Here is a 430182-nt window from a genome sequence, read left to right on the forward strand (position 1 = left end):
CCGGAGCGCACCGGCAGCGTCAGGCGGAACTGGGCGCCCTTGCCGGGCGCGCCCCAGGCCTCCAGCCAGCCGCCGTGCAGCCGGGCGTCCTCCAGGCTGATCGACAGCCCGAGCCCGGTGCCGCCGGTCTGCCTCGCCCTGGACGGGTCGGCCCGCCAGAAGCGGTTGAACACGAGCTTCTCCTCGCCGGTCTTGAGCCCGACCCCGTGGTCGCGCACGGTCACCGCCACGGCGGCGTCGTCCATGGCGAGGGTCACCACCACGGGCTTGCCCTCGCCGTGCTCGATCGCGTTGCCGAGCAGGTTGCGCAGCACCCGCTCGACGCGCCGCGGGTCGACCTCGGCGATCGCGCCGTCCTCCGGGGCGTCGACCCGCAACGGTACGCCGCAGCGCTCGGCGAGCGACTCGAGCCGCTCGGCGACCCGGCGGACGATCGGCGCGAGGTCGGTCGGCTCGGCGTCCAGGGCGGCGAAGCCGGCGTCGAACCTGCTGATCTCCAGCAGGTCGGTGAGCAGGTCCTCGAAGCGGTCCAGCTCGGCCTGCAGCAGCTCCGCGCTGCGCGCCGCCGCCGGGTCGAAGTCGTCGCGGGAGGCGAACAGCAGGTCCGCGGCCATCCGAACCGTCGTGAGCGGGGTGCGCAGCTCGTGCGACACGTCGGAGGTGAAGCGCCGCTGCAGGCGCGACATCTCCTCCAGACGGACGATCTGCCGCTGCAGGTTGGCCGCCATCTGGTTGAACGCCGCGGCCAGCCGGGCCAGGTCGTCCTCGCCCTTGACCTGCATGCGCTGGTCGAGCAGGCCGGCGGACAGGCGCTGGGCGGTGCGGGCGGCGACCCGCACGGGCATGACCACGAGCCGGGTCATGGTCGCCGCGATCAGCGCGAGCAGCGCCACGAGCGCGATGCCGGTCGCCGTCACCACCAGCGCGACGAACTCGACCAGATCGTTCTCGTCCTTCAGCGGCAGCAGGTAATACAGCTCCAGCGGCTCGCCGCCGGTGACGATCGGGGTGCCGAGGACCAGGAAGCGGGTCGGTCCCTGCCCGACGTCGAGGGTCTCGATCTGCTGATACGTCCCGGACCGGCTGCCGAGGACCGACCCGCGAAGTTTGCGCATCGACTCCAGCTGCATCACCGACGACGCGCCGGGGTCCGGCGAGGCCTCCCCGCGCGTCGAGTTGCGCCGCACGATGATGACCTCGGAGTAGGGCACGTCCATCGAGCTGGACAGGTTCGTCGCGACGATCCGCATCTTGCCGGGCAGCCCGGGGTCGTCGGCCTGGGTGTAGCCCTCCAGGTCCCTGGCCGCCTCCTCGGCGCCGCGCTCGATCTGCTCCTTCGACGAGTTGACCTTGGTGCGCATCACGCCCTGGCTGATCAGGGACGCGACGGTGTAGCCGAAGGCGGTGACCAGGATCGCCGAGAGCAGCAGCGTGATGCCGACGACGCGGAACTGCAGCGACCGGCGCCACTGCCGGCGGGCCGCCGCGTAGAAGCGCCGCAGCCGCCGGCTGACGGTGTGCGGGATCAGCCGCTTCGGCCGGAAGCGGCTGAAGCGGCGGACCTGCACGACGATCGGGTCGATACGCACCACGGGTGGGACCTGACCGCTCAGCCCGTGCCGGCCTTGTAGCCCACACCGCGGACGGTGAGGATGATCTCCGGCTTCTCCGGGTCGGGCTCGATCTTGGCGCGCAGGCGCTGGACGTGCACGTTGACCAGGCGGGTGTCGGCGGCGTGCCGGTAGCCCCAGACCTGCTCGAGCAGCACCTCGCGGGTGAACACCTGGCGCGGCTTGCGAGCCAGGGCCACCAGCAGGTCGAACTCGAGCGGAGTCAGCTTGACCTCCTCGCCGTCGCGCATGACGGTGTGCGCCGGCACGTCGATGGTGATCTGGTTGCCGGGCGGGCCGATGGTCAGCAGCTCGGGGGCGACGTCCTCACCGCGGCGCAGCCGGGCCCGCATGCGCGCGACCAGCTCCTTGGGCTTGAACGGCTTCATGACGTAGTCGTCGGCGCCGGACTCGAGGCCGAGCACCACGTCGACCGTGTCGCTCTTGGCGGTGAGCATCACGATCGGCACGCCGGACTCGGCGCGGATGGACCGACACACGTCGATGCCGCTCATGCCCGGCAGCATCAGGTCGAGCAGGACGATGTCGGGCCGACTGTCCCGGAACGCGCCGAGTGCACGCTCGCCGTCCGCGACGAAGGACGGGAGGAAGCCTTCGCTGCGCAGGACGATGCCGAGCATCTCGGCAAGGGCGGGGTCGTCGTCGACCACCAGGACACGGGCTCTCATGCGGTCCAATATTTCACCTCGACGCCCGAAGATGGGAACCCGATGCCCGATCTTGGTCAGTTTCGGGCCATCCGGGCAGGCAGGGCGGCCCGGTTCGCGGTCGCCGACTACGGTGTCCGCGTGGAGCAGTCCGGCCCCGTGATCCCTGTGATCCCTCTGCGTCCGCTCACGTTCGGTGAGCTGCTAGACGCGGCGGTGCTGCTGCTGCGGGCGAATGCCCGATTGCTCCTGATCGCCGCGTTCGTGCTGGCCGTGTGCGAGCAGGCCGTGCTGTTCCCGGTGCGCTCCGCCGCCGGCGTGCAGGGCACCACCGACCTGTTCGACGCCGACACGGACACCGGGCTGTGGTGGCTGGTCTTCTGCTGCGGCCTGACCACCGAGGGTGTCGTGCTGGCGCTGCTCGGCGGGCTGACCGGCGCGGCCGTCGGGCCCGCGCTCCTCGGCACCGCCGCGCCGGCCCGGGACCTGCTGCGCCAGTGGGCCCGCCGGGCGCCGGCGCTGATCGGCCTGGCGCTGCTCGTCGGCCTGATCCTGCTGCCGAGCGCCATCGTCGCGCTGCCCTGGATCTACTTCTTCGGCGCGATCGGCCTGGCGGCGCCCGCGCTCGTCGTCGACCGCGTCTCCCCCGGGCCGGCGCTGGCACGCTCGCTGACCCTGGCGCCGGTCGGGCTGCGCGGTGTGGCGATCCGGCTCGGCGGCTACGGCGGCTGGGCGGCGATCCGGGTGGCCATCGGCCTGGGCACCGCCGCCCTGCTGGACGTCTTCGTGCCGGCCGGGTCCACGGCCACCCAGATCGTGACCGCGGTGGTGTGGGTCCTGGCGAACACCGTCGTCTACGCCGCGCTCGCCTGCGTCGACGCGGTGCTCTACCTGGAGACCCGGATGCGGGTCGAGGGCCTGGACATCGCGGTCGGCCGCTCCCGCCGGCTCGGCCGCCCCGTCGACCTGGCCCACACCGCCGTGCTCGGCGCGGTGCAGCGGTGACCCGCGACTGGGCAGAGTTCCTCGAAGCACTGTCCTCGGCGATCGGGCTGCCGCTGCTGGTGTTCCTCCTGCTGGTGCTGGCGGTCGCCGGCGGCATGCTGCACTACCTCTACCCCCGCTGGGTCCCGCGCCGCTTCCCCCGGCTGCGGCTGCGCCTGCCCTGGCGCCGCCGGAAGGACAAGACGGAGCCGGACACGGCGGAGCGGGCAGCCGAGGCGTCCGCACCCGAGGCGACCGCCGAGCCGGAGGGCGGCGACGCGCTGCCCGACCTGCCCGCCAAGGTGTTCGCGACCCTCGCCGACCGGCTCGCCGCCGAGGGCCGCTACGCCGAGGCGGTCCGCGAGCGGCTCAGGGCGATCGTCCGAGGGCTGGCCGACCGGCGCGAGGTCGAGGTACTGCCGGGCATGACCGTCACCGAGGTCGCGCGCGCCGCGTCGGCGGTGGCGCCGGCGGTCGAGCCCGCGCTGCGCGGCGCGACCGGGATCTTCTCCGACATCTGGTACGGCCAGGTCCCCGCCACCGCCGAGCACGACACCCTGATGCGGCGGTACGCGGCGGAGGTCGACGCATGAAACAGCGGCGCTGGCTGCGGCTCGTGGTCCCACCGGTCGTCGTGGTGCTCGTCCTGATCACCGGGCTGGTGCTGTACCAGTGGGAACAGCCCGACGAGGAGGACTCCGCGTACCTGTCGCCGACGAGCACCGCGGACATCGGCGCGAGCGTCCTCGCCGATCGCGTGCGCGCCGCCGGCGTGACGGTCACCCGGGTCGGCAGCACCGCCGACGCGTTCCTGCCGCAGTACCGCGGCGACGTCACGATCCTGCTCACCACCCCGCAGCTGGTCCACACCGAATACCTGCGGCAGCTCGCGCTGCTGCCGGGCACGACCCAGGTCGTGGCCGTCGAGCCGGACCGTCAGACGCTGCTGCGCGGCCGGCTGCCGCTCACCGTCGGCCGGCGCGCCTTCGCCGGCTCGGTGAGCGCCCCGGGCTGCGACTACCAGCCGGCGGCCGAGGCCGGCCCGGCCGGGGTCCACCGGACGCGCTACGGGCCGGTGGACGCCGCCGCCGAGGACGAGGTCGCCCGCTGCTACGACGGCTCGCTGGTCGTGTTCAGCCGGGGCTTCACCACCATGACGCTCGCCGGCTCCGCCGACCCGTTCCGCAACGACCGCATCGGCGAGGCCGGCAACGCGGCGCTCGCCGTAGGCCTGCTGACCACCAGGCCGCGGCTCGTCTGGGTCGACCTGCACCACCGTGAGGCGCCGCCGAAGCAGCCGGAGCAGGCCCGGGCCTCCGGGGGGCCGTCGCCGACCCGGGCGCCCACGGCCGGCCCGACCGCCGGCCCGACCCCCGACCAGGACCTGCCCAGCGGCACCGCCACCGGGTCCGGCGACGCCCCCAGCACCTCGCAGGACGACGAGCAGCAGCAGGGCGCCGGCTCCGGCGAGCCGCCGAGCTCGCTGTGGAACGCGTTCCCGGCGTGGACCTACGTCGCCGCCGCGCTCCTCGCCGTCGCGTTCCTGCTGTACGCCCTGGCCAGAGCCCGCCGGTTGGGCGGGCCGGTCGCCGAGCCGCTGCCGGTCGTGGTCCGCGCCGGTGAGACGGTCGCCGGGCGCGGCCGGCTCTACCATCGGGCCAGGGCCCGCGGCGAAGCCCTGGCGATGCTGCGGGACGCGGCGTCGGTCAGGCTGACCCGGCTGCTGCGCCTAAAGCCCGGCACCGACCGGGCGGCGGTCGTGACCACGGTCGCCGCGTGGAGCGGCTGGCCCTCCGACGCGGTCGACGAGACGCTCTTCGGTCCCCCGCCCAAGGACGACGGGGCGCTGGTCGCCACGGCCGTCCGGCTGGAGGCGCTGACGCAGGCGGTCGCCGAGGCCGTCGTCGCCGAACAACCCGATTTCTCGTAAAGGAGCCCGACGGTGACCGACACCGCCATCCCGCTGGCAAAACCCGGGCCGGTCGGCGACCCGCGGCAGGCCCGTGACGCGCTCGGCCGGTTGCGCGCCGAGGTCGGCAAGGTCGTCGTCGGTCAGGACGCCGTGGTGTCCGGTATGGTGATCGCCCTCCTGGCCCGCGGGCACGTCCTGCTGGAAGGGGTGCCGGGCGTGGCGAAGACGCTGCTCGTGCGCACCATCGCCGCGGCGCTGGACCTGGACACGAAACGCGTCCAGTTCACGCCCGACCTGATGCCCGGCGACGTCACCGGGTCGCTGGTCTTCGACGCGCGCACCGCCGAGTTCGAGTTCCGGGAGGGGCCGGTCTTCACCAACCTGCTGCTCGCCGACGAGATCAACCGGACCCCGCCGAAGACCCAGGCGTCGCTGCTGGAGGTCATGGAGGAGCGGCAGGTGTCCGTCGAGGGCCGGGCCCGCCTCCTGCCGGACCCGTTCCTCGTCGCCGCGACGCAGAACCCGATCGAGTACGAGGGCACCTACCCGTTGCCGGAGGCGCAGCTCGACCGGTTCCTGCTGAAGCTGACCGTGCCGCTGCCGACCCGCGAGGAGGAGCTCGGGGTGCTCCGCGCCCACCACCGGGGCTTCGACCCGCGGCGGCTGCGGGACGCCGGGGTCACCGCCGTCGCGACCGCGGCCGACCTCGCCGCCGGGCGCGCCGCGGTGCAGCGGGTCGCGGTCGCCGACGGGGTCCTCGCCTATGTGGTCGACCTGTGCCGCGCGACCCGGGTGTCGCCGTCGCTGGAGCTCGGCGCCTCGCCGCGCGGCGCGACGGCACTGCTCGCCGCGTCGAAGGCCTGGGCGTGGCTGACCGGCCGCGACTACGTCACCCCGGACGACGTGAAGGCCCTCGCCCGGCCGACGCTGCGGCACCGGGTGCGGCTGCGGGCCGAGGCGGAGCTGGAGGGCGTCACCGCCGACGCCGTGCTCGACTCGGTCCTGGCGACCGTGCCGGCGCCCCGATGACCCCTGCGGACATGGGCGCCGCCGAGGGAGCGCGCGCGTGATCACCTGGCGGCCGGCGGCGGTCGTCGTCGGTGGCACGGTCCTGCTCGCCCTCGCCGGTGTCGCCGCCGGTGACCAGCTCGGCCGCGCCGGGCTGTGGCTCGGCGCGGCGGTCCTGCTCATCACCGTCGCCGCCGGGTGCGTCGCGGACGCGCTCGCCGCGGCGCCGCCGAAGGCGATCACGCTGTCCCGCTCCGGGAAGAGCTCGCTGTGGCTCGGCGACTCGGGCACCATCGAGCTGACCGTCCGCAACGGCTCCGACCGGCCGTTCGACGGACGGGTCCGGGACGCGTGGGTGCCGTCCGCCGGCGCCTTCCCCACCGAGCAGGACGTCAGGATCGAGCCGGGGCGGGCGGTCAGGCTCACGACGACGCTGACCCCGACCCGGCGCGGCGACCGGCCCGCCGTCCGGGTGACGCTGCGCTCCTACGGTCCGTTGCGGCTCGCGTACCGGCAGACCCGCCGCCACACCGCGGACGCCATGACCCCGTCGTGGCGCCTACGGGTCTACCCGGCATTCGCGTCGCGGCGGTTCCTGCCGGAGAAGGTCGCCAGGCTGCGGGTCCTGGACGGGGCGGTGGTGACCCGGGGGCGCGGCCAGGGCACCGAGTTCGACACGCTGCGCGAGTACGTGATCGGCGACGACGTGCGCTCGATCGACTGGCGCGGCAGCGCCCGCCGCTCCGACGTGGTCGTGCGCACCTGGCGGCCGGAGCGCGACCGGCGGCTCGTCTGCGTCCTGGACACGGGCCGGACGTCGGCCGCCCGCATCGGCGACGAGCCGCGGCTCGACGCCGCCATGGACGCCGCGCTGCTGCTCGCCTCCGTCGCCGCCCGCGCGGACGACCGGGTCGACCTGCTCGCCGTGGACACCGCGGTCCGCGCGTCGGTGACCAACGTCGACAAGAGCACCCTGCTATGGCGTCTCGTCACCGCCATGGCCCCGCTCCAGCCGGCGCTGGTCGAGACCGACTTCGGCCTCGTCGCCGGCGAGGTCCTGCGCCGCGAGCGGAAGCGGGCCCTCGTGGTGCTGTTCACCGCGCTGGAGCCCGGCGCGCTCGGCGACGGCCTGCTGCCGGTCCTGCCGCAGCTCGCCGCCAGGCACAGGGTCGTCGTCGCCGCGGTGCACGACCCCGAGCTGAGCCGGATGGCGCAGCTCGGCCCGGGCGCGGGCCCGGCCGAGGTCTACGCGGCCGCCTCCGCCCAGCGGACGCTCGCCGAGCGGGAGCGGGTCAGCGCCGTGCTGCGCCGGCACGGCGTGGAGGTCGTCGACGCCCCGGCCGACGTGTTCGCGTCCAAGGTCACCGACCACTACCTCGCGCTCAAGACCAGCGGCAGGCTCTAAAGGCGTGTTTGGTCAGTGGATGCCGGGCTGCGGCGGGCCCAGACGCCGCCTGGAACCTCGCCTCGCTCCGACCTCACTGACCAAACACGTCTTAGGCGACGGGGACCCGCGCCTCCGTGAGCTCCTCCGGCAGGTCCGTCGACACGCCGGCGCGTTCCGCCGCCCGGCCGAGGACCACCACGTACACGAGGAACGCCACCCACACGACGACGCCGATCAGGTCCTTGAGCAGCATCGGCAGCGACGACGGCGTGAGATAGCCCTCCAGCAGGCCGCTGACCAGCAGCACCACCACGAGACCGAGGGCGACCAGCATCCCCTCCCGGGCCGCCTCCACCAGCGCCCTGCCGCGGGTGCGCAGCGGACCGGGCGCGATCCACGCCCAGCCGATCCGCAGCCCGACGCCGGCGCCGACGAAGACCGCGGTCAGCTCCAGCATGCCGTGCGGGATGATCATGCCGAAGAAGTCGTCGCCGCGGCCGTAGGCGATCATCACGCCGCCGGACAGGCCGACGTTGAACGCGTTGTAGAACAGCACGACCAGCACCGGCATGAGCAGCACGCCACCGGCCAGAAACTCCGCGGTCAGCACCGCGTTGTTGGTCCAGACGCGCAGCGTCGAGTTCTGCGACTGGAACTCGCTGTAGTAGCCGACGAAGTCGCTCTGGACCATGTTCGTGATCGCCGCGTCGTCCATGAACAGGTTCGCGACCTCGGGATGGGCCACGACGTAGGCCATGATCGCGAACGTGAGGACGCTGAACGACGTCGCCACGGCCGACCACCACGGCCAGGCCCGGTAGACGGCCAGCGGGAAGGTCGCCGTGAAGAACCGGCCCACGGTCGACCAGGAGAACGCGGGCGCGCCGGTGATCGCGTTGCGGGCCGCCAGGACCAGCCCGGACAGGCGGGCGACCAGCGCCGGGTCGGGCGACCGGCTGCGCACGACCGACAGGTGCGTGGCGGCGCGCTGGTAGAGCGCGACCAGCTCGTCGGCCTCCGCGGCCGTCACCCGCCGGCGGCGGGTCAGCTGGTCCAGCCGCCGCCACTCGGCGGAGTGCTCGGCGACGTACGCGTCCAGGTCCACGACGGCAGCGTAGACGCCCGGTGCCCTGCCGGGGCCCCGCGCGGGTGCACCGGGGCGGCATCCCTGTAGGACACTGTGCCCCATGAGCACCGCCACGCCCTCGCGACAGCCCCCGGGCGCCGCCATGGTCCAGGACGGCCCGGGAGACCGTCTCGTCAGCGGTGAGGCCGTCGAGCTCGACGTGCGGGTCGCCCGGCTCGGTTCGCGGGCGGTCGCCCTCATCATCGACATGTTCGGGCAGGTCCTGCTGTTCATGGTGCTGTTCATGCTGGCGTCGTTCGTCCGCCGCGCGGCGATGTCCGCCGGGCTCTTCGACGACGGGCTCGGCCAGGCCATCTTCACCGTCATGCTGGTGGTCACGGCGCTGGGCTATCCGGCGTTCTTCGAGACCGTCCTGCGCGGCCGCACCCCCGGCAAGGCCGCGATGGGGCTGCGCGTGGTCCGTGACGACGGCGGTCCCGTCCGCTTCCGGCACGCGTTCACCCGGGCGCTGCTCGGCCTGGCCCTGGAGTGGCCCGGCCTGCTGCTGCCGGTGGCGACCTGGGTCGCGAGCCTCAGCACCATGCTGATCGGCCGCGACGGCAAGCGCCTCGGCGACTGGGCCGCCGGCACGATCGTCATCCACGAGCGGACCCCGGCGAGCTGGGGCTGGGTGCCGGCGATGCCGCCGCCGCTGCGCTCCTGGGCGACCCGGCTCGACCTGACCGGCCTCGACGACAGCCTGGCTCTGGCGGTCCGGCACTTCCTCGCCCGCAACCGGGAGATCACCGAGCCGTCCCGCACGGCGCTCGGCCGGGCCCTGGCCCGCGAGGTCGCGAAGTGCACGACCCCGCCACCGCCGCCGGAGGCGCCGGGCTGGGCGTATCTGGCCGCCGTCATCGCCGAGCGCAACCGCAGGGCGACCGCCCAGCTGGTCAAGGCGCGGACGGCGGCGGCGAGCGTGTGGCCGGACCTGCCCGCGGCCGCCGGGCCGCAGTTGACCGGGCCGTTCGAGCGGCAGTCCCCCCACGACCCGCTGCGCCCCGCGGTGCCGTACTGACACCGCGAGACGCAGACCGGGCGTCAGACCAGCTTGACCGCCTCGGCGTAGTGGCACGCGCTGCGGTGCCCCTGACCGCGGTCGGTCAGCGCCGGGACCTCGTTCTTGCACAGCTCGCGCTCGCCCTCGCTGAGGTCGGCCGCGAACTTCGGGCACCGGGTCCGGAACCGGCAGCCGCTGGGCGGGTTGACCGGGCTCGGCACGTCGCCGGTGAGCAGGATCCGCTTGCGGACCCGCTCCTTGCGCGGGTCGGGCAGCGGGATCGCCGAGATCAGCGCCTGCGTGTAGGGGTGCGACGCCTTCGTGAAGAGGTCCTCGACGGTCGCCGTCTCCACGATGCGGCCCAGGTACATCACCGCGACGCGGTGCGCGATGTGCCGGACCACGGACAGGTCGTGCGAGACGAACAGGTAGGACAGCCCCAGCTCGTGCTGCAGGTCCTCGAGCAGGTTGATGACGCCGGCCTGGATGGACACGTCCAGCGCCGACACCGGCTCGTCGAGGACCAGCACCTTCGGCCGCAGCGCCAGGGCCCGGGCGATGCCGATGCGCTGGCGCTGACCGCCGGAGAACTCGTGCGGGTAGCGGTTGCCGTGCTCGGAGTTGAGCCCGACCGTCGACATCAGCTCGCGCACTTTCGCCGCGCCGCTGTCGGCGCCCCGGCCGCCCGCGAACAGGCCGTGGATCCGCAACGGCTCGGCGATGATCTCGAAGACGGTCATGCGCGGGTCGAGCGACGCGAACGGGTCCTGGAACACGATCTGCAGGTCGCGGCGCAGCGGCCGCATCTGCGACCGGGACAGCTGCGCCAGGTCCTTGCCCTTGTAGTGGATCTCGCCGCTGGTCGGCTTGATGAGGTTGAGCAGCAGCCGGGCCGTCGTCGACTTGCCGCACCCCGACTCGCCGACGAGGCCGAGGGTCTCGGTGGCGCCGATGTCGAAGGAGACGTCGCAGACGGCGTGCACCTCGCCGACCCGCCGGCGCAGGATACCCCGCGAGCGGACCGGGAAGTGCTTGACCAGGTTGCGCGCGGAGATGACCGTCCCTGTGGCGGCCGGCTTCGTGGTGTCGATCGTCGTCATGGGGTTTCCTCGGGCGTGTCGGCGGCAAGCTCCGTGTCGGCGACCGCGACCTCTTCGGTGTCGACGTCGATCGAGGTCACCGCGAAGACGTCGGTGGCCTGCGTGTCGACGAGCTGGTTGCTGAAGTGGCAGGCGGCGATGTGCTGGCCACCGGCCTCGACCGCGGTCAGGTCGGGCTCGACCTCGTCGCAGATGTCCTGGGCCATGGGGCAGCGGGGCCGGAACGGGCAGCCCGGCGGCAGGTTGAGCAGCGACGGCGGCGTCCCGACGATCGGGGTGAGCCGGGCGTCGCGGCCCTCGTCGACGCGGGGCAGGCTGCCGAGCAGGCCGAGGGCGTAGGGCATCCGCGGCCGGTAGAAGATGTCGTCGACGGTGCCCGACTCGACGAGCTTGCCGGCGTACATGACGCAGACCCGGTCGGCGTGCCCGGCGATGACGCCCAGGTCGTGCGTGATCAGCACGAGCGCGGCGCCGATCTCCGTGCGGGCGGCTTCGAGGGCCTCCAGGACCTGCGCCTGGACGGTGACGTCGAGCGCGGTCGTCGGCTCGTCGGCGATCATCACCTCGGGGTTGTTGGCCATGGCGATGGCGATGACGACCCGCTGGCGCATACCGCCGGACATCTCGTGCGGGTAGTTGTTGACCCGCTGCTCCGGGAACGGGATGCCGACGACCTTCAGCAGCTCCACCGCCCGGTCCCAGGCGGTGCGCTTGCTGACGTCGTGGTGCACCAGGACGGCCTCGGCGATCTGCTTGCCGATGCTGTACACCGGGTTGAGCGAGGTCAGCGGGTCCTGGAAGATCATCGCCAGGTTCTTGCCGCGGATCTTGCTCATCTCGCGGTCGTTCTTGCCCAGCAGCTCCTCGCCGCGGAAGCGGGCCGAGCCGGTGATCTTCGCGGAGGCGGGCAGCAGGCCCATGAGCGCGAGCGACGTGACCGACTTGCCGGAGCCCGACTCGCCGACGATGCCGAGCGTCTCGCCGCGCCGCAGCGAGTACGACACCCCGCGGACCGCCTTGACGAGGCCGTCCTCGGTGGGGAACGAGACGCTGAGGTTGTCCACCTCCAGGACGGTGTCGGTCGCGGTGGGGCGGGTGTTCAGTTCGATGGAGGTCATCGGCGCACCAGTGTCTGTCGGGGGTCGAACGCGTCGCGCAGGCCGTCACCGATGAAGTTGACGGTCAGCGCGATGAGGATGATGAACAGGCCGGGGAAGTAGAACAGCCACGGCTGGTCCTGCACGGAGAGCTTGGCGTCGTTGATGAGCAGGCCCAGGGAGGTGTCCGGGCGCTGCACGCCGAAGCCGATGAAGGACAGCGCGGTCTCGGCCAGGATCGTGGTCGCGATCGTGACGGTCGCCGCCACGATGATCGAGCCGAGCGCATTGGGCAGCAGGTGCCGCACGATGATGCGCATGTCGCTGGCGCCCATCGCCTTGGCCGCCTCGACGAACTCCTGCTCGCGCAGGGAGAGCACGACGCCGCGGACGACCCGGGAGATGCCGGCCCAGGCGAGGAACGACAGCACCAAGGCGAGGCCCCACCAGCTGGCGCCGCCGGAGATGTTGACCGACAGCGTCACGGCGATGGCGATGCTCGGCAGCGTGAGCACCACGTCGGCGAGCCGCATGAGCAGGCCGTCGGCCCAGCCGCGGTAGAAGCCGGCGATCGCGCCCCACAGCGCGCCGAAGGTGGTGGCGATCAGCGCGACGAGCAGCGAGATCTTCAGCGACTGCTGGGTGCCGCGCATGCTCTGCCCGAGCAGGTCGTGGCCGGCCTGGTCGGTGCCGAGGGGGTACTCCGCGGACGGCGGGGAGAAGCTCGGCCCGTCGATGTAGGAGTAGTCGTACTTCCAGAACATCGGGCCGACGAACGCGAACAGGACGATGATCAGGAACAGCACGAGGCTGCCGACGGCGAGCTTGTGCCGCAGGAAGCGGCGCAGGACCAGCTCCGCCTGGCTGCGCTGGCGGGTGGTGAGGACGGGGGCGGCCTCGGGAGCCTTGGTGACCAGTGAGTTACTCATAGCGGATCCTCGGGTCCAGCACGGCGTAGAGCAGGTCGGCGATGATGTTGAAGACGATCACCACGATGCCGGAGACGAGCAGCCAGCCGAGCAGTGAGTTGACGTCCCGCCGGGTGACGGATTCCAGCAGGTAGGTCCCCATGCCGGACCAGTTGAAGACGGTCTCGGTGATCACCGCGCCGCCGAAGATCCCGCCGATGTCGACGGCCGTGATGGTGGCGAGGGGGATCAGCGCGGTGCGCAGGGCGTGCCGGATCATGACCTGCCGGCTGCGCAGCCCCTTGGACCGGGCCAGCCGCACGTAGTCGCTGTTGAGGACCTCCAGCATCGCGCTGCGCTGGTACCGGCTCCAGGCCGCGTACGTGATCAGCGTCAGCGAGATGGTGGGTAGCACCATATGGCCCGCGATGTCGGTGATCTTGCCCCACGTGTCGAAGGTGTCGTGGTTGTAGTCCTGGTCGCCGAGTGTGTAGAAGACCTGCGAGCCGGTGCTCTGGTTGTACGCGACGCCGGCCTCCTTGAGCAGCAGCGCGAGCCAGAACGACGGGATCGACAGCGCGAGGAAGCCGACGAAGGTGAACCCGTAGTCCACTTTGCTGTATTGCCTGACGGCGCTCAGCACGCCGGAGATCACGGCGAGGAGGACCGCCAGCAGCATGGCCACGAAGACCAGCCGCAGCGTGACCCACAGCCGGTCACCGAGCTGCTCGCCGATGTGCAGGGACTTCTCGGTGGACTGCCCGAAGTCGCCGTGCAGGACGAGGTTGCCCAGCCAGTTGACGTACCGCTCCGGAAGGGACTTGTCGAGCCCGAGCCGTTTGGCCTCGAGCTGTCTGGTCTCGAGCGGGACCGGTGGGTTCCGCGCTTCCATGTCGTCGATGGGGTTGCCTGAGAACGAGGCAATGACGAACACGAATATCGAGGCGGCTATGAGCACCGGAATTCCGATCAGGAGCCGGCGCACCGCATAGGCGATCATGAGTTTCCTCCGCTTATTGGCAGGTGCGGGAGGACCCCGGACGCGCGCGGCGTCCGGGGTCCCCGTAGATCCGGTGCGTCAGGCCGCTTTCTGGCCCCACTCCTGGATGTTGTACGTCGGGCTCCACTGCGTCGCGTTGTCGCGGATGTTGACGTAGTCCGAGTACGTGAACGTCAGCGTCGGCTTCTGCGCGATCGGGAGGACATAGGCGTCCTTCGCCACGATCTCGTTGCCCTGGTTGATCAGGTCAGCGGCCTTCTTCGGGTCCAGCGAACGGGCACCCTCGTTGGTCAGCTTGTCGACCTCGGCGTTGGAGTAGCTGCCGTAGTTGCCGCCGTTGCCGGTGACCCAGTTCTGCTCGGCCGAGCCCTGGTAGAGCGGGCTGCCGACCCAGGCGAAGATGATCATGTCGTAGTCGGCGGTCGAGAGCGTCTTGCCCAGCGTCTCGGTGACCTCGATCTTGATCTCGACACCGATGTTCTTCAGCGCCGCCTGGACCAGCTCGGCGGTGGTGGCACGCAGCTGGTTGCCCTTGGTGTGCCGGAAGCGCAGCGCCGGGACGGGCTCGCCGGCCTTGGTGATGAGCTTGCCGCCCTCGATCTTGTAACCGGCGTCGGTCAGGATCTTCTTGGCCTTCTCGATGTCACCGGAGCCCTGGCCCGTCGGGGTCACGACGTCCTTGTAGTTCGGGTCGCCGGGGAAGAAGTTGTGGCTGCCGAGCGGCTTCGCGGCCTTGTCGAACACGCCGTAGGTCTTGTCGATGACCGACTTGACGTTGATGGCGGTGAAGATGGCCTGGCGCAGCGCGGTGTCGGCCAGGTACTTGTTCTTCAGGTTGAGGTCGATGTGCTCCCACTGGTACCCGTGACCGATGCGGTAGATCACGCCCGGGGTCTCAGCGGCACCGTTCACCAGCGCAGCGTTCGGCTGCGGGGACATGCCGGTGATCTCCTTGTTCTTCAGGGCCGGGATGACGCTGCCCTGGTCGATGATGAACTTGAAGATGACCTTGTCCAGGGACGGCTTGACCTTGCCGTACCACTTGTCGTTCTTCTTCAGCACCAGCGACTGGTCCTTGTTGAAGGCGTCGATGATGAGCGGGCCGCCGGACCAGGTGGGCACGGTCTCGCTGAACCAGTTGGAGGCGCTGTTGATGCCCTCGGGCTTGCTGAGGTCGAAGCCCTGCTTGGTCGCGAGGTGCGACGGGTAGAGACCGTCGGTGGAGTAGTTGCCCTTCCAGTCGGCGTAGGTCTTGCCGTCCTCGAAGGTGAGGGTCACGGTCTTGCCGTTGTCGGAGCCGACGACGCTCTTGACGATGTCCCAGCCGGACGTGCTGGCCGGCGTGCACTCCGTGCAGTGCTCCTTCTTACCGGAGTTCCACTTCCAGCCCATGATGAAGTCGTCGGCGCTGATGGCGGTGCCGTCGCTCCAGACCGCGTCAGACTTGATCTTGTAGACCACGGTCTGCGGGTTCTGGTTGGTGAGCTCGGCCGAGACCATCAGGTCGGTGTTGAGCTGCAGCGTGCCGCCCGGGTCGGACTTGAAGACCTGCGGGAGGACACCCGACAGGGCCTGCGACGCGACGAGCGTGTTGCCCTCTTCGGTGTTGATGTTCCAGCTGGTGAAGCTCTGCTCGAGGCCGAAGATGTATTCACCGCCCGGCTTGGTGTTGCCGCTGTTGCAGGTGTTCGGGCTCTTCTCGCAGTCGGCGTAGCCGGCGTTGGACGTCGGCGTCTCCTTGTTGCTCTCACTCCCGCCACCGCAGGCGGTCAACGTGAGCAGCGAAGCCGCCGTGACCGCAATGAGGCTGGTGAGCCCCTTCGATCTCGTGCGCATGTCTCCTCCAGTCAGGAACAACAGCCCTGGCCACGATGGAGTCCGCGGTCGCGGGCACGACCGTGGGCCAACCAGGCTGCGTTGTGGTGCCTAAAGGAAACGACGCGCTGGGCTACCTGCATAGAGGATGTAGAGATTCGTAACTGTCCCGTTATGCGGACTGTTGACAGACCATTTGCTCGATGAAATGGACGTTCCGAAGCCCTGAAGTTACAGATGGTGAAAGTAGATCTTGCTGACTCGCGCCCGAAATATCCGAGAAACACGCCTTCAAATGTGTCGAATCTACGCGAAGAGCGCCCGACCCCAGTGGTCGTCAGCGGCACGGATGCCCGGAGGGCAGGCGAACAAACCACTTGACACATGGCGGATGTACTCGTTGAGGCTGTCCTGGCGCGCGAGCCGGGTCTGCACGGGCACGAACTGGCGGCGCGGGTCGCGCTGGTACGCGATGAAGAACAGCCCGGCGTCGAGCCGGCCGAGCCCGTCCGACCCGTCGACGAAGTTGTATCCGCGGCGCAGCAGCCGCGCGCCGTCGTTGGCGTCCGGGTGCGACAGGCGCACGTGCGCGTCCGCGGCGATGAGCGGCGCACCGTCGGCGCCGGTCGCGGCGAACCGCGGCTCGTCGAACTCCTTCGCCCCGCCGAGCGGCGCCCCCTCACCCTTGTTCCGCCCGATGATCGCCTCCTGCTCGCCGAGCGAGGTGCGGTCCCACGTCTCGATGAGCATACGGATCTTGCGGGTGACGACGTACGAGCCGCCGGTCATCCACTCCGCGCCGTCACCCGGCTGCACCCACAGCTGCTCCTGCAGCAGCTGGGTGTCCTCGGCCTTCAGGTTGGCGGTGCCGTCCTTGAAGCCGAACAGGTTCCGCGCGGTGACCTGCCCGCGGGACGTCGAGGACGTCCGCCCGAAGCCCAGCTGCGTCCAACGCACGCTGACCACCCCGAAGCCGATACGGGCGAGGTTGCGCACCGCGTGGACGGCGACCTGCGGGTCGTGCGCGCACGCCTGGACGCAGATGTCACCGCCGGAGATCTCCGGCTTGAGCGTGTCCTTGGCGAAGCGGGGCAGGTCGGCGAGCGCCGCGGGCCGCCGGTCGGCGATGCCGAAGCGGTCCTTGCCGTCGGCGGTGCGAAACAGCGTCGGCCCGAACCCGATCGTGAGCGTGAGGCCGGACGGCGGCAGGCCGATCGCCTCGCCCGTGTCGTCGGGGGCGGCCTCCGGGGCGCCGCCGACCGCGCCGATGCTGCCGGCGTCGCGGCCGGCGGTCATCCGCGCGGCCGCCATGGTCCACTTCTCCAGCAGCTCGACGAGCTCCGCCTTCTTGTTCGTGATGACGTCGAAGGCGACGAAGTGCAGGCGGTCCTGGGCCGGCGTGACGATGCCGGCCTGGTGCTCGCCGTAGAACGGGATCGCCGCGCCCGCGTCCGCGGCCAGGGCGGGATGCGTGGCGCCGTCGATCAGCGTCATGCCTGCCACGCCCCCGGCCGCGGCGCCGACGACACCCGCGCCGGTGAGCCCGAGCATCTTGCGGCGATCCATCGCTCGTCCTTCTCTCTGTCGGTCCGACGTTCCGCCGGTCTGGCTTTTCTGCCGGTCTAGGAAGTGCTACTTCGTGGCGACCAGCGGGGCGACCTTGCTGATCGGCTCCGCGAGGGCGTTGATCGAGTCGGCGAGGGCCTTCAGGTCGGCCTCGGACAGCTCGTTGTGCAGCTTCCAGCCGTCGCCGCTGCGGTACTTGTCGAGCTCGGCCTGGGCCGCGGTGAACTTCTCCTCGAGCGTCTTGGCGAGGGCGGCGTCCTTCTCCTCGATGACCGGGCGGAGCGCGGCGATCGCGGCGCGGGAGCCTTCGAGGTTGGCCGCGAAGTCCCACAGGTCGGTGTGCGAGAAGGTGTCCTCCTCGCCGGTGATCTTGCCGGTGGCGACCTCGTCGAGCAGCTCCTTGGCGCCGTTGGCGAGGTTCAGCGGGGACAGCTGGACCGTGTTGGCCTTCTCGACGATCGTCTTGACGTCGGCGAGCAGCTTGTCGGCGGTCTCGCCGGACTTGCTGACGTCCTTGGCGACCCAGAGGTCCTTCTCGATCTTGTGGAAGCCGGTCCACTCCTGGCCCTCTTCGAGGTCCGCCTCGCGGGCGTCGATGGCCGGGTCGAGGTCGCCGAAGCTCTCCGCGACGGGCTCGATGCGCTCCCAGTACGTGCGGGCGACCGGGAACAGCGCCTTGGCCTTCTCGATGTCGCCGGCCTTGACCGCGTTGACGAACTCGGTGGTCTTGTCGATCAGCGCGCCGGTCTGGCTCTTCACGTAGCGCTGGTAGTCCTGCGTCGCCTGGGCGAGCTTCGCGTCGTCGGTGAGCGGCTTGGCGTCGCCGGTGGCCTTGAACCCGCCCCGGATGCCCTTGCCGATCATGCCGGGCTTGCAGGCCGTCTCGTAGGTGCCGGCCGGCAGCTCGACGATGAGCTCACGGCTCAGGCCGGGCGCCACGTTCTCGACCTCGCCCATGATCCGGTCGCCGCCGGCGTAGACGTAGAACTCGGTGACCTTGGCGCCCTTGTTGCTGATCGCGAACGTCACCGGGCCGGAGGCGACCTCGGTCTTCTCGACCTTGCACTCGGTGTCGGTCGCGGTGACGGCGATCTTGCCGTTGCCGGCCGCACCCGGTGCGCCGTCGTCCTTCTTGTCGCCACCGCAGCCGGTGAGCGTCAGCGCGGCGGCCGCGCCGGCGCTCACCGCCATCAACGTTGATTTACGCATGGTGCTCCTACGAAAAGGGGGTGGGTGCTGGGGCTATGCGGAGGTGCTGACCGGCTCCGGCGCCGGCTTCGGGGTCCTGAGCAGGGGCAGCAGGAACAGGATCAGGACGGGCACGCCGTAGCCGAGCCAGGCGACCGTCTCCAGCACGGTCGGCTGCGGCGTGATGTTGAACATGCCGCGGAGCAGCTCGGCGTACCACGCGTCCGGCGGCAGCGCCCCGGTCACGTCGTAGGCGTGCGAGTTGATGCCCGGCAGGACGCCGCTCTCCTGCAGGTCGTGCACCCCGTACTTGAAGATCCCGGCGGCGACGAGCACGAGCAGCGCGCCGGTCCAGGTGAAGAAGCGGGTCAGGTTGATGCGCACGGCGCTGGCGTAGAGCAGCCAGCCGAGCACGACCGAGGTGAGCAGGCCGAGGGTGATGCCGATCAGGGGCTCGGCGGAGTCCTTGGTGCCCTGCGCCGCCGCGTAGAACAGGATCGAGGTCTCCAGGCCCTCGCGGACCACCGCGAGGAAGGCCATGCCGGCGATGGCCCAGGCGCCGACCTGGATCGCCTCTTCGAGCCGGCCGCGCAGTTCGGCGGCCATCCGCCGGGCCATGCGGCGCATCCAGAAGATCATCCAGGTGACGAAGATGACGGCGGCGAACGAGGCGCACGCCTCGAAGAGTTCCTGCTGCTCGAAGCTCAGCTTCGCGGCGCCCGCCTCGAGGAGGGCGGCGAAGCCGACGGAGAGCAGCACGGCGGCGGCCACTCCCGCCCAGACGTGCTTCAGCAGGTGCTTACGATCACTCTTGACCAGGAACGCGACAAGGATCGAGACCACCAGCGTGATCTCAAGCCCTTCGCGAAGGCCGATCAGGTAGATGGCGGTCATTCGGGGCTCCGCAGGTTAGCCGAACCTTACTTAGGTCAGCGTTACCTTACCGGCCTCTGCGGGGGTTCTACAAGTTGTAGAACCCGCACGACGGCGAAGGGCCCGGCCGCCGTGGCGACCGGGCCCTTCCTCCGCACTGGGATCAGTAGCGGTAGTGGTCCGACTTGTAGGGACCCTCCACCGGGATGCCGAGGTACTCGGCCTGCTTCTTGGTCAGCTCGGTGAGCTTGACGCCGAGGGCGTCCAGGTGCAGCCGGGCGACCTTCTCGTCGAGGTGCTTGGGCAGCGTGTAGACGCCGACCGGGTACTCCTCGAGCTTGGTGAACAGCTCGATCTGCGCGATGACCTGGTTGGCGAAGCTGTTGGACATCACGAAGCTCGGGTGGCCGGTCGCGTTGCCCAGGTTGAGCAGGCGGCCCTCCGACAGCACGATGATCGAGTGGCCGTCGTCGAACTTCCACTCGTCGACCTGCGGCTTGATGTTGATCCGCGTGACGTCGGACCGCTTGGCCAGGCCGGCCATGTCGATCTCGTTGTCGAAGTGGCCGATGTTGCCGACGATCGCCTGGTGCTTCATCTGCGCCATGTGGTCGGCGGTCAGGACGTCGAGGCAGCCCGTCGCGGTGATGAAGATGTCGGCCGTGGAGACGACGTCCTCGATCGTGGCGACCTGGTAGCCGTCCATCGCGGCCTGCAGCGCGCAGATCGGGTCGACCTCGGTCACGATGACCCGGGCGCCCTGGCCGCGCAGCGACTCCGCGCAGCCCTTGCCCACGTCGCCGTAGCCGAACACGACCGCGACCTTGCCGCCGATCAGCACGTCGGTGGCCCGGTTGATGCCGTCGATGAGCGAGTGGCGGCAGCCGTACTTGTTGTCGAACTTCGACTTGGTGACCGAGTCGTTGACGTTGATCGCCGGGAAGAGCAGCTTGCCCTGCTGGTGCATCTCGTAGAGCCGGTGCACGCCGGTGGTGGTCTCCTCGGTCACGCCCTTGATGCCGGCGGCGACCTTGCTCCAGCGGCCCTTGTCCTCGGCGAGCGAGGTGTGCAGCAGCTGGAGGATGACCGCGTACTCCTCCGAGTCGGCGGTGTCGACGGCGGGAACCGCGCCGATGCCCTCGAACTCGGCGCCCTTGTGCACGAGCAGGGTGGCGTCACCGCCGTCGTCGAGGATCATGTTGGGCGCCTCGCCGTCCGGCCACAGCAGGACCTGCTCGGTGCACCACCAGTACTCCTCCAGGGTCTCGCCCTTCCAGGCGTAGACCGGGACGCCGGACGGGTTCTCCGGGGTGCCCTCGGGGCCGACCGCGATGGCCGCGGCCGCGTGGTCCTGGGTGGAGAAGATGTTGCAGCTGGCCCAGCGCACCTGCGCGCCGAGCGCGGCGAGGGTCTCGATCAGCACCGCGGTCTGGATCGTCATGTGCAGCGAGCCGGTGATCCGCGCGCCCCGCAGAGGCTGCGACGCGGCGAACTCACGGCGGATCGCCATCAGACCGGGCATCTCGTGCTCGGCGAGCTGGATCTCCTTGCGCCCGAAGGCCGCCAGGGAAAGGTCAGCCACCTTGAAGTCGCCCTCGGCGACGGTCTTCGGACGGCTCGCCTGGTCGGTCCGCGGCGGCAGCGTGCTGGTCATGCAGTCTCCTGGTCTGTGGGCCGGATCTGGGTCTGGGCCTGTCGCGGTCCGCGTTGATCGGCGTGCTGATCAAAGGCGCGGTCGAGGGCCCAAAGGCGGCGCGACTCTAACGGTACGCGGCAGCGCACTAGGGATGTTCACTGGCCTTTGGACAGCGCACGGGGCGGCGAGATTGCTCTCACCGCCCCGTGCTTCCCCCCGGTTTGGTTCCCCCGCGTGAGGCTCGGACTCAGTGCCAAACCCTGCGTAGTCAGAACATTACCCTGCGCACTCGCGATGTCAAGACGAATCCGGACAACTCGCCGCCTTTTGGGTTGCGGTTTTACGGGGTCGCGGCCTGGAAAACGTCGCCCTCGCCGCTCACGGCGATCTCGCCGCGGGTCGCCGGCGCGAACGCTGCCTGCCCTGCCTCGAGGGTGACCGGCAGCACGCCGTCGTCGACCCGCACGCCGCCGCGCACGCAGAGCACGATCCGCGGCCCGCCGCCGGGCAGCCGGACCGCCTGCGTGCCGGCGTCCAGGACCGCCCGGTGCAGGGTGAAGTCACCGACCGGCACCGGCCACGTGACCAGGCCGGGCGCCAGCTGCGTGGCCCTGGTGACCGGGTCGTCGAGCACCTCGAAGCGCAGCACCCGCAGCAGCTCGTCGACGTCGACGTGCTTCGGGGTGAGGCCGCCGCGCAGCACGTTGTCGGACGCGGCCATGATCTCCACGCCGACGCCGCGCAGGTAGGCGTGCAGATTTCCGGCCGGCATCCAGACCGCCTCGCCCGGATGCAGCCGCACCCGGTTGAGCAGCATCGCGACGATGACACCGGCGTCGCCCGGATACTGCGCCGCGAGCTCTCCGGCCAGCTCGTACGCCGGGCCGGGGCGGCCGGCACAGGCCGCCACGACCTCGTCCACCAGCCGCGGGTCCGGCTTGCCGAGCAGGCCGCGCACCGCGTCGTGCAGGGCGGCGGCCGGGTCGTCCTGGCGCAGCGCGCCGACCGTCTCCTCCAGCCCGTCGACGCCGAGCGCGGCGAGCTCCCCGGCGGCGACCGCCGGGTCGCGGAAGCCGCACAGCGCGTCGAAGTCGGTGAGCGCCACCAGCATCTCCGGCTTGTGCCAGGCGTCCACGTAGGACGGATGGCCGGCCGCGTGCGCCGCCCTGGCCTGCGCCAGGGTCGGGTGTGCCTGCAGCGACAGCGGCTGCGCCGCCGCGAGGATCTTCAGCAGGAACGGCAGCCGGGGGCCGAAGCGCTCGACGCCGGACGCGCCGAGCAGGCCGGTCGGGTCCGCGGCGATCGCGTCCGTCAGCGGTGTGCCGCTCACGGCGAGGCGGGACGGGCTCGCCGGGTGCGCGCCCATCCACAGCTCCGCCTCCGGCTCGGCCGTCGGCGCGGGACGCCCCTGCAGCGTGGCGATCGCGGTCTGCGACCCCCACGCGTACCTGCGGATCGGGCTGTCGAGCAGCTCCACGTCAGTGCGCCTCCGCGGTGTCCGGCAGGTCGGTCTTGGCCGGCTTCCCCGCCTGGTAGATGTCTGGCTCCAGGTAGATGATCCTGGCGATCGGGACGGCCGCCCGGATCCTGGACTCGGCGGCGTCGATGCCGCGGGCCACCTCGCCGGCGGTCTCGTCGTGCCGCACCGCGATCTTCGCCGCGACGAGGAGCTCGTCGGGGCCGAGGTGGACGGTCCGCATGTGGATCAGCGACTCGACCTCGGGCCCGGCGACGATCGCGGCCCGGATCTGCGCGATCTGCTCCGGGGAGGCCGCCTCGCCGACGAGCAGTCCCTTCATCTCCACCGCGAGGATCGCGGCGACCACGATGAGCAGGATGCCGATCGCGGCGGTGCCGATGCCGTCCCAGATGCCGTCGCCGGTGATCAGGGTCAGGCTGACGCCGAACAGGGCGAGGACCAGACCGACCAGGGCGGCGAGGTCCTCGAGCAGGATGACGGGCAGCTCCGGCTGCTTCGCCCGGCGGATGAACTGCCACCAGGTGACGTCGGCGCCCTTGACCTTCTTCGTTTCGACGATCGCGGTGCGGAAGGAGAGGCTCTCCATGACGATCGCGGCGACGAGCACCGTGACCGGCACCCACTGCCACTTGTCGATCGGCTCGGGGTGGCCGATCTTGTGCCAGGCCTCGTACAGCGCGAAGATGCCGCCGACGAAGAACAGCACGACCGCGACGACGAACGCGTAGACGTAGCGCTCCCGGCCGTAGCCGAACGGGTGCTCGGCGTCGGCCCGCCGCTTGGCCTGCCGGCCGCCGAAGAGCAGCAGCCCCTGGTTGCCGGAGTCGGCGACGGAGTGGATGGACTCGGCCAGCATCGACGACGACCCGGTGAGCAGGAACGCCACGAACTTGGTGACAGCGATGCCGAGGTTCGCAAACAGTGCCGCGACGACGGCCTTCGTACCACCCTCAGTGCTCATGGACTGACCAGCTCCTTCATCTCCGAGACCGCGGGCACGGCCATCGGATCGAAGCCGTGTGCGAGTCCAAGATAGATCGAAGCGAAGTCCGGCACCGCGACGAGAGACGCAAGTCGCTCCAGGGCCGAGCCGCCCTCGGCGGTGATGAGGCTGACCCGCACGCCGCGGCGCTCGGCGAGCTGCTGGACGGCCTCGGCGCGCTTCTCCTCCACCACGGACGGCTCGCCGTCGGCCTCCTCCTCGTCCTCGGCGAGGCCGCCGTCGCGGAGCAGGACCAGCCGCAGGCGGGTGACCGACTCGTCCTCGTCGCCGGGGTCGGCGAAGATGTCCCGGCCGGCCTCGGCGAGCCCGCCGTAGACACCGTCGAGCAGGCCGACCCGGCCGCGGCCCGCCTCGCCGAGAGCGCCGGCGACTGCCGGGTAGCGGGCGTTGGCGGCGAGGGTGTCGCCGAAGCGCCGGGCCGCGACGTTGGCCAGGGGCGAGGAGCCCCAGACGATCGGCACGGACAGCGCCAGGTCGAGCGCGAGGCTCTTGCCCGGGTTGACGAACGACTCCAGGGTCATGCGGCAGCGGTCGGCCTCTGCGTCCAGGCGCGCGGCGGTCTCCGCGAAGTCCGCCTCGTTGACCTTGACCAGGCCGAGCTGCCGGCCGGCGAGGAGCACCGGCACGGCGAGGCCCCACAGGCTGGCCCGGGCCGGTGCGCGGCGCGGCACCGGGATGAACGGCGCGCGGAAGCGGTCCGCGAGCGCGTGCAGCTGCGTGTCGGGGGCGCCGATCGCGACGAGCCGGGCGCCGCGCCGACCGGCGGCCTCGGCGGCCGCGAGGGCCTCCGGGGAGCGGCCCGACGCGGACACGGCGATGACGACGTCGGCCGCGCCGACCCAGCCGGGGATGCCGGCGCTGCGGTGCGCGAGCACGGGCACCGGGCAGCGCGGGCCCGCCACCGTCTCCAGGATGTCGCCCGTGCGGGCGGCGGTGCCGACCCCGGCGACGACGACCGCCCGCGGGCGCCCCTCGTCGGCCAGGGCGCTCAGGTCGGTCTCCGCCGCCAGGGCCGCCGACTCGCGCACCTGCGCACCGGCGGACGCGGTGGCGCGCAGCATGCCGCCCGGGTCGTTGCGCTCCAGGGCGGCGGCGTCGTCGAGCAGCGACAGGTCGATCTCGCGGTGCCCGCGGACGCCCGCGGTGCCCTCCAGGGGGTTCACTCGGCACTCCCCTCGGGGGAGCGGGCCTCGTCGAGCAGGAGCACCGGGATGCCGTCCCGGATCTCGAAGATCCGCCCGCATTGCGTGCAGGTCAGCGTCTGCGCCTCCTCGTCGAGGGTCAGCTCGGCGTGGTGCTCGTCCGGGCAGCGCAGGATGGAAAGCAGGGCGGGGTCGACGGACACGTCTCTTCCAACTCCTTCAGGCAGCAATCATCAGCGGCGGATGACGGCAAGCATTTCATCGCGCAGCGCCGCCATCCGCTCGGCGGTCGGCGCCTCAACGTTAAGCCGCAGCAGCGGCTCCGTGTTGGACGGGCGGACACTGACCCAGCTGCCGTCGGGAAAGTCCAGCGTGATCCCGTCGAGGTGGTCGACCGGGACCGGATACGCCGCCTGGATCTCGGCCAGCTTCGCGGCCGGGTCGGCGACCGTCGAGTTGATCTCCCCGGAGTCCGCGTAACGGACGTAGTCCTTGGTCAGCGCCGAGAGCGGGGCCGCCTGGCCGCCGAGCATCGCGAGGGTGTGCATCGCGGCGAGCATGCCGGTGTCGGCGCCCCAGAAGTCGCGGAAGTAGTAGTGCGCCGAGTGCTCGCCGCCGAACACCGCGCCCGTCGTGGCCATCTCGGCCTTGATGAACGAGTGCCCGACGCGGGTGCGGACCGGGACGCCGCCGTGCTCGCGCACGATCTCCGGCACGGCCCGGGAGGTGATGAGGTTGTGGATGATCGTGGCGCCCGGGGCCTTCGCCAGCTCCCGCACCGCGACCATCGACGTGATCGTCGAGGGTGAGACGGCCTCGCCGCGCTCGTCGACGACGAAGCAGCGGTCGGCGTCGCCGTCGAAGGCCAGGCCCAGGTCGGCGCCGGTCTGCCGGACCTTCGCCTGCAGGTCGACCAGGTTGGCCGGCTCGAGGGGGTTGGCCTCGTGGTTGGGGAACGAGCCGTCCAGCTCGAAGTACAGCGGGACGATCGTCAGCGGCAGGCCCTCGCCGAGCACGGCCGGCACCGTGTAGCCGCCCATGCCGTTGCCCGCGTCGACGACCACGGTCAGCGGCCGGATGCCGCTCAGGTCGACCAGGCCGCGCAGGTAGGCCGCATAGCCCGGAAGCATGCCGCGCTGCTCGATCCCGCCGACCCGCCCGCCGGACGGCGCCTCGCCGCGGCCCTCCAGGATCGCCTGCGCGCGCTCGCGGATCTCGGCGAGACCCGAGTCCTGACCGACCGGCTTCGCGCCCTTCTTGCAGAGCTTGATGCCGTTGTACTGCGCGGGATTGTGGCTGGCGGTGAACATGGCACCGGGCAGGTCGAGCGTGCCGGACGCGAAGTACAGCAGGTCGGTGGAGCCCAGCCCCGACTCGACGACGTCGGCGCCCTCGGCCTGGACCCCGGCGGCGAACGCGGCCGCGAGGGCCGGACCCGACTCGCGCATGTCGTGCGCGGTCACCACGCGCTCCGCGAACTCCCCGCGGTTACGCAGCGTCTGCACGAACGCGCGGCCGAGCGCCTCCGCGACCGGCTCGTTGAGCTGGTCGGGCACCGTCCCCCGCACGTCGTAGGCCTTGACGATCCGGCTCAGGTCGATCACAGTCCGCGCTCCTGTCGTGGTCGCTGTCCTATGTCGAAGCCTAGTGCGGCGACGATCCGCGTACCGGTCAGTCGGCAGTTGCCGGTGTTAGTTCACGTCACGGGTGTGGTAACAGCATGGTCGTGGCCGAGGAAGGTAACTCCATGAGGGCGATCATCGCCGCGCTCGCCGCCAACCTCGGCATCGCGGTCAGCAAGTTCGTCGCGTTCCTCTTCACGGGGTCCTCGGCGCTGCTGGCGGAGGCCGTGCACTCGGTCGCCGACACCGCCAACCAGCTGCTGCTGCTCATCGGCGGGCGGCGGGCCAAGCGGGTCGCCTCGCCCCTGCACCCCTTCGGCTACCAGCGCTTCCGCTACTTCTACGGCTTCCTGGTGACGCTCGTCATCTTCCTCGTCGGCGGCGTCTTCGCCCTGTTCGAGGGATGGGAGAAGCTGCACTCCCCGGAGCCGGTCGAGTCGCCGGTCTGGGCCTTCGCGGTGCTCGGGGTGTCGATCGTGCTGGAGGGCTTCTCGCTGCGCACGGCCGTGCACGAGGCGCAGCCGGAGCGGCGCGGGCTGCCGTGGCTGCGCTTCATCCGGACGACCCGGTCGCCGGAGCTGCCGGTGGTGCTCGCCGAGGACTTCGGGGCACTGACCGGTCTGTTCTTCGCCACGGTCGGGATCACCCTCGCCGTGGTCACCGGCGACGGGCGCTGGGACGCCGTCGGCACCATCGCCATCGGCATCCTGCTGGTCATCATCTCGATCACCCTGTCGACGCGGATGCGCAGCCTGCTGATCGGCGAGTCCGCCGACCAGGAGACGCTGCGCCGGATCGAGACCGCGATCGAGGCCGAGCCGCTGGTCGAGCGCATGATCCACCTGCGGACCATGCACCTGGGCCCGGACCAGCTGCTGATCGCGGCCAAGGTCGCCTTCGCCCCCGGCGAGACCGTGGCGCGGGTGGCGGAGGCGATCGACAGCGCCGAGACCCGCATCCGCGAGGACCTCGACGACGAGTGCTTCATCTTCCTGGAGCCCGACGTCTGGGACCAGCGCCTGCACGAGACGGAGGCCAGGCCGCCGGGCTCTCCGGCGCCTACAGCTGCAGACCCGTCAGCACCATGACCCGCTCCTCGGTGTAGTCGGCCATGGCGCTGGCCAGGCCCTCCCGGCCGACGCCGCTGGCCTTGGCGCCGCCGTAGGGCATCTGGTCGGCGCGGTAGCTGGGGACGTCACCGATCACGATGCCGCCGACGTCGAGGACGCGGTGCGCCTCGAAGGCGCGGTCGAGGCGGCGGGTGAAGACGCCGGCCTGCAGGCCGAACTGCGAGTCGTTGACCGCGGCGAGCCCCGCCTCGTCGGAGGCGACCCGCTCCAGCACCAGAACGGGGCCGAAGACCTCCTCGCACACGACCTTCGCGTCGCGGGGCACCCCGGTCAGGACGGTCGGGGTGTAGGCGGCGCCGTCGCGGGTGCCGCCGGTCAGCACCTTCGCGCCGGCCGCGACGGCCTCGCCGACCCAGGACTCGACCCGCTGCGCGGCGGCCTCGGTGATCAGCGGGCCGACGTCGGTCGCGTCCTCCCACGGCGAGCCGGTCACCTGCGCCTCGACCGCCGCGACGAGCTTGTCGGTGAGCGCGTCGAAGTGCCGGTCGTGGACGTAGACCCGCTGCACGGCGATGCAGCTCTGCCCGGCCTGGTAGTTGGAGAACGTGGCGACGCGGGTCGCGGCCCAGTCCAGGTCGTCCCAGTCCTCGCAGACGAGGACGGCGGCGTTGCCGCCGAGCTCCAGGGTGACGTGCTTGCGCGGCACCGCCTCGCGGATCTGCCAGCCGACCGGGCCGGAGCCGGTGAAGGACACCACCGGCAGGCGCGGGTCGGCGACGAGGGCCGGCGCGCGGTCGTTGGGGATCGGCAGGACCGACCACATGCCCGCGGGCAGGTCGGTCTCGGCGAGGATCTCGCCGAGCAGCAGCGCGCTGAGCGGGGTCGCCGGGGCGGGCTTCAGCACGATCGGCGCGCCGACCGCGATCGCCGGGGCGACCTTGTGGGCGACCAGGTTGAGCGGGAAGTTGAACGGCGCGATGCCGAGCACCGCGCCCTTCGGCACCCGCTTGACCAGTGCCGTCCTGCCAGTCGCGGCGGGGTCGGTGTCGAGGCGCTGCACGGCACCGGAGAAGCGGCGGGCCTCCTCGGCGGCCCAGCGGAACGTGGACACCGCCCGGCCGACCTCGCCTCGGGACCACTTGAGGGGCTTGCCGTTCTCCCCGGTGATCAGCTGGGCGATCTCCTCGGCGCGCTCCTTGAGCCGGGCGCTCACGTGGTCCAGCGCCGTGGCGCGGACGCTCGCCGGCAGGGCGGCGGCCTCGGCCCGCACGGCCGCCGCCGCGGCGACGGCCTCCTCCACCTGCTCGGGGGTGGCGTTGGAGGTGGTGCCGACGACGCGGCCGTCGAACGGATGGCGGATCTCGACAACCTCGTCGCCGGTCGCCGGTCGGCCTGCAATGAAGAACGGGGTCACAACCGCCAGCCTACGCCGCCGCACCGCCGTTCACGACGCGGAAACAGTTGCTCAAGGGGTTGTGCACTGCGGAATCGGTGGAAGGATGTGGCTGCCGGCACTCAAAGGAGTGGACATGACCAAGCAACTGCAGAACTTCATCGACGGCGCCCACGTGGAGCCCGCCGACGGCCGTTACTCGGACCTGATCGACCCGTCGACCGGCGAGGTGTTCGCCGCAGCACCCGTCTCGGGCGAGGCCGACGTCGACCGCGCGGTGAAGGCGGCCAGCAAGGCGTTCGAGACGTGGCGCGACGCCACGCCCGCAGAGCGGCAGCGCGCACTGCTGAAGCTCGCCGACGCGATGGAGGACCGCGCGGCCGAGCTCATCGACGCCGAATGCCAGAACACGGGCAAGCCCCGGGCGCTGACCACCAGCGACGAGCTGCCGCCCGCGGTCGACCAGGTCCGGTTCTTCGCCGGCGCCGCCCGGGTGCTTGAGGGCAAGTCCGCCGGGGAGTACATGAAGGGCCACACCAGCTACGTCCGGCGCGAGCCGATCGGCGTCTGCGCGCAGGTGACCCCGTGGAACTACCCGCTGATGATGGCCATCTGGAAGATCGCGCCGGCCCTCGCCGCCGGCAACACCGTCGTGCTCAAGCCTTCGGACACCACCCCGGTGTCGTCGCTGCTGCTGGCCGAGCTGGCCGCGGAGTTCCTGCCGCCGGGCGTGCTCAACGTCGTCACCGGCGACCGGGACACCGGCCGCGCCCTGGTGTCGCACCCCGTGCCGCAGTTCGTGTCGATCACCGGGTCGGTCCGCGCGGGCCGCGAGGTGGCGGGCGCCGCCGCGCCCATGCTCAAGCGCACCCATCTGGAGCTCGGCGGCAAGGCGCCGGTCGTGGTCTTCGACGACGCCGACCTGGAAGCGGCCGCCGAGGCGATCGCGGTCGCCGGCTACTTCAACGCCGGCCAGGACTGCACCGCCGCCACCCGGGTGCTCGCCGGCCCCGGCATCTACGACGACTTCGTGGCCGCGATCGCCGAGCAGGCCGCCGCGACGAAGACCGGCGCGCCTGACGACGAGGACGTGCTCTACGGCCCGCTCAACAACGCCAACCAGCTGGCCCGGGTGGCCGGGTTCCTGGACCGGCTGCCGGACCACGCGAAGCTGAACGCCGGCGGCGCGCGGGTCGGCGACAAGGGGTACTTCTACTCCCCCACCGTCGTGTCCGGCCTGCGCCAGGACGACGAGATCATCCAGGACGAGGTCTTCGGGCCGGTCATCACCGTGCAGCGCTTCACCGACGAGGACGAGGCCGTCCGCTGGGCCAACGGCGTGGAGTACGGGCTGTCCTCCTCCGTCTGGACGAAGGACCACGGCCGGGCGATGCGGATGACCCGCCGCCTCGACTTCGGCTGCGTGTGGGTCAACGCCCACATCCCGATCGTCGCGGAGATGCCGCACGGCGGCTTCAAGTCCTCCGGCTACGGCAAGGACCTGTCCATGTACGGGCTGGAGGACTACACCCGCATCAAGCACGTCATGCACAACATCGAGCTGTAGATGACGACCTCCGAGGACATCCACCAGCGCAGGACCGCTGCGGTCGCCCGCGGCGTCAGCAGCATGATCTCGTCCTACGTGGACCACGCGTCGGGCGGCACGCTGTCCGACGTGGACGGTCGCGAGTGGATCGACATGGCCGCCGGCATCGCCGTCACCAACGTCGGCAACGCGTCGCCGAAGGTGGTCGAGGCGGTGCGGCGGCAGGTCGAGCGCTTCACCCACACCTGCTTCATGATCGCGCCGTATGAGGGCTACGTCGCGGTGTGCGAGCAGCTCAACGCGCTGACCCCGGGCTCGTTCGAGAAACGCTCCGCGCTGTTCAACTCCGGCGCCGAGGCGGTGGAGAACGCGGTGAAGATCGCCCGGCACGCGACCGGGCGGCAGGCCGTGGTGGTGTTCGACCACGCGTACCACGGCCGCACCAACCTCACGATGGCGCTGACCGCGAAGGCGATGCCCTACAAGCACGGCTTCGGCCCGTTCGCCGGGGAGATCTACCGGGTGCCGATGTCCTACCCGCTGCGCGACGGGCTCTCCGGCCCCGACGCGGCGGCCCTGGCGATCGGCATGATCGAGAAGCAGGTCGGCGCGGACCAGGTCGCCGCCGTGCTCATCGAGCCGGTCCAGGGCGAGGGCGGCTTCATCGTCCCGGCGGCGGGGTTCCTGCCCGCGCTGGCCGCGTGGGCGCGGTCCAGCGGGGCGCTGTTCGTCGCCGACGAGATCCAGACCGGCTTCTGCCGCACCGGCGAGTGGTTCGCCTCCACGCATGAAGGGGTCGAGCCGGACCTCGTCACCACGGCGAAGGGCATCGCCGGCGGCCTGCCCCTCGCGGCGGTGACCGGCCGGGCCGAGGTCATGGACGCCGTGCACGCCGGCGGCCTCGGCGGCACGTACGGTGGCAACCCCATCGCCTGCGCGGCGGCCCTGGCCTCGATCGAGACGATGCGGGAGCTGGACCTGCCCGCCGCGGCGCGACGGATCGAGTCGGTCATGCGGCCGCGCCTGGAATCCCTCGCCGCCGCGCACCCGGAGATCGGCGAGGTCCGCGGGCGGGGCGCCATGCTCGCCCTGGAGCTCGTCGTGCCGGGCTCCTCGGGCCCGTCCGGCCCGGCGCCGGACGCGGCGCGGACCGCGGCGGTCCAGAGGGCGGCGCACGAGGCCGGCCTGCTGCTGCTGACCTGCGGCACCTACGGCAACGTGATCCGCTTCCTGCCGCCGCTGGTCATGGACGACGCAACCCTCGGCCGGGCGCTGGACATCGTGGAGTCGGCCTTCTAGACGGTCCGCCGGTGCCCCTCACCGAAAGGGGCACTGGCGGATCACGCGTGACCCGGGTCACTATGGGGCGATGCGGAATCCCTGGCTGGCCCTGCGTGCGGGCGCCGACCCGCGCGAGCGGACCCGGCAGATGGGTGCCGCCCACGACGCGTTCCTGGCCGGCGGGGGCACCGTCGGTGACGTGCGCAGCGTGGTCGCCGAGTCGTGGCGGCGCAGCGCGGCGGCCCGGCTGGACCCCGACGCCGCGGCGCCGGTCGACCTGGACTCCCTGGAGGAATACCGGGCGAGCCATCCGCTGCGGCACACCCTGCCGCTCTTCCGCGACCTGCTCGGCAGCATCGCCGAGGACGGCGACCACCTGATGGCGATCTGCGACGCGCAGGGCCGGCTGCTGTGGGTCGAGGGGCACAGCGCGGTCATGCGCAAGGCGGAGGCGATGAACTTCGTCGCCGGCGCGCACTGGGACGAGGCGCACGCCGGCACCAACGCGCCCGGCACCGCCGTCGCCGTCGACCACGCGGTGCAGATCTTCGCGACCGAGCACTTCAGCCGGGCCGCGCAGCCGTGGACGTGCTCCGCCGCGCCGATCCACGACCCGCGCACCGGGCTGCTGCTCGGCGCCGTCGACGTGACCGGCGGCGACCACCTGGCCAACCCGCACAGCCTCGCCCTGGTGCAGGCCACCGCCCGCGCCGCCGAGGCGCACCTGGCGGCGCACCTGCCCACGCTGCCGGCGGCGCGGTCGGGGCGCTTCGCCGCTCTCGGGCGGGACGAGGGCGTGCTGCAGGCCGCGGGCCGCACCTCGAAGCTCGGCCGGCGGCACAGCGAGCTGCTGGTCCTGCTGCTGCAGCACCCGGAGGGGCTGACCGGCGACCAGCTCGGCCTGGAGCTCTACGGTGACGACCTGCTCAACCCGGTGACGCTGCGGGCGGAGCTGTCCCGGCTGCGGCGGATCCTCGGCCCGCTGCTGTCCTCGCGCCCCTACCGGCTGGAAGCGCCGGTGACCGCGGACTTCCAGGACGTGGTGCAGCTGCTGCGCCGGGGCGACGTCGCGGCGGCGATGCGGGCGTACGGCGGCCCGCTCCTGCCCGGCTCCGACGCCCCGGGGATCGTGCGGCTGCGGCGGCTCGTCGAGGGCCAGCTCCGCGCCGCCGTCCGCGCGTCGGCGGACCCGGTGCTGCTCGACGACTGGACCCGGTCCAGCTGGGGCGCGGACGACCTGTGGATGTGGGAGGCCCTGGCGGCGGTCCTGCCGGCCGGGTCGCCGAGAGCGGCGATGGCGCTGGACCGGATCCGGCAGCTCGGCGACGAGTACGCGCCGATCGACGCAACGTGGTTGCAACGTCCCCGTAACTAACGTCCGGGCATGACCCGTTACGCAGCACCCGGCCAGGACGGGGCCCTGGTGACGTTCCAGCCCCGCTACGACCACTGGATCGGCGGCGAGTACGTCAAGCCCGCCCGCGGTCAGTACTTCGAGAACCCCTCCCCCGTCACCGGCCAGGTCTTCTGCGAGATCGCCCGGGGCACCGCCGAGGACGTCGAGGCCGCCCTCGACGCCGCGCACGGCGCCGCCGACGCCTGGGGCCGCACCTCGGTCGCCGACCGCGCCAACATCCTCAACCGGATCGCCGACCGCATGGAGGCGAACCTGGAGCTGCTCGCCGTCGCCGAGACCTGGGAGAACGGCAAGCCGGTCCGGGAGACCCTCGCCGCCGACATCCCCCTGGCGATCGACCACTTCCGCTACTTCGCCGGCGCCATCCGGGCCCAGGAGGGCAGCCTCGGCGAGATCGACGACGACACCGTCGCGTATCACTTCCACGAGCCGCTCGGCGTGGTCGCGCAGATCATCCCGTGGAACTTCCCGATCCTGATGGCGACGTGGAAGCTCGCGCCGGCCCTCGCCGCCGGCAACGCGGTCGTGCTCAAGCCCGCCGAGCAGACCCCCGCCTCGATCCACGTCCTCATGGGCCTGATCGCCGACCTGCTCCCGCCTGGCGTGGTCAACATCGTCAACGGCTTCGGCGTCGAGGCCGGCAAGCCCCTGGCCAGCAGCCCGCGGGTCGCGAAGGTCGCCTTCACCGGCGAGACCACGACCGGGCGGCTGATCATGCAGTACGCCAGCGAGAACATCAAACCGGTCACCCTGGAGCTCGGCGGGAAGTCGCCGAACATCTTCTTCGACGACGTGAGCAGCGCCGACGATGCGTTCTTCGACAAGGCCCTGGAGGGCTTCGCGATGTTCGCGCTCAACCAGGGCGAGGTCTGCACCTGCCCGTCGCGCGGGCTCGTCCAGCAGGGGCACTACGCGGACTTCATGAGCGCCGCCGTCGACCGGGTGAAGGCGATCAAGCAGGGGCACCCGCTGGACACCGACACCATGATCGGCGCGCAGGCGTCCAACGACCAGCTGGAGAAGATCCTCTCGTACCTCGACATCGGCCGGCAGGAGGGCGCGAAGGTCCTCATCGGCGGCGAGCGCGCCGACCTCGGCGGCGAGCTCAGCGGCGGGTACTACGTGCAGCCCACCGTCTTCGAGGGCGACAACGCGATGCGGATCTTCCAGGAGGAGATCTTCGGCCCGGTGGTGTCGGTGACCTCGTTCGCCGACTTCGCCGACGCCATCAAGATCGCCAATGACACGCTGTACGGCCTGGGCGCCGGCGTCTGGACCCGCGACGCGAACACCGCCTACCGCGCGGGCCGCGCCATCCAGGCCGGGCGCGTGTGGACCAACTGCTACCACGCCTACCCGGCGCACGCCGCGTTCGGCGGCTACAAGCAGTCCGGCATCGGCCGGGAGAACCACAAGATGATGCTGGAGCACTACCAGCAGACGAAGAACCTCCTGGTGAGCTACTCGCCGAACAAGCTCGGGTTCTTCTAGACATGTCCCGGGTAGACGTCACCCCCGCGGCGGCCGAGCTCATGCGGTCGCTGCGGGGCACCCACGGCCCGCTGATGTTCCACCAGTCCGGCGGCTGCTGCGACGGCAGCTCGCCCATGTGTTACGTCGAGGGCGAGTTCCGCACCGGCTCGTCGGACGTGCTGCTGGAGTCGCTGCGCATCGACGGCGTCGAGGAGCCGATCACGTTCTGGATGTCGAGGTCGCAGTTCGAGCTGTGGAAGCACACCCATCTCACCGTCGACGTCGTCCCCGGACGCGGCAGCGGCTTCTCCCTGGAGGCCCCGGAGGGCGTCCGCTTCCTCATCCGGTCACGGCTGCTGACCGAGGACGAGCTAGCGGCCCTGCAGTAGGGGCTGGCGGGGGTCCCAGGGGTCGCCGCGCCGGCGCCGGGCGATGGCGGACAGGGCTTCGAGCACGACGCGGTTGGCGAGGTACGCGGTGATCTCGGCGTGGTCGTACGGTGGCGACACCTCGACCACGTCGACGCCGGCGATCGGCAGCTCGTAGCAGCAGCGCCGGACCGCGTCCAGGAGCTGCCGGGAGGTGAGGCCGCCAGGCTCGGGGGTGCCGGTGCCGGGGGCCATGCCGGGGTCGACGACGTCGACGTCGACGGACAGGAAGACGCCGTCGCAGTCGTCGGTCGCGATCGTGAACGCCTCGGTGAGGCACTCGTCGAGACCACGGGCGACGATCTCCGTCATCTCGTAGGAGCGCATCCGCTGCTGCGCCATCCAGTCCAGGGTGGCCGGGCCCGGCCAGTACCCGCGCAGGCCAAGCTGCAGGAAGCGGTCGCCGCGCACCGCGCCGGACTCGATGAGCCGGCGCATCGGCTGGCCGTGCCCGACGAGGGAGCCGAACTCGGTGTCGCCGGTGTCGGCGTGCGCGTCGAAGTGGACCAGGGAGACGCGGCCGTAGCCGAGGTGCCGGGCCACGCCGGTGGCGTCGGGCCAGGCGATCGTGTGGTCGCCGCCGAGGACCACCGGGATCGCGCCGGCGGCCGCGACCGAGGCGACCGCGTCCTCCAGCTTCCGGACCGAGCCGGCCGCGTCGCCGGAGAACATCTCGACGTCGCCGGCGTCGTACACCCGCAGATCCCGCAGCGGATCGACCCGCAGGGCGAGGGACGGGCGGGAGCCGTCGTGCGCGAGGTAGCAGGCCTGGCGGATCGCGCCCGGCCCGAAGCGGGTCCCCGGCCGGTGCGAGGTCCCGCCGTCGAACGGCGCCCCGATGATCACCACGTCCGCGGGTGGCAGGTCCGCCAGGTCGCAGGGCGGCACGCCGAGGAACGTGATGTCCGGTCCGTACATCGGACCATATCGCGTCATTTTTCCTGCATACCCCACGGCGAGCCGTATGCGGTGAGCAACTCCAGGAACGGCTTCGGCGGCATCGCCTCGGGCCCGAGGACGCCGCGGCCTTGCCACGCGCCGGACGCGAGGAGCTCCAGGGCGACCACGGGGTTGATCGCCGTCTGCCACACCACCGCCTGGGAGCCGTACTCGGCCATCGACCAGGCGTTGTCGACGACGTGGTAGAGGTACGTACTTCTCGGAGCGCCGTCCTTGCCCAGACCGGTCACCAAGGTGCCGGCGCAGGTCTTGCCGTGCATGCGGTCGCCGAGCCCGGCGGGATCCGGCAGGCAGGCCGCGACCACGTCCCGGGGCGCGACCTCCACGCCGCCGACCCGGATCTTGCGGGTCGAGTCGAGGCCGAGCTTGTGCAGGGTCTTGAGCACGTCGATGAACTCGTCGCCGAGGCCGTACTTGAACGTGACCCGGCGGCAGTCGACCCAGCGCGGGATGAGCAGGACCTCTTCGTGCTCGACGTTGACGCACTCGACGGGCCCGATGCCCTCCGGGAAGTCGAACACCTCGGGCTCGGAGAACGGCGCCGTGGTGAACCAGCCGCGGTCCCGCTCCCAGACCACCGGCGGGTTCAGGCACTCCTCGATCGTGGTCCAGATGGAGAACGAGGGCGCGAAGTCGTAGCCGTCGACGACGAGGTTCGCGCCGTCGCGGACGCCGACCTCGTGGACCTCGCTGAAGAGCTCGTCGGCGGCGTACCGGGCGAAGACGTCGGACAGGCCGGGCTCGACGCCGATGCCGACGAGGGCGAGCCGGTCCGCGGCCTCCCACTGCCCGGCGGCGGCGAACTGCTCGTCGCCGAGCTTGACGCCCGTCGCCTCATAAGGCCGGTCGGGATTCGGCGAGGACAGGGACATGGCCATGTCGAGGTAGTGCGCGCCGGCGGCGAACGCACCCTCGAAGATCGGCATGACGAAGCGCGGGTCGACGGCGTTGAGCACGTGCGTGATGCGGTGCTCCTCGCAGAGGGCCCGCACCGCCCCGGCGGACGAGGCGTCGATCTGCGCCGGGACGAAGCGGGCGTCCATGACGGCGGCCCGCGCGCGCTCCAGGGAGTAGTCGGCGACGACGCAGCTTTCGAAGAAGTCCCGGCGGGCGGCGATGCGCACGGCGGCGGAGCCGACGCCACCGGCGCCGACGATGAGCAGTCGCATGTCCTACGCCTTTCGCCGACGCATGTTGGGGATCTGGCCGATCAGCACGACCAGGAAGGAGATGACGAACATGCCGGTGCCGATCACGTTGATCTGCGGCGGGATGCCCCGCTGGGAGGCGCCCCAGACGAACATCGGGAACGTGACGGTGCTGCCGGAGTTGAAGTTGGTGACGATGAAGTCGTCGAAGGACAGCGAGAACGACAGCAGTGCCGCCGCCACGATGCCGGGCATCACCAGCGGCAGCGTGACCCGCAGGAAGGTCTGCACCTCGTTGGCGTAGAGGTCCATCGCCGCCTCCTGCAGCCGCGGGTCGAGGCCGGCGAGGCGGGCCTTGACGGTGACGACCACGAAGGACAGGCAGAACATGATGTGCGCGATGACGATCGTCCAGAAGCCGAGCTGCACGCCGGAGGCGACGAACAGCGCCAGCAGCGAGGAGCCCATGACGATCTCGGGCGTCGCCATCGGCAGGAAGATCAGGGTGTTGGTCGCGGCCCGGCCGCGGAACGTGTGGCGGGCCAGGGCGAAGGACATCAGCGTGCCGAGGATGACGGCGCCGAGCGTGGCGAGCGCCGCGATGACGATGCTGAGCCAGAAGGCGTCGCCGATGCCGGCGGTGCCGAACGGGTCGGCCCAGTGCGCCCAGGTGAACTTGTAGTTCTCCAGCGAGTAGGGCGCGTTGCGGCCGGCGTCGCGGAACGACATGGCGGCGACGACCCCGATCGGGACGAACAGGTAGAACAGCACGAGCAGGCCGATCGCCATGACCCAGTGGTCGGCGACGGAGCGGCGTAGGCGATGCAGCATCAGAGCACCTCATCCGTTCCCGCGCGCCGCACGTAGACGAAGACCAGGACCAGGATCGCGGCCATGAGCGTGAACGACAGCGCGGCGGCGTTCGGGTAGTCGCCGACCCTGAGGAACTTCGACTGGATGACGTTGCCGATCATGTACTGCCGGTTGGTGCCGAGCAGCTGCGCGTTGATGTAGTCGCCGGTGGCGGGGATGAACGTGAGCAGCGTGCCGGCGACGACGCCGGGCATCGACAGCGGCAGCGCGACCCGCGTGAAGCGGGCGACCGGCCGGGCGTAGAGGTCGCCGGCCGCCTCCAGCAGTCGCGGGTCGAGCTTCTCCAGGCTGGCGTACAGCGGCAGCACCATGAACGGCAGGAAGTTGTAGACGAGACCGGCGATGACGGCGGGGGTGGTGGCGAGGAGCCGGCCGTCGGGCAGCGGCACGTGCAGCGTGTTGAGGGTGGTCACCAGCCAGCCGTTGTCCGACAGGATGACCTTCCAGGCCAGGGTGCGGATCAGGAAGCTGGTGAAGAACGGGGCGATGACGCAGATGAGCAGCAGGTTCTTCCACCGCCCGCCCTTGAGCGCGATCGCGTACGCCAGCGGGTAGCCCAGCAGCAGGCAGATGACGGTGGTGAGGGCCGCGTAGCCGAGCGAGCGCATGAAGTGCGGCAGGTATTCACTCGCGGCGTCGACGTAGTTGCTGAACTGCCAGGTCATCGCGTAGCCCTCTTCGAGCGACCCCGTCGGGTCGTAGAGGCTGGTCGCGAAGAGCTGGATCGCCGGCACCGCGAAGAACAGGATCAGCCACAGGCCGCCGGGCAGCAGCAGCAGATACGGCAGCCAGCGCTTCCTCGGTTTCTCGAGTTTCGCCGGTGTACCGGTGGACGAAACGTGCCCCAGCGCGCTCACGCCGCCACCTCCGCTGCGCTCCGGCGTCGGCCTGAGCTCAACCTGTCACACGATGAGCGGCCCGAGACGCTCCGCTGGCCGCTCACGCCGCCACCTCCGCTGCGCTCCGGCGTCGGCCTGAGCCAGAACTGTCACACGACGAGCGGCCCGAGACGCTCCGCTGGCCGCTCATGCGAGGGCCTCGGCGTCGACGACCGGCGCCACCGTCTGCCCTTCGGGACGCGACAGCAGGAACGCGTGCTCAGGCCGCCAGTGCACGGTCACCTCGGAGGCGACCGCGAGCGGCGCGGCGACCCCGGAGTTGGGCACGAAGACGGTGAGCTCGTCGCCCCAGGCGGGTTTCACCAGGTACTGGGTGCTGACCCCGACGTACGAGGAGTCGGTGACGATCCCGGTGACCGACTGGTGCCCGGCCGGCACCTTGTCCAGGCCGGTCGCCAGGTGCATCTTCTCGGGCCGTACGCCGAGCCACACCGAGCCGTCGGCCGCGCGGGCCCGGGTCGCGGGCAGCGAGAACCGGGCGTCGTGCGACTCGACGAGGATGTCGTCGCCGGAGCGGCCGGTGACGGTGCCGGCGAAGAGGTTGGACTGGCCGAGGAAGTTGGCGACGAAGGCGGTCCCGGGGAAGTCGTACATCTCCACAGGGCTGCCGAGCTGCTCGATCTTCCCGGCGTTCATGACGGCGACCGTGTCGGCCATCGTCATGGCCTCCTCCTGGTCATGGGTCACGTGCACGAAGGTGATGCCGACCTCGGTCTGGATCCGCTTGAGCTCGACCTGCATCTGCCGGCGCAGCTTCAGGTCCAGCGCGCCGAGCGGCTCGTCGAGCAGCAGCACCTGCGGCTGGTTGATCAGGGCCCGGGCGAGCGCGACCCGCTGCTGCTGCCCGCCGGACAGCTGCGACGGCTTGCGCTTGCCGAAGCCGTCGAGGTCGACCAGGCGGAGCATCCGCTCCACCTGGTCGGCGACGCCTTTGACGCCGCGCCGGCGCAGGCCGAACGCGACGTTGTCGGTGATGCTCAGGTGCGGGAAGAGCGCGTAGCTCTGGAACACCGTGTTGACGGGACGCTTGTAGGGCCGCAGCCGGGTCACGTCCTGGTCGCCGAGCAGGATACGGCCGGTCGTCGGCTCCTCGAGCCCGGCGATCATCCGCAGGGTCGTGGTCTTGCCGCAACCGGAGGCGCCGAGCAGGGCGAAGAACGAGCCCTGGGGCACCGTCAGGCTGAGATCGTCGACGGCGGTGAAGGCGCCGAACGACTTCGTCACGCCGACCAGGTCGAGGTCGGCACCGCTGTTGCCGTGTCGCTGCTCGGACATGTATCAGGCCCCCGAGATCGCTTCGAACTTCGCCGAGAACTTCTTGTCCTCGTCCTCGGTCAGGGCCTTGAAGCTCTTGGTCTTGGCGAGGGTGGCGGCGTCCGGGAAGATCAGCGGGTTGCTGGCCAGGTCCGGGTCGAGCTTCTGCATCTCGTCCTGCGCGCCCTGCACCGGGCAGATGTAGTTGACGTAGGCCGCCAGCTCCGCCGCGACCGCCGGGTCGTAGTAGTAGTCGATGAGCTGCTCGACGTTGCCCTTGTGGGTGGCCGTCGACGGGATCAGGATGTTGTCCGACCACAGCATCAGGCCCGACTCGGGCGTGACGAACTTGACGTCCTCGTTCTCGGCGCTGAGCTGGATCACGTCACCGGACCACGCGATGCAGGCGGCGATGTCGCCCTTGTTGAGGTCTTCCTTGTAGTCGTTGCCGGTGAACTTGCGGATCTGGCCGGAGTCGACGGCCTTCTTCAGCTTCTCCAGCGCGGCGTCGAACTCGGCGTCGGTGACCGTGCCGGGGTCCTTGCCCTGCGACATGAGGATCAGCCCGACGGTGTCGCGCATCTCCGACAGCACGGCGACCTTGCCCTTGAGGTCGGCGCGGGTGAGCAGCTCGTCGATGGTGCGGACCTCTTTGGTCGCCTTCGCGTTGTAGGCGATGCCGGTCAGGCCGGACTGCCACGGCGCGGCGAACTTCATGTCCTTGTCCCACGCCCGGTTCTTCAGGGTGGCGAGGGCGTTCTTGGTGAAGTTCGGCGTCTTGGTGTTGTCGAACGCCTGGACCCAGCCGAGCCCGACGACGCGCGAGGCCATCCAGTCGGTGAGGACCATGATGTCCCGGTCGATCGACTGGCAGGCCTGCAGCTGGTTGCGCACCTTGCCGAAGAACTCGTTGTTGTCGTTGACGTCTTCGTTGTACGTGACGGCGATGCCGGTCTTCGCGGCGAACGCGTCGAGGGTGGGCCGCTTCTTCTCGTCCTTCTCGTCGACGTCGACATACAGGGGCCAGTTGGAGAAGTTGAGCTTCTTCTCGGTCGCGGAGACGTCGGTGGCGGTGCACGCCGCCTTCTCCGCCTCGGTCTTCTTCGCGGGCTTCGTGCCGCACGCGGCGAGGGCGCCGCCCGTCGCGATGAACGCTCCACCGGCGAACAGGCCTCGCATCAGGGTCCGGCGCGACAGGCCGGTGGCGTTGAGGACGGCGGCCGCTTCGGGCGAGAGCGGCGGGCGAGAGGGATTTCGCACGAGGGCTCCTACGGATCTCGGGCCGGAACCTTGGGGGGCGGTATCCGACGACCGATCCTGACACGCGGTGCCATCACTGACAAGGGATTCCGTCGTCACGATCGGGCCGCACAACGAAAAGCGCCATATGGTCAAAGTGAGGTTACGGTCGTCATCCCAGCGAAATACGGCTCCGAACGAGCACTGGTTCCAGGGGGATCACGAATCCGCAGATCTCTCGTTTCCAGGCTATGGAATTAGTTGCCAACAGCGGCCCCTTGGGCAAGAATCCACACGTGACCGAGCCCGTCCTCGACGACGTCAACAAGCGGATCATCGAGCAGCTGCAGCGCGATGGTCGCATGTCCTATGCCGCCTTGGCCAAGGTCGTGGGCCTGTCCGAGGCGGCGGTCCGGCAGCGCGTGCAGCGGCTGCTGGACACCGGCGTCATGCAGATCGTGGCCGTCACCGATCCGCTGACCCTCGGCTTCGCCCGCCAGGTCATGATCGGCCTCAAGGTCGAGGGTGACCTGCGGCCGGTGGCCAAGGCCCTGGCCGCGGTGCCGGAGATCGACTACGTGGTGATCTGCGCCGGCGGCTACGACCTGCTCGTCGAGCTGGTGTGCACCGACGACGAGCACCTGCTCAACCTGCTCAACGACGCGATCCGATGCATCCCCGGGGTCACCGCCACGGAGACCTTCGTCTATCTCAAGCTCGCCAAGCAGACCTATGCGTGGGGGACCAGATGACCGACCAGCAGCCCGACGCCGCCCGCCTGGACCAGGCCGCCCGTGACCACCTGTGGATGCACTTCACCAGGCTGTCGGCCTACGCCGACGCCCCGGTGCCGGTGATCGTCCGCGGCGACGGCCCGTACATCTACGACAGCAACGGCAAGCGGTATCTCGACGGCCTCGCCGGGCTGTTCGTGGTGCAGACCGGCCACGGCCGGCAGGAACTCGCCGACGCCGCCGCCAAGCAGGCCTCCGAGCTGGCGTACTTCCCTCTGTGGTCCTACGGGCACCCGAAGGCGATCGAGCTGGCCGACCGGCTCGCCGACCTGACCCCCGGCGACCTGAACCGGGTCTTCTTCACCACCGGCGGCTCCGAGGCCGTCGAGAGCGCGTGGAAGCTGGCCCGGTCCTACTTCAAGCGCACCGGCAAGCCGATGAAGACCAAGGTGCTGTCCCGCTCGATCGCCTATCACGGCACGTCGATGGGCGCCCTGTCGATCACCGGCATCCCCGTGCTCAAGCAGGAGTTCGAGCCCCTCGTCCCGGGCTCGTTCCGGGTGCCGAACACCAACTTCTACCGCCGCCCCGACCAGTCGATGACGGAGGAGCAGTTCGGGATCTGGGCCGCGGACCGCATCGCCGAGGCGATCGAGTTCGAGGGCCCGGAGACCGTCGCCGCGGTCTACCTGGAGCCGGTGCAGAACGCCGGCGGCTGCTTCCCGCCGCCGGCCGGCTACTTCCAGCGGGTCCGCGAGATCTGCGACCGGTATGACGTGCTGCTCGTGTCCGACGAGGTCATCTGCGCGTTCGGCCGGCTCGGCGAGTACTTCGGCGCCACCCGCTTCGGCTACCAGCCCGACATCATCACCGTCGCGAAGGGCCTCACCTCGGGCTACGTGCCGCTCGGCGCGATGCTCGCCTCGGAGCGTCTCGCGGAGCCGTTCCTGGAAGGGTCCAACTGGTTCGCCCACGGCATCACCTACGGCGGTCACCCCGTCGGCTCCGCGGTGGCCCTCGCGAACCTCGACATCTTCGAGCGCGAGGACCTCAACGCGCACGTGCGGACCAACTCGCCGCTCTTCCGGTCCTACCTGGAGCGCCTGTACGACCTGCCGATCGTCGGCGACGTGCGCGGCGACGGGTACTTCTTCGGCATCGAGCTGGTGAAGGACAAGGAGACCAAGGAGACCTTCAACGAGGAGGAGTCCGAGGCGCTGCTGCGCGGCTTCCTGTCCAAGGCGCTCTTCGACGCCGGGCTCTACTGCCGCGCCGATGACCGGGGCGACCCGGTGATCCAGCTGGCGCCGCCGCTGATCTGCGACGAGAGCCACTTCATCGAGATCGAGCAGGTCCTGCGTTCGGTGCTGACCGAGGCATGGGCGCGCCTCTAGAGCAGGGCCCGGGCACGGCCCGGACACGGGTCCGCCGGCTCCCCGAGCTCCAGGTCGACGACGTCGAGGTGCTGCACGGCATCCTCGACGCGGGGACGGTCGGCCATCTCTCGATCGTCCACGATGGACAGCCGTACGCGATCCCCGTCGCGTACGGCCGGGCCGGCTCGACGGTGCTCTTCCACGGCTCCACCGGCAGCCGGCTCTTCCGCACCCTCGCCGGCGGCGCGCCGTGCTGCTTCACCGTCACGCTGCTGGACGGCCTGGTGCTGGCCCGCAGCGCGTTCGAGACCTCGATGCACTACCGGTCGGTGATGGTCCTCGGCTCGTGCACGGTCGTCGAGGACAAGGTCCCGGCGCTGTTCGCGATCAGCGAGCACATCATGCCCGGCCGCTGGGCGCTCGTCCGTCCGCCGTCACGCAAGGAGCTGGCCGCCACCCTGGTGCTCGCCCTGACCTTGGACGAAGTGTCGGTGAAGGTGAGCGACGGCCCGCCGAGCACTTCCCCCGAGGACGCGGGGTTCGAGCCGTGGACGGGGGTAGTGCCGTTTCGCGTTGAACGCGGCGAACCCATCGAGTGCGAGGAGGAAGCATGAGTTTCTGGATGTCCGCGCTCGGTGCGGTCCCGCCGCGCGCCCCGTTGTCCGGCGACGACGACGCCGACGTGGTGATCGTCGGCGCCGGATACACGGGACTGTGGACGGCGTACTACCTCGCGAAGGCCGACCCGTCGCTGCGGATCGTGGTGCTGGAGGCCGAGACCGCGGGATTCGGGGCCAGCGGCCGCAACGGCGGCTGGTGCTCGGCGCTGTTCCCGAAGTCTGTGCCGGCGCTCGCCCGCACGCACGGCCTGGCCGCCGCGCTCGCGCTCAACGCCGCGATGGAGTCCACAGTGGACGAGGTCGGGCGGGTCGCGGCGGCGGAAGGCATCGACTGCGACTACACCAAGGGCGGCACCGTCGTCCTCGCCCGGTCGGCGGTACAGCTGGAGCGGGCGCGGCACGAGGTCGCCGAAGCGCAGGAGCTCGGCGTCGACCTGCGGCTGCTGTCCTCCGAGGAGGCCTTCGAGCGGGTCGGCGCGACGAACGTCCTCGGCGGGACCTACACGCCGCACTGCGCGGCGATCCAGCCGGCGAAGCTGGTGCGGGGGCTGGCGGCCACTGTCGAGCGGCTCGGGGTGCGGATCTTCGAGCGGACGCCGGTCTCGTCGATCACCGCCGGGCGCGCCGACACTCCACACGGGACGGTGCGGGCGCCGATCGTGGTGCGGGCCACCGAGGGCTTCACCCCTCGGCTGCCGGGCATGCGGCGGGCGATCGCGCCGGTCTACTCGCTGATGATCGCGACGGAGCCGTTGCCCGGGTCGTTCTGGGCCTCGGCCGGACTCGCGCACCGGGAGACGTTCTCCGATCACCGGCACCTCATCATCTACGGGCAGCGCACGGCCGACGACCGGCTCGCGTTCGGGGGGCGGGGCGCGCCCTACCACTTCGGGTCGGCGGTCGCGCCGTCGTTCGACGCGTCGCCGCGGGTGTTCGCGGAGCTGCGGCGGGTCCTGGTCGAGCTCTTCCCGGCGCTCGGCTCCTGCGAGATCGCCCACGCGTGGGGCGGGCCGCTGGGGATCGCGCGGGACTGGATGGCGTCCGTCGGGCTCGACCCCGTCACGGGGCTGGCGTGGGCGGGCGGCTACGTGGGTGACGGGGTGGGGACGTCCAACCTCGCCGGTCGTACCCTCGCCGACCTGATCATGAAGGTCGACTCGCCGCTGATCGGCCTGCCCTGGGTGGGGCACCGCTCGCCGCGCTGGGAGCCCGAGCCGTTGCGGTGGCTGGGCGTCAACACCAGCCTTCGGGTGATGACCGGCGCCGACGCGTCGGAGTCCAGGACCGGGCGGCCGTCGCGGCGGGCCGCGCTGATGGCGCGGGTGCTCGGTGGGTGAGGCGCTACGGCTCCAGATCCTCCGGAGCGACCCCGAGAAGATTGGCCACCTGCTCCAGGATCACGTCGTGCACCAGGTCGGCGAGGTCGTCGTGGTCGGCGGCCCGGAACTCCAGCGGGCGGCGGTAGAGCACGATGCGCGGCGGCACGCCGTGCCGGCCCGGGCGGCCCGGCAGCAGCCTGGCCAGGGGCACCTCGCCGTCCTCCAGGACGTCGGAGTCATAGACGTTGAGGTCCGGGGGGACGTCCTCGACGGCGAACTCGACGCCGGCCAGCTCGTTGGCGAAGCGCTGCTCCAGCTGCTCGACGGAGTCCAGGACGAGATCGTCGAACATCTCCGCGCGGGTGCGGGACATCGGCAGGGAGGCGGGCACCAGCCGGCCGCGCAACCCCCGGCCGTGCCGGTCGCGGCCGCGCCGTCCCGGTCCGCTGCGTCGTCGATCGGGGCTCGCCACGCTGCCAGCGTAGCGCCACACCCGCCACGGGCGTGGTGCGGCGCCACCGAGCGATCATCCTTGCCACTCCGGAGGGCCGCTCGTCAACCGGACGGGCGTGTCGGCGTCGTCACCACGGCGTGTCGGAAGGCTTCGGGGTTGGGCTCGGGCCCACGGGGCGATACGGTTCGGCCGTGAGGACCCCACGTCGATGCTCGCGCAACGGTTGCCCGCGTCAGCCCGTTGCGACGTTGACGTACATTTATGCCGAATCGACCGCAGTTGTCGGTCCGCTCGCCGCATTCGCCGAACCGCACTCCTATGACCTGTGCGAATCGCATGCCCGGGGACTGACCGCGCCGCGGGGCTGGGACCTGGTCCGGCACGAGGGTGAATACGGTCCCCCGCCGCCGTCCAACGACGATCTGGTCGCGCTCGCCGAGGCGGTCCGCGAGGCCGCGCGGCCGGCGCCGCACAAGGAGGATCCTTCCAACCATCCGCACCAGCAGGGACGGCGCGGCCACCTGCGGGTCATCCCACCAGACGCATAAGGGGTCCCGGCCTTCCGGCCGGAACCCCTCACAAACCTGCGACCTGCTAGGCAGCGCGTCGTTTGAGCTTGCGACGCTCCCGTTCCGAGAGCCCACCCCAAATCCCGAAGCGCTCGTCGTGCCCCAGCGCGTATTCAAGGCAGTCCGCCCGCACCTCACAGCGCGAGCAGATGCGCTTGGCCTCGCGGGTAGACCCACCCTTCTCCGGGAAGAATGCCTCCGGGTCGGTCTGCGAGCACAAAGCGCGTTCTTGCCACTCCGGAGCGTTACCCAGCAGGTCGGCCACGACTGGTCGGCCGTCCATCAGCGTGCCTCCTTCTTGCGCGCCGGCGGCGATGCCGGCGCAACCCCCCACGCGGAAGGCGCATGTCCTACAAGGTTGCTGTTCCTCGGCGCGGTGTTCTTTATGTCCGAAAGATGACCAGCTTTCGGTCATCCCCCCGAACATCCCCCGTGAAATTACACGCGTGTAATGCGTGCGTCGTCAAGCCGAACCTGATAAATAGGCCCGCTCGGGCGATCGCTTGCACCCCGTGCCGTACCCATACCGAGCAAGCCCCGCCGGAGGTAACGGGCGACACGCCGGACGCGCCGGAAGACTCTCGGCGAGTTTGCTCAACCGGCCCGATCGCCGGCCGAAATGGGCCGATGTGCGGGGAAACCACGAGTGCTGCGCGTGTCCTGGGATATCGTCGTGATCAGGCGGCTGCTGCTCGGTGCCGCGGCGACCGCCGTGCTTTTCACGGTCGGGATCATCGGCCTGGGCTGGAAACCTTATGTGGTCACGTCCGAGTCGATGGCGCCCGCCATGCACACCGGCGACGTGATCCTCGTCGATCCCCAGGCGACCACCCTCGCCATCTACGAGATCGTCACCTATTCCGACCCGCGCGGGCTCGTCACCCACCGGGTGGTCGCCCAGGCGGAGGACGGCACGTTCACCGTCAAGGGCGACGCCAACCAGCAGGCGGACACCCGCCCGGTCGAGCGAAGACAGGTGATCGGGCCCGTCCGTCTCATCCTGCCGAGCGTGGGCTGGCCCGTCGTCCAGGTCCGCACGCACCCGTTCAAGGTCGCCGGCGTCGCGCTGATCCTGGCGGTCGTCTGGCCCCGCCGGCGGCTGCTGCGGATCGCGGTGCTGGGCGGCCTTGTCGCCGTCCTGGCGATGGTGCCCACCACCGGAGCGCTGCCGCTCTAGCGGGTCACCCGCCCGTAGGTGGTGGTCCGCTGCCGGACCGGACGGCCGGCCGCCCTGCCGATCGCCTCCAGCTCCTCCCTGGTGCGGGCGGAGCCGTGCTCGGAGCCGGCCATTCTGGAGATGGTCTCCTCCATCAGGGTGCCGCCGATGTCGTTGGCGCCGCCGTTGAGCATGGCGACCGTGCCCTCGTCGCCGAGCTTCACCCAGGAGCACTGGATGTTGTCGATCCTCCGGTGGAGCAGGATCCTGGCCATCGCGTGGACGGCCCGGTTGTCGCGCCACGTCGGGCCCGGGCGGGCGATGCCGGCGAGGTAGATCGGCGCGCTGTGGTGCACGAACGGCAGCGCCACGAACTCCGTGAAGCCGCCCGTGCGGTCCTGGATGCCGGCGAGCACCCGGAAGTGGCCGAGCCAGTGACCGGGGTGGTCGACGTGGCCGTACATCATGGTCGAGCTCGAACGAATGCCGAGCTCGTGCGCGGTGGTCACCACCTCGACCCAGGCCGACGTCGGCAGCTTGCCCTTGGTGAGGACCCACCGGACCTCGTCGTCGAGGATCTCCGCGGCGGTGCCCGGGATCGTGTCCAGCCCGGCCTCCTTGAGCTGGCTGAGCCAGTCACGGATCGACACGCCGGCCTTCGAGGCGGCCGTCACGACCTCCATCGGGCTGAACGCGTGCACGTGCATGCCCGGGACCCTGGCCTTGATCGCGCGGACCAGCTCGGCGTACGCGCCGACGGGCAGCTTCGGGTCGATGCCGCCCTGCATGCAGACCTCGCCGGCACCGGCGTGCCAGGCCTCCTCGGCCCGGTCGGCGACCTCCTCGTAGGAGAGGCGGTAGGCGTCGGCGTCGCGCTCCCGCTGGGCGAACGCGCAGAAGCGGCACCCGACGTAGCAGACATTGGAGAAGTTGATGTTCCGGTTGACGACGTACGTGATGTCGTCGCCGACCGCTTCGCGGCGCAGGCCGTCGGCGATGCGGGCCAGCACTTCCAGGCCCTCACCGTCCACGTTGAACAGTGCGAGGGCCTCGTGCTCGTACTGCGGCAGCAGCAGGCTCCCGGGGTCCGACTCGGCCCTCTTGAGTCCACTGTGGACATCACTGTCCATTGTGGTCTGCGTGGCCGTCTTCACTCTGGTCGCGACCTCTTGCCAGTCGCCGTAGACGGAGTCGAAGTCGCCGCGGCGGTCGTCGGTGCGGCCCTCGGTGTCGATGGCCTCGTGCAGGTCGGTGCGGCCGGAGCTCTGGATGCCGCCGTCCGGCTCCTGCCACTTCCGGCCGGTCGGCTTCGTGTCCTCCTTGGCCAGCCCGGTCCCCGGATCCATGAGAGCGTTCACGTGCTCCGCCAGCCGCGGGTCGAGCCAGGGGGCCCCCTTCACCGCGTACTCCGGGTAGATCGTGAGGCGTTCCTTGAGCTCGAAACCGTGCTGCTTGGATTTTTCGGACAGATCCTGAATCGCCGGCCAGGGGCGCTCGGGGTTGACGTGGTCCGGGGTGACCGGGGAGACGCCGCCCCAGTCGTCGATGCCGGCCCGCAGCAGCAGGCCGTGCTCCTCGTCGATGAGGTTGGGCGGGGCCTGGATCCTGGCCTTCGGGCCCAGCACCAGCCGCGCCACGGCGACCGTCGCGGCCAGCTCGTGCAGCTCGGCGTCGGGCATGCCGCGCATCGCCGTGTCCGGCTTGGCGCGGAAGTTCTGGACGATGACCTCCTGGATGTGGCCGTACTCCCGCATCGTCCTGCGGATCGCGAACAGCGCCTCGGCGCGCTCCTCGATCGTCTCGCCGATGCCGATGAGGATGCCCGTCGTGAACGGCACCCCGACCCGGCCCGCGTCGTCAAGGACCCGCAGACGGACCGCGGGCTCCTTGTCCGGCGAGCCGTAGTGGGCGCCGCCCGGCTCCGACCACAGCCTGGTGGCGGTCGTCTCCAGCATCATGCCCATGCTCGGCGCGACCGGCTTGAGCCGCTGCAGCTCCGCCCACGACAGCACGCCCGGGTTGAGGTGCGGCAGCAGGCCGGTCTCCTCCAGCACCGCGATCGCGCAGGCGCGCAGATAGTCGAGCGTCGAGTCGTAGCCGCGCTCGTCGAGCCAGCGCTTGGCCTGCTCCCAGCGGTCCTCGGGACGGTCGCCGAGGGTGAACAGGGCCTCCTTGCAGCCCTGCGCCGCCCCCTCCCGCGCGATGGCGAGGACCTCGTCGATCTCGAGGTACTCACTGGGCAGGCGGTGCGGGACCGTCGCGAACGTGCAGTAGTGGCAGCGGTCGCGGCACAGGCGGGTCAGCGGGATGAAGACCTTCCTGGAGTACGTGACGACGCCCGGCCTGCCCGCGGCGGCCAGCCCCGCGTCGCGGACCGTGCCGGCGATGCCCAGGAGGTCGTCGAGCGCCTGGTCGCGGGCGGTCAGGAGCACGGCGGCCTCGGTCACGTCGAGGGCGCGGCCGTCCGCCGCACGGCGCAGCGCACGGCGCATGGCGTTGCTCTCGGTACCACTGACTACAGACGTCACGCTTTGCAGCGTATGCCGCCGCTCGGCGGATGCGCCCTCACACCCGATGTGACTGTTCTCCTTGCGTCTTCGCTTCCTTCGTCTTCTCCTTGCGTTTTCTCCTCTCGTGTCTTTCTCGCGTCTTTTCTCGCGTCCTTCTCGCGTCCTTCGATGCAACGGGCGCCCGTCGTCCGACGGGCGCCCGTGTTCGTGCGTTACCGCTGCTCTGCTGCTCCGGCTCTACTGCTCCGGCTCTACTGCTTTGGCGGGATCACCTGGGTCCGCTGGGTGTCGTCGTCGTCCCCGTGGTCGGCGGCCGGTGCCGTGAACGCCGTGGTGGCGTCCGGGTCGGCGGCGGGCGCGTCCCCGGTGCCGCCCTGCGCCGGGGCGTGGGCCTCGGTGACGTCGGCGTCCGCCTGGTGCGCGGCGGCCGGGGTGAACGCGGCGGTCGCGTCCGGGTCCGCAACGGCGCTGGTGCCGGTGACCTCGGAGTCAGCCGTCTGCGCGGCGGCCGGGGTGTACGCCGCGGTCGCGTCCGGGTCCGCCACAGTGCTGGACCCGGTGACCTCCGCGTCGGTCGACTGCGCGGCGGCCGGGGCCGGGTCGGCGTCGGCCTTCGCGATGCTGACGGGGGCCGGCTGGGTGTCACCCGTGGTCTCGGCCGCCGGGAACGTGCCGGTCTTGCCGAACGGGGAGGCGGCGCCGTCGCTCGTGTCCTCCGCCGCCTGCTGGGGCGCACCGGTGGCGGCACCGGAGGTCGGGTGGGTCGAGACCCCGCCCGGCCAGCCCGCCGACGCGAACCCACCCGACGGCGTCGCTCCGCCGTCGGCCGGCGGTGAGGAGACCGGCGGCGTGACCGGCGGCGCCGAGACGGGCTGCGCCGAGGGTGCCGTGTAGGTCGCGAACGGCGAGCTCAGCGGCGGCGTCGAGGCGGGCGCCGCGGAGACCGGCTCGGCCTGCTCCGCCGCCGCGGGCTGCGGGGTGTAGGCCGGGGCGGTGAACGCGGGAGCGCCCGTCGCCTGTGGGTTCTGCGCGGGGGCGGCCTGGGCGTTGAACGCGGGGGCGCCGGTGGTCGGCTGGCCATACGCCTGCTGCTGGTAGGCCGGGGCACCGGAGGCCGGCGCGCCGGAGGCCTGGGCGGCGGGCGGGTATCCGACCGGCTGCGTGCCATACGGCTGCTGCGCGCCGGGGACGACCTGACCCGCGCCGGTGGTCGCCGGGTTGCTCCAGCCACCCGTCGGCGGCTGCTGCTGGCCGGGCTGCTGCTGGTACCCCTGCTGCGGGAACGAACCCGTCTGCTGCTGGTAGCCGGGGTGCTGCGCATACTGCTGCTGCGGGTACTGCTGCTGACCGTAGGGATACGCCGGCTGCCCGTATACGCCCGGGGCGGGCTTCGGGGGTGCGTAGGCACCGAGATACACCCGGATCACCAGGAACAGGCCGAGACCCAGCAGTGCCAGACCGGCGAGACGGGTCAGGAAGATCGCGAGCGCCGTGCTGGCGCGGACGGCGGACTCGGTGCCCAGGTCGCCGATGAGGCTGGCGAGGAGCAGGACCAGGCCGAACAGCGCCGCGACCCCGTATTCGACGAGCGCGACGAGCACGATGTGCTTCGCCTTCGGCACCACCGGGTCGATGTGGGTGGCCAGCAGCACCGCGAGGATCGGCAGCAGGATCGTCTGCAGGGAGACGAACAAGCTGAACGCGCCGCCGGCACTGGTCAGGAACCCGTTGGTCAGCGAGGTCAGCAGCAGGATGAACCCGGCGAGCAGGAACGCCCCGACCGCGCCGAGCAGCACGAACGCCGCCAGCTCGCGATATGGCAGGGTCAGCGAGCGGGCCTTCTTCACGTCGACCGGCGGCGCGGCCGGTGCCGGCGCGTGCTGCGGCTGCTGCGGCTGTGCGTGCGGTTGCCCGTGCTGGGGCTGCGCGTGCTGGGGCTGCGGCTGGAACGACGAGGTGGCCGGTCCGGTGGCGTATGCCGCGTGCGGCGCCGCCGAGGAGGTCGGATCGGGTGGCTGGGTGCTCACTGGCTCTCCCCAAGATCTAGCGGTCACGCGGTCGCTCGCAGCCTAGCTCTCGAACGGAAAATCCGCGTGGCGTGGACGCGCGCGGGAACTGTCGTACCCGTGGGGCAGGATGAAGGCATGCGGATCGTGGTTCTGGCCGGTGGGATCGGCGGCGCGCGCTTCCTCCTCGGGGTGCGCGCGGTGGGGCAGGAGTTGGGCGCGGAGGTCACCGCGGTGGTCAACGTCGGCGACGACGTGACGCTGCACGGGCTGAGGATCTGCCCCGACCTCGACAGCGTCATGTATACGCTGGGCGGCGGCGCCGACCCCGAGCGCGGCTGGGGGCGCGTCGGCGAGACCTGGACCGTCAAGGAGGAGCTCGCCGCCTATGGGGCCGAGCCGACGTGGTTCGGCCTCGGTGACAAGGACATCGCGACCCACCTGGTGCGCACCCGCATGCTCGACGCGGGCTATCCGCTGTCCGCCGTGACCGAGGCGCTGTGCGACCGCTGGAAGCCCGGCATCCGCATGCTCCCCGCCAGCGACGACCGGGTCGAGACGCACGCCGTCGTCGAGGTCGACGGCGCGAGCCGTGCGATCCACTTCCAGGAGTGGTGGATCCGGCACCGGGCGGAGATCCCGACGTCGCGGTTCGTGTTCGTCGGCGCTGAGACGGCCAAGCCGGCCGCGGGCGTCCTCGACGCCATCGCCGCCGCCGACGTCGTGCTGGTCGCCCCCAGCAATCCGATCGTCTCCATCGCGCCGATCCTGGCCGTCCCCGCCGTCCGCGAGGCGGTCGCCACCGGCAGCGCCCCGGTCGTCGGCGTCTCCCCCATCATCGGCGCCGCCCCGGTGCGCGGCATGGCCGACAAGTGCCTCGCGGTGATGGATGTCGAGTGCAGCCCCGCCGGGGTCGGCGGCCTGTTCGGCGCCCGCTCGGCCGGCGGCGTGCTGGACGGCTGGCTCGTCGACGACACCGACGCCGGGGTCGAGGTGCCCGGCCTGACCGTCCGCGCCCGGCCCCTGTGGATGACCGACGTGCCCGCGACCTCGGCGATCGTCCGGGAGGCTCTGTCCGTGGCGGGCGTCGCATGACCGGCCTTCGGGGCGGTGGCGTGAGCGGTCTTGAGGGCGGCTCGGGTGGCGGTGTGAGCGGTCTTGAGGGCAGTTCGGGTGGCGGTGTGAGCGTGCCGCCGCCTGGGTTCGAGGTGCGGCCGGTGCTCGGGATCGGGGAGGTGCGGCCCGGCGACGACCTGGCCGCCCTGATCACGACGGCCGCGCCGTGGCTGGCCGACGGCGACATCCTCGTCGTCACCAGCAAGATCGTCAGCAAGTCCGAGGGGCAGCTGGTCGACGTGCCGCTCGAGGAGCCCGCCCGCGAGGCGGCCCGCCAGACGGTCCTGCGCGCCGAGACGTCCCGGGTGGTCGCCCGGCGCGGCGGGACGCAGATCGTGCAGACGCATCACGGCTTCGTGCTGGCCTCGGCGGGGATCGACGCGTCCAATGTGGAGCCGACCAGGCTCGTGCTGCTCCCCAAGGACCCCGACGCGTCGGCCCGCTGGCTGCGTGACGAGCTCCGCGAGCGCTTCGACCTGCGGGTCGCCGTCGTCGTCACCGACACCATGGGCCGCCCCTGGCGGATGGGTCTCACCGACGTCGCCATCGGCGCCGCCGGCATCGACGCCATGACGGACTACAGGGGCGTCCTCGACCCGTATGGCAACGAGCTCCAGCTGACCCAGATGGCCGTCATCGACGAGCTCGCCGCCGCCGCCGACCTCGTGAAGGGCAAGACCGGCCAGGTCCCGGTCGCGGTCGTGCGGGGCCTGCCCATCCGCAGCGACGGGCACGGCGCGGGCGCCGCCGACCTGATCCGCGGCGCGGACGCCGACCTGTTCTCCCTCGGCACCGCCGAGGCCGTCGCCAAGGGCCTGCGCGCCGCCGCCGGCATCCGCGACATACCGGCGATCGCGTTCCCCGAGATCCCCGCCCACGTCCTTCCCGCCGCCGTCGCAGGGGGCGGTCTTTCCGCCGACGTCGCACGGGGCGACCTTTCCTCCGACGGCGCAGGGGGCGGGCTTGCCGCCGCGTCGCGCCCGGCCGCAGCCTCTGGGGTCCCGGCTGCCGTTTCCGTGTCTTCCTCGATTGCGCACTCGCCGGCGGGCGCCGGACCTGGCCCGGGCGCGCTCGGGGCTCCCGCGACGGATGTGGGGGGTGCGGCGGAGCGGGTGCTGCTGGTCTGGGCGCCGGGCGGGGATCTGCGGGGAGCCGTGGAGGCGGGCATGGAGGTGCAGCGGATCAGGGCCGGGCTGGCCGCTGACGGGGTCGCGTCGGCGTGGGTCGGGGTGGATCAGGTCGACCTGTCCGGGGTCGACGTCCCGGAAGGCGGCATGCCACTCGGTGTGCTCGTCGTCGGTCGCGGTAGCCTGCCGTCACTATGACGACGTTGCACGATGACGCCCTCGCGGTGCTGACACAGTGGACGCCTCCGAGTGATGAGGCTGAGCAGACGCGGCGGCGGTTCATCGAGTTCGTGCTGCGGGATCCGTCGACGGTGTGGCGGGAGCACCCCGGTGCCCATGTCACGGCGAGTGCCCTGGTCGTCGACTCGACCGCCGAGCGGGTCCTGCTGTGTCTGCACGGCAGGATCAAGCGCTGGGTCCAGCTCGGCGGGCACTGCGAGCCCGGGGACGCGACCGTCGCGGCCGCAGCCCTGCGCGAGGCGACCGAGGAGTCGGGCATCGCCGGGCTGAGGATCAGCGAAGCGCCGATCGGGCTCGACGTCCACCACGTCAAGTGTGCCGGTGGACCCGCGTTGCACTACGACGTCAGGTATGCCGCGATCGCCCCCACCGGCGCTGTCGAAACCGTCAGCTCCGAGTCGGCGGCGCTGGGCTGGTTCGCGCCGGACGACCTGCCGGCGCCGCTCGCCGACGCCACCGAGGTGCTGGTCGCCCCGGCACTGGCCTGGGCCCGCCGAGCCTGACCGCCTGACCGCCGGGGCGGCACCCACAGGCACCGCCGAAGCGGCGAGCGCCGAGTCGCCGGCATCGGGCCGGCCTGCCCCCGGACAGCCCGCCGGAGCCGCTGAGGTGCTGGTCGCCTGACCCAGAAGAGGCCGACCGCCCCGAGGAAACGTGCCGCGCAAAGGACCGGCCCCGCGAGGGACCCACCCCGCGAGAGATTCGCCGGGCCAGGGGTCCACCGGACAAGGACCCGCCGCGCAAGGGGCCACCCCGCAAGAGGCCCGCCCGAGAGACCAGCCGCGCAACGACCTCGCCGTGCAAAGGGGCCACCCGCGAGAGACCCACTCGAGAGAAACCAACCGCGCAAAGACCCCGCCGTGCAAGGGGCCCCGCGAGAGACCCACCCGAGAGAAACCAACCGCGCAAAGGCCCCGCCGTGCAAGGGGCCCGCGAGAGACCCACTCGAGAGAAACCAACCGCGCAAAGACCCCGCCGTGCAAGGGGTCACCCCGCGAGAGACCCGCCGCGCGAGGAAACCGCCGCGCAAGGAAACCGCCGCGCGAGGAAAGCCCGCGAGGAAGCCCGCCGCGCGATAAGACTCAGCGGGCAAGAGAACCCGATACGCGACGGAATCCGGCGCGCGCGGGAAGTCAGCGTGCGGCGAACCGCGGGGGTCGGACGGCGGATGCGGCTGTGGCAGCGACCGGATCCGCTGTCCGATCATCGCGGCGTGGCGGAGTGGCGGAGTGGCGGTCAGAGGAGCTCGACGGAGCCGCGTTCCTTCAGGCTGTCGACGAGCTTCTTCACGTCCTGGGCGCGGGAGCGGGGGCAGACCAGGAGGGCGTCGGGGGTGTCGACGACGATCAGGTCGTTGACGCCGACCACGGCGACCAGGCGCCCGGACTGCGGGACCACCACGACGCGCTCCGCGTCCTGCATGAGGACGCCGGTGGGGCTGGCGGGGTCGAGGTTGACGACGACGTTGCCGGCGGTGTCGGTCTCAAGGAGCTCGCCGAGGGTGTGGAAGTCGCCGACGTCGTTCCACCCGAAGTTGCCGGGGACGGTGCCGACCAGGCCGGCGACGCCCGCGCCCTCCATGACGCCGAAGTCGACGGAGATCTTGGTGAGGTCGGGCCAGATGCCGGCGAGTACCTCTTCGCGTTCGTGGGTGTCCCAGGACTCGGCGATGCGGACCAGGCCGTCGTGCAGGGTGGGCTGCTGGCGGGCGAGCTCGTCCAGGAAGACGTCGACGCGCCAGACGAACATGCCGGCGTTCCACAGGTACTCGCCGGAGTCGACGTAGGCCTGGGCGAGGGGCAGGGCGGGCTTCTCCTCGAAGGAGGCGACCTTGCACACGTCCCCGGAGCCGGTGGGCTCGCCCACGTGGAGGTAGCCGTAGCCGGTCTCGGGGTGGGTCGGGGTGATGCCGATGGTCATCAGCAGGCCGTCCTCGGCGCCGCGGATCGCCGCGCGCAGCACGTCGGTGAAGGCCGGGACGTCGCGGACCAGCTGGTCGGCGGCGAAGGCGCCCATGACGGCGTGCGGGTCGCGGCGGGCGATGACCGCCGCGGCGAGGCCGATGGCGGCGCACGAGTCGCGCGGGGTGGGCTCGACGAGGATGTTGCCCTCGGGGAGACCTGGGAGTTGCCGGGCCACCGCCGCCGCGTGCGCCACGCCGGTGACCACGAACGTGGACTCCGGGGTGGCGAGGTCGCTCAGGCGCCCATACGTCGCCTGGAGCAGCGACAACGGGGTGCCGGTGAGCGCGTGGAGGAACTTGGGATGGCCGGCTCGCGACAGCGGCCAGAGCCGCGTGCCACTGCCTCCTGCTGGGATGACCGCGTAGAACACAGCCCCATCATGCCCAGTCGGGGACGCATTCCAGCAACTCGACGGTGTCATGTCCACTACGAAAATCGCCTGAGGGTGACAGAGAGCTACAGACGCGGACTCGCCGCCCGTGCCCAGGCGGCGAGGTGGACCTCGGCGCTGGACTCCCAGGTGAACTCCTTGGCGCGGGCGGCGCCGGCCTTCGCGAGGGCGCTGCGGCGCTCGTGGTCGTCCAGCAGCGCCGCGAGGTCGCGGGCGATCTCGTCGGTGCCGGGGCCGGTATACGCCACCGCGTCGCCGCCCACCTCGGGCAGGGACAGGCGCGGGGTGGTGAGCACGGGGGCGCCGCAGGCCATGGCCTCCAGGATCGGCAGGCCGAAGCCCTCGCCGAAGGAGGGGTAGGCGGCGACGACGGCGCCGCCGAGGAAGCCGGGCAGGTCCGCATACCGCAGGTAGCCGGGGCGCAGCAGCCGCAGGTGGCTGGGGACCTCGCCGAGGGCGCCGTCGATCTCGTCGTCGTGGCCCTGGCCGCCAGCGATGACCAGCGCGGGCGGGTCGGGCCGGTCGCGGACGGCGGAGATCCAGCCGCGGATGAGGCTGGGCACGTTCTTGCGGGGTTCCTTGGCACCGAGGAAGGCGATGTAGTCCGTCGTGCCGAGGCCGAGCCGGGCCCGGACGCGGGCCTTCTCGTCGTCGGTCGGCGCGTGGAACGCGTCGGGGTCGACGCCGTGGTAGGCGACGTCGATGCGGGTCGGGTCGGCGTCCAGGAGGCGGATCAGCTCGTCACGGGTCGCCTTGCTGGGCACGATGACCCGGCTGGCGCGGCGCAGCGACGTCTTGATCGCGGAGCGGAAGAACGTGCGGCGGGACTTGTCGTAGTGCTCCGGCTCGGTGAAGAACGTGGCGTCGTGGACGGTGACCGTGACGGGGCAGCCGGCGCGCAGCGGGCACGTGTAGAACGGCGAGTGCAGCACCTGGGCGCCGACCTGCTGGGCGAGCATCGGCAGGCCGGTCTGCTCCCAGGCGAGACGGGCCGGCCGGTGGGCCGCGGCGGCCGGTGCGGCCATGATCCGTGCACCGGACAGTAACCGTCCGTAACGCTCGGCGTCGGTGCGCTGGCAGACCACGGCGAGGTCCGCGTCGAGCGCGGCAAGGGCGCCGAGCAGCCCGTCAACGTAGCGCCCGACACCGCCTCGGTCGGCTGGGACACTCGTGGCGTCGACGAGCACACGGGGCGGACGGCCGGGGGTCACTGGGCGTCTCCTTCGAACACGGCTTGCCACGCGTAACGAGCGTCACGCGTCACGTCAGGCAAAGCCTACGCCCGATCCCCGGGTGATCGATGTCCACGACGCGACTCGCGATCGAGGAAACTCCAGTATTCAGCTCAGCGGCATCGGGATGTCGCCCGGTGCACCGACGTCGTAACTGCCCGCACCGCGGATCTCGTAACGGCCGTCGCGGAAGACCGCCGGGTCGGCGCGGCCGTCGCCGTCGTACTGCGCGGAGACGGGTCGGGCGCCCGCGGCACCGAACTTGACGGCGGCCTGCCCCTCGACGGTGAACTGCTGGGTGGCCGGATCCCAGGTCGCGGCGTCGATCGTGCCGTTGCCGTCGTAGTCGGCGGGTGCGGCGACCTGGCCGGGCGCGCCGACCTTGAACTCGCGCAGTGCGTAGATCGCCCACAGCCCGGTCGACGGGCGCCAGATCGCCGCCTCGGCGCGCCCGTCGCCGGTGTAGTCGGCGGGGACGGGCACGTCGCCCGGCAGGCCGAGCTGGATCTCACCGATGCCCTTGATGTACCAGACCCCGGTCGCCGGCCTGAAGACGGCCAGTTCAGCGGTACCGTCGCCGTCGTAGTCCGCGGGTGCCGGCACATCACCCGGCAGACCCCACTGGACGGTCCTCCTGCCTTCGCCGGTCAGCAGCATGCTCCAGTTGCCGGTCGTCGGCGACCAGGTCGCGACGTCGGCCTTGCCGTCGCCGTTGTAGTCGGCGGCAACGGGGATCTCGTTCGGGCCGCTGGTGAAGATGGGTTCGGCGACGCCCTGCAGGCGGACGGTGCCGTCGCTGGGCCGGTACGCGGCCAGCAGCGTCCGCACGACCTCTGGTTTGACCAGGTCGCCGAGCAGCGTGCCGGCCCGGTCGCGGATCCAGGGCAGCGCGGCGACGCCCTTGGCGCCCGGGCACTCGGTCGGGTTGGTCTGCTGGTGCGGGAAGACCCGGGGCACGGTCACGGTCGTGCCGGCCGGGTACTTCGACGTGGATCCGCCGCCGGTGAGGGCGACCGTGCCGCGCGGGTCGATGGCCTGGTGCAGTGAAAGTTTCCAGGCGGTGTACTGCGCGGCGGCCTCCTGGACCACCTGCGGCACGTTCGCGTAGCGGTAGTCGCCGATCATCGCGATGCCCGCGGTGCCGGTGTTGAACCCGCCCGCCTGGGCGCCGACCACGGGCCGGGACAGGCCTCCGGAGCGGCCTTCCCAGAGCCGGCCGAAGCGGTCGACCAGCACGTTGTAGCCGATGTCGCCCCACCCGCGACTGACCGTCTGGTACTGGTAGATCGACCGCAAGATCTTCGGCACCTCCTCCGGGCTGTAGTCGTTGCCGGTGGCGGTGTGGTGCAGGGCGACGGCCTTCACGTAGGTGGCGTACTGCGGCTTCCAGTCCATCTGCTGCTCGTTGGCGCCCCAGGCGGCCCGGCGCTGGATGGTGGGCATGAACGGCCGGAGCCCGACGGGCTGACTCTCCGTGATCGGAGGAAGGGACGGCGTGGTGTCGCCGGGTGCGTCGGTCGGGTCGATGAGGTCGGCGGTGATGTCGTGCGGCGTCGGCCCACCGGTCGTCGTCAGCTCCAGCTGTACGCCGTCCGCCTTGCCCGTCCAGACGAGCTCCGCTCCGCCGCGCTGGGCGGGACGGCCGGAGCCGGGAGCGATGTCGCGGTCGGCCTCGCCGGTGTCGACGGTGCGCCAGGTGCTCCATTCGCCGCCGGGGACGTGGTGCCGGACGGCGACGGTGACCCCGCCGAGTTTCCCGGTCTCCCGCCAGGTGACGCCGACCGCGCTGAAGGGCGCCGTGGACTGGCGGGTGACGGTGAGCGTCCGGGACTTGCGGGTCCGCTCGGTGACCGGCGCGCCCTCGGGGCCGCCCGTGCGCGCGGCGACGCCGTCGGCGGGCCGCTCGAAGCTGCCCAGCGCGATGCGGGTGACCTGCGGCTCGACCCCTGTGCCGCCGGGCGCCTTGGCGGCCGGGTTGGCCCACTGGATCGGCTCGGCGAGGTCCTGCGGCGGCGGCAGGAACGGGATGCGCGGGTCGGCCGTGGCACCGCCGGTGCTGAGCAGGGCGACGGCGACGCCGCCGACGGCGACCAGTTTGAGCCGCCGGTATCGTCGCATTGCCCATACCCCCATCGCGCGCCGCTAGCTACACCCGATTGGAGATGCTATGGGAGGATTTTCCGGACATATGGGGAATACAGTTCCTTCACTCTTTGCGGCAATTGTCGGTCGAGACCCGTCACTTCCGCTGCTGACGTTCTACGACGACGCCACCGGTGAGCGGATCGAGCTGTCCGGCGCGACGCTCGCCAACTGGGTCGCCAAGACGGCGAACCTGCTCGTCGACGGCTGCGGCCTCGGCCCGGGCGACACCGCCGGCGTCTGGCTGCCGCCGCACTGGCAGACCGCGGCCGTCCTGCTCGGCGCCTGGTCGGCCGGGGTCACGGTGGCCTACGGGGAGCCGACCGCGGCCGGCACCGACGTCGAGTTCGCGTCGGCGAAGGCGATCGAGGCGGGCCTGCCGGCGAGCGCCGGGGACTGCTTCGCGCTCGGACTGGCACCGATGGGCATGCCGATGCGGCAGGTCCCGGACGGCTGGGCGGACTACGTTGCCTCGGCCCGCCAGCACGGCGACCACTTCCCCGGCGCGCCCGTCGCCGCGGGCACCGGCGCGCTGGTCGGCACCGACGGCTCGCTCGGCGGGCACGCCGCGCTGCTGGAGCGCGCCCGCGCCCGGGCCGCCGAGCTGGGGATCACCGGCGGTCGGGTGCTCATCGACGCGGACGTCTACCCGTATCCGCTCGACTGGCTGCTCGCGCCGCTGTCGGCGGGGGCGAGCGTGGTGCTCAGCGTGAACACCGACCTGTCGAAGCTGCCCGACCGCGGCACCTCCGAGCAGGTCGGCCTCACCGTCGGCCCTACTGTCTAGCGGCCCGCACGGCCTCGAAGTACCGCAGCGACTCCGGGTTGGCCAGGGCTCCCTTGGCAGCGGCCTGCTCGACGGGTGTGCCGGTGAGGATCCGTTTCACCGGCACCTCCAGCTTCTTGCCCGACAGTGTCCGCGGCACCGCGTCCACCTGGAAGACCTGGTCGGGGACGTGCCGCGGAGACAGCGCCGTGCGCAGCTCCCGGGCGACGGTGGCGCGCAGCGCGTCGTCGAGGGTCACGCCGGGATTCAGCACGACGAACAGCAGCAGCTCGCCCGCGCCGCCCTCGGGGTCCTCCAGGTGCACGACGACCGAGTCGGTGACCGCGTCCAGGCTCTCCACGACGGAGTAGAACTCGCTGGTGCCGAGCCGGACGCCGCCACGGTTGAGGGTGGCGTCGGAGCGGCCGGTGATCACGCAGGCGCCGGTGTCGTCGATGGTGATCCAGTCGCCGTGCCGCCACACGCCGGGATAGGTGCCGAAGTACGCGTCGGCGTACCGGGACCCGTCGGTGTCGCCCCAGAACCCGACCGGCATGCTCGGCATCGGCGCGGTGATGACCAGCTCGCCGAGCTCACCGATGACCGGGGTGCCGTCAGCCGCGTAGGCCTCGACCTTCGCGCCGAGCGCCCGGCAAGCGATCTCCCCCGCGTGTACCGGCAGCAGCGGCACCCCACCGACGAACGCGGTGCACACGTCGGTCCCGCCGGACGCCGAGGCGATCAGGACGTCGGCGGAGACCGCGTCGTACACCCACTCGAAACCCTCGGGGGGCAGCGGTGCGCCGGTCGATCCCACCCCGCGCAGCGCCGACAGGTCCGCGAACTCCTTCGGCACCAGCCCGGCCTTGCGGCAGGACAGCAGGAACGGCGCCGACGTGCCGAAATACGTGGTGCCGGACTCCGCGGCGACCCGCCAGAGCCAGCCGAGGTCGGGGTGGGCGGGGTTGCCGTCGACGAGCACGATCGCGGCGCCGACGGCCGGGCCGGACACCAGGTAGTTCCACATCATCCAGCCGGTGGTGGTGAACCAGAAGAACCGGTCGCCGGGGCCGAGGTCGTGGTGCAGGGCCAGCATCTTGAGGTGCTCGAGCAGGATGCCGCCGTGGCCGTGGACGATCGGCTTCGGCAGGCCGGTGGTGCCGGAGGAATAGAGCACGTAGAGCGGATGGCCGAACGGCACCGGCGCGAACGTCAGCTCCTGTGTGGTCTCGTCCCACACACCGGCACCGGTGTCGCTGAGGTACGGGATCTCGATGAACGCCTCGAGCGACGGCAGCGCCTCCCGGATCGCGGCCACCTCGGCGCGACGGTCGACGGCCTTGTCGCCGTAGCGGTAGCCGTCGACGGCCACGAGGACCTTCGGCTCGATCTGCTGCCACCGGTCGACGACCGAGCGGGTGCCGAACTCGGGCGCGCAGCTGGAGAAGGTCGCGCCGAGGGCGGCGGTGGCGAGCATGAGCACGAACGTCTCGGGGATGTTCGGCGCGTACGCCGCGACCCGGTCGCCCTGCGTGACACCGAGCCGCCGCAGCGTGGCCTGCGCCCGGCGGACCTGCTCGCGCAGCTCGGCGGCGGTCAGCGTGACCGGCTCGCGGGTCTGCGAATAGGCGATGACGATCGGGGCGTCGTCCGCGACACCGGGCATCCGCAGCACGTGTTCGGCGTAGTTGAGGCGGGCGCCGGGGAACCAGTCGGCACCGGGCATTCGCGCGTCGGGCAGCGCCGCGGCCGGCGCCTGGTGCGCGACGACCTCGAAGTGGTCCCAGATCGCCTGCCAGAAGTCGCCCGGGTGGTCGACCGACCACTGCCACAGCTGCTGGTAGTCATCGAACTCCAGGCCCCGCTCGCTCGACAGCCACCGCAGGAAGGCACCGATCCGGGTGCGCTCGCGGACGTCTGCCGGGGGTCGCCACAGTTCCTTCGCCATCCGACCATCTTCCTGCACGCCCGAACGATCGCTCAGTGTGGGCTGCCGACATCCGATCGCCGATTTTCGTGTGTTTCCCTCCCGTGCCCCGGTGTTTCCGTCCCGGACGACCGGGTAATCGATGCAGGTATGACCCTGTCGTTGCCGCACCATCACCGTCCGCAATGGATCGGCCTGCTCGGGTTCGGTGCCGCCGCGGCGGCCGCCGCCCTGCTCGGAGGGCTCGGCGTCGCCGGGACCGCCGCGGAGTACAACTCGCTCAGCCAGCCGTCGTGGGCGCCGCCGTCATGGCTGTTCGGGCCGGTCTGGACCGTGCTGTACATCTGCATCGCCGTCTCCGGCTGGCTGGTGTGGCGGCGCTCCGGATGGACCGCCGCCCTCACCGTCTTCGCAGCTCAGCTGACCCTCAACGCGATCTGGACGCCGCTGTTCTTCGGTGCCGGGCTGCGCGGCCTCGCCCTTGTCGACATCGCCGCGCTGTGGGTGCTGATCGGTGTGAACATCGCCATGTTCCGCCGGGAGTCCCGCCTGGCCGCCGGGCTGCTGGTGCCCTACTGGGCCTGGGTCACGTTCGCCACCGCGCTCAACGCCTCGGTGTGGTGGATGAACCGCTAGTCCCCTTCTCCTGCGTCAGGTCGCGGGTCACCCCCGGCGCCGGCCGCGGTTGTGTGGCAAAGTCCACGAAGGTGAACCCGTCGGCGGTCATCACCATGTCCGCGCCGATCCACGCGTCGCCGGCGTAGCGGCCCGTCGCCGAGTCGAACAGCCGGCAGTCCGCGAAGGCCTCCACCGCCGCGCAGATGACGTCGTACTGCCTGCCCCCGATGGTCGCGGTGGTGCCCTTCACCGAGGGCAGCTCCCGCAACGCCAGATAGAGCGCCGCCCGCTGCTGGGTGTCGAGCCGCGGCTCGACGGAGTGGAACACGTCCCACACCTGCTTCCAGACCATCGCCTCCTGCCGGCCCGGGTACGCCTTGTCCGCCCACCGGAACCAGCTGCTCGCGAGGGCCTGCGCCTGCCCGGCGCCGGACGGGAACGCCTGGACGTACTCGCCGTTGATGTTGTCCAGGTCCGCCGGCCTGCCCGCCGCCGCGGCGGCGGCCGCGGCGATCTCCGGTTGCGACAGGGAATGGTCGAGGTCCGTGGGTTCCTGGGACCGCCGGACCCGCAGCGCTGCCCCGCTCACCGGGTCCAGCCACAGCTCGTGGAGGTACTCCCCGGTGCCCTCCTGCAGGTTGTACGACTTGACGTACAGCACCTGCCCCGGGCCGACGACCAGAGGGTCACCGGACTGCTGCTGGGCGAGCCGGGTCAGCGCCGCGACCGCCGTCGCGTGGCTGGCGCCCGCCTTACCGGTCACCGGCGGACGCATCGGCGCCCTCGTGCCCTGAGCGGCCGGCAGGTCCACGGCGCTCCCGGTCGGCTGGGCGCTGGACGGCCCGGCCACCTGCTGCTCCTGCCGCGGCTGCGATCCCGTCCGGCCGACGGTCGCCGCACCGCCGACGACCACCGCGACCGCGACGGCCGCCCCGGCGGTCGCCAGCACCCAGCCCCTGTTCCTCGTCCTCGGCGCCGGCGTCGTGGCACCGGTCAGCTGCCACCGTCCCCGCGCGAGGGCTCCGTCGCGCGGTTCGTCCAGGTCGGCGCGGAACTCCCGTACCGCTTGAAGGTCATCGTTGCTCATCGGTCCTCGTCCTCCAGAGCCTTCCGCATCTTGGTCCGGGCCCGGTGCAGCGCCGACTGGACCGTGCCGACCGGCAGGTCCAGCGCCTCCGCGATCTCCGCGTAGGTCAGCTCGGCGACCGCGAACAGCAGCAGGACGTCCCGCTGCCGCCGCGGCAGCTTCGCCAACACCCGCGCCACCGTCCGCGACCGGCGGTGCGCGTCGGCGCGCTCCTCCGCGCGGGTCGCGTGACTCTCCTGCGCCGCCGGCACCAGCAACGGGTCGGTGCCCGTCCTCGCCAGGGCGCGGTAGCCGCGCACCTCGTCGCGGCGGTGCCGGTTGAGCACGTTCGTCGCGATGCCGAAGAGCCACGGCAGCGGCGGCTGGTCCTGCGCGTAGGTGTGGCGGCGCTCGTACGCGATGAGGAACGTCTGCGCGACGACGTCCTCGGCGAGGTCCGGCCCGACCCGGCGCGCGCAGTAGCGGTACAGCGTCCGCGCGTGCCGGTCGTAGAGGGCCGTGAAACCATCCGCGATCAAGAGGTTGCCTTCCGGGTCCACACCTCTTCTTGTCCGGACGGTGCCGCCGTGTTCCCCGCTATTTCTGCCGGTGCTTCTGGATCGCTTCCCGGCGGGCCAGGCGGTGCTCGCGGCGGATCTCCGCCTCCCGCCACCGCCCCTCGTTCTCCGGCGAGTCGGGCACGACCGGCGGCACCGGGTGCGGCTTGCCGTCCGCGTCGACCGCCACGAACACGAGATACGCGGTCGCCACGACCACCGGGTCCGCGACCTCGTCCCACCGCTGCGCGACGAGCCGGACCCCGACCTCCATGGACGTCGAACCGGTCCAGTTCACCTGCGCGTACGCGTGGACGAGATCCCCGACGCGCAACGGCTCCAGGAACAGGATCTCGTCGATCGACGCCGTCACCGCCGTCCCGCCCGCGTGCCGCGCCGCGGCCGCGCCCGCCACGTCATCGACGAACTTCATGATCACGCCACCATGGACCGTGCCATAGAGATTCACGTCGACGGCGGTCATGATCCGGCTCAGCGTGACCCTCGAATAGGCGGTCGGTCGGCCGGTGTGCTCCTTCATGGGACAGACGGTACGGTGCGAACCATGCGACACGTGGGAAGCCTGATCGCGGGGATGTTGATCGCCCCGATCGCGTGGCTGCTGATCGCCCTCGGCCAGCAGAAATCCACCGTAACGGTGGCGAAGTGGGTGGAGCGCGGCGCCTTCGACAGCGTCGACCTCATCGCACCCGCCGCATACCTCCTCGGCGCCGGCCTCCTCATCGGCCTGATCGCCACCTTGCGCATCTCCCCCGTCGGCCCGATCGTCGCCGGTCTGGCGCTGCTCGGCCTCTACGTGAGCCTCTTCATCGACCCGCTCGGCGCCCTCGACGGCCTGCCCGCCGACTACAAGCTCGCCGGCCTCGAGATCAACCTGCAGCTGCCGATCGTCAACGGCACCACCGCCGTCCTGGGCCTCGCCCTGCTGGTCGCCGCCGCGAGCGTCAAGCGCTGGCGCGCCTGGCCCGCGGCGACCCCGGTCGTCGTCACCGGCGGCGAACCCCTCGACCCGCACGAGTTCCCGCTCGGCCAGGGCCCGACGGCGCCGCCGCAGTTCGCCACCCGCGCCCCGCAGACCGCCGAGTTCCCGTCCGCGGGCGCGACGTCGGTCCTGCCGCCTTACCAGGGTGGCGGCTCGACCTCGGTCCTTCCCCCGTACGGCAGCCAGGGCCTGCCGACCGACGCCACCCAGCCGGTGCCGGCGGCCCGCTCCACGTCTGCGCCGCCCGCTCCCGCCGGCGGCCCGGCCTCCGCACCGCCGGCCTCCGCACCGCCCGTTTCCTCACCGCCGGGGCCCTTCACGAAGCCGGGCTCGGGCGCGCCGGGGTCGTTCGCGGCCGGTGCCGCGACGCCGCCGGTCTCGTCCCCGCCCGCCGGGTCGTTCCCGCCGCCCGGGCAGCCCGGGGGCGGGCCTGCCGGGCAGTTCGGCGCTCAGCCACCGGCCGGCGTGCGCCCCGGTCAGCAGGGCGGTCCGGCACAGGTGTCGGCTCCGGGCGGTGCCGCCGCGGGCCCCGCGTGGCTGACCCCTGACTCGACCGCCGCCCAGCCCGCGGCGCCCCGGCCCTCGACCGCGCAGCCCCAGCCGCCCGGTGGACAGCCACCTGTCGCTCGGCCTTTTGTCGCGCCGGCATCCGCACAGCCGCCGGCCGGCCAGCCGTTCGGCGCCCAGCCGCCCGCGGCACCCGCCTCTGGTGCGCCGTCCTACGGCGCGCAGCCGACGGCCGCTCCGGCGTCAGGCGCACCTTCATACGGCGCGCAGCCGCCGGCCGGGCAGGCGTTCGGCGGGCAGTCCCCCGCGGCGCCGGTCTCCGGTGCGCAGCCGCCCGCGGCGCCGGTCTCCGGTGCGCAGCCGCCCGCCGCTTCCGGGGGCGCCGCGCCGACGCCGCCGCCGGGGCCGTTCCCGCCGTCGCTCGGTGGGCGGGGAGGACCGCCCGCGCCGGCGGCTCCTGGGACGCCGCCCGGGCCGTATCCGCCCGGTGGTGCACCTGGTCAGGGCTCGACGACCCAGTTCAGGGCAGCCGCCGGAGCCGCGCAGGCCCCGCCGTTCGCACCGCCCGGCGCACCTCGCCCTGCGTCGGCGCCACCCGCGCCGCAGTTCGGCCAGCCCGCGTCCACGCCACCCGCGTCCGGGCCCGCGTCCGCGCCGCCGTTCCCGCCGGCGTCCGGGGCCGCGGCGGCACCGTTCGCACCACCGGCTTCCGGACCCGCGTCGGCGCCGCCGTTCGCCCCGGCAGCCGGGCCCGCGTCCGCACCGCCTGCTCCGTTGGCAGCGCCCGCGCCGTTCGCGCCGCCTTCGACCGGACCGGCCTCCGCGCCGCCCGCGTCGGGTCCTGCGTCGGCGCCGCCCGCGCAGTTCGGCCAGGCCGGCCAGCCTGCTCCGGGACCCGCGTCGCCGCAGTTCGCCGGCCCCGCGTCCGCGCCGCCTGCCGGACCCGCGTCCGCGCCGCAGTTCGGGCAGCCCGCGTCAGCTCCGTCGGCGCCGCAGTTCAGCGGGCCCGCGTCCGCGCCGCCCGCCGGTCCTGCGTCTGCACCGCCCGCGCCGCAGTTCGGGCAGGCACCGTCGGCCGCGCAGTTCGCCGGGCCCGCCTCCGCGCCGCCCGCAGGTGGACCCACGTCGGCGCCGCCCGCGGGTGGGCCCGCCTCCGCACCGCCTGCGCCGCAGTTCGGGCAGGCATCGACCGCAGCGTCGACGCCGCAGTTCAGCGGGCCCGCGTCCGCGCCGCCCGCAGGTGGACCCACGTCGGCGCCGCCCGCGGGTGGGCCCGCCTCCGCACCGCCTGCGCCACAGTTCGGTCAGGCATCGACCGCAGCGTCGGCGCCGCAGTTCAGCGGGCCCGCGTCCGCACCGCCCGCGGGTGGGCCTGCGTCTGCGCCGCCGGCAGCGCAGTTCGGGCAGCCTGCGGCGACGCCCCAGTTCGCGGGTCCCGCTTCGGCGCCGCCCGCAGGTGGCCCCGCCTCCGCGCCGCCCGCAGGTGGCCCCGCCTCCGCGCCGCCCGCAGGTGGGCCCGCGTCGGCACCGCCCGTAGGTGGGCCCGCGTCGGCACCGTCTGCCGGTGGGCCTGCTTCCGCGCCGCCGTTGCGGGCGGCCGGGGTGGCCGGTGGTGACGCGACAGCGGGGAACACGCCGTGGTCCGGGGCGCCTGCCGGGCTCGCTGGGCAGGCCGTCTCGCAGGAGGCGGGCGACGAGTTGCCGACCCGGCCGTTCACGGCGCCGTCGACGCCGCCCGCGCCGTACGGTGGCGGCGGCGGCAACCTGCGTCCGGCGTCCGAATCGGTCGCGCCCCCCACGGACATTCCGCAGACCAGGTATGGGCGGCCCAGTGCCGCCCAGCCCGCCACCGAACCGCCGCCGGTCGCCGGGGGTGGCGGGGCGTTGCCGTCGCGGGCGGCGCGGTCCGAGGTGGTGCGGGAGACGTCGATCCTGGCGGGGCCCTCGTTCGACGGGTTCAGTGCCGGGCGGCGGGGCGTACGCGAGGAGGAGACCGAGGCGCTGCACCCCGGTCGTCCGACGCGGCCCCGGCACGCGGCGCAGAGCGAGACCGGTGAGCACCCGATGGTCGGCGGCGACGAGGCGACGACCCGGTTCATGCCGATGCGGGCCACCGACCCCGTCCAGGAGCCGGGCGCGGACCAGCAGGCGACGACCCGGATCGGGCCTGTCGACCCCGACGTGACCACCCGCCTGGGCGCGCCGAGCGCCGCGGAGCAGGCGGAGCGCCGGGCCGCGTTCGCGCGCGGTGAGGCGGAGCGGCGGGCCAACGCGCAGGCGGAGCTCGACCGGCTCGCCGCCGAGCGGGCGGCCGCGGGCGGGGAAGGGGACGGGGGCGACGACGAGCCGCCGACGTCGCCGTGGTCCGCACCGCCGCGCGACCGCGGCTGAACCACGCCGAAAGGGCCGCCACCTGCGAGGGGGCGGCCCTTTCGCCGTACCGGCGGAAAATCCGTGGCGGCGTCGGGCCTGCCGGGGGAAGATGGCGGGGTGTGATGCGCAGGACGTGCCGAACGCCTGACCGGGAGACCGGCCGGGCCGTGTTCCCGTCCGCTCACACTCCCGCTGCGAGGCCACCTTGCTACGCGCTGTCGCCCTGTCCAAGCATTACGACGCCGAGCTGCTGTTCGAGGGCGTCGATCTCACCCTGAACGCCGGTGACCGGCTCGGGCTCGTCGGGCCCAACGGCGCCGGGAAGACCACGCTGCTGCGGCTGCTGACCGGTGCGGAGAAGCCGACCGGCGGGCATGTCGCGCTCGCGCCTGGGCGCAGGATCGGGTACTTCGCTCAGCAGGTACACCATCCTGATCTTTCGGTGCTCGCGTTCCTGAGCGACGGCGAGGCCGACCGGCTCGCCCGGCGGATGCGCGCGCTCGAGGCGCGGCTGGCGGACGAGCCCGCGCTCCTCGACGAGTACGGGCGGGTCCAGGAGCGCTGGCTGGCCCTGGAAGGCTGGGCGGCGCCGCAGCGGCGGGCCGAGGTGCGGGAGCGGCTCGACATCGCGCACCTGCCCGACGACCTGCCGCTGCGCGACGTCAGCGGCGGCGAGCAGGCCCGGCTGATGCTCGCCAAGGTGCTGCTCGCGACCCCCGACGTCCTCATCCTCGACGAGCCGACGAACCATCTCGACGCCGCCGGCACCGCGTGGCTCGGCCGGTTCCTCGCGGGCTTCCGCGGCGCCGTCCTGGTCGTCACGCACGACAGGGCGTTCCTGGACCGGACGGTGACCCGGATCGTCGAGCTCGACGGGATCCACACGACGCCGCAGTGGTACGAGGGCGGCTACACCAACTACCGCGCGGAGAAGACCCGCCGCTGGCAGAAGCTCCTGCTGGACCACGAGGCCCAGGAGAAGTTCCGCCGGCGCCTGGAGGCCGACATCGCCAGCACCAAGGACCAGGCCCGTGGCGTCGAGGAGACCGTACGGTCAGGGCTCGGCTCCGACAAGATCCGCCGCTACGCGAAGAAGGTCGCCAAGAAGGCCAAGGCCCGCGAGCGCCGGCTGACCCGCCAGCTGACCTCCGCACGCTGGATCGCGGAGCCGGCCACCCGCCCGCCGCTCACCCTCGCGTTCCCGTCGGTGCCGGACGACGCGTCGGTCCTGGCCGCCCGCGGTCTCACGGTCAAGCTCGGCGCGCGGCGGGTCCTCGACGGCGTCGACCTGGACGTCCGCGGCCGCATCCTGGTCACCGGCGCCAACGGCGCGGGCAAGACGATCCTGCTGCGCGCGCTGTCCGGCCGGCTCCCCCTCGACGCGGGCACCGTCAGCACCGGCGCCGACGTCGCCGTCCTCCCCCAGACCCACGACCATCTGCGCGGCGACGACCGCACAGTGCTGAGCTTCTTCCGTTCCCGGGTCCCGGTGTACGTCGACGACGCCGAAACCCTGCTCGAGGCGCACCTGTTCGGCCCCGACGAATGGGACCGCCGCCTGCGCGACCTCAGCGCCGGTGAGCTGCGGCGCCTGCTGCTCGCCGTCATCGTGAACACCGGCGCCCAGATCCTCTTCCTCGACGAGCCCACCAACTACCTCGACTTCGAAGCCATCGACGTCGTCGAGGAGGCGCTGCGGGCGTACCACGGCACCATGGTCATGATCACGCACGACGCGTACTTCGCTCGCAACGTCGGCTTCGACCACCGCTGGGAGGTCTCCGCCGGCCACGTCACCGCCGCCTGACGGGAGATCCCGCGGTCGGGTGCGGCTGTCGCGCAGGACCATGGCGCGGATCGTCGCGTGTTCGCAGGACGGCACCCGCGACATGATCGCCACCTCAGCTTGGCGAACGCGTGCCGGCGTCGCGGACCCCGGCCGAGTGACAGCGCCGAACGATGGCGCACCGCGACCGGTTGTCCCGTCGTCCCGCACCCGCCCCGGCTGAGGTGGGGGTCGGCGAGCCCGACAGCGGCTCGGCCGGCTCGGCCGGCGGCTCGGCCGGGCGGGTGGGTCGGGCGGGTGGGTCGGGCGGTGGGTCGGGCGCCTCGCAGGACGGTTGGCTTGTTCACCGCTGCCCGCACGTCGCGTCGGCCCACGGGCGGGAGTGCGGGAGCGGCCGGTCCGCTCAGCGGGCAGGGCTGCGGGGGCGGTCGGTGGGTGGGGTGGTGAGACGGCTGGTGGGTGAGCGGCGGGCGGGGTGCAGGACGGCCGCGGCAGCGGCCACGACGAGGCAGGTGGCGAGCAGTGCGGCGAGGCGTTGGTGGGCGGCGTTCCAGTCGGGGCTCGCAACGCTGACGAACACCGCGAACCGCCGCGGCGCGAAGGCGAGAGCGGCGAAGACGGCGAGGAAGGCGGGCGCCGCGGCGGGGCTGGCGAGGCCGCGTGCGGTCAGGCGCCAGGCGAGGACGGCGGCGGCGATGGCGATGGCGGCGATGGCGGCCGCTTCGAGGGACAGGGCGCGCAGGGGCAGGCGGGCGCCGATGTCGCCCTCCGCGCCGGTGAGGGTGATGGCGAACGCGGCGGCGGACCACGCGGTCATGGCCGTGGCGGCGGTGAGGGCACGGATCGTGGGGGCGTGCCAGGCTGGGGCGGGGAGGGTCGTGGTGGTCGGTTTCGCGGGGTCGTCGAACAGGAACGCGAGGCCGACTGCGGCGCAGGCCATGCCCAGCCGGAGCAACACGGCGAGGTTGTCGGGGCTGAGTGTAACCGTCATCGCCGCGGGGACGGCGACGATGACGAGGCCGGTGGCCATCGCGCCGAGGACCGGGCCACGACCGATCGCCCGCAGTGTCGGTGGGACGAGGGCGAGACGGCTCATGTGAGGTCGCTTCCTCGACCGGCCGGAGCGAACCGGCGCGCGCCGGAGGCGGACCGGCGTGCGCCGGAGGCGGGACCGCACGCATGGACAGCAGCGTGATGCGCCGTGGGAGCAGGGCCGCGGGCTGCGGGGGGTCGGGTCAGGCGGCGCATGCGTGGCGCTCCTCGAGTGGGGGCTCCGGGGCGATGGGCACGCCCAGCAGGGCCGCGAAGCGGTCCGCCGGAGTGGCGGGGTCGGTCAGCTCCTGCCAGTGGGCGGTGAGCACGGCGCCGGTCGAGGCGGGGGGATTGCGCAGGACGGCGAGGGCGGGGGCGGCGTCGCGGTCGGGGACGGAGATGCCGGCGAAGGTGGTGGGGTCCATGAAGGAGAGGGCGCCGGAGCTCGTGTCGTCGAGGCGGCGCAGACCCTTCGCGGTGGCCGGGGTGGCCTGGCCGACCAGCCAGATGAGCAGGGCGCCGCGGGCGCCGCAGACGCCGCCCATGTCGGTGGGGAAGGCGCTGCCGGTCAGCAGGCGCAGGGCGACGGCGGCGGCGAAGGTGGCCTCGGAGGTCTCGTCGCCCCAGGAGGTGGCGACGGGGATCGCGGCGGGGGTGCCGGCGGCGGCCGCGGCGGCCGACCAGTCGGCGTTGCGGGCGGTCTCGGTGGTCAGGTCGATGGTGACGGAGCTGCCGGTCGGGTAGCCGGCGGCCCAGACGCGCTGGCGGACGGCGAGGGGTGGGCCGGAGACGGTGGGGACGGCGCGGCGGACGCCTTGCAGCACCTGCTCCCAGGCGGGAATCCAGGCGGTGAAGTCGTCGAAGGCGCAGTAGGTGACGTCGCCGCGGCGGTGGCAGGTCTGCTGGGACGCCGGGTCTTCGGTGGCGGTGACGGCGGCGCGGTGCAGGGCGTCGTCGGAGCGGAACTGGGCGGCGCCGGCGCCCGCGGTGAGCGCCACCGCGAGCACCGCGGCGGCGAGGACGGGGCGGCCGCGGGCGCCCGAGCGGGCGAGGGCGGCGACGGCGGCGAGGGCCGCGAGGCCGGCCAGGTAGGCGAGGTGGCGCAGCGACGGGCGGTCGACGAGGTCTGACGGCAGCGCGAAGGGTGGGTCGCCGAAGATCACGGGCAGGAGCAGGCGCACCGCGGCGTTGCCGTCGGCGGCGGCGACCAGGACGGTGAAGGCGGCCACGGCGAACGCGAACATCGCCAGGGGCGCGACGACGACGGACCGGATCAGGGCCGCCAGCAGGACACCGGCGGCGGCGAAGAGGATCACGAGGAGCGGGGTCGTGACGAGCTCGGCCGGGTCGGCGTGGCCGGCCGCGCCGGGCAGCAGGGAGATGACGCCGATGCGGGCCGCGACCAGCACGAGCACGCCGGCGGCATAGGGCAGCGGGGCGAGCAGGAACGCCGCGGTGCGCCACTGTGCGGGCAGGACGAGGACCGAGTAGAGCGCGTCGGTGTGGTGGCGGTGGGCGCGCAGCGCGTTGAGGTTGGCGACGACGAGGGCGCCGCCGCCGAGGACGAAGACGCCGAGCAGTTGCATGCCGACGGCCTTGTCGTGGAGCACCGGATAGCGGTCGGTGGTGCCGGTGACCGCGTCGTAGATCCACGGGGAGACGAAGAGCAGCAGGGCGGCGACCGTCAGCGGGTGCCGGGCGAAGCGGGTCGCCTCCACGCGGGCCAGGGCCGTCATGGCCCGGCGCGGCGACATCTGGGCGGGCGAAGGAGCGGCGAGCGTGGTCGTCATGACGCACCGCTGACGTCGACGAGCATGAGGTATCCGTCCTCGATGGTGGGCTGGAGCAGCTCCGCGCCGGGCGGCGGGTCGCCGACGTGGCGGTGCAGGCCGGTGCCGGTGCGCCAGGAGGCGAGGGCGCCGGGCTCGCGGGCGGCGCTGGTCCAGACCCGGCCGTCGGCGAGGGCGGCCAGGTCGGTGGGGGCGCCGGCGAAGCGGACGGTGCCCTGATCGATGACGACGACCTCCCGGCACAGGGACATGACGTCCTCGGTCTGATGGGTGGACAGCAGCACGGCGCGGTCCTCGCCGAGGTCGGCGAAGAGCTCGCGGAAGCGCATCCGCTGCTGCGGGTCGAGGCCGACGGTCGGCTCGTCGAGGACGAGCAGGTCGGGGTCGCCGACGAGGGCGGCGGCGAGGGCGACCCGCTGCCGCATGCCGCCGGACAGGGCGCGGATGCGGGTGCGGCGCTGGTCGTCGAGGCCGACGGCGGCGAGGACGCGGCGGACCTCGGCGTGCCGGTCGCCGCGGTGGGTCAGCTCCTTGAGGATCGCGACGTAGTCGACGAACTCGAAGGCGGTGAAGCCGCGGTGGAAGCCCGGGTCCTGTGGCAGATAGCCGAGGCGGCGGCGGACGGCGAGCCGCCCGGGGCCGGTGAGCGGGTCGTGGCCGAGGACGCGCAGCGAGCCGGCGTCGGGGGTGAGGGCGGTGGCGAGGATCCGCAGGAGGGTGGTCTTGCCGGCGCCGTTGGGGCCGAGGAGCCCGGTGACGCCGGGGCCGAGGGTGAGCGTGACGCCGTCGAGGGCGACCTTGCGCCCATAGCGCAGGGTCAGTCCTTCGGCGTGCACGGCGACGGTGGTGCCGGACTTGGTCGCCTCATGGCTCATCGAAGCCTCCTGGTGGTGTCGAAGGTGGCCGCCCGCCGGGCGAGGAGCACGGCGGCGACGGCGACGGCGAGGGCGGTGCCGGCCTGGCCCGCGGCGGTGAAGAGGGCGCCGGCGGCGGCACCGACGAGGGCGGTCCAGCCGACGCCGACCGCGACGGCCGCGGGGACCGTCCCGAACCGCGGGGCGAGCAGCAGTGTGAGGACGGTCAGCGCGAGCGACGGCAGGAACCAGCCGGCGGCGCCGAACTCTGCGGCGGGCAGCGTGAGGCTGGCGAGCGCGCAGAGCACGGTGTTGGCGGAGACGACGGCGGCGCAGCGCAGCAGGAGCAGCCGGAAGGACTGGAGCGGCGCGACGAGCGCCATCTCATAGGTGGGGTCGATGCCGGGCCCGAACGACACCGCCACGCCGAGCAGCGGCAGCAGCGGCGCGGCGGCGAGGAACACGATCGGATCGGCCAGCCGCGCGATCGTGGCCGTCATCGCGAGGGTCAGGGTGATCGCGACGAGCCACGACAGGCGCAGCGCCGGGGTCGCGGCGAGCAGCCTGGCGGTGTGGTCGGGCACGCGGAGCAGCAGCAGGAGCCGCTCGACCGGCCCCGGCACCGGCGCGTCCAGTGAGGCGTCGAGCCGGGCCCAGCCGTCGTCGACGGGCCCGGGGTCGGCCTGGGCGGTGAGCCGGTCGCGGCACGCCGCGCAGGCGCCGAGGTGCGACTCCACCGACCAGAGCAGCGGCCCGGCGAGCCCGCCGCCGATGTATGCGTGCAGGTCGGAATCCTGGAGATGCCAGCCGCTCATGCCAGCTCCTGCCGCAGTTGCTTACGGGCCCGCAGCGCCCGTGTCTTGACCGTGCCGGGCGGGATGCCGAGCAGGACCGCCGCCTCGGCGGTGGTGAGCCCGTCCAGGACGGTGGCCTGGATGACGGCCCGCAGCTGCGGGGAGAGGCGGGCGAGGGCGCCGGCGATGTCGCCGTGCTCGACACCGAGCAGCACCTGGTCCTCCGCCGAAGGCATGGAGGGCTCGTCGCGGCCGCGCAGCCGGGCGAGGAGGCGGCCGAGCCGGTCCCGGGCGCTGGTGCGGCGCAGCGCGTCGACGAGCCGCCGCGAGCCGATCCGCCACAGCCAGCCCGCGACGTCGCCCTCGTCGCGATACCGCGCGGCGCCCCCGTGCCACAGCTCCAGGAACGTCTCCTGGACCACGTCGTCCACGAGCGACTCGTCGGCGCAGCGATACCGCAGCCGCAATCGCAACCAGACGGCGTGCCGCCGATAGAACTCCTCGAACGCCGCCCTGTCGCCGGTGGCGGTCAGGGCGAGGAGATCAGCATCAGAACGAACCCTCACACCCCATCATCGGATCGAACCGCCCGATCGGTTCACAGCCAAAGACAAAAACTACGGAGCGGCATTGAGCAGATCCACCGCGCTGTGCTGGCAGCTGTGGTTGGTGGCGACCCGCGGCCCGGCCCAGTGGCTGCCGTATCCGTCCAGGGAGTCCCGGTCGAGAGCGAAGGCGCTGTCCGCGTTGCGCTGCAGAAAACCGGAAAACACACCGCCTGCGGCGGAGTTCAGCACGCCCAGGCCGCGTACCGCCGCCCCCTTGAACGACACCCCGTCACCGGAGCAGGTGTTGCTCTCGTTGGGCTCGCGCAGGATCCCGCCGGGCGAGAGGTAGCCGCTGGAGACCATCGCGTCGCCGATGCGCCGCGCCGTGGCCAGGGCGGCGGCGTCTCCCGTCAGCCGGTTCAGCTGCACCAGCGCGTTCATCAGCACACCCTGGTTGTACGTCCAGGTCACGGATCCGTTGTTGCGGCAGGTGCTCAGGCTGATCCCGTCGTTGACGAGGTTGGAGCCGTTGAGCATCCCGGTGCTCTGGAACCACGACCAGCCGGCCACCGCCCGCCCGCGGTACACCGTGTCGCCCGGGATCCGTGCCGACAGCGCCGCGTTCAGCTGGATGTACAGGCTGTTCTCGATCGCGTTCTTCACCAGCCGGTCCGTCTTCCACCAGACCCCGCCGCCGCACCGGGTGTCCCAGTAGGCGTACATGTGGTCGGCGCCGGCCCGCGCGGTGTTCAGGTAGCGGCCGTCCCCCGTCGCGTCGTACGCGGCGACCCAGGCGAGCGCCCACCAGCCGGTGTCGTCGAGGTACTCGTTGCGGAACTGCCCGAGCTTCGCGTTGACCTGCTTGTCGTAGGTGTTGGCGATGGCGTACCGGTAACTGCCCATCCCCGAGCGCCGGCTGTTGTCGATGACGGCGGTGAGCGCGTTCGCCGAGGTCCACCAGTCGTTGTTGCCGAACAGTCCGGTGCCGAGGTTGTACTGCATCATGAGGTTGGTGGCCGCGGCGGTCCGCCGGTCCCACGCGTTCCACGTGCTGCGGGTCCACGCGGTGCAGGTCAGCTCGGGCCGGTCGCCGGCCTTGCCGCAGGCGCGCAGCGCCCCGACCCCGTTGGCCGCCCAGTGGTCGACGTTGAACTGCGCGGTCCGTCTCCCGGTGGCCCCGGCCGGCACGGTGCCGAAGCCGATGCGGCTGTCGACCCAGGTGCGACCGCCGTCGAAGGAGCGGTCCATCCAGACCTCGTCGCCGGCCTTGCCGCCGTCGACGCTCGCCCACGCCATCGCGTCGGTGTCGTTGAGATGCATGGTGAAGCGGCGCCCGTACAGGGTGCTGCTGACCGTCTGCCGGTCGGCGGGCGCGAGCGCGGCGTCGCGGCCGTCGCAGTAGCGGTTGCACACCACGGTGGCGGCTTCGGCGGATGCGGGCGCGACCACCACGGCGGCCAGGACCAGGGCGGGGATGACGAGCAGGCGCACGGCGGCCTCCCGGGCAGCGGGGAGCAGGGCCCGGACCGCCATCCGGTTTTCATCGACGATCCCCTACCCGATCAGTTCTGTCAACTCTTGACACAACCGGATCACGCCGACAGACTCGCCACACCCGTCAATGTCTAGGAGTCCCCGCATGCGCCGGATCCTCGTGCTCGCCGCCGTGCTGGTGAGTTGCATAGCCGCGGTCGCGGCACCCGTACAGGCCGCCGTGACCACCCGGCCGATCAAGGTCATGCCGCTCGGCGACTCGATCACCTGGGGCGCCGGCAGCCCGTCCGCCTCCAGCTACCGGGCACCGCTGTACAACCGCCTCGTCGGAAACGCGGGCTACAACATCGACTTCGTCGGCTCCCAGCAGTCCGGCTCGCTGCCCGACACGGACAACGAGGGCCACTCCGGCTGGCGCATCGAGCAGATCGCCGCCGACGTCAACGGCTGGCTCGCCACCTACCAGCCCGATGTCGTCCTGCTGCACATCGGCACCAACGACATGAACCAGAACTACCAGGTGAGCACGGCGCCGCAGCGGCTCGGCTCGCTCATCGACCAGATCCTCGCGGCCCGCCCCACCGCCACCGTGCTCGTCGCGAAGATCGTGCCGGCGCTCGACGCCACGATCCAGGCCAGGATCAACGCCTTCAACGCCACGATCCCCGGTCTCGTGAGCTCCCGCGGTACCAGGGTCAAACTCGTCGACCTGTCGACACTGGCCGCGTCGGACCTCAACGACACGCTGCACCCGAACGACGCCGGCTACGCGAAGATGGCCGTGCGCTGGTACACGGCCCTGGAGCCGGTCCTCGGCGACGGGCGCGACTGGCCGCTGCTGCGGGCGCCGTTCGAGGCGAGCGACACCGCCCCGACCTGGCTGGACAGCGCCGGAGCGGCGATCGGCGTCGGCGGCTACTGCTGCGCGCTGACGGCGATGGAGTCGTCCCCGCGCGCCGAACAGGCCCGCAGCGGCAGCTCCGCGCTGATGTACTCCGGCAACGACGCCTCCGCCACCCAGTCCTACTCCTACCAGCGGATCTTCGCCACGGATCTGCCGCTCGGCGCGTCCAGCGTGCTGTCCTACTGGATCTACCCGCAGCAGGCGACCGGCACGTTCGTCGGGGTCGACCTGCAGTTCAGCGACGGCTCGGCGCTGCGTGACTCCGGCGCGGTGGACCAGTACGGCGTCCGCGCCCACCCGCAGTTCCAGGGCGAGGGCGGTCACCTGGTCGTCAACCAGTGGAACCTGGTCCGGGTCAATCTCGGCGCGCTCGCCGGCCGCACCGTCACCCGCGTCGACGTCGGCTTCGACCGCCCGACCGGCACCGGGGTCTTCCGCGGGTACGTCGACGACATCGCGATCACCGACGAGGGCGGCGCCTACCCGGGCGCGAACCTCACCCGCGGCGCGACCGTCACCGGCAGCGCACCCTGCGTCGCCGCCGAGGCCGCCGCGAAGGCCACCGACGGCGTCGTCACCGGCAACAGCAAGTGGTGCAGCGGCACCGCCGGCGCCACCCTGCAGGCCGACCTCGGCGCCGCCCGGACGGTGCGCCGGTTCGTGGTCCGGCACGCCTCATCGGGCGGCGAGGCGCAGGCGCTGAACACCCGCGCGTTCACCATCCAGGTGAGCGGCGACGGCACGACGTGGACGACCGCGGTGACCGTCACGGCCAACACCGACGGCGTCACCAGCCACCGGATCACCCCGGTGACCGCCCGCTACGTGCGCCTCGTCGTCACCACCCCGACGCAGACGACCGACCCCGCCACCCGGATCTACGAGCTGGAGGTCGAGGGCGCCTAGCCGGCGTCGTCGACGAAGGAGGGTCCGAGCCGGTCGGCGAGCACCCGGGGGTCCAGGGCGACCCACCGGGTGCCGCCGACCGAGCGCAGGTAGGCGACCCCGGGCTCGCCGGCTATGACGTCCACCCGCTCGCCGATGAACCGCAGCCGCACCTGGTCGGCGACGACCCCGGACTCGTCCTCCAGGCTGGATCCGTGGACCGTCAGCAGGACCAGCAGCCCGCCGTCATCCTCGCGCCAGGCCCGCAGCCGGCCGGCGCGGCGCAGCTCGCCGCAGCCCGCCACATGGACCGTGTAGGCGAAGTCACGCTCGTCACACACCATCTCCGCACTCACGCGCATCGATGTTACCTGTTCAGCGCATCCCCCGGTACACGCCGCGCAGCCGGTCGAGGCGCTGGCGCTGCTCGTACGTGGCGCCGAGGGTGATCAGGAGCAGGCCGGTGCCGCCGAAGAGGAGCAGGAGCATCCAGACGGGCAGGCCGATGCGCAGCAGCTCGTTGACGGTGGCGATGACCGTCACCGCGGAGCCGACCGCGACCGGCGCCTTCTGCTGGCGGGCCGCGCCGATCGCGACGGTGATGACCCCGCCGAGGATCAGCAGGACCCGGCGCAGCTGCGGGGAGTCCTCGTTGGCGATCGCCAGGGCGAGGCTCGGCGCGAAGCCCGCGACGAGCGCCGGGCCGTAGGCGAGCCAGCTGCCCAGCTCCGGCCGGCGGCGGATCTCCAGCAGGCCGGTGATGAGCGCGAGCACCGCGAACGGCAGCGTGTACGCCTCGATCACGGCCACCTTGACCGTGATGAGCAGCAGCCAGATCGCGATCAGCTCGGCGACGGACGCGGCGATGATGAGGATCACCCGCTGCTGCCCGCTGCGGCCCTTCCGGGCGGCGGACAGGCCGAGGACCGCGCCGAGTGCGGTGAGTGCCGCCGCGGTGTGCGCGGCGGAGCCGAGGGTGAGCAGCACCGCGACGACCGCGCCGGCGTAGCCCGCGGCCTCGACGGTCATCGCCTCCCGGTTGATGCTGTTGCTGGGCCGCAGCCGGGGCAGCGCCGCGCCGAGCACCAGCAGCAGCGTCGCGACGATCAGCAGCGGGAACGCGCACTGGCGCAGCGGCAGGCCGGCGGCGAGCCCGGCGGCGAGGGCGAAGCCCTGCGCGGTCGAGGCGGCGACGTGCCAGCCGAGCATGCGCCCGTTCGGGGTGCGGCCCCAGATGCCGGCGACCGCGCCGACGACGATCGAGCCGCCGAGCCAGGTCAGGGTCTGCTGCTTGGTGGCGAGGCTGCCCGCGCCGCCGGCCCCGGCGGCGAGGACGGCGATGACGAAGACGAGCCGCCGGGCGCTGATCAGCATCCGGCCGTCGGAGCTGTCGGCCTCCGGCGGGACGGTCAGCGCCAGCCCGAGCCCGGCGATCGTGGCGACCAGCAGCGCCGCCGTCGGCTGCCACGGCCACGGCGCGTGCAGCGCGGCCGGAGCGATGAGCATCGTCAGCGCGGCGCTGGGCACGACGATCGCGACCGCGCGACCGGCCACCGCCTGCCCCGAGCCGCCGAGGCCGACGGCCATCAGCGCGCCGGCGATCGTCAGCAGCGTCGCGGCGAGCACGTGGGTGCCGCTGCCCGCGAAACGGGCCAGGTCACCGAGGTCCGACGCGGTCTGCGCGGTGCCCGTCCACGGTTGCTGGATCCACTTGTACGGTCCCACGAGCGCGGCGTAGACGGGTGGCGCGACGAACACGACGACGATGAGCGCCGGCAGGCCCGCCGCCGCCGCCACCCCGAGGGTGTAGCCGCGGGGTGCCCTGACCTGCCGCCAGCGGCCGGCGGACGGCCCGGTGTTGTCGGGGCGGAACCCGGCCGCCGGGACCCACTCGACGTTGCGCTGCCAGGTGGCCCGCAACAGCTCGGCGAGGACCCCGAGCAGCGCCGCGGCGGCGGCGTGGACGACCGCGCCGTCCCGCTCCACGATCAGGGCCGCGACGGCGGTGGTGGTCGCGCCGCCCGCGACGCCGACGGTCACGTACGGCAGGTACCCGGGGAACTGTTGGGCGCCGGTCGCGGCGGCGGCGAGCCCGGCGGCGCTGGTCGCGAGGGCGGCGATGAGGACGGTGCTGACGCGGTCCGGGTGCAGCCCGCCCGCGGCGGCCGCGGCGGCGCCCGCGAAGGCGAACAGCGCGGCGGCGACCCCGCACCCGCCGACGAACGTGAGCGGCCCGTCGAGCGGGTTGCCGCGGCGGGCTGCGGTGGAGTACGCGAACCCGGCGATGAAGACGCCGCTGATCGCGAGCGCGACGAGGGTGCCGGCGGTCGCGCCGGGCCGCACGAGGCTCGCGCTCGCGGCGAACATGCCGGCGATCAGGGCGGCGCCGAGCCGGGTGTAGGCGGCGCGCCAGCTCTTCGCGGTCGCGGCCCAGGCGGCGATCCCGGTCGCGGCGATCCAGCCGACGACCATCGGCGCCTGCCAGCCGAGGCCGAGCCCGACGGGGGCGCCGATGGCGGCGAGGGCGGCCGCCGCGGAGGCGGTGTCGTCGCCGAACGGCTGCGGCAGCGCGATCGCGGCGGCCCCGGCGAGCAGCAGTAGGGCGATCGGCACCTGCCAGCCGTACGTCGCCAGCTGCTGGGCGTTGGCGAGCCAGCGGTCGTCGAGGACGGCCCGCCACGGCGGGTCGGCGGCGCGGATCACCCCGACGGCACCGATGACGGACATGGTGCCGGCGTACAGCCCGGTGCACACGCCGACGGTGGCGGCGCCGGCGACCGGGCCGCGGCGCCACTCGTCGGGCAGGGTCCGGGCGGCGACCGCGACCGCGAACACCAGCAGCGCGAGCGTCACGACCTCGATGCCGTCGGACGCGAGGGACACGGCCCTGGCCACGGCGCCGATCCCGGCGATCGTCACGGCGGCGGCCGCGGCGTCGGCGCCGGTGAACTCAATGCCGAACGTCTGCCGGTCGTCCATCCGCGGCGCCAGCCACAGCATCGCCGCGGCGATCACCATGAGCAGGCCGATGACCAGGTCGATCGTGGTGGCGCCGCCCGCGCGCAGCACGGCGATGCCGACCGCGACGGCACCGGCGGTCGCGCCGATCAGCAGCGGCGGGCTCTGCGTGCCCCGGGCGACCTGCGTGATCGCCGCGTACCCCAGCGTCACGGCGAGCGCGAGGAAGCTCATGACCAGCACGACGGTCGCGCCGCCGGGCAGGCCGCCGAAGAGGATCGCGGCACCGGACGCGGCGGCGCCCGGCAGGGCGAAGAGGGCACCGCCGGCGCCGGCGTCGGACACCCGGCGGGTGACGTACTCCCCCTCCGCGTCGGTGCGGTGCGGCCTGGGCAGCAGCGCGATGGCGGCGCCGGCGACCGCGATGACCAGCAGCGTCAGCGCGGTCGCCGACGGCCGGGCGAGGCTGGCGGCGGCCGCGTAGAGGCCGAGGATCAAGGCGGCGCCGAGGCACACCCAGGCGGTGTGGGCCTGGCGGACCCGCATGGCGAGGGCGCCCGCGATGACCGCGCCGGACACCGCGAGGGCCGGGATCGCCAGCCAGGTCAGGCCGAACGCGGCGGGCGCGATGAGCAGCGTCAGGGCGGCGCCGATGACGGCGACGTCGGGACGGAAGCGCTCCGGCGGCGGGACGGTGACGAACGCGCCGTCCCGGGCCTCGCGCGGCCGGTCCACATCGGCGACGGGCCGGGGGGTGGGCGGGGACTCCGGCCGGGGGTCGTCCCAGACGCCGGTGGGCGGCCCGCTCTGCGCACCGCCCAGCGGTCCGGGCCACAGTCCGGGCGGCGGGCCCGCCGGCGGGCGGACCTCGGCGGGCCGCCGGCCGAACATCCCGCCGAGCCGCGCACCCGGCCAGGACGCGCCGCCGAGCGGCACGTCGACGGGCTCGGTGCGGCCGCTGAGCATGAGGACACCGGCGGCGGTCAGCAGCAGGACCGCCAGCACGGACTGCCAGCCGTTGGCGCCGACGGCGGCGTCGACGTCCGCGCGGTACGCCGCGAGGTCCGCCTCCCACACCGGCCACGCCGCCTCCAGCGGCGCGGCGAGCGCGGGCAGGACGGTGACGACGAGCAGCAGCGTGGTGGCGGCGACCGCGACGGAGACGGCGTAGCGGGGGCCGCGGCGGGCGTCGCCCGGCAGGAACGGCACGCCGGCCGCGGCGAGCGCCACGGCGAGGGCGAGAAAGAGCAGCGTGGAGCCGGGGAACGCGACGGCGCCGACCCGCGCGACCGCGGCGATGACGGCGACCGTGGCGATCCCGGCCGCGATGTCGGGCAGGGCGCCGCGCCGCCAGGACAGGGCCCCGGCGACGCCGATGGCGGCGGCGACGAGCGTGACCGCGGCGGCGCGGACGGTCTCGCCGAGGGCCTCGGTGGTGGCGAGCGCGGCGGCGGCGCACAGCAGCGCCACGACGAAGGTGATCGCGAACAGCAGCCAGGCAGCGTCCCGCATCAGCGCGTCGGCGAAGCGGTCGGTCTGCACGGTGTGCGGCTCGTGCTGCGGCGGATCCGGCTGTACAGCGGGATCCGCCGCACGCTGCTCGACGCGGCGGCGCACGGACTGGCCGAGGGCGACGCCGAAACCGAGGTTGATCAACGCCACGCCGGACAGCGCCAGGGACCACCCGGCGGGCCCGCGGATCGTGTCGAAGGCGAGCAGCGGCAGGACCGGCTGCAGCGCGAGGAGGGTGGCGTACCGCGACGCGATGAGGTGGCTCTGCATGCTGTACACGGCGGCGATGCCGGCGGTCGCGGCGCAGACGACGCCCATGTACAGGCTGATCTCGAGCCGGTCGACGCCGAGCAGCCCCTCGGAGCGCAGCACGTAGCCGTCGAGCAGGACGAGCAGCAGCGCGACCGACGCGACGGTCTCTGCGGTGGCGGTGAGCCCGCGGCGGACCAGCATCAGCGGCAGCGCGAGCGCGCCGGCGGTGATCAGCGCGAGGAGGACCACCCGGCCGACGGTGCCGATGGTGCCGAACGCGTCGGTGGTGAGGACGATCGCGGCGCCGGCGAGGAGCAGGCCGCCGAGCGCCAGGACCGAGGCCTGCATGCTGGAGGTGGTCGCCTCCGGCTCGTCGGCCTGGGGGCTCGGGCCGGTGCCGCCCGGTGGCCGGCGCATCTGCGGCAGGGCCGCGATCCTGGGGCGCTCCGGCGCCCGCGTCCCCCCTGCCTGGGGCATCGCATGGGGCACGGTCTGGGGCGCGCGCGGCGAATACACCTCCGGCTCCGGCGCCGCCGGGCGCTGCGGGGCCTGCCGGGCGACCGGCGGGGTGCTCTCGACCTTCGGCCCGCGCCCGAGCCGGGGCCGCCGGGCGCGGCCGGCCTGCTGCTCGTGGTCGACCGCCTGGCGGACCTTGCGGCGCAGCGAGTCGCGCTGCGCGGAGGCGTGCGCGAGCTGCCGGCGCAGCTTCTGGTTGTCGTCGGTCAGGTCGCGTTTCTTCTGTTCCAGCGCCGCGACGGTGCGCTGGAACAGGGCGAGCGCGGCGGCGTCGGGATCGTGCGGGCGGCCGCAATCGCGGCATCCGGTGGCCTCACTGGCCGGGCCACCGCACGCCGGGCACGGATACGTCTCCACGCGACTCCTCCCCCCGGGCCGCAGCCGGGGGTGACCGCGCGTGCGGCCACCCCCGGCTGTTCACGCCCTACTGGGAAGAATGCCTTGTTTCGACGTGTCGCGAAAGCGATGCGCCCGTTCGGGAGATTCCGGCGTTTAAGCGACGGTCGGCTTGCCCATGCCCCGGTACTCCCAGCCCGCCGCGACCCAGACGTTCTGGTCGAGACAGTTTCGCCCGTCGATGACCCGGCGGGCCGCGACGAGCTCGTTGAGCGAGTTGGGGTCGGTGTTGCGGAACTCTTCCCACTCCGTCAGCACACAGACCAGGTCGGCGCCGGTCACGGCGTCGGTGAGGGTCTTGGCGTAGGTCACGTCGTCGACGTCGTTACGGGCGTTGTCCATGCCCTCCGGGTCGTACACGGTGACGTCGGCGCCGGAGCGGGACAGCTTGCGCACCACCGACAGCGCCGGCGAGTCGCGCACGTCGTCGGAGTTGGGCTTGAAGGTGGCGCCGAGGACGGTGATCCGGGTGCCGGCCAGGTCCGGGCCGGCCGGGCCGTAGCCGCGGCCGAGCAGCTCGGCGGACAGCTGGACGATCTTCTGCCGGCGGCGCTGGTTGATCAGGTCGACCTCGTGCAGGAACCGCAGCGCCTCGCCGACGCCGAGCTCCTGGGCGCGGGCCTGGAACGCGCGGATGTCCTTGGGCAGGCAGCCGCCGCCGAAGCCGACGCCGGCGCGCAGGAACTTGTTGCCGATGCGGGCGTCATAGCCGATCGAGCGGGCGAGCTGCGTCACGTCGGCGCCGGCCGCCTCGCAGACCTCGGCCATCGCGTTGATGAACGAGATCTTGGTGGCGAGGAACGCGTTGGCGGCGACCTTGACCAGCTCGGCGGTCGCGAAGTCGGTGACCACGACCGGGACCTCGCGGTCCTCGGTGAGCGCCAGGTCGAACACGCCCTTGTGGGCGGCGTAGAGCATGCCGGTCGCCCACTCGCTCTTCACGCCGAAGATGATCCGGTTGGGCCGCAGCACGTCCTCGACGGCGACGCCCTCCTGCAGGAACTCGGGGCTCCAAGCGACCTCGACGCCCAGCTCGGCCGGGGTGTGGCGGCGCACGAGCTGCTCGATCCACTCGGCGGTGCCGACCGGGACGGTCGACTTGCCGGCGATCAGCGCCTTGCGCTTGAGCAGCGGCGCGAGATTGGTCACAGCGCTCTCGACGTGGGAGAGGTCGGCGGCCATGCCGTCGGGGCGCTGCGGGGTGCCGACGCAGATGAAGTGCACGTCGCCGAACTCGGCGACCTCCTCCCAGGAGGTCGTGAAGCGCAGCCGGCCGGCCGACAGGTTCTTGCGGAGCAGCTCGTCGAGGCCGGGCTCGTGGATCGGCACGTCGCCGCCGGCCAGCTTGGCGATCTTCGCCTCGTCGACGTCGAAGCCGAGCACCTCGTAGCCCAGTTCGGCGAAGCAGATGGCGTAGGTCGCGCCAAGATAGCCGGTGCCGAGGAATGTCAGCCGCGGGCGTGGTGCGCCAGAGGGCGCGGCTACTACGGGTGGGGTGCTCGGGTACGCGATGGTCACGCCTGTGTCTCCGCTCTTTCCCGTTTCCATAAACACCCGCATAGCGGACATTTGTGGCGTATAGGGCTGGGTGTTGCCGACGTTGCTCCGGCGAGAGTAGTCCCTCACCGGCGACCGCGCCTTCGGCTCCTTGGTTACTCATCGGTATGCTCACTCCCTGAACGACGGTTCAGGGATTTCTTCGAGGGGGCGGCGTGTTCGAGGTCTACCAACTGCCTGAGGAGCACCTCGCGATCCGCGAGGCGGTGCGCGCTGTCTGTGACGGCAAGGTCGCGCCGAACGCCGCCGCGGCCGACGAGCTGGGCGAGTTCCCGCAGGCTTCCTACGACGCGCTGCGTGCCGCCGACTTCCACGCCCCGCACATCCCCGAGGAATACGGCGGCGCCGGCGCGGACGCCCTCGCGACCGCCATCGTCATCGAGGAGGTCGCCCGCGCCTGCGCGTCCTCGTCGCTGATCCCCGCCGTCAACAAGCTCGGCACCATGCCGCTGCTGCTGTCCGGCTCGGCCGCCATCAAGCAGCGCTACCTCCCGGCGGTCGCCTCCGGCGACGCCATGTTCTCCTACTGCCTGTCCGAGCCCGACGCGGGCAGCGACGCCGCCGGCATGAAGACCCGCGCCGTCCTCGACGGCGACACCTGGGTGCTCAACGGCGTCAAGCGCTGGATCACCAACGCCGGCGTCAGCGAGTACTACACCGTGTTCGCCGTCACCGACCCGGCCGCCCGCTCCCGCGGCATCTCCGCCTTCGTGGTCGAGAAGTCCGACGCCGGCGTCAGCTTCGGCGCGCCGGAGAAGAAGCTCGGCATCAAGGGCTCCCCGACCCGCGAGGTGTATCTCGACAACGTCCGCATCCCCGCGGACCGCATCATCGGCGAGCCGGGCACCGGCTTCGGCACCGCCATGAAGACCCTGGACCACACCCGGGTCACGATCGCCGCCCAGGCCCTCGGCATCGCCCAGGGCGCGCTGGACTTCGCCCTCGGCTACGTCCAGGAGCGCAAGCAGTTCGGCAAGGCCATCGCCGACTTCCAGGGCATCCAGTTCATGCTCGCCGACATGGGCATGAAGCTCGAGGCCGCCCGCCAGCTCACCTACGCCGCCGCCGGCAAGTCCGAGCGCGGCGACAAGGACCTCACCTACTTCGGCGCGGCCGCGAAGTGCTTCGCCTCCGACGCCGCGATGCAGATCACCACCGACGCCGTCCAGCTCCTCGGCGGCTACGGCTACACCAAGGACTTCCCCCTCGAACGCATGATGCGCGACGCGAAAATCACCCAGATCTACGAGGGCACCAACCAGGTCCAGCGCATCGTCATGGCCCGCCAGCTCCTCAACGGCTGAAACGGCAGCTTCTCGCCGCCGCCATACGAACAGTGACCACGTCATCACGTGGTCACTGTTCCGACCGCAGAACCGGTCTCTACGGCGCGCTCACGTCTCGTCGTACGGGCAGATTCAGCAGCGCCTCAGCTTCAGCGACCGAGGCGATCGGGCGGTCGAGCGCGCGGGCGAGCCGCACCGTGCGGGCGACCAGCGGCTCGTTGCCCGTGGCCTGCTCGCCCTTGCGGAGGTAGAGCGTGTCGGACACCCAGAAGTCGAGATGCTTGACGTACCAGTCGACCGTGACCTGGGGTGACGGGGAGTTGATCACCACGTGGGAGAGCCGGACCGGGATCGACTCGCGCGCCTCGATCTTGCGGTGGGTGCGGGTGCCGACCTCCGCCGACACCTCGACGACCCGCCCGTCGACGTCAAAGAACCGGACGCCGTACCCGCCGCCGGGGGTGTCCAGGGGGCCGGGTTCGCGGACGATGCGCACGCCTTCCGCGATGAGCTTCGCGGCGAGGGTGTCGACGTCGGCGATGCTGGCCGCGCCGAACGCCACCAGGTCCAGCCGCTTGAGCTCGTCCCGCCGCAGCCGCAGGATGTACTGCTCGGGTGAGCCCTCGGCGGCCAGGAAGTGCACACCGGTGTCGGCGGCGACCTCGGTGAGGCCCCACAGGTCGCGGTAGAAGGTGAGCTGCGCGTCGAGGTCGGGCATGGCGATGTCGACGTGCCGCAGGTGGGTGACGAGATGCTTTCCGGTCGTTCCCCGCGTCCAAGGTCACCGGACACCGGGTCTGAGATCCGAGCCGGCGAACGCGAGCAGCCGGCACCGGTGTCAGTGAGCATAGCGGGGCAGGTCAGGCGGGCACAGGGGGACGGGCGCCGGCCACGTGCTGGAGCAAGGTGACGAGGACGTCCTTGCCGGACTGCCGCTGACGGGCGTCACATAAGACGATCGGCACGTCGGACTCGAGGTTCAGGGCCTGGTTGAGCTCGTCGAGGTCGTACTGCCGGGCGCCTTCGAAGCAGTTCACGGCGATGATGAACGGCGTGCCGCGTCGCTCGAAGTAGTCGATGGACGGGAAGCAGTCGGCGAGGCGCCGGGTGTCGGCGAGGACCACCGCGCCGGTCGCGCCGAGCGCGAGCTCGTCCCAGATGAACCAGAAGCGGTCCTGGCCTGGGGTGCCGAACAGGTACAGCACCAACTGTTCGTTGATGGTGATCCGGCCGAAGTCGAGCGCCACCGTCGTGGTGGACTTGCCCTCCACACCTGTGAGGCTGTCGATGCCCGCACCGGTCTCGGTGAGGACCTCTTCGGTGCGTAGGGGGCCGGTCTCGCTGACGGCGCCGACCATCGTCGTCTTGCCCGCGCCGAACCCGCCCGCGATCAGAATCTTGATCGCGGTGGGAACGCCGTCAGAGTGCCCGTAGGCCATTGATCGCCGCCTCGATGATGTCCGTGTCGGGACGTGTCCCGGCTGGGTGGGGTTCACGTACTTGCACGAGCCGCCGGTCGAGCAGGTCGCCGAGCATGACCCGGACGGTCCCGAGCGGCAGGTCGAGATGTGCGGCCAGCTCTGCCACCGACAGCGGCCACTGGCACATCCGGACGATGTCCAGGTGCTCCGGCTCCATGCCGACGTCGGGCGTCGCGGTCGTCACTGTGGCCGTTACCAGCGCGATGCGGTCGAACGTGCCGCGCTTCGGCTGCGTTCGTCCGCGGGTCATCGCGTAGGGCCGGACGACCGGGCCGGCGTGGTCGTCGATCCACTGATCCTTCATCGGCTCGTCGTGGGTGGTCATCGGATCGCGTCACGCCTCCCCAGCCGGCTCGTCTTGCCGGGGCGGCGAGCCGAGGTACTTCCCGGTACGCGTCACCAGCATCGCCATCTCATAGGCGAGGAGGCCCAGATCGGCGTCCTCGCTGGCGAGCACGGCCAGGCATGAACCGTCCCCGGCGGCGGTCACGAGCAGCGACGATCGCTGCATCTCGACGATCGTCTGCTGCAACGGGCCGCCGTCGAACCGTTTGCCGGCGGCGCGGGCGAGGCTCTGGATGCCCGCCGCGATCGCGCAGAGATGCTCGGCGTCGTCCTGGCCGAGCGCGCGCGACGACGCCTTGAGCAGGCCGTCGACAGACAGCACGATCGAGTGCCGCGCGTGGTCGATGCGGGTGACGAAGTCGTCCAGCAGCCAGGTCAGGTCGGCGTTGGCCGTGCTGTTCGGTACCACGGGTGTCCCCTTACGTCAGGCCTCGGGCTGTTCGGAATCGTCGGCGGCGTGCCGTGGAAGGTCGGCACGGCCCCGGCGGGTCCCGTCCTGGTACGACGAGATACGGCTGCGGACCTGCTCCGGGTCGGTGGCGGGCATCGCCGGCTCGAACGGCTGGGGGTCGGGCGACTCGTCCCGCAGCGGCGCGGCGATACTGGTCTGCCGCACCCGGACCGGCAGCCCGGAGGGTGTGAACGAGCTGTCGGCGACGGGGGTGGGTGCCGTCCTCGGGTCCGGCTGCGCGGCGGTCACCGGGCGGAGGGCTGCGAGTTCGGGCAGGGGCGGCGCCTCGGCGAGCGCGACGGAGGTGTGGGCACTGGCCTGCAACGGCTCAACGGTTCCCTCCCGGTGGTTGGCTCCGCGGGTCGCCGCGGCGCGGTGGTTTGTCGCCGTCGTGCCGCCGGCCCCGTCCTCGATCGCCTCGACGCTGTGCAGGAGGCTCTTGGGGATCAGCACGACGGCCGTGGTGCCGCCGTAGGCCGACTCCTTGAGCTGCACCCGGATACCGTGCCGTTCGGCCAGGCGGCTCACCACGAACAGGCCCAGCCGCGCGGCGCTCGTCAGTGTGAACTCCGGATGGCTCGCGATGCGTTCGTTGAGCTCGGCGAGCTCCTCCGCGCCGATGCCCAGGCCGCGGTCCTCGACCTCCAGGACGTAGCCGGTGCCGACGACCTGGCCTTTGATGTGCACCTCGGTGTGCGGCGGCGAGAACGACAGTGCGTTCTCGACGAGCTCGGCGACCAGGTGGATGGCGTCGCTGACCGCACGGCCGGCAAGTTCGACCGGGGCGACCGGGTAGACGGTCACCCGGGCGTAGTCCTCGACCTCGGCGATCGCACCCCGGATGATGTCGACGATCGGAACGGTGCGCCGCCAGACACGGCCCGGGCTCGATCCGGCCAGCACGATGAGGTTTTCCGCATTGCGCCGCATCCGGGTGGCGAGGTGGTCGACCCGGAACAGGTCGTCGAGCTTGACCGTGTCGCTCTCGCGCCGCTCCATGCCGTCGAGCTGGGTGAGCTGGCGGTGGATGAGCGATTGGGACCGGCGAGCGATGCTGAGGAAGACGTCGCGAATACTGCGGCGCAGCTCGGCCTGCTCCACCGCCACGCGGATCGCGGTTTCCTGCACGGCGTTGAACGCGTGACCGACCTGGCCGATCTCGTCGTTGCCGAACTCCAGTGGCGGTGCCTCGGCGGCGACGTCCACGACCTCGCCGCGACTGAGCCGGGCCACGACGCCGGGCAGTTGCTCCGTGGCGAGGCGTCGGGCCGCGTCCCGCAGCCGCTCCAACTGGCGCAGCATCGCCCGGGCCGTCGTGACCGACACGATGATCGAGGCGATGACGGTGACGAGGCCGAGACCGGCGGCGAGGAGCATGCGGACGACGACCCCGACCGCGACCGGCGTGGCCCGCTGCACGACCGATTCGCCGCCGCGGAGGACCACGTCGAGGATCTGTGCCTGCGCCGCCTCGGTCGTCGCCTTCCAGTCGGCAGCGTCGACCGAGAGCCGCAGGTTGGTGCGGGAACCGGAGACGACCTGGTCCTCGATCGTGCGGAGCCGGGTGAACTCGGCCCCGCCGGCCATCGCGTCGTAGCGGTCCTTGTCAGCGGCGGGCAGCTTCGCCGCGACCTGGCCGGCGAGGAACCGGTGCGCGCCGACGAGCTGGGTGAGCTGTCCGTATTCGGCGTCGGTGAAGCGATTCGCGGCGAGCGCCCCGGCCAGCAACGTGTCTTCCTGGGAGACGAGCTCACGGACCTGGTTGAGCTGGATCAGGGTGACCGTGTCGTCGGCGATCGCCTGGTCGTCGAGCTTGCCGAGCGAGTAGTACACCTGGAAGATCGACTCGATCGCCGCGGTGTAGGCGCTTGCCGAGGCGGCCCGGTCGGTCGTGCGTGAGTCGATCGCCGTGCGGGTGGCCCGTAGCTGGTCCAGGCTGCTCAGCACGGTGGCGACGCGGGATTCGAGCTCCGCGTCGGCGGCCAGCGTGGCCCAGCGGCTCTGAGCGGAGCGGCGGAACTCGGTGGCGAGGCCGTCGACCTTGCTGCGCTGGGCGTCGAGGTCGCCGTGCGGGGCGGCCCCGGCCGTGCCGAGGTACACCGTCGACATGCGCCGCTCGACCTGCAGCTCCAGCAGCAGCGGCTCGCTCGGGTCGTAGATCCTGCTGTTGTAGGTCTGGACCCACAGGAGGTTGACGCCTTCCCGGAGCGTCACCCACGCCGCGAACGCCCAGAGCGCGGTCAACGAAAGCAGGAGCGCGGTAATTTTGGTGCGGAGCCGTGAACTGCGGGAAGCCATTACACCGTCCCAATGAGCATTTCTCGGACACGCCCGGCGCAGTCATCCATCGACGCCGCGCCCCGGGCGCCGGAACATTGACGCACGCTAGCAACTTCCGGCCGCGTGATCCAACTCGCGGCGGTCAATTTGGTGCAGACCGATCAAATGCTGTGCGGCCAACACCGCGGCCCGCACGATCGCGTGTGGCGCGTAAAGATCTTTGTCGTGCCACAGGGGCGGATCCACCGGGTGCGTTCCAGCCAGGTAGCGCGCCGTGGCGGCGAGGTCCGGCCGGGCTGCGCGGCCAGCCATGAGCAGCACGTGGACCGCGTAGGCCGTCTCCTCGCGGGTGCTGCTCCAGTGCCCCCAGGAGCCGCCGCCCCGCCCCGTCGCGGCAACCCAGTCGGCGGCGCGCGCGACCGCTGCGGCGACCGCCGGGCCGCGGCCGAAACGGGTCAGCGCGAGCACGCAGCAGGCGGTCGCATAGTACGGCGAACTGTGCCATCGGTCGCGCCAGGAGCCGTCCGGTTCCTGCTGTGCACACAGCCATGAGGAAATCCGATCGGTGACGTCCACCCGGCCGCACACGCCGAATGCGTCCAGCACGTGCGCATTCGTGGTGACCGAAAAGCCGTCCTCACCGGGCCAGGTACAGAAGAATTCACCGACGTCATATTCCCGTAACACATCGGGATCCACGTGATGCCCGAGCTCGCCGAGTGCGAACAGCACCACCGCCGTGGTGTCGGCGTCGGCCGGCAGCCCGGGCCCGGCGGCCGTGCCGGTCGGACCCCAGTCCGCGGTCAGACTCGCGATCATCCCGGGCGGCGCCGTGAACCGGACGCCGGCGCGGGCGAGCCCGCCGAGCACCCACGCCCGCTCGAACACGGTGATCGGTGTGGCGCAAGGGACGGGACCGCCGTGGGGTTGCGTGGCCGCGGCGAGGTAGGAGCTCGCCGCCGGCGACCGCTGGTCGCCGATCCAGGCGGCGGTGGCGGCAGGGGACGCGCCTACCGAGCCGGGGCCGACCGGCCGGACCCCGGCCGCGCCGCGGGCCGCGTCGCCGAGCACCTCCAAAGCGTGCAGGAGCTTCTCCGGCACCGCCGCACCGGCCTCGAACGACCGCCGCACCGCCGCCAGCCGGGCGCCGTCCATGCCGTCGGGTAGGGGCAGCGCCTGCGCGGCGTTCCCGTTGATCCGCTCGACGAGCGCCGGCACGATGAGGTCGGCCGCGGGAGTGTCCGGAATGGACGGTGCTTCGCGCAGCAGGCGGCGCAGAAACCGCAGCCCGCGCTCGGCGGCTTCCCGAGAGCCGGCCGAAAGCAGCGCGTCCGTCGCGCTCAGCGTCGGCACCAGTGCGTAACCGCCGGGAGGACCCCAACCGCCGTCCGGCCGCTGTGTGGCGAGCAGCCACCGCACCCGATCCGGCTGGCCCCGCACCCAGGGCGCCAGCCGGACGAGCTGCGCGGTTTCGTAGACCGAGGCGGACACCTGCCCCCAAGGCTCCCTCGCCAAGCTTTCGAGCAGGCCTTGTACCTCCCGATCGACCGGCGCGCCCAACGGCACGGCGACGCTCGCCGCGGAAGCGACCTCCTCCTCCTCGACGCTCACAGCGCACCCCAGAAGTCGGTCAACCGGTAGAAGCCGGTGCTGAACCCGATCTGGCGGCTGAGGTACACCGCCTCCCGCGGGCAGCTGCCGGCAAGCGCCTCAGCCGATCCGAGCGCCTGTCGCGTGAGTGTGCCGATCTGCCGGGCGACCTCGTCGCGGTCGGCGCCGAGCAGCAAGGCGTTGAGGTCTCCCCAGTCGATGTCGCGCCGGTGCGTCGCCAGGTCGTTCACGAGCCGCAGCACCCGCTGGACCTCCCGCCCCGCAGAGGTGAGCCGGGGCAACTCGGCGAGCGCGTCCGGTTCGCCGCCCGACAGCCAGTGCGAGACGTTGACCCAGGACGAGCCGAAGTTGTCGGCGTTGTCGAGGTACTGCACGAGGTCAGGGCGCGCACCGGTGGACTTCCACTCCCACTCGCGGCGCATCGCGGCGAGCATCCGGCGCAGTTCCTCCCGCCAGGCCGGCCGATGCGCCGCGAACGCCGGCGTGGCGGCGAGTTCGTCGCGCACCGCGGCGAGCATCCGCGACAGCGCGTCACCGTCGTCGGGCTCGGCGCCGTCCGCCGCGGACAGGCACCGCTCGACGACGAGGTCGACGTCGGCGCCGCTGCGCGCGAGATAGTCGACGCGCCAGTCGAGGGCGAAGACCCACAGCGCCGTCAGATTGGCGATCCGCAGCTGCGCGCGGGTGCACCAGGGCGCGCCGAAGGCGGTCGCCATTGCCACGGAGCCGAACACCGCCGGGTCGAACGGGTTCGCCGGGAACAGGTCGGGGTATGCCGCCGCGGCGGCCTGCAGGTCCCGCTGCCCACTCGCGGCGAGGGCACAGATCCGGCCCTGCTGCGCCGCAGCGGCGAGCTCGTCACCGAGCTCCGGCGTCGGCACGTCCACGCTGGATACCGTCAGACGGCGGCGCGGTCGCGGCGGAGCAGGGTGAGTTCGACCTTCGTCTTGGGGCGCAGTGACGCGGCGACCTGCGGCTGCGGGATCGCCGGATCGTGCAACCGGAACCGGAAGCGGCTGAGGATGGTTGCGACGATGAGCTGGGCCTCCAGGTAGAACAGGTGCTGCCCGAGGCACTGGTGCGGGCCGCCGCCGAACGGGTAGTGGGCGTATCGGTGGCGCCGCTCGGCCCGCGACGGGGCGAACCGCTCCGGGTCGAACTCCTGCGGCCTGTCCCAGAACTGCGACATGCGCTGGGTGATGTACGGGCTGATCAGGATGTCGGCACCCGCGGGGATGCGAGTCCCGCCGACGACGTCAGACCCGGCGGCGACGCGGGGAATCAGCCAGCCCACGGGATAGAGGCGCAGCAGCTCCTCCAGAATCATCCGCAGGTAGGTCAGCTCGGCCAGGTGCGCGCGACGGACCGGGCCCCCGCCGACCACCCGGTCGACTTCCTCGTAGAGCCGCTCGGCCACGTCCGGGTGGGCCTCGAGGATCGGCCACAGCCACGTGAGGACGCCGAACGTCGTTTCGGTCGTGGTGGCGAACATGGCGACGGCGTCGTTGCGGGCCTGCCGCTCACCGATCGGGCGTCCGCCGGCGTCGCTGGCACGGCTCAGCGTGGCGATGATGTCGGTGCCGTCGTCACCGCGCGCCCGGGCCGCCCGGACGATCGGCAGGAGCACGTCGTCGATCTCCTGCACGGCGTTGCGGAACGGCCGATCGCCCGGCATCGGGATCGCGTTCGGCACGAACGGTACGAGCAGCCGGAACACGATCGCGGTGGCAATGGTGTTCTGCGCGGCCACGATCCGCAGCGCCTCCGGGACGCTGAGCCTGTCGGCGAAGAGGGCCCGCATGATGGCGCCGCACACGATCTTCGACAGCTCGGCGCCGACGTCGATGACGCGGCCGTCCCGAGCGGGCTCGTCCAGCCGTGCGACGGACTCCTCGATCGAGGCCGCCATGCCGTCGACGAGCGCGTCGACGCGCTTCGCGGTGAACAACGGCTGCAGCGTGGTGCGGCTCGCGGCCCACACCTGCCCCTCGGCGAGAATTCCCTCACCGAACAGCCGCTTGACCGGCCGCCACAGCATGCCCTTGCCGTCACGCAGGAAGTTCGCGGCGTTGTCGCGCAGGACGTGCTGCACATGCGCCGGGTTGGATATCAGGTAGGGCCGGAACGCACCCAGGTTGACCCGGACCACCTCGCCGCCGGCCTCCTCGGCGAAGCCGACGAGCGCGTCGAGCGGATTGCGCGCGAGCCTCGGCACCGCCCGGTGCATCGGCACGACCGCGGCCTTCCTCGCCGCCTCTTGGTCTGCGGACAACGAACACCCCCACAGTTCGAGCATCGCGGCGCCCGGAACAAATGCATCACACATTGATGAACTTTCAGATCATTACATCCGGGATACCGCAGCGGCTAGTGGATGCGCTGACCGATGTCGATAGTTTTTCCATTGGTAACGTGCGGCGGGCCGGGCGCCGGCTCCGGAGTCGATGATCCGTTGCGGGCACCTGCACGATGGGCCGTCCACCGCCGACCCGAGGGCGGCCGCATCGACAGGGTGGTGCGGTGGGGACGACGGGTCGCGCCGGCCCCACCGCGGGGGTTTCGCGTCAGACGGCGTCGTCGTCGAGGACCGTCAGCCAGGCGAAGCCGTCACCGATCACGACACCGGTGGGTGCCGAGATCGTGATCTTGTAGCGCAGCGATGCCGTGTTGACGACCGTGTTGCCGGTGAGCGGCAGCTGGATCGTCGCCTCCGTCGCGCCCTTGGGGATGGTGACGGGGAACGACCGCAGGGGCACCTGCCCGGCCGACGAGGACCCGCTCGCCGCCGTCTGCACCTGCACGGTCGCCGCCTCCTTGAGCTTGCCGCTCAGCGACAGCCGCATCGTCGCGGTGCCTTGGCCGTCGCCTTCGGACACCGTCGTGTCGGCGATGCTGGCCCGCACCGCCGAGGTGGCGCCGCCACCGCCCACACCCGGGGTGTCGAACGCGATGTCCGACAGGTAGGCGCCGCCGGCCGGGGTGGCCGGCCGCACGGTCACCGAGCGGACGCTGGTCAGGTCCACCCCGGTCATCGAGGCGATCGGCAGCCGGACCGTGCGCAGCCAGGTCTTGCCCAGCCGGCTGATCCCGTTGGCCGTGTTCGCCGACGCCGGGAACGGGGTGAGCGCCGGGCTGACGTCGCCGACCCGTACGGTCGCGGTGCCGCCCGCCTTGTCGACCAGCGTGATGTCGAGGTCGACGTCATCTGCCGCCGTCTCGTCCCGGGCCACCCGGAAGGTGAGCGCGTCGTACTTCTTGACGTTCCACTCACCCGGGCCGAGGGCCACCCGTACCTCCGGCGACACCGACGCCGCGCTCCACTGCAGCCGCAGGACCGGGCTGACCGGCACCGACGGGGCGAACGTCGCCGGCGTCCAGTGCGGGATCTTCGAGGTCGCGGTGGTCGCCGAGCACGGGGTGTCCCCCGGGAGCACCCGCGCGGCCACGCTGTAGCAGTACGCGCCCAGGTCGAAGCCGGAGACCGAGACGTTGCCGGCCGGGCGCTCCAGCGGCGCGAGGTCCAGCCGGGCTGCTGGGCCTGGGCGTACACGACGGCCCGGCCCGCCGACGGCACCGTGCCGTTGGTGCCGTCGAACAGCGGGAGGAACACCGTCTCGCCGCCCTGCACGAGCCGGAAGAAGCCGGCCATGTACGCGGTGCCGACGGCCCGCTGCTCGGCGGCGGTCAGCCGGGCCGGGCCGGCACTGCCGCACACCTCGTCGTTGGCCGGCGACCAGTCGTCGCTGGACGGCGCGACGGACACGCCTGGCGTCCACTCGGTGTTGAAGAAGTTGTGGTCCGCTCCCATGATCATGAGCGACGACCGCAGCACGTCGTCCCGCACCGAGTACCGGGTGTCGTCGTAGAAGTGCTGCCCCTGCTGGTTGGAGACGTCGCCGTCGCAGTACGGCAGCAGCACCGCCATCGGCACGTCCGGCAGCGTCGGCCGGCCGAAGTCGACCGGGGCGAGCGGCAGGACCGCCCTGATGCCGTACGGGTGCTGCCGTTCGGCGTTGAGCAGCGCGGCCTCGACCACGCCCTCGCCGCCGCGCGAGTGCCCCATCAGCCCGACGTTCGACATGTCCAGCCGGCCGGCGAGGGGGTGCCCCGCGGACCTGGTCCACTGCGCCAGCAGGTCGAGTGGCGGCCGTGCAGGAAGATCACGACCGGGCGGGCGCCCTTCGCGCCGGCCGGCGCGTAGACCGCGGCCCGGAGCTCGGCCGGCAGGTCGCTCAGGCCGGACAGCGTCGTCGCCGTGTCACCGAGGTCGTAGTCGACGCGCTCGACCTGGAACGGGCCGGGCTGCGCCGGGTCCGCGTACACCTGCTTCTTGAGCAGGCCCTTGGGTGTGGTCGGGGCGGCGGCGGACTTCGGCGGCGACGCCTTGGATCCGGGCACCACGCCGTTCCAGGCGACGTCGACGCGTTGCGCGCCGGCGACGGTGGCGTCGGTCGTCTCCACGATGAGACTCAGCCCGTCGGCCGACTCTTTCGCCGCCCCGATGACCCGCCCGTCGACAGCGAGCTCCGGCACGGCGTCGCGGACCGGCAGCGGCTCGTCGAGCCGCAACGTCACCCGCGCGCCGCCGTCGGGCAGGGCGTCGACGGTGAAGCCGTTGGAGCTGATCGTGTCGCCGCCGGGATCGGCGGCGGCGGAGGGAACGAAAAGGCCGGCTGCGGCGATGCAGCCGGCGAGGATTGCGGACGGAAGCCGGACTCGCCGCCGGAGGGGTGCGAAGCGGACCATATGCGACTCTCCTTTTCGCACTGAAGGCTTCAGCGCGAATGGAAAGTACGAACGGCCTGTTCCAGAATTCCGCCGGCAAATGCATCGGCCCGGTTACCGCGCCGCACAGCATTGTTTCGACTGTCACGGGTGCTTTCAGGCAGGATGACGTCCATCGGAATGCCTGATGGCGTCAGGTGACGAAGGTCAATTCGAGCGAATGCCGAGGCATTCTTCGCGGGTCGGCCGCGGGTGCGCCGCGTCCTCCGTCCGGAGCCGGTCCGGGGATCGCACGGCCGATCTGCCGGCCCGGCGGGACGGATATCGTGGCTCGGTGACGCGGCTCGACTTCCGGATCCTGGGCCCGCTCGAGGCGCGCACGCCCGGCGACGAGCCGATCGACCTCGGCGCCCGCAAGCAGCGCGCGGTGCTGGCGATGCTCCTGCTCGAGCCCGGCCGCGTGGTGTCGGTCGACCGGATCGTCGAGGGGCTGTGGGCCGGCGGGGCACCGGCGAGCGCGACCGGCACCATGCAGGCGTACGTCTCGCAGCTGCGGCGCGCCCTGGAGCCCGACCGGCCGCCGCGCACGCCGCCGGCGGTGCTGCTCACCCGCGACCCGGGATACCTGCTGGCGGTCGACGGCGAGCAGATCGACGCGGTGCGCTTCGCCGCCCGCGCCGACGCCGCCCGCGAGGCCCTCGGCCGCGGTGACCTGGCCGCGGCCGAGCGGCTGCTGGGCGAGGCGCTCGGCGAGTGGCGCGGCGAGGCACTGGCCGACCTCGCCGACGAGGCGTTCGCCGCCGCGGCCGTGGCCCACCTGCACGAGCTGCGCGACGCCGCACGGGAGGACCTGGTCGACGTCCGGCTCGGCACCGGGCGCAACGGTGCGGCGATCGCGGAGGCGCAGGCGCTGCTGGACCGGCAGCCGTTCCGCGAGCGGTCGTGGGGGCAGCTGATGCTCGCGCTGTACCGCGAGGGCCGGCAGGCGGACGCCCTGGCCGCGTTCCGCCGCGCCCGCGTGCTGCTCGACGAGGAGCTGGGGCTGCCGCCCGGACCGGAACTGCGCGCGCTGGAGGCCACGATCCTGCGCCACGACCCGTCCCTGGCGCCGCCGCCGGCGCGGGAAACCCTGACCGTCGCAGGGCCGGCGACCGAGGCCGCCGGGCCGGTCCGGCAGGCCGTACAGGCGGGACAGCAGTGGGGACAGCAGGCGGCCGAGCCGCTCGTCGGGCGCGGCGGCGAGGTGCGGCGCGTCGCCGAACGCGTCGAACTGGCCCTGGGCGGGTCCGGCGGCGTGCTGCTCGTCGCGGGCGACGCGGGCCTGGGCAAGACCCGGCTGGCCGAGCGCGCCGCCGAGCTCGCCGCCGGGTCCGGGCTCGGCGTGGCATGGAGCCGGTGCGTCGAGGCGAGCGCCACCCCGGCCTTCTGGCCGTGGACGCAGGTGCTGCGCGCCCTGCCGGAGACCGACGCCGTGCGGGACCTGCTCGACGTGCTGACCGGCCGGGGCGAGAACCGCCTCACCGGCCGAGGCGAGCACCGCCTCACCGGGCACGGCGAGCACCGTCCCACCGGGCACGGCGAGCACCGTCCCACCGGGCACGGCGAGCACCGTCCCACCGGGCACGGCGAGCACCGTCCCACCGGGCACGGCGAGCACCGCCGGCGGGGCGAGGACCCGGACACCGCCCTGTTCCACCTGCACGAGGCGGTGGCCGACATCCTGCGCACGCACGCCGCCACGCGGGCGCTGCTCATCGTCGTCGACGACCTGCACGTCGCCGACGCCTCGTCGCTGCAGCTGCTGGCGCACCTGGCGCCGGCGCTGCACCGGCTGCCGATCCTGGTGCTCGCCACGCTGCGCCCGGAGCCGGCCGACGCCGGTCCGGCCCTGCGCGAGACGCTGGCGCTGCTGGCCAACGAGCGCGGCGCCGAACAACTGCGGCTGGGCGCGCTGACCGCCGGCGACATCGCCGAGTACACGGCCGGCTTCGCGCCCGGATACCGGGACCGGCCCGACGGCGCGGTCGCGGCCGCGCTGCTGGAGCGCACCGGCGGCAACCCGTTCTACCTGAAGGAACTGCTGCGGCTGCTGGAGAGCGAGCACCCCGGCGGGTGGGGCAGCGCGCAGGCGGTGGCCGGGACCGGCGTGCCGGAGCGGGTGCGCGACGTCATCACCCGGCGCCTGTCACGGCTGCCCGAGCGCACCCGCGCGCTGCTGGAGACCGCTGCGGTCATCGGGCGGGACGTGGACCCGCTCCTGCTGGAGGCGGCCACCGAGGACCGGATCCAGGACGTCATGGCGGACCTCGAGCCGGCGGTCGAGGCGAGCGTCCTGCTGGAGGTACCGGAGGGCTGGGACTACCGGTTCTCCCACGCCCTCGTGCGGGACACGGTCTACGGCGGGCTGAGCCGCCTGCGGCGGGCGCGGCTGCACCGGCGGGTCGGCGAGGCGCTGGAGGCGTTCGACCGCCCCGACGACCCGGAACTGCTCGGGCGGCTGGTGCACCACTTCACGATGGCCTCGCGGCTGGGTGTCGCGGAGCGCGCGGTGCGGTACGCGACCCGGGCCGCCGAGGTGGCGATGGCGCAGCTGGCGTACGACCAGGCCGCCCGGTATCTCGAGTCCGCCCTCGGCGCGCTGGACCCGACCCGCCCGGGCGCCGCCACGCGGCGGTGCCGCCTGCTGGTGGACCTCGGCGTCGCGCGGCGGGCCGCGGGCGACGTGGCGGGCACCCGCACCGTGCTCGACGAGGCGCTGACCCTGGCCCGGCAGCTCGGCGACGACGAGCTGGCGATGGACGCCGCGACGCTGTTCGGCGGGGTGACCCTGTGGTTGTGGCGGCCGTACCTGACCGTCGACGAGCGCATGATCGGCATCCTGCGGGAGCAGCTGGAGCGGCTGGACCCGGACGATCGCTACCGCCGCGCGGTGCTGCTCGGCACGCTCGCCGTCGAGCTGTACCACAGTCCCGGCCGCGAGCTCGGCGAGGCGCACGCCGCGGAGGCGGTGCGGCTGGCGCGCGGGCTCGGCGACCCCGAGCTGCTGGCGCGCACGCTGAACAACTTCTGGAACGCCGCGTGGGTGCCGCAGCGCGAGGCGGAACGCCGCGCCGCGGTCGACGAGCTGCTGACGATCGCGCCGCTGCCGCACACCGTCGAGGTGACCGCGCGGCTGCACCGGATGATGACCGAGGTGATCGCGGGCGACGTCGCGGGCTTCGACGCCGACCTGGCCCGCTGCGTGCGGCTGGCCGAGGACATCCGCACGCCGGTGCTGCCGGCGCAGGTGCGGTACGCGCAGGCCGGTCGCGCGATGCTGGCCGGCCGCTGGGCGGAGGGTGAGCGGCTGGTCGGCGAGGCGTTCGCGCTGCAGGAGCACACCAGCCTGTGGGGCGCGCAGTGGCTCCGGCTGGCGATGCTGTACACTAGCCGCCGCTTCCAGGACCGCCCGGGCGAGCTGCTCGACGAGCTGGTGCGCTGCGCCGACGAGCCGCAGTACGGGCTGCTGCGCTCCACCGCCGTGCTGGCCGCCTGCGAGTCCGGCGACGAGGACCTGGCCCGGGCGCTGCTCGAGCGCTGGGGCACGGCGCGGGAGCGGCTGTGGGGCTGGGAGTTCGTGGCGTTCCAGTGGGGCCTGATCGCGGCCCGGCTGGGCACGCCCGACCCGCGCGAGCTGTACGACGAGATCGCCCCCTTCGCCGATCGGTGCTGCAGCGTCGGCAGCGGATGCGCCACCTGGGGCTCGATGCACTTCGTCCTCGCCGAGCTGGCGGCCCGGCTCGGCGACCGCGCCGCGGCGCTGGAGCACGCCCGGTCGGCCCGCGCCGCGCACGGGCGGCTCGGCGCGGCGCACCTGGTCGCGGCCAGCGACGCGCAGCTGGCGACCCTGACGGCGGCCTAGAGACGCCCAAGCGCTGCCCAAACCCGCGCCAAGCGACCTGCGGCACCGTTCCCGGCATGACCATTGCACTGACTGATCTCCCGGTCACGGCCGGGCCCGTCTTTGTTCCCGGCGACGAGGGCTACGCGGCCGAGGTCGCGTCCTGGAACGCCGCCACCCGCCACGAGCCGATCGTCGTCGTCGGCGCCACCAGCGCGCAGGACGTCGCGGCCGCGGTGCGCTGGGCCGGCACCCACGGCCTGCCGGTCGCGGTCCAGGCGACCGGGCACGGCGCGGTCCGCCCGGTGACCGGCGGCCTGCTCGTCACCACCGGCCGGATGGCCGGCGTCTCCGTCGACCCGGTGACGCGCACCGCCCGCGTGGCCGCCGGCGCGCGCTGGTCGCAGGTCGTCGAGGCGGCCGCGGCACACGGCCTCGCGCCGCTGAACGGCTCGTCGACGCACGTCGGCGTGGTCGGCTACACGCTCGGCGGCGGCGCCGGGCCGCTCGGCCGCCGGTACGGCTTCGCCGCCGACCACGTCCGCTCCGTCGAGATCGTCACCGCGGACGGCGCGCTGCGCACCGTCGACGCCGACCACGAGGCCGACCTGTTCTGGGCGGTCCGCGGCGGGAAGGGCAACTTCGGCATCGTGACCGCGATCGAGTTCGGGCTGTTCGAGGTCGCGGGGTTCTTCGGCGGCGGCATCCACTTCGCGGCGGAGCACGCCGCCGGGGTCCTGCACGCGTACCGGGCCTGGGTGGCCGGGCTGCCGGAGGAGATGAGCACGTCGGTGGCCCTGCTGCGGCTGCCGCCCCTGCCGGAGCTGCCCGAACCGCTGCGCGGCGCGTACGTGGCGCACCTGCGCGTGGCGTACCTCGGCACCCCCGAGGACGGCGAGGCGCTCCTCGCCCCGATGCGCGCCGCGGCGCCGGCGCTCATCGACGACGTGTCATGGCGGCCCTACTCGGCCGTCGACTCCGTGCACCAGGACCCGGTCGACCCGGTCCCGTCCCGCGAGCGCGGCGTGCTGCTGGGTGAGCTGACCGCGCGGACCGTCGACCACCTGCTGGAGGTCGCCGGTCCCCAGGTGGACGTACCGCTGGTGATGGTGGAGATCCGGCACCTCGGCGGCGCGTTCGCCCGGACGCCCGCCGTCCCCAACGCCGTGAGCGGCCGCGGCGCGCGGTTCTCGCTGTTCGTCATCGGGCTCGGCCTGCCCGAGCTGGCGCCGGTGGTGGACATGGTCACCGACCGGCTGCTCGCGGTGGAGACGACGCCGGGTGGCCTGATGAACTTCTCCGGGCACACCACCCCGGAGTCGCTGCTGGCCAACTGGCCGACCGCCGACCGGGACCGGCTGCTGCGCGTCAAGCGCTCCTACGACCCGACGAACGTCTTCTCCGGCGGCCAGGCGCTGGTCGGCTGAACCCGGGCCGGGTCTGCGTGTCGTCGGCACGCAGACCCTGCCGGGGCGGCGGTCACGGGGTCCTGATGCCGGCGATCCAGGCTTCGACGTCGGCGGCGGTGCGCGGCATGGCGGCGGACAGGTTCTCGTGGCCGGTCTCGGTGACCAGGACGTTGTCCTCGATGCGGACGCCGATGCCGCGCAGGTCCTCCGGCGCCAGGAGGTCGTCGGCCTTGAAGTAGAGGCCGGGTTCGACGGTCAGGACCATGCCGGGGCGCAGCTCGGCGTCGAGGTAGTCCTCGCGCAGGGCGAGGAGGCAGTCGTGCACGTCCATGCCGAGGTGGTGGGACGTGCCGTGGACCATCCAGCGGCGGTGCCAGCCGCCGTTGTCGGGGTCGAGGGTCTGCTCCACGGTGACACCGTCCGGCAGGAGGCCCCACTCGTGCAGGCGCTGGGCGATGACCGCGTTCGCGGCGGCGTGGATGTCGCGGAAGCGGTTGCCGGGGCGGACCGCCGCCATGCCCGCCTCCTGGGCTTCGAGGACCACGTCGTACACGCGGCGCTGCGCCTCGCTGAAGCGGCCGTCGACCGGCAGGGTGCGGGTGATGTCGGCGGTGAACAGCGTGTCCAGCTCGATCCCGGCGTCCAGCAGCAGCAGGTCGCCGGAGCGGACGTCGCCGGTGTTGCGGGTCCAGTGGATGGTGGTGGCGTGGTCGCCGGAGGCGCAGATCGACTCGTAGCCGACGCCGTTGCCCTCGTGCCGGGAGTACAGGCCGAAGACGCCCTCGACCCAGCGCTCGCCGCGGCCCTTGGCGACCGCGTCGGGCAGTGCGGCGATGACGGCGTCGAAGCCGCGGTGGGTGGCGGCGACGGCGCGGCGCATCTCGCCGACCTCCCACGCGTCCTTCACCATCCGCATCGTGGACAGGAAGCGGGCGAACTCCTCGTCCGCGTCGGCGTCGGTGTCGAGCTCCGCGAAGTGGTTCGGGCGGACGATCCGGCCGCCGGCGCTCTTGCCGAGGTCGTCGGGGAGGGTCTCCAGGTCGCGGACGGTCAGGCCGAGCGACACCGCCAGGTCCTCGGCGGCGGGGCGCGGACCGACCCAGAACTCGCCGTACCGCGAGTCGGCGTAGAACTCGACGCCGTCGCGCGAGGCGCGGATCCGCGTGTACAGCACGGCCTCGTGGCCGCCGCCGGACAGCGGCTCCAGGACCAGCGCGCTGTCGGGCTCGGTGCCGGCGCCGAGGCCCGACAGGTGCGCGAACGCGGTGTGCGGCCGGAAGGTGAAGTCGGTGTCGTTGCTGCGCACCTTCAGCCCGCCGGCGGGGATGACGAGCCGCTCGCCGGGGAACCGCTGTGACACCGCCGCCCGGCGGGCGGCCGCGTGGTCGGCGACCTCCGCCCGGGTGGCGGCAGGGCCGCCGGGCGAGGCCCAGCCCGACGTGATGAACTCGCGGAACTCGGCACTGTTGGGGATGTCCCGGTGCTCGGCCTTCGCCTGCTGCTCGCTCGCCATGCCGCAATCCTGTCAGACCGCGGGGCCGGCGCCGGGCGGGTCGACCCCCTGCGGTACCCGACATCTGACGAGGAACGAGCGCTCGAAGACGATGACCGTCTCCCCGGTCGCCTTCGTGCCGGTCGTCTCGACGGTGATGATGCCCTGCCCGGGCCGCGACCGGGAGCGCCGCCGGTCAAGGATGCGACTGGTCGCGTACAGCGTGTCCCCGACGAAGACGGGGTCCTTGAGCCGCACCCGGTCCCAGCCGAGGTTGGCCACGGCCCGCGCCGACAGCGCCTGCACCGTCATCCCGCCGACGAGGCACAGGGTGATGCCGCTGTTGACCAGGACCCGGCCGTATTCGGCGCCCTCGGCGTAGTGCTGGTCGAAGTGCAGCGGGTGCTGGTTCATCGTCAGCAGGGTCAGCCAGGTGTTGTCGGCCTCGGAGATGGTCCGGCCCGGCCAGTGCCGGATGACCATGCCCGGCTCGAAGTCCTCGTAGTCGCCGCCGTGCTCCTCGGCGTACTCGTTGTCGCCGATCCTGCGCAGGCTCATCGGATCGCCACCGCGACGTTGTCGGAGCTGGGGATGCGGCCCCGCACGGAGACGATCCCGGTCGAGCCGTCGCCGTAGAACCTGCAGAACAGCCCGGCGGGCCGCCGGCCGAACAGCAGCGGGCCGAGCACCGGGGCGACCACGACGTCGTGGGGCTCGTCGATGCCGTCGGTGACCAGCGGGACGCGGCAGGTGCCGGGTTCGACGTAGTCCTGCACGATGCTGGTCTCCTCTTCTGCCGCGGTACGCACGGCGGCCTCCCACTCCGGCGGCGTGGTGTCGCGGCCGAGGAGCACCTGCAGCCCGCTCTCCCCGATCCCGGCCTTGAGCACCAGGTGCTCCTGCCGCGCCAGCACGAACGGCAGCAGGTCGATCGGGCGGCCGTCCCGGTCGGTCTTGCGGTCGGCGAGGATCCGGGTCCAGGGGACGTACCGGTCGACGAGCCGCCGGTCGGCCGCCGACATCCAGGGCCGCCCCTCCGACAGCCGGCCCAGGGTCAGCTTGTGGTGCAGGAACGCCCCCGTCTGGGTCGCGACGAGCAGACAGCCGTGGTCGACCGCGCGCTGCACCGCACCGGTGTCGAGCCCGGCGTCGAGCCAGTCGGCGATGGTGAAGTTACGCAGCCCGATCGGGTAGCGCAGGTGCGGGGCCACGTCCCACGCCTCGTGCAGGTCCTCGGGCTCGAAGAACCGGGTGGTCAGGCCGTGGCTGTTGTGGTGTTCGGCCTCCAGCTCGAAGTACCGCGACTCGACCCCGGCGACCCGGGCACTGCCGGCGATCGCGACCCGTGGCTCGACGCCCAGGTCGGCGGCGATGTCCCGGAACATGCCGGCGCGGACCGCGAACGGTGACGGCGAGGTGTAGAGGCCTTCGCCGTACAGCCGCCGCCAGGTCTCCAGCCGGCTGTGCGTCTCGATGACGCCGCCGATCGCGCCGCTGACGTTGAACTCCAGGAACTGCGGGCCGTCGGGGCCGATGACGACGTCGGGCCGGGCGACGCTGTCGGCGTACCGCTCGTCCAGCCATGCGTCCCGCATCCACAGCCGGTCCTCGTACTGCGGCATCCGGTACACCCGCAGCCGCTCCCGCGTCTCCTCGGCGCTCTCCATCGCGGTGCGGTGCATCAGCTCCAGCAGCGCGACGGCGGCACGGAACAGTTCGGCGTAGGACGACCGGGGGATCGTCATGGGCGCCGCCGGCATGATGGGCTGGTACGGCCAGCCGGTGTCGCGCAGCTCGTGCCGCAGCATCCGCCGGATCGTGCCGGCGGGCGCGGCCGGGCGCAGCTGGTGCCGCCCGAACCAGGGATGTCCGCCGGTGAACTCCGTGAACGTGCTCATGCGTCTCCTGCCGGGGCGAGCGCGTACGCGGCGGCGGTGTCCTCGACGGCCATGCCGACGGTGCGCAGGATCGTGGTGCGCCCTTCCTCCGGGGCGAGGAGGCCGAGCTCGCACAGGTCGGCGGGGCCGATCAGGCCGGCGTCGACCGCGGCCCGGATCTCGCCGGCGCCGTCCAGCGCCACCGCCCGGTCCTCGACGATCGGCAGTGCGCCGGCGAACAGCGCCGGGTCGACCTCCAGGACCTCCGGGCCGGTGCCACCGATGACGTTGAGGTGGGCGCCCGGCGTGACCCAGTCCGCCGCGACGACCGGGTCGCGGCCGCCGGTGGACGTCGCGGTGCAGATGAGCGGCGAGCCGGTCACGGCGTCCCGCGCGGTGTCGTGCACGGTCACCGTGAAGTCCCCGCCGAGTTCGGCGGCGAGCCGCTCGGCCCGCGCTTTCGTGCGGGAGTACAGCCGGATCCGCCGGATCGGCCGCACCGCCGCCGTGGCCCGGATCAGCGCCCGTGCCTGCGCCCCGGCGCCGATGACGGTCAGCTCGGCGGTGTCCGGCGCGGTGCAGGCGCGGGTGGCGAGGGCCGTGACCGCGCCCGTGCGCACCGCGGTCAGCTCCGCGCCGTCGAGCAGCGCGGTGATCCGGCCGGTCGGCAGGTCGGTGAGCGCGACGATCCCGTGGATGAGCGGCAGCCCGCGGGCCGGGTTGTCCGGGGTGAGCGTGGTGATCTTGACGCTGCCGACCCCGTGCCGCTCCCACAGTGCCGGGCTGACCAGCAGCAGCCGGTCGGCGCCGTGCTCCAGCATGGTCCGCGGCGTCGCGCGGGTGCGCCCGGCGGCCAGGTCGGCGAACATCTCCCCCAGCGCCTCGACGACCCGCAGCATCGCCGCGGTGCCGGCCATGTCGCCGGCGCCGACCATGACCGGTGCGCTCACCCGTCCGCCCGTCCGCCGAAGCGGGCCGCCCAGGCCTCGTCGCGGGCGACCGTCATGCCGGCCAGCCGCACGAACGGCGGGCCGACCATGCTGCCGTCGAGGACGGCGATCCCGCCGCCGACGGCCTCGACCGCCGCCATGACCCGCCGGGCGTGCCGCACGTCGGGGTGCGCCCGCATGGTCCGGTTGATCACGTCGAGCTCGGCCGGGTGCACGGTCGCCTTGCCGTGGAAGCCGAGCGCGCGGACCCGGGCGCTCTCTTCGGCGAGGACGCCGGGCTCGGCGAGCCGGAAGTTGGCGGTGTCGATGCAGGCGGTGCCGTGCCGGGCGCACGCGAGGGCCATCGCCTGCCGGGCGGCCAGCATCGCCTCCCAGCCGATCTCCACCCCGAGGGTGGCGGCCAGGTCGGCGGAGCCCAGCACCAGGCCGTCGGCCTCCCGGGCGATCGCGTCGGCGTCGGTGACCGCCTCGACGGTCTCGACGGTCACGTAGATCTCCGGGTGCGCGCCGGCGTCGGCGAGGATCCGCCGGTACCGGGCGACCTCGTCGGCGGAGGTCACCATCGTCATCATCACGATCCCGGGGCGCACCGGGGACTCGGCCAGCATGGCCAGGTCGTGTACCGCATCCATGCGGTCGAACTGGTTGACCCGCACGGCGACGTTGCCGGGGCGGGGCGCCTTCTCCAGCGCCGCGCGGCAGACGGCGCGGGCATCAACCTTCGCTGCCGCCGGTACCGAATCCTCCAGGTCGATCAGGTGGACATCGGCGTCGTACGACCATGCCTTGACGACCCGGTCCAGCGACAGCGCCGGCGTGTACAGGATGCTGCGCGGCGCCACGACGGTCATTCCGCCGCCTCCGCTGCGCTCCAGCGTCGGCCTGCCCTGAACCTGTCACAGGATGAGCGGCCCGAGCCGCTCCGCTGGCCGCTCATGCCGCCACCTTCCGCTGCGCTCCAGGCGTCGGCCTGAGCCAGAAGCTGTCACATGATGAGCGGCCCGAGCCGCTCCGCTGGCCGCTCATGCCGCCACCGCGCCGGCCTCGACGAGCACCTTGCACAACCGGGTGATCTGCTCGGCGGTCTGCCCGGCGCGGAGCATGACCCGCAGCCCGGCGCTGCCGCGGGCGACGATCGGGAAGAACACCGGCGAGGTGTAGAAGCCCGCCTTGAACACCCGCTGCGCCGCGTCGATGACGACGTCGTCGCCGACCGGGACGACCCGGATCGGGTAGGAGCTGCCGCCCTGCTCGGTGGCGAGCAGCGAGTCGAACAGCGCGATGTTGGCCCGCAGCCGCCCCTGCAGCTCGGTGAGCTCCGCCGTGCGGTGGATCTCGGCGGAGGCGAGCGCGGCCCCGACGGCGGCGGCGTTCATCTTCTGCGAGTAGCCGAGCGGCCCGGCGAAGCGTTCGATGAGCCGCCGGGTCTCGTGCGGGTAGCCGTTGAGCAGGATCGCGGTGCCGCCGGCACCGAAGCCCTTGCTGAGCGTGGCGACGGTGATCGTCCGCTCGTCGAGGACCGGGACGTGGGAGCGGACGTAGCCGAGGCCGCGTTCGCCGTACGCCGACAGCGAGTGCGAGTCGTCGTAGAAGACCAGGAGGTTGTACTTGTCCTGCAGCGCCGCGAGCTCCTGGACGGGCGCGTAGCCGCCAAGGCTGTCCGAGCCGTCCACGACGTAGCAGACCCGCTCGTACGTGCGGCACTGGTCCTCGATGAAGTCCAGGTCGTGGTGCCGGCAGGTGACGACCTCGGACTCGTCGGCGCAGGACGCCTTCGCGTTGGCCATCGACACGTGCGCGTTCTTGTCGAAGACCATCAGCGGCCGGGTGCCGTTGCCCAGGTGCCCGGACGCGATGATCGGCAGCAGCCCGGTGCTGGCCGCGGCGGTGGAGATCGCGCTGATCACCGTCGCCCCGAACAGCTCGCCGAGGGACTCCTCCAGCTCCAGCAGCACCGGCGTCTGCACGCGGGTCCGCGGGATGCAGTGGTCCAGGACGCCGAAGCGGCGCAGCGCGTCCACCGCCCCGTCGATGACCTTCGGGTGGGTGTCGAGGTCCAGGTAGGAGCAGACGGTGAAGTTCACGAACTCGTGGCCGTCGGCCATGGTGAAGACGCCGTCGGACAGGTCGCCGACGATGCCCGCCACGCCGTGCTCCTCGGAGGCGTTCCAGAAGACGTTGCCGACCCCGATGAGCTTGTCGTTGTTGCGGTACCGGTGGGTCGGCGTGATGCTCTTGCGTTCGCCCGTCATGCGTTCACCTCGGTCGGCTTGTAGCTGTAGACGCCGCGGACCTTGCGGTAGGCGTACGTGTAGAGGGCGACGCCGAGCACGTGCGGCCGGCGCAGGATCTTCTTCGACGTGAGCCAGAAGTTGACGTTGATGTTCATCTCGTCCAGCGACTCGGCCTGATGCCACCAGCCCAGCGGCAGGTAGAGCATGTGCCCCGGCTCGAGCGTGAAGTCGCGCCGCTCGGCGAGCTTCGGCGCCACCTTCGGGAAGCGGGTGAGGTCGGCGTTGTCGAGGTCGAACACGTGCGACTTGTCGCCCAGGCCGCGCAGCGTGGAGCGCGGGTAGTACTCGCGCGAGCCGGGCGGGGCGATGATGAAGCGCTTGCGGCCCTCGAGCGCGATGTTGAAGTTCTCGAACTCGTCGAAGTGGTTCTTCGTGAACACGCCCCGGTGACTGATCCACAGGTTGGCCGCGTACAGCGACGAGCCGTAGCCGAAGAAGTCCTTCGCGTCGAAGCCGATGACGGCGTTGACGTCGGCGGGGCTGTTGCGGATGTTCGACACCACCCGGTGCCAGGTGTCCGGCGTGTGCAGCAGGGTCTCGTCGGCGAAGAAGTCGCTCAGCCGGATGTCGCGAGTGCTCCAGCGGCCCGGGTGCTGCTTGTCGCCGGGCTCGCTGAACAGCGTGACGGTCAGGTCGGCGAGGCGGGCCGCCACCCCGTCGCGGCCGAGGCCCTGCACGTCGGCGGGCAGCGTGACGACCACCGGGACGTCGGCCTTGAACAGGCCGCCGGGACCGAGCGCGCGGAACTCGTCGAACGACATGCGGGCCACCGGCACGCCGGCCGGCGGTTGCGGGACTGCCATGTGCGTGCTCCTCATCTGGTTTCCTGCAGGTGCGCCACCACGTCGACGATGAGGTCCTCCTGGCCCGCGACCACCTGCCGGCGGCCGAGCTCGAAGAAGACGTCGCGCGGGTCCACGCCGGCCGGGCCGGCGAGCTCCAGGACGCGGTGCTTGAAGCCGGAGAACACCCCGGCCAGGCCGCTGACGATGCTCATCGGGGTCGGCACCGGCGCCGACGGCACCAGCTCGCGCTCGGCGACGTCGGCCGCGTCGAGCAGGCCGTACAGGTCGATCCCGGTGCCGAAGCCGCAGCGCTCCAGTACCGGCACCACGACCTCGAGCTGGGTGTTGCCGGCGCCGGCGCCGAAGCCCCGGGCGCAGGCGTCGATGATCCCGGCGCCGGCCTGCGCCGCGGCGAGGGAGTTGGCGACCGCCATGCCCAGGTTGTTGTGCCCGTGGAAGATGACCGGCAGTCCGGTGGCCGCGCGGATCGCGGTGACCCTGGCGGTGACGTCGGCGGGCAGCAGGTGGCCGGCGGAGTCCATGATCCCGACGGCCTGCGCGCCGTGGCCGGCGGCCCGTGCGGCGTGCTCGGCGAGCTCCTCCGGGCCCGCGAGGTGGCTCATCATCAGCACGCACTGCGCCTCGACCCCGGCGTCGCGCAGCACCCCCAGGTGCCGCTCGGCGAGGGACGACTCGGTGGCGTGCACGCCGATCCGCACGATGTCGACGCCGTGCGCGACAGCGCGCCGCAGGTCGGCGGTGGTGCCCCAGCCGGGCAGCATGAACGCGGCCAGCCGGCTGTGCCGCAGCGCCGCGCGCGTGGTCGAGAGCATCTCGTCGTCGCTGACGGCGGCCATGCCGACCTGCAGCGACGAGGCGCCCAGGCCGTTGCCGTGACCGACCTCGACGACCGGGATCCGGGCCGCGTCGGCCGCCTCCGCGTAGCGGCGCAGCGCGGTCGCGCCGAGCTGGTGGCGCACGGCGTGCTGGCCGTCGCGCAGGGTCGCGTCGTAGATCACCACGTCGGTCACCGGGTCACCTCCGAGAGGGCGCGCCGGGTCGCGTGCTGCTCGGCGACCATGACCGCGGCGGAGTTGATGAGGTCGAGGTTTCCGGCGTACGGCGGCAGCACCTCGCTGCACGCAATGACCTGCAGCGAGATCGTCACCCGGTCACCGGTCACGTTCACCGCGAGGATCTCGTAGCCGGGGGCGAAGCGGCGCACCTCGGCGGCCGCCGGCTCCACGACCTCCCGGACGCGCGCGGGGTCGGCGCCCGGGATCAGGGCGTGCACGGCGGTGCGGAAGGGCGCCGGCGGCACCGCGGGACTGATGTTGAGGATGGCCTTGACGTCGGTGACGCCGGTGAAGGCGGTGACCGCCTGGCCGGTGGTCGCGACGTACTCGTCGAGGTTGAGCCTGGTCGCGCGGCCGGCGACGACGCTCGCGACGGTGGAGACGACCTCCAGGTAGGACACCGGGAAGGCCGCGGCGAGGGCGCGTGCGACCGGCACGCCCGCCTGCCCGCCGCAGCTGACCAGGTTGATGTTGCGGCTGCCGCCGGCGTCCAGGCCGGTGACGGCGGGCACGACCATCGCACCGACCTTGCTGGGCGTCAGGTCGACGACGAGTGAGCCGAGCGGCTCCAGCAGCGGCCAGTGCTCGCGGTGGGCGGCGGCGCTGGTCGCGTCGAACACCACGTCGAACGGGCGGTCGGCGGACAGCACGGCCTCGATCCCGCCGGCGCTGGTGGGGCAGCCGAGCAGCTCGGCGTGCCGCAGGCCGGCGGACTCCGGGTTGCGGCCGGCCACCAGCGCACAGGTCAGTGCGGACGACCGGCTGATCTTGCTGACCAGGTCCTGGCCGATGGCGCCGGTGCCGATGACGGCGGCGGTCGCCGGTCGGGCGACCCTCGCGGCCGTGGGGCGTTCGACATCTGGGTTGCAGGTAGTCATGAACGTGGTTGTCCTCACCCTTTGCTGGACGCGTCAGGTCGCCGAACGTCCGCGGGTCGGACTCCGGTGGGCGCATGGGCGGCGGTGACCTCGGGCCGCGGTGGAGAGGCCGCGGATCCGGCGGGTGCGGATCGAGGTCGACTGACAGACGATGTTCGATGGATCCGGGGTGTTGCGGACAACCATAAAACCCAGAACAGGGGACGACAACGCGGGTATCCGACAGTTCACGGATGTGTGGGTTGATCACTAGTCTCCCGGCTCGACATTCAAGGTAGTCTCTCGACGGAGTCGCCGTTTCGTATGCCGTGCGGGGGGTGGGATGGTCGCGACCGACAAACGGCCGCGGCTCGGCCGTGACTTCACCCGGCTCTGGCTGGCCACCGCGATCTCCTCGATCGGCGACGGCGTCACGATCGCCGCCGCGCCGCTGCTGGCCACCCGGCTCACCGACGACCCCCGGCTGATCGGCGCGACCTCGGTCGCCTTCACCCTGCCGTTCGTGCTGTTCGGCCTGCCCGTCGGCATGCTGGTCGACCGGCTCGACATCCGCCGCGCGATGGTGCTGATCGACTACGTCCGGGCGCTGGTGCTCGCCGTGCTCACCGTCGCGGTCCTCGGCGGGTGGGGCGGGCTGCCACTGCTCTACGTCGCGATGTTCGTCCTCGGCGCCGGCGACGTCTTCTGCCGCAACGCCGAGCAGGTGCTGGTCCCGTTCATCGCGGACAAGCCGGTGCTCGCCACGGCCAACGCCCGCATCATGGCCTCGCAGGAGGCCGGCGCCGGCTTCGTCGGCCCGCTGCTCGGCGCTCTGCTGTTCGGGTTGGCGGCCGCGGTGCCGTTCGGCGTCGACGCGGTCACCTTCGCGCTCTCGGCGACCCTGGTCGCGGGCATTCGCGGGGTCCGTACCGCAGCCGCCCCCGACGACGGGAAGCCACCCACCGGTGGCGTGTGGGCCGAGATGATCGCCGGGGCGCGCTGGCTGTGGCGGCACCGCCTGCTGCGCGGCCTCGCCCTGCTCTCCTGCCTGATCAACCTGGCCGGCAACGCGATGCTCGCCGTGCTGGTCATCCACAGCACGAAGGTGCTGCACCTGAGCTCGTTCGGCTTCGGCGTGGTGCTCGCCTGCCAGGCCGCCGGCGCGGTGCTGGCGTCCCGGGTCGCGCCCGCCCTGCAGCGGCGGCTCGGCCGGGAGGGCGCGCTGATCGCCACGGCCCTGCTGCTCGTCGGCAGCGAGACGGTCCTGGCCACGGTCCCGTCTCCCTATGCGGCCGGTCTCGCCCTCGCCCTGTTCGCCTGCGGCACCGTCACCTGGAACGTCGTGGTGGTGGTCCTGCGCCAGACCCTGGTGCCGCAGCACCTGCTCGGGCGGGTCAACGGGGTGTACCGGCTGATCTCCTGGGGCGGGCTGCCGATCGGCGCCGCGGCCGGGGGGTTCGGCGCCGCCTACGCGGGCACCCGCTCGGTCTTCGGCGCCGCTGCCGTCGTCATGGCCGGCATCGCGGTCGTCCTGGTGGTGGGCGCGCGCCGGCAGTGGATCAGCCGCGCCGACCCGGAGGCGCAGTGATCCGGTCCCCGCTCGGGCGTGCCTACTCCGCGGCGCTCGCGTCGCCCGGCCTCCCGCCCGGGGATCCGGCACAGGGGGCCCGCGACGACGCCGGGCTCGCCTCGTCGTTTCAGGACCGGTTCCTGCCCGCGCCGGTGTTCCTCGGCGACGACGAGCGCCGATCGGTCGTCACCGACCTGCGCACCGTCTACGACCTGCTCCGGTCCCTGCCCGACCGGCTGTTCGGCGGGGACGTCGCCGCGTGCGCCCGGGCGGTCGGCATGGACGCGGGGCAGACCGCGCTCATCGCGCGCAGCGCCCGCACCGGGCGGCTGCTCCCGCTCGGCCGGGCCGACCTCTACCACGACGGCGAGGGCTTCCGGCTGCTCGAGTTCAACCTGACCAGCGCACTGGGCGGCTACCAGAACCCCGAGCTCAACCGGGCGATGCTGCGGTACCGGCCGCTGCACGACTTCGTGGAGCTGCACGGGCTGCGGTTCCGCGACACCGTGGAGTGCATGGCGCTCGGCCTGCTCGCCGAGACGCTTCCCGCCGGCCGGCCGCCGTTCGTCGTCGTCACCGACACGACGCCCAACTTCGCGGTCGTCGGCGACCTGCTCGCCACGCTCGCCGGGCTGCTCTCCCGGCACGGCGTCGAGGCGGTCGCCTGCGACCTCGGCCGGCTGCGGCACGAGCGGGACCAGGTGAGCGCCGACGGCCGGACGGTCGACGTCGTCCTGCGCTACTTCCTCGTCGAGGACCTCACCGACCCGGTGGCGGCGGCGCAGATCGAGGCGCTGCTGGCCGCGGTGGAAGCGGGCCGGGTGGGGCTCTGCAGCCGGCTCGACTCGGACCTCTACGGCAGCAAGGGCGCGCTCGCCATGCTGTCCGACGACCGGCACCGGTCCAGTTTCGACGCCGCCGAACGCGCGTGCATCGACCGGATCCTGCCGTGGACGCGGCCCGTGCTGCCGACCGTCAGCGACCCCGGCGGCAGCGAGGTGGACCTGCTCGCCTACGCCCGCGCGCACCGCGCCGAGCTGATCCTGAAGCCGACGCTCCTGCACGGCGGCAACGGCATCGTCGCGGGCTGGCGCGTGGACGACGCCACCTGGGAGCGCGAGGTGAGCGCGGCGATGTCCGGCGCGTACGTGCTGCAGCACCGCGTCCGCCCGGTGGCCGAGCCGATCGGCCCGCGGGAGGAGTTCCTCAACTGGGGGATCTACCTCGGCGACCGGGACACCATCGGCGAGGACGGCTACGCGGGCGGCTTCGTCCGCGGCAGCGCCGACCCGGACGCCGGCGTGGTCAGCATGGCCGGCGGCGCGAGCGTCGGCTGCGTCTTCCACGGCGGCTGACGGGGCGCTGCCGCCTGCCGCAGGCGGCGTTCCTTCCTGCCGCAGGCGGCGTTCCTTCCTGCCGCAGGCGGGTGCTACTTCCCGCCGCAGATGAGCCGGACGTAGTCGGCGCGGTTCTGGTTCGGGGCGACGCTGCTCATCGTGTAGCCCGCGTAGATCGTGAACAGCAGCTGACCCGAGCCGATGGTGCCGTTGAAGAACTGGACGGTGGCGCTGGTCTTGTTCTGCGCCGACTCGGTCCTGTTGCGCCAGTACCACTCGCCGAGGTCCTGCGTGCCACAGTCGGACAGCCGGCCGCGCGGGTAGCCGAAGTTTCCCCACTCGTAGAAGCAGTAGGAGCCGGACGGGCAGTCGGGCGAGCCGTCGGCGACGGCCGGCGTGGGTGGCGCGGTCGGCGTGACGATGAAGGCGCCGCCCCCGTAGGCAATCTCGTTGTCGTTGATCGGCATCCCGCCGGGATGGCCGGCCAGGTAGGTCGCCATGCGGGCCGCGGCGGGCGGCACGGCACCGGCTCCGGCGCCGGTGATGGTGGCGGCGACGGCCGGCTGCGGCGCGGTCAGGATCAGGGCGAGCGCGGCGACGACGGTGATCGGGAGTCGGCCTGGGCGGCCGCGGAGCGGATGGCGCATGGGGACCTCACCTGGCGATGACTGCTCGTGGCAGTTCGGATTGCGAGCCAGGCTAGTAATCGATAGATATCCATACCATGCGAGTAATGCCATTCGATCGATCTTCGCCGGCCGTGGCCGCCGCACACGGTGCGAACAGGGCGGTGATCTCGTAAAATCGGCGTCCGGCGCATTCGATCGAACGACCGCCGGGGTCGATCGCACGGGTCGACCTGCGATTCGGCGCAGCGCGACCGGCCGGCGCCAAGTGACTGAGCGTCATCGATTTGTGGCCGGGATCCGACAGTTCGCCGCCGAAAGATCAGGGACGGCTGTCGCGGCGGTCGGCCTCGATGTAGAGCAGATACTCCAGCTCCATGGGTAGCACCTGCCCGGGCCTGGGCGGCGCCTTGAGTATGGTCGTCTCGAAGCTGAGCAGTGCGCCGGTTTCCCGGTCGATCCGCAGGACGTCGCGGTAGGTCTCGTCGAGGTCCGTGAGGTCGACGCCGACCGCCAGTCCGGGCCGCCCGCCCTGGTCGACACCGCCGGGCATGAAGTGGTCGGACTGCACGCCGAAGACCATGAGGCCGGGGACCGAGGCGATGACCCGCAGCAGCGCGGCGCGTTGCGCCGCGTCCAGGCAGTGGTATCTGGGCAGCCCGGCGGCCGCGCGGAGCAGCCCTTGCACGCCGAAGTCGGGCTGCGTCCGCAGCAGGCTGTCGCGCAGCGCCGCCGGATCGCTGGACGGGACGGCGCCGCCGATCTCGGCATCGAGCTCACGCGGGTCGTCGTACGGCGTCTTGACCGGCGCCTTCCGCTCCCCCGCGGACGTCTCGACGACGATCCGCACGGCGTCGCCGGCCGGGTCCCGCCAGAGCTGCTCGTCCCTGACCACCGGCCGGTCGCCGGGCGTGGTGACCGGGGAGTGGGACTGGATGTGGGTGTAGACGTAGCGCCCGGTCGGCGCGGGCTCGGCGTGCTGCAGCGTCCTCGCCCGGATCGCCTCGATCTCCCGGATGGGGTCGAGGTCGACGGGCGGGGGCACGCCGCCGTCCGGCGAGGTGAGCGTCTTCAGCCGGGACCGCGTGGGCTGCGGCTCCCGGACCGCGGTCCCGCCCAGGATGCCGACGATGGCCAGGGCCTTGCACGCCTGCAGGACGGCCCGCCGCCGCACCAGCCGCCCACCGACCGGCGCCGCCTCGGGGACGGCCCGCGTGGGAACGACCCGCGCGGAGACAGCCTGCACGGAATCGGCCTGCGCGGAGACCGGCGGCACGGGAACGGCCTGCGCAGGGATCGCCCGCGTTGGGACAACCTGCGCGGGGATCGCCTGCGCGGGAACGGCTGCCGCTGGCGCGACCGCCGCAGGGAGCGTCGTTTCGGAGGCGGCCGGCACCGGGACGGGCGGCGGATCGGTGGGCGCCTGGTCCCGTTCGTCACGCAGGCTTGGGAGGTTGTCGTAGAGCTTCGTCCAGTGCGCGACGGTGCCCTCGTCGCCGCCGCGGGCGACCAGCACCCACCCCAGAGTGTGCCGGTCGAGCTCGGCGGTGCGCGTTTCCAACACCTGCCGCAACCACTGCTCCGACGGCCCGGGCAGCCGCAGCCCCTTCCACCCGGCGAGGGCAGGCGTGGTGGCGATCCGCTGGGCGAGCACGTCCAGGGGCACGTCGAGGATCCCGCGCACCCCGTCGACGAGGGCGTCCTTCGTCGCCGGCGTGCCGATGTCGGGCTGGAGCAGGGCGAGCTCCTCGGCGGCAGCATCACGCAGCGTGATGCACTCGCCCATGGTCGCCTCGTCGACCTTCAACGGGGCCAGGAACGACTTCATCATCGCCTCGGTCGGCAGTTTCTGGCCCTTGTCGACGGCACCGATCGAGCTGGGCGACTTCCCGGACCGGGCGGCCAGGTGCGCGTAGCTCCGATTGGCGTCGACGCGGATCTGGCACAGTTTCGAAGCCAGGGGGCGGAGGATGTTGAATGACACGTCGCGCAACTGCGCAGTGCCGTTCGCGACACTGTCCTCATCGACAGTCATGGTGATGTGTTACCTTCATGTAAGGGGTGGCGCGCATCGCGCGGATTATTTGCCCGAACGGCGACAATGACTGATCGGTGCATCGTGGTATTCGCCCGCCTGGTGGGTTCACCTGGTCGGCGGACCCACCGAGGATGGATGTGCGGCGGCGCCGGTTGCGGTAGCTTCGACGGTGCCGCGGGACAGGCTCCCGGTTCGACCTTCCAGTGGGATGCGGATCGGGTCGGGGGTCTCCTGTTTGTGGCGGGAGACCCCCATCTCAGGCCGGCGGATCACCCGCCGGGGCACCGGCCCCGGCAGCTCATCCCGCCGGTGCCGCCAGGCGGCTGAGCAGCAAGGACGTCCCGGACAAGGTGGTGGTCAGCACCACTGCGGTGAGCGCCGAGCCGTCGTCCCTGAGCACCAGCTCCGCGAAGCCGAGCGCGAGGGTCAGCACCGCGACGAACAGTGATCGCGGGCCGAGGTCCGCCGCCTCGGGCGTGGGGAGTAGCGGTCGTTTCATCTGCTTCCTTCTCGTGGGTCGGACCTTCCAGTGGTCGGCGACCGGCGCGACGGAGCCGCCCGGTGACCGGCGGGGTGGAACTGAGTAGAGCCGCACGGGGTCCCGCGGTTTTGTGGCCCGCGGGTGACGGCTGTCTCGACCCCGAAGTATGTCACCCTTCGTGGTCCGCGTCATGGTCACGAATTGCGATTCGGAAAGTTTTCGAGCGATCGAACATCGGCCCCTATGGACCGAGCGATCCCGGTCATCCGAAAGCACCGCGCGGACATTCGATCGAACACCTTCAGGTAGACGATCAACTCGGCATAGACCCTGATCAGAGCGGCTGCCAGGGTTCGATCGAACAATCCCGGCGATCATGCAATGACATAGTTGAAAGGACCATTATCCGACGCATTCATTCACGTCGCGGGCCACCGAGCGACCGCCATGACGGTCACGCACCGCAGTCGCCCGGCCGCGGACGGGTGACAGGTCATCGGGTCCTGGTCGGCGTCACCGGCGCGCACCAGTTGGTCAGCCCCTTGCGGTGCCATTTCGGGCAGGTGCTGGCATGGCAGTACCACTGCCAGCCCTTGTACTCGTGCCTGCGCAGGCCGACGTCGGTCCCGCCGCACTCGCCGCAGACCGGTGGCGGTCCGGCGAACTCCGTCGCGCGCTCGTGCGCCAGGAGCTTGCGGGCGAAGTGCTCGCCGTGCACCGTCAGCATGACCTCCCTGGAGTGGGTATGGGAGAGCGCGTTGAGGCTGCCGAGCAGCACCACCCGCTCGTCGATGACCACGATCTTCTGGTGCATGTCCTTGACCTCGACGACGGAGCCGACCACGGCGCGCAGCCGTCGCAGGTACTGCTGGCTGCCGCCCTCCCCCTGCATGCCGTCGCCGGGGTCCCGGACGAAGACCCTGATCGTGACGCCTCGGGCGGACGCCTCCTCGAGCACCGGCAGCAGCGACATCACCCGGTGCCTGGTCCACGGCGCCCACAGCCAGATCGACTGCCGTGCCTCGGCGAGCCGCCCGGCGAACGCCGCGTGGAAGGACTCCTCGTCGTCGATGGCGTCGATCCGGACGTGGCGGGCCAGCACGTCGGCCAGCTCCACGCCGAACGGGCCCAGGCCGAAGCCCTCGCCGAGCGTCGGCGTGACGAGGCACGCGCCGGAGACCGTGCGGGCCCGCCGGTCGCGCAGCAGCACGGCGAGCGCCGCGAGAGGGCTCCCGGGCGGGGCCTGGTCGATCCGGCTGCGGCTGCCGATGACGTACAGGCGGGTCTGCGTCCTGGTGACGGCGACGTTGAACAGGCGGACACCGTCGCGCTCGTAGGACTGCTGGGCCAGGCTCGCCGCCGACATCCAGCGTTTCGTGCGGTGGTCCTCCACCAGGTCGAACACCACGATCGGGAACTCGCGGCCCTGGAAGCGGTGCGCGGTGCCGACCTCGGTGACGGCGCCGGACGGCAGCTCCTGGTCGCGCAGCGCCTCCAGGGTCGCCTCGACCTGGTCGCCGTACGGGGTGACGATCCCCGTCCGCTCGCCCCGCTCCTGGTGATAGTCGGCGAGGACCCGGCTGAGCAGCGCACCCGCCGGCCACCAGCCCTTGTGCCGCCCCGTGGAGCGCACCACCCCGAGATCGCCGAGGCCGTCGACGTCGACCAGGACGATCTCCGGGTCGTCCGCCCCACGCGGCCGGATCGACGCGCCGGCCCGCAGCAGCCCGTCGTAGGCGACGGTGTTGGCCAGGCCCATCACCTCCGGGCCGAAGCGGTGCTGCACGTCCAGTGCCGTGCAGCCGCCGTTGCCGCGGGCGTCGGCCGAGGTACGGATGCCGCAGTGCGCGAACACGTCGGGCACCAGCCAGCGCCGGACGTCGGGCCGGGCGGACTCGGCCACGGCCTTCGGCAGGATCGCGCCGAGCTGCATGAAGTCGCCGAGCAGCACCGCGGCGCGGCCGGCCCGGGAGACCGCGAGCAGCACCTCCGGCAGGTTGGCGGCGCCGACCTCGTCGACCAGGACCACGTCGTACGGGCCGGCCAGCACGGCAGAGTTGGTGCGCATCCGGGCAAGGGTCGTGGCGACCACCCTGGCCGCGCCGATGAGCTCCCCCTCGGCGTCCTTGCGCAGCCGGTCGAACGTCTCCTGCACCTGCTCGTACCGCTGCCGCAGCGACGACAGACCGGGTGCCAGGCGAGCCAGCCCGGCCCGGAGGGCGTCCCGCTCGGCGGCGCGCTCCGGCAGGCCCAGCCGGTCGGCGCGCTCGGCGGCGGCCCTGGCCTCGTCGGTGACCGGCGGCTCGCTCTCGACCGCGAGCAGCGCCTGCTGCGCGTCGTCGACGGCCCGGCCGGTGCGCCGCCCGTCGTCCTCGGCCTGCCGCACCTCCTGGCGGGTGCCGGCGAGCCGGCGGTCGGCGGCGGCGACGTCGGCCGGGGTGCCCACGGCGGCCGCCAGCAACCCGTCGATCTCGCGCCCGACCTCGGCGGCCCGCCGTTCGTAGAGCGCCTCGCGCTTCGCCGCCCGCGACTCGGCGGCGACGGCGTCCCGCTCGGCGTCCTCCCACGCGGCGCGCACCCGCTGCCGGGAGCCGTGGTTGCGGAACCGGCCGATGAATCCCTCGCCGTCCAACCGGCGCAGGTGCGCGGCCCCGCGTTCCGCTTCGGCGCGCAGCTCCAGCGCGTCCCCGGCCAGGCGGTCGGCGGCGGACCTGGCCTCGGCGAGTTCCCCGCGCAGCGCGTCGACGCGGCGGTACGCGGCCCGCGTGCCGTCCAGCTCGCGGACCCGCCGCTCGGCGGCGTCCCGGTCCGCGCGCAGCCGGGCGGTCCGGGTCTCGCCGGCGGTGCGGCTCGCCACGGCCCGCTGCAGCGCCTCCGCCAGCGCCGGAATACGCAGCCGCCGGGCGATCCGGGCCAGCACCGCGCTGTGCGCCGCCGGGTCGAAGCCGGTGAGGACCTCGTCCAGCTGCGCCAGCCGCTCCTCTTCCCGGCGGGCCGCCAGCAGCTGGTCCTCGATGCGCTGCCGCTCCGCCTCCACCTCGGCGAGGCGCTCCCGTACCAGCGGAGGCAGGCAGATCTCCGGGTGCTTGAGCATGTCGGGGTGGTGCGGCGCGCCGACCCGCAGCAGCACCCCGCGGTCGAAGCGGCCGCCCTTGACCACCCCGAGCAGCGCGTTGTCGACGGCGATGTTCGTCGCCGACACCAGCAGGACCCGCCGGCCGGCCGCGACCAGCTCGGTGATCGCCTCGGTGAGGACCCGGGTCTTGCCGGTGCCGGGCGGACCCCAGACGAGCCTGACGCCGGTGCCGAGGCACGCTTCGAGCGCCTCCCGCTGCTGGTCGGTGAAGCCGGCCACCGGTCGCGGCCGCGCGGGCGCCGCGGCGAGCCGGCCCATCGCCAGCTCGTCGGCGAGGCTCAGGTCGCCGAGCCGGGAGATGCCCTCCCGCAGCTTGACGATGAGGTGCGTGGCGGGCTGCTTCTGCTGCCACAGGTGCGCGCCGGTCAGGTCGACGAACTCGGCGACCCGGACCCTGACCAGCGGGCCGTCCTGCACCGCCTCGAGCACCTGGTAGCCCTCGCCGGGCTGCGGCTCCCGCGCCCCGGCCAGCCGCAGGGTCTCGACCTGGTCGAGGTCGACCCTCGTGCCGCGCACGTCCAGGGTGTACCAGCCGCCGCCGCGCTGCCTGGCCGGCCCGATCCGGCTCATCCCGTGCTGCTTGCGCTCGCCGCCCTCCTCGCTGATCCAGAAGTCCAATGCGCTGCACACAGCATCGCGCCAGTCCGGCAAGACCGACCCCCATCGCGTCGTGGCGAACGTCGATGGAACAGTACCGCTCGATCAACCCATTGAGCTACGGCGATACCACGATGCGTAGCGCCGGCGGGCGTCCCCGCCGGCGCGTCCCGCCCGCCGGATCAGTTCGCGGGGACGACGTCCGCGGGGACGTCCACGTGGACCGGCAGGCCGTAGTCGGACAGGTCGAGCGTGGCGGCGACGGTACCGGCGTCGAGACGACCCTTGATCGTCGTCTGCCACGCGGTGCTCATCTTCACGGTCGCGATCCGCCCGTCGGCGTTGAGCGCGACGTCGCCCTTGACCACCGACGACGACTTCGGGTCCGGCTGGGTCGTGTACTCGAAGTGCAGCGAGCCGTCCGGATTCTGCGTGACGGTGGCATTCGCCTGCCGCAAGGCGTCGAACAGGGCGGCCGGGTCGGGCGCCGCCGCGCCGAGGACGGAGTCGCCGTCCCCGTAGAGCGACAGCCGGTCGTGCTTGCCCGGATACCGGCCGAACCGGTTGTACACCTCGCCGCCGGGGGTCTTGTCCGGCGGCAGCGGGGCCAGCGGCGGTTCGGCGCCCACGTAGCGGGTGCCGTCGATGAGCAGCTCGACGGTGACGGAGTCGTCCTGCGGGCGGCGGAGATGGCCGGTCGCCGTCATCGGGTCGAACGCACCCTCGTAGACGCCGAACACCTCGCCGGTCGGGCCGCTCAGCGTCAGCCTGATCCGGTAGCTGATGTTGTCGCTGGCCGCGGCGGCCTTCTGCAGCCGCAACGCGGCCGGGACCTCGGCGGTCCGCACGGACGTGCCGCCGTCCGGCCGCCCCGCGCCGCCCCCGGTGAGACCGACGGCCAGGACCCCGGCGAGTCCGGCGACACCCAGGGCGTACCCGGTGCGGACCACGGCCGTGCGCCGGCGGTGCCTGGCGGTGGCCCGGTCCAGGACGGCACCGTCGACGGCCAGGTCGGCGACGTGCGCCCGCATACCCGCGGCGAGCTGCTCTTCAAGTTCGATGCTCATCGTTGCGCTCCGCTGGAGATGGAAGAGGTCTGGAGGTCCCAGGTGGCGGTGAGCTCGCGGAGACGGGACAGGCCCCGCGAGGCGGTGGACTTGACGGTGCCGACCGAGCAACCCAGGACGTCGGCGGCCTCCGCCTCGCTGAGCTGCTCCCAGTACCGCAGCACCAGCACGGCACGCTGCCGCGGCGGCAACTGGGCGAGCGCCTGGATCAGCGCCCGCCGCAGGGCGACGGTGTCCGCGGCGTCGGGCCGGCCCGGCGGCTCCACCCGCAGGGCCACCTCCCGCCGCCGCCTGCGCACCCGCCACTGGTCGACGGCGAGGTGATACATCGTGCGCCGCAGATACCGCTCCCGGTCCTCACGGACCCGCCCCCACGAGCGCATCAACCGCTCCAACGCCCCCTGCAACAGGTCCTCCCCCGCCGCGCGGCTGCCGGTGAGCAGCACCGCCGTGGCGAGCAGGGCACTGCCACGCTCCGCGACGAGGGCATCCAGCCCATCGAAGCTGCGTTTCCAGAACACGGGCTCTCCTTTCGTCGCGCACAAGACGACAGCCGCGCACGGAAGGTTGAGCGACCCACCGGAAAACCCGTGGCAACCGTCAGGTAAGGTTGGTCCTACCGACGCGGGGTGGAGCAGCTCGGTAGCTCGCTGGGCTCATAACCCAGAGGTCGCAGGTTCAAATCCTGTCCCCGCTACAACCGCTGACGCCCCCTGCTCACGCCGGGGGCGTTTCGCATTGGGCGGTTTCCGCACCCGCGCACCGGCGGAGCCGGTGCTCCCCAGTGGGGGAGCTTCGCTCCACCCACACCCCCTCAAACCCTCGACACCTGGGCCTCCAAAGGTCCACGCGCCCAGGACGGAGCTGTTTTGTGGAGACCTGCGGGGACCGCTGACGCCCCCTGCTCACGCCGGGGGCGTTTCGCATTGGGCGGTTTCCGCATCCGCGCACGGTTGGCACGCCGTGGCTAGGAGCTTGTCAGGGTGTGGGTTCGTCTGCGGATCGCGTCGCGGACGTCGATCAGCAGCGGGTCGTTGCAGGAGATGAGGTCGTCGAGCATGGGCAGGTGTTCGTTGACGGACCCGATCAAGGTCCGGGCGACTTCGGCCAGGTCGGCTCGGACGCCCAAGCGGCGTTCGAGTCTGTCGAAGGTCCCCAGCCGGACGCGCTCGTACTGGCGCACGCCGCCGAACGGGAGGCCCATGCCCTCGTCGTCACCCATGTAAAAGCGTGTCGAGACCAGGTCGTACGCCGGGGAGAGCTTCGGGATGCGGGGCTCTGCGTAGAGCAGCGACCAGTTCTTGAGGTGTGCGTCACCGTTGGAGATCAGCACGGAGAAGGTGAGCCGGCGAGCGAACTCCTGCAGGCTCGCGACGTCGTGCCCGCGATAGACCAGCGCCGCGATCGTCTCGTAATTGCCGGTGTACTTGCTGTCTGGGTAGAAGCCGCGGACCTGGGCCAGATCTTCGATGTGAATGAGCTCCCGGTCCGGTCCCCGGTCGAAGCGGCGCACCGCGTACGCCACGTCCTCGTACGACGGCCAGACCTGTGGGGGCAGACCATCCAGCAGGTCGCGGTGCACCAGCCGGACTTCCGGCACGTCGATGCCCACCGCGCGGGCGAGCCTCATCATCGCGTGCTCGTTGCGCGGGACGTCGGGGTAGGAGCGGTCGGGGAGCTTGACGATCCAGTCCCCACCGACGCCCGTGGCGGGCAACGTCAGCCGGTCCTGCCGGAGCAGCATCGAAAACTTGAGCGCGACCCCGGCGAGGGAGAACCGCCACGGGACCGTGTCCAGCGACGGTGCCGGCGCGACGACCTCGAAGGCGTCCTCCTCCCCGTCCGCCGGATCCTCGATGTGCCGGATCCGCACAGCACCGGGCAGGTCGTGCCCCACCTGGGCGAGAAGCTCCATCTCGCGCTGGACGGAGACATGCCGTTCGGCCGCTATCCATTCCCGCAGCGTTCCCTCGGGCAGCAGGTTGGAGAACCACGGCGGCAGGCGCAGGGCCGCGGCATGCCGGGCGCGGAGGTTCTGCTCGAACGACAGGCCCAGCACGGGTCGGTCGGGATCACCCAGATAGCTCTTGGCCAGTTGGAAGCGGGTGTGATCACCGCGGCGGACCAGAGTGCCGATGCGAAGGTCACGTAGCCATACCCCGAAGAACTCCTCAGGCAGGGCCATTCAGCTCATCGTCTTCGAGGTCGTCGATCACCAGGTCGTCGAGTGGTGGAGTGTTCTCGAACCCCCACTCGCACCACAGCTCGAGGAACTTCCGCAGCTCGACGGAGATCAACTCCTGTCGCGCGGTCAGGAACGCGTGACTGTCGCCGGCAAGCAGCGCCCGCTCGGCCTCTGGCGTGATCGCGTGCGACTCCAGGATCGCGACCCACCGGTCCTCGGGCACGGCGAGCGGCCGCAGCCCCAGCAGACCGCTCACGGCAGGCGGCGCTTCCGTGAGCGTCGGCATCAGGACCCGATTCGCGGCCCACAGCCGTACCCCCGGCTCGATCAGGCCACTGCGGTACACGGCGCGTACCGCCTCTGCGGGGGTGGAGCTCTCGGCCAGCGCACTGGTGAGGTCCTGGGGTGTATAGACCTCGCCCGTTTCCGGGCTCCTCGGCTGACGGCTCCACAGCCAGCACGTCGTGATCTTCCCGCTGGCGTCGTTGGTCCGGAAGCGGCGCGGGTCCGGCAGCGCCGACGGCCCGACGAGGTCGAGCAGACCGGTCAGCGACGCATTCGGATCAGATCGGCTGATCTTGCTGGTGAGCGAACGGGTCGTCCCCGTGGTGCTCCCCTTCGCGATGACCGGGCCGGCGACGGCTGCCCGCCAGAACCATCGCCGCAGCAGGCGGACCTGAGCCGGGGACGGCTGCGGGTGCAGTGACAGGAAACGGGTCAGCACGACGAGCAGATAGCGGTACGGCAGCATGGCGTAATGCGGCACGCCCGCCTCGCGGACGAACTGGACCGCGCGGCCGATGGCCTCCTCGCCGCGTGCGTAGGCAGCGTCAGCGTCCTCGTCGGGGAAGTCGACCTCGCCACGCCGGCGCAGCGGGTCGAACTCGACACGGATCTCACGCTCGATGTTCGGGCCGCGGCGGGCCAGGACACACTGCAGGACGGTGTCCTCCTGAATCAAGCCGAAGCCGAACCGCTCGTCGATGTGCTCGGCGATCCGCTGGAAGCTCAGCTGGTCGTCGTCCTCGTGGCCGGCGTTCAGCGCGAAGAAGACCTCGGCCCGGCTCAGCTTCTTTCCGGAGTTGTTCAGGCGGTCGAAGATTTCCTGCAGGACCTTCACATTGCCCTGCTCGACCTGATAGGCAGGGACGGCATACTGGCGCAGATCGCGGGCGAAAGCAAAGGCCGCGTCCCGTCCTTCTGCGGCCTCCGGACGATCGGCGAACCAGGTCAGCACCTGGGCGAGATCGAAGACGACCGGAAGCGGCACGATGAAGGAGTCGTCCTTACCGTCCAGCGGCACGATTCTCCGGTCACGCAGATCAAATCCGAGCGCGAAGCGCGGCTCCCGCTGCGCGTCGGGGTGCAGGACATTCGCCAGGCTGGTCACCCGCTGCTGACCGTCGACGACCCAGAGACCCTGCCCCAGGGACGGCGCGTCGATGGTGAGCGCGCCGAGCTGGACGTGGCCGGCGTCGGCTTTGCGCTCCCAGAGCAGGAGATTTCCGATCGGGTATCCGCGATGAATGCTGTCGATCAGCTGCAGGACGTCCGACTTGGTCCAACGGAAGCCCCGCTGGAAATGCGGCACGCGAATGTGTCCGGACCAGGCAAGGCGGACCAGTTCATCCAGCGTGTATGTTCTGGCGCCCGTCTTTGTGTCCAGTCCGGTGGTCATTCCGCCCGCGTGTGTCATGCTCCGCGCATCCCTCCGCCGGGAATCGCAAAATCGCTTCCAATGAATGTGCGCCGAGCATAGCCGCCAGCGAGACAGCGTGGCAGCCGCTTTAGCGGGCTCGGCCCGGACGACCGGCGCCGGTACGCCGGGCGGGACGCGCCCCGTCGGGGGCGCCGCGGGGATTTCGAAAGGACTTCGGGGTTTTCGGGGGGCGGGCCTACGGTCGCGGCGCTGCCCTCCACACCCCACCTCTGGGAGGACCCCCCTTGCACAAATACATGGCCCGATGGGTCGCCACGTTGACGGCCGCGGCGGCCGTGCTCACGGTTGCCGGGCCGGCGGAGGCGACGGTCGACGGCGGGGACCGGCGGCGGCCGCTGTCGGCGGTGAACCTGCCGTCCGGGGACCGGGTGCTGTTCTACCTCGGTCAGGACAGCACGACGCTGGCCGACTTCGACGCCGCGGTGCTGGACAACGACCGTGGGTTCCCGACGCCGGCCGGGGTCACGCTGTACACGAACCTTGTCGGGGCGCCGATGAGCGGGATGTTCCAGCCGACCAACTACGGGGCCGGGGACAACGACTTCCCCGCGACCATCAACAGCTACGGCGGCGGGATCGCTGTCGGGCTCTTCCTGTCCGACCCGTCGCAGGCGCCGCTGAAGGCGTTGGCCGGCACGGGTGACCCGGCCGCCGTGGCCCGCTACCGCAAGTGGCTCGACGAGTTCATCACGTACTTCGACCGCACCGGGCGCGACGTGTTCCTGCGGATCGGCTACGAGTTCGACGGGGCGTGGAACGGCTACGACCCGCAGCTGTACAAGGAGGCGTTCCGGTACATCGCGAAGCGCATCGACCGGCTCGGAGCGCGCCGGATCGCCACCGTCTGGCAGTCGGCGGCGTGGCCCCGGGTGGAGAACGCGCCGTACGCGCCGACCGCCGCCGGGCACTGGGAGCAGTGGTACCCGGGTGACGAGTACGTCGACTGGGCCGGCATCTCGCACTTCTACGGCGAACAGTTCGACCGCTACCAGTGGGGCTGCGAGACGCCCGGCAACGTGGCCGCGACGCCGCTGGCGGTGCAGGAGTCGCTGCTCAACTTCGCCCGTAAGCACCGCAAGCCGGTCTTCGTCGCCGAGTCCGCGCCGCAGGGCTTCGACATCGGCAACCTGACCGCGGGCTGCATCTTCGTCGACCCGGCCACCGGCGGGCCGCGGGCGACCGTCCCGGTCACCACGGAGCAGATCTGGGACACCTGGTACGCGCCGTACTTCCGGTTCGTGGAACGCAACCGCGACATCGTCCGCGGCATCGCGTACATCAACACGAACTGGAACAGCCAGTCGATGTGGAACTGCCAGCCCGGCGCCTGCGCCAACGGGTACTGGGGCGACAGCAGGATCCAGGCCAACCCGCTGATCCTGCGCCGTTTCCGGGCCGAGCTCGCCAAGCGGATCTACGTGCAGGGCCCGGACCGGATCAAGGCGTTCGAGGCGCCGGACTTCTCCGGGCCAGGCCGGTCCGAGGGTGAATACGCGGACCTGCCGCAGGGCGGCTCGACGGGCATCGCGGTCAGCGACCCGACCGCGTCCAACGACCGGACCGCGCTGGTCTAACGCCAACGGCGCGTCGATCGCGTTCGACCACGTCGACCGCGGTCCGTCGATCGAGCTGCGGTACGCCACGGTGACGGACAACGTCCGGCTGACGGTGCTCGTCAACGGCGTCGCCAAGCACACGCTGCCGCTGCCGAACCAGGGCGGCGCCACGTCATGGGCGACGGTGACGATCCCGGTGGCGGTGCCGGCGGACGCCGCGGTGACCCTGCGCCTGGACAGCGGCGACGTCGTCTGGGTCGACTACATCACTCCGGGCCAACGCCACCGTCGCTGACAGCAACCTTTCCGGCGGGGCGGGCGCGACTCGCTCCGCCGGGTCGATCCTGCCGCGTGACTGCGGCAGGATCGACCCATGATGCAGTCGCGGCACGTCAGCACCAACATCGACCGTCCCGCCGCCGACGTGTATGCCTACGCGTCGGACCCCGCCAACCTGCCCGCGTGGGCGCCCGGCCTGCTGAAGTCCGTGGAGAAGGTCGACGGGCAGTGGGTCGCGGACTCCGACATGGGCCGGATCCTGCTGGACTGGGCGCCGGACAACCCGTTCGGCGTCATGGACCACCACGTCACGGTCCCGTCGGGACAGACGTTCTACAACCCGATGCGGGTGACGGCCAACGGCGAGGGCAGCGAGGTCGTCTTCAGCGTGCGCCGGCAGCCGGGCATGACCGACGAGGAGTTCGACCGGGACTGCGCCGCCGTCCAGGCCGACCTCGACGCGCTCCGGGCGATCCTGGAAGCCTAGGCCCGTGGCACACCCACGAGGGCTGGACGGGATCGCCTACGGCGGCGACTACACGCCCGAGCAGTGGCCGGAAGAGGTCTGGGCGCAGGACGTCGAGCTCATGAAGGCCGCCGGCGTCAACCTCGTCAGCGTCGGCATGTTCAGCTGGGCGCTGAGCGAGCCCGAGGAGGGCCGGTATACGTTCGGCTGGCTCGACCGGGTGCTGGAGCTGTTGCACGCCAACGGGATCCTGGTCGACCTGGGCACGCCGACCGCCGCGCCGCCGCCGTGGTTCGCGCACCAATACCCCGGCGCGCGGCTCGTCGACCGGGCCGGGCAGGTGCTCGGCACGGGCGGCCGGCAGAGCTTCTGCCCCAGCTCGCCGGCGTATGCCCGCGCGTCCGCCGCGATCGCCGAGCAGCTCGGCCGGCGCTACGGCAGGCATCCCGCGGTCGCGCTGTGGCACGTGCACAACGAGTATGCCGGGGTCAACGCGCACTGCTACTGCGACACGTGCGCGGCCGCCTTCCGGGAGTGGCTGCGGGACCGGCACGGCGACCTGGCCGGGCTCAACGCCGCGTGGGGCACCACGTTCTGGGGTCAGCGTTACGGCGACTGGGCGCAGGTCGAGCCGCCGCGGGTCGCGCCGACCGCCGTCAATCCGGCCCAGCAGCTGGACTACCTGCGCTTCTGCTCGGACACGCACCTGGGCAACTACCGGCGGGAGCGCGACGTCCTGCGGGAGCACTCCCCCGGCGTGCCGATCACCACCAACTTCATGATCGCCAACTGCAAGTGGCTGGACTACTGGAAGTGGGCGGGCGAGGTCGACATCGTCGCCAACGACCACTACCTGGACGCCGCCCGCGACGACCGGCACGTCGAGCTGGCGATGTGCGCGGACCTGACCCGCGGCCTCGCCGGCGGCGCGCCGTGGCTGCTGATGGAGCACTCGACCGGCGCCGTCAACTGGCAGCCGCGCAACATCGCGAAGCGCCCGGGCGAGCTGGCCCGCAACAGCTTCGCGCACGTCGCCCGCGGCGCGGACGGGGTCATGTTCTTTCAGTGGCGGGCCTCGCGCTTCGGCGCCGAGAAGTTCCACTCGGCGATGCTGCCGCAGGGCGGCACCGGCACCCGGATCTGGCGCGAGGTCACGGAGCTCGGCGGGCGCCTGGCGGGCCTCGGCGCGCTGCGCGGCACCCGGGTCGCCGCCGACGTCGCCGTCGTCTGGGACTGGGAGTCGTGGTGGGCCCTTGAGCTGGAGTGGCGCCCGTCGGTGGACCTCGCCTACCGCGAGCGGGTCGAGGCCTATTACGGGGCGCTGTGGCTCGACCACCTGACCGCCGACTTCGTCCACCCGGAGGCCGACCTCGGACGCTACCGCCTGGTGGTGGTGCCCTCGCTGTACATGACGACCGGCGCCGCGGCGAGAAACCTCGACGGTTACGTGTCCGGCGGCGGCACCCTGCTGGTGTCCTACTTCTCCGGCATCGTCGACGCCGCCGACACCGTCCCCGACGGGCCGTATCCGGGTGCGCTGCGCGACCTGCTCGGCGTCACCGTCGAGGAGTTCCTGCCGCTGCGCGCCGGCGAGCGGGTCGGGCTCAGCGACGGCTCCAGCGCCGACGTGTGGGCCGAGGCCGTGGCCCCCACCGGCGCGCGGACGGTCCTGCACTACGTCGACGGTCCCGCGCCCGGCGGCCCGGCCGTCACGCGGCACGCGCACGGACGCGGCAGTGCCTGGTATGTCTCCACCCGCCTCGCCGGGGAGGCGCTCAGGAGGTTGATGCGGCAGGTGTACGACGACGCCGGGCTGCCCGCACGCACCGACCTCCCGGAGAGCGTGGAAGCGGTCCGCCGCCCACCCTTCATCCTTGCGATCAACCACGGCGCGACCCCGGTCGACGTGCAGGGCACCACCGTCGACGCCGGTGCCGTCGCCGTGATCGAGGAGCGCTGACGCCCGCCCGTCACCCCGCCGACGAGCCGGTCCCGCCCTGCCAGGCCGCGGAAGCGACGAACGGCACGGCCGCGCGGTCATGCCTCGGAGGCGGCCGGCGGGTCGCGGTCAGGCCCCGGAAACGACCGGCGGGTCGCGGTCAGGCCTCGGAAACGTCGGAAACGACCGGCGGGCCCGGTCAGGCCTCGGGGGCGGCAGGCACGCGGCCAAGGCGGTGCATCGCGACGCGACGGTCGCCAAGCCGGCCCGCGCCGCGCGGCGCAGCCCCGACGAACGGCACGGCCGCGGTCAGGCCTCGGAGGAGGCCGGCGGGTCGCGGTCAGGCCTCGGAAACGACCGGCGGGCCCGGTCAGGCCTCGGAGGCGGCAGGCACGCGGCCAAGGCGGTGCATCGCGACGCGACGGTCGCCAAGCCGGCCCGCGCCGTGCGGCGCGCCCCTCGGCGCGCATGCCGGCGGCCAGGTCCGGGTCGGTGAGCAGCCGCTTGAGCGCGGCCCCGACCGCGGTCAGGCTCGGAGACGGCGGACGGCAGGGCCGCAGTCGGGCCTCAGAGGCGGACGGCAGGGCCGCAGTCGGGCCTCAGAGGCGGACGGCAGGGGCCACGGTCAGGCCTCGAAGACCGCGGACGGCAGAACCCCCGGCCAGGCCTCGGAGACGGCGGACGGCAGGGCCGCGGTCAGGCCTTGGAGGGGGTCGGCAGGGCCGCGGCCAGGGCGGTGTATCGCGTCGCGATGGTCGCCCAGTCTGCCCCCGCCGTGCGGCGCAGGCCCTCGGCGCGCATGCTCGCGACCAGGTCCGGGTCGGTGAGCAGGCGCTTGAGCGCGGCCCCGACCGCAGCGCCGTCGCGGTGTGGCACGAGCAGGCCCGCGCCGGTGCCGAGCAGGTCCGCCGCGTGCGGGAAGGGTGTGGCGATGACCGGCTTGCCGGCCGCGACCGCCTCGTGCAGCACCCCGGAGGAGACCTGCTCGGTCGTGTCGTAGGGCAGGACCACAATGTCGGCGCGGTCGACGAGGCGGGCCAGTGCGGACGGGTCGGCGTAGGAGCGCTCGAACCTGACGAGGTCGGCCACGCCGAACGCGCGGACCTTCTTGTAGAGGCCCAGCCGGTAGCTCTCGCCCTCCTCGGCGAGGACCTTCGGGTGGGTCTGGCCGGAGATCACGTACCGGGGGCGCGGCGACAGGTGGCGGACCTCGCGCATCCCGGCGATCGCCCACTCCACACCCTTGCCGGGGGCGAGCAGGCCCCAGGTGAGGACCAGCGGCTCGCCGGACGAGCTGACCGTGCGGATCACCGGCCGCACGAGCGCGCCGTGCGGCACGACGTGCACCTTCGCCGGGTCGATCGTGCAGGTCTCGTGCAGTCGCGCCCTGGCCGCCTCGGTGGTGACGACGACGGCGCCGGCGAGCGACGCCACGGTCTCCAGGACGCCCCGCTGGTGCTCGCTCGGCCGGCGCAGCACGGTGTGCAGGACGGTGATGCTGGGCGACCTGAGCCGGCGCAGGACCTCGAGCACGCCGGCGCCGTCGGTGCCGTCGTAGATGCCGTACTCATGGTTGACGATCACGACGTCGTGCCGGTCGAGCGCGGCGGCGGCGACCTCGGGTGAGCCGTCGGCGCCGGCCTGCAGGTGGGCGATCACCTCGGGCCGGTCGGTGAAGGTGGGTGAGTCGACGACCCGCACGACGCCGACCCGGTCGACGCCCGCCGTGGCGGACAGCGCGGTGCTCAGCGCGCCCGCGAAGGCGGCGATGCCGCACTGGGTGGGCGGATACGTGCTCAACAGACCGAAGGACGTGGTCACCGCGCCCACCTTTCGTCGGCGGGCTCGGCGCCAGGGGATGAGCATGGCCGGACCTTCCGGGGTCACGGTACACCCGCGAAGCGATCCACTCCGAGTCCGAATTTCGCGTTCTGGCCGGTAGGCGCCCTTTTGCGTGCTACCGTGGAAAGCGTTGCAGTTTTGGTTTCCGCATACTTTGCCAGCGCCTGGGTGGGTATCGAATACCCTGGGCGTTTTTTTGCGTTTCCAGCCCCGTCTCCGGACGAGGGTCAACAGCCGCAGCGACGCGGCGCCCGCACGGAGCGGACGCCATCAACCTGCGAGGAGCAGTAATGACAGTCGGCACTGTGAAGTGGTTCAACGCCGAAAAGGGCTTCGGCTTCATCACGCCGGACGGCGGCGGCGCGGACCTGTTCGCGCACTACTCGGCCATCGCCACGGGCGGCTTTCGCAGCCTCGAGGAGAACCAGAGGGTCGAGTTCGAGGTGACCCAGGGCGCCAAGGGCCCCCAGGCCGCCAACATCCGCCCGGTCTGACCCGCGCGCCGGCCGGTCCGGCGACAGCTCAAGCTCACGCCTCCGCCCTGCGGATGGCGTGAGCTTTTGCGTTCCGGACCATGCCGCGCGGCAGCCCGGAACGTCCCGCACCGCAGGCCGGAACACGCCCCACGGCAGGGCCGGGACATCCCGTGCGGCCGGCCGGGACGTCTCGCGCGACAGGCCGGGACACTCCGCGCGCCGTGCCGGGACACCGCGCGGCGGTGATGGATTTTGTTTGATTTGTGGTCGCATGTGAGCTGTTCCGTTCGGGAATGTTTCATGTTACGTTCCCAAAACCTGGGCTCCACCCAAGCCCGTCGATCCCGCCAAACGCTCACTTTTCCGCTCACCCGACGCTCGCTGCCAGCGCACGGCCGATCGCCAACCGGCCGCGCGCCGGTTCCGCGTGCTCTTTCCCGCCAGAAGGAGTTCGATGCGCCACCTTCTCGCCCGTACCCTCGCGGTCCTGACGCTCGCCTCCGGTGCGCTGGTCGCGGCCGGTGCGCCCGCCCTCGCCGTCGTGCCGAAGACCCCGCCGCTGACGACCCCGTGGACCTCGCAGGTGTCCACGACGAACCCGCTGCCGGAATACCCGCGGCCGCAGATGACCCGCCCGGACTGGCAGTCGCTCAACGGCGAGTGGGAGTTCCTCAACCCCGCCACCGACGGCGCCGGCAACGTCAACCGGTACGCCGCGCCGCCGCTGGGGCAGACGCTGCCCGAGCGGATCCTGGTGCCGTTCCCGGTCGAGTCCGCGCTGTCCGGCATCATGCGCAACGACAACCGCGACCTGATGTTCTACCGGCGCACGTTCACCGTGCCGTCGGGCTGGAACGGCCGCCGCGTCCAGCTGCACTTCGGCGCCGTGGACTACGAGGCCACCGTCTGGGTCAACGGCGTGCAGGTCACCACCCACAAGGGTGGCTACGACCGCTTCGAGGTCGACATCACCCCGCAGCTCAACGGGGGCGCCAACGAGATCGTGGTCCGGGTCTACGACCCGACCGACGGCCGCGGCGAGAAGCAGCCGGTCGGCAAGCAGACCAACAACCCGACCGGCATCTTCTACACGCCGACGTCCGGGATCTGGCAGACGGTCTGGCTGGAGCCGACCCCGGTCTCGTCGATCTACTCCGTCGACATCTACGCCAACCTGGCCAACAACACCGCCCGGGTCCGGGTCTTCACCCGCGGCAACGTCAGCGGCCACACGGTCTTCGCCGAGGCGATGAACGGCTCGACCGTCGTCGGCAGCAGCACCGGCGGGTTCACCGAGTTCACCGTCCCGGTCCCGAACGCGCGCCGCTGGTCGCCCGACGACCCGTTCCTGTACAACCTGCGTGTCTCGATGCGCAACAGTTCCGGCGCGACCGTCGACCAGGTGGTCAGCTACTTCGGCATGCGGGAGATCGGCAAGAAGCTGGTCAACGGCGTACTGCGGCCGACGCTCAACGGCGAGTTCGTCTTCCAGGCCGGCACGCTCGACCAGGGCTTCTGGCCCGACGGGCTCTACACGGCGCCGACCGACGCCGCGCTCGCCTCGGACCTGCAGAAGCACAAGGACCTCGGGTTCAACATGGTCCGCAAGCACATCAAGGTCGAGCCCGCGCGCTGGTACTACCACGCCGACCGCCTCGGCCTGCTGGTGTGGCAGGACATCCCGTCGACGCAGGCGTTCGACCAGAACCGGACGCCCGCGCAGACCGCGGAGTTCGAGGCCGAGGCCCGCGAGATCATCGACGAGCACCGCTTCTCCCCCGCCGTCGTCACGTACGTGCCGTTCAACGAGGGCTGGGGCGAGTGGAACCTCGCGGACACCCAGCGGGTCACCACGGATCTCAAGAACTACGACCCGACCCGTCTGATCAACCCGCACAGCGGCTACAACTGCTGCGTCTCCAAGGGTGACCCCGGCACCGGCGACATCATCGACTGGCACATCTACACCGGTCCCGACGCGCCGCTGCCGTCCGCGAACCGCGTGTCGGTGCTCGGCGAGTTCGGCGGCATCGGCCTGCGCACCCCGGGGCACGAGTACAGCCCGGACAACCAGTTCTTCGCCTACGAGCAGGTGTTCATCAACGCGCAGCTCAACGACCGGTTCACCGGCATGATCCGGGACACGCAGGCGCTCATGACGACCCGGGGGCTGTCGGCGTACGTGTACACCGAGATCACCGACGTCGAGGGCGAGTACAACGGCCTGCTCACCTACGACCGGCGGATCCAGAAGGTCGACACCAATCTGGTCCGCACCGCGAACACCAACCTCGTCAACGCGTCGAAGAACCTCAACGCGGCTGTGCCGATGACCCTCGGGCACGTCCGGTCGTTCCAGGTGACCACGGCGGGGCTGACGAACCGCTACCTGCGGCACTCGAACTCCTTCGCCCGCACCGACGTGCTCAGCTCCGCCAGCGCCGACGGCGCCCGGCAGGACGCGTCGTTCCGCACGGTGGCCGGCCTGGCCGACCCGCGCTGCTTCTCGTTCGAGTCGGTCAACTTCCCCGGCCAGTACCTGCGTCACGCCAGCAACCGGGTCCGCATCGACGCCAACACGGGCGGCAGCTTCGCCGCGGACGCGACCTGGTGCAGCCGGCCCGGTCTCGCCGCGGGCGGCACCTCGTTCGAGTCGCTGAACTTCCCCGGCTCGTACATGCGCCACTACGCGGACAACGTGTACCTGGCCCGCAGCGGCGGCGCCAACGCCTGGGACACCGCCGCCGGCTTCGCCGCCGACGCGACCTGGAACACGGCGAACCCGTCGCTGTGGCGTTCCTCGGTGCTGCTGCCGACCGACGTGCGCCGGTCGCTGCAGGTCACCACGTGGAGCTTCACCGACCGCTACCTGCGGCACATGGACAGCCTCGCCTACACCGAGATCGTCAACGGCGGCAGCAGCGCGCTGCTGAAGGCCGACGCGACGTACACGGTCCGGCGCGGTCTCGCCGACTCGTCCTGCTACTCGTTCGAGTCGGTGAACTTCCCCGGCCAGTTCCTGCGGCACGCCGACAGCCGGGTGCGCAACGCGGTGAACGACAACTCGGCGCTGTTCAAGGCCGACGCGACGTTCTGCGCCCGCCCGGGTATCGGCGGGACCGGCGTCACCTTCGAGTCGATCAACATCCCCGGCGCGTACCTGCGGCACTTCGAGTCGCAGGTCTTCATCTCGGCGGGGAACGGGACCGGCTTCCAGCGCCCGCAGGCGCTCAGCGCGGACAGCAGCTGGAACCTCGCGGCTCCCTGGGCGCCGTAGATCGTTTCGGCAAGACGGACGGCCGCCGGTTCAACCGGCGGCCGCTCCGCCTTTTCAGGCCTGGTGCAGGCTCGCGGTCAGGGCGGCGTCCTTCTCCGCGACCATCTTCCGCAGGGCGTCCTGGAAGTCGCGGACCTTGGCCTGCAGGGCGGGGTCGGCGACGGCGAGGATGCGGGCGGCCAGCAGCCCGGCGTTGCGGGCGCCGCCGATCGCCATGGTGGCGACGGGAATGCCGGCCGGCATCTGCACGATCGACATCAGCGAGTCCATGCCGTCCAGATACTTCAGCGGCACCGGCACCCCGATGACGGGCAGCGGGGTGGCGGAGGCGACCATGCCCGGCAGGTGCGCCGCGCCGCCCGCGCCGGCGATGATGACCTTCAGCCCGCGGGCCGCGGCCTCACCGGCGTAGTCGAGCATCAGGTGCGGCGTGCGGTGCGCGGACACGACCCGCACCTCATGAGCGATGCCGAACTCGTCCAGCGCTTCCGCGGCGAGCCGCATCACGGGCCAGTCCGAGTCGCTGCCCATGATGATGCCGACGTCGGTCAATGCTCATACCCTTCTTCGAGGATGCGGGCGGCCTTCGAGGCGCGCCGGCGGCAGTCTTCCATGTCGTCGCCGAGGACCGTCACGTGCCCGATCTTGCGGCCGGGGCGGACCTGCTTGCCGTACAGGTGGACCTTGGCGCCGGGCTCCTCGGCGAAGAGGTGGTGCAGCCGCTCGTCGATGGACATGCCGCCGGGAGCGCCACCGAGCACGTTGGCCATCACCACGGCCGGGGCGGTGAGCCGGGTGTCGCCCATCGGGTAGTCGAGCACGGCCCGCAGGTGCTGCTCGAACTGCGAGGTCCTGGCACCCTCGATCGTCCAGTGCGCGGAGTTGTGCGGGCGCATCGCCAGCTCGTTGACGAGGATCTTCCCGCTGGTCGTCTCGAACAGCTCGACCGCGAGGACCCCGACGACGCCGAGCCTGGTCGCGATGTCGATGGCGAGCCGCTGCGCCTCGACGGCGACGTCCTCGTCGAGCCCGGGGGCGGGCGCGAGCACCTCGACGCAGATCCCGTCCCGCTGCACGGTCTCGACCACCGGATACGCGGCGACCTGCCCCAGCGGCGACCGGGCGACGACGGCGGCCAGCTCGCGCCTGAGCTCGACCCGCTCCTCGCCGATGAGGTCGGGGTGCTCCGGGATGTCGGCCTCGGAGTGGGCGACGAAGACGCCGCGCCCGTCGTAGCCGCCGGTGGCGGTCTTGACGATGATCGGCCAGCCGACCTCGTCGCCGAACGCTTTCAGATCGCCGGCGGTCCACCTGGGCACCGGCAGGCCCAGCTCCGCCAGGTGGGTGCGCATCTCGCGCTTGTTCTGCGCATACCGCAGCGCGTCGGCCCCCGGCAGCAGGGTGACGCCTTCGGCGGCGAGGGTGCGGATGAGGTCGCCGGGCACGTGCTCGTGGTCGAAGGTGACCACGTCGCAGCCCTTCGCGAACGCCCGGACCGCGTCGATGTCGTCGTGCCGCCCGACGGTCACGTCGGCGGCGACGAGCGCGGCCCCGTCGTCGGCGGAGACTGCGAGCACCCGCAGCGACTGACCGAGGGCGATGGCGGCCTGGTGGGTCATGCGGGCCAGCTGGCCGCCGCCCACCATGCCCACGACGGGGAGTCCGGTTCGCGAGTCCATAGGCTGGTGAGCCTAGCGTTCGCCGGCCGCGGCACCCTTGCCCCGGGCACCACGACCGGCACGGATCACACCACTGGGGCGGTCAGCCGGACGGGCCCTGCTTGCGCAGCTCGTCGACCTGGGTCATCGCCTGGCGGAGCTCGGCCAGCCACGACTCGGCGTGCTGGCCGACGAGGGCCACGCACCAGGCCAGGGCCTCGGAGCGGGACCGGGCGACGCCGGAGTCCACGAGGGTGTCGAGGACCTGCCGCTCGGCCTGGCGCAGCCGGGTCATGACCGGCGCCGAGAACGTGGTGAACAGCTCCCGCGTCTCGCCGACCCGCACGCCCCACGCGACCTTGCGCTGGTAGCGCCGCTCCAGCTGCTGGGCGATGCCGATCCGCTGGTCGCGGGTGGTCTCCCGGAAGCCGGCGATGCGGCCCTGCTCGGCGGCGGACCGGTCGGCGTCGCTCGCGTCCTCGGCGAGCACCGGCTCGCTGAGGCGGCCGACGATGGTGATCTCGTCGCGGTCGATGGTGATCTCGGCCGGTCCGGTGAACCAGCCCTCGGGCAGCGCGCCGCCGATCCAGGCGGGCGCGTCGGTGGCGGGCGGCGGCTCGCTGCGTGGACCGCCGCCGCGGCCCCATTCTCCTCGTCGCATCTGAAGACTCCCTTACTCCGTTACGCCTGCAACGCTGATTACATGATTACACCGTTGCAAGGGCATACCGAAGGAGGGCGTGTTCGCCCTGAGGAGAAACGGGGCTAGCCGAGGCCGGAGACCAGGTCCTCCAGCTCGGTGACCGGCGCGTCGCAGACGAAGTTGCGGCAGATGTACGCCGTGGGCCGCCCCTCCCGCAGGACGCGCCCCTCCAGCAGCGGCACCCCGGGCGTGTCCGGTGGGCCGGCGACCACCACGGCGCCCGGCGGGGCGTGCCACCAGGCGGCGGTGACGAGCGGGTCGTGGCGGTCCTCGGTGGCGATCGCGATCTCGTACGGGCCGGACAGCAGCGCCTCGCCGACCGCGCAGGCGTATCCGGTGAACCGGCCGTGGGTGGCCGCGAGCACGGCGACCGTGGCCAGGGTCCGCTCCGCCGCTTCCCGGTACTTCGGGTCGGCGGTGAGCGCGGCATACGTGACGAGCGCCGCCGCGATCGTGGACAGCCCCGCGGGGGTGGCGTTGTCGGTGACGTCGGCGGGGCGGCTGACCAGCTGCTCCGCGTCGTCGGCGGTGTCGAAGAAGCCACCGGCGGGGTCCGCGAACCGCTCGAGGGCCACGTCGATGAGCTGCCCGGCGAGGGTCAGCCACGACCCGTCGCCGGTCGCCTGATGGACCGCGCAGAACGCCTCCGCGACCGCGCCGTAGTCCTCCAGGACCCCGGCGGGCGCGCCGGCGACCCCGTCCCGGGAGACCCGCCGCAGCCGGCCGTCGACGATGTGGGTGCCGGCCAGGTACCGCGCCGTGTCCACGGCCAGCTCGACGGCCTTGCGGTCGCCGTACACCTGACCGAACTCGATCAACGCGGTGACGGCGAGCCCGTTCCACGCCGCGACGATCTTGCCGTCCCTGGCGGGCTGCGGCCTGGCGTCGCGCGCCTCCCGCAGGCGCCGCTTGATGTCCAGCCAGCGCTCCAGGTTGAGCGGGTCCTCCGGCAGCTGCAGCACGGAGGCGCCGTGCTCGAAGGTGCCATCGGCCGTCACCTCGAGCAGGTAGCGCGCCCAGGCGCCGTCGATGTCGCCGAGGACCTCGTTGATCTGCGCCGGCGTCCACACGTACGTCAGGCCCTCGACGCCGTCGGTGTCCGCGTCCAGCGCCGAGATGAAGCCGTGCCCGTCGTGCAGGTCCCGGCGCAGGAAGTCGGCGACCTCCGCCGCGACGCGCCGCGCGGTGCCCCCTCCGGCGACGCGGTCGAGCTGCACGTACATCCGCAGCAGCAGCGCGTTGTCGTAGAGCATCTTCTCGAAGTGCGGCACGGTCCAGGTCTCGTCGACCGAGTACCGCGCGAACCCGCCGGCGAGTTGGTCATACATGCCGCCGCGGGCCATCCGCTCGGCGGTGAACCGGACGATGCCCAGCACCTCGTCGTCGTGGGTGCGCTGGTAGTGCCGCAGCAGGAACAGCAGGTTCATGTGCGGCGGGAACTTCGGCGCCCCACCGAACCCGCCGTGCTCCTTGTCGTACACCTTCACCAGGCTCCGCGCGGCGGAGTCCAGGACACCCTCGTGCATCGGGTTCGCGGGCGGCTTCGCGGCGACCTGCCTGATCGCGTCGACCACCGCCGCGCTCTGCTTGAGCACCGCCTCGCGCTGGGTCCGCCAGGCCTCGGACACCGCCTGGACGAGCCGCTCGAACGCGTCCCTCGGGAAGTAGGTGCCGCAGTAGAACGGCTCCCCGTCGGGCGTGGCGAACACCGTCATGGGCCAGCCGCCCTGCCCGGTCATCGCCTGCGTCGCGGTCATGTACACCGCGTCGACGTCGGGCCGCTCCTCCCGGTCCACCTTGACCGGCACCGTCAGCTCGTTGACGAGCGCGGCGACCCCTTCGTGCTCGAACGACTCGTGCGCCATCACATGACACCAGTGGCACGCCGCATATCCGACGGAGATGAGCACCGGCACATCCCTGCGCCGCGCCTCCTCGAACGCCTCCGGCGACCACTGCCACCAGTCGACGGGATTGTCCTTGTGCTGCAGCAGATACGGCGAGGTCGCGTCGGCGAGACGGTTGGCCATACCTCCTACCCTCTCACGATCACCGGCGCGCCAGAGTTACAGAAGTATACTTCCCGGAAGTGAACTTCTGTATTATGAACCAGTGACCGTGGACAAGCCCTCGAAGGTCTTCGCCCGCGACCGCGAGTGGCAGGGACTGGGCAGGTTCGCCGCCAGCCCGATGAGCGCGACCCGCGGCGGAGCGGCGCTCGGCGTGGTGAGCGGGCGGCGGCGACAGGGCAAGAGCTACCTGCTCCAGGCACTCGCGGCGGCCACCGGTGGCATGTATTTCGCGGCGACCGAGGCAACCGAGACGGAGTCGCTCCGCCTGTTCAGCGAGGCGCTCACCCGGCACACCGGCGAGTTTCCGGACACGCCCTTCCGGGACTGGAACGACGCCGTCACGCACATGTTCCGGAGCTTCCGGGACCGGCCGACGGCCGTGATCATCGACGAGTTCCCCTTCCTGTCCAGATCGTCACCCGCCCTGCCGTCGATCATTCAGCGCGAGCTCGGTCCGGGCGGCTCGGGAGAGGGCAGTTCGGCCCGGCTCGTCCTGTGCGGGTCGGCGATGTCGGTCATGGGCGATCTGCTGTCCGGTCAGGCTCCGCTGCGCGGCCGCGCGAGCCTGGAGCTGGTCATCCACCCGTTCGGATATCTGGACTCGGCGGAGTTCTGGGGCATCACCGACCCCCGGCTCGCGGTCCTGGTGCACTCCGTGGTCGGCGGCACGCCTGCGTACCGCCACGAGTTCACCCAGGGCGACGCCCCCACCGGCCTCGACGACTTCGGCCTGTGGGTCGTCCGCACCGTCCTGAACCCGCAGACGCCGCTGTTCAGAGAAGCGCGGTATCTCCTGGCGGAGGAGTCGGCCATCCGTGACCCCGCGCTCTACCACTCGGTGCTCGCCGCGATCGCCAGCGGCAACAACACGAACGGCGGCATCGCGAGCTTCATCGGCCGCCGGTCGGACCAGATCACCCATCCCCTGAACGTGTTGGAGGACTGTGCCCTGATCCGCCGGGAGCCCGACCTCTTCCGGCAGGGGCGATCCCGCTACCGGATCGTCGAGCCGCTGATCACGTTCTACGAGGCGATCATGCGGAAACGGTGGGCCGAGCTGGAGATCCACCGGGCCGAGCAGGTCTGGGCCGCCACCCGGCCGACGTTCCTCACCCAGGTCGCCGGGCCGCATTTCGAGGCGCTGTGCCGGGCCTTCGCCCTGGAGTCCGGCGCGGAGGTCTTCGGCGAGCAGCCGGGCGAGATCGGGACCGGGACGGTGAACGATCCGGCGAGCCGGACACAGATCGAAGTCGACGTGGTGGCGCTGGCCCCGCAGCAGTCCAGCACCACGCGACGCATCGTCGCTCTGGGCGAGGCGAAATGGGGCGAGACCATCGGCCATCATCACCTGCACCGGCTGGCCCGTGCCCGTGACCTGCTGGCACTCAAAGGCTTCGACACCGGCGACACGATGCTCGCGCTCTACGGCGGCGCGGGGTTCACCACCGAGTTGACCGCCGAGGCCGCCGAGGACGCCCGCATCGCGCTTGTCGGGCTCGATCGGCTGTACCAGCGGCAAGCCTGATACAGCCGGGGAACCTCAGGGCCGGCCGGCGGCGCGGACGGTGTCCCAGGGCATGGCGGTGACGGCGCGGGTGAGGCGGGTGGACCAGGCGATGATCACGTCGGGGTCGCCCTGGCCCTCGCACAGGAGGTACTGGCCCTCGATCCACCACGGTGGGACGGCGAAGATGAGCTCCGGGGTGGGGACGCGGCCGGCGAAGAGGGCGGCGAGGGCCGGGTCGGGCGCGGTCGGGGCGACCTGGCCGGCGGCGTCGAAGGCGGTGTGCGGCAGGAACGGCACCGGGGTGGGCAGGGGGACCATCCAGATGGTCTGCACCGGGTCGCTGCGGCGGGGTTTGCGCCGGTACCGGTCGCCGACGAGCACCTGGACGCCGTCGACGGTGCCGGTGAGGACGTCGTAGAGGTCGACGGACTGCGCGTGTTCCTGGACGCCGATGACGGCGCGGGCGCTGTGCGGGCCGGGGACGGCGACGGTGGCGGACGGCTGGTACTGCCAGTTGTAACGGGCGGCGAGCCGCTTGCGGGCCCGGGTCGGGCGGAGGGCGGGCAGGTTGCGGTACACGTTGAGGACCGCGGCCAGGATGCCCATCTCGACGGCGAGGACGACGGTCGCGGTGACGAAGCCGTTGACCTGCGGGAGGAGCCGGGCGACGGCGATCATCGTGACGAGACCGCCGATGGAGGCGAAGATCGCGCCGGTGACGGCGATCCGGCCGTCGATGCGGGCGCCGAGCAGGCCGACGGCGATGCCGACGACGAGGAAGCCGATGACGGCGGCCACGGCGCCGGGCAGGCCGGCCTGGGACAGCGGGACGGCGATCGCGGCGACGAGCGCGCCGCCGCCGATGACGGCGATGACGGCGACGGCCTTGTCGCTGATGCCGACGCCGGCGGGGCCGCGGCCGACCTCGCGGCGGGCCGGCCGGATCTGGCAGCGGCGGGCGGTCAGCTCCGCCTCGATCCGCTCGACGAAGGCCGTGTAGTCGGGCTTCTCCGCGCCGGTGATGTCGACCGCGCGCCCGTCGAGGGTGACTACGCCGGCGGCCTTCACGGCGGTTTCCTTGCGCGTCACGTACATCTCGTCGATCCACGAGAACGGGGCGGCGTCGACGCTGCGGTTGCGGGTCCACACCAGGCCCTGCGCGTAGTGGTGCACGACGACGTACGCGCCGAAGAGCCGGTAGAACGAGTAGCCGGCCGCGGCCAGGCCGGCGATCGCCAGCAGCACGACGGCCAGGGCGAGCAGCTTGATCTGGAGGAACTCGATGTTGGAGACGACCCAGGAGATGCCGGCGGCTGCACCGAAGAGGATCGCGGAGATGACGAGGCCGGTGAGGCATTCCGTCACCGGGTGGTCGCCCTTGTGGACGGCGACGAGCCCGCCGAGCTGCTGCCGTTCCGCGAGCGCCGCGACCTTCGGCGGCACGCGGTAGGTCGATGCGTCCATTGACTCCCCCGAATCATCTCGAACGATGAGGTCCGATCGACGCAGGACAGTACGCCACCTGGCTCGGCCACGCAGCCCCGCCCTCTGTGGAGAGAGCGGGGCCACAGAACGGGGACGGTCAGGCGTCGTGCAGCAGGCCGAGGATGTTGCCGGACGGGTCCTTGACGGTGGCGATGCGCCGGCCGCCGCCGACCTCCTGCGGGTCGCCGTGCGGCTCGGCGCCGGCGTCGATCAGCGCCTTCAGGCCCGCTTCGAGGTCGTCGACCTTGGTGTACGCGACCGGCCCGGTCATGCCCTTGCGCTCGCCGTTGGGGTCGAGGCCGATCTCCTGGCCGCCGACGCGGAACCCGACATAGTACGGCGAGTCCATGTACGGCTCGACCCCGAGCAGGGTGCTGAACAGCGTCTTGGCCTGGGCGATGTCCTTGACCGGGTAGATGATCTGGCCGAATCCGTCGCTCATGGGAGCTCTCTCCTTCGCAGAGGTTTGTCGTTCTCACCCAGCCTGACGAACGCCGGGCCGGCGATGTGACAGAACCGGCTTTACTTCCTCGGACCCTTCTGTCACTGTTCTAGAACAGTCGCAACAGTTCTAGAACAGTAGAACGGGAGAGACCATGGGTGATCTGCTGATCCGGCCGAGCCGCACGCCGGTCCGCGTGCAGCTGATGGACGATCCGGGACCGCTGGGCCGGTTCGGGGACTACGGCGGCCGCTACGTGCCCGAGTCCCTGATCCCCGCCTGCCGCAAGGTCGAGGAGGCGTTCCGGGAGGCGTGGGACGACCCGGCGTTCCGCGGCCGGCTCGCGGGCCTGCTCGCCACGCACGTCGGCCGGCCGACCCCGCTGACACCGGCGGTGCGGCTGTCCGCCGAGCTCGGCGTGACGCTGCTGCTCAAGCGGGAGGACCTCACCCACACCGGCTCGCACAAGATCAACAACGTGATCGGCCAGGCGCTGCTCGCGACCAGGATGGGTCACAAGCGGCTGATCGCCGAGACCGGCGCCGGGCAGCACGGGGTGGCGACCGCGACGGCGGCGGCGATGTTCGGCCTGTCCGCGACCGTGTTCATGGGCGAGCGCGACATCGAGCGGCAGGCGCTCAACGTGTTCCGGATGCGGATGCTCGGCGCCGAGGTCGTGCCGGTGCGCACCGGCGCGAGGACGCTGAAGGACGCGACCAGCGAGGCGATGCGGCACTGGGTCGGCGCGACCGAGGACAGCTACTACTGCATGGGATCGGTGCTCGGGCCGATGCCCTACCCGTGGATGGTGCGGGAGTTCCAGCGGGTCATCGGCGACGAGGCGCGCCGCCAGTGCGCCGCCGCCCTGCCCACCGCCGTGCCCGACTACGTCGTCGCCTGCGTCGGCGGCGGGTCCAACGCGGCCGGCACGTTCGCCGGGTTCGTCGACACCGCCGCCAAGCTGGTCGGGGTCGAGGCGGAGGGGGGCGCCGGCGCGACCCGCGGCAGCCTCGGCGTGCTGCACGGGGTGCGGTCGATGTTCCTGCAGGACGACGACGGGCAGGTCCTGGAGGCGCACTCGATCGCGGCCGGCCTCGACTACCCGGGCATCGGCCCCGAGCACGTGCAGCTGCGGGACCTCGGCCGGGCGCGGTACGTGACGGTCGGCGACACCGAGGTGGTCGACGCCGTGGTCCGCCTGGCCCGCACCGAGGGGATCGTGGCGGCCCTGGAGTCCGCGCACGCCGTCGCGTGGGTGATCCGCGCCGCCGCCGACGGCACGCTGCCGGCCGGCTCGACCGTGCTGCTGACCCTGTCGGGCCGCGGCGACAAGGACATCTCGGCGCTGCGGGAGCTGCTGTGAAACTGCCCTCCGACCACAAGATCCTGATGCCGTACCTCACCGGTGGCGCCGTCGCCGGCTGGACCGACCACCTGCGGGCGCTGATCGACAACGGCGCCGACGCGATCGAGATCGGCCTGCCGTTCTCCGACCCGACGCTCGACGGCGCGACCATCCAGGAGGCCACCCACGCGGCGCTGACCAGGGGCGCGACCCTGCGCGGCATCCTCACCCGCAGCTCGGAGTTCGCCGGGACGGTGCCGCTGGTCGCGAGCACCTATGCCAACCTCGTCGTGCGCGACCCCGCCTTCTGCGCGAACCTGCGCGACGCTGGCTTCGACGGGCTGATCGTGCCCGACCTGCCGCTGGAGGAATGCGCGGAGTTCGAGCAGCAGGACCTGGACCTGGTGCTGCTCGCGTCGCCGGCCACGCCCGACGAGCGCCTCGACGAGATCGCCCGCCGCAGCCGCGGCTTCGTGTACGCGGTCACCGTCATGGGCACCACCGGCGAGCGGGAGACCCTGGCCACGTCCGCGCGGGCCCTCGCGGGACGGCTCGCCGACCGCTGCGACCTGCCGGTGTTGCTAGGATTCGGCATCTCCACCCCGGCGCAGGCCGCGCAGGCCGCCCGCCTCGCCGACGGGGTCGTCATCGGCGCGGCGATCATGCGCCGGGTGCTCGACGGCGCCACGCCGGCCGAGGTCGGGGCGTTCCTCCGCGCGATCCGGGAGACCATGGACGAAGGGTGAGCCGATCAACTCCGAGCCGCGGTACCGCAGCATCGCCGCCGACCTGGCCGAGAAGATCCGCGCCGGTCACTACGCGCCGGGTGACGCGCTGCCCGCCCAGCGGGACCTGAGCCAGAGCTACGGCGTGACCCTGATGACGCTGCGGCAGGCCCTGCGGCACCTCAGCGACGAGGGGCTGATCGTCCAGCAGGCCGGCAAGGGCACGTTCGTGTCGCCGCCGCATCTGGCGTACCGGCTGGGCTCGCTGCGCAGTCTCGCCGACGACCTCCGCGAGCAGGGGCACGAGGTGCGCACCACGGTCCTGGACAACGGGGTGCGCCGGCCGCCGGCGGCGATCGGGGCGCAGCTGGGGACGCCGGCGCTGCGCCTGGAGCGGGTCCGGGAGTTCGCCGGGCGGCCCGCGGTGCACCAGGTGTCGTGGGTCCGCAAAGGGCTGAGCGCGCGGCTGCGGCCGGTCGATTTCACGACGACGTCGCTGTACGCCGCACTCGCCGACGCCGGGGTCGCGGTCGCCAGGGCCACCGAGACGATCCGGCCGGACGTGCTCGACGAGGTCGTCGCGGGGCACCTGCGGGCGGCGGCGGGGACGCCGGTGTTCGTCAGCGACCGGGTCACCTACGCCCTGGACGATTCCCCGGTCGTCGCCGACCGGGCTGTGATCCTCGGCGACACGATGGAGATCCGGGCCTCGCGTGCGGCGTCCGGGCTGTCGCTCACCTGGTCCGGCGCCGGCGGCTGAGGCCGGCTACACGTGGCCGCGCAGGGACACGTCGTAGACGACCGCCGGTGGTGGTGAGAGCAGGTCGTGGGCCTGCCGGCTGAACGCGCTCGCGTCCCGGGTGCGGCGCAGCTGCACCGTCACCGAGTCGCACGACGCGCCGCCGTCCAGCGCCGCGACCGCCCCCGGCGGGAGCATGAGCACCGCCGCCTGCGCGCCGACGGCGGTGTCCGCGGGCCGGCCGGCGATCCCGACGACGGTCGCGTTGACGACGGTCTGCCCGCGGGACAGGGTCGCCCGCTCTCCGGGGCGGATGTCGTGGGCGGCCGCGGTCCGCTCGTCGATCAGCACCTGCGAGTCCGACCCCGGGTAGCTCCCCGACCGGACGTCCGACCAGCGCAGGCCCGGCCGGCTGGCGGCGGTCAGGACCGTCGCGCCGTTGAGGACGCCGCGCGAGGTGACGACCGTGACGCCGAACAGCGTCGTGCCGCACTCGACCGCGGCCGCCTGCGGCAGCGCCGCGATCCGCTCGACCTGCTTCGGCGTGAACCTGCCCACGAGCCGCACGTCGGCGTCGCCGGGCAGATCCGCGAACTGGGCCGAACCCTCATATCTGTCGAGGACCACGAACGCCCCGACCGCGACCGCGCCGACCACGAAGCCGGCGGCGACCAACCGCTCCCCGCGCATGCCGCCGACGGTACCGGAGCGGTCACCCACGGTCGGGGCGCCACGCAGAGCCGCACGTCAGGCGGCGCGACCCAGGTAGCGCAGCAGGGTCACCGCGGCCCCGTCCGGGTCGCCGGACGGCAGCGCCGGGGCATAGGCGCCATAGGCCCGCAGCGGCTCGACGAGCTCGCGCGCGACCGGCAGCAGCCGCTCCGCGAGGGTGTCGGACAGCGGGGACGGCTGCCCGGTCGCGACCGCGACGTCCCAGGCGTGGACGGCGGCGTCGAGCCCGCACGCCCCGGCGCCGAGCCAGCCGGCCATCTTGCCCTGCGGCAGCGGCGTGGGCGCGTCGGTGGCGTCGGCCGCGACGGTCGCCCAGGCCGCCGCCGACGCCCGCATCGTGCCTTCGACGAACGCCACGAATGCCTCGAGGTCCCCGTCCAGCTCCCCCGAGGGGGAGAACGGGTCGAACGCCGGCCAGCCCTCGCCGGTGATCGCCGCCGCGAAGCCGAGCTGGTCGCCGGCCGCGTGCTGGAGGACCTGGGTGACGTTCCACCGCTCGCACGGCGTGGCCAGCGCCAGGTCCGACGGGCGCAGCCCGGCGAGCACCGCCCGCAGCGCCGCGTGCGACTCGTCCAGGACGGTCCAGGTGTTCGCGCTCATCGTGCACTCCCTCAACTCGGTGACTGCGACCAGTCTATCAGAACGGAATACTCCATTCCACTAAATGGCCGGTCTTTGCCGGAGGGTCGGGGTGTACGTGATCTAGCCGGCGCCCTCGGCGCGGAGGTGGCGGCGCTGGACCTGGCGGCGCTCGCGCAGGACGGCGGCGAGCCGGTCGGCGGGCAGCGGCGGGTGGAACAGGAAGCCCTGCGCGGACGTGCAGCCCAGGGCGGCGAGCGCGGCCCGCTGGCCGGGGGTCTCCACGCCCTCGGCGACGACCCGCAGCTTGAGCCGCAGCCCGAGCTCGACGGTGGCCCGGACGATGGCCTCGGCCTTCGGCGAGTCGATCATCTGGGCGACGAACTCCCGATCGATCTTCACCTCCTGTACGGGCAGCCGCGTCAGCACCGTGAACGACGAGAACCCGGTGCCGAAGTCGTCGACGGCGAGCTGGACGCCGAGCCGCCTGATCCGGCCGAGGACGTCGTCGATGACGGGTGACCTGGACAGCATCACCGTCTCGGTGATCTCCAGGACGAGCAGCTCGGCCGGGAGGCGGTGCCGGGCGAGCAGGTCGCCGATCGCCTCGGGCAGCTGCCGCTCCAGCAGGCTGCGGGCGGAGACGTTGACCGACACCGGGACGGCCAGCCCGGCCCGGCGCCAGCTGGACGCCAGGCCGATGGCACGGTCGAGCACCCACCGGGTCAGCGGGCCCATCAGCTCGCTGGCCTCCACGACCGGCAGGAACTGGTCGGGGGCGAGCCGCCCGCGGCGCGGGTGCTTCCACCGCACGAGGGCCTCGACGCCGGTGATCTGCTGGGCGCCGCCGGCGAGGGACACGGCCGGCTGCAGCTCCACGCTGAGCTGCTCGTCGGCGTTCAACGCCTCCCGCAGCTCGGCGAGCAGGGCGAGCCGGTCGGTGCTCGCGTCGTCGCGGCCGGCGTCGTACCAGGCGACCGGCTGCACGGCGCGCTTCGCCTGGTACATGGCGATGTCGGCGCGGCGCAGCAGCTCGGTGAGGTCGACCTCGCCGGCGGCGGCGACGACCACACCGATCGACGGCTCCTTCGACAGCAGCACCCCGTCGACGCGCATCGGCACGGCGAGCTGCGCGCCGAGCTTCCGGGCCCGCTCCACGGCGGAGGCCAGGGCGAGGTCGGCGCCGCCGGTGTCCAGATCGGTGATGAGCAGCGCGAACTCGTCGCCGCCGAGCCGGGCGAGCAGGTCGCCGGGGTTGCCGGCCTCGGTGACCCGGCCGGCGATCACGCGGAGCACCTCGTCACCGGCGGCGTGACCGAGGGCGTTGTTGACCTCTTTGAAGTCGTTGACGTCCAGCAGCAGCATCGCAACGGGCTCGTCGACGCCGAGCCTGCGTAGCATGGCGTTGCCCCGCGACAGCAGCGCCGCCCGGTTGAACAGGCCGGTCAGCGGGTCGTGGACGGCGTCGTAGGTGGTCCGCTCGCTCATCGAGCGCAGTTCGTCCTGGCTGATCGCGTCGTGCAGCGCGGCCGCGAGGGCGTCGCCGTACGCGTCGAGCATCCGCTGGTTGCGCGGACGCAGCCGGCCGAGACCGGTCAGGTGCAGCTCACCGACGGCCACCGCACCCACGGCGAGGGGATGCACGACCGTCCCGGACGCCCCGGCACCGCGACCCGGGCCTTCCGCGTGGCCGGCGCCGCGATCACCGTCGCCGGCCGGGACAGCGCCTGCACCCCCGCCGGTCGGGACGGCGCCGGTCGGGGGGTCGTGCGTGCCGAAGGCGGTGCCGCCGGCGAGGACGACCCGAGCCGCGGTGACGCCGAAGAGGCGGCGGGCGCCCTCGATGCCGGCCTCGGCGGTGCCGCGCACGTCGAGCCGGTTGAGGTCGCGGGTCGCCTCGGCGAACTCGTGCCAGGTGCGGCGCTCCTCGCGGTCGCCGATGCGGCTGGCGTACAGCTGCTGGAGCAGCCACAGCACCGGCGGCAGGAGCAGCAGCAGGAGCGCATCGGTGAAGCACGCCCAGACGATGACCAGGCCGACGGCGATGTTGCCGACGACCATGAGGAGCTTGGCGCGCAGCAGGTCGAGGGCGACGGCGACGGGCCGGCCGCCCCGGGTGGCGGCGACGTGCGCGGCGGTGAGGCCGATCGACACGAGGCAGTACCCGAGCGCGCCGGCACTCAGGGCGAGCACGCCGCGGGGCGTCAGCGGTGCGTCGTGGACCGGCGCGACCAGCGCGGTGGTGACGGCGGCGAGCGCGCCGGCGATGGTGAGGGCGGCGACGGTGTAGAGCAGGTCACGCGGGCTGCGGACGCGTCCGGCACGGGCGTCGACGGCGCGCAGGACGGTGTGCGACACGGCGGCGCCGGCCAGGACGACGATCGGGATCATCGCGGGCGGCAGGTTGACGCACAGGACGACGATCGCGGCCTCGCCCCAGGCGAAGGCGGCCTGGCCGGCGCCGGCGCGCACCTTCAGGCGGGCGAGCTGCGCGAGGATCACGAGGCCGAAGCTCGCCGCGACCGCCCCGGCCGGCCCGGTGCCCGTGGACATGACGAGCGCCGCGCCCACGGCCACGACGATGGCGGCGACGGACGCGACGGTGGCGGTGAGGCGCACCGGCACGGGTGTCATCGATGCACCGTATCGACCGACGACAATGACGCTAAGCGTCGGCGCGATTGCGCAGCGTGAGCAGGAGTAAGGACGAACGGGGTGACCACCATTTGCCCCCCTTCCCTGCCCAACAGGGAGACGCGTCCGGCGAAAGGAACGCGCACCCCGTGAAGGCTAAAGCACGGAAAGAAGGCACAACAGAGGTCAGAGGCGCGATTCTGCCTCTGTGTCGTTGTCGCTGTGACCACCGTCGGTCGAGGCGGCGGGTTTGTCGGGGTCCGGGAACTCGGCGGGAAGCCGCCGGATCCGGGCGGTCATGTTGCGGATCAACAGCACCGTCGCGATGGCGAGCAGCACGATGATGAGCAGCCCCATGGGGCCGGCCAGACCGCCCGAGCGGGTGTCACCGAAGTTGTTCTCGGCGAGGAACTGCCACGCTTGCATACTGCCTACCTTACGCCCGCGAAGAGATCGTCTTCCGGCGTGCGTGTGTCGACGTGCGACTTCACCAGCTCATAGTCCTCGGTGGGCCAGATCTTCTGCTGGATGTTGAGCGGGACGGCGAACCAGAAGCCGTCCGGGTCGACCTGGGTGGCGTGCGCGCGCAGGGCGTCGTCGCGGGCCTCGAAGAACTCGCCGCACGGGACCCGGGTGGTGACGCGGTCGCCCTTGTCGTCGCGGTCCTCCCAGCGCTGCATCCACTCCGTGTACGGCGACTCGCCGGTGGCCTCGATCATCGCCTCGTGCAGGGCGAGCATGCGGACCTTGGACCAGCCCATGTTGTAGTACAGCTTCAGCGGCTGCCACGGCTCGCCCTTGTCCGGATAGCGGGCCGCGTCGCCGGCCGCCTCGAACGCCACCATGCTGACCTTGTGCGTCATGACGTGGTCGGGGTGCGGATAGCCGCCCTCCTCGTCATAGGTGGTGATCACGTGCGGGCGGAACCTGCGGATCAGCTCGACCAGCGGCGCCGCCGCCTCCTCGGGATCCATCAGGCCGAAGCAGCCCTCGGGCAGCGGCGGCAGCGGGTCACCCTCGGGGAAGCCCGAGTCGACGAAGCCGAGCCAGGCCTGGTCGACGCCGAGGATCTCCCGCGCCCGGTCCATCTCGGCGCGGCGGATGGTCGCGATGTTCTCCCAGACGTCGGGCCGGTCCAGCTTCGGATTGAGCACGCTGCCCCGCTCGCCGCCGGTGCACGTGACGACCAGCACCTCGACGCCCTCGGCGGCATAGCGGGCCATCGCGGCCGCGCCCTTGCTCGACTCGTCGTCGGGATGCGCGTGCACCGCCATCAATCGCAGTTGCTCGCTCACGAGCTCTCCTCAAGGTGTCCGTCAACCCCACTGCGGGGGCGCCCCGGGTTACGACCCTATTGTGGTCGGTACCTCCGACGAAACGACGAGGACCTCCTTCCCGTGACCGAGACGCACACCACAGCCAAATACCCGCCGGGCCGCTACGGCCGCCGCCGGGAGCCACGGCCGCGCCGCACCTGGCTGGTCGTGCTCGTCGCCGCCGTCGCGGCGGTCGCCGGGGTGCTCATCGCCGTGAAGCTCTTCCAGCAGTACGGGCCGCAGGAGTACGAGCCGCAGGTCCAGCGTTTCTACGCGATCGGCGACGACGGCATCACCGTCGAGTTCGTGGTCCGCAAGGACGCCGCGAAGGAGGCGACCTGCCGGGTCCGGGCCCGCTCCGCCAGCGGCGAGGAGGTCGGCCTGGCTGAGGTCGACGTGCCGAAGGGCCCCGAGGCACTGGTCACCTACCGGCTGGCCACCAGCGACCGGCCGGTCACCGTCGAGGTCCCCGCCTGCGGGCCGAAGCGCACCCGCTGAGCACCCAGCATTTTCCATGCCGGCGGTGATGCGGCTCACTGGTACGTTAGTGGTTTGACCGAGCGTGCCCGTTAAGGAGATCTTCAGTGTCGACGACCGACGGCGACCAGGGGACAACCTGGCTGTCGCAGGAAGCATATGACCGCCTCCAGGCCGAGCTGGACGAGCACATCGCCAACCGGCCGGCGATCGCCGCGGAGATCAACGCACGCCGCGAAGAGGGCGACCTGCGCGAGAACGGCGGCTATCACGCCGCCCGCGAGGAGCAGGGCAAGGCCGAGGGCCGCATCCTGTACCTGAAGGAGTTCCTGCGCAAGGCGGTCGTCGGCGAGGCGCCGGCCAGCAACGCGGTCGCGCCCGGCACGGTCGTCACGATCCAGTTCGACGACGACGAGGACGACACCGAGACGTTCCTGCTGGGTTCCCGCGAGATCGCGGCGACGACGGACCTCACCGTCTACAGCCCAGAGTCGGCGCTGGGCAAGGCGATCCTGGGCGCGGCAAAGGGTGACCAGGTGAAATACGTCGCCCCGAACGGGTCACAGATCAAGGTGAAGGTCATCTCGTTCGAGCCGTTCGGCGGCTGAGCGAAGGCCGGGCGTCACAACGCTTTGAGGGTCCGCGCCGAGCTGGCACTGTGTCGCGCCAGCTCGGCGTCGATCCGTTCGTTGCGCGCGCTGTCGAGCACGACCGCCGCGGACTCCGGCGCGGTCGCCTCGACCAGCCGCGCCCGCAGGCCTGACGGCGGGTGACTGGCGAAGAGCGTGATCTCGTCCTCGGTCGCGGCGGCGCGCCGGACGGACAGCTGCGGCCGCACCTCGTCGAGCAGCTGCCGGGTGGTCTGCGGCCACTCGGCGACCGGCCGCCCGGCCCGGGCGTCCCGCTTGATCAGCATCGTCAGGCTGTCCAGCACGACCAGCGTGTCGAGCAGGTCGACGGCCGCCGATCGGCCGCCCATCCGCGCGGCGATCCGGTCGGCGCGGTATTCGGCGCGTTGCCCTTCCCGCAGGACCAGCACGGCGAGCGCGATCCGGGGCGTCCACATTAGGAGGCGCAGCACGAGCTTGAGCGTGTTCAGGATGGGCACGACGATCCAGTTCACGAAGAAGCCGTCGGCCCACCCGTCGGTCTCCCGTAGCGGCTCCGGCCGCAGCAGGCCGTCGAGCTCGTCGAGGACCGTCAGCGACGGCTGGGTCAGCAGGCCGCGCCGCGGGTCGGCGTTGACGAAGTGGCCGAGCTCGTGGCCCAGCAGCGCCATCCGTCCCTGCCGGGGCAGGGCGTTCCACAGCGGCAGCCCAAGCACCAGGATCGGGCGGCGGCGCAGCCCGACCGCCCAGGCCCCCGCGTCGAACCAGTCGCCCTCGACGTAGATCCGCGGCGCCGGCGCACCGACGGCCGCCGCCGCCTCGCGGACCAGCGCGTGCAGCTGCGGCGCCTCCGCCCCGGTGACCTCGGTCGCGTATTTCGGCGTCCGGCCGAGCCTGGGCCGCAGCAGGACCGCCACGGCGATCACGAGCAGGCCCACGACCACGCCGGGGATCGAGATCGTGCAGAGCCAGACGCCGGCCGCCAGCAATGCCAGGACCAGGCCGTACAGGAGCAGCGACGAGATCACGAGCAGGCCGGCGCCGACCGTGGTGGTGGTGCGGTCGGCGCCACGCATGAACGCCTCGAACGTCGCCAGGGTGTGGCGGCGGGCGGAACGCTGCGCGAGGCGGTCGAGCCAGCCGAAGCCAAAGGTCACAAAGGATCTTCTACGCGCCGAAGGTCACCGTGTATCCAGCCGAACGGAGGGCATTGACGAGCCGGTCGGAGTGCTCGGAGCCGCGGGTCTCCACGGACAGGTGGATCTCGACCTCGCCGAGCTGCAGGCGGGGGTCCTGCCGGCGGTGCGCGACGTCGACGACGTTGGCGCCGTGCGCGGCGATCTGCGCGAGGATCCTCGCCAGGTGGCCCGGCTTGTCGCCGCAGCGGACGGTGAAGGCCAGGTAGCGGCCGGCGGCGGCGAGGCCGTGCTCGATCACCCGCAGCATGAGCATCGGGTCGATGTTGCCGCCGGACAGGATCGCCGCCGCGGGCGTGTCGACCTCGACGACACCGGCGAGCAGCGCGGCGACGCCGACGCTGCCGGCCGGCTCGACGACGGTCTTGCCGCGCTCCAGCAGCATGAGCAGCGCCCGGGAGATGTCCTCGTCGGTGACCGTGACGACCTCGTCGACGAGCTTGCTGACGTGGGCGAAGGTGATGTCGCCGGGGCGGCCGACCGCGATGCCGTCGGCGATCGTGCCCAGCGCGGCGAGGCGGACCGGCTTCCCGGCGCGCAGTGACTCCGGGAACGCGGCGGCGCCGGCCGCCTGCACGCCGATGATGCGCACGTCGGGGCGCAGGGCTTTGACCGCGACCGCGACGCCGGAGATGAGCCCGCCGCCGCCCATGCCGGTGACGATGGTCTTCACCTCGGGGATCTGCTCGATGATCTCCAGGCCGAGGGTGCCCTGGCCCGCGATGATGTCGGGGTGATCGAAGGGGTGGATCAGCACCGCGCCGGTCTGCTCCGCGAACTCGGCGGCGGCGTCGAGCGCCCCGTCGACGGTGGAGCCCGCGAACTGGACGGCGGCGCCGTAACCCTTCGTGGCGGCGATCTTGGGCAGCGGCGCGCCGACCGGCATGAAGACGGTGCTGGCGATGCCGAGCAGGCTCGCGGCGAGGGCGACGCCCTGCGCGTGGTTGCCGGCGCTGGCCGCGACCACGCCCCGGCGGCGTTCGTCGGCGCTGAGGCGGGCGATCCGCACGTACGCGCCGCGGACCTTGAACGATCCGGCGCGCTGCAGGTTCTCGCACTTGAGCCAGGCCGGGCCGCCGAGCTTCGCGGTGAGGGGCCGGCTGGGCTCGATCGGCGTCCGGCGGATCACGCCGGACAGCAGATCACGTGCCGCTTCGATGTCAGCGAGCGTCACGAGCCCCGAGGACGGTTCAGTCATTCCCTGATCGTGCCACCCACCGTGAGCGGCAGCACCACGGTCCATTGCTCGTTCGTGGAACGCAGCGCCTGCAGCGCCGCCCGGGGTGCCGCGGAGCCACGGATGCGGGCGACGCGTCCGTACTGCGCGCTGGTGACGCGGGCGATGAGCAGCAGCGCGAACACGGCCGTGACGATGCCCAGCACCGCCCCGGGCAGGCGCAGCAGCAGCTGGCGGCCGAACAGGTGCGACACGAGGGCCCGGTCGACGCTCCCACCGGCGGCGACCCGGTCGCGGACGTCGTCGATCTCGCGCACGTTGTCCAGGCCGGCGAGGACGCCGAGCGCCGCGGCGGCCAGGGTGAGCAGCAGGCCGAGCCACCACAGCCAGGTGAGCACGGTCATCCTGCGGCGCAGTGCCGGTGCCCGCCCGACGCTGCCGACGGCGACGTCGAACAGCGGCGCGGCGGACGTCGAGCGGATGCCGAACGCGGCCAGGTTGGACCGGGCGCGGCGGGCCCAGCCGGCGAACGTGGCCCAGGCGGTCACGACCGCGACGGCCAGCACCGCCCAGGCGCCGACGCGCACGGCGCTCGCGTCGCTGCCGGGCCGGTGCGCGGCCCAGATGTCGGCGAGCGGCACGAACGCCACGCACAGGTGGGCGAGCGCCGCCGCGGCGACGGTCAGCATCGCCGCGGTCGCCCAGCTGGAGATCGCCTTGACCTGGCGCACCGTCACCGCCGGGCCGCCATGCGGGGCCAGCCGGGTGCGTGCCGGCGCCAGGGCGCGGCCTGCTCGACCTGCCCGGCGAGCGCGAGCAGCAGCGGCTCCGCGCCGGGCGGCCCCACGAGCTGGACCGCGGCGGGCAGCCCGTCCGCGCGGACCCCGGTGGGGATCACGACGGCCGGGAACCCGGCGAAGTTCCACGGCGCGCTGTACGGCGCATACCGGGCGTTGACCAGCATGTTCGCCGACCAGGAGCGCTCCGACCAGCGCACGGCTCGCGGCGGGGCGCCGGCGAGGGCGGGGGTGACGAGGACGTCGAAGCCGCCGCTGAGGAACCAGTTGCGGCAGCGCTCCCGCCACTCGTCGCGGTCGGCCTCCCTGACCAGGCCGCGGCGCAGGGCCTGCTCGCCGAGCCGCGCGTGCCGCCGGGTCCGCGGCTGGAGCCGGGCCCGGCCGAGGTCGGAGCCGAGGGCGGCGGCGTCGGCGTGCGCGCCGGCGAACCAGGTGGCGAGGACGTGCGCGGCGAGCGACGCCGGATACACCGGGTCGGCGCGCACCGCGTCGTGGCCGAGGCCGAGCAGCAGCCGGGCGGCGTCGCTGAGCCCCTTGCGGGCGCCCGCGTCCGGGAACACCCCGGTGGCCGGGCTGCGCGAGGACACCGCGATCCGCAGCTTCCGCGGTTCCCGCAGCGCTTCCGGGGTACGACCGGCGATGACCGAGAAGCCCAGCGACGCGTCGCCGACGGTGGTCGCGAGGATGCCGTTCTCGGCGAGCCCGTGCCAGTCGTTGGCGCCGATCCCGGCCGGGACGACGCCGCGACCGGGCTTGATGCCGACGAGCCCGCAGCAGGCGGCGGGGATCCGGATCGAGCCGAGCCCGTCGTTGCCGTGGGCGATCGGCACCAGGCCGGCGGCGACGGCGGCGGCCGACCCGCCCGACGAGCCGCCGGGGGTCCGGTCGGTGCGCCACGGGTTGCGGGTGATCCCGTCGGCGTCGTCGGTGAGCCCCCAGATGCCGAGCTCCGGCATGCGGGTCACGCCGACGACGATCGCGCCGGCGCCCCGCAGCCGCCGGACCACCTCGTGGTCGTGCTCGGCGACGGGACCGCGGGCGGCCGCCGAGCCGTTCCACGTGGGCAGGCCGGTGACGGCGATGTTCTCCTTGACCGCGATCGGCACCCCGGCGAGGGGCAGGTTGCGCAGCTCCGGCTGGTCGTCGACGATCTCCGCCTCGGCGATCGCCGCACCGGCCCGGACCTGCCGGAACGCGCCGACGACCCGGTCGTAGGCGCGGATCGAGTCGAGGTGGTCGGCGACGACCTCGGTGGCGGACGTGTCACCGCGGCGCACCGCGCGGGCGATCTCCCGCGCGGTGGTGCCGACCCAGGTGGTGGAGCGGTGCAGCATGAGGAGACACCTTCCGGCCGATGGCTGGCGCTTAGTGTCTCAACGAGCGAGGGCTTGCTCCAGGTCCGCGAGAAGATCGTCGATTGTTTCGATGCCGACGGACAGCCGGACGAGGTCGCCGGGGACCTCCAGGGGCGAGCCGGCGGCGCTGGCGTGGGTCATCCGGCCGGGGTGCTCGATCAGCGACTCGACGCCGCCGAGGGACTCGCCGAGCACGAAGAGCTTCGCCCGGTTGCAGATGTCCACGGCCGCCTCCTCGCCGCCCGCGGCCCGGAAGCTCACCATGCCGCCGAAGCGCCGCATCTGCTTCGCCGCGACCTCGTGCCCGTGGTGCTCGGGCAGCCCCGGATACAGCACCTGGCTGACGGCCTTGCTCCTGGTCAGGAACTCGACGACCTTCTCGGCGTTGTCGCAGTGCCGGTCCATGCGCACGCCGAGGGTCTTGATCCCGCGCATCGTCAGCCACGCGTCGAAGGGGCCGCAGACCGCACCCATCGCGTTCTGGTGGAAGGCGAGCCGGTCCAGCAGGTCGTCGTCGGTGCCGACGAGCGCGCCGCCGACGACGTCGGAGTGGCCGCCGATGTACTTCGTCGTCGAGTGCACCACGACGTCGGCGCCGAGGTGCAGCGGCTGCTGCAGGTAGGGCGAGGCGAACGTGTTGTCGACGACGAGGATCGCGCCCCGGTCGTGCGCGACCTGGGCGAGGGCGGCGATGTCGGCGATGCCGAGCAGCGGGTTGGTCGGGGTCTCCAGCCAGACGATCTTCGTGCGGTCGGTCATCGCCGCCCGGACCGCGTCGACGCTGTGGATCGACGCCGGGGTGAAGTCCAGCCCCCAGCGCCGCGCCACCTTCGAGAACAGCCGGTAGGTGCCGCCGTACGCGTCGTCGGGGATGACCACGTGGTCGCCGGGCACGCACACGGTGCGCAGCAGCGTGTCCTCCGCGGCGAGCCCGGACGCGAACGCGAGGGCCCGGCGGCCGCCCTCGATCGCGGCGAGGCACTCCTGCAGCGCGTCCCTGGTCGGGTTCTGGGTCCGGCTGTACTCGTAGCCGCGCCGGGGGTGGCCCACCGCGTCCTGCGCGTACGTGCTGGTCTGGAAGATCGGCGGGACCACCGCTCCTGTGGCGGGGTCCGGCTCCTGGCCGGCGTGGATGGCGAGGGTTTCGAAGCCGTGCGTCATGGACCGACCATAGTGCGGGACATGGTGAGCCGGATCACGGGCCGCCGATTCCACCCGCCGGGGCGCTCCGGGACCGGCCCGCGCCGACCGTCATCCCGGGCCGGTACCGCTGGAATCCGCCCTCGCCGAGCGCTTTCGCCTGGTACATGGCGATGTCGGCCCGGCGCAGCAGGTCGCCCTCCAGGTCCTCGGCGCCGGCCTCGACGACGCCGAAGCTGGCCCGGGCGGCGATCAGGTGCCCGTCGACCTCGACCGGGATCCGCACCGCCTCGGCGACCCTGGCCAGGACCCCGTCGACGGCGCCGCGGTCGCAGTCCTCGAACAGGATCGCGAACTCGTCGCCGCCGAGGCGGGCCACGATGTCGCCGGCCCGGACGCTGCCCCGCATCCGGTCCGCGACCGCGACGAGCAGCCCGTCGCCGACCGCGTGCCCCAGCGTGTCATTGACGATCTTGAAGTCGTCGAGGTCGACGAGCGCGACGCTGACCCGGTCGCGGCCCGCCGGTTCGCGCAGCGCGGCCTGGACCCGCTCGGTGAACAGCGCCCGGTTGGCCAGGCCGGTGAGCGCGTCGTGGGTCGCGTCGTGGCGCAGCTGCCGCTCCTGCAGGCCGAGGCGGGTGAGCAACGCATCGTTCTCGCCGAACGCGACGAGCTGCCGCACCACGACGAGCCCGGTGAGCAGGACGGCGGCCGCGACGACCAGCAACCGGTCGTCGGTGTTGTCGATCGCCGTGTGTACCAGCAGCGCGTCGACCCCGGCGACGGCGACGTACGGCAGCAGGCTGTAGCGGCGCCGCCGGGCCTCACCGGCGCCCGACTTCGGGTCGGTGACGTCGGCCAGGTGGCAGTAGGCGCTCACCCCGGTGGCGAACGAGGCCAGCGGGAACAGCAGGGTCTGCGCGTCGACGTCCGGGCGCGTCGTGAGCAGGACCGTGACCGCCGACCCGGTCCCGCCGACCAGCGCGGCGAGGGCCCGCCAGTACAGGGTCCGCCGGGACAGCCGGTCGGTGCCGGCGAGCGCCGCCTTCGCCCCGAGGAACACCGCGACGAGGGCCGCGCCCATGATCGGTCCGACGTTCGTGGCGGCGCCGCCGGTGAACGCGGCGAGGGCCGCCGTGCCGAAGAAGTGCCACAGCAGGACCGCCGCGGCGACCAGCAGGGTGCACAGGTCCAGGGCGAGCGCGACCCGCTCGGCGCGGGTGCGCAGGCCCAGCGGCACGCGCAGCACCGACCAGCTCAGCAGTGCCGCGCCGACGGTCTGCAGCCCGGTCCAGACCGGGCCGAGCGCGTCCACACCGGCGACGACGTGGCCGACCCGGACCGCGAGGGCGGCGGCGATGCACCACATGCCCCACGCGGACTGCCGCCAGAACCGCCGTACCCACGGCACCGTCGAGACCCGCCGGGCGTGCCCGCACAGGAGCGCGGCGAGCAGCGCGACGACCGGGCTCAGCAGGTGGTCGAGCGGCCGCGGCCAGCTCGACCCGCCGGCCAGCTCGACGCCGAACCCGGCGGTGTTCACCAGCACCAGGACGGCCATCGCCCACAGCAGCCTCCGGTCCCGCGCCGGGACCGGGTGGTCCGGCACGACGGAGGTCCGGGCGGTGCGGCGCATCGATGTCCAATCGGTTCGGGCGTTCCCCGACGGCATCGGCGCGGCCCCGGCGGACCTGAGCACTCCGATATCCTGGGCAGGATGTCTCGACGATCACGGCCGTAATGGCTTGATAAGGCCGGCGGCCGTTTCCCGAGGCAGACTTGAGCCCAAGCACCTCAAGTCGTATAGGAGCTGATCGTGTTCCTCTGGTCCCGCAAGCCGCTCGACCTGCCCACCGCCGAGACCGCCCTGACCGGCCGCGACACCGAGATGCCGGTCGCCTCGACCCACACCGTGCTCGGCACCCCGCTGCGCGGTCCCTGGCCGGCCGGGCTCGAGGTCGCCTTCTTCGGGATGGGCTGTTTCTGGGGCGCGGAGCGCATCTTCTGGCGCATCCCCGGCGTCCACTCCACCTCCGTCGGCTACCAGGGCGGGTTCACCGCGAACCCGACGTATGAGGAGACCTGCTCCGGCAGGACCGGCCACACCGAGTCGGTCCAGGTCGTCTACGACCCGTCGAAGGTCTCCTACGAGACGCTGCTGAAGGCGTTCTGGGAGAACCACGACCCGACCCAGGGCATGGCCCAGGGCAACGACGTCGGCACGCAGTACCGCTCGGCGATCTACACGACGACCCCGGCGCAGGCCGCCGCGGCCGCCGCGTCCCGGGAGGCCTTCGCGCCGGTGGTCCGCGCCGCCGGCAAGGGCGAGATCACCACCGAGATCGCCGACGCCGGCCCGTTCTACTACGCCGAGGACTACCACCAGCAGTATCTGTCGGACGTGAAGAACCCGTACGGCTACTGCAACCACGGCCCGAACGGCATGACCTGCCCCATCGGCGTCGGCTCCGTGCCGGCGTAGCGCGCCTACCGGGTGCCCACCCAGGTCATGTCCGGCCAGGGTCCGTGGTCGAGCTCTTCGATGATGCGGGCCATTTCGGGGGGCACCTGTCCCGGCTCCTCGGCCTGATCGGCGTCCCTGTCGAGGCCGAGGAGCACCTGGACGCCGTCGTCCCAGGTCAGGAAGAGGTTCCGGCTGTCCGGCGAGTACCAGCCGGCGAGGCCGTTGAGCTGCACCGGCAGGGCGGTGGTGTGGTCGGCGAGGTCCTTGTGCGCGTCGGGTCCCAGCTGGAGGCGGAGCTGCCGGTCTCCGGCGCCGGTGGCCGAGATCTCCTGGAGCCACAGCTGTCCCCGGTAGCTCTGGCTGAGCCGCCACGGCCGGCCGGTCAGGTCGTCCGGCAGCCAGCCGAAGCGCGGGCCGACGGCGGTCTCCCGCTGGTCCGGCCGGACCGACCGGGCCACGCGCAGCGCCGTCGCCCGCTGCTCGCCGGGGCTGTGCTCGTCGCCCACGGCGATCATCAGCTGCGGCCGGCCGGGCGGCTGCCAGGTGAGGTAGGCGGCGTTGCCCGACCCGTCGGTCTGGATCAGCTGCCCGGGGACCCCGTCGACGTCGACGGTCTCGGTCCGGCCTTCCGGCCGGTCGAGCGAGTCGTGCCAGCCGACCAGCAGCGAGACCGACGCGTCGGTGCCGTTGCGCCAGTCCAGCGACAGGGCGGGCGCCTGGTCGCCGACGACGACGATCGTGCGCTGGTGCTGCCCGTACCCGGACGGCAGCCAGGTCGGGCGGAAGCGCAGGGGCACCTTGAGCCAGCCGCCCCCGGGACCTCCGGCGACCTGGGGAAAGTCGGTGTCCGGGTCCTGGGTCAGGCGCCACGCGCCCACGCCGGCGGCACCCACCGCGGCGGCGGCCACGCCCGCGCCGGCGACCCGGAGAACGATCCGGCGCTGCCGGTGCCGCCGCGCCTGGTCGGCCAGGCCGGCGCGGATCCGCTCCGGCGACGCCGCCTCGTCGGCGATGGCGCCGAACGCGGCGCGGATCGCTTCGCTGTCGATCATTGTTCCTCCCGGGCGGGTTGCAGTTCCGCGACGGTCCGCAGCTTGGCGAGTGCTCGTGATGCCTGGCTGCGGACCGTCGCGAGGCTGCAGCCCATCAGCGCGGCGATGTCGCCGTCAGCCATGTCCTCGTAGTAGCGCAGCGCGACGACGATGCGCTGCCGGGGCGGGAGCTCGCGGATCAGCCGCACGAGGGCGTCGCGCTGGACGACCTGCTCGGCCCGGTCCTTCTCCTGGAGCTGCCTCGGCTGCACCCGCTCCCGCCGGATCGCGGCGGCGACCCGGCGGCGCGCCGACAGCAGTTCGTTCACGATCATCTTGCGGACGTACCGCTCCGGCACGTCCAGCTCACAGATCCGCGCCCACCTGGGCTGCGCCTTGATGAGGACGTCCTGGACGACGTCCTCCGCCAGGTGCGGATCCCCGGCCAGCGCGGTCGCCTGCCGCAGCAGCGCCGGCAGCCGTACCGCGACGAACTCCTCGAATGTCAATCGACCCCCTTGCTCGCCCCCTCACACGAAGCTGCGCACGGAGTCTGTTGCACGCCCCGGGTCAGGCGCTGATCAGGGTCAGGGTCAGCGTGCCCGTGTAGTGGCCCTTGGGCGAGGTGTCGGGCATCCACAGGACCATCGTGGCGCCGACGTGGGCGGTGCCGAGGCCCGCGCCGTTCGGCGCCGCCGCGAGCAGGCCCGCCGCCCGCAGGCCGGGGCTCGTCTGCTCCTGCAGCGCCGGGCGCACCGCCGGGCCCGCGGCCACGGCGCCCTCCGCGTCGCTGCCGGCGGCCGTCAGGACGGGCGTCCAGCCGACATTGCGGGCGGCGACGGTCGTGCCGCCGTTGACCATGTCGCTCGCCTGGCCGGTCACCGTCCAGCCCGGCTGGACCGGCCGGGTGTCGAGCACCGTCACGCCGTCGAGCGGGCCCTCGAAGACCCACGCGTGCCGGTGTCCGGTCGGGTCGGTCGCCTGCGCGGGGTGGCCGCCCGGCGCCGCGGGGTCGACCTGGGTCAAGGTCACCCGGGTGCCCAGGGTCACCTGGAGGCTGACGTCGCCGGTGTACGGCGCGGTGTCGTTCTGCGCCAGCGCCGGCGCCTTCCCGGACTGCGGGCCGGCGTCGTAGCAGGGCGCGAGGTCCAGCGCGCTCAGGTCGACGGCCGGGTCGGCGTCGTGCAGCTTCCTGAGCTGGTCGAACTGGGCTCGGACCAGGTTCTGCGGCAGTGGTGCGGCGCACGCGGCGAACGCGAAGAAGTCCACCAGGGTCTGCCGCTTGCCGGTGGTCATCCGCGGGTCGGTCGCGCCGGTGGGCAGGATCAGGTAGGTGTACCCGGACAGTGGATACGTCCGGGGGTCCGGCGAGGTGTAGACGCCGGTGAGGTTCGCGGTCAGGTCCGGGTTGAAGGTCGCGTGGGTCAGCGAGACGCCGACGTTCAGCGGGTCCGGCGCGACGTACTCACCGGCGGCGTTGCGGATGCTCGCGACCGGATAGCGGGCGTTGCGCGCGTAGGCGGGCTCGACGTAGCCGATCGCGCCGTCGGAGGCAGCGGCCGAGATCGTGTTCATCACGCCGTCGGAGCCGTTCACGGCGATGGGGTGGACGCGGGTCCCCGTGCGCGGCGCGGTCGGGAAGTATTCCGTGAACTCCGGCCGGCCGTAGTACTCCTGCCACAGGTCCGGGAACTGGTGCGCGATGAACGCGGTGAACTGTCCCGTCGCGCCGGAGCCCTCGCTGTGCACGACGACCGTGATCTGCAGCGACGGCAGCTGCCGCCCGCCGTTGTCGGCGGTGATCCGCGGATCGTTCCAGTTCGTGATCTGGCCGAGGAAGATCCTCGCCAGGGTCGAGCCCGACAGCCGCAGGTCGCGCAGCAGCACGCCGCCGACCCGCACCTGGTACGGGAAGGCGACCGCGCTCGCGGCCAGCGGCGCGTAGACGAACTCGCGGCCCTGCGCGTCGTCGCGCTGCCCGGTGGCCGGGTCGAGGCCGCGGAACGGCAGGTCGGAGACGGCGAAGTCGTTGACCAGGGCGGCGAAGTCCCGGCGCCCGGTGGTCGAGCCGGTCGCCGTGTAGTCGACCTGCATACCCCGCGGCCGCACCTGCGCGACCCAGTCGTTGACGGTGTCCGCCACGGACGACGATCCGGTGCCGGTGATCCGGCTGTACGGCCCGGCGGCCCGGGCCGATCCCGGCAGGCCGCTGACGATGACGGCGACCGTCAGGCACGCCGCGACGATGCTGCTCCCCCGCATGGTCACCGATTCGAACGGGGCAGGGTGAACCGGGCGGAAACCAGGGACGTACGGCGGACACGGGCCCGGCGTCGGGACCCTCGCGAAGTGTGAGCAACCTTCGCAGTTCGCGATAACTCTCAGCAACCTCCCTGATACTTTGAGTGACGATTCGGTATGGGTGTCCCTGATCCAGGTGATCCGTTCCCCATCGATCGCTCCCATCCCGCGGTGTCAGACGGAGGAGACGAACACAGTGCAAGTCAAGACAACACAACGCAGTGTTGCTGCGGCGCGCATCGGCGCCGTGCTGACACTCGCAGCGGCCGGCCTGGTCGCGACCGGGGCGCCGGCATTCGCCGCAACGACGATCTCGCCGACCTCGGGTCCCGCCGGCACGGTGGTCACCGTGACCGACGCGGGCGCGACGTTCACCAACACGTCGCGCGTGCAGTTCCAGTGGAAGTCGGCCGGCAACACCACGTGCGGGGCCGCGGCCCTGACCCCGACGCCGGCCAGCGCCTCGGACTCGACCACCCAGACCGGTGGTGTCGTCGAGGTACCGGCGGCGAACATCACGCTGACCTCCGCCACGGTCCTGGACGTGACGGTCCCGGCGTCGCTGGTGCTGCTCGGCAACCCGTCGCAGGTCACCGCCAACTACTTCGTCTGCGTCTACAACGCGGCCGGCTCGTCGCTGCTCAACACCAGCGACCAGACGTTCACGCTCAACGGCAACCTCGTGCCGAGCGCGACGTCCGGCCCGACCGGCGGCGGCAACACGATCACCGTGACCTCCCCCGGCAAGGTGTACAACACCGGGTCCGTCTACGTGCAGTTCCAGAACAACAGCGGCTGCACCTCGACCTTCTCGGCCACCAGCGCCACCGTCGTCACGGTGGCGGCCGCCGGTGTGAAGATCCTGGGTGGCACGCCACCGACCAACAAACTGTCGGTCCTCGTGCCGTCCGGCGTGGTCAACGCCGGTGGCTTCACGACCGAGGACTGGTACATCTGCGCGTACAGCGGCAACACCGCGGGTAACGCGAACAGCCCGCTGATCGCCGGCTCGGGTGTGCAGTACGTCGTCGGCCCGGTCCCCACGATCAACAACGTGTCGCCGGCCACCGGTCCCGCCGAGGGCGGCACCACGATCACCGTCACCGGCACCAACATCCCGACCGGCGGCGTCGGCATGACCGCGACGCTGGGCGGCTCGCCGCTGACCAACATCGTGGTCGCCGGCGACAACCTGTCCTTCACCGCGACCGTCCCGGCGCACTCCGCCGGCGGGCCGTTCCCGCTGTCCGTGACCACCGCCGGTGGCACGGTCACGAAGCCGAACGTCTTCAGCTACACCAACGGCATCACGGTGACGCCGAAGAACTCGCCGAACAACCGGGCCGCGGGCACCGACCTCGACATCACCGGCGTCGGCTTCTCCGCGCTCGACTTCAGCGGCAACTCGTCCGGCGGCACGACCCCGGACAACGCCAAGGCGCACGTCTACCTGGTCCGCGGCGTCTACAACCCGACGGCCGGCTCGCCCGCCACGGTCAAGACCAACGCGCAGGTCGCCGAGTGCCTCGACGTCACGGTGGTGGACGACACCGAGCTCGTCTGCACGCTGTACACGCAGGGCAACGGCTTCGCCAACGCGAACACCACCCGGGCGCTCTCGGGCTGCACCGTCGCCTCCGGCGCCGCGGCCGTCCTCGGCTCGGCCAGCAGCACCAGCTGCACCTTCTCCTCGACGGACGTCGGCATGGCGGTGACCGGCACGGGCATCCCGACGGGCACCAGCATCCTGTCCTTCACGGACTCGACGCACGTGACGCTGTCGAAGAACACCACGGCGGCCGTGACGGCCATGACCCTGAACACCAACCGGGTCATCGCCGACGCGGCCACCACCGCCGGCTCGCCCACGCTGGGCACCTCGGCCGGCTCGACCTTCAACGCCGGTGACGTCGGCCGGTCCATCGCCGGTCCGGGCATCCCGAACGGAACGCGGATCCTGAGCGTCAGCGCCGGTGTGCCCACCCTGTCGAACGCGGCCACCGCGACCGCCTCGACCCCGTCGCTGACGCTGCACTCCGGCGTCCCGATCCCGAACGGCACCTACACCGTGACGGTCGTCAGCAGCGGCGCGATCGGCGCGCAGCTCAACGCCAACTACACGCAGTCGATCATTTCCAGCGGTTCGACCTTCACGGTCGCCGACTACCTGATGACGGTTGCCTGATCCATCGCGGAACAACGGCGGCCCGGAGTCCTCATGACTTCGGGCCGCCGCTCGCTTTGACGCCGGTACACCTTTGAATCCTGAACGATTCTCACAACCCTGCGCATTCGGAATGTTACGTTGAGTGAGCAGGCAAAGCCCGCGCGGCTGCCCGAAACAGTCGGCCGTCCAGCACCTGAGAGGACCCTGCTCAATGTTCTTCGCGCAATCCCGCCGCGCCAGGTTGGCCGGCACGGGCACCGCCGCGGCAACGCTGCTCAGCGCCGCATCGTTGATCGCCCTGCCGACGGCCGCCCACGCCGCCCCGGCCGCCACCGCGGTCACCATCACCTCCCCGACCGGCGGCAAGGTCGCCGCGGACACGGAGAAGCAGGTCATCATCATCACCGTCACCGGCCTGACCGGCGCGACCCTCGACGAGGGATCGGTGGAGAGCGTCGACCTCGGCGCCGACACCGACTGCCAAGGCCTCGACTTCTACATAGTGACCGCGGCGACCTCGCTGGCGGTCAAGACCCCCACCGGCGGCTGCGCCCCGACGTCCGGCGTCGCGTCCGAGACGATCGCGATCAACTTCGCCAACAGCGGCGGCACGCTCACCAAGGCCCTCTCCGGCCTGGTCTTCATCGCACCGCCGGCACTGGACAGCACAGCGCCGGTCGTCACCGAGAACAGCAGCGCGCTGAACTCCGCGGACCAGATCAAACGGTTCGTCTCGACCGGCGGCCAGTACGTCCGGGTCAAGGCGGACAGCAACTTCACGTTCAGCGGCGCGGCGAACTCGCTGTCCGCCAGCCTGGGCGGCAAGCCGCTGACCGAGGTCAAGGTCTACAAGAAGACCGACGGCACCCTGTTCACGACCGCGCCGTCGGGCACCACCGAGAACGGCAACTACTTCGTCGGCAAGACCGCCACCGGCATGACCAACGGCAACCTGTCCATCACGCACAATGGCGTCACCAAGACGTGGACCGCCACCGACCTCGGCACGAGCGTCGTCACGCTGCCCGTCGTCACGGCCATGACCCCGGCCTTCGGGAAGATCAACACCGCCACCACGGTCACGCTCACCGGTACCTTCACCGGCGCCACCGGCGTGACCTTCTGCGGCGTGGCCGGCACCACCTTCACGCTCAATACGGCCGGCACCTCGATCAGCGTCAAGACACCCACCAGCGGCATCGCCGACGACGCCGCCGGCCTGGGCAGCGGCGTCTTCTCCGGCGCGTGCGAGGTCAAGGTTGTCGCACCCGCGGGCAACAGCCTGCACAGCGCGGCGACCACCTTCTCGTTCCTCGCGGAGTAGCGGGTCCGGACACACGAAACGGCCCGGTCTCTCAAGAGACCGGGCCGTTGCCGCAAAGGTTTTGGCAGGCGAGGGCACACCATCGCGATATATGCGGGGGAACCACGAAATGTGTGCCCTCGCCTGCCGTGTAGACCCGCCCGATCCCTGGGGAGGACCGCCTGGCCGGAGGCGTTCGGAGTCGACGGAGGCATGTCGACAACCGTGCCCGGGCGGGTCTTTGTGTCGCGGTGACCGTGACACCTGGCGGGCATGCCCAGGTCACCGCTGAGATCAACGATCGTGCTAGAGAAAGGTTCCCCGGTTGCCGCCGGCGCGGTGCCAGCCGCCCCGCGAACGCTGCGGCGCACCGAGGTCGATCCGCCAGTCGGGCATCGTCCTGAGGCTGTACAGGTCGTGCCGGGCGGTCCAGGCCTCGTTCCACGGGCGCCGCGACGCGGCCTCGGCGTTCTCCGCGAGCCGGCGCGGCGCGCAGGGCCACTCCCGCCCGCACCAGATGCACTGGCCGTCGTCGTCCGACTCGTTGTGCCGGCTCAGGATCTGCGTGGCGTCGCGCCACAGCAGCCGATCGACGACGTCTGTTGGCTCGGACTGGTCGACACTGACCAACTTCCCTACCCCCAAACTCTGCGAGAACCTCCGGACGAAACGTTAAACAGTCCGGGTCCTCGCGTGGGCGGACAGCCTGTGCGATTCGCCCGCGACCACTCGAAAGGGGACGGCGTGGCGGCGGGCCATAATGGCGCCATGGACACCCCCCTGCTCCAGCGCATCCGCGACGCCGTCATCGGTGACGACCAGGTGATGTGGGGGCCCTACGGGGCGCGCAGGGTGACCTACGCCGACTACACAGCGTCAGGACGGGCGCTCGACTTCATCGAGCGGTTCATCCGTGACGAGGTGCTGCCGCGGTACGCCAACACCCACACCGAGTCCTCCGGCACCGGACTGCAGACGACCCGCCTGCGCGAGGACGCCCGCCAGATCGTCAACGACGCCGTGGGCGGCGACGCGGAGACGGTCGTCATCTTCACCGGGTCCGGCTCGACGGCCGCGATCGACAAGATGGTGCACATCCTGGGCCTGCGGGTGCCCGCCGAGCTCGACGACCGCTACGACCTGTCGGCGCACATCCCGCCCGCCGATCGCCCGGTGGTGTTCATCGGCCCGTTCGAGCATCACTCCAACGAGTTGCCGTGGCGGGAGTCCATCGCGGACGTCGTCGTCATCCCGGAGGATCACAACGGTCACATCGACCTGTCGCGCCTGCGGGCGGAGCTCGCGCGGCACGCCGACCGGCCGCTGAAGATCGGGTCGTTCTCCGCGGCCTCCAACGTCACCGGGATCGTGAGCGACACGCACGCGATCTCGGCGCTCCTGCACGAGCACGGCGCGCTGTCCTTCTGGGACTTCGCCGCCGCCGCGCCGTACGTCGACGTGGCCATGTACGGTCCGGGCCCCGGCCAGTACAAGGACGCGGTCTTCATCTCGCCGCACAAGTTCGCCGGCGGCCCCGGCACGCCGGGTGTCCTCGTCGTGCGCCGCGAGGTGCTGCGCAACCGCGTGCCCACCGTGCCCGGCGGCGGCACCGTCGACTACGTCAACCCGACCGACCACCACTACATCGCCGACGCCGCGCACCGCGAGGAGGGCGGCACACCGGCCATCGTCGAGTCCATCCGGGCCGGTCTCGTCTTCCAGCTCAAGCAGGCCGTCGGCACCGACGCCATCCGCGACCTCGAAGAAGGCTTCCTGCGCGAGGCGATCACCTCGTGGAAGACCAACCCCAACATCGAGATCCTCGGCAACCTGGACGCGTCGCGGCTGTCGATCGTGTCGTTCGTGGTGAAGCGCCCCGGCGGCCGCTACCTGCACCACAACTTCGTGGTGTCGCTGCTCAACGACCTGTTCGGCATCCAGTCCCGCGGCGGCTGCTCGTGCGCCGGCCCCTACGGCCACCGCCTCCTCGGCATCGACATCGAACGCTCGCAACGCTTCGAGCAGGAGATCATCGCCGGCTGTGAAGGCATCAAACCCGGCTGGGTGCGGGTCAGCTTCAACTACTTCATCTCCGGCACCGTCCTGCGCTACATCATCGACGCCGTGCACTTCGTGGCCACGAACGGGTGGGCGCTGCTGCCGCAGTACCGCTTCGACCCGTACACCGGCCTCTGGAAGCACAAGGACGGCCTGGTCGAACCCCCGCTGCGCCTCTCGGAGCTGCACTACGACGCCGACGGCGAGCTACGGTGGCCGTCCAGGCACGAACGCGCCCCGGAGTCGGCGCTCGCCGCGTACCTGGCCGAGGCCGCCACCATCGTGGCCGCGCTCGTACAGGACGACCAGCCCGACGGCGTGGTCTCCGCCAACTTCGAGGCGCTGCGCTGGTTCGACCTGCCCGCGGTATCCCTGACGGCGTCCTCACTGGGGCCTGCACCGGCGCCTTCACCGGCGCCTTCGTCCGGGCCTTCGCTTTCGGCATAACGGGGCATGGATGCGCGCCGGGCGGTGTTGCGCCCGGCATGGACCCTGAAACCGACGCGCTCGACGCGTACAGCCGGGTCGTCTCGGGCGTGGCGGCGACCCTCCTGCCGAGCGTGGCCAGCCTGACCGTGCGCAGCGCCCGCGGCGAGGGCGCCGGCTCCGCCGTCGTCTACACCCCTGACGGCTTCGTCCTCACCAGCGCCCACGTCGTGGCGGGCGCCGCCGGCGGCCTCGCCGAGTTCACCAACGGGGTGAGCAGCCGCTTCGACGTGGTCGGCGCCGACCCGCTCGCCGACCTGGCCGTCCTGCGCCTGCACGACACCGGCGTCCCGCCGGCCCCCCTCGGCAACGCCGACGACCTGCGCATCGGCCAGCTCGTCGTCGCCGTCGGCAACCCGCTCGGCCTGGCCGGCTCCGTCACCGCCGGCGTGGTCAGCGCCCTGGGCCGCTCCCTGCCCGTCCGCGACGGCCGCCACGTCCGCCTCATCGACGACGTCATCCAGACCGACGCCGCCCTCAACCCCGGCAACTCCGGCGGCGCCCTCGCCGACTCCACCGGCAAGGTCGTCGGCATCAACACCGCCGTCGCCGGCATCGGCCTCGGCCTCGCCGTGCCCGTCAACAGCACGACCCGCCTGATCATGTCCGAGCTCATGTCCACCGGAAAGGTCCGCCGCGCCTGGCTGGGCGTGGCCGGCACCCCCGTGACCCTCCCCCAGCCCCTCGCCACCCGGGTCGGCCAGCACAAGGGCCTCCGCCTGGTCGAGGTCGTCCCGGGCAGCCCGGCCGGCCAGTCCGGCCTCTACGTCGGCGACATCATCCTCACCGCCGCCGGCCGCCCCATCCTCTCCGTCCAGGACGTCCAGCGCCTCATGCTCGGCCCCGCCATCGGCCAGCGCCTCCAGATCACCGCCCTGCGCAAGTCCGCCCTGGTAGACGTCGTAGCCATCCCAGAACCCCTGACCTGACCCCGGACAACCCCCGGCATCCAGCCGCTCCCGAGAACAGATTGCTGTTCACCAGCGACGGCGGCGCGCCACAACATAAGTGCCTCAACGGCGGGGAAGAACCGTTCGGAGGTGCGGAGGTCACCCCAGACACGGCACCCACGGTGACCACGCCACCCATGCGCGCGGCCGAAGGTTGCGCGGAACCATCGGCCCAGCGCACGACGCCGCCCCCACACGGGCCGGACAACCGGAAGCGCCCCAGCACGAAGCCGCACCGAGCCTACGAGACGGCGGTGAAACAAAAGGCGCCCGCATGATCCCGAACGATTCCGGTGGCCGGAGCTACCAGAACCGCTCGGGATCGAAGGCGCGCGACGGTCCGGCTATGACAGGTGCGCGAGGAGGTCCTGCCTGGTGATGACGCCCGCGGGTTTGCCGTCGATGAGGACCACCGCGGCGTCGGCCTTCTCCAGCAGCGCCACGGCTTCGCTCACGGGCTGGCCGCCACCGATCATGGGCAGGGGGTCGCCCATGTGGCGTTCGACGATGTCGTGGAGGTGGGCCTGGCCGGTGAAGAGGGCGTCGAGCAGGTCGCGTTCGGCGATCGAGCCGGCCACCTCGCCGGTCACCACCGGGGGCTCGGCCTTCAGCACGGGGAGCTGGGAGACGCCGTACTCACGCATGTAGTCGATCGCGTCGCGGACGGTCTCGTTGGGGTGCACGTGGACCATCTGCGGCATGCGGCCGTCCTTGCCGACCAGGACATCGGCGACGGTGGGGAGCTCGGCGGCGGTGCGCAGGAAGCCGTAGCGGGCCATCCAGTCGTCGTTGAAGATCTTGCTGAGGTAGCCGCGGCCGCCGTCGGGGAGCAGGACGACCACGACGTCGTCGGGGCCGGCCTCGCGGGCGACCTTGAGCGCGGCGGCGACGGCCATGCCGCAGGAGCCGCCGACGAGCAGGCCTTCCTCGCGGGCCAGGCGGCGGGTCAGGTCGAAGGAGTCCTTGTCGGAGACCTCGACGATCTCGTCGCAGACCTCACGGTCGTACGTGGTGGGCCAGAAGTCCTCGCCGACGCCCTCGACCAGGTACGGCCGGCCGGTGCCACCGGAGTAGACGGAGCCTTCGGGGTCGGCGCCGACGATGCGGACGCTGCCGCCGGAGGCTTCCTTGAGGTAGCGGCCCACGCCGGAGATGGTGCCGCCGGTGCCGACGCCGGCCACGAAGTGGGTGACCTTGCCCGCCGTCTGCTCCCAGATCTCGGGTCCGGTGGTCTCGTAGTGGGAGCGGGGGTTGGCCGGGTTGGCGTACTGGTCGGGCTTCCACGCGCCGGGGATGTCGCGGGCCAGCCGGTCGGAGACGTTGTAGTAGGACCGCGGGTCCTCGGGGGCGACAGCGGTCGGGCAGACGACGACCTCGGCACCGTAGGCCCGGAGCACGTTCTGCTTGTCCTCGCTGACCTTGTCAGGGCAGACGAAGACGCACTTGTAGCCACGCAGCTGCGCGACGAGCGCGAGGCCGACCCCGGTGTTGCCGCTGGTCGGCTCGACGATCGTGCCTCCGGGCTTGAGCAGGCCGGCCTTCTCGGCGTCCTCGACCATGCGCAGCGCGATGCGGTCCTTCACGCTGCCGCCGGGATTGAGGTATTCGACCTTGGCCAGGACGGTGGCGGAGATCCCGTCCGTCACGTTGCGGAGACGGACGAGGGGCGTGTCGCCCACCAATTCGACGACGTTGTCGTAATAGCGCACCCGGCCAGCGTATAGCGCCCGCCGGAGCTACTTGACGACGTGCCCTGGAATCACGTTGTCGCGCTGCTTCTCCCACTCGAGGAAGCGCTCCAGCTCGTCGAGCAGGGCACCGGCGAAGTAGGTCGCCATCGCCAGGTCGTCGACGACGCCGAGGACCAGTAGGAACAGCTCCGGCACGGCGTCGATCGGGGAGATGATGTAGACGGCCGAGGCGGCCAGCAGCGCCAGCCGGGTGCCGCCGTCGTATTCGCCCTTGACCGTCGCTTTCACCATCCGCGGGAGGGCGCTGAGGCGCTTGCCGAGCCCGGGCGTGCCGGGCTTGAAGACCCTCAGCAGAGCCGTCCATGCCATCCGCCGTCGCAGCGCGCTGTCCGCCATGATCGCCGCCCTCTCTCGTCTGGCTATGAATGTAACGGTGTCTGTCACGAAGGGCTCGCGGTAGAAATGACGCATGCCGCGCGAAGGTTTGCTCGACTGCTACCGGCGGGCAACCGGAGGAGACCACCCCGGCTGGGACGATGATCCGGACCGGCGGGGTGCCGGTCCAGGTGGAGCTGACCCGCGGCCCGATCGGTCGGGATGAGGACGATCGGGATCTTTACCGAGAGAGGCGGATACTTGCGGAGTGGGGGTTAGCCTCGCCGAAGCGCAGCAGAGGGCGCTGAAAGACGGTGGGAGGCGGGAAAGGGCGATGGGCGGGTTGAAGCTTCGGTCGCAGCAGGTGCGGCGGATCGCCACGGCGGCGGCGGTCGGCGGCGGCGGTATCGCGGGTGCGAGCGCGCTGTTCTACGGGGTGGTCATCGGGCAGGCCCTGCTGGCCCGTCGCGTGATCCCCCAGGTCGTGAGCCCTCCCCCGCGCGCCGACGGCACCTATGGGGCGCACCTGCCCGGCGAGCCGATCCGCCTGGTCGTGCTCGGTGACTCCTCCGCCGCCGGTTATGGCGCCGAGCTGCCCAGCGAGACGTTCGCCGCGGCGGTCGCGGCCGGCCTGTCCCAGCAGCAGGAGCGTCCGGTGTGGATGCGCTGCCTCGCCGTCGTCGGCTGCGAGTCGCGTGGGCTGGTGCCACAGGTGGACGTGGCGCTTCGACACCGTCCCGACGTCGCGGTGATCTGCATCGGCGGCAATGACGTCACGCACCGGGTGAGTGTGCCGCTGGCGGTGCGGCACCTGGTCGACGCGGTGCGCCGGCTGCGGGCCGAGGGCATCCAGGTCGTCGTCGGCACCTGCCCCGACCTGGGCACGATCCGCCCGATCCAGCCGCCGCTGCGCTGGCTGGCCCGGCACTGGAGCCGGCAGATGGCGACGGCGCAGACGATCGCGGTGGTCGAGGCCGGCGGGCGGACCGTGTCGCTGGGCGACCTGCTCGGCGAGCTGTTCTACACCGAGCCGGACCGCATGTTCAGCTTCGACCGCTTCCACCCCTCCGGTGCCGGCTATCTGGCGGCCGCGCAGGCGGTGCTGCCGACGGTGATCGCGTCGCTGACCGAGCCCGAGGTGGCGGCGCCGCTGACCGTGGCGCTGAAGGCCGGCGAGGGTGTGCGGTCCCTGCCGCGGGCCGCCGCTGAGGCCGCCCAGCGTCCCGGCACCGAGGTCAGCGCCGCGCAGGTGGCCGGCAGCGAGCGCGGCCCGGCGGGCCGCTGGGCACAGCTGCGGCACCGCGTGTGGCATCGTCTGCCGCAGCAGGCGGCGCGGGAGCCCGACCGCACCGAGGACCGCTACCCTCAGGAGTCGACATGATCACGATCAAGCGGCTGGCGCGGATGGCCACGGTCACCGTGATCGCCGGCACGGTCGGCGGCGCCGCGGTCCTCGCGGCGCAGGCGATGGCAGCGCGGGCCCGTTCGTATGCCAAGCCCGACATGCGCCTGGCGATGCGGTCGTCGGTCGGCGCGGTGGGCAAGCCGCCGATGCGCCTGGTGCTGCTCGGCGACGCCACGGCGCTCGGGGTGGGCGTCGACCGGGTCGCCGACACCGTCGGCGGCCAGCTGGCGGCGCTGCTCGCGGAGGGCACGGCGGGCCGGCGGGTGGAGCTGTCCAGCGTCGCCGTCGCCGGGTCCCGCTCTTCCGACCTCGCGACGCAGGTGGCGCGGGCCCTGGTGGGTCCGGCTCCGGACGTCGCGGTCATCCTCGTGGGCACCAACGACGTGACGCACCTCGGTCGCGGCTCGGACGCCGCGGAGTATCTCGGGTCCGCCTGCCGGCGCCTGCGCGACGCCGGCATTCCCGTGGTCGTCGGCACCTGCCCGGACTTCGGGGCGCTGCGGGCGTTCGCGCCGCCGCTGCGGCAGCTGCTCGGCTGGCGCAGCCGGGGCGTGGCGAAGCAGCAGGCCACGGCCGCCGGGGCGGCCGGCGCGGTGGTCGTCGACCTGGGCGCGCGCACCGGCGCGGTGTTCCGGGCCGACGCGGGCACCCTGTGCCACGACGGCTTCCACCCGTCCGCCGACGGCTACCGGGTGTGGGCGCACGCCCTGCTGCCCGCGGTCGAGGAGGCGGCCTCCGTCCGGGGATACCTGCACTGAACGTGCACTGAATCTGCAGATTTCTCACAGGCGCTCGCCCGCCTCATTACCCTGCAGTAGCGTCGGTGGTATGCCGGAAGCTGTCATCGTCGCCACCGCCCGGTCCCCGATCGGCCGTGCCGCCAAGGGATCACTGCGCGACCTCCGCCCCGACGACCTCGCCGCGACCATCGTCCGCGCCGCGCTCGCCAAGGTCCCCGAGCTCGACCCGCGGGACATCGAAGACCTGTATCTCGGCTGCGGCCTGCCCGGCGGCGAGCAGGGCTTCAACATGGCCCGCGTGGTCGGCACCCTGCTCGGGTTCGACCACCTGCCGGGCGCCACCACCACCCGCTACTGCGCCTCCTCGCTGCAGACGACCCGGATGGCGTTCCACGCGATCAAGGCCGGCGAGGGCGACGTGTTCATCTCCGCCGGTGTCGAGTGCGTGTCACGCTTCGCCCGCGGCAACTCCGACGGCCTGCCGGCCGACGCGCAGGCCGCCGTCGGCGGCCCGTGGCAGAACCCGGCCTTCGCCGACGCGTACGCGCGCACCACCAAGCGTGCCGAGGGCGGCGGCGAGCCGTGGCACGACCCGCGCGAGGACGGCGCGCTGCCCGACATCTACGTCGCGATGGGCCAGACCGCCGAGAACCTCGCCGAGCTGGAGGGCGTCACCCGGGCCGACATGGACGAGTTCGGCGTCCGCTCGCAGAACCTCGCCGAGGAAGCGATCAAGAACGGCTTCTGGGCCCGCGAGATCACGCCGGTGACCACCCCCGACGGCACGGTCGTCTCCGCCGACGACGGCCCCCGCGCTGGGGTGACCCTGGAGGCGGTGGCCGGCCTGAAGCCCGTGTTCCGCCCCGACGGCAAGATCACCGCCGGCAACTGCTGCCCGCTCAACGACGGCGCCGCCGCGGTCGTCATCATGAGCGACGTCAAGGCCCGCGAGCTGGGCATCACGCCCCTCGCCCGGATCCTGTCGACCGGCGTCACCGCCATGTCGCCGGAGATCATGGGCATCGGCCCGGTCGAGGCGTCCCGCAGCGCGCTCAAGCGGGCCGGCATGAGCATCGCCGACGTCGACCTGGTCGAGATCAACGAGGCGTTCGCCGCGCAGGTCATCCCGTCGTACCGCCAGCTCGGCATCCCGGTCGAGAAGCTCAACGTCAACGGCGGAGCGATCGCGGTCGGCCACCCGTTCGGCATGACCGGCGCCCGGATCACCGGCACGCTGATCAACTCGCTGAACTGGCACGACAAGTCGATCGGCCTGGAGACCATGTGCGTCGGCGGCGGCCAGGGCATGGCCATGGTCATCGAGCGCCTGTCCTGAACCGCCATGATCCGGTAGACCCTGTGCACTCATGGGTGCACAAGGGTTACCGGATCATGAACGTCAGAGCTGCCCGCGCACGGCCTGGATCTTCTCGATCGCCTCGCCGGCCAGGATCGGGCCGCCGAAGCGGGCCAGGTCCGCCGCCACCACCTTCAGCTGGTCCGGCAGGGCGAGGTCGTTGTCGAGCCGGGGCACCGGCCGGCGCGGCCGGTGCTCCGCGTCGGCGGAGCGGTCCGCGAGCCACTGGACCAGGTCGTGGATCAGGTCGGCGCGCGGGACCCCGGACGCACCGGACGCCGCCCACCGGGGCGGCGTCCAGTGTCCGACCTGCCCGACCAGCCGGTCCACCGTCTCGGTGAGCGGGTCGGCGGGCTTCATCAGCGGCGCAGGTAGCTGAGCATGCGCAGGATCTCCCAGTACAGGAAGATCAGGCCGACGAGGATGCCGAAGGCGCAGTACCACGCGAACTTGTCCGGCAGCCCGTGCCGCACGCCCTGCTCGACGGCGTCGAAGTCGAGGACGAAGGTCAGCGCCCCGACGACGATGATCACGAGGCTGAACACGATCGGGAGCCAGCCGACGCTGCCGTCGGTGCTGTACTCCCGCAGGCCCAGGTTGATGCCGAACAGGTAGAACAGGTAGTTGGCCAGGCTCAGCACGACGACGCCGACGAGGGCGCCGATGACCATCTTCGTGAAGCGCGGCGTGGCCCGCAGGACCTGCAGCTTGTAGAGCAGCGCCATGATGCCGAAGATGCCGAACGTGCCGATGACGGCCTGGATGACGATGCCGCTGAAGGCGTGCTCATACCAGCGGCTGACCACGCCGAGCAGGATGCCCTGCAGGGCGGCATACGGCAGGATGAGCGCCGGGCTGGTGATCTGCCGGAACGAGATGACCAGGCCCAGGACCAGGCCCGCGATCAGCGACCCGAAGACCGCGATGGGCAGGATGGCGCTGGTGTCCGGGATGAGCGCCCACGCAGCGGCACCGAAGATGCCGGTGACCGCGAGCAGGGCGACGGTGCGCACGACGACGTCGTCGATCGTCATCGCCCGGGTGGCGGCCGGGGGCTGCGGCACCCCATAGCCGGACTGGGGATAGCCGTAGCCGGGCGGCGCGCCGAAGGTGGGCGGCGACGGTTGCTGTCGCGCCGCCTGACCAAGGCGGTTGAGCACCGGGTTCGAACTCTGCACGATCAGCCTCCAGGGGCGTCGCATTCATGTGTACGACCAGCGTACCGCGTGTGCCCCCGGCGAGTGGATCTCGGAATTCCGGGGGCACACGCAGTGCTACACGCCGAACGACTCGCAGCGACCGCCCGCGTTGGTGTTGTTGCCGCGACCGGCGGCCGCGGTGTCGGATCCGGCGCCGCAGTCGACGGCGTCGTTGCCGCTGCCGGTGCCGATCACGTCGTCGCCGGCGCCGGTGCTGACGGTGTTGTTGCCGTTGCCCGCGTCGACGCGGTCGTCGCCGGCGCCGGTGGTGACGCTGTCGTTGCCGGACCCGGTGACGACGACGTTGGTGCCGTCGCCGGCGCGGATGACGTTGTTGCCGCCGCCGGCCTCGATCCGGTCGTCGCCGCCGAGGGTGGTGATGACGTCGTTGCCGGGGCCGGTCACGACGCAGTCGGCGCCGCCACCGCCGGTGACGGTGTCGTTGCCGCCGCGGCCGAGGATGAGGTCGGCGCCGGCGGTGCCCGTGAGACGGTCGTTGCCGGTGGTGCCGACGATGACGTTGTCGACGGCCGGGCAGGTCAGGCCCGCCGCCGCGACGGTGACGGCGCCGGTGTGCCGGATGCCGGCCATCGTGGCGGTGAAGGCGAGGGTGCCGCCGGCCGGGACGCTGAACGTGACCGGCGCGGACCGGACGGTCACCGCGACGGTCGCCGCCTCGCCGGACAGGGTGGCCACGCCGACCACACCGGTCAGCTCGTAGGCGCCCTCACCGAGGCGGATCGCCGCGTCGCTGCCGGTCAGCTGGACGACGGCGGGCGTCGTACCGGCGCCGACGTCGAACCGGACGGACCCCGCGGATCCGGCGGACACCGTGACGTCGCGGTCCCCCCGGTCGAGACGGCCGGCGACACCACCGAGCGCGAACGTGCCGTTCAGCGGGTCGGCGGGCGCCGGGTCGACGGCGTCGAGGATGCCGTCGTCGTCGGCGTCCAGGTCGACGCAGGTGATCGTGCCGGCGCGCAGGGCGTGCCCGTCGGTGCCGCTGTCGTCGGACCACACGACCGGCTTGCCGCCGGCGACGCACGCCGACTGCGGCGTGATCGCGAAGCCCTCGTTGTTGAGGTTCGGCATACCGGCGGGCCGCTCGTAGAGGCCGTCGACGGCGAACGCGCCGGCGGTCACCCCGAGCGTGGCGACCCGGCCGTTGCAGGTGTCGTCGCAGACCGCCCACAGGTGCCCGGTCTCCGGCTCGAACTCCAGGTCCATCACCGACGGGAAGCCGCTGGCGAACGTCGCGATCCGTGTGTAGGCGCCGCCGGGCGCGAGCGCGTAGGCGTAGACGCTGCCGTTGGCCTCCAGGCCGACGAGGAAGAGGCCGTCGCCGTGGCTCGGGTACGCGGCCGGGTCGTACGCGGCGCCGGTCCGCTGGTCGGTGAACCCGCGGGCGGTGAGGTACGCGTCCGGCACCCAGGTGATCGCCTCGAGACCGCTGTTGGGCGCGACGGCCGGCAGGTCGGCGGTGAGGTTCCACTCGGCGTTCGCGGTGCCGCTGACGCCGTCGTACCGCTCGATCGTGGGCTTGCTCACGCCGCTCGCGGCGTTGTTCCGCTCGGTCGACACGTAGAGGCCGTCCGGCCGCCAGACGACGCCCTCGGCGTCGACGTCACCGGTGCCGTCCGCGTAGTGCAGGACCGTGGTCGTCGCCGGCGTCCACGCCGTGCCGTCCCAGGTCAGGCGGTACAGCGTGCCGGGGCCGTTCTTGACCGCCCACAGCACCGAGGCGTCCTGGAACGCCAGTCCGCTCATGTTGCCGCCGAACTCGCCGGACCGGTCGGCGGTGCTGACGGCGGCGCCGCCCGGCCATGCCGCGGCGGGCGTCTGCCCCGCGCACGCGTTGGCCGCGCCGCGCGTCGAGGCCGTCGTGGCGGCGAACTCGCCGGTGCCGTCCGGGCAGCGGCCGTAGGTGATCGCCGCGTGCGCCGTCCAGGTGTACGAGTCGACCAGCGTCACCCCGTCGGCGGCGAAGAGCCGGGCCGAGTCGGCGGCGCCGAGCCCGAACACCGGGTCGACGTCCAGCGCCACGTACGCGCCGGGGGCGAGGACCGTGCCGGCGGCGATGGTGAACACGTGCGTGTCGTCGTTGTCCTTGACCAGCCACCCGGACACGTCCACGGCGACGGGGGCGGTGTTGAGCAGCTCGACCCAGTCGCCCGGGGTGCCGCCGTTGGACTCGACCTCGTTGATCCGCACCTTGGACGCGGGGGTGGCGCAGTCGTTGGCCGCGCCGCGGGTCGACGACGCGGACGTCCCGAAGGCACCGACGCCGTCCGGGCAGCGGCCGTCGGTCGTCGCCGCGTGCGCCGTCCACGTGTACGAGTCGACCAGCGTCACCCCGTCGGCGGCGAAGAGCCGGGCCGAGTCGGCGGCGCCGAGCCCGAACACCGGGTCCACGTCGACCACCAGATAGCCGCCCGGCGCGATGCTCGTACCGGCGGCGATGGTGAACACGTGCGTGTCGTCGTTGTCCTTGACCAGCCACCCGGACACGTCCACCGCGGCCGGGGCGGTGTTCACCAGCTCGACCCAGTCGCCGGGCGTGCCGCCGTTGGACTCAACCTCGTTGATATGGATGGCGGGCACGTCCGCCGCGGTCGCCGAGGTGGTCGCGACGGCGATTCCGGCTAAAGCGGGCAGGAATGCAAGAATCACTCGGAATGGGGTGCGCAATGTGGCCGGTCCTTCGCGGGAAAGGTGTTTCCCGCGAGCCTCGACCACGAGGACGACCAGCATGTGAACGCACGGCGAAGCAAAAGTGCCCGGGGCGGGGTTCGAACCCGCACGCCTCGCGGCAGCCGCTTTTAAGGCGGCCGTGTCTGCCGTTCCACCACCCGGGCGTTGAAACGCGTCTCACGGTAGTCCGTCCGACGAACCCTCAACACCGACAAGGGGACCGCCGTTACTGTCATCCGGGTGAGCAGCCCCCCACTGACCGACGAGGTTGAAATGGCGCCTCCGGAGACCTTGACAAATGAAGGTCAACCGATGCAGGGGCGGAGGCGCTGGCTGATCGACGCCGGCGTGGGGCTGCTCTTCGTGCTCGCCGCCGCGCTGCTGGCGCACCGCCTGTGGCCTTCGCCGGCCGGGCGGGTGCTCGCCCTCAACCCCAGTGACCAGGCCCTCGACGAGTGGTTCCTCGCCTATGCCACCCGAGCCTACCGCGGCGACCTCACCCTCGTGACCGGCATGCTCAACGCGCCCGAAGGGGTCAACCTCCTCGCGAACGCCTCGCTCATCGGCATGGGGGTGCTGCTCGCACCGGTCACCCTGGCGTTCGGGGCGCCGGTCACGTTCGCCGTGCTGGTCGCCGGCAACCTCGCCGCGACGGGGATCGGCTGGTACCTGCTGTTCGCCCGCACGCTGGCGATGCACCGGGCCGGCGCGGTGATCGGCGCCGCGTTCGCCGCGTTCGCTCCCGGCATGGTGTCGCAGTCCAACGCGCACCTGCACATGACGGCCGCCTGGCTGGTGCCGCCGATCGTCTGGTGTGTCGTGCGCCTCGCCCACCAGACGGACGTGACGTGGCGCACCGTGCGGACCGGGCTGCTGCTCGGCGCCCTGGTCACCGCGCAGTTCTTCGTCGGCGAGGAGGTGCTCTTCCTCGCCGCGGTGACCCTCGCGATCTTCACGCTCGTGTTCGTCGTCGCGGCCCGGCCGCGGCTGCGGCTGGTGGCGCCGCCGTTCATCCTCGGCCTGGGCATCGGCGCCGGGCTCGCCGCGGCGCTGCTGGCCTACCCGCTGTGGCTGCAGTTCAACGGGCCGCAGAGCGCCAAGGGCGGGGTCTTCCAGCCGGGCTTCTTCTCCGCCGACCTGTTCAGCTTCACCGCCATCTCACCGCTGTCCCTGGCCGGCGACGACAGCGCCGCGCGCCTGGTCAGCGGGCCCGCGGAGTACACCACCTTCTTCGGCGCGCCGGTGCTGCTCGTCGCGCTCGGGGCGACCGTCTGGATGTGGCGGCGGCCGGCGGTCGTCGCGTCGGCCGTGACCGCGGTCGTGCTGTGCCTCTTCGCGCTGGGGCCGTGGATCGTCGTGGACGACGAGACCACCGAGCAGCGGGGGCCGTTCGCGCTGCTGTCGGGGCTTCCGGTGATCGAGTCGGCGCTGCCGACGCGGTTCGCCCTGGCCGCGATCCCGCTGCTCGCCGTGATCCTGGCGCGGGTCGTCCACGCGGCGATCACGCAGACGGAGACGCTGCGGATGCTCGTGCCGGTCGCGGTGGTCGCGGCCCTCGTGCCCCTCGCCCCGGCGCCGCTGCCGGTGACCGACCGGGCGCCCGTGCCGCGGTTCTTCACCGAGGGGTACTGGCGGATGTACGCGCCCGAGGACGGCGTCGTGGTGCCCGTGCCGCTGCCCGACCCCCGCGAGCCGGACGCGATGCGGTGGGCGGCGGCGACCGACGTGCGGATCGCCACACCGCAGGGCTGGTTCATCGGGCCGTACGGCAAGAACGGCGCGGCAGCGGTCGGCGTCTACCCACGGCCGACGTCGCAGCTGCTGACGCGGGTCGCGAAGTCCGGCGCCGCCGCGCCCGTCACCGACCAGGACCGCTCGGCGGTGACCCGGGACATCGCCTACTGGAAGGCGGCGTCCTTCGTGCTGGACGAGCGGCACCCGCACGCCGGGGCGCTCAAGCAGACCATGGACGGGCTGCTCGGCCCCGGCGAACGGGTGTCGGACGTCTGGGTCTGGCGCGCGCCTTAAGGCGTGTTTGGTCAGTGGATGCCGGGCTGCGGCGGGCCCAGACGCCGCCTGGAACCACGCCGGTCACACCCGGATACAACACCGGTATCCAGGCGCGCCCGGCGCGGCCCCAGCCGACGCCTGGACCTCGCCTCGCTCCGACCCCACTGACCAAACACGCCTTAGGCCGCTTTCCTGCCCTCGGACTTCGCCGGGTGCAGCGGGATCGGCGGGGCCACCGTCAGGAACGGCTCACGCGGGTCGTGCAGCGATCCCAGCGCGACGACCTCACGGCGCAGCACCAGCTGCAGCGTCCAGTCGACCAGCACCCGGATCTTGCGGTTGAGCGTGGGGATCCTGCTCAGGTGGTACGACCGGTGCATGAACCACGCGGGAAGGCCACGGACCTTCACCCCGTAGACGTGCGCCACGCCCTTGTAGAGGCCGAGACCGGCGACCGACCCGACATGCTTGTGCTTGTAGTCGACCGGCGCGCGGCCACGCACGACGGCGGCGATGTTGTCGGCGAGCTTCGAGGCCTGGCGGACCGCGTGCTGCGCGCTCGGCGAGCACAGCGCCCCCGGCACCTTCGACGTGAGGTCCGGCACTGCGGCGCAGTCACCGGCGCTCCACGCCCCCTCGACGACCTTGCCGCCGGCGTCGACGACCTGCAGCGTGGGCACGCAGGTGATCGCGCCGCGCTGGGTCCGCGGCAGGTCCGTGTCCTCCAGCATCGGGTGCGGCTTGACCCCCGCCGTCCACACGATCGTGTCGGCGGGGAACTCGTCGCCGTCGGACAGCTTCACGATCCCGTCGACGCACGACTCGAGCCGCGTGCCGAGCCGGATGTCGATCGCCCGGCGGGTCAGCTGCACCACCGTGTAGGCGCCCATCTCCGGCCCGACCTCGGGCAGGATGCGCTGCGCCGCCTCGACGAGCACGAACCGCACGTCGTCCTGCGGGATCTCCGGGTAGTAGCGCAGCGCGCCCCGGACCATGTCCTCCATCTCGGCGAGCGCCTCGATCCCGGCGTACCCACCGCCGACGAACACGAAGGTCAGCGCCCGCTTACGGGTCGCCGGGTCGCTCGTGGTCGCCGCCACGTCGAGCCGGTCCAGCACGCTGTTGCGCAGGAAGATGGCCTCACCGATGGTCTTGAAGCCGACCGCGTGCTCGCGCAACCCGGGGATCGGCAACGTCCTGGACACCGAACCCGGCGCCACGACGATGTGGTCGTACGGCACTTCGCGCGCCGGCCCGACGATCGGCTGGACGATCGCCACCTTGCGGGCGTGCTCGATCCGGGTGACCTCACCGGAGAGCACATGGCAGCGCTTGAGCTCGCGCCGCAGCGGCACGACCGTGTGCCGCGGGGAGATGTTGCCGGCCGCCGACTCCGGCAGGAACGGCTGATACGTCATGTGCGGCTGAGGGTCGACAACAGTCACCTCGGCCTCGTGCCGGTGCAGCTTCTTGGACAAGCGCAGAGCGGCGTAGAGCCCGACGTGTCCGGCACCGACGATCAGGATTCGCTTAGCAGCCACACCAACAACGCTAGCCGCGAACACCCCTCATCTTCAGTCAGGCCACAGACATGTAACGACCGTTACGCAGGCTGTAACCGCAGTCACTGTAAATCCCCCACCGCTGCCGCGGCGGGGCCCGGCGGGGATTCTCACCCGCAGAGCGAGCGGCGCGTGCACGCCGCATCCCGGTGGTCGCCTGCCGTCTGGGACCGCCTACAGGCTGCCTTTATCGATCATCGCGATGTGCCCGCCCGCCGTCTCGAACCGCGACACCTGCCGGCAAGGAATCAGACACCAAATGCATTCACCGCCGCGCCGCAAGACCGTGAAAGACCTCCCCCACATCTCCGGTATTTCAATGCCATTGCCGCTGGGCAGCCATGACGTGCAGCGTGCCACCTGCCGCCGCAAACCCCCTGTGTCGAGCAGGCCGAGCAGGTCGACGATCTCCGCGGTCGGGACGTATCCGCGGTGACCGTTAAGGCCGGCCAGGACGGCGGGCGACCACAGGATGCGGCGCGCACGCGCCGCTCCCCCCTGCCTCGCGCCTCGGCGCGGGCAGTGCGTCGCGGAGCGGCGCATTGGGGTGCGGGTGAGAATCCCCGCCGGGCCCCGCCGCGACAGCGGTGGGGGGAATTACGGCGCTTTGCGGGTGATCAGCCAGGCGAGAGCGGCGGCGGTCAGGACGCCGAGAAGGGAGGCGGCCAGGAAGACGGGGCCGATGACCGCTTTGACGACGGCCAGCAGCAGGACGCTGACGAGGGCGCTGGCGCTGACGATGGCGACCGCGCGCAGGAGCCAGGCGAAGATGACGCCCGGGGAGACGATGGCGTCGTACGGCAGGGCGGCGGCCAGGGCGGCCAGCGAGTGCATCAGGTAGAGCACCGTGGCCAGGGCGATCAGGCGCGGGACGGTGACGACCTCGCCGTAGCTGTAGGTGCCCAGCAGCCAGCCGAACGCGCACAGCAGGATCGCCAGGCCGACCAGCCGGGTACGGGGAAAGACCGCGGGCAGCGCGGACAGCAGCGCGAGGGGCAGCAGCGCGGCGGGGCGCAGGATGACCTCGGCGGGGAAGGAGATGAAGGCCGCGACGAGCGTGAGCAGGAACACGGCGAAGCGGACCAGCAGCGGCCCGGCGGCGGCGCGTTCGAGCATGTCCTTGACCCGGCCCAGGCGGGTGAGCAGGGCGTCCTGCAGCTCTTCGATCATTTGGTGACCGTCCGGGACAGGGCGACGCGGGCGACGCCGCGCAGGACCTCGTCGAGGCTGCCGGCGCCGCCCCAGGGGACGACGGGGACGCCGTGCTCGCGGAGCTGGCCGATGACGCTGTCGCGTTCGAGGAGCCAGAGGCGGTGGGCGACTGGGCCCCACGGGCCGGTGCCGCGCAGCGCGGCGGCGGGCTCGGTGAGGGTGTCGACGGCGACGACGAAGCGGCCGGCGCGGGCGAGGTTGGCGAGCATCGACGCGGAGCGCGGGTCCAGCAGCGGGGTGAGGACCATGACGAGCGCGTTGTGCTGGACCATGTGCGGGCCGAAGACGGACGGCGGCGGCTCGTCGGCGACCTGGGCGGGGCTGATGTCGAGCAGCCATTCGAGCGTCGTCATGTAGTGCCGGCGGCCGCTGGCGGGGCGCAGCTGGCGGATCTGGCCGCCGTACTGCAGCAGCGCCACCCGGTCGCCGCGGCGCAGGTAGTGCTCGGCGATGCCGGCGGCGGCGCGGACCGTGGTGTCCAGGACGGAGGCGCGGCCGTCGATGCCGCCGGAGCGGCCCGCCTCGTGCAGCGCGTCGAGCAGGACGACGACCTCGGCGTCGCGGTCTGAGAGGGTGCTGACGACGTGCAGCTCACGGGTGCGCAGGGAGACGCGCCAGTCGATGCGCCGCAGCCGGTCGCCGGAGCCGAAGCGGCGCACCCCGGCCAGCTCGCCGCCTTCGCCCGGGCGGCGGGAGCGGTGGCCGCCGACGTGCCCGGCGGCGCGCGGCATGGCCTCGGCGGCGTCGAAGTGCTCGATCGCCGGATACGCCTTGATCGGCAGCGCCGGCGCCTGTACGGGGCGGCTGATGAGCAGACCGTCGGCGGCGAATCCGTGCGCGTCGACGGGGCCGAGCGGGTGCCGTCCCCAGCGCATGACCCTGCCGTGCAGGTCGACAGAGGCGATCGTGCCCGGGTCGACGTTCACGGCGTACGGCCGGTCGCTGTGCTCCAGGCGGACCCAGCGGGGCACGGTGAGGCGCACCACGACGAGGTCGAAGCCGCCCGGGTTGGGGTTGCCGACGCCGACGCTGACGTCGAGCTCGGCGCCCTCGACCACGAAGGGCTCGCCGGCGGTGACCTCCAGGGTCGGCGCGCGGCCGGGCCGGCGCAGCAGCGACAGGGCGGTGCCGAGGGCGAACGGCGTGGCGAGCACGACCAGGTCGAACCGGCCGATGAGGACGGCGACGAAGACGAGCACGCCGGCGACGAGGACGGCCCGGCCGAGGGCGCGGGTCGGTTCGAAGGCGCGCGCGTGCGACCGCGCGCCGCCTCCGCGGGGTGCCGCCGCGCGGGGCTCGGCGGCACGTGGTGCTGCCGCGCGGCGCCCGGCGGCGCGCGGTGAGGGACGACTCTCAGCCACGCCTTCCGCCGTAGGTGGGCAGCGCGCCGCTGGCCGGGGCCGGGGTCTGCGCGAGCACCTCGCCCACGACGGCCCTGGGGTCGATGCGCTTGAGCCACATCTCGGGCAGGAGCGTGATGCGGTGCGCGAGGGCCGGCACGGCGACGGCCTTGACGTCCTCGGGGATGACGTAGTCGCGGCCGCTGAGCGCGGCGGCGGCCCGGGCGAGCAGCAGCAGCGCGAGCGAGCCGCGGGGCGAGGCGCCGACGAGGACCTGCGGGTGGGAGCGGGTCGCGGCGGCGAGGGAGACGATGTACCGCCCGATCGAGTCCTCGACGCTGACGTCCTCCAGGGCGCCCTGCATGGCGAGGAGGGTCTCGGAGTCCACGACGGGCTCGATGACCGCCTCCTCCTGGCGGCGGCTCATCCTGCGGCGCAGGACCTCCCACTCCTCGTCGGCCTCCGGGTACCCGAACGAGACCCGGAGCAGGAAGCGGTCGAGCTGGGCCTCGGGCAGCGGGTAGGTGCCCTCGTACTCGATCGGGTTGGCGGTGGCGAGGACGTGGAACGGCGGGTCGAGCCGGTAGGTGGCGCCCTCGACCGAGACCTGCCGCTCCTGCATCGCCTCCAGCAGCGCCGACTGCGTCTTCGGCGGGGTGCGGTTGATCTCGTCGGCGAGCAGCAGGTTGGTGAAGACCGGCCCGGCGCGGAACGTGAACTCGTGCGAGCGCTGGTCGTAGAGGAACGACCCGGTCACGTCGGCGGGCAGCAGGTCGGGGGTGAACTGCAGGCGGCGGAAGCCGATGCCGAGCGCCTGCGCGAACGACCGCGCGGTCAGCGTCTTGGCCAGGCCCGGCAGGTCCTCCAGCAGCACGTGCCCGCCGGCGAGGATCCCGGCCAGGACCAGCTCCAGGGAGTCGCGCTTGCCGACGACCACCGTGCCGACCTGGTCGAGGACCACCTTGGCGATCCGGCCAACCTCGGCCGGTGCGAGCGTCTTCATAGCTCCTCCACCTTCGCGACGATCGATGCTACGTCCCCTGGGCTCGGCACGCGCGACGGCGGCTGGTGCAGCAGCGTCCACAGCTCCTCCCCCAGCAGTGCCCGGGCCTGTCTCGGCGAGCCGGCCAGGGTGATGCCGTGCCGCTGGCGCAGCCTGGTGTCGACCAGGTCGGCGATGCGGGGCACGACGAGGGCGCCGAAGCGCTTCGCGTCGCGCTCGCCCCAGACCAGGCGGTCCTCCCACCGGCCGACGGCGAGGCGCAGGCCGTCCAGGACCGGGACGCCGTCGAGGACCTCGCCGGTGCGCCGCGTCCTGGCCAGGGCCCTCTTCTTCGCCAGGGTCGGCGGCCGGACCGGGGTGAGGCCCCGGCCGGTGACGGTGGCCGGCAGCTCGTCGGCGTGGACCTGCCGCAGCGCCTCCTGGATGATGCCGGTCGCCAGGATGCCGAGGAAGACCAGCGGGTACGAGACGGTCAGGCCCACCACGTACAGCAGCCCCCACCCGACCGTGGTGAGCGCGAACGCGATGAAGAGCCGGCGGATCCACCACCGGGTGTCGTACGGCCGGGACGGCCGCCGCACGGGACGGGGATCCGCGGCGACGGCGGTGCGTCCGGCGTCGAAGAGCTCCTCGAGGCTGACCATCTCGTCGGGGTTACGCGCCACTGACGGCACCTCCACGCAGCGCGAGCTCGGTGCGCAACTGCCGCAGCGCCTCGATCGCGCCCTGGCGGGAGCGTTCGTCGACGGGATGGGTGGCGTACCGGGCCTCGCGGTAGACGAAGGCGAGCCCTTCGAGCGTCGGCCGGGTGACCTGGTGCCCGGCGAGGAGGCGGGTGACCAGGTCGGTGGGGCTGTCGCCGGTCTCCCGCGGGGTGCCGGCGGCCGCGGCGGCCCGCTCCAGGCGCACCCAGCAGGCGATGACGGCGCGCCGTGGATCGGTGTCGGTGTCCGACAGCTCGACGATGCCGGCGTCGACCGCGGCGAGCACCTCGGCGCCGCCGTCGCCTGCCATCGGCGTCGGCTGCTTGGGCTCGACGAAGAGCCGGGCCTTGCGCTTGGGGCCGGAGTTGCGCAGCAGCGACCAGGCGAGCCAGCCGACGAGGACCACGACGACCAGCAGGCACAGGATGCCGGCGGTGTACGCCACCCAGTCCGGCAGCGTGAACGCGGAGCTCTCCGGTGCGCCGGACCCGATCACCTCGGCGGTCGGCAGGACCTCCGACGTCGGGGACGCCTGCGGCGGCGTGGCGGCGAGGTCCGGCACCGGCACCTTGCTGATCTCCGGGGAGGAGGTGGCCGCGGCCGCGGCGGCGATCCCGAGGACGGCGACGACGGCGAGCACCGGCAACCAGCGGTTGAAGGTGCGGTCCATGACATCCCGTCGGTCAGTGTCATCCGATCCCGGCGAGTGCCTTCGCACGGGTGAAAATCTCGTCCAGCATTCCTGGCGTGAGCCTGCCGGTAAAGGTGTTCTGCTGGCTCACGTGGTAACAACCGAGCAACGCGGGGGTGCCGCCGGCCTGCCAAGGGGTGTCGCCGACGCTCCACAGGGCGCCGTGGCCGAACGGTACCTTCCGTGCCGGTGCTACACCGTAGACGGCGCGCAGGGCGGGCCAGAACGCGGCCCACGCGAATGCCCCGAGCGCGATGACGACCCGCAGCTCAGGGCGGATCAGGGCGAGCTCGCGGTGCAGGTAGGGCGCGCAGGTGTCGCGCTCCAGGGGCGTCGGCTTGTTGTCCGGCGGCGCGCACCGCACCGCGGCGAAGATGCGAGTGCCGGTCAGGGTGAGGCCGTCGTCGCGGCTGACGCTGGTCGGCTGGTTGGCGAGACCGGCCCGGTGCATGGCGGCGAACAGCACGTCACCGGACCGGTCGCCGGTGAAGATGCGACCGGTCCGGTTCCCCCCGTGTGCGGCTGGCGCCAGGCCGAGGATGGCCAGCCGCGCGTCGTGGGCGCCGAAGCCGGGGACGGGACGGCCCCAGTACTCCTCGTCGCGGAAGGCGGCGCGTTTCGTCGCCGCGACCTCCTCGCGCCAGGCGACCAGCCGGGGGCACCGCCGGCAGTCGCAGATCTCGGCGTCGAGGCGGTCAAGGGCGTCCGTCACGCCCCCAAAACTAACTGGACGGGCTCGGCGACACCGACACGGACGTGGACACGGATGCGGACGGGGACGGGCTGGGCGAGGCCGGCACCGGCGTGGAAGGGCCGGGTGCCGACGGCACGGTCTCCGAGGGCTCCGCGGTCTCGCCGGGGCGGCCGGTGCGCAGGCACAGCGGGTAGCTGGCCGGCTTCTCCTCGGGGCCGGTCACGCACCGCCAGTAGTCGCCGACCTGGATCGGGTTGCCGTTCTGGTCGTACAGCGTGATGCGGTCCAGCTGGCGGCCCTGCTCATCGACGGGGAAGACGTTGGTCACCCCGTCGAACGGGCTGCCGCCGGTCGGGTAGTAGCCCTGCGGCTCGCCCCCGCGCAGGATGCTCGGCGCGCTGAAGATGACGAACAGGGCACCGACGACGGCGACCGCGGTGCCCGCGAACCCGATCCAGCGCGGCACCCGGGGCACGCCCGTGGCGCCCATGCGGATCGAGACGACGATCGCGACGGCGACGATCAGCCATCCGAGCGGGTCGTCGAAGCGCTCGGTGGGCAGGATGTCGACGGCGAAGATCAGCATCACGACCGCCACCGCGCGGGCGACCCACCACGCCGGGCGCAGCAGCCGCAGGAACTGGGTGGCCCGCGGGTAGCCGATGAGCCTCCCGGCGCGCTGGTCGAGCTCCGGCAGCGCCGCGACGAGCCGCTCGTAGTAGACGACGATCGGCACCCGGTCGGCGTCCTTGCCCGGAACGGCCTCGAGACCGGCGGCGGCGCGCAGCTCGGCGGCGTAGGTGGCCGGCGGGCCGAGCCGGTCGACGAGCGGGCCGCCCTGCTCCGCGAGCACCTCGGCGAAGTGCGCCGGCAGGTCCTCCAGGAGCTCGTCGCGGGCCTCCTGGGGAAGGTCGGCGAGGGCCGCGGCCACCCGCTCGTAGTAGTAGTCGATCTCGATGGTGCCCGGCGAGGTCACGACGTCTCCCCGATCAGCTGGTCCATGGTCGTGGCGAAGCCCCGCCACACCTTCCCGGAGGCGCTGAGCTGGGTCCGGCCGGCGGCGTTCAGCGCGTAGTACTTGCGGTGCGGCCCCGACTCGCTGGGGACCACGTAGGTGGTGAGCATCCCGGCCTGGAAGAGCCGGCGCAGGGTGCCATACACGGAGGCGTCGCCGACCTCGTCGAGCCCGGCGGACCGCAGCCGGCGCAGGATGTCGTAGCCGTATCCGTCCTCGTCCCGCAGGACCGCGAGCACGGCCAGGTCGAGGACCCCTTTGAGCAGCTGGGTGGTGTCCACGTGAAGCAGAGTAGTACGCAATGCACAGTACTATCAAGTAAAGAATGGGCGGCCCGCGTGTCGCGGACCGCCCTTCCTGCGCCTGGGAGCGCGCTACTTCGCGGGGGCGAGGCAGAGCGCCTGGCCGTCCGCGGGGTCGGTGCCCTGCCAGAGCACGGACTCAGCACCCTTGTCGATGTAGTCGTCGCAGACGGTCGTGCCGGTCTTGAGCGCATCAGCCCGGGCGACGCCGTCCTTGATGCCGATGACCTTGTACTTCGCCTTGCCGTCGGTGCACTTGACGATGTTGAGGTCGACCTCTTTGGTGTTCGTGCCGGTGATCTCGTCACCCGCGAGGCAGTCGCCGACCTTGGCGTTGGTCGAGCTGTCCTTGGTCGCATACCAGATCACGGCGCCGCACCCGACGCACAGCACGGCCAGGACCGCGACGATGATCAGGATCACCTTGCCGGCCTTGCCCCGGCGGGGCGGGGGCGGCGGGGCACCGAAAGGAGCACCGGGAGCACCGAAGGGCGGCTGGTCGCCGTACTGCGGAGGGCCACCGAACGGCGGCTGCTCACCGTACTGCGGGGCGCCACCGTACTGCGGCTGCTGCCCGTACTGCGGCTGTTGCCCGTACTGCGGCGGCTGCTGCCCATATGGGTCACCGCCACCGGGGGGCGGCGGATAGCCGCCGGGTGGCGGGTACTGGTCTGACATGTGGATCCTTTCGGGGATATGCCGCAAAGATCACCCTATCGTGCCGTTCAGGCCCGGAGGAGAGGGCTCACGATAACCGCAGACGGGTGATGCTCACAGTCAAGTGCGCGCTCGTATTACGGTGTGCGCCGTGACCGATCTGTTGAAACGTCTCGCCTCGGCGCCCGGCGTCTACCGGGGGCGCGGCGACGGACTGGAGTCGGGGCCGTTCGTCGCCCGCATCAAGGTGACCTCGGTCGTGCGCGGAAACGCGATAACGCTCGATTACGAGGCGGTCAGCGACAGCAAGGGCCTGCAACACGTTGAGCACACCATCCTCACGGCGAGTGAGGCCGGACGGCTCGAACTGCACGTCACCTGCCTGGAACTGCCCGGTGTGACCCGTTTTGTGGAGCACGACGCCGGCGTGTTCAGCGCATACGAGGGACCCATGCCCGCGAAGATCATCATGACGATGCCGGCGGAGGGCGTGCTCACCTACGGCTGGTGGTGGTCCCGCGACGACGCCGAGCCGCGCGAGCAGTCCCGTGCCGAGGTGCGCCGCACCGGCTGACCGCCGCTGATCGGGGCCCGGTCAGGACTGACGTATACACGACATCGCGACACCGTCCAGGATGTCCGACTCGGAGGCGACGACCGCCTCGGCGCCGGACCGCTCCAGGATGATGCGCAGGATCAGCGCCCCGGCGCCGATCACGTCGGCGCGCCCCGGGTGCATGACCGCGTTGGCGAGCCGCTCCTGCGGCGTGGCCGCCAGCAGGTCCGCGGTCACCTTCGCCACGTCGGCGGTGGAGACCCGGGCCCGGTGGATATGCTCCGGCACGTATTCGGTCAGGCCCAGCGCCAAGGCGGTCACCGTGGTCACCGACCCGGCCAGCCCGACGAACGTGCGGGCCCGCCCGGCGTCGACCGCCGCCAGCGCCCGGTCGACGGCCCCGATGATGTCCTTCTCGGCGGCCGCGATCTGCGCCGGCGTCGGCGGGTGGTCGTGCAGGTGCCGCTCGGTGAGCCGGACGCAGCCGATGTCGACGCTGATCGCGGCGTCCACGCCGTCCCCGTCACCGTCGGCGACACCGACCACGAACTCGGTCGAGCCGCCGCCGATGTCGAAGACCAGGAACGGCGGCTCCGCCCGCAGTCCCCGCACCGCCCCGGCGAACGTGAGTCGGGCCTCCTCGTCGCCGCTGACCACCTCCGGGGCGAAGCCGAGAGTGGCGGTGACCATGTCGCGGAAGTCGTCGGCGTTGGACGCGTCGCGGCTCGCGCTGGTCGCCACCATGCGCGCGTGGTCCACGCCGGCGGCGGCGATCTCGGCGGCGTAGTGCACCAGGGCGACGCGGGTGCGCTCGATGGCCGCCTCGGCGAGCCGGCCGGTGCGGTCCACCCCCTCGCCGAGCCGCACGATGCGCATCTGCCGGGTGACGTCGACGAGCGACCCGTCCGGCCGCGCGTCGGCGATCAGCAGGCGCACGGAGTTGGTCCCACAGTCGATCGCCGCCACACGGGTCATGCGTCCTCGCTCCGCTCCGGGCGCCTGACCTGAGGCTGCCCCCCTGATGACCGGCTCCTCGCTCCGCTGCGGCCCGGTCATGCGTCCTCGCTCCGCTCCGGGCGCCTGACCTGAGGCTGCCCCTCCGATGACCGGCTCCTCGCTCCGCTGCGGCCCGGTCATGCGTGGAGCCTACAAATGCAGCAGCATCCGGTGGTTGCCGAGGGTGTTGGGCTTGACCCGCTCCAGGTCGAGGAACTCCGCGACGCCCTCGTCGTAGGAGCGCAGCAGCTCCTCGTAGACCTGGTGGGTGACGGGGGTGCCGTCGATCGGCACGAAGCCGAACGAGCCGAAGAACCGGGTCTCGAAGGTGAGCACGAACACCCGCCGGACGCCGATCTCACGGGCCGCGGTGAGCAGCTCCGCCACGATCCTGTGGCCGATCTTGTGCCCGCGGGTCGTCGGGTCGACCGCGACCGTGCGCACCTCGGCGAGGTCCTCCCACATGACGTGCAGGGCGCCGCAGCCGACGATCACGCCGTCCCGCTCGGCGACCCAGAACTCCTGCACCGCCTCGTAGAGCGCGACGGTGGGCTTCGACAGCAGCCGCCGGTCCGCCACGTACATGGCGACCAGCCGCCGGATGCCCCGCACATCTGCGGTCCGGGCCCGCCGGACGGTTACCTCCATGACGGTCAGGGTAGTGGCGCGCGGATGTGGCATATGACACGTGAGCGCGTGCTTGTCGTCACCGCGGCGGTGGCGACCGTCGTGGCCGGCACCATGACCACCCTGTTCCTGACCCGTGAACCCGCCACCAGGGTGGTGACGGTGGAGAAGACCCAGATCGTCACCCCGAGCGCCCGCACGAGCGCCGCACCGGCCAAAGGGAGCGTGAAGGCCGGCTACGCGGTGCGCAGCAAGTGGAAGGACGGCTTCAACGCCGAGGTGACGGTCACGAACATCGGCAGCCAGCCGCTGCAGGGCTGGACGGTGCAGCTGATGCTGCCGCCGGGCGTGAACCTGACGTCGACCTGGGGCGCCGCCGCCGAGCACAAGGCGAACCAGCTGACGCTGCGGTCCCAGTCGTGGAACACCTATCTGGAGCCCGGCGGGTCGATCCGGATGGGGTTCGAGGCGAAGGGCAAGGCCGGCGAACCCGTCACCTGCACCGTCAACGGGTCGCCCTGCTGACAGTTCGTTGAAAGCCGGGGTGACCGGCCCCACATTGGGCGGCATGCGAATTGCCGGCTCCCGAATCCTGACCGTCGTGCTCGCGTCCGCGCTCGGCGCCGGCGCGCTGGGCTGTGGCCTCATCAACCAGGTCAAGCAGACCGTCGACAACGTGTCCGCCATCACCGACCTCGCCGACCGGATGGGCAAGTCCGGGAAGCTCACCTTCACCGCCGAGTACAAGACCGACGACGGCACCACCACGACCGTGGTGCAGCAGCCGCCGAAGGCCGCCTACATCGGCAAGGACGGCCGCTTCATCCTCACCGAGGACACGCTGCTGGTGTGCAACGGCAAGAGCGGCCAGAAGGTCGTGTGCCAGAAGAGCGCCGTGCAGACCGGCCAGCTCTCCTCCGCGGACCAGGCCGCCTACCTCTCCGCCGTCGCCGGCGGTGGCTTCATCAACACGGAGATGGCCCTCGCCCTGATGACGGCCGCCGCGCTGGTACCGGGCGTCAAGATCGCCGAGAACACCGCGACCATCGCCGGGCAGAAGAGCGACTGCCTCGACGTCACCGGCATCCCGCAGGACGCCAACGCGGGCCCGAATGACGTCACCGCGAAGGAGTTCCACGTCTGCGTCGCCGAGAACGGCCTGCTGACCCGCTTCAAGGGCGTCGGCACCGACGACAAGGCGATCGGCGTCGAGCTCAGCAAGTACGGCGAGAAGGTCGACGCCCAGGCGTTCGTCGCCCCCAAGGGTGCCCAGATCGTCGAAAGCACCGCCCCGCCGGTCGCAGGTAAGTAATCTTTCCTGTCCTGCTCCGTAGGAGTTGGGCGGCGGAGGTGGCGGGGCTGCCGTAACGTGCAGAACCGTGCTGACGCCGCCCGCCGGGCTCACCGAAGACGCCCTCGAGGAGGCCCTGCGACGCGAGTGGGGACTTCCCGTAGCGTCCCTGGGCTACCGGCCGGTCGGCTTCGGCAGCCACCACTGGGAGGTCGCGGACGACGGCGGCTACCGCTGGTTCGTCACCGTCGACCAGGACGCCGACGTCGGTCGGCTCACCTCCTCGCTGAGCGTCGCGGTGGACCTGCACGCGATCGGCCGGACGTTCGCCGTCGCCCCCGTGCCCACCCGCTCCGGCGCGCCACTGTTCGTGCTCGGCGAGTTCGCGATCACCGTGTATCCGTTCGTCGACGGCCAGAGCTTCGACTGGAACGCGTTCCGCGGCCCCGACCACCGCCAGGCCACGCTCGACATGATCATCCAGCTGCACACCGCGCCCGACATCGTGCACCGGCACGCTCGCGTCGACGACTTCGCCGTCCCGGGCCGCGGCGAGATCGAGGCGGCGCTCAAGGCGCCCGGCCCCGACTGCGGCCCGTATGCCCGGATGGCCGCGGAGCTCCTCGCCGGCCACCGCGAGGCCCTGGCCGGTCTCCTCGCCCGCTACGACGAGCTGGTCCTGGACAGCCACGGCGAGCCGGTCCGCGCGGTCCTCACCCACGGCGAGCCCCACTCGGGCAACACCATGCTGACCCCGACCGGCTGGCGCCTCATCGACTGGGACACCGTCCTGGTCTCCCCGCCCGAGCGCGACCTGTGGCTCATCGAGCCGGGCGACGGCTCGATCTTCAACGCCTACGCCGCCGCCACCGGCGTCCTGCCCCGCCCGTCCACGATTATGCTGTACCAGCTGCGGTGGGCCCTGACCGACATCGCCGTCGAGGTGCGCCGCTTCCGCCGCCCTCACACCGGCACCGCCGACGACCTGGAGGGCTGGGAGATCCTGCGCTCCGTCGTCACCCGCATCTGACCCGCCCCTGCCCCGCCCTCCCGTGCGGCGTCAGCGCAGGGCGGTGGCGCGGCCCTGCGCGGTGGCCGCCTCGATGATGCCGGGCCAGCGGGTGGGGTCGAAGACGTTGCCGCCGATCGCGGACTGCGAAGCGGGGTCGGGTTCGACAAGCGTGCCGGTGGTGGGCCTGTCGTGGCCGAGCATCGGGATGCGCGGGGCGAGGACGACGACGCGGTCGTAGCCGTCGGCCAGGTCGGCGTTGGTGCGGGAGCGGACGCCGCCGTCCATGTAGCGGCCGCCGTTGACGGAGACGGGCGGGAAGAGGCAGGGCACGGCGCAGCTGGCGGCGACCGCGGGCACCAGCGGCACGCCCGACGCCGCGGTCCAGGCGACCGGCTCGCCGGTGGCGGTGTCGACGGCGGTGACCAGGAGGCGGTCGGGGAACTCGGCGATCGGCAGGCGCCTGGCGAAGGACTGCAGCCACGGCTCCGGCGGGCCGACCTCGGCCTCCAGGGCGATCGCACCGATCCGCCGGCGCAGCTCCGCCGGCGGCAGCGAGGCGTCCTGCATCAGCTGGAACGCGACGGCACCGCGGCCCCAGTCGGCGCGGATCTCGGGGTCGCCGGGGCCGAGCGGCGCCTCCATCGCGGCCGCCGCGCGCGGGTCGTGGCCGGCGGCGACGAGCGCGCCGGTGATCGCGCCGGCCGAGGTACCGATGATCAGATCGGCGCGGGTGAGGTCGATGCCCTGGTCGGCGAGGCCGATGAGGAGGCCGAGCTGCCAGGCGACGCCGGTGATGCCGCCGGCGCCGAGGACGAGTGCGGTTCGTGGCATGGATCCTGTTTAGCGCGACCGAGGCCGATCGCCAGGCCCGCCGCGACGGCGAGCACTCCCGCGAGCTGCCGCGCGTCGGGCGTGACCCGGTCCACGACGGTGACCGTGAGCAGCGCGAAGACCGGCACGAGGCCGACGAAGACGCCGGCCCGCTCGACGCCGAGTCCGGCGACTCCGGTGTACCAGCAGACGAACGCCACCACGGTCAGCACCAGACCCAGGAACGCCAGCGCCCCTGCCTCGCCGGGCGAGGGCAGGCGGACGGCGCCACCGAACGGCAGGAGCGCCAGGAGCATCGGCACGGCCAGGGCGGTGCTCCACGCCGACACCCGCACCGGCCCGAGCCGCGCCAGCAGCGGCGCCGCCAGCAGCGAGAACGCCGCCTCGCAGGCGAGGACCCCGAGCGCGGCGGCGAGGCCGGGGCCGTCGATGCGACCGCCGCCCTCGACGAGGACCGCGCCCAGGACCACGACCGCGGCGGCCAGCAGCAGCCGCACGGACGGGCGGCGGCGCTCCTGCAGGGGGCCGAGCAGCGCGAGGAGCAGCGGGCTGGCGCCCACGATCGTGCCGATCGCCGCCGGGTCGGCGTGCCGCAGGGCGTACATGAGCAGCAGGTTGAACCCGACCAGCCCGGTCGCCGCCACGCCGGCCAGGCGCAGCAGCTCGCGGCCGGTCGGGCGCAGCCACGAGGTGAGCAGGGCGAGCGCCACCGCGGCGAGCGTGTAGCGCAGCGCCTGCCCGGCGAGGACCGGATAGTCGACCAACGATCGGCTGACGGTGAACGAGGAGCCGAGGATCGCGCAGGTCAGCACGCAGTAAAAGGTGTGCAGCCGGTTCATGACAGCGAACTTACGATCGGCAGTGGTCCACGCTACAGTGCCACCGAGCCCCGCGTTTGGAGGTCCACTTTGTCGGTCTGGGAGGCGTTGGTCGAGCTTGACCGCACTCGGCCGCGGGTCGGCGACCAACTCGTCGGCGCGCTGCGGGAGGCGATCACGCGGGGACGGCTGGCGCCCGGGACCCGGCTGCCGTCGACCAGGGACCTCGCCGCGGACCTCGGCGTCTCCAGGGGCCTGGTCGTCGGGGCGTATGAGCAGTTGACGGCCGAGGGACGGCTGCTGACGCGGCGCGGGTCCGGCACGGTCGTCGCCGCCGTCACCATGCCGGTGCAGCGCCGCCGCAGCGACCCGCCGGACCGGCCCGCGACGGTGGCGCCGCTGCGCCCGGGCGTGCCCGACCTGGGCATGTTCCCGCGCACGGCCTGGCGCCGCGCGTACGAGACGGCCCTGACCAGCGCACTGGACACCGACTTCGACTACGGCGACCCGACCGGCGCGCCCCGGCTGCGCCAGGAGCTGTCCGGCTACCTCGGCCGGGTCCGCGCCGCCCTGGTCGCCCCCGACGGGCTGATCGTCACCGCCGGCGTGACCCAGGGCCTGACCCTCCTCGCGCAGGCGCTCCTCGCCGGCGACGTGCGGCGGATCGCGCTGGAGGACCCCGGCCCGGCGGCGCTGCGCGGGCACCTGCAACGGCTCGGGCTCGAGGTGGTCCCGGTGCCGGTCGACGGCGACGGGCTCGACGTGCGCGCCCTCACCCGCAGCAGGTGCAAGGCGGTCGTGGTCACCCCCGCGCACCAGTACCCCACCGGCGTGGTCCTCGCACCGCAGCGGCGCACCGAGCTGATCGCGTGGGCGCGCAGGACCGGCGGGCTGATCGTCGAGGACGACTACGACGCCGAGCACCGCTATGACCGCGAACCCGTCGCCTGCCTGCAGGGCCTCGCCCCGGACCTGGTCGCCCTCGTCGGCTCGGTGAGCAAGGTCCTCGCCCCGGGGCTGCGGCTGGGCTGGCTCGCGGCGCCGCAGGCGATGCTGGCGCAGCTGTGCGCGGCGAAGGCCGACGCCGACAACGGCGGCCCGGCGCTGCAGCAGCTGGCGTTCGCCGAGTTCCTCGCCGGCGGCGGCTACGACCGGCACCTGCGCCGGGCCCGCCGGCTGCACCGGGAGCGCCGCGACGCGGTCGTCGCCGCGCTGCGCCGGCACCTGCCGCGGGCCCGCATCGGCGGGATCGCCGCCGGGCTGCACCTGGTGGTGGAGCTGCCGCCGGAGACCGACGACCGGGCCGTGTCCCAGCGCGCCGCCGCCTGCGGGCTCGGGCCCGTCGCCCTGTCGACGCTGCGGGTGCGCAAGGGACCACCCGGCCTGGTCCTCGGTTATGCCGCGCACACCCCGCACGAGCTCGCGAGAGCGGTCAGGACACTCGCCGGTCTCGTATAGGTTCGAACGCATGCCGCATGACTTCGTGCCTCTTGCCGAGCACATCGCCGACGCGCTGCTGGAGTCGGATCCCCGGCTCGCGGCGTCGGCCGGCGACCACCGGTTCGACGACCGGCTGCCCGACCTGTCCGCCGACGGGGTCGCCGGCGACGTCGACATGCTGCGCGACGCCTCCGCCGCGCTGACCCAGGTCGACCTCGACCTGCTCGACCCGCAGGAGCAGGTCGACCACGCGGTGCTGCTCGCGCGGGTCGAGCGGATGCTGTTCGAGCGCACCGAGATCCGTGAGCACGAGTGGAACCCGCTGGTGCACAACCCGGCGACGCTGCTGGACGCGCTGATCTCCCGGCCGTTCGCGCCCGCGGACGAGCGGCTGGTCTCGATCGCGGCGCGCCTGTCGGCGATCCCCGACGCGCTGGCGACCGCCCGCGAGACGCTCGGCGAGTCGCCGCGGGTCCATCTGGAGACCGCGGCCGGCCAGTTCCAGGGGACGGCCCGGCTGGTACGGGACGAGCTCGGCGAACTGCTGAAGGAGGCGCCCGGTCTGGCGGAGGTGGTCCGGCCGCTGCAGGAGCAGGCCGCGGCCGAGCTCGACGCCTTCGCCACGTGGCTGCGCGAGCGGGTCGACACCGCCGACCGCGACCCCCGGCTCGGCCGCCGGCTGTGGGAGGCCCGGCTGTGGCACACCCTGGACACTGAGCTGGGCGCCGCGACGGTCCTGCGGCGCGCCGAGGCCAACCTCGAGCGGGTGACCGCCGAGCTGCGCGCGGCCGCGGCCGAGCTGACCGGCGGCCCCGAGACCGACGACACGGTCCGCGCCGCGTTCGCGCTGGCCGCCGCCGACGTGCCGGACAACGACACGATCGTCGACCAGGCCAGGGTGGCGCTCGACGAGGCCACCGCGTTCGTGCGGGAGCACGACCTCATCACCCTCATCGACGACCCGCTCGTGATCAAGGAGATGCCGCAGTACGCGCGGGGCGTCGCCGTCGCCTACTGCGACCCGCCCGGCCTGCTGGAGCCGGCGGAGCTGCCGACGTTCTACTGCATCTCACCCACCCCGTCGGACTGGGGCCCGGAGCGGGTCGCGTCGTTCTACCGTGAGTACAACAGCCACATGCTGCGCGACCTCACCGTGCACGAGGCGACGCCCGGCCACTTCCTGCAGCTCGCGCACGCCCGCCGCTTCCGGGGCCGTACGCGCGCCCGGGCGATCGGCTGGTCGGGCCCCTTCGTGGAGGGCTGGGCCGTCTACGCCGAGGAGTTCATGGCCGAGCGCGGCTTCGGCGGCCTGCCGGTGCGCCTGCAACAGCTGAAGATGCAGTTGCGGATGAGCATCAACGCGATCATCGACCAGCGGGTCCACTGCGACGGGATGACCGAGCAGGAGGCGATGTCGCTGATGATGGACCGCGGCTTCCAGGAGGAGGGCGAGGCGGCCGGCAAGTGGCGCCGCGCGCTGCTGTCCTCGACGCAGCTGTCGACGTATTTCGTGGGTTACACGGAGGTACGGGAGATCGCGGGTGAACGGCCGGTGGACGTCACGCTGCGCGACTGGCACGACCGGATGCTCGCGCACGGCTCACCCCCGCCCCGTCACCTGCGCACGCTGCTGGACCTGTAGGTGCGGGTCAGCAAGATCCGCGCAACCGATAGGCTCAAGGTGCCGCACCGTGGCGGCCGACCAATCTTTGTCTGCAAGGAGTGACAGTGGCCACGATTGAAGCAATCGGCGCGCGGGAGATCCTGGACTCGCGGGGCAACCCGACCGTCGAGGTCGAGGTCGTCCTCGACGACGGCACCCTGGCCCGCGCGGCCGTCCCGTCCGGTGCCTCCACCGGTGCCTTCGAGGCCAACGAGCTGCGCGACGGCGACGCGAAGCGCTACCTCGGCAAGGGTGTCGAGAAGGCCGTGGAGAACGTCAACGAGCGCATCGCCGAGGCCGTGCGCGGCTTCGACGCCACCGAGCAGCGCCTCGTCGACCAGGCCATGCTCGACCTCGACGGCACCCCGGAGAAGTCCAACCTGGGCGCCAACGCCATCCTCGGCGTCTCCCTCGCGGTCGCCAAGGCCGCCGCGGACTCCGCCGGGCTGAGCCTCTTCAAGTACCTCGGCGGCCCCAACGCGCACCTGCTGCCGGTGCCGATGCTCAACATCCTCAACGGTGGCTCCCACGCCGACTCCAACGTCGACGTCCAGGAGTTCATGATCGCGCCGATCGGCGCCCCGACCTTCCGCGAGGCGCTGCGCACCGGCGCCGAGGTCTACCACTCGCTGAAGTCGGTCCTGAAGAAGAAGGGCCTGTCGACGGGCCTCGGCGACGAGGGCGGCTTCGCCCCCAACCTGCCGACCAACGCCGCCGCGCTCGACCTGATCGCGGAGGCCGTCGAGAAGGCGGGCTACTCCCTCGGCAGCGACATCGTGCTCGCGCTCGACGTGGCCGCGACCGAGTTCTACAAGGACGGCGGCTACACGTTCGAGGGCGGCTCCAAGTCGTCCGACGAGATGATCGCCTACTACACCCAGCTCGTCGACGCCTACCCGATCGTGTCCATCGAGGACCCGCTGTCGGAGGAGGACTGGGACGGCTGGAAGGCGATGACCGACGCGATCGGCGGCCGCATCCAGATCGTCGGCGACGACCTGTTCGTCACCAACCCGCAGCGCATCGCCCGGGGCATCGCCACCGACACCGCCAACGCGGTCCTGGTGAAGGTCAACCAGATCGGCTCGCTCACCGAGACGCTCGACGCCGTCGACCTGGCGCACCGCGCCGGCTTCCGCACGATGATGAGCCACCGCTCGGGCGAGACCGAGGACACCACGATCGCCGACCTCGCGGTCGCGGTCGGCAGCGGCCAGATCAAGACCGGCGCCCCGGCCCGGTCCGAGCGGGTCGCCAAGTACAACCAGCTCCTGCGCATCGAGGACGAGCTCGACGACGCGGCGCGCTACGCCGGTCGGGGCGCGTTCCCGCGGTACCGTTAGTCCGGTTTCATGTCCGCGGCCCTCTTCGATCCGCTGAGGGCCGCGGGCGGTTGCCATGTCGCAAGGGGGAGGGCATGCAGCAGCGCACCAGGCCGGGCGGCCGCGGCACGCCGGCCAGGGCCTCCGGACCCCGCGGCGCCGGCGGACGCACCGCCGGGGCGGGCCGGGCACCGGCCAGGCCGACCGTCGCCCGCCGGGCCGTGTCGTCCGGCGGCGCCGCCATGCGCACCCGCGCCCCGCAGCCGAAGCGGTTCACCACCCGGGCCGTGGTCCTGAGCCTGGTCCTGCTGGTCCTGCTGCTCGCCTACGCCTACCCGGTCCGGGTCTATCTGGCACAACAGGCCGAGATCACCGCCCTGGAGCAGAGCCAGGAGCGGCAGACCGCCAAGATCGCCGAGATGGCGGCACGGGCGGCGAAGTGGGAAGACAACGAATACGTGATCAGCCAGGCCCGTCAGCGGCTGCACATGGTCCTGCCGGGCGAGAAGCCCTACGTGGTGGTCGACCCGGCACGCAGCCAGCAGACCGACCCCACGGCGATCCCCGGCGCCGAGAAGTCGTCGCGCCCCTGGTACGGCAAACTGTGGTCGAGCGTCGAGGCGGCTGACTAAAGAATGACTTCGGAATTCGAGCCCGCCACCGACGAGGATCTCGCCGTGGTGGCCGCGCAGCTGGGCCGCACCCCCAGGGGCACCCGCGCCGTCGCGCACCGCTGTCCCTGCGGCCTGCCCGACGTGGTCGAGACGACCCCGAGGCTGCCCGACGGCACCCCGTTCCCCACCCTGTTCTACCTGACCTGCCCGCGCGCCGTGCACGAGTGCAGCCGGCTGGAGTCGTCGGGCCTGATGCGCGAGATGGGCGCCCGCCTCGCCGAGGACCCCGACCTGCGCAAGGCCTACGAGGCCGCGCACGAGGACTACCTGCGCCGCCGCGAGCAGGTCGGCCACGTCGACGAGATCGACGGCGTCTCCGCGGGCGGCATGCCGACCCGCGTGAAGTGCCTGCACGTCCACCTCGGCCACGCCCTGGCCGTCGGCCCCGGCGTCAACCCGTTCGGCGACGAGACCCTCGCCCGCGCCGCCGAATGGTGGGCCGCCGGCCCCTGCGTCCCCCACCCGCCTGACGCGCACGCCGTGATGTCCGCATGACTTTGCCGATATAATTTCCGGATGTTGCACCTGACCCCGCAACTCGCCGCCGAAGACCGCGCGGTCCTCGATGAGCTGGACCGCATGCGCGAGGCCCTGCGGTTCCAGGTAGCCACCCCTCACCGGTGGACCGGCCAGCTCAGGCGCCAGTTGGTCGCCCGCGGCATCAAGGGGTCCAACTCGATCGAGGGATACGAGGTGTCCGTCGACGACGCCGCCGCTGCCGCCTCGGGCGACCAACCGCTCGACACAGACGCGGCGGTATGGGACGAGATCACCGGCTACCGGGATGCGTTGACCTATGTCCAGCAGCTGGCCCACTCGGCCGAGTTCCGCTACCACTACATGCTGCTCAACGGCCTGCACTACATGCTGCTCAAGCATCACCCCGACCGCTGGCCGGGCAGGTTCCGTCCCGGTGGGATCTGGATCACCGACCATTCGACCGGCGAAATCGTCTACACCGGACCCGACGCCGACGTCGTCCAGGGGCTGATGCAGGAGCTGGCGGACTGGCTGCAGGACGGCGACCTGGACGCGCCGCTCTTCGTCCGGGCGGCGATGGCGCACCTCAATCTGGCGCGGATCCACCCGTGGCGGGACGGCAACGGGCGGATGTCGCGGTGCCTGCACACCCTGGTGCTCGCCCGCGACGCGGTGCTCGCGCCGGAGTTCTCGTCCATCGAGGAATGGCTCGGCACCGGGCGCAACACATTCGACTATTACGACGCGCTGCGGGACGTGGGGCGGGAGCGGTGGCGGCCGCACGGGGAGACGCTGCCGTGGGTGCGGTTCTGCCTGCGGGCGCACCACATGCAGATGCAGCGGGTGAGGCAGCGGCTCGACCACGCGGCACTGTTGTGGGAGCGGCTCGAGGCGCTCGGCCTGCCCAGCAGGACGACGTCCGCGCTGTACACGGCGGCCGAGGGCGGGCGGGTGCGGCGGACGTCGTACCAGCGCGATGAAGGCCTCACGACGGACCAGGCGACCAGGGACCTGCGGATGCTGCTGGAGCGCGGGCTGCTGGAGCAGCGCGGGCAGACCAAGGGGCGGTTCTACGTCGCGGCAGGGCCGGTCGTCGACGTGGCGGCGGGGATCGGGAGGCCGGCGCCGCTGAGGGATCCCTACTCGGCGGCGCGGACGGCGTCCATGTAGGACAGGGCGGCGGCGCGCAGGGCGGCCTCCGCGTCCCTGCCCTCCGACTGGGCCTGTGCGACCAGGGCGAACAGGGCGGCGCCGAGCGGGTCGGCGGGGGTGAAGTCGACGGTGAGGCCGGCGCGGGCCACGCGGTGCAGGAGTTTCGCGGCGAGGGCGAGGGACGGCTGGGAGAGGGCGACGCCGTCGACCGCGGAGGCGCGGGACTTCTCGGCCTGCTTGATCTGCTCCCAGTTGGCGATGATGTCGTCGATGCCGCCGACCTCGGTGTCGGCGAAGACGTGCGGGTTGCGGCGGATGAGCTTGTCGACGAGGTCGCCGGCCACGTCGTCGAGGGTGAAGCCGGCGGTCTCCTCCGCGAGGCGGGCGTGCAGGACGACCTGGAGCAGGACGTCGCCGAGCTCCTCGCGCACCGCTTCGAGGTCTTCGTCGCGGATGGCGTCGTAGAGCTCGTAGGACTCCTCGAGGAGGAACGGTGCCAGCGACTCGTGGGTCTGGGCGCGTTTCCAGGCGTCGCCGGTCTCGGGGTGCATGAGCCGGTCCATGACGGTGACGACGTCCAGGACGCGGGCGCCGGGCGGGTCCCAGGAGCCGTGCAGGAGCTCGAGGTCGGCGAGGCCGGGCTCGCGGGCCAGCCGGAGGCCCAGCGAACGGGCGAGGTCCTCGTCGCCGTCCGGGGACGCGAGCCACACGATCGTGCCGTGCGCGGCCAGGGCGGCGAGCAGCGCGTCGACGGTCGCGTCGACGACGGTGACGGTCGCGCCGGCCGCGCGCAGCGCGAGCACCTGCTCGGTCTCGGCGGCGGTGAGGACCGGGTGGGCGCGGACCACGTCCCACGCCTGGGCGGTGAGCACGCCGGCCGGAAGCCGGGGTGACGTCACCAGCAGGATCACGCTGCCCGGCACGATTCCTCAGACCTCCTCGGCGTAACCCCCGTCGAGGGTCAGGTGGACCAGGATACTGGCCCTGGCCACGCCGCCCCGGCCGATCTCGACGGTGATCGGCAGGCCGTAGGTGAGGCCCTGGTAGCGGGGATTGACGGTGATGCCGGAGGTGGCGACGGCCTCGTCGAGCTGGCGGCGCAGGGCGATCATCCGGCCGATCGTGTCGCGGTTCAGCAGGTACTGGACCTGTTCGAAGGCGTACAGGTCGGAGACCGGCCGGCCGCTGGCGAAGAACAGCGCGTCGAAGGCGGCCCGCTGCTGCGCCCGCGACGGGTCGGTGGGGGTGACGGCGCCGGCGAGGGTGAGCAGGACGTCCTGGGCCTCGGTGACGATCGGCACGATCGGCGCGTCGGACGGGACCCCGTAGTACTGCGCGACGAGGGCCGGGTCGGTGTCGTGGCGGACCGTCAGCCCCCGCTCGGCGACCAGGCGGCCGCCCACCTCGCGGATGATCATCGAGCCGAGGACGTAGCCGGTGACGTCGCCGCGCTGGGCGGGGGCGAAGGTCAGGTGCTCCGCGATGTCGGTGACCTGCGCGATGGTGACGGCGCGGTCGCCGAGGTAGACGGCGACGTTCGGGTCGGACCGGCAGCCGGCGAGGGACGTCGCGGCGAGCGCCGCGACCAGCGCGAGGACACGGAACCGGGACATGGTCACTTCTTCCTGGTCTTGCCGGCTGCGGCGGCGGTCATCGGCGTATAGTGCGGGTCCTGGGCGAGGGAGGTGCGGAAGGCGTCGAGGACCGCGGGGTCGTCCGACACCTGGAACTGCTGCGTGGGGCCCTTGTTGTCGATCGGGTCGGACTCGAAGTACATGACGGCCCGGATCTGCGGGTTGGCCTTGAAGGTGGCCGAGGCGTCGCGCAGCCAGGTGGCGCGCTGCTCGGTGCCCCACGCGCGGGCCACCCCGAACTCGCCGATCATGACGGGCTTCGTGGGGTGCGCCGCGCAGAACTCCAGGAACTGGCGCATGAGGGCGCCGATGGTGTTGTACTTCGTGCCGGCGTAGACGTCGACGCAGTTCCAGTCGACGAGGTCGTCGCCGGGGTAGAACTCGGCCGCGTAACCACCCTGGAATCCTTCCACGGTCGGGCACCACACCCAGGAGGCGTTGGTGGCGCCCTCCTCGGTGAAGATGTTCCGCACGTGCCGCCACGCGGCGATGTAGTCCGCGCCGGACCACATCTGGGCGCGCAGGTTCGGGCGGTCCATCTCCCAGCGGTACCGCATCATCACGGGCTTGCCGAATGCCTTGAGCTCCCGGGCGCGCTCGCGGATGAGGTCGTCGTAGCGGCCCATGGTGACGAGCCGGGTGTCGCCGCCCGCCCACGACAGCATGAGGGTCGTGCCGCGGGCGGCGAACTGCTCGTCGGAGGCGTTGAAGAAGTTCTCGTCGAAGCGGCGGTACGTGTTGACGATCGCCATCTTGCGGCCGAGGGTCTTCTCCCACGTCGTCATGGCCGAGAGCCGGCCGGACTCGGTGAGGTGTTCGGGACGGACCCACGCGCCGAGGAACGACCCTTGCTTCGGCGGCGTGATGGGACCCGCCGCGTAGGGCCCGGTCGAGGTGGCGATCGCCGGCGGCGCGCCGGGGGTCGCCGGCGCGCCGGTGCTCGGCGACGGCCGGGGTGCCGGGGTGTCCTTCGTGGACATGACGCTGAGGGTCACCGCCGTCGCGCCCGCCACGACGGCGACCACGACGGCGGCGACGAGACCGATCCGCTTCACTTGGAGCAATCCCTACTTCGGTATCCGCCGCGCCACGTAGAGCACGTCGGTGGCCACTGCGGACAGGCGGCGGCTGCGGGCGGCGAGGTCGTCGGTGCGCCGGGCGACCGGGCGCAGCCATTCCCGGCGGTACGCGCCGGCCGGGCACAGCGCGAAGCCGCGCCGCTCGACGACCTCGAAGCCGTGCCGTGCCAGGAGCTGCTCGACCTCGGCGTGGTGCAGCTCCGCGAACCACTGGTTGGCGCGGTTGGAGCGGTGCCGCAGGTGCCGCAGCGACTGCCGGTTGCCGTGGTTCTCCACGACCAGCAGGCCCGAGTCGGCCTCCGGCAGGATCTTCGCGGCGAAGGCGATCGCCCGGTCCCGCACGTCCTTCGGCGCGTTGAGCAGCAGCCGGAACACGGTGACGAGGGCCGGGCCGTCCACTGTGGCCGGCTCGGGGACCGGCCCTTCGGGCTCGACCTGGTGCAGCTTCGCGTAGACCCCCGCCTCCTGGGCCTTGGCGAGCATCTGGGCGGACACGTCGTAGCCGTGCGCCGCCCGGACGACACCGTGCAACAGCTTGATCGCCCGGCCGGTGCCGCACGCGAAGTCGTGCTGGACGGGCCGGCGGGCGGTGAACTCGCGGCGGACCAGGCGGCGCAGGAACGCGCGCTGTCTGGCGCTCACCGCGGTCGAGTAGGTCTCCGGCGCGTAGACCACCCGTTCGTACTTGTCGACCGCCGCATCCGACTGGAAGACCTCCGCGTAGTCGGTTCTCATCGTTCCCCCTGCATCAGAACGTGCCTCAAGCGCACGACCGCGTAGCAGTACGCGGCCGCACCCGCCCCCGTGGCGGCGAATTTCACGATCAGCCCGTGGACCGGCAGCACGGCCAGCTGCGGCACGGCGAAACACGACACGGCCAGCCCGCAGGCGAGCAGCGTGGCCCGGCCGAAGGGGTGCAGGCCGAGGCCCCGTACCACCTGGACGAGCGGGACCAGGTTGTTGACCAGCACCGCCGCGCACAGCCCGACGGCCGCGCCGAACGCGCCGTGCCGGGGGACCAGCAGCGCGTCGACGCCGAGCATGGTGACCAGGGCGAGGCCGACGTTCGCGAGGTTCCACCAGGTGCGCCCGGCCATGGCGAGGACGACGTCGACCATCCCGCACGCGGTGGCGACCATCATCGTGACCGCGAGGAGCCGCACGATCGGCACGCCCGCCTCGTAGTGCTCGCCGAACAGGTCCAGGTACATGTGTGCGTAGGTGACCATCACCAGGTACAGCGGCCAGCAGGCGAGCACGACCCACGCGGTCGCCTGCCGGTAGAGCAGGTTCGCGCCCGCGGTGTCCCGCACGGCGAGCCGCTCCGCCAGGCGCGGCTGCACGGACTGGGTGACACCCTGGTTGACGAACTGCCCCAGGATCACGAAGCGGCCGGCCACGGCGTACATGGCGGCCGGTGCGAGACCGGCGAGCGCGGCGACGAGCAGCACGTCGACGCGCTGCAACGCCATCTGCGCGAAGCTGGCGACGGCGCGGGGCGCGGTGAACGCCCAGAACCGCCGCGGGGTGAAGTCCGAGGTCTCGGCCTTGTCGTTCGTTATCGAACCCCGCAGCCGGGTCAGCGCGACCCCGGCCAGCAGCGCGGCGGGCAGGTAGGGCAGCGCCCACAGCGCGGCGAACACGTCCGGGCCCCAGCCGGCGACCCACACCAGGGCGAGCAGCACCAGCTGCACGGCAGGGCGCATGACCCGGTCGAGCAGCACGGTCGGGCGCATCGCGCGCAGGCCGCGGGTGGCGGCGAGCAGCGCGTCGCTGAGCGCGGCCAGGGGCAGGAACACCGCGAGGGTCCGCACCAGGTCGGGCCGGCCGGGCAGCACGTCCGCGGCGAACCACAGGCCGCCGGCGATGACCAGCGCCGCCACCGCCAGGGGCAGCAGCGCGGTGCGCAGGCACTCGCCCAGCCGGGACAGGTCGCCGACCGCCCGCATCCGGGCCGGCCAGTACACCAGCGACGTCTGCACGCCGAGCTTCGCCACGGTCACGCCGAGCCCGAACACCGCGGTGGCGGCGAAGAACGCGCCCGCGCTGTGCGGGTCGAGGGCGCGCGCGGCGAGCCAGGTGACGCCGAGCCCGGCGACGCCGGTGCAGACGGTGCCGGCGAGGTTGGCAAGGCCTCCCCGGGCGGCGCCGCGCAGCATGCCGCCGGGCGACTCGAGACCGGCTCCCGGGCCGGGTTTGTCGAGGGTCGCCGTCACGCCGGACTGTCCGCTGTGGACAGCCAGGAGGGGCGGCGCCCGAGCCAGCCGGCGAGGCGTTCGTCGTAGGGGGCGTAGTGCGCGGCGAGCTCCTGGGCGATCGAGTCGTCGAGGCGGTTGCGCGGGCGCGCGTTGTGCCGCTCGAACGGCGGGTACCCGTCCACGCGGGGCAGGCCGAGGAAGTCCAGGACGGCGTCGTACACCGGCTCGGGGCGCAGGAAGAACTCGGTGCTGTCCACGACGTGCACCCGGTCACGGCCGAGCAGGCGCGCCATCGGCTCGATGTATTCGATGTACTCGCCGCGGGCGCGGTAGGCGTGGTGCTGGTGGGCGAAGCTGTACGCGCCGGGGTCGTTGAGCAGCAGCTCGCGCTGCCCGGCCAGGCGGGCCGGCTCCAGGGCGAGGGCGCGGCCGAAGTCCACCTCCGGCTCGAAGCCGCGGGCGACCTCGTGCGCGTGCTGGGAGTAGGCGCGCTCGACCGGGTCGCGCACCAGCACGACGAGCTTCACGCCGGGCAGGTCGGCGGCGATCCTGGCCAGGGCGTGCGGGTGGTACATGTAGTACGGGCTGGACTCGAACGTCTGCGCGGGCACGCCGAGCTCGTCGGCGATCCGCTCGGCCCGCCGCTGCAGCGGGAAGTGCCCGCGGTACCAGCGCAGCCCGTGGTGGTAGCCGACGTCGAAGTAGTGCACGCCCTTGTGCAGCACGGCCTTGATGACGGCCGGGTGCGCGGCGAGGGCGCGGTAGAGCGACGTCGTGCCGCAGCGCTGCCCGCCGCAGATCAGGAACTGCGGCAGCATCCGGCGGCTCGCGGTGAGCTGGCCGTAGTTGCGGGATCCGAAGTGGATGATCCGCTTCATCGTGTCGGGAACCTGCACGGGCATGGTTACAGAGCCTCCACTCGCGCGACGAGAACGGGCAGCAGCCAGCTGCCGAGCACGCCCAGCCGGGCGCCGGCCTCCGCCTGCCGGTCGGTGACGTACCGGGTGGCCAGGTCGATGAGGTAGAGCAGGGTGGTCACCTCGACGGCCTGGCGGTGCACCACGCCGAACGGCAGCAGCAGCTCGGGCGCGGCGTCGATGAGGTCGTTGACGGCCCGGGCCGCCGACGGTGCCCGGCCGATGCCGACCTGCAGCGCGTAGTGCAGCGCGTCGTAGCCGATCGGGACGCCGGGGGTGAAGCGTTCCCAGTCCCAGACCAGGATCGTGTCGGCGAGGCCGGCCATGTTCCAGGGCGACCAGTCGCCGTGCCAGGAGCCGTACGTGAGCTGGACACCACCGGCGGAGCGGGCGATGCGCTCGGCGGCGGCCTTCAGCGCGCCGCCCTCGGTGTGGTCGGCGACGGCGTCCAGCCGGCCGCGCAGCCGGGTCCAGTAGCCGCTGTCGTCGAGGCGGCCGCGGCGCGTACCGCAGCAGGCGGCGACCTCCCCCATCGCCTTGGCGAGCCGGGGCGCGGTCACCGGGACCCGGGGCCGCCAGACCGGCAGCGCCGACTGGACCAGGACCTCGTGCTCGCCCCACTGTCCGATGTGGAGCGCTTCGGGCACCCGCAGCGCCTTGAGCCCGGCGGTCGACACGGCCGCGAGGGCGTTGCCCTCCGCCTTCACCAGGGTCCGGGTCAGCGGCGAGGTGCCGAGCTTGGCGAACGCCATGGTGGCGCCGGACTCGGCGAGCAGCTGCAGCACCGGTTTGCGGTTGGCCCGCGCCGGTCCGATGTGGACGCTGAGCCGGACGTCGGTCCCGAGGACGCGACGCAGGTAGGTGTCGATGGTGTCCGCGCCGGGCGTGACCCGCAGCCGGTCGCGCAGCAGCACCGACGACGCGCCGGTGCGCAGGGCGGCGACGACCGCGTCGCGCTTGAGCTTCGCCACGCGGGACTGCGGCTCGGCGTAGCGGCGCACCGCGGCGGCGGCGAGCCGCCGGTCGTCGGCGGGCACCAGCAGCCGCGGCTTGCGGGCGTTCGGGACGACCAGGTACTCCACCACGGCGGTGCCCTGCCCCGGGTACAGCAGGGCGAGGACCTCCTCGATGTACTGCGCGCGCAGTTGCTCGTCGTCGACCTGCAGCGCGGCCGGGGCGGTCTTCACTGGGCTCATCGGCTCTCCAAACGGTTGCGCCACAGGACGGCGTACGCGAGGAAGGTCAGCGCCAGTGGGGTGACCAGCGCGTTGTACCAGAACATCGCGGCGAAGCTGGACACGATCGCGGCGGTGGCGGCGAGGCCGGCGGGAGTCGCGTCCCGCCGGAAGCGCCACAGCCCGACGACGAAGAACGACAGGTAGGTGACGGTGCCGAGCAGCCCGTGCGCGAAGAGGAGCTGCCACAGCTGGCCGTTGCCGCCGATGGTGAAGTTGCCGCAGCGCGCGCAGTCGTCGCTCTCCCCGACCGCGATCGAGTTGCGCCCGCCGATGGTGTTGCGGGTGGAGCCGAAGCCGATCAGCGGCGACTCGACCACCCCGGTCAGCGCCTTCTCGGTGGTGTACATCCGGACCCCGTTGGACTTGCCGTCCTCCAGGCGCGCGTTGACCACGTCGCCGAGCGGGGTGGTGGCGATCGCGACGGCGACGGCCGCACCGGCGACGGCGACCATCCCGAGGGCGGCGAGCCGCCCGCGCAGGGCGAGCCGCACCGCCACGTACAGGACCATGACGCCGAGCCCGATCCACAGGCCGCGGTTGAGCGAGTAGACGATCGGCGCCATCGCCGCGAGCAGCGTCACGGCGGTGAACGTCTTGACCTTGCGGCTCTTCGTCAGCGACCAGCCGGCGACGAGCAGCCACCCGATGAGCAGGCAGACGTTGTTGCCCCAGGTGTTGGTGTACCCCCAGGGCGCGCCGGGCCGTGGGGTCTCCCCGCCGAGCAGGTTCATGATCTGCGCGGCGGTCGGGTGCACCAGCGACTGGATGAAGCCGTTCTCCCGCAGATGGTGCGGCAGCAGCAGCTCCAGCGGCGCGGTGAACTCGAACCTCGGCGCGGCCATGCCCAGCAGCCCGCCGGCGACGGTGACGACGAAGAGCCACGCGAGCAGCTGGACGAAGCGCCGCTGCGGCAGCTCCCGGCGGTCGACGTTGCCGGCGTACACGAGGATCACGGTCAGCGCGACGTAGCCGCCGAGCCGGTACGCGTAGGACACCAGCCGGCTGGCCGCGGTGCCCGGCACGGTGCCGGTCGGGTCCGCGCCGAGGCTGAACAGCCCCAGGCCGACGACGGCGAGGAACAGCAGCCACAGCAGGAACCCGGGCGGCAGCTTGACGAACTGCCCCGACGCGCGGTGCCGCACGAGCGACACCAGCATCGGCACGGCCACCAGGAAGAAGATCAGGGTGCCGAGGCCCAGGGCCCACCAGAGCGGGAAGAGCAGGAGCAGCCCGGTCACGGGCCAGGCGGGCAGCCGGTGTGCCCGGGTGCGAAGGCTGGTGACCGGTGCCGCCTGCAGCGAGGGATGGTTCGCGAGGGCGGTCATCCCGCCACCTCCGCTACGCTCCGGCGTCGGCCCGCCCGGAAACAGCTACATGACTCGCTCGCAAGCTCACTCATCGGCGCTTGTCTGCGCCGTTCTCGCCGGCCGTGTCGGCGCTGACCCGGGTGACGGAGATGGTGCGGGTCTGCCGCTTCGGCACGGCCGGCACGGACGGGGACGCCTGGACGACCTTCGGCGCGGTCGCCGTCGCGGTCGAGGCCGCCGCGGCGGTGCGCAGCCGCTTCGGGGCGATCGGCTCCTCGGGCTCCTTCGGCGGCAGCTTGTCCAGGACCGTCGTCATGTCGTCGGCGACGGTCACCTCCTGCGCGTCGCGCTCCCCAGTTCGCTCGTCAGTGCCGCGCACGGTGAGGCGCGGCAGGACGACGGCGCCGAGCAGCGGCGTGCCGACCCGGCGCAGCTGGTCCGCGGCGTCGGCGACCTCGGTGTTGCGGGTGCGCCGCAGCTCGACCGCGACGATCGCCGCGTCGGCGAGGCTGGCCAGGCTCTGCGCGTCGGCGCTGGTCGCGGTCGAGGGCGCCTCGACGACGACGTAGGCGGCCCGTTCCCGCAGCGTGGCGAGGGTGTCGCGGAGCGCCTGCGACTGCAGCAGCCCGCCGGCGCTGGCGGTGCCGCCGGTGGTGACGACGCTGAGGTTCGGGTGCCGCGGCGCGCGCTGGGTCGCGCTGCTCAGGGAGAAGCGGCCGGCGAGCACGTCGGACAGGCCGGGGACGGACCGCACGCCCAGCATCTTGTTGACGCTGGCGGTGTCGACCAGGCTGTCGGGGAGGTGCGCGCAGACGAGGACCGTTTCGGCGCCGGTACGGGCGAAGGCGGCCGCGAGGTTGGCGGCGACGACGGTGGAGGCGGCGCCGCGGCTGGCCCCGGCCACGACGACGACCTGGCCGGCGAGGGCGACCCGGGCGTCGGCGCCGTTCGGCGCGGGGACGCTGGCGAGGACCTCGTTGCGGAGCCGGTTGAAGATCCGGCCGCCGGCGCCGAACGGCGCGAACACGTCGTCGAGGCGGGGCTTGACCCGGCCGGGGACCGCGGCGAGGACCGCGACGTCGACCCGGCGGGGCAGGTCGGAGGGGCGGCGGACGCGCTGGTCGAGCCGCTCGCGGAGCAGGGCGGCGCCGACACCGAGCAGCAGGCCGAGCATGGCGCCGCTGGCGAGGTTGAGCAGCCGGTTGGGCTTCACCGGGCGGGACGGCAGGTCCGCGTCCCGGATGATCTTCCCGGCGTTGACGGTGGTGGTGAGCAGCGCGTTGAGCTGGCCGGCGAGGGTGTTGATCTGCGAGGTCGCCGTGGTGCGCTGGCTCTCCAGGTTGGGCCGGTTCGGGTCGGCCGGCCGGAGGTTCGCGAGCTTGGTGTTGATCTGCAGCAGGCTCGCGTTGAGCTGGTTGAGCTTGTCCTGCAGGATCGCGATCCGCCCGGCGACCTCGGCCTTCGCGCTCTCCTCGCGGTTGCGCAGGTACGCCTCGGCGAACGCGTGCGACCCCGCCTGGGCGACGCGCGCGTCGTTGGACGAGTAGGTGATGACGAGGAAGGTGGTGTTCGGCGGGACCTCGACGCGGACGTGGCCGGCCAGCTCGTCCGGCAGCTCCGGCGCGCGCATCAGCTCGCGGGCGTCGGTGGCGACGGTGGTCGAGGTGACCAGCTGCGCCTCGTTGTCGAGGTTGATGTCGCCCTTGGTGCGGCCGCTGGTGGAGTTCGCGTCCTGCCCGTTGCCCAGGGGCGAGACGAGGACCGAGGTCGCGGACTCGTACACCTTCTTCTGCATGCCGGTGAACTGCAGCGCGCCGAGGAGACCGGCGCCGACCATCAGGAGCACCAGCCACCAATGGCGCCGGGCCATGCCGAGCAGGTCGACGCCCGGTGAGTCGGTATCGGCGGAAAGCTGGCGGTTGGCGTCCATGAAGCGGCGGCCCCTTCGGCGTCAGGTTCTCCAGGGGCTAACGCGTCCGGCACTTCAGGCGTAATGGGTGAATGTGCCCGCTTTTACGGAATTGGGCGGGGATCCAGCCATCCGTTGTTGCCGAGGTAGCGCAGGACGGTCGTGACCGCCTCGCCGTACGACAGGTCCGTGGTGTCGATCGCCAGTTCGGCGTCGACCGGCGCCTCGTACGGGTCGTCGATGCCGGTCATGCCTTTGATCAGCCCGGCACGCGCCTTCGCGTAAAGCCCTTTTCGGTCGCGCCGCTCGCATTCGGCGAGTGGCGTCGACACATGGACCAACACGAAACCGGCCCCGGCGTTACGGGCGAACTCCCGGGCCGCTACGCGCGCCTCGTGATACGGCGCGATCGGGCAGCAGATCGCCACCCCTCCGTGGCGGCCGACCTCGGCGGCGACCCAGCCGATCCGCTTGATGTTGGTGTCGCGGTCGGCGGCGGAGAACGTGAGGCCGGCCGACAGGTGGCGGCGCACGATGTCGCCGTCCAGCAGGGTGACGGTGCGCTCCCCCGTCTCCTGCAGCGCGTCGGCGACACCGGTCGCCATCGTCGACTTGCCGGAGCCGGACAGGCCGGTGAAGAACACGACCAGGCCCCGCTGGCGGCGCGGCGGCCGGGCCCGGGCCAGCTCGCGGGCGACGGCCGGCGGCGTGTGCCACTCCGGCAGGATCGTGCCCCGGTCGAGGTGGTCCTCGATCTCCGCGGCGGTCAGCGGCAGCCGGCGGTGCTTCGGCGGGATGTCGTCCAGCGACCGCCACTGCCCGTCGCGGCCGTCATAGGCCAGCTCCCGGGGCACGAGGACGCGCAGGCCGCCGCCGGACAGCATCGAGTCGCTGGAGGCGAGCAGGTGGGTGACGCCGTATGCGGCGGCGACCCGGGTGCGCAGCATCGCGCCGCGGATGTCGTCGCTGCCGTGGTGCGGCAGCGGCAGCGTCACGATCGTGCAGTCGGGCATCCGGTCGCGCGCGGCGAGCACGCAGCGGACCAGCGCTTCCGGCGCGAGGCCGTCGGGGCCGGGGCTGCCGACCGGCACCAGCACGAGCAGGTGCGCGGCGAGAGTACGGGCGGCGCGGGCGATCTGGGCCAGCTGCGGCCGGTGCAGCGGACGGTCGGCGATGACCCCGAGGATCCGACCCTGCGGCAGCGTGCCGCGCACCTCGGCCGGGGTCCGGCGCATGCGGCGGAACGCCCCGTGCCCGCCGTCGCCGAGCCGCTTGACCCGGCCGGCGGCGCCGCCGAAGCCCTCCCGCGTCTGATACACCTCGGTGGTGTCCAGCGCGGCGATCGGGGCGCCCTCCAGGTCGGCCAGGATCAGCACCCGCTTGCGCGGGTCGGCGACGTCGAGCTGGCCGAGCACCGACTGCGGGACCTCCAGGGTCACCGGCACCGGCCACGCGGTCCCGTCGGCGAGCCGCCCGTTGCGCCGCAGCGACGTCAGGTCGGCCTTGCCGAGGAAGCCGGTCAGCGGCCGGTATGCCTCCGACAGCAGCAGCTCAAGATCGGCGATCTCCGAGGGGCGGGGCGTGAAGGTCGGGGCGTCCCGGAGCACCTCGTCCGGCAACGCCCAACCCTCAACCGCCCCACCGTTCACAGACACGCGTGACAGTCTGTCAGTTTTCCCGTCGTTTCTCCCAGCGGGGGTTCAGCCCGTGTTGCGCATGCCGGCCGCGATGCCGTTGACCGTGGTCAGCAGCGCCCGCTCCAGCGCCGGGTCCGGCGAGGACTTCCGCCCGCCGCCCCAGACACCGCTGTCGGCGGCCTTGCTCGCGCGGTACTGGGCCAGCAGCGACACCTGCAGGTGGTGCAGCGGCTGCAGGTAGCTGTCGCGGACGCCAAGCGTGCGGTCCAGCACCGGCTGCCGCTCCAGCAGCGCCGACTCGCCGGTGATCGCGAGGACCTCGGCGACGGTCTTGTCGTACTCCGCGCGGATCACCTCGAAGACCGGCTTCAGCGGGTCGGGCACCAGCGTGTCGACATACCGCGAGGCGATCTCCAGGTCCGTCTTGGCCAGCATCATCTCGACGTTGGACAGGAAGGTGCCGAAGAAGTGCCACTTCTCGTGCATCTCGCGCAGCACGTCGCCGAGGCCGGCCACGCGGGCCGCCTCCAGGCCGCTGCCGACGCCGAACCAGCCGGGCACGATCTGCCGCGACTGCGTCCAGCCGAACACCCACGGGATCGCCCGCAGGCCGCCGAGGCCGGCGTCGGCGTTGGGCCGCTTCGCCGGGCGGGAGCCGATGTTGAGCGCGCCGAGCAGCTCGGTCGGGGTGGCCGCCCAGAAGTACGCGGGCAGGTCCGGGTTCTCGACCAGGGCGCGGTAGTTGGCGAACGCGGCCCTCGACACCGTCTCCATCGCCGAGTCCCAGCGCGCGAGCGCCTCGGCGGGCTGCCGCGGCTCGGTGTGCAGCAGGGCGCTCTGCAGCACGGCGGCCAGGGTCAGCTCCAGGTTTTCCCTGGCCAGGGCCGGCAGCGTGTACTTGTCGGAGATGACCTCGCCCTGCTCGGTGACCTTGATCGCGCCGTCGAGGGTGCCCCACGGCTGGGCCAGGATCGCCTCGTGGGTCGGGCCGCCGCCGCGGCCGACGGTGCCGCCGCGGCCGTGGAAGAGCCGCAGCCGGACGCCGTGCCGGGCGGCGACGTCACGCAGCTGGCGCTGCGCCTTGTGGATCATCCACTGCGACGTGGTGATGCCCGCGTCCTTGTTGGAGTCGGAGTAGCCGAGCATGACCTCCTGCACGTCGCCACGGGCGCGCACGATCGCGCGGTACACCGGGATCGACAGCAGATCGTCCAGCAGCTCGCCGGCCATCTCCAGTTCGCGGGCCTGCTCCAGCAGCGGCGCGAAGCCGACCCGGGCGCGGGCCGACTCCATCGACGCACCGCCGAAGCCGGCGCCGGCGCTGACCTCGACGAGACCCCACTCGCGGGCGAGGACGACCGCGGCGAGCACGTCGTCGATGCCCTGCGTCATGGAGATGATGTACGTCTCGACGACCTCCGGGCCGAAGCGCTCCTGCACCTCGCGGATCGCGGCGAACACGTCGAACGTCTTGCGGGCCGTGTCGGTCAGCCCGGTGTCGCGGGTGGCGAGCGGGCGGCGGCCGTTGAGCTCGTCGATGAGCAGCTGCCGGCGCGCGTCGCGGTCGAGGTTGCCGTAGTCGACCTCGCCGACCCGCCGGTAGAGCTGGGCGAGGACCTCGTGGTGGGCGTCGGCGTGCTCACGCACGTCGAGGGTGGCCAGCTGCAGGCCGAACGCGGACAGCGTGCGGATCGCCGAGGCCAGCTTGCCGGTCGCGGCGAGCTGGCCGCCGTTGCGGGCCAGGGACGCCCGCATCAGCTCCAGGTCGGCGATGAGCTCGCCGGTGCCGAGGTAGTCGCGGCCCTGCTTGTGCGGCGTGCCGGTGGCCAGGCGTGTGCGGGTGTGCTGCAGCTTGAGCCGGATGCAGCGCAGCTTCAGCCGGTAGGACTCCTCGAGGTTGACCCGGCGGTAGCGGGCCGGCAGCTCGGGCAGGTTGTCCAGGTCGGCGGCGAGGCTCGCGGACAGGTCCAGCGACACCCCGCGCAGGCGCTTGGAGACCGACACCTCGTCGATCAGGCCGTCGATCACGCCCTCGGCGGCGCGGATGCCGTACTCATGTTGGATCAGCAGGACGTCGCGGGTGACGGCCGGGGTGACGAACGGGTTGCCGTCGCGGTCGCCACCGATCCACGAGCCGAAGCTCAGGGGCCGCGCGGTCGGGGGCAGCTGCACCCCGAGGTCCTTGAGGGTGTCGTACAGGTCGTCGAGCACCTGCGGCGCGGCTCCGCCGGCCAGGTCGGCGAGGTAGTAGACGGCGTTGCGGGCCTCGTCGCTCGGCTCGGGCCGCTCCAGCCGCAGCTCGTCGGTCTGCCACAGCAGGTCGAGCAGCTCCGCGAGGCGCCGGTCGGTGCGCGCGGTGCGGGTCTTGTCGGGCTCCAGCGAGCCGTCGAGCGCGGTCGCGACGGCCTCGGCGTCGAGCTCGTCGCCGACGGCGCGCAGCTTCGTCAGGATCGAGCGGCGGGCCGCCTCGGTCGGGTGGGCGGTGAACACCGGCCGCACCGCGAGCTTGGAGGCGATCGAGCTGATCTCCTTCACCCCGACGCCACGGTCGGCGATCAGCTTCGCGGCGCGCTCCAGCCAGCCGCCCTCACGGACGCGGATGCGGCGCAGCTCGCGGGCCCGGTGCACCTGCTCGGTGATGTTGGCCAGGTGGAAGTAGGTGGAGAACGCCCGGGCGAGCTGGGTGCCGGTGACCACGTCGAGGCCGGTCAGGCGCTCGGCGGCGGCCTCCGGGTCGCTGCGGACGAGCGCGCGGACCTCTTCGACGAGGTCGAGCAGCTGCTGGCCGTCCTGCCGGACGAGACTCTGCCCGAGCAGCGAGCCGAGACGGCGAATGTCGGCGCGCAGCGCGGCGTCGGTGTCGCTGGACGCGGGTGCCTCTGCAGACATGCTGGATCCCTCCGGACGAGACGGCTGGGACGGCGCTGTCCGTTTTCACCGGCATCGTATCGGCTGCAACCACGCACCGTGGCGTTCCGGTGAGTCACGTCTCAGCTTCCGGCTCGTCTTCACCCTCGGTGGTTTTGTCGGACCCCGGGGATAGGCTGGGTCTTGCTCGATACACCCCCGCCCTTCCCGGGCGCGGGGTTGTTTGCCGTGCAGATGGGTTGCTCCGATGCCAAGACTCGCCGGTCTCACCTCCGCCGCCCTGCAGGACCCAGCGCTCGCCCGCGTGCGTGACCTGGCCCGGGGCGGGCACAGCGACCAGGTCGACCTGACCGGGCCCCCGTCGCTGCGCACGTTCGTCACGGCGGTCGTGGCCGCCGAGCGGCCCGTCCTGGCCGTCACCGCGACCGGGCGGGAGGCCGAGGACCTGGCCGCGGCCCTGGGCTGCCTGCTCGACCCTTCGGACGTGGTCGTCTACCCCGCCTGGGAGACCTTGCCGCACGAGCGGCTGTCCCCCCGCTCGGACACCGTCGGGCGACGCCTCGCGGTGCTGCGCCGGCTGGCCCATCCCACTGCCGACTCCCCCTTGCCGCGGGTGGTCGTCGCGCCGGTCCGTTCGGTGCTGCAGCCGCAGCTCAAGGGGCTGGGAGACCTTTCGCCCGTTGTCCTGTCCGCCGGCGACACCGCCGATCTCGACGCCCTGGTCGCCCGGCTCGGACATCTCGCCTATGCGCGGGTCGACCTGGTCACCAAGCGGGGTGAGTTCGCGGTCCGCGGCGGCATCCTCGACGTGTTCCCGCCGACCGAGGAGCACCCGCTGCGGGTGGAGTTCTGGGGTGACGAGGTCGAGGAGATCCGCTCGTTCGCCGTCGCCGACCAGCGCACCATCTCCACCGTGGACCGGCTGTGGGCGCCGCCGTGCCGGGAGCTGCTGCTCACCGACGAGGTCCGGGCCCGCGCCGCGGCGCTGTCGACCGACCATCCGCAGCTCGCGGAGCTGCTGGACAAGCTCGCCGGCGGCATCCCCGTGGAGGGCATGGAGTCCCTGGCCCCGGCGCTGCTCGGCGACACCGACTCCCTCGAGCTCGTCCTGCACACCATGCCCGCAGGCACGCACGTGCTGCTGTGCGACCCCGAGCGGATCCGCACCCGCGCGCACGACCTGGTCCGCACCAGCGAGGAGTTCCTGGAGGCGAGCTGGGCGGCCGCCGCGGTCGGCGGGAAGGCGCCGATCGACCTGGGCGCGGCCGCGTTCAAGAGCCTGTCGGAGGTGCGCGCGGCGGCGGCCTCGCTGGGTCTGCCGTGGTGGTCGCTGAGCGCCTTCTCTCTCGATGCTTCGTCCGCCGTTGCGGACGAGCCCTGGCGCCTTGGCGAATCCGTCGAGGTCACCGTCTCCGACGACGCGATCTCCATCGCGCTGCCCGCGCAGCCCGCGCCGCTCTATCACGGGGAGACCGCGCGGGTCGTCGACGATCTGAAGCGGCTCGCCGGCGACGGGTGGCGGCTCGCGCTGGTGTTCGAAGGCACCGGTCCCGCGCAGCGGGCCGTCGAGGTGCTCCGCGACGCCGGGCTGGGTGTCGGTTTCGTCGATGACATCTCGGACCTGCCGGATCCCGGGATCGTCACGGTCACCACCGGCTCGCTCGGCAACGGCTACCTCGACGAGGGCGCCCGGCTCGCGATCATCACCGGCACCGACATCTCCGGCGGACGCGGCGCGTCCACCAAGGACATGCGCAAGATGCCGTCCCGGCGGCGCAACCAGATCGACCCCCTTGAGCTGCGCACCGGCGACTATGTGGTGCACGAGCAGCACGGCATCGGGCGCTATATCGAGATGGTGCAGCGCACCGTCAACGGCGCCGACCGGGAGTATCTCGTCCTGGAATACGCCGCGACCAAGCGCGGCCAGCCCGGCGACCGGCTCTTCGTGCCCACCGACCAGCTCGACCAGCTGTCGCGCTATGTCGGCGGTGAGACGCCCACCCTGCACAAGATGGGCGGCTCCGAGTGGCAGAAGGCCAAGTCGCGGGCCCGCAAGGCGGTCCGGGAGATCGCCGCGCAGCTCATCCAGCTGTATGCCGTCCGGCAGAATTCGCAGGGCCACGCGTTCGGCCCGGACACGCCGTGGCAGCGGGAGCTGGAGGACGCGTTCCCGTATCAGGAGACCCCCGACCAGCTCGCCGCGATCGAAGAGGTCAAGGGCGACATGGAGAAGTCGACCCCGATGGACCGCCTCATCTGCGGCGACGTCGGCTATGGCAAGACCGAGATCGCGGTCCGCGCCGCCTTCAAGGCCGTCCAGGACGGCAAGCAGGTCGCCGTGCTCGTCCCGACGACGCTGCTCGCCCAGCAGCACTTCAACACGTTCTCCGAGCGGGTCTCGCAGTTCCCGGTCGAGGTGCGGCAGCTGTCGCGCTTCCAGACCCCGACCGAGACGAAGCTGACCATGGAGAAGGTCACCGACGGCACCGTCGACATCGTCATCGGCACCCACCGGCTGCTGCAGACCGCGACCCGCTTCAAGCAGCTCGGCCTGGTCATCGTCGACGAAGAGCAGCGCTTCGGCGTCGAGCACAAGGAGTTCCTGAAGCAGCTGCGGGCCTCCGTCGACGTGCTCACCATGTCCGCCACCCCGATCCCGCGCACCCTGGAGATGGCGATCACCGGCATCCGCGAGATGTCCACGATCGCCACCCCGCCGGAGGAGCGGCACCCGGTCCTCACGTTCGTCGGCGCGCAGGACGACAAGCAGGTCTCCGCCGCCATCCACCGCGAGCTGCTCCGCGACGGCCAGGTCTTCTACCTGCACAACCGGGTCGAGTCGATCGACCGCGCGGCCCGCAAGCTGCGCGAGCTCGTGCCCGAGGCGCGCATCGCGGTCGCGCACGGCCAGATGACCGAGGACGCCCTCGAGAAGATCATGGTCGGCTTCTGGGAGAAGGAATACGACGTCCTCGTCTGCACCACGATCGTGGAGAGCGGCATCGACATCCCCAATGCCAACACCCTGATCGTGGAGCGCGCCGACCTGCTCGGCCTGTCGCAGCTGCACCAGATCCGGGGCCGGGTCGGGCGCGGCCGCGAGCGGGCGTATGCCTACTTCCTCTACCCGCCCGAGAAGCCGCTGACCGAGCACGCCCACGAGCGGCTGGCCACCATCGCCCAGCACACGGAGCTCGGCGCCGGCATGTATGTCGCCATGAAGGACCTCGAGATCCGCGGCGCCGGCAACCTCCTCGGCGGCGAGCAGTCCGGCCACATCGAGGGCGTCGGCTTCGACCTCTACGTGCGCATGGTCGGCGAGGCCGTCGCCCAGTTCAAGGGCGAACGCCCCGAGGAGGACGAGCCCGACGTCAAGATCGACCTGCCGGTCGACGCCCACCTGCCGCTGGAATACATCGCCGCCGAGCGCCTCCGCCTGGAGATCTACCGCAAGGTGGCCGGCGCCAAGGACAGCGCCGCCCTCGACGAGATCGTCGCCGAGATGAAGGACCGCTACGGCGAGCCACCCCTGCCGGTGGCAAACCTCCTCGCGGTGGCCCGCTTCCGCTTCGTGGCCCGCGCCTACGGCCTCACCGACGTCTCGCTGCAGGGCAAGCACGTGCGCTTCGGCCCGCTGCAGCTCGCCGACTCGAAGCAGATGCGCCTGAAGCGCCTCTACCCGGAGTCGGTCTACAAGGCAGCGGCCGACACCGTCTCCCTCCCCCGCCCCTCGACCCGCCGCATCGGCGGCGAGCCGATGCGCGACACCCAGCTCCTCGAATGGGCCGCCGAACTCCTCAAGACCGTCCTCGGCGACCCGATCCCCGCCACCACCAAGCCCTGACCCCACCTCCTCCACCTCCGGAGCGCTCCTGCGCCCCGGTCCCGGGGGCGTTCTGCACCGGGGTGCTCCTGCGCCCCGAGTTCGGGGTGCTCCTGCGCCCAGGCGTGCCCCCATCCGGAGGATGCCCACGCTCGGGGGGTGCCCCGAGTTCGGAGGGTGCGCTCGCGTCCGGAGGGTGCGCCCACGCTCGGGGGTGCCCCGAGTTCGGAGGGTGCGCTCGCGTCCCCGCGCTGGGGTGCTCTCGCCCGCCGGGGGCTTCCGCGGGAGTTCTCCCCGCCGGGACTGCTCCCGCCGGGGGCTCCCGCCTGGGAGTGCTCCTTCGCCCGAGGGTGCCCCACATCCGTGCCGGCGTCCGAGTCTGCGCCCGCGTGCCGCGCCTGGAGTGCTCCCGCGGGGCTCCCGCCGGCGGGCTTCTGCGTCCCGAGCTCGGAATGCTCCCGCGCCCATGAACCGGGTCCGGAGGGTGCGCCCACCGTCCCCGCGCTGGAGCACTCCCCGCGGGGGCTTCCGCTGAGGTTCTCCCCGCCCTCGGGGAGTTCCTGCGCGACGAGTTCGGGGTGCGCCACGCCCATGGGTGCCCCACGTCCGGAGAGTGCGCCCGCGTCCCCACGCTGGGGTGCTCTCGCCCGCCGAGGGCTCCCGCGGGAATTCTCCCCGCAGGGGAATGCTCCAGCCGGGGCCCCGCCTGGGAGTGCTCCTTCGCCCGAGGGTGCCCCACATCCGTGCCCCACGTCCGAGGCAGCGCCCGCGTCCCGCGCCGGGGTGCTCCCGCGCGGGGACTCCCCGCCGGGGGATGCTTCTGCGCCACGAGTTCGGGGTGCTCCCTCGCCCGCGGATGCCCCACGTCCGTGGCCCGCGCCCGGAGGCGGCCTTGGGCCTGGCTTGGCATCCGCCCGCTCCGCCACTCCCACCACCCCGGCCAACTATCGCCGGAGCGTGGAGCGCTTCCTATGGCCCCGGCCCGGCAGGTTGCACCTCCGCCAACGCGGCGACGGCCAGCCCGCACTTCTTGCGTCGTCGTGGACGCCACCGCGGTTCCGCACCGCCACCCCGGCCAGGCGACCCGTCGACCGCATCGATCGCCAGACCTCGGCCGGATGGCAGCGGCGCTCACGGCTCGCGTTCGCCGCCGCGTCGTGATCAGTGCACTCACCGGCGCACCTCGGGACGCCTCCAACCCATCGCCGTGGCGTGCTCGGTGGAGCCGGCCGGCCGGTGCGCTGTTCGATCCAGGAGCCGGACCCATCCCATGATCCCGAATGGCCGCGGCGGCGCGCCACCGGATGGCACGCGGATGCGTAGGAAGCTGCCGCGCGCTCTGCGCGCTGGCAGTGCGTCGCGGAGCGACGCATTGGGGGGCTCCGGGGGTGAGAATCCCCCCGGCGGGACCCGCGCGGAGCGTGGGGCAGCGAGCCCATCGCCGAAGGCGACAGAGCGGGTAACAGCGGGACCCGCGCGGAGCGTGGGGCAGCGAGCCTATCGCCGGAGGCGACACAGCGGGTAACAGCTAACAGCTAACAACTAGGCGCGGTGGGCCGGGCGGTGGGTCAGGCGGTGGTGCAGGGAGCGGGCCAGGAGCGCGGCGGCGAACGGGGCGTCCTCGCGCAGGTACCGGCGGGCGAGGCGGCGGGGTTCGCGGGCGAGGCGGTCCAGCCATTCGAGGCCGGCCTTCTGCATCGCGGGGTTCGCGCGCTGGATGTCTCCGGCGACGAAGTTGACCGCGGCGCCGCAGCCGAGGAACCAGGTGGCGGGCAGCGCGGCGCGCAGGCGGCGGATCAGGTGTTCCTGACGGGGGAAGCCGATACCGACGTACACCATCTGCGGCTCGGCGGCGATGACCGCGTCGCACACCGCTTCGAGCAGGTCGGGGTCGGTGTCGAAGCCGAACGGCGGGCAGAGCGTCCCGGCGATCCGCAGTCCTGGGAAGGTGTCGGCGAGCACCAGCGCGGCCCGGTGCGCGCCGTCGAGGTCGGCCACGTCGTCGAAGTCGGTGTCGGAGGTCGTACCGGCGAACCCTGAACCGTCCGAAGGCGTCCCGCCGAGGATGAAGACGCCGTGGTGGTCGGCGGCCAGGGCGCGGGACAGGGACCAGATCAGGTCGGAGCCCGTGACCCGCGCGGGGAGGTTCCAGCCGGCGAGGCGGGCCGCCCAGACCAGCGGCGTGCCGTCGGCGACGACCAGGTCGGCCTCGCGCAGGTGGGCGCGGAGCTGGGGGTCGCGGGAGACGTGCCGCAGGATGTCGACGTTGGGCGTGACGATCCAGCCGCCGTCGCCGCGGGCCAGGGCCGAGCGCACGTGGGAGACGACTTCTTCCTCGGTCAATGGGTCCACGGAGAGGCCGCCGAGAGGGACCCGCCGCCAGCGCGCTCTGGTGTGCAGCATCGTTCATCCGTAATTCGTCGTTAGAGATAACAGATGCCAGCACAGCTGGCATATCTACCAAAACGACCAAGGAGGACGGTTGGTACGCGTTCTGTTCCTCGGCGGGCTCGGGCGCAGCGGAACCACCCTGCTGGAGCGCCTGCTCGGCGAGCTGCCCGGCGTGTGCCCGCTCGGCGAGGTCGTCCACCTGTGGGAACGCGACGTCGCCGGTGACGAGCGCTGCGCCTGCGGGGCACACTTCTCGTCCTGCGACTTCTGGCAGGCCGTCGGTGAGAAGGCGTTCGGCGGGTGGCAGCACGTCGACGTGTGGCGGGTGCTCGCACTGCGGCACGCGGTCGAGCGGACCCGGCACATTCCGCGGTTGGCGAGTGTACGGATGAGCCAGTCGCACCGGCTGCTCGTCGAGGAGTACGCGGACTGGTACGCGAGGCTGTACGAGGCGGCGGCCGTCGTCTCGGGTGCGCAGGTGCTGGTCGACTCCTCGAAGCACGCCGCCCTCGCGTACTGCCTGCGGTTCGCGCCCAGCATCGACCTGCGGGTCGTGCACGTGGTGCGGGACAGCCGGGGGGTGGCGTACTCCTGGACGAAGACCGTGCGCCGGCCCGAGACCGACGGTCTCGAGGAGATGACCCGGTACTCGCCGAGCCGTTCCGCCCTGCTGTGGAACGCGCACAACACGGCGCTCTCCGTGCTGCACCGGTGCGGCGTGCCGGTCATGCGGGTCCGGTACGAGTCGCTGCTCGACTCCCCGTCCACCGTCCTGTCCGAGATCTCGGAATTCTCGGGACTCGACCACGACGGCATGGACTTCCTGCACGGCGGCACGGCAGAGCTCGGGCCGTGCCACAGCGCCGCGGGCAACCCGATGCGCTTCACCGTCGGCCCCGTCCCGCTCCGCCGCGACGACGCGTGGCGCACCGCCCTGCCGGGACGCCAGCGAAGAGTGGTCAGCGCACTCACCGCGCCGCTGCTCGGCATGTACGGATACCGGGGGGCCCGATGAACACCACCGGACACTGGCCGAGCGTGGGCGTGGTCGTGCCGACGCGGAACCGCCCCGAACTGCTCGCCCGCGCCGTCGAGGGCATCGTCGCGCAGGACTATCCCGGCCCCGTGCGCACGATCGTGGTCTTCGACCAGCACGACCCTGACGTGTCGCTGTGCCGCGGCGGGGACCGTCCGCTCGACGTACTGCCCAACCTGCGCAAGCCCGGCCTGGCCGGCGCCCGCAACACCGGCATCGTGGCCCTGGAGACGGATCTGGTCGCGTTCTGCGACGACGACGACGCCTGGACCCCGACCAAGCTGCGGCGTCAGGTGCTCGCATTGCAGCAGCGACCGCAGGCGGAGTTCTGCACGGCGGCCATCGAGGTCGAGTTCGGTGAATCGCTCACCCCGCGCCTGGCGGGGGCGTCGCTGGTCGGCCTCGACGACCTGGTCCGCTCCCGGATGTCGATGCTGCACTCCTCGACGTTCCTGGTGCGCCGCTTCGTCTTCGCCGAGGACGAGATGGGCCTGGTCGCCGAGGACGCGCCCGGCAGCCAGAACGAGGACTGGGACCTCCTGCTGCGCGCCGCCAAACGCGGCGAGATCGTCCACGTCGACGAGCCACTCGTCCGCGTCCTGTGGGGCCGCACGTCGATGTTCGCCTACGAGTACGCCACCAAGATGGCATCCCTGCGCTGGATGATGACCCGCCACCCGGAGATCGCCGGCTCGGGCACCGGCGCCGGCCGCGTCTACGGCCAGCTCGCCTGCTGGTCCGCCGCCTCGGGCAACCGCCGCGACGCCTGGCTCTGGACCAAGGCCGCCATGCGCTCCAACTGGCGCGAACCCCGCGCCGCCATCGCCCTCGCCGCCGTCACCGGCGTCGTCAAGGTCGAAAGCGTCCTGGGCGCCCTGCACCGCCGCGGCCACGGCATCTGACCCCACAGGCCAGGCTCACCGGTGGTCACGAGGCTCTAGCGGGACCACGCCCGACGATGGTCAGCCGCACCGCGAGTTCCTCCAGCGGTGCGGCCCTCATCGCGTCCTGGGCATTCCGTGCCGCGCGTCGACACGATCCGCGACGTAATGCGGGCCAGCCGGGGTGTCGACGCGCGACACCCCCGCTGGCCCTTCATGGTCGATCAAACTGCTCCGACGCCGCCGTCGGTGACCGCCTGACGCGTGGCTTCAGGCGGTCGCCGGGTCGGGTGGGTGATCAGGCGAGGCGCTTGGCCAGGTTCTGGTCGAGGGCGTTCATGAACTCGTCCGTGGTGAGCCACGGGGCGTCGCGGGAGATGAGCAGGGCGAGGTCCTTGGTCATCTGGCCGGCCTCGACGGTGTCGACGCAGACCTGCTCCAGCGTGTTGGCGAACGCGGTGACCTCGGGGGTCCCGTCGACCTTGCCGCGGTGGGCCAGGCCGCGCGTCCACGCGAAGATGGACGCGATCGGGTTGGTCGAGGTCTTCTCGCCCTTCTGCCACTGACGGTAGTGCCGGGTGACGGTGCCGTGGGCGGCCTCCGCCTCGACGGTCTTGCCGTCCGGGGTCATCAGGACGCTGGTCATGAGGCCGAGCGAGCCGAAGCCCTGCGCGACGGTGTCGGACTGCACGTCGCCGTCGTAGTTCTTGCAGGCCCAGACGAACCCGCCCTCCCACTTCAGGGCGGCGGCGACCATGTCGTCGATGAGGCGGTGCTCATACGTGATGCCGGCGGCCGCGAACTCGCCCTTGAACTCGTTCTCGAAGACCTCGGCGAACAGGTCCTTGAACCGGCCGTCATACGCCTTCAGGATCGTGTTCTTCGTCGACAGGTAGACCGGGTAGCCGCGGTCGAGGCCGTAGCGCAGCGAGGCGCGGGCGAAGTCGCGGATCGAGTCGTCGAAGTTGTACATACCCATGGCGACGCCGCCGCCGGGGAAGTTGGCGACCTCGAACTCCATCGGCGCGCCGCCGTCCTCGGGCGTGTAGGTCACGGTGACCTTGCCGGGGCCGGGGACGACGAAGTCGGTCGCCTTGTACTGGTCGCCGTGGGCGTGACGGCCGATGATGATCGGCTTGGTCCAGCCCGGGACGAGCCGCGGGACGTTGGACATGATGATCGGCTCGCGGAAGACGACGCCGCCGAGGATGTTGCGGATCGTGCCGTTCGGCGAACGCCACATCTTCTTGAGCTTGAACTCCTCGACCCGGGCCTCGTCGGGGGTGATCGTCGCGCACTTGACGCCCACGCCGTGCTGCTTGATGGCGTTGGCCGCGTCGATCGTGACCTGGTCGTCGGTCTGGTCACGGTATTCGATCGACAGGTCGTAGTACTTCAGGTCGACGTCGAGGTACGGCAGGATCAGCTGCTCGCGGATCTGCTTCCAGATGATGCGGGTCATCTCGTCGCCGTCGAGCTCGACGACAGGGTTGTTTACCTTGATCTTCGCCATCGGCCGGGCGCTCCTCTCGCGGCTTGCCTTCGCTTAGCAGTACGAGCGTACTGCATCGAGCGGATCACGATCCGAGGACCCCGACCCCGAGGCTGACCACACCCGCCGCGAGCGACAGCGCGCCGATCCAGATCATCACGATGGCGCCGTTGGGCGCCGTGCGGCCCTTGCCGGCGGACGACGCGAAGAAGCCACCCGACATGAGGATGGCCGCGGCCAGCACGCCGCCTCGGGCGATCCAGCCGAGGAACCCGTCGATCCCGGCGAGGTCGGCATAGAGGATGCCGACGAGCCCGAGGGTGACCAGGACGCCCGCGTGCGCATGCCCGGCACGCGCGAACGCCTGCTGGAAGGGGGTCATCGGCACGGCGCCACGCACGATCTTGGTCAGGAACCAGCCGCCGACCTCGATCGTCACGATCGACAGCAGGGCGATGCCGGCCAGGATGCGACCCGCGTCGGTGAACTCGAACTGCATCTCGGATCTCCCGTCACTGCCAAGTTAAGCTATGCCAGTGACGATAACTGGCGGTGGCATCACTGGTCAAGGCGAGATAGACAGTTACGTGCTGACGCACGTCGAGCTCTGCCTGACCCTGGTCAACGACCTCACGGTGACCCCGCGGCAGGGCCGTCACCTCGGCGTGGACGACCGGATCGGCACCGCGTTCACCGATCTGGCCGAGAGCGAACGCTGGCAGGGATTCCCGCTGGCCGGCGCCGACGTCGACGTCCTGACCGACGCAGCGGCCCGGCTGCGGGTCGCGGTGGACGCGTGCATCGCCCGCGACCTGCACAGCGCCGCCGCCGCGCTCAACGCGGTGCTCGCCGACCACGGCGCGGTGCCCAACCTGCACGGCGCCGCGGTCCTCGCGTTCCACGCCGTCGACGCCAACGTCGTCGACGCCTGGGCGGCGGAGTCGGCGACGAGTCTGGCCTTCCTCGTCGGCACCAGGCAGACCCACCGGCTGGGCGTGTGCGACGCCGAGCTGTGCGACGCGTACTTTCTCGACGTCACCAAGAACACGTCGCGGCGGTTCTGCTCGCTCGCGTGCCAGAACCGCGCGAAGTCCGCCGCTTACCGACAGAAGCGCCGCGTGAAATTGTCGTAGGTACCCGGCATCCTGTTCCTCGTGAATGCCAGCCGTTTCGCCCGCGGGACCGGGCTCGTCGCCATCGTCCTCGGTGTCGCCGCCGTCGTCACCGGCCTCGCGCTGCCCTGGACCCTGGCCGGCAGCCGCCACCCCGACCTCGTGACGATCGCCGGCATCGTGTTCCTCGGGCCGCTGATCAGCGCGCTCTGCGTCGCCTATACGCGCACCGAGCCGCGCCGCTTCCGGCTGATCTCCGCCGTCGCCGCCGTCGCCGGGCTCGCCGCCACCCTGGTCGCGATCGGGCTCGCCACGATGGTCGAGCCGAGCGCGGGCGTCGGGTTCGGCGGGCCGGTCACCGTCGCGGGCGCGGCCGCCGTCACCCTCGGCTGGCTGCTGCTCCTCGCCGGCGGGCCCGGCGCGTTGCCGGCCGCGCCGAAGCCGTGGCTCGCGGTCGCGGCAGCAGGTGTCGTGCTGGTGATCGTCGCCGGCTTCGGCGTCGACTATGCGCGGGAAGGGCGCTTCGTCGACTCGACCACGGCCGGTGACCCGCCCCCGGCCGGCGGCGACCAGACCTGGCCGCTGCCGTATGTCGGGGTGCAACTCGTCGGCGTCCACGACCAGCTGGCGATCGTCCGGGCCGACGACGGCGTGCGGGCCGTGTGGCTGTCCAGCGGCGCCATCGCGTGGCGCTATCTGCGCTCCGACCTGCCGACCCAGACCGCGGGCCTGGTGACCGGCGCGACCGGCGACACCGTCGTCGTGGTCTTCGGCACCGACGACGGCGTGCTGGTCACCGCCCTGGACGCGGGCAGTGGGCAGGTGCGCTTCTCCGAGCGGTACACGGCCGGGAAGATGGCGTCCGTCCACGGCGCGGGCAGGACGGTCGTCCTCGCCAGCTCGGGCATCGGCGCCGGCGACCTGCTCGGCCTCGACGTCACCGACGGCACCCTGCTGTGGCGGTGGACCCCCGCCCGCAACGGCGGTCCCTGCGACGTCACCGACCTCGCGACCACCGCCGAGACCGTCGCGGTCGCCATGCGCTGCCGCGCCCAGGGCGTCGACGACGTCGCCGTCGGCCTCACCGCCACCACCGCCGCCGAGCGCTGGTCCTGGCACGCCATCCAGCGCAACCCCGACGAGCTGCGCATCCACGCGACCGGCGACGGCTTCGTCACGATCACCGGCACCTCACCGCGCCGCGCCGTCTTCATGGACGCCGTCACCGGCACCGTCGGCGACCGTCACGACACCGCCGGCCCGCTCGCCGTCCCGGCCGGCAATCTCCTGCTGTATGCCGAGCCCAGCGGCGAACGCGCCCACCTCACCGCCGTCGACGTCCACACGGGCGCCGTGAAGTGGGACGTGGGTCTGCCGGGCCTCGGCGGGTATCAACCGCTGACCGCCACCACCGCCGGCGACAAGGTCTACGTCGTGTGGCGTGGCACGGACGGCCGCCTCCGCCTCATCGGCGCCCGCACCACCGACGGCGGCGCCACCGAGGACCGCACGATCACCTGCACGACCCGCTGCCCCGAGGTCTCCATCGCCGCCACCCCGGCCCACGCCGTCGTGGCCACCAGGGAGGAGAAGACCACCGAGCTGTTCCTGAGCGTCACCTGACCCCGCGGCCGAGCCGAACCGCGCCCGGCCGATCCCGCCCGCACGCCCACCCACGGGCAGGTCTGCGGCGTCCCGGGGTGCGGCGCAGCCATCGCCGCACCGGGAGGCAGCACTGCCGCCGTCCCGGCCGGACCGCAGCCACCGGTGCGCGGGCGTCCACCGGCGTTTGACCGCAGGCCGCGGCCGCCCGCAGATGCATGCGGATATCCGCCGATCCGTGCGTGGTCACGACCGTCCGCAGGCCACGACCGTCCGCAGGCCACGACCGTCCGCAGGCCACGACCGTCCGCAGGCCACGACCGTCCTCAGGCCACGACCGTCCTCAGGTGCGTGCGGGCATCTGCTGGCTCACGCGACCGCGGGTCACGGGCATCCGTAGGTACGTACGGATGACGCCGGTACATGGGAGCGTCCGCAGACGCGGCCCGCCGGCGCACCCTGAAAAAGTGCGGCGTCAGGTGAGGTGGTGTTCGGCGAGGGACACGACGTTGGCGAGGAGCATGGCTCTGGTCATCGGGCCTACGCCGCCCGGCATGGGGGCCAGGTGCCCGGCGACGGCCGCCACCTCGGGAGCGACGTCGCCGACCAGGCGGGCCTTGCCGTCGGGCTGGACGACGCGGGTGACGCCGACATCGATGACGGTGGCGCCGGGTTTGACCATGTCGGGGGTGAGGAGGGCGGCGGAGCCGGCGGCGACGATGACGATGTCGGCGGTGCGGGTGTGGGCGGCCAGGTCGCGGGTGCCGGTGTGGCAGAGGGTGACCGTGGCGTTTTCGCTCTTACGGGTGAAGATCAGGCCGAGCGGCCGGCCGGCGGTGGTGCCGCGGCCGATGGCGACGACGTGGGCGCCGGCGATCGGGATGGCGTGCCGGCGCAGGAGCTCGACGATGCCGTGGGGCGTGCAGGGCAGCGGGGCGGGGATGCCGAGGACGAGGCGGCCGAGGTTGGTCGGGTGGAGGCCGTCGGCGTCCTTCGCGGGGTCGACGAGCTCCAGGATGCGCTGCTCGTCCAGGCCCGCGGGCAGCGGCAGCTGGACGATGTACCCGGTGCACGCGGGGTCGGCGTTGAGCTCGGCCACGGCCGCCTCGACCTCGGACTGGGTGGCGGTGGCGGGCAGGTCGCGGCGGATGGAGGCGATGCCGACCTCGGCGCAGTCGCGGTGCTTGCCGGCCACATACGCGTGCGAGCCCGGGTCGTCGCCGACCAGGACGGTGCCAAGGCCGGGGACGACGCCCCGGGCGGCGAGGGCCTTCACCCGGGCGCGGAGTTCGTCCTTGATCGCGGCCGCGGTGGCCTTGCCGTCGAGCATCGTTGCCGTCACGGGCTTGATCCTGCCATTACAGTTTCGGGGGTGTCCGTCCGGCAGTGGTTCGTCGCCCTCCTCACCATCTCCGCCCTGGCGGCGTGCGGAAGCGACAAACCGGCGCAAACCGCTGAGCCGCAGGCAGCCTGGCAGAGCGTCGCGGGCAGCGATCAGCCGAGCCAGAGCGCGGTGCCGTCGGTGAGCCAGAGCGCGGCGCCGGCGAAGAGCCAGAGCGCCGGGGCGGCCGGGGCGGCCGGTAAGGAAGCCAGAGCCGCCGCGTTCGTGAGGCAGCAGGCGGGCACGTTCGGCATCGTGATCCGGGACCGGCAGACCGGCGCGGTGTGGAAGGCGGGCAACACGACCGCCACCACCTGGACCGCGTCGACGATCAAGCTGGCCATCGCCACGGACCTGCTGGAGCGGCACCGCAGCGGCGCGATCACCCTCGACGGCACCGACCGGGCCAACCTCGACAAGGCGCTGATCAGCTCCGACAACGACGCCGCGACCGCGTTGTGGAACAGGTACGACGGGGCGGGCATGCTCGGCCGGTTCCGGAGCACGTACGGCATGCGCACGCTCGGCGTCGTCTCGGGGTACGACACCTTCTGGCGCAACCTGAGGTGCAGCGCGGAGGATCTGCAGGCGCTCATGAGCTATGTGCTGGACAAGCTCGACCCGGCGGACCGCGCGTACCTCACGAAGACCCTGCGCAACGTCGCGAGCAACCAGCGCTGGGGCGTGTGGGCGGCCGGCAGCGGGCTCAACCCGGGCAACAAGGACGGCTGGGCGCAGAAGCCGGTCGGCGGCCGCACCGTCTGGGTGACGCACACGGTCGGGTTCGCCGGGCCGGGCGAGCGGTACGTGGTCGCCGCCATGTACGAGCAGGGCGCGAGCGGCACCCTCGGCAAGGGCGCCCACGCGGTGAGCGACACGGTGGCGACGTACTTCGGCGCTCCGGTGCCGGCGCAGATCACCACGCCGTAGGGGCCCCTCGGACGAAGGGCCCCGCGGCGCGATGCCTAGTGGTAGAAGTGCCGCGTGCCGGTGAGGTACATCGTGACGCCGGCCGCGCGGGCCGCCTCGATGACCTCCTCGTCGCGGATCGAGCCGCCCGGCTGCACGATGGCGGTGATGCCCGCCTCGATCAGCCCCTGCGGCCCGTCAGCGAACGGGAAGAACGCGTCGGACGCGGCGACCGAGCCCGCCGCCCGCTCGCCGGCGCGGGAGACCGCGAGGCGCACGGAGTCGACCCGGTTGACCTGGCCCATGCCGACGCCGACGGTCGCGCCGCCGGAGGCGAGCAGGATCGCGTTGGACTTGACGGCGCGCACGGCCCGCCAGGCGAACGCGAGGTCGCGCTTGACCTCGGGCGACGCCTCCGCGCCGGTGACGAGCTTCCAGTTCGCCGGGTCGTCGCCGTCGGCGTCGACGCGGTCGGCGGCCTGGACGAGGACGCCGCCGGAGATCTGCCGGGATTCGGCGGCGGCCGGGGCCCACGCCGGGGCGCGCAGGACGCGCAGGTTCTTCTTGGCGGTGAGGACGGCGACCGCGCCCTCCTCGTACGCCGGGGCCACCACGACCTCGGTGAAGATCTCGCTGATCTGCTTCGCCAGGTCGACGGTGACCGGCGCGTTGACGGCGATCACGCCGCCGAACGCGCTGACCGGGTCGCACGCGTGCGCCTTGCGGTGCGCGTCGGCGACGTCGGTGCCGATCGCGATGCCGCACGGGTTGGCGTGCTTGATGATCGCGACGCACGGCTCGGTGAAGTCGTGCGCGGCGCGCCAGGCGGCGTCGGCGTCGACGTAGTTGTTGTAGGACATCTCCTTGCCGCCGAGCTGCTCGGCCTGCGCGAGGCCGGGCGCGGCGGCCGGGTCCACGTAGAGCGTGGCGCTCTGGTGCGGGTTCTCGCCGTACCGCAGCGTCGCGGAACGGCGCAGCGCCGTGCCGGCAAAGTCCAGACTGTCCCGCGCGAACCACTCGGCCACGGCGACGTCGTACTCGGCGATGTGCGCGAAAGCGACAGCGGCCAGAGAACGCCGCTCCTCAAGCGTGAAACCACCGTCGGCCAAAGCAGCGATCACGCCCGCATAAGAACCAGGCGACGTCACCACCGCCACACTCGGGAAGTTCTTGGCCGCGGCTCGTACCATCGCCGGACCGCCGATGTCGATCTGCTCGACGCACTCGTCGTCGGAAGCACCCGACGCCACCGTGGAGCTGAACGGGTACAGGTTGGACACGAGCAGCTCGAACGGCTCGATCGACAGCTCGGCCAGCTGCGCCGCGTGCGACTCCAGCCGCAGATCGGCGAGCAGCCCCGCGTGCACCCGCGGGTGGAGGGTCTTCACCCGGCCGTCGAGCGTCTCCGGGAACCCGGTGAGCTGCTCGACCTTGGTGACCGGCAGCCCGGCCGCCTCGATGCGGGCCGCTGTCGAGCCGGTGGAGACGAGCTCGACGCCGGCGCCGGCAAGGGCGCGCGCGAGGTCCTCCAGCCCGGTCTTGTCGTAGACGCTGATGAGCGCGCGCCTGATGGGACGGCGGTTAGCCACGACCCAACCTGACCTTTCGTTCGTTGACGGTCCAGCCTTCGCGGGCCATCCGGCCGACGGTGTCGACCAGCTGGCGGCGCTCGGCCACCTTGATCCGCTCGAGGAGGGTGTCCTCGGTGTCGTCGTCGAGGACGGGCACCGCGACCTGCGCGATGATCGCCCCGGTGTCGACGCCGCTGTCGACGAAGTGCAGCGTGGCGCCGGCGAGCTTCACGCCGTAGGCGAGGGCGTCGCGCGGCCCGTGCATGCCCGGAAACGCCGGGAGCAGCGCATTGTGCGTATTCACATATCGGCCCTCGAATTGACCGAGGAACCGGGGTCCGACCAGCTTCATGAACCCGGCCGAGACGATCAGGTCGGGCTCGAACCCGGCGCACGACGCGGTCAGGAAGGCGTCCCACTCGTCGCGGGAGCCGAAGGCGGGCACCGCCGCCACGAAGGTCGGTATGTCGTGCTTCGCGGCCCGGACCAGCCCTTCGATGTCGGGGCGGTCGGCGCCGACGCCCACGACCGCGGCGCCGTACGACGGGTCGGCGGAGGCGTCGAGCAACGCCTGCAGATTGGAGCCGGAACCGGACACGAGCACCACAAGCCGAACGGTCACCGTGAAACTCTACCGACCGGGTCGGCCCTGCTCAGCGGCGGGCCGTAGCAGAAACCGCATGAAAAGCCGCATGTTGCCGATGTTCCACCGTTTCGCGGCTGCGAAGATTTGATCCTGACCAGTACGCTGCGCAAGTTCCGTATCCCCCTCGGGACTACCCTGATGCGGAAACGCAGCGACAGACGTCCCCAGCCTTAGGAGCCATCGCAATGGGCTACCCACCACAGGGCCAGGATCCGTACGGGCAGCAGCAGCCGTACCAGGACCCCTACGGTCAGCAGCCGCAGTACGGGCAGCAGCCGCAGTACGGGCAGCCGCAGCAGCCGGACCCCTACGCGCAGCCGCAGCAGCCGGCGTACCAGGACCCGTACGCGCAGCCGCAGCAGCCGGCCTATCAGGACCCGTACGCGCAGCAGCCGCCGGTGTCCGGCACCCCGTACCCGACGTCGGGCGGTGGCTACCCCACCTCCGGCGGCGCGTACCCGCCCGCCGGCTACGGCACCCCCGGCTACCAGCAGCCCGGCTACGGCGCCCCGCAGCAGCAGAACACGCTCGGCCTCGTCTCGATGATCCTCGGCATCGTGTCGATCCCGCTCGCCTGCTGCTACGTCGGCTTCCTGCTCGGCGCCGCGGCGATCGTCCTCGGTTACCTCGGCCAGCAGAAGGTCAAGCAGGGCCTGGCCAACAACGGCGGCATGGCGCTCGCCGGCATCATCACCGGTGCCGTCGGTGTGGTCATCGAGATCGCCATCTGGGTCCTCTACTTCGCGGGCGCGGCGAGCGGCTGGTTCGTCTACTAACACCCGACGCAATCGCCCGGCATGCTGTTCGCAGCAGCCGGGCATTTTGCGTTTTCCCAGTTGGTACCGTCGACGAAGCGCCGGACCGATCGGGCTGACGCGATGTCCGGGGCCGGACGCACCATCCGGTGCGGCGGGCTACGGGGTGCCGCCCTGCCGGACCCGGAGCGCGATCTTCGTCGCGGCGGTGGCCAGGACCGTGCCGATCGTCACCATCAGCATCGCGACGAACGCCACCTCGCCGGCCCGCGGGCCGATCTGCTCCAGCCCGCCGCTGCCGGCCGACCCGCTCGCCGCGACCGACGCCAGCCCGAGCAGCAGCCCCGCGCAGGGCCCGGCGAGTGCGGCCGCGCCGAGCAGCGGCAGCCAGCCGCGGCCCGGGTCGTTGCGCAGTGACCGGCGGGCGAGCAGCCAGCCCGCGATGAGCGCGGCGGCGAGCGGCAGGCCGAGCAGCAGCGGCGCCCACCCGGTCGCCGGGGTCGACGGCAGCCCGGCCAGCAGCGGCAGCGCCGGCAGCCGGCCCATCGACACCTCGGCGGCGCTGATCGTCGTCTCGGCGCCGATGTTGAACCCGGGCCCGACCAGGTACGCGGCGCTCCACACGGTCACGTCGGGGCTGAGGAAGCCGCACAGCACGACGAGACCGATCTGCCCGGCCACGCCGGTGTGATAGTCGTCGATGATCTGGCCGGCGTCGCCGCCGCTGACCGCGACCGCCATCCCCGAGACGGCCGCGCCGGCGCCCAGGATGAGCAGCGCGGCCACGGCCCCGGTCCGGGTCGCGTCGCGGATCACGCCGGGCAGCCGGCCGACGAGCCGGGCGATGCCACGGGCCTCGACGAACGCGCCGAGACCCCCCGCCAGCAGCCCGAACCCGAAGAGGGTGAACCCGGCGCCGACGGCGGACACCTCCACGCCCTTGTGGCCCGCGACGAGCGCGAGGACGGCGCCGAGCAGCCCGTACACGACGGCGATGCACCCCGCGGCGCGTGCCGCCGGCCACGGCGTCCAGGACCCACCGCTCGGGCGGGCCCGGGCGCCGACGGCACGTGCGGTGTGCACGCCGGCGCGGTACACCCGCCAAACAGCGACGGCCGTCAGACCGAGCGGGGCGAGGGACAGCGGACCGATCCCGGTGTAGAGCGGGACCCAGTGCGCGAGCAGCCAGCCCGCCGCGCCGACGCGCAGGATCTGGGTCAGCGGCGCGCCGGAGCTGTCCATGGCGTGCAGGAGCCAGACCACGACGAGCGTCGGCACGAGCGTCACCACGGCCGCCCACAGGGTGGTGACGGTGGCGGCAAGGACCAGCGGGGCACGCCGGGCGGGGCGCCGGCCGGGTGGCCGGCCCCGCGTGGAGCGCCGCTGGATCGGCAGGCGGACGGTCTCCCGATCGGCCAGCCGGGTCTGCGCCCCTTCGTCTGGTTCCTCTGGGGTGGTGGGCATCGCTCTTACTCTGTCAAAGACGGGACGGCCGGTCACTCACCCCGGCCGTCCCAATCTTCATTGATCTGTGGTGTTACAGCGCCTTGACGAGGTCCCGCATCAGGTTGGCGGTCTCGGTGGGGGTCTTGCCGACGCGGACGCCGGCGGCCTCCAGGGCGAGCTTCTTCGCGTCGGCGGTGCCCGCCGAGCCGGAGATGATCGCGCCGGCGTGGCCCATGGTCTTGCCGGGCGGCGCGGTGAAGCCCGCGATGTACCCGACGACCGGCTTGCGCACGTTGGCCTTGATGAAGTCGGCCGCGCGCTCCTCGGCGTCGCCGCCGATCTCGCCGATCATGACGATCGCCGCGGTCTCCGGGTCGGCCTCGAACGCGGCGAGCGCGTCGATGTGCGTCGTGCCGATGACCGGGTCGCCGCCGATGCCGATGCACGTGGAGAAGCCGATGTCACGCAGCTCGTACATCATCTGGTACGTGAGCGTCCCCGACTTGCTGACCAGCCCGATCTTGCCGGGGCCGGTGATGTCGGCCGGGATGATGCCCGCGTTGGACTTGCCGGGGCTGGCGATGCCGGGGCAGTTCGGGCCGATGACCCGGGTCTTGCCGCCGCTGGCCTGCAGGTGCGCCCAGAAGTTGGCCGTGTCGTGCACCGGCACACCCTCGGTGATGACCACCGCGAGGGGGATCTGCGCGTCGATGGCCTCCAGCGTCGCGGACTTCGTGCCCGCCGGCGGGACGAAGATGACGCTGGTGTCGGCGCCCGTCTGCTCCATCGCCTCGGCGACGCTGGCGAACACCGGCAGCTTCGTGCCGTCGAAGTCGACCTGCGTGCCCGCCTTGCGCGGGTTGACGCCGCCGACCACGTTCGTGCCCGCGGCGAGCATCCGCCGGGTGTGCTTGGAGCCCTCGGCACCAGTCATGCCCTGGACGATGACCTTGCTGGACTCGGTCAGCCATACCGCCATGGTCGTTACACCCCACTCGCTGCGAGCTCGGCGGCGCGGCGGGCCGCACCGTCCATCGTGTCGACCCGCTCGATCAGCGGGTTGGCGGCGTCGTCGAGGATCCGGCGACCCTCGTCGGCATTGTTGCCGTCGAGGCGGACCACGAGCGGCTTCGAGACCGTCTCACCGCGGTCCTTGAGCAGCTGCAGCGCCTGCACGATGCCGTTGGCGACGGCGTCGCAGGCGGTGATGCCGCCGAAGACGTTGACGAACACGCTCTTCACGTCGGGGTCGCCGAGCACGATCTCCAGACCGTCGGCCATGACCTGGGCGCTGGCGCCGCCGCCGATGTCGAGGAAGTTGGCGGGCTTGCTGCCCACGCCCTCGCCGGCGTACGCGACCACGTCGAGCGTCGACATGACCAGGCCCGCGCCGTTGCCGATGATGCCGACGTTGCCGTCGAGCTTCACGTAGTTGAGGTTCTTGGCCTTCGCCGCCTGCTCGAGCGGGTCGGCGGCGGCCTTGTCCTCGAGCTCCTCGTGCTCCGCGTGGCGGAAGCCCGCGTTCTCGTCGAGGGTCACCTTCGCGTCGAGGCAGAGCACCGTGCCGTCGGTCGTCTTGGCGAGCGGGTTGACCTCGACCAGCGTGGCGTCCTCGGCGATGAACGCCTGCCACAGCTTGACCGCGATCGACACGACCTGGTCGGCGACGTCGGCGGGGAACTGCGCCTGCTCGACGATCGAGCGCGCCAGGGTCTCGTCGACACCCTTGACCGCGTCGATGGCGACCTTGGCGACCTTCTCCGGCGCGTCGTGCGCGACCGTCTCGATCTCCATGCCGCCGGCGACGCTGGCGATGCACAGGAACGTGCGGTTCGCCCGGTCGAGCAGGTACGAGAAGTAGTACTCCTCGGCGATGTCGGCCGTGGTCGTGACCATGACCTTGTGGACCGTGTGGCCCTTGATGTCCATGCCGAGGATGTTGGTCGCGTGGGTGGTGGCCTCGTCGGCCCCCTCCGCCAGCTTGACGCCGCCCGCCTTGCCGCGGCCGCCGACCTTCACCTGGGCTTTGATGACAACCCGGCCGCCGAGTTCCTCGGCGATCGCACGGGCCTCTTCAGGGGTCTCGGCGACGCCGCCGCCCAGCACCGGCAAGCCGTGCTTGGCGAAGAGGGCGCGCCCCTGGTACTCGTACAGGTCCACAGTGGTCCCGTTCCGTCAACCGTGCCGCCTGCCCCATCGCGAGGACGGCTCAACGCTCGCAGCCTAACCAGGTCTGAACAGGCTGCGACTTGGCGGGTGCGGGGTGTGCCGGATTCCACAACCGGCTCAGCGGTCGGCTTGGCCGTCGGGTCCACTTTTGGGGGACCCGCGTAACCGACCTCTCGGCCCTTCGTTGAGTGCAGTGTCGGCCCGCCCGCAGGGGTAGGGCCGGCACCAAAGGCGGCCGATGCCCTGTCGGTCGAGGGGTGGCGGCGGGGCATCGTGCGATAGAGAGGCCGGACGTGTGAGGGGTGCGTCCGGCCTCTCCCCCTTTGTATTCGTATTTCTTATGTACGGGCGTCAATCGCGATGTGCGCCTGCGCCCATTCCACGATCGACTGTGTGGTCGCGCCCGGCGTAAAGATCTTCTTGACCCCGAGCCGCTCCAGCTCCGGCAGGTCGTCGTCGGGAATGATGCCGCCGCCGAACACCAGGATGTCCTCGGCGCCGCGCTCGGCGAGCAGCTCGATGACCTTCCGGAACAGTGTCATGTGCGCCCCCGACAGGACGGACAGCCCGACCGCGTCGGCGTCCTCCTGGATGGCGGTCTCCACGATCTGCTCCGGCGTCTGATGCAGGCCCGTGTAGATGACCTCCATGCCGGCGTCCCTGAGCGCCCTGGCGACGATCTTGACGCCTCGGTCGTGCCCGTCGAGGCCGGGCTTGGCGATGACGACGCGGGTCCTCGCGCTCATCCTCACCATCCTTCCCGTTGCGGCGCCCGCTCGGTTGTGGCGCCCATCTCGGCCGAAGGTACCGCATGTCCCGCCCGCAACGACCTTGCGCACGCCGGGTTACGCACAACCAACCGCCCGGGCACTCATTGACCGACAAGCCTGTCGTGGCTTGTGGCGCACATTCCGAATTGGCTACGGTGACCTGCGGTTCACATTGAGAAGCCATTTCCCGGAATGCGACGAATAGGTGGGGGTGCGGACGTATGGAAGATGCCCGGCCGCCCGGCGGTGCATATCGCGGCCGCCGCCGCGCACAGGCCGCCCACACCCGCTACGCCGCGGTGCTCACCACCGCCGTCGTCGGCGCCGGCATCGTCGCCCTGGGCGTCTCCACCGCACTGCCCGAGCCGCGCAACGACCTGTCTCTCGAGGCGAGCGGCAACTTCGACGACGTGAGCGTCCGCGGCGACACCGACCGCGCCAGCCGCTCCCGCACCAGCAACCCCATGTCGAACATGCCCGCCCCCGACGTGTGGATCCTGCCGATGCAGCGCTACACCCTCACGTCCTTCTACGGCGAACGCTGGGGCCGCCTCCACCCAGGCGTCGACCTGGGCGCCCCGCAAGGCACCCCCTTCACCGCCGTCGCCGCCGGCAAGGTCATCCTCTGCCGCTGGAACGGCGGCTACGGCAACAACGTCATGATCGACCACGGCGACGGCATCGTCACCGTGTACGGGCACGCCTCCAAACTCCTGTGCAAAGAAGGCCAGCTGGTGAAGGCGGGCGACAGGATCGCCCTGACCGGCAACACGGGCCACTCGTTCGGCGCCCACCTCCACTTCGAGGTCCGCGACCACGACAAGCCGATCGAGCCGCTGGCCTTCATGCGCAAGAACGGCGTAGACATCCAGAAACACACAGAAGCCATCTACGGCTAGCTGTACTGTTTCCCGCTCTGTCGCCTCCGGCGATAGGGCTCGCTGCCCCACGCTTCGCGCGGGTCCCGCCGGGGGGATTCTCACCCCCGGAGCCCCCCAATGCGCCGCTCCGCGACGCACTGCCAGCGCGCAAGGCGCGCGGCAGCTTCCTACGCATCCGCGTGCCATCCCCGGTGGCTCCCGCCGCGCCTTTTCCACGATCGGGGCCGGCCGCTGGGCTGGGCCGGGCTGGTTTCCATGATCCGGAAGACCTTGTGCACCCCTGGGTACACGAAGTCTTCCGGATCATGGGAGCACCCCGACCAGCCGCCGGGCGAAGGGCTGGTTTCCGTGATCCGGAAGACTTTTGGTCGTCAGGGCGACGAAATCTCTTCCGGATCATGGGAGAAACGCCGATCTGCTGCCGGTGGCGGCGCTTTCCGGATCACGGGCGCGCTGGCATCCGCATTCGCCGCTGGTGCGCTTCATGATCCCGTGCGGTTCTGGTGGCGAGCAGAACCGGCGACGGAACAGGACATGCCATGCGCAGGAGCGGCCCGCATGGAAGTCGGTCCAGCGCCCGCGCGGGAGGCCGGTCCGGGCCCGCGGGAAGCCAGTTTGGCCGTGCGAGAAGCCGGTCCGGCGCCCGCGCTGAAAGCCGACCCGGGCCCGTGCGCGAGGCCGGTCCAGCACACGTACGGGGCCGGTCCGGTCCGTGCCGCGAGCTGGTCCGGCCCGTGCCGCGAGCTGGTCCGGCCCGTGCCGCGAGCTGGTCCGGTCCGGGCGGGGAGCCGGTCCGGGCGGCGAGGCACCTCCTGCGGCCGGCGAGGCGGCGGATGAGCTCGTGCCCGAAGGCGGCCTGTCCCGTGAGCGGAGAGCGGCCGGTGGTGGTGGACGGAGGTCGGGGGGGGTCAGAGTTTGTCGATGGGGGCGTGGCGCAGGACGATCCACATCACCTGGTCGCCGAAGTCGACCTGGGCCTGGGCTCGTGGTCCCGCGCCCTCCACCGCCAGGACGCGGCCGAGGCCATAGCGCTGGTGGTTGACGCGGTCGCCGACCGACAGGGCGGGGATGTCGCGGGACAGCTCGCTGGCGGTGGAGAGCTTGGAGGCGTCCAGGCCGAGCTTCGCCGCGAGCTGTGCCGCCTTCGGGGTGCCGCCGACGAAGGAGGACGTGCGGGACTGGGCGGGGCCGGTGTTGCGGCCGCCGTGGCCGCCGCCGCCGGACCAGCTGGTGTAGGCGGCGTCGGTGCGCTCCCACCGGACGAGCTCGGGTGGGAGCTCCTCCAGGAAGCGCGACGGCGGGTTGTAGGCGGGCTGGCCCCAGGCGGAGCGGGTGACGGCGCGGGAGATGTAGAGGCGCTGGCGGGCCCGGGTGATGCCGACATAGGCCAGGCGGCGCTCCTCCTCCAGCTCCTTGCGGTCGCTCATCGAGCGCTGGTGGGGGAAGACGCTGTCCTCGAGGCCGGTGAGGAAGACGACGGGGAACTCGAGGCCCTTGGCGGTGTGCAGGGTCATGAGGGTGACGACGCCGGTGTGGTCGGGGTCGTCGGTGGGGATCTGGTCGGCGTCGGCGACCAGGGAGACCTGCTCCAGGAAGCCCGCGACGGTCGGGAGCGGGGCGGCGGTGGCGTCGCCCTGCTCGGCGGCGACGGCGATGGTGGCCTCGGCGCGCTCGGTGTATTCGCGGGCGACGCTGACCAGCTCCTGCAGGTTTTCCACCCGGCCGACCTCCTGCGGGTCGGTGCTCTCCTCCAGCTCGCCGAGATAGCCGGAGCGCTCGATCGCGGCCTCCAGGACCTCCTCGGGCAGCGCGGTCTCGGTCATCGTGCGCAGCTCGTCGAGCAACGCGACGAAGTCGCCGATCGCGTTGACGGCGCGGGTGGAGATGCCGGGGGCCTCGGCGGCGCGGCGGAGCGCGGCGCCGAAGGAGATGCGCTCGCGGGAGGCGAGGGCCTCGACGCAGGCCTCGGCGCGGTCGCCGATGCCGCGGCGCGGGGTGTTGAGGATCCTGCGGACGCTGACGGTGTCGTCGTCGTTGACCACGGCGCGCAGATACGCGAGGGCGTCGCGGACCTCCTTGCGCTCATAGAAGCGCACGCCGCCGACGACCTTGTAGGGCAGGCCGAAGCGGATGAACATCTCCTCGAACACACGGGACTGCGCATTCGTGCGGTAGAAGACGGCGACGTCGGCGGGGCGGACGCCGGCGTTGTCGGAGAGGCGGTCGATCTCGCGGGCGACCCAGTCGGCCTCGGCGTGCTCGGTGTCGGCGACATAGCCGACGATCTGCTCGCCGGCGCCCTGGTCGCTCCACAGGCGCTTGGGCTTGCGCTCGGTGTTGCGGCCGATGACGGCGTTGGCGGCGGACAGGATCGTCTGGGTGGAGCGGTAGTTCTGCTCCAGCAGGATGGTGCGCGCGTCGGGATAGTCGCGCTCGAACTCCAGGATGTTGCGGATCGTGGCGCCGCGGAACGCGTAGATCGACTGGTCGGCGTCGCCGACGACGCACAGCTCGCCGGTCTTGCCGACGAGCTCCTTCACCAGCATGTATTGCGCGTGGTTGGTGTCCTGGTATTCGTCGACGAGGACGTGGCGGAAGCGGCGGCGATAGGTCTCGGCGACCTCGGGGTGGCTCTGCAGCAGGTGCACGACGCGCATGATCAGGTCGTCGAAGTCGAGCGCGTGAGCCTCGGTGAGGCGCTGCTGATAGAGCGTGTAGGCCTCGGCGAGGGTGCGCTCCGCGGGACCGACCGCCCTGGCCGTGAAGGTCTCGGGGTCGACCAGCTCGTTCTTCAGGTTGGACACCTGGGCGGCGAGACCCCGGGCGGGATAGCGCTTCGGGTCGAGGTCGAGCTCGCGGATGACGAGCTGCATGAGCCGCCGCGAGTCGTCGGCGTCATAGATCGAGAACGTCGACTTGAGGCCGGCGTGGTCGTGCTCGGCGCGCAGGATGCGCACGCACGCGGAGTGGAACGTGGACACCCACATGAGCCGGGCGCGGCCGCCGACGAGGTTGGCGACGCGCTCCTTCATCTCGCCCGCGGCCTTGTTGGTGAAGGTGATCGCGATGATCTCGCCCGGGTGCACGTGCCGGGCGGCGAGCAGATAGGCGATCCTGCTGGTCAGCACCTTGGTCTTGCCCGAGCCGGCGCCGGCCACGATGAGCAGCGGGGCGCCCTCGTGGGTCACGGCGTCGCGCTGCGGACCGTTGAGCCCCTCGAGGAGCGCCTCGGGGTCGCGGCGGCGGGACGGCTGAGCCGGGGCGGGAGCGGTCACGCCGGAAGGCTCGGACTGGGGAAGATCGAAGAGAGCATGCATCGCACCGGCGAGTCTATGCCGACCCACTGACAGAAAACCGCCGGAGGACTTCACGTCGCTGAGAAGGCCGTGCCATACTCGGTGACGTGATCGAGCAGGTGCGCCCCTACTTTTTTTACGGCTCCGGGAGTCCGGCAGCCGTAGGTCGCGCCTGAACGCTGAAACCTACCGACGCCCCGGGCTCCCGAGCCCGGGGCGTTCGCGTTCCCGGGGCGGGGCACCAGAGCCAAAGCTGACAAGGACGAGAGAATGGCCGCCATCACCATGGAACAGCAGCCCGCCGCCGACGAGCACATCGCCGGCCTGCGCAACCGGATCGACGAGATCGACGCGGCGCTGGTCGCGCTCTGGAAGGAGCGGGCCGCGATCTCCCGCGAGGTCGGCGCGACCCGTGTCGCCGCCGGTGGCACCCGCCTGGTGCTGTCCCGGGAGCGGGAGATCCTGGAGCGTTTCTCCGCGGAGCTCGGCGCCGACGGCACCCAGCTCGCCCTGCTGATCCTCCGCGCGGGCCGCGGCCCCCTGTAAAGCGGCCTGCAAGCGGACAGGCCCCTGCAAAAGCGGCCTGCAACGAAGAACCCTGTAGACAGGGAGCATGAGCTTCCCGAGATCAGCCACGCCGCTACAGGACGTCCAGCGCGTCCTGTGCGTGTTCGCCCACCCTGACGACGTCGACTTCGGCGCCGGCGGCACCGTCGCCGGCTGGGTCGAAGCCGGGCTCGAGGTGGGATATCTGCTGGTGACGCGCGGCGACGCCGGCGGCTTCGACGACACCCCGCGGGACCGGATGCCGGCTCTGCGGGAGGCGGAGCAGCGCGCGGCGGCCGCGGTCGTGGGCGTGAGCCACGTCGAGTTCCTCGACGGATACCGCGACGGCGTCCTCACGCCGTCGATCGAGCTGCGGCGTGACATCACCGCCGCCATCCGGCGCTTCCGGCCCGACCGGGTGCTGACCAATTCGCCGTTGCGGCGCTGGGACCGGATCGCCGGGCCGAGCCATCCCGATCATCTGGCGGCCGGGGAGGCGACGACCTGCGCGGTCTATCCGGACGCGCGCAACCCGTTCACGTTCGAGGATCTCGGCCTGCCGGCCTGGACGGTCCGCGAGATCTGGTACTCCGGCGGACCGGACCCCGATCATCTGGTCGACGTGACCGACACGTACGAGCGGAAACTCAAAGCTCTGCGGGCCCATGTGTCGCAGACGTCCCACCTGGACGACCTCGACGGGATGCTCCGGGCGCGGCTCCAGGCCACGTCAGGGACCCCGGACAGACTCGCGGAGGCGTTCTCGGTGTTCCACACAGCGTGAACGACCGAGAACGCCCCCGTTTCGAGAACTAGGCGGTGAAGCGGACCCGGCGGCGGCGGACCACCAGCAGCAGGGCCACGCCGCCGGCGACGAGCAGCACACCCGCGGTGATCGCGCCGGTGAGCTTCACGCCGGTGACCGGCAGGTGCGGCACGGGCGGGGTCACGGTGACCGTGGCCGACGCCTCGAGCTTCGTGCCGGCGACGCCGGCGATGATCAGCTTCTGGGTCTTGTTCGGGTCCTTGGACGTGACGAACATCCGGCCGATCGGCACGGAGCCACTGCCCTTGGCCTGGATCGAGACGGTGCCCGCGGCCTCCGCGACGACCCAGAACTTGCCGCCGTTGGGCAGCTCGGTGACGTCCTTGCCGTCGGCGTCGACGAGCTTGCCGCCGGTCGCCGTGAGGGTGGCGGTGCCACCGCCGGACACGACGGTGAACGGCCCGATCTTCTTGCCGGCCTCGCCGGACAGGGTGTTCGGGTTGATCTCGAGCTTCGGCTGCGGGTCGGCGGCCGGGTTCTTCGAGGCCTTCACGAGGTACTCGCTGACCGCGACGATCACCGCGTACTGCTCAGCGGTGGTCCCGGTGTTGAAGCCGTCGTTGGTCGCCCGGAGCGCGAACAGGTCCGGGTCGGTGATGCTCCACACGGCGCTCTGCGTGCCGGCGTAGACGAGCTTGTTGAGCAGCTCGGCGCTGATGCCGGCCGGCTTGGTGCCCTTCGCGGCGGCGAGGAGCGCCTCGGCGCCCACCGTCGGGTAGGCGTGCGTCAGCACCCACTGGACCTGGCCGAGCTCGGCCGGCGTGGGCGACGAGTTCTCGTTCGCGGTCCAGGCGGCCTCGACGTAGGCGGTGTGCGTGATGTCGCGCGCGAAGTCGATGCAATACGCCAGGACTGGCTCGGACGCGCCGGCGACCTTGAGGCCGAGGCGCGGGGCGCCGGTCTCGTTGCCGTTCGGGTTGCCCTTGGTGTCCTTCGAGTTGATGACCTTGACGGCGCTCTTCGGGTCATCGAGGTAGACCTGGGTGCCGGTGACGGACTCGGCGTGGGCGGCGCCGGCTCCGCTGAGGGCGACGACACCCCCGACGAGCACCGCTGCGGCCAGACCGGCCAGACGGGAACGGTGTGACACGGTGACTGGACCACCTTTGACGAGAATCAGGGGGACGCTCGTTTCTAGCGGTCCGAGGGGCCTCCTGTCACCTCTGGAGTCACACCAGTCACACCAGTCACACCGGTTTGTCCGTATATACCGAGAAAAAAATCAAACCAAGCGGCGATCCGCTGCCCACCGTGACAGCTCGTAGCGGTTGGACATCTGCAGCTTGCGCAAGACATTCGATACATGGGTCTCGACGGTCTTGATGGAGATGTACAGCTCCTTCGCGATCTCCTTGTACGCATACCCGCGCGCCAGCAGCCGCAGCACCTCGCGCTCGCGGTTGGTGAGCTGGTCGAGCTCCGGGTCGGCGACGGGCGCGTCGGGGCGCGCGGCGAACGCGTCGAGCACGAACCCGGCCAGGCGCGGGCTGAACACGGCGTCGCCCTCGGCGACCCGGCGGATCGCACCGGCGAGCTCGTCCGGCGAGATGGTCTTGGTGACATATCCCCGGGCCCCGGCGCGGATCAGCCCGATGACGTCCTCGGCGGCGTCGGAGACCGACAGCGCCAGGAACTTCACCTGCGGCCGGGCCCGGCGCATCGCGTCGAGGACCGCGCGGCCGCCGCCGTCGGGCATGTGCACGTCGAGCAGCACGACGTCGGGCTCCAGCACGGTGATCTTCTGCACCGCCTCGGCGACCCCGCTCGCCTCGCCGATCACGTCGACGTGCACGCCGAGCTCGGCACGGACGCCCGCCCGGAACATGGCGTGGTCGTCGACCAGGAACACCCGCAGGCGCTGGGTCTCGTCAGTCATCACTTCTCCGTATCGATGGGCAGGCTCAACCGCACCTCGGTGCCGTCGCCCGGTGTGCTGCGGATCTCCGCCTTGCCCCCGTGCCGCCGCATGCGGGCGAGGATCGAGCCGCGGACGCCGTGCCGGTCGTCCTCGACGGCGGTGAGCTCGAAGCCGACGCCGCGGTCGCGGACGAAGACGCTCACGCAGTCGGGCTCGACCTCCGCGTACAGCGAGACGGTCTCGACCTTGGCGTGCTTCGCGGCGTTGACGAGGGCCTCCCGGGCGGCGGCGACGATCGCCGCGACCCGCTCGTCGACGTCGACGTCACCGACGACGACGGTCTCGACCGCGATCGCGAACGTGTCCTCGACCTCGGCCGAAGCCTCCTCCAGGGCGGCGCTGAACTTCTCCGTCGGCGACGCCGTCGGCTTGTACAGCCAGTTTCGCAGGGTCCGCTCCTGCCCGCGGGCGAGGCGCTGGACCTCCTTGACGTCGCCGGCGTTGCGCTGGATCAGCGCCAGGGTGTGCAGCACCTGGTCGTGCACCATCGCGGCGAGCTCGGCCCGCTCCTGCTCCCGCACCCGCGCCTCGCGCTCGGTGCTGAGCTGGGTGAACATGCGGTAGAGCAGCGGGGCGAGGGCGAGGCCGACCCCGGCGAGGGCGACCGCCGCGAAGCCGAGCCCGTAGCCGATCGAGGCGAGCGTCGCGCCGGCGAGCGGCACCCCCACGACGAACGTGCCGATGATGCCGACGACGACGAGCAGGCCGCCGCCGATGAACCGCACGAGGTAGGACTTGCGGTTGTTGTCCATGACGGCGCCGAGCCACGGCATCCCGGGGACGGTCGCCGACCAGCGCTCGCGGCGCTTCGGGTCGGCCTGGTGCCAGATGATGCCGGCGCCGAGCGCGATGACCGCGGCGAGCCAGCCGATCACCGCCTGGATGCCGTCGCTGGGTCCCGCCATGAGGACCAGCAGGATCATGCCGACGCCGAGCGCGAGGAACGAGAAGAGCTGGTTGACGTTGCGCCGGCCGGACCGCACGTGCGGCGGCATCGGCAGCACCGCCCAGAACGCGGCGTAGAGCAGCGCGCCGAGCCCGTTGAACGCGGCGAGCACCACGAACGCCACCCGCACCAGCACCACGGAGGCGCCCAGATGCTCGGCGATGCCCGCGGCGACCCCCGCGACGACCCGGTCTGCGGGCTCGCGGTAGAGGCGGCGGATCGGCGCTGGGCTGGTCATGAGGCTCGTCTCGGTCGGCGCTGGGGAATGCGTTCCATCAGATCGTCACACGTCGGCAGCGGCCCGGACCACTCCGAGCGACCCCGGAACCGGCAAATCAGGGTGGTGTCAGGGTCTATGCCTGAGGCGGGCAGGACCTCCCGTCGGCGACGATCGGTGGTATGACGAACCCGCCTGCCGCCGACGAGCCGGCGGCCGCAAAAGCAACCGCAGAAGATCAAGAGCCGGATGGTGTACGCGCGGCGCCCAGCTACGCGGCCGACTACCTCCCCGGCGACGGGTCCGACGCCGACGCCGACCGGTCCGACCAGGTGAGCGCCTCCCCCGTGAGTGCCGCCCCGGTCAGCGCCGCCCCCGCCGGCGAGGCCGACCCCTCCCCCGTGAGCGGCGCGCCGGCCGACGACTCGCCGGTCAGTGGCGTGCCCGTCAGCGCGGCACCGGTGAGCGGCGCGCCGGCCAGTGCGCCGCCCGCCGACACGCGCGATCTGGCCGCGGAGGCGCCGACGGTCCCCGCCGGGCCGAGGTTCGATCTGACCAAGGTGGAGCGGGACGAGCCGGTGTCCGTGCCGCCCGCCCCTGACGCCACGGACGTCTTCGAGGCTCCGGCGGCCGCTGATGTACCGCCATCCGCTGGCGCTCCGTACGGTGACCTGCCGCCGGCCGCACCCGCCGGTGCCGGTCCGGCCGGGCCGCCGCCCGGTGCCCCCTCGGGCGGCGGACCGTTCGGACCGCCGCCGGGTGGTTCGGGAGCGAACGGCCCCGGTGGGCCGGGAGGACCAGGAGGACCGGGCCCGTTCGGCACGGCGGCCGGAGGGGTGCCGCCGTTCGGCAGCGGGTTCAACCGGAGCAACCTCGTGCGGCCGCAGCAGGGCCGGTACGTCGCCGGCGTCTGCGCCGCGATCGGGCGGGCGACGAACACCGACCCGACGCTCTGGCGGGTCATCTTCGCCGTGCTGACGCTCGCCGGCGGGGTCAGCATCGTCGCGTACCTGCTGGGCTGGCTCCTGCTGCCCGCCGAGGGCGACACGGGCTCCCCGCTGGAGGCGCTCCTCGGCCGGGGCCGGTCGACGACGTCGGCGCCCGTCGCGATCGTGATCGGCGTCGGCGCGGTGCTGGCGTTCCTGCTGGTGATGTCGCGCAACGTCGGCGCCGCCGCGGTCGGGCTGGCCGTGGTCATCGGCGTGGTCGCGCTGCTCGTCCGCGGGCAGGGCAACCTGCCGGCCGGCCCGCAGCCGGACCAGCCGGGCGGCCCGTTCGGCGAGCGGCCCGGCCCGCCGCCCGGCCCGTTCGTGCCGCAGCCGGCCCCCACGGCACCGTTCCCGCCGTCGGTGCCGCCGTTCCAGACCGCGGCCGCACCGTCGTACACCGGCGGCGGCAGCGAACCGAAGACCGGGGCGCCGCAGGTGCACCCGGCGTGGCTGCGGCACCAGCCGGCCGCGACGCAGCCGGCGTTCGCCCCCGCCGCGCGACCGGTCGTGCCGCCGCCCCCGCCGGTGCCGCCGCTGCCGCCCATGCCGCCGACCGGGTACCGGCCGCCGTTCGCACCGCATGGTCCCTTCGGCGGGCAGAGCCCCTACGCGGCGACGCTCGGCTACCAGACCGGCGGGCCCGGCACGCCGTATCCGGGACTCGCCCCGAAGCCGCCGAAACCGCCGAAGCCGCCCCGGCCGAAGTCGCGCCTCGGACGGGTGATCTTCTCGCTGATCTGCCTGGCCCTGGGCGTGCTCGCCGCGCTCGAGGTGACCGTCGCCAACTTCCTGGTCAGCACGTTCTTCGCGGTGCCGCTCGCGATCGTCGGGATCGGCCTGGTGGTCGGCGCGTGGTTCGGCCGGGCCCGGCTCATGATCCTGCTGGGGGTCGTCCTGAGCCTCGCCCTCGCCATCTCGGCCGCGTCGACGGTCGAGGGCGGCCGCGCGAACGACTACGACAACATCAACATCAACCCGGTGAGCGTCAACGAGCTGGACGGGAGCTACCGCACCGACTTCGGCAACGTCCACGCCGACCTCAGCCGGGTCGACTTCACCGGTGAGGACGTCGACATCAGGTTCAGCGTCCGGTACGGCGGCAACATCGAGATCATCCTGCCGCCGAACGTGGACGTCACGATCCAGGTCCGGGTCGAGGGCGGCGACTGCCGCATCCTCGGCCGCGAGTGCGGTGGGTTCAACCAGACCAACCAGTTCACCGACCTCGGCGCCGACGGCGCGGGCGGCGGCAAGCTGAACCTCGACCTCGACCTTCGTTACGGCAACCTGGAGGTGACCCGGTGAAGCCGCACCGCACCGATGGCCTCTCCCTCACGTTCGGCCTGATCTTCCTCGGCATCGTGGTCGTCTGGCTCTTCAACCAGGCGGTGGACGTCAACCTCAACGCAGGCTGGATCGTCGCCGTCGGCCTGATCGTCTTCGGCCTGCTGGGCCTGCTCGGCGCCCTGCGCTCCGACAAGTCCCCGACCTCGGCGCCGACGTCCTCGGGGCCGCCCGCGCCCGACTCGGACGACATCGACTAGACACGGAATATGCTGGGCCGGCGGGGAACGTCTCCCGCCGGCCCGATCTCATTTTGAGGAGCCCTTCAGACATGACCCAGTTTCCCGTTGGCGGCGCGTCCGGCGTCTCCCGCCGCCCGATCCAGATCGGTGACCGCGCCGCCCGGGTCCTCGCCTCCGAGCTCGCCCGTCACGGCGGACCCAAGACCGGCCTCCTGGTCGGCGCCGCGGCCGGCTCCGCCACCCTGGCCGCCGCGATCGACGCGCTGCTGCCCGACGACCGGCTGACCGTCGTGTCCGGTTCGACCGGCGCGGCCGCGGCGCTGCGCGAGCACGTCGAGCGGCAGGGCCGCTGGGTCACCGACCGGACCCGGGTCGTCGAGTCCCTCGCCGAGGCCGAGCCGGCCGACGTCGTGATCCTGGCCGAGCCCCTCGCGGGCGGCGCCGACGAGGCGCGGGCCGTCCTCGCCGACCTGACCAAGCTGGTCACCTCCGGCGGTGTCCTCACCGTCGTCGTCCCGGCGACCCGCCTGCCGAGCGGCGCCGCCGACGAGGTGGAGCGCCAGGCCGCGCTGTACGGGGTGGGCAGCGACCTCGTGCTGCGCAACGTGCCGCCCGTGCGGGTGCACCGCCTGCGGCACACCCCGGCCCACCACGCCGCGGCGCACAACCTGCTGCCGGCGCTGCGCCCCTCCAGCGTCCCCCTGACCCGGGGCATGCACATCGACTCCAACGGTGTCGCTGCCGCCGGCATCGCGCTCGGCCTCGCCGCCATCGCCAAGGCCGCCCGCCCGAAGTCGAAGCTTTGGCTGGTCCCCGCCCTGGCCGCGGCCCCCGTCGCCGCCTTCTTCCGCGACCCGCAGCGCGACGTGCCCGACGACGCGAGCGCCGTGGTCGCCGCCAGCGACGGCAAGGTCCTCGGCGTCGAGCGCCTGCACGACAAGCGCTTCGGCGACATGGAGTTCCTGCGCATCGCGGTCTTCCTGTCCGTCCTCGACGTCCACGTCAACCGCGCCCCCGTCGCCGGCAAGGTCGTCGACTACTTCGTCGAGGACGGTGGCTACGCGGCCGCGATGAAGCCGGAGGCGGAGCACAACGTCGCGGCGTACACGCTGCTGGAGACCGCTCACGGTCCCGTCGCGGTCGTGCAGCGCACCGGCCTGATCGCCCGCCGCATCGTGCAGCGCGCGCCGGTCGGCTCGCTGCTGGCCAAGGGCGAGCGCTTCGGCCTGATCCGCTTCGGCTCCCGCACCGACGTCTACCTCCCGGCCGACAAGGCCGCCCCGGCCGTGGCCCCGGGCGACCGCGTCGTCGGTGGCTCGACGGTCATCGCGACCTGGCTCTGACCCACCAGCTCGTCGCGCACCTCGTCGAAGGACGGATCCGGTCACCGGATCCGTCCTTCGGCCGTTCCGGCGATGCCACCGACGGACGCGGCACCGCGACCGCGCTCCCCGGACGCGGTCCGGACGCCGTCGCACCAGCCGTTTCGGCCAGCTCCATCTCCGACACGGCGCGACGACCGCACTCCCCGGGACGCGGTCCGGGCGCCGTCGCGGCGGGGGCGTGAGAGGCGCACACGGAAGCGCCCCGCGTCCGGGGACACCGGAAGGCGGGGCGCTGGTGGTGCGAAGTGCGTCAGGCCGTCACGTGGCGGCGCTGGCGGAGCCACAGGACCGGGCCGCTCACCAGGTACGCCATGACCACCGCGACGAACGTCAGCCGGAAGTCGACCAGAGCGCCGATCACCGGCAGGGCGAAGAGCCACGGCGGCAGCTTCGCCAGGCGGGCGAGCTTGGCATACGGGAAGCTGGACACCATCGCCAGGCCGAGCAGCGCCACGCCGGCGACACGCAGGACCGGGGGCATCTCCGGGGCGATGAGCGTGGCGAGGGCCAGCACCGCCGCGCACATCGTGGTCGGCACGCCGCAGAAGAAGCGGCCGTCCTTCGGGGAGACGTTGAAGCGGGCCAGGCGGATCGCGGCGCAGGCGGCCACGAGGGCACAGGCGGGCATCAGGACGGCGGCCGGGGCCGAGTCGTTGAGCCACGAATAGACGACGACCGGCGCGGCCAGGCCGAAGGAGCACATGTCCGCCAGGGAGTCCATCTGCGCGCCGAACGGGCTGGCGACGCCGAGCCGGCGGGCCAGGAAGCCGTCCATGCCGTCGAAGACGACGCAGGCGATCAGCAGGGCGGCCGCGATGCGGACGTCGCCGTGGTTGACGGCGACGAAGATCGCGCACAGGCCCAGCACAAGGCTGCTGATGGTGCAGGCGTTGACGAGGGCGAAGCGGATGCGCCGGGCGACGGTGCGCTCGCCGGGCAGCAGCGGGATGCTCAGGCCCGGGCCGTCGTCCGGACCCGCGGCGAGCGGCGGGACGGCGGGGCTGACCGGGACGACCGACACCACGTCACGTGACAGTCCGTCACGACGGCGCATACGCAGGCGTGGCAGCCGAACCCTGCCCTGGCGGGCCTCGGTCTCGGTGGGCGGCGGCATGAGCAGTGAGGTGGCACCGGCGACGTTGCCGTCACCGCGGCGACCGACCCGCCCGGCGAAGAGCACCTGGCGGGCTAGCGAACCGCTGCGCCGCAGGCGTCCTGCCCACTGTCTGCTGCCCCCGGGGCGCGGACTGTCCGTGGTGCGTCGTCGCTGCCAAGGTGTGCTCGGCACTGATCCTCCATGCAGGAACGGGGTTCCTACGGTCGCATTCCGGGGCCGTTTGCCCCACTGTGTCCGTCTTCGCGAGACTGCCTCGCGATCTACACCATCGCATATCGTGTCGCGCTTGGCGATGGCTCAGATAGGAACCCGCCTAGAAACATGCTCTTCCAGGACTGACCTCGGACTACTCAGCGTAGCCCCAAATTCACCTGTAATTTATCTTAACGACCACGATCACTGCCTCGTCGCGGAAGTGAGGCGGCCCACTGCACGACCTCGGTGACCTGAAGCCCGGGCAGCTCCGCCCGGTCGAACCAGGCGGCGGCCGCGGTGGACCCGCCGGCGGCCTCGGTCACTCTCGGTGGCGTCGGCGACGGCACCAGGACGCGGTAGAGCGCCCGGACGGCGTGCCAGTTGATCGGATACCCCTCCGGGCCGATCGCACCCGGATTACGCCGATGGGTGACGCCGAGCAGCTCGGTGATCTCGCCGTGCTGGGCGGTCTCCTCGACCAGCTCGCGCAGCAGGGCCTCGCCGGGCTGCTCGCCGGGGTCGGTGCCACCACCCGGCAGGTGCCATCTGCCCGCGCCGGGGTAACCAGAGGAGATCTGGGTGAGCAGGACACGGTCGGCGGGGTCGGTGACGAACCCGTACGCGGCGAAGCGCTGCCCGGTCGGCAGCCCGTTGGGGTCGGCGCGCTCGGTGAAGTCGCCGACGGCCGCGCCGACCGCCTCGGCGACCTCGAAGACCACCCGGTCCTCGTGCAGCTCGGGAGTGATGATCGCGTGGACGTCGAGCACCGACAGCACGACGATGGACAGGTCGGCCTGCTCGACGAAGTGCCGGACCATCGCGGTCGTGGGGCTCTCGCCGTGCCGGATCGGTCCTCCGACGTCGTCGGTGCCTCCGGGCCGGCGGCCGTACACAGTGATCACCCGGGATGCGCTCATGGCGCTCAGCGTAGGCCCGCCCCCCGCAGTGCCTCCTCGGTGACCTCCGTCAGCTGCAGTTCGTCGAGGTCCTCGGGGTCGAACCAGCGGGCCTCCGCGGTCGACCCGCCGACGTCGTGGATCACGGGACGGCTGGAGCGGGCCACGTGGACGCGGTAGAACGCGCGGACACCGTGCCAGTCGATCGGATACCCCTCCGGCCCGAGCTGGGCCGCGTCCCGGTGCGAGGCGACACCGAGCAGCTCGACGATCCGGCCCTCCTGGCCGGTCTCCTCGACCAGCTCGCGGATCAGCGCGACGCCCGGCTGCTCGCCGAAGTCGGTCCCGCCGCCGGGGAGGTGCCAGGAGCCGCCACCCGGATACCCGTCGGAGATCCGGGTCAGCAGGACACGGCTGCGCCGGTCGGTGCACACGGCGTAGGCCGCGAACCGCTGGGCGCGGTGCAGCCCGTCGGGGCCGGGCACCGCGTAGAAGGACGGCACCTCGGGCACGCCGTCGGGGCGCAGGTCGACGGCGGCCTCGCGCAGGCCGAGCGCGTCGGCGGTGAAGCGGCGCAGCGGCAGCTGCTCCGCCTCCTCGCGGGTGACCCAGCGGGCCAGGTCGGTCGGCTGGCCCACCCGGTCGCGCAGCGCGCCGCCCCGCACCGTGACCTCGTAGATGAGGCGGTCGGTGTGGATCGTGACGCCGCGGTCGGGCAGTGCCCGCATGTCGGCGAGGACGTCGCGCAGCCGGGACACGGCCACGGACAGGCCGGTCTCGGCGGCGGTCTCCCGCACGACGGTGTCCACGGGCTGCTCACCGTGGTCGACGGCACCGCCGGGCAGCGACCAGACTCCAGGCGTGCCGGACTTCGCCGACGCCCGGACCAGCAGGAACTCGTCGGAGTCGGCGATGACGCAGTAGGCCGCGATGCGTCGGAGCGGCTGTAACGCTGGAGTCACGGAGATAAATTGTCCGGCATTTCAAGCCAGTCGCAAGGGCGACAGACCCGTGAAACGGGATTCACTCCCATTCAATGGTGCCCGGCGGCTTGGACGTAACATCCACGACCACGCGGTTGACCTCCCGGACCTCGTTCGTTATCCGGGTGGAAATCTTGGCGATGAGCTCGTGCGGCAGCCGGGACCAGTCGGCGGTCATGGCGTCGTCGCTGGAGACCGGGCGCAACACGATCGGGTGACCATAGGTGCGGCCGTCGCCCTGGACGCCGACGCTGCGCACGTCCGCGAGCAGCACCACGGGGAACTGCCAGACCGACCGGTCCAGCCCGGCGGCGGTGAGCTCCTCGCGGGCGATCAGGTCGGCGGCGCGCAGGATCTCGAGGCGCTCCTCGTCGACCGCGCCGATGATCCGGATCGCCAGCCCCGGCCCCGGGAAGGGGTGCCGCATGACGATCTCCTCGGGCAGGCCGAGCGCCGCGCCGATCGCGCGCACCTCGTCCTTGAAGAGCGTCCGCAGCGGCTCGACCAGGGCGAACTGCAGGTCGTCGGGGAGGCCGCCGACGTTGTGGTGGGACTTGATGTTGGCGGTGCCGGTGCCGCCGCCGGACTCGACCACGTCGGGGTAGAGCGTGCCCTGGACGAGGAACTCGACGTGCTCCTCGGCCTCCAGGTCGCGGGCGGCCTGCTCGAAGACCCGGATGAACTCCCGGCCGATGATCTTGCGCTTCTGCTCCGGGTCGGTGACCCCGGCGAGCGCGCCGAGGAAGCGGGCCGAGGCGTCGACGACCTTCAGGTTGATGCCGGTGGCGGCGACGTAGTCCTTCTCGACCTGCTCGGCCTCGCCGGCGCGCAGCAGGCCGTGGTCGACGAAGACGCAGGTCAGCTGGTCACCGACGGCCTTCTGCACGAGCGCCGCGGCGACGGCGGAGTCGACCCCGCCGGACAGCGCGCACAGCACGCGCTTGCTGCCGACGCGGGCCCGGACCGCCTCGACCTGCTCCTCGATGATGTTGTTGGACGTCCAGGTGGGCTCGATGCCGGCGATCTCGTAGAGGAACCGGCGCAGCACCTCCTGGCCGTGCGGGGTGTGCGCGACCTCGGGGTGGAACTGCACGCCGGCGAGGCGGCGCGACACGTCCTCGAACGCGGCGACCGGCGCGGCCGGCGAGCCCGCGGTGACCGTGAAGCCGGCCGGGGCGGCGGTGACGCAGTCGCCGTGGCTCATCCACACCGACTGCGCGTCGGGCAGGCCGCGCAGCAGCACGCCACCGTCCGCGGCGATGCTCAGCGGGGTGCCGCCGAACTCGCGCAGGCCCGTGTGGCTCGCCTCGCCGCGCAGCGCGACCGCCATCGCCTGGAAGCCGTAGCAGATGCCGAAGACCGGCACGCCGGCCTCGAACAGCGCCGGGTCGACCTGCGGGGCGCCCTCCTCATACACGGAAGAGGGACCGCCGGACAGGACGATCGCGGCGGGACGCTTGGCGAGCATGTCCGCGACCGGCATCGAGTGCGGGACGATCTCGGAGTAGACGTGCGCCTCACGCACCCGGCGGGCGATGAGCTGCGCGTATTGGGCCCCGAAGTCGACGACGAGAACCGGCGGCGGCGTGGTCATGCGACGAGCGTAGTCGGCGCCCCGACGTGACCTGCGCCTCAGGGTTGCTCTTGCGGCGGTTTCGGCGTCGGTACGGCGGCGCCCCCCGGCCGCGCGGAGACGAGGCGCAGCGCGGCCGGAGCGGTGGCGGGCACGGCCGGGTTCGCCGGTGCGACGGGAGCCACCTGCCGGTAGGCCTCGCCGAGCGGCGGGCGCGGGTCGGCGTCGCCACGGTTGGGCCACATGGACATGGCCCGCTCCGCCTGGGCGGTGATCGTCAGCGACGGGTTGACGCCGAGGTTGGCGCTGACCGCGGCGCCGTCGACGACGTGCAGGCCGGGGTGGCCGTAGACGCGGTGGTAGGCGTCGACGACCCCGCGCTCCGGCGAGTCGGCGATGGGCGCGCCGCCGAGGATGTGCGCGGTGATCGGGATGTTGAAGACCTCCGACCAGCTGCCGCCGGCCATCCCGCCGATCTCCTCGGCCAGCAGGCGCACGGCCCGGTTGCCGGCGGGGATCCAGGTCGGGTTGGGCTCGCCGTGGCCCTGCGAGGTGGTGAGCTTGCGGCGGCCGGTCCAGCCGCGGCGCAGCCGCACGTTGAGCGAGTTGTCCAGCGACTGCATGACCAGCGCGATCACCGTCTTGTGCGACCAGCGCCGCACGGACAGCACCCGGGCGTGCCGGATCGGGTGCCGGAAGAACGCGCCGAACCAGCGCAGCGGCCGCCACGGACCGCCGTCGGTGAGCACGGTCTGCATCAGGCCCATGGCGTTGGAGCCCGGGCCGTAGCGGACCGGCTCGATGTGGGTGTGCGCGTCGGGGTGGAACGAGCTGGTGATCGCCACCCCATCGGTGAAGTCGACGTCGTTGCGCAGGGACCGGGCGCCGACGATCGACTCCGAGTTGGTGCGGGTGAGCGTGCCGACCCGCGCCGACACGCCGGGCAGGTGGCCGTCGGCGCGCATCCGCAGCAGCAGCTCCTGCGTGCCGAGGGCGCCGGCGGCGAACACGACCTGCGCCGCGTGGAACGTCCGCCGGTCCCGCCGGCGTCCCGTGCCCCGGGTGTCGACCCGGTAGCCGCCGTCCTCAGGGCGCACCGACGCCACCGTCGTCAACTGGTGCACCTCGACGCCGAGCCGCTCCGCCAGGTGCAGATAGTTCTTGACCAGAGTGTTCTTCGCGCCGACCCGGCAGCCGGTCATGCACGCGCCGCAGTGCTCGCAGCCGTGCCGCAGCGGACCGGCGCCGCCGAAGTACGGGTCGACGCCCGACCTGCCGAAATACACCCCGACGGGAGTCTGGTGGAAGGTGTCGCCGACGCCCATCTTCTCCGCGACCGCCTTGATCGCCACGTCGGCGCGGGTCATGCGGTGGTAGACGCTGACGCCGAGCATCCGCTCGGCCTGGTCGTAGAAGGGTGCGAGCTCGGCGCGCCAGTCGGTGATGCCGCGCCACTGCGGGTCGTCGTAGAACTGCTCGAGTGGCCGGTAGAGCGTGTTGGCGTAGATCAGCGACCCGCCGCCGACGCCGGAGCCGGACAGGACCAGCACGTTGCGCAGCAGGGTGAGCCGCTGGACGCCGAAGCAGCGCAGGGCCGGCGCCCACAGGAAGCGCTTGGCGTCCCACGACGTCTTGGGGAACTCGTCGTCGGCGAAGCGCCGGCCGGCCTCCAGGACCGCGACCGAGTAGCCCTTCTCGGCCAGGCGGAGCGCGGTCACGCTGCCGCCGAACCCGGAACCGATGACCACCACGTCATATCGCACGCCTCATGGTGACTCACGAGTAACTTACTGGGAAGTACCGAGTTCGGCATCGGCCGGTGTCAGTTTTGCCCGGAGCGCCTCCCCGGGCGGCGGCACCGGGTGCGGCACACTGAGGCGCATGGCGAGACTTCCCGGCGGCCTGGCCGCCTGGCGTGGTCGCCGGCTGCTGCGCGGTGCCGGCGGCCCTGACACCGCCACCGTGAGCGTTCCCGTGGGCGCCGTCAGGCACGCCGCCCTGCACTCGCTGGTGATCGAGGCGGCGAAGTACGCGGACACGAACCCACCGGCCGGGGTCGCCCTCACCGGGTCCGGCACGGTCCGGTCCTCGGGCGGGGTCCTGCACGTCGGGCTGCCCCTGGTGTGGGGGCTGCCCGCCGACCACCTGCGCATCGTGCTGGCACACGAGCTGGCGCTGCCGGACACGAAGCACCCCGACCTGGTGCGCGGCCTCCTCGCCGCCGCCGGTAGTGCCGCCGAGAGCGGCGCCGGCAGTGCCAAGGTCCTCGCCGCGACCGGGCCGCTGCGAGCCGCCGTCGAGCAGGTCCGCGACGCGGCCGCGATCGCCGCCGGCGGTGGCGGGCTGTCCGGCGTCGAGGACGCCGCCGCGGCGCTGCTGCGGGCCGCGACGATCGAGGCCGCGTTCGCCGCGTTCGCCGCGAGCGAGGGCCGGCACAGCATCACCCGTGACGCCACGGCTCTCGCCGGGGTCACGCCTGAGAAGGTCACGGTGCGGATCGCCGACCTGCACGCCGGCTGGCGGCTACGGCTGGAGCGGTGGGGCGCCCCCACGGTCGACGGCGGGGCGCTGCTCGACGAGGTGCCGCTGCGGCACCCCGGGCTCGCCGCCGAGCTTCGGGCGCTGACCGAGGTGCCGAGGCCGGGACTGGCCGGCGACGCCGTCGTCCTGGACACGCTGACCGCCGACGAGGAGCTGGCCCTGGCCGCCGGGGTCATCGACGGCGACGGGGACTGGACGCGCTTCGAGGAGCTGCCCGTCGAGGTGTACGGCGCCGAGGTGGAGCGGCAGGCCCGCGAATACGTCCAGGCGGTGCGCACGGTCCTCGGCCGGGACCCCGACGGCCGTGGCGAGCTCGCCGGGACCCTGCTGCGGCGGCCCGTCGACGTGGAGCGGGCCCGCCGGGGCGAGACCGGCGCCGCCCACGACGACGATCAGCCCGCCCCGTCATGGATGGGTGTCGTGCTGCTGTCGGTGCTGGTCGAATCCACCCTGCTGGGCAAGGGCTGGCGGCGGGAGCACCCGCTGGTCGCCCGCCGCCTGGTGTCGACGGGTGGCGACGTGCTCGACCTGAACGAGCTGTACCAGAAGCCCGACGAGCTGCGGGAGCTCTTCGCTACAGGCTGAGCGTCGGGGTCGCCGCCAGCTCGATCGGGTGGATCACCAGGTAGCCGTTGGGGGCGTGCTGCTCGACGACGCCGGCGGCGAGCTGGTTGTAGCCGCTGCCGTCGAAGCGGATCCCGTTCCACGGCATGACGGTCTGGGTGGCCGGCAGCGACAGCTGCTGCACCGCGTTGCGGATCACCGGCGGGCTCAGGTCGCTGACGGTGTTCATCGCCAGGGCGAGCAGCATCGTCGCGGTGAACGCGGCCGCCGCGACGTCGGTCATCTTGGCGTGGAACGCCTGCTCGAAGAGGCCGCCGACGACCCTCGCGATCGGGTTGCGCCCGGCGAACTCGCCGGACCAGCCGGAGGCCCGCAGCACCTGGTTGTTGCCCTTGACGGCGTCGAGCGCGCCGACGCCCGGGCCGAGCGCGATGACCGGCGCCTTGCCCTTGAGCCGCCCGGCGAGCTCCACCGCCGCGCCCGCCTCCTGGGCGCTGGTCACGATCGCGACGACCGCGTCGCCCTTCTCGACGAAGCTGCTGTCGCCGGCGCCGTCGGCCGCCAGGGTGATCTGCTGCTTGCCGCCGATCTCGTAGCCGGCGGCGAGGCTGAGGTCCTCGATCGAGGCGCGCGCGCTGGCGATCTCGTCGCCGGTGGCGCCGCTGGCCTTGCCCGAGGCGGTGATGATCCGCTTGAACTCGTCGCCGGTGTCGCGCTCCCGGTACAGCAGGGCGAGGGCGGTCGAGACCATCTGCCGGTCGCTCGGCTGGATGCGGAAGTGCGCCGCCCGGTTGAGGTCGACGAACGTGTCCGCGGTGCTCAGCGCGTCGACGAGCGCGACGCCGATGGTGTCGGTCTCGCGGCCGGCCGGCGCGGCGACGTCGAGGGTGTCGGCGAGGACCAGGCCGACGGCGCCGTCGTGCACGAGGCGCGACGCCTCCTTCTCGACCTTCTCCGGCGCGCTCTCGGTGTTGCCGACGACGAGCGTGAGCTTGGTGCCGCCCTTGAGGCCGACGCCGGCGCTCAGCGGCAGGGGGACCGGCAGGTCCTTGACGTCGTTGTTGATCAGCTCGATGGCCAGCTTCGCGCCGAGCTGGGCCTGCTGGCCGATCGCGGCGTTGGGCCCGGTCGTGGAGACGAGCAGGCCGATCGCGACGGTCGCCGGCGCCTTCGGCGCGGGGTTGCCCTTGCTCGTGCAGGCGGTCAGGAGGAGCGCCGTGATCACCGCGAACGCGGCCACGGCGGGCCGGCGGCCGAGGATGTGCACGACAGGTGGCTCCTTGGGACGCGCGGCTGGTCGGACGGTGCGTATCCTTCCCGTCTGGTCGATGCGTTTCAACCCCGGAGTCGAGCTTCGCGTAATGTGACCTGCACCACAATGACGTGGTTGGACAGATGTCGCAACCCTGGTTTGATAAAGCTCGCACGCTGCTCAGGCAGCGCGATGACGCATGCGAAAGGTGTGAGGGGTGCAGACCTTCGCTTCGCCACCTTCATCGAGGGCTCCCGCCGTCGTCATGAAGGTGAACAGCCACCGGCGGCGCAGGCCAGGGGAGCCGCAGCGCCGCAGCGCGTCGCTGTTCCGGGTCCGCGACTGGCGGGTGCCGACCAAGCTGGCGGCCGTCCTCGTGCTGCCCGCCGTCGCCTTCCTCGTCATCGCCGGCGTGCAGATCAACGCCTCGGTGCAGGACGCCTCCAAGCTGGACCAGTTCGCCCAAGGGGTCAAAGTCGGCCGCCAACTGACCAATCTGATCCACTACCTGCAGCTGGAAAGGGACCGAACGGCTGGAGTTCTCGCCAAGTCGACCACCGTGCAGGCGACGAGTGGATCGACTTCGAGCAATCAGGAGCTGTCGGCCAACTACGCGGCGACCGACGCGGCGCTCGCCGCCTTCTCCCAGGCCGCCCGCCCGCTGCTGGCCAACCCGATCTTCAACCAGTCGCAGAACAGGGTGAGTGCCGACTTCGCGGACCTCTTCCTGGTCCGGGAGGGCGTCAAGTCGCGGTGGCTGCGCGAGGAGGCGGTCTTCGACCAGTACACCTCCACCATCCAGCACCTCTTCGAGCTGGTCCCCGACCGGCCCGACATCGGCGGGGACTCCCAGTCGGTCACCGAGGTCTCCTCCCTGATGGACCTCGCGCAGGCCAAGGAGCTCAAGGACCAGCTGCGCGGGCGGATCTTCGCCGCCGCGAGCGCGGGCAAGTTCGCCCCCGACGACTTCGAGACGTTCTCGGAGATCCAGGCCCGGCAGGTGGCCGCCGTCGAGCGCTTCCGCGGCTCCGCCAGCCCGCGGCACCTCGCCCTCTACGACCGCAACCTGCGCCAGACCTCGGTCGGCACCGTCGCCCGGCTCCAGCAGCAGGTGATCTCCCGCGCCCGGGGCGCCGCCGTCGGCGTGACCCCCGAGGAGTGGTGGCTGGCCGCGACCAGCGAGCTGGACTACATCCGCACCATCGAGCAGGAGCTGCTCGAGGACGCGATCGAGGGCGCCGCCCAGCGCAGCGCCTCGCAGCGCACCGACGCCATCGTCGCCACCTCGGTGATCGTGCTGGTCATGCTCGTCGCGCTGCTGCTGTCGTGGCTCATCGGCCGGTCCATGGCGCGCTCGCTGCGGCAGCTGCGGGCGCAGGCCCTCGACGTGGCGCAGCACCGCCTCCCCGAGGCAATCCAGCGGCTGCGGACGCTCCCCCGCGGTGAGACGGTCACCGTCGACACGACGACACGGGTCAGATCCACCGACGAGATCGGTGAGGTCGCCGACGCGTTCACCGCCGTGCACCGCAGCGCGGTCAGCCTCGCCGTCGAGCAGGCCGTCATGCGGCGCAACGTCAACTCGATGTTCGTCAACCTGGCCCGCCGGTCGCAGACGCTCGTCGAGCGCCAGCTGCAGCTGCTGGACCAGCTGGAGTCCGCGGAGACCGACCCCGACCAGCTGGCCAACCTGTTCCGCCTCGACCACCTCGCCACCCGCATGCGGCGAAACGACGAGAACCTGCTCGTCCTCGCCGGCAGCGAGGCGACCAGGCGGTGGGCGCAGCCGGTGTCCCTGTCCGCCGTCACCCTCGCGGCGATGGCGGAGATCGAGCAGTACGCGCGGATCCGCCACGACGTCGCGACCGACATCTTCGTCGTCGGGCACGCCGTCGCCGACATCGTGCACCTGCTCGCCGAGCTGCTGGAGAACGCCACGACGTTCTCCCCGCCGGACACGGTCGTCACCGTGGCCGGCTGGCCCTCGAAGCAGACGAAGGAAGCCACCATCGTCATCGAGGACCGCGGCCTCGGCATGACCGAGTCCGGCCTCGTCGACGCCAACGACCGCGTGTCGGCCCCGATCGCCATCGACGTCGCCGCGTCCGAGCGGATGGGTCTCGTCGTCGTCGGCCACCTCGCCGCGCGGCACGGTGTCCAGGTCCGCCTCGACGCCACCGACGAGGGCGTCACGGCCTACGTGACGCTGCCCGCCCGCCTCCTCGCGGCCCCGCCCGAGGGCGCCGGGCTCTACCACGGCAGCGGCAACCGCATCGCGGGCATGTCGCGCCTGCCGATCTCCGCGGAGGGCGAGGCCCGTCCGGGTTCCGGCGTGATCACCGCCGAGGACGCGCCGACGGCCGTCCTGCCCGCGCTGCCCAGCCGGCCCAACGGTGCGGGGGCCGACGGGGACGTGCCGGCCGTCGCCGCGCCGCCGCTGCCGTCTGCGCCGGTCGCGCTGCCGACCTGGCCGGTCGCCTCGTCCGCCACGAACGGCGCCGCGACCGCACCGGTCTCCGGCGGTCCGGTCCCCGGCGGCGCCGCTCCGGTCGTGCCGGGGGTGCCCGTCTCGGCGGTGCCGGTCTCCGGGGTTCCGGTGTCGGGTGCGCCGGTGTCCGGCGTTCCCGTGTCGGGGGTGCCGGTGTCCGGTGGATCTCCGCGGGTGCCGGTCTCGGGCGTGCCCTCCAACGGCGCCGTCCCGGGTGCGCCGGTGTCCGGCGGGCCCGTTTCCGGGATGCCGGTGTCCGGGGTGCCTGTCTCCGGGATGCCGGTCTCCGCGGTGCCCGTGTCCGGGGTGCCGGGTGCCGTTCCGGCCGCCGCCGACGCCGGCGCCGTTCCGGCGCAGCGGGCCGCCAACGGTGGACCCGCCGGGACCTCCCAGCGCCGCGGCCCGAGCCGGGCCGAGGACATCATCGGCGCGGCCGCGCGGGGCAACGCCGCGCCGCCCGCCAAGGGCACCCGCTGGTGGTCGCGGGGCGGCGCGGGCGACGCGCCGGCCCCGTCGGCGCCGGTGGTCCCCGCGCAGCGCACCCCGGTGACCGCTGGCACGAGCGCCAGCGGCCTGCCGATCCGGGTGCCGCTCGCCCAGCTGCCGGGTGACACCGGACAGACGGACAGGCCAGACGTGACGCAGCCGCTCGTGGTCGCGTCGCACACCGAGCCGGACCCCGCGAGCGTCAGCAGCATGCTCACCCGGTTCTACAGTGGCGTGCACCGGGCCGCGAATGAGGACGAGGTACCCACGGTGCCGATCAACGATCATCGAGGGAGCACGGCGTGACCCTGAGCCAACAAGCACGGGACCTGAGCTGGTTGATCAACGCCTTCACCGAACGGGTGCCGGGCATCGCGCACGCGGTGGTGGTGTCCTCCGACGGCCTGCTGGTCGCGGTGTCGGACCATCTGCCCCGCGACAGCGCAGACCAGCTGGCCGCCGTGACGTCGGGCCTGGTGAGCGTCACCAGCGGCGCCGCCCGCATCTTCGACGGCGACGAGGTCAAGCAGACCGTGGTCGAGATGGGCCAGGGCTTCTTCCTGGTCATGACGATCCGCGACGGCTCGATCCTCGCCACGCTCGCCGGCCGCGAGGCCGACATCGGCGTCGTCGGCTACGAGATGGCCCGCCTGGCCAAGCAGGCCGGCGAGATGCTCACCCCGGCCCTGCGCGCCGAGCTCCAGCAGGCCCTCCCCCGCTGATCGCCGCTTCCCTCGTGGAAACGGCAACGGCCCGGACCAACCAGTGGTCCGGGCCGCTTTCGCGCTTGTCGCAGGGTCAGCGGTCGAGGACCAGGCCGACCTTCTGGAACTCCTTCAGGTCGCGGTAGCCGCACTTGGCCATCGCGCGCCGCAGACCGCCGAACAGGTTGAGCACGCCGTCGGGGTCCTCGGAGGGCCCGTACAGCACCTTGTCGAGCGTGCCGAGGGACTCCTCCGCGGCGCCGAACGAGCCACGCGGCAGCTTCGGGTGGCTGGCGGCGGAGTGCCACCAGGCGCCGCCGGCCGGGGCCGACGTGCTGCGGGACAGCGGCTCGCCGACCATGACCGCGTCGGCGCCGCAGCCGAGGGCCTTGGCGATGTCGCCGGACGTCTGCAGGTTGCCGTCGGCGATGATGTGCACGTAGCGGCCGCCGGTCTCGTCGAGGTAGTCGCGGCGGGCGTCGGCGGCGTCGGCGATGGCGGTGGCCATCGGGACGCGGATGCCCAGGACCCGGTCGGTCGTCGACCACTCGTCGGCGCCGATGCCGACGATGACGCCGGCCGCGCCGGTGCGCATGAGGTGCAGCGCGGTCTGGTAGTTGGTGCAGCCGCCGACGATGACCGGCAGGTCCAGGTCGGCGATGAACTCCTTGAGGTTGAGCGGCTCGTCGGTCGTCGACACGTGCTCGGCGGAGACGAGGGTTCCCTGGATGACCAGCAGGTCGACGCCCGCGTCGAGGATCACCGGGGCGAGCGCGAGGGTGTGCTGCGGCGAGACGCGGACCGCGACCGTGACGCCGCCGTCGCGGATCTCCTTGACCCGCTCACCGATGAGCTCGGGCTTGATGGGCTCCGCATACACCTCCTGGAGGCGCCGGGTGGCCCGCGGGTCGTCCTCCAGCCCGGAGAGCTCCTCCAGGATCTTGGTCGGGTCGGTGTACCGCGTCCAGAGCCCCTCGACGTTGAGCACGCCGAGCCCGCCGAGCCGGCCGAGCTCGACCGCGGTCGCGGGGCTCATGATGGCGTCGGAGGGGTGCGCCACGCACGGGATCTTGAACGGGTACGCGTCGAGCTGCCAGTTGGTCGACACGTCGTCGACGTCACGGGTGCGCCGTGTCGGGACGATCGCGATGTCGTCCAGGTGGTAGCCACGCCGGGCGCTCTTGCTCAGCCCGATCTCGACCACGTCACGCATTTGCCGCTCCTGCCATTGCTTGGGGGTGTGTCACCGCGAGTGGTAGTTGGGGGCCTCGACGGTCATCTGGATGTCGTGCGGGTGGCTCTCCTTGAGCCCGGCCGCGGTGATCCGGATGAGCTGGCCCCGCTCGTGCATGTCGGGGACGGTGGCGGCGCCGACGAAGCCCATGCCGGAGCGCAGACCACCGACGAGCTGGTGGGCGACCGCGGAGAGGGGGCCGCGGAAGGGGACCTGGCCCTCGATGCCCTCGGGCACCAGCTTGTCGTCGGACAGGACGTCGTCCTGGAAGTAGCGGTCCTTGGAGTAGGACCGGGCCTGGCCGCGGGACTGCATCGCGCCGAGCGAGCCCATGCCCCGGTAGGACTTGAACTGCTTGCCGTTGATGAAGATCAGGTCGCCGGGGCTCTCCTCGCAGCCGGCGAGGAGGCTGCCGAGCATCACGGTGTCGGCGCCGGCCACGATCGCCTTGGCGATGTCGCCGGAATACTGCATGCCGCCGTCGCCGATGACGGGCACGCCGAGCGGCGCGCAGGCCCGGGAGGCCTCCATGATGGCGGTGATCTGCGGCACGCCGACGCCGGCGACGACGCGGGTGGTGCAGATGGAGCCCGGTCCGACGCCGACCTTGACCGCGTCGGCGCCCGCCTCGGCGAGCGCCTTCGCGCCCGCATAGGTGGCGACGTTGCCGCCGACGACGTCGACGGTGGTCTCCTTCTTCAGCCGGGCGACCATCTCGACGACCTGCCGGTTGTGCCCGTGCGCGGTGTCGACCATGACGATGTCGAGCCCGGCGTCGATGAGGGTGCGGGCGCGCTTGTAGGAGTCGTCGCCGACCCCGACGGCGGCGGCGACCCGCAGGCGGCCGGCGTCGTCCTTGGTGGCGTGCGGGAACTTCTCGCTCTTGGAGAAGTCCTTGACCGTGATGAGGCCGCGGAGCTTGCCGGAGCTGTCGACGATCGGCAGCTTCTCGACCTTGTGCTTGCGCAGCAGCGCGCGGGCCTCGTCCTTGCTGACCCCGACCAGCGCCGTGTAGAGCGGGGTGACGGTCATGATGTCGCGGACGGGCGTCGCCGGGTCGGACACGAAGCGCATGTCGCGGTTGGTGACGATGCCGACGAGCTGCCCCGCGGCGTCGACGACCGGGACGCCGGAGATGCGATACCGCCCGCAGAGCTTGTCCACCTCGCCGAGCGTGTCGTCGGGCGAGCAGGTCACCGGGTTGGTGACCATGCCGGCCTCGGACCGCTTCACCAGGTCGACCTGCTGCGCCTGGTCGTCGATGGACAGGTTGCGGTGCAGGGTGCCGATGCCGCCCTGGCGCGCCATGGCGATCGCCATCCGGGCCTCGGTCACCGTGTCCATCGCGCTGGAGACCAGCGGGATGCGCAGGGTGATGTTGCGGGTGACGTGGCTGGACGTGTCGACGGCGCTCGGCACGACGTCGGACTCGCCCGGCAGCAACAGCACGTCGTCGAAGGTCAGGCCCAAAGGCAGCACGTCAGGTCGCGTCGAGAAATCCATGAAGCGCATCCCAGCTCTCGGTCGTCCGGCGGGTGCGTCTCATCGTACTTCCGCCCCGACGGCGCACCCCTCCGCCATCGCCGGACGTGCCCTGGCTTACTACCGCTCTGCATACCGAGCCCCACACGCGCGGGTATTAGGGCTACCGTTGAGGCGTGCACGAAGAGCCCATCGACCCGTTCGCCGGTGACCCGGCCGATCCTTCGGCCGAGCTCGACGACAGCGGTGCCGACGACCCGTTGACCGCCGCCGAGCGCCAGGACGTTCTCGAGGACCTTGCCGACCTCGAGATCTACCAGGCGCTGCTCACGGCGATCGGCGTCCGTGGGCTCGTCATCGAGTGTGAGGACTGCCACGAGCCGCATTACTTCGACTGGGACCTGCTGCGGGGAAACCTGAAGCACCTGCTCACGTCGGGCCGGCCCCGGGTGCACGAGCCGGCGTTCGACCCTGACCCGGACCATTACGTCACATGGGAATACGCGCGGGGTTACGCTGACGGGGTCCATGACGCACTCGCGAGTGCCACGGACGACAACGAAGGCTGAGTTCGTCGGCGCCCTCGTTTAGGTTTGCCGCGGGTGGGGTACCGACGCGGCATGGCACGCGACGCTAGCTCACCAACCCGGCACGGAAGGCCGCCGCGACGGCGTGTGCCCGGTCGCGTGCACCCAGCTTCCGGAACAGCCGGCGAGCGTGCGTCTTGACCGTGTCCTCGGAGACGAAGAGCTCCCTGCCGATCTCGGCGTTGCTCTTGCCGTCCGCCATGCCGCGTAGCACCTGCAGCTCGCGCTCGGTCAGTTCGACGCGCCGCCGCGGCGCCTCGCCGGGCATGTCGCCGCGCTGCTGCGGCACGCCCGCGCCCGCGACACGCGCGTTCGGCAGGCCCACCGCGGTCCTCGCCGCCCCTGGCAGCCCCCGGCCGGCCGGGAGCACTCCGCTGCCCGCCTGGGCCGGCGTGCCGACCCGCGCGGGCAGCACGGGGTCGCCGTTGGCCCGGCCGACCTGGCTCAGCACCAGCAGCACCGCCTTGGCGAGCGTCGTGACCGGGTCCGCCGTGTCGACGCGGATGACCGCCCTCGCGCCCGCCGCGATGGCCGCGGCCGCGGCGCGCGGCTCCTCCGTGCCGAAGAAGACCACCGTCGAGCCGGGCGACACCGCCAGGACGCGGCGGGAGAACTCCGCGCTGTCGGGCCGGGCAAGGGTCGGGTCGGCCAGCACCAGGTCCGCGGGCTGCTCACTCAGGCGGGCCAAGGCCTCGACCATCGTGACGGCGGTCCGCACCGCGTGTGCCACCCCGAGCCTGGCCGCGGCTGCGGCGACCGTCTGTGCCGCGACCTGTGTTCGCACACACACCAAAATCGTACGCACCGTCGTGCTCCTCTCTCTCAAAGAGAGAAACACGAAATGGCGAGATCTAGACGTGGTTTCGCCGCGATTGGCCTACGAGAAATTGACCGACGACATCCCGTTACCTGCGGCGGTCTCGTGCGTTGTACAGGGATTGTGCGACTCACGAATTCCAGTCCGCAAGCTAGGAAGGAGGGGCGAATGACGAATGTGACTCGACTGCCCGGCCCGATCGCGGACATGTGGGACTGGCAGCGTCTCGGGCTGTGCCGCGGCCGGGACAGCGCGCAGTTCTTCCACCCGGACGGTGAGCGCGGCGCGTCGCGCGGCCGGCGTGAGACAGCGGCGAAGAACGTCTGCCGGGCGTGCCCGGTCCGCGCGCAGTGCGCGGCGCAGGCCCTGGCGACCCGCGAGCCGTACGGCGTGTGGGGCGGCTTCAGCGAGGGCGAGCGGCTGCGACTGCTGGCCGTCGGCTGGGAGGACTGCGCCGAACGCAGCCGCACCACGGTCGACGTGCCGCGGCTGGAGGCGAAGCTCGGGTTGCGTCCGTCGCCGCCTCTGATCCCGCTGCGCACCGTGCGCACGCATCCCGCGCCCAGCGTGCCGGCCCAGCGCCGGCGGGCGGGTGCCGACCGCGCCCGGCCGGCCGCTCGCTGACCGGCCTCCCTGATCGGGCTCGCTGACCGGGGTCAGCGCACCTCCACCTGCACCGAATGCCAACCAGTGGCGCCGTCGGGATCCGGCGGCGCCAAGGCGTCTGTCTGGGTGTCGCCGCCGTTGTCCGTGGCCCGCACCGTGATGCGGTGCTTGCCGGGCGTCGCCGTCCACGGCAGCGTCCACTGCCGCCACGTGTCGATCGACGGCACGGCGGCGAGCTTCGCCTGCTCCCAAGGGCCCTCGTCGACGCGGACCTCGACCTTGGAGATGCCGCGATGCTGCGCCCAGGCGACCCCGGCGATCGTGACCTGCCCGGCGGCGGGGCTGCCGCCGTCGCGCGGCGTGTCGATCCGCGACTGGGTCTTGATCGGCCCTTCCCGCGACCAGCCACGCTTGATCCAGTACGCGTCGAAATCGGCGAACGACGTCAGTTCGAGCTCGGCGAGCCATTTCGTGGCCGAGACGTACCCGTACAGGCCGGGGACCACCATCCGGACCGGGAATCCGTGCTCGATGGGCAGCGGCTCGCCGTTCATCGCGATGGCCAGCATCGCGTCCCGCCCGTCACGCAGCAGCGCGGTCGGGGTGCCGGCGGTGAACCCGTCCACCGACCTGCTCACCACCTGATCGGCGCCGCGCTGCGGGCGGACCTCGTCGAGCAGGTCGGCGATGCGCACGCCCTGCCACTTCGCGTTGCCGATCAGCCCGCCGCCGACGTCGTTGGACACGCAGGCGAGCGTCACGTACCGCTCGATCATGGGCCGCTCGAGCAGCTCCTTGAAGTTCAGGGTGAGCGGCTTGTCGACCCGCCCGTGGATGCGCAGCGTCCAGTCGTCCGGGGACACCTGCGGCACGACGAGGGTGGTGTCGATGAGGTAGAAGTCCTTGTTCGGGGTCACGAACGGGGCCAGGTCGGGCAGGCCCGCGTCGACCTCCGGCGGCAGCGCCGCGGCGGTGTCGGGCACGGCGGGGATCCGCACCGCGGCGCGGTCCGCCTCGACCCCCCGGCGGGTCGCCCACCAGCGCGCGGCCAGCCCGGCGACGAACGCGGCGGCGAGGGTGCCGCCGGCCGCTCGCAGGAAGAAGCGGCGCTGCTCGTACGTCTCGATCGGCGGCCGCACGAACAGCCATCGCAGGACGCCGGCGCCTGCCGCGGCCCCGACGAGCGTCGGCACGAACGCATACCAGGGCGCGTCGTGCCGGGTCACCGCCGCCACCACACCGACCAGGGCGAACAGGCCGATACCGAGGTACCCGTACATGAGACGCTTTGTCGCCAGAATTCCGACAAAGGCCGCGAAGACGGCGAGGATCAGCAGCGTGCCGACCTGCAGCGCCAGCTTGTCGTACGTGTAGAACACCGCGACGGCGAAGTCCTTGACCGGCGCCGGCACCGCGTCGATGACCACCCCACCGACGGACACCAGCGGCGACGTGGACGCGCCGGTCAGGATCGCGACGACCTCGGCGACGCCGAGCGCCACCCCTGCGGCAGCCAGCCCGGCGAACGCCGCGTTCCGTTTGGTGAGCACGGCTCCAGTCTGCGCCGTGGATCAACGCGCACCAAGTGCGGTAATCGATCCCTAAGAACTCCGGCTGCCGGCTCGTCACCGGCGGCCGTTCAGTGCGCCCCGGAACCGGCTCTGCCCGCTACGCGAACTGCCGCCGAGCAGCGCCCGGAACCCACGAGACCACGCCACCTGCTGTGCGGGGCCCGAACCATGAATCCCACAGCGCGCACGGTCGCCGGCGGCGCCCACAACGCGGGACCCGGAACCCACGACGTCCACAGCGTCAACAGTCGCCGCGCTCCCACGACGCCCATTGCGCGGACGGTTGCCGCACCCTACGAGCCGCCGGTGCACGGGACCCGAAACCAATGGCGCCCGCAGCGCCAACAGTCGCTGCACCTCACAAGCGACCGCTGCACGGCGCTCGAAGCCCACGACGACGGTCGCGGCGCCTCACGAGCGACCGCCGCACGACGGCAAACCACACAAGCCCGCGCCCCACAAAGGCCCGTGCCACGGGAAATCGCAGAGCCCTGGAAACGGCAAAGCCCGCGGCGCGAAGGACGCGCCGCGGGCCGAGGTGCCTGCCCGGAAAAGTGCGGGCCGGGTCAGAAGCCGGGGCCGTGCGAGTGGCCGTGGCCGTGCCCGTGGCCGTGACCGCCACCGGCGGCGGGCTCCGGGGCGGCCGGCTTGTCCACGACCAGGCTCTCGGTCGTGAGCAGCAGGCCGGCGATCGACGCGGCGTTGGAGACCGCGCTGTGCGTCACCTTCACCGGGTCGACGATGCCGGACTTGACCAGGTCGACGTATTCGCCGGTGGCGGCGTCGAGGCCGTGGCCGAAGTCGAGCGCGCCGACCTTGCCGACGACGACGTAGCCGTCGAAGCCGGCGTTCTGCGCGATCCAGCGCAGCGGCTCGACGAGCGCCTTGCGCACGATCGAGACGCCGACCTTCTCGTCGCCGGTCAGGCCGAGGTCACCGTCGAGGACGGGGAGCACCTGGGCCAGGGCGGCGCCGCCGCCGGGGACGATGCCTTCCTGGACCGCCGCCTTGGTCGCGGAGATCGCGTCCTCGATGCGGTGCTTGCGCTCCTTCATCTCGACCTCGGTGGCGGCGCCGGCCTTGATGACCGCGACCCCACCGGCGAGCTTGGCGACCCGCTCGTTGAGCTTCTCCTTGTCCCAGTCGGAGTCGGAGGCCTCGATCTCCTTGCGGAGCTGCTCGACCCGCGCGGAGACCTCGCTCTGCTCGCCGGCGCCGTCGACGATCGTGGTGAGCTCCTTGCCCACGACGATGCGGCGGGCCTTGCCGAGGACCTCGGTGCCGACCGACTCGAGCTTGTAGCCCAGCTCGGGGGCGACGAGCTCGGCGCCGGTGAGGATCGAGATGTCCTGGAGCATCGCCTTGCGGCGGTCGCCGAAGCCGGGCGCCTTGACCGCGACGACCTTGAAGGTCTTGCGGATGGCGTTGACCACCAGGGTCGACAGGGCCTGGCCCTCGACGTCCTCGGCGATGATCAGCAGCGGCTTGTTGTCCTTGACGATCTGCTCCAGCAGCGGCAGCAGCTCCTCGATGGCGGCGATCTTCTGGGTGGTGACGAGGACGTAGGTGTCCTCGAGCACCGCCTCCTGCGCCTCGGCGTCGGTCACGAAGTGCGGGGAGATGTAGCCCTTGTCGAACTGCATACCCTCGGTGACCTCGAGCTCGGTCGTGAGGGTGGAGCCCTCCTCGACCGTGATGACGCCGTCGCGGCCGACCCGCTCCATCGCCGAGGCGATCAGGTCGCCGATGGTGGCGTCCTGCGCGGAGATCGTGGCGACCTGGGCGATCTCGGTGTGGCTGGCGACCGGGGTCGCCTTCTCCTTGAGCGCCTTGACGACGGCGGCCGTCGCCAGGTCGATGCCCCGCTTGATGCCCGCCGGGTTGGTGCCGGCGGTCACGTTGCGCAGACCCTCGCGGACCAGCGCCTGGGCCAGCACGGTGGCGGTGGTGGTGCCGTCGCCGGCAACGTCGTTGGTCTTGGTGGCGACCTCTTTGACGAGCTGGGCGCCGAGGTTTTCATAGGGGTTGGTGAGCTCGATCTCTTTCGCGATCGTCACACCGTCGTTGGTGATGGTCGGGGCACCGAACTTCTTGTCCAGAACGACGTTGCGTCCCCGGGGGCCGAGCGTGACCTTGACCGTGTCGGCCAGGCGGTTGACGCCGTGCTCCAGCAGGTGGCGCGCCTCGTCGGAGAAGCTCAGGATCTTCGCCATGCGTGTGATGTCCCTTCAAAGCGACACCGCCCCGGCCGCAAGCGCTCCTGCGCACGGGTCCGGGGCGGTGGCCACTGCTCTACTTGGTCTGGGTCACTTCTCGATGACCGCGAGGACGTCACGGGCGGAGAGCACGAGATACTCCTGGCCGCCCCACTTGACCTCGGTGCCGCCGTACTTCGAGTAGATGACGGTGTCGCCGACCTTGACGTCGATCGGGACCCGGTTGCCCTTGTCGTCGATGCGACCGGGGCCCACAGCCTGGACGGTGCCCTCCTGGGGCTTCTCCTTGGCGGTGTCCGGGATGACGATGCCCGAGGCGGTGGTCGTCTCAGCCTCGTTGGCCTGGACCAGAATGCGGTCCTCGAGCGGCTTGATCGCAACCTTCGTCGCGGTAGTCACGGGCATACCCTCCTGGGGTATTGATTCTTACGCTATCGAGTGCCCGGTGAAGCCGTCGTCGCGGGTGCCGGCTCCAGCCGGTTGGCTGGCACTCTCATGTCGAGGGTGCTAATCGGAGGTTATGTCGCTGGCTAGCACTCCGTCAAGGAGAGTGCCAAACACGCCACGAAATCACCCCCGTCGTCGGCTAGGCGACGGACAGCGGCGCGGGTCACGACGGCGATCTACGCTCGATTCCATGAAGAGGCTGCTCGGCACGCTGCTCGTCGCCACCCTGACCGTGGGATCCCTCACCGCCTGCGGGAAGAAGGACGGCGGCGCCGCCACGCCCGAGGCGGCCACCAGCACCGGCCCGTCGGACTCCGCCGCGTTCGGCGAAGGGCCGGGCGGCGGCGGCGCGTCCGCGGGAAGCAGCGCGGGCGGCAGCCAGCCCGCGACGGACAAGAGCTCAAACTCCGGCCCGACCTACCCGGGTGACGCGAAGGGCTACTGCCAGGCCGCCGTCAGCGCCTGGACCAAGAACGACATGAACCGGATCAAGCAGCTCGCCGGCAACGGCGCGGTGTCCAACTTCCAGTTCATCGAAAAGGGCGCCGACAACAACTGGAAGTACGTGAAGAAGAACGGCAACGAGTGCGTCCTGCGCAACGACCACGGCGACGAGCTGCAGGTCACCGTGGACGAGCACAATCTCGGCAAGCCGCAGGCCGTCACCGACGTCGTGATCCAGAAGACCGAGTATCCCTCGGACCCGTCCAGCTACGTCAGCGGCTTCATCAACGCCTGGTACAACGGCAACACCCAGCGCATGGCGAGCTACTCCAGCAGCTCGATCGCGAGCAACTACGGCGGCAAGAAGGCCCCGCCGAACTGGACGGAGAGCCAGCCCAAGGAGGACAAGGGCGACTACTGGCTGGTCCACGGCTCGTCCAACGCGGGCGACAGCTACACGTTCAAGGTCAAGAAGAGCCTGGGCAAGTCGGGCGGCATCACCGGCATATCCTGAGGCGTGCTCGAACAGGCGCTCCAGGCCGCGGCGGCCCTGCCGGAAGGCGATCCCCTGGCGGCCGCGTCGGCGCTGCGGGCGGCCGGCTTCCCGCCGGACCTCGCGGCCGCCGCGCTGACCCAGGTCGCGCTGCGCCGCAAGGCGGTCACGAAGTTCGGCGCCGACGCCGCGGTGATGCACTTCACCCGCGAGGGCCTGGAGCAGGCGACCCGTGGTCCCGTCGCGGCCAGGCGGGCGGCCCGGCTCGCCGCCGCGGGCGCCACCCGGGTCGCCGACCTCGGCTGCGGGATCGGGGCCGACACGATCGCGTTCGCCCGGGCGGGCCTGCGGGTGCACGCGGTCGACGCCTCGGCCGAAACGGCCGCGACCGCGTCGGCCAACGTCCTCGCCCTGGGTCTGGCGGCGGATGTACTGGTGGAAGCCCGCGACGCCACGACCGTCCCCCTCGACGAGGTGGACGCCGTGTTCTGCGACCCCGCCCGGCGGACAACGGGCGGGCGCCGCGTGTTCGACCCCCGCTCCTATTCACCGCCGTGGGACTTCGTCGCCGGGCTCGCGGCGCGCGTGCCGATGACGGTCCTGAAGCTCGCCCCCGGCATCGACCACGCCCTGCTCCCGCCGGGCGCGGAAGGCGAATGGGTCTCCGTCGACGGCGACGTCGTCGAGGCCGCGGCGTGGTGCGGCCCGCTGGCCTCGTCCCCCCGCCGGGCGACGCTGTTCCAGGGATCGTCCGTCGTCTCCCTGACCGGCAGCGGTACTGACACCGCCCCGGTCGGACACGTCGGAAACTTCATGTACGACCCCGACGGCGCGGTGGTGCGCTCGCATCTCGTGGCGGAGTTCGCCGCGACGGTCGACGGCACGCTCGCCGACCCGACCATCGCGTACGTCCACACCTCCACCCACGTGCCCACCCCGTTCGGGCGCTGCTACGAGGTGCTCGACCAGCTGCCGGTCGCGCTGAAGCGGCTCCGGACCGCGTTGCGCGCCCTCGACGTCGGCTCGCTGACCATCCTGAAGCGCGGCTCGGCCCTGGACGTGGAGGAGCTGCGCAGGTCGCTGCGCCTGTCCGGCGGCCGGGCCGCCACCATCGCCCTGACCCGGGTCGCCGGCGCCCCCGCCGTCCTCCTGCTCGGCCGCGCCCCGGACCCCGCTCAGTAGAGCTGCTGGCCCAGGCGGCGTTGCAGGTCGATGAGGACGTCGTCGGCGAGGTCCTCCGGCGGGCGGCGGCCCAGCTGCTCGGTGAGCATCCGCCCCGACTCCCGGCACATGTCCCACGTGACGCGCTCGTGCAGCCAGCGCAGCCACTCGACGACGTCGTTGATGAAGAACGCGACGATCTGCTCCGAGCCCCGGACCCGCCGCTCCTCCCCCATGACCGTCAGCGCCGCCGCCAGCCGCCGGCGCGGGAAGTCGTGCCCGGCGAGGGCGTCGGCGAACACGTCCGCCCGGTGCCGGGGCGCCGTCGGCGCGACCGTCAGCTTCGGGAACGGCGGGTCGCCGGACGTCCAGACCTGGGCGCTGCGCGGGACGAACTCCGGCTCGAGCACCACGTCGATCCGCGAAGCATGGCCCGGGTCGTCGACGGCGACGAGCACCCGCGGCTCCACCGAGCTGACCTTCGTCACGAAGCGCGACAGTCCCGTCGCCTCCTCCACGCAGAACCTCGCGTCGGGCAGGTCCAGCGTGCCGTCGAACACCAGCCGCCCGACCCGCGGCCCGGCCCCCTGCCACAGCCGGACCCTGACCAGCCCGACCTGCGGCCGGGCGGCGACCCGGACGTGCCGGTCCGTCGCGGTGACCGGTCCGTCGCCGTCGAAGACGGACATGTCACGGCCGCTGGTGGCGCCCAGGAAGATGTGCCCGTAGCCCAGGTACATCTGGACGGCACCGATCTGCATCTCGCTATTGTGGGCCAGTGGCGAGCAAGGGCACCCCGGCGACCGCACTGTTGGCGCGGCAGAAGATCGCGTTCACTCCGCACACCTATGAGGTCGACCCCCGGGCCGCCTCCTATGGCGAGGCCGCCGCGGCCGCCCTCGGCGTCGAGCCCGACCGACTCTTCAAGACCCTCGTCACCACCGTGGACGGCCAGCTCACGGTCGGTGTCGTGCCCGTCTCCGCGTCGCTTGACCTCAAGGCCCTCGCGGCCGCGGTCGGCGGCAAACGCGCCGCGATGGCCGAGCCCGCCGCCGCCGAGCGCGCCACCGGCTATGTGACCGGCGGCATCTCCCCGGTCGGTCAGCGGTCCCGGCTGCCGATCGTGATCGACGCGTCGGCGACCGGACTGTCCACGATGTACGTCTCGGGCGGCCGGCGCGGCCTGCAGATCGAGCTCACCCCCGACGACCTGGTCCAGGTCACCGGCGCCGTCCTCGCCGACATCGCGACCCGCTGACGATGAGCGGGTCCGCCTCCGACGAGCACCGCGGGCGGCTGACCATGCGCGCCTCGGACGAGGACCGCCGGCGGGTCATCGACGAGCTCCAGCACCACACCCAGGCCGGTCGCCTCACGCTGGACGAGTTCTCCGAGCGCTGCGACACGGTCCTCGCCGCGAAGACCTTCGACGAGCTGCGCGCCGCCACCCGGGACCTGCCCGCGCTGCCACCCCCGCCGGTCGCCGCCGCCGGCTCGAACGACCGGCACGTGCTGTGGGTGTTCGCGGTCGCGCTGATCGCGGCCGTCCTGCTCGGCGTCGTCTACGCCGCCTTCCACTGAGGACGGGACGCCCCGGTCAGACGGTGTCCGCGGCCGGCTGCCGGTCGCCGTGCCAGGAGCGCCACAGCGCGGCGTAGGCACCGTCGGCGGCGACCAGCTCGTCGTGCGTGCCGAGCTCGGTGATGCGCCCGTCCTCGACGACGGCGACCCGGTCCGCGTCGTGCGCCGAGAAGAGCCGGTGCGCGATCGCGATCACGGTACGGCCGTGCAGGGCACCGGCGAGGGAGCGTTCGAGGTGCCGGGCGGCGCGCGGGTCGATGAGCGACGTCGCCTCGTCCAGGACGAGGGTGTGCGGGTCGGCGAGCACGAGGCGGGCCAGCGCGAGCTGCTGCGCCTGCGCCGGTGACAACGGCGGCTCGCCGAGCGTGGCGTCCAGGCCGCCGGGCAGCGCGTCGACCCAGTCGAGGGCGTCGACCGTGGTGAGGGCGTGCCGCAGGTCGGCCGTGGTCGCGTCGGGCCGGGCGAGGATGAGGTTGTCGCGGACGGTGCCGAGGAAGACGTGGTGCTCCTGGGTGACCAGCGCGACGTGCCGCCGCAGCGAGGACAGCGGCAGGTCGGACAGGGGCACGCCGCCGATGGTGACGGTGCCCGCACCCGGGTCGTGGATGCCCGCGAGGAGCCGGCCGAGGGTCGACTTGCCCGCACCGGACGGCCCGACGATCGCGAGCCGTTCACCGGGCTGGATCTCCAGGTCGATGCCGTGCAGGACGTCGCGGCCCTCGACGTACGAGTACCGCACGCCGCTCGCGACGATCCGCTCGTCGGTCGGGGACGCGCCGCCCGCCGGCTTCGCGAGGGGCACCGACTGCACGCCGACGATGCGGGCGAAGGACGCGAAGCCGACCTGCAGGTGGTCGAACCACGACAGCACCCGGTCGAGCGGGTCGATGAGCGCGACGAAGTACAGGACGGCGGCCGTGACCTGCCCGACGGTGGCCCACCCCTCGACGACGAACCACCCGCCGGCGACGAGCGTGACGGCGCCGGGCAGCGCGTAGGCGAACTCGGTCAGCGGGAACCAGACGGTCCGCAGCTTCAGCGTGTACATGTTCCTGCCGTACAGGCCGCGCAGCTGCTCCTGGGTGCGCTCGACCCGGCGGTGCCGCAGGCGCAGGACGTCGACGGTGCGGGCGCCCTCGACCGTCTCGGCGAGACCGTCGGTGAGCTCGGCGAAGGCGGCGCTCGCGGCGAGGTAGCCGGCGGGCGCGCGCCGGAAGTACCAGCGCGAACCGCCCCACAGGAGGGGCACGGCGACGACCGCGGGCACCAGCAGCAGCGGTGACACGAGCGCGACGGCGCCGAGCGTGAGGACCACCTGCAGGACACCGACGAGGACCTCGGGCAGCGCGAAGCGCACCGTGTCGGAGGTGCCTTCGACGTCGCGCGACGCGCGGGTCAGCAGGTCGCCGGTGCCGGCCCGCTCCACCGTGGACGGTGGCAGGGCGAGCACCCGGTCGACGAACTCCTCGCGGAGCTTCGCCAGCACCTGCTCGCCGAGCCGGGCGGAGGCAAGTCTGGCGTAGCGGACCAGTACCGCCACGACGACGACGAACCCGGTGATGATGAGGGCGATCCGGTCGACGGTCCAGGTGGTGGTGCCGGCGGAGGTCTTCTCGACCAGGTCGCCGAGCAGCCGGGGCGTGACGAGCCCGGCGACGGCGGCGCTCACGTGGAGTGCGACGACGAGCGCGAGCATCCGCGGGTGCTCCCGGACGAGCCTGCGCAGGTACGCCCGGACGTCGGCGCCGGTGGCGATCGGCAGCAGCATCAGCCGTCCTCCTCCCTGGTGACGGTCGCGGCGTACTCGGGGCAGGTGTCGAGCAGCTCCCGGTGCGTGCCGGTGGCGGCGACGCGCCCGTCGTCCCCGACGAACGCGACGGTGTCGGCGTGGTCGAGCAGCAGCGGGCTGGTGGTGCACACGACGGTGGTCCGCCCGGCGCGGGCGGCGGGGAGCCGCTGCGCGATGAGCGCCTCGGTGTGGGTGTCGACGGCACTGGTCGGCTCGACGAGGACGAGGACCGGCGGGTCGAGCGCGAGGACCCTGGCCAGCCGGAGCCGCTGCTGCTGCCCGCCGGAGAAGTCCCGCCCGCGCTCGGCGATCCCGGCGTCGAGCCCGTCGGGCAACGCGTCGACGATGTCCAGCGCCGCGGCAGTCTCCAGCGCGGCGAGGACATCCGCGTCGCGAGCTCTGCCGTCAGCGGTGGCGCGGGCGCCGGTGAGCTCGTCGCGGAGGCGGCCGCGGAAGAGACGGTCGTCGTTGTCGGCGACGACGATGTGGGATCTGACCTCGTCGATCCGCAGCTGCCGCAACGGTACGCCGGACAGCCGCGCGTCCGAGTCCGGGCCGAGCAGTCCGATCCGGTCGGCGATGGCCGCGGCGTCCTCGGGCCGGGCGGCGGCGATCGCGGTGAGCCGGCCGTGCCCGGCGGTGAAACCGGAGCCGGGGTCGTCGAGGTCACCGGCGGCGACGGCGGCGGGCTCGGCGGGGTCGTGCAGCTCGGGCTCGACCCGCAGGAGGGACACGACGCGACCGGCGGCGACCAGGCCACGGGTCAGCTTCTCGGCGAACTCGGTCAGCGTCCGCAGCGGGCTCACGAGGAACACCGCGTAGGCGTAGAACGCGACCAGCTCACCCGGCGTGATCTTCCCGGCGACCGCGAACCGGGCGCCGAGCCAGGTGACGAGCGCGACGAACAGGCCCGGCAGCAGGATCTGCGCGCCCTCGAGGACCGTCTCGACCTTGGCGACCCGGATGCCCGCGGCGCGGACCTGCTGCGACTCGGCGCGATACCGGCCGGAGACGACGTCCTCGCCGCCGACCCCGCGCAGGATCCGGAGCCCGGAGACGATGTCGGCGGCCCTGCCGGTGAGCGCGCCGGCGAGCTCCCGCTGGGCGCGGCGGCGCTGGTGGAGCGGTTTGAGCAGGAACCCGACGACACCGACGAGCAGCGGCACCCCGATGACGACCACGAGCCCGAGCGGCACGGACACGTCGAGCAGCAGGACGGAGACGACGATGATCGCGACGACGGCGCCACCGGTGCGGGCGCTGACGTCCATGGCGTAGCCGACGTGGTCGAAGTCGGTGGTGCCGATGCTGACGACCTCGCCGGTGGCGACCTTCTTCGGCAGGGTCGCCCCGAGCCGGGTGGCATGCCGCGCGGTGACCTGCATCGTCCGGAACCCGGCGCCGAGGAAGTTGGTGACCGCGAACCGGTGCCGCATGATGCCGCTGATCGCCGTGACGGTGCCGAGCCCGAGCAGCGCCCCACCGGCACCGAGCAGCGCGGACCGGTCGTGGCTGGTGAGCGCGTCGACCCCGGCGCCGAGCGCGGCCGGCACGAGCGCCTGGCTGACCATCCACACGATGCCCAGCCCGATGCCCGCGACGATCGTCGGCACCTGACCACGCAGGATCCACAACAGATACCGGGCTGCGGACCTGCTGTCGGGCTCACCTGGCTCATCGAGCGGTAACCGTTTCATGGCCAGCCGACGGTAACCCGGCGGAGACCTCCAGCGCCTTACATTTTCCGCCGGCGACGAGCGACGCTCAGCGGTCGACCTCGGTGAAGTCCCAGGCCTGCGGACGCCGCGAGACGAGGTGCGACGGCGGGTCGCTGAACTCCTCCGGAGTGCTGCCCCGCCACTTGGAGATGACGACGAGCCGGTGGTCGGTCGACGAATACACCTCGCTGCTCATATGCATCGGGTGGACCTCGACCTTGGGCAGCATCGCCTCGCACACCCAGGACAGCAGCTCGTCGAACGCCTCCGGGTGCGCCCGGACCTCCCACATGCGCACGATCACGGCGCTGGACTCTACTCCCATCGAATCACTCCGTCCTCTCCCCTCCACCGCGACACCGCCCGCCCCGCGCCAGACCATCCAACACGGCCCAAGCCCACCACGCCCTGGGCCGGGCGGTCCGGCGGGGGCCGAGGGGTCATGCGGTGACGAGGGTGATCGGCATGGCGGAGTCGGTGGGGAGGCCGAGGCGGCCCGGGGCGGCGCCCGCGGCGACGAGGTGCGAGCCCAGCGCGGCGACCATCGCGCCGTTGTCGGTGCACAGGCCGGGGCGCGGGACGCGCAGCGTGATGCCGTGCTTGTCGCAGCGCTCCTGGGCGAGGGAGCGGATGCGGGAGTTGGCGGCGACGCCGCCGCCGATGACGAGGGTCCTGACGCCGCCGGCGAGGCACGCGTCGACGGCCTTGCGGGTCAGCACGTCACACACCGCCTCCTGGAAGCTCGCGGCGACGTCATTGACGGGGACGGGCTCGCCGGCGCGCTGCCTGGCCTCGACCCAGCGGGCGACGGCGGTCTTCAGGCCGGAGAACGAGAAGTCGAAGCGGTGCTCGACGAGGTCGCGGGCGGCGGTGAGCCCGCGCGGGAACGGGATGACGATCTGGCCGTCGCGGGCGGCGCGGTCGATGGGCGGCCCGCCGGGGAACGGCAGCCCGAGCAGCCGGGCCACCTTGTCGAACGCTTCGCCGGCGGCGTCGTCGATGGTGGCGCCGAGCGGCTCGACGCGGCCGGCGAGGTCGTCGACCTTGAGCAGTGAGGAGTGGCCGCCGGAGACGAGCAGCGCGATCGCCGGCTCGGGCAGCGGCCCGTGCTCCAGGGTGTCGACGGCGACGTGCGCGGCGAGGTGGTTGACGCCGTAGATGGGCTTGCCGGCGGCGAGCGCATAGGCCTTCGCGGCAGCGACCCCGACGAGCAGCGCACCGGCGAGGCCGGGGCCGGCGGTGACGGCGACCGCGTCGACGTCGGCGAGGGTGATCCCGGCCTTGTCGAGGGCGCGCTGGACGGTCGGGACCATCGCCTCGAAGTGGGCGCGGCTGGCGACCTCGGGGACGACGCCGCCGAAGCGCGCGTGCTCAGCGACGCTGGAGGCGACCTCGTCGGCGAGCAGCGTGTGCCCGCGGACGATGCCGACGCCGGTCTCGTCGCACGAGGTCTCGATGCCGAGCACCAGGGGCTCAGTCTTCACGTCTCATCACCAACGCATCCGTGTTGCTCGGCTGGTAGTAGCCCTTGCGGACGCCGACGCCCTCGAACCCGTAGGTCGCATACAGCTTCTGCGCGGGCAGGTTGTCGACGGCCACCTCGAGCAGCACCTGCCGGCTGCCGTGCCGGGCCGCCTCGGCGAGCAGCGCTTCGAGGAGCTGCCGCCCGATCCCGCGCCGCTGGGCGTCCCTGCGCACGCCGACGTTCTGGATCCAGGCCTCTTCGGGCGGGGTGAGGGCCAGGCCCGCATAGCCCAGGACCCGGTCGCCGTCGAGCGCGGCGATGTAGTGATGGCCGCTGGCCAGCTCATTCCAGAACATGCCGGCGGACCACCGCTCCTCACCGAACAGCTCGTCCTCGATGGGCAGCAACTGCTCGATGTGGAACCACCGCAGCTCGGCGAGCACGACCGTCACGGCAGGGCCGGCTTCCGCTCGCCGGGCGCGACGGCGTCGGGCCGCCGCAGATACAGGGGTGTCAGGGTCTCGCCGGGCGCCTTCGCGAGGATGCGGTCGGCCGCCAGCTCGGCCAGCGCCCGCGCGGACGGATACAACGGCGGCAGCACCGGCAGCCCGAGCACCTCCGCATATTTCTCCGCGCCGTCGCCGGCCGCGCCGTCGACGGCGGCGTCGTCCAGCCCGAGGGCCGCGGGACGGTCGACCGCCGGACCCGAGACCCGGACGCCGTCGTCATAGACGGCCCAATAAACCTCTTTGCGCCGGGCGTCGGTCGCGACGAGCACCCGCCCGGGCCGGCCACGGCCGATCCCGTCGAGGGAACAGACCCCATAGACGGGGATGTCGAGGGCGTGCCCGAGCGCGGCCGCGGTGACCATGCCGGCCCGCAGCCCCGTGAACGGCCCCGGCCCGGTGCCGGCCACGACCGCGGCCAGGTCGCCGGGTGCCGCGCCGCCCTCGGCCAGGACCGCCTGGATCTGCGGGGCGAGCAGCTCCCCGTGCGCCTTGCCGTCGACGGTGACCCGCTCGGCGAGAACGGTGACGGACGGGTCGTCGCCGACGCGGACGAGCGCGGCCGTCACCGCGGGCGTCGAGGAGTCCACCACCATCACCAGCACGGCGCCAACTCTACCGACCGGGTCCGACACTTCCCGGAGGTCGTCATCCGGATCAGTTAACCGGTCCGCAACGAACCGGGCCTAGCATCGGCCGAGATCTACGCGGTGCGCGTCGGGAGTACGGATGACTGAACCGGTCCTGGTCGTCGACATGGGCTCGTGGGCCATGTCCGCCGCCGTCGTCGTGCGTGAGCAGCTGCACCTGGTGCGGGAGCCGGTCACCGGCTCGCCCCGCTGGCCGGGTGGGGCGAGCCTCGATCCGGCGCCCGGCCGTCCGCGCCTGTCCGCCGGCGCGGCCGCTGAACGTGCCCGTGACCAGCATCCGCGGCACTATGTCGACGGGGTGCGCCGGGCCGTCGACGCGAATGCCCCGATCTGGCTCGGCGACCAGCTCGTCAACGGCGGCGAGCTGGTCACGGCCGCGCTCGACGCGATCCTCGAGGAGGCGCGGCGGCTGCACGGGCCGATCGGCCGGCTGGCGGTGACCGTACCGGCCGCGTACCGCACCCACGACCCGCGCCGGGAGGTGCTGGTGTCGGCCGCGTCGGTCGTCGGGTTCCCGGACGTGGAGCTGATCCACGACCCGTCCGCCGCGGCCCTGGACCCGCTCGCGTCGCAGGAGATCCCCGAGGGTGGGTACGTGCTGGTCTGCGACCTCGGCGCGACCTGGAGCGCGACGCTCACGCAGCTGCAGCACGGCGTGCCCGTGCCGCTGAGCCAGGAGAGCTCCGGCAGCGGCCGCGACCTCGACGTGATGCTCGCCGCGGACCTGCGGGCGCGCCTGGCCGAATGGGTCGAGCCCGCGTTCGCGGCCGGCGGCGACGTCAGCGTGCGGGCCGGCTTCCACGCGCTGGACATCGTGCGCAGGCTCAAGCACCGGCTGGCCGGCGCGCCGGAGGCCACGGACGAGGTCGAGCCGGGCGCACCGCCGTACACCATCGGCCGCCAACTGCTGGAGCAGCTGACGGAGCCGGCGAACCGGTGGCTGATCGCCAGCTGCCGGGCGGTGATCGCGCGGGCCGGGATCGTGCCCGCCGACGTCGCGGCGGTCGTGCTGGTCGGCGGCTGCGCGCACCTGCCGGGGGTCGCCCCGGCGCTGCAGCAGGGGCTGGGGCGGGTGGTGACCCGGCCGCCGGAGCCTGAGCTGTCGGTGCTGCGCGGCGCCGCGCGGATGATCGGTGGGCGGGACGGGCGGTCGCTGCCCGCGGACCCGGCGCCGTGGCGGGTCGAGCCGCTCGCGTGGACGGTCCCCGGCGGCCGGGGGCGGCTCATCCGCTGGCTGGCGAAGGAGGGCGGGGCGTATCAGCCGGGTGCGCCGCTCGCGCAGGTCCGCACCGCCGACGACCGGGTCTTCGACCTGACCGCGGGCCGCACCGGCGGGGTCCTGCTGGAGCACCGGGTGCCGCCCGGCGGCATGGTCGTGTCCGGCGCGGCGGCCGCGCACGCGCGGATCTCCCCGCCGGTGGAGCGGTTCCAGCTGACGAAGCGCCACCACCTGCGGGTGACGGGCGACTGGCTGCTCATGCCGGACCGCAGGATGCTCGTCGAGTGTTCGCGCACCGGTGAGTACGTGAAGGTCCGCTCCATCGACAGCGGCGCCCTCGTCACGGAGCTGCGCCCGGGGCGTGGCGCGGGCCGCCCGGAGCACGGCCAGGTGGCGCTCGGCCCCGGCCGGCAGCTGTCGCTGGTCACCTGGGACGCCGAGGGGCACTTCAGCGTGTGGGACGTGCTGACGGGCCGCATGACCAGCAGCTTCTCCGACGCGCACCGGCCCGACGCGGTCCTCGTCAACGAGGGCGAGTGGCGCCTGGTGGCCACCGGCGAGGGCGCGGCGAGCGTCGGCCGGTACCGCCGCGACGTGGCCACCGTCTGGGACCTCGCGACCGGCGAGCGGCTCGACCGGATCGTCGGGGAGGACCTGAAGCGGCGCTTCACCGGGTACACCGGCAGCAGCAGCGCGGACGCGTTCGCCACCGAGATGGCCAGCCCCGACGGCCGGCTGCGGGCCGCGGTCCACGACGGCGCGGTCAGCGTCCGCGACGTCGAGACGGAGGCCGAGGTGTTCCGCGCCGACCTGTCCCCGGCCCGCCAGATCCGGACCGCGTTCTGCCACGACGGCCGCCACCTGCTGGCCCGCTGCACCGACGACGAGGGCACGTCAGTCGACGTGTGGGAGGTCCTGCAGCCCGCCTAGCCTGGTCTCCCACGCGGCGCCGTGCGGCACCAGGTCCACGGTGCGGGAGTCGTCGTCGTGGCGGGTCAGGCGCAGCTCGAGGTGGTCGTCGGCGAGCTGCTCCACGAGGCCCTCGCCCCATTCGACGAGCGTCACCGAGTCCTCGAGGGTGGCGTCGAGGTCGAGGGCGTCGATCTCGCCGAGCGGGTCCTTGACGTCGCCGAGCCGGTACGCGTCGACGTGCACCATGGCCGGGCCGCCGGCGACGGCGGGGCGGTGGACGCGGGCGATCACGAACGTCGGCGACGTGACCGCGCCCTGCACGCCCAGGCCGGCACCGACGCCCTGGGCGAGCGCGGTCTTGCCGGCGCCGAGCGGCCCGGTGAGCAGGACCAGGTCACCGGCGCGCAGCACCGTGGCGAGCCGCCGGCCGAAGGCGTGCGTGTCGGCGACCGTGGGCAGGGTTACGGTCACCGGGACAGGATCCGCTTGAGGAACGTCTCGATCGCGTCGTTGACCTCTTCGGCGTGCTCGAGCATGACGACGTGGCCGCCTTCGGCGACGACGACCAGCTCGGCCTCCGGCAGGACCGCGGCGATCTCGCGGGTGTGGGTGAGCGGCGTGAGCACGTCCCGGTCGCCGCAGATGAGCAGCACCGGCACGGTCCGCAGCGGCCCGAGGACGAGCAGCCGCGCGTGTGTGTAGAGGGTCCGCAGGTACCGCGCGATCACGTCCGTCGAGGTGGTCGTGTTCATCTTCTCGACGTACGAGACGAGCGCCGGGCTGGGCCGGGCGGTGCCGAAGCCGTACCGCCGGGTCAGCAGCCAGGCGAGATCGGTGGAGGCACGGCGGGCCCGGTCGACGACACCGGAGCTGATCGGGCCGGCGATGCCGACGACGGGCAGCAGCGGGCGGCGGAACTTCGCGACGACCTCGGGCAGGCCGAAGTTGACCTGGTCGAGCTTGCCGGCGGACGTCGAGATGAGCACGACCGCCTCGACCCGCGACTCGAACAGCTCCGGCACCTGCTCGGCGAGCGCCATGATCGTCATGCCGCCCATGGAGTGGCCGACCAGCACGACCGGGCCCGTCGGGGCGGTCGCCTGCAGGACTGCGCGCAGCCCGGCGCCGAGCGCGTCGAGGGAATACTCGCCCTTGCGGAGCTTGCCGGAGCGGCCGTGGCCGGGCTGGTCGTAGAAGACCATGCGGTGCTTGCCCTGCAACGCCCTGCGCTGGAAGTGGAACGTGCCCATGTCGAGGCAGAACCCGTGCACGAACACCAAGGTCGGGGCGGCGTCGTCGGTGGAGGGGCCGTCGACGATCTCGACGTGCAGGTCGATGCCGTCGTCGGTGGTGACGGTCAGCTCCTCGTCGAAGTCCCAGACGCCGAACTCCTCGTCGGAGTAGACGTCGTCGGCGCTCTTGGAGCGGTGCACCAGATACCGCTCGGTGGCGACGCCGGCGGCGACACCCGCGGCGGCCACACCGAGGATCGCGCCGATGATCCCGACCTTCCGGCGCCGGCTGCTGCCCTTGGCCTCGACCTCATTACCGGTCATGCCGTCACCTCCGCTGCGCTCCGCCGATGATGACCGGCCCCTCCGCTGCGCTCCGATCCGGTCATGCGTCCTCCCCCACGTACACCCGCGGCGTGCGGTTGCTGCCCATCCTGGTGACGATCTCGTAGTTGATGGTGCCGGCGGCGGTCGCCCAGTCGTCGGCGGTGGGCTCGCCGCGCGTGCCAGCGCCGAAGAGGACGGCCTCGTCACCCGCGCGCACGTCGTCGTCGCCGCAGTCCACCACGATCTGGTCCATGCACACCCGGCCGACGACGCGGCGGACCTTCCCGCCGATCTCGACCAGGCCGCGGCTGCTCGCGGACCGGGGCACGCCGTCGGCGTAACCCACCGGCACCAACGCGAGATTGGTGTCCTTGAGGATCTTGTACGTGTGCCCGTAGGAAACGCCCTCACCGGCCGCGACGGGCTTCACCAGAGCGACGCGGGCATGGACGCTCATCGCCGGCCGCAGATCGGGCGCCGCGCCGGGAATGGGCGACAGCCCGTATGTCGACAGGCCCACCCGGACCAGCTCGAAGTGGCTCTCCGGCAGCGTGAGCGCGGCGGCGGAGTTGGCGAGGTGCCGCAGCGGCGGCTCGACCCCGAGCCCGGCGGCGACGTCGAACGCGTCGTCGAACGCGAGCTGCTGCCGCAGGATCGACGGGTGCCCGGGCTCGTCGGCGCAGGCGAAGTGGCTCCAGATCGCGGCGATCTCGACGTCCCCGCCGGCCTGCGCCTTCGCCGCGGCGGTGACCAGCGCCGGCCAGTCGGACCGGGCCGCGCCGTTGCGGGACAACCCGGTGTCGATCTTCAGGTGCACCGCGGCGGTCCGGCGCGACCGCCGCGCGGCCTCGACGATCTCGTCCAGGGCGGCGATCGAGGACGCGGAGAGGTCGATGCCCGCGTCGACCGCCTCGTGCAGCGGCCGGCCGGGGCTGTGCAGCCAGGACAGGATCCGCACGGTGATGCCGTGCCCACGCAGGGCAAGCGCCTCGTCGAGCGTGGCGGCGCCGAGCCAGGTCGCGCCGGCCTGGACGGCGGCGGTCGCGACCGGGAGCATCCCGTGCCCATACGCGTCGGCCTTGACCACGCTCATCAGGGCGGTCCCGGGTCGCAGCAGCCCACGGAGGGTCGCCACGTTGTGCCGGATCGCGTCGAGGTCGATCCGCACCTGAGCCTGCCACATGCGCCTAAGCCTAAGCGGTCCCTCAGGAAGGCGTCAGCGGCGCAGGGAGACGACGGCCTCCCCGAGGTGGTCGGCGACGTCGGCGGCGGTGACCGGGCCGCGCGCGGCGGCGAGCCGGCCGGCCAGGCCGTGCACGAACGCGGCGGCGACCGCGGCCTGCTCCGCCGGCAGCCCGGCGGCGAGCAGCGAGCCGAGCAGCCCGGCCAGGACGTCGCCGGTGCCGCCGGTGGCGAGCGCCGCGGTGCCGGTCGGGTTGACGAACACCCGGCCGTCGGGGGTCGCGACGATCGTCCGGTCACCCTTGAGCAGGACGACGGAGTCCATCTGGTCGGCGAGGTGCACGGCCGCGGCGACCCGGTCGTCGCCCGGCGCCCCGCCCGCGAGGCGCTGGAACTCGCCGTCGTGCGGCGTGACGACCGTCGGGGCATCGCGGTCGCGGAGCCAGTCGGACATGCGGGCGTCGACGAGCAGCGTGAGCGCGCCCGCGTCGAGGCAGGCGGGGACGGGCGCGCCGAGGACGGTGCGCAGTTCGGCGTACGCGCGGTCGTCGGTGCCCAGGCCGCTGCCGCACGTCCAGGCCTGGACGCGGCCCGCGTCGGCGACCCGGTCGGAGGCGATGACGGGCGGGTGGTGGGCGCGGACCGCGTCGGCGGCGCCGCCCGCATAGCGGACCAGCCCGGCCGGTCCGGCCAGCGCGCCGGAGACGGAGAGGACCGCGGCGCCCGGGTAGACGTCGGAGCCGGTCGCGACGCCGACGACGCCGCGGCTGTACTTGTTGTCGTTCGCGACCGGGCGGGGCCACCAGGCGGCGATGTCGTCGGCGTCGGGGACGTAGCAGGCCGGGTCGCCGTCCAGGAACTCACCCAGGCCGATGTCGACGAGCTCGACGAGTCCGCTGTGGACGGCGCCGGCGCCGACGAGCAGGCCGGGCTTCAGCGCGCCGAACGTGACGGTGATGTCGGCGTGCACCGCCATGCCGGTGACGGCGCCGGTGTCGGCATCGACGCCGGAGGGCACGTCGACGGCGATCACGGGGGCGCCGCGCAGCGTGCCGGACACCTCGGCGACCTGGCTCGCGGCGGGTTCGCGCAGCCCGCCGCGGCCGCCGATGCCGAGGATGCCGTCGACGACGAGGTCCACGGCGGGCGGCACGGTCCGGGTGAGCGAGCCTCCGGCGGCACGCAGGGCGAAGGCGGCGCCGCTGTGGACCCGGTCCGGGTCGAGGACCAGCCCCGTCACGTGCGCGCCGCGGCGGGCGAGCATGGCACCGGCGTAAAGCGCGTCGCCGCCGTTGTTGCCGGGGCCGACGAGGAGCAGGATGCGGCTGCCGTACACCCTGGGCAGCGTCTGCGCGCAGCGCCTGGCGAGGCCGGCGGCGGCGCGCTGCATGAGCGCACCGCCGGGCAGGGTCTTCATGAGGGCCTCTTCGGCCGCACGGACTTGCGCCACCCGCCAGGCGGCTCTCATGACACGATCACGCCGCTCAGCCTTTCACACCTGCCGATCCACGGCGACGAACACCCGGCCGATCCTGCGGGTGATGCGCACCCCCGGAAACGGGCTATTCGACGGTGACCGACTTCGCGAGGTTGCGCGGCTGGTCGACGTCGTGGCCGCGGGCCGACGCGATCTCGCACGCCAGGACCTGCAGCGGCACCGTCGTGACCAGCGGCGCGAGCAGCGTCGGCGTGACGGGCACGTGGAAGAGGTGGTCAGCGTACGGCTCGACCGCGGTGTCGCCCTCCTCGGCGATCACGATCGTGCGGGCGCCGCGGGCCCTGACCTCCTGGATGTTGGAGACGACCTTGTCGTGCAGCACGCCGCGCCCCCTCGGCGAGGGCACCACGCACACGACCGGCGTGCCCTCGTCGATCAGCGCGATCGGGCCGTGCTTCAGCTCGCCGGCGGCGAACCCCTCGGCGTGCATGTAGGCGAGCTCCTTGAGCTTCAGCGCGCCTTCGAGGGCCACCGGGTAGCTGACGTGCCGGCCGATGAACAGCACGCTCTTGGCGTCGGCGAGCTCCTGGGCGAGCTTGCGGATCGGCTCCATCATCGTCAGGACCTGCTCGACCTTCTGCGGCATCTCCTGCAGCTGGGCGACGACGGCGCCGACCTCGTCGGCGTACTTGATGCCGCGCACCTGCGCGAGGTGCAGGCCGACGAGGTAGCAGGCGACGAGCTGGGTCAGGAACGCCTTCGTCGAGGCGACCGCGATCTCGGGGCCGGCGTGGGTGTACAGCACGGCGTCGGACTCGCGCGGGATCGTGGACCCGTTGGTGTTGCAGATGGCGAGGACGCGCGCCTTCTGCTCCTTGGCGTGCCGCAGCGCCATCAGGGTGTCCATGGTCTCCCCGGACTGGGAGATCGCCACGACGAGCGTGGAGCGGTCCAGGACCGGGTCGCGGTAGCGGAACTCGCTGGCGAGCTCGACCTCGCAGGGGATGCGGGTCCAGTGCTCGATGGCGTACTTGGCGACCATGCCCGAGTGGTACGCGGTGCCGCACGCGATGATGATGATCTTGTCGACGTCGCGGAGGTCCTGGTCGGTGAGGCGCACCTCGTCCAGCAGCAGGTCACCCTGCTCGTTGAGCCTGCCGAGGAGGGTCTCGGCGACGGCGTGCGGCTGCTCGGCGATCTCCTTGAGCATGAAGTACTCGTAGCCGCCCTTCTCGGCGGCGGAGATGTCCCAGTTGATGTGGAAGTCCTTGCCCTCGGCGGGGTTGCCGAGGAAGTCGGTGATCACGATGGCGTCGCCCGTGATCAGCACGACCTGGTCCTGGCCGAGCTCGACGGCCTCGCGGGTGTGCTCGATGAACGCCGACACGTCGCTGGCGAGGTAGTTCTCGCCCTGGCCGCGCCCGACGACGAGCGGCGAGTTGCGGCGCGCGCCGACGACCGCGCCCGGCGCCTGCGCGTCGACGGCGAGCAGGGTGAACGCGCCTTCGAGGCGGCGGCAGACGGCCCGCATCGCCTCGGCCAGCCGCTCCGCCGGGTCGGCGAACGCGCCGGCGAGGGTGTCGAGCTCGGCGCTCAGCAGATGGGCGGCACACTCGGTGTCGGTGTCGCTGGCGAACTCGACGCCCTGCTGCTCGAGCTCGGCGCGCAGCTTCGCGAAGTTCTCGATGATGCCGTTATGGATGACCGCGACGCGGCCGTCGAGCGAGCGGTGCGGGTGCGCGTTGCGGTCGGTCGGGCCGCCGTGCGTGGCCCATCGGGTGTGGCCGATGCCGGTGGTGCCGGTGTCGAGGCCCTCCTCGTTCTGCAGGGCCTTCTCGAGGTTGGCGAGCTTGCCGGCCCGCTTGGCGGTGCGCAGCACGTCGTCGACGATGGCGACCCCTGCGGAGTCGTAGCCGCGGTACTCCAGCCGGCGCAGGCCGTCAAGGACGATGGTCAGGGCCGGGCGCGCGCCGGCGTACCCCACGATTCCGCACATGCCCGTACCGTAGCAGAACTTCGAGCACCGCTCCTGCTCGAAACTGTCGTGATTGCGCAGCACGTATGCGCACAGTGAGACGATTGCGGCTTCCCGTTCCGCGTGCTACCCATCGCGACGGAGGGGTAGCACGCGGCGACCGTCTCAGGCGAGGGACGAGCGGATCTGGGCGCCACCGTCGATGACGAGGGTCTGGCCGGTCATCCACCGCGACGCGGGCCCGCCGAGGAACGTGATCACGTCGGCGATGTCGTCGGGTTCGCCGATGCGCCCGAGCGGGAGGTGGTCGCTGAGGTACTGCTCGTTGTTCTCCCACAGGCCGCGGGCGAGCTTGGTGCGCACGATGCCGGGGGCGACGCCGTTGACGCGGACGGCGGGCGCGAGCTCGGCGGCGAGCTGGCGGGTGAGGTGGATGACCGCGGCCTTGGTGGCGTTGTAGTAGCCGATGCCAGGCTCGGTGAGCAGGCCGCCGACGGAGGCGACGTTGACGATCGCGCCGCCCCGGCTGGACATGGACGCCTTCCAGACCAGCTGGCTCCACAGCACGGGGCCGAACTGGTTGAGCCGGGCGGTCTTCTCCGCGCGGACCGGGTCGATGTCCATGAGCGGCCCGAAGTACGGGTTGGTGCCGGCGTTGTTGACCAGGACGTCGATCGCGCCGAATCGGGCCATCGCGGCGTCGACGGCGGCGCCCGCCTGGTCGGGCTCGGCGGCGTGCGCGGCGTGCGCGAGCACCCCAGCGGACGGGTGGGCGGCGCGGATCTCCTCCGCGACGGCGTCGAGCGCCTCCTGGTCGCGGGACGTGAGCACGACGTTGCAGCCTTGCGCGGCGAAGGCGACGGCGGTCGCCTTGCCGATGCCGCGGGAGGCGCCGGTGACGAGAACGGTGCGGGCGTCAGTCATGCGCCGCACGTTACTACCGGGTAGCCGCCGCCCCTCTCATGATCCGGAAGACTTTTCGCCGCCAGGGCGACAACTTCTCCACCGGATCACGAGCAACACGAGAATCGGATCACGCGGGAACGGGGGAGACGGTGCGGACGATGCCGGCGATGCGCTCGGCGGCCTCGCGGGCGACCTCCAGGGTGGCCGCCTCGACCATGACCCGGACGAGCTGCTCGGTGCCCGAGGGCCGCAGCAGGACCCGGCCGGCGCCGCCGAGCTCCGCCTCGACCTGCTTCGCGGCGTCGAGGACCTGGGCGGCCTTCGCGGCCGCGGCCCGGTCGCCGACGGGCACGTTGATCAGGACCTGCGGCAGGCGCCGCACCACGGCGGCGAGGTCGGCGAGCGTTCGGCCGGTGCCAGTCATACGGCCCATGAGGTGCAGGGCGGTCAGGACGCCGTCGCCGGTGGTCGCGAACGCCGGCATGACGATGTGGCCGCTCTGCTCGCCGCCGAGGGCCAGGCCCTTCGCGCGGAGCTCGTCGAGGACGTAGCGGTCGCCGACGCGGGTCTCCAGCAGCCGGATCCCGGCGTCGGCCATGGCGATCTTCAGGCCGAGGTTGCTCATGACGGTCGCGACGAGCGTGTCGTCCTTGAGCAGGCCACCGTCGCGCATCGCGAGGGCGAGGACGGCCATGATCTGGTCGCCGTCGACCTCGGCGCCGTCGGCGGTGACGGCGAGGCACCGGTCGGCGTCGCCGTCGTGCGCGATGCCGAGGTCGGCGCCGTGCTCGACCACGGCGGCGCGGAGCTGGTCGAGGTGGTTGGAGCCGCAGTCCTCGTTGATGTTGAGGCCGTCGGGGTCCGCGTTGATCGCGATGACGTGCGCGCCGGCCCGGCGGTACGCCTCGGGAGCGGCGGACGACGCGGCGCCGTTCGCGCAGTCGACGACGACCTTCAGCTCGACGAGCGGGCCGGGCAGCGACGTCAGCAGATGCCGGACGTAGCGGTCCTCACCGTCGGCGAGGTCGGTGACGCGGCCGACGCCGGCGCCGGTGGGCCGGGTCTTGCTGCCCTCGGTGATGAGCCGCTCGATCTCGTCCTCGACGTCGTCGGGGAGCTTGTGACCGCCGGCGGCGAACAGCTTGATCCCGTTGTCGGGCATCGGGTTGTGCGAGGCGGACAGCATCACGCCGATGTCGGCGTCCAGGACGCCGGTGAGGTACGCAACGGCCGGGGTGGGCAGGACACCGACCCGGACGACGTTGGCGCCGGCGCTGGTGAGCCCGGCGACGACGGCCGCTTCGAGCATCTCGCCGCTGGCCCGCGGGTCGCGGCCGACGACCGCGAGGGGGGCGTGGGAGTGGTCCCGTTCGAACAGCGCCTGGGTCGCGGCGATGGCCACGGCCATGGCCAGCTCGGGAGTCAGGTCGGCGTTGGCGCGTCCGCGGACGCCGTCGGTGCCGAAGAGTCGCCCCACTGCGATACCTCCGTTGAGCTTTAGGCCGCGAACGCAAATCGGCCGGGTACACCTCCAGGGTGCACCCGGCCGAGAAGCTTTTTTAGCGCTTCGAGTACTGCGGGGCCTTGCGGGCCTTCTTCAGACCGTACTTCTTGCGCTCGGTGGCGCGGGCGTCCCGGGTGAGGAAGCCGGCCTTCTTGAGCGCCGGGCGGTCATCGGGGTCGTTCTCGATGAGCGCGCGGGCGATCGCGAGGCGCAGGCCGCCGGCCTGGCCGGTGGTGCCGCCGCCACGCAGGTTGGCGAAGACGTCGAACTGCTCGAGCTTCTCGACGATGACCAGCGGCTCCTTGACGGACTGCTGGTGGACCTTGCTGGGGAAGTAGTTCTCCAGCTCACGGCCGTTGAGGAGGAACTTGCCGGTGCCGGGGACCAGGCGGACCCGGACGATGGCCTCCTTGCGGCGGCCAACGGTCTGGATCGGCTGGCCGGCGCGGCGGGAACGGGTCGGAACCTTGGCCGTCGTCTCAACGGCGGGGGTCTCGACGGTGGCGACAGCAGCGGCGGCCGGCTCAGCGGCCTCGGTGTCGATGGTCTCGACGGTCTCGTCGGTCACGCTCAGTCCTTCGTCCGCGCTCACTGCGCGATCTGCTTGATCTCGAACGGCTGGGGCAGCTGCGCGGCGTGCGGGTGCTCGGCGCCCGCGTAGACCTTCAGCTTGCGGATCTGCCGGGCACCGAGGCGGTTGTGCGGGAGCATGCCCTTGACGGCCAGCTCGATCGCGCGCTCCGGGTTCTTGGTCAGCAGCTCCTCGTAGCCGACCGCCTTGAGGCCACCCGGGAAGCCCGAGTGCCGGTAGGCGACCTTGGTCTGCCGCTTGTTGCCGGTCAGCGCCACCTTGCCGGCGTTGATCACGATGACGAAGTCGCCGGTGTCCACGTGCGGGGCGAACGTCGGCTTGTGCTTGCCGCGCAGCAGCGTGGCGGCGTGCGTGGCCAGACGGCCGAGCACGACGTCCGACGCGTCGATGACGTGCCACACGCGCTCGATCTCACCCGGCTTCGGGCTGTACGTACCCACAGGTCTACCTTGTCTTCCACGTCGTCGGTTCTGGGGTGCGCTCTCATGGCGGCGCTAAGGGGCGCACGACCACCTAGCGTACCCGAACGAGGGGGACGCCTTGTCATCGCACAACAGCGGTCCACGATACCGGGCCGCTGTTGTGCGGTCAAAACGGCCCCTCAGACACCTTCCAGCCGGTCGGGTGACTTGCGCAGGTAGACGAACCAGGTGACGGCGAAGCAGACGGCGTAGAAGGCGAGGAACGCGATGTAGGCGCCGTCGCCCGTCTTGTACGCGAGGAAGGACTGCCGGAACGCGAGGTTGACCAGGACGCCGCCGGCCGCGCCGATCGCCCCGGCCACGCCGATGAGTGCCGTGGCGAGCCGTCGGGACTGGTTCTCGTCGCTGGGGAACTTCGCCCGGAAGATCGCCGGGATCATCTTGTACGTCGAGCCGTTGCCGATGCCGCTGAAGATGAACAGGCAGATGAAGCCGGTCAGGAACAGCGGAAGGGAGTGCTGCCGCGACGCGACGAGCACACCGGTCGCGCCGAGCGCCATGCCGACGAAGTTCCAGAAGGTGATCTTCGCCCCGCCGAAGCGGTCGGCGAGCAGGCCGCCGACTGGGCGGATGAGCGAGCCGAGCAGCGGGCCCAGGAAGGTGAGGTAGGCCGCCTTCACCGGGGTGTCGAAGTCGGTCTTGAACTGCACCAGGAGCACCTGGCCGAACGCGAAGCCGAAGCCGATGAAGGATCCGAAGGTGCCGATGTACAGCAGGGACATGATCCACGCGTGCCGGTCCTTGATGACGTCGCGCATGGCCCGCCGGTCGTTCGAGGCGTGCGTGAGGTTGTCCATGTAGACGGCGGCGAGCGCGGCCGCGATGACGATCAGCGGCAGGTAGATCAGGATGATGAGCCGCGGGTGGGCCGCGCCGGCGGTGGCGAGCACGAGCAGGCCGACGAGCTGCACGGCGGGGACGCCGATGTTGCCGCCACCGGCGTTGATGCCGAGGGCCCAGCCCTTGAGCCGCTGCGGGTAGAAGGCGTTGATGTTCGCCATCGAGGAGGCGAAGTTGCCGCCGCCGACGCCGGCGACCGACGCGACGAGCAGCAGGGTGGTGAAGGAGACACCGGGCTCCAGCACGATGCCGGCCAGGACGCTCGGGACCAGCAGCATCAGGGCGCTGAAAATGGTCCAGTTCCGGCCGCCGAAGGTGGCGACCGCGAAGGTGTAGGGCAGCCGCAGCACCGCGCCGACGAGCGTGGGGGCACTGGTGAGCAGGAACTTCTGCGCCGGGTCGAAGCCGTACTGCGGGCCGAGGAAGAGCACGAAGACCGACCAGAGGCTCCAGATGGAGAAGCCGATGTGCTCCGACAGGATGGAGACGACGAGGTTGCGGCGGGCGATCTTCGCGCCGCCGTCCTCCCAGAAGGTGCGGTCTTCGGGCCGCCAGTCGGTGATCCAGCGGCCGCGGCGGGGGCGCGGGGGCTGCGCGCCCGGCTCGGTGGTTTCCACGGCGAGAGTCATGGTGGGCAAGGTATGGGCGCCACGTTTCCATCCCTCGCACCGGTTCTTGTCCTCGCCGCAACGTTTCCCCCACGGCGGCGGCCGCCCGGTTGTGAGATCCGGGCGGCCGCCGTGGTGCGCTGCCTCAGGCCTTCGTGAAGGTCCAGGTGCCGGTGTCGGGGCCGCCCTGCGGCGGGCCGAGCTTGAGGGTGCTGCCGCCGGAGCAGTCGTAGCTGCTCTTCTTCAGGACGGGCTGGGCGTCGACCGCGCCGCCGGTGTCGGCGGTGCCGGTGCCGGCGAAGTCCGCGATGGAGGTCTTGTCGGCGACCCGGACCGCCGCGGGGCTGGTCAGGTCGACGGTGACGGTGAGGGTGCTGAAGTCGACGGTGCCGGTCGGCTCCCAGGTGCCGGTGGCCGCGGTCGGGGTCTTGACCGTGCCGTTGACCTTGCCGCCGTAGCCGAAGCTGCCCTTCACGTCGCCGCCGGCGACGGTGAACGCGAACGTGACCGGCTGCATCGAGCCGAAGTCGACCTGGGCCTTGCCGGCCGAGTCGATCGTCAGCAGGGTGCCGCCGCCACCGCCGAAGGTGCCGGTGACCGGCCCGCTGAGCTTGCCGTCGAGCCCGGTGGCCTTCCAGGTGCCGACCAGGCACGGCGCCGCGGCGCCGGTCTCGGACGTGCCGGCCGGGGCACCGGACGTGGTCGCCGCCGAGGCGCCGGCCGAGGTCTTGCCGCTGGCGCCGGCGCTGGGGGTGCCGGCGCCGTCGCTGCACCCGGCGAGCCCCATGCCGAGCGCCGTCATGGCCACGATGGTGACCTTGGCGGTCGAGCGCATCTGGTTCCTCCTCATATCGGGGTCCGTTACTGTCTACCCCCGCGAGCAGATCGCCGAACCTTATCCCGGGGGTTGTGACACACCGTTCACCTGCACTGATAGATCGATCACCGTCGACGCAGTGCGGTAACTTCCCGCTCACCTGCCGTGTGAGGCGCTCTTAGCAGGCGTGAAACATTCGGGACTTTGGAGCGAAACCGCCCGGCGGCAGCCTTTTGGCCATGTCCGAAGCGGTCGCCATCGCAAGCTCGCCACCCGGCGTCATGCCGGTGTCCGGCGGTAACAGCGCCGAAACCATGTCGCCATGCCCGCGCAACGGCGGTGTCCGGTGAAGGTCGTCGTCGTCGGCCACGGCATGGTCGGGCACCGGTTCGTGGAGGCGCTGCGCGCCCGCGACACCGCGGACGCCTGGGAGATCACCGTCCTCGCCGAGGAGGACCGGTCCGCGTACGACCGGGTGCGGCTGTCGGCGTTCTTCGACGGCGCGTCCGCGGCGGACCTCACGTACGACGTACCGGACGGCGTCGACCTGCACCTCGGCGAGCCGGCCCTGACGATCGACCGGGCCGCGCGCAAGGTCACCACCGCCCGCGGCATGTACTCCTACGACGCTTTGGTGCTCGCGACGGGCTCGTCGGCGTTCGTCCCGCCGATCACCGGCGTCGACCAGACCGGCGTGTTCGTCTACCGGACCCTGGACGACCTGGAGGCCATCCGGGCGCACGCCGAGGGCAGGGAGGTCGGCGCGGTCATCGGCGGCGGCCTGCTCGGCCTGGAGGCGGCGAACGCGCTGCGCCTGCTGGGCCTGCGCACGCACGTGATCGAGTTCGCGCCGCGGCTGATGCCGGTGCAGGTGGACGAGGCCGGCGGCGCGGTCCTGCGCAAGTACGTCGAGGACCTCGGCGTCCGGGTGCACCTGGGCGCGGCGACCACCGCGATCCGCCCGACGAAGGCCGTCAACGGCACCCTCGCGCTGACGCTGTCCGACGGCGCGCACATCCCGGCGGACATCGTCGTGGTGGCCGCCGGGATCCGGCCGCGCGACGAGCTGGCCCGCGCGATGGGCCTCGCCACGGGGGCGCGCGGCGGGGTGGTCGTCGACGCCGGCTGCCGGACCGACGACCCGGCCGTGTACGCGATCGGCGAGTGCGCGGAGATCGACGGCCGCTGCTACGGGCTGGTCGCGCCCGGCTACGCGATGGCGGAGATCGTCGCGGACCGGCTCCTCGGCGGCGACGCGTCGTTCCCCGGCGCGGACACGTCGACGAAGCTGAAGCTGCTCGGCGTCGACGTGGCCAGCTTCGGCGACGCGCTGCGCACCGACCTGCTCGACGTCGTCTACCTCGACCCGTCCCGCGGCACGTACGCGAAGCTGGTCCTCTCCGACGACGCGCAGACCCTGCTCGGCGGCATCCTCGTCGGCGACGCCAGCGCCTACCCGACGCTGCGGGCCAGCGTCGGCGGTCCCTTGCCGGCGTCGCCGCTCGCGCTGCTGGCCGGGGACGCACCCCGGGCCGCGCTGTCCGAGGACGCCCAGATCTGCTCCTGCAACGCGGTCACGAAGGGCCAGGTCACCGCGGCGATCCACGAGCAGGGCTGCACCGACGTGGCCGCGCTGAAGGCGTGCACCCGCGCCGGCACCAGCTGCGGCTCGTGCGTGCCGCTGCTCAAGCAGCTCCTGGCCGAGGGCGGGGTGACCGCCAGCAAGGCGCTGTGCGAGCACTTCACCCAGTCGCGCGCCGAGCTGTTCGACATCATCCGGGTCCGGGACATCCGCACGTTCTCGCAGCTCGTCGCCGAGCACGGCACCGGGCGCGGCTGCGACATCTGCAAGCCGACGGTCGCCTCGATCCTCGCGTCGCTGCACAACGACTACGTCCTGGACGGCGAGCAGGCGGCGCTGCAGGACACCAACGACCACTTCCTCGCCAACATCCAGCGCAACGGCACCTACTCGGTGATCCCGCGCATCCCCGGCGGGGAGATCACGCCCGACAAGCTGATCGTGATCGGCGAGGTCGCCCGCGACTTCAACCTGTACACGAAGATCACCGGTGGGCAGCGCATCGACCTGCTCGGCGCCCGGGTGGAGCAGCTGCCGGCGATCTGGCACCGGCTCGTCGAGGCGGGCTTCGAGTCCGGGCACGCCTATGGCAAGGCCCTGCGGACCGTGAAGTCCTGCGTCGGTTCGACCTGGTGCCGGTACGGCGTGCAGGACTCCGTCGGACTCGCCGTCGAGCTGGAGCTGCGGTACCGCGGGCTGCGCGCGCCGCACAAGCTCAAGTCCGCCGTGTCCGGCTGCGCCCGCGAGTGCGCCGAGGCCAAGGGCAAGGACTTCGGCATCATCGCCACCGACAACGGCTGGAACCTCTACGTCGGCGGCAACGGCGGCTTCCGCCCCCGGCACGCCGACCTGCTCGCCGCGGACCTCACGACCGGGGAGCTGATCACGCTCGTCGACCGGTTCCTGATGTTCTACATCCGCACCGCGGACCGGCTGCAGCGCACGTCGGCGTGGATCGAGGCGATGGAGGGCGGCCTGGACTACCTGCGGGCCGTCGTCGTCGAGGACTCCCTCGGAATCGCCGCCGAGCTCGACACCATGATGGCCCACCACGTCGGCTCCTACGTCGACGAGTGGCAGGCCACGATCAACGACCCGGAGCGCCTCGCCCGGTTCGTGTCGTTCGTCAACGCCCCGGACACCCCGGACCCGACGATCTCGTTCGCTTCCGAACGCGGTCAGCCCGTTCCTGTCGTCCTTGGAGTGCGCTCATGAAGTGGACCGTGGTCTGCCCGTACCCCCGACTCGAACCGGAACGCGGGGTCGCCGCCCTGGTCGACGGGGCGCAGGTGGCACTGTTCCGGGTGTACGACGGCGACGTGCACGCCATCGGCAACCTCGACCCGATCTCCGGCGCGGCGGTGCTGTCCCGCGGCATCGTGGGCAGCCGCGGCGAGGTGCCGACGGTCGCCTCACCGATGCACAAGCAGGTGTTCGACCTGCGCAGCGGCGAGTGCCTGGACCAGCCCGGGGTCCGCGTGCCGGTGTACCCGGTCCGCGTCCGCGACGGCGTCGTCGAAGTGGCTGTCACGTGAGCGGGCCGGAGCGCAGCGGAGGGCCGCTCACCATGGGCGCAGTGCTCGGCTCAGGCCGGCGCCGGAGCGCAGCGGAGGTGACGGCGTGAGCGCGAGCAGCATTTTGGAGTCCAGACCCATGTCCGGTGAGGATCTTCCGCTGGCGGGGTTCACGGTCGCGGTGACCGCGGACCGGCGCCGCGACGAGCTCAGCGCGCTGCTGGAGCGCCGTGGCGCCCGGGTCGTGCTCGCGCCGGCGCTGCGGATCGTGCCCGTCGCCGACGACACCGAGCTGAAGGCCGCGACCGTGTCGTGCGTCGAGATCCCGCCGGAGATCGTGATCGCGACGACCGGCATCGGCCTGCGCGGCTGGATCGAGGCGGCGGAGGGCTGGGGGCTCGGCGAGTCGCTGCGGTCCCGGCTCGCCGACGCGTACCTGATCGCCCGCGGCCCGAAGGCGAAGGGCGCGGTCCGCGCCGCCGGCATGATCGAGGCCTGGTCCCCGGACACCGAGAGCTGCGACGAGGTCCTCGACTTCCTGCTCGGCGGCGGCTTCCCGGGCGGGATCGCCGGCCGGCGGATCGCGCTGCAGCTGCACGGCGAGCCGCACCCGGAGTTCACGACCGCGTTGCGTGACGCCGGGGCGATCGTCGTGGAGATCCCCGTGTACCGGTGGGCGCCGCCCGTCGATCCCGCGCCCCTGCGGCGGCTGGTCGACCTGATCTGCTCGCGGCTCGTCGACTCGGTGACGTTCACGTCCGCGCCGGCGGTCAGCTCGCTGCTGCGGGTCGCCGGCGCCGAGGCACCCGACGTCCTGGAGGCGCTGCGGACCGACGTCCTCGCCGCGTGTGTGGGCCCGGTGACGGCGGCGCCGCTGAAGCGCCTCGGCGTGCCCGTCGCGGCACCGCAGCGGGCCCGGCTCGGCGCGCTGGTGCGCATCCTCGTCGACGAGCTGCCGAAGCGGGCTCCCACGCTGCACGTCGCGGGCGCCGCGGTCACGCTGCGCGGGCACGCCGCGATCATCGACGGCACGCTCAAGCCCCTGGCCCCCGGCCCGATGGCGGTGCTGCGGGCGCTCGCCGCGTCGCCCGGGCGGGTCCTGTCCCGGGCGGCGCTGCTGCGCGAGCTCCCCCGCGGCGCCGACGAGCACGCGGTCGAGATGGCCGTCGCCCGGCTGCGGGCCGCGCTCGGCGGTCCCGCCTTCGTGCAGACCGTGGTCAAGCGTGGCTACCGGCTGCGGGTGGACTGACCACAGAACCGGGGGTGGCCGGTTACTGCAGGTAGTGCTCGACCTCGGCGACGCCGTGCGCCTCGACCTGGTCGGGGGCGACACCCTGCAGCTTCGCGGCCCGGCGGCGGCGCAGCAGGTCCCAGAGCTGGTCGAGCTGCTCCTCGATGGCGCGGAGCCGCTCGTGCTCCTCGTCCTCGGTGATCTTGCCGGCCTGCAGCTGGGTCCTCAGCTTGTGCTCGTCGTCCACAAGCGCCGAGATGTGGTGGATCAACGTCTTCTCGTCCATGCCGCAATCATGCCCGCTTCCCTTGAGGCGGCGCCGCGATCGTGCCCGCTTCCCCGGTGACCACCGCGGGGTACTACCGCAGGGTGAGCGACGACCAGCCGAACTGGTCGATCGGCCCGGTGCCGGCGCCGATCCGCCACTCCGACGCGTCGCTGATCGCCCGGCCGACGAAGCCCTTCGACCAGGTGACCGCCTCGACCGGGTCGTCGCCGAACGCGAGCCGCGCCGCGACCGCCGTCGCGAACGTCGCGCCGCTGCCGTCGGTGTTGCGGCTCGTCACCCGCGGGCTGTGCAGGAGCCGGGCGGATCCTTCGGCCCAGATCACGTCGATCGCGTCGTCGCCGACCATGAAGTCACCCCCGGTGATCACCACGTACCGCGGGCCGCCCGCCGACAGCTGCGCCGCCGCCTTCGCCATGTCCGCGGGTGTGACGACCTCCCACCCGACGAGCAGCGACGCCTCCTCCCGGTTGGGGGTGGCGACCAACGCGTGCGGCAGCAGCCGCTCCAGCGCGGCGGCGAGGCCCTTGCGGGACCCGCCGCCGGTGGTCTGCAGGACCGGGTCGACGACGAGGTTCGGCAGCGCCCCCGACCTGGCCCGGGCGGCGACCGCGATCGCCGTGTCCGGGTTGGGGAACATGCCGGTCTTCACGGCGGTGACGGGCAGATCCTCCAGGACGCTGCCGAGCTGCCCCGACACGACGGTCGTCGGCTGCGGGTACACGTCGGTGGTGCCGCGCGTGTTCCGCGACACCACCGCGGTCACGACCGACGCCCCGTGCATCCGCATCGCGGCGAGGGTGCGCAGGTCAGCCTGGATTCCGGAACCACCGGACGAGTCGGACGCGCCGACGGTGAGCACAACAGCAGGATCCACCCGCCCATGTGAGCACCCGGTGACGCACCGCCACGGACACGGCGTCCGTCAGCCGCGCCCTTCCCACACCGGCTCGGGCACCTCGACGACCTCACCGTCCGCGCGGAACAGCACGAAACGGTCGAACGACCGGCTGAACCAGCGGTCGTGCGTCACCGCGATCACGGTCCCGTCGAAGCTGCGCAGCCCCTCCTCCAGGGCCTCGGCGCTGGCCAGGTCGAGGTTGTCGGTCGGCTCGTCGAGCAGCAGCAGCGTCGCCCCGGACAGCTCCAGCAGCAGCACCAGGAACCTGGCCTGCTGCCCGCCGGACAGCGTGCCGAAGCGCTGGTCGGCCTGCGCCGCCAGCTCGTACCGCGACAGCGCCGGCATCGCCTGCGGCCTCGGCAGCCCGGAGCGCCAGTCGTCGCCCCGCCAGAGGATCTCCACCAGGGTCTTGTCGAGCAGCTCGGGACGGTCGTGGGTCTGCGAGAAGTGCCCCGGCCGCACCCGCGCGCCGAGCCGGACCTGGCCGCCGTGCGCGACCGGCGTGATCTCGACCCCGATCGGGGTCTGCGTCGGGTCCGGGTCGGTGCCGCCGCGCGCGAGGAGCCGCAGGAAGTGCGACTTGCCGGTGCCGTTGCCGCCGAGGACCGCGACCCGGTCGCCGTACCAGATCTCCAGGTCGAAGGGGTAGGTCAGCCCGTCGAGCTCCAACTGCTCGCACATGACGGCGCGTTTGCCGGTGCGGCCGCCGGACAGCCGCATCCGGATGTCCTGGTCCTTCGGCGGCGTGGGCGGAGGACCCGCCTCCTCGAACTTCTTCAGCCGGGTCTGCGCCGCCTGGTAGCGCGACGCGAGCCCGTCGTTGAAGGCGGCCTTCGTCTTGTACATGAGGACGAGGTCCTTGAGCTTCTGATGCTCCTCGTCCCAGCGGCGGCGCAGCTCGTCGAGGCGTTCGTGGCGGGCGACCCGCGCCTCGTGCCAGGACGCGAACCCACCCGGATGCACCCACGCCGAGCCGCCCTCGACCGCCACGACCCGGTCCGCGGACCTGGCGAGGAGCTCACGGTCGTGCGACACGTAGAGGACCGACTTCGGCGACTCGCGCAGCCGCTCCTCCAGCCAGCGCTTCCCCGGTACGTCCAGGAAGTTGTCCGGCTCGTCGAGCAGCAGGACCTCGTCGTCGCCGCGCAGCAGCAGCTCCAGCGCGAAGCGTTTCTGCTGCCCGCCGGACAGGGTGCGCACCGGCCGGTCGCGGGTCTCGTCCCAGGGCTTGTTCAGCGCGGCGACGCTGACGGTGTCGAAGAGGACCTCGGCGTCGTACCCGCCGGCCTCACCCCATGCGGCGAGGGCGTTCGCGTACCGCAGCTGCGCCTTCTCGGTGCCCTCGGCGTGCATCGCGAGCTCGGCCTGATGCAGGCGCTCCCCCGCTTTGGCGAGGCCGGCCGGGGCTAGCTGGAGCGCCAGGTCGTACAGCGTCCGGTCGTCGCCGATCATGCCGATGAACTGGCGCATCACCCCCAGCCCACCGGACCGGGCGATCGCGCCCTCCCGCACCGGCAGGTCGCCGGCCACCATCTTCAGCAAGGTCGTCTTGCCCGCGCCGTTCGGCCCGACGAGCGCGACCTTGGCGCCCTCACCGACCCGGAACGACACCTCGGCGAAGAGCTCCCGGCCATCCGCGAGGGTGTGCCCGACCCCTGCCACGTCCACGTATCCCACGAGTCAGGAATTCTGCGCGTCGTTCGGCCCGGCGTCGCCCGCTTTTCGGACCTTGAAGATCCGGAAGCCCTTGTGGTTGGCGTGCCGCTCGGCGCTGAAACCCTGCTCCTCGATCCACCGCTGGAGCGAGTCGGCGCCGAGGTTCTTGGCCACGACCAGCCACGCAGTGCCGTCCGGGGTGAGTCGCGGCAGCCAGCGCAGCAGCAGCGCGTGCAGCTCCGGCTTGCCGATCCGGATCGGCGGGTTGGACCAGATCTGCGCGAACCCGACAGTCTCCGGCACGTCGCCGGGCAGCGCGGTGACCACGTTCGGGCCGGTGTTCGCCGCGGTGAGCTCCAGCGCCCGCTGGTTCACGTCGACCGCGTAGATCGTCGCGTCCGGAGCGCGCCGGGACAGGACCGTCGCGATGGGCCCGTACCCGCAACCGAGGTCCAGGAGGTTGCCGGTCGTCGCCCTGTCCGGCAGCGGCGCGCGCTGCAGCAGCACCGACGTGCCGGGGTCCAGCCTGCTGGCCGAGAACACGCCGCCCGTCGCGACCAGGCGGAACTCCTGGTCATCGACGGTGAACACGACGTCGTGCCGCGCCGTAGCCGCTGCGGGCTCGGCGGTGAAGTAGTGCTCGCCGGACACGATGCCCCTCCCTTGACCGGTGCCGCAACGCATTGTCCCCAAGCAGGTGAACGGCCCTGCTCGCGGCCCACTCGTTCGGATTGTGCGAAACATCGCCGACAAGCCACCACCCAGGACGGTCGGCTACCCTGTGCGACATGACTTCTGGGAACGAGCAGCGCCGCAAGCGGCGCTCCGACTCGTTCCGCCGGGACGAGGCGGACGAGGCCGACAACTGGTTGGCCGGGCTCCGCGGCAGCGGACCGGACCCGTTCAGCGCTCCGCCGCCGCCCGCGTATGACGAGCCGGCCTTCGACGACCTCCGTGGCGGCCGGGGCGGTCGTTCGCGTCCTGACGATTCGCCGAGCGGGGTGTTCCGGGGTCTCCAGGGCTCCCGGGACGACTCGCCGAGCGGGACGTTCCGCGGGCCGCGTGACGACTCCCCCAGCGGCTCGTTCAGGGCGTCGGCGCCGCCTCCGGGTGACGGTCGCCGCCGGCCGCCGGGCGAGGACTCGCCGAGCGGGGTGTTCAGAGGCCCCCAGGGCCCGGAGGGCCCCCGGGGTCCCCAGGGCTCCCGGGGCTCCCGGGGTTCCCGGGACGACTCGCCCAGCGGGACGTTCCGCGGGCCGCGTGACGACTCCCCCAGCGGCTCGTTCAGGTCTCCCCAGGAGTCGCCCAGCGGCTCGTTCAGGTCTCCCCAGGAGTCGCCCAGCGGCTCGTTCAGGGCACCGCAGGAATCCCCGAGCGGTTCCTTCAGGGCGCCGCAGGAGTCGCCGAGCGGGACGTTCCGGCCGTTGCGCGAGGGTGACGCCGGTGGCGCGTTCCGCCCTGTCCGCGACGAGCCGCCCGCGGGTCCCCGGGCCGGGCGGGGTGACTCGCCGAGCGGGGTGTTCGGCCGTCCGGGCCCACCGCCGCCGGCACGCGCCGCGATCGAGCCGCCACCGCCCGTCGAGACCACCGAGTCGCGCGGCGGGCGGCGCAGGGCGCGCACCGACGACGAGCCGACCGGCAGCGGCCGGCGCGCCGCGGAAGGTCGCCCTTCGGAGTCGTACGGTCACGGACCCGCCCTCGAGCCCATCATCAAGCCACTCGCGGACTACACGCCGCCCGGGGCCACGACCGAGCCGCCGCCGCTCGTGCCGATCTTCCCGACGATGCGGCCCGACAGCAGCCCGACCAGCGGCGGCACCACCGGCCGCCGGGCCCGCCGCGCGGCCGAGGAGGCCGAGAACACGTCGACGGGCGCCCGCCGCCGGTTCGACGAGCCGGCCGGCGGCTCCGGCAGCGCACAGGACGACACGGGCCCTGGACGCCGATCCCGCGGCGCTGACACCACCGGGGGCCGGCGGTCCCGCGCCGCCGAGGACCCGGCCGCGTTCCGGCGCGACGACACCGGCACGTCCCGGCGGGGTCGCGGCGGCTTCGAGCCGGCCGGTCCTGACACGGGCGTGGGACGGCAGCGTTCCGGCCCCGGCGTCGTCGGTGGTCCCGCCACGGGCTCCGGCTTCGGTCCTTCCACCGGGTCTGGCTATGACGTCCCCGCCGGCCCCGGCTCCGGTGCCGCGGGGGGACGCGACTCCTCCGGCCGGCGGGACGCTTTCGGCGGGCCGGGCTCGCAGAGCAACACGGGTTCGGGACGCCGCGGCGGCTTCTACACCGGCGCCCCCGACGACACCACCGGCCCGCGCCGCGACGACACTTCCGGTCTCCGCCGGGACGACACTTCCGGTCTCCGCCGGGACGACACGGGTGCGCTGCGCCGGGACGACACCTCCGGGCTACGCCGTGACGACCTTCCCGGGCCGCGGCGGGACGACACCGGGTCGCTCCGCCGGGACGAGCTCGCGGGCCTGCGCCGCGACGAGACCTCCGGGCTCCGTCGCGACGACACCGGGACCGGGCGGCGCGGGCGCGGGTTCGACGACGGACCGGCCAGGCGCGACGACACCGGGACGGCGCGGCGGCGCGGGTTCGAGCCCACCGGTCCCGGCTTCGACCGGACCGGCGCGGGCTACGAGCCGGCGAGCGCCGCGTTCGAGGCGAGCGGCACCGCCACCCGGCGGCGGCCACCGTCGGACGAGGCACCGCACCAGCGGCGCCCGCTCGACGACGGCCTGCCGTTCGACGAGCCGTCGACCACCAGCGGCCGCCGCGGGCGGGGGCGGGCCAGCGACGAGTACACCACCGGCGGGACCCAGCGGTCGTTGCAGAAGCAACCGGGCAAGTCGCAGGGCGGCCGGCCGTCGGGACGCCCCGACAACCGGCGCCCGGGCAACGCCCGCACCGGCGCCGACGCGGGCCGGGTCGAGCACCGCCCGCACCGCTGGATCGCCGCGCTCAGCGTCATCGGCGTGGTCGTCCTGCTCGCCGCGTGCGGGCTGGGCTCCTGGTTCATCTTCAAGGACGAGAAGAACGGGCCCGAGTCGGCCCGCTCCAGCACCCCGGCCGGCCCGAAGAAGCGCGACATCAGCAGCCGCCAGGTGGACCCCAACCCGCTCACCGAGGCCGAGGTCTTCCCGCAGAACAGCATCATCGCGGTCCCGGACGAGCCGCCGTACCTGATCCTCAAGACGCAGGCGTCGCCCGACTGCAAGACCGCGGCGACCGACGAACTGGCCACGCTGCTGGCCGGCGCCGGCTGCTCCGAGGTCGTGCGGGCGACGATGAAGAACCCCAGCGAGGAATACCTGATCACCGCCGGGATCTTCAACCTCGACACCGAGAAGGCGGCCGCGACCGCGTTCGACGGCGTCAAGCCCATCGTCGACGGGCAGAAGGGCCGCTTCGCCGGGATGAGTGTCGGCGCGGGCACCGGCACCGACGCGATCGTCCGCGCGCCCACCCAGCTCGGCTGGAACTACCGCGGCCACTTCATCGCGTTCGTCGTGATCGCCAGGGTCGACGGGAAGGACTTCGCGCCCGACGACCCGTACCCGAACCAGATCACGTACGACATCGTCGAGACCTACCTGGAGAACGGCATCATCGGCAACCGCGCGATCATCCAGCCGGAGGCCACCCCCGCCGCGTCCCTGCCAGGCTCAGCTCCGCCCAGCTAGCAAGCGGACGTCAGTCGGCGTCGCGGCGGCGGCGGGTCAGTTCGGAGCGCAGGCGCAGCTCGGCCGGGTCGGCCGGGTATCTGACCTCGACGAGCGCGAGCCCGTGCGCCGGCGCGACCGTCACCTCGTCCGCGCGCACCTTGCGGCTGAGCAGCCCGGCGGGCCACGACGGCGGGCGGCGGCCGTCGCCGACGAAGAGCTGGGCGCCCACCAGGCTGCGGACCATCTGCTGGCAGAAGGCGTCGGCCTGGACGGTCGCGACCAGGATGCCGTCGGGGTCGCGGCGCCAGTCGAGGCGGTTCACGTCCCGGATCGTGGTGGCGTGTTCCTTACGGCGGCAGAAGGCGGCGTAGTCGTGCTCCCCGACGAGGCCCGCGGCGGCGGCGTTCAGCGCGTCGAGGTCGAGCGGTCGGGGCCAGGCCACCGTGTCGTGCCGGCGCAGTGGTGCGGCGCCCGCCACGGCGTCGGTGACGCGGTACTCGTACCGGCGGGACAGCGCGGAGAAGCGGGCGTCGAACTCCGGCGGCACCTCGGTGGCCGCGTTGACCCGCACGTCGGGCGGGAGCAGGCCGGCCAGCTTGCGCAGCAGCGCCGGAGCCAGGGCCTCCCAGCGGTCGGCGGGGACGTCGACGTGGCACACCTGCCCGGTGGCGTGGACGCCGGCGTCGGTGCGGCCCGCGACGGTCAGTCCTTCGACGGTGCCGAACAGGCGCAGCAGGACCGTGGTCAGCTCCCCGGCGACGGTGCGGCGGGTCGGCTGGACCGCCCAGCCGGAGAAGCCGGTCCCGTCGTAGGAGACGTCGAGGCGGACACGGATCAACGCACACTCTCCAAAAGAACCGGCCCGGCACCCCGTCGAGCGGGATGCCGGGCCGTCGATTTCAGGCCGGTGGTCAGGCCTTCTTCTGCTCGTCCTCGTCCGCGGCGGCCTCGTCGGCCGACTCCGACGCGGCCTCGTCCGAGGCGGACGCCGACGCGGCGGCGGGGGCTTCGTCAGCGTCGTCGCCGGCGAGGACCGCGATCGAGTCGGCCTTGGCGGCCTTGCGAGCGGCGGCCTTGCGCGGCGCCGGCGCGGCGGCGACCTCGAGCTCCTCGACCAGCTCGATGATCGCCATGGGAGCGGCGTCACCCTTGCGCGGGCCGGTCTTCACGATGCGGGTGTAGCCACCCGGGCGGGTGGCGAACCGCGGCGCGATCTGGTCGAACAGCTGGAACACCACGTCCTTGTCGCGCACCACGGCGAGCGCTTGACGGCGCGCGTGCAGATCGCCGCGCTTGGCCTTGGTGATGAGCTGCTCGGCGAGCGGGCGCAGCCGCTTGGCCTTCGTCTCGGTGGTCTGGATGCGACCGTGCTTGAACAGTGAGGTGGCGAGGTTCGCCAGCATCAGCCGCTCATGCGCGGGGCTGCCGCCGAGGCGGGGACCCTTGGTGGGCGTGGGCATTGGGGCTCCTCAAATCGAACAGCAGCCGGTTAGAGCTGCTCGGTCTCGCGGTAGTCGTCGGTGTCGTCGTAGGAAACATCGGCGAACGAGTCCACGACGTGTGCCGGGTCGAACGTCGGGGCGGAGTCCTTGAGACCCAGACCCATCCCGGCGAGCTTCATCTTGACCTCGTCGATCGACTTCTGACCGAAATTCCTTATATCGAGGAGGTCTGCTTCCGTGCGGCTGATCAGCTCCCCGACGGAGTTGATGCCCTCGCGCTTGAGGCAGTTGTACGAGCGGACGGTGAGGTCGAGCTCCTCGATCGGCAGCGCCAGGTCGGCAGCGAGCTGCGCGTCCTGCGGCGACGGGCCGATGTCGATGCCTTCGGCGTCCGCGTCGAGCTCACGGGCGAGGCCGAAGAGTTCGACGAGGGTCGAGCCGGCCGAGGCCAGCGCGGTGCGGGGGGTCAGCGACGCCTTGGTCTCGACGTCGATGATGAGCCGGTCGAAGTCGGTGCGCTGCTCGACACGGGTGGCTTCGACGCGGTAGGTGACCTTCAGAACCGGCGAGTAGATCGAGTCGATCGGAATCCGCCCGATCTCCTGACCCTGCTGCTTGTTCTGGTTGGCGGTCACGTAGCCGCGCCCGCGCTCGACGGTCAGCTCCATGTCGAGGCGGCCCTTGCCGTTGAGCGTGGCCAGCTTCAGGTCGGGGTTGTGCACGGAGACGCCGGCCGGGGGCTGGATGTCGCCCGCCGTGACGTCACCGGGGCCCTGCTTGCGCAGGTACATCGAGACCGGCTCGTCGTGCTCGGAGCTGACGCACAGCTCCTTCACGTTCATGACGAGCTCGACCACGTCCTCCTTGACACCGGGGATGGTGGTGAACTCGTGCAGGACACCGTCGATCTTGATGCTGGTCACCGCCGCGCCCGGGATCGAGCTGAGCAGGGTGCGACGCAGCGAGTTGCCGAGGGTGTAGCCGAAGCCCGGCTCGAGCGGCTCGATGGTGAACTTGGACCGGGTCTCGCTGATGGACTCTTCGGCGAGGCTCGGACGCTGGGAGATGAGCACTTTCTGATCCTCCGATTCGTTGCGCGCCCGCTATTTGACGCGCTCCGAGAAACACACGCTGTTTCGTGCGCTTCGAGGAGGCGGGGCGTGACCGCCCCGCCTCCGTCAAGCCGTGCTACTTGCTGTAGAGCTCGACGATCAGCTGCTCCTGGACCTGGGTGTCGATGACCTGCCGCGCGGGCAGGCTGTGCACCAGGACCTTGAGCTCGCTGGGGATGAACTCCAGCCACGCCGGGACGGTCTTGCTGCCCGCGAGGCCCTGAGCGATCTGGAACGGCGTGAGCTCCCGCGACTTCTGCCGGACCTGCACGATGTCGTGCTCGCGCAGCCGGTACGACGGGATGTCGACCTTCTTGCCGTTGACCTGGATGTGGCCGTGGCTCACCAGCTGGCGGGCCGCGTCACGGGACGTGGCGAGGCCGGCGCGGTAGACCACGTTGTCGAGGCGCGACTCAAGGATCTTGAGCAGCTCCTCACCGGTCTTGCCGGGCTTGGCCACAGCCTCGTCGAAGTAGCCGGCGAACTGCCGCTCCAGCACGCCGTAGATGCGGCGGGCCTTCTGCTTCTCGCGCAGCTGCAGCAGGTACTCGGTCTCCTTCGGGCGACCGCGGCCGTGCTGGCCGGGCGGGAAGGGACGCGACTCGAACGGGCACTTCGGCCCGTCGCACTTGCTGCCCTTGAGGAACAGCTTCATCTTCTCGCGCCGGCAGCGACGGCAGTCGGCACCTGTGTAACGAGCCATTGTTATCTCTTCCCTTAGACCCGGCGGCGCTTCGGCGGACGGCAACCGTTGTGCGGCTGCGGCGTGACGTCAGAGATCTGCCCGACCTCCAGGCCCACGGCCTGCAGGGAGCGGATCGCGGTCTCACGGCCGGAGCCGGGACCCTTGACGAACACGTCGACCTTGCGCATGCCGTGCTCCATCGCGCGGCGAGCGGCGGCCTCGGCGGCCAGCTGCGCGGCGAACGGCGTCGACTTGCGCGAGCCCTTGAAGCCCACCTGGCCGGCCGAGGCCCAGGAGATGACAGCACCGGTCGGGTCGGTGATCGACACGATGGTGTTGTTGAACGTGCTCTTGATGTGCGCCTGCCCGTGGGCGACGTTCTTGCGTTCCTTGCGCCGGACCTTCTTGACAGCGGTCGCGCCGGCGCGAGCCTTCGGCGGCATTCTCTATGCGCTCCTAGATTGGTTTCTCTACCCGACCGACTACTACTTCTTGCCCGGCTTCTTCTTGCCGGCGACCGTGCGCTTCGGACCCTTGCGGGTGCGGGCGTTGGTCCGGGTGCGCTGACCGCGCACGGGCAGGCCCTTGCGGTGCCGGATGCCCTGGTAGCAGCCGATCTCAACCTTGCGGCGGATGTCCGCCTGGACCTCGCGGCGCAGGTCCCCTTCGACCTTGAAGTTGGCCTCGATGTAGTCGCGCAGCTGCACGATCTCTTCATCGGTCAGGTCGCGAGCGCGCTTGTTGCCATCGATCCCGGTGGCGGTCAGCAGCTCGATGGATCGGGTGCGACCGATCCCAAAGATGTAGGTGAGGGCGATCTCCGTGCGCTTCTCGCGCGGGAGATCGACACCAACGAGACGTGCCATAGGTGGGCGTGCTCCTTGCGTGTGCGGAGGTCTGAGCCCGCTCCACTCCCGTCTGCCCACAGACGGGCCCCGGCCTCCGACCGGGGGTGCAGCCCACGCGCTCCGCGCGCATGACGCGCGGTGGCCCGGGGCTGGAACGGGCTAAAACTGGTGGTGCTGGTGGATCTGCCGCCTGGGCTCAGCCCTGGCGCTGCTTGTGGCGCGGGTCAGTGCTGCAGATGACCATGACCCGGCCGTGCCGCCGGATGATCCGGCAGTTGTTGCAGATCCGCTTGACGCTCGGCTTGACCTTCACGGTGTGCCTAACTCTCGCTGCGCACCCCTACATGGGAGCGACAGTCCCGACCGTTTCCTGGGAACCGACACCGATTTACTTGTAGCGGTAGACGATGCGCCCGCGAGTCAGGTCATAAGGCGACAGCTCGACGACCACTCGGTCCTCGGGCAGGATGCGGATGTAGTGCTGCCGCATCTTCCCGCTGATGTGCGCCAAGACCTTGTGGCCATTGGCGAGCTCCACCCGGAACATGGCGTTCGGGAGTGGCTCGATCACTCGGCCCTCGATCTCGATGGCCCCGTCTTTCTTCGGCATGTCCTCCGCTACCTGACGATCGGGTTGGGTGTCAGCGCTCGCATCCTTTTCACGGACCCCACGGGGGGTCCGCGCCAGCCGCGGCTCAGGCCTGCCACTAGAAGCGCGTGGGGGCATGCCTGAGTGGACGCTTTGCGCCAATGGACGAGTCTACGCGCGGTGAGCGCGATGCACCAAATCGGGGTCTCAACGCTCGCGGCGCTGCCGCCTGCGCTCGCGCTTGGCCTCCCGGGCCGCGTCCGGACCGCCGGCCAGATAGGTGCTCACCGACGTCGCGAGGAGCACCGCGCCGAGCGGCCCGGCGACCCACATCGGCCAGAAATAGACCGCGTCGCCGGCGGAGATGCTGACCAGTGCCCAGATCACCACGTTGAGGGTGACCACGATCAGCCAGCCGCTCCAGATGCCGAGCAGCCAGTGCGGCTGCCGGCCGAACTGGCCCTTCGCACCGGTCGGCGCCGGGCTCGTTGGGGCGGCCGCATAGCCGCTCGCCGGGGCCACCGCGGAGGCCTCGACCGGGCGGAAGCCGGGCAGGTCGCTGAGGATCACGTCGAGGTCGCCATAGGTCCTGGCGGCGTAGGTGTCCTTGAGCCGGTCGTCATATTCACCGAGCGACAGCCGTCCCTCGTCGACCGCGGCCTTGAGCCGCTCCGCCACGAACTGCCGGTCGACGTCGGCCGCGCGCAGGTTCTCCCGCCGGTCCACCGCCATGCCACCCTCCCCGAGTCGCGTTCCCCGACAGAAGCATCCCATTTGCGCGCGCCGCTCTTCCACCCTCGGCCGCCATGGTACGACTGCCGCCCGCCCTCACCCCCGAGGTGGGCCCCGGGACGACCTACCCCGCCGGCGGGCGCGCCCTGAGCGATCTGACGGCCCCGCCGGGCGACGTCCGCGGGCGGGCGGCCGCGGCACGGGCGGTCACGCCCCGCCGGGCGACGTCCACGGCCGGGCGGGCACGGCACGGGTGGTCGCGGCCGGGACGGTCGCGTCGCGGCCCGGCCGCCCGGGGCGCGGCTGCGCCCTGGGCGGCGCCGCGGTGCTACGGCCACTACAGGCGGCGGGAAAGGGAAGGCCGTCCACGGCCTGACCGGACGCTGACGGGAGCAACGGGCCTTCGCCACGACGGACCGGAGCTTGCATGGATGGGCTAGGCGTTGACCTGCTGACGAGCGGTGACCAGGTCACCGAGCCGGGCCCGGCCGCCGTCGGCGGCGGTGAGCACCCAGACGCCGTCGTCGCAGATCGCCATCGTGTGCTCGACGTGGGCGGCGACGGAGCCGTCGACCGTGACCACCGTCCAGCCGTCGTCGAGCTCGGCGACCTTCGGCTTGCCCTTCGTGATCATCGGCTCGATCGCGAGGGCCATGCCGGGGCGCAGGGCGGGACCCTTGCCGGGACGGCCCGAGTTCTCGACGAAGGGGTCCTGGTGCATGGCGCTGCCGATGCCGTGGCCGCCGTAGCCGTCGACGATGCCGTAGCGGCCGGCCTTGCGGACGGCGGACTGGATCGCGAAGGAGATGTCGGTGAGGCGGCCCTTGCCGGAGCGGACGCCACGGGCGGCGGCGGCGATCCCGGCCCACATGGCGTCCTCGGCCACCGTGACAAGGCGGCGCAGGTCGTTGCTGATCTCGCCGACGCCGACGGTGATCGCCGCGTCGCCGTGCCAGCCGTCGAGCTCGGCGCCGCAGTCGATCGAGATGAGGTCGCCGGCCCGCAGGACCTGCCGGGAGCTGGGGATGGCGTGCACGACCTGGTCGTTGACGCTCGAGCAGATCGAGGCCGGGAAGCCGTGATAGCCCTTGAAGGACGGGATGGCGCCGGCGGCCCGGATGGTCTCCTCGGCGATCGCGTCCAGGTCGGCGGTGGTCACACCGGGTGCGACCGCGGCCCGCATGCGGGCCAGGGCATCGGCCACGACCAGACCGGCGCGGCGCATGTGGCCGATCTGTTCGGGCGTCTTGAGCTCGATCTCGACTTGGCGCGCCACAGGTCAGCCGCCGTAGGAGCGCAGTGCGTCGATCGCGCGGACCGTGATGTCCTCGACCGGTCCGGTGGCGTCGATGCCCACCAGCTTGCCCTGCGCGCCGTAGTAGTCGACGAGGGGGGACGTGTCGCGGGCGTAGACCTTCAGGCGCTCTGCGATCGTCTCGGCCTTGTCGTCGTCGCGCTGGAAGAGCTCGCCGCCGCAGCGGTCGCAGACGCCCTCGTGGGTGGGGGCGTCGAACTCCACGTGCCAGATCTTGCCGCAGCCGCGGCAGGTCCGGCGGCCCGAGAGCCGCCGGATGACCTCTTCGTTCTCGACCACGAGCTCCAGGACGATGTCCAGGCCCGTGCCGAGGTCCGCCAGGAGCTTGTCCAGGGCGTTGGCCTGCGGCACGGTGCGCGGGAAGCCGTCGAGCAGGAAGCCGTCGGCAGCGTCGCTCTCGGCCAGCCGGTCGGACACCATGTTGATGGTGACCTCGTCGGGCACCAGCTGGCCGGCGTCCATATAGCGCTTCGCCTCGACGCCGAGCGGGGTGCCCTGCCCGACGTTGGCCCGGAAGATGTCGCCGGTGGAGATTTTGGGCACGGCGAGGTGCGCGGCGATGAACTCGGCCTGGGTCCCCTTGCCCGCCCCGGGGGGACCTACCAGCACCAGCCTCACTACCGGAGGAACCCTTCGTAGTTGCGCTGCATGAGCTGGCTCTCGATCTGCTTCACCGTCTCGAGGCCCACACCAACAATAATGAGCACCGCGGTGCCGCCGAACGGGAAGTTCTGCAGAGCCTGCCCGCCACCGACGATCCCGATGAGCAGGTTGGGCAGGATCGAGATGATGCCCAGGTAGAGCGCGCCGGGAAGGGTGATGCGGCTGAGGATGAAGTCAAGATACTCGGCGGTCGGCTTGCCGGGGCGGATGCCGGGGACGAAGCCGCCGTACTTGCGCATGTTGTCCGCGACCTCAGTGGGGTTGAACGTGATCGACACGTAGAAGTACGTGAAGAAGATGATCAACATGAAGTAGAGGATGATGTGCGCCGGCTTGTCCTGGGCGACGATGTTCCGGTTGATCCAGAGGATCGTGCGGTTGGTCGTGTCCTGACCGGCGAACGAGGTCGCCAGCTGCGGCAGGTAGAGCAGCGAGGAGGCGAAGATGACCGGGATGACGCCGGCCTGGTTGACCTTCAGCGGGATGTAGGTCGACGTCCCGCCGTACATGCGGCGGCCAATCATGCGCTTCGCATACTGCACCGGGATGCGGCGCTGTGCCTGCTCCAGGAAGACCACGAAGGCGATGACGACGACCGCGAGACCGACCACCACGAAGAACGTGGTCTTGTCGTCCTGCCAGATCGTGATGCCCTCGTTGGGGAGGCGGGCGGCGATCGAGGTGAAGATGAGGACCGACATGCCGTTGCCGACGCCGCGGTCCGTGACGAGCTCGCCGAACCACATGACCATGCCCGTGCCGGCGGTCATCGTGATGACCAGCGCGGTGAGGGTGAGCCACAGCGGGATCTTGCCGGTGTCGGGGATGACCGGGAACTGGCTCTGGTCGCAGGCGCCACCGAAGAGCTGGCCGGACCGCGCCAGGGCGACGAACGCCGAGGCCTGCAGGACGCCGAGCCCGAGGGTGAGGTAGCGCGTGTACTGCGTGATCTTCGCCTGGCCGGACTGGCCTTCCTTGCGAAGCTGCTCCAGTCGCGGGATCACGACCGTCAGCAGCTGCAGGATGATGCTCGCGGTGATGTAGGGCATGATGCCCAGCGCGAAGACTGAAAGTTGCAGCAGCGCGCCGCCGGAGAACAGGTTCAGCAGGGTGAAGACCTGGTTGTCGGCGCCGCTCTCGACGATGTCGAGGCACTTCTGCACGTTGCCGAACGACACACCCGGGCTGGGGAGCGTGGCACCCACCCGATAGAGCGCGATCATCAGCAATGTGAACAGAATTTTGTTGCGCAGGTCAGGCGTGCGAAACGCGCTGGCAAAGGCGGAGAGCAACGTTCTTCCTCCTGCGCAAGGCGGCCGGTCGGCCGACGAGGTGGGGTCCGGGTGGTGCGGGTGTTACGGCTGAGCGGATGACGAGCGTGTTACTGCGCAACGGACTCTAACAGCATGCCCGCAGCACATCACGCCCCGGCGATACCTCAGCTTTTCAGGTGGTCCTTCGACTGGTCCTGAGGCACCGCGTGGCGCCCACCCGAAGTGCTCCGGTGGACGCCACGGTAGCGCGTTGCCTACTCGGCGTCGGAGCCGCCGAGGAGGGTGGCGGTGCCACCCGCCGCTTCGAGCTTCTCGCGGGCCGAGGCACTGAACTTGTGCGCACTGACCTGCAGCTTCACGCCGCCGAGCTCCCCGTCGCCGAGGACCTTGACGAGCTCGCCCTTGCGGACGGCGCCGGCGTCGACGAGCTCGTCGACCCCGATCGTGCCGCCCTTGGGGAACAGCTCCGCGAGGCGTGCCAGGTTCACGACCTGGAACTCGATGCGGTTGCGGTTCTTGAAGCCCTTGAGCTTCGGCAGGCGCATGTGGAGGGGCATCTGCCCACCCTCGAAGGCCGCCGAGATGTTCTTGCGGGCCTTGGAGCCCTTGGTGCCACGACCGGCGGTCTTACCCTTGGAGCCCTCACCGCGACCCACACGGGTCTTCGCGGTCTTGGCGCCCGGGGCGGGCCGCAGGTGGTGCAGTTTGATCGTCATCGGATTACTCCACCTCTTCCACGGTGACCAGGTGCGTCACGGTGTGGATCATGCCGCGGATCTCCGGACGGTCTTCCTTGACGACGACGTCGCGGATCCGCTTCAGACCGAGCGAACGCAGCGTGTCCCGCTGGTTCTGCTTGGTGCCGATCTCGGACCGGATCTGGGTGACCTTCAGGCGCGCCATGGTCATGCACCGACCCCGGCCCGCTGGGCCAGCATGGCCGCCGGGGCGACGTCCTCGACCGGCAGGCCACGGCGCGAGGCCACGGCTTCCGGCGACTCGAGCTTCTTCAGCGCCGCCACCGTCGCGTGGACGATGTTGATGGCGTTGGAGGAGCCGAGGCTCTTGGAGAGCACGTCGTGGATGCCGGCGCACTCCAGGACGGCACGCACCGGGCCACCGGCGATGACGCCGGTACCGGCGGAGGCCGGCTTGAGCAGCACGACGCCGGCGGCGTCCTCGCCGATCACCGGGTGCGGGATCGAGGCCGCGATCCGCGGCACCTTGAAGAAGTGCTTCTTGGCCTCCTCGACACCCTTGGCGATGGCCGCGGGCACCTCCTTGGCCTTTCCGTAGCCGACGCCGACGGTGCCGTCGCCGTCACCGACGATGACGAGGGCGGTGAAGCTGAAGCGACGACCACCCTTCACGACCTTGGCGACACGGTTGATCGCGACGACCCGCTCGAGATGCGGGGTCTTCTCGGCGGGCGCGTTGCCGCGGCCGCCTCCTTCGCGACGATTCTCGCGACGGCCGCCACCTTCGGTGTTCCCACCGGACCCGCCGCCCCTGCGCTGAGGACCAGGCATGAACGTTCCCTTTCCTAGAATTCGAGTCCGGCTTCGCGGGCGGCGTCAGCCAGGGCCGCGATGCGGCCGGCGTAACGGTTTCCGCCACGGTCGAAGACGACCTTGCCGACACCCGCGGCCTTCGCCCGCTCGGCGAGAAGGGTGCCGACCTTGCCGGCCAGTGCCTTCTTGTCGCCGTCGGTGCCACGGATGGTCGTGTCGAGCGTCGAGGCCGAGGCCAGCGTGTGGCCCTTGAGGTCGTCGACGATCTGCGCGGTGATGTTCCGCAGCGAGCGGGTGACGACCAGGCGCGGACGCTCGGCGGTGCCACTGACATGCTTGCGGATGCGGAAGTGCCGGCGTGCGCGCCCGACTCGGCGCGCCGCGGCGGTGCCGCCTGCGTTGCGGCGCTTGAGCAGCGTGGCGCTCACTTCTTGCCTGCCTTTCCAGCCTTACGGCGGATGACCTCGCCCTGGTACTTCACGCCCTTGCCCTTGTACGGCTCCGGCGGGCGGATCTTGCGGATGTTGGCGGCGACCTCGCCCACCTGCTGCTTGTCGATGCCGGCGATGTGGAACAGCGTCGGCCGCTCGACGGTGAACGTGATGCCCGGAGGGGGCGTCACGAGCACAGGGTGGGAGAACCCGAGCGCGAACTCCAGGTCGCTGCCCTTCGCCGTCACGCGGTAACCGGTGCCGGCGATCTCGAGGCTCTTGCGGTAGCCCTCGGTGACCCCGATGACCATGTTCGCGATGAGCGTGCGCGAAAGGCCGTGGAGCTCCTTGGCCTTGCGCTCGTCGTTGGGGCGCACGACGTTGAAGGTGCCGTCTTCGGCCTTCTCCAGCGTGATGGGCTCGGCGAGGGTGTGGCTCAGCTCGCCCTTGGGTCCCTTGACGGTGACGACCTGACCGTTGACCTTGAGGTCAACGCCGGCGGGCACCGCGATGGGCTTACGTCCGATTCGAGACATTGAAGGCTCTCCCTTACCAGACGTAGGCGAGGACTTCCCCGCCCACCCCTCGCTTGCGGGCCTGCCGGTCGGTGAGCAGCCCTTGGGACGTCGAGATGATGGCCACACCGAGGCCACCGAGCACGCGCGGCATCTCCACCGACTTCGCGTACACCCGCAGGCCGGGCTTCGAGACCCGGCGGATGCCGGCGAGGCTGCGCTCGCGGCTCTGGCCGTACTTGAGTTCAACGATCAGCGTCTTGCCGACCTTGCCCTCTTCCGGCTCCTGAACCTGCCACGAGGACACGTAGCCCTCGGACTTGAGCACCTCGGCGATGTTCGCCTTGATCTTCGAGTAGGGCATCGACACCCGGTCGTGGTACGCCTGGTTGGCGTTGCGCAGACGCGTGAGCATGTCTGCGATCGGGTCGGTCATGGTCATTGCTTTGTCAGCCTTTCTCGCCGCGGTTCCTCGCCGCTGTGGGCGGGCCTACGGCGAAGGAGGTTTACCAGGAGGCCTTGGAAACGCCGGGCAGCTCGCCGCGGTGCGCCATCTCGCGGATGCACACACGGCACAGCCCGAACTTCCGGTACACGGCCTTGGGCCGGCCGCAGCGCTGGCAGCGGGTGTAAGCGCGGACCGCGAACTTGGGCTTCGCGGCGGCCTTGAGAATGAGGGCCTTCTTCGCCATTGGTCAGTTCTCCCTAGTTCTCACGGAACGGGAAGCCGAGCAGCTTCAGCAGCGCGCGACCTTCCTCATCCGTGCGAGCGGTGGTGACCACGGTGATGTCCATCCCTCGCGGCCGGTCGATGCGGTCCTGGTCGATCTCGTGGAACACCGACTGCTCGGTGAGACCGAAGGTGTAGTTGCCGTTGCCGTCGAGCTTGCGCCCGTCCAGACCGCGGAAGTCGCGGATACGCGGCAGTGCGATCGACAGCAGCCGGTCGAGGAACTCCCACATGCGGTCGTTGCGGAGGGTGACCTTCGCACCGATCGGCATGCCCTCACGCAGCTTGAACTGCGCGATGGACTTGGTCGCCCGACGGATCTGCGGCTTCTGGCCGGTGATCGTGGCGAGGTCGCGGACCGCGCCGTCGATCAGCTTCGAGTCGCGGGCCGCTTCGCCGACACCCATGTTGACGACGACCTTGACGACGCCCGGGATCTGCATCACGTTGTCGTACTTGAACTGCTCCCGCAGCTGGCCCGCGATCTCGTCGCGGTAGCGCTGCTTGAGGCGCGGGTTCACCTTGTCGACCGTCGTCATCACAGATCCTTACCGGAGCGACGCGACGTGCGGGTCTTGACGCCGTCCTCGTCGATGCGGGCACCGACGCGGGTCGGCTTGTTGTCCGAGTCGATCACCATCACGTTCGAGACGTGGATGGCGGCTTCCTGGGTCACGATGCCACCGGTCTTCGAACCACGCTGGGTGGTGCGGATCCGGGTGTGCTTCTTGACGCGGTTGACGCCCTCGACGATGACCTTGTCCTCGCGTGGGAGGGCGGTGAGGACCTTGCCCCGGGTGCCCTTGTCCTTGCCCGCGATGACCAGGACGGTGTCGCCCTTTTTGACCTTCATGGTTACAACACCTCCGGCGCGAGCGAGATGATCTTCATGAAACGCTTGTCCCGGAGCTCACGCCCGACCGGGCCGAAGATGCGGGTACCACGGGGGTCACCGCCATCCTTGATGATCACGGCGGCGTTCTCGTCGAACCGGATGTACGACCCGTCCGGCCGGCGCCGTTCCTTGGTGGTCCGGACGATGACGGCCTTGACCACATCGCCCTTCTTCACGCCGGCGCCCGGGATGGCGTCCTTCACGGTGGCCACGATGATGTCGCCGATGCCTGCATAGCGGCGACCCGAGCCACCGAGCACACGGATGCACAGGATCTCCCGGGCACCCGTGTTGTCGGCGACGCGCAGCCGCGACTCCTGCTGAATCACGCTTGTCTCCTAATGTCTGCCAGTTCTCGGCACCGTCTCCGGTTCAGAGGAGCCGGTGCCGAGCTTGGCGGAACGACGGCCTTACTTGGCCTTTTCGAGGATCTCCACGACCCGCCAACGCTTGGTGGCGGACAGCGGCCGGGTCTCCATGAGCAGCACCCGGTCGCCGATACCGCACGCGTTCTGCTCGTCGTGCGCCTTGAGCTTGTTGGTGCGGCGCATGACCTTGCCGTACAGCGGGTGCTTGACCTGGTCCTCGACCGCCACGACGACGGTCTTGTTCATCTTGTCGCTGACCACGAGGCCCTCGCGGACCTTGCGGCGGCCGCGCACCTCGGTGCTCTCGGTCGTCTGCTCGCTCATGCTCATGCCACCTCAGCCACAGCGTCGGGCGCGGCTGAGAGACCCAGCTCGCGCTCGCGCATGATCGTGTAGATCCGGGCGATGTCCTTGCGGATGATCTGCAACCGCCCGTGGTTGTCCAGCTGGCCGGTGGCCGACTGGACGCGGAGGTTGAACAGCTCCGCCTTCGCTTCCCGAAGCTTCTCGACCAGGCTCTCGTCGGACAGCTCGCGCAGGTCGGTCGCCTTGATTCCGGCGGCCATCAGACATCAGCCCCTTCACGCGTGACGATCCGGCACTTCAGCGGAAGCTTGTGGATCGCGCGGCGCATTGCCTCGCGGGCGATCTGCTCGTTCGGGAACGACATCTCGAACAGGATCCGGCCCGGCTTGATGTTGGCCACCCACCACTCGGGGGAGCCCTTGCCGGAGCCCATGCGGGTCTCGGCGGGCTTCTTGGTGATGGAGCGGTCCGGGAAGATCGTGATCCAGACCTTGCCGCCACGCCGGATGTGCCGGGTCATGGCGATACGGGCTGCCTCGATCTGACGGTTCGTGATGTACGCCGGCTCGAGAGCCTGGATACCGAACTCGCCGAAGACCACGCGGGTGCCGCCCTTGGCCGGGCCGTGACGGTCCGGGTGGTGCGGCTTGCGGAAGCCCTTCGGGGGCTTACGAGGGATCAGCATTCGTCAGCCCTCCTGAGGCGTCTCTGCCGCGGCCTGCTCCACCGGGGCGGCCTCGGGGGTCACCTCGGCGGCCTGGGCCGCTGCTGCGGCCCGGCCGGCCTCGGTGCCGCCGGCGGTCGTGCCGGAGGAACCGGAGCGGCCACGACGCGGCCGCTCGGGCCGGTCGGTGCGCTCGCGACGGCCACCGCGCGGAGCGGCGGCCTCAGCCGGCGCCTCACGACCGGGGACGGCGTCGCCCTTGTAGATCCAGACCTTCACACCGATGCGGCCGAAGGTGGTACGAGCCTCGAAGAAGCCGTACTCGATGTTGGCGCGGAGCGAGTGCAGGGGCACGCGGCCCTCGCGGTAGAACTCCGTGCGGCTCATCTCGGCGCCACCGAGGCGGCCCGAGACCTGCACCCGGATGCCCTTGACGAGCGTGTTCTTCATCGCGGACTGCATCGCCTTGCGCATCGCCCGGCGGAAGCTGACCCGGCTGGACAGCTGCTCGGCCACGCCCTGCGCGACGAGCTGAGCGTCCGACTCGGGGCTCTTCACCTCGAGGATGTTGAGCTGCACCTGCTTGCCGGTGAGCTTCTCGAGCTCGTTGCGGATGCGGTCGGCCTCGGCACCCTTGCGGCCGATGACGATGCCCGGGCGGGCCGTGTGGATGTCCACACGGACCCGGTCGCGGGTGCGCTCGATGTCGACCTTCGCGATGCCGGCGCGCTCAAGGCCCTTGGACATCATCCGACGGATCTTGACGTCCTCGGCGATGTAGTCCTTGTACAGCTTGTCGGCGTACCAGCGGGACTTCCAGTCGGTGCTGATGCCGAGCCGGAACCCGTGCGGGTGAACCTTCTGACCCATTACTCGGTCCCTTCCTCGGCGTCAGCCTTCGGCGTCGCCTTCTTCGCCGGCGCCGCCTTCTTGGCTGCGGCCTTCTTGGCCGGGGCCGACTCGACCTCGTCGGTCTCGTCGGTCTCGGGCGTCACGGCCTTCGCCGCCTTGGTCGCCTTCGCCACGCCGGCCTTGGCCGCGCGGGCCTGGGACGCCGGGACGCTCTCGACCACGATGGTGATGTGGCTGGTCCGCTTGCGGATCCGGTACGCGCGACCCTGCGCCCGCGGCCGGAACCGCTTGAGCGTCGGGCCCTCGTCCACGTAGGCCTCGGCGACCAGGAGCGAGTCCGGGTCGAGCCGCTCGTTGTTCTCTGCGTTGGCGATGGCGCTCGCGAGCACCTTGTAGACCGGCTCGCTCGCGGACTGCGGGGCGAACTGCAGCACCGTCAGTGCGTCGCGGGCGGGCAGCCCGCGGACGAGGTTCACCACACGGCGCGCCTTCATGGGCGACACGCGCACATGGCGCGCGATCGCCCGGGCACCGGGCAGCGCCGCCGCTGCTTTCGTTGGCATTGGGAAATCCCCTTTTGTTGGCTGCCTTAGCGGCGGCGGCTCTTCCGGTCGTCCTTCTCGTGACCCTTGAAGGTGCGGGTCAGCGCGAACTCGCCGAGCTTGTGCCCGACCATCGCCTCCGTCACGAAGACGGGAACGTGCTTACGCCCGTCGTGCACGGCGATCGTGTGCCCGAGCATGTCGGGGACGATCGTCGAGCGGCGCGACCAGGTCTTGATGACGTTCTTGGAGTTCTTGGCGTTCTGGACTTCCACCTTCTTGATGAGGTGGTCGTCGACGAACGGGCCCTTCTTGAGGCTGCGAGGCATTGCTCAGGCTCCTTAGCCGCGCTTCCGGGTGGCGTAACGCCTACGGACGATGAGTCGGTCGCTCGGCTGGCCCTTGCGCCGCGTGCGGCCCTCCGGCTTGCCCTTCGGGTTGACCGGGTGGCGACCACCAGAGGTCTTACCCTCACCACCACCGTGCGGGTGGTCGATCGGGTTCATGGCGACACCACGGACGGTCGGGCGCTTGCCCTTCCACCGCATACGGCCGGCCTTGCCCCAGTTGATGTTCGACTGGTCGGCGTTGCCGATCTCGCCGATGGTGGCGCGGCACAGGACCTCGACGCGCCGGATCTCGCCCGAGGGCATGCGCAGCGTGGCGTAGGTGCCCTCACGGCCGAGCAGCTGGATGCCCACGCCGGCCGAACGGGCCAGCTTGGCACCGCCGCCCGGGCGCAGCTCCACCGCGTGCACGGTGGTGCCGACCGGGATGTTGCGCAGCGGCAGGTTGTTGCCCGGCTTGATGTCGGCGCCGACCCCGGCCTCGACACGGTCGCCCTGCTTCAGGTCCTTCGGCGCGATGATGTAGCGCTTCTCGCCGTCGGCGTAGTGCAGCAGCGCGATACGCGCGGTGCGGTTGGGGTCGTACTCGATGTGCGCGACCTTGGCGGGGATCCCGTCTTTGTCGGCACGCCGGAAGTCGATCAACCGGTACTGGCGCTTGTGGCCGCCGCCCTGGTGGCGCGCGGTGACGCGGCCGTGGACGTTGCGTCCGCCCTTGTTGGGCAGCGGGACGAGGAGCGACTTCTCCGGCGTCGATCGGGTGATCTCGGCGAAGTCGGCGACGCTCGAACCACGACGACCGGGGGTCGTCGGCTTGTATTTACGGATAGCCATCGTCTATACCCCTCAGCTGACCGGTCCGCCGAAGGCTTCGATCCGGTCACCGTCGGCGAGCTTGACCATCGCCCGCTTCGTGTCCTTGCGCTTGCCCCAACCCGTGCGGGTCCGCTTGCGCTTGCCTTCGCGGTTGATGGTGTTGACCGACAGGACGCGGACGTTGAAGATCTGCTGGATCGCGATCTTGATCTCGGTCTTGTTCGCGTCCGGGTGCACCAGGAACGTGTACCAGTTGCGGTTGAGCTCGCTGTAGCTCTTCTCAGAGACCACCGGCTGGATGATCACGTCGCGTGGATCGGCGATCGTCGCCATGATCAGGCCTCCTCAGTGGTCTCGGCGTCGCTGGACTCGGCCGGCACGCCCAGGAACTCGTCGAGCGCCGCGGTCGTGAAGATGACCTGGTCGGCGACGAGCACGTCGTGGGTGTTGAGCTGGTCGGCCACCAGGAGGTGCACCGACTGCTCGTTGCGCAGGCTCAGCCAGTTGGCCTCGTCGTCGCGCGGCAGGACCACGAGGACGCGGCGCGCGTCGGTGATCCCGCGCAGCACCTTCAGGGCGTCCTTGGTCTTCGGCGCGTCGCCGCTGATGAAGCTCTCCACGACGTGGATGCGACCCTCGCGGGCCCGGTCGGAGAGCGCCCCGCGCAGCGCGGCGGCCTTCATCTTCTTGTTCACCCGCTGGGTGTAGTCACGCGGCACGGGGCCGTGCGTGACGCCACCGCCGGTGAACTGCGGCGCGCGGATCGAGCCCTGACGGGCGCGGCCGGTGCCCTTCTGCTTGTAGGGCTTCTTGCCGCCGCCGGACACCTCGCCCCGCGTCTTGACCTTGTGCGTGCCCTGGCGGGCCGCGGCGAGCTGGGCGACGACGACCTGGTGCAGCAGCGGGATGCTGGCCTGCGCGTCGAAGATGTCGTCCGGCAGCTCGACGGTGCCGTTGGTGGCGCCGTCAACCGTCTTGATGTCAACGGTGGTCACTTGGTGATCCCACCCTTCTGCGCCTTGACCGCGACCTTGGCGGCGCTCCGCAGCAGCACGAGGCTGCCCTTGGGGCCGGGGACCGCACCCTTGATGAGGATCAGGCCCTGCTCCAGCTCGACCGCCTGGACGGTCAGGTTCTGCACGGTGAAGCGCGCCCCACCCATGCGGCCGGCCATCTTCACGCCCTTGAAGACGCGACCCGGGGTCGCGCAGGCGCCAATGGAGCCCGGCGAGCGGTGCTTGCGCTCGACACCGTGGCTGGCACGCAGGCCGTGGAAGCCGTGCCGCTTCATGACACCGGCGTAGCCCTTGCCCTTGGTGCGGCCGGTGACGTCGATGCGCTGGCCGGCGGTGAAGGTGTCGGCGGTGATCTCCTGGCCGAGCGAGTACTCGCCGGCGTCGGTGGTCCGCAGCTCCACGACGTGGCGACGGGGGGCGACGTCCGCCTTGGCGAAGTGGCCCGACCGCGGCTTGTTGACCTTGCGCGGGTCGATCTGGCCCCACGCGAGCTGGACCGCGGAGTAACCGTCGTTGTCAGCCGTGCGCACCTGGGTCACGACGCACGGGCCGGCCTGCACCACAGTCACCGGGACGACCTTGCCGTTGTCCCAGATCTGGGTCATGCCGAGCTTCTCACCCAGGATGCCCTTGACTTGCCTGTCCATAAGTCCGGTCCCTACAGCTTGATCTCGATGTCGACACCAGCCGGCAGGTCGAGCCGCATGAGCGAGTCAACCGTCTTCGGGGTCGGGTCGATGATGTCGATCAGACGCTTGTGCGTGCGCATCTCGAAGTGCTCGCGCGAGTCCTTGTACTTGTGCGGCGAGCGGATCACGCAGTAGCGGTTGATCTCAGTGGGCAGCGGCACCGGCCCAGCGACCTGAGCCCCGGTGCGCGTGACCGTCTCGACGATCTTCCGCGCCGAGGAGTCGACGACCTCGTGGTCGTAGGCCTTGAGCCGGATGCGGATCTTCTGTCCCGCCATGGTGGCTTCAGTTCCCTCTCTCATGCGAGGTCTCTCGACCTCGCGGAACCCCGAAGGGTCCGGTGCCGCCTATTTGGTCTGTCCGACCCCCGCGGTCGGGCGTGTCGCGGCCAAGGGCCAGGCTCCGCCACCCAAGTCCTTCTCAGGACCGCTGGTGACTCTCGGAGTCCTACCCCAGGGCGTGCCACGCCCAAGTCGCGGAGGTGCGCGCCAGCTCATAGAACTGACGCCGCGCGGAAGCGGTCGAGACTTCTCATTGAGCAGTCTCGACCGCCCCGCGACGCAACCCGACCATTATGCCGCACGAGGTGCGACAAAGTGAAATCGGGGTGCCTCAGGTCTTTACTTGAGGATCTTCGTCACACGGCCGGCGCCGACGGTGCGGCCACCCTCGCGGATCGCGAAGCGGAGGTTCTCCTCCATGGCGATCGGCTGGATGAGCTGCACGGTCATGCCGGTGTTGTCGCCGGGCATGACCATCTCGGTGCCCTCGGGCAGCGTGACGACGCCGGTGACGTCCGTGGTGCGGAAGTAGAACTGCGGCCGGTAGTTCTGGAAGAACGGGGTGTGCCGGCCACCCTCCTCCTTGGAGAGGATGTAGACGGTCGCCTCGAACTCGGTGTGCGGGGTGTTGCTACCCGGCTTCACCACGACCATGCCGCGCTCGACGTCCTCGCGCTTGATACCACGCAGGAGCAGACCGACGTTCTCGCCGGCACGCGCCTCGTCGAGGATCTTGCGGAACATCTCGATCGCCGTGCAGGTGGTCTTCATCGACTTGGCCTTGATGCCAACGATCTCGACCTCCTCGTTCGGCTTGAGGATGCCACGCTCGACACGACCGGTGACGACCGTGCCACGACCGGTGATCGTGAAGACGTCCTCGACGGGCATGAGGAACGGCTTCTCGGTCTCACGCTCGGGCTGCGGGATCGCGCTGTCCACGGCGCCCATGAGCTCCATGAGAGCGTCCGACCACTTCTGGTCGCCCTCGAGGGCCTTCAGGGCCGAGACGCGCACGACCGGAGCGTCGTCGCCCGGGAACTCCTGGCTCGACAGCAGCTCACGGACCTCGAGCTCGACGAGCTCCAGGAGCTCCTCGTCCTCGACCATGTCGCTCTTGTTCAGCGCCACCACGATGTAGGGGACGCCGACCTGGCGGGCCAGCAGCACGTGCTCGCGGGTCTGCGGCATCGGGCCGTCGGTCGCCGCGACCACCAGGATCGCGCCGTCCATCTGCGCGGCACCGGTGATCATGTTCTTGATGTAGTCGGCGTGACCGGGGCAGTCAACGTGCGCGTAGTGCCGCGCCTCGGTCTGGTACTCGACGTGCGCGATCGAGATCGTGATGCCGCGGGCCTTCTCCTCCGGCGCCTTGTCGATCTCGTCGAACGGGGTGTACGGGTTCACGTCCGGCATGCGGTCGTGGAGCACCTTGGTAATGGCCGCCGTCAGCGTCGTCTTCCCGTGGTCGATGTGACCGATGGTGCCGATGTTGACGTGCGGCTTAGTCCGCTCGAACTTCGCCTTCGCCACTGGTGTCCTCCTGTGGACTTCTGGTTCGCGGTGCGTTGACGCCTGAAGCGTCAACGCACCCTGTCGACTTGGGTCTGGCGGCTGAAGCCTTCAGGCCCGCTGATGCAGCCTCGCGGCCGCGGACCGGGAACTACTCCCCGGTCGCCTTCGCGATGATCTCCTTGGCGACGTTCGCGGGAACCTCGGCGTAGGAGTCGAACTGCATCGAGTAGCTCGCCCGGCCCTGGGTCTTCGACCGCAGGTCGCCGACGTAGCCGAACATCTCCGACAACGGCACCGTGGCGCGGACGACACGGGCACCGCCGCGCTCCTCCATCGCCTGGATCGTGCCACGCCGGGAGTTGAGGTCGCCGATGACGTCACCCATGTTCTCTTCAGGGGTGGTGACCTCGACGGCCATCAACGGCTCGAGGAGGGCGGGGTTGGCCCGGCGGGCCGCCTCCTTCATCACCATCGAGCCAGCGATCTTGAACGCCATTTCCGACGAGTCGACCTCGTGGTACTGACCGTCCAGCAGCGTCAGCTTGACGCCGACCATCGGGTAGCCCGCGAGCACGCCGTACTGCATCGCGTCCTGGGCGCCGGCGTCGACCGAAGGGATGAACTCCTTCGGGATGCGGCCGCCCGAGACCGCGTTGACGAACTCGTAGGTCGGCCCGTCCGCCGTCATCTCGAGAGGCTCGAGCTTGACGATGACCTTCGCGTACTGGCCCGAGCCACCGGTCTGCTTCTTGTGCACGTAGTCGATCTTGTCGACGACGCCCTTGATGGTCTCGCGGTAGGCCACCTGCGGCTTGCCGATGTTGGCCTCGACGCTGAACTCGCGCCGCATCCGGTCGACCAGGATGTCGAGGTGCAACTCGCCCATGCCGGCGATGATGGTCTGGCCGGTCTCCTCGTCGTTCTTGACGCGGAAGGTCGGGTCCTCCTCGGCCAGGCGCTGGATGGCGGTGCCCAGCTTCTCCTGGTCGGCCTTGCTCTTCGGCTCGATGGCGACCTGGATGACCGGCTCCGGGAAGGTCATCGACTCGAGGATGACCGGGTGGGCCGGGTCGCAGAGGGTGTCACCCGTGGTGGTCTGCTTGAGACCCTGCACGGCGATGATGTCACCCGCCTGAGCGCTTGGGCGCTCCTCACGCTTGTTCGCGTGCATCTGGTAGATCTTGCCGATCCGCTCCTTGCGGTCCTTGGTGGAGTTGACCACCTGGGCGCCGGAGTCGAGCGTGCCGGAGTAGATGCGCACGTAGGTGAGCTTGCCGAGGTGCTTGTCCGTCTGGATCTTGAAGGCCAGACCGGAGAACGGCTCGCTGTTGGACGGCTTGCGCAGCAGCGGGGTCTCACCGTCGGTCGCCACGCCCTCGACGGCCGGGATGTCCAGCGGCGACGGCAGGAACTCGACCACGGCGTCGAGCATGGGCTGAACGCCCTTGTTCTTGAACGCCGAGCCGCACACGACCGGGTTGAGCTTGCCGGCGATGGTCGCCCGGCGGATCGCGGCCTTGAGCTCCTTGACGTCGAAGGTCTCGCCGTCGAGGTAGCGGACCATGATGTCGTCGTCGGTCTCGGACAGCGTCTCGAGGAGCTTGTCCCGGTATTCGTTGGCCTGGTCGACCAGGTCCGCCGGGATCTCCTCGATCGCGTAGTCCTCGCCCTTCTGGGTCTCGCCACGCCACGTCAGGGCGCGCATCTCCAGCAGGTCGACGACGCCGATGTGGTCGCCTTCCAGGCCGATCGGGATCTGCAGCACGAGCGGGGTCGCGTTGAGCCGGTCGACCATCATCTGCACGCAGCGGAAGAAGTCGGCGCCGGTGCGGTCCAGCTTGTTGACGAAGCACATACGCGGGACGTTGTACTTGTCAGCCTGCCGCCAGACGTTCTCGGTCTGCGGCTCCACGCCGGCGACGCCGTCGTAGACCGCCACGGCGCCGTCCAGGACCCGCAGCGACCGCTCGACCTCGACCGTGAAGTCGACGTGGCCGGGCGTGTCGATGATCTGGATGACGTGGCCCTTCCACTCGCACTTCGTGGCGGCGGAGGTGATGGTGATGCCCCGCTCCTGCTCCTGCTCCATCCAGTCCATGACGGCTGCGCCCTCGTGGACCTCACCGATCTTGTACGTGATGCCGGTGTAGAAGAGGATGCGCTCGGTCGTCGTCGTCTTACCGGCGTCGATGTGCGCCATGATGCCGATATTGCGGACCTTGGCGAGGGCAGCGTCTACGGCAGCCACTTCGAATCCCTACTTCGCTCTCGTCGGATTGCTTGGTAAAGCGTCGCTTACCAGCGGTAGTGCGCGAAGGCCTTGTTGGACTCCGCCATCTTGTGGGTGTCCTCACGGCGCTTCACCGAAGCACCGAGCCCGTTGCTGGCGTCGAGCAGCTCGTTCATGAGCCGCTCCACCATGGTCTTCTCACGACGGGCACGCGAGTAGGTGACCAGCCAGCGAAGGCCCAGCGTCGTCGCCCGGGGAGGGCGCACCTCGACCGGCACCTGGTAGGTCGCGCCACCGACGCGGCGGCTGCGGACCTCGAGGGTCGGCTTGACGTTGTCCATCGCGCGCTTCAGCGTGACGACGGGGTCGGTGCCTGACTTCTCCCGGCAGCCTTCGAGGGCGCTGTAGACAACGCGCTCGGCGAGCTGACGCTTGCCCTCGACCAGGATCTTGTTGATCAGCTGGGTGACGAGCAGGGAGTTGTAGACCGGGTCCGCCACCAGGGGCCGGCGCGGCGCGGGGCCTTTACGCGGCATGTCAGCTCTTCTCCTTCTTCGCGCCGTACCGGCTGCGAGCCTGCTTGCGGTTGCGGACACCCTGAGTGTCCAGCGAACCACGAATGATCTTGTACCGGACGCCGGGGAGGTCCTTCACACGGCCACCACGGACCAGCACGATCGAGTGCTCCTGAAGGTTGTGACCGACACCGGGGATGTAGGCCGTCACCTCGATACCGTTGCTCAGTCGCACGCGGGCCACCTTGCGAAGCGCCGAGTTCGGCTTCTTCGGCGTGGTGGTGTACACACGCGTGCAGACGCCACGCCGCTGCGGGCTGCCCTTGAGCGCCGGCGTCTTGGTCTTGCTCAGCTTCGCCTGGCGGCCCTTGCGGACCAGCTGCTGGATCGTAGGCACTGGGCCTGTCTCCCTTCGGCCTCGCGGCCGCACGTCTTCTTCTTCGCTGTCTCCACGGCGTGACCGGCACCCGCGGTCGGGCGTGTCGCCCGCCGCGCGAACCCGGCCCGAGAAGTGCCAACCGGGTTTCGCGGTTTGCATCCACCCTCAACCCGCGGATGGCGGGCCGTTGTGGACGCACGCACGAGTTGCCCGGCAAAGCCGGGCACGAGGGGAAAGAGTACCCACCGTGAGGACGCTGGTCAAAATCGACGGCTCGGCCCCAAGACGGAACACTCTTCACACCAAGAGTACCTGGTGTCTGATCCGTCCGTCCTCGGGGTCGCATCATCGGCGTCCGTGCTGGTCAGCGACCCTTCACGTGGTCGCGGCCAACAGGAACGCGGCGATGAGCGACAGGACACCGATGCCGGCGCCGACCGAGCCGAGCACGACGCCCGTGAGCGCCATCCCCCGCCCGCTCACCAGGCGGCCGACCCTGCGGATCTGCCGCATGCCGAACACGCCCAGGCCGACGGCGCCGAGGCCCAGGAAGACCGCCAGGATGGTGAACGCTCCACCGGCGACCGGGCCCCATCCCTCGGATGCGCCGAGCAGGCCGAAGCAGCTGACGGTCAGGCCGACGAAGACCGACGCGATGCCGGCGACGAGGCTGCCGATCGCGGGGCCGCTGGGGACCGGCTGGACCATCGGATAGGCGACCCCGAACGGGGTCCCCTGGACGTGGTCGATCCGCATCCCGGCGGGCTGGACGTGCGGGGGCGGCGGCTGCCGCTGATACGGGTAGGTCACGTCAGTTCACCGTGGTGTCGAAGTCGGTGCCGCGGCCACGGGCATAGGCCAGCAGGCCCAGGATCGCCAGGACGACCAGCGCGGCGATCGACAGCACGATGCCCGTCCACGCGAGCCGCACGCCGTTACGGAGGCGCCTGGCGCCCAGCAGGAAGCCCTCCGCTGCGACCAGCTCGCGGTGGGACTCCTTGGCCATGAGGAGCGCCAGGGTCGCCGGGATCAGCCCGCCGAGGAACGGCCCCGTCACCACCGACAGCAGGCCGAGCCCGAAGACGGCCGACGCCTTGCTGGCGCGGACGGGGTCGGGGTCGAGCGGATGACGCGTCACCGTCCGAGCCTATCCCGTGGACGGCGAAGGGGCGGAGACCGTTGCGGTCCCCGCCCCCACTGTGCCTGTCTTTACCGGAAGGAGCCCAGGTCGAAGTCGTCCAGGGGGACCGCCTGCCCGCTGGCCGGGCCGAAGCCGTAGTCGGCCTCCGGGTAGCCGGTCATCGAGTAGACCTTCGCCTTCGCCTCCTCGGTCGGCTCGACCCGGATGCTGCGGTACTTGCTGATGCCAGTACCCGCCGGGATGAGCTTGCCGATGATGACGTTCTCCTTCAGACCGATCAGCGAGTCGCTGCGCGCGTGGATCGCCGCGTCGGTCAGCACCCGGGTCGTCTCCTGGAACGAGGCCGCGGACAGCCACGACTCCGTCGCCAGGGACGCCTTGGTGATACCCATGAGCACCGGACGGCCGGCCGCCGGCTCGCCGCCCTCGGCGACGACGCGACGGTTCTCCGCCTCGAACAGCGCACGGTCGACCAGCACACCGGGCAGGAACTCGGTGGAGCCGGAGTCGATGACCGTGACCCGCTTGAGCATCTGCCGGATGATGATCTCGATGTGCTTGTCGTGGATGAGCACGCCCTGCGAGCGGTACACCTCCTGGACCTCGGAGGTCAGGTGGACCTGGACCGCCCGGGGACCCATGATGCGCAGCAGCTCGTGCGGGTCGATCGTGCCCTCGGTGAGCTTCTCGCCGACCTCGACGTGCTCGCCGTCCTGGTAGCGCAGCTTGACGCGCCGGCTGAGCTTGTCGTGGACGATCTCCTCGCTGCCGTCGTCCGGCACGATGATGATCTTCCGCATGCGCTCGCCGTCCTCGATGCGCACGCGACCGGGGGTGTCGGCGATGGGCGCCTTACCCTTCGGCACGCGGGCCTCGAAGATCTCCTGGACACGGGGCAGACCCTGGGTGATGTCCTCACCCGCGACGCCACCGGTGTGGAAGGTACGCATCGTCAGCTGCGTGCCGGGCTCACCGATCGACTGGGCGGCGATGATGCCGACCGCCTCGCCGACGTCGACCGTCTTGCCCGTGGGCAGCGACCGGCCGTAGCAGGCGCCGCAGACGCCGAGCTTCGACTCGCAGGTGAGCACGCTGCGGACCCGGACGGTCTCGGTCCCGGCCGCGACCAGCAGGTCGACCGTGATCGAGTTGATGTCCGTGCCGCGCTCGGCGACCATCTTGCCGTCCTTGTCGCGGACGTCGTCGGCGAGCGTACGAGCGTGGACGCCCGTCTCCGCGTGCTGGTGGATGCGCATGACGCCGTCGTGCAGCTCGCCGACCGTCATCGGGATGGCGCGGTCGGTGCCGCAGTCCTCTTCCCGGATGATGACGTCCTGCGACACGTCCACCAGACGACGGGTCAGGTAACCCGAGTCGGCGGTCCGCAGCGCGGTGTCAGCCAGACCCTTACGCGCGCCGTGCGTGGAGATGAAGTACTCCAGCACGGACAGACCCTCCCGGTAGCTGGCCTTGATCGGCCGCGGGATGATCTCGCCCTTCGGGTTGGCCACCAGGCCACGGATCGCGGCGATCTGGCGGAGCTGGAGCAGGTTACCGCGGGCGCCCGAGTTGATCATCTTCCACAACGGGTTTTCCTGCGGCAGCGCGCTTTCCATCTCCTTGGCGACCTCGCCGGTCGCCTTGGTCCAGATCTCGATGAGCTCGCCGCGACGCTCCTCGGCCGTCATGAGACCGCGCTGGTACTGCTTGTCGATCCGCTCGGCCTCCCGCTCGTAGCGCTCGAGGATCTCGCGCTTGCGGGGCGGCTGGATGACGTCCTCCATGCCGATGGTGACGCCGGACCAGGTGGCCCAGTGGAAGCCGGCCAGCTTCAGCGCGTCCAGGGTCGCCGCGAGGGAGACCTTCGGGAAGCGCTCGGCCAGGTCGTTGACGATCGCCGACAGCTGACCCTTGCGGATCTCGTAGTTGACGAAGCGGTAGCCCACCGGGAGGGTCTCGTTGAAGAGCACCCGGCCCAGGGTCGTCTCGACCGTGACGGTGTCGCCGGACTGCCAGCCCTCGGGGGCCTCCCACTGCGGAGCGCCCGCACCGTTGTCGACACCGATGATGCCGCGCAGGCGGATCTTCACCGGGGCCTGCAGGTGCAGCTCACCGTTGTCGAACGCCATCCGGGCCTCGGCATCGGAGCTGAAGGTGCGCCCCTCGCCGAGCAGGTTCTTCTGGATGTGCGTCAGGTGGTACAGGCCGATGACCATGTCCTGGGTGGGCATGGTGACCGGCTTGCCGTCGGCCGGCTTGAGGATGTTGTTGCTGGACAGCATGAGGATGCGGGCCTCGGCCTGCGCCTCCGCGGACAGCGGCACGTGCACGGCCATCTGGTCGCCGTCGAAGTCGGCGTTGAAGGCGGTGCAGACGAGCGGGTGGATCTGGATGGCCTTGCCCTCGACCAGCTGCGGCTCGAAGGCCTGGATGCCCAGGCGGTGCAGGGTCGGCGCGCGGTTGAGCAGCACCGGGTGCTCCGCGATGACCTCCTCCAGCACGTCCCACACGACCGGACGCTGACGCTCGACCATGCGCTTGGCCGACTTGATGTTCTGCGCGTGGTTGAGGTCCACCAGGCGCTTCATCACGAACGGCTTGAACAGCTCCAGCGCCATCTGCTTCGGCAGGCCGCACTGGTGCAGCTTGAGCTGCGGGCCGACGACGATGACCGAACGGCCGGAGTAGTCGACGCGCTTGCCGAGCAGGTTCTGCCGGAAGCGGCCCTGCTTGCCCTTGAGCATGTCGGACAGCGACTTCAGCGGCCGGTTGCCCGGGCCGGTGACGGGACGACCGCGGCGGCCGTTGTCGAACAGCGCGTCGACGGCCTCCTGCAGCATCCGCTTCTCGTTGTTGACGATGATCTCCGGGGCACCCAGGTCGATCAGGCGCTTGAGCCGGTTGTTGCGGTTGATCACGCGCCGGTACAGGTCGTTGAGGTCGCTGGTGGCGAAGCGGCCACCGTCGAGCTGGACCATCGGACGCAGGTCCGGCGGGATGACCGGGACGCAGTCCAGGACCATGCCCAGCGGCGAGTTGGCGGTGTTGAGGAACGCCGCGACGACCTTCAGCCGCTTGAGCGCCCGGATCTTGCGCTGGCCCTTGCCGCTGCGGATGGTCTCGCGCAGCGACTCGGCCTCGTCGTCGAGGTCCAGGTTCTCCAGGAGCGCCTTGATCGCCTCGGCACCCATGGCACCGGTGAAGTACTCACCGAACCGGTCGCGCAGCTCGCGGTAGAGCAGCTCGTCGGTGATGAGGTTCTTGCGGTCCAGCTTGCGGAACGTGTCCATGACCTCGTCGAGACGGTCGATCTCACGCTGCGCGCGGTCCCGCATCTGGCGCATCTCGCGCTCGCCGGACTCCTTGACCTTGCGGCGCACGTCGGCCTTCGCGCCCTCGGCCTCGAGCTCGGCCAGGTCCTGCTCCAGCTTCGCGGCGCGCTTCTCGATCTCCGAGTCGCGGGCGTTCTCCGCCTGGCGCTTCTCCGCCGAGACCTCGTTCTCGAGGGTGGCGAGGTCGCGGTGGCGGGCCTCCTTGTCGACGCTGGTGATCACGTACGACGCGAAGTAGATGATCTTCTCGAGGTCTTTCGGCGCCAGGTCGAGCAGGTAGCCGAGCCGGCTGGGCACACCCTTGAAGTACCAGATGTGCGTGACCGGTGCCGCGAGCTCGATGTGGCCCATGCGCTCACGGCGGACCTTGGCACGGGTCACCTCGACGCCGCAGCGCTCACAGATGATGCCCTTGAACCGGACCCGCTTGTACTTACCGCAGTAGCACTCCCAGTCCCGGGTAGGACCGAAGATCTTCTCGCAGAAGAGCCCGTCCTTCTCCGGCTTCAGGGTGCGGTAGTTGATCGTTTCGGGCTTCTTGACCTCGCCGTGCGACCACTGGCGGATGTCGTCAGCAGTGGCCAGACCGATGCGCAGTTCGTCGAAGTAGTTGACGTCGAGCACTTCGTCTATGTCCTCACGATTCAGTTGCTCGGGTAATTGCTAGGTCGTGGGGCGGGCGCCTTCGCGGACGCCCGCCCACGAGATCAAACTTCCTCGACGCTGCTCGGCTCACGCCGGGAGAGGTCGATGCCGAGTTCCTCGGCGGCGCGGAACACCTCGTCGTCCGTCTCGCGCATCTCGAGGGCCACACCGTCGCTGGAGAGCACCTCGACGTTCAGGCACAGCGACTGCAGCTCCTTGAGGAGCACCTTGAAGGATTCCGGGATGCCCGGCTCCGGGATGTTCTCGCCCTTGACGATCGCCTCGTAGACCTTGACGCGTCCCAGGACGTCGTCGGACTTGATCGTCAGCAGCTCCTGCAGCGCGTAAGCCGCGCCGTAGGCCTGCATCGCCCAGCACTCCATCTCACCGAAGCGCTGACCACCGAACTGCGCCTTACCACCCAGCGGCTGCTGCGTGATCATCGAGTACGGACCGGTGGAGCGGGCGTGGATCTTGTCGTCGACCAGGTGGTTGAGCTTGAGGATGTAGATGTAGCCGACCGCGATCGGGTCCGGCAGCGGCTCGCCGGAGCGGCCGTCGAACAGCCGCGCCTTGCCACTGGCACCGATGAGCTGGTTGCCGTCCCGGTTGGGCAGCGTGCTGCTCATCAGGCCGGCGATCTCTTCCTCCTTGGCGCCGTCGAAGACCGGGGTCGCCACGTTGGTGTCCGGCTCGGACTCCCCCGCGTTGATGGCCTTCAGCGCCCGCTTCCACTCGGTGTCGTCACCGTCGATCTTCCAGCCCGTCTTGGCGACCCACCCCAGGTGGGTTTCCAGGACCTGGCCGATGTTCATCCGGCTCGGCACGCCGAGCGGGTTGAGCACGATGTCGACCGGGGTGCCGTCCTCGAGGAACGGCATGTCCTCGACCGGAAGGATCTTGGAGATGACACCCTTGTTGCCGTGGCGGCCGGCGAGCTTGTCGCCGTCCTGGATCTTCCGCTTCTGGGCCACGTAGACGCGCACCAGCTCGTTGACGCCGGGCGACAGCTCGTCGCCGTCCTCCCGGCTGAACGTGCGCACGCCGATGACCGTGCCGGTCTCGCCGTGCGGCACCTTGAGGCTGGTGTCGCGCACCTCGCGGGCCTTCTCACCGAAGATCGCGCGGAGCAGGCGCTCCTCCGGGGTCAGCTCGGTCTCACCCTTGGGGGTGACCTTGCCGACCAGGATGTCGCCGGTCACGACCTCGGCGCCGATCCGGATGATCCCCCGCTCGTCGAGGTCGGCGAGCATCTCCTCGCTGACATTCGGGATGTCGCGGGTGATCTCCTCCGGCCCCAGCTTGGTGTCGCGGGCGTCGACCTCGTGCTCCTCGATGTGGATCGAGGTGAGGACGTCGTTCTGCACCAGCTTCTGGGACAGGATGATCGCGTCTTCGTAGTTGTGACCCTCCCAGGGCATGAAGGCGACGAGCAGGTTACGCCCGAGCGCCATCTCGCCCTCGTCGGTGCACGGACCGTCGGCGATGACCTGCCCCGCCTCGACCCGGTCGCCCTCGAAGATCACCGGCTTCTGGTTGACGCAGGAGCCGGAGTTGGAGCGGCGGAACTTGTGCAGCAGGTAGGTGCGGCGGTGACCGTCGTCCTGGTGGATCGTCACGTAGTCGGCGCACATGTCCTCGACCACGCCGGCGACCTCGGCCACGACCACGTCACCGGCGTCGACGGCGGCACGGTATTCCATGCCGGTGCCGACGAGCGGAGCCTCGGCCTTGACCAGCGGCACCGCCTGGCGCTGCATGTTGGCGCCCATGAGTGCACGGTTGGCGTCGTCGTGCTCGAGGAACGGGATCATCGCGGTGGCGACCGAGGTCATCTGCCGCGGCGACACGTCCATGTAGTCGACCTGGTCCGCGGGGACGTTGTCGACCTCACCGCCCTTGCGTCGGACGAGGATGCGGTCCTCGGCGAAGTTGCCGTCGCTCTTGAGCGGAGCGTTGGCCTGCGCCTTGACGTAGCGGTCCTCTTCGTCGGCGGTCAGGTAGTCGATCTGGTCGGTGACCCGGCCGTCGACGACCTTGCGGTAGGGCGTCTCGACGAAGCCGAACGGGTTGACCCGCGCGAACGTCGACAGCGCGCCGATGAGACCGATGTTGGGACCCTCGGGGGTCTCGATCGGGCACATGCGGCCGTAGTGCGACGGGTGAACGTCGCGGACCTCGAAGCCGGCCCGCTCACGCGACAGACCACCCGGGCCGAGCGCGCTCAGCCGGCGCCGGTGGGTAAGACCGGCGAGGGGGTTGGTCTGGTCCATGAACTGGGACAGCTGCGACGTGCCGAAGAACTCCTTGATCGCCGCCACGACGGGACGGATGTTGATCAGGGTCTGCGGCGTGATCGCCTCGACGTCCTGGGTGGTCATCCGCTCGCGGACGACGCGCTCCATCCGGGACAGGCCGACACGGACCTGGTTCTGGATGAGCTCGCCGACCGTGCGCAGGCGCCGGTTGCCGAAGTGGTCGATGTCGTCGGCCTCGTAGCCCTCTTCGCCCGTGTGCAGGCGGCAGAGGTATTCGACCGTGGCGACGACGTCCTCTTCGGTCAGCACACCCTGGTTGATCGGGAGGTCCAACTCGAGCTTCTTGTTGAACTTGTATCGACCAACCTTGGCGACGTCGTATCGCTTCGGGTTGAAGAAGAGGTTGTCGAGCAGGGTCTGCGCATTCTCACGCGTCGGCGGCTCGCCGGGGCGGAGCTTGCGGTAGATGTCGAGCAGCGCCTCGTCCTGGCCGGCGATGTGGTCCTTCTCGAGCGTCGTCATCATGAGCTCGGACCAGCCGAACTTCTCACGGATGCGCTCGGCGGACCAACCGATGGCCTTGAGCAGGACGGAGACCGCCTGCCGGCGCTTGCGGTCGATTCGGACACCGACGGTGTCGCGCTTGTCGATGTCGAACTCCAGCCAGGCACCCCGGCTCGGGATGACCTTGACGCTGGTGAGGTCGCGGTCGGAGGTCTTGTCCGGCTGCTTGTCGAAATACACGCCCGGCGACCGGACGAGCTGGCTCACCACGACGCGTTCGGTGCCGTTGATGATGAAGGTGCCCTTGGGCGTCATCATCGGGAAGTCACCCATGAACACCGTCTGGCTCTTGATCTCGCCAGTGGTGTGGTTGGTGAACTCCGCCGTCACGAACAGCGGCGCGCAGTAGGTGAGGTCCTTCTCCTTGCACTCCTCCATGGGAGCCTTGACCTCGTCGAAGCGGGGCGCGGAGAACGACAGGGACATCGTGCCGGAGAAGTCCTCAATGGGACTGATTTCATCGAGGATCTCCGCGAGCCCGGAACGGGCGTGCGGATCACCGGCCGAGCGGCTCTGCCACTTCTCGTTGCCAACCAACCAGTCGAACGAGTCGGTTTGGATGGCAAGGAGGTTGGGAACCTCAAGGTGTTCGGTGATCCTGCCGAAGGAGACCCGGCGGGGAGCGTATGCGCTCGAACTGGTCTTCGCAGGGCGGGAAGCTGCCAAGATGCGTCCTTCCGAGGACCGGTGTTGCAGACAGGCCGTTTCGCGTGCAGCCTGACGACCCCCGATGCAAAGTGCCCACGAAGAGGCACTCCACGCCAGAGGTGAAGTCAGAAGACAGCGCAAACTAGCAGTGTAGCCGAAAGGCTAACCGCTGTCGAGCGGCCCCGTGCACGATGTTTCAACGATCTTTTTTGAAGATCGTTGTTCCACCGGCCGAGCCGCTCGCGTCGGTCGAGGCCTGGGGCTCACCGGTCGATGTGCGCTGAACCGGACCCAAGAAGGATCGGGGCACATCTGTCGGGCCACCGGCCGCCGCGTCCGCGGAAAGGCGATGCCTGATTAGCGTGCCTGCCACCTGGTCATCGCGTCAAGGGTTCCCACGCGCGTCGGGCCACCGTGACGGATATCTCGCACTCCGATCACAAGGTGTTGTGGTGGCCACCCCTAGATCTTGGGTCCTTACACAGAACGGGGCGGCCACCGGATTCCCGGCGACCGCCCCGCTGAACTGCAAGTTACTTGAGGGTAACCTTGGCGCCCTCGGCCTCGAGCTTGGCCTTGGCCTTGTCCGCGGTCTCCTTGTTGGCCTTCTCGAGGACGGCCTTCGGCGCGGCCTCGACGAGGTCCTTCGCCTCCTTCAGGCCCAGGCCGGTGAGCTCACGCACGACCTTGATGACCTGGATCTTCTTGCCACCGTCACCCTCGAGGACGACGTCGAACTCCGACTGCTCCTCCTTCTCCTCGACGGGAGCAGCGGCGCCGCCGCCACCGCCCATCATCACCGGAGCGGCAGCGGTGACGTCGAACGTGGTCTCGAACTCCTTCACGAACTCGGAGAGCTCGATCAGGGTCATCTCCTTGAACGCGTCGAGGAGTTCGGCAGTGCTCAGCTTCGCCATGGTGGCGTTCCTTTCGAAAAAGTGATGTGGAGCAGGGCCTATTCGGCCGCGCTACCGGATTCCTCTGCGCTGCTGGATCCCTCTGCGCGCTTGTCGGCAAGGGCCTGGACGGTGCGGGCGGCCTTCGACAGCGGCGCCTGGAACAGCGACGCGGCCTTGGACATGCTGCCCTTCATGGCGCCGGCCAGCTTGGCCAGCAGCACCTCACGCGACTCCAGGTCGGCCAGGCGACGGACCTCGTCCGCGCTGATGGCCTTGCCCTCGAACACGCCGCCCTTGATGACGAGCAGCGGGTGCGCCTTCGCGAACTCGCGGAGGCTCTTCGCCGCCTCGACAGGGTCGCCGGAGACGAAAGCGAGCGCGGTAGGACCGGAGAACAAATCGTCGAGCCCGCTGATGCCCGCGTCCGTCGCGGCACGCTTCGCGAGCGTGTTCTTCGCGACGGCGTACGTGGTCTCGCGGCCCAGGCTGCGACGCAGGGTCTTGAGCTGCGCCACGGTCAGGCCGCGGTACTCGGTCAGCACGGTGGCCGTCGAGCCACGGAAGCTCTCGGTGAGCTCCGCAACCGCGGTGGCCTTGTCGTCTCGAACCGGCTTGTCCGCCATGTCCCTCCTCTCTCTTGCTACGGTGCTGGCCACGCTCTCGGGCCCGCCCGCGGCAACGAAAAACGCCCCGGCGCAGGGGCGCACGGGGCGGAGCGACATCAGTCGGCAGCGCTTGTCCGGCCCTGCGCGGGTCGCCTGCGTTGACGCAGGACCTTCGACATCCGCTCACGCGGATATGACCAGCGGTCTTCGGGTTTCGGATCGAACTCTACGTCACGGGTTCGAATCGACCAAATCACGGCCGGTCGCGGCGCAGACGGGCGTACGCGACGACGGCCGCCACCGCCCACAGGACGCCCCATCCGGTGGTGACCGCCACGTGGGCCAGGTCGGCGCCGCCGACCGTGTCGCGGGCCGTGGTCATCAGCGGCGGGGCCAGCCACGGGGCGGGCGAGCTCTTCAGGCCCAGGACGATCGCCATGACCACACCGCCGACGAGGATCGCCAGACCGCGGGCCGCCTGACCGGACACCGCCCGGCTGGCGAGGGCGCCGAGGGCGACCGCGGGCAGGAGCAGCAGCAGGTGCGCCCACAGGCCGAGCGCGAGCCCCTCCGGCAGGGGCGGGTCGCCGGGCTTCTCGGGGCCGGTGACGCCGCCGACGACCCACGGCAGGACCATCGCGACCAGGATCACCGGCAGGCCGGCGAGCAGCGCCGCTACGACGCCCGCGGCGGCCTCCCGGGCGGCGCCGACCGCGACCCGGCCGATCCGCCGCTGCACGTCGGGCTCCACGTCGAGGAGAAGCTTCGTCTGCCAGGCCAGGACCGCGAACAGCACGGCCGCGGACACCCCGTAGGCCTCGCCCGCCTGGGACTTCCCCCCGCCGTACAGGACGGAGAGCACGACCAGCGCGGCCAGCAGGGGCGCGGCGGCCCGGCCCGTCTGGACGAAGCCCGCGAGCCGCATCCCCACCAGGGCGGTCACCGCTCCTCCCGCACGCCGAGGACGTCGAACCCGTCGGCGCGCAGCCGCGCCACCGCGCGGTCCGCGTGCGCCGCGGTGACCGCGAGCTCGATGATGTGCCTGCCGGCGGGGCGCTCCCCCTCGCTCACCCGGCCGTCGCGGACGTGCCAGCGGCGGGCGCCGGGCAGCCGGGAGACCTCGCCGAGGTGGTCACTGATGAGGACCGAGCCGCCGCGGGCCACGACGCCGGCGACGATCGCGGGCACCTGCTCACGGGTCCTGGCGTCCAGGCCTTCCCACGGCTCGTCGAGCACGAGCAGTCCTGGTGGCTCCAGCAGCGCCTGCACGAGGCCCACCTTCTGGGCGGAGCCCTTGGAGAGGCGGCTCAGGCGTACATCGAGAAACCCCGCGAAATCGAGGCGGTCGGCCCATTCGTCGATCGTCTCGGCGGGGGCCTTCCGGACCGCGGCCATGCGGGTCAGATAGGCCCGGGCGGTGAACGGCTGGTCGGCGGGGAAGCGCTCCGGGACCCAGCCCACGACGGCCGGACGGGCCGTCACCGCGCCTCTGACGGGCCGCAGGACGCCGGCGGCGAGCTGAAGGAGGGTCGATTTGCCGGTGCCGTTGGGGCCGAGCACGACGGCGGTCTCGCCGGGGCCGAGCTCCAGGTCGACGTGGCTCAGCGTCCACGGGGCCTTGCGGGTGTAGCGGAACCAGACGTCCTGCAGGCGCACGCCTCCGAACATAGCCTCACATAGACGAAGGCGGGCACCATCGGGTGCCCGCCTTCGGTCGTGCCTGCTTACGCCTCCGAAGTGGCGTCGTCCTCGAGGAGGTTGCGCGTGCGGTTCGGGTCGACCGGGATGCCGGGGCCCATGGTGGTGGTGATGAAGATCTTCTTCAGGTACTTGCCCTTGGCGGCGCTCGGCTTGGCCCGGTTGACCTCGTCGAGGACCGCCGCGTAGTTCTCCACCAGCTGCTGCTCGGAGAAGCTCGCCTTGCCGATGATCAGGTGCAGGTTGGAGTGCTTGTCCACCCGGTAGGTGATCTTGCCGCCCTTGATCTCGTTGACCGCCTTGGTGACGTCCATCGTGACCGTGCCCGTCTTCGGGTTCGGCATCAGGCCGCGCGGGCCCAGGATCCGCGCGATCCGGCCGATCTTGGCCATCTGGTCGGGGGTGGCGATCGCCGCGTCGAAGTCCAGCCAGCCTTCCTGGATCCGGGCGACGAGCTCGTCGGTGCCCACCGCGTCGGCGCCGGCGGCCTCGGCCTCGGCGGCCTTCGGACCCTGCGCGAAGACGATGACGCGGGCGGTCTTACCGGTGCCGTGCGGCAGGTTGACCGTGCCACGGACCATCTGGTCGGCCTTGCGGGGGTCGACGCCCAGCCGCATGGCCACCTCGACGGTGGGGTCGAACTTGACCGTCGTGGTCTGCTTCGCCAGCTTCACGGCGGCGATGGGGCTGTACAACGCGTTGCGGTCGACAAGGTCCGAGACCTTGCGGTAGTTCTTGCCGTGCTGCGACATGTCGCTTTACTCCTGTGGTGATCGTGCGGGCGTCTCGCTTCGGACGCCCTCCCACGTGGTGATCGGGGTTTGTCAGTCCTTGACGATGATGCCCATGGAGCGGGCGGTGCCGGCGATGATCTTCTCCGCCTGCTCGATGTCGTTGGCGTTGAGGTCCGACATCTTCTTCTCGGCGACCTCGCGCAGCTGGGCCTTGGTGATCGAGCCCACCTTGTCCTTCTGCGGCACGCCGGAACCCTTCGGCACGCCGGCGGCCTTGAGCAGCAGGCGGGCGGCGGGCGGGGTCTTGAGGATGAACGTGAACGTCCGGTCCTCGTAGACGCTGATCTGCGCGGGGATGATGTCGCCGCGCTGGGACTCCGTCTGGGCGTTGTACGCCTTGACGAACTCCATGATGTTCACACCGTGCTGACCGAGCGCGGGGCCGACCGGCGGCGCCGGAGTGGCCTGGCCGCCCGGCAACTGAAGCGTGAAGGTCTTGACGAGCTTCTTCTTCGGAGGCATGGCTGCTTTCGTCTTCCTGGGCTGGAGTTTCGTGCCTTTGTTGGCAGCGGTTCTTCGACCGCCCCTACGCACGACTGAGCGCCCGGCACTTGGCCGGACGCTCAAGCGTACCGCAGGCGAATTAGATCTTCGTGACCTGGTTGAAGTTGAGCTCGACCGGCGTCTCCCGGCCGAAGATCGAGACCAGGACCTTGAGCTTCTGCTGATCGGCGTTGATCTCGCTGATCGTCGCCTGCAGCGAGGCGAAGGCGCCGTCAGTGACCGTGACCGAGTCGCCGACCTCGAAGTCGAGGACCTTGACCTCGGGCTTGCCGGCCTTCTTGCCCTCCTGCTGCACGACCGGGGCGAGCCACTTGAGCACCTCGTCGAGCGACAGCGGCGCCGGGCGGTCCGCCCGGTCGGTCGCCCCGACGAAGCCGGTCACACCAGGCGTGTTGCGGACGCAGGAGTAGGACTCCGCCGTCAGCTCCATCCGGACGAGGATGTAGCCGGGGAAGACCTTGTTCTGCACCTGCGTGCGCTTGCCGTTCTTGATCTCGACCTCTTCACGAGTCGGGACCTCGACCTGGTAGATGAACTCTTCCATGTCGAGGCTCGTGATACGGGTCTCGAGATTCGTCTTGACCTTGTTCTCGTAACCGGCGTAGGAGTGCACCACATACCAGTCACCGGGCGCGAAGCGCAGGGCGGCACGCAGCTCGGCGACGGGGTCCTCGGCGTCGGTCGCCGTCGCCGCCGGCTCGGGGGCCGTGCTCGGCGTGGCAGCCGTCATCACCGTCGACGTCTCCTGCTGCTCGTCGTCGGTCCCGGCGGTCTCGTCGAATTCCTGCACGCTGCTCACTTCCGTCTGTCAAGTCTTCGCGTCTGCGGCCGGCCCGCTTGGGGACTACTCCGTTTTGTTTCCGAAGGCCCAGAGGACGCCCTTGGCGAACAGGTAGTCGAGTCCGCCCACGATCGTCAGCATCACGATCACGAACACGACGACGACGACCGTGTAAGTGGTCAGCTCCTTGCGGGTCGGCCAGATCACCTTACGCAGTTCGGCGACAACCTCGCGGACGAAGTTGATGAGCCGCGCGAAGATGTTGTTCGAACCGCCCTCTTTGACCTTGGTCTTCTTCTTGTCCGACTCTTTGACGTCCTTGGACTTCGACTTCGCGTCCTTGGACTTCGTCAGGACCGGCTTGCCGTCGGCGTCCTCGTCATCGGCGTCCGTCTCGAGGTCGTCGTCGTCGAGCTCATCGAGCTCGTCGGCGAACTCCTCCTCAATGGCCGCGTCCTCGGCGCTGAGCTCCTCGTCACGGCGATCGTCGGCGGGGTCGGTCCCGCGTCGCCTGCGTTCGGCCACTTTCGCCCTCTTCCGTGATCTCGCGAGTGCTCGGTCCGATGAGTGGCCCGCGGATCCGCCCAACCAGGCCACCGGCGATGAGCCGGCGGCACTCGGCGGGACCAACCCGTGACCGCTGGAGGTCGCGACCCGATCGGCGGATCGGGCACCCCAGACCCAGGTCAGGCCTTCGGCGCAGGGGCGACAGGACTTGAACCTGCAACCTGCGGTTTTGGAGACCGCTGCGCTGCCAATTGCGCCACACCCCTTCGTGGTGATCGCGCCTCCAAACGCCCCCGATTGCGGACGTCGAGAGGTTGCTCACCCCACGGGCGACCAGTGTACGGGTTCGGGTGGGATATCCCAACCACCCCCCTCCACCGGGTCGCCTTCTAGGCTCTGACCAGGGCTTTCGCGGCGCCGAGAATCTTGTCGCCGTTACACGTGGCGGTGATGTCGATCTGCGTGACACCGTCCTCGCCTACCCGCTTCACGACGCCGCTCACCACGATCTCGGTGCCTTTGTCGTCGTCGGGCACCACCACCGGGTTGGCGAACCTGGTGGAGTATTCGACGATCGCGGCGGTGCCACCCACCCAGCACGCCACCGCCTGACCCGCCAGGGCCATCGTCAGCATGCCGTGCGCGATGACACCCGGCAGACCGACCGAGGTCGCCACCCGGTCGCTCCAGTGGATCGGGTTGAAGTCCCCGGAGGCGCCCGCATAGCGCACCAGATCGGCGCGGGTCACCTGGAACGTCTGCGGCGGGAAAACGGTGCCAGCTTCCATCTCAGCCCTCCCCACGGACCACGAGACGGGTCCAGATCGTCACGACGAGCTCACCCTCGACGGTCGACACCTCATGCCGCGTCGTCAGGAACCCGTGCCCGGCACGGCTGCTGATCTCCTCCACCGCCATCACCGTCACCAGATGGTCGCCGGCGACGATCGGCCGCTCATAGCGGAACGTCTGCCCGCCGTGCACCACCCGGCTGTAGTCCAGCCCGAACGACTGGTCCTCGACCAGCTGCTGCCCGGCGTTCTGACTCAGGATGATCGCGAACGTGGGCGGAGCGATCACGTCCTTGTAGCCCTTGGCGCGCGCCTCGGCGAGATCCCGGTGCACCGGGTCGCTGGCGCTGACCGCGTCGGCGAACTCCCGGATCTTTTCCCGGGCGACCTCATACGGCGGGGTCGGCGGATACACCCGACCCATGAACGACTGATCCAACGGCATGGTGTGCAACTTACCGCTGACGCGAAAAAGCCCCGGCCGTGGGCCGGGGCTTCGTCTAAAGCTGGTTATCGCGTCTCGCGGTGCACGGTGTGCTTGCCGTCCCGGGGGCAGAACTTCTTCAGCTCGATGCGGTCCGGGTCGTTGCGGCGGTTCTTCTTGGTGATGTAGTTCCGCTCTTTGCACTCCGTGCACGCCAGCGTGATCTTCGGACGAACGTCGGTCGCCTTGGCCATGGCGAAGTGCCTTCCTTCAGAGCGGGGTTCAGGTCCAGCGAACGAGCATAGCGGCTCACACTGGCGGTCGCCGAATCGGCGACCTCTGTGGTGCGTCTGTAGCGGTGGCCGGACTTGAACCGGCGACACAGCGATTATGAGCCGCTTGCTCTACCATCTGAGCTACACCGCCGCGGCGGACTCGATGACTCAAGCCCGGTCTCTCGAGCCCCCTTACGGAATCGAACCGTAGACCTTCTCCTTACCATGGAGACGCTCTGCCGACTGAGCTAAGGGGGCGCAACCCGTGCCATCCGGCACATGCGCTCGCTAAGCGTACACGGTGCTTCCCGTGGCACGAAATCGACTTCCCGGAAGTGGTGTTTCCGCAGCTCGCGAGCCTGCTTCCGGCGGGCCTCTGGCGCCGGTCCGCTCGCCGTCCTTCCCCACCGCCGTCTTGATCGGATGCCGGCTCCGGGCCGTTGATCAGGCGGTGCTGTTTCATGGGCATCTGCTGCCGGCCGGAGACCCACGGCGGGCCCAGAACGCCGGCTCAGGGCCTTCAGATCCGGCCGTATTCGAGACCCGATGCCGGCGGGGCCGCGGCCGGCGCCTCAGCGGCGTCAGATCGACTCTGCGGGGCAAAGCACGCCTTGGACGTCTTGTGGTCACCGTCCGAGCCGTGTTCGGGCGAGGCTGACAAGCCCGTTGCCGCGGCTCGTGATCCGGAAGACTGATGGTCACCCTGGCGACAACATCTCTTCCGGCTCAAAAGCGTGGGTCACTGCAGGTGGCGGGAGAGGGAAGGCCCCCAAGGGCCTGACCGGCGGCTGACGGGAGCAACGGACCTCCGCCACCGCGGACCGGAGCCATGAAGGATCTGCTACCGGGTCGGCCTTACGGCACGGCGCGCAGCCAGCGGACCTCACCGGCCGGGGCGACGGTGGGGTCGGCGTCGGCCTGGATCTGGAGCCAGGACTCGAAGCGTTCGTAGGGCAGCGCGCGGCTGAACAGGAAACCCTGGCCCATGTCGCAGTGCATGCCTTCGAGCAGGCCGAGTGTGAGTTCGCTCTCAACGCCCTCGGCGACCACGGCCAAGCCGAAGTGGCCGGCCATGTCGACGATGGTGCGCACGATCGCCAGGTCGCTGGGGGCGGTGGCCATGCCCTGGACAAAAGTACGGTCGATCTTGACTTCTTGGACGGGCAGTCGGCTGAGGTCGGCGAACGACGAGCGGCCGGCGCCGAAGTCGTCGACGGAGAGCCGGATGCCGAGGTCACGGAGGCGCTTCAGGGTGGGGATGCCGCGGCCGCTGGCGAGCAGCTCCTCCTCCGACAGCTCCAGGATGATCCGGTCGGCGGGAACGCCGTGCTCGTCCAACAGCTCCGACACCTGGAGTGGGAAGTCCGCGTCGTTGAGGGTGCGGACCGAGATGTTGACCGCGACGGTGAGCGAACGGCCGGCGTCGGACCACTCGCGGGCCCGCCGGATGCCTTCGCGGAGGACGACGCCGTTGAGCCGGGAGAGTTGGCCGGTGTGCTCGGCGACGGAGACGAAGTCGGGCGGGGCGACCAGGCCGTGCACCGGATGCTCCCAGCGGGCCAGGCACTCGACGCCGACGAGCCGGCGGTCCTTGAGGGCGACCTTGGGCTGGAAGTAGACCTCGAGCTCGCCGGTGTTGAGCGCGGCCTCGAGATCGCCGGCGAGGCCCACACGCCGCACGGACCGGGACTGCAGGCCCGCGTTGAACAGCTGGACGATCCCCCGCGACTTCGCCACGTAGGTGGCCACGATGGCCCGTTGGAGCAGTGCCTCGGGCTCCGAGCCGTGGTCTGGGTAGATCGAGACGCCGACGTTGGTGTCGACGTCGACGGTGAGCGTGTCGATGACCATGCGGTCGCGCAGGCCGGCGCGCAGGGTGTCGGCGACCGTGACGGCGGCGTCGGCGCTCGCGGTGCGCAGCTCGACGGCGAACTCGTCGCCGCCGACCCGGGCCACCAGCGCGCCCTGCGGCGCCAGGTCGCGCAGCCGGCGGGCGACCTGGACGAGCACCTCGTCGCCGGCGTCGTGGCCGAGCGAGTCGTTGACATCCCGGAGCGCGACCACGTCGAACAGCAGCACCGCGACGACCTCGCGCGGGCCGCGGCCGGTCATCGCCTCGCCGAGCGCCCCGAGCATCCGCCGCCGGTTGGCAAGGCCGGTGAGCGCGTCGTGGTTGGCGTCGAACTGGAGCCGGTCGACCAGGCGGCTGTTCTCCACCGCGGCACTGACCTGCACCGACAGCGTTTCGAGCAGCTGGGCCTCGTCCTTGCCGAAGGCGACGTTCTCGCCGAGCCGGCCGGCGACCTCCAACGTGCCGATCGCGATGCCGCTTGAGCGCAGCGGCACGACGATGACGTCCTTGACGCGAGCCTCCTGCAGCGCGGACTGAAGCTCCGGCGGGCCCGCCTTCGGCCCGGCGACGACAGTCTTGCCGGAGCGCATCGCCAGCTGCCGGAACAGGTCTGGCGTCGTGGCGCTGTCGAGCAGACCCGGATAGTCCAGCCGCGCGGACAACAGCACCTCGTGGTGACGGCCGTGCTCGGGCAACCACAGCGTGGCCGAGTCGGCGGCGACCAGGGCTCGCACCCGTCCCAGTAGGACGTCGGGCAGCGTGCCGTCGTGGTTGGTCGCCGCGATGTCCCGGGTCAGCGCGTACATCTCGGTCAGGCTGCGGTGCTGACGGAAGAACTGGGAGTAGGACCGGTAGAGGACGCCGAGCACGATGGCCAGGGCGACGAGCAGCAGGCCGCCCCATCGGCTGGCCTCCAGCGTCAGCAACATCAGCAGGCCGAGCACGATGTTGACGCCGATGACGGCGAACCCGATCAGCGACGACTTCAGGAAGTGCGCCAGCTGATTGACGCCCTGCAGCAGCACCATCACGCCGGCGATCGCTGTCACAGCGACCACGTTGCCCGCGAAGACCGCCGCGGCAAGCACGAGCCAGGTGACCGGCGACTCGGCCTTGCCGAGCCCGAATTGGAAGACGATGAGATTGGCGGTGGCGATGCTCGCGAAGTGGCTGGCCGTGTTGAAGGCCAGCTTGTGCGGTCCGAGCCGGACGCCGGCGACATTCCAGATCAGGCCGGCGCCGACCCGCACGAAGATGGCAAGCCAGGGCGAGAGATAGAACAGCGCGAGAACGACCGGGATGTCGTCCATCCGCGTCGTGAACGCCTGGCGCCGGATGTCGAACCGCAGCGCCAGGGGTGTCGCCAGGGCGGCCAGGGCCAGCAGACCCAGCGCATAGCCGAACTTATGGTCGATCGGTTGCGGCTTATCGGAAAGCAGGATCGGCAGCGACAGCAGCGCGCCGAGGAGGAGGAGCGGGCCGGTGATCAGCCACGAGTGCGCGTCAGAGCGGCTGACTGGAACTTTTGGCGCTGGCACCCGCTCCCCAATCGTTCGGGCAAGGAGCCTCGCGGGCGTGAAAGCCCGGGCCTAGCTCCAGTCGAAGCCCTCAGTGGCGAACAACTGCGGACCGTTCACGCTCGGCTGCAGATTCTGCGCAAAACCGGTCAAACGAACCGATGCTGCACTGGTGGCAACCTCGTCTGCGTGCGCAACGGTCGCTGACACGCCTAAGGCGACCACGCCCATGCCGACCGTCACCGCCAATCGCACCATCCATCGACCAAGCGTCGTCTCACGCATGTGTAGCTCCTATGCGATCTCAGTGACCTCAGGCCCTGTATGGATACCCACGATCCTGCCACAGCCAACACCTCAAACGACAGTGCGACGGCCAGGATGACGCGCCCGCCCGGAAGAATCGACCTTTCGGCCGATTCCAGGAGTGGCGGTCCGGCCATATCAGCTTGCCCAATCAAGATCCGAAGCAACTTTTCCGCGCCTCTTGGAGTCAGGCTTCTCCATCTTCCGCTTCCTGACGGACGGGACCGCCGCGTCGCCGATCTCACGCCAGCCCGTCTCGGGCTCGAGGACCATGGACTCGACCCAGCCGACCGCGTCGCGCTCGGAATCGAAGGCCCGCACTCGCTGCCGCCCCTCGGGCCCGCCGCGGCGGAGCTCCACCTGCCACCGGCCGTTGGCCGCGTTGCGCACGAAGACGTCCCGTCGCACGAGCCGGGACCACCGCCCGTTCCACCACTGCCGCTCGTTCATGGTTCCATCTTAGAACGGGTGTACGACAATTTCGGGTCCTTGGGGACGGGTCTCAACCCGTAGTTTGCCTATATATGGCGACCTCGAGGAGCCGAACCGCCGGGCGCGGCCAATCATGGCGGAGACTTCGCCCCGCATCTGCCGCGACGGGCAAGACCAGCCCTCTCTTAACTGCCTGTGGCGGGCAAAGGATCCGAACCTCTGCAACTTTCGCGACGGAGTATCTGCCGTGCGATCGATCAACCTCTACCTGCGGTAACCAGCATGCCGACCTTCGGTCGCTGCACCCTCGCCGCGGCAGCGACCGCAGCAGCGGCCCCGCCAAGCTGATACATCAGGACGATGTCGTGAACCGCGCCGTGTCGCTGTACTCGTACATCGCCAGACGCACGGCGGCTGGCGATGAAATCCCGATCCGCTCAGCCACGACCGGCGAGGTCGAGCGGATCCAACTGTTGTGGTCGGACATCTTGAGCATCGCTGCCACTCCGGCAATGGATCGCACCACTAAGGCGGCTGAGAACGAGGACCAGGGCGACGCGGACGAGGCCGACCCACCGAGTGCGAGCTGAGCGGCGCGGAACTTTGCCGCGCGTTTGCCGGGGCGGGTGAGTTTCGGCTGGCCCCGGATGAGACCGAGCGGGACCGACGAGAGAGGGCCGCTACCGGGTTTCCCCTGGTAACGGCCCTCTCTGCACTGCCGGTGGCGGGTAGAGGATTCGAACCTCTGTAGCTTTCGCGACGGATTTACAGCTCGGGCGCGCAACTGGCCTTGACCTGCGGCGGACCAGCCATCCGCTGCGAGTTTCTCCGCGCATACTCCGTACGACTGTTGATCATGCCACGGGAGGTGTCGTACTAAGAGCGGCTGGAACAAAGGGGGGCGCCAGCGTGGTCCCGAGCCGCCCCCCTTTGTTCCAGCCGCTCTTAACCTGCCCCGCCGGGGACACCTAATCACAGGAGTGTCCCTGGGTTGATGTTGCAAAACCGCAGGTCAAACGATATCGGGGGACTCGGGGGACAGGAGGGACACCAAGCTAGAGCCTGTGTTCCCGACCATAGCGACCCCATATGAAGATCATGTAGCGTCGATCTTGTGACGGGGCAGACACGAAACGCGATCATTGAGGGCGAGGTCATCGCCGAGCCGGTCGACGCTCTGCCGCCACCGAAGCCGCGCAAGCGGTGGCCGTGGCTGGTCGGCGGGATCGCCGCAGGCATCGCCCTGTGCCTGGCCGTGCCGATCGCCGTGGTTGTCGCCATGCTCGTTCTGCCGCTCGTGCGCGGCACGATCGAGGCGGGCCAGGGCGCCTCGACTCCTGGTGAGGCGTTGGTCCGCTACCAGATGTCGTTCAACGAACCTGGCAAGAACGGCGAGATGCTGGCCTCGCGGATGGTGACGGGCAAGAAGGCCCAGGACATGCTCAAGGCGCGCGCTGACTTCCTAGCGGACAGGGAGCGCGACATCGGCCGGCATCCGGACTGGACGTGGGGCGAGGTCAAGACGGGATGGGCACCAGCGGGGCAGGAGGCGTACGACGTCGACTGGCAGGACGACCGGGCCGAGATGACCCTCTGGTTCATGGTCGGCGGTCACCCCAGCGACGTTCAGGACGTCTGGTACAACAGCACGCTGCCGTGGCAGGCCAAGGCGGTGCGACAACGGGACGGCTGGCGACTGACCGAGGTGGAGATCCCCACGTGGTGTGGCACGCAGCGACCGGACGGGACGTATACCGGCTACTCCAAGTGCTGAGGATCTTCAAGCGGTCACCCTGCTACCGCCTCACCTCGGCAATCTCGATTCCGCATGGCTCACCATCACGGTGCGTGAACACGTACTCTGTGCCACCCACCAGCGACATACCCCCGGCGTCGACGATGTGGCCCTCGTTGACCCAAAGCCTTCCCGGATAGCCGTCGTACTCGAATGACCAGGCACCATCGATCTCGCGCACACGATAGCGGTAGCCGCTCACGAAGAGCGCGGGCCGAACGGCAGGCAGCGCTTTGTAGTCCACGGTGAGACCCACGGCCTGGTGCATGTGGTGCGGGACGTAGCTGCCGGACTCGTTCACACCTTCAATGCCGCTACTGGCGGGGATCGTCGGAAGCTCTTTCATGGTGGTGGCCTCCTGAAGCCGGCGCGGTGATGCGTCGGCATGGGCTAAGACCTGGAACAGGGCGCCAGAGAAGCGCTCTGCGTTCGCCACGGTGCGTAGATGGGTCCACCCCCGGGCGCGGTAGTACGCGTGCAACGCGTCATTGGTCTTCCAGGCGTCAAGCCTGAGCCACCGGCAGCCATGACGCCATGCGTGGTCACCGGCCCACGCCAGCATCCCCGCGCCAAGCTCATGACCTGCCTGGTCTCGTCGGATCGCGAGCTTGGAGACGTACGCGGCAGGCTCGGCAAGTTCGTCGTCGGTCCAGAAGTCGGGATCTCCGTGCAGCTCGACGGTGACCGTGCCGATCAGATCTTGGCCGTTGCACAGCAGCCAGACATCCCCGTGCGCGAGTGACGGCGCCATCTTCTCCTGCCACTTGGGCCACGTCGACCACTGGTCCAGGCCCTTGCTGCGCAGCCACGCGATGCTCTCCTCAAGTAGCCGCATCACGATCGGGAAGTCGTTCGGATTCGCTCGACGCATGGTGAAGGTGCCCGAGGCGTGCATGCGGTTGATCACTCCCAAGCTCGCTCGTAGACGATAACGTGACGGTCCCCGGCCAACACGTTGAGCGTGCAGCGAACCGGCCGCCCCTCGCTCGTGTATCCGGTCACGACATGCAGCGCGATCGGTGTGCCGGCAGCGAGGTCTAGCCGCGTGATCTCCTCCGGGCTAGGCATGCGTACGAAGAACTCATCCATGGCCCTAGCCTGCGCGTATCCCAGTTCCGCCAGCCGCTGGTTGGTCCCTTGCGGGATGTCCTCTGGCGACATGATGTTGGTGTCTTTGACCAGGTCAAAGGGGAAGTGGGAATCGTTCGTGTTGACGGGCTCTCCGTTGATGAACCGGACGCGACGGCGGGCCACGACCAGCTCCCCCCTTGGCACCTCAAGGCGGCTCGCCACCTCGGAAGACGCCGGGACAATGGAAACCTCGATCGTCTGTGACGGCGTGCGGCCCTCGCTGGAGATCTGCTGACAGTACCGGTCCATTTCGGGCGAAACGGGCTGTGGACGGGACTCCGCTTGCGGCCGGTACACCATGTGCTCTCGCTGCCGCACGAAGTGGCCGTGGGGCCGCTGCGCGCTTACCAGGCCTTCCGTCACCAGCACCGCAAGCCCTTGCCGGACGGTCTGCCGAGCTACCGAGTAGGCCTGCACTAGCTCCTGCTCGGTAGGCAGCCGGTCGCCGGGGCGCAACTCTCCAGAAACGATCTTGTTTCTGAACTCCGCCGCTATCCGCTGGTAAGCGGGCACGGACGAGCCACGTGTTGTGTTCACGCCTCCTTTTTACGTCCCCGACCAGGGATTGTCTAGTCGATCTGGTCAAACCCCTTGACGCGGCGCCCGGCCGCATCCAATATCGATGGCAGCACATTGTCTAGTCAGTACAGACAATGTCGAACAAGACGGAGTTCGTGGGAATGGCGGCTTGTCGCTGCGCGCCTGCGGATCGCCGTATGTGCGGGTTTGTTGAGAACTGAATTGGGCTGCGCCTCCCTCGGGATACCGGAAAAGGTTGCCGCGCAAGGCTTCTGGTCCTTGCATGCACGTTCACCCGTGCTGAAACGGGCTCCACACAACGCTTTCCGCCCGGCCGGGGCATCTCGGCCGGGCGACCCTTCCCGATCTCACAGGAGAGACCGTGAACAACGACCGTGACGACCCGTCCCCCGCCGACCTGGCCGCGATCGAGGCTGAGATGCCGCTGATCGAGGCTGAGATGCTGGTCCTCGACGCGGAGGTCCGCATCTTGTTGGCCGATCCCGAACCGACCGCGTTGGACTGGCAGCGGATGCGCCGCGCTGAGCGGCTCGTCATGCGCGAGCTGGTCAAACTGCACGCCACGCACCCCGCCGTGCGGCGGCTGCGGGCAGCGTGAGGGCCCGGCCGTGAGCCGCACCCGCGCTTGCTACCTCGACCCCGAGGGCGAGCGGTACGGCATCCCCACCTGGTGGTGGAAGGGCGCACCTGACGTCTACGCCACCCGCCGCCAGCTCCGCGCACGCGGCCTTCGCCCCGGCGGTCAGCCGGTTGCCGGCCAAATCCTGTGGCGCGGCGTTGGCGGCGAACGCGTCGCCTACCTCTACCGCCTCGACCTCGCCAAGCCGCACCGCCCCGCGACCGCCGCGCAGCGCCGCGCGATCGGCGCCGCGCTGCTGGCCCGCCGGACCTGCTCCACCTGCCGCGAAGTGCGGCCGTACTACATCCCGCGCTCGCTCGGCGAGTGCCTCACCTGCGCCTACCCCGAGGAGACCTCGTGACCACCGCAACCGCCTCCAGCGCCTACCCCGCCCCGATCGAGGCACTCATGGCCGACGCCCGCGCCCTGGCCGACCAGCTCGGCGACATCCCGTCCCGCAACGCCCTGATGAAGGAGTTCAAGATCGGCGCCCCGAAGGCCAACGCGGTGCGTGAGGCCCTCGCCGAGGAGGGGATGCGCCTGCGGACGCGGGAGGTCGACACCTCCACGCCGCGCTCGCTGCACGCCGTGCCGGACCTGGCGCCCGAGGTGGAGCCCGACGACGAGCCCACCGACCCGCCCGCCCTGGTAGAGGTGCCGCCGATCACCGAGGCGCCCGAGGTGCTGCCGCAGGCCACGGGTGACGGACACCCGGGCACCAACATCACCGCCCCGGACCTCCTGGCCGCGCCGCCTGCCAAGGCGCCCGCCCGGCGCAAGCCGCGCTCCTGGCCGGTGTGGGTGCTCGCCCTGCCCGCGTTCGTCGCGATCTGGTCCGGGTGGGTCGGCCTCGGCGAACTCACCGGGTTCGGCGTCATCCACCCGCTGCCCGGCATCGCCGACGACTTCAGCATCAACACCGCGATCACTCTCCCGATCGGCGTCGAGACGTACGCCGCCTACGCCCTCGCGGTCTGGCTGTCCAGCGCCTACGGCCCGTCGGTGCGCCGGTTCGCCCGCTGGTCCGCGATCGGCTCCCTGATCTTCGGCGCCGCCGGACAGGTCGCCTACCACCTGCTCAGCGCCGCCGGGGTCACCTCGGCGCCGTGGTGGATCACCACGGCGGTTGCCTGCCTGCCCGTCGCTGTGCTGGGCATGGGCGCCGCGCTGGCGCACCTGATCCACGCCAACCGCGACTAGCTCCGCCCGGTGCGCGGCCAACGGCCGTAGGAAGCTCGGCCGCGCACCGGTCCCCATCCCTCCACAAGGAGTCAGGAGACCTCCATCATGGCAACCCCGACCGATGCCGGCACGCTCGCCGCTGTCTTCGTCGCCCTGTACGCCGCTCACCAGGTCGCCGACCACTGGGTGCAGACGCAGCATCAGGCCGACCACAAGGCCGACGCCGGGTGGCGGGGGCATCTCGCCTGCGCCGCGCACGTCGCGACCTACACGCTCTGCGCGGTCGTCGCCCTGGTCGTCATGCACGCGGTCACCGGTGCGGCGCTGCAGCTCGGCTGGGCCGCCGCCGGGCTCACCGTCTCGGCCGTGACGCACCACATCGCCGACCGGCGTGCGCCGCTGCGGCGGATGGCCGACGCGCTCAAGAAGTCCCCGGCCTGGCTGGAGCGCGGCGGCGGCCTCTACGCCCTCGACCAGTCGTGGCACGTCGGCTGGCTATTCGTCGCCGCCCTGCTGATCGCGAACTGAGGCGGGGCGACATGGACGACAACGCCGAGCTGCTCGACCTGCACCGCGAGGTCCGCGACCTCTACCAGGTCCTGGCCGACCTGGCTCGCTGGGCCAACCAGCACCTCGACAACGAGTGCGCCGACCGGCAGTACATCGCCGAGCACCTCACCGGGTCGCTCGCCGCGCTGATCGACGGCGGCCCGCTCCCACACTCCCCGTTCTGACCCTCCACAAAGGAGAGACATCATGCCCGGATCGTTGAAGAACAAGGCGATCAGCGTCTGCCTGGGTCTGCTGGCCGCGTACTTCGTGATCACCGACCCGACCGGTTCCGCCCGCGCCGTGACGACCGTCGCGCGGGGCGTCATGGCGTTCCTCGCTGCCCTCGCCGCTTAATTCCTGCCCGGTGCGCGGCCCTCTGGCCTAGGAACCCCGGCCGCGCACCGGCCCCCTCACATGGAGGAGCCCTCATCATGTCATCCCCCGCGCCGATGTTCTCCCGTCACCCGCTGCTGCGGATGCTCAACGGCCTCAGCCTGCCCGCCGACGACTTCGTGGTCTTCGGGTCCGGGCCGATGCTCGCCCACGGGCTGCGCCGTGAACTCGGCGACCTGGACGTGGTCGCCCGGGGCGAGGCGTGGCGCCGCTTGACCCGCTGGTGCCAGCCGACCCCGGCCCCCTCGGGGCACGGCCTGACGATCCGCCTGCAGATCGAGGTGGCGGACCGCTGGTTGCCCGGCTGGGACACCGACCGGCTGATCAGCGCCGCCGAACACCACGCCGGGATCCCGTTCGCGCCGCTGCACGCCGTGCGGGAGAGCAAGACCAGCACCGACCGGCCCAAGGACCACGCCGACATCGCCCTGATCGACGCCGTCACCACACAGAAGGAAGCGGCATGACCTACACGCCCCGCAGCGCACCGCCCACCTCGGGCGGTGCCCGGTGAGCGGCCAGTGCGGCACCTGCCCGAGCCTGCACGCCGAGATCGCCCGGCAGCGCGGCCTTGTCGCCGTGCTGGAGCAACGCATCGCGTTCCTCCGCGCGCTGCTCAGCAACGCCCTCGGCGCGGTCCGTGGCTGCGCTGAGTTCATCGACCGGGAGCTGACCCAGCCGACGATGCCGCGCGTGCGGCTGTTGCCGGCCGTTGCTCAGCGCCTGGTCGCCACCGCCGAAGACCTCGAAGGACGAAACCGATGAGCAGCAACACGTTCGATGCCGACCCGCGTTTCGGTGGCCCTGCAGAGGAGCAGCCGCCGCGCCTGTACGTCGTCAAGCCCCGCAAGCCCGACACCGACCCATCGCCCGAGGGCGACGCCGAGACGTACACGGAGCAGACCGCCGACGTCGGCGACCCCGTCGACCTGGGCGACGTGGTCGACGTCGCGCCGGGGCTGTCGTGGGGCGACCTCACCGCCACGAGCCCGCGCGGCCGGGCGCCGATCGTCCCCGTGTGGTTGCAGGGCGCCGACAGCCGCCGCGCGACCTTCGCCGCGATCGGCGAGAACCTGCGCTACTGGGCGCTGTTCCACCTCGTCCGGTCCCCGAAGTACGCCGCCAAGACCGCCTGGTACGCGCCGATCGGCGCCGGGCGCCTGATCGGCAAGGTGTTCCACTGGGCGAGCGCGGAAGAGGGCAACTGGAACCTGCGCCAGCAGGCCGCCAACAGCAACGACCCGCACACCTGGCAGGCCCTGGACCGCACCCGCAGCAAGCAGTCCCGCGCCCGCTGGTGGCTGGTCATCCCCTCCACCATCGGCCTCACGGTGTCCCTGCTCGTCGTCCGGGCCAGCGACACCGTGCCCACCCTCGGCTGGTACACCACGATGGCGGCGGCCGTGGTCCTGCTCGCCCGGGTCGGCCGCCCGGCAGACAAGCCGATCACCGACCGGGTGTCCAACGCCCCGCGGTTCACGAAGCTGACCGCCGACATGGTCCGCAACGCCCTGGTGTCGCTCGCCCTGAAGGGCATGACCGACGCCGGCAGCGTGGAGTTCGTCCACCCGGGCGTGCACCGCGACGGCCCGGGATGGCTGGCACGGGTGAACCTGCCGCAGGGCCTGGAAGTGGTCAAGGTGCTGGAACGGCGCGGCGGCCTGTCCTCGGCGCTGCGGCTGCCGGTCGATCAGGTGTGGCCGTCCGCCGGACCGGACCACGCCGGACAGCTCGACCTGTGGGTCGGCTACCAACCCGCGTCCAAGATGGGCCAACCGAAGTGGTCGATCGCCGCGCCGAACGCCCGCACGAGCGTGTTCGAAGAGCACGAGTTCGGCAGCAACGAGCGACAGCAACCGGTCAAGACGTCGATGTTCGCCCGGTCGTTCGTCATCGCCGGGCAGCCGGGCTCCGGCAAGTCCTACGCGGCGCGGGCGCTTGTGCTGATGGCGTCGCAGGATCCCACGGTGGAATTCAAGATCGCTGAGTTCAAGGGCACCGGCGACTTCATCGACCTCGCCCCGATCTGCTCGACCTACGTCGTCGGCGTCGATGATAAGGCCATCGCCGAGGGCGCCGCGATCATCATGTGGGGCCTCGCCGAAGCCGAACGGCGCGGCAAGCGCGTCCTCGCGGCGAAGCAGCGCGGCGAGGCCCCCGAGGGCAAGGTCACCCCGGAGTTGGCGCGGAAGCAGGGTTCTGGGCTGCACCCGGTCGTCATCGTCATTGACGAGGCGCACGAGCTGTTCGGCGCTTCCGCCGAGGCCGCCGACGCCGCCGAACGGCTGATCAAGCGGGCGCGGGCGCTGAACATCATCGTCATCCTCGCCACGCAGATCCCCGACCGCACGAGCCTGCCGCCGAACATCGTCCGGTGCGTCACCAACCGGTGGTGCCTGTCCGTGGCCGGGCAGGTCGAGAACGACATGGTCCTTGGCACCGGCGCCTACAAGCGCGGGATCACCGGCACCGTGTACCGGCCCGTCATCGACGCCGGATGGGGCTGCATGACCGGCCTCGCCGCCCCAACGGCGGTCCGGTCGCAGTACCCGACGCCGGACGTCGCCGCTGAGATCGTCGCCCGCGCGGTCGCCATCCGGGGCGGCGCCCCGGTCGGTGGCAGCGCCGACCTGCCCACCGCCCGGGACCTGCTCGCCGACCTGGCCGACGTCTCCGCCCCCAACGGGCAGCACTGGGCACCGGCAGCGGCAGCCCTCGGCGAGCGGTGGCCGAACGCCTACCCCGGGCTGACCGCCGACGCGCTGTCCGAACTGGCACGCGCCGCAGGCGTACAGAGCGTCACCGTGAAGATCTCCGGCACCGCGTTGAAGGGCTACCGCCTCGACGGCCTCCGCGACCTTCTCGCGGCCCGCCCCGCCACCCCGGACGAGGGGTAACGCCGAAGGTAACGGCAGCGGCAGCGGTAACGCCCCCGTTACCGCTGCCGTTACCCCCCAATCCAGCCACCTGCCTGCACAGACATTCCGCAGGTGGGCGGTAACCGCACACCCGAAAACAGGCCCGAGAACCCTCAAGGAGCCTTCCGTGACACCGGTCATGCTCGTTACCTTCGCCGCCGCCAGCTTCTACGCCATCGCCTGCTGGGTGCGCCCGTTCGGCCGCTGCAGCCGCTGCAAAGGCGCCGGTATCCACCAGACGCTCATCACTCGCCGTTACCAGCCGTGCCGGTCGTGCCGGGGCGCCGGGCTGCGGCTGCGCATCGGCCGCCGCGTCTTCAACTACCTCGCCGCCATCCAGCGCGACGGGGCAAGCCGATGAGCACCCACACCCCGCGTCGGCACCCCGACTGGTGCGCCGGAGGGCACCGCTGCAACCTCGGCGAGCACCGCGCCGACCCCCTCGCCGTCGACGTCGACGGGCTCGGCCGCGCCCTGCTCACCCGCGTACGCGCCGCCGACGGCCGGGAACACGCCGAGGTCACCCTCACCGTCGCCCTGGCCGACGCCGAGCCGGTCGCCCGCGCGCAACTCCTCGGCCTCGCCCGCGACCTGGCCGCCGTCATCGGCCGCGCCACCCGCGCCAGCACGCGCCCCGTCCGGCGGGCCGCGTAATGACCACGACCGCTCTGTGCCGGTTCTGGTTCGGCGCTGACCAGCGATATTGCGACGCCGCCGAGGGCGTCCGCCGCTACCTGCCCGGCCTGCGCTGCCCGGCGCACACCCCGGCCGCGCTCGCCGGGCTGCCGGAAGCGCCGTCGACATCACTCACGGGAGGAACCGATATGGGGCTTCGCCCTGACCGCAAAGCGTTGCTGCGCAACGCGTTGGAGACGATCGCACGCGGCTGGTACGTATTCCCGGTCGCGGTCAACGCCAAATGGCCGGCACTGCACGGCGTGCGTGACTGCCCGCTCACCGGGCTGTGCACCGGCGGACACCTCGGCTGGGAGCAGCGCGCCACCCTCGACCCCGAACGCGTCGAGCGCTGTTGGAGCACGGCGCCGTACAACGTCGGCATCGCCTGCGGCCCGTCCAACCTTGCCAACATCGACCTTGACGTGCCCAAACCCGGCGAGGTGCCGCCGCCGGGGCACGAGCACTACGCCCACGGCGGCGCCGTCTTCCGCGATCTCTGCGCGGAGACTGGCGAGCCGTACCCCGAGGACACCTACACCGTGACGACCGGGCGGCGCGGCACGCACCTGTACTTCGAGCACCCGGCGGACGGGCCGCATCTGCGCAACACCGCCAGCGGCAGCCCTGGCGCGTTGGGCTGGCTGATCGACACCCGCGCCCACGGCGGCTACGTCCTCGCCGCAGGCTCCATCGTCGACGGCCGCCCCTACTCGACCGCGCTCGACCGGGCACCGATGCCGCTGCCCGGCTGGCTAGGCCAAAGGCTCGTCCCCGCGCCGATACCGCCGCGCAAGCCGATGGTCGTGACGTTGCCGGCCGACCGGCGCGGTGCCTACCTGCGCGCAGCGGTCGAGCGGGAGTGCGCCGTGGTGGCAACGGCCAGCAGCGGGCGCAACCGCGCCCTCTACGGCGCGTCTGTCGCCCTCGGACAGCTCAAGGCCGGGGGCGAGCTGCCCGAGGACTACGTCATCGATGCCCTGACCGCCGCCGCCGAAGCGTGCGGGCTGCACCTCGACCCGCCGCCCGGACAGATCGGCCGCACCATCGCCAGCGGTCTACGCGCCGGAGCGAACCGTCCCCGGACGGTGGCGGCATGACCGCCGTACACGACCACGAGGGAGGGCCGATGCTGACCACCGTTCCCGCCAACGCGCACGACGGTGGGCCGCACCTGCGCGTGGTCCAGGCCGAGGACGCCGACGTTCTCGGCGCGGGACGGGCGCCCGGTCGGCTCAAGACCGCGTGGACCGCTGCCGACCTGATGGCGATGGAGTTCCCGCCGCCCCGGTGGGCGGTCCCTGGCATCCTCTGCGAGGGCGTGTCGCTGCTGTGCGGGCCGCCGAAGGTCGGCAAGTCGTGGCTGTCCCTCGCCCTCGGCCTGGCGGTCGCGTCCGGCGGCCGGGCGTTCGACTCCATCCCGGTAGAAGGCGGCCCGGTGCTGTACCTCGCCCTGGAGGACACCCCGCGCCGGTTGCAGTCCCGTATCGGGACCGTCCTGGACGGTAAGCCCGCCCCGGCCGCGCTGACCCTCGCCACGTCGTGCCCGCCGCTGACGCAGGGCGGGGACGAGGCGATCGGCAACTGGCTGGACCGCAACCGCAACGCCCGCATGGTCATCATCGACGTCTTCGCCAAGATCCGAGGCACCAGCGCGCCCGGCGCGTCGGCCTATGACGCCGACTACTCGGCGGTGAGCCGGATCAAGAAGGTCGCCGACCACTACGGCGTCGCGGTGCTGATGGTCCACCACATCCGCAAGGCCGGATCGGAGGACTTCCTGGAGGCCGTGTCCGGCACCAACGGCATCGCGGGCGCCGCAGACGCCACGCTCGTGCTCAAACGCCCCCGAGGCGAGGCAGATGGGGTGCTGCACGTGACCGGCCGCGACGTCGATGAGGCCGAGTACGCCCTCGCATTCCAGCCCGCATCCGGTGCGTGGACCATGCTCGACGGACCGGCCGGAGACCACGCCATGGGTGAAACCCGCGCCACCATCGTGCGCTGGCTACGTGGGAACCCCGGAAGCTCTCCAAAGGTCATCGCCGAGAGGACCGGGATCAAACCCGACCTGGTCAAGAAGACCCTGCAACGCATGCTCGCCGCTGGTCAGGTCGCCGCCGACGGGGGCGGCCGGTACCGGCTTCCCGGAGCGTCCGGGGACCCCCATGCCGAAGGTGTCCCCGGTGTCCCCGGTGTCCCCGGTGTCCCCGGTGTCCCCGGATTGCCCGTGACCAGCGAAAACGCAACATCATCTCGGGGACACCTCGGGGACACCTTGCCGCTGTCTGCCTCGGATGACGGTGCGGCCCCGTGACGCCTCTGAGCGCCCCACAGACGGTTTCCGGTATGCCGAACACCGGTACCGGCGAGATCTCGGCTCAGCGGCCGTTTCAGCGGGCGCTGAGCGGGCGCCTATGGCGTCCGGAGTGCCGATGGTCGGACACCCCGGCCCGGCGACTCCCGGATGCCACAGGCGCTCTGAGCGCCCCGCATCACAGCACCGAGAGGAGCACGACCCCCATGCCACGCGGGCAGGAACGCCAGCCGTCCCTCACGATCCCCGAGGTTATCGCCGAGCTACGCGTCTCTCGGTCGACGTTCTACCACTGGCGGGCCACGGGGAAAGGTCCCCGGTGCGTCCGGCTCCCCAACGGCGAGGTGAGGGTGCGCCATACAGACCTTGATGAGTGGCTCAACGGCCTTGAGGAGGCAGCTTGAGTAGCCAGGCCGACGAGGAGGACGAGGCGCGTTGGTCCCACAGCGTCCGAATCTGGGCGCTGCGCACCAACGCCGGGAAGAAGCGCAGCACCTACTCCACCCGCTGGATGGTGGGTGGCGAGGAGCATCACCGGACGTTCGCGAGCTACGCGCTCGCCGACGCCTTCCGCGCCAAGCTCCTGAACCACGTGCAGCGCGGATCGGCGTTCGAGATCACCTCTGGCCTGCCCGCGCCGATGCTTCGGGAAGCACGGGAACGCTCGTGGTACGAGCACGTCTGCGCGTATGTCGACATGAAGTGGCCGGGCGCCGCGCCGAAGTCGCGTACCGGCATCGCCGAGTCGCTGGCGACGGTGACGCCCGCCCTACTGGGCAGCGACCGGGGGCGCCCGGACAAGGCGCTGATCCGCCGCGCCCTCTACACGTGGGCGCTGGTGCCGCCACGGCGTCAGGCTGGCGAGCCACCCGGCGATTTGGCCGGCACGGTGCGGTGGCTGGAGCGCAACACCGTGCCGCTCACCGACTTGGCGGACCGGACACGCGGCCCGGTGCTGGTCCGCCAGGCGCTCGACGCGCTCGCCCGGCAGATCAACGGTCAGCCTGCCGCAGCAAAGACCGTGGCGCGGAAGCGAGCCATCCTGTTCAACGCGTTCGAGTACGCGGTTGAGCTGGGGTACCTGGCGGACAACCCGATCGGTCGGGTGAAGTGGAAGGCGCCGAAGGCGGCCGAGTCGGTCGACCGCCGGGTGGTGGTCGACCGTTACCGCGCTCGCACGCTGCTGATGGGCGTCGCCGTACAGCCCAACGTCGCGAAGCGCCTGGTCGCGATGTTCGCGCTCATGTACTACGCGGCTCTACGTCCGAGCGAGGCGCTCGACTTCCGGCAGGAGAACATCGCGAGCCTGCCGACCAAGGGGTGGGGTGAGCTACTGCTCGGCAACTCCTCGCCGCGCACCGGCACCGCGTGGACGGACAGCGGGCGGTCCCGAGAGCGGCGCGGCCTCAAGCATCGGGCCGCCGCCGACACACGGCCGGTCCCGGCGCATCCCGAACTGGTGGAGATCTTGCGGTGGCATCTGGACGAGTTCGGCACCGCGCCGGACGGACGCCTGTTCGTCGGCCCTCGGGGCGGCACGATCGGTGACTCCACCTACCTCACGGTGTGGCATGACGCACGGCGCTACGCGCTCACCTCTGCGGAACATCGCGGGCCGCTCGCCCGGGTGCCGTACGACCTGCGGCACGCGGCGGTGTCGACCTGGCTGAACGCGGGAGTACCCGCGACGCAGGTTGCGGAGTGGGCGGGCCACAGCGTGGCCGTGCTGCTGCGGGTGTACGCGAAGTGCATCGTCGGGCAGGGCGCCGCCGCGCGGCGCCGCATCGAGGCAGCGATGGGCGGTGGCGAACAGGCCGTGAGCAGGGACGACGCGGCTTGATCTTGCGCGGAAATTTCTCCGCGTATTCTCCGTACACAGCCGTGAACGGCTGGCTGTGGCTGGACATGGCTGGACTACGACGAAAGCGCCCCCTACCAGGTTATCCCTGGTAGGGGGCGCTTTTCGCTGCCTGTGGCGGGTAGAGGATTCGAACCTCTGTAGCTTTCGCGACGGATTTACAGTCCGCTCCCATTGGCCGCTCGGGCAACCCGCCTGGCGGAAGCAAGAATAGCGGTACGCCCCGGGGGCAACGCAAACGGGTACCCTCGGCGCGTCCGTAACCGTCATCCGACCGCACCACAGGAGCATCTGCCATGGCTTCGGCACCCTCGTTCGACATCGTCAGCAAGGTCGACCGGCAGGAGGTCGACAACGCGCTCAACCAGGCCGACAAGGAGCTGGGGCAGCGGTTCGACTTCCGCGGCACCGGTGCTGAGATCAAGTGGGCCGGGGAGGAGACGGTCAGCCTCCAGGCGGAGACCGAGGAGCGCGTGGTCGCGGCCCTCGAGGTCTTCAAGGAGAAGCTGGTCAAGCGCAACATCTCGCTCAAGTCACTCGACGCCGGTGAGCCGCGTGCGTCCGGCAAGACGTACAAGATCGATGCCAAGATCGTGCAGGGCATCGAGTCGGACAAGGCGAAGGAGATCTCCAAGAAGATCCGCGACGAGGGGCCGAAGGGCATCCAGGCGCAGATCCAGGGCGATCAGCTGCGCGTGACCGGCAAGAAGAAGGACGACCTGCAGGCGGTCATCACGCTGCTCAAGGGCGAGGACTTCGGCATCGCGCTGCAGTTCACGAACTACCGGTGAGCTGACCGCTCAGTCCCGGCGCGCCGGTGGGCGGCGCTCGGGGCGCTCCGGGGTCTCCTCGGCGCGGATCAGCACGAAACTGTCGGTGTCACAGATCTCGGTGTCGGGCTCTTCCCGGTGATCGGGGTCTGCCAGCACGGCGTGGATCGGCATTGCCATGAGGCGTGACCATACACGGACGTGCTTCCGGCATCACTCATGTGAGTGACGCCCAACGCTCAGGAAGTGGCGGCCCGCGCGATCGAACCGCGCGGGTTGCCCGCCACCAGAGCGGCGAACGCGACAGCCGTGCCGGCCAGCAGAAACGCCCAGACGACACCGCCGGGGCGGTCGACGACCAGGCCCATCGCGGCGACGCCGGCGGCGCTGGAGGCGACCGAGACGGTGACCAGCCAGGTGTACGCCTCATTGAGCATCGAGCCCGGCACGATCTGCCCGACGAGCGAGTTCTGCACGGTGAGGGCCGGCGCGATGGTGGCGCCGCCGACGACGAGCGCGATGCCGAGCGCCAGCGCGCTGGGCATGGCGGCGAGGACCAGGATGCTGGCGGAGACGCCGGCGAGCAGCCAGCCGAGCCGTCCCGGCGGCCGCGTGCCGAAGTAGAAGCCGCTCAGCGCGCTGCCGATCCCCCACACGCCGAGCAGCAGCCCGCCGACGCCTTCCGGGTCGTTCTCGACGTACGCGGTGGCGTACGCCGGCACGGCGACCCCCATCCCGCCGAACGCGAACCCGAGGCCGAACGCGGTCACCAGCAGCGGCACGAAGCCGGGCACCCGCAGCGGGCCGAGCCCCCTGGCGTGGGCGTGGTCGGCGTGCCTGCGCCACGACCGGATGGCCCGGCCGCGGGCGACGACCAGCGTGCCTAGGAAGGTGACGCCGGCGGCGGCGCCGAGCGCGACGGCGGGCTGCCACAGCACGACGCAGAGCGCGACCAGCATCGGCCCGGCCACGAAGACGACCTCGAACAGCGCCGTCTCGGCGGCGAGGGCCACGACCCGGACGTGCGGCAGGTCGGCGGTCAGCGCGTTCCAGGTGCCCCGTACCGCGGCGGTCAACGGCGGGAACGTCGCTCCGGCGAGCACCGCCGTGCCGACGATGACCGGCAACGGGGAATGCCGCAGCGCGACCGTGATCAGCGCCACGAGGGCCAGCGGGTGCGCGACGCCGGTGACGAGCAGGACCGGGCCGGGGCCGATCCGGTCGGCGAGCCGTCCGGCGATCGGGCTGGCCGCCGCGCCGGCGAGGGCGTACACGGCGCAGGCGGCCGCGGCCTGGGCGTACCGGCCGGTCGTCTGCTGCAGGAGCAGCAGCAGTGACAGCGAAACCATGCCGATGCCGAGCCGGGCGAGCACCCCGACGACCAGCAGGACAGGCGCGCCGGGGAGCCGCCACACCGCCGCGTACTGCCGCAACGCACTGCCTCATTTCGCAACCGGGTAACGGGTGAAGAGCCTGCCGATCCTAACGGCAGGCTCTCCTCACCCGGTCAGGATTTTCGCGTCAGCGGTGCGGCACGCCCGCCATCTCCTCCAGCCTGGCGACCCGCTGCTCCATCGGCGGGTGCGTCGAGAACAGCGACGCAATGCCGCCGCCCCGCAGCGGGTTGTCGATCATCAGGTGGGCCTGGCTGGCGAGCTGCGCGTCGGCCGGGAGCGGGAGCGCCTGCGTACCACGGTGAATCTTGCGCAATGCGCTGGCCAGGGCGAGCGGGTCGGCGGTCAGCCTGGCACCGGACTCGTCGGCCTGGAACTCGCGGCTGCGGCTGATCGCGAGCTGGATGACGGTCGCGGCGAGCGGGCCGAGGATGAGCATCAGCAGCAGGCCGCCGATCCCGGGACCGTCGTCGTCCTGCGACGAGCCCCCGATCGGCAGGAAGATCGCGAGCTGCGCCAGCATCGTGATCATGCCCCCGAGTGCGCCGGCGACGCTCGAGATGAGGATGTCGCGGTTGTACACGTGTGACAGCTCGTGCCCGATCACGCCGCGCAGCTCGCGCGGGGTCAGGACGCCGAGAATGCCCTGCGTGACGGCCACCGCGGCGTGTTTGGGGTTGCGCCCGGTGGCGAAGGCGTTCGGTTGCATGGTCGGGCTGACGTACAGCCTGGGCATGGGCTGCCCGGCCGACGCCGAGAGCTCGCGGACCATCGCATACAGCTCGGGCGCCTGCGCCTCGGTGACCGGCTGCGCGTTCATCGCCCGCAGGGCGAGCTTGTCGGAGTAGAAGTAGCTGAAGGCGTTCATGCCGAGCGACAGGAACACGGCGATGACCAGCCCGGTGCTGCCACCGAGCCAGTAGCCCACGAGCAGGATGAGCCCGGTCAGCAGCCCCAGCAGGGCCGCTGTCTTGAGACCGTTGAGATGCCTGTGCTGGTGCATACCTCCTACAACACCGCGGCCCGCTGCGCCCCTTCCCCACGGCGGCTGTGAGCTGGCTGAACGTCACCTTGGCCGGCGCTGAACCTCGGCCACGGCGGGTCCGGGTGCCAGGAGCGTCCGGACGTCAGGAGCTGAAGAAGCCGGCGAGCTCCAGCACCCCTTGCAGAGCCAACCCGAGCAGCACCGCGAGCACCGCCGCCACCCCGACGGCGACCGGCCATCCGACCCGCGCCGGCACCGACGGATCGTGGGTGCCCGCGTTTCCCGCGGAAGTGCCGGCCTCATCGACTGCGACCGCTGCGACCGCTGCGACGGCTGGGCCCGCCGGGTCGGCCGGGTCGGCGGCGGCTGTGAGCTGGCTGAACGTCCCGTGACCGGCCCTGAGCTCGGCAACGGCGGGTCCGGATGCCAGGAGCGTCCGGGTGTCAGGAGCGTCCGGGTGTCAGGAGCTGAAGAAGCCGGCGAGCTCGAGCACCCCTTGTGGAGCGAACCCGAGCAGCACCGCGAGCACCGCCGCCACCCCGACGGCCACGGCGACCGGCCATCCGACCCGCACAGACACCGACGGATCGTGGGGTGCCCGCGTCTCGGGAACCGCGGACGTGCCGGCCGCACCGACTGCGACCGCTGCACCCACTGCAACGGCTGGGCCTGCCGTGCCCGCCGTGTCGGCTGTGCCCGCCGGAACGGCTGTGCCCGCTGCGGCGGCTGGGACGGCCGTGCCCGCTGCGACGGCTGTGCTCGCTGGGACGGCTGGGAGCGCCTCGGGGGCTGCGAACAGAGTGGCCACCACCCGGACGTAGTACGCCAGGCCGATGACCGCGTTGAGCGCGACGACGATCGCCAGCCACGCCGCTTCGCCGCCGAGCAGGGACCGGACGACGGCGACCTTGGCGAACAGGCCGGCGAGGCCCGGCGGCAGGCCGGCGAGGCCCGTCAGCGCGATCACGAGCACCGCCGCCAGCCACGGCGAGCGGCGGGCGAGGCCGCGGTAGTCGGCGACGTCGCCACCGTCGGCGCTGCCGCGGGTCGCGGTGATGGCGGCGAACGCGGCGAACTCGAGCACGACGTAGAAGAGGGCATATGCGACGGTGGCCGCGACGGCGAGCGCGACCGCCTCCGTGGTGCGGCCGCGGGCCGCCAGGAGCGCGCCGAGCGGGGCGAGCAGATAGCCGGCCTGGGCCACCGAGGACCAGGCGAGCAGCCGGACCATGCGCCGCTGCCGGAGCGCGACGAGGTTGCCGATCGTCATGCTGAGCACGGCGAGCACCGCCAGGGTCAGGCCCGACGTGGCGAGGACCGGACCCCCGGCGATCACGCCGACGAGCAGCAGCGCGACCACACCGCCGAGCTTCGAGGCCGTCGACAGGTAGGCGGCCACCGGCAGCGGGGCGCCGTCATAGGTGGCCGGCGCCCAGGCGTGCGCCGGCACGGCGGCGACCTTGAACGCCAGACCTGCGAGGAACAGCACGATGCCGGCCTTGAGCAGCGGCTCGAACGCGGGCGCGGTGGCGCCGGCGCGGGCGATGTCGGCGAGGTGCACACCGCCGGTCGCGGTGTAGACGAGGCCCGCGCCGAGCAGCGCCACGGCCGTCGACACGACGCTGACCACGAAGAACGTGACCGCCGCCGACGCGCCCGCGGCGGAGCCGCGCCTGATCCCGACCAGCAGATACAGCGGCAGGGTGAGCGTCTCGAGCGCCACGACCAGCGTGATCAGGTCGCGGGCACCGCCCAGCACGACGGCGCCGGTCAGCGAGCAGGCGAGCAGGAAGCAGTATTCGCCGACGGGCACCTCGCCGGTCCGCAGCACGGGCACCGACAGCGCGACGGCACCGAGCGCGAGCAGCGCGAACGCGGCGCCGATCGCGGCGGACGCCGGGTCGGCGACCAGCGAGCACTGGTCGGGCCCGACGCAGAACGCGGTGCGCTGCCCGGCGTCGGGGAGCCCGAGCCCGACACCGATCGCGGTGGCCGCGGTCGCGAGCATGCCGAACGCGGTCGCCCCGACGACGGCACCCCGCCTGCCCGGCACGAGCAGGTCGACGAGCAGGGCCAGGACGGCGGTGGCCGCGGCCGCATACGTCGGCAGGAGCGCGATCTGGTCGATGCTCATCGCCCGGCCTCCCCGGCTTTTCTCGTGCTGCGGCCGCTCGCCGGTGTCCCCGCGGGAGCGCCGCGGCGGGCGGGTGGGCGGGTCCGGAGCGCGGTCATGGGCTGATCACGCCCGCCAGCGCCTCGGCCGCGCCGCGGGAGAAGGCGAGCACGCCGAGCGGTGCCACGCCGACGGCGAGGGTGAGGACGATCAGCGGGGACCAGGCGACGAGCTCGGCCGGACGGAGTCGTCCCGTGGCGCCGGCACCGAGTGCCGCGACCGGCGGGGTGGCCGCACCGTGGGTGACCCGCCGGAGCAGGCGCAGGAAATACGCGGCGGCGAGCGCGGCACCGGCGGCCGCGATGACACCGAGGGTGGTCCAGAGCGGCCCGCCGCGCTCGAAGGCGGCGACGACGGCGAACGCCTCGCCCCAGAATCCGGCGAGGCCGGGCAGCCCCAGCGAGGCGATCGCGGCGAAGGCGAGGATGCCGCTGAGCGCGGGCGCGGTCTCGCGGAGCCCGCCGAGCTGGGCGAGGTCCCCGGTGTGCGCCCGGTCCTTGATCCCGCCGGCGACGAAGAACAGCAGGCCGGTGACGATGCCGTGCGCGATGTTGCCGATGAGGGCCGCCTGGAAGCCCGTGGTGGTGAGGGTGGCGACGCCGAGCAAGACGAAGCCCATGTGACCGACCGACGAATACGCGATGAGGCGCTTGAGCTCGGTCTGTGCCAGGCACACGAGCCCGCCGACGATGATCGCCGCGGTGGCGAGGATCCCGAGCACCGGGGCGCTGCGCGCGGCGGCCTCGGGTGCGACGCCGACGGCGACCCGGATCAGACCATAGGTGCCCATCTTCAGCAGCACGCCGGCGAGCACCACCGACCCGACGGTCGGGGCTTCGGTGTGGGCGGCGGGCAGCCAGGTGTGCAGCGGCCAGAGCGGGCTCTTCACCGCGAACGCGGCGGCGAACAGGACGAACGCGAGCAGCTGCACGCCGCTGCGCATCGGGGTGCTGCTCTGCGGGTCGGACAGCGCGACGAGGTCGCCGGTCCCGGCCGCGGACACGACGGTGAAGACGCCGACGAGCAGCAGGACCGAGCCGAACAACGTGTAGAGCACGAACTTGCGCGCGGCGCGGCGACGGTCGGGGCCACCCCAGACGGCGATCACCGCATACATCGGCAGGAGCACGAGCTCGAAGAAGACGAAGAACAGCACCAGGTCGAGGGCGAGGAACACGCCGATGATGCCGACCTCGAGGACGAGCAGCAGCGCCACGAGGAGCCGGCCACGGCCCGGGTCGGGGACCCGCCAGAGGCAATACGCGCAGCAGAGCATCGTCAGCCCCGCGGTCAGCGCCACGAGCGGATACGACACACCGTCGATCCCGAGGTGGAAGCGCAGGCTGAGGTCGGGCGCCCACGGCAGGTCGATCTCGGCCCACGGCGCGATGGGGTTGGCCTTGATCTCCTTGAACGTCGGGAACTCGCTCGCGGAGCTCGGCGGTGGCCCGCCCGGCAGGAACGCGAACACGATGCCGACCGTCGCGGCGGCGAACGCGGTCCCCCCGATCCTCGCGGCCCGGTCCAGCCGGGCCGGCATCCCGGCCGCGAAGACCGCACCGATCGCCGGCACGATCAGCAGCGCGAGGAGCAGTCCCTGATCGGTGCTCACCAGGACACCCCCAGGAGAAGGACGGACGCCGCGGGGACAGCCACACCGGACGACCCCGCGCGGGTCGGAGGGACCGCCGGGCGGATGGTCAGGGCCGGAGTCATCAGAGCACCCCCAGGACGAGGGCGACGAGCGCGGCGAGGAGAACCGTGCCGGTGAGGACGGCGGCGGTGGCGCGGGGCAGGGCGGCGGTGTGGGCGCGGGCGAGGAGGGCGCCGGTGGCCGTGGTGGTGGCGCCGGTGGCGTCGACCGCGCCGTCGACGACGGACTCGTCGGTGCGGCGGGCGAGGCGGGCGAGGGCCGTGACCGGGCGGGTGACGAGGGCGTCCTGGACGGCGTCGAGATAGAACGCGTTGGCCAGGAGGCGGGTGAGCGCGGTGTCGGGCAGGTCGGCGGCGGGGTCGCGGCGCCAGGCGAGGGCGGCACCGGCGGCCAGCAGCGCCAGCGGGAGGAGCGCGAAGGCACCGAGCTCGGCGATCGGCTCGTCCTTGAGGCCGGCGACGAGCCGGGTCGCGAAGGCGGCCGACAGCCCGGCGAAGCCGAGCAGGACCGTCGGCACCGCGAGGACGAGCAGCGGGGCGCGCATCGCCCAGGGCGGCTCGTGCGCGGCCCTGGCCGTGGCGCCGCGGGGGTCGCCGAGGAACGTGCGGCGCCAGAGCCGGACGACATAGGCCGCGGTGAGCAGGACCGTGACCGCCGCGGCGGCGAACACCAGCCAGGCCGCGGCGCGGGGCAGCGGCAGGGACGTGGAGGTCGCGTGCCAGGCGGCCTCGATGATCGAGTCCTTGCTGAAGAAGCCCGCGAGGGGCGGGACGCCGGCGAGGGCGGCGAGGCCGGCGGTCATCGTCCAGAACGTCACCGGCATGCGGGTGCGCAGCCCGCCCATGGCGGCCATGAGGTTGGTGCCGACGGCGTGGATCACGGCGCCGGCGGCGAGGAAGAGCAGCGCCTTGAAGGCGGCGTGGGTGAGCAGGTGGAACAGGGCCGCGCCGGGTGCGCCGACGGCGAGGGCGCCGGTCATGTAGCCGAGCTGGCTGACCGTCGACCAGGCCAGGACGCGCTTGATGTCGTCCTGGCCGAGGGCGGCGAGCGCGCCGAGGAGCATCGTGATCGACGCCATGACGGCCAGGACGGTGAGGGCGGCGCCGGAGCGCTCGAACAACGGATAGAGCCGGGCGACGACATAGACGCCGGCGGCGACCATCGTCGCGGCGTGGATCAGGGCGGAGATCGGGGTCGGGCCGGCCATCGCGTCGGGCAGCCAGGTGTGCAGCGGGAACTGGGCGCTCTTGCCCGCGACGCCGGCCAGCAGCAGGACACAGGCGGCGGTGACGGTGCCGGCGGGCAGGTCGGCGGCGAACACGTCGGCGATGCGGAAGCTGTGCGCCTGCAGGCCGAGCAGCACGATGCCGACGAGGAAGCCGACGTCGCCGACACGGGTGACGAGGAACGCCTTGACCGCGGCGCGGGGCGCCTCCGGCAGGCGGCGGTCGTGGCCGATGAGCAGATATGAACAGATGCCCATGACCTCCCAGCCGACCAGCAGGGTGATCAGGTCGCCGGAGACGACCACCAGCAGCATCGCGCCGGTGAAGAGGCTGACCTGCGCGGCATAGGGCGCATACCGGTCGTCGTCGTGCAGATAGGCGACGGAGTAGACCTGGACGCAGAGCGCGACGACGCCGACGGCGACCGCGACGAGACCGGCGGGGCCGTCGAGCCAGGTGCCGAGCGTGACGGAGAGCCGCCCGAAGTCGGCGATGACGATCCCGGGGTCGGCGCCCCGCGGCCCGCGCAGCGCGACGGCGACCGCGCACGCGAGCGCGACGGCCGCGCCGCCTGCGCCGAGCACGGCGGCGACACCGCGCTGCCGATAGCGCAGGAGCAGCCCCAGCAGGCCGGCCACCACCGGGACCGCGGGCAGCGCCAGCCCGAGCAGGTCGACCCTCACCGAGCCACCTCCTGGTCCGCCTCGGCGGTGACAACTGCGGGGACGGCGGCGGGCGCGGCCTCGGTGAGCGGCAGCTCCTCGACGTCGACCGAGCGGCGCATCCGATACAGCTGGAGGATCAGCGCGAGCCCCACGCCGATCTCGGCGGCGGCCAGCACGATGATGAACAGGGCGAACGACTGCCCGCTGTGCGGCACGACCGACCTGATCGTCGCGTCGGCGGTGACGAGCACCAGATTCACCGCGTTGAGCAGCAGCTCGACCGCCATCAGCAGCAGCACGGCGTTGCGCCGGACGATGACGCCATAGACGCCGATGCCGAACAGGAGCGCGGCGATCGTGAACGGCAGGACGGGATGCATCAGCGCCCCCGGGAATCGGGGCGGGAGCCGGCGCTGACGTCGGGCCTGGACACCACGATCGCGCCGACGAGCGCCGCCAGCAGCAGCACCGACACCAGCTCGAACGGCAGGACCCAGGTGCGGAACACCGCGCCGCCGATCGCCTCGGCGGTGCCGGGCGCGGGCAGGCCGACCCGGCTCCAGTGGAACGCGTCGGCGAACAGCGCCACGAGGCCCGCGCCGGCGCCTGCCCCGACGAGCGCGCCGGGCCAGCGGACCCGGTCGAGGTCGTCGCTGGCGCCGATCGGCGCTCGGGTCAGCATCACGGCGAACAGCAGCAGCACCACGACGGCACCGACATAGAGCAGCACCTGGACCCAGGCGAGCAGCTCGGCGGACAGCACCAGATAGAGCCCGGCGACCGCGCCCAGCGTCACGACCAGCCACAACCCGGCACGCACGACGTGCCGGGTCGTCACGACCAGCAGGCCGGCGCCGAGCGCGACGGCGCCGAGCGCGGCGAGCAGCACGTCCGCCGTCGTCATCGCGATGCCACCCTCATGGCCGACATCCTGCCATCAGGGTCTGACAGGATTCGACCTGCGGGGCGTCAAAAACCAAAGAAAACCCTAGGCGCGGAAGCGCGACACGACCCGGCTCAGCTCCTGCGACATCCCCGCCAGCTCCTCCGCCGCCGACTCCGTCTCCTGCACGCCGACGCTGGTGGACTGCGCCGCCCGCGCGACCCGGTCGATGCTGGCGGCGATCTCGGTACTCCCGCTCGCCGCGTTCGCCGCGTTGCGGCCCATCTCGTTCGTCGTCGCGGTCTGCTCCTCGACCGCCGAGGCGATCGTCGTCTGGTAGCCGTTGACGCTCTCGATGACCTCGCTGATGCGGCTGATCGCGGCCACGGCGCTGGCCGCGTCGGCCTGGATCGCGGAGATCCGCTGGCTGATGTCCTCGGTCGCCTTCGCGGTCTCCTGCGCGAGGTCCTTGACCTCGTTGGCGACGACGGCGAAGCCCTTGCCCGCCTCGCCGGCGCGGGCCGCCTCGATGGTGGCGTTCAGCGCCAGCAGGTTGGTCTGCGCGGCGATGCCGGTGATCACGTTGATGACGTTGCCGATCTCGGCGCTGGACTCGCCGAGCTTCGCCATGGTGCGGGTGGTCTCGTTGGCGGCTTCCATGGCCTCGTTGGCGACGCGGACGGCCTCGGTCGCGTTCTGCGCGATCTCCCGGATGCTCTCGTTCATCTCGTCGGTGCCGACGGCGACGGTCTGCACGTTGCGGGACACCTCGCCGGCCGACCCGCTGACGGCGGTGGCCTGCTCGGCGGCGGCGTCGACGCCGGAGGCGATGGTGCGGGCCACGCCGGTGAGCCGGGTCGAGGAGTTGGCCAGCGACGTCGCGGACGTGCCGACGAGCCGGACCATCTCGGCGATCCGGTCGAGGCTCTCGTTGAGCGCCAGGCCCATCTGCCCGACCTCGTCGCCGCTGGTCACGTTCATGCGGGAGGTCAGGTCACCGGCGGCGACCTCGTCCAGGACGGTCTTGGCGTTGCGCACCGACCGCACGATCGAGCGGGCGACCAGGGTGGCGAGCGCCAGCGACAGCAGTACGCCCAGGATCAGCATCACGATGAGGCTGGTCCGGGCGGCGTCGTAGGTGTCGCCGGCACCGTCGGCGATCTTCTTCGCGTTGGCCTGCTCGATGTCGGCGATCTTGCTGCCGGCGTCCTGCTGCGCCTCGAGGATCTTGCCCATCTCCGGGTTGAAGAGCGCCCCCATGGCCGCGGCGGTGTTGCCCGTCTTGGTGGCCGGCAGGATCTGCTCGTCGCGGATCTTGCGGACCGTGGCGATCTGGCGCACCAGCTCGTCGGCGATCTTCCTGCCCTCGGCGGTGTGCCGGCTGGCGAGGTAGTCCGCGTACGCCTTGTCGAAGGCCGCGTCGATCGGCTTGATGTACCCGTCGACGATCTGGTCCTGGTTCGCCGGCGGGGCGGTGGCCGCGGCGTACATGAGCAGCTGCGTCTCGGTCCAGTGGTTCTGCATCTTCTGCGCCTGGTAGCCGGGCGCGGAGGCGGTGGCGTAGACGTCGTTGGTGCGCTGGTGGAGCACCTGCAGGCGGGTCATGCCGTAGACGCCGACCACCACCGTCACGATCGCGACGAGCAGGAAGCCGATGAACAACTTCTGCGAGATTCCCAGCCGGGACATGCCGCCACCTCCGAGCAGTCAGCCGCGCGACGGGCGCGGCTCACCTCTCGGATCGGTCAGCCACGGCCTGACCTGAGCGTTTTGCGGCCGCCGTCTGCTCTTTGGCCGGTTCGCCGCGGTGGTCGTGCGCCGGCGGAGCGGGGACGGTCGCGACCCACTCCTCGAGCCGGTCCTTCTCGTGCAGCAGGTCGCGGATGTCGTGCTCGGCATACTCGAACTCCGGCGTCCAGTGCAGCGCGTCGAAGGGGCACACCTCGATGCAGATGCCGCAGTACATGCAGAGCGAGAAGTCGATCGCGAACCGGTCGAGCACGTTGCGCTGGCGGGCGCGCGCCGCGCCGGGGACCACGACCTCCTCCTTGTGGGAGTCGATGTAGATGCACCAGTCGGGGCACTCCCGGGCGCACAGCATGCAGACGGTGCAGTTCTCCTCGATGAGCGCGATGACGCCCCGGCTGCGGGGCGGCAGGTCGGGCTCGACGTCCGGATACTGATGCGTGTGGGTGCGCTGGGTCAGCGTGCCGAACGTGACGGCCAGCCCCTTGACGAGCCCTTTACCGGGGATTTCCACCGAACACCGTCCTCACGTCAGAACCTTCACCGTGGCGGTCAGGATGAGCTGCAGCAGTGCGAGCGGGACGAGGATCAGCCAGCAGAGGCGCTGCAGCTGGTCCTCCCGCAGCCGCGGATACGCCACCCGCAGCCAGATGACCACGAATGCGACCGCGAACATCTTCAGCAGCGTCCACAGCCAGCCGATCTGGTCGTCGAAGGGCCCCCTCCAGCCGCCGAGGAACAACACGGTGGTGAGGGCGGCGATGACGACGATGCCGACGTATTCGGCGAGCAGGAAGAACGCGAAGCGCAGGCCGGTGTATTCGGTGAGGTAGCCGAAGACCAGCTCGGAGTCGGCGATCGGCATGTCGAAGGGCGGGCGGCGGATCTCGGCGAGCCCGGCGGTGAAGAAGATGAGCATGGCCGGGAGCTGCCACAGCAGCCACCAGGGGCGCCACGCCTCCACGATGCCCGACAGCGACAGGGTGCCGGCGGCCATCGCGACCGACGCCGCCGACAGCACGAACGGCAGCTCGTAGCCGAGCAGCTGGGCCGCCGCCCGCAGGCCGCCGAGCAGCGAATACTTGTTGGCCGACGACCAGGCGGCCATGAGCACGGCGATCACGCCGATGCCGACGACGGCGAGGACGAAGAACAGCCCGACGTCGAGCGGCTGGGCGACCAGGCCGTGCGGGCCGAGGGGGATCACCAGCAGGACGGCCAGATACGGCAGGAGCGCCACGACCGGGGCGAGCCGGAAGACCTGCCGGTCCGCGGCGCGCGGGGTGATGTCCTCCTTCTGCACGAACTTGACCCCGTCGGCGACGAGCTGGGCCCAGCCGTGGAAGGCGCCGGCATACATGGGGCCGAGGCGGCCCTGCATGTGCGCCATCACCTTGTGCTCGGCCTGGCCGACGATGAGCGGCAGGGTCAGGAACGCGCCGACGACGACGAGGACCCGCAGGGCCAGCTCCAACCAGATCGGCATCAGACCCGGCCTCCCGGCCACTCGCTGGGGTCGGGAACGCCCGGCGGGCGCATCGGGGCGCGCTTGGCGGCGGTGTGCTCGCTCTCGCCCGGCTCCTTCGCACCCGGCCACGGCTTGGCGACCCGGGACGCGAGCACGAACTCCTTGCGCAGCGGGTGCCCCTCGAACTCGGGCGGCAGCAGCAGCGGGTCGAGCGCGTCGTTGCCGGCGAAGCCGATGTCGAACATCTCGTGCGTCTCACGCTCGTGCCAGGCGGCACCCGGGTAGATCCCGACCACGGAGTCGACCGAGGGCGCCGTGCGCGGCAGCGCCGTGCGCAGCAGCAGCCCGGAGTGCGCGGTGGTCGAATAGACGTGGGCCACCACGGTGAAGCCACCCGGCAGCTCGTCGACGGCAGACAGCCAGTCGAAGAAGTCGCACGCCAGGGAGTCCCGGGCGGTCAGCAACGCCGAGGCCCAGCGCTCCGGCGGCACGTCGACGGTCGGCCGGGTGAAGCGGCCGCCCCCGGCGGACTCGGTGACGGTGACGCCGTCGCCGAACAGCGCGCCGAGCTCCTCGAGATCCATGTCAGGGCCTCCGCACCGGCGGGGCGGTCAGCGCCTTGACGTCGGTGCGGTTGACGCCGCCGAGTCCGGACTGCTCCCCCGCGATCTTGTCCTGGAGCTTCATGATGCCGTGCAGCAGCGCCTCGGGCCGCGGCGGGCAGCCGGGGATGTAGACGTCGACGGGGATGATCTGGTCGACGCCCTTCGTCACGGAGTAGGAGTCCCAGTAGGGCCCGCCGCAGTTGCTGCACGCGCCGAAGCTGATCACGTATTTCGGCTCGGGCATCTGGTCATAGAGCCGCTTGACCGCCGGCGCCATCTTGTCGGTGACGGTGCCGGACACGACCATGAGGTCGGCCTGGCGCGGCCCGTGCGCGAACGGGATGACGCCGAGGCGCATGAAGTCGTGCCGCCCCATCGACGTGGCGATGAACTCGATCGCGCAGCACGCGAGACCGAAGTTGAACACCCACAGCGAATAGCGGCGCCCCCAGTTGAGCACGAACTTGATCGGGTCGCCCAGGACACTCGACATGCGCGTCAGCCTACGCTCGTCGGGCGCTGCAGCAGACTGAGGAATGCGACCAGTAACTGCTCGCGCACGGCCGGTGGCGCCGCGTTCAGCAACGTGTTGATCACGGCCATCCGGTCGGGCAGTACCGACGAACCGGACCCGACCCCGAGCGCGGAAGCCAGCGACGAGACGTCACCCACGAGGGAGAAGATGTCCGGGGGCAGCGAGACGGGCCCGGCGGTGCGGGCCGCCGCCACGGAGTCGGCGAGGTCGGCGGCGAACTCGGCCACCCGGGGTGCCACTGCGGCGGTCACCGTCAGGTGTACCGACGGCGCGATGTCCCCGTGCTGGAACTGCGGCTGCGTGTGCCAACCCCGGGCCGCGAGCTCGTCCGCGAGCACGAACAGGTCGACGGAGGTCGACTGGAACGCGACCACCGTCGACTCCACCGGCAGCAGCACGAGCCCGTCGACCGCGGAAACGGCGTCGGCGAGCCCGCGCACCGCGGAGAGCGTCGTGGAGGCCAGGGCCAGGTAGCCGTCGTCACCCAGGTGCCGCAGCGTCGCCCACGCCGCCGCGATCGGCCCGCCGGAGCGGGTGGACGAGATGACCGGGTTGACCATCGTGTACCCGGGCCAGTCCGCGTACCCGAAATACTGCGGCAGCCGCAGCGCCTCGTCGCGGTGCAGCAGCACGGAGACGCCCTTCGGCGCGTACGCGTACTTGTGCAGATCGACGGAGATGCTCGTCACACCCGGGACGGACAGGTCGAACGGCGGCACCGGCTCGCCCAGGCGGCGCAGGAACGGCAGCGTCCACCCACCGAAGCAGGCGTCGACGTGGCAGCGGACGCCGGCGGCGGCCGCGGCGGCGGCGATCGGCTCGACCGGGTCGATGAGGCCGTGCGCGTAGGACGGCGCCGAGCACGCCACGAGCACCGTGGAGGGCCCGATGGCCGCCGCGACCGCCGAAGGGTCGACGCGCAGGTCGGCACCCACCGGTACCACATCCAACGCCACCCGAAGGTAGGAGGCGGCCTTCGCGAGCGCGGCGTGTGCGGTCACCGGCATCACGAGGCGCGGCTCCGTGATGTGCGGGGCGCCGTCCCGGGCCGCCTTCACGGCGAGGATCAGCGACTCGGTCCCGCCACTGGTGACGCTGCCGACCGTGTCCGGGCCGCCGCCGAGGACCGCCGCGGCCATGCCGACCAGGTCGTTCTCCATCCGCAGCAGCGACGGGAACGCGGTCGGGTCGAGCCCGTTGACGTGCGCCGACGAGCTGTACGCCGCGGCGGCCAGCTCGTCCAGGCCGGGCACCGCCGGGTCGTAGACATAGGCGAACAGCCGCCCGCCGTGCGTGGGCAGGTCGCCCTTGCGCAGCTCGGCGAGCTCCGCGAGCACCTGCTCGGCCGGGACACCCTTCACGAGACCTCCTCGGTCAGTCGTCGTTCGTCCAGGTCGTAGCCTCGCAGACCGATGAGCGCCGATGCGACGACAATGGCGGGCACGACGGTGAATCCGAGGAGGACCCCCAGTTTCGCGGTGTCCGACTGTACGGCCGCCGCCCCCGACGAACTGGAGACGTAGCCGAACACGGCGAGGATGACCGCGAAGACGCCGGGGCCGAGCGCCATGCCGAACGTCTCCCCCGCCGTCCACAGGCCGGTGAACACGCCCGCCTGGCGGCGTCCGGTGCGGTGCGCGTCGAACGCGATGCAGTCCGGCAGCATGGCCATGCCGAAGACCTGCTGGCCGGCGTACCCGCTGCCGACGAGCCCGGTCAGGACGTAGACGGCGACGGCGGGCAGGAACGGCGCGAGGGCCAGCAGCGCCGCGGCGGCGGCGAACAGCACCGACGCGAACACGTAGGCCCGCAGCTTCCCGACCCGGTGACCGACCCGCGTCCAGACCGGCATGACCAGCAGCGCCGGGCCGACGAAGCACGCGAACAGCAGCGTCGCGCCGGTGTCCGGGGACACCAGGATCTGCGTGGCGAAGTAGCTGACGCCGGCGAGCATCGTGGCGATGCCCGCGGCCTGCACGACGTAGCAGGTCAGCAGCAGCCGGAACGGCCGGTTGCCCCGCACGACCTTCAGCTGGGCGGCGAAGGACGGCTCGCTCGGCAGCACCTTGCCCGTCGGGGCGGAGCGCGTGCCGAAGAAGGAGCCGAAGGTACCCACGAGGATCAACGCGGCGACGAAGATCCCCATCGCGCGGTGGCCCGGAACGCCGCCACCGAACTGTTTCGTCACCATCGGCGAGAGCGCCCCGGACACCAGGATGGCGACCGCGAGGATCGCCACCCGCCAGGTCATCAGCCGGGTCCGCTCCGCGTAGTCGTCGGTCATCTCGGCCGGCATCGCCACGTAGGGCACCTGGTAGAAGGCGAACGCGGTCGCCGCGAGCAGGAACATCACCGCCGCGTAGGGGGCGCTGTCCTGCTGGAAGGGCGCGGCGAAGATCGCGGCGAACAGCACCGCGAGCGCGAGCCCGCCGAAGAGCAGAAATGGCCGCCGGGCACCCATCGAAGTGCGGGTACGATCGGAAATCCTCCCGGCAACCGGGTTGATCAGCACGTCCCACGCCTTCGGCGCCAGCACCAACAGCCCGGCGACCCCGGCAGCGACGCCGAGGGTGTCCGTCAGGTAAGGCAGCAGGAGGAGTCCGGGCACGGTGCCGAACGCCCCGGTGACCAGCGAGCCGAGCGCATAGCCCGCCCGCACACGTCCCGGAAGGACCTCGGTTCGCACGACTTGGGCCATGGTCAACGAATGCTAGCCATCGCCTTGCAGGAAAGGAACCTCCGCTGTCCACCGCGCTGCTGCAGCCCCAGACGCGCCCCCGGTCCAAGGTTCCGGCGGGGGTCGCCGCCGGGCACCCCGCCACGACCGAGGTGGGGCTGCGGGTGCTCGCCGCCGGCGGGTCGGCCGCCGACGCCGCCGTGGCCGCGATGCTCGCCGGCTGCGCCGCGGAAAGCGTCCTGACCGGCCTGGCCGGCGGTGGGTTCGCCACCTACTTCGACGCGGCCACCGGCGCCACCACCTGCCTCGACTTCTTCTGCTCCGTCCCCGGCCTCGGCAGCACCACCCCGGCGGCCCCGATGGTGCCGATCAAGATCTCGTTCGGTGGCGTTCCGCAGCGGTACGAGATCGGCGCGTCGAGCGTCGGCGTGCCCGGCATTCCGGCCGGGGCCGGCGAGATCCACCGGCGATGGGGCCGGCTGCCCTGGCAGCGGGTCGTCGCGCCGGCGCTGAACCTGGCCCGCAGCGGCGTGCTCCTGCCGGGGGCGCACGCGCGCACCCTGGTCTCGCTGGCGCCGGCGATGCTGCCCGGGTTCGGCTCGGCGGTGTACGCGCCGGAGGGCCGCCTCCTGGAAGGCGGCGAGCTGCTGCACCACCCCGGACTCGACACCGCGCTCGGGATCCTGGCGGAGGAGGGGCCGGCCGCCTTCTACACCGGGCGGATCGGCGAGGTCATGCTGTCGCAGGTCCGGGCCGGTGGGGGCGTGCTCAGTCCGCGGGATCTCTCGTCGTACCGGGTGCTGCAGGTGCCCGTGTCGGCGGCGGCCTTCGGCCCGTATCGCGTGCTCGCCCGTGACGACCTGAACGAGACGATCCGGACCATCGCCGCGCTGCCGCCGGACTTCTCGCCCGCCGCCGTCGCTGAGGCGCTGCTGGCGCACGGGTCGCAGCGGCTCGGCGACACGACCAACATCTCCGTCGTCGACGGCTCGGGCAACGCCTGCGTGATCACGATGACACTGGGCATCGGCGCCGGGGTGTGGCTGCCGGGCCTCGGCGTCCACCTCAACTCGATGCTCGGCGAGGGCGAGCTCATCCGGCCCGGCACGCTGCCCGGCGAGCGGATGGCCTCCTGCATGTGCCCGGCCGTGGTCCTGGACGCCGCGGGCGGTCTCGTCATGGCGATCGGCTCGGCGGGCGCGACCCGGATCCGGACCGCGATCATCCACACGCTCAGCAACGTCCTGGTCGACGGCGACGACATGACCACGGCGATCCGGCGGCCGCGCTTCCACCCCGTGTCGGTCGACGGGGAGCGGCTCGTCCACCTCGAACCCGGCTGCGACCCGTCGCCCTTCACCGACTTCAAGGTCCAGCAGTGGGACCGGCTCGACCACTACTTCGGCGGCGTCAGTGCCGTCGGCCTCGCCGGCGCGGCCGGCGACCCGCGGCGCGGCGGCGTGGGACGGGTCCTGTAAAGGCCGCCTTGCCGGTCGGCTTGTTGGTTTTGCCGGTCGCTTCGCTGGCTTTGCCGGGCGCGTTGCTGGCTTTGCCGGTCGCTTTGCCGGGTCGCGTTGCTGGCTTTGCCGGTCGCTTTGCCGGTCGCTTTGCCGGCTTTGCCGGTCGCGTTGCTAGAGGAGCACCAGGTCGTCCCGGTGGACGACCTCACGTTCGTACGCCGGACCGAGCGCGGCGGCGAGCTCTCCCGTCGACCGGCCGAGCAGCGGCGGCAGCTCCGTCGCGTCGTAGTTGACCAGGCCGCGGGCCACCGGCACCCCGCCCACGTCGACCAGGTCCACCGGATCCCCGGCCGCGAACCGGCCGTCGACCGCGGTGATCCCGGCGGGCAGCAGCGACGCGTGCCGCTGGCGCACGGCCTGCACGGCACCCGGGTCGAGATGCAGGCGGCCACGCGGGCTCGTCGCGTGCGCGAGCCAGAACAGCCGCGCCTGCGGCCGCTCCCGCTGCCGGTGGAACAGCGTGCCGATCGGCTCCCCGTCGAGCACCGCCTTGGCGTTGGGCGCCGACGTCAGCACCACCGGGATGCCACTGGTCGTCGCGATCCGTGCCGCCTCGACCTTCGTCACCATGCCGCCGGTCCCGACCCCCGCCCTGCCGGGCCGCTTCACGTCGATGCTCTTGAGGTCGTCCGGTGACCGCACGTCCAGGATCCTCGTCGACTCCGGTCTCGCCGGATCGCCGGTGTACAGCCCGTCCACATCAGACAGCAGCACCAGCAGATCCGCGTGGACGAGCGAGGCGACGAGCGCCGCGAGCCGGTCGTTGTCCCCGAACCGGATCTCCTCCGTGGCGACCGTGTCGTTCTCGTTGACGATCGGGATGGCCCGCAGGTCCAGCAGCCGCCGCAAGGTCCTGTACGCGTTGCGGTAGTGCACCCGCCGGGTCACGTCGTCGACGGTCAGCAGCACCTGCCCGACCACCCTGTCGTGCCTGGCGAACGCGTCGTTGTAGGCCCGCATGAGCAGCCCCTGCCCGACACTCGCCGCGGCCTGCTGCGTCGCGAGGTCCTTGGGCCGCTTCCGCAACCCCAGCGGCGCCAGCCCCGCGGCGATCGCCCCGGACGACACCAGCACGACCTCCGCCGGACTCCCCGCGAGCGCGTCGACGAGCGCGTCGACCCGCTGCTTGTCGAGCCCACCTGCCGCGGTGGTCAACGACGACGACCCGACCTTGACCACGATCCGTCGAGCCTCGATGACCTGTTCCCGCACGCCGCCCATCTTGCCGCGTCACCGGCCTTCCGCCACGGTAGGTTCCCATATCGTGGCCGACGACGACTTTGCCGAACTGGTCCTCACCGTGGTGGAACGCATCCCACCCGGCCGTGTCATGTCCTACGGTGCGATCGCCGAGTACCTGGGCCGTGGCGGCCCCCGCCAGGTCGGCGCCGTCATGTCGCACTACGGCGGCAGCGTCCCCTGGCACCGGGTCGTGGCCGCCAACGGCCGCCTCGTCCCCGGCCACGAGCAGGAAGCCCTCCGCCGCCACCGCCAGGAGGACACCCCCCTCAAATCCGACAAGGTCGACATGCGCAGGGCCGCCTGGTGGCCCGACGAGGACCCGCCGACCCTGCCATAGCCCCCGGGACGGGGTTCACTGTCGGTTGTGCTGCCCGTGTGCGGGCGGCCATTCGCCGGGCCGATGGTTGGGCGTAGCCTCCGGCCACGCATGGTTCGGTGGCGTGGTCGCCCTGACTGCCGTGCCTGAGGTGACGTCCCCGCCTCCGCTGACACCGCACCGCCGTCGAGCCCCCTATGTTGTGGCGCGCCACCGTCGCTGGTGCAAGAACAAAGACCCTTTCCCAGACGTCCGGCGCTCTCCGAGGTGCGGACCGGCAGACGGCCCGGCGCGGTCGTCCTCGTCAGGCAGCCGCTGTCGGCCCAGGGTGCGATCCTCTTCGTCGGCGAGCGGCTGGCGGGCGTCGAGGGTGGCCTGTCCGCCGCGGCGCGGGTCGCGGAGGAGACCGGGGCGAAGCTGGCCTGGGTGCCACGACGCGCGGCGACCGGGGCGCAGTGAAGGCCGGTGCGCTGCCGGCCCTCCTTCCCGGTGGCCGTCCGGTGTACGACCCGGCGGCGCGCAGCGAGGTCGCGGCGGCATGGCAGCTCGACGGATGTCCTGCCCAGCACATCGGGCTGAGCAAGCCGACGGGTAGACCCGGGCCAGGAACCGGATGTGCGAGCGAGCGACCGAGCGGCCGAGCGGCCGGCCGGGCAAGCAACCGAGCACCTGAACAGGCAAGCGGCCAAGCTGCCGGCCGAGCCAGGCGACCGCGCAGCCGGACAGGCAAGCAACCGAGCACCTGAACAGGCAAGCGGCCAAGCTGCCGGCCGAGCCAGGCGGCCCCGCAGCCGGACAGGCAAGCAACCGAGCACCTGAACAGGCAAGCGACCGAGCAGACCGGCCGAGCAAACCGGCCGACCAGACGGGCAAGCGACCGAGCAGCCAGCCGAACGACCGACGGGCAAAAGCGACCGACCGGGCGAACGAATTAGCAGGCAAGCGGGTGGGAGGTCAGGTTGCGCAGCCGGCCGAGCCAAGCGACCGAGCAGCCAGCCGAGCCAACCGGCCGAGCAGACGACCAGACGGGCAAGCGACCGAGCAGCCAGCCGAACGACCGACGGGCAAAAGCGATCGAGCAAGCGAACAGACGAGCGGACCTTCGGGCGAGCGGGGGTCAGGCGGACAGGGCCAGGGCGAACGGCAGCACGCCGGGGGCCCCGGCACGGAGGAGGACACGGGCGGCGATGGCCATCGTCCAGCCGGTGTCGACCAGGTCGTCGACGAGGAGGACCGGGCCGGGCAGGTCGCGGAGCTGGGCGGCGAGCCCGGGGGTGAGGGTGAAGGCGTCGTGCAGCGCGCGGACCCGCTGGGCGCTGTTCGTGCGGGAGGCGGCGTCCGCGGCGTGCGAGGACCCGACCGTGCCGAGCAGGGGCATGCGGCCGACCTCGGCGATGCGGGTGCCGAGTGATTGCAGCAGCTCGGGGGTGCTCTGCGAGCCGAGGACGACCACGCCGACGGGGCGGGCGGGCCAGGGGTCCTCGCCCTTGGCCCATTCGGTGAGGGTGGCGACGACGCCGGTGAAGATGTCGTCGGGGAGGGGGGCGTCGGGGGCGGCGAGGAGCTTGCGGAGTTTGTCGCCCCAGCCGAGGTCGCTGAGGCGGCCGATGGCGCGGCCCGGGAGGGATTGCTCGGCGGGCGGGATCTTGCCGGTGAGGCTGACGCCCACGGCGGAGAGGCCCGTGGGCCAGAGCTTGCGCGGGGCGATCTCGACGCCGGTGCGGCCGAGGTGGGCGCGGGCCGAGGCGAGGGCGTCCGGGGAGACCGACGTCGGATACCAGGGGCCGGCGCAGGTGTCGCAGCGGCCGCACGGGGTCGCGCCCGGGTCGTCGAGGGTCTGGCGCAGGAACTCGAGACGGCACGTGGTCAGGGCGGTGTAGGCGCGCATCGAGTCCTGCTCCGCGGCGCGGGCGGCGTCGATGCGGGTGTAGCGCTCGGTGTCGTGCTGCCAGGGGGCGCCGGTGGACTCCCAGCCGCCGCGGACGCGGTGGACGGCGCCGTCGACGTCGAGGACCTTGAGCATCAGCTCCAGGCGGGTGCGGCGCAGCTCGACGCGGGTCTCCAGGACCGCGGTGGACATCGGGCGGCCCGCTGTGGCGAGGACGTCGAGGACGGCGCGGACCTGGTGCTCGGGCGGGAAGGCGAGCGACGCGAAATAGCGCCAGATGGCCTGGTCCTCGGTGCCGGGCAGGAGCAGGACGTCGGCCTTGTCCACGGCGCGGCCCGCGCGGCCGACCTGCTGGTAATACGCGATCGGGGACGACGGGGCGCCGAGGTGCACGACGAAGCCGAGGTCGGGCTTGTCGAAGCCCATGCCGAGCGCGGACGTGGCGACGAGCGCCTTGATCCTGTTGGCGAGGAGGTCCTCCTCGGCGGCGAGGCGGTCGGCGGGCTCGCTCTGGCCGCTGTAGGCGGCGACCTCGTAGCCGCGGGCGCGCAGATAGGCGGCGGTCTCGTGGGCGGCGGCGACGGTCAGCGTGTAGATGATGCCGGAGCCGGTGAACCCGGCGAGGTGCTCGCCGAGCCAGGCGAGCCGGTGCGGGGCCGACGGCAGGGTCAGTGAGCCGAGGCGCAGCGACTCGCGGTCGAGGGAGCCGCGCAGGACGAGCGCGTCGCCGAGCTGCTCGGCGACGTCGGCGGTGACGCGGGAGTTGGCGGTGGCGGTGGTGGCCAGGACCGGGGTGCCGGGGGCGAGGTCGAGCAGGAGGGTGCGCAGCCGCCGGTAGTCGGGGCGGAAGTCGTGGCCCCAGTCGGAGACGCAGTGCGCCTCGTCGACGACGAGCAGGCCCGTGGTCGCGGCGAGCTTGGGCAGCACGTTGTCGCGGAAGTCGGGGTTGTTGAGCCGCTCGGGCGAGACGAGCAGGACGTCGACGCCGCCGGTCGCGATCTCGGCGGTGATCTGGTCCCACTCCTCCAGATTCGCCGAGTTGATCGTGCGGGCGGTGATGCCGGCGCGGGCGGCCGCGTCGACCTGGTTGCGCATCAGGGCGAGCAGCGGCGACACGATCACCGTGGGGCCGGCGCCGCGGGCGCGCAGCAGGGCCGTGGCGATGAAGTAGACCGCGGACTTGCCCCAGCCGGTGCGCTGGACGCAGAGCACGCGGCGGTGCTCGGCGACGAGGGCGGAGATGGCGGCCCACTGGTCCTCCCGCAGTTCGGCGGAAGGACCAGCGAGCTTCTTCAGGATCTGGGACGCCTCGTTTCGCACCCCCCGAACTTAGCCCGGGGGTACGACACAAAACGTCAGGGCGTGAATCTGACGGCGGTTCCCGAGACCAGCAGCGCCTGGTTGTACAGGTACTGCGCGGCCACGGTGCCGGAGGCGTTCTCGACGCCGACGGTGGCGCCGTTGCCCTTCTCCACGTCGTTGTCGAGGCCGGAGTAGTACGTGGTGATCACGCCGTCGGGGGCGAACGCGACCGAGAACGTGATCCGGTTGTGCACGCCGTTGCCGTAGATGTACGGGTTGCGCCACTCGATCACGACGGAGCCGTTGACCAGGGCGGTCCGCACGGATGCCGAGCCGTCGACGACGAGGTCGTCCCAGAAGGCGTAGACGGTCGCGTTCGGCGCCGCCACCGACGGCAGCGCGGAGTGCTCCACGTATGCGCCGCCCGGGTTGACGAAGGAGACCTTGCCGTTGGTGTCGATCCACGCGGTCGAGTAGGTGACCCCATACAGCGTGACCGGCGCCGGCAGCGTGACCTGCTGGATGTTGTCGTCGCCGGTGAGTGTCAGCACGGTGGCGTCGGCCGGGACGAACGGCAGCGCGGCCGTGGTGACCGCGTAGTTGCCGGTCGGCGGCGGCGGGGCGGGCAGCGTGAGGTTGAGCGTCTCGGTGGCGGCGTCGACGGTGAGCGCGGCCGACGTCGACTGCCCGTTCGCGGTGGCGCTCACGGTGTACGAGCCGTACGCCACGTTCGAGAAGCTGTAGCCGCCGGACGCGTTCGTGGTCGTCGTGGTGCCGGCGGTGAGGGTCACGGTCGCCCCGGCGACGGCGCCGCCGCCCGCGACGGTCACGGTGCCGCTGACGGTCCCGGTGGACGGCGGCGGCGGGGGCGGCGGGGTGGTGCCGCCCGGCGCGGTGAAGATGACCGCGCGGCCGGACTGCAGCTTCGGCGTGTTGACGGAGTAGGCGAGACCCACGGTGCCGTCGGCGTTCTCGATGCCGATGGTGGCCGCGTTGCCCTTCTCGATGTCGTTGTCGAGGCTCGCGTAGTTGGTGATCACGTCACCGTTCTCCGAGAGGATCGCCTCGAACGTGATGCGCCGGCTGGTGCTGCCGTAGATGTAGCCGTTGCGCCATTCGACGACGAACTGCCGGTTGGGCGCGGTGCCGATCGTGGTGGTCCGCACCGACGCGCTGGCGTCCATGACCAGGTCGTCGTGGAAGGCGTAGACGGCCGCGTTCGCGAGGGCCGGGTTCGGCAGGGTGGTGTTCTCCCACTTGTACCCGTTGGGGTTGACCATGCTGATCAGCCCGTTCGTGTCCACCCACGCGGTGCTGTAGGTCTGGCCGTACAACTTGATCGGGAACGGCAGCGTGATCTGCTGCACGGCGTCGTCGCCGGTGAGGGACAGCACCGTCGTGTCCGCGTTGACGAATGCCCTGGTGGCGGTGGTGCACACGTAGCCGAAGCTGTCGGAGCACGTGCCGCCGCCGGACGCCGCGTAGGTCGCGGTGTACGTCGTGGCGGTGGTCGGCGCGGTGATCACCTGGGTGGCGGCGCCGCCCTGGCTCCAGGAGCCGAAGGTGTACTGGGTGCTGTTGAGCGTCTGCGGCGTCGGCGCCGACACGGTCTGCGTCGACTTCTGGATGACCGTCGCGGTGAACGGGGTGACGCCGGTGACCGAACCGACGGTGATGTTGAGCCCGCTCGGCACGGAGTTGAACGTCATGTTCGCGGTCTTCGGGTCCAGCCGGCGGCTGACGGTGGTGCTCAGGCCGCTGCTGTCGGTGGCGGTGAGCCGCAGCTCCACGTAGGACGGGTATTCGTGGTCGGGCCCGATGAACGAGCCGGACGCCCCGTCGGTCTCGCTGATGTAGTGCTGGTGGCAGTTGTCGGGGGCGGCGCAGTGCTGCAGGATCAGCTGCCAGTGCAGGTTCGCCGCGGGGACGTTGCCGTCCTGGGCGTCGGTGGCGTGGCCGGTGAAGTTGACCGTGTCGTTGGTGGCCCAGGTGAAACCGGCCGCGGGGGTGTCGATCACCGGCACGGGCGCGTCGGATCCGACGAGGATCTGCAGCGTCTTGGTGTCCGACAGCCCGCCGGCGTCGGTCACCCGTAGCTTGGCCGTGTAGTTGCCGGCCGTCGTGTAGGTGTAGCTCGCCGTGGGCCCGGTCGCGTCCCAGCTGCCGTTGTTGGTGAAGTCCCACTGGTACGTGAGGACGTCGCCGCTGTTGGGGTCGCTGGTGCCGGCCGAGTTGAACTGCACGGCCAGGGGCGGCGCGCCGGAGGTCTTGTCGGCGCCGATGACGGCGGCCGGGGGCTGGTTGCCGGCGCTGTAGTTGATCCGCCGGACGGTGCCGCCGTCGACGTCGACGTAGTACAGGTCGCCGCCGGGGCCGATCTCCAGGTCGACGGGGCCGGCCGCGCCCGGCGCGAACGTCTGGATCTTGCTCGGGTCGGGCGTGCCGTTCGTCGGCAGCATCGCGTAGATGCATTTGCGGGCGTAGTCGCCCCAGAACAGCGCGCCCTGGTACTGCGCCGGGTAGCTGCCGCCGGACGTCGGGTAGAACGCGACGCCGGTCGGGCTGGAGCCGCCGGTCGGGCAGCCGTCGTTGTCGTTGACCTGCTGGTGGTGCCCGTACGTGTACACCGGACCGGTCGAGGTGTTCGTGTTGTACAGCGTCGTGCACAGGTTGAGGTTCGCGTCGCGGTAGCCGGGCTGCTGCGAGTTGCCCTCGAAGCACGGCCAGCCGAAGTTGGTCACCGGCGTCGCCAGGGGGTTGGGCAGGCGGTTGATCTCCTCCCAGGTCCGCCAGCCGACGTCACCGAGCCAGATCTCGCTGGTACCGGGCTTGAACGTCCACCGGTAGGGGTTGCGCAGGCCGTACGCCACGATCCGCCGCGCGTTGGGGTCGGTGGTCGCGTTGTACATCGGGTTGTCGGTCTTGGCGGCACCGGTCACCGGGTCGATCCGGATGATGGTGCCGCTGAGCGAGGTCGGGTCGGTCAGCGTCCGCAGGTCCTGGGAGCGCAGCGCGCCGCCCTCGGAGTTCGGCGGGCTCAGCGCCGCGCCGACGCCACCGGGCGGGTCGCCGCACGGGTTGACCGGATTGCCCTGCTGCCCCCAGTCGGTGAAGACCGGGCTCGCGCCGTCGCCGCCGCTGACGTACAGCGCGCCGTCGGGGCCGAAGCGCACGTCGCCCATCGAGTGGGTCTCGAACTGCTGGCACCAGTCGTTGATGAGCACCTGCTCGGTGCCGGTCCACGTGTCGCCGCTCGCGGTGAGCTTCGACAGTTTGCCGCTGACGATGCAGCCGGTGCCGGGCGTCGGGCAGGTGTCGCCGATGTCGAGGCCGCCGCCGATGGGCTGGGTCGCGGTGTACGTGACGTACACCGACGGGTTCGACGGGAAGTTCGGCGGGAGCGCCAGGCCGAGCAGGCCCTTGTCCTCGTTGTCGTGGACGCGGCTGCTGAGGTCGGCGAACAGCGTCGGCGTCGGGTCCGAGAGGCTGTCGTAGACCTGGATCGTGCCGCCCTTCTCCGCGACGAAGACCCGTCCGTCAGGGGAGAACACCAGCTTCGTCGGGTGCGTCAGCCCGGACAGGACGATCTGCTCGGAGAAGCCGTTCGGCAACGTGGTCGCCGCACCGGCGACCTCGGGCGCGGTCAGCGCCGCCGAGGCAGGGACGCAGAGCGCGAGCACGAGGCCCAAGGTCAGACGGGAGCGGCGGCGACGCCTCATGAGAGCACTCCTGGATGCGGACGCGCTGGGGGAACAGTCAGTAGATGTCCACTGCTCGGTTGATGCTGTCGCCAAGCTGACTGGCGCGCCTCGTCCGTTAGGACACAAACAGAACCGTCGTAGCCTGTCCATGGCGTGTTGATCTGCGCTTCGCGATCAGATCATCACTTGCCGTGCGGACCGCTCCCCCGGAGCCTCATCCAGCGGCGTAGTTCGGCCTCCCGTAGCCCACGATCGGGGCGTAGTCGAGCAGCCGCATCGAGATGCGCTCACCGGCGCGCGGCGCCTCGACGACCCGGCCGTCGCCGATGTACATGCCGACGTGACTGACGTCCTTGTAGTAGAAGACGAGATCGCCTGGGCGCAGCTCCTCGCGCTTGATCGGCGTGACGGTCTTCTTCTGCCGGGCCGCGTTGTGCGGCAGGACCACGCCGGCCGCCTTCCACGCCGCCATCGTCAGCCCGGAGCAGTCGAAGGTGTCCGGGCCGTCGGCGCCCCACTTGTACACCTTGCCGATCTGGGAGAAGGCGTATTTCACGGCGCGACCGGCGGCGTCGTCGGTGAACACCGGCACGTAGCCGTCGTGCAGCGCGCCCGACGGGGTCCGGGCGGTGCGCGCCGCGCGGTCGCCGCCGAGCCGCTGCACCTGCGCCTCGATCGTCGCCTTGCGCTGGCCGAGCTCCTGCTGCTGCGTGCGCTGGCGGACCCGGAGGTCGCTGAGCTCCGCGTGCTCCTTCTTGAGGGCGTCCTTGTCGGCCTTGAGCCGTCGCAGCGCGTCGGTACGGCGGCGCTGCAGGTGGTCCAGCGTCGCGAGCTGGTCCATGAACGCCTCCGGCGCCGGCGCGGTGATCAGCACGGCGGTGCTGGTGACGGCGCCGCTGCGGTACAGCCTGGCGGCAACCTCGTCGGTGTCCCGCTGAGCGGCGTCGATCCGCGCCTGGAGCGGCCCGGTCCGCGCGTTCACCCGTTCGAGCTGGGCGTCGGTCGCGCGCAGGTCGTCGCGGACGGCGTTGAACCGTTCGATGACCCCTTCGAGCTCCTGCCACGCGGTGGCGAGCTGCCGCTGCCGGTCGGTGACCGGGTCGGCGTGCCCGGCGCCGGGCATGATCAAGGCGACGGCGACTCCTGCGGCCGCGGTCCACATTTTGCCTATTGACCCCACGTGCCACTAACGAAACATTTTGGACAAACGTGACTAAAAGTCCCCCGGTGGAGTGGTAGAGCGGGGCGGCGGCTACGGTCTTGGGCATGAAGGGGCCGGTCGTCGCGGGTGGACTCGTGTTGGCGCTGTTGCTTGGCTTCGTGATCGCCAGGTCGACCGCGTCACCACCGCCGGCCGCACCGGCACCGACCGCGATCCCGTCCCATTCGCACGGCGGCGCCACCTCGGGCGACCTCGGCGGTCTGTCGCTCAGCGCCGGCGGCTTCACGCTCGTGCCGTCCACGACGGCGTTCACCGCGGGCGCGGCGCAGCCGTTCACGTTCAAGGTGCTCGGCGCGGACGGGAAGCCGGTCACCCGCTTCGTGGTCAACCACGACAAGCTCATGCACCTGGTGGTGGCGCGGCACGACCTGTCCGGGTTCCAGCACCTGCACCCGGAGATGGCGCCGGACGGCACCTGGTCGATCCCGCTGACCCTGCCGTCGGCCGGCATCTGGCGGATCTACACCGACTTCGTCACGCTCGACGCCACCGGGACACAGGCGCCGACCACCCTCGCGGTCGACGCCACGGTCGCCGGGGACTACCAGCCGGTCGCGCTCCCCGCGGCGGCACGGACGGCCGAGGTCGCCGGGATGACGGTGGCGATGGAGGGCACGCCGGTGGTCAACGCCACCCAGCCGCTGTCGCTGCGGGTCCTCGCCTCCGGTTCGCCGGTGACCGACCTCGAGCGCTATCTCGGCGCGTACGGGCACCTCGTCGTCCTCCGCGAAGGCGACATGGGCTACCTGCACGTCCACCCGGAGGACCAGCTCGTGGGCGGAGCGGTGAAGTTCTGGCTGTCGGCGCCGAGCGTCGGCCGCTACCGCATGTACTTCGAGTTTCAGCGCGCCGGCCAGGTCCACCGCGCCGAGTTCACCGTCGAAGTCCGCTGAGACCCCGCCCGCGCGTGCCGGGCTCACCGTCGACGTCCGCTGAGGGCACCCGGCCGCGCGTGCGCCGGGCTCGGAAACGGCACTGCGCGGCGAGTCCTGCCCACCGCGCCGAGTTCACGTCCGCTGATGACATCCGGCTGAGCCCGCTCCGGGCCCCGGAAACGGCTCAGCGCGGTGGGGGCTGCCCACCGCGCTGAGTGTGTCGCGAAGGTCACGCCTCCGAGGACTCGCCGCCCTCGGGGGTGCCGGTGGCGTCGCCACCCCGGCCACGGCCGCCGCGGCGGCGACGGCGGGTGCGGGCGCGGGCCGTGCGGGCCTCGCCGTCCTCGTCGGCCTCGGCGGTGACGACCGGGCCGCTGTCAGCGGTCTCGGCGCCCTCGACCTGGCGGCGCGTGCGGGTCCGGGTGCGGGTCGTGCGCGGCTTGGCCTCCTCGGCGGCGTCGGCCACGAGGGTCTCGCCCGTGTCGCCGCCCTCGGCGAGGGTCACCTCGGCGGGGTCGACCTCACCCCGGCGCCGGCGGCGGCGCGGACGGCGCGGCTCGCCGGTCGCCTCCGAGGGCGCGGGAGCCGCCGAGCCGCCGGCGTCGCCGCCCCGGCCGCGACCCGACTGGCCACGGCCCGTGCGGCCACCACGGCCGCGGGGCTTGCCCTCGATGTCCTCGAGCTGCTCGGCGGCGAGGCCGGCGCGCTTGCGGTCGGCGGTCGGCAGCGAGCCGGTGATGCCCTCGGGGATGCCGATGTCGGTGAGCAGGTGCGCGGAGGTGTGATAGGTCTCCGGCGGCTCCGGCAGCTCCATGCCCAGCGTCTTGTCGATGATCCGCCAGCGGGGCATGTCCTCCCAGTCGACGAACGTCACGGCGACGCCCGTCGCGCCCGCGCGGCCGGTGCGGCCGATGCGGTGGGTGTAGGTGTCCGGGTCCTCGGGGCAGTCGTAGTTGATGACGTGCGTGACGCCGGAGACGTCGAGCCCGCGGGCCGCGACGTCGGTGGCGACCAGCACGTCGATCTTGCCGGCCCGGAACGCGCGCAGGGCCCGCTCGCGGGCGCCCTGGCCGAGGTCGCCGTGCACGGCCGCGGCGGCGAAGCCGCGGAAGTCGAGGTCCTCGGCGACCCGGTCGGCGGCCCGCTTGGTCCGCGTGAAGATCATGGTCAGGCCACGGTCGGCCGCCTGCAGGACCCGCGCCACGATCTCGATCTTGTTCATCGGGTGGGTGCGGTAGATGAACTGCTTGGTCAGCGGCGACGCGCCGGTGCTGGCGTCGTGGTGCGCGTGGATCGTCATCGGGTGACGCAGGAACCGCCGCGCCAGGGTCACGATCGGGTCGGGCATCGTCGCGGAGAACAGCATCGTCTGCCGGTCCTCCGGCAGCAGGGTCAGGATCCGCTCGACGTCGTCGAGGAAGCCCAGGTCCAGCATGCGGTCGGCCTCGTCGAGCACCAGGGCCCGCACGGCGTGCAGGCGCAGGTGCTTGCTCTTGGCCATGTCGAGCAGCCGCCCGGGCGTGCCGACGACGATCTCGACGCCCTTCTGCAGCGCGTCGACCTGCGGCTCATAGGCGACGCCGCCATACAGCGGGAGCACGCGGACGCCGCGGGTCTTGCCGGCGGCCGCGATGTCGCGCGCGACCTGCAGGCCGAGCTCCCGGGTCGGGACGACGACGAGGGCCTGCGGCAGGCCGTCGGCGCCCTCGGCGGGGGCGGTGACCCGGTCCAGCAGCGGGACGCCGAAGCCGAGCGTCTTGCCGGTGCCGGTCGGGGCCTGGCCGATGAGGTCGGTGCCGCGCAGCGCGATCGGCACGGCATATTCCTGGATGGCGAACGCGTGGATGATGCCGACGGCCTCGAGAGCGGCGACGGTCTCGGGCCGCGCTCCCAGGTCGGCGAACGTGGGTGCGTCTGGGCGCACGGGTGCGCGCGGGGCCACTGCTTCGGCGGCCTCAGTGTTGTCGATCGTCATGTTGTGCTCAGGGTGTCTCTCTCGCGGGAGCGCCCCTGGTGAAGCCGGGTGCGCTCAAATGGGTAGGGCGCGGGCCACACGCAACCGAAAAGATCAAGGTCGCGGGCTACAAGCGCCGGTCGCCAGGACTAGGGTCCGTCCACGGCTATTGGAGCCATTGTACCGGCTTGCGACCCGTTCCGCTCGCCGCGACACGGTGCGGCGTGGAAGGACCACGGACGGATCACCGAAGGGCCGCGGACGGATCACCGGGAACGCTACGGTGAGCGCGCCGCAGCGGCACAAGGCGCGCCGGATGATCCGGCGATGTAGTGTGCCGTCGTGTCCGATCTCACCCCGTCCGCCGCGGCGGTGGTCGACCTGCTCGGCATGCTGGCCTATGGCGAGCTGGTCGCGTTCGACCGGATGGCGGCAGACGCGCGGCTCGCGCCCGACCTGCGCCGCAGGGCGGTGCTCAGCGAGATGGCCGGTCGCGAGATCAGCAACTACTGCCGCCTCGCCGACCGCCTCACCGAGCTGGGCGCCGACCCGGAAGAGGCCATGCGGCCCTACGTGCGGGCGGTGTCGGACTACCACGCGCAGACCGAGCCGGCCGACTGGCTGGAGGGCCTGGCCAAGGCGTATGTCGGCGACAACATCGCCGACGACTTCACGCGCGAGGTCGCGGCGGTGCTCACCGGGCCGGACCGGGACCTGATCCTGGACGTCCTGCACGACTCCCGGCACGCCGACTTCGCCGCCGACGAGCTGCGGGCCGCGATCGCCGTCGACCCCAAGGTGGCCAACCGGCTGTCGATGTGGTCCCGCCGGCTGGTCGGCGAGGGCATTTCGCAGGCGCTGCGGGTCGCGGCCGAGCGGCCGTCGCTCGCGGAGCTCCTGGCCGGCGGCGGCACCGACTTCCAGGCCCTGCTCAAGCGCCTGACCTCGGCCCACACCGCCCGCATGGGCGCCGTCGGCCTGAACAACTAACCGCCGACCTGAACAACCAGCCGCCGGCCTGAGCGACCAGCCGTCTGCCTGAACGACCAGGCGCCGGCCTGAGCGACCAGGCCGGCCGTCGGACGCCGGGCAGCAAGTGACTCAGGCCCTGACCCGGAGCGGGGCAGGGCCTGAGTGCTATCTCTCAACGCGCGGAAGAGAATCCAACCGGCCGCGGCGACGACTCGGCGATCTCCACGTAGGCGATCTTGCCGACCGGGACGATCACCCGGCGGCCCTTCTCGTCGACGAGAGAAAGCACACCCTTGTCGCCACCGTCGATCGCGTCGGTGACCGCAGCTTCAACCTCGGCGGGTGACTGGTTGCTCTCCAGCACCAACTCCCGAGGCGCATACTGCACGCCGATCTTGACCTCCACGTCTTCCTCCTTGATCGGGCTGCGGCGCGGCCGTGCCTCGGCGCGCACACCCAGTGTGGTTGAAGACTAACGCGATCAGGCGTGTTCGCCGTGCAGGGGGAAGCTCGCGATGCCGCGCCACGACAGCGCGGTCAGCAGCGCCTCCGCTTCGGGCTTCGCGACCTGGCGGCCGCCGGCGACCCAGAAGCGGGCCGCGACCTCCGCCGCGCCGACCAGACCGGACGCGAGCAGCTCCGCGCGCTCCCGGCTCAGGTCGGTGTCCGCCATGATCGTGTCGGTGATCGCGGCGATGCAGCCGCTCTCGACGCGGTCGACCCGCTCGCGCACCGCGGGGTCGTTGCGCAGGTCCGACTCGAAGACCAGGCGGAACGCCTCGCTCTCGTGGTCGATGAAGTCGAAATACGCCTGGATGGCGCCGCGGACGCGCTCCTTGTTGTCCGTGGTCGCCTCCATCGCGGCGCGCATCCGGGACACCATCGCGTCGCAGTGGGTGTCGAGCAGCGCGAGATAGAGCTCGAGCTTGCCGGGGAAGTGCTGATAGAGCACGGGCTTGGAGACACCCGCCCGCTCGGCGATGTCATCCATCGCGGCGGCGTGATAACCCTGCGCCACGAAAACCTGCTGCGCCGCGGCGAGCAGCTGCTTGCGGCGCGCCGACCGGGGCAGCCGCACCGGCCGTCCGGCCGACTGGGTGCCGCTCATCGCCGAGGTCATGTTCACCATCCGGATTTGGGTCGAGATTGCAACTTACCCCCTTTCCGCCCACACGGTAGCCTCACCTAGGGGCGACGGAGGAGCGCGCGGTGGACGAAACGGGGCAAGCCGGAAGCCCGCACGGGGCAGGCCCATATCGCGGAGGAGGACACACGGACCCGCACAGGACACCGGACGGCACGCCTGCCAACGGTTCGGCCAGTGGTTCAGCCAACGGTTCGACGCCGAGCGATGACGCGCTCGAGGCGATCGTTTCCGCATGGCGCGAGCCGGCCACCGGAGCCATCGCCGGGCGCGCATCGGTCAACGGTGCCGGCAGCCCGCGCGGCCGCGCGGAGGTCCGCAGTCCCTATTCCGACATGCTCGCCCCGATGAGCCCTCCGGTCTCCGTCCCGCCGCCGGCACCGCCGACCACGTCGCTGCACTACGGGCACTACGGGCCCGACGGTCAGGGCTGGCCGAGCTCGGTCAGCCAGCCGGAGCACAGCGGGTCCTTCCCCGCGACGGGTGTCACGCCCCCGCAGGAGCACACCCAGCTCAACGGCCTGGTCACCGGCCTGGTCCCCGGCCCGGCCGGCGGTCACGACAGCGGCCAGGTCAACGGTCAGGCCAACGGTGTGCACCCCGGCGCGCTGAGCATGCCGTCCGCGTCCTCCGGCGGGACCGTCTACGGTGCCGCCCCCGTCGCCGACCCGCGGGACGAGGCCGTCCAGCAGGGCCCGGAGCCCTCGGCCCTGGACCGGCTCGCCCGCCAGCAGCCCGCGCCCGTCGACCCGCAGGTCCGGGTGCACGGCGTCAGCGGCCGGCCGCCATACGGCTCCTACCCGGAGCAGTCCTGGGGCTACGACTCCCGTCCCCGCAACGGGGCGTATCAGGACGACCCCCAGACCACCAACGGCGCGACCTACCAGGCCCAGGACAGGTATCAGGGCCAGGAGCAGGACCCCTATCACGGCCAGCAGCAGTATCCGGCGGCCCAGGAGCAGTACGGGGCGCAGGGATACCAGCCGCAGCAGTTCCCGTCGCAGGAGTATCCGCAGCAGCAGGACCACTCCCAGCAGCAGGCACAGCCCCAGCGGCAGTTCCCGTCCCAGGAGTACCCACAGCAGGACTACCCACAGCAGCAGTACCAGCAGCCGCAGTACCAGCAACAGGACGGCTACCCGTCCTACGAGCAGCAGCCGCCGGCCCCGGAGTTCGACTGGGCCGCGCCGCAGCACGAGCCGATCGTGCCCGCGCCCGCCGTCCACCCCCTGCCGCCGCCCTCGGTGGCGGTGCCGGCCCAGCGCATGCCGGAGGACGACCCGCTCGTCGGCCCGCTGCCGCCCGAGCTGCTCGGCAACGCCACGCCGCTGTCCGCCGCCGAGCCGACGATGCCGACGTTCGCCTCCGAGCCGCCGTATGCGCAGTCCATGCCGGCGATGCCCCCGATGCCCCCGATGTCTCCAATGTCTCAGATGCCCGCCGCGCCGGCCGCCGAGCCGTCCACGTATGCCGACCAGCCGTATCAGGAGACCGCGTACTCCGACCCGGCGTACCCGGAGACCGGATACGCCGGGACCGCATACGGGCAGGACGCATACGCGCAGGTCGAGAACGGGCCGGAGCTGCCGCAGCGCGTACCGTCGCATCCTGACGTGCCGCAGGTGCCCGAGGTGGAGGTCGAGCCCCTCGTCGCCGAGGCGGCCCCGGCCGGCGGGGACGACCTGGCGAAGATCGCGACCTTCCTGCGCGAGCAGCGCGAGGACGAGGCCGAGGAGCCCAGCCTCGACGACCGCCCCGACGGGTTCGACATCCCGGCGGTCCTCCGCGCCGTCCAGGGTGTCTCCGGTGTCCGCGAGGCGACGCTGCGCAAGAACGCCGACGGGCTGCACACGCTGCGGCTGGAGCTGCTCGACGAGGCCGACCCGGGCCTGGTGAGCCGGGCCGTCGCGCGGCTGCTCAACGAGCGGATGGGCCTGGCCGCCGAGCCGAACCCACCGGAGCTGACCCCACCGGCCTCGCGCCCGCAGGCCCGGGGCAACGCACCGCACAGCGCGCTGCCCGGCTACGGCCGCGAGGCCCGCAGGCGCCGCCCGGTCAGCGGTGTGCGCCGCCCGGCCGAGGCGCCCCGCCCGGCCATCGGCGAGCTGCGGCAGGCCCCCACCGAGTTCTCCGCCGAGCCGCCCGCCGAGGTGTCCGCGGAGGTCCCCGCCGAGGCGCCGGGCCTGTTCGCCCCGCCCGTCCTGCGGCCCGAGCAGTTCGTCCGGCCCGAGGCACAGGCGGAGAAGCCCGTGCTCGGCCCGCAGCCCCCGATCCCGGTCAACCGGGACGCGCCGCCTGCCCTGGTGCCGCAGTCCAGCGCGATCGTGTCGCCGCGCGTCATCATCGACCAGGTCGAGGTCAGCACCCAGGGCGTCGACGCGGTGGTCGAGGTCCGGCTGATCGCCGACGGGCATCCCGCCGTCGGTGTCGCCAGCGGCCCGGCGGTCGACGGCTACATCCTGCGGCTGTCCGCGGCCGCCGCGGCCTCCGCCGTGGACCAGCTCCTGGTCGACGTCGACGCGACGTCCAGGGCCCGCTGCTACATCGAGCATGCCGCGGTCGTGCAGCTCGGCGGGTGCGAGGTCGCCGTCGTCGTGCTGCTGCTGCTGTACGACGGCTGGGTCGAGCAGCTGACGGGCTCGGCCGTGAACTCGGGCGACCCGCGGCAGGCTGTGGTGCGGGCCACTCTCGCGGCCGTGAACCGGAGATTGGAAGCCCTGCTGCCATAGCGCCCCTGAGGCACACTGGAAAGCATGAAGAGAGCTTCCCTTGTCCCGGAGTTCACCGTTCCGTCACCTGAGCGGCTGCCGGAGCAGTGGCCGGGACGTGAGGTGGAGCTCGACGGCCTGAAGGCGTTCGTGCGGGACACGCCGGCGACGGCGCCCGGCGCGGAGCCCGCGGTCTACGTGCACGGCCTCGGCGGCTCGTCGACGAACTGGACGGACCTGGCGGGCGTGCTCGCTGGGCGGCTCGACGGTCAGGCGATCGACCTGCCCGGGTTCGGGCACAGCGCCCCCGCCCGCAGCTATTCGCTGCCGGCGATGGCGGCGCACATCATCCGGTGGATCGAGCACAGCGACCGCGGGCCGGTCCACCTGCTCGGCAACTCGATGGGCGGCGCCGCCTCCGTCGTGGCCTCGGCGCTGCGCCCCGACCTGGTGCGCAGCCTGACGCTGATCTCGCCGGCGATGCCGTTCCTCGACCCGCGCCGCTCCCTGCAGGGGCCGATCGTGCCGCTGCTCCTGCTGCCCAACGCGGCGAAGCTGGCGGCTCGGCGGATGTCCTCGATGGACCCCGAGGAGCTCGCCGCGATGGTCATCGAGTCGTGCTACGCCGATCCCACCCGCTATCCGGAGCAGCGGCGGCTGGAGGCGATCGAGGAGGCGAAGCGCCGGCACTCGGTGCCCTGGTATGCCGAGGCGTACGTGGGGAGCCTTCGCGGCCTCGTCGGCAGCTTCCTGCGGGCGTATCTTCCCGGCGAGGGATCCATGTGGAAGGTGGCCGCGCGGATCCAGGCGCCGACGCTGGTGATCGCGGGGCGGCAGGACAAGCTCGTGGACATCCGCACCGCGCCGCAGGTCGCCCGCATCGTCCCGGACAGCCGGTTGATGATGCTGGAGGGCGTCGGCCACGTGGCGCAGATGGAGGTGCCCCGCACGGTGGCCCGCGCGGTGCTCGGCCTGCTCGACGAGCTGCAGGCCCGGCCGGAGACCGCCACCCGGCAGGTTGCAACTCAGGTGCGGGACGGGGTGCGCCAGCGCGCGCCGCAGGTGCGCATGGCAAGCTGACCAATCGATGGCGAGCCGGCTGAGCAGCGACCGCCGGCGGCTGCCGGTCCCGCTGCCGAGTGACCCGCGGCAGGCCCGTGAGGTGGTCCGGGCCGAGCAGCGCCGCCGGCGTGAGCAGATCCGCCGGCGACGGTTCGTCGTGGCCGGGGTGATGCTGACCGCGTTCGTGATCGCCGCCGCCGGCCTGGGCCGCCAGCTGTTCTTCTCCGGCGGCTCCGAGAAGGCGGCGGTGACGGTCGCCGCGACCCGCGGGCCGGCGCTGATGCTCGACCCGCCGAGCCGTCCCGCCAGCCAGCCGCCGGAGGCCGGGCCGTCCAGCGCCGCCGGGACGTTCGCCTACGCGAGCAGCGCCGGGCCCGTCGCCGGGAGCGCCGGCACGGTCAGGAAGTACCGGGTCGCGGTCGAGAACGGCAGCGGCCAGGCGGCGGACGCGTTCGCCACCGCGGTCGAGCAGGTGTTCGCCGACCCGCGCGGCTGGCCGGCAGCCGGTCAGGTGCGCCTGCAGCGGGTGGCCGGCCAGGGCACCGCCGACTTCACGATCTTCCTGGCGACGCCGGTCACGTCGGAGCAGATCTGCGCGACCGCCGGCCTGCACACCGCCGGCTTCAGCTCGTGCCGGATCACCGGCAAGGTCGTCATCAACCTGGCCCGCTGGCTGACCGGCGTACCGGACTACGGCGCGCCCCTCGCGGACTACCAGCACTACGTCATCAACCACGAGGTCGGCCACGAGCTGGGCAACGGCCACGAGGCCTGCCCCGGCCCCGGAAAGCCCGCCCCGGTGATGCAGCAGCAGACGTACGGGCTGAAGGGCTGCGTCGCGAACGCGTGGCCGCTCGTGGACGGTCAGCGGTACACCGGGGCCAAAGTGCCGTAGGTCACGTGGGATTGCGGGGCGGGCGCGGCAGAATGAGAACCATGTCGTTGCCTCCACTGGTCGAGCCGGCCGCTGACCTGTCCATTGACGAGGTCCGCCGCTACTCCCGCCACCTGATCATCCCGGACGTGGGTGTCACCGGGCAGAAGCGCCTGAAGAACGCCCGGGTGCTGTGTGTGGGCGCGGGCGGGCTCGGCTCGCCGGCCCTGCTGTATCTCGCCGCCGCGGGTGTCGGCACGCTCGGCATCGTCGAGTTCGACACCGTCGACGAGTCCAACCTGCAGCGCCAGATCATCCACGGTCAGTCCGACATCGGCCGGCCGAAGGCGGAGTCGGCGCGCGACTCGGTCCGCGAGATCAACCCGCTCGTCAACGTCGTGGTGCACAACGAGGCCCTCGACAACGACAACGTGATGGAGATCTTCGCGCAGTACGACCTGATCGTCGACGGCACGGACAACTTCGCCACCCGGTACATGGTCAACGACGCGGCGGTGCTGCTCGGCAAGCCGTACATCTGGGGCTCGATCTACCGCTTCGACGGCCAGGCCTCGGTGTTCTGGGCCGAGCACGGCCCCTGCTACCGCTGCCTCTACCCGGAGCCGCCGCCGCCCGGCATGGTCCCGTCCTGCGCCGAGGGTGGCGTGCTCGGCGTGCTGTGCGCGTCGATCGGCGCGATCCAGGTCACCGAGGCGATCAAGGTGCTCACCGGCGTCGGCGACACCCTGCTCGGCAGCCTGATGGTGTATGACGCGCTGGAGATGTCCTACCGCAAGATCAAGCTGCGCAAGGACCCGAACTGCGCGATCTGCGGTGAGAACCCGACGGTGACCGCGCTGATCGACTACGACGACTTCTGCGGCGCCGTCTCCGACGAGGCCCAGGCCGCGGCGCTCGGCTCGACGATCACCGCGTCGGAGCTCAAGGACTGGCAGGACTCGGGCAAGCCGATCGACCTGATCGACGTGCGCGAGCCGGCGGAGTGGGAGATCGTCCGCGTGCCCGGTGCGCGGCTCGTGCCGAAGGGCGAGATCCTCAACGGCAACGCGCTCGCCGAGCTCCCGCAGGACCGCCAGATCGTCCTGTACTGCAAGAGCGGCGTCCGCTCCGCCGAGGCGTTGGCGGCGGTGAAGGCGGCGGGCTTCAAGGACGCGGTCCACGTGCAGGGTGGCGTGGTCTCGTGGGTGAAGACCGTCGATCCGTCACTGCCGGTGTACTAGGGTCCCACGCGCAGACAGCGGGCGGGCGGTAGCGTACGGCGCATGGTCGACCTTGATGCCGCGATCGGCTACGTCGTCGCACACGGCGACGCCGTTGATCGCGCCCGCCTCGCCTGGCTGCGCACGGGCCAGTATCCACCGGCCGACGTGCTGGAGAAGGCCGAGATCGGCCAGTCGCCCGACGGCGGCTGGCCGGCGCTCTGGGGCGCCGACATCGCGTCGGTGGACGCCACCTGCTTCCGGCTCGCCGAGCTCGACGACCTCGGCGCGATCGACCGCCCGGCGGCCCGCCGGGCGCTGGGCTGGCTGGGCCGCAGCCAGCGGCCCGACGGCATGTGGGAAGAGGACTCGTCCCTGGCCGGGATCGCCCCGCCGTGGGCGCAGCCCGGCGACGACGAGGCGAAGCTGTATCTGACCACCAACGCCGCCTACTGGCTGGTGGTCGGCGGCGCCAACGACGGCGACGACCAGCACGCCACCCGGGTCGCCCGCGCCGCCGAGGCGTTCCGGGCGTCGCTGCGCCCCGACGGCTCCTGGCCGTCGTTCCTGGTCACCGGCTGGCTCGGCTGCGCCGTGCTGTATCACCTCGGCTGGTTCTACGAGTCGGCGCAGATCCAGGTCGCCCTCGCCGACCGGGTGCCGAAAATGACCGCGGCCGACACGGCGTCGCTGTATTCGGCGCTGCGCCGGGTCGGCATGTCACCTGAGGACTGGCTGCTCAGCTCCGCCCGCAAGCGCCTCGACGAGACGCAGCGCAGCGACGGCGGCTGGGAGAGCGACGACGGCGCCCGCTTCAACGTGCACACCACGCTCACGGCGATCAGGGCGCTGCGCTAGCCGGCGATCGTGAACTCCCACGGGTAGGCGCCGTAGGAGGTCGTCGTGATGCCGAACTGGGAGCTGCTCTGGTAGGAGTCGGTGCCCTTCTGGATCTGGATGATGACCTTGCCACCGTCCTCCAGGCTGAAGTACCCGGCGTGCACGGCCGCGGTGCAGACCGACGAGTCGGTGGTGTAGGGGCCGGCGCCCCAGACCTTGCCGGCCTTGCCGTTCTTCGGGCACGTGTACCTGATGAGCTTGCCCTCGTTGCCGGTGTACTCCTCGGCGTTGCTGCTCCAGTCGCTTTCGTCGCGGTCGACGTCGACCTGGGCCGGCGCGTCGCTGCTGCCCCCGTCGCCGCTGCCCCCGTCGCCGCTGCCCCCGTCGCCGCTGCCGCCGTCGCCGCTGCCGCCGTCACCGTTGCCGCCGTCACCGTTGCCGTCGCCGGCGCCGTCGGTCTGGCTCGCCGTCTGGTCGCCCTTGGCGCTGTTGTCGGTCTTGTCGTCGCCGAGCTTGGTGATGCCGTAGATGCCGAGGCCGACGACCAGGAGCAGGACCACGGCGACCGCCGCGAGGACCCCGGTGCGCCGCTGCCCGCCGGACGCCGACGCGCTCGGCGGCACGGCCGCGGGGATGTCCGGCCGGGTCGCCGGGGGCCCGCTCTGCGGCGCCACCGCCGGGGTGCTCGGTGCCGCGGCCCCGTAGGTCGCGGGCACTGAGGCGCGCCCGGGCCGGGGCGCCTGCGGGGCGGCCGGTGGCTGCTGGCCGGGCGACTGCGGGGCGGCCGGGAACGGGGACTGCGGGGCGGCGTACCCGGACGGCGGGGCGGCCGGTGGCTGCTGGCCGGGCGACTGCGGGGCGGCCGGGAACGGGGACTGCGGGGCGGCGTACCCGGACGGCGGGGTGTAGCCGGGGTCCTGCCCGAACTGCACCGACGGCTGCCCGGAGACCGGCGCGGCGGTGAACCCCGGCGAGACCGGCGCCGCCGGCGGCGCACCCGACACGGGCACGCTCGCGGAGCCGCTGACGGGCGGGGCCGAGGTCGGATACGCCGCGGGCGGCGACGACATCGGGAACGCCGCGGGCGGCGAGGAGGTCGGGGCCGCCGGTGCCGCGCCGGACGGGGTGAAGGGGATCGGCGGGGACGAGGTCGGGAACGCCGCGCCGGACACGGGCGCCCCGGAGACCGGGCCGGCCGCCTGACCGGCCGGGCCCGGCTGGCCGGACGCGCCGAGGCTGCCCTGCGCCACCACCATCTCGGGCTGCTCGACCGCGGTCGGGGCCTTGCCGAGCGCCTGGTGCAGCAGCGTCGCGACGAGGGGGATCCGGCTGCCGCCACCGACGAGGAACACGCCGGCGATGTCGGCCGGGGTCAGCCGGGCAGCGGCGATCGCGGCCCGGGTCGCGGTGACGGTGGCGGCCAGGATCGGGCGGGCCAGCTGCTCGAACTGGTCGCGGCCGAGGGGGACGTCCTCGTCGTACATCGGGATGTGGATCATCGTCGAGGAGGTGCGGGACAGCATCTCCTTGGCGGCCCGGACGTCGTCCCAGAGCAGCCGGTTGGCGCGGCGTTCGGCGCTGGTCGTGGGGTGGACGAGCCGGTTCCACGACTGGGGGTCCCGGGAGGACTGGCTGGCGCCGAGGTAGCCGACGATCGCCGCGTCGATGTCGAGGCCACCGCTGGTGCTGAGCCCTTCGGCGGCGAGGACCTCGAACGTGCCGGGACCGTGCCGGACCACGGACGCGTCGAACGTGCCGGCACCCAGGTCATACACGACGAAGGCCGAACCGGGACGCAGGTCGGTGCCTTCGAGGGTGCGGAACACCTCGGCCGCGGCGACGGGCTCGGGCACGAGGTTGACGGTGCCGAGGCCGGCCCGCTCGGCGGCGGCGAGCAGCACCCCGCGGCGGGTGTGCGCCCAGGCGGCCGGGCAGGTGATGGTCACCTGGCCGATCGGACCGCCCGCGACCCGCCGGGCCTCGCCGTTGACGCGGGCGAGCACGGCCGCGAACAGCTCGACGGTCGGCACCTCGGCCTCGCCGAGCAGGACGGCGGGCTCGTCGATGCGTCGTTTGGGGTTGGGCTCGAACCGCTCGGGGCTGACCCGGGCGGCGTGCATCGCGTCGCGCCCCACGAGCAGGCCCGCCGCTTGGTCGGCATAGACCGACGAGGGCAGGGTCGGCGAACCGTCGAAGAGCAGCGGCCGGACATGACCGTCAGGCCAGGCCAGCACCGCCGCGGTGTTCGAGGTGCCGAAGTCGATGCCAAGCCGGTAACCTCGAGCGTCCACAGCGCCAATATACGGACCTCACACCACCGTGCGATCCTCTCAACGGATCGGCGCGCTCAATCGACCAGTCGGAGCGCGACCGTCGGCGCGTCGAGCAGGACCGATGCCGGCTCGGATCCGACGACCGTCTGCAGGCGGTGATCGCCCACGATGAGTTCGACGCCGGTGTACAGCTCCACGGAGTCCCAGCCGGTCAGCTCGTAGGACTTCCGGTAGATCCGCTCGGTCTCCTCCTTGATGTCGGGGGCCGAGCGCTTCCAGATCAGGGTGCCGTTTTCACTCGTGTCGGTGACCACGGGCCGGCCGTCGCGGACCTCGAGCTTCACGTGCTCCTTGGCGATCCAGGCGGCCGCGGCCTCGTGCAGCCACTGACCGACGGCGATGTCGTCGGGGTCGGCGGGCTCGCGGCCGACCACCACGGGGCGGTCCACGCCGACGACGAACCGCCGCCGCGCGAGGTCCTCGACGACCACCGACACCGCGAACGCGGGCGGCCGGGGACCGATGTCCTTGACGGCCTCACCGTGCCGAGGGCAGGCCGGGACGCCGGCGCGCATCCGCGGGACCGGCTGGCCGATGCGGCGGAAGCGGCCGAACGCAGGGCACTCGGGCTCGCCGCAGCGCCACTCGCGGGCCATCAGGGCCGCGCCGACGCCACTGGGCTCGGCCCGGGTGAACCTGCGGCGCATCACGCGGGTGCGCCCGGCCCGCTGCGAACCGCGGGCGGTGAACGACTGCACCCCGTCCGGCCGCCCGCCCCGCTCCTGAGCGGCGACGGTCGCGGCGGGCGTGGCACCGGTCGCGGTGGCGGCGGGCTTGGCGGGCCGCAGCGACGGTTTGGTGGCGGAGGTATCTTCGCCCTTCTCCGACGGGTCCGGAATTTCGGAAATGTCGGCAGAGTCAGAGGACGAAGAAGCGGAGCCGGAGCCCTCCGGGGCGGGAGCGTCGGCCGTGGCGGAAGCATCGGGATCGGCCGGAGCGGCGGCATCGGACGGGGCGGCGGCGTCCGCGGGCTCGAGAGGGATGATCGGCAGGGTCGCGGTGCCCTTCACGACCAGGCGTTCCTTGCCGTCCTTCGGCGGGGCCGGCTCGCCCGCCGGGGTCAGCACCGCGCCGCCCGCGCGGGGGGTCAGCCGCAGGACCCGCTCGGGGCTGTCGACGAGCCACGGGAAGCGGGCGGCGAACTGCGCCTGGTCCCTGACCACGATCAGCGGCAGGCCGGTGAAGTCGGCGATCTCCACGGGCCGGTCGGCGACGACGGGCGTGACCTCGATGAGGCCGTCGTCGGCCCACCGGCCGAGCACCATGCGCTCCTTCGACGTGAGCGCCGCTTCCGACAGGGCCTCCCGGCCGACCACGGGATAGAGCATCGCGCCGGCGTCGATGAGATACCGGCTGAGCGCGTCGACGACCATGCCGAGGCGCAGCAGGTTGATGGGGCGACCCCCGTCGAGGGCCACGAACCGGGCGACGTCGGCCAGGTCGACCACGGCCTGGGCGAGCGTGACGTCGGTCGTCAGCCGTTGCTCGATGGTGTCCATGACCCGGCTGACTTCAAAGCGCACGGCCTCTCCCATCCCTCGACCCGGACACCATAGGGCATCACCGAGATCAGACTTGTGTACCAGTCGGGAAGGTTGCACGCCATAAGCAACGAAAAGGTTCAGCCACCACTTTTCTTGCTCTTGCCTTTACCTTTGCCCTTCTTCGGGCCTCCGTGATCTTCCGCGGCGGGAGCCTTGACGACACCAGGCTTCTTGACCCCGGCCGCGGCGGCCTCGGTCGCCGGGTCGGTGGCCGGGTTCGTGGCGGGATCGGTCGCCGGATCGGTGGCGGGATCGGACGGCTCCGGGCCCGCCGTGACCGGCGACGAGGCTGGGGTCCAGGCGGCGACCGGCTCGCGGTCCTGCGCGGCGGCACCCGCGGCGCCCAGCCCGATGAGCAGCACGGCCGCCGCGGCGACGGACGCCCGCCGCCCGGGCGACGCGCCCACCGTGATCTCCCGCAGCCGGGCCGACCCGCCGGCGGCGGCCTCCCGCACCCGGGCGGACCCGCCCGCGGCGGCCTCGCGCAGCCGGGGCACGGCGAACAAATGCCTGGTCGGCGGCAGGGTGCTCAGCAGCGCGGCCAGGTCCGCGGCGGCGGGACGGTTTCCCGGCGCCTTCGCCAGGCAGCGCCGCAGCGCCTCGGTCACCCCCGCGGGCAGGTGCAGATCGGCGGGCAGCGGCGCCGGCGGCAGCTTGCGGTGCGCGTGCAGCATCTCCTCGGTCGTGGTCGCGGGCCACGGCAGGGCGCCGGCGAGCATCCGGTACAGGACGAGGCCGAGCGCGTACACGTCCGTGGCGGCCGTCGGCGGGATGCCCCGGATGCGCTCCGGTGCGAGGTATGCGGGCGTGCCGACGACCTCCCCGTCGTCGGCGCCGGCGAGCGCGCTGACGCCGAAGTCGACGAGCTTGGCGCCGCCGGCGGTGAGCATGACGTTGGCGGGTTTGACGTCGTGGTGGACGAGGCCGCGGGCGTGCACGGCGGCCAGCGCGGAGGCGAGCTGCGCCGCGATCCGCAGCGCCTCGGTGACGCCGATCGGCCCGCCGTCGCGCAGCAGCCGCTCCTCGAGCGACGCGCCCTCGACGAGCTCCATGACGACGAAGGGCGCGCCGTCGCCGGTGTGGCCGAAGTCGTACACGGCGGCGATGTGCGGATGGCTGAGCAGCGCGGCGGCGCGGGCCTCGTCCTGGATCCGGCGGCGGGACCGCGGGTCGGCGGCGCCCGCGAGGTGTTTGACGGCAACGGGGCGCCCGAGCACCTCGTCGTGGGCGCGCCACACGACGGACATGCCGCCCACGCCGAGTTGCTCGATCAGTCGATAGCGCTCCACGTCATACAGATGCCCCGATGAGCGGAAACGACACGTGTTGATCGGGGGCGGTCTCGGCGCCGAGGGTCTGCAGCAGGGCGAGGACCGGCTCGATCTTCTCGTACAGCAGCAGCACGACGTCCCCGGGTTGCGCCATGGCCAGGGCGGCGGGGACGGCCTCGTCGACGGTGCGGACCACCGTGCAGGTCGTCGACGGGGAGGTGGCGGTCAGCTCGTCGTGCAGGAGCGACGGGACCTCGCCGGGTGCCCGGCCGCGGCGGTCGCTGTCCTCGTAGATCACCACCCGGCCGAAGCGGGCGCCGACCTCGCGGGCGGACTCGCGGAGCAGGTCGTCGCGGCGGTCGCCGGGCAGCGTGACGGCGGCGACGGCGTGCGCGGCGCCCCAGAGGCGTTCGACGAGGTCGGCGATGGCGCTGATGGCGGCGGGGTTGTGCGCGTAGTCGACGAGGACGTCGACGCCACCGACGTGCAGCAGCATGCCGCGGCCGGGGTTGTCGGTGAAGCTGCGGAGGCGTTCGGCGACCCGGGCGGTGGCGACGCCGAGGACCCGTGCGGCGGCGGTCGCGGCGAGCGCGTTGGCGACGAGGTGCCGGGCGGCGCCGCCGAAGCCGCCGCCGAGCTCGCCGACGGCGAGGATCGGGATCCAGCGGCGGTCGGCGAGCTCGACGAGCCAGCCGTCGGCCAGGAGGTACGCGCGGCCGCCGGTGTCCCAGTGCCGCCGGATGAGCGGGTTGCGCGGGTCGAGGCTGCACCAGATGATCTCGCGGCCGGCGAAGCGCCCGCCGGGGTAGGCGGCGAGGCCGCGGCTGCGCGGGTCGTCGGCGTTGAGCACGACGGCGCCGCCCTCGCGGACGCGTTCGCCGATGAGGCATTTGAGGTCGACGAGGTCCTCGACGCTCTCGATGCCGTCCTGGCCGAGGTGGTCGCTGGCGAGGTTGGTGATGACGCCGACGTCGCTCCAGTCGTAGCCGAGGCCCTGGCGGAGCATGCCGCCGCGGGCGGTCTCGAGCACGGCGGCGTCGACGGTGGGGTCGCTGAGCACGACGCGGGCGGAGCGCGGCCCGGTGGCGTCGGCGCGCTGGACGAGCCGGCCGCCGATGACGATGCCGTCGGTCGTGGTGACGCCGACCCGCAGGCCGGCGCCTTCGAGCAGGTGCGCGGTGAGCCGGGCGACGGTGGTCTTGCCGTTGGTGCCGGTGATGGCGACGATCGGGATCCGCGCCGGGGTACCGGCCGGGTACAGCGCGTCCACGACCGCGGCGCCGACGTCGCGGGCGGTGCCGTCGCTGGGGGCGAGGTGCATCCGGAGCCCGGGTGCGGCGTTGACCTCGATGACGCCGCCGCCGGACGGGACGCCGGTCGGCGGCAGTGGCGCGGCGATCGACGGCAGGCGCAGGTCGAGCCCGGCGATGTCGAGCCCGACGATCGCGGCGACCCGCCGGCACAGGTCGGCGACGGACGGGTGGACCTGGTCGGTGACGTCGACGCTGGTGCCGCCGGTGGAGAGGTTGGCGTTCTCGCGCAGCCGCACGACCTGCCCGGCGGCGGGGACCGAGCCGGCGTCGAGGCCCTGCTTGCGCAGCAGGGTGCGGGCGACGTCGTCGATGGTGATCCGGGTGAGCGCCCGGGTGTGGCCGTCGCCGCGGCGCGGGTCCTCGTTGGCGCGGGCGATGAGGCCGGCGACGTCGGTGGCGCCGTCGCCGACGACGTGCGCGGCGACCCGTTCGGCGGCGGCGACGACCTGCCCGCCGACGGTGAGGACGCGGTAGTCGCGGCCGGTCAGCTCGCGTTCGACGACGGCGTCGTCGCCCTCGGCGGTGGCGGCCTCGTAGGCGGCGCGCAGCGCGTCGGGGGTGTCGACGCCGAGGAACACGTGCATCCCCTGGCGCCCCTGCCGGGGCTTGACGACGACGGGCGGGCCGAGCTCGGCGAACAGGTCCAGGGCCTCGGCCAGGGACGTCGCGGCGCCGCCGCTGGGGACGGGGACGCCGGCCTCGTCGAGCAGCCGCCGGGTGAGCTCCTTGTCGGAGGCGATGTCGACGCCGATCGCGGAGGTCTGGTCGGTGAGCGCGGCCCACACCAGCCGGCGGTGCCGTCCGTAGCCGAGGCGCAGCAGGCTGAGCTCGCCGACCCGCTCGACGGGGATGTCGCGGGCGCGGGCGGCGTCGGCGATGGCGGCGGTGCTCGGCCCGCTCTTCTCCCGCTCGTACGTGCGGCGCAGCGCCTCCAGATCGGGTTCGACCCGGACGGGTTCGTCGTGCAGCGCCGCCAGTACACCGGCGATCGCCAATGACAGCAGGCCCTCGGCGAGGCCGGAGTCCATCGGCTCGTCGACGGGGCATTCGGTGACGACGTCGTATTCGCCGGGCACGCCGGTGCCTTCGGTGCGGCCGAAGTTGATCTCGCGGCCGATGCGCTGGGAGAGCTCGATCGCGACGTGCTCGGCGGTGTGGCCGAAGTAGGTGCCGCCGTGCAGCCGCTTGACGAAGCCGCCGGGCTCACCGAATGCGCAGTGGTGCTCGGCGAGGCCGGGGAACGCGGCCAGGAGCCGCTCGGTGAAGCCCGGGTAGTCGCTGCTCTCGCGTTCGGTCAGCCCGTCGAGCAGGACCCGGGTGACCTGGACGGGGCGCGCGAGATAGCGGTTCGGGCCACGCAGGCGCCGGCTGCTCTCAATACGCATGATCTGGATCCGATCTCTTGATGGCCGCCCGCTCGGTGAGGTTGAACCGCCAGCCCGCCGGGAGCACGTGCAGCTGGGCCCCGCAGAGGGCGATCGGCCCGCCGACGTCGGACAGGGTGGCGCTGATCGTGCGGGCCTGCCCCGCGTCGATGACGGTGACGGTGCCGGCGCCGAGGACCTCGAACACGTCGCCGTCGACGAGGATCGCGGTGTTCTCGTCGATGCCGAGACCGAGCTCGTGCGGGAACATCGCGATGGCGCTGAGCAGCCGGTTGAGGCGCCCGCGCTGGGCGAAGTGCATGTCGATCAGCACGCCGGGCAGGAACTCCATGCCCGGACCGGTGCGGACGCTGTCCGTGGACACCGACGCGATGCTCCCGCCCAGGATCATCGTGCTGGACATCATGGCGGCGCCGGCGCTCGTACCGGCGAGGATCATGCCGTCGGCGAGCCGGGCGTGCAGCGCGGTGTCGACCTTGGACCCGCCGACCACGGTGGTGATCCGCAACTGGTCACCGCCGGTGAAGAAGACGCCGGTGGCGTGCTCTATCGCGGAGACGGCGCGGGGGCCGTTGCTGTCCTCGCGGTCCTCGAGCCGCAGCGGGGTGACGCGACCCGCGCCGAGACGGTGGAAGACCTCGGCGTATTCCTTCTCGCGCTGCTCGGGGCACTCGCTGGCGGTGGCGATCACCACGAGGTGCGCCTCGGGTCCACCGGCGAGCAGCACGAACCGTTCGAGTATGGCGTCATCACCGGGGTCATGGCTCTCCGCACCACCGATGACGAGCAGCTTTCCCGGCATCCCACCTCCACACTTCCCTCATCTTGCGGTTCGTCGCGCGGCCGGGCGTTGCTTATTGACCAGGGTCTACGTACAGTCAGTGCATCACAACTCTATGAAACGTTTTAATGAAACGTTTCACCCCCTTTGACAGGAGCACCGCCATGCGCCTGAAGAGACGCCGCGCGGGCGCCACCGCGCTCGTCCTGCTCGCCGCACTCCTCGCCGCGCCGTCGTCACCGGCCGCGGCCGCCACGCCAGTCAGCCTCTCCGGGGCGCACTGGGTCTGGTATCCGGAGGGGTCCCCGGCCACCAGCGCACCCGCCGCCTACCGCTACTTCCGCAAGAACTTCACCGTCGCCGCCGGCGCGGTCTCCGAGGCGCAGCTCGTCGTCACCGGCGACGACACCGTCGACGTTTGGCTCAACGGCAAGCCCGTCGCCGCCTCCCCCCGGGTCACCGACTCGTGGAAGAGCGCCGTCTATGTCGATCTGCAGTCCGCCCTGGTCAGCGGCACCAACACCCTCGCCATCGCGGCGCGCAACAGCACCGCCGGGCCGGCCGGCCTGATCGGCAAGGTGCACGTCGTGACCGCCGGCGGCACCACCGACCTCGTCACCGACGGCAGCTGGAAGGCGTTCCAGACCGTGCCGACCGGCTGGGAGCAGCCCGGCTTCGGCGACGGCGGCTGGCCCGCCGCGGCCGACCTCGGCGCCTACGGCATCGGCCCGTGGAACGCCGACGTCGTCGCGCCCGACCCCAACGCGCCCTCGCCGCTCGCCGTCGCCAGCGGCACCGTCGAGCACCGGCCCAACCCGCTGGGCGTCGACGCGGCCAAGCCGCGCTTCGGCTGGAAGCTCACCTCGACCGCACAGCAGCAGCGGCAGGCCGCCTACGAGCTGTCCGTCGACGGCGTCTGGAACAGCGGCCGGGTCCCCTCCGGCCAGCAGGTCGACATCGTCTACAACGGCCCGGCCCTGCAGTCGATGAAGCGCTACACGTGGAAGGTCCGCGTCTGGGACACCCAGGGGCGGGTCAGCGCGTGGAGCCCCACCTGGTCGTTCGAGACCGGCCTGCGGACCCCGGCGACCGAGTGGACCGGCGACTTCATCGGCCAGACCGCCGTCACCGCGGACCTGTCCGGCGCCACCTGGATCTGGTACCCGGAGGGTGACCCCGCCGCCGGCGTGCCGCCCGCGACCCGCTACTTCCGGCGCACCTTCACCCTCGCCTCCGTGCCGGCCGCGGCGACCCTGGTCGTCACCGGCGACGACACCGCCGACGTGTGGGTCAACGGCGTCCAGGTCAGCACGTCGCCGCGGGTGTACCAGTCGTGGCAGCAGGCGACCGCGGTCGACATCCGCGGCCGGCTCGTCGCCGGTACCAACACCATCGCCATCTCCTCGGAGAACACGACGCAGTCCCCGGCCGGCATGATCGCCAAGCTGACCGGCTTCAGCCTGGTCACCGACACGTCGTGGAAGGCGTCCACCACCGCACCCGGCGGCTGGAACACGACCGGCTTCAACGACAGCTCCTGGCCCGCCGCCCGCGCCGTCGCCACCTACGGCACCGGCCCCTGGGCCGCCAACGTGTCGATCGCGAAGGCCGCGCCGCTGCTGCGCAAGGGCTTCACGGTGAGCAAGCCCGTCGCGTCGGCGCGGCTGCTGACCACCGCGCTCGGCCTGCACGAGACCCGCCTCAACGGCGCCCGCGTCGGCACCGACGTCCTCGCCCCCGGCTGGACCGACTACAACAAGCGCGTCCAGTACAAGGTGTACGACGTCACCGGCCAGATCCGGCAGGGTGCGAACGCGCTCGGCGCCTGGCTGGGCAACGGCTGGTACTCGGGCAGCCTCGGCTTCGCGGGCAGCCAGAAGTACGGCACGCAGCCGTGGTACTCCGCGCAGCTCGTGGTTGTTTTTTCTGACGGCACGTCCCAGACGGTCCGCACCGACAACACCTGGAAGGTCATCAGCGGGCCGATCCGCGCCGACGACCTGTACCACGGCGAGACCTACGACGCCCGGCTCGCCGTCGCCGGCTGGGACGGCTACGGCTTCGACGACAGCTCCTGGCCTACCGCCGCTGTCCGCTCCGGCGCCAAGCCCAACCTGGTCTCGCAGGTCGACAACGGCGTGTCCGTGCAGCAGCAGTTCCGCCCGGTCGCCGTCACGCAGCCCTCGCCGGGCGTGTGGATCTTCGACATGGGGCAGAACTTCACCGGCTGGAACCGGATCTCCGTCACCGGCCCCGCCGGCACCACCGTCCAGATCCGGCACGCCGAGGTGCTCACCGGCGGCCAGCTCTACACGACCAACCTCCGTGCCGCGCAGGCCACGGATCGCTTCACCCTCGCCGGTACCGGCGGCGCCGAGACCTACGAGCCGCGCTTCACGGTGCACGGGTACCGCTACGTCGAGCTGACCGGGCTGCCGGCCGGCTTCACCCCGACCGCGGACACCGTCACCGGCCGCGCCGCGTGGACGTCGGGCGCCCAGCTCGGCACCCTCACCACCTCGAACGCCCTGGTCAACCAGCTCCAGCACAACATCCTGTGGGGCGAGCGCTCCAACATGCTGTCGATCCCGACCGACTGCCCGCAACGCGACGAGCGGCTCGGCTGGACCGGCGACATCGCGATCTTCGCACCCACGTCCACCTTCAACGTCGACGTCCAGGGCTTCCTCGACAAGTTCGCCGACGACCTGGTCGACGCCCAGCGCTCCGACGGCGCCTTCACCGACGTCGCACCCGCCGTCTGCTGCGGCGCCGGCACCGCCGGCTGGGGCGACGCGGGCGTCATCGTCCCCTACACCCTCTGGCAGCGCCACGGCGACATCCGCGTCGTCGACGAGCACTTCGACGCGATGGCCCGCTGGGTCGACTACCTGCGCTCCACCTCGGGAAGCGACCTGATCCGCAACCAGCCCACGTACGGGGACTGGCTCAACGTCAACGACAACACCGCGCAGGACGTCATATCGACGGCGTTCTTCGCCTGGTCGGCCCGCCTGGTGTCGCGCATGGCCGCCGCCACCGGCCGCACCGCGCAGGCCGCCTCCTACGGCACCCTCGCCGACCAGGTCGGCGCGGCGTTCACATCCCGCTTCGTGGCCGCCGACGGGACCGTGTCCGGCAACACCCAGACGGGCTACGTCCTGGCCCTGGCCTTCGGTCTCGTGCCGTCCTCCCGGACGGCCCAGCTCGCCGACAAGCTGGTCGCCAAGGTCGCCGCCACCGGCGGTCACCTGTCCGTCGGCTTCCTCGGCGTCGAGAACCTCCTGCCGGTCCTCGCCGACACGGGCCACGCGGACACGGCGTACCAGATCCTGCTCCAGCCCGGCTACCCCGGCTGGGGTTACATGAACAGCCGCGGCGCCACCACGATCTGGGAGCGCTGGGACGGCATCCGCACCGACGGCTCCTTCCAGGACCCGGGGATGAACTCCTTCAACCACTACGGCCTCGGCTCCGTCGGCGACTTCCTGTACCGCCAGGTCGGCGGCCTGGGCCCGGCCTCCCCCGGCTACGCGTCGCTGCTCGTCGCGCCGCGCCCCGGTGGCGGCCTGACCTCGGCGAAATCCTCCTACGAAACCCCGTACGGCCTGGCGGTCAGCGACTGGTCCATCTCCGCCGGCGCCCTGACCCTCCGCGTGACGGTGCCGGCGGGCGCCTCGGCCACCGTGCGCGTGCCCACCTCGCAACCCGGTTCGATCCTGGCACCCGGCCAGGCCGTCCCGTCCGGCCCGGGCACGTTCCTGCTCCCGGCCGGCTCGTACACCTTCACGGCACCCGTGTAGTTCTCACCGCTTCTCCGCGGGCCCGGTCGCTTTGTGTTTTCGCGGCCGGGCCCGCTTCAGCGGCCCTTGCGCAGGTAGGCGCGCGACGACAGCGGGACGAAGACCACCAGCAGCACGGCCGACCAGAGCAGGACGGCGGCCACCGGATGCGCGAGCGGCCAGGCCGCATCGCCATCTCCGGACGGGGCGCCCGGGTTGCCGAACAGCTCCCGTGCCGCCGCGGTGAGCGCGCTCACCGGGTTCCAGTCGGCCAGGAACCGCAGCCAGCCGGGCATGCCGCCGGTCGGGACGAACGCGTTGGACAGCATCGTGAACGGCAGGCCCAGCGGCACCAGCGCGTCGGCGACCTGGTCGTTCCGCACCGCCAGGCCCACGTAGACACCCACCCAGCTCAGCGCGTACCGCAGCACGACGATCAGCAGGAACGCCTGAACCGTGGGGGTCAGGCCGCGGTGCGGCTGCCAGCCCACCAGCAGCCCCGCGCCCACCATGACGGCCAGCATCAGCAGGCCGATCAGCAGGTCGGCGCCGGTCTGCCCGAACGGCACCGCCAGGCGCGCCATCGGCATCGAGCGGAACCGGTCCATCACGCCGCGGGCGGCGTCGGCGGCCATCCGCGTCATCACCCCGGACCACGCGATGAAGGTCACCATCGTGAACAGGCCGGGCATGAGGTACTCGCGGTAGTCGCCGCCGCCCGGCACCTGGATCGCGCTGCCGAAGACGTACCCGAACAGCACCACCATGATGACCGGGAAGACCAGCGCGGCGACGATCTGCCCGGGCTCCTGCCGCAGCCGCCCCAGCTCCCGGCCGACGAGGGTCAGCCCGTCGCTGAACGTCCAGCCCAGGCGGCGTAGCTGTGCGGTGGCAGCGGTCATCGGACGGGCTCCTCGCGGTCGGCTTGGCGGTCGGCTTGGCGGTCGGCTTGGCAGTCGGCTTGGCAGTCGGCTTGGCAGTCGGCTTGGCAGTCGGCTTGGCAGTCGGCTTCGCGGTCGGTCAGACGAAGAAACACCTCGTCGAGGGTTGGGCGGCGCAGCCGTAGGTCCGCCGCGGCGACCCCGGCGTGGTCGAACTCCCGCACGATGTCGGCGAGCCGAAGGCCGCCGGCGGGCAGGACGACGCTGAGCCCGCCGGCACCCACCGGGGTCGGATCGGTGCCGGCGAGGGCGCTCAGGACGGTCATCGCCGCGGGCATCGCGGCGGGATCCTCGACGGTCACGTCGAGGCGGTCCCCGATCGTGGCCTTCAGCTCGTCGGGCGTGCCGGTGGCGATCACCCGCCCGTGGTCGACGACGGCGATGTTGTCGGCCAGCTGGTCGGCCTCGTCCAGGTACTGCGTGGTGAGCAGCACCGTGGTGCCGCCGGCCACCAGCTCCCGGACGCTGTCCCAGATCTCGCCGCGGCTGCGCGGGTCCAGGCCGGTGGTGGGCTCGTCCAGGAAGAGCACCTCGGGGCGCAGGATCAGGCTGGTCATCAGGTCGAGCCGGCGGCGCATACCGCCGGAGTAGCCGGCGACCGGGCGATCGGCGGCGTCCATCAGGCCGAAGCGGTCGAGCAGCTCGTCGGCCCGCCGGTGCGCCTCGCGGCGGGACAGGTGGTACAGGCGACCGAACATGCGCAGGTTGCCGCGGCCGGTGAGCTTCTCGTCCACGGCGGCGTACTGGCCGGCGAGCCCGATCAGCTCGCGCACCCTACCGGCCTCGCGGACGACGTCGTGCCCGGCGATCCGGGCGTGCCCGGCATCAGGGTCGGACAGGGTCGCCAGGATGCGCACCGCGGTCGTCTTCCCGGCACCGTTCGGCCCGAGCACGCCGCAGACCGTCCCTCTCTGCACGCTCAGGTCCAGGCCCCGCAGCGCACGGGTGTCCCCGAAGGACTTGTGCAGCCCTTCGGCGACCACCATCGCCGCTCCACTGAGTACGTTGTACGCGGTCATGCCAGCCAGCGTAGGAGACTGGGTACTATGTACGCAACCAGGAGGGTGGAACGGTGGCCGACGCCGAGTATGTGAACATCTGGATGCGACCCGAGCGCCCGGCCTACGGGCCGAAACCGGCGTACAGCCGCGCGCAGATCACCGAGGCGGCGATCCGGATCGCCGACGCCGAGGGCCTGGAGGCCGCCACCATGCGGCGGATCGCCGCCGAGATCGGCGCCGGCGCGATGTCGCTCTACCGGTACGTCCCGAGCCGCGACAACCTGATCGAGCTCATGGCCGACCGCCTGATGGGCGAGATCGACGTCACGGGCATGCCCTCGGGTGACTGGCGCGCCGACCTGACGCACTACGCAGGTGAGCTGCGAGCCATGTGGCTGCGGCACCCGTGGATCGCCACCGTGCAGCGGTCGCTGCCCAGCTTCGGCCCCAACCAGCTGCTCCTGATCGAACGGCTGATGGGAGTCCTCGACGCCCTCGTCCCCATCGACGAGAACCTCGGCCTCGTCGGCATGCTGAACAGCTACACCGAGGGCACGGTCCGCGAGGAGATCAGCTCGGCCAGGGAGTTCCGCCGCAGCGGGCTCAGCGAGTCGGCGTGGATGACCCGCAGCCACGCGCACATCGACCAGCTCGTGAAAAGCGGCGACTACCCGATCTTCACCAAGATCGTGATGGAGGCCCGCCAGCCGCACCTGAGCCGCGACGACCAGTTCCGCCACGGCCTCCAGCGAGTCCTCGACTGCATCGCCGCAGCTCTCCCGCCAGCAGGCTCGTAACGGAGCCTCGACGCCCACCGAAGGCGCGACACGGGTGCCCCCTGGCATGCCGAGGCTGCTCCCCACCGCGGACGGACTGGACCTCTTCACGCCCGCGACCGACGCGGACGGGCTGGCCCCCGCCGCACCCGCGACCGGCGCGGCTGCCGTCCGCCTCCCGGCGGGGGAGGCATCCGGACACACCCGCACGACCAGGGCACCGGCTGGCCACCTGGCCCGCCCTCCACGACGACCGGCCTACCTCTTCCGGCCACACCGAGCGGCATACGGGCCTCGAACAAGCTCGAACTGTCCTCGACTGGCTCACCGGCGACCGCGAGCGCGACACCACCTGCTGAACCAAACCCCGTCTGAACCAAGAACGCCGTGCGCGGGACAGACGCCGCCGGGCCGGTGGTGCGCGCGCCGGCCTGCCGCGCACCTGGTCGCGCGGCAGAACAGGGCGCCAGTCGGTCTCGGGACGCTGCGGCAGAACCCTCGTCTCAGCGGGATCCTCCGGAGCGATCCGCGGCACCATCGTCCTGTCCGCGTCCGGCGACACGTCGACGCCCCGCGCCCCCGAAACACCCGCACCAGGGGCGGCCGACTCGGCAGCGGCGACAGCGGGCTCGGCAGGCGGCAGGCGGCAGGCGGCAGGACCGGAGCAGGCGTCAGTCAGTTTCGGGACGCTGCGGCAGAACCCTCGTCTCGTCGGGATCCTCCGGGGCGATCCGCAGCACCATCGTCCTGTCCGCGTCCGGCTGCACGTCGACACCCCGTGCACCCGAAATACGCGCGCCAGGGGCGGCCGACTCGGCAGCGGCGGCGGTGGGCTCGGCGGCAGGGGCGACGGGATCGGCAGCTGCGGGTGCGGTGGCGGGGGCAGCGGGTTCGGCGGCAGAGGCGGGGGCAGGGGCGGCGGCGCGGGATTCTTGCCGGGCTTCTGTGAGGGCGGCGTTGATGCGGGTGCCGCCGCGCTTGAAGCCGAGCTCGCGCCGGGCTTCCTCCAGGACCTGCTCCTCGGTGCGCAGCAGGGTGTCGGACTCGATCCAGGCGATCAGAGCGACCAGCACCGGCCGCGGATATTCGGTGATCGGGCGGCCCGGGACGAAATCGGGGCGGGGCAGGGTGCGGGCCGACGAGAGTGGAGCGGCGGGCGACTCGGGCAGGTGCAGCACGATGGTGGGCTCGTTGGTGCGGCGGGCGTCGGCGGCGGCGAGCGCCTCGTCATATGCGGCCCGGGTCCTGGTGGTCTCGGCGGCGGGGTCGGCGAACCAGTCGGTGGACCAGATGCGGTGGTAGCGCCAGCCGAGACGCTCGAGCTGCTCCTGCCGGAGGCGGTCGCGGTCGCGGGCGGTGCTCGCGGCGTGGTAGGTGGCGCCGTCGGTCTCGATGGCGAGGACGAGCTCGTCCGGGTCCGAAGGGTGGGAGCAGGCGAAGTCGATGTAGGCGCCCGCGACGCCGAAGCGGGCGGTGACGGGGATGCCGGCGGCGGTGAGGCGGGCGAGGACGTCGGCCTCGAAGGCGTCGGGCTGGGCGTGGTCGGCGGTGGCCGCGCGCAGGGAGGTGCCGCCGGACTCGGTGTATTCGAGATACGCCCGGAGCAGCCGGACGCCTTCGGAGGTGCTGCGGGCCGGGTCCATGTCGGCGGCGGTGAAGGAGCTGACCAGGGTCATCCGGCGGCGGGCGCGGGTGACCGCGACGTTGAGCCGCCGCTCGCCGCCGGGGAGCAGCAGCGGGCCGAAACGATAGGGCAGCTGGCCGGCGGCGTTCTTGCCGTAGCCGATGGACAGGATGATCGCGTCGCGCTCGTCGCCCTGGACGCGCTCGAGGTTCTTGACGAAGAACGGCTCGCCGGCGCTCTCGGAGAAGAAGGCGTGCAGCTCGGGGCGGGCCGAGAGGGCCTTGCGCAGGGCGAGGTCGATGCGGTCGGCGTGGGTGATGCCCATGGTGATCACGCCGAGGGACTGCGAGGGGCGCAGCTGGGCGTGCTGGAGGGCGAGCTCGACGACGCGGTCGACCTCGGCGGTCACGCTGTCCGTGTCGGTGTTGGCCGGGTCGTGGGCGACGTGGACGTGCTGCACGGAGCCGGCGCCGGCCGTGCCGGGGAACGTGACCAGCGACCGCTCGTAGATGTGCGCGTTGGAGAAGCCGATGAGCCGGTCGTCCTGGCTGCGGTAGTGCCAGCGCAGCAGATACGCCGGGAGCAGCGCGGTCAGCACGTCCAGGACCGACTCGTAGCCGGAGGTGAGCGACAGGTCGATCGAGCCGTCGGCCCTGACGCCGAGCGGGTCGGCGCCGCCGCCTTCCTCGGCGGCGGTGAAGAACGACGTGGGCGGCAGCTGGTGCTCGTCGCCGGCGACGACGACCTGCCTGGCCCGCAGCAGCGCCGGGACCGCGTCGGCGGGCGTGACCTGGCTGGCCTCGTCGAAGACGACGACGTCGAACAGGTCGGCCTCGGCGGGCAGCAGCTGCGACACGATCAGCGGGCTCATCGCCCAGCAGGGGCGCAGCGCGGTCAGCATGTGCGGGGCGGTCGCGAAGAGCTGGCGGATCGGCAGGTGCCGGCGCTTGAGGTTGGCCTGGTGCTCGACCAGGCGGCTCTCGTCGGGATACTGGTCGCGGGTCCGCGTGATGTGCTCCGCGACGGCCCGCAGGACGCGGCTGGCGGTCGCGTCGATGTGCCGGTGGTCGGCGGCGCGGAACTCCTCGGCGGTGCGCGTGTGCAGCGCCCCGTCGAACGCGCCGACCCGGTCGTCGGTGAAGTTGAGGTGCTGCAGGATCGACGCGTGCCAGCAGGCGTCGAAGACGGCCCCGGCGAGGTCGGCGTCGGGGCGGTGGCCGGTGAGGTCGGCGACGAACTGGTCGAGGCCGAGCCCGGCAAACCCGGCGGCGAGCTCGTTGAGCCGGGGGATCCGGCGCAGGGTGCGCTCGTCCCCGGCGAGCCCGGACAGGACCTGGGCGAGCCGGTCGAGCGGCAGCGCGGCGAGGCCGAGCTGCGGGACGAACCGCTGCAGTTGCGTGACCTGCTCGTCGAGCGCCTGGAACGCGGCCCTCGCCCGCGCGAACTCCGCCGGCAGGCGCGGATGCCCGCCGTCCGTCGCGGCCCGGGTCCACTGCGCGCGCTGGGTGAGGGCCGTGGACAGCCCGGCGAACAGCTGCTGCCGGCCAGGCGCCCCCGAGCCGCGCCACAGCTGGGCGGCCTGCTTGCGCATGCGGCGGCGGGTGAGCCAGCCCGCGTCGGTGCCGGGCTGGCCGGCGTGCTCGCGGCGCCACGCGGCGTCGGCGGCGGAAGCGATGTGGGTGGCGAGGTCGACGCGGAACACGTCCTCGTGGAAGCCGGCCAGCGTGGTGGCGACCCCGTCGAGGAACCCGAACAGCTGCCGCCAGCCGGCGAGGTCGGCGGGCGGGCGCAGGCCGGTCTGCTCCTGGACGTGCCGCAACGCCGGGCGGGCCGCGGGCAGGGTCCGCTCGGCGAGCCGCTCGACCAGGTCGAACGCGGCTTCGGCGTCAGCGGGTGTACGCACCGCCGACCCGACCCACCCACTTTGCTGGCCGGTGACGGTGAACCCGCCGAGCGCGGCGAAGTCGCGCAGCTGCTCCCGGACGCGGCGGGCGGTGCCGGCGTCGAGGGCGGCGAGGGTCTGCCCGCGCAGGCGCACGGCCGTCATCGGCCGCACCGTGCCGGCGAGCTCGACGAGGGCGCACTGCGACTGATAGGCGCTGACGCCCCACGGCTCGCGGACCTGGTGCAACGCCTCGTCATGCCCGTTGAGCTGGGCGCGCTTCGTGATCAGGGTCTCGTGCAGGACGCTGAGGTCGGGCTGGGCGATCCTGGCCGCGGAGTCGAACGCGGCCTTGAGGTCGGCGGCGACCCTGCGCCGTGACGTGGTGCCGTCGTGGACGTCCATGACCAGGCTGCCGAGCCCGCGCCGGGTGAGCCGGTCGGTGACCGCGGTGATCGCGGCCCGCTTCTCCGCCACGAACAGGACCCGCTTGCCGCGCGCGACCAGCGAGGCGATGAGGTTGGCGATGGTCTGGCTCTTGCCGGTGCCGGGCGGGCCCTTGATCACGCTGTGCTGGCCGGACAGGACGGCGTTGATCGCATAGTTTTGCGACGAGTCGGCGTCGAGCACCAGGAACTCGTCGTCGGGGGCGATCAGGTCGGGGTCGTCGGGCTGGACCGCCCCGGTCGCGTGCAGCCGCCGCTGCGCCTCACCGTCACCCGCGATCGCGGCGATGATCTCGTGCCCTTCGAGCGCGGCCGCGGCGACCTTGAGATCATTGACCATCGGGAGCTTGGCATAGGAGAACGTGCCCAGCACGCATCGCGGGCCGATCGTGAACCCGTTGACCCGGCCGGACGTCTCCTTCGTCAGTCGCTCATACAGCGGCTGGGGGTCGAAGCCCGCGGTGTAGCTGATCAGCTCCTCGAGCTCGTCGGCGTCGACCTGGACCCCGAACTCCTCCTCGAGCAGCTGCAGCAGCGTCGGATTGAGCTCGGTGTCGCCGTGCACGCTCAGCTCGAAGTCGTCCTCGGCCGCCCCGCGCGCCTTGAGCTGGGCGGATCGCAGCAGCACCGGCGCGGCCGGCACCCCGCTCCCGGCCGGTGGCGTCCAGGTGGCGCTGCCGATCGCCACGAAGCACGTCTCGATGCCCCGCTCCTCGGCCAGCTCACGTGCCTTGTTTCTGATCGTGCGCGCCCGCTTCACCGCCGCCGCGTGCGTGAGCGCCGGCCCCTCGTCAGGCTCGACGTCCAACGGATCGGCAACCGACGGATCGGCATCTGACGCTTCGGCAGCTGACGAGTCGGCGGCTGACGAGTCGGCGACCGAGGGGCCGGCGTCGTCGAGGGGGTCGGTGGGCTTCGGCGAGGCGACCGGCACCTTCGCCCTGCCGACGGCCGGACCGTCCGAGCCGACCAGGCGCGAGGCGGTCGGATCGGCGGAACCCGCGGCCCGCTGGTCAGCGCCGAGGTCAAGGACGGTGTCCTCCGCAACCGGCTGCCCGGCGGCGGAGGATGCCGGATCCGAGCTCGCCGCCGCGGCGGAACGCCTGCCTGCGGCGGAGCGGGTGAACAGCTGGCGCAGCGACATGGTCCGCCCGCCGAGCAGCGCCGCCACCGCGACCGGATCGGCCGCGGACAGGTCGAGCGTGCCCGAGCGCAGGTCCTTGTAATACAGCAGCGTGTTGCGCCCGCCCAGGTCGATGAGCTGGGAGCGCCACCGCCGGGCGGCCTCCTGCACGAGCGCCGCCCTGCTCTGTCCGTTCACGCTGCCGAGCCTAAACCTGGGGTACGACACTCCGCACCGATCAAAAGCATGAGTCCGGCGGCGGAGCGGCAGACAATCGACTGGCATCTTTACTGTTAACAAACCTTCGCGTAATGTCCGCGCCAGGGCGCCCTACATCCCCCATCTCGTTCGAGTCCGAGGCAGGTCTGCAATGAGACTGCGAATCGGGGTGATCGCGGCTGCCCTGGCAACGGCCGCGGCCACCGTCATCGTCGCCGCCACGCCGGCGCTGGCCGCGCCCGCCACCGCGGCCTTCGTCCAAACCTCCACCTGGGGTTCCGGCTACGAGGCCAAGTACACGATCACCAACGGCACGACCAGCACGATCAACGGCTGGACGGTCGCGTTCGACCTGCCCAGCGGCACGTCGGTCAGCTCGTCGTGGGACGCCAACCGGACCGGCAACTCCGGGCGCGTCACGTTCACCAACACCTGGAACGGCACGATCGCCCCCGGTGGCACGGCCAGCTTCGGGTTCATCGCCGCCGGCAGCGGTACCCCGACCAACTGCACGCTCAACGGCGCCGCCTGCGGTGGCGGCACGACCCCGACGACGCCGGCCGGCACGCCGGGTGTCCCGGGGAACTTCCGGGTGACCGCGACCACGAACACCAGCTTCTCCCTGGCGTGGAACGCCTCGACGGGCACCGTCACCGGCTACCGCGTCTACGA

375 protein-coding genes, 6 tRNA genes and 4 pseudogenes are annotated in these 430182 nt (G+C 71.9%); 122 read left to right on the forward strand and 263 right to left on the reverse strand.

Annotated elements, in window-relative coordinates; genetic code table 11:
- Both mtrB and mtrA read right to left on the reverse strand, forming a co-directional pair.
- Positions 1 to 1529, reverse strand: a 1529-nt coding sequence (gene mtrB, locus ACZ6TV_RS11150) for an MtrAB system histidine kinase MtrB (RefSeq protein WP_465297330.1), incomplete at its 3' end; no start/stop codon positions are given.
- An 80-nt stretch (positions 1530 to 1609) separates the two neighbouring features.
- Positions 1610 to 2299 carry an MtrAB system response regulator MtrA gene (gene mtrA, locus ACZ6TV_RS11155; RefSeq protein WP_033364613.1) on the reverse strand — a complete coding sequence of 230 codons (690 nt, stop codon included), beginning with the start codon at positions 2297 to 2299 and terminating at the stop codon, positions 1610 to 1612.
- A gap of 147 nt (positions 2300 to 2446) precedes the next feature.
- On the opposite strand from mtrA, the gene ACZ6TV_RS11160 reads away from it, so the two are divergent.
- The 5 genes from ACZ6TV_RS11160 to ACZ6TV_RS11180 are packed head-to-tail and all read left to right on the forward strand — an operon-like array spanning position 2447 to position 7587.
- Positions 2447 to 3283 (forward strand): hypothetical protein, encoded by an 837-nt coding sequence (locus tag ACZ6TV_RS11160; protein ID WP_465297015.1) that lies wholly within the window; start codon positions 2447 to 2449, stop codon positions 3281 to 3283.
- Complete coding sequence (locus ACZ6TV_RS11165) at positions 3280 to 3855, forward strand: DUF4129 domain-containing protein (protein WP_465297016.1); 576 nt, start codon at positions 3280 to 3282, stop codon at positions 3853 to 3855. The genes ACZ6TV_RS11160 and ACZ6TV_RS11165 overlap by 4 nt, the downstream gene beginning before the upstream one ends.
- Entirely contained in the window at positions 3852 to 5192 is a 1341-nt protein-coding gene (locus ACZ6TV_RS11170) for a DUF4350 domain-containing protein (protein ID WP_465297017.1), read from the forward strand. Before ACZ6TV_RS11165 ends, ACZ6TV_RS11170 begins: the two co-directional genes overlap by 4 nt.
- Before the next feature lie 12 nt (positions 5193 to 5204).
- The gene (locus ACZ6TV_RS11175; protein ID WP_465297018.1) at positions 5205 to 6203 is read left to right on the forward strand and encodes an AAA family ATPase; all 999 of its coding nucleotides are present in this window, start codon (positions 5205 to 5207) and stop codon (positions 6201 to 6203) included.
- 40 nt (positions 6204 to 6243) lie between these two features.
- Positions 6244 to 7587 carry a DUF58 domain-containing protein gene (locus ACZ6TV_RS11180; RefSeq protein WP_465297331.1) on the forward strand — a complete coding sequence of 448 codons (1344 nt, stop codon included), beginning with the start codon at positions 6244 to 6246 and terminating at the stop codon, positions 7585 to 7587.
- A 91-nt stretch (positions 7588 to 7678) separates the two neighbouring features.
- Here ACZ6TV_RS11180 and ACZ6TV_RS11185 read toward each other — a convergent pair whose 3' ends face one another.
- On the reverse strand, positions 7679 to 8674 hold the full coding sequence (locus ACZ6TV_RS11185) for a stage II sporulation protein M (protein WP_465297019.1): 996 nt from the start codon (positions 8672 to 8674) through the stop codon (positions 7679 to 7681).
- An 82-nt stretch (positions 8675 to 8756) separates the two neighbouring features.
- Between ACZ6TV_RS11185 and ACZ6TV_RS11190 the strand changes: the two genes are divergently transcribed.
- Positions 8757 to 9713 carry an RDD family protein gene (locus ACZ6TV_RS11190; RefSeq protein WP_465297020.1) on the forward strand — a complete coding sequence of 319 codons (957 nt, stop codon included), beginning with the start codon at positions 8757 to 8759 and terminating at the stop codon, positions 9711 to 9713.
- A 23-nt stretch (positions 9714 to 9736) separates the two neighbouring features.
- Here the strand turns inward: ACZ6TV_RS11190 and ACZ6TV_RS11195 are convergent, their stop codons facing one another.
- The 14 genes from ACZ6TV_RS11195 to ACZ6TV_RS11260 all read right to left on the reverse strand — a co-directional run bounded on the left by ACZ6TV_RS11195 (position 9737) and on the right by ACZ6TV_RS11260 (position 26107).
- On the reverse strand, positions 9737 to 10795 hold the full coding sequence (locus ACZ6TV_RS11195) for an ABC transporter ATP-binding protein (RefSeq protein WP_465297021.1): 1059 nt from the start codon (positions 10793 to 10795) through the stop codon (positions 9737 to 9739).
- A complete protein-coding gene (locus ACZ6TV_RS11200; RefSeq protein ID WP_465297022.1) occupies positions 10792 to 11913 on the reverse strand; it encodes an ABC transporter ATP-binding protein in 1122 nt (373 codons plus the stop codon). Before ACZ6TV_RS11200 ends, ACZ6TV_RS11195 begins: the two co-directional genes overlap by 4 nt.
- A complete protein-coding gene (locus ACZ6TV_RS11205) occupies positions 11910 to 12821 on the reverse strand; it encodes an ABC transporter permease (RefSeq protein ID WP_465297023.1) in 912 nt (303 codons plus the stop codon). Before ACZ6TV_RS11205 ends, ACZ6TV_RS11200 begins: the two co-directional genes overlap by 4 nt.
- Positions 12814 to 13800, reverse strand: a complete 987-nt coding sequence (locus tag ACZ6TV_RS11210; protein ID WP_465297024.1) for an ABC transporter permease — start codon at positions 13798 to 13800, stop codon at positions 12814 to 12816. The genes ACZ6TV_RS11205 and ACZ6TV_RS11210 overlap by 8 nt, the downstream gene beginning before the upstream one ends.
- A gap of 78 nt (positions 13801 to 13878) precedes the next feature.
- Positions 13879 to 15636: an ABC transporter family substrate-binding protein gene (locus ACZ6TV_RS11215; protein WP_465297025.1), complete on the reverse strand. Its 1758-nt coding sequence runs from the start codon at positions 15634 to 15636 to the stop codon at positions 13879 to 13881.
- Between the two features lie 285 nt (positions 15637 to 15921).
- Entirely contained in the window at positions 15922 to 17181 is a 1260-nt protein-coding gene (gene efeB / locus ACZ6TV_RS11220; protein WP_465297026.1) for an iron uptake transporter deferrochelatase/peroxidase subunit, read from the reverse strand.
- A 66-nt stretch (positions 17182 to 17247) separates the two neighbouring features.
- Positions 17248 to 18390, reverse strand: coding sequence for an iron uptake system protein EfeO (gene efeO, locus ACZ6TV_RS11225; protein ID WP_465297027.1), 1143 nt, complete (start codon positions 18388 to 18390; stop codon positions 17248 to 17250).
- A 33-nt stretch (positions 18391 to 18423) separates the two neighbouring features.
- Complete coding sequence (gene efeU / locus ACZ6TV_RS11230; RefSeq protein WP_465297028.1) at positions 18424 to 19263, reverse strand: iron uptake transporter permease EfeU; 840 nt, start codon at positions 19261 to 19263, stop codon at positions 18424 to 18426.
- 142 nt (positions 19264 to 19405) lie between these two features.
- Positions 19406 to 20896, reverse strand: a complete 1491-nt coding sequence (gene ahcY / locus ACZ6TV_RS11235) for an adenosylhomocysteinase (protein WP_465297029.1) — start codon at positions 20894 to 20896, stop codon at positions 19406 to 19408.
- A gap of 322 nt (positions 20897 to 21218) precedes the next feature.
- Positions 21219 to 22355: a mannose-6-phosphate isomerase, class I gene (gene manA / locus ACZ6TV_RS11240; RefSeq protein WP_465297030.1), complete on the reverse strand. Its 1137-nt coding sequence runs from the start codon at positions 22353 to 22355 to the stop codon at positions 21219 to 21221.
- Position 22356: 1 nt separating this feature from the next.
- Positions 22357 to 23319, reverse strand: coding sequence for a cation diffusion facilitator family transporter (locus ACZ6TV_RS11245; protein WP_465297031.1), 963 nt, complete (start codon positions 23317 to 23319; stop codon positions 22357 to 22359).
- Positions 23316 to 24515: an SIS domain-containing protein gene (locus ACZ6TV_RS11250; protein WP_465297332.1), complete on the reverse strand. Its 1200-nt coding sequence runs from the start codon at positions 24513 to 24515 to the stop codon at positions 23316 to 23318. The genes ACZ6TV_RS11245 and ACZ6TV_RS11250 overlap by 4 nt, the downstream gene beginning before the upstream one ends.
- Positions 24516 to 24520: 5 nt before the next feature.
- The gene (locus ACZ6TV_RS11255) at positions 24521 to 24706 is read right to left on the reverse strand and encodes a Trm112 family protein (protein WP_465297032.1); all 186 of its coding nucleotides are present in this window, start codon (positions 24704 to 24706) and stop codon (positions 24521 to 24523) included.
- 30 nt (positions 24707 to 24736) lie between these two features.
- Positions 24737 to 26107: a phosphomannomutase/phosphoglucomutase gene (locus ACZ6TV_RS11260; protein ID WP_465297033.1), complete on the reverse strand. Its 1371-nt coding sequence runs from the start codon at positions 26105 to 26107 to the stop codon at positions 24737 to 24739.
- A 143-nt stretch (positions 26108 to 26250) separates the two neighbouring features.
- Between ACZ6TV_RS11260 and ACZ6TV_RS11265 the strand changes: the two genes are divergently transcribed.
- Entirely contained in the window at positions 26251 to 27213 is a 963-nt protein-coding gene (locus ACZ6TV_RS11265; protein WP_465297034.1) for a cation diffusion facilitator family transporter, read from the forward strand.
- On the opposite strand, the gene ACZ6TV_RS11270 is transcribed toward ACZ6TV_RS11265, so the two are convergent.
- On the reverse strand, positions 27185 to 28609 hold the full coding sequence (locus ACZ6TV_RS11270; RefSeq protein ID WP_465297035.1) for an aldehyde dehydrogenase family protein: 1425 nt from the start codon (positions 28607 to 28609) through the stop codon (positions 27185 to 27187). The two genes, ACZ6TV_RS11265 and ACZ6TV_RS11270, sit on opposite strands and share 29 nt — an antisense overlap.
- Positions 28610 to 28724: 115 nt before the next feature.
- Between ACZ6TV_RS11270 and ACZ6TV_RS11275 the strand changes: the two genes are divergently transcribed.
- The 5 genes from ACZ6TV_RS11275 to ACZ6TV_RS11295 all read left to right on the forward strand — a co-directional run bounded on the left by ACZ6TV_RS11275 (position 28725) and on the right by ACZ6TV_RS11295 (position 34697).
- Positions 28725 to 30155 (forward strand): gamma-aminobutyraldehyde dehydrogenase, encoded by a 1431-nt coding sequence (locus ACZ6TV_RS11275; protein ID WP_465297036.1) that lies wholly within the window; start codon positions 28725 to 28727, stop codon positions 30153 to 30155.
- A complete protein-coding gene (gene gabT, locus ACZ6TV_RS11280) occupies positions 30156 to 31436 on the forward strand; it encodes a 4-aminobutyrate--2-oxoglutarate transaminase (RefSeq protein ID WP_465297037.1) in 1281 nt (426 codons plus the stop codon).
- A 70-nt stretch (positions 31437 to 31506) separates the two neighbouring features.
- Positions 31507 to 32793, forward strand: a complete 1287-nt coding sequence (locus ACZ6TV_RS11285; RefSeq protein WP_465297038.1) for a GAF domain-containing protein — start codon at positions 31507 to 31509, stop codon at positions 32791 to 32793.
- Positions 32794 to 32802: 9 nt separating this feature from the next.
- The gene (gene adh, locus ACZ6TV_RS11290; RefSeq protein ID WP_465297039.1) at positions 32803 to 34326 is read left to right on the forward strand and encodes an aldehyde dehydrogenase; all 1524 of its coding nucleotides are present in this window, start codon (positions 32803 to 32805) and stop codon (positions 34324 to 34326) included.
- Positions 34327 to 34328: 2 nt separating this feature from the next.
- A complete protein-coding gene (locus ACZ6TV_RS11295; RefSeq protein WP_465297040.1) occupies positions 34329 to 34697 on the forward strand; it encodes a DUF779 domain-containing protein in 369 nt (122 codons plus the stop codon).
- Here ACZ6TV_RS11295 and speB read toward each other — a convergent pair.
- The 6 genes from speB to ACZ6TV_RS11325 all read right to left on the reverse strand — a co-directional run bounded on the left by speB (position 34680) and on the right by ACZ6TV_RS11325 (position 41130).
- Entirely contained in the window at positions 34680 to 35672 is a 993-nt protein-coding gene (gene speB, locus ACZ6TV_RS11300; protein ID WP_465297041.1) for an agmatinase, read from the reverse strand. The two genes, ACZ6TV_RS11295 and speB, sit on opposite strands and share 18 nt — an antisense overlap.
- Positions 35669 to 36865 (reverse strand): saccharopine dehydrogenase family protein, encoded by a 1197-nt coding sequence (locus ACZ6TV_RS11305; RefSeq protein WP_465297042.1) that lies wholly within the window; start codon positions 36863 to 36865, stop codon positions 35669 to 35671. The genes speB and ACZ6TV_RS11305 overlap by 4 nt, the downstream gene beginning before the upstream one ends.
- Positions 36866 to 36868: 3 nt before the next feature.
- Positions 36869 to 37675, reverse strand: coding sequence for an ABC transporter permease (locus ACZ6TV_RS11310; RefSeq protein WP_354776241.1), 807 nt, complete (start codon positions 37673 to 37675; stop codon positions 36869 to 36871).
- Entirely contained in the window at positions 37675 to 38574 is a 900-nt protein-coding gene (locus ACZ6TV_RS11315) for an ABC transporter permease (protein WP_465297043.1), read from the reverse strand. The genes ACZ6TV_RS11310 and ACZ6TV_RS11315 overlap by 1 nt, the downstream gene beginning before the upstream one ends.
- A 168-nt stretch (positions 38575 to 38742) precedes the next feature.
- Complete coding sequence (locus ACZ6TV_RS11320) at positions 38743 to 39891, reverse strand: ABC transporter ATP-binding protein (RefSeq protein WP_465297044.1); 1149 nt, start codon at positions 39889 to 39891, stop codon at positions 38743 to 38745.
- Between the two features lie 3 nt (positions 39892 to 39894).
- Complete coding sequence (locus ACZ6TV_RS11325) at positions 39895 to 41130, reverse strand: polyamine ABC transporter substrate-binding protein (RefSeq protein WP_465297045.1); 1236 nt, start codon at positions 41128 to 41130, stop codon at positions 39895 to 39897.
- 230 nt (positions 41131 to 41360) lie between these two features.
- Here ACZ6TV_RS11325 and ACZ6TV_RS11330 point away from each other — a divergent pair, with 230 nt between their 5' ends.
- The 4 genes from ACZ6TV_RS11330 to ACZ6TV_RS11345 are packed head-to-tail and all read left to right on the forward strand — an operon-like array spanning position 41361 to position 45176.
- On the forward strand, positions 41361 to 41861 hold the full coding sequence (locus ACZ6TV_RS11330) for an Lrp/AsnC family transcriptional regulator (protein WP_465297046.1): 501 nt from the start codon (positions 41361 to 41363) through the stop codon (positions 41859 to 41861).
- Entirely contained in the window at positions 41858 to 43237 is a 1380-nt protein-coding gene (locus ACZ6TV_RS11335; RefSeq protein ID WP_465297333.1) for an aspartate aminotransferase family protein, read from the forward strand. Before ACZ6TV_RS11330 ends, ACZ6TV_RS11335 begins: the two co-directional genes overlap by 4 nt.
- Positions 43222 to 43833 (forward strand): pyridoxamine 5'-phosphate oxidase family protein, encoded by a 612-nt coding sequence (locus ACZ6TV_RS11340; RefSeq protein ID WP_465297047.1) that lies wholly within the window; start codon positions 43222 to 43224, stop codon positions 43831 to 43833. The genes ACZ6TV_RS11335 and ACZ6TV_RS11340 overlap by 16 nt, the downstream gene beginning before the upstream one ends.
- A complete protein-coding gene (locus tag ACZ6TV_RS11345; RefSeq protein WP_465297048.1) occupies positions 43830 to 45176 on the forward strand; it encodes an NAD(P)/FAD-dependent oxidoreductase in 1347 nt (448 codons plus the stop codon). Before ACZ6TV_RS11340 ends, ACZ6TV_RS11345 begins: the two co-directional genes overlap by 4 nt.
- Positions 45177 to 45180: 4 nt before the next feature.
- Here the strand turns inward: ACZ6TV_RS11345 and ACZ6TV_RS11350 are convergent, their stop codons facing one another.
- Entirely contained in the window at positions 45181 to 45630 is a 450-nt protein-coding gene (locus ACZ6TV_RS11350) for a metallopeptidase family protein (protein ID WP_033364641.1), read from the reverse strand.
- Between the two features lie 173 nt (positions 45631 to 45803).
- Between ACZ6TV_RS11350 and ACZ6TV_RS11355 the strand changes: the two genes are divergently transcribed.
- On the forward strand, positions 45804 to 46160 hold the full coding sequence (locus ACZ6TV_RS11355; protein WP_465297049.1) for a DUF3499 domain-containing protein: 357 nt from the start codon (positions 45804 to 45806) through the stop codon (positions 46158 to 46160).
- A 46-nt stretch (positions 46161 to 46206) separates the two neighbouring features.
- Here the strand turns inward: ACZ6TV_RS11355 and ACZ6TV_RS11360 are convergent, their stop codons facing one another.
- Entirely contained in the window at positions 46207 to 46464 is a 258-nt protein-coding gene (locus ACZ6TV_RS11360; RefSeq protein WP_033364663.1) for a WhiB family transcriptional regulator, read from the reverse strand.
- A gap of 390 nt (positions 46465 to 46854) precedes the next feature.
- Here ACZ6TV_RS11360 and ACZ6TV_RS11365 point away from each other — a divergent pair, with 390 nt between their 5' ends.
- Complete coding sequence (locus tag ACZ6TV_RS11365; protein WP_465297050.1) at positions 46855 to 47358, forward strand: signal peptidase I; 504 nt, start codon at positions 46855 to 46857, stop codon at positions 47356 to 47358.
- On the opposite strand, the gene ACZ6TV_RS11370 is transcribed toward ACZ6TV_RS11365, so the two are convergent.
- Together ACZ6TV_RS11370 and ACZ6TV_RS11375 are read right to left on the reverse strand one after the other, a co-directional pair.
- Positions 47355 to 49865 (reverse strand): bifunctional FO biosynthesis protein CofGH, encoded by a 2511-nt coding sequence (locus ACZ6TV_RS11370; protein ID WP_465297051.1) that lies wholly within the window; start codon positions 49863 to 49865, stop codon positions 47355 to 47357. The two genes, ACZ6TV_RS11365 and ACZ6TV_RS11370, sit on opposite strands and share 4 nt — an antisense overlap.
- Before the next feature lie 233 nt (positions 49866 to 50098).
- Positions 50099 to 51874 carry a hypothetical protein gene (locus ACZ6TV_RS11375; protein WP_465297052.1) on the reverse strand — a complete coding sequence of 592 codons (1776 nt, stop codon included), beginning with the start codon at positions 51872 to 51874 and terminating at the stop codon, positions 50099 to 50101.
- 117 nt (positions 51875 to 51991) lie between these two features.
- Here ACZ6TV_RS11375 and cofD point away from each other — a divergent pair, with 117 nt between their 5' ends.
- From cofD to ACZ6TV_RS11390, 3 genes are all read left to right on the forward strand, one after another.
- On the forward strand, positions 51992 to 52948 hold the full coding sequence (gene cofD, locus ACZ6TV_RS11380; RefSeq protein WP_465297053.1) for a 2-phospho-L-lactate transferase: 957 nt from the start codon (positions 51992 to 51994) through the stop codon (positions 52946 to 52948).
- 92 nt (positions 52949 to 53040) lie between these two features.
- Positions 53041 to 54294, forward strand: coding sequence for a coenzyme F420-0:L-glutamate ligase (locus tag ACZ6TV_RS11385; RefSeq protein WP_465297334.1), 1254 nt, complete (start codon positions 53041 to 53043; stop codon positions 54292 to 54294).
- Entirely contained in the window at positions 54291 to 54839 is a 549-nt protein-coding gene (locus ACZ6TV_RS11390; protein ID WP_465297054.1) for an NUDIX hydrolase, read from the forward strand. Before ACZ6TV_RS11385 ends, ACZ6TV_RS11390 begins: the two co-directional genes overlap by 4 nt.
- A gap of 733 nt (positions 54840 to 55572) precedes the next feature.
- On the opposite strand, the gene ACZ6TV_RS11395 is transcribed toward ACZ6TV_RS11390, so the two are convergent.
- From ACZ6TV_RS11395 to ACZ6TV_RS11405, 3 genes are all read right to left on the reverse strand, one after another.
- Positions 55573 to 56670, reverse strand: a complete 1098-nt coding sequence (locus ACZ6TV_RS11395) for a mannose-1-phosphate guanylyltransferase (protein ID WP_465297055.1) — start codon at positions 56668 to 56670, stop codon at positions 55573 to 55575.
- A gap of 86 nt (positions 56671 to 56756) precedes the next feature.
- The gene (locus ACZ6TV_RS11400; protein ID WP_465297056.1) at positions 56757 to 57902 is read right to left on the reverse strand and encodes a glycosyltransferase family 4 protein; all 1146 of its coding nucleotides are present in this window, start codon (positions 57900 to 57902) and stop codon (positions 56757 to 56759) included.
- Between the two features lie 129 nt (positions 57903 to 58031).
- Entirely contained in the window at positions 58032 to 60041 is a 2010-nt protein-coding gene (locus tag ACZ6TV_RS11405) for an N-acetylmuramoyl-L-alanine amidase (protein ID WP_465297057.1), read from the reverse strand.
- 70 nt (positions 60042 to 60111) lie between these two features.
- On the opposite strand from ACZ6TV_RS11405, the gene ACZ6TV_RS11410 reads away from it, so the two are divergent.
- Positions 60112 to 60852, forward strand: a complete 741-nt coding sequence (locus tag ACZ6TV_RS11410; protein ID WP_465297058.1) for a TIGR03089 family protein — start codon at positions 60112 to 60114, stop codon at positions 60850 to 60852.
- Here the strand turns inward: ACZ6TV_RS11410 and ACZ6TV_RS11415 are convergent.
- Complete coding sequence (locus ACZ6TV_RS11415; protein ID WP_465297059.1) at positions 60842 to 62779, reverse strand: acetoacetate--CoA ligase; 1938 nt, start codon at positions 62777 to 62779, stop codon at positions 60842 to 60844. The genes ACZ6TV_RS11410 and ACZ6TV_RS11415 overlap by 11 nt on opposite strands.
- Positions 62780 to 62908: 129 nt before the next feature.
- On the opposite strand from ACZ6TV_RS11415, the gene ACZ6TV_RS11420 reads away from it, so the two are divergent.
- Positions 62909 to 63394, forward strand: a complete 486-nt coding sequence (locus ACZ6TV_RS11420; RefSeq protein WP_465297060.1) for a TspO/MBR family protein — start codon at positions 62909 to 62911, stop codon at positions 63392 to 63394.
- On the opposite strand, the gene ACZ6TV_RS11425 is transcribed toward ACZ6TV_RS11420, so the two are convergent.
- Genes ACZ6TV_RS11425 through ACZ6TV_RS11435 form a run of 3 tightly spaced genes read right to left on the reverse strand, consistent with a single transcriptional unit; the run spans position 63363 to position 65540 of the window.
- On the reverse strand, positions 63363 to 64463 hold the full coding sequence (locus ACZ6TV_RS11425) for a hypothetical protein (protein ID WP_465297061.1): 1101 nt from the start codon (positions 64461 to 64463) through the stop codon (positions 63363 to 63365). The genes ACZ6TV_RS11420 and ACZ6TV_RS11425 overlap by 32 nt on opposite strands.
- The gene (locus ACZ6TV_RS11430; RefSeq protein ID WP_465297062.1) at positions 64460 to 64981 is read right to left on the reverse strand and encodes an RNA polymerase sigma factor; all 522 of its coding nucleotides are present in this window, start codon (positions 64979 to 64981) and stop codon (positions 64460 to 64462) included. The genes ACZ6TV_RS11425 and ACZ6TV_RS11430 overlap by 4 nt, the downstream gene beginning before the upstream one ends.
- Positions 64982 to 65039: 58 nt before the next feature.
- Positions 65040 to 65540, reverse strand: a complete 501-nt coding sequence (locus tag ACZ6TV_RS11435; RefSeq protein ID WP_465297063.1) for an acyl-CoA thioesterase — start codon at positions 65538 to 65540, stop codon at positions 65040 to 65042.
- A 24-nt stretch (positions 65541 to 65564) separates the two neighbouring features.
- Here ACZ6TV_RS11435 and ACZ6TV_RS11440 point away from each other — a divergent pair, with 24 nt between their 5' ends.
- Both ACZ6TV_RS11440 and ACZ6TV_RS11445 read left to right on the forward strand, forming a co-directional pair.
- The gene (locus ACZ6TV_RS11440) at positions 65565 to 68900 is read left to right on the forward strand and encodes a DNA polymerase III subunit gamma/tau domain-containing protein (protein ID WP_465297064.1); all 3336 of its coding nucleotides are present in this window, start codon (positions 65565 to 65567) and stop codon (positions 68898 to 68900) included.
- A gap of 187 nt (positions 68901 to 69087) precedes the next feature.
- On the forward strand, positions 69088 to 70689 hold the full coding sequence (locus tag ACZ6TV_RS11445; RefSeq protein ID WP_465297065.1) for an ABC-F family ATP-binding cassette domain-containing protein: 1602 nt from the start codon (positions 69088 to 69090) through the stop codon (positions 70687 to 70689).
- 382 nt (positions 70690 to 71071) lie between these two features.
- On the opposite strand, the gene ACZ6TV_RS11450 is transcribed toward ACZ6TV_RS11445, so the two are convergent.
- The 6 genes from ACZ6TV_RS11450 to ACZ6TV_RS11475 form a co-directional block, all read right to left on the reverse strand.
- Positions 71072 to 71764 (reverse strand): hypothetical protein, encoded by a 693-nt coding sequence (locus tag ACZ6TV_RS11450; RefSeq protein WP_465297066.1) that lies wholly within the window; start codon positions 71762 to 71764, stop codon positions 71072 to 71074.
- A 139-nt stretch (positions 71765 to 71903) separates the two neighbouring features.
- On the reverse strand, positions 71904 to 73490 hold the full coding sequence (locus ACZ6TV_RS11455; RefSeq protein WP_465297067.1) for a hypothetical protein: 1587 nt from the start codon (positions 73488 to 73490) through the stop codon (positions 71904 to 71906).
- Entirely contained in the window at positions 73487 to 74365 is an 879-nt protein-coding gene (locus ACZ6TV_RS11460) for an ABC transporter ATP-binding protein (protein WP_465297068.1), read from the reverse strand. Before ACZ6TV_RS11460 ends, ACZ6TV_RS11455 begins: the two co-directional genes overlap by 4 nt.
- Positions 74362 to 75159, reverse strand: coding sequence for a zf-HC2 domain-containing protein (locus ACZ6TV_RS11465; RefSeq protein WP_465297069.1), 798 nt, complete (start codon positions 75157 to 75159; stop codon positions 74362 to 74364). Before ACZ6TV_RS11465 ends, ACZ6TV_RS11460 begins: the two co-directional genes overlap by 4 nt.
- Positions 75156 to 75704 (reverse strand): RNA polymerase sigma factor, encoded by a 549-nt coding sequence (locus tag ACZ6TV_RS11470; protein WP_465297070.1) that lies wholly within the window; start codon positions 75702 to 75704, stop codon positions 75156 to 75158. The genes ACZ6TV_RS11465 and ACZ6TV_RS11470 overlap by 4 nt, the downstream gene beginning before the upstream one ends.
- A gap of 51 nt (positions 75705 to 75755) precedes the next feature.
- Positions 75756 to 77219: a glycoside hydrolase family 76 protein gene (locus ACZ6TV_RS11475; protein ID WP_465297071.1), complete on the reverse strand. Its 1464-nt coding sequence runs from the start codon at positions 77217 to 77219 to the stop codon at positions 75756 to 75758.
- Between the two features lie 106 nt (positions 77220 to 77325).
- Between ACZ6TV_RS11475 and ACZ6TV_RS11480 the strand changes: the two genes are divergently transcribed.
- Positions 77326 to 78990 carry a GDSL-type esterase/lipase family protein gene (locus ACZ6TV_RS11480; protein WP_465297072.1) on the forward strand — a complete coding sequence of 555 codons (1665 nt, stop codon included), beginning with the start codon at positions 77326 to 77328 and terminating at the stop codon, positions 78988 to 78990.
- Here ACZ6TV_RS11480 and ACZ6TV_RS11485 read toward each other — a convergent pair.
- The 3 genes from ACZ6TV_RS11485 to ACZ6TV_RS11495 form a co-directional block, all read right to left on the reverse strand.
- On the reverse strand, positions 78987 to 79325 hold the full coding sequence (locus ACZ6TV_RS11485; protein ID WP_465297073.1) for a hypothetical protein: 339 nt from the start codon (positions 79323 to 79325) through the stop codon (positions 78987 to 78989). The two genes, ACZ6TV_RS11480 and ACZ6TV_RS11485, sit on opposite strands and share 4 nt — an antisense overlap.
- Before the next feature lie 19 nt (positions 79326 to 79344).
- Positions 79345 to 84564 (reverse strand): SCO7613 C-terminal domain-containing membrane protein, encoded by a 5220-nt coding sequence (locus tag ACZ6TV_RS11490; protein ID WP_465297074.1) that lies wholly within the window; start codon positions 84562 to 84564, stop codon positions 79345 to 79347.
- A 135-nt stretch (positions 84565 to 84699) separates the two neighbouring features.
- Positions 84700 to 86121: a UDP-glucose dehydrogenase family protein gene (locus tag ACZ6TV_RS11495; protein WP_465297075.1), complete on the reverse strand. Its 1422-nt coding sequence runs from the start codon at positions 86119 to 86121 to the stop codon at positions 84700 to 84702.
- A 194-nt stretch (positions 86122 to 86315) separates the two neighbouring features.
- On the opposite strand from ACZ6TV_RS11495, the gene ACZ6TV_RS11500 reads away from it, so the two are divergent.
- A complete protein-coding gene (locus ACZ6TV_RS11500; RefSeq protein WP_465297076.1) occupies positions 86316 to 87464 on the forward strand; it encodes an acyl-CoA dehydrogenase family protein in 1149 nt (382 codons plus the stop codon).
- 79 nt (positions 87465 to 87543) lie between these two features.
- Here the strand turns inward: ACZ6TV_RS11500 and ACZ6TV_RS11505 are convergent, their stop codons facing one another.
- From ACZ6TV_RS11505 to ACZ6TV_RS11545, 9 genes are all read right to left on the reverse strand, one after another.
- Positions 87544 to 88185: a VOC family protein gene (locus ACZ6TV_RS11505; protein ID WP_465297335.1), complete on the reverse strand. Its 642-nt coding sequence runs from the start codon at positions 88183 to 88185 to the stop codon at positions 87544 to 87546.
- 121 nt (positions 88186 to 88306) lie between these two features.
- Positions 88307 to 88885 carry a GTP-binding protein gene (locus ACZ6TV_RS11510; RefSeq protein WP_465297077.1) on the reverse strand — a complete coding sequence of 193 codons (579 nt, stop codon included), beginning with the start codon at positions 88883 to 88885 and terminating at the stop codon, positions 88307 to 88309.
- On the reverse strand, positions 88866 to 89252 hold the full coding sequence (locus tag ACZ6TV_RS11515; protein ID WP_465297078.1) for a DUF742 domain-containing protein: 387 nt from the start codon (positions 89250 to 89252) through the stop codon (positions 88866 to 88868). Before ACZ6TV_RS11515 ends, ACZ6TV_RS11510 begins: the two co-directional genes overlap by 20 nt.
- Before the next feature lie 9 nt (positions 89253 to 89261).
- Positions 89262 to 89681 (reverse strand): roadblock/LC7 domain-containing protein, encoded by a 420-nt coding sequence (locus tag ACZ6TV_RS11520; protein ID WP_465297079.1) that lies wholly within the window; start codon positions 89679 to 89681, stop codon positions 89262 to 89264.
- A gap of 15 nt (positions 89682 to 89696) precedes the next feature.
- Entirely contained in the window at positions 89697 to 91967 is a 2271-nt protein-coding gene (locus ACZ6TV_RS11525; RefSeq protein ID WP_465297080.1) for a sensor histidine kinase, read from the reverse strand.
- A 141-nt stretch (positions 91968 to 92108) separates the two neighbouring features.
- The gene (locus ACZ6TV_RS11530; protein ID WP_465297081.1) at positions 92109 to 93614 is read right to left on the reverse strand and encodes a prenyltransferase/squalene oxidase repeat-containing protein; all 1506 of its coding nucleotides are present in this window, start codon (positions 93612 to 93614) and stop codon (positions 92109 to 92111) included.
- Positions 93611 to 94501: a terpene synthase family protein gene (locus ACZ6TV_RS11535; RefSeq protein ID WP_465297082.1), complete on the reverse strand. Its 891-nt coding sequence runs from the start codon at positions 94499 to 94501 to the stop codon at positions 93611 to 93613. Before ACZ6TV_RS11535 ends, ACZ6TV_RS11530 begins: the two co-directional genes overlap by 4 nt.
- An 11-nt stretch (positions 94502 to 94512) precedes the next feature.
- On the reverse strand, positions 94513 to 95847 hold the full coding sequence (locus tag ACZ6TV_RS11540; RefSeq protein ID WP_465297336.1) for a cytochrome P450: 1335 nt from the start codon (positions 95845 to 95847) through the stop codon (positions 94513 to 94515).
- Between the two features lie 331 nt (positions 95848 to 96178).
- Complete coding sequence (locus ACZ6TV_RS11545; protein WP_465297083.1) at positions 96179 to 97060, reverse strand: hypothetical protein; 882 nt, start codon at positions 97058 to 97060, stop codon at positions 96179 to 96181.
- Between the two features lie 201 nt (positions 97061 to 97261).
- On the opposite strand from ACZ6TV_RS11545, the gene ACZ6TV_RS11550 reads away from it, so the two are divergent.
- A complete protein-coding gene (locus ACZ6TV_RS11550; protein WP_465297084.1) occupies positions 97262 to 97480 on the forward strand; it encodes a hypothetical protein in 219 nt (72 codons plus the stop codon).
- Between the two features lie 196 nt (positions 97481 to 97676).
- Here ACZ6TV_RS11550 and ACZ6TV_RS11555 read toward each other — a convergent pair whose 3' ends face one another.
- A complete protein-coding gene (locus tag ACZ6TV_RS11555; protein WP_465297085.1) occupies positions 97677 to 98360 on the reverse strand; it encodes a hypothetical protein in 684 nt (227 codons plus the stop codon).
- Between the two features lie 313 nt (positions 98361 to 98673).
- Between ACZ6TV_RS11555 and ACZ6TV_RS11560 the strand changes: the two genes are divergently transcribed.
- A complete protein-coding gene (locus ACZ6TV_RS11560; RefSeq protein WP_465297086.1) occupies positions 98674 to 102240 on the forward strand; it encodes a BTAD domain-containing putative transcriptional regulator in 3567 nt (1188 codons plus the stop codon).
- Positions 102241 to 102296: 56 nt separating this feature from the next.
- Positions 102297 to 103646: an FAD-binding oxidoreductase gene (locus ACZ6TV_RS11565; protein ID WP_465297087.1), complete on the forward strand. Its 1350-nt coding sequence runs from the start codon at positions 102297 to 102299 to the stop codon at positions 103644 to 103646.
- 52 nt (positions 103647 to 103698) lie between these two features.
- On the opposite strand, the gene ACZ6TV_RS11570 is transcribed toward ACZ6TV_RS11565, so the two are convergent.
- The 9 genes from ACZ6TV_RS11570 to ACZ6TV_RS11610 all read right to left on the reverse strand — a co-directional run bounded on the left by ACZ6TV_RS11570 (position 103699) and on the right by ACZ6TV_RS11610 (position 112980).
- Entirely contained in the window at positions 103699 to 105141 is a 1443-nt protein-coding gene (locus ACZ6TV_RS11570) for an aminopeptidase P family protein (RefSeq protein ID WP_465297088.1), read from the reverse strand.
- Between the two features lie 12 nt (positions 105142 to 105153).
- The gene (locus tag ACZ6TV_RS11575; protein WP_465297089.1) at positions 105154 to 105678 is read right to left on the reverse strand and encodes a MaoC family dehydratase; all 525 of its coding nucleotides are present in this window, start codon (positions 105676 to 105678) and stop codon (positions 105154 to 105156) included.
- Entirely contained in the window at positions 105675 to 107018 is a 1344-nt protein-coding gene (locus ACZ6TV_RS11580) for a hypothetical protein (RefSeq protein ID WP_465297090.1), read from the reverse strand. The genes ACZ6TV_RS11575 and ACZ6TV_RS11580 overlap by 4 nt, the downstream gene beginning before the upstream one ends.
- Entirely contained in the window at positions 107015 to 107947 is a 933-nt protein-coding gene (locus ACZ6TV_RS11585) for an ornithine cyclodeaminase family protein (protein ID WP_465297091.1), read from the reverse strand. Before ACZ6TV_RS11585 ends, ACZ6TV_RS11580 begins: the two co-directional genes overlap by 4 nt.
- On the reverse strand, positions 107944 to 108798 hold the full coding sequence (locus ACZ6TV_RS11590) for an HpcH/HpaI aldolase/citrate lyase family protein (RefSeq protein WP_465297092.1): 855 nt from the start codon (positions 108796 to 108798) through the stop codon (positions 107944 to 107946). Before ACZ6TV_RS11590 ends, ACZ6TV_RS11585 begins: the two co-directional genes overlap by 4 nt.
- Before the next feature lie 171 nt (positions 108799 to 108969).
- A complete protein-coding gene (locus ACZ6TV_RS11595; RefSeq protein ID WP_465297093.1) occupies positions 108970 to 110199 on the reverse strand; it encodes an 8-amino-7-oxononanoate synthase family protein in 1230 nt (409 codons plus the stop codon).
- Positions 110196 to 111002 (reverse strand): cupin-like domain-containing protein, encoded by an 807-nt coding sequence (locus tag ACZ6TV_RS11600; protein WP_465297337.1) that lies wholly within the window; start codon positions 111000 to 111002, stop codon positions 110196 to 110198. Before ACZ6TV_RS11600 ends, ACZ6TV_RS11595 begins: the two co-directional genes overlap by 4 nt.
- A gap of 53 nt (positions 111003 to 111055) precedes the next feature.
- Positions 111056 to 112057, reverse strand: coding sequence for a 4-hydroxy-2-oxovalerate aldolase (gene dmpG / locus ACZ6TV_RS11605; RefSeq protein ID WP_465297094.1), 1002 nt, complete (start codon positions 112055 to 112057; stop codon positions 111056 to 111058).
- Positions 112054 to 112980, reverse strand: coding sequence for an acetaldehyde dehydrogenase (acetylating) (locus ACZ6TV_RS11610; protein WP_465297095.1), 927 nt, complete (start codon positions 112978 to 112980; stop codon positions 112054 to 112056). The genes dmpG and ACZ6TV_RS11610 overlap by 4 nt, the downstream gene beginning before the upstream one ends.
- A 322-nt stretch (positions 112981 to 113302) precedes the next feature.
- Here ACZ6TV_RS11610 and ACZ6TV_RS11615 point away from each other — a divergent pair, with 322 nt between their 5' ends.
- Together ACZ6TV_RS11615 and ACZ6TV_RS11620 are read left to right on the forward strand one after the other, a co-directional pair.
- On the forward strand, positions 113303 to 114547 hold the full coding sequence (locus tag ACZ6TV_RS11615) for an MFS transporter (RefSeq protein WP_465297096.1): 1245 nt from the start codon (positions 113303 to 113305) through the stop codon (positions 114545 to 114547).
- A complete protein-coding gene (locus ACZ6TV_RS11620; protein WP_465297097.1) occupies positions 114544 to 115884 on the forward strand; it encodes a hypothetical protein in 1341 nt (446 codons plus the stop codon). Before ACZ6TV_RS11615 ends, ACZ6TV_RS11620 begins: the two co-directional genes overlap by 4 nt.
- 74 nt (positions 115885 to 115958) lie before the next feature.
- Here ACZ6TV_RS11620 and ACZ6TV_RS11625 read toward each other — a convergent pair whose 3' ends face one another.
- The 6 genes from ACZ6TV_RS11625 to ACZ6TV_RS11650 form a co-directional block, all read right to left on the reverse strand.
- Positions 115959 to 116513 carry a peptidase inhibitor family I36 protein gene (locus ACZ6TV_RS11625; RefSeq protein ID WP_465297098.1) on the reverse strand — a complete coding sequence of 185 codons (555 nt, stop codon included), beginning with the start codon at positions 116511 to 116513 and terminating at the stop codon, positions 115959 to 115961.
- Positions 116514 to 116814: 301 nt separating this feature from the next.
- On the reverse strand, positions 116815 to 118527 hold the full coding sequence (locus ACZ6TV_RS11630) for a hypothetical protein (protein WP_465297099.1): 1713 nt from the start codon (positions 118525 to 118527) through the stop codon (positions 116815 to 116817).
- A 301-nt stretch (positions 118528 to 118828) separates the two neighbouring features.
- Positions 118829 to 119029 carry a hypothetical protein gene (locus tag ACZ6TV_RS11635; protein WP_465297100.1) on the reverse strand — a complete coding sequence of 67 codons (201 nt, stop codon included), beginning with the start codon at positions 119027 to 119029 and terminating at the stop codon, positions 118829 to 118831.
- A gap of 475 nt (positions 119030 to 119504) precedes the next feature.
- On the reverse strand, positions 119505 to 122765 hold the full coding sequence (locus ACZ6TV_RS11640) for an AAA domain-containing protein (protein ID WP_465297101.1): 3261 nt from the start codon (positions 122763 to 122765) through the stop codon (positions 119505 to 119507).
- Positions 122766 to 122926: 161 nt separating this feature from the next.
- The gene (locus ACZ6TV_RS11645; protein WP_465297102.1) at positions 122927 to 123811 is read right to left on the reverse strand and encodes a hypothetical protein; all 885 of its coding nucleotides are present in this window, start codon (positions 123809 to 123811) and stop codon (positions 122927 to 122929) included.
- Positions 123808 to 124332, reverse strand: a complete 525-nt coding sequence (locus ACZ6TV_RS11650; protein WP_465297103.1) for a SigE family RNA polymerase sigma factor — start codon at positions 124330 to 124332, stop codon at positions 123808 to 123810. The genes ACZ6TV_RS11645 and ACZ6TV_RS11650 overlap by 4 nt, the downstream gene beginning before the upstream one ends.
- Before the next feature lie 102 nt (positions 124333 to 124434).
- Between ACZ6TV_RS11650 and ACZ6TV_RS11655 the strand changes: the two genes are divergently transcribed.
- Positions 124435 to 124508: transfer RNA gene (locus tag ACZ6TV_RS11655), tRNA-Met, on the forward strand.
- Positions 124509 to 124778: 270 nt separating this feature from the next.
- Here the strand turns inward: ACZ6TV_RS11655 and ACZ6TV_RS11660 are convergent.
- Both ACZ6TV_RS11660 and ACZ6TV_RS11665 read right to left on the reverse strand, forming a co-directional pair.
- Positions 124779 to 125996: a type II toxin-antitoxin system HipA family toxin gene (locus ACZ6TV_RS11660; RefSeq protein ID WP_465297104.1), complete on the reverse strand. Its 1218-nt coding sequence runs from the start codon at positions 125994 to 125996 to the stop codon at positions 124779 to 124781.
- The gene (locus ACZ6TV_RS11665; RefSeq protein WP_465297105.1) at positions 125983 to 127674 is read right to left on the reverse strand and encodes a DUF262 domain-containing protein; all 1692 of its coding nucleotides are present in this window, start codon (positions 127672 to 127674) and stop codon (positions 125983 to 125985) included. The genes ACZ6TV_RS11660 and ACZ6TV_RS11665 overlap by 14 nt, the downstream gene beginning before the upstream one ends.
- Before the next feature lie 266 nt (positions 127675 to 127940).
- Between ACZ6TV_RS11665 and ACZ6TV_RS11670 the strand changes: the two genes are divergently transcribed.
- The 4 genes from ACZ6TV_RS11670 (at position 127941) to ACZ6TV_RS11685 (ending at position 131977) form a co-directional block, all read left to right on the forward strand.
- On the forward strand, positions 127941 to 129290 hold the full coding sequence (locus ACZ6TV_RS11670; RefSeq protein ID WP_465297106.1) for a glycoside hydrolase family 26 protein: 1350 nt from the start codon (positions 127941 to 127943) through the stop codon (positions 129288 to 129290).
- Positions 129202 to 129567 (forward strand): carbohydrate-binding domain-containing protein, encoded by a 366-nt coding sequence (locus tag ACZ6TV_RS11675; protein WP_465297107.1) that lies wholly within the window; start codon positions 129202 to 129204, stop codon positions 129565 to 129567. Before ACZ6TV_RS11670 ends, ACZ6TV_RS11675 begins: the two co-directional genes overlap by 89 nt.
- Before the next feature lie 78 nt (positions 129568 to 129645).
- Complete coding sequence (locus ACZ6TV_RS11680) at positions 129646 to 130038, forward strand: SRPBCC family protein (protein ID WP_465297108.1); 393 nt, start codon at positions 129646 to 129648, stop codon at positions 130036 to 130038.
- A 4-nt stretch (positions 130039 to 130042) separates the two neighbouring features.
- Entirely contained in the window at positions 130043 to 131977 is a 1935-nt protein-coding gene (locus tag ACZ6TV_RS11685; RefSeq protein WP_465297109.1) for a beta-galactosidase, read from the forward strand.
- A gap of 675 nt (positions 131978 to 132652) precedes the next feature.
- Here ACZ6TV_RS11685 and ACZ6TV_RS11690 read toward each other — a convergent pair.
- The gene (locus ACZ6TV_RS11690) at positions 132653 to 133777 is read right to left on the reverse strand and encodes a glycosyltransferase (protein ID WP_465297110.1); all 1125 of its coding nucleotides are present in this window, start codon (positions 133775 to 133777) and stop codon (positions 132653 to 132655) included.
- Between the two features lie 311 nt (positions 133778 to 134088).
- On the opposite strand from ACZ6TV_RS11690, the gene ACZ6TV_RS11695 reads away from it, so the two are divergent.
- Together ACZ6TV_RS11695 and ACZ6TV_RS11700 are read left to right on the forward strand one after the other, a co-directional pair.
- The gene (locus ACZ6TV_RS11695) at positions 134089 to 134292 is read left to right on the forward strand and encodes a cold-shock protein (RefSeq protein ID WP_327008300.1); all 204 of its coding nucleotides are present in this window, start codon (positions 134089 to 134091) and stop codon (positions 134290 to 134292) included.
- Between the two features lie 436 nt (positions 134293 to 134728).
- Positions 134729 to 137551, forward strand: coding sequence for an AbfB domain-containing protein (locus ACZ6TV_RS11700; RefSeq protein ID WP_465297111.1), 2823 nt, complete (start codon positions 134729 to 134731; stop codon positions 137549 to 137551).
- Between the two features lie 54 nt (positions 137552 to 137605).
- On the opposite strand, the gene purE is transcribed toward ACZ6TV_RS11700, so the two are convergent.
- The 4 genes from purE to ACZ6TV_RS11720 all read right to left on the reverse strand — a co-directional run bounded on the left by purE (position 137606) and on the right by ACZ6TV_RS11720 (position 141942).
- Positions 137606 to 138103 carry a 5-(carboxyamino)imidazole ribonucleotide mutase gene (purE, locus tag ACZ6TV_RS11705; protein ID WP_465297112.1) on the reverse strand — a complete coding sequence of 166 codons (498 nt, stop codon included), beginning with the start codon at positions 138101 to 138103 and terminating at the stop codon, positions 137606 to 137608.
- Positions 138100 to 139230, reverse strand: coding sequence for a 5-(carboxyamino)imidazole ribonucleotide synthase (locus ACZ6TV_RS11710; RefSeq protein WP_465297113.1), 1131 nt, complete (start codon positions 139228 to 139230; stop codon positions 138100 to 138102). The genes purE and ACZ6TV_RS11710 overlap by 4 nt, the downstream gene beginning before the upstream one ends.
- A gap of 82 nt (positions 139231 to 139312) precedes the next feature.
- Complete coding sequence (locus tag ACZ6TV_RS11715; protein ID WP_465297114.1) at positions 139313 to 139870, reverse strand: hypothetical protein; 558 nt, start codon at positions 139868 to 139870, stop codon at positions 139313 to 139315.
- A gap of 104 nt (positions 139871 to 139974) precedes the next feature.
- A complete protein-coding gene (locus ACZ6TV_RS11720) occupies positions 139975 to 141942 on the reverse strand; it encodes a thioredoxin domain-containing protein (protein ID WP_465297115.1) in 1968 nt (655 codons plus the stop codon).
- A gap of 82 nt (positions 141943 to 142024) precedes the next feature.
- Between ACZ6TV_RS11720 and ACZ6TV_RS11725 the strand changes: the two genes are divergently transcribed.
- Positions 142025 to 143509 (forward strand): AAA family ATPase, encoded by a 1485-nt coding sequence (locus ACZ6TV_RS11725; RefSeq protein ID WP_465297116.1) that lies wholly within the window; start codon positions 142025 to 142027, stop codon positions 143507 to 143509.
- A 15-nt stretch (positions 143510 to 143524) separates the two neighbouring features.
- On the opposite strand, the gene ACZ6TV_RS11730 is transcribed toward ACZ6TV_RS11725, so the two are convergent.
- Both ACZ6TV_RS11730 and ACZ6TV_RS11735 read right to left on the reverse strand, forming a co-directional pair.
- Positions 143525 to 144955 carry a hypothetical protein gene (locus ACZ6TV_RS11730; protein ID WP_465297117.1) on the reverse strand — a complete coding sequence of 477 codons (1431 nt, stop codon included), beginning with the start codon at positions 144953 to 144955 and terminating at the stop codon, positions 143525 to 143527.
- A gap of 118 nt (positions 144956 to 145073) precedes the next feature.
- Positions 145074 to 145418 (reverse strand): VOC family protein, encoded by a 345-nt coding sequence (locus ACZ6TV_RS11735; protein WP_465297118.1) that lies wholly within the window; start codon positions 145416 to 145418, stop codon positions 145074 to 145076.
- 154 nt (positions 145419 to 145572) lie between these two features.
- On the opposite strand from ACZ6TV_RS11735, the gene trpB reads away from it, so the two are divergent.
- Genes trpB through ACZ6TV_RS11750 form a run of 3 tightly spaced genes read left to right on the forward strand, consistent with a single transcriptional unit; the run spans position 145573 to position 148248 of the window.
- The gene (trpB, locus tag ACZ6TV_RS11740) at positions 145573 to 146781 is read left to right on the forward strand and encodes a tryptophan synthase subunit beta (protein ID WP_465297119.1); all 1209 of its coding nucleotides are present in this window, start codon (positions 145573 to 145575) and stop codon (positions 146779 to 146781) included.
- Entirely contained in the window at positions 146778 to 147509 is a 732-nt protein-coding gene (trpA, locus tag ACZ6TV_RS11745; protein WP_465297120.1) for a tryptophan synthase subunit alpha, read from the forward strand. Before trpB ends, trpA begins: the two co-directional genes overlap by 4 nt.
- Before the next feature lie 55 nt (positions 147510 to 147564).
- Entirely contained in the window at positions 147565 to 148248 is a 684-nt protein-coding gene (locus tag ACZ6TV_RS11750) for a GntR family transcriptional regulator (protein ID WP_465297338.1), read from the forward strand.
- A 6-nt stretch (positions 148249 to 148254) separates the two neighbouring features.
- Here the strand turns inward: ACZ6TV_RS11750 and ACZ6TV_RS11755 are convergent, their stop codons facing one another.
- The 5 genes from ACZ6TV_RS11755 to mca all read right to left on the reverse strand — a co-directional run bounded on the left by ACZ6TV_RS11755 (position 148255) and on the right by mca (position 153467).
- Positions 148255 to 148917, reverse strand: coding sequence for a hypothetical protein (locus tag ACZ6TV_RS11755; protein WP_465297121.1), 663 nt, complete (start codon positions 148915 to 148917; stop codon positions 148255 to 148257).
- Positions 148918 to 148974: 57 nt separating this feature from the next.
- Positions 148975 to 149559, reverse strand: a complete 585-nt coding sequence (locus ACZ6TV_RS11760) for a TIGR03086 family metal-binding protein (protein ID WP_465297122.1) — start codon at positions 149557 to 149559, stop codon at positions 148975 to 148977.
- A 102-nt stretch (positions 149560 to 149661) separates the two neighbouring features.
- Positions 149662 to 152172: a putative bifunctional diguanylate cyclase/phosphodiesterase gene (locus ACZ6TV_RS11765; protein WP_465297123.1), complete on the reverse strand. Its 2511-nt coding sequence runs from the start codon at positions 152170 to 152172 to the stop codon at positions 149662 to 149664.
- Positions 152173 to 152358: 186 nt separating this feature from the next.
- Entirely contained in the window at positions 152359 to 152598 is a 240-nt protein-coding gene (locus tag ACZ6TV_RS11770) for a hypothetical protein (protein WP_465297124.1), read from the reverse strand.
- 5 nt (positions 152599 to 152603) lie between these two features.
- Positions 152604 to 153467: a mycothiol conjugate amidase Mca gene (mca, locus tag ACZ6TV_RS11775; protein ID WP_354776366.1), complete on the reverse strand. Its 864-nt coding sequence runs from the start codon at positions 153465 to 153467 to the stop codon at positions 152604 to 152606.
- A gap of 102 nt (positions 153468 to 153569) precedes the next feature.
- Here mca and ACZ6TV_RS11780 point away from each other — a divergent pair, with 102 nt between their 5' ends.
- On the forward strand, positions 153570 to 153986 hold the full coding sequence (locus ACZ6TV_RS11780; protein ID WP_465297125.1) for a DUF4307 domain-containing protein: 417 nt from the start codon (positions 153570 to 153572) through the stop codon (positions 153984 to 153986).
- Positions 153987 to 154072: 86 nt separating this feature from the next.
- Positions 154073 to 154573, forward strand: coding sequence for a transcription elongation factor GreA (gene greA / locus ACZ6TV_RS11785; protein WP_465297126.1), 501 nt, complete (start codon positions 154073 to 154075; stop codon positions 154571 to 154573).
- A 14-nt stretch (positions 154574 to 154587) separates the two neighbouring features.
- Here the strand turns inward: greA and ACZ6TV_RS11790 are convergent, their stop codons facing one another.
- The 6 genes from ACZ6TV_RS11790 to ACZ6TV_RS11815 are packed head-to-tail and all read right to left on the reverse strand — an operon-like array spanning position 154588 to position 161874.
- A complete protein-coding gene (locus ACZ6TV_RS11790) occupies positions 154588 to 155730 on the reverse strand; it encodes a M48 family metallopeptidase (RefSeq protein ID WP_465297127.1) in 1143 nt (380 codons plus the stop codon).
- A 10-nt stretch (positions 155731 to 155740) separates the two neighbouring features.
- Positions 155741 to 156967, reverse strand: coding sequence for a threonine ammonia-lyase (gene ilvA / locus ACZ6TV_RS11795; RefSeq protein WP_465297128.1), 1227 nt, complete (start codon positions 156965 to 156967; stop codon positions 155741 to 155743).
- The gene (locus ACZ6TV_RS11800) at positions 156964 to 157683 is read right to left on the reverse strand and encodes a hypothetical protein (RefSeq protein ID WP_465297129.1); all 720 of its coding nucleotides are present in this window, start codon (positions 157681 to 157683) and stop codon (positions 156964 to 156966) included. Before ACZ6TV_RS11800 ends, ilvA begins: the two co-directional genes overlap by 4 nt.
- Positions 157680 to 159077 (reverse strand): amidase, encoded by a 1398-nt coding sequence (locus ACZ6TV_RS11805; RefSeq protein WP_465297130.1) that lies wholly within the window; start codon positions 159075 to 159077, stop codon positions 157680 to 157682. The genes ACZ6TV_RS11800 and ACZ6TV_RS11805 overlap by 4 nt, the downstream gene beginning before the upstream one ends.
- Positions 159078 to 159116: 39 nt before the next feature.
- A complete protein-coding gene (locus ACZ6TV_RS11810) occupies positions 159117 to 160259 on the reverse strand; it encodes a cystathionine gamma-synthase (protein WP_465297131.1) in 1143 nt (380 codons plus the stop codon).
- Between the two features lie 34 nt (positions 160260 to 160293).
- Complete coding sequence (locus tag ACZ6TV_RS11815) at positions 160294 to 161874, reverse strand: diguanylate cyclase domain-containing protein (RefSeq protein ID WP_465297132.1); 1581 nt, start codon at positions 161872 to 161874, stop codon at positions 160294 to 160296.
- Positions 161875 to 162126: 252 nt separating this feature from the next.
- Here ACZ6TV_RS11815 and msrA point away from each other — a divergent pair, with 252 nt between their 5' ends.
- Complete coding sequence (msrA, locus tag ACZ6TV_RS11820) at positions 162127 to 162720, forward strand: peptide-methionine (S)-S-oxide reductase MsrA (protein ID WP_465297339.1); 594 nt, start codon at positions 162127 to 162129, stop codon at positions 162718 to 162720.
- Between the two features lie 5 nt (positions 162721 to 162725).
- Here msrA and ACZ6TV_RS11825 read toward each other — a convergent pair whose 3' ends face one another.
- The 3 genes from ACZ6TV_RS11825 to ACZ6TV_RS11835 form a co-directional block, all read right to left on the reverse strand.
- Entirely contained in the window at positions 162726 to 163754 is a 1029-nt protein-coding gene (locus ACZ6TV_RS11825) for a hypothetical protein (protein ID WP_465297133.1), read from the reverse strand.
- Entirely contained in the window at positions 163751 to 164242 is a 492-nt protein-coding gene (locus ACZ6TV_RS11830; protein WP_465297134.1) for a SigE family RNA polymerase sigma factor, read from the reverse strand. The genes ACZ6TV_RS11825 and ACZ6TV_RS11830 overlap by 4 nt, the downstream gene beginning before the upstream one ends.
- 61 nt (positions 164243 to 164303) lie before the next feature.
- Positions 164304 to 165995, reverse strand: a complete 1692-nt coding sequence (locus ACZ6TV_RS11835; RefSeq protein ID WP_465297135.1) for a substrate-binding domain-containing protein — start codon at positions 165993 to 165995, stop codon at positions 164304 to 164306.
- Positions 165996 to 166281: 286 nt separating this feature from the next.
- Here ACZ6TV_RS11835 and ACZ6TV_RS11840 point away from each other — a divergent pair, with 286 nt between their 5' ends.
- Both ACZ6TV_RS11840 and ACZ6TV_RS11845 read left to right on the forward strand, forming a co-directional pair.
- Complete coding sequence (locus ACZ6TV_RS11840) at positions 166282 to 168219, forward strand: IPT/TIG domain-containing protein (protein ID WP_465297136.1); 1938 nt, start codon at positions 166282 to 166284, stop codon at positions 168217 to 168219.
- A gap of 193 nt (positions 168220 to 168412) precedes the next feature.
- Positions 168413 to 169525: a hypothetical protein gene (locus ACZ6TV_RS11845; RefSeq protein ID WP_465297137.1), complete on the forward strand. Its 1113-nt coding sequence runs from the start codon at positions 168413 to 168415 to the stop codon at positions 169523 to 169525.
- Positions 169526 to 169810: 285 nt separating this feature from the next.
- Here the strand turns inward: ACZ6TV_RS11845 and ACZ6TV_RS11850 are convergent, their stop codons facing one another.
- Positions 169811 to 170134 carry a hypothetical protein gene (locus ACZ6TV_RS11850; RefSeq protein WP_465297138.1) on the reverse strand — a complete coding sequence of 108 codons (324 nt, stop codon included), beginning with the start codon at positions 170132 to 170134 and terminating at the stop codon, positions 169811 to 169813.
- Between the two features lie 138 nt (positions 170135 to 170272).
- Here ACZ6TV_RS11850 and ACZ6TV_RS11855 point away from each other — a divergent pair, with 138 nt between their 5' ends.
- Both ACZ6TV_RS11855 and ACZ6TV_RS11860 read left to right on the forward strand, forming a co-directional pair.
- Entirely contained in the window at positions 170273 to 172009 is a 1737-nt protein-coding gene (locus tag ACZ6TV_RS11855) for an aminotransferase class V-fold PLP-dependent enzyme (RefSeq protein WP_465297139.1), read from the forward strand.
- A gap of 38 nt (positions 172010 to 172047) precedes the next feature.
- Entirely contained in the window at positions 172048 to 172977 is a 930-nt protein-coding gene (locus tag ACZ6TV_RS11860; protein WP_465297140.1) for a S1C family serine protease, read from the forward strand.
- A 365-nt stretch (positions 172978 to 173342) separates the two neighbouring features.
- On the opposite strand, the gene ACZ6TV_RS11865 is transcribed toward ACZ6TV_RS11860, so the two are convergent.
- The gene (locus tag ACZ6TV_RS11865) at positions 173343 to 174707 is read right to left on the reverse strand and encodes a cystathionine beta-synthase (RefSeq protein ID WP_465297141.1); all 1365 of its coding nucleotides are present in this window, start codon (positions 174705 to 174707) and stop codon (positions 173343 to 173345) included.
- Positions 174708 to 174734: 27 nt separating this feature from the next.
- Positions 174735 to 175085, reverse strand: coding sequence for a YkvA family protein (locus tag ACZ6TV_RS11870; protein ID WP_465297142.1), 351 nt, complete (start codon positions 175083 to 175085; stop codon positions 174735 to 174737).
- 322 nt (positions 175086 to 175407) lie between these two features.
- Between ACZ6TV_RS11870 and ACZ6TV_RS11875 the strand changes: the two genes are divergently transcribed.
- The 3 genes from ACZ6TV_RS11875 to ACZ6TV_RS11885 all read left to right on the forward strand — a co-directional run bounded on the left by ACZ6TV_RS11875 (position 175408) and on the right by ACZ6TV_RS11885 (position 178545).
- Positions 175408 to 176445, forward strand: a complete 1038-nt coding sequence (locus ACZ6TV_RS11875) for an SGNH/GDSL hydrolase family protein (RefSeq protein WP_465297143.1) — start codon at positions 175408 to 175410, stop codon at positions 176443 to 176445.
- The gene (locus ACZ6TV_RS11880) at positions 176442 to 177227 is read left to right on the forward strand and encodes an SGNH/GDSL hydrolase family protein (RefSeq protein ID WP_465297144.1); all 786 of its coding nucleotides are present in this window, start codon (positions 176442 to 176444) and stop codon (positions 177225 to 177227) included. The genes ACZ6TV_RS11875 and ACZ6TV_RS11880 overlap by 4 nt, the downstream gene beginning before the upstream one ends.
- Before the next feature lie 70 nt (positions 177228 to 177297).
- Positions 177298 to 178545, forward strand: coding sequence for an acetyl-CoA C-acetyltransferase (locus ACZ6TV_RS11885; protein ID WP_465297145.1), 1248 nt, complete (start codon positions 177298 to 177300; stop codon positions 178543 to 178545).
- A 63-nt stretch (positions 178546 to 178608) separates the two neighbouring features.
- On the opposite strand, the gene ACZ6TV_RS11890 is transcribed toward ACZ6TV_RS11885, so the two are convergent.
- The 4 genes from ACZ6TV_RS11890 to ACZ6TV_RS11905 all read right to left on the reverse strand — a co-directional run bounded on the left by ACZ6TV_RS11890 (position 178609) and on the right by ACZ6TV_RS11905 (position 182620).
- The gene (locus tag ACZ6TV_RS11890) at positions 178609 to 178926 is read right to left on the reverse strand and encodes a hypothetical protein (RefSeq protein ID WP_465297146.1); all 318 of its coding nucleotides are present in this window, start codon (positions 178924 to 178926) and stop codon (positions 178609 to 178611) included.
- Complete coding sequence (locus ACZ6TV_RS11895) at positions 178926 to 179744, reverse strand: Bax inhibitor-1/YccA family protein (protein WP_465297147.1); 819 nt, start codon at positions 179742 to 179744, stop codon at positions 178926 to 178928. The genes ACZ6TV_RS11890 and ACZ6TV_RS11895 overlap by 1 nt, the downstream gene beginning before the upstream one ends.
- Positions 179745 to 179840: 96 nt before the next feature.
- On the reverse strand, positions 179841 to 182435 hold the full coding sequence (locus ACZ6TV_RS11900; RefSeq protein WP_465297148.1) for a lamin tail domain-containing protein: 2595 nt from the start codon (positions 182433 to 182435) through the stop codon (positions 179841 to 179843).
- 104 nt (positions 182436 to 182539) lie between these two features.
- Positions 182540 to 182620, reverse strand: a tRNA-Leu gene (locus ACZ6TV_RS11905).
- A gap of 148 nt (positions 182621 to 182768) precedes the next feature.
- Here ACZ6TV_RS11905 and ACZ6TV_RS11910 point away from each other — a divergent pair.
- Entirely contained in the window at positions 182769 to 184484 is a 1716-nt protein-coding gene (locus ACZ6TV_RS11910) for a hypothetical protein (protein ID WP_465297149.1), read from the forward strand.
- A 161-nt stretch (positions 184485 to 184645) separates the two neighbouring features.
- Here ACZ6TV_RS11910 and ACZ6TV_RS11915 read toward each other — a convergent pair whose 3' ends face one another.
- The 10 genes from ACZ6TV_RS11915 to ACZ6TV_RS11960 form a co-directional block, all read right to left on the reverse strand.
- Positions 184646 to 186007 carry an NAD(P)/FAD-dependent oxidoreductase gene (locus ACZ6TV_RS11915; protein WP_465297150.1) on the reverse strand — a complete coding sequence of 454 codons (1362 nt, stop codon included), beginning with the start codon at positions 186005 to 186007 and terminating at the stop codon, positions 184646 to 184648.
- A 618-nt stretch (positions 186008 to 186625) separates the two neighbouring features.
- A complete protein-coding gene (locus tag ACZ6TV_RS11920; RefSeq protein ID WP_465297151.1) occupies positions 186626 to 187198 on the reverse strand; it encodes a hypothetical protein in 573 nt (190 codons plus the stop codon).
- A complete protein-coding gene (locus ACZ6TV_RS11925) occupies positions 187195 to 188601 on the reverse strand; it encodes a DUF58 domain-containing protein (protein WP_465297152.1) in 1407 nt (468 codons plus the stop codon). Before ACZ6TV_RS11925 ends, ACZ6TV_RS11920 begins: the two co-directional genes overlap by 4 nt.
- Positions 188594 to 189583 carry an AAA family ATPase gene (locus tag ACZ6TV_RS11930; protein ID WP_465297153.1) on the reverse strand — a complete coding sequence of 330 codons (990 nt, stop codon included), beginning with the start codon at positions 189581 to 189583 and terminating at the stop codon, positions 188594 to 188596. Before ACZ6TV_RS11930 ends, ACZ6TV_RS11925 begins: the two co-directional genes overlap by 8 nt.
- Positions 189580 to 190248: a hypothetical protein gene (locus tag ACZ6TV_RS11935; RefSeq protein WP_465297154.1), complete on the reverse strand. Its 669-nt coding sequence runs from the start codon at positions 190246 to 190248 to the stop codon at positions 189580 to 189582. Before ACZ6TV_RS11935 ends, ACZ6TV_RS11930 begins: the two co-directional genes overlap by 4 nt.
- The gene (locus ACZ6TV_RS11940) at positions 190238 to 190957 is read right to left on the reverse strand and encodes a DUF4129 domain-containing protein (RefSeq protein ID WP_465297155.1); all 720 of its coding nucleotides are present in this window, start codon (positions 190955 to 190957) and stop codon (positions 190238 to 190240) included. Before ACZ6TV_RS11940 ends, ACZ6TV_RS11935 begins: the two co-directional genes overlap by 11 nt.
- Positions 190958 to 190976: 19 nt before the next feature.
- Positions 190977 to 191690 (reverse strand): uracil-DNA glycosylase, encoded by a 714-nt coding sequence (locus tag ACZ6TV_RS11945; RefSeq protein ID WP_465297156.1) that lies wholly within the window; start codon positions 191688 to 191690, stop codon positions 190977 to 190979.
- Positions 191691 to 191700: 10 nt separating this feature from the next.
- Positions 191701 to 192648: an HAAS signaling domain-containing protein gene (locus tag ACZ6TV_RS11950; RefSeq protein ID WP_465297157.1), complete on the reverse strand. Its 948-nt coding sequence runs from the start codon at positions 192646 to 192648 to the stop codon at positions 191701 to 191703.
- Positions 192645 to 192968 (reverse strand): PadR family transcriptional regulator, encoded by a 324-nt coding sequence (locus ACZ6TV_RS11955; protein WP_354776443.1) that lies wholly within the window; start codon positions 192966 to 192968, stop codon positions 192645 to 192647. The genes ACZ6TV_RS11950 and ACZ6TV_RS11955 overlap by 4 nt, the downstream gene beginning before the upstream one ends.
- A gap of 93 nt (positions 192969 to 193061) precedes the next feature.
- Complete coding sequence (locus tag ACZ6TV_RS11960; RefSeq protein WP_465297158.1) at positions 193062 to 193667, reverse strand: LppU/SCO3897 family protein; 606 nt, start codon at positions 193665 to 193667, stop codon at positions 193062 to 193064.
- Between the two features lie 130 nt (positions 193668 to 193797).
- Here ACZ6TV_RS11960 and ACZ6TV_RS11965 point away from each other — a divergent pair, with 130 nt between their 5' ends.
- Entirely contained in the window at positions 193798 to 194220 is a 423-nt protein-coding gene (locus tag ACZ6TV_RS11965) for a hypothetical protein (RefSeq protein ID WP_354776446.1), read from the forward strand.
- Positions 194221 to 194241: 21 nt separating this feature from the next.
- Here ACZ6TV_RS11965 and ACZ6TV_RS11970 read toward each other — a convergent pair whose 3' ends face one another.
- Positions 194242 to 195168, reverse strand: coding sequence for a Ppx/GppA phosphatase family protein (locus tag ACZ6TV_RS11970; protein ID WP_465297340.1), 927 nt, complete (start codon positions 195166 to 195168; stop codon positions 194242 to 194244).
- 180 nt (positions 195169 to 195348) lie between these two features.
- Complete coding sequence (locus ACZ6TV_RS11975) at positions 195349 to 195846, reverse strand: amino-acid N-acetyltransferase (RefSeq protein ID WP_465297159.1); 498 nt, start codon at positions 195844 to 195846, stop codon at positions 195349 to 195351.
- A gap of 33 nt (positions 195847 to 195879) precedes the next feature.
- Between ACZ6TV_RS11975 and ACZ6TV_RS11980 the strand changes: the two genes are divergently transcribed.
- The 3 genes from ACZ6TV_RS11980 (at position 195880) to ACZ6TV_RS11990 (ending at position 198146) form a co-directional block, all read left to right on the forward strand.
- The gene (locus ACZ6TV_RS11980; RefSeq protein WP_465297160.1) at positions 195880 to 196350 is read left to right on the forward strand and encodes a cellulose binding domain-containing protein; all 471 of its coding nucleotides are present in this window, start codon (positions 195880 to 195882) and stop codon (positions 196348 to 196350) included.
- A gap of 43 nt (positions 196351 to 196393) precedes the next feature.
- A complete protein-coding gene (locus ACZ6TV_RS11985; protein WP_465297161.1) occupies positions 196394 to 197137 on the forward strand; it encodes a hypothetical protein in 744 nt (247 codons plus the stop codon).
- 67 nt (positions 197138 to 197204) lie between these two features.
- Positions 197205 to 198146 (forward strand): phosphotransferase, encoded by a 942-nt coding sequence (locus ACZ6TV_RS11990; protein WP_465297162.1) that lies wholly within the window; start codon positions 197205 to 197207, stop codon positions 198144 to 198146.
- Positions 198147 to 198176: 30 nt separating this feature from the next.
- Here the strand turns inward: ACZ6TV_RS11990 and ACZ6TV_RS11995 are convergent, their stop codons facing one another.
- On the reverse strand, positions 198177 to 198959 hold the full coding sequence (locus ACZ6TV_RS11995) for a patatin-like phospholipase family protein (protein WP_465297163.1): 783 nt from the start codon (positions 198957 to 198959) through the stop codon (positions 198177 to 198179).
- A complete protein-coding gene (locus tag ACZ6TV_RS12000) occupies positions 198845 to 199798 on the reverse strand; it encodes a DMT family transporter (RefSeq protein WP_465297164.1) in 954 nt (317 codons plus the stop codon). The genes ACZ6TV_RS11995 and ACZ6TV_RS12000 overlap by 115 nt, the downstream gene beginning before the upstream one ends.
- A gap of 87 nt (positions 199799 to 199885) precedes the next feature.
- Here ACZ6TV_RS12000 and pdxR point away from each other — a divergent pair, with 87 nt between their 5' ends.
- The 6 genes from pdxR (at position 199886) to ACZ6TV_RS12030 (ending at position 206526) form a co-directional block, all read left to right on the forward strand.
- The gene (gene pdxR / locus ACZ6TV_RS12005; RefSeq protein WP_465297165.1) at positions 199886 to 201235 is read left to right on the forward strand and encodes a MocR-like pyridoxine biosynthesis transcription factor PdxR; all 1350 of its coding nucleotides are present in this window, start codon (positions 199886 to 199888) and stop codon (positions 201233 to 201235) included.
- 10 nt (positions 201236 to 201245) lie between these two features.
- Complete coding sequence (locus ACZ6TV_RS12010) at positions 201246 to 202859, forward strand: DUF885 domain-containing protein (RefSeq protein WP_465297166.1); 1614 nt, start codon at positions 201246 to 201248, stop codon at positions 202857 to 202859.
- Positions 202860 to 202945: 86 nt separating this feature from the next.
- Positions 202946 to 204223: a phosphopyruvate hydratase gene (gene eno, locus ACZ6TV_RS12015; protein WP_465297167.1), complete on the forward strand. Its 1278-nt coding sequence runs from the start codon at positions 202946 to 202948 to the stop codon at positions 204221 to 204223.
- Between the two features lie 74 nt (positions 204224 to 204297).
- Positions 204298 to 204834 (forward strand): FtsB family cell division protein, encoded by a 537-nt coding sequence (locus ACZ6TV_RS12020; protein ID WP_465297168.1) that lies wholly within the window; start codon positions 204298 to 204300, stop codon positions 204832 to 204834.
- A gap of 3 nt (positions 204835 to 204837) precedes the next feature.
- On the forward strand, positions 204838 to 205371 hold the full coding sequence (locus ACZ6TV_RS12025; protein ID WP_465297169.1) for a DUF501 domain-containing protein: 534 nt from the start codon (positions 204838 to 204840) through the stop codon (positions 205369 to 205371).
- Positions 205372 to 205392: 21 nt separating this feature from the next.
- Positions 205393 to 206526, forward strand: a complete 1134-nt coding sequence (locus ACZ6TV_RS12030; protein WP_465297170.1) for a Fic family protein — start codon at positions 205393 to 205395, stop codon at positions 206524 to 206526.
- On the opposite strand, the gene ACZ6TV_RS12035 is transcribed toward ACZ6TV_RS12030, so the two are convergent.
- The 11 genes from ACZ6TV_RS12035 to ppc form a co-directional block, all read right to left on the reverse strand.
- Positions 206496 to 207431 (reverse strand): nucleoside triphosphate pyrophosphohydrolase, encoded by a 936-nt coding sequence (locus ACZ6TV_RS12035; RefSeq protein WP_465297171.1) that lies wholly within the window; start codon positions 207429 to 207431, stop codon positions 206496 to 206498. The two genes, ACZ6TV_RS12030 and ACZ6TV_RS12035, sit on opposite strands and share 31 nt — an antisense overlap.
- A gap of 6 nt (positions 207432 to 207437) precedes the next feature.
- Positions 207438 to 208121 carry a hypothetical protein gene (locus ACZ6TV_RS12040; protein WP_465297172.1) on the reverse strand — a complete coding sequence of 228 codons (684 nt, stop codon included), beginning with the start codon at positions 208119 to 208121 and terminating at the stop codon, positions 207438 to 207440.
- 2 nt (positions 208122 to 208123) lie between these two features.
- A complete protein-coding gene (locus ACZ6TV_RS12045) occupies positions 208124 to 209197 on the reverse strand; it encodes a glycoside hydrolase family 26 protein (protein ID WP_465297173.1) in 1074 nt (357 codons plus the stop codon).
- Positions 209198 to 209209: 12 nt separating this feature from the next.
- Positions 209210 to 209956, reverse strand: coding sequence for a class I SAM-dependent methyltransferase (locus tag ACZ6TV_RS12050; protein WP_465297174.1), 747 nt, complete (start codon positions 209954 to 209956; stop codon positions 209210 to 209212).
- A complete protein-coding gene (locus ACZ6TV_RS12055; protein ID WP_465297175.1) occupies positions 209953 to 211437 on the reverse strand; it encodes a lipopolysaccharide biosynthesis protein in 1485 nt (494 codons plus the stop codon). The genes ACZ6TV_RS12050 and ACZ6TV_RS12055 overlap by 4 nt, the downstream gene beginning before the upstream one ends.
- Positions 211434 to 212321 carry a sulfotransferase domain-containing protein gene (locus tag ACZ6TV_RS12060; protein ID WP_465297176.1) on the reverse strand — a complete coding sequence of 296 codons (888 nt, stop codon included), beginning with the start codon at positions 212319 to 212321 and terminating at the stop codon, positions 211434 to 211436. Before ACZ6TV_RS12060 ends, ACZ6TV_RS12055 begins: the two co-directional genes overlap by 4 nt.
- A gap of 2 nt (positions 212322 to 212323) precedes the next feature.
- Positions 212324 to 213532, reverse strand: a complete 1209-nt coding sequence (locus tag ACZ6TV_RS12065) for a hypothetical protein (RefSeq protein WP_465297177.1) — start codon at positions 213530 to 213532, stop codon at positions 212324 to 212326.
- Positions 213529 to 214899, reverse strand: coding sequence for an O-antigen ligase family protein (locus ACZ6TV_RS12070; RefSeq protein ID WP_465297178.1), 1371 nt, complete (start codon positions 214897 to 214899; stop codon positions 213529 to 213531). The genes ACZ6TV_RS12065 and ACZ6TV_RS12070 overlap by 4 nt, the downstream gene beginning before the upstream one ends.
- Positions 214900 to 214969: 70 nt before the next feature.
- Complete coding sequence (locus ACZ6TV_RS12075; protein ID WP_465297179.1) at positions 214970 to 216811, reverse strand: GNVR domain-containing protein; 1842 nt, start codon at positions 216809 to 216811, stop codon at positions 214970 to 214972.
- 83 nt (positions 216812 to 216894) lie between these two features.
- The gene (gene cysC, locus ACZ6TV_RS12080; protein ID WP_465297341.1) at positions 216895 to 218439 is read right to left on the reverse strand and encodes an adenylyl-sulfate kinase; all 1545 of its coding nucleotides are present in this window, start codon (positions 218437 to 218439) and stop codon (positions 216895 to 216897) included.
- A 51-nt stretch (positions 218440 to 218490) separates the two neighbouring features.
- Positions 218491 to 221316: a phosphoenolpyruvate carboxylase gene (gene ppc / locus ACZ6TV_RS12085; RefSeq protein ID WP_465297180.1), complete on the reverse strand. Its 2826-nt coding sequence runs from the start codon at positions 221314 to 221316 to the stop codon at positions 218491 to 218493.
- 226 nt (positions 221317 to 221542) lie between these two features.
- Here ppc and mfd point away from each other — a divergent pair, with 226 nt between their 5' ends.
- Entirely contained in the window at positions 221543 to 225142 is a 3600-nt protein-coding gene (gene mfd / locus ACZ6TV_RS12090) for a transcription-repair coupling factor (RefSeq protein WP_465297181.1), read from the forward strand.
- A 1521-nt stretch (positions 225143 to 226663) separates the two neighbouring features.
- Here mfd and ACZ6TV_RS12095 read toward each other — a convergent pair.
- Positions 226664 to 227524, reverse strand: a complete 861-nt coding sequence (locus ACZ6TV_RS12095) for a WecB/TagA/CpsF family glycosyltransferase (RefSeq protein WP_465297182.1) — start codon at positions 227522 to 227524, stop codon at positions 226664 to 226666.
- Positions 227525 to 227603: 79 nt separating this feature from the next.
- Between ACZ6TV_RS12095 and ACZ6TV_RS12100 the strand changes: the two genes are divergently transcribed.
- Together ACZ6TV_RS12100 and ACZ6TV_RS12105 are read left to right on the forward strand one after the other, a co-directional pair.
- Positions 227604 to 228527 (forward strand): sulfotransferase, encoded by a 924-nt coding sequence (locus ACZ6TV_RS12100; protein ID WP_465297183.1) that lies wholly within the window; start codon positions 227604 to 227606, stop codon positions 228525 to 228527.
- On the forward strand, positions 228524 to 229450 hold the full coding sequence (locus tag ACZ6TV_RS12105; protein WP_465297184.1) for a glycosyltransferase family 2 protein: 927 nt from the start codon (positions 228524 to 228526) through the stop codon (positions 229448 to 229450). The genes ACZ6TV_RS12100 and ACZ6TV_RS12105 overlap by 4 nt, the downstream gene beginning before the upstream one ends.
- 277 nt (positions 229451 to 229727) lie before the next feature.
- Here the strand turns inward: ACZ6TV_RS12105 and ACZ6TV_RS12110 are convergent, their stop codons facing one another.
- Positions 229728 to 230942, reverse strand: a complete 1215-nt coding sequence (locus ACZ6TV_RS12110) for an NADP-dependent isocitrate dehydrogenase (protein WP_465297185.1) — start codon at positions 230940 to 230942, stop codon at positions 229728 to 229730.
- A 64-nt stretch (positions 230943 to 231006) separates the two neighbouring features.
- Positions 231007 to 231420 (reverse strand): hypothetical protein, encoded by a 414-nt coding sequence (locus ACZ6TV_RS12115; RefSeq protein WP_465297186.1) that lies wholly within the window; start codon positions 231418 to 231420, stop codon positions 231007 to 231009.
- Positions 231421 to 231508: 88 nt separating this feature from the next.
- Here ACZ6TV_RS12115 and ACZ6TV_RS12120 point away from each other — a divergent pair, with 88 nt between their 5' ends.
- Together ACZ6TV_RS12120 and ACZ6TV_RS12125 are read left to right on the forward strand one after the other, a co-directional pair.
- Positions 231509 to 232054, forward strand: a complete 546-nt coding sequence (locus ACZ6TV_RS12120) for a CGNR zinc finger domain-containing protein (protein WP_465297187.1) — start codon at positions 231509 to 231511, stop codon at positions 232052 to 232054.
- Between the two features lie 630 nt (positions 232055 to 232684).
- Entirely contained in the window at positions 232685 to 233656 is a 972-nt protein-coding gene (locus ACZ6TV_RS12125) for an outer membrane protein assembly factor BamB family protein (protein ID WP_465297342.1), read from the forward strand.
- A gap of 454 nt (positions 233657 to 234110) precedes the next feature.
- Here the strand turns inward: ACZ6TV_RS12125 and ACZ6TV_RS12130 are convergent, their stop codons facing one another.
- Positions 234111 to 234977: a bifunctional methylenetetrahydrofolate dehydrogenase/methenyltetrahydrofolate cyclohydrolase gene (locus ACZ6TV_RS12130; RefSeq protein ID WP_465297188.1), complete on the reverse strand. Its 867-nt coding sequence runs from the start codon at positions 234975 to 234977 to the stop codon at positions 234111 to 234113.
- A gap of 30 nt (positions 234978 to 235007) precedes the next feature.
- Between ACZ6TV_RS12130 and ACZ6TV_RS12135 the strand changes: the two genes are divergently transcribed.
- Complete coding sequence (locus ACZ6TV_RS12135; protein ID WP_465297189.1) at positions 235008 to 235946, forward strand: serine hydrolase; 939 nt, start codon at positions 235008 to 235010, stop codon at positions 235944 to 235946.
- Between the two features lie 35 nt (positions 235947 to 235981).
- Here the strand turns inward: ACZ6TV_RS12135 and purH are convergent, their stop codons facing one another.
- The gene (gene purH / locus ACZ6TV_RS12140) at positions 235982 to 237514 is read right to left on the reverse strand and encodes a bifunctional phosphoribosylaminoimidazolecarboxamide formyltransferase/IMP cyclohydrolase (protein ID WP_465297190.1); all 1533 of its coding nucleotides are present in this window, start codon (positions 237512 to 237514) and stop codon (positions 235982 to 235984) included.
- Entirely contained in the window at positions 237507 to 238118 is a 612-nt protein-coding gene (gene purN / locus ACZ6TV_RS12145) for a phosphoribosylglycinamide formyltransferase (RefSeq protein WP_465297191.1), read from the reverse strand. Before purN ends, purH begins: the two co-directional genes overlap by 8 nt.
- Before the next feature lie 209 nt (positions 238119 to 238327).
- On the opposite strand from purN, the gene ACZ6TV_RS12150 reads away from it, so the two are divergent.
- The gene (locus tag ACZ6TV_RS12150; protein ID WP_465297192.1) at positions 238328 to 238918 is read left to right on the forward strand and encodes a DUF4190 domain-containing protein; all 591 of its coding nucleotides are present in this window, start codon (positions 238328 to 238330) and stop codon (positions 238916 to 238918) included.
- Between the two features lie 138 nt (positions 238919 to 239056).
- Here ACZ6TV_RS12150 and ACZ6TV_RS12155 read toward each other — a convergent pair whose 3' ends face one another.
- The 4 genes from ACZ6TV_RS12155 to ACZ6TV_RS12170 all read right to left on the reverse strand — a co-directional run bounded on the left by ACZ6TV_RS12155 (position 239057) and on the right by ACZ6TV_RS12170 (position 243258).
- On the reverse strand, positions 239057 to 240361 hold the full coding sequence (locus ACZ6TV_RS12155) for a cell division protein PerM (RefSeq protein WP_465297193.1): 1305 nt from the start codon (positions 240359 to 240361) through the stop codon (positions 239057 to 239059).
- Between the two features lie 73 nt (positions 240362 to 240434).
- Positions 240435 to 241322: a succinate--CoA ligase subunit alpha gene (gene sucD / locus ACZ6TV_RS12160; protein ID WP_465297194.1), complete on the reverse strand. Its 888-nt coding sequence runs from the start codon at positions 241320 to 241322 to the stop codon at positions 240435 to 240437.
- Positions 241323 to 241327: 5 nt separating this feature from the next.
- On the reverse strand, positions 241328 to 242503 hold the full coding sequence (sucC, locus tag ACZ6TV_RS12165; RefSeq protein ID WP_465297195.1) for an ADP-forming succinate--CoA ligase subunit beta: 1176 nt from the start codon (positions 242501 to 242503) through the stop codon (positions 241328 to 241330).
- A gap of 347 nt (positions 242504 to 242850) precedes the next feature.
- Positions 242851 to 243258, reverse strand: coding sequence for a cobalamin B12-binding domain-containing protein (locus tag ACZ6TV_RS12170; protein ID WP_465297196.1), 408 nt, complete (start codon positions 243256 to 243258; stop codon positions 242851 to 242853).
- A gap of 245 nt (positions 243259 to 243503) precedes the next feature.
- Between ACZ6TV_RS12170 and ACZ6TV_RS12175 the strand changes: the two genes are divergently transcribed.
- A complete protein-coding gene (locus ACZ6TV_RS12175) occupies positions 243504 to 244181 on the forward strand; it encodes a M23 family metallopeptidase (protein WP_465297197.1) in 678 nt (225 codons plus the stop codon).
- Positions 244182 to 245071: 890 nt separating this feature from the next.
- On the opposite strand, the gene pcrA is transcribed toward ACZ6TV_RS12175, so the two are convergent.
- Positions 245072 to 247480, reverse strand: a complete 2409-nt coding sequence (gene pcrA / locus ACZ6TV_RS12180; protein WP_465297198.1) for a DNA helicase PcrA — start codon at positions 247478 to 247480, stop codon at positions 245072 to 245074.
- 225 nt (positions 247481 to 247705) lie between these two features.
- On the opposite strand from pcrA, the pseudogene ACZ6TV_RS12185 reads away from it, so the two are divergent.
- A pseudogene (locus ACZ6TV_RS12185) lies at positions 247706 to 248005 on the forward strand (chorismate mutase); the annotation flags it as partial.
- A gap of 67 nt (positions 248006 to 248072) precedes the next feature.
- Entirely contained in the window at positions 248073 to 248789 is a 717-nt protein-coding gene (locus ACZ6TV_RS12190) for a PIG-L deacetylase family protein (protein ID WP_465297199.1), read from the forward strand.
- A 28-nt stretch (positions 248790 to 248817) separates the two neighbouring features.
- Here the strand turns inward: ACZ6TV_RS12190 and ACZ6TV_RS12195 are convergent, their stop codons facing one another.
- The 3 genes from ACZ6TV_RS12195 to ACZ6TV_RS12205 form a co-directional block, all read right to left on the reverse strand.
- Entirely contained in the window at positions 248818 to 249921 is a 1104-nt protein-coding gene (locus ACZ6TV_RS12195) for a thioester domain-containing protein (protein ID WP_465297200.1), read from the reverse strand.
- 132 nt (positions 249922 to 250053) lie between these two features.
- The gene (locus ACZ6TV_RS12200) at positions 250054 to 250707 is read right to left on the reverse strand and encodes a response regulator (RefSeq protein WP_465297201.1); all 654 of its coding nucleotides are present in this window, start codon (positions 250705 to 250707) and stop codon (positions 250054 to 250056) included.
- Positions 250707 to 251933 (reverse strand): ATP-binding protein, encoded by a 1227-nt coding sequence (locus ACZ6TV_RS12205; RefSeq protein ID WP_465297202.1) that lies wholly within the window; start codon positions 251931 to 251933, stop codon positions 250707 to 250709. Before ACZ6TV_RS12205 ends, ACZ6TV_RS12200 begins: the two co-directional genes overlap by 1 nt.
- Positions 251934 to 252094: 161 nt before the next feature.
- On the opposite strand from ACZ6TV_RS12205, the gene ACZ6TV_RS12210 reads away from it, so the two are divergent.
- The 3 genes from ACZ6TV_RS12210 to ACZ6TV_RS12220 all read left to right on the forward strand — a co-directional run bounded on the left by ACZ6TV_RS12210 (position 252095) and on the right by ACZ6TV_RS12220 (position 255770).
- Positions 252095 to 254206, forward strand: coding sequence for a PspC domain-containing protein (locus tag ACZ6TV_RS12210; protein ID WP_465297203.1), 2112 nt, complete (start codon positions 252095 to 252097; stop codon positions 254204 to 254206).
- Positions 254203 to 254445 carry a hypothetical protein gene (locus ACZ6TV_RS12215; RefSeq protein WP_465297204.1) on the forward strand — a complete coding sequence of 81 codons (243 nt, stop codon included), beginning with the start codon at positions 254203 to 254205 and terminating at the stop codon, positions 254443 to 254445. Before ACZ6TV_RS12210 ends, ACZ6TV_RS12215 begins: the two co-directional genes overlap by 4 nt.
- 71 nt (positions 254446 to 254516) lie before the next feature.
- Complete coding sequence (locus ACZ6TV_RS12220; protein ID WP_465297205.1) at positions 254517 to 255770, forward strand: phosphatidylserine decarboxylase; 1254 nt, start codon at positions 254517 to 254519, stop codon at positions 255768 to 255770.
- A 292-nt stretch (positions 255771 to 256062) separates the two neighbouring features.
- On the opposite strand, the gene ACZ6TV_RS12225 is transcribed toward ACZ6TV_RS12220, so the two are convergent.
- From ACZ6TV_RS12225 to ACZ6TV_RS12245, 5 genes are all read right to left on the reverse strand, one after another.
- Positions 256063 to 257022 carry a CDP-alcohol phosphatidyltransferase family protein gene (locus ACZ6TV_RS12225; RefSeq protein ID WP_465297343.1) on the reverse strand — a complete coding sequence of 320 codons (960 nt, stop codon included), beginning with the start codon at positions 257020 to 257022 and terminating at the stop codon, positions 256063 to 256065.
- A gap of 290 nt (positions 257023 to 257312) precedes the next feature.
- Positions 257313 to 258041, reverse strand: a complete 729-nt coding sequence (locus tag ACZ6TV_RS12230) for an NUDIX hydrolase (RefSeq protein ID WP_465297206.1) — start codon at positions 258039 to 258041, stop codon at positions 257313 to 257315.
- Between the two features lie 5 nt (positions 258042 to 258046).
- Positions 258047 to 258982, reverse strand: coding sequence for an NUDIX domain-containing protein (locus ACZ6TV_RS12235; RefSeq protein WP_465297207.1), 936 nt, complete (start codon positions 258980 to 258982; stop codon positions 258047 to 258049).
- A 61-nt stretch (positions 258983 to 259043) separates the two neighbouring features.
- Positions 259044 to 260597 (reverse strand): glutamine-hydrolyzing GMP synthase, encoded by a 1554-nt coding sequence (gene guaA / locus ACZ6TV_RS12240; RefSeq protein ID WP_465297208.1) that lies wholly within the window; start codon positions 260595 to 260597, stop codon positions 259044 to 259046.
- A 38-nt stretch (positions 260598 to 260635) separates the two neighbouring features.
- Positions 260636 to 262339, reverse strand: a complete 1704-nt coding sequence (locus ACZ6TV_RS12245) for an FAD-dependent oxidoreductase (protein ID WP_465297209.1) — start codon at positions 262337 to 262339, stop codon at positions 260636 to 260638.
- 118 nt (positions 262340 to 262457) lie between these two features.
- Here ACZ6TV_RS12245 and ACZ6TV_RS12250 point away from each other — a divergent pair, with 118 nt between their 5' ends.
- Positions 262458 to 263702: a M48 family metalloprotease gene (locus ACZ6TV_RS12250; RefSeq protein WP_465297210.1), complete on the forward strand. Its 1245-nt coding sequence runs from the start codon at positions 262458 to 262460 to the stop codon at positions 263700 to 263702.
- Here ACZ6TV_RS12250 and ACZ6TV_RS12255 read toward each other — a convergent pair.
- Entirely contained in the window at positions 263692 to 264948 is a 1257-nt protein-coding gene (locus ACZ6TV_RS12255; protein ID WP_465297211.1) for an ABC transporter substrate-binding protein, read from the reverse strand. The two genes, ACZ6TV_RS12250 and ACZ6TV_RS12255, sit on opposite strands and share 11 nt — an antisense overlap.
- 202 nt (positions 264949 to 265150) lie before the next feature.
- On the opposite strand from ACZ6TV_RS12255, the gene ACZ6TV_RS12260 reads away from it, so the two are divergent.
- Both ACZ6TV_RS12260 and ACZ6TV_RS12265 read left to right on the forward strand, forming a co-directional pair.
- Positions 265151 to 268213 carry a sensor histidine kinase gene (locus ACZ6TV_RS12260; protein ID WP_465297212.1) on the forward strand — a complete coding sequence of 1021 codons (3063 nt, stop codon included), beginning with the start codon at positions 265151 to 265153 and terminating at the stop codon, positions 268211 to 268213.
- Positions 268210 to 268629, forward strand: a complete 420-nt coding sequence (locus ACZ6TV_RS12265; RefSeq protein WP_033357615.1) for a roadblock/LC7 domain-containing protein — start codon at positions 268210 to 268212, stop codon at positions 268627 to 268629. Before ACZ6TV_RS12260 ends, ACZ6TV_RS12265 begins: the two co-directional genes overlap by 4 nt.
- Positions 268630 to 268705: 76 nt before the next feature.
- On the opposite strand, the gene ACZ6TV_RS12270 is transcribed toward ACZ6TV_RS12265, so the two are convergent.
- Positions 268706 to 269824 carry a GuaB3 family IMP dehydrogenase-related protein gene (locus ACZ6TV_RS12270; protein ID WP_465297213.1) on the reverse strand — a complete coding sequence of 373 codons (1119 nt, stop codon included), beginning with the start codon at positions 269822 to 269824 and terminating at the stop codon, positions 268706 to 268708.
- 30 nt (positions 269825 to 269854) lie between these two features.
- Complete coding sequence (gene guaB / locus ACZ6TV_RS12275; RefSeq protein WP_465297214.1) at positions 269855 to 271357, reverse strand: IMP dehydrogenase; 1503 nt, start codon at positions 271355 to 271357, stop codon at positions 269855 to 269857.
- A gap of 146 nt (positions 271358 to 271503) precedes the next feature.
- On the opposite strand from guaB, the gene ACZ6TV_RS12280 reads away from it, so the two are divergent.
- Positions 271504 to 271896, forward strand: a complete 393-nt coding sequence (locus ACZ6TV_RS12280; RefSeq protein WP_327008183.1) for a DUF5319 domain-containing protein — start codon at positions 271504 to 271506, stop codon at positions 271894 to 271896.
- Positions 271897 to 271960: 64 nt separating this feature from the next.
- On the opposite strand, the gene ACZ6TV_RS12285 is transcribed toward ACZ6TV_RS12280, so the two are convergent.
- Complete coding sequence (locus tag ACZ6TV_RS12285) at positions 271961 to 272719, reverse strand: helix-turn-helix transcriptional regulator (RefSeq protein WP_465297215.1); 759 nt, start codon at positions 272717 to 272719, stop codon at positions 271961 to 271963.
- A 180-nt stretch (positions 272720 to 272899) separates the two neighbouring features.
- Between ACZ6TV_RS12285 and ACZ6TV_RS12290 the strand changes: the two are divergent.
- Positions 272900 to 273265 (forward strand): annotated as a pseudogene (locus ACZ6TV_RS12290) (WhiB family transcriptional regulator); the annotation flags it as partial.
- Positions 273266 to 273387: 122 nt separating this feature from the next.
- On the opposite strand, the gene ACZ6TV_RS12295 reads toward ACZ6TV_RS12290, so the two are convergent.
- From ACZ6TV_RS12295 to groES, 3 genes are all read right to left on the reverse strand, one after another.
- Positions 273388 to 274809 carry a molybdopterin-dependent oxidoreductase gene (locus tag ACZ6TV_RS12295; protein ID WP_465297344.1) on the reverse strand — a complete coding sequence of 474 codons (1422 nt, stop codon included), beginning with the start codon at positions 274807 to 274809 and terminating at the stop codon, positions 273388 to 273390.
- A gap of 665 nt (positions 274810 to 275474) precedes the next feature.
- Positions 275475 to 277121 (reverse strand): chaperonin GroEL, encoded by a 1647-nt coding sequence (groL, locus tag ACZ6TV_RS12300; protein ID WP_465297216.1) that lies wholly within the window; start codon positions 277119 to 277121, stop codon positions 275475 to 275477.
- Between the two features lie 93 nt (positions 277122 to 277214).
- Entirely contained in the window at positions 277215 to 277529 is a 315-nt protein-coding gene (gene groES, locus ACZ6TV_RS12305; RefSeq protein ID WP_203845131.1) for a co-chaperone GroES, read from the reverse strand.
- Between the two features lie 232 nt (positions 277530 to 277761).
- Between groES and ACZ6TV_RS12310 the strand changes: the two genes are divergently transcribed.
- Both ACZ6TV_RS12310 and ACZ6TV_RS12315 read left to right on the forward strand, forming a co-directional pair.
- Positions 277762 to 278529, forward strand: a complete 768-nt coding sequence (locus ACZ6TV_RS12310; protein ID WP_465297217.1) for a hypothetical protein — start codon at positions 277762 to 277764, stop codon at positions 278527 to 278529.
- Positions 278530 to 278532: 3 nt separating this feature from the next.
- Positions 278533 to 279690, forward strand: coding sequence for a class I SAM-dependent methyltransferase (locus ACZ6TV_RS12315; protein ID WP_465297218.1), 1158 nt, complete (start codon positions 278533 to 278535; stop codon positions 279688 to 279690).
- On the opposite strand, the gene ACZ6TV_RS12320 is transcribed toward ACZ6TV_RS12315, so the two are convergent.
- Positions 279684 to 280430 (reverse strand): hypothetical protein, encoded by a 747-nt coding sequence (locus ACZ6TV_RS12320; RefSeq protein WP_465297219.1) that lies wholly within the window; start codon positions 280428 to 280430, stop codon positions 279684 to 279686. The genes ACZ6TV_RS12315 and ACZ6TV_RS12320 overlap by 7 nt on opposite strands.
- A 17-nt stretch (positions 280431 to 280447) precedes the next feature.
- On the opposite strand from ACZ6TV_RS12320, the gene ybaK reads away from it, so the two are divergent.
- Complete coding sequence (gene ybaK / locus ACZ6TV_RS12325) at positions 280448 to 280927, forward strand: Cys-tRNA(Pro) deacylase (RefSeq protein WP_465297220.1); 480 nt, start codon at positions 280448 to 280450, stop codon at positions 280925 to 280927.
- Positions 280928 to 280929: 2 nt separating this feature from the next.
- On the forward strand, positions 280930 to 281250 hold the full coding sequence (locus ACZ6TV_RS12330) for a DUF1707 SHOCT-like domain-containing protein (protein WP_465297221.1): 321 nt from the start codon (positions 280930 to 280932) through the stop codon (positions 281248 to 281250).
- 16 nt (positions 281251 to 281266) lie between these two features.
- Here ACZ6TV_RS12330 and ACZ6TV_RS12335 read toward each other — a convergent pair whose 3' ends face one another.
- From ACZ6TV_RS12335 to tsaB, 6 genes are all read right to left on the reverse strand, one after another.
- Entirely contained in the window at positions 281267 to 283018 is a 1752-nt protein-coding gene (locus ACZ6TV_RS12335; protein ID WP_465297222.1) for an ABC transporter ATP-binding protein, read from the reverse strand.
- Positions 283018 to 284736, reverse strand: a complete 1719-nt coding sequence (locus ACZ6TV_RS12340; RefSeq protein WP_465297223.1) for an ABC transporter transmembrane domain-containing protein — start codon at positions 284734 to 284736, stop codon at positions 283018 to 283020. The genes ACZ6TV_RS12335 and ACZ6TV_RS12340 overlap by 1 nt, the downstream gene beginning before the upstream one ends.
- Before the next feature lie 67 nt (positions 284737 to 284803).
- Positions 284804 to 285061 carry a hypothetical protein gene (locus ACZ6TV_RS12345; protein WP_354776811.1) on the reverse strand — a complete coding sequence of 86 codons (258 nt, stop codon included), beginning with the start codon at positions 285059 to 285061 and terminating at the stop codon, positions 284804 to 284806.
- 136 nt (positions 285062 to 285197) lie between these two features.
- On the reverse strand, positions 285198 to 286241 hold the full coding sequence (gene tsaD, locus ACZ6TV_RS12350) for a tRNA (adenosine(37)-N6)-threonylcarbamoyltransferase complex transferase subunit TsaD (protein ID WP_354776574.1): 1044 nt from the start codon (positions 286239 to 286241) through the stop codon (positions 285198 to 285200).
- On the reverse strand, positions 286231 to 286674 hold the full coding sequence (rimI, locus tag ACZ6TV_RS12355; RefSeq protein ID WP_465297224.1) for a ribosomal protein S18-alanine N-acetyltransferase: 444 nt from the start codon (positions 286672 to 286674) through the stop codon (positions 286231 to 286233). The genes tsaD and rimI overlap by 11 nt, the downstream gene beginning before the upstream one ends.
- Complete coding sequence (gene tsaB, locus ACZ6TV_RS12360) at positions 286671 to 287333, reverse strand: tRNA (adenosine(37)-N6)-threonylcarbamoyltransferase complex dimerization subunit type 1 TsaB (protein WP_465297225.1); 663 nt, start codon at positions 287331 to 287333, stop codon at positions 286671 to 286673. The genes rimI and tsaB overlap by 4 nt, the downstream gene beginning before the upstream one ends.
- Positions 287334 to 287457: 124 nt before the next feature.
- On the opposite strand from tsaB, the gene ACZ6TV_RS12365 reads away from it, so the two are divergent.
- The gene (locus ACZ6TV_RS12365) at positions 287458 to 289527 is read left to right on the forward strand and encodes an Hsp70 family protein (RefSeq protein ID WP_465297226.1); all 2070 of its coding nucleotides are present in this window, start codon (positions 287458 to 287460) and stop codon (positions 289525 to 289527) included.
- Here ACZ6TV_RS12365 and tsaE read toward each other — a convergent pair.
- The 11 genes from tsaE to ACZ6TV_RS12420 all read right to left on the reverse strand — a co-directional run bounded on the left by tsaE (position 289492) and on the right by ACZ6TV_RS12420 (position 301430).
- A complete protein-coding gene (tsaE, locus tag ACZ6TV_RS12370; protein ID WP_465297227.1) occupies positions 289492 to 289980 on the reverse strand; it encodes a tRNA (adenosine(37)-N6)-threonylcarbamoyltransferase complex ATPase subunit type 1 TsaE in 489 nt (162 codons plus the stop codon). The two genes, ACZ6TV_RS12365 and tsaE, sit on opposite strands and share 36 nt — an antisense overlap.
- Positions 289977 to 291065: an alpha/beta fold hydrolase gene (locus ACZ6TV_RS12375; protein WP_465297228.1), complete on the reverse strand. Its 1089-nt coding sequence runs from the start codon at positions 291063 to 291065 to the stop codon at positions 289977 to 289979. The genes tsaE and ACZ6TV_RS12375 overlap by 4 nt, the downstream gene beginning before the upstream one ends.
- A gap of 61 nt (positions 291066 to 291126) precedes the next feature.
- Complete coding sequence (alr, locus tag ACZ6TV_RS12380; protein ID WP_465297229.1) at positions 291127 to 292251, reverse strand: alanine racemase; 1125 nt, start codon at positions 292249 to 292251, stop codon at positions 291127 to 291129.
- 33 nt (positions 292252 to 292284) lie between these two features.
- Entirely contained in the window at positions 292285 to 293718 is a 1434-nt protein-coding gene (locus ACZ6TV_RS12385; RefSeq protein WP_465297230.1) for an NAD(P)H-hydrate dehydratase, read from the reverse strand.
- Between the two features lie 94 nt (positions 293719 to 293812).
- A complete protein-coding gene (gene glmS, locus ACZ6TV_RS12390; protein WP_465297231.1) occupies positions 293813 to 295684 on the reverse strand; it encodes a glutamine--fructose-6-phosphate transaminase (isomerizing) in 1872 nt (623 codons plus the stop codon).
- A 144-nt stretch (positions 295685 to 295828) separates the two neighbouring features.
- On the reverse strand, positions 295829 to 296587 hold the full coding sequence (locus ACZ6TV_RS12395; RefSeq protein ID WP_465297232.1) for an SDR family oxidoreductase: 759 nt from the start codon (positions 296585 to 296587) through the stop codon (positions 295829 to 295831).
- Between the two features lie 109 nt (positions 296588 to 296696).
- Positions 296697 to 298046: a phosphoglucosamine mutase gene (gene glmM, locus ACZ6TV_RS12400; protein ID WP_465297233.1), complete on the reverse strand. Its 1350-nt coding sequence runs from the start codon at positions 298044 to 298046 to the stop codon at positions 296697 to 296699.
- An 82-nt stretch (positions 298047 to 298128) separates the two neighbouring features.
- Entirely contained in the window at positions 298129 to 298641 is a 513-nt protein-coding gene (gene rpsI, locus ACZ6TV_RS12405) for a 30S ribosomal protein S9 (protein WP_465297234.1), read from the reverse strand.
- A gap of 20 nt (positions 298642 to 298661) precedes the next feature.
- Complete coding sequence (gene rplM, locus ACZ6TV_RS12410; protein ID WP_203845113.1) at positions 298662 to 299105, reverse strand: 50S ribosomal protein L13; 444 nt, start codon at positions 299103 to 299105, stop codon at positions 298662 to 298664.
- A gap of 161 nt (positions 299106 to 299266) precedes the next feature.
- Positions 299267 to 300616, reverse strand: a complete 1350-nt coding sequence (locus ACZ6TV_RS12415) for a nitrate/nitrite transporter (protein ID WP_465297235.1) — start codon at positions 300614 to 300616, stop codon at positions 299267 to 299269.
- Positions 300617 to 300740: 124 nt separating this feature from the next.
- Complete coding sequence (locus ACZ6TV_RS12420) at positions 300741 to 301430, reverse strand: hypothetical protein (RefSeq protein ID WP_465297236.1); 690 nt, start codon at positions 301428 to 301430, stop codon at positions 300741 to 300743.
- A 304-nt stretch (positions 301431 to 301734) separates the two neighbouring features.
- Between ACZ6TV_RS12420 and nirB the strand changes: the two genes are divergently transcribed.
- The 3 genes from nirB to ACZ6TV_RS12435 all read left to right on the forward strand — a co-directional run bounded on the left by nirB (position 301735) and on the right by ACZ6TV_RS12435 (position 305757).
- Entirely contained in the window at positions 301735 to 304209 is a 2475-nt protein-coding gene (nirB, locus tag ACZ6TV_RS12425; RefSeq protein WP_465297237.1) for a nitrite reductase large subunit NirB, read from the forward strand.
- Positions 304206 to 304529 carry a nitrite reductase small subunit NirD gene (gene nirD / locus ACZ6TV_RS12430; RefSeq protein WP_465297238.1) on the forward strand — a complete coding sequence of 108 codons (324 nt, stop codon included), beginning with the start codon at positions 304206 to 304208 and terminating at the stop codon, positions 304527 to 304529. The genes nirB and nirD overlap by 4 nt, the downstream gene beginning before the upstream one ends.
- A 118-nt stretch (positions 304530 to 304647) precedes the next feature.
- Positions 304648 to 305757, forward strand: a complete 1110-nt coding sequence (locus ACZ6TV_RS12435) for a uroporphyrinogen-III synthase (RefSeq protein ID WP_465297345.1) — start codon at positions 304648 to 304650, stop codon at positions 305755 to 305757.
- 22 nt (positions 305758 to 305779) lie between these two features.
- Here the strand turns inward: ACZ6TV_RS12435 and ACZ6TV_RS12440 are convergent, their stop codons facing one another.
- The 4 genes from ACZ6TV_RS12440 to ACZ6TV_RS12455 all read right to left on the reverse strand — a co-directional run bounded on the left by ACZ6TV_RS12440 (position 305780) and on the right by ACZ6TV_RS12455 (position 309233).
- Positions 305780 to 306025 carry a DUF2630 family protein gene (locus tag ACZ6TV_RS12440; protein ID WP_465297239.1) on the reverse strand — a complete coding sequence of 82 codons (246 nt, stop codon included), beginning with the start codon at positions 306023 to 306025 and terminating at the stop codon, positions 305780 to 305782.
- Between the two features lie 73 nt (positions 306026 to 306098).
- The gene (gene thiD, locus ACZ6TV_RS12445) at positions 306099 to 306902 is read right to left on the reverse strand and encodes a bifunctional hydroxymethylpyrimidine kinase/phosphomethylpyrimidine kinase (RefSeq protein ID WP_465297240.1); all 804 of its coding nucleotides are present in this window, start codon (positions 306900 to 306902) and stop codon (positions 306099 to 306101) included.
- 48 nt (positions 306903 to 306950) lie between these two features.
- Positions 306951 to 308603 carry an ABC-F family ATP-binding cassette domain-containing protein gene (locus ACZ6TV_RS12450; RefSeq protein ID WP_465297241.1) on the reverse strand — a complete coding sequence of 551 codons (1653 nt, stop codon included), beginning with the start codon at positions 308601 to 308603 and terminating at the stop codon, positions 306951 to 306953.
- 3 nt (positions 308604 to 308606) lie between these two features.
- Positions 308607 to 309233, reverse strand: a complete 627-nt coding sequence (locus ACZ6TV_RS12455; RefSeq protein WP_465297242.1) for a class I SAM-dependent methyltransferase — start codon at positions 309231 to 309233, stop codon at positions 308607 to 308609.
- Positions 309234 to 309370: 137 nt separating this feature from the next.
- Between ACZ6TV_RS12455 and ACZ6TV_RS12460 the strand changes: the two genes are divergently transcribed.
- The gene (locus ACZ6TV_RS12460; RefSeq protein WP_465297243.1) at positions 309371 to 312271 is read left to right on the forward strand and encodes a hypothetical protein; all 2901 of its coding nucleotides are present in this window, start codon (positions 309371 to 309373) and stop codon (positions 312269 to 312271) included.
- A gap of 10 nt (positions 312272 to 312281) precedes the next feature.
- Here the strand turns inward: ACZ6TV_RS12460 and truA are convergent, their stop codons facing one another.
- The 58 genes and pseudogenes from truA to ACZ6TV_RS12750 all read right to left on the reverse strand — a co-directional run bounded on the left by truA (position 312282) and on the right by ACZ6TV_RS12750 (position 355506).
- Positions 312282 to 313088: a tRNA pseudouridine(38-40) synthase TruA gene (gene truA / locus ACZ6TV_RS12465; RefSeq protein WP_465297346.1), complete on the reverse strand. Its 807-nt coding sequence runs from the start codon at positions 313086 to 313088 to the stop codon at positions 312282 to 312284.
- 76 nt (positions 313089 to 313164) lie between these two features.
- Positions 313165 to 313713, reverse strand: a complete 549-nt coding sequence (gene rplQ / locus ACZ6TV_RS12470) for a 50S ribosomal protein L17 (protein WP_465297244.1) — start codon at positions 313711 to 313713, stop codon at positions 313165 to 313167.
- A 29-nt stretch (positions 313714 to 313742) separates the two neighbouring features.
- Positions 313743 to 314768 carry a DNA-directed RNA polymerase subunit alpha gene (locus tag ACZ6TV_RS12475; protein ID WP_354776618.1) on the reverse strand — a complete coding sequence of 342 codons (1026 nt, stop codon included), beginning with the start codon at positions 314766 to 314768 and terminating at the stop codon, positions 313743 to 313745.
- 115 nt (positions 314769 to 314883) lie between these two features.
- Complete coding sequence (gene rpsD / locus ACZ6TV_RS12480; RefSeq protein WP_033357645.1) at positions 314884 to 315510, reverse strand: 30S ribosomal protein S4; 627 nt, start codon at positions 315508 to 315510, stop codon at positions 314884 to 314886.
- 14 nt (positions 315511 to 315524) lie between these two features.
- The gene (gene rpsK, locus ACZ6TV_RS12485; protein WP_033357646.1) at positions 315525 to 315935 is read right to left on the reverse strand and encodes a 30S ribosomal protein S11; all 411 of its coding nucleotides are present in this window, start codon (positions 315933 to 315935) and stop codon (positions 315525 to 315527) included.
- 42 nt (positions 315936 to 315977) lie between these two features.
- Positions 315978 to 316358: a 30S ribosomal protein S13 gene (rpsM, locus tag ACZ6TV_RS12490; RefSeq protein ID WP_465297245.1), complete on the reverse strand. Its 381-nt coding sequence runs from the start codon at positions 316356 to 316358 to the stop codon at positions 315978 to 315980.
- Positions 316359 to 316536: 178 nt separating this feature from the next.
- Positions 316537 to 316653, reverse strand: a complete 117-nt coding sequence (gene rpmJ / locus ACZ6TV_RS12495) for a 50S ribosomal protein L36 (RefSeq protein WP_014687778.1) — start codon at positions 316651 to 316653, stop codon at positions 316537 to 316539.
- Between the two features lie 75 nt (positions 316654 to 316728).
- Positions 316729 to 316950, reverse strand: coding sequence for a translation initiation factor IF-1 (gene infA / locus ACZ6TV_RS12500; protein ID WP_007073013.1), 222 nt, complete (start codon positions 316948 to 316950; stop codon positions 316729 to 316731).
- A 186-nt stretch (positions 316951 to 317136) separates the two neighbouring features.
- Positions 317137 to 317661 carry a DUF1707 SHOCT-like domain-containing protein gene (locus tag ACZ6TV_RS12505; protein ID WP_465297246.1) on the reverse strand — a complete coding sequence of 175 codons (525 nt, stop codon included), beginning with the start codon at positions 317659 to 317661 and terminating at the stop codon, positions 317137 to 317139.
- A gap of 436 nt (positions 317662 to 318097) precedes the next feature.
- Complete coding sequence (gene map, locus ACZ6TV_RS12510) at positions 318098 to 318937, reverse strand: type I methionyl aminopeptidase (protein ID WP_465297247.1); 840 nt, start codon at positions 318935 to 318937, stop codon at positions 318098 to 318100.
- A 3-nt stretch (positions 318938 to 318940) separates the two neighbouring features.
- Positions 318941 to 319594 carry an adenylate kinase gene (locus ACZ6TV_RS12515; protein WP_354776628.1) on the reverse strand — a complete coding sequence of 218 codons (654 nt, stop codon included), beginning with the start codon at positions 319592 to 319594 and terminating at the stop codon, positions 318941 to 318943.
- Positions 319594 to 320931 (reverse strand): preprotein translocase subunit SecY, encoded by a 1338-nt coding sequence (gene secY / locus ACZ6TV_RS12520; protein WP_465297248.1) that lies wholly within the window; start codon positions 320929 to 320931, stop codon positions 319594 to 319596. The genes ACZ6TV_RS12515 and secY overlap by 1 nt, the downstream gene beginning before the upstream one ends.
- A 236-nt stretch (positions 320932 to 321167) precedes the next feature.
- A complete protein-coding gene (gene rplO, locus ACZ6TV_RS12525) occupies positions 321168 to 321629 on the reverse strand; it encodes a 50S ribosomal protein L15 (RefSeq protein ID WP_465297249.1) in 462 nt (153 codons plus the stop codon).
- Between the two features lie 4 nt (positions 321630 to 321633).
- Positions 321634 to 321816 carry a 50S ribosomal protein L30 gene (gene rpmD / locus ACZ6TV_RS12530; RefSeq protein ID WP_033357651.1) on the reverse strand — a complete coding sequence of 61 codons (183 nt, stop codon included), beginning with the start codon at positions 321814 to 321816 and terminating at the stop codon, positions 321634 to 321636.
- 2 nt (positions 321817 to 321818) lie between these two features.
- Entirely contained in the window at positions 321819 to 322442 is a 624-nt protein-coding gene (gene rpsE / locus ACZ6TV_RS12535; RefSeq protein ID WP_465297250.1) for a 30S ribosomal protein S5, read from the reverse strand.
- A gap of 14 nt (positions 322443 to 322456) precedes the next feature.
- Positions 322457 to 322852: a 50S ribosomal protein L18 gene (gene rplR / locus ACZ6TV_RS12540; RefSeq protein WP_465297251.1), complete on the reverse strand. Its 396-nt coding sequence runs from the start codon at positions 322850 to 322852 to the stop codon at positions 322457 to 322459.
- Positions 322849 to 323391 (reverse strand): 50S ribosomal protein L6, encoded by a 543-nt coding sequence (gene rplF, locus ACZ6TV_RS12545; RefSeq protein ID WP_465297252.1) that lies wholly within the window; start codon positions 323389 to 323391, stop codon positions 322849 to 322851. Before rplF ends, rplR begins: the two co-directional genes overlap by 4 nt.
- 13 nt (positions 323392 to 323404) lie before the next feature.
- The gene (gene rpsH, locus ACZ6TV_RS12550; protein WP_033357654.1) at positions 323405 to 323812 is read right to left on the reverse strand and encodes a 30S ribosomal protein S8; all 408 of its coding nucleotides are present in this window, start codon (positions 323810 to 323812) and stop codon (positions 323405 to 323407) included.
- Positions 323813 to 323876: 64 nt separating this feature from the next.
- Positions 323877 to 324062, reverse strand: coding sequence for a type Z 30S ribosomal protein S14 (locus ACZ6TV_RS12555; protein ID WP_033342853.1), 186 nt, complete (start codon positions 324060 to 324062; stop codon positions 323877 to 323879).
- Between the two features lie 13 nt (positions 324063 to 324075).
- Complete coding sequence (rplE, locus tag ACZ6TV_RS12560; RefSeq protein WP_465297253.1) at positions 324076 to 324639, reverse strand: 50S ribosomal protein L5; 564 nt, start codon at positions 324637 to 324639, stop codon at positions 324076 to 324078.
- Entirely contained in the window at positions 324639 to 324953 is a 315-nt protein-coding gene (gene rplX / locus ACZ6TV_RS12565) for a 50S ribosomal protein L24 (RefSeq protein WP_033357656.1), read from the reverse strand. Before rplX ends, rplE begins: the two co-directional genes overlap by 1 nt.
- 2 nt (positions 324954 to 324955) lie before the next feature.
- Positions 324956 to 325324 carry a 50S ribosomal protein L14 gene (gene rplN / locus ACZ6TV_RS12570; protein WP_203845087.1) on the reverse strand — a complete coding sequence of 123 codons (369 nt, stop codon included), beginning with the start codon at positions 325322 to 325324 and terminating at the stop codon, positions 324956 to 324958.
- 81 nt (positions 325325 to 325405) lie between these two features.
- A complete protein-coding gene (gene rpsQ / locus ACZ6TV_RS12575) occupies positions 325406 to 325687 on the reverse strand; it encodes a 30S ribosomal protein S17 (RefSeq protein ID WP_033357658.1) in 282 nt (93 codons plus the stop codon).
- 2 nt (positions 325688 to 325689) lie between these two features.
- A complete protein-coding gene (rpmC, locus tag ACZ6TV_RS12580) occupies positions 325690 to 325929 on the reverse strand; it encodes a 50S ribosomal protein L29 (protein ID WP_354776645.1) in 240 nt (79 codons plus the stop codon).
- Positions 325929 to 326354: a 50S ribosomal protein L16 gene (gene rplP / locus ACZ6TV_RS12585; protein WP_190249381.1), complete on the reverse strand. Its 426-nt coding sequence runs from the start codon at positions 326352 to 326354 to the stop codon at positions 325929 to 325931. Before rplP ends, rpmC begins: the two co-directional genes overlap by 1 nt.
- Positions 326355 to 326357: 3 nt before the next feature.
- Entirely contained in the window at positions 326358 to 327203 is an 846-nt protein-coding gene (gene rpsC, locus ACZ6TV_RS12590; RefSeq protein ID WP_354776647.1) for a 30S ribosomal protein S3, read from the reverse strand.
- Positions 327204 to 327298: 95 nt separating this feature from the next.
- Positions 327299 to 327748, reverse strand: a pseudogene (rplV, locus tag ACZ6TV_RS12595) (50S ribosomal protein L22); the annotation flags it as partial.
- Positions 327749 to 327774: 26 nt separating this feature from the next.
- Complete coding sequence (rpsS, locus tag ACZ6TV_RS12600; RefSeq protein WP_465297254.1) at positions 327775 to 328056, reverse strand: 30S ribosomal protein S19; 282 nt, start codon at positions 328054 to 328056, stop codon at positions 327775 to 327777.
- 12 nt (positions 328057 to 328068) lie between these two features.
- A complete protein-coding gene (rplB, locus tag ACZ6TV_RS12605) occupies positions 328069 to 328908 on the reverse strand; it encodes a 50S ribosomal protein L2 (protein WP_465297255.1) in 840 nt (279 codons plus the stop codon).
- Positions 328909 to 328920: 12 nt separating this feature from the next.
- Positions 328921 to 329223, reverse strand: a complete 303-nt coding sequence (rplW, locus tag ACZ6TV_RS12610; protein WP_203845079.1) for a 50S ribosomal protein L23 — start codon at positions 329221 to 329223, stop codon at positions 328921 to 328923.
- A 2-nt stretch (positions 329224 to 329225) separates the two neighbouring features.
- Positions 329226 to 329885 carry a 50S ribosomal protein L4 gene (gene rplD / locus ACZ6TV_RS12615; RefSeq protein ID WP_465297256.1) on the reverse strand — a complete coding sequence of 220 codons (660 nt, stop codon included), beginning with the start codon at positions 329883 to 329885 and terminating at the stop codon, positions 329226 to 329228.
- Positions 329882 to 330553 carry a 50S ribosomal protein L3 gene (rplC, locus tag ACZ6TV_RS12620; protein WP_465297257.1) on the reverse strand — a complete coding sequence of 224 codons (672 nt, stop codon included), beginning with the start codon at positions 330551 to 330553 and terminating at the stop codon, positions 329882 to 329884. Before rplC ends, rplD begins: the two co-directional genes overlap by 4 nt.
- A gap of 11 nt (positions 330554 to 330564) precedes the next feature.
- Entirely contained in the window at positions 330565 to 330873 is a 309-nt protein-coding gene (gene rpsJ / locus ACZ6TV_RS12625) for a 30S ribosomal protein S10 (protein WP_018347762.1), read from the reverse strand.
- A 342-nt stretch (positions 330874 to 331215) separates the two neighbouring features.
- Positions 331216 to 332409 carry an elongation factor Tu gene (gene tuf / locus ACZ6TV_RS12630; RefSeq protein ID WP_465297258.1) on the reverse strand — a complete coding sequence of 398 codons (1194 nt, stop codon included), beginning with the start codon at positions 332407 to 332409 and terminating at the stop codon, positions 331216 to 331218.
- Between the two features lie 130 nt (positions 332410 to 332539).
- Complete coding sequence (gene fusA / locus ACZ6TV_RS12635) at positions 332540 to 334639, reverse strand: elongation factor G (RefSeq protein ID WP_465297259.1); 2100 nt, start codon at positions 334637 to 334639, stop codon at positions 332540 to 332542.
- Positions 334640 to 334686: 47 nt separating this feature from the next.
- Positions 334687 to 335157 carry a 30S ribosomal protein S7 gene (rpsG, locus tag ACZ6TV_RS12640; RefSeq protein ID WP_033357670.1) on the reverse strand — a complete coding sequence of 157 codons (471 nt, stop codon included), beginning with the start codon at positions 335155 to 335157 and terminating at the stop codon, positions 334687 to 334689.
- A 1-nt stretch (position 335158) separates the two neighbouring features.
- Positions 335159 to 335533 (reverse strand): 30S ribosomal protein S12, encoded by a 375-nt coding sequence (gene rpsL / locus ACZ6TV_RS12645; protein WP_033357671.1) that lies wholly within the window; start codon positions 335531 to 335533, stop codon positions 335159 to 335161.
- Between the two features lie 357 nt (positions 335534 to 335890).
- Positions 335891 to 336325: a hypothetical protein gene (locus ACZ6TV_RS12650; RefSeq protein ID WP_465297260.1), complete on the reverse strand. Its 435-nt coding sequence runs from the start codon at positions 336323 to 336325 to the stop codon at positions 335891 to 335893.
- A 1-nt stretch (position 336326) separates the two neighbouring features.
- Positions 336327 to 336653: a hypothetical protein gene (locus ACZ6TV_RS12655; protein WP_465297261.1), complete on the reverse strand. Its 327-nt coding sequence runs from the start codon at positions 336651 to 336653 to the stop codon at positions 336327 to 336329.
- Between the two features lie 71 nt (positions 336654 to 336724).
- Entirely contained in the window at positions 336725 to 340612 is a 3888-nt protein-coding gene (locus tag ACZ6TV_RS12660; RefSeq protein WP_465297262.1) for a DNA-directed RNA polymerase subunit beta', read from the reverse strand.
- A gap of 83 nt (positions 340613 to 340695) precedes the next feature.
- Complete coding sequence (gene rpoB, locus ACZ6TV_RS12665) at positions 340696 to 344121, reverse strand: DNA-directed RNA polymerase subunit beta (protein WP_465297263.1); 3426 nt, start codon at positions 344119 to 344121, stop codon at positions 340696 to 340698.
- Between the two features lie 515 nt (positions 344122 to 344636).
- Complete coding sequence (rplL, locus tag ACZ6TV_RS12670; protein WP_465297264.1) at positions 344637 to 345020, reverse strand: 50S ribosomal protein L7/L12; 384 nt, start codon at positions 345018 to 345020, stop codon at positions 344637 to 344639.
- Positions 345021 to 345058: 38 nt separating this feature from the next.
- The gene (gene rplJ / locus ACZ6TV_RS12675) at positions 345059 to 345625 is read right to left on the reverse strand and encodes a 50S ribosomal protein L10 (RefSeq protein ID WP_465297265.1); all 567 of its coding nucleotides are present in this window, start codon (positions 345623 to 345625) and stop codon (positions 345059 to 345061) included.
- A 235-nt stretch (positions 345626 to 345860) separates the two neighbouring features.
- The gene (locus ACZ6TV_RS12680) at positions 345861 to 346550 is read right to left on the reverse strand and encodes a hypothetical protein (protein WP_465297266.1); all 690 of its coding nucleotides are present in this window, start codon (positions 346548 to 346550) and stop codon (positions 345861 to 345863) included.
- Entirely contained in the window at positions 346547 to 347263 is a 717-nt protein-coding gene (locus ACZ6TV_RS12685; RefSeq protein ID WP_465297267.1) for an ATP-binding cassette domain-containing protein, read from the reverse strand. Before ACZ6TV_RS12685 ends, ACZ6TV_RS12680 begins: the two co-directional genes overlap by 4 nt.
- A 68-nt stretch (positions 347264 to 347331) precedes the next feature.
- Positions 347332 to 348057 carry a 50S ribosomal protein L1 gene (gene rplA / locus ACZ6TV_RS12690; protein WP_465297268.1) on the reverse strand — a complete coding sequence of 242 codons (726 nt, stop codon included), beginning with the start codon at positions 348055 to 348057 and terminating at the stop codon, positions 347332 to 347334.
- Positions 348058 to 348129: 72 nt separating this feature from the next.
- Positions 348130 to 348561: a 50S ribosomal protein L11 gene (rplK, locus tag ACZ6TV_RS12695; protein ID WP_465297269.1), complete on the reverse strand. Its 432-nt coding sequence runs from the start codon at positions 348559 to 348561 to the stop codon at positions 348130 to 348132.
- 121 nt (positions 348562 to 348682) lie between these two features.
- Complete coding sequence (gene nusG, locus ACZ6TV_RS12700) at positions 348683 to 349333, reverse strand: transcription termination/antitermination protein NusG (RefSeq protein WP_465297347.1); 651 nt, start codon at positions 349331 to 349333, stop codon at positions 348683 to 348685.
- Between the two features lie 114 nt (positions 349334 to 349447).
- On the reverse strand, positions 349448 to 349909 hold the full coding sequence (gene secE, locus ACZ6TV_RS12705; RefSeq protein ID WP_465297270.1) for a preprotein translocase subunit SecE: 462 nt from the start codon (positions 349907 to 349909) through the stop codon (positions 349448 to 349450).
- Positions 349910 to 350084: 175 nt separating this feature from the next.
- Positions 350085 to 350157, reverse strand: a tRNA-Trp gene (locus ACZ6TV_RS12710).
- A 123-nt stretch (positions 350158 to 350280) separates the two neighbouring features.
- Positions 350281 to 350679 carry a MaoC family dehydratase gene (locus ACZ6TV_RS12715; protein WP_354776682.1) on the reverse strand — a complete coding sequence of 133 codons (399 nt, stop codon included), beginning with the start codon at positions 350677 to 350679 and terminating at the stop codon, positions 350281 to 350283.
- Position 350680: 1 nt separating this feature from the next.
- Positions 350681 to 351127 carry an FAS1-like dehydratase domain-containing protein gene (locus ACZ6TV_RS12720; protein WP_354776684.1) on the reverse strand — a complete coding sequence of 149 codons (447 nt, stop codon included), beginning with the start codon at positions 351125 to 351127 and terminating at the stop codon, positions 350681 to 350683.
- Between the two features lie 65 nt (positions 351128 to 351192).
- Entirely contained in the window at positions 351193 to 351360 is a 168-nt protein-coding gene (rpmG, locus tag ACZ6TV_RS12725) for a 50S ribosomal protein L33 (RefSeq protein ID WP_033357682.1), read from the reverse strand.
- A 99-nt stretch (positions 351361 to 351459) separates the two neighbouring features.
- A tRNA-Met gene (locus ACZ6TV_RS12730) sits at positions 351460 to 351532 on the reverse strand.
- 34 nt (positions 351533 to 351566) lie between these two features.
- Positions 351567 to 351639: transfer RNA gene (locus tag ACZ6TV_RS12735), tRNA-Thr, on the reverse strand.
- A gap of 597 nt (positions 351640 to 352236) precedes the next feature.
- Positions 352237 to 354771 (reverse strand): putative bifunctional diguanylate cyclase/phosphodiesterase, encoded by a 2535-nt coding sequence (locus ACZ6TV_RS12740; protein ID WP_465297271.1) that lies wholly within the window; start codon positions 354769 to 354771, stop codon positions 352237 to 352239.
- 51 nt (positions 354772 to 354822) lie between these two features.
- Positions 354823 to 355035, reverse strand: coding sequence for a hypothetical protein (locus ACZ6TV_RS12745; protein ID WP_465297272.1), 213 nt, complete (start codon positions 355033 to 355035; stop codon positions 354823 to 354825).
- Positions 355036 to 355194: 159 nt separating this feature from the next.
- Positions 355195 to 355506 (reverse strand): hypothetical protein, encoded by a 312-nt coding sequence (locus ACZ6TV_RS12750; RefSeq protein WP_465297273.1) that lies wholly within the window; start codon positions 355504 to 355506, stop codon positions 355195 to 355197.
- Positions 355507 to 355853: 347 nt separating this feature from the next.
- Between ACZ6TV_RS12750 and ACZ6TV_RS12755 the strand changes: the two genes are divergently transcribed.
- Together ACZ6TV_RS12755 and ACZ6TV_RS12760 are read left to right on the forward strand one after the other, a co-directional pair.
- Entirely contained in the window at positions 355854 to 356078 is a 225-nt protein-coding gene (locus ACZ6TV_RS12755) for a hypothetical protein (protein ID WP_465297274.1), read from the forward strand.
- 524 nt (positions 356079 to 356602) lie between these two features.
- Positions 356603 to 357262 (forward strand): hypothetical protein, encoded by a 660-nt coding sequence (locus ACZ6TV_RS12760; protein WP_465297275.1) that lies wholly within the window; start codon positions 356603 to 356605, stop codon positions 357260 to 357262.
- Positions 357263 to 357284: 22 nt separating this feature from the next.
- Here the strand turns inward: ACZ6TV_RS12760 and ACZ6TV_RS12765 are convergent, their stop codons facing one another.
- Positions 357285 to 358190 (reverse strand): GNAT family N-acetyltransferase, encoded by a 906-nt coding sequence (locus tag ACZ6TV_RS12765; protein WP_465297276.1) that lies wholly within the window; start codon positions 358188 to 358190, stop codon positions 357285 to 357287.
- Positions 358187 to 358951: a GntR family transcriptional regulator gene (locus tag ACZ6TV_RS12770; RefSeq protein WP_465297277.1), complete on the reverse strand. Its 765-nt coding sequence runs from the start codon at positions 358949 to 358951 to the stop codon at positions 358187 to 358189. Before ACZ6TV_RS12770 ends, ACZ6TV_RS12765 begins: the two co-directional genes overlap by 4 nt.
- 364 nt (positions 358952 to 359315) lie before the next feature.
- Between ACZ6TV_RS12770 and ACZ6TV_RS12775 the strand changes: the two genes are divergently transcribed.
- The 15 genes from ACZ6TV_RS12775 to ACZ6TV_RS12845 all read left to right on the forward strand — a co-directional run bounded on the left by ACZ6TV_RS12775 (position 359316) and on the right by ACZ6TV_RS12845 (position 369450).
- The gene (locus tag ACZ6TV_RS12775) at positions 359316 to 359552 is read left to right on the forward strand and encodes a DUF6284 family protein (RefSeq protein ID WP_465297278.1); all 237 of its coding nucleotides are present in this window, start codon (positions 359316 to 359318) and stop codon (positions 359550 to 359552) included.
- Positions 359553 to 359562: 10 nt separating this feature from the next.
- Entirely contained in the window at positions 359563 to 359934 is a 372-nt protein-coding gene (locus ACZ6TV_RS12780; RefSeq protein WP_465297279.1) for an RRQRL motif-containing zinc-binding protein, read from the forward strand.
- Positions 359931 to 360773 carry an ABC transporter permease gene (locus ACZ6TV_RS12785; protein ID WP_465297280.1) on the forward strand — a complete coding sequence of 281 codons (843 nt, stop codon included), beginning with the start codon at positions 359931 to 359933 and terminating at the stop codon, positions 360771 to 360773. The genes ACZ6TV_RS12780 and ACZ6TV_RS12785 overlap by 4 nt, the downstream gene beginning before the upstream one ends.
- Before the next feature lie 84 nt (positions 360774 to 360857).
- Positions 360858 to 361283: a transcriptional regulator gene (locus tag ACZ6TV_RS12790; RefSeq protein WP_465297348.1), complete on the forward strand. Its 426-nt coding sequence runs from the start codon at positions 360858 to 360860 to the stop codon at positions 361281 to 361283.
- An 11-nt stretch (positions 361284 to 361294) separates the two neighbouring features.
- Positions 361295 to 361489 carry a hypothetical protein gene (locus ACZ6TV_RS12795; protein ID WP_465297281.1) on the forward strand — a complete coding sequence of 65 codons (195 nt, stop codon included), beginning with the start codon at positions 361295 to 361297 and terminating at the stop codon, positions 361487 to 361489.
- Between the two features lie 22 nt (positions 361490 to 361511).
- A complete protein-coding gene (locus ACZ6TV_RS12800; protein ID WP_465297282.1) occupies positions 361512 to 361661 on the forward strand; it encodes a hypothetical protein in 150 nt (49 codons plus the stop codon).
- Between the two features lie 77 nt (positions 361662 to 361738).
- Complete coding sequence (locus ACZ6TV_RS12805) at positions 361739 to 362167, forward strand: hypothetical protein (protein WP_465297283.1); 429 nt, start codon at positions 361739 to 361741, stop codon at positions 362165 to 362167.
- Positions 362168 to 362210: 43 nt separating this feature from the next.
- A complete protein-coding gene (locus ACZ6TV_RS12810) occupies positions 362211 to 362465 on the forward strand; it encodes a hypothetical protein (protein ID WP_465297284.1) in 255 nt (84 codons plus the stop codon).
- Positions 362462 to 364597 (forward strand): AAA family ATPase, encoded by a 2136-nt coding sequence (locus ACZ6TV_RS12815; RefSeq protein ID WP_465297285.1) that lies wholly within the window; start codon positions 362462 to 362464, stop codon positions 364595 to 364597. The genes ACZ6TV_RS12810 and ACZ6TV_RS12815 overlap by 4 nt, the downstream gene beginning before the upstream one ends.
- A 148-nt stretch (positions 364598 to 364745) precedes the next feature.
- Positions 364746 to 364979, forward strand: a complete 234-nt coding sequence (locus ACZ6TV_RS12820; RefSeq protein ID WP_465297286.1) for a hypothetical protein — start codon at positions 364746 to 364748, stop codon at positions 364977 to 364979.
- A complete protein-coding gene (locus ACZ6TV_RS12825) occupies positions 364976 to 365272 on the forward strand; it encodes a hypothetical protein (protein WP_465297287.1) in 297 nt (98 codons plus the stop codon). Before ACZ6TV_RS12820 ends, ACZ6TV_RS12825 begins: the two co-directional genes overlap by 4 nt.
- Positions 365272 to 366393: a bifunctional DNA primase/polymerase gene (locus ACZ6TV_RS12830; RefSeq protein ID WP_465297288.1), complete on the forward strand. Its 1122-nt coding sequence runs from the start codon at positions 365272 to 365274 to the stop codon at positions 366391 to 366393. The genes ACZ6TV_RS12825 and ACZ6TV_RS12830 overlap by 1 nt, the downstream gene beginning before the upstream one ends.
- A 29-nt stretch (positions 366394 to 366422) precedes the next feature.
- A complete protein-coding gene (locus ACZ6TV_RS12835; protein ID WP_465297349.1) occupies positions 366423 to 367610 on the forward strand; it encodes an AAA family ATPase in 1188 nt (395 codons plus the stop codon).
- Between the two features lie 206 nt (positions 367611 to 367816).
- Positions 367817 to 368014: a helix-turn-helix transcriptional regulator gene (locus ACZ6TV_RS12840; RefSeq protein ID WP_465297289.1), complete on the forward strand. Its 198-nt coding sequence runs from the start codon at positions 367817 to 367819 to the stop codon at positions 368012 to 368014.
- A complete protein-coding gene (locus ACZ6TV_RS12845; RefSeq protein WP_465297290.1) occupies positions 368011 to 369450 on the forward strand; it encodes a tyrosine-type recombinase/integrase in 1440 nt (479 codons plus the stop codon). Before ACZ6TV_RS12840 ends, ACZ6TV_RS12845 begins: the two co-directional genes overlap by 4 nt.
- Before the next feature lie 133 nt (positions 369451 to 369583).
- Here the strand turns inward: ACZ6TV_RS12845 and ACZ6TV_RS12850 are convergent.
- Positions 369584 to 369664: transfer RNA gene (locus ACZ6TV_RS12850), tRNA-Tyr, on the reverse strand.
- A gap of 100 nt (positions 369665 to 369764) precedes the next feature.
- Between ACZ6TV_RS12850 and ACZ6TV_RS12855 the strand changes: the two genes are divergently transcribed.
- Positions 369765 to 370259, forward strand: coding sequence for a YajQ family cyclic di-GMP-binding protein (locus ACZ6TV_RS12855; protein WP_203845059.1), 495 nt, complete (start codon positions 369765 to 369767; stop codon positions 370257 to 370259).
- Positions 370260 to 370268: 9 nt separating this feature from the next.
- On the opposite strand, the gene ACZ6TV_RS12860 is transcribed toward ACZ6TV_RS12855, so the two are convergent.
- The 15 genes from ACZ6TV_RS12860 to ACZ6TV_RS12930 form a co-directional block, all read right to left on the reverse strand.
- On the reverse strand, positions 370269 to 370418 hold the full coding sequence (locus tag ACZ6TV_RS12860) for a hypothetical protein (protein WP_465297291.1): 150 nt from the start codon (positions 370416 to 370418) through the stop codon (positions 370269 to 370271).
- A 59-nt stretch (positions 370419 to 370477) separates the two neighbouring features.
- Positions 370478 to 371671, reverse strand: coding sequence for an MFS transporter (locus tag ACZ6TV_RS12865; protein WP_465297292.1), 1194 nt, complete (start codon positions 371669 to 371671; stop codon positions 370478 to 370480).
- An 88-nt stretch (positions 371672 to 371759) separates the two neighbouring features.
- On the reverse strand, positions 371760 to 372635 hold the full coding sequence (gene htpX, locus ACZ6TV_RS12870) for a zinc metalloprotease HtpX (RefSeq protein WP_465297293.1): 876 nt from the start codon (positions 372633 to 372635) through the stop codon (positions 371760 to 371762).
- Positions 372636 to 373077: 442 nt separating this feature from the next.
- The gene (locus ACZ6TV_RS12875) at positions 373078 to 374751 is read right to left on the reverse strand and encodes an NADH-quinone oxidoreductase subunit N (protein ID WP_465297294.1); all 1674 of its coding nucleotides are present in this window, start codon (positions 374749 to 374751) and stop codon (positions 373078 to 373080) included.
- Positions 374752 to 374845: 94 nt separating this feature from the next.
- Positions 374846 to 376402 (reverse strand): complex I subunit 4 family protein, encoded by a 1557-nt coding sequence (locus tag ACZ6TV_RS12880; RefSeq protein WP_465297295.1) that lies wholly within the window; start codon positions 376400 to 376402, stop codon positions 374846 to 374848.
- 103 nt (positions 376403 to 376505) lie between these two features.
- The gene (locus ACZ6TV_RS12885) at positions 376506 to 378353 is read right to left on the reverse strand and encodes an NADH-quinone oxidoreductase subunit 5 family protein (RefSeq protein ID WP_465297296.1); all 1848 of its coding nucleotides are present in this window, start codon (positions 378351 to 378353) and stop codon (positions 376506 to 376508) included.
- The gene (nuoK, locus tag ACZ6TV_RS12890; RefSeq protein WP_465297297.1) at positions 378350 to 378715 is read right to left on the reverse strand and encodes an NADH-quinone oxidoreductase subunit NuoK; all 366 of its coding nucleotides are present in this window, start codon (positions 378713 to 378715) and stop codon (positions 378350 to 378352) included. Before nuoK ends, ACZ6TV_RS12885 begins: the two co-directional genes overlap by 4 nt.
- The gene (locus tag ACZ6TV_RS12895) at positions 378715 to 379239 is read right to left on the reverse strand and encodes an NADH-quinone oxidoreductase subunit J family protein (RefSeq protein WP_465297298.1); all 525 of its coding nucleotides are present in this window, start codon (positions 379237 to 379239) and stop codon (positions 378715 to 378717) included. Before ACZ6TV_RS12895 ends, nuoK begins: the two co-directional genes overlap by 1 nt.
- 84 nt (positions 379240 to 379323) lie before the next feature.
- A complete protein-coding gene (locus tag ACZ6TV_RS12900; RefSeq protein WP_465297299.1) occupies positions 379324 to 380907 on the reverse strand; it encodes a methyl-accepting chemotaxis protein in 1584 nt (527 codons plus the stop codon).
- Positions 380908 to 380947: 40 nt separating this feature from the next.
- Complete coding sequence (locus ACZ6TV_RS12905) at positions 380948 to 381478, reverse strand: NuoI/complex I 23 kDa subunit family protein (protein WP_465297300.1); 531 nt, start codon at positions 381476 to 381478, stop codon at positions 380948 to 380950.
- Between the two features lie 12 nt (positions 381479 to 381490).
- Complete coding sequence (gene nuoH / locus ACZ6TV_RS12910; protein ID WP_465297301.1) at positions 381491 to 382450, reverse strand: NADH-quinone oxidoreductase subunit NuoH; 960 nt, start codon at positions 382448 to 382450, stop codon at positions 381491 to 381493.
- Complete coding sequence (locus ACZ6TV_RS12915; RefSeq protein ID WP_465297302.1) at positions 382450 to 383016, reverse strand: NADH-quinone oxidoreductase subunit C; 567 nt, start codon at positions 383014 to 383016, stop codon at positions 382450 to 382452. The genes nuoH and ACZ6TV_RS12915 overlap by 1 nt, the downstream gene beginning before the upstream one ends.
- 1 nt (position 383017) lies before the next feature.
- Complete coding sequence (locus tag ACZ6TV_RS12920) at positions 383018 to 383530, reverse strand: NADH-quinone oxidoreductase subunit B (protein WP_363530771.1); 513 nt, start codon at positions 383528 to 383530, stop codon at positions 383018 to 383020.
- Positions 383531 to 383535: 5 nt separating this feature from the next.
- A complete protein-coding gene (locus ACZ6TV_RS12925; protein WP_465297303.1) occupies positions 383536 to 384933 on the reverse strand; it encodes a pyridoxal phosphate-dependent decarboxylase family protein in 1398 nt (465 codons plus the stop codon).
- The gene (locus ACZ6TV_RS12930; RefSeq protein ID WP_465297304.1) at positions 384930 to 386258 is read right to left on the reverse strand and encodes an MFS transporter; all 1329 of its coding nucleotides are present in this window, start codon (positions 386256 to 386258) and stop codon (positions 384930 to 384932) included. The genes ACZ6TV_RS12925 and ACZ6TV_RS12930 overlap by 4 nt, the downstream gene beginning before the upstream one ends.
- Positions 386259 to 386401: 143 nt before the next feature.
- Here ACZ6TV_RS12930 and ACZ6TV_RS12935 point away from each other — a divergent pair, with 143 nt between their 5' ends.
- Positions 386402 to 387727 carry a gamma-glutamyltransferase gene (locus ACZ6TV_RS12935; protein WP_465297305.1) on the forward strand — a complete coding sequence of 442 codons (1326 nt, stop codon included), beginning with the start codon at positions 386402 to 386404 and terminating at the stop codon, positions 387725 to 387727.
- A 153-nt stretch (positions 387728 to 387880) separates the two neighbouring features.
- On the opposite strand, the gene proB is transcribed toward ACZ6TV_RS12935, so the two are convergent.
- Entirely contained in the window at positions 387881 to 388990 is a 1110-nt protein-coding gene (gene proB / locus ACZ6TV_RS12940) for a glutamate 5-kinase (RefSeq protein ID WP_465297306.1), read from the reverse strand.
- 43 nt (positions 388991 to 389033) lie between these two features.
- Between proB and ACZ6TV_RS12945 the strand changes: the two genes are divergently transcribed.
- Positions 389034 to 389348, forward strand: a complete 315-nt coding sequence (locus tag ACZ6TV_RS12945; protein ID WP_465297307.1) for an MGMT family protein — start codon at positions 389034 to 389036, stop codon at positions 389346 to 389348.
- Between the two features lie 282 nt (positions 389349 to 389630).
- Positions 389631 to 389875: pseudogene (locus ACZ6TV_RS12950) on the forward strand (NADH-quinone oxidoreductase subunit G); the annotation flags it as partial.
- Positions 389876 to 390444: 569 nt separating this feature from the next.
- Here the strand turns inward: ACZ6TV_RS12950 and ACZ6TV_RS12955 are convergent.
- From ACZ6TV_RS12955 to ACZ6TV_RS12965, 3 genes are all read right to left on the reverse strand, one after another.
- Entirely contained in the window at positions 390445 to 392535 is a 2091-nt protein-coding gene (locus tag ACZ6TV_RS12955) for a RecQ family ATP-dependent DNA helicase (RefSeq protein ID WP_465297308.1), read from the reverse strand.
- A 35-nt stretch (positions 392536 to 392570) separates the two neighbouring features.
- Positions 392571 to 396236: a PQQ-dependent sugar dehydrogenase gene (locus tag ACZ6TV_RS12960; RefSeq protein WP_465297309.1), complete on the reverse strand. Its 3666-nt coding sequence runs from the start codon at positions 396234 to 396236 to the stop codon at positions 392571 to 392573.
- 196 nt (positions 396237 to 396432) lie between these two features.
- Entirely contained in the window at positions 396433 to 397380 is a 948-nt protein-coding gene (locus ACZ6TV_RS12965; RefSeq protein WP_465297310.1) for a C40 family peptidase, read from the reverse strand.
- Between the two features lie 104 nt (positions 397381 to 397484).
- Between ACZ6TV_RS12965 and ACZ6TV_RS12970 the strand changes: the two genes are divergently transcribed.
- Positions 397485 to 398333 (forward strand): hypothetical protein, encoded by an 849-nt coding sequence (locus ACZ6TV_RS12970; RefSeq protein WP_465297311.1) that lies wholly within the window; start codon positions 397485 to 397487, stop codon positions 398331 to 398333.
- 211 nt (positions 398334 to 398544) lie between these two features.
- On the opposite strand, the gene ACZ6TV_RS12975 is transcribed toward ACZ6TV_RS12970, so the two are convergent.
- A complete protein-coding gene (locus tag ACZ6TV_RS12975) occupies positions 398545 to 400290 on the reverse strand; it encodes a DEAD/DEAH box helicase (protein WP_465297312.1) in 1746 nt (581 codons plus the stop codon).
- A 321-nt stretch (positions 400291 to 400611) separates the two neighbouring features.
- Between ACZ6TV_RS12975 and ACZ6TV_RS12980 the strand changes: the two genes are divergently transcribed.
- Entirely contained in the window at positions 400612 to 401259 is a 648-nt protein-coding gene (locus ACZ6TV_RS12980) for a ferritin-like fold-containing protein (RefSeq protein ID WP_465297313.1), read from the forward strand.
- A gap of 154 nt (positions 401260 to 401413) precedes the next feature.
- On the opposite strand, the gene ACZ6TV_RS12985 is transcribed toward ACZ6TV_RS12980, so the two are convergent.
- Both ACZ6TV_RS12985 and ACZ6TV_RS12990 read right to left on the reverse strand, forming a co-directional pair.
- Positions 401414 to 401647, reverse strand: coding sequence for a DUF3107 domain-containing protein (locus ACZ6TV_RS12985; RefSeq protein WP_344501879.1), 234 nt, complete (start codon positions 401645 to 401647; stop codon positions 401414 to 401416).
- A gap of 75 nt (positions 401648 to 401722) precedes the next feature.
- Positions 401723 to 402361, reverse strand: a complete 639-nt coding sequence (locus ACZ6TV_RS12990) for a TetR/AcrR family transcriptional regulator (protein ID WP_465297350.1) — start codon at positions 402359 to 402361, stop codon at positions 401723 to 401725.
- 371 nt (positions 402362 to 402732) lie between these two features.
- On the opposite strand from ACZ6TV_RS12990, the gene ACZ6TV_RS12995 reads away from it, so the two are divergent.
- The 5 genes from ACZ6TV_RS12995 to ACZ6TV_RS13015 are packed head-to-tail and all read left to right on the forward strand — an operon-like array spanning position 402733 to position 409107.
- Complete coding sequence (locus tag ACZ6TV_RS12995) at positions 402733 to 405114, forward strand: hypothetical protein (RefSeq protein WP_465297314.1); 2382 nt, start codon at positions 402733 to 402735, stop codon at positions 405112 to 405114.
- Positions 405115 to 405138: 24 nt separating this feature from the next.
- Entirely contained in the window at positions 405139 to 406173 is a 1035-nt protein-coding gene (locus ACZ6TV_RS13000; protein ID WP_465297315.1) for an alpha/beta fold hydrolase, read from the forward strand.
- Positions 406174 to 406180: 7 nt separating this feature from the next.
- Positions 406181 to 407050: a DUF3152 domain-containing protein gene (locus ACZ6TV_RS13005; protein ID WP_465297316.1), complete on the forward strand. Its 870-nt coding sequence runs from the start codon at positions 406181 to 406183 to the stop codon at positions 407048 to 407050.
- A 41-nt stretch (positions 407051 to 407091) separates the two neighbouring features.
- Complete coding sequence (moeZ, locus tag ACZ6TV_RS13010; RefSeq protein ID WP_465297317.1) at positions 407092 to 408270, forward strand: adenylyltransferase/sulfurtransferase MoeZ; 1179 nt, start codon at positions 407092 to 407094, stop codon at positions 408268 to 408270.
- Between the two features lie 42 nt (positions 408271 to 408312).
- Positions 408313 to 409107, forward strand: a complete 795-nt coding sequence (locus ACZ6TV_RS13015; protein WP_465297318.1) for a prenyltransferase/squalene oxidase repeat-containing protein — start codon at positions 408313 to 408315, stop codon at positions 409105 to 409107.
- Here ACZ6TV_RS13015 and ACZ6TV_RS13020 read toward each other — a convergent pair.
- The 5 genes from ACZ6TV_RS13020 to ACZ6TV_RS13040 all read right to left on the reverse strand — a co-directional run bounded on the left by ACZ6TV_RS13020 (position 409104) and on the right by ACZ6TV_RS13040 (position 417737).
- Positions 409104 to 411380, reverse strand: coding sequence for an Hsp70 family protein (locus ACZ6TV_RS13020; RefSeq protein WP_465297319.1), 2277 nt, complete (start codon positions 411378 to 411380; stop codon positions 409104 to 409106). The two genes, ACZ6TV_RS13015 and ACZ6TV_RS13020, sit on opposite strands and share 4 nt — an antisense overlap.
- 56 nt (positions 411381 to 411436) lie before the next feature.
- On the reverse strand, positions 411437 to 412945 hold the full coding sequence (locus tag ACZ6TV_RS13025; RefSeq protein ID WP_465297320.1) for a hypothetical protein: 1509 nt from the start codon (positions 412943 to 412945) through the stop codon (positions 411437 to 411439).
- Between the two features lie 98 nt (positions 412946 to 413043).
- The gene (locus tag ACZ6TV_RS13030; RefSeq protein WP_465297321.1) at positions 413044 to 414255 is read right to left on the reverse strand and encodes a serine/threonine-protein kinase; all 1212 of its coding nucleotides are present in this window, start codon (positions 414253 to 414255) and stop codon (positions 413044 to 413046) included.
- 1 nt (position 414256) lies between these two features.
- The gene (cphA, locus tag ACZ6TV_RS13035) at positions 414257 to 416935 is read right to left on the reverse strand and encodes a cyanophycin synthetase (RefSeq protein ID WP_465297322.1); all 2679 of its coding nucleotides are present in this window, start codon (positions 416933 to 416935) and stop codon (positions 414257 to 414259) included.
- On the reverse strand, positions 416925 to 417737 hold the full coding sequence (locus ACZ6TV_RS13040) for a cyanophycinase (RefSeq protein WP_465297323.1): 813 nt from the start codon (positions 417735 to 417737) through the stop codon (positions 416925 to 416927). The genes cphA and ACZ6TV_RS13040 overlap by 11 nt, the downstream gene beginning before the upstream one ends.
- A gap of 143 nt (positions 417738 to 417880) precedes the next feature.
- On the opposite strand from ACZ6TV_RS13040, the gene ACZ6TV_RS13045 reads away from it, so the two are divergent.
- Entirely contained in the window at positions 417881 to 421519 is a 3639-nt protein-coding gene (locus ACZ6TV_RS13045) for a family 78 glycoside hydrolase catalytic domain (RefSeq protein WP_465297324.1), read from the forward strand.
- Between the two features lie 56 nt (positions 421520 to 421575).
- Here ACZ6TV_RS13045 and ACZ6TV_RS13050 read toward each other — a convergent pair whose 3' ends face one another.
- Positions 421576 to 422400, reverse strand: a complete 825-nt coding sequence (locus ACZ6TV_RS13050) for an ABC transporter permease (protein ID WP_465297325.1) — start codon at positions 422398 to 422400, stop codon at positions 421576 to 421578.
- Positions 422397 to 423458 carry an ATP-binding cassette domain-containing protein gene (locus ACZ6TV_RS13055; RefSeq protein ID WP_465297326.1) on the reverse strand — a complete coding sequence of 354 codons (1062 nt, stop codon included), beginning with the start codon at positions 423456 to 423458 and terminating at the stop codon, positions 422397 to 422399. The genes ACZ6TV_RS13050 and ACZ6TV_RS13055 overlap by 4 nt, the downstream gene beginning before the upstream one ends.
- Positions 423459 to 423511: 53 nt before the next feature.
- On the opposite strand from ACZ6TV_RS13055, the gene ACZ6TV_RS13060 reads away from it, so the two are divergent.
- A complete protein-coding gene (locus tag ACZ6TV_RS13060; RefSeq protein WP_465297327.1) occupies positions 423512 to 424237 on the forward strand; it encodes a TetR/AcrR family transcriptional regulator in 726 nt (241 codons plus the stop codon).
- 650 nt (positions 424238 to 424887) lie between these two features.
- Here the strand turns inward: ACZ6TV_RS13060 and ACZ6TV_RS13065 are convergent.
- Positions 424888 to 429489 carry an AAA domain-containing protein gene (locus ACZ6TV_RS13065; protein ID WP_465297328.1) on the reverse strand — a complete coding sequence of 1534 codons (4602 nt, stop codon included), beginning with the start codon at positions 429487 to 429489 and terminating at the stop codon, positions 424888 to 424890.
- Positions 429490 to 429661: 172 nt separating this feature from the next.
- Here ACZ6TV_RS13065 and ACZ6TV_RS13070 point away from each other — a divergent pair.
- A partial coding sequence (locus ACZ6TV_RS13070; RefSeq protein WP_465297329.1) for a cellulose binding domain-containing protein occupies positions 429662 to 430182 on the forward strand: 521 nt, incomplete at its 3' end.

It is taken from the genome of Dactylosporangium sp. NPDC051087 (genome assembly GCF_055586325.1).

Excerpts from the sequence above, each read along its gene's own strand:
- ACZ6TV_RS12830 (WP_465297288.1), top strand. The coding sequence starts at position 365,272 with ATGACCACGACCGCTCTGTGCCGGTTCTGGTTCGGCGCTGACCAGCGA.
- rplB (WP_465297255.1), bottom strand. The coding sequence starts at position 328,908 with ATGGCTATCCGTAAATACAAGCCGACGACCCCCGGTCGTCGTGGTTCG.
- ACZ6TV_RS11595 (WP_465297093.1), bottom strand. The coding sequence starts at position 110,199 with ATGACGGGCGAACGCAAGAGCATCACGCCGACCCACCGGTACCGCAAC.
- ACZ6TV_RS11815 (WP_465297132.1), bottom strand. The coding sequence starts at position 161,874 with ATGCGCCGCACCGCCCGGACCTCCGTCGTGCCGGACCACCCGGTCCCG.
- ACZ6TV_RS12505 (WP_465297246.1), bottom strand. The coding sequence starts at position 317,661 with ATGGCGGTGGACCGGCGGGAGAACCTGCGCGCGGCCGACGTCGACCGG.
- rplP (WP_190249381.1), bottom strand. The coding sequence starts at position 326,354 with ATGCTGATCCCTCGTAAGCCCCCGAAGGGCTTCCGCAAGCCGCACCAC.
- ACZ6TV_RS11415 (WP_465297059.1), bottom strand. The coding sequence starts at position 62,779 with ATGGCGAAGGAACTGTGGCGACCCCCGGCAGACGTCCGCGAGCGCACC.
- ACZ6TV_RS11870 (WP_465297142.1), bottom strand. The coding sequence starts at position 175,085 with ATGGCGGACAGCGCGCTGCGACGGCGGATGGCATGGACGGCTCTGCTG.
- nirD (WP_465297238.1), top strand. The coding sequence starts at position 304,206 with ATGAAGTGGACCGTGGTCTGCCCGTACCCCCGACTCGAACCGGAACGC.
- ACZ6TV_RS12975 (WP_465297312.1), bottom strand. The coding sequence starts at position 400,290 with ATGACGATCGACAACACTGAGGCCGCCGAAGCAGTGGCCCCGCGCGCA.
- ACZ6TV_RS11855 (WP_465297139.1), top strand. The coding sequence starts at position 170,273 with ATGGACACCCCCCTGCTCCAGCGCATCCGCGACGCCGTCATCGGTGAC.
- ACZ6TV_RS11285 (WP_465297038.1), top strand. The coding sequence starts at position 31,507 with ATGCGGAATCCCTGGCTGGCCCTGCGTGCGGGCGCCGACCCGCGCGAG.
- ACZ6TV_RS11170 (WP_465297017.1), top strand. The coding sequence starts at position 3,852 with ATGAAACAGCGGCGCTGGCTGCGGCTCGTGGTCCCACCGGTCGTCGTG.
- ACZ6TV_RS12190 (WP_465297199.1), top strand. The coding sequence starts at position 248,073 with ATGAGCTTCCCGAGATCAGCCACGCCGCTACAGGACGTCCAGCGCGTC.
- ACZ6TV_RS11475 (WP_465297071.1), bottom strand. The coding sequence starts at position 77,219 with ATGGCGGTCCGGGCCCTGCTCCCCGCTGCCCGGGAGGCCGCCGTGCGC.
- ACZ6TV_RS11340 (WP_465297047.1), top strand. The coding sequence starts at position 43,222 with ATGGGCGCGCCTCTAGAGCAGGGCCCGGGCACGGCCCGGACACGGGTC.
- ACZ6TV_RS12205 (WP_465297202.1), bottom strand. The coding sequence starts at position 251,933 with ATGACCAGCCCAGCGCCGATCCGCCGCCTCTACCGCGAGCCCGCAGAC.
- ACZ6TV_RS11575 (WP_465297089.1), bottom strand. The coding sequence starts at position 105,678 with ATGAGCCTGCGCAGGATCGGCGACAACGAGTACGCCGAGGAGCACGGC.
- ACZ6TV_RS13040 (WP_465297323.1), bottom strand. The coding sequence starts at position 417,737 with ATGCCGGGAAAGCTGCTCGTCATCGGTGGTGCGGAGAGCCATGACCCC.
- ACZ6TV_RS12995 (WP_465297314.1), top strand. The coding sequence starts at position 402,733 with ATGAGCCCTCCGGTCTCCGTCCCGCCGCCGGCACCGCCGACCACGTCG.
- ACZ6TV_RS11765 (WP_465297123.1), bottom strand. The coding sequence starts at position 152,172 with ATGACACCCGTGCCGGTGCGCCTCACCGCCACCGTCGCGTCCGTCGCC.
- ACZ6TV_RS11480 (WP_465297072.1), top strand. The coding sequence starts at position 77,326 with ATGCGCCGGATCCTCGTGCTCGCCGCCGTGCTGGTGAGTTGCATAGCC.
- ACZ6TV_RS13055 (WP_465297326.1), bottom strand. The coding sequence starts at position 423,458 with ATGACCGCGTACAACGTACTCAGTGGAGCGGCGATGGTGGTCGCCGAA.
- ACZ6TV_RS11735 (WP_465297118.1), bottom strand. The coding sequence starts at position 145,418 with ATGAGCGACGGATTCGGCCAGATCATCTACCCGGTCAAGGACATCGCC.
- ACZ6TV_RS12060 (WP_465297176.1), bottom strand. The coding sequence starts at position 212,321 with ATGCCCGTGCAGGTTCCCGACACGATGAAGCGGATCATCCACTTCGGA.
- ACZ6TV_RS12155 (WP_465297193.1), bottom strand. The coding sequence starts at position 240,361 with ATGCCCACCACCCCAGAGGAACCAGACGAAGGGGCGCAGACCCGGCTG.
- nuoH (WP_465297301.1), bottom strand. The coding sequence starts at position 382,450 with ATGCCGATCTGGTTGGAGCTGGCCCTGCGGGTCCTCGTCGTCGTCGGC.
- rpsS (WP_465297254.1), bottom strand. The coding sequence starts at position 328,056 with ATGCCTCGCAGCCTCAAGAAGGGCCCGTTCGTCGACGACCACCTCATC.
- ACZ6TV_RS12065 (WP_465297177.1), bottom strand. The coding sequence starts at position 213,532 with ATGAGCCCAGTGAAGACCGCCCCGGCCGCGCTGCAGGTCGACGACGAG.
- ACZ6TV_RS12825 (WP_465297287.1), top strand. The coding sequence starts at position 364,976 with ATGAGCACCCACACCCCGCGTCGGCACCCCGACTGGTGCGCCGGAGGG.
- ACZ6TV_RS11460 (WP_465297068.1), bottom strand. The coding sequence starts at position 74,365 with ATGAGCCATGAGGCGACCAAGTCCGGCACCACCGTCGCCGTGCACGCC.
- ACZ6TV_RS12970 (WP_465297311.1), top strand. The coding sequence starts at position 397,485 with ATGAAGGGGCCGGTCGTCGCGGGTGGACTCGTGTTGGCGCTGTTGCTT.
- ACZ6TV_RS12025 (WP_465297169.1), top strand. The coding sequence starts at position 204,838 with ATGACTTCGGAATTCGAGCCCGCCACCGACGAGGATCTCGCCGTGGTG.
- ACZ6TV_RS11200 (WP_465297022.1), bottom strand. The coding sequence starts at position 11,913 with ATGACCTCCATCGAACTGAACACCCGCCCCACCGCGACCGACACCGTC.
- rpsJ (WP_018347762.1), bottom strand. The coding sequence starts at position 330,873 with ATGGCGGGACAGAAGATCCGCATCCGGCTCAAGGCCTACGACCACGAG.
- speB (WP_465297041.1), bottom strand. The coding sequence starts at position 35,672 with ATGACGCGATATGGTCCGATGTACGGACCGGACATCACGTTCCTCGGC.
- nuoK (WP_465297297.1), bottom strand. The coding sequence starts at position 378,715 with ATGCATCCCGTCCTGCCGTTCACGATCGCCGCGCTCCTGTTCGGCATC.
- guaB (WP_465297214.1), bottom strand. The coding sequence starts at position 271,357 with ATGCGCTTCATGGATTTCTCGACGCGACCTGACGTGCTGCCTTTGGGC.
- nirB (WP_465297237.1), top strand. The coding sequence starts at position 301,735 with ATGCCCGCGCAACGGCGGTGTCCGGTGAAGGTCGTCGTCGTCGGCCAC.
- rpsH (WP_033357654.1), bottom strand. The coding sequence starts at position 323,812 with ATGACCATGACCGACCCGATCGCAGACATGCTCACGCGTCTGCGCAAC.
- ppc (WP_465297180.1), bottom strand. The coding sequence starts at position 221,316 with ATGTCTGCAGAGGCACCCGCGTCCAGCGACACCGACGCCGCGCTGCGC.
- ACZ6TV_RS11770 (WP_465297124.1), bottom strand. The coding sequence starts at position 152,598 with ATGCAAGCGTGGCAGTTCCTCGCCGAGAACAACTTCGGTGACACCCGC.
- ACZ6TV_RS12800 (WP_465297282.1), top strand. The coding sequence starts at position 361,512 with ATGCCCGGATCGTTGAAGAACAAGGCGATCAGCGTCTGCCTGGGTCTG.
- ACZ6TV_RS12070 (WP_465297178.1), bottom strand. The coding sequence starts at position 214,899 with ATGACCGCCCTCGCGAACCATCCCTCGCTGCAGGCGGCACCGGTCACC.
- ACZ6TV_RS11345 (WP_465297048.1), top strand. The coding sequence starts at position 43,830 with ATGAGTTTCTGGATGTCCGCGCTCGGTGCGGTCCCGCCGCGCGCCCCG.
- ACZ6TV_RS11680 (WP_465297108.1), top strand. The coding sequence starts at position 129,646 with ATGATGCAGTCGCGGCACGTCAGCACCAACATCGACCGTCCCGCCGCC.
- rpmG (WP_033357682.1), bottom strand. The coding sequence starts at position 351,360 with ATGGCCAAGGCGACCGACGTTCGTCCGAAGATCACGCTGGCGTGCACG.
- ACZ6TV_RS11210 (WP_465297024.1), bottom strand. The coding sequence starts at position 13,800 with ATGATCGCCTATGCGGTGCGCCGGCTCCTGATCGGAATTCCGGTGCTC.
- ACZ6TV_RS11940 (WP_465297155.1), bottom strand. The coding sequence starts at position 190,957 with ATGGACCGCACCTTCAACCGCTGGTTGCCGGTGCTCGCCGTCGTCGCC.
- ACZ6TV_RS11665 (WP_465297105.1), bottom strand. The coding sequence starts at position 127,674 with ATGACCACCGGACTGGACACAAAGACGGGCGCCAGAACATACACGCTG.
- ACZ6TV_RS12385 (WP_465297230.1), bottom strand. The coding sequence starts at position 293,718 with ATGAGAGCCGCCTGGCGGGTGGCGCAAGTCCGTGCGGCCGAAGAGGCC.
- ACZ6TV_RS12900 (WP_465297299.1), bottom strand. The coding sequence starts at position 380,907 with ATGTCCCGGCTGGGAATCTCGCAGAAGTTGTTCATCGGCTTCCTGCTC.
- rplK (WP_465297269.1), bottom strand. The coding sequence starts at position 348,561 with ATGCCTCCGAAGAAGAAGCTCGTCAAGACCTTCACGCTTCAGTTGCCG.
- ACZ6TV_RS12855 (WP_203845059.1), top strand. The coding sequence starts at position 369,765 with ATGGCTTCGGCACCCTCGTTCGACATCGTCAGCAAGGTCGACCGGCAG.
- ACZ6TV_RS11465 (WP_465297069.1), bottom strand. The coding sequence starts at position 75,159 with ATGAGCGGCTGGCATCTCCAGGATTCCGACCTGCACGCATACATCGGC.
- ACZ6TV_RS12395 (WP_465297232.1), bottom strand. The coding sequence starts at position 296,587 with ATGACTGACGCCCGCACCGTTCTCGTCACCGGCGCCTCCCGCGGCATC.
- ACZ6TV_RS11930 (WP_465297153.1), bottom strand. The coding sequence starts at position 189,583 with ATGAAGACGCTCGCACCGGCCGAGGTTGGCCGGATCGCCAAGGTGGTC.
- ACZ6TV_RS11425 (WP_465297061.1), bottom strand. The coding sequence starts at position 64,463 with ATGAGCAACGATGACCTTCAAGCGGTACGGGAGTTCCGCGCCGACCTG.
- groES (WP_203845131.1), bottom strand. The coding sequence starts at position 277,529 with ATGCCCGTGACTACCGCGACGAAGGTTGCGATCAAGCCGCTCGAGGAC.
- ACZ6TV_RS12170 (WP_465297196.1), bottom strand. The coding sequence starts at position 243,258 with ATGAGCGCGAGGACCCGCGTCGTCATCGCCAAGCCCGGCCTCGACGGG.
- ACZ6TV_RS12220 (WP_465297205.1), top strand. The coding sequence starts at position 254,517 with ATGACCCAGTTTCCCGTTGGCGGCGCGTCCGGCGTCTCCCGCCGCCCG.
- rplO (WP_465297249.1), bottom strand. The coding sequence starts at position 321,629 with ATGACGATCAAACTGCACCACCTGCGGCCCGCCCCGGGCGCCAAGACC.
- ACZ6TV_RS11510 (WP_465297077.1), bottom strand. The coding sequence starts at position 88,885 with ATGGCCTACGGGCACTCTGACGGCGTTCCCACCGCGATCAAGATTCTG.
- rplL (WP_465297264.1), bottom strand. The coding sequence starts at position 345,020 with ATGGCGAAGCTGAGCACTGCCGAACTCCTCGACGCGTTCAAGGAGATG.
- ACZ6TV_RS11405 (WP_465297057.1), bottom strand. The coding sequence starts at position 60,041 with ATGCGACGATACCGGCGGCTCAAACTGGTCGCCGTCGGCGGCGTCGCC.
- ACZ6TV_RS11660 (WP_465297104.1), bottom strand. The coding sequence starts at position 125,996 with ATGGCCCTGCCTGAGGAGTTCTTCGGGGTATGGCTACGTGACCTTCGC.
- rpsG (WP_033357670.1), bottom strand. The coding sequence starts at position 335,157 with ATGCCGCGTAAAGGCCCCGCGCCGCGCCGGCCCCTGGTGGCGGACCCG.
- ACZ6TV_RS11245 (WP_465297031.1), bottom strand. The coding sequence starts at position 23,319 with ATGAGCACTGAGGGTGGTACGAAGGCCGTCGTCGCGGCACTGTTTGCG.
- ACZ6TV_RS12915 (WP_465297302.1), bottom strand. The coding sequence starts at position 383,016 with ATGGATCTCGAGGAGCTCGGCGCGCTGTTCGGCGACGGCGTCACCGTC.
- ACZ6TV_RS11845 (WP_465297137.1), top strand. The coding sequence starts at position 168,413 with ATGTTCTTCGCGCAATCCCGCCGCGCCAGGTTGGCCGGCACGGGCACC.
- ACZ6TV_RS11890 (WP_465297146.1), bottom strand. The coding sequence starts at position 178,926 with ATGAAGCCCGCCGACCCGCTCACCGAGACGGTGGACCGGCTGGTCGGG.
- ACZ6TV_RS12050 (WP_465297174.1), bottom strand. The coding sequence starts at position 209,956 with ATGAGAACCGACTACGCGGAGGTCTTCCAGTCGGATGCGGCGGTCGAC.
- ACZ6TV_RS12965 (WP_465297310.1), bottom strand. The coding sequence starts at position 397,380 with ATGTGGACCGCGGCCGCAGGAGTCGCCGTCGCCTTGATCATGCCCGGC.
- ACZ6TV_RS11590 (WP_465297092.1), bottom strand. The coding sequence starts at position 108,798 with ATGACCGTCGTGGCGCCGCGCAGCATCCTGTACACGCCGGCGCTGTCG.
- ACZ6TV_RS11880 (WP_465297144.1), top strand. The coding sequence starts at position 176,442 with ATGATCACGATCAAGCGGCTGGCGCGGATGGCCACGGTCACCGTGATC.
- ACZ6TV_RS12555 (WP_033342853.1), bottom strand. The coding sequence starts at position 324,062 with ATGGCGAAGAAGGCCCTCATTCTCAAGGCCGCCGCGAAGCCCAAGTTC.
- rpsQ (WP_033357658.1), bottom strand. The coding sequence starts at position 325,687 with ATGAGCGAGCAGACGACCGAGAGCACCGAGGTGCGCGGCCGCCGCAAG.
- ACZ6TV_RS11440 (WP_465297064.1), top strand. The coding sequence starts at position 65,565 with ATGCGACACGTGGGAAGCCTGATCGCGGGGATGTTGATCGCCCCGATC.
- ahcY (WP_465297029.1), bottom strand. The coding sequence starts at position 20,896 with ATGACCAGCACGCTGCCGCCGCGGACCGACCAGGCGAGCCGTCCGAAG.
- ACZ6TV_RS12200 (WP_465297201.1), bottom strand. The coding sequence starts at position 250,707 with ATGACTGACGAGACCCAGCGCCTGCGGGTGTTCCTGGTCGACGACCAC.
- rplW (WP_203845079.1), bottom strand. The coding sequence starts at position 329,223 with ATGGCGACGATCGCCGATCCACGCGACGTGATCATCCAGCCGGTGGTC.
- ACZ6TV_RS11720 (WP_465297115.1), bottom strand. The coding sequence starts at position 141,942 with ATGGCCAACCGTCTCGCCGACGCGACCTCGCCGTATCTGCTGCAGCAC.
- ACZ6TV_RS12990 (WP_465297350.1), bottom strand. The coding sequence starts at position 402,361 with ATGACCTCGGCGATGAGCGGCACCCAGTCGGCCGGACGGCCGGTGCGG.
- ACZ6TV_RS11755 (WP_465297121.1), bottom strand. The coding sequence starts at position 148,917 with ATGCGCGGGGAGCGGTTGGTCGCCGCCGGCTTCGTGGTCGGCGCGGTC.
- ACZ6TV_RS13015 (WP_465297318.1), top strand. The coding sequence starts at position 408,313 with ATGGTCGACCTTGATGCCGCGATCGGCTACGTCGTCGCACACGGCGAC.
- ACZ6TV_RS11695 (WP_327008300.1), top strand. The coding sequence starts at position 134,089 with ATGACAGTCGGCACTGTGAAGTGGTTCAACGCCGAAAAGGGCTTCGGC.
- ACZ6TV_RS11760 (WP_465297122.1), bottom strand. The coding sequence starts at position 149,559 with ATGAGCGCGAACACCTGGACCGTCCTGGACGAGTCGCACGCGGCGCTG.
- ACZ6TV_RS11700 (WP_465297111.1), top strand. The coding sequence starts at position 134,729 with ATGCGCCACCTTCTCGCCCGTACCCTCGCGGTCCTGACGCTCGCCTCC.
- ACZ6TV_RS11265 (WP_465297034.1), top strand. The coding sequence starts at position 26,251 with ATGAGGGCGATCATCGCCGCGCTCGCCGCCAACCTCGGCATCGCGGTC.
- mtrA (WP_033364613.1), bottom strand. The coding sequence starts at position 2,299 with ATGAGAGCCCGTGTCCTGGTGGTCGACGACGACCCCGCCCTTGCCGAG.
- ACZ6TV_RS12365 (WP_465297226.1), top strand. The coding sequence starts at position 287,458 with ATGACTGAACCGGTCCTGGTCGTCGACATGGGCTCGTGGGCCATGTCC.
- glmS (WP_465297231.1), bottom strand. The coding sequence starts at position 295,684 with ATGTGCGGAATCGTGGGGTACGCCGGCGCGCGCCCGGCCCTGACCATC.
- ACZ6TV_RS12320 (WP_465297219.1), bottom strand. The coding sequence starts at position 280,430 with ATGCAGATCGGTGCCGTCCAGATGTACCTGGGCTACGGGCACATCTTC.
- rplF (WP_465297252.1), bottom strand. The coding sequence starts at position 323,391 with ATGTCTCGAATCGGACGTAAGCCCATCGCGGTGCCCGCCGGCGTTGAC.
- ACZ6TV_RS11195 (WP_465297021.1), bottom strand. The coding sequence starts at position 10,795 with ATGACGACGATCGACACCACGAAGCCGGCCGCCACAGGGACGGTCATC.
- pcrA (WP_465297198.1), bottom strand. The coding sequence starts at position 247,480 with ATGCATGCTCTCTTCGATCTTCCCCAGTCCGAGCCTTCCGGCGTGACC.
- rpsE (WP_465297250.1), bottom strand. The coding sequence starts at position 322,442 with ATGCCTGGTCCTCAGCGCAGGGGCGGCGGGTCCGGTGGGAACACCGAA.
- rpmC (WP_354776645.1), bottom strand. The coding sequence starts at position 325,929 with ATGGCCGCCGGAATCAAGGCGACCGACCTGCGCGAGCTGTCCGACGAG.
- ACZ6TV_RS12795 (WP_465297281.1), top strand. The coding sequence starts at position 361,295 with ATGGACGACAACGCCGAGCTGCTCGACCTGCACCGCGAGGTCCGCGAC.
- ACZ6TV_RS11615 (WP_465297096.1), top strand. The coding sequence starts at position 113,303 with ATGGTCGCGACCGACAAACGGCCGCGGCTCGGCCGTGACTTCACCCGG.
- ACZ6TV_RS11330 (WP_465297046.1), top strand. The coding sequence starts at position 41,361 with ATGGAATTAGTTGCCAACAGCGGCCCCTTGGGCAAGAATCCACACGTG.
- ACZ6TV_RS12375 (WP_465297228.1), bottom strand. The coding sequence starts at position 291,065 with ATGACCGGTAATGAGGTCGAGGCCAAGGGCAGCAGCCGGCGCCGGAAG.
- ACZ6TV_RS12040 (WP_465297172.1), bottom strand. The coding sequence starts at position 208,121 with ATGTCCCGGTTCCGTGTCCTCGCGCTGGTCGCGGCGCTCGCCGCGACG.
- ACZ6TV_RS12095 (WP_465297182.1), bottom strand. The coding sequence starts at position 227,524 with ATGCTGCACACCAGAGCGCGCTGGCGGCGGGTCCCTCTCGGCGGCCTC.
- rpsC (WP_354776647.1), bottom strand. The coding sequence starts at position 327,203 with ATGGGTCAGAAGGTTCACCCGCACGGGTTCCGGCTCGGCATCAGCACC.
- rplJ (WP_465297265.1), bottom strand. The coding sequence starts at position 345,625 with ATGGCGGACAAGCCGGTTCGAGACGACAAGGCCACCGCGGTTGCGGAG.
- ACZ6TV_RS12030 (WP_465297170.1), top strand. The coding sequence starts at position 205,393 with ATGTTGCACCTGACCCCGCAACTCGCCGCCGAAGACCGCGCGGTCCTC.
- ACZ6TV_RS12250 (WP_465297210.1), top strand. The coding sequence starts at position 262,458 with ATGGCGAGACTTCCCGGCGGCCTGGCCGCCTGGCGTGGTCGCCGGCTG.
- efeB (WP_465297026.1), bottom strand. The coding sequence starts at position 17,181 with ATGGATCGCCGCAAGATGCTCGGGCTCACCGGCGCGGGTGTCGTCGGC.
- ACZ6TV_RS12835 (WP_465297349.1), top strand. The coding sequence starts at position 366,423 with ATGCTGACCACCGTTCCCGCCAACGCGCACGACGGTGGGCCGCACCTG.
- proB (WP_465297306.1), bottom strand. The coding sequence starts at position 388,990 with ATGGGCGGCGTGCGGGAACAGGTCATCGAGGCTCGACGGATCGTGGTC.
- ACZ6TV_RS11730 (WP_465297117.1), bottom strand. The coding sequence starts at position 144,955 with ATGGACGCATCGACCTACCGCGTGCCGCCGAAGGTCGCGGCGCTCGCG.
- rpsM (WP_465297245.1), bottom strand. The coding sequence starts at position 316,358 with ATGGCACGTCTCGTTGGTGTCGATCTCCCGCGCGAGAAGCGCACGGAG.
- ACZ6TV_RS12270 (WP_465297213.1), bottom strand. The coding sequence starts at position 269,824 with ATGCGTGACGTGGTCGAGATCGGGCTGAGCAAGAGCGCCCGGCGTGGC.
- ACZ6TV_RS12210 (WP_465297203.1), top strand. The coding sequence starts at position 252,095 with ATGACGAACCCGCCTGCCGCCGACGAGCCGGCGGCCGCAAAAGCAACC.
- gabT (WP_465297037.1), top strand. The coding sequence starts at position 30,156 with ATGACGACCTCCGAGGACATCCACCAGCGCAGGACCGCTGCGGTCGCC.
- sucD (WP_465297194.1), bottom strand. The coding sequence starts at position 241,322 with ATGGCGGTATGGCTGACCGAGTCCAGCAAGGTCATCGTCCAGGGCATG.
- ACZ6TV_RS12110 (WP_465297185.1), bottom strand. The coding sequence starts at position 230,942 with ATGGCGAAGATCAAGGTAAACAACCCTGTCGTCGAGCTCGACGGCGAC.
- ACZ6TV_RS12895 (WP_465297298.1), bottom strand. The coding sequence starts at position 379,239 with ATGACGACGGCGGACGTGCTGCTCGCCGCGCTCGGCGCCGTCGCGCTC.
- adh (WP_465297039.1), top strand. The coding sequence starts at position 32,803 with ATGACCCGTTACGCAGCACCCGGCCAGGACGGGGCCCTGGTGACGTTC.
- ACZ6TV_RS12420 (WP_465297236.1), bottom strand. The coding sequence starts at position 301,430 with ATGCGCTCGACCGCCAAGGTCACCATCGTGGCCATGACGGCGCTCGGC.
- ACZ6TV_RS12075 (WP_465297179.1), bottom strand. The coding sequence starts at position 216,811 with ATGGACGCCAACCGCCAGCTTTCCGCCGATACCGACTCACCGGGCGTC.
- ACZ6TV_RS11450 (WP_465297066.1), bottom strand. The coding sequence starts at position 71,764 with ATGAGCCGTCTCGCCCTCGTCCCACCGACACTGCGGGCGATCGGTCGT.
- groL (WP_465297216.1), bottom strand. The coding sequence starts at position 277,121 with ATGGCGAAGATCCTGAGCTTCTCCGACGAGGCGCGCCACCTGCTGGAG.
- ACZ6TV_RS12720 (WP_354776684.1), bottom strand. The coding sequence starts at position 351,127 with ATGCCGTTGGATCAGTCGTTCATGGGTCGGGTGTATCCGCCGACCCCG.
- ACZ6TV_RS11715 (WP_465297114.1), bottom strand. The coding sequence starts at position 139,870 with ATGCGACGAGGAGAATGGGGCCGCGGCGGCGGTCCACGCAGCGAGCCG.
- ACZ6TV_RS11860 (WP_465297140.1), top strand. The coding sequence starts at position 172,048 with ATGGACCCTGAAACCGACGCGCTCGACGCGTACAGCCGGGTCGTCTCG.
- ACZ6TV_RS11455 (WP_465297067.1), bottom strand. The coding sequence starts at position 73,490 with ATGACGACCACGCTCGCCGCTCCTTCGCCCGCCCAGATGTCGCCGCGC.
- ACZ6TV_RS11335 (WP_465297333.1), top strand. The coding sequence starts at position 41,858 with ATGACCGACCAGCAGCCCGACGCCGCCCGCCTGGACCAGGCCGCCCGT.
- nusG (WP_465297347.1), bottom strand. The coding sequence starts at position 349,333 with ATGACGGCTGCCACGCCGAGCACGGCCCCCGAGCCGGCGGCGACGGCG.
- ACZ6TV_RS11985 (WP_465297161.1), top strand. The coding sequence starts at position 196,394 with ATGCGAATTGCCGGCTCCCGAATCCTGACCGTCGTGCTCGCGTCCGCG.
- ACZ6TV_RS11885 (WP_465297145.1), top strand. The coding sequence starts at position 177,298 with ATGCCGGAAGCTGTCATCGTCGCCACCGCCCGGTCCCCGATCGGCCGT.
- ACZ6TV_RS11190 (WP_465297020.1), top strand. The coding sequence starts at position 8,757 with ATGAGCACCGCCACGCCCTCGCGACAGCCCCCGGGCGCCGCCATGGTC.
- ACZ6TV_RS11910 (WP_465297149.1), top strand. The coding sequence starts at position 182,769 with ATGCAGGGGCGGAGGCGCTGGCTGATCGACGCCGGCGTGGGGCTGCTC.
- ACZ6TV_RS11215 (WP_465297025.1), bottom strand. The coding sequence starts at position 15,636 with ATGCGCACGAGATCGAAGGGGCTCACCAGCCTCATTGCGGTCACGGCG.
- ACZ6TV_RS11435 (WP_465297063.1), bottom strand. The coding sequence starts at position 65,540 with ATGAAGGAGCACACCGGCCGACCGACCGCCTATTCGAGGGTCACGCTG.
- rplA (WP_465297268.1), bottom strand. The coding sequence starts at position 348,057 with ATGTCGCAGCACGGCAAGAACTACCGCAAGGTCTCGGACCTTGTCGAC.
- ACZ6TV_RS11625 (WP_465297098.1), bottom strand. The coding sequence starts at position 116,513 with ATGCGCCATCCGCTCCGCGGCCGCCCAGGCCGACTCCCGATCACCGTC.
- ACZ6TV_RS12745 (WP_465297272.1), bottom strand. The coding sequence starts at position 355,035 with ATGCGTGAGACGACGCTTGGTCGATGGATGGTGCGATTGGCGGTGACG.
- ACZ6TV_RS11565 (WP_465297087.1), top strand. The coding sequence starts at position 102,297 with ATGACCATTGCACTGACTGATCTCCCGGTCACGGCCGGGCCCGTCTTT.
- ACZ6TV_RS13005 (WP_465297316.1), top strand. The coding sequence starts at position 406,181 with ATGGCGAGCCGGCTGAGCAGCGACCGCCGGCGGCTGCCGGTCCCGCTG.
- ACZ6TV_RS12920 (WP_363530771.1), bottom strand. The coding sequence starts at position 383,530 with ATGTCGAGTGTCCTGGGCGACCCGATCAAGTTCGTGCTCAACTGGGGG.
- ACZ6TV_RS12230 (WP_465297206.1), bottom strand. The coding sequence starts at position 258,041 with ATGAGCGCATCCCGGGTGATCACTGTGTACGGCCGCCGGCCCGGAGGC.
- ACZ6TV_RS11810 (WP_465297131.1), bottom strand. The coding sequence starts at position 160,259 with ATGACGCACGGCTTCGAAACCCTCGCCATCCACGCCGGCCAGGAGCCG.
- infA (WP_007073013.1), bottom strand. The coding sequence starts at position 316,950 with ATGCCGAAGAAAGACGGGGCCATCGAGATCGAGGGCCGAGTGATCGAG.
- ACZ6TV_RS13050 (WP_465297325.1), bottom strand. The coding sequence starts at position 422,400 with ATGACCGCTGCCACCGCACAGCTACGCCGCCTGGGCTGGACGTTCAGC.
- cphA (WP_465297322.1), bottom strand. The coding sequence starts at position 416,935 with ATGCGTATTGAGAGCAGCCGGCGCCTGCGTGGCCCGAACCGCTATCTC.
- ACZ6TV_RS12960 (WP_465297309.1), bottom strand. The coding sequence starts at position 396,236 with ATGAGGCGTCGCCGCCGCTCCCGTCTGACCTTGGGCCTCGTGCTCGCG.
- efeO (WP_465297027.1), bottom strand. The coding sequence starts at position 18,390 with ATGCGTAAATCAACGTTGATGGCGGTGAGCGCCGGCGCGGCCGCCGCG.
- ACZ6TV_RS12000 (WP_465297164.1), bottom strand. The coding sequence starts at position 199,798 with ATGAACCGGCTGCACACCTTTTACTGCGTGCTGACCTGCGCGATCCTC.
- mfd (WP_465297181.1), top strand. The coding sequence starts at position 221,543 with ATGCCAAGACTCGCCGGTCTCACCTCCGCCGCCCTGCAGGACCCAGCG.
- ACZ6TV_RS11555 (WP_465297085.1), bottom strand. The coding sequence starts at position 98,360 with ATGGTCCGCTTCGCACCCCTCCGGCGGCGAGTCCGGCTTCCGTCCGCA.
- ACZ6TV_RS11980 (WP_465297160.1), top strand. The coding sequence starts at position 195,880 with ATGACACGTGAGCGCGTGCTTGTCGTCACCGCGGCGGTGGCGACCGTC.
- ACZ6TV_RS12415 (WP_465297235.1), bottom strand. The coding sequence starts at position 300,616 with ATGACTCTCGCCGTGGAAACCACCGAGCCGGGCGCGCAGCCCCCGCGC.
- ACZ6TV_RS11630 (WP_465297099.1), bottom strand. The coding sequence starts at position 118,527 with ATGACTGTCGATGAGGACAGTGTCGCGAACGGCACTGCGCAGTTGCGC.
- alr (WP_465297229.1), bottom strand. The coding sequence starts at position 292,251 with ATGTGGCAGGCTCAGGTGCGGATCGACCTCGACGCGATCCGGCACAAC.
- cofD (WP_465297053.1), top strand. The coding sequence starts at position 51,992 with ATGCGGATCGTGGTTCTGGCCGGTGGGATCGGCGGCGCGCGCTTCCTC.
- ACZ6TV_RS11320 (WP_465297044.1), bottom strand. The coding sequence starts at position 39,891 with ATGTCCGAGCAGCGACACGGCAACAGCGGTGCCGACCTCGACCTGGTC.
- ACZ6TV_RS11570 (WP_465297088.1), bottom strand. The coding sequence starts at position 105,141 with ATGGCGAGCGAGCAGCAGGCGAAGGCCGAGCACCGGGACATCCCCAAC.
- ACZ6TV_RS13045 (WP_465297324.1), top strand. The coding sequence starts at position 417,881 with ATGCGCCTGAAGAGACGCCGCGCGGGCGCCACCGCGCTCGTCCTGCTC.
- ACZ6TV_RS12330 (WP_465297221.1), top strand. The coding sequence starts at position 280,930 with ATGAGCGGGTCCGCCTCCGACGAGCACCGCGGGCGGCTGACCATGCGC.
- ACZ6TV_RS11825 (WP_465297133.1), bottom strand. The coding sequence starts at position 163,754 with ATGATCGACAGCGAAGCGATCCGCGCCGCGTTCGGCGCCATCGCCGAC.
- ACZ6TV_RS11205 (WP_465297023.1), bottom strand. The coding sequence starts at position 12,821 with ATGAGTAACTCACTGGTCACCAAGGCTCCCGAGGCCGCCCCCGTCCTC.
- ACZ6TV_RS11635 (WP_465297100.1), bottom strand. The coding sequence starts at position 119,029 with ATGAAACGACCGCTACTCCCCACGCCCGAGGCGGCGGACCTCGGCCCG.
- ACZ6TV_RS12310 (WP_465297217.1), top strand. The coding sequence starts at position 277,762 with ATGAAGAGGCTGCTCGGCACGCTGCTCGTCGCCACCCTGACCGTGGGA.
- ACZ6TV_RS11710 (WP_465297113.1), bottom strand. The coding sequence starts at position 139,230 with ATGGACTCGCGAACCGGACTCCCCGTCGTGGGCATGGTGGGCGGCGGC.
- ACZ6TV_RS11580 (WP_465297090.1), bottom strand. The coding sequence starts at position 107,018 with ATGAGCACGTTCACGGAGTTCACCGGCGGACATCCCTGGTTCGGGCGG.
- ACZ6TV_RS11410 (WP_465297058.1), top strand. The coding sequence starts at position 60,112 with ATGGGGAATACAGTTCCTTCACTCTTTGCGGCAATTGTCGGTCGAGAC.
- ACZ6TV_RS11995 (WP_465297163.1), bottom strand. The coding sequence starts at position 198,959 with ATGCCACGAACCGCACTCGTCCTCGGCGCCGGCGGCATCACCGGCGTC.
- guaA (WP_465297208.1), bottom strand. The coding sequence starts at position 260,597 with ATGACCACGCCGCCGCCGGTTCTCGTCGTCGACTTCGGGGCCCAATAC.
- ACZ6TV_RS12805 (WP_465297283.1), top strand. The coding sequence starts at position 361,739 with ATGTCATCCCCCGCGCCGATGTTCTCCCGTCACCCGCTGCTGCGGATG.
- ACZ6TV_RS12715 (WP_354776682.1), bottom strand. The coding sequence starts at position 350,679 with ATGGAAGCTGGCACCGTTTTCCCGCCGCAGACGTTCCAGGTGACCCGC.
- rplC (WP_465297257.1), bottom strand. The coding sequence starts at position 330,553 with ATGGACAGGCAAGTCAAGGGCATCCTGGGTGAGAAGCTCGGCATGACC.
- ACZ6TV_RS12840 (WP_465297289.1), top strand. The coding sequence starts at position 367,817 with ATGCCACGCGGGCAGGAACGCCAGCCGTCCCTCACGATCCCCGAGGTT.
- ACZ6TV_RS11310 (WP_354776241.1), bottom strand. The coding sequence starts at position 37,675 with ATGCTGCATCGCCTACGCCGCTCCGTCGCCGACCACTGGGTCATGGCG.
- msrA (WP_465297339.1), top strand. The coding sequence starts at position 162,127 with ATGCCGGTCGCCTCGACCCACACCGTGCTCGGCACCCCGCTGCGCGGT.
- ACZ6TV_RS12020 (WP_465297168.1), top strand. The coding sequence starts at position 204,298 with ATGCAGCAGCGCACCAGGCCGGGCGGCCGCGGCACGCCGGCCAGGGCC.
- rpmD (WP_033357651.1), bottom strand. The coding sequence starts at position 321,816 with ATGGCGCGCCTGAAGGTCACCCAGATCCGGTCCGAGATCGGCACCAAG.
- ACZ6TV_RS12115 (WP_465297186.1), bottom strand. The coding sequence starts at position 231,420 with ATGCAGTTCGAGTTCACCGACGCGGGTCGCATCCTGGCCGGCATCGCC.
- rpsK (WP_033357646.1), bottom strand. The coding sequence starts at position 315,935 with ATGCCGCCGAAGGCTCGCGCCGGCGCGACCGCTGTCAAGAAGGTCCGG.
- ACZ6TV_RS11805 (WP_465297130.1), bottom strand. The coding sequence starts at position 159,077 with ATGCTGCACCGCTCCACCACCTGGGTCGGCACCACCGCGCGGGAGATC.
- htpX (WP_465297293.1), bottom strand. The coding sequence starts at position 372,635 with ATGCACCAGCACAGGCATCTCAACGGTCTCAAGACAGCGGCCCTGCTG.
- ACZ6TV_RS12335 (WP_465297222.1), bottom strand. The coding sequence starts at position 283,018 with ATGCTGCTGCCGATCGCCACCGGCGCCGACGTCCGGGCGTACCTGCGC.
- ACZ6TV_RS11420 (WP_465297060.1), top strand. The coding sequence starts at position 62,909 with ATGACCCTGTCGTTGCCGCACCATCACCGTCCGCAATGGATCGGCCTG.
- ACZ6TV_RS11305 (WP_465297042.1), bottom strand. The coding sequence starts at position 36,865 with ATGCGACTGCTCATCGTCGGCGCCGGTGGCGTCGGCTCCGCCGCCGTG.
- ACZ6TV_RS12460 (WP_465297243.1), top strand. The coding sequence starts at position 309,371 with ATGACTTCTGGGAACGAGCAGCGCCGCAAGCGGCGCTCCGACTCGTTC.
- ACZ6TV_RS11275 (WP_465297036.1), top strand. The coding sequence starts at position 28,725 with ATGACCAAGCAACTGCAGAACTTCATCGACGGCGCCCACGTGGAGCCC.
- ACZ6TV_RS12175 (WP_465297197.1), top strand. The coding sequence starts at position 243,504 with ATGGAAGATGCCCGGCCGCCCGGCGGTGCATATCGCGGCCGCCGCCGC.
- ACZ6TV_RS12150 (WP_465297192.1), top strand. The coding sequence starts at position 238,328 with ATGGGCTACCCACCACAGGGCCAGGATCCGTACGGGCAGCAGCAGCCG.
- ACZ6TV_RS11600 (WP_465297337.1), bottom strand. The coding sequence starts at position 111,002 with ATGTCGTTCGACGAGTTCCGCGCGCTCGGTCCCGGCGGCCTGTTCAAG.
- ACZ6TV_RS11610 (WP_465297095.1), bottom strand. The coding sequence starts at position 112,980 with ATGACTACCTGCAACCCAGATGTCGAACGCCCCACGGCCGCGAGGGTC.
- ACZ6TV_RS11960 (WP_465297158.1), bottom strand. The coding sequence starts at position 193,667 with ATGTCAGACCAGTACCCGCCACCCGGCGGCTATCCGCCGCCCCCCGGT.
- trpB (WP_465297119.1), top strand. The coding sequence starts at position 145,573 with ATGGGTGATCTGCTGATCCGGCCGAGCCGCACGCCGGTCCGCGTGCAG.
- ACZ6TV_RS11515 (WP_465297078.1), bottom strand. The coding sequence starts at position 89,252 with ATGACCACCCACGACGAGCCGATGAAGGATCAGTGGATCGACGACCAC.
- ACZ6TV_RS11835 (WP_465297135.1), bottom strand. The coding sequence starts at position 165,995 with ATGCGGGGGAGCAGCATCGTCGCGGCGTGCCTGACGGTCGCCGTCATC.
- ACZ6TV_RS12440 (WP_465297239.1), bottom strand. The coding sequence starts at position 306,025 with ATGGACGAGAAGACGTTGATCCACCACATCTCGGCGCTTGTGGACGAC.
- rplX (WP_033357656.1), bottom strand. The coding sequence starts at position 324,953 with ATGAAGGTCAAAAAGGGCGACACCGTCCTGGTCATCGCGGGCAAGGAC.
- rplE (WP_465297253.1), bottom strand. The coding sequence starts at position 324,639 with ATGACGACGGTCGACAAGGTGAACCCGCGCCTCAAGCAGCGCTACCGC.
- ACZ6TV_RS12105 (WP_465297184.1), top strand. The coding sequence starts at position 228,524 with ATGAACACCACCGGACACTGGCCGAGCGTGGGCGTGGTCGTGCCGACG.
- ACZ6TV_RS12860 (WP_465297291.1), bottom strand. The coding sequence starts at position 370,418 with ATGGCAATGCCGATCCACGCCGTGCTGGCAGACCCCGATCACCGGGAA.
- ACZ6TV_RS12875 (WP_465297294.1), bottom strand. The coding sequence starts at position 374,751 with ATGAGCATCGACCAGATCGCGCTCCTGCCGACGTATGCGGCCGCGGCC.
- ACZ6TV_RS11975 (WP_465297159.1), bottom strand. The coding sequence starts at position 195,846 with ATGGAGGTAACCGTCCGGCGGGCCCGGACCGCAGATGTGCGGGGCATC.
- rpsD (WP_033357645.1), bottom strand. The coding sequence starts at position 315,510 with ATGGCTCGTTACACAGGTGCCGACTGCCGTCGCTGCCGGCGCGAGAAG.
- ACZ6TV_RS12815 (WP_465297285.1), top strand. The coding sequence starts at position 362,462 with ATGAGCAGCAACACGTTCGATGCCGACCCGCGTTTCGGTGGCCCTGCA.
- ACZ6TV_RS11920 (WP_465297151.1), bottom strand. The coding sequence starts at position 187,198 with ATGATCGAAGAGCTGCAGGACGCCCTGCTCACCCGCCTGGGCCGGGTC.
- ACZ6TV_RS13000 (WP_465297315.1), top strand. The coding sequence starts at position 405,139 with ATGAAGAGAGCTTCCCTTGTCCCGGAGTTCACCGTTCCGTCACCTGAG.
- ACZ6TV_RS12010 (WP_465297166.1), top strand. The coding sequence starts at position 201,246 with ATGCCGCATGACTTCGTGCCTCTTGCCGAGCACATCGCCGACGCGCTG.
- ACZ6TV_RS12435 (WP_465297345.1), top strand. The coding sequence starts at position 304,648 with ATGTCCGGTGAGGATCTTCCGCTGGCGGGGTTCACGGTCGCGGTGACC.
- ACZ6TV_RS11390 (WP_465297054.1), top strand. The coding sequence starts at position 54,291 with ATGACGACGTTGCACGATGACGCCCTCGCGGTGCTGACACAGTGGACG.
- ACZ6TV_RS11550 (WP_465297084.1), top strand. The coding sequence starts at position 97,262 with ATGTACGCGGTGCCGACGGCCCGCTGCTCGGCGGCGGTCAGCCGGGCC.
- ACZ6TV_RS12340 (WP_465297223.1), bottom strand. The coding sequence starts at position 284,736 with ATGAAACGGTTACCGCTCGATGAGCCAGGTGAGCCCGACAGCAGGTCC.
- ACZ6TV_RS11360 (WP_033364663.1), bottom strand. The coding sequence starts at position 46,464 with ATGGACGGCCGACCAGTCGTGGCCGACCTGCTGGGTAACGCTCCGGAG.
- ACZ6TV_RS12750 (WP_465297273.1), bottom strand. The coding sequence starts at position 355,506 with ATGAACGAGCGGCAGTGGTGGAACGGGCGGTGGTCCCGGCTCGTGCGA.
- ACZ6TV_RS11295 (WP_465297040.1), top strand. The coding sequence starts at position 34,329 with ATGTCCCGGGTAGACGTCACCCCCGCGGCGGCCGAGCTCATGCGGTCG.
- moeZ (WP_465297317.1), top strand. The coding sequence starts at position 407,092 with ATGTCGTTGCCTCCACTGGTCGAGCCGGCCGCTGACCTGTCCATTGAC.
- rplQ (WP_465297244.1), bottom strand. The coding sequence starts at position 313,713 with ATGCCCACGCCCACCAAGGGTCCCCGCCTCGGCGGCAGCCCCGCGCAT.
- ACZ6TV_RS11645 (WP_465297102.1), bottom strand. The coding sequence starts at position 123,811 with ATGAGCATCGAACTTGAAGAGCAGCTCGCCGCGGGTATGCGGGCGCAC.
- efeU (WP_465297028.1), bottom strand. The coding sequence starts at position 19,263 with ATGACCGCCATCTACCTGATCGGCCTTCGCGAAGGGCTTGAGATCACG.
- ilvA (WP_465297128.1), bottom strand. The coding sequence starts at position 156,967 with ATGACTGAACCGTCCTCGGGGCTCGTGACGCTCGCTGACATCGAAGCG.